This window comes from Phocaeicola salanitronis DSM 18170 (genome assembly GCF_000190575.1).
GTDB classification, from domain to species: domain Bacteria; phylum Bacteroidota; class Bacteroidia; order Bacteroidales; family Bacteroidaceae; genus Phocaeicola; species Phocaeicola salanitronis.
On record NC_015164.1, the window covers coordinates 1,439,984 to 1,901,356 of the forward strand.

339 protein-coding genes, 3 tRNA genes and 7 pseudogenes (1 of these 349 running past the window's edge) are annotated in these 461,373 nt (G+C 47.4%); 155 read left to right on the plus strand and 194 right to left on the minus strand.

The genetic code is table 11. The features are described 5' to 3' along the window. Positions 1–41: 41 nt before the first annotated feature. From BACSA_RS06495 to BACSA_RS06505, 3 genes are read left to right on the plus strand one after another with little or no spacing between them, the layout of a single operon-like run. Entirely contained in the window at positions 42–593 is a 552-nt protein-coding gene (locus BACSA_RS06495) for an RNA polymerase sigma factor (RefSeq protein WP_013617306.1), read from the plus strand. A gap of 50 nt (positions 594–643) precedes the next feature. Then, a complete protein-coding gene (locus tag BACSA_RS06500; protein ID WP_013617307.1) occupies positions 644–1,009 on the plus strand; it encodes a hypothetical protein in 366 nt (121 codons plus the stop codon). A gap of 12 nt (positions 1,010–1,021) precedes the next feature. Further along, a complete protein-coding gene (locus BACSA_RS06505) occupies positions 1,022–1,462 on the plus strand; it encodes a hypothetical protein (protein WP_013617308.1) in 441 nt (146 codons plus the stop codon). A 408-nt stretch (positions 1,463–1,870) separates the two neighbouring features. Here BACSA_RS06505 and BACSA_RS06510 read toward each other — a convergent pair whose 3' ends face one another. Further along, entirely contained in the window at positions 1,871–2,302 is a 432-nt protein-coding gene (locus tag BACSA_RS06510; RefSeq protein WP_013617309.1) for a DUF6078 family protein, read from the minus strand. A gap of 399 nt (positions 2,303–2,701) precedes the next feature. On the opposite strand from BACSA_RS06510, the gene BACSA_RS06515 reads away from it, so the two are divergent. From BACSA_RS06515 to BACSA_RS06530, 4 genes are read left to right on the plus strand one after another with little or no spacing between them, the layout of a single operon-like run. Then, positions 2,702–3,745, plus strand: coding sequence for a DUF1848 domain-containing protein (locus BACSA_RS06515; protein WP_013617311.1), 1,044 nt, complete (start codon positions 2,702–2,704; stop codon positions 3,743–3,745). Continuing rightward, a complete protein-coding gene (locus BACSA_RS06520) occupies positions 3,742–8,274 on the plus strand; it encodes a DEAD/DEAH box helicase (RefSeq protein WP_013617312.1) in 4,533 nt (1,510 codons plus the stop codon). Before BACSA_RS06515 ends, BACSA_RS06520 begins: the two co-directional genes overlap by 4 nt. Beyond that, positions 8,255–8,659 (plus strand): hypothetical protein, encoded by a 405-nt coding sequence (locus BACSA_RS06525; protein WP_013617313.1) that lies wholly within the window; start codon positions 8,255–8,257, stop codon positions 8,657–8,659. Before BACSA_RS06520 ends, BACSA_RS06525 begins: the two co-directional genes overlap by 20 nt. Before the next feature lie 28 nt (positions 8,660–8,687). Further along, the gene (locus BACSA_RS06530) at positions 8,688–10,355 is read left to right on the plus strand and encodes an RNA-binding domain-containing protein (RefSeq protein ID WP_013617314.1); all 1,668 of its coding nucleotides are present in this window, start codon (positions 8,688–8,690) and stop codon (positions 10,353–10,355) included. 117 nt (positions 10,356–10,472) lie between these two features. Here the strand turns inward: BACSA_RS06530 and rmuC are convergent, their stop codons facing one another. Then, positions 10,473–11,909, minus strand: a complete 1,437-nt coding sequence (gene rmuC, locus BACSA_RS06535) for a DNA recombination protein RmuC (protein WP_013617315.1) — start codon at positions 11,907–11,909, stop codon at positions 10,473–10,475. Positions 11,910–12,182: 273 nt separating this feature from the next. Between rmuC and BACSA_RS06540 the strand changes: the two genes are divergently transcribed. Continuing rightward, entirely contained in the window at positions 12,183–14,549 is a 2,367-nt protein-coding gene (locus BACSA_RS06540; RefSeq protein ID WP_013617316.1) for a TonB-dependent receptor, read from the plus strand. A gap of 266 nt (positions 14,550–14,815) precedes the next feature. Here BACSA_RS06540 and BACSA_RS06545 read toward each other — a convergent pair whose 3' ends face one another. The 6 genes from BACSA_RS06545 to BACSA_RS19660 form a co-directional block, all read right to left on the minus strand. After that, complete coding sequence (locus BACSA_RS06545) at positions 14,816–15,763, minus strand: hypothetical protein (protein ID WP_013617317.1); 948 nt, start codon at positions 15,761–15,763, stop codon at positions 14,816–14,818. 168 nt (positions 15,764–15,931) lie between these two features. Beyond that, positions 15,932–17,788 carry a peptidase U32 family protein gene (locus tag BACSA_RS06550; protein WP_013617318.1) on the minus strand — a complete coding sequence of 619 codons (1,857 nt, stop codon included), beginning with the start codon at positions 17,786–17,788 and terminating at the stop codon, positions 15,932–15,934. Then, positions 17,775–18,698, minus strand: coding sequence for a homoserine O-acetyltransferase MetA (gene metA, locus BACSA_RS06555; protein WP_013617319.1), 924 nt, complete (start codon positions 18,696–18,698; stop codon positions 17,775–17,777). Before metA ends, BACSA_RS06550 begins: the two co-directional genes overlap by 14 nt. Before the next feature lie 119 nt (positions 18,699–18,817). Then, positions 18,818–19,321 carry a thiol peroxidase gene (tpx, locus tag BACSA_RS06560; protein WP_013617320.1) on the minus strand — a complete coding sequence of 168 codons (504 nt, stop codon included), beginning with the start codon at positions 19,319–19,321 and terminating at the stop codon, positions 18,818–18,820. Between the two features lie 171 nt (positions 19,322–19,492). Next, positions 19,493–19,972, minus strand: a complete 480-nt coding sequence (locus BACSA_RS19655) for a PaaI family thioesterase (protein WP_013617321.1) — start codon at positions 19,970–19,972, stop codon at positions 19,493–19,495. Positions 19,973–19,984: 12 nt separating this feature from the next. Beyond that, entirely contained in the window at positions 19,985–20,284 is a 300-nt protein-coding gene (locus BACSA_RS19660; RefSeq protein ID WP_013617322.1) for a Dabb family protein, read from the minus strand. Between the two features lie 277 nt (positions 20,285–20,561). Between BACSA_RS19660 and BACSA_RS06575 the strand changes: the two genes are divergently transcribed. Continuing rightward, positions 20,562–21,011: a cupin domain-containing protein gene (locus BACSA_RS06575; RefSeq protein WP_013617323.1), complete on the plus strand. Its 450-nt coding sequence runs from the start codon at positions 20,562–20,564 to the stop codon at positions 21,009–21,011. A gap of 696 nt (positions 21,012–21,707) precedes the next feature. After that, positions 21,708–23,366, plus strand: coding sequence for a hypothetical protein (locus BACSA_RS06585; protein WP_013617324.1), 1,659 nt, complete (start codon positions 21,708–21,710; stop codon positions 23,364–23,366). A gap of 82 nt (positions 23,367–23,448) precedes the next feature. Here the strand turns inward: BACSA_RS06585 and BACSA_RS06590 are convergent, their stop codons facing one another. From BACSA_RS06590 to BACSA_RS06640, 11 genes are all read right to left on the minus strand, one after another. Further along, on the minus strand, positions 23,449–24,618 hold the full coding sequence (locus tag BACSA_RS06590) for a TolC family protein (RefSeq protein ID WP_013617325.1): 1,170 nt from the start codon (positions 24,616–24,618) through the stop codon (positions 23,449–23,451). Positions 24,619–24,749: 131 nt separating this feature from the next. Beyond that, entirely contained in the window at positions 24,750–27,845 is a 3,096-nt protein-coding gene (locus tag BACSA_RS06595; RefSeq protein ID WP_013617326.1) for an efflux RND transporter permease subunit, read from the minus strand. A 105-nt stretch (positions 27,846–27,950) separates the two neighbouring features. Continuing rightward, on the minus strand, positions 27,951–29,078 hold the full coding sequence (locus BACSA_RS06600) for an efflux RND transporter periplasmic adaptor subunit (RefSeq protein WP_013617327.1): 1,128 nt from the start codon (positions 29,076–29,078) through the stop codon (positions 27,951–27,953). Positions 29,079–29,193: 115 nt separating this feature from the next. After that, positions 29,194–29,592 carry a DUF6769 family protein gene (locus BACSA_RS06605; RefSeq protein WP_144005196.1) on the minus strand — a complete coding sequence of 133 codons (399 nt, stop codon included), beginning with the start codon at positions 29,590–29,592 and terminating at the stop codon, positions 29,194–29,196. Between the two features lie 88 nt (positions 29,593–29,680). Next, positions 29,681–30,955 carry a hemolysin family protein gene (locus tag BACSA_RS06610; protein WP_013617329.1) on the minus strand — a complete coding sequence of 425 codons (1,275 nt, stop codon included), beginning with the start codon at positions 30,953–30,955 and terminating at the stop codon, positions 29,681–29,683. Between the two features lie 827 nt (positions 30,956–31,782). Then, on the minus strand, positions 31,783–32,391 hold the full coding sequence (locus BACSA_RS06615) for a response regulator transcription factor (RefSeq protein ID WP_013617330.1): 609 nt from the start codon (positions 32,389–32,391) through the stop codon (positions 31,783–31,785). Beyond that, on the minus strand, positions 32,388–33,083 hold the full coding sequence (locus BACSA_RS06620; protein ID WP_041584270.1) for a hemerythrin domain-containing protein: 696 nt from the start codon (positions 33,081–33,083) through the stop codon (positions 32,388–32,390). Before BACSA_RS06620 ends, BACSA_RS06615 begins: the two co-directional genes overlap by 4 nt. A 236-nt stretch (positions 33,084–33,319) precedes the next feature. Beyond that, positions 33,320–34,681: an IS4 family transposase gene (locus BACSA_RS06625; RefSeq protein WP_245546590.1), complete on the minus strand. Its 1,362-nt coding sequence runs from the start codon at positions 34,679–34,681 to the stop codon at positions 33,320–33,322. A 99-nt stretch (positions 34,682–34,780) separates the two neighbouring features. Then, on the minus strand, positions 34,781–36,166 hold the full coding sequence (locus BACSA_RS06630; protein ID WP_013617333.1) for a TolC family protein: 1,386 nt from the start codon (positions 36,164–36,166) through the stop codon (positions 34,781–34,783). Then, a complete protein-coding gene (locus BACSA_RS06635; RefSeq protein ID WP_013617334.1) occupies positions 36,163–39,279 on the minus strand; it encodes an efflux RND transporter permease subunit in 3,117 nt (1,038 codons plus the stop codon). The genes BACSA_RS06630 and BACSA_RS06635 overlap by 4 nt, the downstream gene beginning before the upstream one ends. A 27-nt stretch (positions 39,280–39,306) precedes the next feature. Beyond that, positions 39,307–40,500, minus strand: a complete 1,194-nt coding sequence (locus tag BACSA_RS06640; RefSeq protein WP_013617335.1) for an efflux RND transporter periplasmic adaptor subunit — start codon at positions 40,498–40,500, stop codon at positions 39,307–39,309. A 222-nt stretch (positions 40,501–40,722) separates the two neighbouring features. Here BACSA_RS06640 and BACSA_RS06645 point away from each other — a divergent pair, with 222 nt between their 5' ends. Further along, the gene (locus tag BACSA_RS06645; RefSeq protein WP_013617336.1) at positions 40,723–42,108 is read left to right on the plus strand and encodes a threonine/serine exporter family protein; all 1,386 of its coding nucleotides are present in this window, start codon (positions 40,723–40,725) and stop codon (positions 42,106–42,108) included. A gap of 217 nt (positions 42,109–42,325) precedes the next feature. Then, on the plus strand, positions 42,326–43,687 hold the full coding sequence (locus BACSA_RS06650; protein WP_245546591.1) for an IS4 family transposase: 1,362 nt from the start codon (positions 42,326–42,328) through the stop codon (positions 43,685–43,687). A 219-nt stretch (positions 43,688–43,906) separates the two neighbouring features. On the opposite strand, the gene BACSA_RS06655 is transcribed toward BACSA_RS06650, so the two are convergent. Beyond that, a complete protein-coding gene (locus BACSA_RS06655; protein WP_013617338.1) occupies positions 43,907–46,096 on the minus strand; it encodes a glutamine synthetase III family protein in 2,190 nt (729 codons plus the stop codon). Between the two features lie 480 nt (positions 46,097–46,576). On the opposite strand from BACSA_RS06655, the gene purT reads away from it, so the two are divergent. Further along, positions 46,577–47,746, plus strand: a complete 1,170-nt coding sequence (gene purT / locus BACSA_RS06660; protein ID WP_013617339.1) for a formate-dependent phosphoribosylglycinamide formyltransferase — start codon at positions 46,577–46,579, stop codon at positions 47,744–47,746. A gap of 118 nt (positions 47,747–47,864) precedes the next feature. Here purT and ccsA read toward each other — a convergent pair whose 3' ends face one another. From ccsA to BACSA_RS06680, 4 genes are all read right to left on the minus strand, one after another. Next, positions 47,865–50,075 (minus strand): cytochrome c biogenesis protein CcsA, encoded by a 2,211-nt coding sequence (gene ccsA, locus BACSA_RS20795; protein ID WP_041584271.1) that lies wholly within the window; start codon positions 50,073–50,075, stop codon positions 47,865–47,867. A 352-nt stretch (positions 50,076–50,427) separates the two neighbouring features. Further along, complete coding sequence (locus BACSA_RS06670; RefSeq protein WP_013617341.1) at positions 50,428–52,110, minus strand: di-heme oxidoredictase family protein; 1,683 nt, start codon at positions 52,108–52,110, stop codon at positions 50,428–50,430. A 245-nt stretch (positions 52,111–52,355) separates the two neighbouring features. Further along, the gene (locus BACSA_RS06675) at positions 52,356–53,678 is read right to left on the minus strand and encodes an imelysin family protein (protein WP_013617342.1); all 1,323 of its coding nucleotides are present in this window, start codon (positions 53,676–53,678) and stop codon (positions 52,356–52,358) included. 34 nt (positions 53,679–53,712) lie between these two features. Continuing rightward, complete coding sequence (locus BACSA_RS06680; RefSeq protein ID WP_013617343.1) at positions 53,713–55,056, minus strand: hypothetical protein; 1,344 nt, start codon at positions 55,054–55,056, stop codon at positions 53,713–53,715. A gap of 157 nt (positions 55,057–55,213) precedes the next feature. Here BACSA_RS06680 and BACSA_RS06685 point away from each other — a divergent pair, with 157 nt between their 5' ends. Beyond that, positions 55,214–55,927, plus strand: coding sequence for a DNA alkylation repair protein (locus BACSA_RS06685; protein WP_013617344.1), 714 nt, complete (start codon positions 55,214–55,216; stop codon positions 55,925–55,927). Positions 55,928–56,201: 274 nt separating this feature from the next. Here the strand turns inward: BACSA_RS06685 and BACSA_RS06690 are convergent. Then, positions 56,202–56,275, minus strand: a tRNA-Thr gene (locus BACSA_RS06690). Between the two features lie 313 nt (positions 56,276–56,588). Between BACSA_RS06690 and BACSA_RS06695 the strand changes: the two genes are divergently transcribed. The 12 genes from BACSA_RS06695 (at position 56,589) to tnpC (BACSA_RS06745) (ending at position 67,137) form a co-directional block, all read left to right on the plus strand. Then, positions 56,589–57,119 (plus strand): DUF4199 domain-containing protein, encoded by a 531-nt coding sequence (locus tag BACSA_RS06695; RefSeq protein ID WP_013617345.1) that lies wholly within the window; start codon positions 56,589–56,591, stop codon positions 57,117–57,119. Between the two features lie 18 nt (positions 57,120–57,137). After that, on the plus strand, positions 57,138–58,088 hold the full coding sequence (locus BACSA_RS06700) for a glycosyltransferase family 2 protein (RefSeq protein ID WP_013617346.1): 951 nt from the start codon (positions 57,138–57,140) through the stop codon (positions 58,086–58,088). A 2-nt stretch (positions 58,089–58,090) separates the two neighbouring features. Further along, the gene (locus BACSA_RS06705; RefSeq protein WP_013617347.1) at positions 58,091–58,603 is read left to right on the plus strand and encodes a DUF6452 family protein; all 513 of its coding nucleotides are present in this window, start codon (positions 58,091–58,093) and stop codon (positions 58,601–58,603) included. After that, a complete protein-coding gene (locus tag BACSA_RS06710; protein ID WP_013617348.1) occupies positions 58,551–59,264 on the plus strand; it encodes a DUF6048 family protein in 714 nt (237 codons plus the stop codon). Before BACSA_RS06705 ends, BACSA_RS06710 begins: the two co-directional genes overlap by 53 nt. Before the next feature lie 125 nt (positions 59,265–59,389). Then, complete coding sequence (locus BACSA_RS06715) at positions 59,390–59,959, plus strand: manganese efflux pump MntP (RefSeq protein ID WP_013617349.1); 570 nt, start codon at positions 59,390–59,392, stop codon at positions 59,957–59,959. Positions 59,960–60,114: 155 nt separating this feature from the next. Further along, entirely contained in the window at positions 60,115–61,128 is a 1,014-nt protein-coding gene (locus tag BACSA_RS06720) for an FAD:protein FMN transferase (RefSeq protein ID WP_013617350.1), read from the plus strand. A gap of 122 nt (positions 61,129–61,250) precedes the next feature. Continuing rightward, entirely contained in the window at positions 61,251–63,245 is a 1,995-nt protein-coding gene (locus tag BACSA_RS06725; RefSeq protein WP_013617351.1) for an OPT family oligopeptide transporter, read from the plus strand. A gap of 105 nt (positions 63,246–63,350) precedes the next feature. Further along, the gene (locus BACSA_RS06730; RefSeq protein ID WP_041583921.1) at positions 63,351–64,190 is read left to right on the plus strand and encodes an alpha/beta hydrolase; all 840 of its coding nucleotides are present in this window, start codon (positions 63,351–63,353) and stop codon (positions 64,188–64,190) included. Positions 64,191–64,276: 86 nt separating this feature from the next. Then, entirely contained in the window at positions 64,277–64,447 is a 171-nt protein-coding gene (locus BACSA_RS20125) for a hypothetical protein (RefSeq protein WP_158098033.1), read from the plus strand. 293 nt (positions 64,448–64,740) lie between these two features. Then, on the plus strand, positions 64,741–65,064 hold the full coding sequence (gene tnpA, locus BACSA_RS06735) for an IS66 family insertion sequence element accessory protein TnpA (protein ID WP_013616134.1): 324 nt from the start codon (positions 64,741–64,743) through the stop codon (positions 65,062–65,064). Then, positions 65,057–65,425, plus strand: a complete 369-nt coding sequence (tnpB, locus tag BACSA_RS06740; protein WP_013616133.1) for an IS66 family insertion sequence element accessory protein TnpB — start codon at positions 65,057–65,059, stop codon at positions 65,423–65,425. The genes tnpA and tnpB (BACSA_RS06740) overlap by 8 nt, the downstream gene beginning before the upstream one ends. A gap of 86 nt (positions 65,426–65,511) precedes the next feature. Beyond that, positions 65,512–67,137, plus strand: a complete 1,626-nt coding sequence (tnpC, locus tag BACSA_RS06745; protein ID WP_013616132.1) for an IS66 family transposase — start codon at positions 65,512–65,514, stop codon at positions 67,135–67,137. 258 nt (positions 67,138–67,395) lie between these two features. Here the strand turns inward: tnpC (BACSA_RS06745) and BACSA_RS06750 are convergent, their stop codons facing one another. The 8 genes from BACSA_RS06750 to BACSA_RS06785 are packed head-to-tail and all read right to left on the minus strand — an operon-like array spanning position 67,396 to position 77,209. Next, complete coding sequence (locus tag BACSA_RS06750) at positions 67,396–68,703, minus strand: hypothetical protein (RefSeq protein ID WP_013617353.1); 1,308 nt, start codon at positions 68,701–68,703, stop codon at positions 67,396–67,398. Positions 68,704–68,716: 13 nt separating this feature from the next. Next, the gene (locus BACSA_RS06755; protein WP_013617354.1) at positions 68,717–70,255 is read right to left on the minus strand and encodes a WG repeat-containing protein; all 1,539 of its coding nucleotides are present in this window, start codon (positions 70,253–70,255) and stop codon (positions 68,717–68,719) included. Beyond that, a complete protein-coding gene (locus BACSA_RS06760; RefSeq protein ID WP_013617355.1) occupies positions 70,252–71,859 on the minus strand; it encodes an FHA domain-containing protein in 1,608 nt (535 codons plus the stop codon). The genes BACSA_RS06755 and BACSA_RS06760 overlap by 4 nt, the downstream gene beginning before the upstream one ends. An 18-nt stretch (positions 71,860–71,877) precedes the next feature. Continuing rightward, positions 71,878–72,453 (minus strand): FHA domain-containing protein, encoded by a 576-nt coding sequence (locus BACSA_RS06765; RefSeq protein WP_013617356.1) that lies wholly within the window; start codon positions 72,451–72,453, stop codon positions 71,878–71,880. A gap of 17 nt (positions 72,454–72,470) precedes the next feature. After that, complete coding sequence (locus BACSA_RS18890; RefSeq protein WP_013617357.1) at positions 72,471–73,826, minus strand: PP2C family protein-serine/threonine phosphatase; 1,356 nt, start codon at positions 73,824–73,826, stop codon at positions 72,471–72,473. After that, positions 73,823–74,791 (minus strand): serine/threonine-protein kinase, encoded by a 969-nt coding sequence (locus BACSA_RS06775; RefSeq protein WP_013617358.1) that lies wholly within the window; start codon positions 74,789–74,791, stop codon positions 73,823–73,825. Before BACSA_RS06775 ends, BACSA_RS18890 begins: the two co-directional genes overlap by 4 nt. A 12-nt stretch (positions 74,792–74,803) precedes the next feature. Continuing rightward, positions 74,804–76,453: a serine/threonine protein kinase gene (locus BACSA_RS06780; protein WP_013617359.1), complete on the minus strand. Its 1,650-nt coding sequence runs from the start codon at positions 76,451–76,453 to the stop codon at positions 74,804–74,806. Between the two features lie 18 nt (positions 76,454–76,471). Beyond that, positions 76,472–77,209 carry an FHA domain-containing protein gene (locus BACSA_RS06785; RefSeq protein WP_013617360.1) on the minus strand — a complete coding sequence of 246 codons (738 nt, stop codon included), beginning with the start codon at positions 77,207–77,209 and terminating at the stop codon, positions 76,472–76,474. 343 nt (positions 77,210–77,552) lie between these two features. Here BACSA_RS06785 and BACSA_RS06790 point away from each other — a divergent pair, with 343 nt between their 5' ends. Then, on the plus strand, positions 77,553–78,104 hold the full coding sequence (locus tag BACSA_RS06790; RefSeq protein ID WP_013617361.1) for a 30S ribosomal protein S16: 552 nt from the start codon (positions 77,553–77,555) through the stop codon (positions 78,102–78,104). Positions 78,105–78,165: 61 nt separating this feature from the next. Here the strand turns inward: BACSA_RS06790 and BACSA_RS06795 are convergent, their stop codons facing one another. From BACSA_RS06795 to BACSA_RS06815, 5 genes are all read right to left on the minus strand, one after another. Then, complete coding sequence (locus BACSA_RS06795; RefSeq protein WP_013617362.1) at positions 78,166–79,185, minus strand: endonuclease/exonuclease/phosphatase family protein; 1,020 nt, start codon at positions 79,183–79,185, stop codon at positions 78,166–78,168. Positions 79,186–79,200: 15 nt separating this feature from the next. Then, complete coding sequence (locus tag BACSA_RS06800; RefSeq protein ID WP_013617363.1) at positions 79,201–80,466, minus strand: DNA/RNA non-specific endonuclease; 1,266 nt, start codon at positions 80,464–80,466, stop codon at positions 79,201–79,203. A gap of 122 nt (positions 80,467–80,588) precedes the next feature. Then, a complete protein-coding gene (locus BACSA_RS06805; protein WP_013617364.1) occupies positions 80,589–83,027 on the minus strand; it encodes a choice-of-anchor J domain-containing protein in 2,439 nt (812 codons plus the stop codon). A 22-nt stretch (positions 83,028–83,049) separates the two neighbouring features. Further along, a complete protein-coding gene (locus BACSA_RS06810) occupies positions 83,050–85,767 on the minus strand; it encodes a TonB-dependent receptor (protein WP_013617365.1) in 2,718 nt (905 codons plus the stop codon). A gap of 148 nt (positions 85,768–85,915) precedes the next feature. Beyond that, on the minus strand, positions 85,916–86,146 hold the full coding sequence (locus BACSA_RS06815) for a hypothetical protein (protein ID WP_041583922.1): 231 nt from the start codon (positions 86,144–86,146) through the stop codon (positions 85,916–85,918). Between the two features lie 184 nt (positions 86,147–86,330). Between BACSA_RS06815 and BACSA_RS06820 the strand changes: the two genes are divergently transcribed. From BACSA_RS06820 to BACSA_RS06830, 3 genes are all read left to right on the plus strand, one after another. Then, entirely contained in the window at positions 86,331–87,185 is an 855-nt protein-coding gene (locus BACSA_RS06820; protein WP_013617366.1) for an SGNH/GDSL hydrolase family protein, read from the plus strand. 169 nt (positions 87,186–87,354) lie between these two features. Continuing rightward, positions 87,355–87,813 (plus strand): alanyl-tRNA editing protein, encoded by a 459-nt coding sequence (locus BACSA_RS06825; protein WP_013617367.1) that lies wholly within the window; start codon positions 87,355–87,357, stop codon positions 87,811–87,813. Between the two features lie 331 nt (positions 87,814–88,144). Beyond that, positions 88,145–89,020 (plus strand): DNA/RNA non-specific endonuclease, encoded by an 876-nt coding sequence (locus BACSA_RS06830; protein ID WP_013617368.1) that lies wholly within the window; start codon positions 88,145–88,147, stop codon positions 89,018–89,020. Between the two features lie 181 nt (positions 89,021–89,201). Here BACSA_RS06830 and BACSA_RS06835 read toward each other — a convergent pair whose 3' ends face one another. Together BACSA_RS06835 and BACSA_RS06840 are read right to left on the minus strand one after the other, a co-directional pair. Further along, complete coding sequence (locus BACSA_RS06835) at positions 89,202–90,269, minus strand: PspC domain-containing protein (RefSeq protein WP_013617369.1); 1,068 nt, start codon at positions 90,267–90,269, stop codon at positions 89,202–89,204. Then, positions 90,247–90,612, minus strand: coding sequence for a PadR family transcriptional regulator (locus tag BACSA_RS06840; protein ID WP_013617370.1), 366 nt, complete (start codon positions 90,610–90,612; stop codon positions 90,247–90,249). Before BACSA_RS06840 ends, BACSA_RS06835 begins: the two co-directional genes overlap by 23 nt. Before the next feature lie 252 nt (positions 90,613–90,864). Here BACSA_RS06840 and BACSA_RS06845 point away from each other — a divergent pair, with 252 nt between their 5' ends. Then, positions 90,865–91,362: a GNAT family N-acetyltransferase gene (locus BACSA_RS06845; RefSeq protein WP_013617371.1), complete on the plus strand. Its 498-nt coding sequence runs from the start codon at positions 90,865–90,867 to the stop codon at positions 91,360–91,362. Here the strand turns inward: BACSA_RS06845 and BACSA_RS06850 are convergent. Together BACSA_RS06850 and BACSA_RS06855 are read right to left on the minus strand one after the other, a co-directional pair. Then, positions 91,352–92,377 carry an endonuclease/exonuclease/phosphatase family protein gene (locus BACSA_RS06850; protein WP_013617372.1) on the minus strand — a complete coding sequence of 342 codons (1,026 nt, stop codon included), beginning with the start codon at positions 92,375–92,377 and terminating at the stop codon, positions 91,352–91,354. The genes BACSA_RS06845 and BACSA_RS06850 overlap by 11 nt on opposite strands. Positions 92,378–92,594: 217 nt before the next feature. Then, entirely contained in the window at positions 92,595–94,052 is a 1,458-nt protein-coding gene (locus BACSA_RS06855; protein WP_013617373.1) for an aminoacyl-histidine dipeptidase, read from the minus strand. A 137-nt stretch (positions 94,053–94,189) separates the two neighbouring features. On the opposite strand from BACSA_RS06855, the gene BACSA_RS06860 reads away from it, so the two are divergent. The 3 genes from BACSA_RS06860 to trxA all read left to right on the plus strand — a co-directional run bounded on the left by BACSA_RS06860 (position 94,190) and on the right by trxA (position 95,656). Next, positions 94,190–94,432: a hypothetical protein gene (locus tag BACSA_RS06860; RefSeq protein WP_013617374.1), complete on the plus strand. Its 243-nt coding sequence runs from the start codon at positions 94,190–94,192 to the stop codon at positions 94,430–94,432. A gap of 22 nt (positions 94,433–94,454) precedes the next feature. Further along, positions 94,455–95,054, plus strand: a complete 600-nt coding sequence (locus tag BACSA_RS06865; protein ID WP_041583924.1) for an OmpH family outer membrane protein — start codon at positions 94,455–94,457, stop codon at positions 95,052–95,054. Positions 95,055–95,359: 305 nt separating this feature from the next. Then, entirely contained in the window at positions 95,360–95,656 is a 297-nt protein-coding gene (trxA, locus tag BACSA_RS06870) for a thioredoxin (RefSeq protein WP_013617376.1), read from the plus strand. Between the two features lie 531 nt (positions 95,657–96,187). On the opposite strand, the gene BACSA_RS06875 is transcribed toward trxA, so the two are convergent. The 5 genes from BACSA_RS06875 to thrA all read right to left on the minus strand — a co-directional run bounded on the left by BACSA_RS06875 (position 96,188) and on the right by thrA (position 103,406). Then, on the minus strand, positions 96,188–97,567 hold the full coding sequence (locus tag BACSA_RS06875) for an MltF family protein (RefSeq protein WP_013617379.1): 1,380 nt from the start codon (positions 97,565–97,567) through the stop codon (positions 96,188–96,190). Then, positions 97,564–98,175, minus strand: a complete 612-nt coding sequence (gene udk, locus BACSA_RS06880) for a uridine kinase (RefSeq protein WP_013617380.1) — start codon at positions 98,173–98,175, stop codon at positions 97,564–97,566. Before udk ends, BACSA_RS06875 begins: the two co-directional genes overlap by 4 nt. 207 nt (positions 98,176–98,382) lie before the next feature. Further along, positions 98,383–99,684 carry a threonine synthase gene (thrC, locus tag BACSA_RS06885; protein ID WP_013617382.1) on the minus strand — a complete coding sequence of 434 codons (1,302 nt, stop codon included), beginning with the start codon at positions 99,682–99,684 and terminating at the stop codon, positions 98,383–98,385. Between the two features lie 17 nt (positions 99,685–99,701). After that, positions 99,702–100,913, minus strand: a complete 1,212-nt coding sequence (locus BACSA_RS06890; protein WP_013617383.1) for a cofactor-independent phosphoglycerate mutase — start codon at positions 100,911–100,913, stop codon at positions 99,702–99,704. 60 nt (positions 100,914–100,973) lie between these two features. Then, positions 100,974–103,406, minus strand: a complete 2,433-nt coding sequence (thrA, locus tag BACSA_RS06895) for a bifunctional aspartate kinase/homoserine dehydrogenase I (RefSeq protein WP_013617384.1) — start codon at positions 103,404–103,406, stop codon at positions 100,974–100,976. Positions 103,407–103,900: 494 nt separating this feature from the next. Here thrA and frr point away from each other — a divergent pair, with 494 nt between their 5' ends. From frr to BACSA_RS06930, 7 genes are all read left to right on the plus strand, one after another. Continuing rightward, positions 103,901–104,461: a ribosome recycling factor gene (gene frr / locus BACSA_RS06900; RefSeq protein WP_013617385.1), complete on the plus strand. Its 561-nt coding sequence runs from the start codon at positions 103,901–103,903 to the stop codon at positions 104,459–104,461. A 104-nt stretch (positions 104,462–104,565) separates the two neighbouring features. Beyond that, entirely contained in the window at positions 104,566–105,501 is a 936-nt protein-coding gene (gene rsgA, locus BACSA_RS06905) for a ribosome small subunit-dependent GTPase A (RefSeq protein ID WP_013617386.1), read from the plus strand. Between the two features lie 19 nt (positions 105,502–105,520). Further along, positions 105,521–106,987: an MFS transporter gene (locus BACSA_RS06910; protein WP_013617387.1), complete on the plus strand. Its 1,467-nt coding sequence runs from the start codon at positions 105,521–105,523 to the stop codon at positions 106,985–106,987. Positions 106,988–107,197: 210 nt separating this feature from the next. Next, positions 107,198–108,151, plus strand: coding sequence for a methylenetetrahydrofolate reductase [NAD(P)H] (metF, locus tag BACSA_RS06915; RefSeq protein ID WP_013617388.1), 954 nt, complete (start codon positions 107,198–107,200; stop codon positions 108,149–108,151). Positions 108,152–108,153: 2 nt separating this feature from the next. Continuing rightward, positions 108,154–109,281, plus strand: coding sequence for a DNA polymerase III subunit (locus BACSA_RS06920; protein WP_013617389.1), 1,128 nt, complete (start codon positions 108,154–108,156; stop codon positions 109,279–109,281). A gap of 66 nt (positions 109,282–109,347) precedes the next feature. After that, positions 109,348–110,817 carry a PSP1 domain-containing protein gene (locus BACSA_RS06925; protein ID WP_013617390.1) on the plus strand — a complete coding sequence of 490 codons (1,470 nt, stop codon included), beginning with the start codon at positions 109,348–109,350 and terminating at the stop codon, positions 110,815–110,817. A 193-nt stretch (positions 110,818–111,010) separates the two neighbouring features. Continuing rightward, on the plus strand, positions 111,011–111,529 hold the full coding sequence (locus BACSA_RS06930) for a gliding motility lipoprotein GldH (protein WP_144005198.1): 519 nt from the start codon (positions 111,011–111,013) through the stop codon (positions 111,527–111,529). On the opposite strand, the gene rodA is transcribed toward BACSA_RS06930, so the two are convergent. The 6 genes and pseudogenes from rodA to BACSA_RS06960 all read right to left on the minus strand — a co-directional run. Beyond that, positions 111,488–112,942 carry a rod shape-determining protein RodA gene (rodA, locus tag BACSA_RS06935; RefSeq protein WP_013617392.1) on the minus strand — a complete coding sequence of 485 codons (1,455 nt, stop codon included), beginning with the start codon at positions 112,940–112,942 and terminating at the stop codon, positions 111,488–111,490. The genes BACSA_RS06930 and rodA overlap by 42 nt on opposite strands. Then, a complete protein-coding gene (gene mrdA, locus BACSA_RS06940) occupies positions 112,923–114,773 on the minus strand; it encodes a penicillin-binding protein 2 (RefSeq protein WP_041583925.1) in 1,851 nt (616 codons plus the stop codon). The genes rodA and mrdA overlap by 20 nt, the downstream gene beginning before the upstream one ends. Next, complete coding sequence (locus tag BACSA_RS06945) at positions 114,773–115,273, minus strand: hypothetical protein (protein ID WP_013617394.1); 501 nt, start codon at positions 115,271–115,273, stop codon at positions 114,773–114,775. Before BACSA_RS06945 ends, mrdA begins: the two co-directional genes overlap by 1 nt. 22 nt (positions 115,274–115,295) lie before the next feature. Further along, entirely contained in the window at positions 115,296–116,135 is an 840-nt protein-coding gene (gene mreC / locus BACSA_RS06950; protein ID WP_013617395.1) for a rod shape-determining protein MreC, read from the minus strand. Positions 116,136–116,140: 5 nt separating this feature from the next. Further along, positions 116,141–117,163, minus strand: coding sequence for a rod shape-determining protein (locus tag BACSA_RS06955; RefSeq protein WP_013617396.1), 1,023 nt, complete (start codon positions 117,161–117,163; stop codon positions 116,141–116,143). A 58-nt stretch (positions 117,164–117,221) separates the two neighbouring features. Beyond that, positions 117,222–117,806, minus strand: a pseudogene (locus BACSA_RS06960) (IMP cyclohydrolase); the annotation flags it as partial. Between the two features lie 175 nt (positions 117,807–117,981). Between BACSA_RS06960 and BACSA_RS06965 the strand changes: the two are divergent. After that, the gene (locus tag BACSA_RS06965; protein WP_013617398.1) at positions 117,982–120,273 is read left to right on the plus strand and encodes an inorganic phosphate transporter; all 2,292 of its coding nucleotides are present in this window, start codon (positions 117,982–117,984) and stop codon (positions 120,271–120,273) included. 441 nt (positions 120,274–120,714) lie between these two features. Here the strand turns inward: BACSA_RS06965 and BACSA_RS06970 are convergent, their stop codons facing one another. Then, positions 120,715–121,278: a DUF4833 domain-containing protein gene (locus tag BACSA_RS06970; RefSeq protein ID WP_013617399.1), complete on the minus strand. Its 564-nt coding sequence runs from the start codon at positions 121,276–121,278 to the stop codon at positions 120,715–120,717. A gap of 120 nt (positions 121,279–121,398) precedes the next feature. On the opposite strand from BACSA_RS06970, the gene BACSA_RS06975 reads away from it, so the two are divergent. The 7 genes from BACSA_RS06975 (at position 121,399) to pyrH (ending at position 129,901) form a co-directional block, all read left to right on the plus strand. Continuing rightward, positions 121,399–122,229, plus strand: a complete 831-nt coding sequence (locus tag BACSA_RS06975; RefSeq protein ID WP_013617400.1) for a peptidylprolyl isomerase — start codon at positions 121,399–121,401, stop codon at positions 122,227–122,229. Positions 122,230–122,332: 103 nt separating this feature from the next. Beyond that, entirely contained in the window at positions 122,333–123,571 is a 1,239-nt protein-coding gene (locus BACSA_RS06980) for a M16 family metallopeptidase (protein ID WP_013617401.1), read from the plus strand. Then, complete coding sequence (locus BACSA_RS06985; protein ID WP_013617402.1) at positions 123,568–124,926, plus strand: MATE family efflux transporter; 1,359 nt, start codon at positions 123,568–123,570, stop codon at positions 124,924–124,926. Before BACSA_RS06980 ends, BACSA_RS06985 begins: the two co-directional genes overlap by 4 nt. 145 nt (positions 124,927–125,071) lie before the next feature. Then, a complete protein-coding gene (locus BACSA_RS06990; protein ID WP_013617403.1) occupies positions 125,072–127,573 on the plus strand; it encodes a hybrid sensor histidine kinase/response regulator in 2,502 nt (833 codons plus the stop codon). 412 nt (positions 127,574–127,985) lie between these two features. Continuing rightward, on the plus strand, positions 127,986–128,081 hold the full coding sequence (locus BACSA_RS20130) for a smalltalk protein (protein WP_013618581.1): 96 nt from the start codon (positions 127,986–127,988) through the stop codon (positions 128,079–128,081). 140 nt (positions 128,082–128,221) lie between these two features. Continuing rightward, positions 128,222–128,977 (plus strand): glycerophosphodiester phosphodiesterase family protein, encoded by a 756-nt coding sequence (locus BACSA_RS06995; protein WP_013617404.1) that lies wholly within the window; start codon positions 128,222–128,224, stop codon positions 128,975–128,977. A gap of 213 nt (positions 128,978–129,190) precedes the next feature. Beyond that, the gene (gene pyrH, locus BACSA_RS07000) at positions 129,191–129,901 is read left to right on the plus strand and encodes a UMP kinase (RefSeq protein ID WP_013617405.1); all 711 of its coding nucleotides are present in this window, start codon (positions 129,191–129,193) and stop codon (positions 129,899–129,901) included. A gap of 240 nt (positions 129,902–130,141) precedes the next feature. On the opposite strand, the gene BACSA_RS07005 is transcribed toward pyrH, so the two are convergent. The 5 genes from BACSA_RS07005 to BACSA_RS07025 all read right to left on the minus strand — a co-directional run bounded on the left by BACSA_RS07005 (position 130,142) and on the right by BACSA_RS07025 (position 135,624). Further along, on the minus strand, positions 130,142–130,663 hold the full coding sequence (locus BACSA_RS07005) for a histidine phosphatase family protein (RefSeq protein ID WP_013617406.1): 522 nt from the start codon (positions 130,661–130,663) through the stop codon (positions 130,142–130,144). Positions 130,664–130,899: 236 nt separating this feature from the next. Continuing rightward, on the minus strand, positions 130,900–132,588 hold the full coding sequence (gene ettA, locus BACSA_RS07010) for an energy-dependent translational throttle protein EttA (protein ID WP_013617407.1): 1,689 nt from the start codon (positions 132,586–132,588) through the stop codon (positions 130,900–130,902). Positions 132,589–132,601: 13 nt separating this feature from the next. Next, entirely contained in the window at positions 132,602–133,726 is a 1,125-nt protein-coding gene (locus BACSA_RS07015) for an MFS transporter (RefSeq protein WP_013617408.1), read from the minus strand. Between the two features lie 78 nt (positions 133,727–133,804). Continuing rightward, positions 133,805–134,626, minus strand: a complete 822-nt coding sequence (panB, locus tag BACSA_RS07020) for a 3-methyl-2-oxobutanoate hydroxymethyltransferase (protein ID WP_013617409.1) — start codon at positions 134,624–134,626, stop codon at positions 133,805–133,807. A gap of 338 nt (positions 134,627–134,964) precedes the next feature. Further along, positions 134,965–135,624, minus strand: a complete 660-nt coding sequence (locus tag BACSA_RS07025) for an HAD family hydrolase (RefSeq protein WP_013617411.1) — start codon at positions 135,622–135,624, stop codon at positions 134,965–134,967. A gap of 100 nt (positions 135,625–135,724) precedes the next feature. On the opposite strand from BACSA_RS07025, the gene BACSA_RS07030 reads away from it, so the two are divergent. After that, the gene (locus tag BACSA_RS07030; RefSeq protein WP_013617412.1) at positions 135,725–137,074 is read left to right on the plus strand and encodes an MATE family efflux transporter; all 1,350 of its coding nucleotides are present in this window, start codon (positions 135,725–135,727) and stop codon (positions 137,072–137,074) included. On the opposite strand, the gene BACSA_RS20135 is transcribed toward BACSA_RS07030, so the two are convergent. The 4 genes from BACSA_RS20135 to BACSA_RS07045 all read right to left on the minus strand — a co-directional run bounded on the left by BACSA_RS20135 (position 137,044) and on the right by BACSA_RS07045 (position 140,748). After that, entirely contained in the window at positions 137,044–137,190 is a 147-nt protein-coding gene (locus BACSA_RS20135) for a hypothetical protein (RefSeq protein ID WP_013617413.1), read from the minus strand. The genes BACSA_RS07030 and BACSA_RS20135 overlap by 31 nt on opposite strands. Before the next feature lie 156 nt (positions 137,191–137,346). Further along, a complete protein-coding gene (locus tag BACSA_RS07035) occupies positions 137,347–138,603 on the minus strand; it encodes an Nramp family divalent metal transporter (protein WP_013617414.1) in 1,257 nt (418 codons plus the stop codon). Positions 138,604–138,676: 73 nt separating this feature from the next. Further along, on the minus strand, positions 138,677–139,945 hold the full coding sequence (locus tag BACSA_RS07040; RefSeq protein ID WP_013617415.1) for a putative DNA modification/repair radical SAM protein: 1,269 nt from the start codon (positions 139,943–139,945) through the stop codon (positions 138,677–138,679). A gap of 95 nt (positions 139,946–140,040) precedes the next feature. Then, positions 140,041–140,748: a DUF3592 domain-containing protein gene (locus BACSA_RS07045; protein WP_013617416.1), complete on the minus strand. Its 708-nt coding sequence runs from the start codon at positions 140,746–140,748 to the stop codon at positions 140,041–140,043. Between the two features lie 221 nt (positions 140,749–140,969). Here BACSA_RS07045 and BACSA_RS07050 point away from each other — a divergent pair, with 221 nt between their 5' ends. Beyond that, positions 140,970–141,872, plus strand: a complete 903-nt coding sequence (locus tag BACSA_RS07050) for a DMT family transporter (RefSeq protein WP_013617417.1) — start codon at positions 140,970–140,972, stop codon at positions 141,870–141,872. A 20-nt stretch (positions 141,873–141,892) separates the two neighbouring features. Here the strand turns inward: BACSA_RS07050 and BACSA_RS07055 are convergent, their stop codons facing one another. The 5 genes from BACSA_RS07055 to BACSA_RS07075 all read right to left on the minus strand — a co-directional run bounded on the left by BACSA_RS07055 (position 141,893) and on the right by BACSA_RS07075 (position 147,161). Further along, positions 141,893–143,500: an alpha-galactosidase gene (locus BACSA_RS07055; RefSeq protein ID WP_013617418.1), complete on the minus strand. Its 1,608-nt coding sequence runs from the start codon at positions 143,498–143,500 to the stop codon at positions 141,893–141,895. A 27-nt stretch (positions 143,501–143,527) separates the two neighbouring features. Continuing rightward, positions 143,528–145,666 (minus strand): family 16 glycoside hydrolase, encoded by a 2,139-nt coding sequence (locus tag BACSA_RS07060; protein ID WP_013617419.1) that lies wholly within the window; start codon positions 145,664–145,666, stop codon positions 143,528–143,530. Between the two features lie 566 nt (positions 145,667–146,232). Then, on the minus strand, positions 146,233–146,421 hold the full coding sequence (locus BACSA_RS07065; RefSeq protein WP_013617421.1) for a DUF6722 family protein: 189 nt from the start codon (positions 146,419–146,421) through the stop codon (positions 146,233–146,235). 85 nt (positions 146,422–146,506) lie between these two features. Further along, entirely contained in the window at positions 146,507–146,848 is a 342-nt protein-coding gene (locus BACSA_RS07070; RefSeq protein WP_013617422.1) for a hypothetical protein, read from the minus strand. Then, a complete protein-coding gene (locus BACSA_RS07075; protein ID WP_013617423.1) occupies positions 146,838–147,161 on the minus strand; it encodes an FtsB family cell division protein in 324 nt (107 codons plus the stop codon). Before BACSA_RS07075 ends, BACSA_RS07070 begins: the two co-directional genes overlap by 11 nt. A gap of 135 nt (positions 147,162–147,296) precedes the next feature. On the opposite strand from BACSA_RS07075, the gene BACSA_RS07080 reads away from it, so the two are divergent. After that, a complete protein-coding gene (locus tag BACSA_RS07080) occupies positions 147,297–149,081 on the plus strand; it encodes a DNA polymerase III subunit gamma/tau (RefSeq protein ID WP_013617424.1) in 1,785 nt (594 codons plus the stop codon). A gap of 72 nt (positions 149,082–149,153) precedes the next feature. Here BACSA_RS07080 and queF read toward each other — a convergent pair whose 3' ends face one another. From queF to BACSA_RS07095, 3 genes are all read right to left on the minus strand, one after another. Then, on the minus strand, positions 149,154–149,609 hold the full coding sequence (gene queF / locus BACSA_RS07085) for a preQ(1) synthase (protein ID WP_013617425.1): 456 nt from the start codon (positions 149,607–149,609) through the stop codon (positions 149,154–149,156). Between the two features lie 153 nt (positions 149,610–149,762). Then, positions 149,763–150,431 carry a 7-cyano-7-deazaguanine synthase QueC gene (queC, locus tag BACSA_RS07090; protein ID WP_013617426.1) on the minus strand — a complete coding sequence of 223 codons (669 nt, stop codon included), beginning with the start codon at positions 150,429–150,431 and terminating at the stop codon, positions 149,763–149,765. 108 nt (positions 150,432–150,539) lie between these two features. Continuing rightward, positions 150,540–151,226, minus strand: a complete 687-nt coding sequence (locus BACSA_RS07095) for a queuosine precursor transporter (RefSeq protein ID WP_013617427.1) — start codon at positions 151,224–151,226, stop codon at positions 150,540–150,542. Between the two features lie 150 nt (positions 151,227–151,376). Between BACSA_RS07095 and corA the strand changes: the two genes are divergently transcribed. Together corA and nth are read left to right on the plus strand one after the other, a co-directional pair. Next, complete coding sequence (gene corA / locus BACSA_RS07100; protein ID WP_013617428.1) at positions 151,377–152,417, plus strand: magnesium/cobalt transporter CorA; 1,041 nt, start codon at positions 151,377–151,379, stop codon at positions 152,415–152,417. Positions 152,418–152,481: 64 nt separating this feature from the next. Next, complete coding sequence (gene nth, locus BACSA_RS07105; protein WP_013617429.1) at positions 152,482–153,126, plus strand: endonuclease III; 645 nt, start codon at positions 152,482–152,484, stop codon at positions 153,124–153,126. Positions 153,127–153,559: 433 nt separating this feature from the next. Here nth and BACSA_RS07110 read toward each other — a convergent pair whose 3' ends face one another. Together BACSA_RS07110 and BACSA_RS07115 are read right to left on the minus strand one after the other, a co-directional pair. Next, complete coding sequence (locus tag BACSA_RS07110; RefSeq protein ID WP_013617430.1) at positions 153,560–155,047, minus strand: succinate CoA transferase; 1,488 nt, start codon at positions 155,045–155,047, stop codon at positions 153,560–153,562. Between the two features lie 244 nt (positions 155,048–155,291). Then, the gene (locus BACSA_RS07115; RefSeq protein ID WP_013617431.1) at positions 155,292–156,824 is read right to left on the minus strand and encodes a peptide MFS transporter; all 1,533 of its coding nucleotides are present in this window, start codon (positions 156,822–156,824) and stop codon (positions 155,292–155,294) included. 94 nt (positions 156,825–156,918) lie between these two features. Between BACSA_RS07115 and BACSA_RS07120 the strand changes: the two genes are divergently transcribed. Beyond that, entirely contained in the window at positions 156,919–158,094 is a 1,176-nt protein-coding gene (locus tag BACSA_RS07120; protein ID WP_013617432.1) for a glycerate kinase family protein, read from the plus strand. Here BACSA_RS07120 and ybaK read toward each other — a convergent pair. The 4 genes from ybaK to amrB all read right to left on the minus strand — a co-directional run bounded on the left by ybaK (position 158,033) and on the right by amrB (position 164,018). Continuing rightward, positions 158,033–158,506 carry a Cys-tRNA(Pro) deacylase gene (gene ybaK, locus BACSA_RS07125; RefSeq protein WP_013617433.1) on the minus strand — a complete coding sequence of 158 codons (474 nt, stop codon included), beginning with the start codon at positions 158,504–158,506 and terminating at the stop codon, positions 158,033–158,035. The two genes, BACSA_RS07120 and ybaK, sit on opposite strands and share 62 nt — an antisense overlap. A gap of 121 nt (positions 158,507–158,627) precedes the next feature. Continuing rightward, positions 158,628–161,459 (minus strand): excinuclease ABC subunit UvrA, encoded by a 2,832-nt coding sequence (gene uvrA / locus BACSA_RS07130; protein ID WP_013617434.1) that lies wholly within the window; start codon positions 161,457–161,459, stop codon positions 158,628–158,630. Between the two features lie 77 nt (positions 161,460–161,536). Next, positions 161,537–162,544: an AmmeMemoRadiSam system radical SAM enzyme gene (gene amrS / locus BACSA_RS07135; RefSeq protein WP_013617435.1), complete on the minus strand. Its 1,008-nt coding sequence runs from the start codon at positions 162,542–162,544 to the stop codon at positions 161,537–161,539. Positions 162,545–162,566: 22 nt separating this feature from the next. After that, positions 162,567–164,018 (minus strand): AmmeMemoRadiSam system protein B, encoded by a 1,452-nt coding sequence (gene amrB, locus BACSA_RS07140; RefSeq protein ID WP_169311439.1) that lies wholly within the window; start codon positions 164,016–164,018, stop codon positions 162,567–162,569. A gap of 342 nt (positions 164,019–164,360) precedes the next feature. Between amrB and BACSA_RS07145 the strand changes: the two genes are divergently transcribed. Together BACSA_RS07145 and BACSA_RS07150 are read left to right on the plus strand one after the other, a co-directional pair. Beyond that, positions 164,361–164,798: an Hsp20/alpha crystallin family protein gene (locus tag BACSA_RS07145; protein WP_013617437.1), complete on the plus strand. Its 438-nt coding sequence runs from the start codon at positions 164,361–164,363 to the stop codon at positions 164,796–164,798. Positions 164,799–165,271: 473 nt separating this feature from the next. After that, positions 165,272–165,739 (plus strand): GNAT family N-acetyltransferase, encoded by a 468-nt coding sequence (locus BACSA_RS07150; RefSeq protein WP_065757450.1) that lies wholly within the window; start codon positions 165,272–165,274, stop codon positions 165,737–165,739. Positions 165,740–165,784: 45 nt separating this feature from the next. On the opposite strand, the gene BACSA_RS07155 is transcribed toward BACSA_RS07150, so the two are convergent. After that, positions 165,785–166,747 (minus strand): YitT family protein, encoded by a 963-nt coding sequence (locus BACSA_RS07155; RefSeq protein ID WP_013617439.1) that lies wholly within the window; start codon positions 166,745–166,747, stop codon positions 165,785–165,787. Between the two features lie 1,072 nt (positions 166,748–167,819). Here BACSA_RS07155 and BACSA_RS07160 point away from each other — a divergent pair. The 3 genes from BACSA_RS07160 (at position 167,820) to BACSA_RS19275 (ending at position 170,613) form a co-directional block, all read left to right on the plus strand. Then, entirely contained in the window at positions 167,820–169,394 is a 1,575-nt protein-coding gene (locus BACSA_RS07160; RefSeq protein WP_013617441.1) for an RNA-binding domain-containing protein, read from the plus strand. A 176-nt stretch (positions 169,395–169,570) separates the two neighbouring features. Next, positions 169,571–170,230 carry a hypothetical protein gene (locus BACSA_RS07165; RefSeq protein ID WP_013617442.1) on the plus strand — a complete coding sequence of 220 codons (660 nt, stop codon included), beginning with the start codon at positions 169,571–169,573 and terminating at the stop codon, positions 170,228–170,230. 95 nt (positions 170,231–170,325) lie between these two features. Then, a complete protein-coding gene (locus tag BACSA_RS19275) occupies positions 170,326–170,613 on the plus strand; it encodes a hypothetical protein (protein WP_083802552.1) in 288 nt (95 codons plus the stop codon). On the opposite strand, the gene BACSA_RS07175 is transcribed toward BACSA_RS19275, so the two are convergent. Both BACSA_RS07175 and gap read right to left on the minus strand, forming a co-directional pair. Then, positions 170,586–171,602, minus strand: a complete 1,017-nt coding sequence (locus BACSA_RS07175; protein ID WP_013617443.1) for an ABC transporter ATP-binding protein — start codon at positions 171,600–171,602, stop codon at positions 170,586–170,588. The two genes, BACSA_RS19275 and BACSA_RS07175, sit on opposite strands and share 28 nt — an antisense overlap. A gap of 99 nt (positions 171,603–171,701) precedes the next feature. Further along, complete coding sequence (gene gap, locus BACSA_RS07180; RefSeq protein WP_013617444.1) at positions 171,702–172,712, minus strand: type I glyceraldehyde-3-phosphate dehydrogenase; 1,011 nt, start codon at positions 172,710–172,712, stop codon at positions 171,702–171,704. Between the two features lie 612 nt (positions 172,713–173,324). Between gap and bglX the strand changes: the two genes are divergently transcribed. Together bglX and guaA are read left to right on the plus strand one after the other, a co-directional pair. Continuing rightward, entirely contained in the window at positions 173,325–175,616 is a 2,292-nt protein-coding gene (gene bglX / locus BACSA_RS07185) for a beta-glucosidase BglX (RefSeq protein ID WP_013617445.1), read from the plus strand. 64 nt (positions 175,617–175,680) lie between these two features. Beyond that, the gene (guaA, locus tag BACSA_RS07190; protein WP_041584281.1) at positions 175,681–177,204 is read left to right on the plus strand and encodes a glutamine-hydrolyzing GMP synthase; all 1,524 of its coding nucleotides are present in this window, start codon (positions 175,681–175,683) and stop codon (positions 177,202–177,204) included. 383 nt (positions 177,205–177,587) lie between these two features. Here guaA and BACSA_RS07195 read toward each other — a convergent pair whose 3' ends face one another. From BACSA_RS07195 to efp, 3 genes are all read right to left on the minus strand, one after another. Next, entirely contained in the window at positions 177,588–178,661 is a 1,074-nt protein-coding gene (locus BACSA_RS07195; RefSeq protein ID WP_169311440.1) for a PCMD domain-containing protein, read from the minus strand. Between the two features lie 140 nt (positions 178,662–178,801). Next, a complete protein-coding gene (locus BACSA_RS07200; protein ID WP_013617449.1) occupies positions 178,802–179,311 on the minus strand; it encodes a calycin-like domain-containing protein in 510 nt (169 codons plus the stop codon). Between the two features lie 264 nt (positions 179,312–179,575). After that, positions 179,576–180,142 carry an elongation factor P gene (efp, locus tag BACSA_RS07205; protein WP_013617450.1) on the minus strand — a complete coding sequence of 189 codons (567 nt, stop codon included), beginning with the start codon at positions 180,140–180,142 and terminating at the stop codon, positions 179,576–179,578. A gap of 190 nt (positions 180,143–180,332) precedes the next feature. Here efp and rpmH point away from each other — a divergent pair, with 190 nt between their 5' ends. The 7 genes from rpmH (at position 180,333) to BACSA_RS07240 (ending at position 185,670) form a co-directional block, all read left to right on the plus strand. Next, positions 180,333–180,494, plus strand: a complete 162-nt coding sequence (gene rpmH, locus BACSA_RS19280) for a 50S ribosomal protein L34 (RefSeq protein WP_007571228.1) — start codon at positions 180,333–180,335, stop codon at positions 180,492–180,494. Positions 180,495–180,598: 104 nt separating this feature from the next. Continuing rightward, the gene (locus tag BACSA_RS07215) at positions 180,599–181,240 is read left to right on the plus strand and encodes a PASTA domain-containing protein (RefSeq protein WP_013617451.1); all 642 of its coding nucleotides are present in this window, start codon (positions 180,599–180,601) and stop codon (positions 181,238–181,240) included. Between the two features lie 27 nt (positions 181,241–181,267). After that, positions 181,268–182,350 (plus strand): RluA family pseudouridine synthase, encoded by a 1,083-nt coding sequence (locus BACSA_RS07220; RefSeq protein ID WP_013617452.1) that lies wholly within the window; start codon positions 181,268–181,270, stop codon positions 182,348–182,350. Then, a complete protein-coding gene (locus BACSA_RS07225) occupies positions 182,347–183,327 on the plus strand; it encodes a D-alanine--D-alanine ligase (protein ID WP_013617453.1) in 981 nt (326 codons plus the stop codon). The genes BACSA_RS07220 and BACSA_RS07225 overlap by 4 nt, the downstream gene beginning before the upstream one ends. A gap of 115 nt (positions 183,328–183,442) precedes the next feature. Further along, a complete protein-coding gene (locus BACSA_RS07230) occupies positions 183,443–184,597 on the plus strand; it encodes a 1-acyl-sn-glycerol-3-phosphate acyltransferase (RefSeq protein WP_013617454.1) in 1,155 nt (384 codons plus the stop codon). Beyond that, a complete protein-coding gene (locus BACSA_RS07235) occupies positions 184,594–185,259 on the plus strand; it encodes a NigD1/NigD2 family lipoprotein (RefSeq protein WP_013617455.1) in 666 nt (221 codons plus the stop codon). Before BACSA_RS07230 ends, BACSA_RS07235 begins: the two co-directional genes overlap by 4 nt. A 12-nt stretch (positions 185,260–185,271) precedes the next feature. Then, positions 185,272–185,670, plus strand: coding sequence for a rhodanese-like domain-containing protein (locus BACSA_RS07240; protein WP_013617456.1), 399 nt, complete (start codon positions 185,272–185,274; stop codon positions 185,668–185,670). A 450-nt stretch (positions 185,671–186,120) separates the two neighbouring features. On the opposite strand, the gene BACSA_RS07245 is transcribed toward BACSA_RS07240, so the two are convergent. Both BACSA_RS07245 and BACSA_RS07250 read right to left on the minus strand, forming a co-directional pair. Further along, a complete protein-coding gene (locus tag BACSA_RS07245) occupies positions 186,121–187,083 on the minus strand; it encodes a Rossmann-fold NAD(P)-binding domain-containing protein (RefSeq protein ID WP_013617457.1) in 963 nt (320 codons plus the stop codon). Between the two features lie 27 nt (positions 187,084–187,110). Next, positions 187,111–188,361, minus strand: coding sequence for a glutamate-5-semialdehyde dehydrogenase (locus tag BACSA_RS07250; protein WP_041584283.1), 1,251 nt, complete (start codon positions 188,359–188,361; stop codon positions 187,111–187,113). A 128-nt stretch (positions 188,362–188,489) separates the two neighbouring features. Between BACSA_RS07250 and BACSA_RS07255 the strand changes: the two genes are divergently transcribed. From BACSA_RS07255 to BACSA_RS07310, 12 genes are all read left to right on the plus strand, one after another. Beyond that, complete coding sequence (locus tag BACSA_RS07255; RefSeq protein WP_013617459.1) at positions 188,490–188,720, plus strand: DUF2007-related protein; 231 nt, start codon at positions 188,490–188,492, stop codon at positions 188,718–188,720. After that, positions 188,717–189,184 carry an amidohydrolase family protein gene (locus tag BACSA_RS07260; protein ID WP_013617460.1) on the plus strand — a complete coding sequence of 156 codons (468 nt, stop codon included), beginning with the start codon at positions 188,717–188,719 and terminating at the stop codon, positions 189,182–189,184. The genes BACSA_RS07255 and BACSA_RS07260 overlap by 4 nt, the downstream gene beginning before the upstream one ends. A gap of 13 nt (positions 189,185–189,197) precedes the next feature. Continuing rightward, complete coding sequence (locus BACSA_RS07265; RefSeq protein WP_013617461.1) at positions 189,198–190,172, plus strand: lytic transglycosylase domain-containing protein; 975 nt, start codon at positions 189,198–189,200, stop codon at positions 190,170–190,172. 174 nt (positions 190,173–190,346) lie between these two features. After that, positions 190,347–191,036: a tRNA (adenosine(37)-N6)-threonylcarbamoyltransferase complex dimerization subunit type 1 TsaB gene (gene tsaB / locus BACSA_RS07270; RefSeq protein WP_013617462.1), complete on the plus strand. Its 690-nt coding sequence runs from the start codon at positions 190,347–190,349 to the stop codon at positions 191,034–191,036. A 4-nt stretch (positions 191,037–191,040) separates the two neighbouring features. Further along, entirely contained in the window at positions 191,041–191,649 is a 609-nt protein-coding gene (locus BACSA_RS07275) for a DUF4290 domain-containing protein (RefSeq protein ID WP_013617463.1), read from the plus strand. 12 nt (positions 191,650–191,661) lie between these two features. Further along, positions 191,662–192,969, plus strand: coding sequence for a UDP-N-acetylglucosamine 1-carboxyvinyltransferase (murA, locus tag BACSA_RS07280; RefSeq protein ID WP_013617464.1), 1,308 nt, complete (start codon positions 191,662–191,664; stop codon positions 192,967–192,969). Between the two features lie 5 nt (positions 192,970–192,974). Continuing rightward, on the plus strand, positions 192,975–193,490 hold the full coding sequence (gene rimM / locus BACSA_RS07285) for a ribosome maturation factor RimM (protein ID WP_013617465.1): 516 nt from the start codon (positions 192,975–192,977) through the stop codon (positions 193,488–193,490). A gap of 35 nt (positions 193,491–193,525) precedes the next feature. Then, positions 193,526–194,377 (plus strand): murein hydrolase activator EnvC family protein, encoded by an 852-nt coding sequence (locus tag BACSA_RS07290; protein WP_013617466.1) that lies wholly within the window; start codon positions 193,526–193,528, stop codon positions 194,375–194,377. A gap of 36 nt (positions 194,378–194,413) precedes the next feature. Beyond that, positions 194,414–195,571: a 1-deoxy-D-xylulose-5-phosphate reductoisomerase gene (locus tag BACSA_RS07295; protein ID WP_013617467.1), complete on the plus strand. Its 1,158-nt coding sequence runs from the start codon at positions 194,414–194,416 to the stop codon at positions 195,569–195,571. An 18-nt stretch (positions 195,572–195,589) separates the two neighbouring features. Beyond that, positions 195,590–196,930 carry an RIP metalloprotease RseP gene (gene rseP, locus BACSA_RS07300; RefSeq protein WP_013617468.1) on the plus strand — a complete coding sequence of 447 codons (1,341 nt, stop codon included), beginning with the start codon at positions 195,590–195,592 and terminating at the stop codon, positions 196,928–196,930. A gap of 21 nt (positions 196,931–196,951) precedes the next feature. Then, a complete protein-coding gene (gene lgt, locus BACSA_RS07305; RefSeq protein ID WP_013617469.1) occupies positions 196,952–197,773 on the plus strand; it encodes a prolipoprotein diacylglyceryl transferase in 822 nt (273 codons plus the stop codon). A gap of 368 nt (positions 197,774–198,141) precedes the next feature. Next, entirely contained in the window at positions 198,142–200,577 is a 2,436-nt protein-coding gene (locus tag BACSA_RS07310) for a S9 family peptidase (protein ID WP_013617470.1), read from the plus strand. A gap of 134 nt (positions 200,578–200,711) precedes the next feature. On the opposite strand, the gene BACSA_RS07315 is transcribed toward BACSA_RS07310, so the two are convergent. After that, positions 200,712–201,992 carry an ATP-binding protein gene (locus BACSA_RS07315; RefSeq protein ID WP_041584285.1) on the minus strand — a complete coding sequence of 427 codons (1,281 nt, stop codon included), beginning with the start codon at positions 201,990–201,992 and terminating at the stop codon, positions 200,712–200,714. 463 nt (positions 201,993–202,455) lie between these two features. Continuing rightward, positions 202,456–203,649, minus strand: a complete 1,194-nt coding sequence (locus BACSA_RS07320) for a DUF1810 family protein (protein WP_013617472.1) — start codon at positions 203,647–203,649, stop codon at positions 202,456–202,458. Positions 203,650–204,743: 1,094 nt separating this feature from the next. On the opposite strand from BACSA_RS07320, the gene BACSA_RS07325 reads away from it, so the two are divergent. The 12 genes from BACSA_RS07325 to BACSA_RS07380 all read left to right on the plus strand — a co-directional run bounded on the left by BACSA_RS07325 (position 204,744) and on the right by BACSA_RS07380 (position 220,488). Continuing rightward, complete coding sequence (locus tag BACSA_RS07325; protein WP_013617474.1) at positions 204,744–205,316, plus strand: DUF3575 domain-containing protein; 573 nt, start codon at positions 204,744–204,746, stop codon at positions 205,314–205,316. A gap of 12 nt (positions 205,317–205,328) precedes the next feature. Continuing rightward, the gene (locus tag BACSA_RS07330; protein ID WP_013617475.1) at positions 205,329–206,744 is read left to right on the plus strand and encodes a DUF3868 domain-containing protein; all 1,416 of its coding nucleotides are present in this window, start codon (positions 205,329–205,331) and stop codon (positions 206,742–206,744) included. Positions 206,745–206,769: 25 nt separating this feature from the next. Next, positions 206,770–208,491 (plus strand): Mfa1 family fimbria major subunit, encoded by a 1,722-nt coding sequence (locus BACSA_RS07335; RefSeq protein WP_013617476.1) that lies wholly within the window; start codon positions 206,770–206,772, stop codon positions 208,489–208,491. Positions 208,492–208,521: 30 nt separating this feature from the next. After that, positions 208,522–209,520, plus strand: a complete 999-nt coding sequence (locus tag BACSA_RS07340) for a FimB/Mfa2 family fimbrial subunit (RefSeq protein WP_013617477.1) — start codon at positions 208,522–208,524, stop codon at positions 209,518–209,520. After that, complete coding sequence (locus BACSA_RS07345) at positions 209,517–210,638, plus strand: hypothetical protein (protein ID WP_013617478.1); 1,122 nt, start codon at positions 209,517–209,519, stop codon at positions 210,636–210,638. The genes BACSA_RS07340 and BACSA_RS07345 overlap by 4 nt, the downstream gene beginning before the upstream one ends. A 20-nt stretch (positions 210,639–210,658) precedes the next feature. Further along, positions 210,659–211,810, plus strand: a complete 1,152-nt coding sequence (locus BACSA_RS07350) for a hypothetical protein (RefSeq protein WP_013617479.1) — start codon at positions 210,659–210,661, stop codon at positions 211,808–211,810. A gap of 49 nt (positions 211,811–211,859) precedes the next feature. Further along, on the plus strand, positions 211,860–213,209 hold the full coding sequence (locus BACSA_RS07355; RefSeq protein ID WP_013617480.1) for a fimbrillin family protein: 1,350 nt from the start codon (positions 211,860–211,862) through the stop codon (positions 213,207–213,209). Then, entirely contained in the window at positions 213,206–214,849 is a 1,644-nt protein-coding gene (locus tag BACSA_RS07360; protein WP_013617481.1) for a hypothetical protein, read from the plus strand. The genes BACSA_RS07355 and BACSA_RS07360 overlap by 4 nt, the downstream gene beginning before the upstream one ends. 12 nt (positions 214,850–214,861) lie before the next feature. Then, positions 214,862–217,117, plus strand: a complete 2,256-nt coding sequence (locus BACSA_RS07365; protein WP_013617482.1) for a fimbrillin family protein — start codon at positions 214,862–214,864, stop codon at positions 217,115–217,117. A gap of 21 nt (positions 217,118–217,138) precedes the next feature. Further along, positions 217,139–218,683, plus strand: a complete 1,545-nt coding sequence (locus tag BACSA_RS07370; RefSeq protein WP_013617483.1) for a hypothetical protein — start codon at positions 217,139–217,141, stop codon at positions 218,681–218,683. Positions 218,684–219,104: 421 nt separating this feature from the next. Beyond that, positions 219,105–219,284: a hypothetical protein gene (locus tag BACSA_RS20140; protein ID WP_169311441.1), complete on the plus strand. Its 180-nt coding sequence runs from the start codon at positions 219,105–219,107 to the stop codon at positions 219,282–219,284. Positions 219,285–219,606: 322 nt separating this feature from the next. After that, on the plus strand, positions 219,607–220,488 hold the full coding sequence (locus tag BACSA_RS07380; protein WP_013617484.1) for a DMT family transporter: 882 nt from the start codon (positions 219,607–219,609) through the stop codon (positions 220,486–220,488). Here the strand turns inward: BACSA_RS07380 and BACSA_RS07385 are convergent. Genes BACSA_RS07385 through BACSA_RS07395 form a run of 3 tightly spaced genes read right to left on the minus strand, consistent with a single transcriptional unit; the run spans position 220,470 to position 224,569 of the window. Next, positions 220,470–221,690, minus strand: a complete 1,221-nt coding sequence (locus tag BACSA_RS07385) for an anaerobic sulfatase-maturation protein (RefSeq protein ID WP_013617485.1) — start codon at positions 221,688–221,690, stop codon at positions 220,470–220,472. The two genes, BACSA_RS07380 and BACSA_RS07385, sit on opposite strands and share 19 nt — an antisense overlap. 2 nt (positions 221,691–221,692) lie before the next feature. Further along, entirely contained in the window at positions 221,693–223,147 is a 1,455-nt protein-coding gene (locus tag BACSA_RS07390) for a glycoside hydrolase family 28 protein (RefSeq protein ID WP_013617486.1), read from the minus strand. Positions 223,148–223,171: 24 nt separating this feature from the next. Continuing rightward, entirely contained in the window at positions 223,172–224,569 is a 1,398-nt protein-coding gene (locus BACSA_RS07395) for a sulfatase-like hydrolase/transferase (protein ID WP_013617487.1), read from the minus strand. A gap of 221 nt (positions 224,570–224,790) precedes the next feature. On the opposite strand from BACSA_RS07395, the gene folP reads away from it, so the two are divergent. Further along, positions 224,791–225,645, plus strand: coding sequence for a dihydropteroate synthase (gene folP, locus BACSA_RS07400; RefSeq protein WP_013617488.1), 855 nt, complete (start codon positions 224,791–224,793; stop codon positions 225,643–225,645). 11 nt (positions 225,646–225,656) lie between these two features. Further along, positions 225,657–226,433 (plus strand): diadenylate cyclase CdaA, encoded by a 777-nt coding sequence (gene cdaA / locus BACSA_RS07405; RefSeq protein ID WP_013617489.1) that lies wholly within the window; start codon positions 225,657–225,659, stop codon positions 226,431–226,433. 47 nt (positions 226,434–226,480) lie between these two features. Here cdaA and BACSA_RS19295 read toward each other — a convergent pair whose 3' ends face one another. The 3 genes from BACSA_RS19295 to BACSA_RS07415 all read right to left on the minus strand — a co-directional run bounded on the left by BACSA_RS19295 (position 226,481) and on the right by BACSA_RS07415 (position 227,346). Beyond that, positions 226,481–226,660, minus strand: coding sequence for a hypothetical protein (locus BACSA_RS19295; RefSeq protein ID WP_169311442.1), 180 nt, complete (start codon positions 226,658–226,660; stop codon positions 226,481–226,483). 498 nt (positions 226,661–227,158) lie between these two features. Continuing rightward, a tRNA-Gln gene (locus BACSA_RS07410) sits at positions 227,159–227,229 on the minus strand. 46 nt (positions 227,230–227,275) lie between these two features. Then, a tRNA-Gln gene (locus BACSA_RS07415) sits at positions 227,276–227,346 on the minus strand. A gap of 194 nt (positions 227,347–227,540) precedes the next feature. On the opposite strand from BACSA_RS07415, the gene BACSA_RS20145 reads away from it, so the two are divergent. The 4 genes from BACSA_RS20145 to BACSA_RS07435 are packed head-to-tail and all read left to right on the plus strand — an operon-like array spanning position 227,541 to position 231,019. After that, positions 227,541–227,747, plus strand: coding sequence for a hypothetical protein (locus BACSA_RS20145; protein ID WP_041583930.1), 207 nt, complete (start codon positions 227,541–227,543; stop codon positions 227,745–227,747). A gap of 39 nt (positions 227,748–227,786) precedes the next feature. Then, the gene (gene rsfS / locus BACSA_RS07425; protein ID WP_013617490.1) at positions 227,787–228,146 is read left to right on the plus strand and encodes a ribosome silencing factor; all 360 of its coding nucleotides are present in this window, start codon (positions 227,787–227,789) and stop codon (positions 228,144–228,146) included. Between the two features lie 19 nt (positions 228,147–228,165). Continuing rightward, positions 228,166–230,193 carry an ATP-dependent zinc metalloprotease FtsH gene (ftsH, locus tag BACSA_RS07430; protein WP_013617491.1) on the plus strand — a complete coding sequence of 676 codons (2,028 nt, stop codon included), beginning with the start codon at positions 228,166–228,168 and terminating at the stop codon, positions 230,191–230,193. Next, positions 230,183–231,019 (plus strand): phosphatidate cytidylyltransferase, encoded by an 837-nt coding sequence (locus BACSA_RS07435; RefSeq protein ID WP_013617492.1) that lies wholly within the window; start codon positions 230,183–230,185, stop codon positions 231,017–231,019. The genes ftsH and BACSA_RS07435 overlap by 11 nt, the downstream gene beginning before the upstream one ends. 383 nt (positions 231,020–231,402) lie before the next feature. Here BACSA_RS07435 and lpxB read toward each other — a convergent pair whose 3' ends face one another. Continuing rightward, a complete protein-coding gene (lpxB, locus tag BACSA_RS07440; RefSeq protein WP_013617493.1) occupies positions 231,403–232,554 on the minus strand; it encodes a lipid-A-disaccharide synthase in 1,152 nt (383 codons plus the stop codon). A gap of 3 nt (positions 232,555–232,557) precedes the next feature. Then, on the minus strand, positions 232,558–233,373 hold the full coding sequence (gene surE / locus BACSA_RS07445) for a 5'/3'-nucleotidase SurE (protein ID WP_144005272.1): 816 nt from the start codon (positions 233,371–233,373) through the stop codon (positions 232,558–232,560). A gap of 532 nt (positions 233,374–233,905) precedes the next feature. Between surE and BACSA_RS07450 the strand changes: the two genes are divergently transcribed. From BACSA_RS07450 to BACSA_RS07470, 5 genes are all read left to right on the plus strand, one after another. After that, positions 233,906–234,670, plus strand: coding sequence for a ParA family protein (locus tag BACSA_RS07450; RefSeq protein ID WP_013617495.1), 765 nt, complete (start codon positions 233,906–233,908; stop codon positions 234,668–234,670). Positions 234,671–234,697: 27 nt separating this feature from the next. Then, a complete protein-coding gene (locus tag BACSA_RS07455) occupies positions 234,698–235,597 on the plus strand; it encodes a ParB/RepB/Spo0J family partition protein (protein WP_013617496.1) in 900 nt (299 codons plus the stop codon). Between the two features lie 13 nt (positions 235,598–235,610). Beyond that, a complete protein-coding gene (locus BACSA_RS07460; protein WP_013617497.1) occupies positions 235,611–236,402 on the plus strand; it encodes a DUF5683 domain-containing protein in 792 nt (263 codons plus the stop codon). Between the two features lie 4 nt (positions 236,403–236,406). Continuing rightward, positions 236,407–237,645 carry a lytic transglycosylase domain-containing protein gene (locus tag BACSA_RS07465; RefSeq protein WP_013617498.1) on the plus strand — a complete coding sequence of 413 codons (1,239 nt, stop codon included), beginning with the start codon at positions 236,407–236,409 and terminating at the stop codon, positions 237,643–237,645. 80 nt (positions 237,646–237,725) lie between these two features. Further along, positions 237,726–240,002 (plus strand): RelA/SpoT family protein, encoded by a 2,277-nt coding sequence (locus BACSA_RS07470; protein ID WP_013617499.1) that lies wholly within the window; start codon positions 237,726–237,728, stop codon positions 240,000–240,002. Between the two features lie 12 nt (positions 240,003–240,014). Here BACSA_RS07470 and BACSA_RS07475 read toward each other — a convergent pair whose 3' ends face one another. Together BACSA_RS07475 and BACSA_RS07480 are read right to left on the minus strand one after the other, a co-directional pair. Next, positions 240,015–240,362, minus strand: coding sequence for a MerR family transcriptional regulator (locus BACSA_RS07475; RefSeq protein WP_013617500.1), 348 nt, complete (start codon positions 240,360–240,362; stop codon positions 240,015–240,017). Between the two features lie 15 nt (positions 240,363–240,377). Then, a complete protein-coding gene (locus BACSA_RS07480; RefSeq protein ID WP_013617501.1) occupies positions 240,378–241,346 on the minus strand; it encodes a M23 family metallopeptidase in 969 nt (322 codons plus the stop codon). Between the two features lie 135 nt (positions 241,347–241,481). Here BACSA_RS07480 and alaS point away from each other — a divergent pair, with 135 nt between their 5' ends. Beyond that, on the plus strand, positions 241,482–244,100 hold the full coding sequence (gene alaS / locus BACSA_RS07485) for an alanine--tRNA ligase (protein ID WP_013617502.1): 2,619 nt from the start codon (positions 241,482–241,484) through the stop codon (positions 244,098–244,100). A gap of 138 nt (positions 244,101–244,238) precedes the next feature. Here alaS and BACSA_RS07490 read toward each other — a convergent pair whose 3' ends face one another. The 5 genes from BACSA_RS07490 to BACSA_RS07510 all read right to left on the minus strand — a co-directional run bounded on the left by BACSA_RS07490 (position 244,239) and on the right by BACSA_RS07510 (position 248,804). Continuing rightward, positions 244,239–244,820, minus strand: coding sequence for an epoxyqueuosine reductase QueH (locus tag BACSA_RS07490; protein ID WP_013617503.1), 582 nt, complete (start codon positions 244,818–244,820; stop codon positions 244,239–244,241). Positions 244,821–245,065: 245 nt separating this feature from the next. Next, positions 245,066–245,425: a winged helix DNA-binding protein gene (locus tag BACSA_RS07495; RefSeq protein ID WP_013617504.1), complete on the minus strand. Its 360-nt coding sequence runs from the start codon at positions 245,423–245,425 to the stop codon at positions 245,066–245,068. 2 nt (positions 245,426–245,427) lie between these two features. Continuing rightward, complete coding sequence (locus BACSA_RS07500) at positions 245,428–247,881, minus strand: FAD-dependent oxidoreductase (RefSeq protein WP_013617505.1); 2,454 nt, start codon at positions 247,879–247,881, stop codon at positions 245,428–245,430. 297 nt (positions 247,882–248,178) lie between these two features. Beyond that, positions 248,179–248,580, minus strand: a complete 402-nt coding sequence (locus BACSA_RS07505) for a DUF5053 domain-containing protein (protein WP_013617506.1) — start codon at positions 248,578–248,580, stop codon at positions 248,179–248,181. 44 nt (positions 248,581–248,624) lie between these two features. Next, entirely contained in the window at positions 248,625–248,804 is a 180-nt protein-coding gene (locus BACSA_RS07510; RefSeq protein ID WP_013617507.1) for a hypothetical protein, read from the minus strand. 677 nt (positions 248,805–249,481) lie between these two features. Here BACSA_RS07510 and BACSA_RS07515 point away from each other — a divergent pair. The 8 genes from BACSA_RS07515 (at position 249,482) to BACSA_RS07550 (ending at position 268,869) form a co-directional block, all read left to right on the plus strand. Then, complete coding sequence (locus tag BACSA_RS07515; protein WP_013617508.1) at positions 249,482–250,999, plus strand: hypothetical protein; 1,518 nt, start codon at positions 249,482–249,484, stop codon at positions 250,997–250,999. A 24-nt stretch (positions 251,000–251,023) separates the two neighbouring features. Then, positions 251,024–254,074, plus strand: coding sequence for a SusC/RagA family TonB-linked outer membrane protein (locus BACSA_RS07520; protein WP_013617509.1), 3,051 nt, complete (start codon positions 251,024–251,026; stop codon positions 254,072–254,074). A 12-nt stretch (positions 254,075–254,086) separates the two neighbouring features. After that, a complete protein-coding gene (locus tag BACSA_RS07525; RefSeq protein ID WP_013617510.1) occupies positions 254,087–255,739 on the plus strand; it encodes a RagB/SusD family nutrient uptake outer membrane protein in 1,653 nt (550 codons plus the stop codon). A 99-nt stretch (positions 255,740–255,838) separates the two neighbouring features. After that, positions 255,839–257,464, plus strand: a complete 1,626-nt coding sequence (locus BACSA_RS07530; RefSeq protein ID WP_013617511.1) for a glycoside hydrolase — start codon at positions 255,839–255,841, stop codon at positions 257,462–257,464. A 47-nt stretch (positions 257,465–257,511) separates the two neighbouring features. After that, positions 257,512–259,932, plus strand: coding sequence for a sugar-binding domain-containing protein (locus tag BACSA_RS07535; protein WP_013617512.1), 2,421 nt, complete (start codon positions 257,512–257,514; stop codon positions 259,930–259,932). Positions 259,933–260,011: 79 nt separating this feature from the next. Further along, positions 260,012–264,073, plus strand: coding sequence for a hybrid sensor histidine kinase/response regulator transcription factor (locus BACSA_RS07540; protein ID WP_013617513.1), 4,062 nt, complete (start codon positions 260,012–260,014; stop codon positions 264,071–264,073). A gap of 277 nt (positions 264,074–264,350) precedes the next feature. Continuing rightward, the gene (locus tag BACSA_RS07545) at positions 264,351–267,542 is read left to right on the plus strand and encodes a TonB-dependent receptor (RefSeq protein ID WP_013617514.1); all 3,192 of its coding nucleotides are present in this window, start codon (positions 264,351–264,353) and stop codon (positions 267,540–267,542) included. A 94-nt stretch (positions 267,543–267,636) separates the two neighbouring features. Then, positions 267,637–268,869, plus strand: coding sequence for an alkaline phosphatase family protein (locus BACSA_RS07550; protein ID WP_013617515.1), 1,233 nt, complete (start codon positions 267,637–267,639; stop codon positions 268,867–268,869). Between the two features lie 170 nt (positions 268,870–269,039). On the opposite strand, the gene mazG is transcribed toward BACSA_RS07550, so the two are convergent. The 5 genes from mazG to BACSA_RS07575 form a co-directional block, all read right to left on the minus strand. Continuing rightward, complete coding sequence (gene mazG, locus BACSA_RS07555; RefSeq protein ID WP_013617516.1) at positions 269,040–269,825, minus strand: nucleoside triphosphate pyrophosphohydrolase; 786 nt, start codon at positions 269,823–269,825, stop codon at positions 269,040–269,042. A 304-nt stretch (positions 269,826–270,129) separates the two neighbouring features. Beyond that, positions 270,130–271,932 (minus strand): RagB/SusD family nutrient uptake outer membrane protein, encoded by a 1,803-nt coding sequence (locus BACSA_RS07560; protein WP_013617518.1) that lies wholly within the window; start codon positions 271,930–271,932, stop codon positions 270,130–270,132. 33 nt (positions 271,933–271,965) lie between these two features. Further along, on the minus strand, positions 271,966–275,229 hold the full coding sequence (locus BACSA_RS07565; RefSeq protein ID WP_013617519.1) for a SusC/RagA family TonB-linked outer membrane protein: 3,264 nt from the start codon (positions 275,227–275,229) through the stop codon (positions 271,966–271,968). Between the two features lie 30 nt (positions 275,230–275,259). Further along, a complete protein-coding gene (locus tag BACSA_RS07570) occupies positions 275,260–276,693 on the minus strand; it encodes a calcineurin-like phosphoesterase C-terminal domain-containing protein (protein WP_013617520.1) in 1,434 nt (477 codons plus the stop codon). Between the two features lie 383 nt (positions 276,694–277,076). Next, positions 277,077–277,757: an MIP family channel protein gene (locus BACSA_RS07575; RefSeq protein ID WP_013617521.1), complete on the minus strand. Its 681-nt coding sequence runs from the start codon at positions 277,755–277,757 to the stop codon at positions 277,077–277,079. 170 nt (positions 277,758–277,927) lie between these two features. Here BACSA_RS07575 and BACSA_RS07580 point away from each other — a divergent pair, with 170 nt between their 5' ends. Next, entirely contained in the window at positions 277,928–278,155 is a 228-nt protein-coding gene (locus BACSA_RS07580; protein ID WP_013617522.1) for a winged helix-turn-helix domain-containing protein, read from the plus strand. A 77-nt stretch (positions 278,156–278,232) separates the two neighbouring features. Here the strand turns inward: BACSA_RS07580 and BACSA_RS07585 are convergent, their stop codons facing one another. The 5 genes from BACSA_RS07585 to BACSA_RS07605 all read right to left on the minus strand — a co-directional run bounded on the left by BACSA_RS07585 (position 278,233) and on the right by BACSA_RS07605 (position 282,593). Further along, entirely contained in the window at positions 278,233–278,439 is a 207-nt protein-coding gene (locus BACSA_RS07585) for a winged helix-turn-helix domain-containing protein (protein ID WP_013617523.1), read from the minus strand. A 168-nt stretch (positions 278,440–278,607) separates the two neighbouring features. Next, positions 278,608–279,081 carry a C-GCAxxG-C-C family protein gene (locus tag BACSA_RS07590; protein WP_013617524.1) on the minus strand — a complete coding sequence of 158 codons (474 nt, stop codon included), beginning with the start codon at positions 279,079–279,081 and terminating at the stop codon, positions 278,608–278,610. A gap of 2 nt (positions 279,082–279,083) precedes the next feature. Beyond that, on the minus strand, positions 279,084–280,043 hold the full coding sequence (locus tag BACSA_RS07595; RefSeq protein ID WP_013617525.1) for a D-2-hydroxyacid dehydrogenase: 960 nt from the start codon (positions 280,041–280,043) through the stop codon (positions 279,084–279,086). A 15-nt stretch (positions 280,044–280,058) separates the two neighbouring features. After that, positions 280,059–281,333 (minus strand): replication-associated recombination protein A, encoded by a 1,275-nt coding sequence (locus tag BACSA_RS07600; protein ID WP_013617526.1) that lies wholly within the window; start codon positions 281,331–281,333, stop codon positions 280,059–280,061. A 372-nt stretch (positions 281,334–281,705) separates the two neighbouring features. Further along, positions 281,706–282,593: a hypothetical protein gene (locus tag BACSA_RS07605; protein ID WP_013617527.1), complete on the minus strand. Its 888-nt coding sequence runs from the start codon at positions 282,591–282,593 to the stop codon at positions 281,706–281,708. Positions 282,594–283,116: 523 nt separating this feature from the next. Here BACSA_RS07605 and BACSA_RS07610 point away from each other — a divergent pair. From BACSA_RS07610 to phnW, 3 genes are read left to right on the plus strand one after another with little or no spacing between them, the layout of a single operon-like run. Beyond that, positions 283,117–284,478, plus strand: coding sequence for a DUF5690 family protein (locus BACSA_RS07610; protein ID WP_013617528.1), 1,362 nt, complete (start codon positions 283,117–283,119; stop codon positions 284,476–284,478). Beyond that, positions 284,475–285,275, plus strand: coding sequence for a phosphonoacetaldehyde hydrolase (phnX, locus tag BACSA_RS07615; RefSeq protein WP_013617529.1), 801 nt, complete (start codon positions 284,475–284,477; stop codon positions 285,273–285,275). The genes BACSA_RS07610 and phnX overlap by 4 nt, the downstream gene beginning before the upstream one ends. A gap of 44 nt (positions 285,276–285,319) precedes the next feature. Further along, positions 285,320–286,405, plus strand: coding sequence for a 2-aminoethylphosphonate--pyruvate transaminase (gene phnW, locus BACSA_RS07620; protein WP_013617530.1), 1,086 nt, complete (start codon positions 285,320–285,322; stop codon positions 286,403–286,405). Between the two features lie 197 nt (positions 286,406–286,602). On the opposite strand, the gene BACSA_RS07625 is transcribed toward phnW, so the two are convergent. From BACSA_RS07625 to BACSA_RS07645, 5 genes are all read right to left on the minus strand, one after another. Next, complete coding sequence (locus BACSA_RS07625) at positions 286,603–287,175, minus strand: plasmid pRiA4b ORF-3 family protein (RefSeq protein ID WP_013617531.1); 573 nt, start codon at positions 287,173–287,175, stop codon at positions 286,603–286,605. Between the two features lie 149 nt (positions 287,176–287,324). After that, positions 287,325–287,672: a type II toxin-antitoxin system HicB family antitoxin gene (locus tag BACSA_RS07630; RefSeq protein ID WP_013617532.1), complete on the minus strand. Its 348-nt coding sequence runs from the start codon at positions 287,670–287,672 to the stop codon at positions 287,325–287,327. 3 nt (positions 287,673–287,675) lie between these two features. Beyond that, the gene (locus BACSA_RS07635; protein WP_013617533.1) at positions 287,676–287,960 is read right to left on the minus strand and encodes a type II toxin-antitoxin system HicA family toxin; all 285 of its coding nucleotides are present in this window, start codon (positions 287,958–287,960) and stop codon (positions 287,676–287,678) included. A gap of 147 nt (positions 287,961–288,107) precedes the next feature. Next, complete coding sequence (locus tag BACSA_RS07640) at positions 288,108–288,758, minus strand: hypothetical protein (RefSeq protein WP_013617534.1); 651 nt, start codon at positions 288,756–288,758, stop codon at positions 288,108–288,110. Between the two features lie 80 nt (positions 288,759–288,838). Beyond that, positions 288,839–289,336 (minus strand): very short patch repair endonuclease, encoded by a 498-nt coding sequence (locus tag BACSA_RS07645; RefSeq protein ID WP_013617535.1) that lies wholly within the window; start codon positions 289,334–289,336, stop codon positions 288,839–288,841. Between the two features lie 121 nt (positions 289,337–289,457). On the opposite strand from BACSA_RS07645, the gene BACSA_RS07650 reads away from it, so the two are divergent. The 3 genes from BACSA_RS07650 to BACSA_RS07660 are packed head-to-tail and all read left to right on the plus strand — an operon-like array spanning position 289,458 to position 292,833. Further along, positions 289,458–290,411: a HaeIII family restriction endonuclease gene (locus tag BACSA_RS07650; protein ID WP_013617536.1), complete on the plus strand. Its 954-nt coding sequence runs from the start codon at positions 289,458–289,460 to the stop codon at positions 290,409–290,411. A 5-nt stretch (positions 290,412–290,416) separates the two neighbouring features. Further along, on the plus strand, positions 290,417–291,427 hold the full coding sequence (locus BACSA_RS07655; RefSeq protein ID WP_013617537.1) for a DNA cytosine methyltransferase: 1,011 nt from the start codon (positions 290,417–290,419) through the stop codon (positions 291,425–291,427). A gap of 14 nt (positions 291,428–291,441) precedes the next feature. After that, entirely contained in the window at positions 291,442–292,833 is a 1,392-nt protein-coding gene (locus BACSA_RS07660) for a DNA cytosine methyltransferase (protein WP_013617538.1), read from the plus strand. 124 nt (positions 292,834–292,957) lie between these two features. Here the strand turns inward: BACSA_RS07660 and BACSA_RS07665 are convergent, their stop codons facing one another. From BACSA_RS07665 to BACSA_RS07690, 6 genes are all read right to left on the minus strand, one after another. After that, positions 292,958–296,929, minus strand: coding sequence for a hybrid sensor histidine kinase/response regulator transcription factor (locus BACSA_RS07665; protein WP_041584294.1), 3,972 nt, complete (start codon positions 296,927–296,929; stop codon positions 292,958–292,960). 258 nt (positions 296,930–297,187) lie between these two features. Then, positions 297,188–298,744 carry a RagB/SusD family nutrient uptake outer membrane protein gene (locus tag BACSA_RS07670; protein ID WP_041583933.1) on the minus strand — a complete coding sequence of 519 codons (1,557 nt, stop codon included), beginning with the start codon at positions 298,742–298,744 and terminating at the stop codon, positions 297,188–297,190. A 22-nt stretch (positions 298,745–298,766) separates the two neighbouring features. Beyond that, complete coding sequence (locus tag BACSA_RS07675; protein WP_013617541.1) at positions 298,767–301,841, minus strand: SusC/RagA family TonB-linked outer membrane protein; 3,075 nt, start codon at positions 301,839–301,841, stop codon at positions 298,767–298,769. A gap of 11 nt (positions 301,842–301,852) precedes the next feature. Further along, the gene (locus tag BACSA_RS07680) at positions 301,853–303,463 is read right to left on the minus strand and encodes a hypothetical protein (RefSeq protein WP_245546625.1); all 1,611 of its coding nucleotides are present in this window, start codon (positions 303,461–303,463) and stop codon (positions 301,853–301,855) included. A gap of 121 nt (positions 303,464–303,584) precedes the next feature. Next, positions 303,585–304,829 (minus strand): MFS transporter, encoded by a 1,245-nt coding sequence (locus tag BACSA_RS07685; protein WP_013617543.1) that lies wholly within the window; start codon positions 304,827–304,829, stop codon positions 303,585–303,587. Then, positions 304,826–305,881, minus strand: coding sequence for a glycoside hydrolase family 130 protein (locus BACSA_RS07690; protein WP_013617544.1), 1,056 nt, complete (start codon positions 305,879–305,881; stop codon positions 304,826–304,828). The genes BACSA_RS07685 and BACSA_RS07690 overlap by 4 nt, the downstream gene beginning before the upstream one ends. Positions 305,882–306,426: 545 nt before the next feature. Here BACSA_RS07690 and BACSA_RS07695 point away from each other — a divergent pair. The 7 genes from BACSA_RS07695 to hisB all read left to right on the plus strand — a co-directional run bounded on the left by BACSA_RS07695 (position 306,427) and on the right by hisB (position 315,224). Then, positions 306,427–307,035, plus strand: coding sequence for an HU family DNA-binding protein (locus BACSA_RS07695; RefSeq protein WP_013617545.1), 609 nt, complete (start codon positions 306,427–306,429; stop codon positions 307,033–307,035). Between the two features lie 125 nt (positions 307,036–307,160). Continuing rightward, positions 307,161–308,903: a glutamine--tRNA ligase/YqeY domain fusion protein gene (locus BACSA_RS07700; RefSeq protein WP_013617546.1), complete on the plus strand. Its 1,743-nt coding sequence runs from the start codon at positions 307,161–307,163 to the stop codon at positions 308,901–308,903. 63 nt (positions 308,904–308,966) lie between these two features. After that, a complete protein-coding gene (locus BACSA_RS07705) occupies positions 308,967–310,433 on the plus strand; it encodes a tetratricopeptide repeat protein (RefSeq protein WP_013617547.1) in 1,467 nt (488 codons plus the stop codon). 245 nt (positions 310,434–310,678) lie between these two features. Next, positions 310,679–311,530, plus strand: coding sequence for an ATP phosphoribosyltransferase (gene hisG, locus BACSA_RS07710; RefSeq protein WP_013617548.1), 852 nt, complete (start codon positions 310,679–310,681; stop codon positions 311,528–311,530). Positions 311,531–311,553: 23 nt separating this feature from the next. Continuing rightward, positions 311,554–312,828 carry a histidinol dehydrogenase gene (gene hisD / locus BACSA_RS07715; protein ID WP_013617549.1) on the plus strand — a complete coding sequence of 425 codons (1,275 nt, stop codon included), beginning with the start codon at positions 311,554–311,556 and terminating at the stop codon, positions 312,826–312,828. Between the two features lie 147 nt (positions 312,829–312,975). Next, positions 312,976–314,016 (plus strand): histidinol-phosphate transaminase, encoded by a 1,041-nt coding sequence (gene hisC, locus BACSA_RS07720; RefSeq protein ID WP_013617550.1) that lies wholly within the window; start codon positions 312,976–312,978, stop codon positions 314,014–314,016. Positions 314,017–314,099: 83 nt separating this feature from the next. After that, entirely contained in the window at positions 314,100–315,224 is a 1,125-nt protein-coding gene (hisB, locus tag BACSA_RS07725) for a bifunctional histidinol-phosphatase/imidazoleglycerol-phosphate dehydratase HisB (RefSeq protein WP_013617551.1), read from the plus strand. Between the two features lie 74 nt (positions 315,225–315,298). Here the strand turns inward: hisB and BACSA_RS07730 are convergent, their stop codons facing one another. After that, the gene (locus tag BACSA_RS07730; protein ID WP_013617552.1) at positions 315,299–316,822 is read right to left on the minus strand and encodes a DUF4301 family protein; all 1,524 of its coding nucleotides are present in this window, start codon (positions 316,820–316,822) and stop codon (positions 315,299–315,301) included. Positions 316,823–317,196: 374 nt separating this feature from the next. Between BACSA_RS07730 and BACSA_RS07735 the strand changes: the two genes are divergently transcribed. Together BACSA_RS07735 and BACSA_RS07740 are read left to right on the plus strand one after the other, a co-directional pair. Continuing rightward, the gene (locus tag BACSA_RS07735) at positions 317,197–319,413 is read left to right on the plus strand and encodes a RelA/SpoT family protein (protein WP_013617553.1); all 2,217 of its coding nucleotides are present in this window, start codon (positions 317,197–317,199) and stop codon (positions 319,411–319,413) included. A 137-nt stretch (positions 319,414–319,550) separates the two neighbouring features. Beyond that, a complete protein-coding gene (locus BACSA_RS07740; protein WP_013617554.1) occupies positions 319,551–320,255 on the plus strand; it encodes a TapB family protein in 705 nt (234 codons plus the stop codon). Positions 320,256–320,409: 154 nt separating this feature from the next. Here BACSA_RS07740 and BACSA_RS07745 read toward each other — a convergent pair whose 3' ends face one another. The 5 genes from BACSA_RS07745 to BACSA_RS07765 all read right to left on the minus strand — a co-directional run bounded on the left by BACSA_RS07745 (position 320,410) and on the right by BACSA_RS07765 (position 329,095). Further along, the gene (locus BACSA_RS07745; RefSeq protein ID WP_013617555.1) at positions 320,410–322,062 is read right to left on the minus strand and encodes an AMP-binding protein; all 1,653 of its coding nucleotides are present in this window, start codon (positions 322,060–322,062) and stop codon (positions 320,410–320,412) included. A 445-nt stretch (positions 322,063–322,507) separates the two neighbouring features. Beyond that, positions 322,508–323,083, minus strand: a complete 576-nt coding sequence (locus BACSA_RS07750; RefSeq protein ID WP_013617556.1) for a helix-turn-helix domain-containing protein — start codon at positions 323,081–323,083, stop codon at positions 322,508–322,510. Positions 323,084–323,317: 234 nt separating this feature from the next. Next, positions 323,318–324,694, minus strand: a complete 1,377-nt coding sequence (locus BACSA_RS07755; RefSeq protein ID WP_013617557.1) for an efflux transporter outer membrane subunit — start codon at positions 324,692–324,694, stop codon at positions 323,318–323,320. Positions 324,695–324,808: 114 nt separating this feature from the next. Further along, on the minus strand, positions 324,809–327,943 hold the full coding sequence (locus BACSA_RS07760; protein ID WP_013617558.1) for an efflux RND transporter permease subunit: 3,135 nt from the start codon (positions 327,941–327,943) through the stop codon (positions 324,809–324,811). Positions 327,944–327,982: 39 nt separating this feature from the next. After that, positions 327,983–329,095 (minus strand): efflux RND transporter periplasmic adaptor subunit, encoded by a 1,113-nt coding sequence (locus BACSA_RS07765; RefSeq protein ID WP_041583934.1) that lies wholly within the window; start codon positions 329,093–329,095, stop codon positions 327,983–327,985. A 195-nt stretch (positions 329,096–329,290) separates the two neighbouring features. Between BACSA_RS07765 and BACSA_RS07770 the strand changes: the two genes are divergently transcribed. Next, positions 329,291–330,214 (plus strand): helix-turn-helix domain-containing protein, encoded by a 924-nt coding sequence (locus BACSA_RS07770; protein WP_013617560.1) that lies wholly within the window; start codon positions 329,291–329,293, stop codon positions 330,212–330,214. A 155-nt stretch (positions 330,215–330,369) separates the two neighbouring features. Here BACSA_RS07770 and BACSA_RS20740 read toward each other — a convergent pair whose 3' ends face one another. Then, complete coding sequence (locus tag BACSA_RS20740; protein WP_262501253.1) at positions 330,370–330,645, minus strand: hypothetical protein; 276 nt, start codon at positions 330,643–330,645, stop codon at positions 330,370–330,372. Between the two features lie 50 nt (positions 330,646–330,695). Further along, positions 330,696–331,526 carry an ISAs1 family transposase gene (locus tag BACSA_RS07775; RefSeq protein WP_262501254.1) on the minus strand — a complete coding sequence of 277 codons (831 nt, stop codon included), beginning with the start codon at positions 331,524–331,526 and terminating at the stop codon, positions 330,696–330,698. A 583-nt stretch (positions 331,527–332,109) separates the two neighbouring features. Between BACSA_RS07775 and BACSA_RS07780 the strand changes: the two genes are divergently transcribed. Beyond that, positions 332,110–332,985, plus strand: coding sequence for a DMT family transporter (locus tag BACSA_RS07780; protein ID WP_013617561.1), 876 nt, complete (start codon positions 332,110–332,112; stop codon positions 332,983–332,985). Positions 332,986–333,105: 120 nt separating this feature from the next. Here BACSA_RS07780 and BACSA_RS07785 read toward each other — a convergent pair whose 3' ends face one another. From BACSA_RS07785 to BACSA_RS07805, 5 genes are all read right to left on the minus strand, one after another. Then, positions 333,106–334,209: a linear amide C-N hydrolase gene (locus BACSA_RS07785; protein ID WP_013617562.1), complete on the minus strand. Its 1,104-nt coding sequence runs from the start codon at positions 334,207–334,209 to the stop codon at positions 333,106–333,108. Positions 334,210–334,254: 45 nt separating this feature from the next. Then, positions 334,255–336,150 carry a RecQ family ATP-dependent DNA helicase gene (locus BACSA_RS07790; RefSeq protein ID WP_013617563.1) on the minus strand — a complete coding sequence of 632 codons (1,896 nt, stop codon included), beginning with the start codon at positions 336,148–336,150 and terminating at the stop codon, positions 334,255–334,257. Continuing rightward, positions 336,147–337,871: a single-stranded-DNA-specific exonuclease RecJ gene (gene recJ, locus BACSA_RS07795; protein WP_013617564.1), complete on the minus strand. Its 1,725-nt coding sequence runs from the start codon at positions 337,869–337,871 to the stop codon at positions 336,147–336,149. Before recJ ends, BACSA_RS07790 begins: the two co-directional genes overlap by 4 nt. A gap of 257 nt (positions 337,872–338,128) precedes the next feature. After that, positions 338,129–339,325 (minus strand): C1 family peptidase, encoded by a 1,197-nt coding sequence (locus tag BACSA_RS07800; protein WP_013617565.1) that lies wholly within the window; start codon positions 339,323–339,325, stop codon positions 338,129–338,131. Between the two features lie 120 nt (positions 339,326–339,445). Continuing rightward, positions 339,446–340,834, minus strand: coding sequence for an aminopeptidase P family protein (locus tag BACSA_RS07805; RefSeq protein WP_013617566.1), 1,389 nt, complete (start codon positions 340,832–340,834; stop codon positions 339,446–339,448). Positions 340,835–340,968: 134 nt separating this feature from the next. On the opposite strand from BACSA_RS07805, the gene BACSA_RS07810 reads away from it, so the two are divergent. Continuing rightward, entirely contained in the window at positions 340,969–341,847 is an 879-nt protein-coding gene (locus BACSA_RS07810; protein WP_013617567.1) for a patatin-like phospholipase family protein, read from the plus strand. Here the strand turns inward: BACSA_RS07810 and BACSA_RS07815 are convergent. From BACSA_RS07815 to BACSA_RS07830, 4 genes are all read right to left on the minus strand, one after another. Then, positions 341,786–342,745 (minus strand): eCIS core domain-containing protein, encoded by a 960-nt coding sequence (locus BACSA_RS07815; protein WP_245546592.1) that lies wholly within the window; start codon positions 342,743–342,745, stop codon positions 341,786–341,788. The two genes, BACSA_RS07810 and BACSA_RS07815, sit on opposite strands and share 62 nt — an antisense overlap. Before the next feature lie 75 nt (positions 342,746–342,820). Continuing rightward, entirely contained in the window at positions 342,821–343,873 is a 1,053-nt protein-coding gene (recA, locus tag BACSA_RS07820) for a recombinase RecA (RefSeq protein WP_013617569.1), read from the minus strand. Between the two features lie 108 nt (positions 343,874–343,981). After that, on the minus strand, positions 343,982–344,431 hold the full coding sequence (bcp, locus tag BACSA_RS07825) for a thioredoxin-dependent thiol peroxidase (RefSeq protein WP_013617570.1): 450 nt from the start codon (positions 344,429–344,431) through the stop codon (positions 343,982–343,984). 116 nt (positions 344,432–344,547) lie between these two features. Beyond that, complete coding sequence (locus BACSA_RS07830) at positions 344,548–345,741, minus strand: saccharopine dehydrogenase family protein (RefSeq protein ID WP_013617571.1); 1,194 nt, start codon at positions 345,739–345,741, stop codon at positions 344,548–344,550. Positions 345,742–345,880: 139 nt separating this feature from the next. Here BACSA_RS07830 and BACSA_RS07835 point away from each other — a divergent pair, with 139 nt between their 5' ends. Beyond that, positions 345,881–346,687, plus strand: coding sequence for an META domain-containing protein (locus BACSA_RS07835; RefSeq protein WP_013617572.1), 807 nt, complete (start codon positions 345,881–345,883; stop codon positions 346,685–346,687). A gap of 201 nt (positions 346,688–346,888) precedes the next feature. On the opposite strand, the gene BACSA_RS07840 is transcribed toward BACSA_RS07835, so the two are convergent. Further along, positions 346,889–349,651, minus strand: a complete 2,763-nt coding sequence (locus tag BACSA_RS07840) for an outer membrane beta-barrel protein (RefSeq protein ID WP_013617573.1) — start codon at positions 349,649–349,651, stop codon at positions 346,889–346,891. Positions 349,652–349,914: 263 nt separating this feature from the next. On the opposite strand from BACSA_RS07840, the gene dnaK reads away from it, so the two are divergent. After that, positions 349,915–351,831: a molecular chaperone DnaK gene (gene dnaK / locus BACSA_RS07845; RefSeq protein ID WP_013617574.1), complete on the plus strand. Its 1,917-nt coding sequence runs from the start codon at positions 349,915–349,917 to the stop codon at positions 351,829–351,831. A 229-nt stretch (positions 351,832–352,060) separates the two neighbouring features. Here the strand turns inward: dnaK and BACSA_RS07850 are convergent, their stop codons facing one another. From BACSA_RS07850 to BACSA_RS20745, 10 genes and pseudogenes are all read right to left on the minus strand, one after another. Continuing rightward, complete coding sequence (locus tag BACSA_RS07850; protein ID WP_013617575.1) at positions 352,061–352,588, minus strand: very short patch repair endonuclease; 528 nt, start codon at positions 352,586–352,588, stop codon at positions 352,061–352,063. Between the two features lie 82 nt (positions 352,589–352,670). Next, positions 352,671–354,506, minus strand: a complete 1,836-nt coding sequence (locus tag BACSA_RS07855) for a hypothetical protein (protein WP_013617576.1) — start codon at positions 354,504–354,506, stop codon at positions 352,671–352,673. A 98-nt stretch (positions 354,507–354,604) separates the two neighbouring features. Next, on the minus strand, positions 354,605–356,803 hold the full coding sequence (locus BACSA_RS07860) for a DUF2357 domain-containing protein (RefSeq protein WP_041583936.1): 2,199 nt from the start codon (positions 356,801–356,803) through the stop codon (positions 354,605–354,607). Between the two features lie 25 nt (positions 356,804–356,828). Next, positions 356,829–358,679 (minus strand): McrB family protein, encoded by a 1,851-nt coding sequence (locus BACSA_RS20585; protein ID WP_013617578.1) that lies wholly within the window; start codon positions 358,677–358,679, stop codon positions 356,829–356,831. Positions 358,680–358,684: 5 nt separating this feature from the next. Beyond that, on the minus strand, positions 358,685–359,920 hold the full coding sequence (locus tag BACSA_RS07870) for a DNA cytosine methyltransferase (protein WP_245546593.1): 1,236 nt from the start codon (positions 359,918–359,920) through the stop codon (positions 358,685–358,687). After that, a complete protein-coding gene (locus tag BACSA_RS07875) occupies positions 359,899–360,108 on the minus strand; it encodes a helix-turn-helix transcriptional regulator (RefSeq protein ID WP_013617580.1) in 210 nt (69 codons plus the stop codon). Before BACSA_RS07875 ends, BACSA_RS07870 begins: the two co-directional genes overlap by 22 nt. A 134-nt stretch (positions 360,109–360,242) precedes the next feature. Then, positions 360,243–360,527, minus strand: a pseudogene (locus tag BACSA_RS07880) (hypothetical protein); the annotation flags it as partial. A gap of 101 nt (positions 360,528–360,628) precedes the next feature. After that, positions 360,629–361,578, minus strand: a pseudogene (locus BACSA_RS07885) (ATP-binding protein); the annotation flags it as partial. Between the two features lie 128 nt (positions 361,579–361,706). Further along, positions 361,707–362,849 carry a metallophosphoesterase gene (locus BACSA_RS07890; RefSeq protein ID WP_013617581.1) on the minus strand — a complete coding sequence of 381 codons (1,143 nt, stop codon included), beginning with the start codon at positions 362,847–362,849 and terminating at the stop codon, positions 361,707–361,709. 11 nt (positions 362,850–362,860) lie between these two features. Then, the gene (locus BACSA_RS20745) at positions 362,861–362,992 is read right to left on the minus strand and encodes a hypothetical protein (protein ID WP_262501255.1); all 132 of its coding nucleotides are present in this window, start codon (positions 362,990–362,992) and stop codon (positions 362,861–362,863) included. Between the two features lie 89 nt (positions 362,993–363,081). On the opposite strand from BACSA_RS20745, the gene tnpB (BACSA_RS07895) reads away from it, so the two are divergent. After that, entirely contained in the window at positions 363,082–363,498 is a 417-nt protein-coding gene (gene tnpB, locus BACSA_RS07895) for an IS66 family insertion sequence element accessory protein TnpB (protein ID WP_169311443.1), read from the plus strand. Between the two features lie 19 nt (positions 363,499–363,517). Continuing rightward, positions 363,518–364,999, plus strand: coding sequence for an IS66 family transposase (gene tnpC, locus BACSA_RS07900; RefSeq protein ID WP_013617583.1), 1,482 nt, complete (start codon positions 363,518–363,520; stop codon positions 364,997–364,999). A 129-nt stretch (positions 365,000–365,128) separates the two neighbouring features. Here the strand turns inward: tnpC (BACSA_RS07900) and BACSA_RS07905 are convergent, their stop codons facing one another. After that, on the minus strand, positions 365,129–366,094 hold the full coding sequence (locus BACSA_RS07905) for an IS110 family RNA-guided transposase (protein WP_013617584.1): 966 nt from the start codon (positions 366,092–366,094) through the stop codon (positions 365,129–365,131). 242 nt (positions 366,095–366,336) lie between these two features. On the opposite strand from BACSA_RS07905, the pseudogene rhuM reads away from it, so the two are divergent. Further along, positions 366,337–366,441: pseudogene (rhuM, locus tag BACSA_RS20455) on the plus strand (RhuM family protein); the annotation flags it as partial. A 14-nt stretch (positions 366,442–366,455) separates the two neighbouring features. Here the strand turns inward: rhuM and BACSA_RS07910 are convergent. From BACSA_RS07910 to BACSA_RS07955, 10 genes and pseudogenes are all read right to left on the minus strand, one after another. Beyond that, positions 366,456–371,330: a RecQ family ATP-dependent DNA helicase gene (locus BACSA_RS07910; protein ID WP_041583938.1), complete on the minus strand. Its 4,875-nt coding sequence runs from the start codon at positions 371,328–371,330 to the stop codon at positions 366,456–366,458. A gap of 149 nt (positions 371,331–371,479) precedes the next feature. Continuing rightward, positions 371,480–372,301 (minus strand): annotated as a pseudogene (locus BACSA_RS07915) (ATP-binding protein); the annotation flags it as partial. Between the two features lie 85 nt (positions 372,302–372,386). Continuing rightward, positions 372,387–372,659 (minus strand): hypothetical protein, encoded by a 273-nt coding sequence (locus BACSA_RS07920; protein WP_041583939.1) that lies wholly within the window; start codon positions 372,657–372,659, stop codon positions 372,387–372,389. A gap of 16 nt (positions 372,660–372,675) precedes the next feature. After that, positions 372,676–375,084 (minus strand): glycoside hydrolase family 31 protein, encoded by a 2,409-nt coding sequence (locus BACSA_RS07925; protein ID WP_013617586.1) that lies wholly within the window; start codon positions 375,082–375,084, stop codon positions 372,676–372,678. A 123-nt stretch (positions 375,085–375,207) separates the two neighbouring features. Further along, positions 375,208–377,196 (minus strand): alpha/beta hydrolase, encoded by a 1,989-nt coding sequence (locus BACSA_RS07930; RefSeq protein ID WP_013617587.1) that lies wholly within the window; start codon positions 377,194–377,196, stop codon positions 375,208–375,210. Between the two features lie 23 nt (positions 377,197–377,219). Further along, complete coding sequence (locus BACSA_RS07935) at positions 377,220–379,739, minus strand: PemB family protein (protein ID WP_013617588.1); 2,520 nt, start codon at positions 379,737–379,739, stop codon at positions 377,220–377,222. Positions 379,740–379,820: 81 nt separating this feature from the next. Beyond that, positions 379,821–381,509, minus strand: coding sequence for a RagB/SusD family nutrient uptake outer membrane protein (locus tag BACSA_RS07940; RefSeq protein ID WP_041584303.1), 1,689 nt, complete (start codon positions 381,507–381,509; stop codon positions 379,821–379,823). A gap of 19 nt (positions 381,510–381,528) precedes the next feature. Beyond that, positions 381,529–384,834 (minus strand): SusC/RagA family TonB-linked outer membrane protein, encoded by a 3,306-nt coding sequence (locus tag BACSA_RS07945; RefSeq protein WP_013617590.1) that lies wholly within the window; start codon positions 384,832–384,834, stop codon positions 381,529–381,531. 130 nt (positions 384,835–384,964) lie between these two features. Then, entirely contained in the window at positions 384,965–385,876 is a 912-nt protein-coding gene (locus BACSA_RS07950) for a FecR family protein (protein WP_013617591.1), read from the minus strand. Positions 385,877–386,249: 373 nt separating this feature from the next. Continuing rightward, positions 386,250–386,807, minus strand: coding sequence for an RNA polymerase sigma-70 factor (locus BACSA_RS07955; RefSeq protein WP_013617592.1), 558 nt, complete (start codon positions 386,805–386,807; stop codon positions 386,250–386,252). A 140-nt stretch (positions 386,808–386,947) separates the two neighbouring features. Here BACSA_RS07955 and BACSA_RS07960 point away from each other — a divergent pair, with 140 nt between their 5' ends. From BACSA_RS07960 to BACSA_RS07970, 3 genes are all read left to right on the plus strand, one after another. After that, a complete protein-coding gene (locus BACSA_RS07960; RefSeq protein ID WP_013617593.1) occupies positions 386,948–387,355 on the plus strand; it encodes a hypothetical protein in 408 nt (135 codons plus the stop codon). 119 nt (positions 387,356–387,474) lie between these two features. Further along, the gene (locus tag BACSA_RS07965) at positions 387,475–387,942 is read left to right on the plus strand and encodes an Lrp/AsnC family transcriptional regulator (protein WP_013617594.1); all 468 of its coding nucleotides are present in this window, start codon (positions 387,475–387,477) and stop codon (positions 387,940–387,942) included. Further along, positions 387,942–388,268: a DUF4491 family protein gene (locus BACSA_RS07970; protein ID WP_013617595.1), complete on the plus strand. Its 327-nt coding sequence runs from the start codon at positions 387,942–387,944 to the stop codon at positions 388,266–388,268. The genes BACSA_RS07965 and BACSA_RS07970 overlap by 1 nt, the downstream gene beginning before the upstream one ends. A 54-nt stretch (positions 388,269–388,322) precedes the next feature. Here BACSA_RS07970 and buk read toward each other — a convergent pair whose 3' ends face one another. Together buk and BACSA_RS07980 are read right to left on the minus strand one after the other, a co-directional pair. After that, positions 388,323–389,393 (minus strand): butyrate kinase, encoded by a 1,071-nt coding sequence (gene buk / locus BACSA_RS07975; protein ID WP_013617596.1) that lies wholly within the window; start codon positions 389,391–389,393, stop codon positions 388,323–388,325. Further along, positions 389,390–390,319, minus strand: coding sequence for a phosphate acyltransferase (locus BACSA_RS07980; protein ID WP_013617597.1), 930 nt, complete (start codon positions 390,317–390,319; stop codon positions 389,390–389,392). Before BACSA_RS07980 ends, buk begins: the two co-directional genes overlap by 4 nt. An 81-nt stretch (positions 390,320–390,400) precedes the next feature. Here BACSA_RS07980 and BACSA_RS07985 point away from each other — a divergent pair, with 81 nt between their 5' ends. Next, the gene (locus BACSA_RS07985; protein ID WP_013617598.1) at positions 390,401–392,161 is read left to right on the plus strand and encodes a gamma-glutamyl-gamma-aminobutyrate hydrolase family protein; all 1,761 of its coding nucleotides are present in this window, start codon (positions 390,401–390,403) and stop codon (positions 392,159–392,161) included. A 319-nt stretch (positions 392,162–392,480) separates the two neighbouring features. Then, a complete protein-coding gene (locus tag BACSA_RS07995) occupies positions 392,481–393,833 on the plus strand; it encodes a FimB/Mfa2 family fimbrial subunit (protein ID WP_013617600.1) in 1,353 nt (450 codons plus the stop codon). Here the strand turns inward: BACSA_RS07995 and BACSA_RS08000 are convergent. From BACSA_RS08000 to BACSA_RS08045, 11 genes and pseudogenes are all read right to left on the minus strand, one after another. Continuing rightward, positions 393,826–394,407 (minus strand): DUF3109 family protein, encoded by a 582-nt coding sequence (locus BACSA_RS08000; RefSeq protein ID WP_013617601.1) that lies wholly within the window; start codon positions 394,405–394,407, stop codon positions 393,826–393,828. The genes BACSA_RS07995 and BACSA_RS08000 overlap by 8 nt on opposite strands. A 101-nt stretch (positions 394,408–394,508) precedes the next feature. After that, complete coding sequence (gpmI, locus tag BACSA_RS08005; RefSeq protein WP_013617602.1) at positions 394,509–396,026, minus strand: 2,3-bisphosphoglycerate-independent phosphoglycerate mutase; 1,518 nt, start codon at positions 396,024–396,026, stop codon at positions 394,509–394,511. A gap of 111 nt (positions 396,027–396,137) precedes the next feature. Further along, a complete protein-coding gene (locus BACSA_RS19305; protein WP_316928578.1) occupies positions 396,138–398,426 on the minus strand; it encodes a DUF2264 domain-containing protein in 2,289 nt (762 codons plus the stop codon). Between the two features lie 227 nt (positions 398,427–398,653). After that, the gene (locus tag BACSA_RS08015; protein WP_041584306.1) at positions 398,654–399,943 is read right to left on the minus strand and encodes an alpha-l-rhamnosidase; all 1,290 of its coding nucleotides are present in this window, start codon (positions 399,941–399,943) and stop codon (positions 398,654–398,656) included. A 231-nt stretch (positions 399,944–400,174) separates the two neighbouring features. Next, positions 400,175–402,175: a glycoside hydrolase family 127 protein gene (locus BACSA_RS08020; RefSeq protein WP_013617606.1), complete on the minus strand. Its 2,001-nt coding sequence runs from the start codon at positions 402,173–402,175 to the stop codon at positions 400,175–400,177. A 74-nt stretch (positions 402,176–402,249) separates the two neighbouring features. Beyond that, on the minus strand, positions 402,250–403,266 hold the full coding sequence (locus BACSA_RS08025; protein ID WP_013617607.1) for a glycoside hydrolase family 43 protein: 1,017 nt from the start codon (positions 403,264–403,266) through the stop codon (positions 402,250–402,252). A 24-nt stretch (positions 403,267–403,290) separates the two neighbouring features. Beyond that, complete coding sequence (locus BACSA_RS08030) at positions 403,291–404,529, minus strand: DUF2264 domain-containing protein (protein ID WP_013617608.1); 1,239 nt, start codon at positions 404,527–404,529, stop codon at positions 403,291–403,293. Between the two features lie 13 nt (positions 404,530–404,542). Further along, positions 404,543–405,700, minus strand: a pseudogene (locus BACSA_RS20590) (DUF2264 domain-containing protein); the annotation flags it as partial. Positions 405,701–405,727: 27 nt separating this feature from the next. Continuing rightward, positions 405,728–406,564: pseudogene (locus BACSA_RS20595) on the minus strand (glycoside hydrolase family 16 protein); the annotation flags it as partial. A gap of 289 nt (positions 406,565–406,853) precedes the next feature. After that, the gene (locus BACSA_RS08040) at positions 406,854–408,557 is read right to left on the minus strand and encodes a RagB/SusD family nutrient uptake outer membrane protein (protein WP_013617610.1); all 1,704 of its coding nucleotides are present in this window, start codon (positions 408,555–408,557) and stop codon (positions 406,854–406,856) included. Between the two features lie 12 nt (positions 408,558–408,569). Then, the gene (locus BACSA_RS08045; RefSeq protein ID WP_013617611.1) at positions 408,570–411,653 is read right to left on the minus strand and encodes a SusC/RagA family TonB-linked outer membrane protein; all 3,084 of its coding nucleotides are present in this window, start codon (positions 411,651–411,653) and stop codon (positions 408,570–408,572) included. Positions 411,654–412,269: 616 nt separating this feature from the next. Between BACSA_RS08045 and BACSA_RS08050 the strand changes: the two genes are divergently transcribed. After that, positions 412,270–414,024 (plus strand): ATP-binding protein, encoded by a 1,755-nt coding sequence (locus BACSA_RS08050; protein ID WP_013617613.1) that lies wholly within the window; start codon positions 412,270–412,272, stop codon positions 414,022–414,024. Positions 414,025–414,096: 72 nt separating this feature from the next. On the opposite strand, the gene BACSA_RS08055 is transcribed toward BACSA_RS08050, so the two are convergent. The 6 genes from BACSA_RS08055 to gdhA form a co-directional block, all read right to left on the minus strand. Then, complete coding sequence (locus BACSA_RS08055) at positions 414,097–418,230, minus strand: hybrid sensor histidine kinase/response regulator transcription factor (RefSeq protein WP_013617614.1); 4,134 nt, start codon at positions 418,228–418,230, stop codon at positions 414,097–414,099. A 79-nt stretch (positions 418,231–418,309) separates the two neighbouring features. Then, positions 418,310–419,596 (minus strand): UDP-N-acetylmuramoyl-tripeptide--D-alanyl-D-alanine ligase, encoded by a 1,287-nt coding sequence (locus tag BACSA_RS08060; RefSeq protein WP_013617615.1) that lies wholly within the window; start codon positions 419,594–419,596, stop codon positions 418,310–418,312. A gap of 134 nt (positions 419,597–419,730) precedes the next feature. Next, a complete protein-coding gene (locus tag BACSA_RS08065; protein WP_013617616.1) occupies positions 419,731–421,104 on the minus strand; it encodes a S41 family peptidase in 1,374 nt (457 codons plus the stop codon). Positions 421,105–421,113: 9 nt separating this feature from the next. Further along, complete coding sequence (locus BACSA_RS08070) at positions 421,114–421,983, minus strand: hypothetical protein (RefSeq protein WP_013617617.1); 870 nt, start codon at positions 421,981–421,983, stop codon at positions 421,114–421,116. A gap of 72 nt (positions 421,984–422,055) precedes the next feature. Then, positions 422,056–423,807 (minus strand): fimbrillin family protein, encoded by a 1,752-nt coding sequence (locus BACSA_RS08075; RefSeq protein ID WP_013617618.1) that lies wholly within the window; start codon positions 423,805–423,807, stop codon positions 422,056–422,058. Positions 423,808–423,973: 166 nt separating this feature from the next. After that, on the minus strand, positions 423,974–425,311 hold the full coding sequence (gene gdhA, locus BACSA_RS08080; protein WP_013617619.1) for an NADP-specific glutamate dehydrogenase: 1,338 nt from the start codon (positions 425,309–425,311) through the stop codon (positions 423,974–423,976). Between the two features lie 231 nt (positions 425,312–425,542). Here gdhA and BACSA_RS08085 point away from each other — a divergent pair, with 231 nt between their 5' ends. Then, positions 425,543–428,521 (plus strand): PEP/pyruvate-binding domain-containing protein, encoded by a 2,979-nt coding sequence (locus BACSA_RS08085; protein WP_013617620.1) that lies wholly within the window; start codon positions 425,543–425,545, stop codon positions 428,519–428,521. 114 nt (positions 428,522–428,635) lie between these two features. Here BACSA_RS08085 and BACSA_RS08090 read toward each other — a convergent pair whose 3' ends face one another. After that, positions 428,636–429,337 carry a Crp/Fnr family transcriptional regulator gene (locus BACSA_RS08090; RefSeq protein ID WP_013617621.1) on the minus strand — a complete coding sequence of 234 codons (702 nt, stop codon included), beginning with the start codon at positions 429,335–429,337 and terminating at the stop codon, positions 428,636–428,638. A gap of 119 nt (positions 429,338–429,456) precedes the next feature. Between BACSA_RS08090 and BACSA_RS08095 the strand changes: the two genes are divergently transcribed. Next, on the plus strand, positions 429,457–431,655 hold the full coding sequence (locus tag BACSA_RS08095; protein WP_013617622.1) for a DUF5686 family protein: 2,199 nt from the start codon (positions 429,457–429,459) through the stop codon (positions 431,653–431,655). Positions 431,656–431,784: 129 nt separating this feature from the next. Here the strand turns inward: BACSA_RS08095 and BACSA_RS08100 are convergent, their stop codons facing one another. Continuing rightward, positions 431,785–432,942, minus strand: coding sequence for a glycosyltransferase (locus tag BACSA_RS08100; RefSeq protein WP_013617623.1), 1,158 nt, complete (start codon positions 432,940–432,942; stop codon positions 431,785–431,787). A gap of 119 nt (positions 432,943–433,061) precedes the next feature. On the opposite strand from BACSA_RS08100, the gene BACSA_RS08105 reads away from it, so the two are divergent. Further along, positions 433,062–434,021 (plus strand): fimbrillin family protein, encoded by a 960-nt coding sequence (locus tag BACSA_RS08105; RefSeq protein ID WP_013617624.1) that lies wholly within the window; start codon positions 433,062–433,064, stop codon positions 434,019–434,021. A 448-nt stretch (positions 434,022–434,469) separates the two neighbouring features. On the opposite strand, the gene BACSA_RS08110 is transcribed toward BACSA_RS08105, so the two are convergent. Both BACSA_RS08110 and BACSA_RS08115 read right to left on the minus strand, forming a co-directional pair. Then, a complete protein-coding gene (locus BACSA_RS08110) occupies positions 434,470–435,927 on the minus strand; it encodes an aminoacyl-histidine dipeptidase (protein WP_013617626.1) in 1,458 nt (485 codons plus the stop codon). Positions 435,928–435,933: 6 nt separating this feature from the next. Next, positions 435,934–436,935 carry a lysylphosphatidylglycerol synthase transmembrane domain-containing protein gene (locus BACSA_RS08115; RefSeq protein ID WP_013617627.1) on the minus strand — a complete coding sequence of 334 codons (1,002 nt, stop codon included), beginning with the start codon at positions 436,933–436,935 and terminating at the stop codon, positions 435,934–435,936. A 124-nt stretch (positions 436,936–437,059) separates the two neighbouring features. On the opposite strand from BACSA_RS08115, the gene rsmA reads away from it, so the two are divergent. The 3 genes from rsmA (at position 437,060) to BACSA_RS08130 (ending at position 441,264) form a co-directional block, all read left to right on the plus strand. Then, a complete protein-coding gene (gene rsmA, locus BACSA_RS08120; RefSeq protein ID WP_013617628.1) occupies positions 437,060–437,851 on the plus strand; it encodes a 16S rRNA (adenine(1518)-N(6)/adenine(1519)-N(6))-dimethyltransferase RsmA in 792 nt (263 codons plus the stop codon). 146 nt (positions 437,852–437,997) lie between these two features. Then, the gene (mgtE, locus tag BACSA_RS08125) at positions 437,998–439,338 is read left to right on the plus strand and encodes a magnesium transporter (RefSeq protein ID WP_013617629.1); all 1,341 of its coding nucleotides are present in this window, start codon (positions 437,998–438,000) and stop codon (positions 439,336–439,338) included. Positions 439,339–439,461: 123 nt separating this feature from the next. Beyond that, entirely contained in the window at positions 439,462–441,264 is a 1,803-nt protein-coding gene (locus BACSA_RS08130; RefSeq protein ID WP_013617630.1) for a DUF349 domain-containing protein, read from the plus strand. Between the two features lie 88 nt (positions 441,265–441,352). Here the strand turns inward: BACSA_RS08130 and BACSA_RS08135 are convergent, their stop codons facing one another. The 3 genes from BACSA_RS08135 to BACSA_RS08145 form a co-directional block, all read right to left on the minus strand. Further along, a complete protein-coding gene (locus tag BACSA_RS08135; RefSeq protein ID WP_041583942.1) occupies positions 441,353–442,774 on the minus strand; it encodes a sialate O-acetylesterase in 1,422 nt (473 codons plus the stop codon). Positions 442,775–442,779: 5 nt separating this feature from the next. Beyond that, on the minus strand, positions 442,780–443,889 hold the full coding sequence (locus BACSA_RS08140; protein WP_013617632.1) for an SGNH/GDSL hydrolase family protein: 1,110 nt from the start codon (positions 443,887–443,889) through the stop codon (positions 442,780–442,782). 80 nt (positions 443,890–443,969) lie between these two features. Beyond that, positions 443,970–446,276: a TonB-dependent receptor domain-containing protein gene (locus tag BACSA_RS08145; RefSeq protein ID WP_013617633.1), complete on the minus strand. Its 2,307-nt coding sequence runs from the start codon at positions 446,274–446,276 to the stop codon at positions 443,970–443,972. A gap of 415 nt (positions 446,277–446,691) precedes the next feature. Between BACSA_RS08145 and BACSA_RS18900 the strand changes: the two genes are divergently transcribed. From BACSA_RS18900 to BACSA_RS08175, 6 genes are all read left to right on the plus strand, one after another. Next, a complete protein-coding gene (locus tag BACSA_RS18900) occupies positions 446,692–448,080 on the plus strand; it encodes a sensor histidine kinase (RefSeq protein WP_013617634.1) in 1,389 nt (462 codons plus the stop codon). After that, positions 448,077–448,769 (plus strand): response regulator transcription factor, encoded by a 693-nt coding sequence (locus BACSA_RS08155; protein ID WP_013617635.1) that lies wholly within the window; start codon positions 448,077–448,079, stop codon positions 448,767–448,769. Before BACSA_RS18900 ends, BACSA_RS08155 begins: the two co-directional genes overlap by 4 nt. A gap of 78 nt (positions 448,770–448,847) precedes the next feature. Next, on the plus strand, positions 448,848–450,398 hold the full coding sequence (locus BACSA_RS08160) for an ATP-binding protein (protein WP_013617636.1): 1,551 nt from the start codon (positions 448,848–448,850) through the stop codon (positions 450,396–450,398). Between the two features lie 8 nt (positions 450,399–450,406). Beyond that, complete coding sequence (locus BACSA_RS08165) at positions 450,407–450,907, plus strand: NUDIX hydrolase (protein WP_013617637.1); 501 nt, start codon at positions 450,407–450,409, stop codon at positions 450,905–450,907. A 79-nt stretch (positions 450,908–450,986) separates the two neighbouring features. Next, positions 450,987–452,066, plus strand: a complete 1,080-nt coding sequence (locus BACSA_RS08170) for a TIGR04133 family radical SAM/SPASM protein (protein ID WP_013617638.1) — start codon at positions 450,987–450,989, stop codon at positions 452,064–452,066. A gap of 10 nt (positions 452,067–452,076) precedes the next feature. Continuing rightward, a complete protein-coding gene (locus BACSA_RS08175) occupies positions 452,077–452,550 on the plus strand; it encodes a radical SAM-associated putative lipoprotein (RefSeq protein WP_013617639.1) in 474 nt (157 codons plus the stop codon). A 408-nt stretch (positions 452,551–452,958) separates the two neighbouring features. On the opposite strand, the gene BACSA_RS08180 is transcribed toward BACSA_RS08175, so the two are convergent. The 6 genes from BACSA_RS08180 to BACSA_RS08205 all read right to left on the minus strand — a co-directional run. Then, positions 452,959–454,440 carry an MBOAT family O-acyltransferase gene (locus BACSA_RS08180; protein ID WP_013617640.1) on the minus strand — a complete coding sequence of 494 codons (1,482 nt, stop codon included), beginning with the start codon at positions 454,438–454,440 and terminating at the stop codon, positions 452,959–452,961. Further along, positions 454,418–455,368 (minus strand): GDSL-type esterase/lipase family protein, encoded by a 951-nt coding sequence (locus BACSA_RS08185; protein WP_013617641.1) that lies wholly within the window; start codon positions 455,366–455,368, stop codon positions 454,418–454,420. Before BACSA_RS08185 ends, BACSA_RS08180 begins: the two co-directional genes overlap by 23 nt. Further along, complete coding sequence (locus BACSA_RS08190) at positions 455,355–456,734, minus strand: SGNH/GDSL hydrolase family protein (RefSeq protein WP_041583943.1); 1,380 nt, start codon at positions 456,732–456,734, stop codon at positions 455,355–455,357. The genes BACSA_RS08185 and BACSA_RS08190 overlap by 14 nt, the downstream gene beginning before the upstream one ends. A gap of 134 nt (positions 456,735–456,868) precedes the next feature. Further along, positions 456,869–457,636 carry an acyl-ACP--UDP-N-acetylglucosamine O-acyltransferase gene (gene lpxA / locus BACSA_RS08195; RefSeq protein ID WP_013617643.1) on the minus strand — a complete coding sequence of 256 codons (768 nt, stop codon included), beginning with the start codon at positions 457,634–457,636 and terminating at the stop codon, positions 456,869–456,871. A 28-nt stretch (positions 457,637–457,664) separates the two neighbouring features. Beyond that, on the minus strand, positions 457,665–459,056 hold the full coding sequence (locus tag BACSA_RS08200; RefSeq protein ID WP_174490715.1) for a TolC family protein: 1,392 nt from the start codon (positions 459,054–459,056) through the stop codon (positions 457,665–457,667). Position 459,057: 1 nt separating this feature from the next. Continuing rightward, positions 459,058–461,373, minus strand: partial view of an efflux RND transporter permease subunit gene (locus BACSA_RS08205; RefSeq protein WP_013617645.1) — the 3' portion only. 1,113 nt of this gene lie beyond the right edge of the window; 2,316 of the gene's 3,429 nt are visible here — the last part of the coding sequence; its start codon lies beyond the right edge, outside the window; it ends in the stop codon at positions 459,058–459,060.

Consider the following 461,373-nt stretch of genomic DNA (forward strand, 5'->3'; position numbering starts at 1 on the left):
CTTCATTGCATCTAATAAACACATAGTAAAGACATCTGATTATGAAGCATTATAACGAGGAAGAGATAATCGCCCAACTGCAAGAACCCCAATTGCAACGGAACGCTTTCGGGGAAATAGTCAAGCATTACAGCGAGCCACTGTATTGGCAAATCAGACGAATGGTGCTCTCCCACGATGATGCCAACGACCTCTTACAAAACACATTCATCAAGGCATGGAACAACCTGGAATATTTCCGGGGAGACGCCCGCCTGTCTACCTGGCTTTACCGGATTGCGTTCAACGAATGCCTGAACTTCCTGAACAAGCAGCGTGCCCTCAACCAGCTTTCGCTGGACGATGCCGAGTCAGCCGCCCTCAACAAACTGGAAAGCGACCCGTATTTCGACGGAGACCATACGCAGCTCTTGTTCGAAAAAGCCATCCAGACCTTGCCCGAAAAACAACGCATCGTCTTCAACCTGAAATATTTCCAAGAAATGAAATACGAAGAAATGTCCGATATCTTAGGCACGAGCGTAGGCGCCCTGAAAGCCTCTTACCACCACGCCGTCAAAAAGATTGAAGAATTTTTAGAGCAAAACGATTAAACCTTACCCCCAAACAACAATCTAAGTAATAAAGGAAGGAGGATAAGAATATGAAAAGAAACGACCTCGAATTGCAAAAGAAGTACGGGAAAAAGAACCCGTTCACCGTACCGGAAGGGTATTTCGACCGCTTTGCAGATGAACTGATGGCGCAACTCCCCGAAAAAGAAGTTGCCGCACTTCCTAAAATCGGCATGTGGGACCGCGTAAAGCCATGGGTGTACATGGCGGCAATGTTTGTGGGCCTGATGTTTACCATACGGGCATTTGTCGGCAACACGCAATCCGAAAACGATGCCAATATACTTTCCGACATGCCGGATGAGTATATCGAAGCGATTGTCAACCAAAGCCTGATGGATGATTACGAACTCTATCAATATTTAACCGACGCCGAGACCGGCATTTACAACTAAAAGAAACGCCACATGAAAAAAACAGGAATCCTATTGACGCTTTTTGCCTGCTTCTGCCTCTGCATGCAAGCCCAAAAGCCCAAACTAAATAAAGAAGAATTCCGTGCACGTCAGGAAGCCTTCATCATCGAAAACGCCCGGCTGACCCCCCAAGAAGCCCAAACGTTTTTCCCGCTTTACTTTGAACTGCAAGACAAGAAAAGCCAGTCCAACCGCGAAGCATGGAAAGAAATCCGCAAAGGCAAACAGCCCGATACCAGCGAAGAAGAATACAGCCGGATTATCGAAGCCGTCATTCAGGCACGCATCACCGCCGACCAGCTCGACCTGGAGTACCTGCGGAAATACAAGAAGTTCCTTTCCGCCAAAAAGATATACGACATCCAGCGTGCCGAAATGAAATTCCACCGCCATCTGCTCAAGCCGGATAAGAAAAAAGAACAGAAGAAATAGTCACACCTGATTACCTCAAAATCCGCAGGCAGCCGCATGCATCAGCCGATGCATGCGGCTGCCTGATTTTTTCCAATAATACTCCTTTCCCAGTCCTCCCCTATAGTACTGCAGTCCTGATAGGCTGGGACTGCAGTACTGGCGTGTCAAAACAGCAGTACTGGGCTGTCAGGACCCAGCACGCAGCCAGCTTTCCTTCCGGCATAAGCCTTTTCAGAAGCTGTTTTGAATTTATCGTGCGCTGATTTGGGATGAGTTTTTGAGGCATTTTCGCTTCTGTGATGAGGAAGATAGCGGGCTATCTGACGAAGAACAGGAGCGGAAAGGACCAAAAAATCGCCCAAAGCACACACGAAAACGGATACATCAAGCCAAGAAAAACTTTTTGGAGAAATTCAAAACAGCTTCTCAGTTCGTCCAGTCCTGCTGCTCTTGATAAGCGTCAAACTTGAATTCCTCCGTCACGCCCACCTGCCGTGCCACATCCGCAATCAATTCTTGCTCTCCGGGCGAAATCTCCCGTTTGCCGTTCCGCCGTTCAAAGTAAGGGTTCCGCCCGAAGTGCAGGATGAGCTTCCACATAAACTTATCATACTGATCGGGCAGCATCCGTTTCTGCATCTGTGTAAATCCACTGGCAAAACGTACAGGCTCCACATCCCGGAAATAAGCGCACCGCCCGTCCTTTGTACAAAGCTGGGGATTGACAACCAGCAGCACCTTTGCCGTCTCCGCCTGCTGCAGATAAGCCTTATGCCGTAAACACTTCGCCGCACAAAGGCAATCTGCCTCCCCGCACAAGGCGAAACCGTGCGGAATCTCTAATTTCGAGTCTTTCATATTCCTGTTTTTAAGATTCATACAAAGATAACGGATATTTCGCCAAAACGTACACAAAGGCATACTGTATTTTTAATATTTCATTTTCTCCTGTGATAGGCTGTTCACCTCGTATCAAATATGCAAACCTTTCTTTCCGCATCCTCAAAGTTAAATTTTACAATATCATTGGAGTGTAGCACACAAGCGACATTATACATAAATCCTTTTTACAACAACATAAATAGTCATTCATTCGTAGACAACGACTTCTTATCGTAGATTTTTGTATATCAGTATAAAAATTTGTGATTCTTTTTTTTATCTTTGTTGTCAAAGTTTGACAAACCATGCAAGCACATTAAATAGCTGCTCCAACCATCATAACTTAAACAACGAATAAATTAAAAAATGACCGATATGGCAAAAATCAATAATATAAAAAAAGAGATGACACGTGAAAATGGACAAACCATATCTTTACAGGAACCTATTATAGTATCAGCAAGCAGAAGTACGGACATCCCTGCTTTTTACTGTGATTGGTTTTTCCATAGGCTTAAAGTTGGTTATTCAGTTTGGACCAATCCATTTAACGGGAAAGACATGGCAATAAGTTATGCGAAAACACACTTTATTGTTTTTTGGTCAAAAAATCCTCGTCCACTATTAGCTCATCTTGATGAATTAAAAGAACGCGGAATAAACTGTTATATCCAATATTCGTTAAATGATTATGAAGATGAAAAACTGGAGAAAGGAGTTCCTCCTTTGACCGAACGTATAGACACGTTCAAGCGATTGACAGACAAACTCGGATTCGGTAGTGTTATATGGCGTTTCGACCCATTAATGCTTACTGATAACATAAATATTGATAGCCTTTTAAGAAAAATAGAAAACATTGGCGACCAGCTAAAAGGTTATACAGAGAAACTTGTATTCAGCTTTGCAGACATAGCTATTTACCGTAAAGTAAAATCAAATCTTGAAAAGAACGGAATACTTTATCACGAATGGACTGAAGAACAAATGAAAGAGTTTTCCAAACGACTTGTCAAACTTAACAAGGACAAAAGTTGGAATTATGAACTTGCCACTTGCGGAGAAAAAGGAAAATATGAAGGCATTAAGAAAAATAGTTGTATCGATGATGTGCTGATGATTCGCCGGGCTTATAAAGATGAAAAATTAAGACAATTCCTTAATGCTGAATTCGTAAGCCCAAAACTAAACCCTGATGCAATCAAACTTGATAATGGGTTTTATGTTACACTTGGAAATAATAGAGACAGTGGACAGCGTGAATTTTGCGGCTGCATAAAAAGCAAAGACATAGGTCAATATAACACGTGCATCCACATGTGCGAATACTGTTACGCAAACACCAGCAAACAAGCGGCAGCAGCAAATTATAAACGTCATTTAGAAAATCCGTGGGCAGAAACAATAATAGGAGAATGAAAAGGATAGAGCAATTTGAGGTCAATGATGGAAGATGGACAATTATTTACCAAGATAAATCAGAAAAAGTAATTGATTCACAATTTATTCCAATTCAATACGAATACATTGGGGAATCCATGACTTTAAAGCCTTTAAATGAATTTCCCAATGAATATTCCCCGATAGCATGGTGGAATTTTAAATATGGATTATGTCCGATTAGAATAAATAACAAATGGGGATTTGTCGATTCAAAACTTTCAATTGTTATACAACCTATTTTTGATTTTGTTGGTTATACTCGTAGCCAAAAATGCGCATGTTGGCGTCCCGAAGAATTCATACATCACGTTGAATGGGTACATGGAATTTGTAGTGTAACTATAGGCAATGAGCAAAAAATGATAAATGAGAGAGGACAATTCCTATCTCAATATGAGATCAGTATAAGAAATATTAAAAATTTAACCGTTGATAATATAATCAAAATTGCCCAAGAAAACCTATCGCCTGAAATTAATATTCGTCCATGGGCATATATAGACTCAAAAGGCAGAACACTTGAACACGGAACCGCTGTTCTTGAAACTGAAGAACAATGTAATGCCTATTTAGCTGCATATGGAAATATGCATTACAAAAAATTACAATACACTTTTAATCATAATGATAATAAAAACAATATTCCGTATTCAGAATTCAAAAATGGATTAGAAATATATGATTGGGGATGTGGACAAGGCATAGGCACAGTTGCTCTTATCGAAAAATTACGCCAACTAAATTTAGTTTCTTCAATAAAGAAAGTTACATTAGAAGAGCCTTCTGAAATAGCCCGTTCAAGAGCAGTTCTACATATAAAGTTAGCCTTAGACAATGATAATATTGAAATTGTAGAAATACCATATTATCTTCCTTCAGATTACGGGGACAACAACAATTCTATACAAAAAATTGATGTTAAACAACCTGTTGCCATTCACATTTTTTCAAACATTCTTGATATAGGAAGTGTCAGTTTGAAAGGTGTATCAAAACTGATAACTTCTTCAGGAACGAAACACTTTGTTTTTTGTATCGGTCCTGCCAATCTTAATGAAAGCCGAATAAATGCATTTACAAATTATTTTAAAAATGAAGACATCCATATTATCACAGATTTTCGTGAAACTGATTTTGGCAGGCATCCAAACGGAAAAGCATACGGCTGTCTGATAAAAAACTTTTCTTACACACTTTCAAATGCAGAAAGTGTGCTTCATAAATATATTTATTATGCACCCATCCAAGTATTTGCTGCATATTGTGATAACATCAATGATTATAGAATAAATGATGCCGTATTTGAAATTCTTGCACCATTTGATATGACCGTGCATAAAAATATCTTGCCTGTCTTTGCTTTGGTCAGCAATCTTATTTCAAGAGGTTGTCCGACTTTTGCAAGCTACAAGGTACAAAGCGCCCTCAACTCTTATGATGCAGAAAACAGGAAAAAGGCTTTTCAAGCCATTGCCAGAATACAAAAGACTTTGATAGAAGCTCTCATATCAAACCGACTTAATTTGTCAGTTCAAAAATGGGAAATACTTATAATTGAAGATGATACAGACATCGCAAAACTTGCACTTGATGATTTTTATGAATTATATCATCATCTGATAAGTATGACAACAGACTATTCAGAAAAGGCACTTCCTGCATTTAAATTGTATGACAGTAAAATCGCAAATCCAGAAGATGAATATGACATAATAATTGACATTTCAATAAAGAAATATTGTACTCAGGAAAAAGAAATGTTTTCCAAGTATAAAGCTAAAAACGAATGTTACTTTGTTGTCCGTTCATCTCATGAGATATATGAAGATAGGTTCTTTTATACAACTGAACGCATTAAATATAAACCTTTTGTCGAAAGGAACAGTCGTGGTATATATATAATAGACAAAGAACAGACGCAACATCTCCGCTATTTCTTGAACCTTATATTCAGAAAAGAAGATTTCAGGCCTGGGCAATTACCTATTTTAAGCCGAGCTTTGCAGCTGAAAAGTGTTATCGGATTGTTGCCAACAGGTGGAGGAAAGTCGCTGACATATCAGCTAGCTGCAATGTTACAACCTGCCATAACAGTTGTAGTTGACCCATTAAAGGGACTTATGAAAGACCAATATGACGGATTGCTTCATACCGGTATTGACGGTATTTCATACATAAACAGTGATTTATCTGCTACAGAAAAAAGAGAACGTGAACAAAAATTGACTGGTTCACAAGTCCAAATCATGTTCCTTTCTCCTGAAAGATTAAGTATATACAGATTTAGAGAGGTTTTACGGTCCATGCGTGAGTCAAATGCTTATTTTGCTTATGGTGTCATAGATGAAGTACACTGCGTGTCTGAATGGGGGCATGACTTCCGACTTGCATATTTACATCTCGGACGAAATCTTTATAATTATGTATTGCCCAAAGAAGTTAAAAGTGAAGATAATCATATATCTTTATTTGGATTGACGGCAACAGCGTCATTTGATGTTTTGGCTGATGTTGAACGAGAGCTATCTGGGCGAAATTCATACTCGCTTGAAGATGACGCAACCGTAAGATATGAAAACACCAACCGTCTTGAACTACAGTATTATGTTGCTAATATAGATGCAACAAACGCAAATAACGTATGGGATGTTGGAAACATAAAAGAAGAAAGATTATTACAAGTTATTGATGATGCCACAAATAAAATAAACGAAATACAACATGATGATTGCATAAAGAAAATAAAACAACATTTCATTGAAAGGGAAAATATCATAGACTCAAACAAAATCTCTGAAATAAAGAATGCGGACATAAATGTTTCCGTTGAAAACAGATGGTATTTGTTTAGAAATACAGACAAAGCAGGCATTGTATTTTGTCCGAGAAAATCGGAGAATACAAATCTTAGTGTTCCATCGGCAAGGTCAGCATTGAAAAAACAAGGAGTAACCTTTTTATCAACATATAAAGGTGGTGACGATACATCTTGTCAAGATGATTTTCTTAATGGCAAGACAAATATGATGGTTGCAACAAAAGCATTTGGTATGGGTATTGACAAATCAAATGTTAGATTAATTTTCCATTTAAACTTTCCGGGGTCATTGGAATCATTTGTTCAAGAAGCAGGACGCGCCGGTCGGGATAGAAAAATGTCTCTTGCAACAATACTTTATTCAGCAAAGAAGTTTGATGTCCAAAACGTTAGGACACGTTTATTTGAAAAATTCTCAGCGGATTATACTATTAATAAGTTCTTTTATGATAGTAATTTCTTAGGAGAAGATTTTGAAATTTACGTTATGGATTTGCTTATGAAGCAGCTTCCTGTGAAAATTAGTAATGAAGAATTTTATAACATACAATCTCCCACTGTTGCCAATACACAAGGTATTATCCGGTTTTTACAATCATATCCTAAAGGTTCGGTTTTAACTTATTATGTGTATTACGGTATTTCAAGTCAACAACTTAACTCTTATAATTCACAATTAAGAAGTAAAAATTTCCCTATTTTTAAAACAAACATACCAGATAGAAGATATCCATATGGGGAAACCTTATTTAGGGATGCTGTGCAGAAAGCAATCTACCGAATGTGTGTGATTGGTTTAATTGATGACTTTACAGAAGATTACGGAAAAAAGGAATTCCGTATTACAACAATATGCCGTGATGAAACTGACTATTATGATTTTCTAAAACTTTATTATAGAAAATATTATTCGGAAGAAAGAGTTGCGGCTATGATAGAAGATGTAAAAAAAGATGCACAAACTGAAGGAACAATAATGGCCTGTTTGAAGCATTTGACTTCTTTTGTTTATAGAAGTATTGCCGAGAAAAGGGCACGCGGCATTTTGGACATGGAACAATTTTGTAATATGGCAATCACTTCCGATAAGGACTGGAAAGATACTAATGAGGATTTAAAAGACTTCATTTATTATTATTTCAATTCAAAATATGCTCGTGAAGGATTTGTTACATACGATTCATCAATTAATAAAGAAATACCTTTCTCATTGAAAGATGATACAAATCATGATATACATACGGAAGACGAAATAACAAGTTTCGAATTGGTAAAGAAATATATGCGAGTGGTTGACAAAGAAATAGTAAACAGTGATTCGCAAAAAGATAACATAAAACATCTTCAAGGTGCGGTTCGCTTAATTAGAAGAGCTGCGCCGGAAATGAATCCTGTACTCAATTTTCTAAATATATTTTGTATTCTTTTTCTTGAAGAAGAAGAAAATGAAATGTTAGAAGAAGAACTTTATAATGACTATAAAGCCGTTATGGATTTATATTTAGCAGCAGGTAAACGTAATCTGCTTAATGAATATACAGAACTTCTTATTCAACATTCAGCAATTTATGAAACAGATAGAGAGTACATAGAGAAAATACAAAATGCGATTCAATTAGAAGAGCATTTGAACAGTCTTAAAGAAATAACAAATAAATATTTAAATTATGATAGACGAAAGAATTAACAATTCGCTTGAAGAATTAGAAAATCAGCTTAAGAAAGTCGAAGCGGCAAGGAAACAAGTGGAAAAAACTGTCAATTCATTTGATGGAATTAATGATTCTACACAAAAATATGTTTCCAGCTTAAGCGAAATTAAAACAACACTTAACGAGATTATAAAATTAATCAGACAAGATTATAAAGATAAAGTTTCTGAATTTGAAAAAGATAGACATGTAATTATTGAATCTTCAGAAAACGCTATAAATAAAATAGAAGAGGCAACGAATAATGTAACTGAGCTATTAGCCTCAAATACAAATTTGTTGCAAAAGAAATTAACTTATACACTAATTTTGAACATAATAATCATCGCTGGTGTCATAGCTGCAATATTTCTAAAATAGAACTCAGCACCTTTTTTAATTCAATAATATGCTCGAACTCGAATTACAACAATACCTTCTTCGTGAATATCCACAAGAAAACTCACACTGCGAATGGAAGGAATTTAAGAGCCTGAAAAACTCTTTCTGCGGTGACGAGAAAGACGATGTTATATCGTATGTTTCTGCTATTGCCAACATGGAAGGTGGACATTTGATTATAGGTGTTCATGACAGAACATTGGAGATTATAGGAACAGATACATATAACTATGATAAACAAAAGGCAATATTACGCCTAACAGAAAGATGCGTAAATCTTTCAACAGAAGGTTTGGATATAGATGAGTTTATCACAGATGATACTAATCGTAAAATATGGGTTATCCATATTCCTAAACATCTACCCAAACGACCTGTGTTTGCTCATAATAAAGCATGGCAACGAATAGAGGATTCTCTTGTAGAGATGACGGCCGAACGTTTGAGCGCAATTCTTGATGAACCGATTTTTGGTGATACAGACTGGTCTGCACAAATTATACCAGATGCAACGATTGACGACCTTGATGAAGTAGCCATCGCCAAAGCTCGTAAAATGTTCAAGAAAGTGCATAGTCGAATTCCAGAAGCCGAGGTAAATTCATGGAGTGTGGAAACATTCCTAAGTAAGTGCGGCATAACAAAGAACGGAGGAATCACTCGCGCAGCAATTATTCTTCTTGGTAAATATGAAGCCGCTTTCAAATTACGTCCCGCTGTTGCACAAGTGACTTGGACAAGGCGCGATGAAAAGAAAGATGTAGTAGACTACGAACATTTTACTGTGCCCTTTATCTTAACCGTTGATGAAATCCTATCAAAAATTGAAAACTTGACAATACGTAAAATGCCAGGAGGCACGCTCTTCCCTGATACAATGAAGCAATATGATGACTATACCATCCGCGAAGCACTTCATAATTGTATTGCACATCAAGACTACACGATGCAACAGCGAATTAATTTCGTAGAAAATCCGACATACCTTTATTACTCCAATGCAGGGAGTTTCATTCCTGGTACTTTGAAAAATGCTTTGACAAATGAAGAACCTCAAGCATATTTCCGCAATGAATGCCTTTGTAGGGCAATGGTTGATTTCAACATGATAGACACAGTAAGCAGAGGTATAAAAAAGATGTTCAATGAACAATGGCGTCGCCATTTTCCAATGCCGGATTATGAAATTGATGCTAAAAACAGAAAAGTATCAGTACGTATTTACGGCAATGAGATAAATAAGCAATATACTAACTTACTCAAAACAAACCATTCACTGACCTTGTGGGACTGCATATCATTAGATGCTGTTCAGAAAGGCAGAACTATTCATGAGGATGTTGCGCAAAACTTATTAAACAGAGGGCTCATTGAGGGCGAAGCTCCCAATTATACAATCTCTTTAGGAGTTGCAAAAGCTACTCGCCAACTGCAAGGTTATACCAGACAAAAAGGACTTGACAAGGAGAAAATCAAACAAATGATTTTGCAGTATCTTAAGAATTCCGGCACAGAGGGGGCTAAACGTGATAGCATTTATAAATATGTCAAAGATGTAATGCCGCAAGTCAAGAACCATGAACAGCAATTAAGACTATTAGGTGATATACTTAGTGCGTTAAGTGCTGATAAGCTTATTTATGCGGAAGGGCGGACATGGTTTTTGAAAGAATAGTTATAACGAAGATTATGACGGTTTATCCCTATTATAGCGGAAATTATAGCGGATTCCGTCATATTATAGCGGATAATGATAATCCGGTTAATTCATGTCAAATTCATAACCGCTTTCCTATCTTTCTTCCGCATCCCCTAAAGCCGGAACATCATCCACATCCATCAGCTGAGGCAAAGGATTCCGGTCGCTCTGCTTGGCGCCCAGCTTCACCAGCTTACTGCAGGTCTGCAGGATGCTTTGGCCGCTGGGCTGAAGCTTCTTCTCGCCGTCTTCGTACGCCGATTTTGCATTGTCGAGGGCTTTGCCGAGCGCCTGGTATTTCTTCATGAACTGTCCTACGCGGTCGAGCATTTCGTTGGCAAGCGCGTACACTTTCTCGTGGTTCTGCACCTGGGTAATCTGCGTCCAGGTCAGGTTGATGATGCGCAAGGCGGCAAAGAGGGTCTGCTCGTCGGCGATAAACACATTCTTGTCCATTGCCTTACGCCACAAGTCCGGCTGGGCGTTCAGCGCCGTCCAAAGGGCACCCGTGTGGGGCACAAACATAATCACATAGTCCATCTTCACCTTGGGCGGGCGGATATACGAAGAATAGTCTTTCACCGAAAGCTCCTTCACGTGTTTCTGAAGGCTCTCGACGTGCGCTTTCAGATATTGCTGGCGCTGGTCTTCCGTCTCCGCGTTCACATAATCGATGAAAGCCGTGAGCGACACCTTCGAGTCGATAATCACCTCGCGGCGCTGGTCCAGATGCAAGATGACATCGGGACGCATCAGACCTCCTTCTTCCGATTTTACCACCTCACCGTTTCCGTCGCGGATTACCGACTGCACATCGTAGTGGATGCCCCGAGTCAACCCTTGTGCCTCAAGCAGCTCGTCGAGCACCGTCTCGCCCCAGTCGCCCTGCACCTTGGTGCCATGCTTGAACACCCGGGTCAGTTCTTCCGCACTCTTTTGGGCAGCGGCGCTCTGGCGCATCATGTGCTCGATGTTCGCCTTCATTTCGCTGCTCATTGATGTTTGCTTCAATGTATTCTCGCTCATTGCCTGCTTCATCTTGTCGATGGTTTCGCGCAACGGATTGACAATCTGTCCCAGATTCGTATGGCTGGCTTCCGCAAACTCTTTCTGGCGTTGCTTCAGCATGTCGTCTGTAGCCGACTTCACCTGCGCGCTCACCTTTGCCATCATTTCCTCGAAACGTGCCTGCTGTGCCTCCATGGCTTCGGCATGCCGCCTTTCCTGCCCGGCAAGCATCTCACGGCAGGCGGCGTCTTTCGCGTCCAGCGCCTCCCTACACGCCTTCTCTTTTTCCTGCAACGCTTCCTGCCTGCGCTTTTCAGCCTCCTGCTTCTGCGTTTCCATCTGTTCGTGTGCCGAATCCTTCCATTCGTCCAATTGCCGCTGAAGAGCGGCTGTTTGGGCATCCGCTTGTGTCTGAAGCATCTCGATTTTCGTCACCAATGCTTGTTGCTTTCCACGGGAAATCATCCATCCCATCACGCTCCCCACTACAAAACCTAAAATAATTGCTGCTATCAATTCCATAATGCTATCGATTAAAACACGACAAAGATAAGGATATTCCCGGTAATTTCCTCATTTATGAGGATTGCATGTGTCGGAGATTTGGCGTTACTTTGCAGGCGATTGGAAAAAACGCAGATTAACGCAGATTTCCGCGGATTATTTTTATTGACTATTGGACTATTTAGATTTACTATTTTGCCCTAAACCGTACGTTGTCAATCGAAAAATTGTAAATAAAATAATCTGTGTTAATCTGCGAAAATCTGCGTTTCAAAAAAACAAAGCACATATATGAAAACAAGACTTATCTTTACAACGCTGGCACTTGCCGCCACCGCCGCGGCATCCGCCACAACACACGACACCTTGCGCGACACCACACGGGTGATCGACATCGAAGAGGTAGTGGTCATCGCCACCCCTAAGGAAAACACCCGCCTGCGCCAACAGGCACTCTCCGCCACCTCGCTCTCGCAAGCGGACATACGGAGCCGGCAAATCGCATCGGTAAAATCGCTCTCCGGGCTGGTGCCCAACCTGTTCATCCCCGACTATGGGTCGAAGCTCACCACCTCGGTCTACGTACGGGGCATCGGGTCGCGCATCAACACGCCTGCCGTAGGGTTGTATGTTGACAACGTGCCCTTCATCGACAAGTCGGCATTCGACTTCAACTACTCCGACATCGAACGCATCGACGTGATGCGCGGGCCGCAGGGCACGCTGTACGGGCGCAACACGATGGGCGGGCTGATACGTGTGTTCACCAAGTCGCCCTTCACCTATCAGGGGACGGACGTGCAGCTCAGTGCCGCCACCTACAACGATTACAAGGTGATGCTGAAGCACTACCACCGTATCTCCGAACAATTCGCCTTCTCGGTAGGAACCTTCTACGAACACAAAGGAGGATTCTTCAAGAACGCTTTCGACGGCAAGCGCATCGACACCGATGACGAGGCAGGAGGACGCATCCGTGCCATCTGGCTTCCCAATGCCAACCTGAAACTGGACTTCACCGCCAATTACGAGTACACCAACCAAGGCGGATACCCCTACGCCTATACCGGACGCACCGACGGCGAAGAGGAAGACCGCGCCGAATACATCGGCACCATCTCGTACAACCGCCCCAGCGGATACAGGCGCAACCTGGCAAACGGCGGACTGAGCATCGAACACCACGCAAGGAACTTCATCTTGAGCAGCGTCACCGGATTCCAGTACCTGCACGACCGGATGACCTTGGACCAGGACTTCACCGAAGCCGACATCTATACCCTGGTGCAGAAACAAGACGCAAAAACCCTGAGCCAGGAAATCGTACTGAAGTCGAACCCCGGCACGCGCTGGCAATGGACCACCGGCGTGAGCGGATTCTACCAATGGCTGGACACCGGCGCACCCGTCACCTTCCACGATGAGGGCATCAGCAGCCTGATAGAAGACAACATCAATGCCGGACTGGCACAACTTCCCGCAGGTGCTCCTACCCTCTCGGCAAGCGTCACCACCCGGCCTCTCCTTGTGCCCGGACACTTCAAGACACCTGTACTGAACGGTGCCATCTACCACCAGTCGACATTGAACGACCTTTTCACCGAGGGACTCTCGCTTACCGTGGGACTACGGCTGGACTATGAAAAGCTTTGGCTGGACTATGACTCCCGCTGCGACATGGGCTTCGACTTCGGCGTATCAGCCCCTTTCCTGCCCCAGCCCATCTCCCGCTCGCTGGCGGCATCGGTGCGCTTCGCCGGCAAAGAGCACACCGACTACCTGCAACTCCTCCCCAAGTTCACCCTGCAATATGCGTGGAACCCCGAAAACAACGTCTACGCCACCGTGAGCCGAGGATACCGTTCGGGCGGATACAATATCCAGATGTTCTCCGACCTGATACAAGCCGACTTGCGCACCGCGATGATTGACGCCGTGAAGCAAGATGAAGTGTTCGGCAACTTCGCCGGAATGATTCCCGACTTCCCCTCTTCGGACGTAGACGTGACAGATGCCACCCTCTACAAGCCCGAATATGCATGGAACTACGAGGCGGGCGCACACCTCACCGCGGCAAGTGGAAAGCTGCAGACCGACCTTGCCTTCTTCTACATGGACACGCGCGACCAGCAGATTTCGCGCTTCGCCGAAACAGGATTGGGGCGCATCACCGTCAATGCCGGGAAAAGCCGAAGCATCGGAGCGGAAGCATCGTTGCGTGCCCGCCTGACCGATAATTTCCTCCTGAACGGAAGCTATGGCTACACCTACGCTACCTTCACCGACTATGTGGTGAGCGACACGGAGAACTACAACGGACGCTACGTGCCCTTCGTACCCAAACACACATTCCACATCGGCGGGCAATACCGTTTCGTCTTGCGAAAGAACGCCATCCTCGACAACATCACCGTAGATGCCAACTATCGTGCGGCAGGGCGTATCTACTGGACCGAACAGAACAATGCCAGCCAGCCCTTCTACGGCACACTGGATGGGCGCCTCAGCTTCAACAAAGGGAACGGGCAGGTGGCACTCTGGATAACAAACGCCCTCAACAAGCGTTACCAGGCGTTCTACTTCGAATCGATGAACCGTGGTTTCGAGCAACAAGGACGCCCCCTGCAAGTAGGAATCGACCTGCGGTGTAACTTCTGATTGGGTTTCACCACAGAGGACACAGATTTTTTCTGAAACGCAGATTAGCGCAGATTTTGTGTTCGTTACGCCGGATTTGTAATCCGGCGTAATCGTTTGTTCGGATTTGTAATCCGAATCATCCGCGCAAGTGTACGGATTTCAAATCCGCAGATAAAAAATTACGGCGGATTACAATTCCGCCGTGACGCAAGCTTTCCCAGGCCTGCGATTTTGTTACGGAGTAAAGACGTAAAAATCTGCGTGAATCTGCGGTGAAAAAAGCATCACTCGTTCAGCGCGCCGCAATGGGGGCAGATGCCCTTGGTACGCAGCTTGGCACCGCATGCGCCGCATACGTAGGGGTAGCGTTCTGGCTTGCACAGCCAGCGGATGCAGCCGGCGGCATACGCCACGAGGCATACATAGGCGATATAAACATTGACGTAGGTGAAAAACACATAGATGAAGATGCAGCACGATACCAGCCCCACGAGGTAGAAGAACGCTACTTCCGCTTTGGTCTGGTGAAAAAGGTCGTCGAGCATCGCCACACCCACCAGCAATGCCAGGGCAACGCACACGATGAAAAAGCCGAGAATAAAGGGCACATCAAAGGGGTTGAGCGTGGGGGCATAATAGTAGCGTTCCCACGTCTCGGGCACGAAGTGCTGGATGCTGTTGTAGGTAGTGGCGGCTATTGCCATCAGCAAGGACAAGAGGATGGGGAAGCCGCTATCGATATCGTTCAGCCAGATGAGCTTGATTTGCTTGCGCCGCACCGCCCGGTAGACGAACCACAGGAAAAACACCGCCAGTACAAGGAAGAAAGGCAGGGTGTGGGCGTTGCTGAAGAAATGGATGAAGCGCGAGATAGGGTCGACCGGCACGATATTGTCCAGCAGGCGGTGTTCCTGAATCCACCCGATGGTCTCCTGGTCGCGTGCCACTTTCACCCACACCGAGTCGACGGAATCTTGCGGATGTACATCAAACTCCGCCACCACCACTTCATCACCCCGGAGCAGCGGTACCGTATCCATAAACGGAAGCACATGCAGCCATAGTGTGTCTGCCTCTATCTGAAAATTGCTGTTCAGGGCATACATCCGCGAATAGAAACGGACGGAGTCGCCTCCCTCTGCTGCGGAAGAAGGCACCAAAGGCTGATAGCGGCAAGCCGTAGCAAGCACCAGCAGCAACAGGAACGGTACGAAATACTTACTCTTCAACATAAGCCTATCTGTTTTGAAACGCAGATTTTCACAGATTAACGCAGATTATTTTATTTACAATTTATCGATTGACAAAGTACGATTTAGGGCAAAACAGTAAATCGTAAATAATCTAATAGTCAATAAAAATAATCCGAGGAAATCTGCGTTAATCTGCGTTTCCATTCTTCATTTTTCCATACACACTTTCATCTGGCACGCCTTGCAATCGAATTCCAGCCGGAAACGCTTGCCGTCGCTGCTCACCAGGTAATAAGGCTCGCGGTAGGGCGAACGCTTTTTCTGATACACCGGACACCAGCCCAGGCTATAGCGGATGCAATGCTTGCAAAACATCAGCGCCACTCCTGCCGGTGCTTCCCGCTCGAAAGCAGGAGCTACCTGCTCTACACCGTGGCGGCGGTAGAAAGCCTCGGCAAGCGTATTCATCACATTGCCGCGATAATCCAACTCTTTTTCGGGATAAGGATGCGCGGTCTGCTCCCATTGCCTGCGCTCTTGCGGATAGGTGATGCGGCGTGCCTGAAGCAGGCGCTCCACTCCCCGGCGGCGCAAGTCCGAAAGTCCGGATGCGGGAATAAACCAATCTTCGGCAAAACCGATGGCAATCTCACGGGCTTCGAAAGGCGTGGTGCCCAACTTGCCCAGCTGCGCCTTCAGGTTCTCGGCTTGCGGTGTGCGTGCCCGTTCTTTTTCCCGTTCCAGCACCACGCTCACCCTTGTCCCGTCTTCATCGGAAAGGTCGAGGGTGAAGCCGGAAGGATTTGCTTCCAGACGCATGTCCACCGCTATCTTCCTTATGGCGGACTTCTTCTGCATCACGCGCTCGAACTCTTGGTCGAAATTGCGGTACAGCATTGTTTTCGGACGTATGCCGCGAGGCATTTCCAACGGGAACAGTTTATTGCCTTCCACACGGTTCACCCGGAAGCCGTGCAACTTGCCTTGCCCGTCGAGGTAACACAATCCGTCTCCATTGGCGAAGGACTTCACGCCCGCCACGGTCAGGAAGTTGCCCCGTACTTCTTTCACCGTGCCTACCTCTTCGCCCAACGATTTCGGAGTATTCAGGTTGAAGATGCCCGGGTTGCGTCCGTGGGCGAAATAGTCGGTAAACCCGCGGCTGAAACTCTTGTCCAATTGGGGACGGAAAGCCAGATGCACCGTGCCCGATGATGCCCGCATGTATTCTTTCCGGCGGCGGAAAATGGCATCCAATTGCTGGCGGTAATATGCCGTGACGTTTTTCACATACGACACGTCTTTCAGCCTTCCTTCTATCTTGAGCGATGAAGCCCCCGCATCGAGCAGAGCTTCGAGGTTCGCGCTTTGGTTCATATCCTTGAGCGAGAGCAGGTGCCTGTCGTTTACGATGGTCTTCCCGTCGGCATCCACAAGGTCGAATCCCAGGCGGCAAAACTGGGCGCATTCGCCGCGGTTGGCACTCCGCCCATAACACGCCTGACTGACGTAACACTGCCCGCTATAACTCACGCACAACGCCCCGTGGACGAAGACCTCGAGCAACGTGCCGGGGCACCGGCGGTGGATACGGCCGATTTCGTCAAGGCTCAACTCACGGGCGAGCACCACCTGGCGGAATCCGGCTTCGGCAAGAAACTGCACCTTCTCCGGCGTGCGGTTGTCCATCTGCGTGCTGGCATGCAGGGGGATGGGCGGCAGGTCCAGTTGTGTGATGCCCATATCCTGTACGATAAGCGCATCTACCCCGATGCGGTACAGGTCCCATATCATCGCCTCGGTGGCTTTCAGTTCGTCTTCTTTCAGGATGGTATTCACCGTAACGTAAATGCGCACACGGTACAGATGGGCATAACGCACCAGTGCCGCGATGTCGTCCAACGAGTTTCCGGCAGCAGCACGTGCTCCGAAACGGGGTGCCCCGATATACACGGCATCCGCTCCGTGGTTGATGGCTTCGATTCCACACTCCAGGTTCTTGGCAGGGGCCAGCAGTTCGATAGCCCTCACCGGAGAGACGGAAAGGGGGTTACTTGATTTCATTGATGTCATACGGTGTTTCCTGATATACATAATAGTTCAGCCAGTTGGAGAACAAGAGGTTGGCAGTACTGCGCCAGCGCACCAGCGGTCCCTTTTCCGGGTCATCTCCGCGATAATAATTCTTCGGCATATCGATGGGCAAGCCTTTCGCCAAGTCGCGCCGGTATTCGGTATCCAGTGTATAAGGGGCATATTCCGAATGACCCGTCACATAAAACTCGCGTCCTCCGCGCGCCATCACGATATGTACGCCCGAGTCTTCCGATTCCGAAACAATCTGCAGCTCGGGGCAGCGTTCGATGTCCTTGCGGCGCACTTCCGTATGCCTGCTGTGCGGCACGAAGAACACATCGTCGAACCCGCGGAAGATAGGCAGCTTCCCGAACCCCTCGCACACATGATGCTCGAAGATGCCGAACATCTTTTTCTCCAGCGGATACTTGGGCACCCCATAGAAATGATACAGCCCAGCCTGTGCCGCCCAGCAGATGTAAAGGGTAGAAGTGACGTGCGTACGCGTCCAATTGAATATATCCTGTATCTCGCTCCAGTAGTTCACGTCTTCGAAATCGAGATGCTCCACCGGTGCGCCGGTGATAATCATCCCGTCGAACTTCTCGTCGCGCATCAGGTCGAAGTCACGGTAAAACGCCTTCATGTGCTCGATGGGCGTGTTCTTCGAGGTATGGCTTTTCAGTTTCATAAAGCTCACCTCTATCTGGAGGGGCGAGTTCGAGAGCAACCGTATCAGGTCGGTCTCGGTAGTAATCTTTATCGGCATCAGGTTGAGGATGACGATTTTCAACGGACGTATGTCTTGTGTACTTGCCCGCGATGTATCGATAACGAAGATATTCTCTTCCTTCAGCAAGTCGATGGCAGGCAATTTATCAGGTAAATTCAGTGGCATAGAAACATTTGTTTTTTTTCAGCCACAAAGATAAGTTTTTTTAATGAAGAATGAGGAATGAAGAATGAAGAATCGCTTCGCCCGCATGGAATTCTTCATTCTTCATTCTTGATTCTTCATTATTTCAGCGCAGCGAGTGCCGCTTCGTAATCGGGTTCTTGCGTGATTTCGGGAACCAGCTCGGTGTATACCACCTTTCCTTCCGGATTGATGATTACTACGGCACGCGCCAACAACCCGCACAATACGCCATCGCTCATCAGCACGCCATATTTCTCGCCGAAGTCGGAAGTATAGCGGTAATCAGACAATGGAATCACGTTTTCGATGCCCTCTGCGGTACAGAAACGTCCTTGTGCGAAAGGAAGGTCTTTCGAGATAGCCAGTACCACCGTGTTGCCCATCTGCGAAGCCAGTTGGTTGAACTTGCGTACTGATGCCGCGCATACTCCCGTATCCATGCTGGGGAAAATGTTCAGCAGGGCATACTTGCCTTTTACATCTGCCAGGGTAAAACTGGTCAAATCTCCTTTCACCAATGAAAAATCAGGAGCCTGTGCTCCAACTTGAACAAATTCGCCTGCCAGCGTGACAGGGCTTCCTTGGAATGCTGTTTTTGCCATATTCTTTTTATTTTAAGTAATAACTATTAAGATGATACTTCCATGTAAGGATAACAAATGTGCCGCACTTTTTGTTGCAGACGCTTGCGCTTTTTGCAATTTTTATATATGTCCTCTGTGGTGAAAAATGCACAAATCTATACCGCCCTACATGGATTCATTCCTGTTTCATCACATAGAATCCCCTTCCGCCTTGCATTCGTGGAAATGCATCTCGTGTTCGGCTTTCTCGCGCGGGAAAGCGAAGTAAGTGCATACGGCTTGCGTGCATACCTCTCCGCTCTCGTTGGTGAGCGTGGCTTCGATGATGACAATGTTCCGCCGCTGTTCGCGGATGGAAGCGCGCAAGGTGAGCAGCTTGTCGGTGGTATGCACCGGCTTCAGATAGCGCGTCTCCATCTTCGAAGTGACACCGGCGGTCTGCAATTTGCGCATCACCACCCAGCCGCATACCTCGTCGAGCAATACCGCCTGGATGCCTCCATGCAAGGTATTCAGCCAACCCTGGTATTTATCATCCGGCTTCCAGTAGCTCACGATGTCGTCTCCGTCTTCGTAAAATTCCATTTTCAGCCCCGAGGGGTTCTGGGGGGCACATCCGAAGCAATTATACCCCTCTACGTCTTTCCACGGATTGATAATCTTTTTCATTTAGGATACGCTTTAAAATTCATAATCGGTGCAGGCGCGGTCTTGCTTGTAGTCTTTCAGCAGGGCCGATGCCGCCAGGTGGTCAGGATGTGTCGAATACGCCCTTACGTCTTCCAGCGTGTCAAATGCGCTGTCCAGGCACATGTCCCATTGCTCGTCCGGATTCATGTTGAAACCGACAAAGATGTGGCGGATGAAGGGTATGCGTGCAGGCAAGGCTTCGATGGCCGCCTTGAAGCGGTTCATGACATCCTGCTTTTCGGCTTGCCCCAGTTCTTCTTTCAGTTTGAATAATACGATATGTTTCACCATGATGCAAATAGTTTTTAGCGTTATGTTTATGTCTGTCGCTACAAATATAGGGATTTTTCATCACAGATTGCACGGATTCATGCCGTTAAAATCATAGAAGACAGAAACGAATCTATAAAAAAGATTAAAACCGCATCGGGCAATGACCTTAAAATCAACAATGGTTTCAACGGGGTAACTATCTTACTTTTCCGTGCCTTCTTGATAGGTATCGGAAGTTGCGCTAACTTTGCCGTACGATTTAAGGAAATGTATAACCAATTAAATGGATAAGCGTATGAAAACAATGGAAAAAGTAGCGGAAGCCGCAAACTTCTGCGCGGCAAATGCAGGCAAGTTGAACGAACTGGGCGAATATGTCTTGGCAATGGGACCCGAAGTGAAAATCCCCGGCAAGGTGTTTGGCGGAGCGGTTGTAGGCGCGACGGGAAGCGAATTTTCATTCCAGTCTTTCCAGCCGGGTACGGAAACCGGTTTCCTGCATACCCACAAGAACCACGAGGAACTGTATTTCTTCTTGAGCGGGAAAGGCGAGTTCCAGGTAGACGGCAAGGTGTTCCCCGTACAAGAAGGAAGCGTGGTGCGTGTGGCTCCAGCCGGCAAGCGTTCGGTACGCAACAATGGCACCGAACCGCTGGTAATGCTTTGCGTGCAATACAAGGCGAATGCCTTTACCGCCGAGGATGCCGCGGACGGCAATATCCTGAACGAGCCGGTGGTGTGGTAAAACAAATGAATTGCGAAGAATCCGTGTGATTCTTTATTCAAACGCAGAGACGCAGAAGCGCAGAGCTTATTTTTTGAGAGAGCAAAGAGCACAGAGAGGAATGTTTGGCTCCATGTCCTTTTGCCTTCTCTAAATTATTCTTCTGCGCCTTTGCGTCTCTGCGTTCGATTTTTTTCGCAAACCAGTTTTGTGTTCCATAATGCGCAGCTAAATGCATCGGCGTATGCACATGTTTGCAGGAGCATTTGCATATATATCGAAGTATCATGCAATATGATTGCCTTACGGGTGAAAAGGAAGAGAGCGCTCCGTTACAATTGTTACAATTACAGTAATTTGAAATGACCTTTTAGGACGAAGAAAAAATGAAGATTAAATTTATATTATATATATTATTATATAATATATATAATATAGTTTTATAAGATATTCTCCCATTCTCTTGACACCGGATTGAAAAAGCGATTTCAATTAACTGTAATTGTAACAATTGTAACGCCATAACAGAAAGCATCCATCAGATTCCTTGCATAAAAGAGAAAGATTTTCATCATTGTAACAGGCTGATTTCCAATAGTGGAAATAAAAAAGTCCGATTTTGTTAACAGATTTTTACAGTCACTGCTTTTATTTTGCCGATTATTTCACGGGGAATGCGTATCTTTGCATACACAAAAAACTTTAAATGTAATAGCTATGACTGACCAATCAAACACTCCTTGCCCGCTGAGTTTCAAGGGCATCCCCTATTCCGACATTATCAACCGCTGGTTTTCGCTCGCCGGAGGCGAACCTGTAGAAGGAGAACGCAACGACAAGCTGCACCGCCTGGCTTCGCACCTGCGCTACATCACGGACAACAACGAAGAAACCCTTTTGCAGATTATGCCGCGTTACGGGCTTCCGGAAAAGGAAATGAAGGGGCTGATTCATTCGGCGTGCTCGGCGAAATGGTATTCGGTGCCGAAGCTGATGCAAGAGGCTTGTAGGGGCGTATCGCATACGCCCGAATGCGCCAACGAGGGCACCAATGAGGATGTGTGTGCGGATGTTTCCGGGCGTATGCAATACGCCCCTACAGTGCCCCCCGAATTGCCCAAACGTCTTCCCAAGCTTATCCGCCTTCTTGTGAGCCGCACGCCCGAAGTGTACAGGCCTGCCGTGGCACATGCGGTATTCCCTTCGTTGGCAACCCATTTGCATCAAGTGCGCTTCAAGTATATTGACAATGTGGAGCATGAGGCGACCCTTATGAACGTGCTCATGGCGGGGACGGGTGCCGGAAAAGACTGCATTTCGGAGCCGATAAACCGCATCATGGCAGACATCCGGCGCAGGGATGAGGTGAACCTGCGCAGAGAGCGCGAATGGAAGGAAGAGGTGAACTCGAAAGGAGCGAACAAGGACAAACGCCAGCGCCCCGAAGGGCTTATCATCCAGGAGATTGACGCGGACATGACCAATCCGGCATTCGTGATGCGCACCGCCGAGGCGGAGGGACATTTCCTCTACACGAAAATGAACGAGATAGACCAGTTCGATGCCCTGAAAGGGTCGGTAAGGGGACGCCAGCAGTTCCAAATCATGTGCCTTGCGTTCGACCCCGGAAACCGCTACGGGCAGACACGCGCCAGCGCACAGGCCGTGACGGAAAAGGTCACCATCCGTTTCAACTGGAACGCTTCGACCACCATCCAGAAAGGGAAGAAATACTTCGCACGGGTACTGACCGACGGGCCTATCTCGCGCATCAACTTCTGCACCATTCCCGAACGCGAAATCGGGGCGGACATGCCGGTGTATGGCAAGTATGACGCGGCTTTCGACGAGGAGCTTCGCCCGTACATCGAGAACCTGAACCGTGCCACGGGACTGATTGATTGCCCGCAGGCGTACAAGCTCGCCCAAGAGATGAGCGCCGAAAACGCGGAGTGGGCCGTGCTCTCGCAAGACCGTGTGTACGAGAACCTTTCGTTCCGCGCCAACGTGATAGCCTACTTGAAGGCATGCGTGCTCTACGTGGCGAACGGGGAGAAATGGGAAAAGTCGATAGAAGACTTCGTGCGCTGGTCGTTCCACTACGACATGTGGTGCAAGCTGGAGTTTTTCGGGGAAGCGATAAAGGAAGCGATGGACCAAGACAAACGCCCACTGTACGGCAGGCACCGTCCGGGCAGGCGCAACCTGCTGGAGCTGCTTCCCGATGAGTTTACGCATGCCGATGCGGTACGTGCGCGCCGGACAGCAGGCATGAGCGAGAAGGGCACCAGCAGCATGCTGAGGCAATGGGTATTCCGCCGTTACGTTACAATTGTTACAAATAACAATTATCAAAAACTGAAGTTCAAGGCGTAGAGAATGAAGAATGAAGAATGAAGAATGAAGAATTCCATGCGGGCGAAGCGATTCTTCATTCTTAATTCTTCATTCTTCATTCTCAAAGCCTGTTCTTGTAAATCTCCGCCATCAGCTTCTGGTACCGGTTCTCCAGCTCGATGTATGCCTGAAGGTTGCGGTAGATGTTGTCTGCCTCGGTATAAAATTCGATGATGGAGAGCTGGCCCGCCTTTACGGCTTCGTTGAGCAAAGCCAGGGTGCGGTGCATCAGGACGACATCGTACGCCTGCATCGCCTCGCGCAACTGCTGCATTTCGTTGAAACGGGCATGCACGTCTGCCGCCGCTTGCAGGCGGGCATTGTCCAGCGCCAGGCGGGTACTCTCCACTTGCAGGCGGGCTATTTTCCCTTTTTTCCGGTTGGAAAACAAGGGCAGGCTTCCACCTATCAGAAAACCGTTGCTTTTCTCGTCAAGCGACGTGTTGCGCCTGTAGCCGACCTCTATTTTGGGCAACCAGCTCTGGCGGTTCACCTTCAGCTCCTTCTCGGCGGCACGCGCATCGGCATCTGCCGCCAATAAACCGGCATCGGTAGCCATCACCTCATCGTAAAAGGCATTGCAGTCTTTCAGTTCCTCCACGTGGGGATAGGTGTCTGCCGTAAATTCCAAGGGCATGTTTCCGTTCATTGCCAGCAACTGCTGGAGCGCGGTGCGGTGGGCGGCATTGTTTTGCGCCACTTCGGTCTGCACGCTCATCCGTTCCATTTTGATTTTGTTCACTTCGAGGATGCCAGCATCGCCTTCTTCCAGGCGTTTCTCGAAGAGGGCAAGCAGCTCGCCGGCATTCTTCGCCCGCTTCTCCAGCAAGGCGTGTTGCTGGTTGAGCATTATCAGGTCGAGGCAAAGGTTCTTGGCACTGAGCAGGATATCGCGGCGTGCCGCCTGTTGCCTGCGGTCGAGAGCCGCCTGCTTCCACTTGCCCGACTGGCGGCGTGCACCGTAAAGCGTAGGGAAATCGAATCCTTGTGTCACGACCAGTTCGGAACTGGACATGCCGGTGATGCCCCGGGTGTAGAACGGGCTGTATTCCACCGAAGGGTCTTCGAGGTTGTTTTCCGCCTGCACTTCGAGTTTCGAGGCGAGCGTGCTTTGCCGTTGTGCCTGAAGCTCCTTGTTGTTCTGCTCCACCTGCCGGAGCACTTCGTCTATGGTTTGTGCCTGCATCGGCGCTATCGCAAGGCAGGCTATGGCTAATGTAATGTATTTCATTGCTTGTGTATGTTTTTATGAATAGAACACAGAGACACAGAGGCACAGAGTCTTTTTATTTTTTAGAGAATCCAAAGTACACAAAGAATGTCTAAATTTTACCTCTGTGTCTTCGTGTCTCTGTGTTCGATTTATTTATTTTTCATTTCTTTCCGGTGCATCAGTTCGTACACGATGGGGACGATGAAGGCATTGAGGAAAGTCGATGTGAGCAAGCCTCCCAAGATGACTTTCGCCATCGGACTCTGTATCTCGTTGCCCGGCAAATCGCCGCGCAAGGCAAGCGGAATCAATGCCAATGCCGATGACAGGGCGGTCATCAGAATCGGATTCAAGCGGTCCAGCGAGCCGTGGACAATGCACTCGCGCAAGCCCATGCCCTGCTCTTCGCGCAACAAGTTGTAATGGCTGATAAGCAACATACCGTTGCGGGTGGCAATGCCGAAGAGCGAGATGAACCCGATGATGGCCGGGATGCTCAGCTCGCCCGTGGTGCAAAGCAGCACAAACACACCTCCTATCAATGCCAGCGGCAGGTTGAGCAGGATAATGGCACTCTGCACCCCGTTCTTGAACTGGACATAGAGCAGCAGGAATATCACCACAATGCTCATCAACGAAGCAAGCAATAAGGTGCGGCTGGCGGCTTGCTCGCTTTCGAACTGCCCGCCATACTCGATATGATACCCTTCGGGCAGGCGGATTTCATCGTCTACCCGCTTGCGGATATCGTCTACTACACTGCGCAGGTCGCGCCCGCTGGTATTGGCGGAGATGACGATTTTACGTTTCACGTTCTCCCGGTTGATGGTGTTGGGTCCCATTGACGACACCACATCCGCCACATAGCTCAAGGGCACTTTCCGTCCTTCGGCATCGTCTATCATCAGGTCACGGATACGCTCGATAGAGCCACGGTTGTCTTCGCTGGCACGCACCACAAGGTTGAATGCCTTGCCGTTATCGTACACTTGCGACACGGTCTCGCCCGCCATATTCACCGTGACAAACTCATTGAACTGTGCCAGCGAGATGCCGTACTTCGCCAACATTTCACGCCGGGGGACGATTTTCAGCTCCGGACGCTCAATCTGTTGCTCCACGTTCAGGTCGGCAATGCCCTCTACGTCTTTCACGGCATCCTTAATCTGATTTCCCAAAGCGAACATACGGTTCAGGTCATCCCCGAAGAGCTTGATGGCGATGCTCGCCTGCGTGCCGCTCAGCATGGCATCGATGCGGTGGCTGATGGGCTGACCTATCTCGATATTGGCTCCGGTAATGACCGAAAGCTTGCGGCGTACCTCGTCGAGCAATTCCCGGTGCGAGCGGTCTTTCAACTCAAAGGGAGCTTCCAGCTCGGACACGTTCACGCCCAGCGCATGCTCGTCCAGCTCGGCACGCCCCGTCTTGCGTGCCACGGTCTGTATTTCGGGGATGGAAAGCAGGATTTCTTCCGCCTGCCGCCCTATCTTGTCGGACTCTTCCAACGAAATGCCCGGCAAGGAACTGACATTGATGGTGAACGAACCTTCGTTGAACGAGGGCAGAAAGCTGTGTCCCAAGGTAAAGAACAAGCCCAGTGCCACCACAAAAAGAGCAACGGTACCCGTCAATACGCTCCGCTTGTGAGCCAATGCCCACTCCAGTGCCCGTGCGTAATACGTACGGAGCCACACGGCAAGGAAAGCTTCGCGAGGCAATCCTTCCTTCTTTCCGCCTCCCAGCAAATAACTGCAAAGTACCGGCGTAAGGGTAAGTGCCACCACCGTAGAAGCAAACAAGGCTACGATGAAAGCGATGCCCAACGGCACCAGCATCCGCCCCTCCATGCCACTCAGGAAGAACAGAGGAACGAAGCTCACAATGATAATCAACGTAGAGTTGAGGATGGGCATACGCACCTCGCGCGAGGCGTTGAACACCACTTCCCGCACCGGGAGGCGTTCGCCTGCCGGAAGCATCCGGTTCTGGCGCAAATGCTTCCATACATTCTCCACGTCTACGATGGCATCGTCTACCAGCGAACCGATGGCTATCGCCATACCGCCCAGACTCATGGTATTGATGCTCAGCCCCATGTAATGCAACACCAAAACAGCTACCACCAAAGACAAGGGAAGCGTGACGAGCGAAATCACCGTGGTGCGCACATTGGCAAGGAAAAGGAAGAGCACGATAACTACGAATATCGCCCCTTCGTAGAGCGAATGCTGCACGTTGCTGATGGAACTCTCGATGAAGCGTGACTGGCGGAACGTATCGGTGGATACACGCACATCGGGCGGAAGGTTCTTTTGCAGGTCTTTCAGGGCGGCTTCCAGCTTTTCGGTCAGTTCGATGGTGCCCGTATTGGGTTGCTTGGTCACGGTAATCAGTACGGCAGGTTTCCCTTTCTCCGATGCCAGTCCCAGCTTGGGCTGCTGGGCACCGATGCGCACATCCGCCACATCTTCCAGCACAATGGGAACACCTCCTGCGGTCTTAATCACCGCACGTGCCATTTCCTGTACATCTTCGGTAGACACCACTCCGCGCACAATATATTCGTTGCCATATTCATAAATGACACCTCCGTTGGTATTCTGGTTCATCCCGCGGGTCACTTCCATCACCTCGCCCAGCGTAACGCCGTAATGTTTCATCCGCTCGGGATGAAGCAGAATCTGGTATTCTTTGATATCGCCTCCCAATACCGCCACCTGTGCCACGCCTCCGGTAGAGAGCAGGCGCGGGCGGATGGTCCAGTCGGCAAGCGTACGCAGGTCGAGCATCGAAGTGCTGTCGGCGGTAAGCCCTACAATCAGCAGTTCACCCAGAATGGACGACTGGGGGCCCAGTGTAGGATTGCCCACATTCTCAGGCAGGCTCTCGCCCACCGTAGCAAGTTTTTCGGATACAATCTGGCGGGCAAGGTAGATATCGGTATCCCAGTCGAACTCTACCCATACCACCGAGAAACCGGTGGTAGAAGAAGAGCGCACCCGGCGTACACCCGTAGCACCGTTGACCGCGGTCTCGATGGGGAAGGTGACGAGTTGTTCCACTTCTTCCGCCGCCATTCCCCCAGCTTCGGTCATCACCACCACCGTGGGCGCGTTCAGGTCGGGGAACACATCCACCTCGGTATGGAAAGCGGTGTAGGTTCCTCCTATGAGCAGAAGCACCGATGCCACCAGCACCAGCAAGCGGTTCTGCAATGAAAAATGAATGATTTTGTTCAGCATAAAAAAATTTGTTATGTTTTTAGCCTCACCACGGATTACACAGATTCACTATTAATTATTAATTGTTAATTAAAATCTGTGTAATCTGTGGTAGTAAAAATAAAATCAATGGTTGTGCGTATGTGCGGGGATGGCATTGCTTGCCGAAGCCAGTTTTACATGAATGGCACCTTCAGTCACCAGCCGGTCGCCTTCTTTCAGTCCCGAAAAGATTTCTACATGCGTGCCGTCGTCCAGCCCCGTCTTTACCTCTTGTTTCCGATAACACTCGTCATCCATCTGCACGTAAACGAACTTTACGCCCTGTTCTTCGGTAAGTGCCGAAAGAGGGACACTGATCACCCCTTCACGCCCGTCCGACAATAGCCAGACTTCGACAAAGGCTCCGGGAAGCATCTCGCCACGGTTGTCAAACTCGAACGTAACGGGGATATAATAAGAAGTGTCGCCGGTGGACTTGCCATACGAAAGCAGACGTCCGCCCAGCGAATCGAGCCGATAGACACGCTCATCATACGAAGTGCGGAAATTGGCGGAAGACACCTTGCGCAATGCCGGATAATAACGCTCCGAAACATCGGCACGCAACCTCAACCGGCGTGTCTGGGTAATCGTCAGCAAGGGCTGGCCTACGGTCACATAATCCCCCTCTTTCACCAGGCAAGACTTCACATAGCCCGAAATGGGTGCCTGCACCGATACGCCCTTTCCGTCATGGCTGGGCGAAAGAGCTTCGTAAGCAACACGGGCATTTTCATAAGCTTCTTTCAGTACATTGAAATCTTTTCTCGAAACTATCTGGCTATCTACCAGTTTAGAGGCACGTTCGTATTCGTCCTTGGCGGTTTCGTAAGCGATGCGTGCACGGTTGACGGCATCCCCGTCCTGAATACGACTTCCCGACACGTTCAGCACGGCATTTCCGGCTGCTACACGCATGCCTTCCGTAAGCGGGCGCACAAACGAGACGATTCCCGCCGTACTTGCCACTACCGCCGCCTCATCGCCCTGCACGGCAAGTATCTGTCCGCTGGCAGGGATAACTTGGCGGAACGTGCCTGCCTTTACGGTTTCTACTTTCACTCCTGCCGCCTTCGCTTTCTCCGGAGCCAATACAATCTCTCCCGAAGCTCCGTGTGCGGCTTCCTCCTGATGTGTTTCTTCCTCGTGTCCGTGGGCGTGCTTCTCTCCTCCCCCACACGAAGCCAGTGCCAGCAAGGCAAAGGCTCCCATCCATAAACTTTTTGTTCTGTTCATATCTGTTTCTGATTTTATCCGTTTGTTTTTACGCGGCAAAGATACCGCATCCCTAAGGCAACTAAGTTGCATTTGTTCTACTATAATAAAATCAGCAAACAGGGGGAGCACGCAAGCCCGTATTGCAGGCTACATCCTGCGTGTGCAGGTTCTCGATGTACATCCCGTCGGAAAGCAAAGTCGCTTCGGGCATGTACACCAAGTGCAACAGATACGTGAAAGTATAAAGAATAGAATAAAATGTATAGTCGGGAGCCAGCGTGTCCCGATGCTGGTCGGGAGTAGCGCACTGGAAATGCGTAATGCATCCTGCCGTACACGTATGGCGGTCTCCATCGCCCTCGTGGTGCATACGGTCGGCACACGATGTTCCTTCGGCACACACCTCCAAATCGGGATGCAAGCAAAAATAGTCGGAATGATGATGGTGCGGAAAAACCTCTGCCACCTGCATCAACAAGCAGATAGCAAGCAAAAAGAAGCTCTTCAATTGACAATTGACAACTGACAACTGACAATTAGATTTCCTTTTCCCACAGCGTCCCATCACCCAATTATTAATTATTAATTGTTAATTATTAATTGTCAATTGTCTTAACCAGCACCTTGTCGATGCGTGCGCCGTCCATGTCCACTATCTCGAACGTGAATCCGTTCCATTGCAAGGTTTCCCCGCTGGTGGGAATGTGCTGCAATTGCTGGAGAATCAAGCCACTCAGCGTATGGTATTCGGAGTTCTCAAACAGGTCTTGACGGTTGAAATAGCACAAGAAGTCGTAGAGCGCGCATTGCCCGTCTACCAGCCAGCCGTCGCCCGATACCCGCTTGATGATGTCAGGTTCCTCGCCCGGCGCATCCATGGTGCCCACCAATCCCTCCAAGATGTCTCTCAAGGTGATAACCCCCATACAGATACCGAACTCGTCACACACCAGCGCACGGCTGATTTTGCGCGCCTTCATCTGCTCCAGCGCCTTGTATACGTTCATGCTCTCGTGGAAGAATACCGCTTCGTGAATCAACGAGGTAAGCTTGAAGTCAGGCTCGTACAGGTGGAGCACCAAATCCTTCAGGTTTACGATACCCTTCACGTGGTCCAGGTCACCGTCGGCTATCGGGTAAAACTCATACAGCTTCTCGCTCAGCACCTTCTTCACATCGTCTGCACCCATATCCGTGTCCAGCCATACGATGTCGCTCTTGTGCGTCATAATCGAACTGACTTTCAGGTCGCCCAGCAGGAACACACGCTGCATGATGTCCTGCTCTACCGGCTGCACTTCGCCGTCCTCGGTACCTTCCTGGATAATCGATTTGATTTCCTCCTCGGTCACTTTGTTATCCGATTCCTTGATGCCCAACAAATTGAATATCCCTTCCGTACTCTTCGAAAGCAACCATACGAAAGGCAATGCCAGCACCGAAAGGAAACGCATGGGACGCGAAACGGTTTTCGCCGCCTTTTCCGCAATGCTTAAACCGATGCGTTTAGGCACCAGTTCGCCGAAAATAATGGTCAGGTAAGTCACAAAAAACACAATGATTCCTTGCGCCAACGTAGCGGCATACGATGCATGCACTCCCCACGAAACCAAGACATACGCAAAGTCGCTGGCGATTTCATTTCCTGAATAGATACCGGTCAGGATGCCGATTAATGTAATGCCGATTTGAACCGTTGAAAGGAAACGGTCGGGGTCGTTCGCCAGTTTCAGAGCCACGCTTGCCGCCTTGCTTCCTTTTTTCGCATCGGTAGAAAGCCGAGTTTTTCGGGCTGATATTAATGCCACCTCGGACATGGAGAAAATACCGTTAAGTACTATCAACCCGATAATTATAAAGATCTCGTCCATAAAAAATATAAAAGTGTTTTCGGTCGGCAAATATAATGGAATGTTCAATGAAAGTGAAAGAGCAGGCAAAGTATTAAATAGATTTAACGAAAAAAGCCAAACGAATCAGGATTATTTTTATGAATGCCTTTGCCAATTCACTTGTAGGGGCAGGGGTTGCCTGCCCGAATACATCCACGCAGGCGCATACGGGCGGGCGAACCCCTACATGGTTCATTGCGTTTTCGGCTTCCCTTGAATGCGTCCGCAACCGCCCATGACGGAAGATAAGACCGCCCGTATCTCCCGATGCGAAAGGCTGTGTTACCGGCTGCCCTTACGGAGCAATGAGATGAAATATTGCTGAAAGACTCAATTTCCGCCAAAACAATGCGAAAAAATCCGGTGTGAGAAAGCATAAGGGGCAGGCAAAAATCCCGTATGGGCATAAAAAAAGGAGTACCGCTGTACTCCAACCTTTGTTAACCTTAAATCTAATACTATGAAAAACACATTGCAAATGTAGGCATTTATTTTAAACCCGCAAGCGAATCCCTGCAGAAAGCCCTATATTATAACCTATTTTAAGCAAACAAGCTCACGCTAAACACTTTTTTACTATATAAGGTATAGATTGATGCATTCTCATACCGCGCAAAGTATATTCTTCTGTGTCCTATAACACAGCCCCAACCGTCATAAAGCGCGTGCTCCCCACGAATCACTTCGCAGGGAGCACCCAACTAATAACTAACTTTTTACTCTTGTGGTTTACGTAATTTCATATGACTAACGCTGCAAAGATACCGGCTTTCCGGTTCTTGCGCAATACCTATATGTTGGTATTCTTATAGTTTCATCTTCACTTCGCTTAGTTCTACCAGCTTATTGACTATGGCGTAGATGGTCAGGCCGGCGGCGGAATGAATCTGCAGCTTGCGCGTTATGTTCCGGCGATGCGTAATCACCGTATGCACCGATATATACAGTTTTTCAGCTATTTCCTTATTGGTCATGCCCCTTACCACGCAACAGATAATTTCCTTTTCCCGCTGGCTCAAGGCATCCTGGTCGTCTTCTTCGTCATCCGAGAAATTCATCAGGACCGATATTTTCTTCACCAATGACTCGATGTCATCATACAGGCTTATCGTGTCATCGTACCCCTTCAGGCGGTTGGCATCCACAAACGAACAAAGCAATGCCACCACCTTCAGTTCCACCTGCGGATAATGTTCCCTCCAGGCATCCACTTCGAACCAGCCTTCGAACTGCGGGTTTATAATCAGAATATGCGGGCTATGCGCTTCCATGCAGTGCTGAAGCCCTTCTTTCGATGTGACTTCCACCGTCTGAATCTCCAAATCGGGCAAGCGTTTCAAGACAGCGACCAAACCGCTCCGCACGATAACCGAAGTTTCCGCTACAGCTACCGATATGACTTCCTGTGATTTCATTTCACCTCCTTTTCCAGCTCCATAATGGCAGGAACGAACAAGTAATCTTCCACCCTGTTGTGTGATGCCAAGTCTTCCTCACAACTGAATATATCGAACAAGGTTGCGTTCAGCAACTGATTATCGCCGGTTGCAGGATAATATTTGATGATAATGTTTTTAAGCTCAGTCAGTTTGACATTCACCTGGTCGTGATGCCGGGCAAAGACACTGATGCTATAGCCTTCCGGCCTCTCCCCCTTCAACAGACTACGCACATACGTAAAAACTTTCTCGTTCTCATATTCCATGTGCTTTCTCACTTCGCCCACATAATCATCAAAGAACTGAAGAATCAGGTAAGCCACTTTATTGCTTATGGAAAAGTCTATCGCTTCCATCAGCTTCTTCCGGATGCCGGGAAGCTGGAAATCGAGGAAGTAGGAATGCGCCCGTTGCAGATAATCCATCAGTGCCGGAACCGAAAGCCCTGTAATGTGATCTTGCATCCGATTGTTTTCCTCAATCAGGAAATTAACGACAATCAGAAAAGTGGAACAATCCACCTGGTTCAAATCACAAACCTCTTGGACCGACTTGTCGCCGAAGCCCAAGGGCACGCCAAACCGGCTTAACACCTGAAGCAACGCATAATTGTCGCAAATCAAGTCGCTCATCTTGTCGGTCGGCCTATACGATTTAGGTTTACACATAGCAAAAAATGAATTCATATTATTTCTATTTGCAAAGTAAAGCAATCTGTTCCATCCGGGCAATCCCCATTTGTTGGTATTTATAAATGAAGAATGAAGAATTCTGTCACGCCGGATTTGCAATCCGGCGTAATGAATGAATCGGATTTGTAATCCGAAACCATTGGCGGATGATGCGGATTACAAATCCGCAGCTATGGTTACGCCGGATTGCAAATCATGAGTGGTCGGAATATCTAAGACGTTAAGCCATTTGCTTCCAGACGCTTGTGTTTCCCTTTTTGGCTTCCGTGCGGTGTCCCGCGATTTCCGGCAGCCATCTCCGAGGCAAGTCCCATCGCATAGTCTTCCATTTCCAAATCGAGAGTGAAGACGGCCATGGAATACCCCAGCTTGTTCTCACGCTTGTATATCATGACAAGCATGGCCGTTATGAGCGTCATGTAAAGGATGACCTGCAGGCCGTTCTCGTTGACCGACAGGAAATGGCTGAACGAGAGTTCCTGCTTGAGGAAACGGAAAAACACCTCGATGTCCCAACGGCGGCGGTAAATTTCGGCAATCTCCTTGGCCGGCAGTTCCATGTCGTTGGTGATGAAGCATATGCGGTTTTCCACGCGTTTGGCTTTCCCTTTGTTTTGGGGGCGTGTGGTGTCACGCGGCTCCTTGAAATGGGCCGTGATGACGCGGTACTCCTCCGTGCCGAATTTGCGGCTCCCCCCTTCACGCAGGTGTACGACCTTGTCCTCATCCAGCACCAGCTTTTCCGGAGCGCACTTGTCGGCCTCCGGGATTTCCAGCACGCGCACCGTCTCCATGCTGCGGTTGGTCTTGATGCGGCCCACGAACCTGGCGTGCTGTCCCGTCATCGAATCGTATGCGCGCAACGATGACAGCCCGCGGTCAAAGACGTAGAGGTTGCTGTGTTCGGGGTCCTTCTTTATCATCCCGTCTATCGCCTTGGGCAGGGCGACGTCCTCGCTCAGATAAGCCGGCTCGTCCAGCACCTCGGCCAGCTTCGCGGCGAAGCCTTCGTACCCCATCGTGTATTTCACCTGCCGCCGTTGCCTGCAGGCATCCTTTCCAACCGGACGCTTGCCTACGGTGAAGCCCTTCTTGAGCTTGTTGCAGGTTTCGGCCACGAGGGTGCTGTCCACCCTTACCAGCAGCTTGCGCTCTATCTCACGCGGAGTGTAGAGGCTGTGCAGCTTGTCGTAGAACACTTCGTATGCCTTGCGGAAAAACTCCACATTCACTTTCGAGAGGCGTTCCGAGATGGAACTGTGCGAAACCCTTTCCCCAAGCGAGTAGTCGAACAGGGTGCAGAAGGCGCGGCTCTCGAACACCTTCTCCAGTTTGCGCTGGCTCAACCGCTTGCAGCGGATCAGCCCATAAAGCAGCAGGTTGAAAAGGCGCTCCCCCTGCAGTTCCTTGGCGTAGCGGTCCACTTCCGTGGATTTCGCGAGCCGTGCCAGCATCTGTCTGGGGAGAAGGCGGACGAGGTCGGTCGCATGGCATTTCAATTCATCAAGATGCATAATGTTTCTGTGTTTGTTTGATTCCGCAAATATAAATATTTTACTTACAGCTTGTTTCACTTTTATATCTTCCGACCACTCATGATTGCAAATCCGGCGTGACAAGAAGTAGAGACGTCACATCGTGGCGTCCCCCATCCGAAGGGTTAGGAGTGCATTCTATTCTTTCCACCCTCCGCCCAATGCCTTGTACAGGTTGACCATGGTGATTTGCTTGTCACGGACGGCATTGCTCAGGCTGATTTGTGCGTCAAGGTATCCACGTTGTGCGTCCAGCAAGTCCATGTAACCGATTACTCCGTTTAAGTATTGCAGTTGGGCAAGGTCGAGTGTGCTTTTGGACGCTTGTTCCAGCCGGAGCCGTGTCTCGTAGATTTCTTTGGTCTTGTTGAAATCGGCGATGGCGTTGTATGCTTCTCTGAAAGCGTTCAGCACGACTTTTTCGTATTCATGGGTTGCTCCTTCCAATGCGGCTTTTTGCGCTTTCAGGCGGGCACGGTTTTTCCCCCAGCTGAATACGGGCTGCAAAAGGTTGGCGCTGAGCAGGTGCCACGGGGATTTCAGCAATTCATCGAGCACGTCACTTTCTCCGCCGTAGCTGGCGTTCAGCGTCAGGCTGGGGAAGAGGCTGGTAAACGCAATCCCCACTTCGGCATTGGCAGCTATCAGGGCTTGTTCTGCCTGGCGTACATCCGGACGGCGTTCCAATAAGCTGGAGGGCAGTCCTACCGGAAGGCTTACGGGGAGCAATACGTCTTCCGGCAATACCGTCCGTTTGATGTGATGCGGATAATCACCGGTAAGGAAGGCGATATCGTTTTCTTTCAGCGTAATCTGCCGTTCCAGGTCGGGGACCAATGTTGCGGTTCGTGCCAATTCCACTTGTGCCTGCCGGAAAGCGGTTTCCGATGTCAGTCCTCCTTCGTAGCGGATGCGTGCCAAGTGAAGGCTTTCGCGCCGGGCTTCTACGGTCTGGCGGACAATCGCCAGTTCGTTGTCAAGTGCGACCAGTTCGAAGTAGGTTTGTGCGACTTCCGCAATCAGGCTCATTTTCATGGCGCGCTGGTTCTCTACGGAACCTAAGAAATCGGCTACGCTCTTGTCTCTTGCCCAGCGGAGTTTTCCCCACAGGTCTATTTCCCAGCTCATCGTTCCTTTCAGGTCGAATTCGTCATCTTGCGAATAACTGTCGCCGCCGTAGTTTGTCCGTTCACGTTCGGCGTAGACGCGCAGCCCGATTTGGGGCAGCATGTTGCCGATGTCAATGCGTTTCCTTGCTGCCATTTCCCGGACTCTTGCGGCGGCAATCATCATGTCTTTGTTATAAGTCAAGGTTTTTCTGATAAGTGCCTGGAGTGTAGTGTCTGTATATAAGGTTTCCCATGCATAGTCGCCGATAGAGACAGAGTCTACGCTGAGGCTGTCCAGTGTCTCAGGCAGGTTCAGTTCGGGGCGGGTATAGTGCTTGCCTATCTGGCATCCTGCCGTGCTTATTACGAGGATGCTCCACAAGAACAGGCAAAGGGGTTTATAGATTTGTTTCATACTTTCCTGACTTTTGTTTTTTTCAGTTTATTCGTTGTTGTATAAATCATGACAAAGAAGAACGGGACGAGGAAGATTCCCACCGTTACGGCTACAATCATGCCAAAGAACACTCCCGTACCGATAGCCTGCCTGCTTGCCGAGCCCGGACCGGATGCAAGAACCAGCGGGACCATACCCAGGATGAAGGCAAGCGAGGTCATCAGGATGGGGCGGAAACGCAAGTGGGCTGCATGGAGCGCTGCCTGAATCACACTCTTTCCCGATTCCACTTCGTCTTTGGCGAATTCCACGATGAGGATGGCGTTCTTTGCGGCAAGCCCCACCAGCATCACAAGCCCGATTTGGAAATACGTGTCGTTCTCCAGTCCGCATACCGCTACGCCCAAGTATGCCCCCAATGCGGCAACAGGCAAAGACAGCAATACGGCGATAGGCACGCTCCAGCTTTCGTATAATGCTGCCAGAAACAGGAAGACGAATAAGAATACCAGTGCCAGAATCATGCCTGTCTGCCCTCCTGCTTGTTTCTCCTGATAGGAAAGTCCGCTCCATTCTACGCCGATGTTGTCTGGAAGATGCTCGCGTGCCAATTGTTCAATCAGTTCCATGGCTTGTCCCGAACTGTATCCATGTGCTGCCGTGCCTCGGATAATGGCTGTGTTGAACATGTTAAAGCGTTTGATGCTTCCGGGGCCGGTGGTATATTCGGTCGTGCCCAGCGCGGTCAGCGGAATCATGCTTCCGTCATTTCCCCTCACGAAGAAGAGGTTGATGTTGTCACGGTGTTCACGGTACGGTGCTTCTGCCTGGATATATACACGGTAAATGCGGTTGAACATGTTAAAGTCGTTTACGTAAACCGACCCCGTATATGCTTTCATGGTGGCGAATACATCCGCCATAGGCACTCCTGAGAATTTCACTTTGTCGCGGTCTACATCGAAATAGAGCTGCGGAATTTCGGCTTGCAGCGAAGAGGAAAGCCCTGCCAGCTCTTTCCGTTGTGAGGCATAATACATCAGGGTGTCGGCGGCTTGAATCAGGTTGTCGTAGGTCGCGTCTCCGCGTGCCTCCAGTTGCATTTCAAAACCTCCCGATGTACCCAGTCCCGGGATGACGGGCGGCGTAGAGAGGTATACTTTGCATTCCGGATATTTCTTGAATTCCTCCTGTACGTCTGCCATGATTTCTTCGATGGTCGTATTGTCGCGTTCCTTCCATCCCTTCAGGATAACGGTGAGCGAGCTTCGTGCCTGGCTTGTGCCTACACGCGGGCTGGTACCCGCTACGCTTTGCACATATTCTACCGACGGATTCTTCATCAGGTAATCGATGGCCCGGTTGGTCACGATGCGTGTGCGCTCCAGGGTGGTTCCTTCCGGCATTTCCAGCTCAACGGTAAAGTACCCCTGGTCTTCTGTGGGAAGGAAGCTGGTAGGAATCAGCCGGTAGAGCAAGAATATGAAAACGATGACCATGCTGAACGCGACAAGGGTGCGCTTGGAGTGCTTCGTGATTTTGATGATGCCAGCCACATAGCTGTGATTGCCCTTTTCCAGCCATTTGTTGATGGTACGGAATACGCGGTTCTTGGGCTTGTTGGGGTCTTGCGGACGCAAAATCAATGAACACATCACCGGGCTGAGGGTCAATGCCACTACGGTCGAAAGCAATACCGATACGGCAATGGTGATACTGAACTGGCGGTACAGTTGTCCGGTGATGCCCGACAGGAAACTTACGGGGACGAATACAGCGGCAAGCACCATTGAAGTGGCTATCAAGGCGCCCGTCAGCCCGTTCATTGCCTTCTTGGTCGCTTCGTATGGGCTCAGGTGTTCTTCTTCCATGATGCGTTCCACATTCTCTACCACGACGATGGCGTCATCTACCACCAGTCCGATGGCAAGCACCAGTCCCAGCAGGGTAAGGATGTTCAGCGAGAAACCGAAAATCAGCATGAAGCCGAATGTGCCGATTAAGGAAATCGGTACGGCAATGGTCGGGATTAGCGTGGCGCGCCAGCTTTGCAGGGAAAGGAACACCACTACAATCACCAGGAACAAGGCTTCGAACAGGGTTTTATATACTTCATGGATGGATTCGGAGATATACGTGGTCATGTCGAACGGTATCTCGTATTTCATTCCGTCGGGGAAGTTCCGGCTGATTTCGTCCATGGTCGCTTTTACCCGTTCTGCCACTTCCATGGCATTGGCTCCCGGAAGCATGTATACGCCCAATACGGCAGCGTTGCCTCCGTTGATTCCGCTTTCGGTGTTATAGGATTGCGCTTCGAGCGATACGCGGGCGACGTCCCGCATGCGGATAAGCGAACCGTCCGGATTGGCGCGTAAGACGATTTCTTCGAATTGGGATGCGCTTGACAAACGTCCTTGGGCTGTAATCGGAATGGTTACGTCAAGTCCCGTTACAGGCTGTTGTCCCAATACGCCGGCTGCCGATTCCCTGTTTTGGTCTTTCAGCGCGTTTTGCACGTCTTGCACGGTCAGTCCGAAATTTGCCAGCTTGGCTGGGTCTACCCAGATTTGCATGGCATAATACCGGCTTCCGATGTTGGACACACGTCCCACGCCCGGAATGCGGCGGAGCAAGTCGAGCACATTCAGGGTGGCGAAGTTGCTCAGGTATATTTCGTCGAATTTCGGGTCGTTGGAAGTCAGGCAGATGGTCATCAGCTGGCTGGCGGCTTGTTTCTCGATTTCGATGCCGTTCTGCACCACTTCGGCAGGCAGGCGTGATTCTGCCAGCTTGATGCGGTTCTGTATCTCTACAGCCGCCAGGTCGGCATTGGTCGAAATGTCAAAGGTGACCGTAGCCGAGAATCCTCCGGAATTGGAGCTGTTCGACTCCATGTACAGCATCCCCGGCGTACCGTTCAGTTCTTGTTCAATCGGGGTAGCCACGGCTTGCGACACCGTAAGCGCGCTGGCTCCCGGATAAGAGGCGCTGATTTTCACCACCGGTGGAGTGATTTGCGGATACTGGTCGATAGGCAGCATCGTAAGCCCGATAAGCCCGATGATGACTATCAATATGGATATAACGATCGAGAATACAGGCCGATCGATAAAGAAAGTCACTTTCATGGATGTCTTGTTTAGAAATTTATCGGTTTATTCTTCCTCTTTTTTATTTTCTTCTTCTTTCGGAGCTTCTCCCACACGCATCTTGATGCCGGGAGTCAGCTTGTGATAGCCTTCGTCTACGATGATTTCGCCCGGAATCAGGCCGCGTTCCACGACGACATTGTTCCCGAATTCCGGACCCAGTTCGATGAAACGCTTCTCGGCGGTAGAGTCTTTCCGCATGACGAAGATGTAGGCTCCTCCTTTTTCGATAATCAGTGCCTTCTGGGGGATGACCGTAGCGTTTTCCCGCACGTCAAGCAAGAGCTTCACTTTGGTGAATTGTCCCGGAAGCAATACATGTTCGGGGTTGTTCATTTCCGCACGCACCGAGAACGTTCCGGTTTTCGGGTCTACTTGCGGTTCGGCAAAGTCCACCAGCCCTTTGTAGGGATAAACGCTGTTGTCCGGAAGGGTAATGGTCACCGTGGGTTGCCAAGAGCGGGTAGAGTCTTTTTGCCCGATAATGATGTTGCGCTCTTTGCTCTTCAGGTAATCAAGGGCGGTCATGCTGAAGTCAATCAATACGGTATCGCTCTTCACAATCGTGGCAAGCAGGGATTTTCCCGAAGTGCCCACCAGCGTGCCCAGGTCGACGTGCCGTTCGCTTATCTGCCCTGAAATGGGCGAACGCACAATGGTATATCCCAGTTCCTGCTCGGCCTGGTCTAAGTCCGCCTGGCTCATGCCTACGCTTGCCACGGCAGTCTCGTATGCGGCGATGGCGTTGTCAAGGTCGAGCTGGCTGGCTGCGTTCTGTTCGTAAAGCGGGCGGATACGCTCCAGGTCGCGTTCCGCTTTTCGGGCCTGTGCCTCGTCTTTCTTTAATTGGGCGCTTACTTTATCTACTTTTGCGCGGTATTGGTCTTGGTTGATGACGAAAAGCACCTGGTTCCGTTTGACGTAGGTGCCTTCCGCGAACAGCATTTGTTCCAGAAAGCCTTCCACGCGTGCGCGTACCTCTACGAATTGTTGCGCGCGGATACGTCCTACGTATTCGCCGTAAATTTCCACATCCTGTTGCTGTGCAGGGGTTACACTTACGATTGGCGCTTCAGGTTCAGTTTCTTTTTCCCGTGTCACAAACCAGTAGACCGCAAGGATGACGGCGATGCCGATGACGGTATAAATGGTCTGTCTCTTCTTTAGTTTCAAATCTTTTTTGGTCAAAAAGCGTTTCATACAATTAATAATTTATGAGTTTAGATGCCGTAAAGATGCAAGCAATACTTGTGCCAAAGGTACAATAATTTTTTTAATATTGAGAATCAGAAGCCTAAATCCTTTCTTATGTTTTATGAATTGAGGAATTTTTAGCGCATGCCGTGGATTTTATCCACAATTGTTTCCCGGCAGGTGCAGATATTTTTGTACCTTTGCACCCTGAAACTAAATTTAGGCAAAATGGAATTAGAGCAACATTTAGAGACAACTGTAAAAGCCCACGATCAGATGTTGCATCGTCGGGTTGACCTTTTGCTCCGTACGGGTAAGGTCTTGGTGGAAAGTTTGGCAGATACCAACCGCATTATGCGGAACATGAAGCGGACAGCCGCTTATTTGGGCATCCCTGAGGAAAAGCTCCATATCAACATCAGCTTTACCATGCTGATGGTGAATGTGAGCGATGAGAACTTCTCGTTCACGAAGTTCCAGCGCATCAACGGGCATGGCGTAAACATGAGTGCCATATCCGAGATAAGCAAGCTTTCATGGCGGGCGATAGAAAACGACTATACGCTCGACCAATATGAGGAGGAGCTTGAGAAAATCCGTGCGAAGAAGCGGAATTATACGCCGTTGCAGACGGCTGTCGGTGCCGGATTCGCGTGCGGCGGATTCTGTGTGCAGTTCGGATGCGATTGGATGGCGTTCTTGTATGCCTCGATTGCGGCTATCATCGGCATGCGGCTCCGCCAGAAGTGCAATGAGTCGGGGCTGAACGGATATATGGGCATTGCCATTTCGGCGTTTGTGGCTACAATGGTCGCATGGGCTACTACGTTCCTTCCGGCTTCGTGGACGGATACCCCCTGGCATCCCTTGCTGGCATGTGCCTTGTTCATTGTGCCCGGCGTTCCGTTGATAAATTTTGTGGACGATATGCTCGACAATTACATCCAGGTAGGTATTGTGCGGGCGGCGAATACGATGATTATGATGGGAGCCATGGCGTTTGGCATTGCTTTTGCCGTGAAATTATGCGCCATCGAGAACTTTTTCCCTACTATCAGCATGATTCCTCATCATTCTTATTGGGAATATGCGCTTGCCGCCGCCATTTCGGCTATGGGATTCTCGATGATATTCAATATCCAGCGCCGCTTGTTATGGGTTGTGGCGATAGGTGGCATCTTGGCGGTATGTACCCGCAATTTTGTGAATTTAGGCCCGAGCACGAACAACATCGGGCTGGATATGGGCTTGGTGGTAGGTTCGTTCTCAGGGGCGTTGCTGGTGAGTCTGATAGCGGTGAAGGCAGTCCACTGGTTCCATGTGCCCAACCATGTGCTTACCATTCCTTCGGTCATTCCGATGATTCCGGGAGTGTTGATGTACCGGATGCTGTTCGGCATCATCAACATGAACGTGCAGAACCCCGACGGCGTGACGCCCTTGATGAAAGCCATCGAGAGCGGAGTCAATTCGGGACTGATTATCCTGTGTATATCGGTAGGAGTAGCCATCCCGAATATCTTCGGACGTAAATACATCGCTTCTTCAAAGAACAAGCGGCTTGCCGAATTGCTGAAAGAGCGCCGGGAGAGAGGCAAGTTTGTAGAGTGGTAAACTCTTTTTGAATGAAGAATGAAGAATTAAGAATGAAGAATCCCGTGCGGTCGGGCTTGTTTTGTCACGCCGGATTTTTTGTCACGCCGGATTTACAATCCGGCGTAACCATAGCTGCGGATTTGTAATCCGCATCATCCGCCAATGGTTTCGGATTACAAATCCGATTCATTCATTACGCCGGATTGCAAATCATGAGTGGTCGGAAGATATAAAAGTGAAACAAGCTGTAAATAAAATATTTATATTTGCGGAATCAAACAAACACAGAAACATTATGCATCTTGATGAATTGAAATGCCATGCGACCGACCTCGTCCGCCTTCTCCCCAGACAGATGCTGGCACGGCTCGCGAAATCCACGGAAATGGACCGCTACGCCAAGGAACTGCAGGGGGAGCGCCTTTTCAACCTGCTGCTTTATGGGCTGATCCGCTGCAAGCGGTTGAGCCAGCGCAAACTGGAGAAGGTGTTCGAGAGCCGCGCCTTCTGCACCCTGTTCGACTACTCGCTTGGGGAAAGGGTTTCGCACAGTTCCATCTCGGAACGCCTCTCGAAAGTGAATGTGGAGTTTTTCCGCAAGGCATACGAAGTGTTCTACGACAAGCTGCACAGCCTCTACACTCCGCGTGAGATAGAGCGCAAGCTGCTGGTAAGGGTGGACAGCACCCTCGTGGCCGAAACCTGCAACAAGCTCAAGAAGGGCTTCACCGTAGGCAAGCGTCCGGTTGGAAAGGATGCCTGCAGGCAACGGCGGCAGGTGAAATACACGATGGGGTACGAAGGCTTCGCCGCGAAGCTGGCCGAGGTGCTGGACGAGCCGGCTTATCTGAGCGAGGACGTCGCCCTGCCCAAGGCGATAGACGGGATGATAAAGAAGGACCCCGAACACAGCAACCTCTACGTCTTTGACCGCGGGCTGTCATCGTTGCGCGCATACGATTCGATGACGGGACAGCACGCCAGGTTCGTGGGCCGCATCAAGACCAACCGCAGCATGGAGACGGTGCGCGTGCTGGAAATCCCGGAGGCCGACAAGTGCGCTCCGGAAAAGCTGGTGCTGGATGAGGACAAGGTCGTACACCTGCGTGAAGGGGGGAGCCGCAAATTCGGCACGGAGGAGTACCGCGTCATCACGGCCCATTTCAAGGAGCCGCGTGACACCACACGCCCCCAAAACAAAGGGAAAGCCAAACGCGTGGAAAACCGCATATGCTTCATCACCAACGACATGGAACTGCCGGCCAAGGAGATTGCCGAAATTTACCGCCGCCGTTGGGACATCGAGGTGTTTTTCCGTTTCCTCAAGCAGGAACTCTCCTTCAGCCATTTCCTGTCGGTCAACGAGAACGGCCTGCAGGTCATCCTTTACATGACGCTCATAACGGCCATGCTTGTCATGATATACAAGCGTGAGAACAAGCTGGGGTATTCCATGGCCGTCTTCACTCTCGATTTGGAAATGGAAGACTATGCGATGGGACTTGCCTCGGAGATGGCTGCCGGAAATCGCGGGACACCGCACGGAAGCCAAAAAGGGAAACACAAGCGTCTGGAAGCAAATGGCTTAACGTCTTAGATCTTCCGACCACTCATGATTACAAATCCGCCGTGACAGATCCGCCGTGACAGGTCCGCCGTGACAGGACAAGCAAATCACCATAGCCAACCTGTACAAAGCATCGGGCGGAAAAATGGAAAGAATAAAAACGAGCACGAGCCGGAACTTCCTCACGGAGATTCCGGCCCATTTTTCATCAAACAACCAATAAGAAAAATAGAGGTAATCTAATGATATTTATCTGATGAATAACAGCTCTCTGTATTTTGGCAACGTCCACATCTGGTCGTCTACAATCAATTCCAACTTATCAATGTGGTAACGGATTTGCTCCAGCATAGGGGCGATTGTATCGTGATATGCCACGGCTTTTTCACGTTCGTCCGCAATCTTATTGGCAACCTTACGGGCTTCTACCATCGCATCTACGTGTTCTTTAATATACGATGTATGCACGGAAATCTTCTTGATAATGGCAAGGTTCTCCGCCGAAAGCTTTTCCGCCTCTTCCGCAGGGAACAACCCCTTCATCTTATAGACATTATCAATCAGCTTGCTTTGGTATTCGATAGCGACCGGAACGATATGGTTCATCACCAGGTCGCCCAATACGCGCGCCTCAATCTGAATCTTCTTCGTATAAGTTTCCCATTTCACTTCGTTGCGCGCCTCCAGTTCTTTCTGGGTCATCACCCCTTGCGACTCGAACATCTTTACGGTCTCCGGAGTCAGATACTGGTCGAAAATAACCGGACAACTGGTTTCACAATCCAGTCCACGGCGTGCAGCCTCTTCCTTCCACTCTTCGCTATATCCGTTCCCGTCAAAGCGAATGGGCTTGGAAGCCTTGATATATTCACGGATTACCTGAATCAATGCAGACACCTTCGGCTCGCCTTGCTCTATCAAACCGTCTACTTTCTGCTTGAACTCAACCAACTGTTCAGCTACAGCCGTATTCAACGCAATCATGCCGCTCGCACAGTTGGCTTCCGACCCTACGGCACGGAACTCGAAACGGTTTCCGGTAAAGGCGAAAGGCGAAGTACGGTTACGGTCGGTATTGTCTATCAGCAATTCCGGAATTTGCGGGATATCCAACTTCATCCCATGCTTTCCGCCCAAGGAAATCAAATCATCGGTCGAACTTTCCTCCATGTGGTCGAGCACCTTACTCAATTGCGTGCCCAAGAACGAAGAAATAATGGCAGGAGGCGCTTCGTTCGCTCCCAAACGATGCGCGTTGGTCGCACTCATAATCGAAGCTTTCAGCAATCCGTTATGCCGATAAACCGCCATCAGGGTATTGACAATAAACGTGATGAAACGCAGGTTCTCTTCGGGCGTCTTTCCCGGTGCCATCAACAACACCCCTGTATCAGTTCCCAACGACCAGTTGTTATGCTTGCCCGATCCGTTCACTCCCTTAAACGGTTTTTCATGCAACAAGACACGGAAACCATGCGTGCGTGCTACTTTACGCATGAGCGACATTATCAACATGTTATGGTCGACGGCAAGGTTGCATTCCTCAAAAATGGGAGCCAGCTCAAATTGGTTCGGCGCCACTTCATTATGACGGGTCTTTACCGGTATGCCCAATTCCAACGCCTGAATCTCCAAGTCTTTCATGAAAGCTGCCACTCGCGTGGGAATCGCTCCGAAATAATGGTCTTCCAACTGCTGGTTCTTCGAAGCCTCATGCCCCATCAGCGTACGTCCCGTAAGCAACAAGTCCGGACGGGCGGCATACAAGCCTTCATCTACCAGGAAATATTCCTGTTCCCACCCCAAATATGCCGACACTTTCTTCACATTCGGGTCGAAATAATGGCAAACGTCTACCGCCGCCTTATTCACCGCACGCAAAGCCTTCAGCAACGGAGCTTTATAGTCTAACGATTCTCCCGTATAAGCAATAAAGACAGTAGGAATACACAACGTGTCATCTACCACAAACACCGGCGATGAAGGATCCCATGCGCTATAGCCCCTTGCCTCGAACGTATTGCGGATACCGCCGTTCGGGAACGAAGAAGCATCCGGTTCCTGCTGTACCAGCAACTTTCCCGAAAACTCTTCCATCATACCTCCCTTGCCGTCATGCTCCACGAATGCATCGTGCTTCTCTGCCGTGCCTTCGGTCAGTGGCTGGAACCAGTGGGTATAATGAGTCGCCCCCAATTCGCTTGCCCAGCGCTTCATTCCTTCTGCCACAGCATCGGCAATGCCCCGGTCGAGCGTTGCGCCGTTATCCATCGCATCAACCAGCTTTTCAAACACTTTACTGGGCAGATACTTAAACATCTTTTCGCGATTGAATACATACTTTCCGAAATACTCACTCGGGCGTTCCGCCGGAGCCGGAACTTCGAAAGGTTTCGCCTGAAACGCTTTTTCTACTACCCTAAATCGTAATGTTGACATAATACCTCAAATTTAGTTGTTAGTTTATCTTTCCTCTAATATAATATGCATTCTGAAACAAAACACACATATACAAAATCTTTTTGTTTTTGTTTTCACTGCAAAAGTAGCATTTATCAACCAGAACGGCGCAAAACTAAGACAAATTCTTATTTTAAAGTCACTACACTTTCAAACTAAAACCAAAAACAAAGGTATCAGTATCAATTTTACAGTATTCCCCGTTATATATTATCATTTTGCAACTTCAATATTCCAACACCTCCCTCCCTTCGCAACCAACTTACATTTTCCGCGACATTGCATCCATGCACGCAGATACATGCATCATCCGGTACATATAGCTTCGTGCGTCTGCGCAGACAGTTGCCGGCGCTTCCGTAAGGTGAAGACTGATAAAAAACACAGGCATTCCGTACATGGAAAGCAAAAATGTGCTATCTTTGTGCGCATAGACAATAAAGAAAAAACGTAAACCGTATGACGAAGAAAATATTGTTGCTGGGTTCCGGCGAATTAGGAAAAGAGTTTGTGATTGCTGCCCAACGTTTGGGACAGTACATCATTGCGTGTGATTCGTATGCAGGAGCTCCTGCCATGCAGGTGGCAGATGCTTGTGAAGTATTCAATATGCTGGATGGCGATGCGCTCGATCGTGTAGTTGAAAAATATCATCCGGACATTATTGTGCCTGAGATTGAAGCCATCCGTACCGAACGGTTGTACCATTTGGAGAAAGAAGGCATTCAGGTTGTGCCCAGTGCGCGTGCCGTAAACTTTACGATGAACCGCAAGGCGATACGCGACCTTGCCGCAAAAGAATTAGGATTAAAGACCGCGAAATATTTCTATGCCAAATCATTCGACGAATTGAAGGAAGCGGCAGAAAAAATCGGTTTCCCCTGTGTCATCAAACCCTTGATGTCCTCATCGGGCAAAGGCCAGTCGGTAGCGAAAGGTCCGGAAGACCTGGAACACGCATGGCATTACGGTTGCGAAGGAAGCCGGGGCGATATCAAGGAACTGATAATCGAAGAGTTCATCCAGTTTGACAGTGAAATCACCTTGCTTACGGTGACGCAGAAGAACGGCCCTACCCTGTTCTGCCCGCCTATCGGACATGTACAGAAAGGCGGAGACTACCGCGAGAGCTTCCAGCCTGCACACATCGCTCCCGAACATCTTGCCGAAGCGCAACGCATGGCAGCAAAAGTAACCGAAGCATTGACCGGCTATGGCATTTGGGGCGTAGAGTTCTTCTTGAGCCACGAAAACGGCGTGTACTTCTCCGAACTTTCTCCACGTCCGCACGATACGGGTATGGTAACTTTGGCAAATACCCAGAACCTGAACGAATTTGAATTGCATTTATACGCTGTGCTGGGATTGCCTATCCCAGGCATTACACAAGAGCATATCGGTGCCAGTGCCGTGATTCTTTCACCCATAGCCAGCAAGGAAGCTCCGCGTTATCGGGGTGAAGAACTGGTCTGCTCACAACCCGATACGTACTTACGCATCTTCGGCAAACCGTTTACGAAGCTGAACCGCCGTATGGGCGTAGTGGTTTGCTACGACAAACCGGACGGCGACCTCGATGCCTTGCGCGAAAAGTGCAAGTCGCTGGCTGCCAAGGTGGAAGTATATTGATATTGAATCCCCATCATACAAGACAATCTTTTATAGCAACAGAGGCCGGTGCTCGCGCATCAGCCTCTGTTTTCATTCTCAACAGAATGACAAGTAAAAACAAATGATGCTTTCTTTTTTAAGCATAGCTATGTATGCCGCCTAAGATGAAATTGACGCCAAAATAAGTAATCAGTACGCTCAAAAACGCGACAACGGCAAACCAGTGAAAGAACATAGGCCGACGAAATGCGGGGAGCGACGAAGCATGCAAGGCTGCCGCATATATAAATAAGGTGATAAGCGCCCAAGTCTCTTTCGGGTCCCATCCCCAATAACGCCCCCATGAAACATTCGCCCATACGGCACCGATGAAAATGCCGAGCGCCAGGCAGAACACCGCCGGATAAAGAATAAGCCGGCTCATGACTTGCAGCCGGACAACGGCATCCTGATAATCCTTATGAGTATAGCGCAACACAATTGCCATAATGCCGTTCAGCATGATAAATGCGGTAAGCGAATAGGCAATCATAATGGTCACCACATGAAGGCTAAGCAAGGGCGATGCCAATACCGGCATCAGTTGGGTAATAGGCGGATTTGCCTCGCCCAGCATCGCCACCAGCAATGCCAGCCCGCACAGCATATAGCCGAAAGCAATGACGGCTTCGGACTTGCGGTAGAAAATAAAAGTGAGCAAGGTGGCGCACAATGCCAGAAACTGCATCGTCTCGTAGCCGTTCGACAGCGGGAGGTGTCCGCTGACGAATCCCCTCAGACCGATAAGCGACAAGAGATAAACCGCAATGATACCCAATGCGGCAAGCAAAAAGACATTCACACGGGTCTTGCCGCATACCGGACGGCTCATCCGCCGGCAATAGAAAATAAAGGAAAGAATGCCGACGGTAAGGCAAGCCATCGCCAAAGGCCGGGTATAGTCCAAACAATTGTATAGCCTTTCCGCCCGGAAACAGGCATCGGAAGGAAGCACTTCACCCGCAGTCTTTTGTTGGTATTTCCGTATCTTCCCCGTAAGTTCGAGTATGGCAGCATCGTTTTTCTTCATCACCTGCTCGCTCAGCAATCCCAGGCTCTTGCGGACGAACAGCCATTGCTCGTCGGGCAAGTCTTGAGGCAAGTCGTCTACGGGAGCGAACCAGCCTGTCCGGTTATGCTCCGTCCGGCACGGATAGATTTTCAGGATGCTGCCCGTAGCGGTCATGCTAATCAGGTTGAACTTCTCGTTCGCCTCGTTCCATTCACGTTTGTATTGGGAACTGCCCGTTCCATTCTCTTTCAGCTTATACCCTTCCGTTCCGAAAAAATCGTTCAGGCAAGCATAATCCCCTCCGATACCCAGCCGGCGTTGCACTTCCTTGCTTTTAATGCGGATGACAGGCTCGGCTTTCCAGTCATCGTAATAAAAGAACCAACCCGTAAACACCTGTTCGGCAGTCAGTCCTTTGTAGGTCGTTTTGCCGTAAAGCTTTACGGTAAAGTCTTTCGCCAAGGTCTGCAAGGGACAGATGCGGTCGTGGTAATAGATGTAGAGGTTGCCTACCGCGGATGCAGCCTCACGGGATAAGTGCTTGGGCTGCTCCGAAGCCATGCCAGCGACGGATGAAAGCAGTGCGATACCTAACAGAACCGTTTTATTACGCAACGCGGGATGACGGAGAAGCCGGCGGAACATGCTGTCTTTCTGAAAAAAGAAGCCCAAGACAGAGAGCAGCAATAAAGCATATCCGGTATAGGTAATGCCGATGCCCCATGGGTCGTAAGACACCGCAAGGGTAGTTCCTTGCCCGTCCTTGTCGTATGCCGACTGGTAGAAACGGTAATGGTGATAAGTGAATATCCGGTTCATCGACACTTCTCCTTCTGCCTGCATTCCGTTATCCTCAATTCGGATGCGGCTGGTAAAGTCCATGGGCGCAAAGCTTCCTTTGTAATAGTCGATGCGGAAATCGTGCAGCCGCACATCGAAAGGAAGCGGCTCTTCCTCCGTTTCCGAAGTGACAAAAGCCGAAACAGGCGTATCGTTCATCCGCAAATGGATGCTTCCTTGCTTTCCGCAAAGGCGCGTGGTGAGCGCTCCTGCCAGGATAACCAGAAACGCTATGTGCAGCAGGAACGTAAAAAAATCCCGTTGCAGTTTCCGGCTTATCAGGTAAACCAAAGCGCATACCGCCAGGATTCCCCACAGCATGGTAAAGAACGGAGAGCCATAGATAGCCGTCCAAGCCGTACCGGTTCCTTGCAGCTTTTCTACAACGGTGGCGGTCATCATCAGCAAGACGAGCAGTCCTGCGCTCCCGAAAGCAATGCGTTTTATCAGTTTCATTTGTTTTGTGGTGAACATACACCACAGATTACACGGATTTAATTATAGTTAATCGGAAATGGATTGCGAAAAATCAGTGTGATTCTTTATCGAACACAGAGACGCAGAGACACGGAGAAATAATTATATAAAAAAGCAAAGATCATAAAGCCAGCACTTTGCACCGTGAACTCTGTTCTCTCAAAGAAATAAAACTCTGTGCCTTTGTGTCTCTGTGTTCCAATCCATTTTTCGCAAACCAATTTTGTTTTACTATAAAAATGAATAACGGCGGATGCTCCGTTGCCAATTATTAATTGTTAACTGTTAATTATTAATTGATAAAATCTGTGTAATCCGTGGTGATAAAAATTTAAATAGAATCGATGAATTTCACGATGGCGTCACGGTCTTCTTTCGAGAGCTGGCGGAATTGTTCCACAGTCTCGTAAGCGTCGCTCTCGGTGCTGGTGCCGTGCCACATGATGGCTTCCAGCGTGGTGCGTGCGCGGCAATCGTGCAGGCGGTCGGCATATTCGGCTCCGGTGCAACGCTGGTGCAGGCCGCGTCCCCAAAGCGGAGTGGTGCGGCACCAGCCCGTGCGGATATCGTTCTGCATGTGCAGCTTGTGCTGTACCATATCCGTATAAGGCCATATCTTCTGGTTCGGATAGCGGGGCAACTGGTCTGCCTTGTCTCCTACGAAGAAACGTGCCGGGTCGCGTATCTCGTCATCACCCGTTGTCCAGCTGGGCTTATGGCAATACGTACACCCGATTTGTTCGAAGAGTTCCTTGCCTTTCAATACTTCTTCATCGTCTACGTTGCGTGCGGCGGGCACGGCAAGTCCGCGGTGCCATACCATGAGGTCGATGTAGTCTTGGTCAGACACTTCCACGTCCAGTTCCTTCGAAGTCAGGTAATTGTAGATGTTCTGCTGCTCGTCGTACGTGCCGTCCTCGTTCTGGATGTGCCAGTCGGGATGGTTCTTGTCGGGGTCTGCCTGCTCGATGTAGTCACGGAAGCCTGCCTGCACTTCAGGGTCTTCCGAAGAATACTGGGCATACGTACCTGCCGCATCCAGGTAATGGAAGCGGCGGTCGCTACGTGTAGCGTTGGTGATGTTCCAGAAAGCGTTGGCTCCGGCTGCATCCTGCAACGGGCCGCGGCTCAGAGCATACGTATACCGGTAAGGATATTTCGTCCCGTCACCTCCCTGTGCCGTGTTGGCATATTGCCCCGTCCAGTCTCCGTTGGCAAAGATGTTGGGGTTCAGCCCGTTCTTCAGATAACCGTCTTTTTCTTCCTGCACGTATTGCGCCTTCAGGTCTTCATCCGAAATGGCATCCAGCAAGCCCGTACCGTAAATGCCGATGGTGGATTCGAGGCGGACTTCGTATGTGCCCACATCATATCCTTTGTTGGCTACATAAATGGCACTCTTGGGAATCGTTATTTCCGGATAGCGCAACGAATAGGTCTCACCGTCGGGGAACTTGTTCCCGTTCTGGTCGATATATTCATGCCAGGTCAGCATAATCTGGCTTTCGTCCAGCGGAGCCTTGAAAGGGGCTACGGCATGGGTCTGCGGCATACCTGCAAGCCAAGAAACGTAGGCATTGGTTGCAGGGTTGTAGACAACCAGCAAGTATCCGTTCCCAATGTCGTTCGTGCGGAACGAGCCTTCGGGCTGGCTCTGCCCGTGCCCGTATCCCGGATGGCAATGCTGGCAAGAGGTGCGGATATAGACCGGTCCGAGACCATGGCGCGTCCCACTATAATTTGAATTAAACGGCTTTTCGAATAATTGTTCCCCACGGTTAAATGCGGAAGTGAATGTCACACTGGCATCCACGGCAGGAGTAGGTTGTTCGAAAGCAGTTTGGGTGGTAACGAATGTTGTTCCCAGTTCACCTCCGGTATAGTACCAATCGGGCAGTTCAGATTCGGTTCCTTCTCCGCCTTGCTGGCCAGTGTTTACTTCATCATCCTGGCAAGCCGTGAAGCAAGAAAGGCTTGCCAAGAGTGCTGCTATATAAACGAAATGTTTTTTCATAACTTTACTTTATTATTATCTGTTAGTCATATATTTTTTATTGAATATCGCATTTCACCTAATTGCCATGTAGGGGCGTATCGCATACGCCCTGAAAATATCCACGGATTAGTTGATGCATTCGGGCGTATGCGATACGCCCCTACATGGGATGTTTGCGGATATTCAATTAATTTTCTAAAATAGCTATACAAGCGGATACCTGTTTTACAAATACCCGCTTAACATAAAAAGATCCTGTCTGTTTATCGTTGTTCACGAATAAGGGCGAGCACTTCATCAAAAATGTCATTCAGTTCCCGGCAAGCGGTAATGGCATTACGGTTAATCTCCGTGTACGCACCTCCTTGCGCACAAGTGACAACAAACGGTTCTTCCATTTGGTCGATGGCATTATAAGCATTGTCGATGGCGGCTATGACCCTTGTGTCTAAATCGGCATCAAGCGAAGCCACATAGCTGCTCAACGAATGTTCTACCGGTTGGGCATAGGTTACACCGCTGTTGTAGCTCTTCGAAGTTTGTATTCCTCTGTAAGCATTCTCTATTGAAATAATATTGCCCAAAAAGTCATTGATGGAATTCAAGCTATAAGGCGATTCGATATAGTCAGGGTCGTATTCGTATTCATCGCCTGCTCCCATACCGGTAGGATTACCAATCTTGATGTTCCCTACTTCATTGGCGATGTTTTGTATGCCGTCTTCTCCTGCCAATGATTGAACAGCTTGCAAGTAGTTTACAAAGTCGTTTCCACCTCCTTCTGCAGGATTATTCATCTCGTCAGCATAACAAAGCCCGTTGGCAAGGTCTTGCAACACACGTTGGATAGACACATTGTTTGCGGCAAACTGAGCCTCATTGCGTACATCTGCCAAGGCCTGTTGTTTCGCACTGCTAATATTATCTTCGCCTACCCAAGCTGCTTCCAAGAAGATACAATGGTTGCGCAAGTCTCCTGCCACACCGGCAATATAACTCAGTTCCTGTGCCGTATAATCAGTTGAATGAGGTACTGAGGTCTGGCTCATGCCACTTCCTTCGATAGCGAACAACATGTATTCCAACGCATGGAAGCCCAGCAAACCATAGTCCTGCGAAGAAATATACACACCGTTTACATCCATCTTTGCCATTTCAGTTTCATTGGCAAGCAAAGCGTCAAGTGCGATTTGGTCGAGTGGCCATGAGTCAATGTGCGGGTCTACATTATAGTCACCTGCAGGTCCATACAGCCACGCTTCACTGCGTTCCCAATATTCACGAGCTTTTTTCCATGCTTCGCCAGCCGTTCTTACTTGGTCGGTCGTTACATTTCCTACTCCTGCATTATACATAGCCATACAAGCCGTATGCAATTCTACGGAAGCATCTGCCAAGGCTTCGTAAGTAGGGATGACCGTTTTCGTGGTATAGTCGTTAACTATTTCCTTGAGGGCAGCTTCACGAGGAGAGAGTTCACCAGAATCAGTTCCTCCTGTATTCTCTTCATCATCGCAAGCTACCGTTCCCATTGCCAAAAAGGCAGTCATAACCGCATAAAGCGGAAGTTTAAAATACTTTTTCATAATGTGTTATTTTTGATTAATATTCACCTTGCATTTACAGATTGAAAAGCCCCGAGTAAGCTACCCCTAATGATATGGCGGGTTCGTTATTATATTGGCTCTTCAGTAACCCTATCGAATATTCGCCTTTCAACACGATATTCTTGATAGGGTAATAGTTCAAACCTACAGCTACCCGATGGCGTCCGCAGTACTCGAAATCGACAATGGAACCTATGGTATTGAACATTGAATCGTAATAGTCATAACGCCCAAACAAGTACAATTTCTGTCCGTCTTGGTCCAACTTGTTGATTTGCGAGAAAATGTTGTATCCTACTTCCACCCCTGCTGCTATGGCTTCGGAAGCAACAGATTGCATAGGAGAAGGAGCGGTATCCGAATAGCTTTGGTTATAAATAGTGATTTCATCCGAATCGCTCAAATATCCATAGTCGAAGTTTCCCCGTGCTATCCAGTTCCAACGGTCGAAGAGGAAATCGAAAGCACCAATCATCACGGTACCGTTTATGCCATCATAAGAACTTCCGGAAGGCACTTTTAACGTGTTGCGGAACGAATTGCCCACATAACCGCTCAATGAAAGGCGCAAACCGGGTACAGAAAAGTTATCTACCCGGAAAGCTCCTGCCATGGAATTGGCTATCTTGAATTCGTAAGGGGATGCCGCCCCATCGTGTATCCATGTTTTCCTGCCGAACAATTCAGAGTTAAGGCCCGCAACCAATAAAGCCTCATAACGCCAGTCGCCCGCTTGTCCCCAAAGGCTGATTCCGGTTTGATGCCATGTGCAGGGCATAATCGTGTTCTCGCCTTCGGGACGGTAAACTCCGAAGAACTCGGTAGGAAGGTGATGGGCATTGGTGGCACCTACGGGAACAATGATATGCCCTAACTTGATGTTAAACTCCGGGCAAAAACTCTTTTGAAGCCAGAATTGTTCCAAAGCGACCTCACCGCCACGTTCCACTTCGGTTTCGTATTCACCGCCTTCTTCCTCTTCTATTTCAACGGCACTTTCTGTACCCCCGTGTTCAAATTCGATTTCCATTCCCATCGACCAACCTTTGCCAAAGTCATAACCTAACATCAGCACGACATGGGGCAAATCAAAACGCCCGTGGCTGTCATCCTTGTATCGGTTCGGATTGCTGTACCTCAAATAATTGTCGCTATAAAAGTTCCGGCTATACACCGCCTCACCATAACCGCCGATAGTAAAGCGTGATTTCTTCTTTTCTGTCTTGACCGTTTCCGATGCGCTCTCTGCGGTTATGTCCGCATTGCCTTTACTTGCCTGCTCTGCTTCACCTGTAGCGAAAGCGTGCGGGGCAAGCATCGCTAAACAGAGTGAGAATAGGAGTTTCGTTGTTTTCATTTCTCTTTATCTTTTGTTGATTTTTAACTACCGCAAAGGTATGGAGCTTGCTTTATAGCGGCAATACCTACTTTTAGGTAAAAAAAGATGTTAAATACCTACTTATGGGGATAGCAATGCGTATTTTTGCAGGAAATATGACAACAAAGCAAAAGATATGGAAGAATACAGACTCGAAGGCTTGACCATCAAAGAGCATCTGCTCCGGTTGGCAGAGCAGGGAAACAAAAAGTTTACCGAAAGCCTGAATCCGGGCGTGGAACATGTGTTGGGCATCCGTGTGCCCCACTTGCGCCAGCTGGCGGCACGCATCGCCAAAGCCGATTGGGAAACTTACCTCGATACCGCCGACACCTATTATATGGAAGAGCGGATGTTGCATGGAATGGTATTGGGCTGCATCCGTCCCGATGCCGACATCGAGGTGTACCTGCACCGAGTGACCCGTTTTGTATGGAACATCAACAGCTGGTCGGTGTGCGACACGTTCAAGTTCGGAGGAGGAAAGCGGTTCGTCGAAACGAACAAAGAACGGCTGTGGGAGTACCTGAAGACTTGGATGCAAGCCGAGGGCGAGTATGAAATCCGTTTCGGAGTGGTGATGGCGATGCAACTCTTCATCGACGAGGAGCACATCGGCGAACTTCTCTCCTTATATAATGCCATCCGCCACGAAGGCTATTACGTACGGATGGGAGTGGCATGGGCAATATCGGTCTGCTTCGTGAAATTCCCCCAACAGACGATGGCATACCTGCAACAAAATTCGTTGGACGACTTCACTTACAACAAGGCATTACAGAAAATCGTAGAGTCGTACCGGGTAGATGCCGCCACAAAAGACGTGATACGAAGTATGAAAAGGAAATGAAAATACACAATAAGCACCAACCGCAAAGCGACCTGCGAACCCGGCTGCAACAAGCTGATAACCCACAAAGACTTATCCGTAAAATGCAGGCAATATAACTGCATCGCTTGTACGATTACTAATCGTACAGCTTAACGATTAGTAATCGTACAGGCTGACGATTAGTAATCGTGCAGGCGACGCAGTTAGGTTTCCCGCACATTCCACTTGGTTTTGTCAGAATATGAACATACAAAAAAGCCACTCCTCACATAAAGGAATGGCTTATCGGATGAGCCTCTTGTCGGATTCGAACCAACGACCCCGAGATTACAAATCACGTGCTCTGGCCAACTGAGCTAAAGAGGCAGGTGGGTAAGCTTACCATATCGCGCCGCTACAACCAACTACCTTTGCTGCGATCAAGCCCTGGAGGATTCGAAGGGAGCTGGCCGTATGGGACTTACCCGTATTTCAAAAATCTTGCAATCCCTGAACTATCATCGGCGCGATATTTCTCGATTGCGGGTGCAAAGGTAGGTGTTTTTTCCGAATATGCAATACATTCCGATAAAAAAATGAAGAAAATTTGAAAGAAACATCATTTTTCCGGCTTTTCATAGAGAAAATAGAGACAAAAAACGTACTTTTGTGCACGAATCCATTTTATAAGAAAAAGAAAATGACAACAGATAGACCAGTCTCCATTCAAGAGCAAGCGATGAGGTTCGGCACCTACATGGGCGTTTTTTGGATTATCAAATTCATCTTCCTCCCATTAGGGTTCAGTTTTCCTTTGCTGCAACTATGCTTCGTCCTCTGCACCCTCTTCGTTCCGGTTTTAGGGTATTTGTACACACGGAAGTTCAGAAACACCTGTTGTGGAGGAACGGTTTCTTTTTCACGCGCCTTTCTTTTTACGGTATGCATGTACATTTTTGCGGCGATGCTGACGGCTGTAGCCCATTATATATACTTCCAGTTCATCGACCAGGGGTTCCTGATGGACATGTACCGCCAGCAACTGAACGAAACGATGCAAATGGTGCAGGGCGACCTTGCCAATTCAATGGAGCAGATAATGATTGCATTCGACACGGTGGCAGCACTTACGCCTATCCAACTTACGTTCCAGCTTATTTCGCAAAACGTGTTTTACGGCATCGTGCTTTCGTTGCCTACCGCTCTGTTAACAATGAGATATAAGAAATAAAGACAATAAATATAAGGTATGGACATATCAGTAGTAATCCCTTTATATAATGAAGCCGAGTCGTTGCCCGAACTGCATGCATGGATAAAACGGGTGATGGACGCCAACCGCTTCTCGTACGAAATCATCTTCGTCAATGACGGAAGCACCGACCGCTCGTGGGACATCATCGAGGAACTGGGCAAAAGCAATCCGGAGGTGAAAGGCATCAAGTTCCGCCGTAATTACGGGAAATCGCCCGCCCTGTACTGTGGGTTCGAGCGGGCAGAAGGCGATGTGGTCATTACCATGGATGCCGACCTGCAAGACAGTCCCGACGAAATTCCGGAACTGTATCGGATGATTACGGAGGACGGGTATGACCTGGTTTCGGGCTGGAAACAGAAACGCTATGACCCGCTCTCGAAAACCATACCCACCAAGCTTTTCAATGCAACGGCACGGGCGGTGTCGGGCATACACAACCTGCACGATTTCAACTGCGGGCTGAAGGCATACCGGCGCGAAGTGGTGAAGAACATCGAAGTGTATGGCGAAATGCACCGGTATATCCCGTATCTGGCAAAAAATGCCGGATTCAAGAAAATAGGCGAAAAGGTGGTGCATCATCAGGCACGCAAGTACGGAAAGACCAAATTCGGGCTGAACCGCTTCGTAAACGGTTACCTCGACCTGCTTACGTTATGGTTTCTTTCCACTTTCGGGGTGAAGCCGATGCACATCTTCGGCTTTCTGGGTTCTATTATGTTTTTGTTGGGATTCATATCGGTGGCTGTTATCGGATTCAACAAACTGCACGACATGTATTGCGGAAATCCGTACCGGCTGGTGACCGAAAGCCCGTACTTCTACCTGGCGCTGACCACGATGGTTATCGGCACACAATTGTTCCTTGCCGGATTCATCGGCGAACTGATAGCCCGCAACGCTCCCGAACGAAACAAGTATCAAATCGAAAAAGAACTGTAACGATGAAAAGACTACCGGTCATATTCTGCATATTGGCGTTAGCAGGACTGTTGGTTCCAAGCTGTGAAGTGGAAAACTGCCCGCCCAACGCCTTGTCGTACCTGCATTTTTCGCTGGTAGACCAAAACGGACGGACGCTCAGCACATCGGACACCATCACCATCGTGGGGCAGACCACTTCTTCTGATACGCTTGTATCCGACACGCTTATTAATCAGGAAGCGGGGGCAAGCAGCTTCAGCCTTCCTTTGAGCTACGATGCCTACACCCGTTTTGTGTTTATCTATCACGCGCTGGACTTCGGCTACGTGGCGAGCGACACCATCCGGATTGACCACCGGAACATCCCGTATTTCACCAACCTGGATTGCGGAAGCATGATGTTCTACGAAATCACCGGCACGGCGCACACCCACCACAGGCTCGACTCTATCACCATCACTAACCCGAATATCGACAACAATGAGAAAGAAAATATCCGCATCTATTTCACTGTTTCTGGTGTTGAGCAGTAGCCTTCTCTTTCTGTTCCCCGCCCCGGCATGGGCACAAAAGAAAGACAAGGAGCAGCTAAAGGCCGACTACAAGGCTTCCCCGTTCTATCAGGGAAGCTCTATCGGCGTGGAAATAGCCGGCATAGGCGGCTACCTGCTGGGAGGAGACATCATGAGCAGCGAAATTTTATTGCAAAGCAACCTGAAGAACCGTTTTTTGCCTACCCTCGAAATAGGCTACGGGAAAACCGATGCCGTCAACGATGCCACCGACATGCACTACAAGACATCGGCGCCTTATTTCCGGATAGGCATGGACTATAACGTGTTCTACCTGAAGCCTTACCTGCCCGGTTATCTGTATGTGGGCCTGCGTTACGGCATGAGTTCGTTCACCTACGACGTGAGCGGACCAGACATGACTGACCCCAATTATGGAGGGACTACGGTGCCTTTTTCGTATTCGGGCATGAAAAGCAAGGCAAGCTGGCTGGAAGGTGTGGTAGGCATCAAGGTAAGGATTTACAAAGGTTTCCACATGGGATGGGCGGTGCGCTACAAGATGCGCATGAGCATCGACAATCACGAGAACTCGGTCCCCTGGTACGTGCCCGGCTTTGGCAAGAACGCCAGCAGCAGCTTCAACCTGACGTATAACTTGATTTATAATCTTCCGTTTTAATATGACAGATGATTTCACCACAGAGGACACAGAGTCTCACAGAGTATTAATTTATTTCCTCTGTGCGCCTCTGTGTCCTCTGTGGTGAAACCGTATATAAACCAACTAATAACGAACTGACACAAATGGGTATATTCGCAATTCTTTTGCTTGCCGTGAGCCTCGCCATCGATTGCTTCACGGTGTCCGTCACCAGCGGCATCATATTACGGCGCATCCGGTGGAATACGTTTCTGACGATGGCGTTCTTTTTCGGCTTCTTCCAGGCTTTGATGCCTTTGCTGGGCTGGCTTGGGGCAAGCCATTTCAGCCACCTCATCGAGGCTTACGACCATTGGGTAGCCTTCGGGCTGCTCGCTTTTTTAGGCATCCGCATGATACGCGAGCATTTCAAGGACAGCGAAGAACACAGCTTCGACCCTACCCGCCTGAAGGTCATCATCACCCTTGCCATCGCTACCAGCATCGATGCACTGGCGGTGGGCATCTCGTTTGCCTTCACCGGATTCAGGGAGCTACAGAGCCTGCTTCTTCCGCTCGTTGCCATCGGGCTTGCCTCGTTCATCCTCTCGCTGGCAGGAAGCCTTATCGGCATCTTTTTCGGGAAACGCTTCAACTTGCGGATGGAATTGTTCGGCGGGCTGGTATTGATAGGTATCGGCGTAAAGATACTTTGCGAACACTTGCTCGGTTAGAAAATGGAGAATGATAATGTATACAAAATTAAACGATATAAGGAAACGCAGATTTTCGCAGATTCGCGCAGATTTAACCAAGATTAAAAATAATCTGCGAAATCTGCGTAAATCTGCGTTTTAAGCTGACACATTCATAAACTAATCACAACGATATGAAGAAAAAAAACGGACTGAAATGGCAAATCCCTTTCCTGCTGCTGCTCGTCGTGGGCACCGTATGGATATTGCGCAAGCAGGCACCTTACCAGACCGACCAGGGGCTGGTGTTCGGCACGATGTATAAAATCACCTACCAGTCGAAAGAGAACCTGAAAGCCGAGATAGAAGCCGAGCTGCAACGGGTAGACCGTTCGCTTTCGCCTTTCAACAAGGCATCGGTCATTACGCGCATCAACGACAATACGGATATGCAGACCGACTCCCTGTTCGACTACGTGTACCGCCTTGCCCGGCAGGTATCGGAAGAGACACACGGCGCGTTCGACATTACCGTTGCTCCGCTGGTGAATGCCTGGGGATTCGGGTTCAAGAATGCGTCGCAAGTAGATTCGGCTACCATCGACAGCTTGCGCCAATTCGTCGGATACGATAAGGTGAAGCTGGAAAACGGAAGGATTGTCAAGAGCGACCCGCGCACGATGCTGGACTGCAGTGCCATTGCCAAAGGCTTCGGTGTAGACTGTGTGGCACGCCTGCTGGACCGGAAAGGGATACGCAACTATATGGTAGACATCGGGGGAGAACTGGTGATGAAAGGCGAAAACGCGCAGATGAAACCCTGGCGCATCGGCATCAACAAGCCCATAGACGATTCGCTGGCAGTGAACCAGGAGCTGCAGACCGTATTGCAGGTGAGCGGCGTAGGGCTTGCCACTTCGGGCAACTACCGCAACTTCTATTACAAGGACGGCAAGAAATACGCCCATACCATTGACCCGCGTACAGGCTACCCGATACAGCACAACATCCTCTCGGCTACGGTCATCGCCGACAACTGTGCCAAGGCAGATGCTTACGCCACCGCCTTCATGGTATTGGGACTGGATTCTGCCAAAGCCGTCTGCCATGCCCATCCCGAGCTGGACGCATACTTTATCTATAGCAAGGACGACGGAAAGACGGACATCTACTACACCGAAGGGATGGAGAAGTACATAGCAAGATAGGTTATAATTAATAATTAACAATTAATAATTAATAGCTGACAGTTTACATTACACCGGGAACGGTACATAAGGCTTTGTCTGACACGAAAAGATAAATTGAAACTAAAAATAATAGCACAAAGATGAAAGAAACAGATGAAAAACCGACGGGACTGCCCGAAAACGCGTTCCGTCCACTGAAACCGGGCGAACAATACCACCCCCTGATGTCGCCCGACAAGAATTATCCCGAAGTAAATGCCTGGTCGGTGACGTGGGGCATTGCCATGGCAATACTCTTCTCGGCAGCAGCGGCATACTTGGGGTTGAAAGTGGGACAGGTATTCGAAGCCGCCATCCCCATCGCCATCATTGCCGTGGGAGTGTCTGGAGCCGCCAAGCGTAAAAGCGCACTGGGCGAAAACGTCATTATCCAGTCCATCGGAGCATGTTCGGGCGTTATCGTAGCCGGAGCCATCTTCACCCTTCCGGCACTTTACATCCTTCAGGACAAGTATCCGGAAATGACGGTCGACTTCTTCCAGATGTTCATCAGCTCTTTGCTGGGAGGTATCCTTGGTATCCTGTTTCTCATTCCTTTCCGCAAGTATTTCGTAAGCGAGAAGCACGGCGAATATCCTTTTCCCGAAGCCACCGCCAGCACGCAGGTGCTGATTTCGGGCGAAAAGGGAGGAAGCCAGGCGAAACCGTTGCTCTTTGCCGGACTCATCGGCGGTCTGTACGACTTTATCGTAGCTACCTTCGGATGGTGGAACGAGAACTTCACTACCCGCGTGTGTGGTTGGGGCGAAACGATTGCCGACAAGGCGAAGCTGGTGCTTAAAATCAATACCGGAGCAGCGGTCTTGGGGCTGGGGTATATCGTAGGGTTGAAATATGCCGCCATTATCTGCGCCGGCTCGCTTGCCGTATGGATTATCATCGTGCCGGGCATCGCAATGCTGTGGGGCGACCAGGTATTGAACGCCTGGAATCCGGCTATCACGCAGACCGTAGGCTCGATGTCGCCCGAAACCATCTTCGCCGAATATGCCAAGAGTATCGGCATCGGAGGCATCGCCATGGCGGGCATTATCGGCATCGTGCGCTCGTGGAGCATCATCAAGAGTGCCGTAGGGCTTGCCGCCAAAGAGATGAAAGGCAAGAAGGCAGACGCCGGCGTGGTGCGCACACAGAAAGACTTGTCGATGAAAATCATCGCCATCGGGTCGATTGTCACCATTATCCTTGTGGCGCTGTTCTTCTATTTCGATGTGATGCAAGGCAATTTGCTGCACACCGTTGTAGCGATAATCCTTGTGGCAGGCATCTCGTTCCTGTTCACCACGGTAGCCGCCAATGCCATTGCCATCGTGGGTACCAATCCCGTATCGGGCATGACACTGATGACGCTGATTCTGGCATCGGTGGTGATGGTTGCCGTAGGGCTGAAAGGTGCTACGGGCATGGTTGCGGCATTGGTTATGGGAGGCGTGGTATGTACCGCCCTCTCGATGGCAGGCGGCTTCATTACCGACCTGAAAATCGGCTATTGGCTGGGAAGCACGCCCGCCAAGCAACAGACGTGGAAATTCCTGGGCACACTGGTATCGGCTGCTACCGTAGGCGGCGTTATCATGATACTGAACAAGACCTACGGCTTCTCTTCGGGCGCACTTGCCGCACCGCAAGCCAATGCCATGGCTGCCGTCATCGACCCGCTGATGAACGGTGTGTCGGCTCCGTGGCTGCTTTATGGCATCGGTGCCGCACTGGCATTGGTGCTGACTTATTTCAAAGTCCCGGCACTTGCCTTTGCCTTAGGTATGTTTATCCCCTTGGAACTGAACCTGCCGCTTATTGTAGGCGGTGCCATCAACTGGTACGTCACCACCCGTAGCAAGGACGAAGCGGTCAATGCGGCACGTGGAGAAAAGGGCACTTTGCTGGCTTCGGGCTTCATTGCCGGCGGTGCACTGATGGGTGTGATAAGTGCCGCGATGCGTTTCGGAGGCATTAATCTAGTGAACAAAGCGTGGCTGGAAAACCCGATGAGCCAAGTGGTATCGCTCATTGCATACGCACTCCTTATTATATATTTAGTAAAAGCAAGTATGAAAATAAATAAAGTTGACTAGTTGACGAGGTACGAGGTGACTAGGTTTTGAATAGTTTTACTTATGCTATCTAAGGCCTAGTACCTCATCCTTGGTCACCTGGTACCTAACAAAAAATAAAACACCATGAAAAAGTTAGCATTAATGAGTTTACTCTTTGTTTCTACGCTGCTCGCGGCGCAGGAACCTGTCAAAATCAAGTTATGGCAAAACGGCGCGCCCAATGACAACGGCATGACCAGCCAAGTGGAAAAAGGTCCGCTCTATGTAGCAGAACCGACCATCGAAGTCTATCCCGCTAAAGAAAGCAACGGACTTGCCATCGTGATGTGCCCGGGAGGTGGATACAGCCATCTCGCCATGAACCACGAAGGGCATGATATGGCAAACTGGTTCAACAGCCAAGGCATTACATACGCCGTACTGACCTACCGTATGCCTAACGGAAACAATGAAGTCCCCCTGAGCGATGCCCAACAGGCACTCCGCATCATGCGCCAGCATGCAAAAGAATGGAACATCCAAAAGCTGGGCATCATGGGCGCTTCGGCAGGCGGACATCTGGCAAGCACCGCCGCAACCCATTTTACAGACGCAGAGACACGTCCCGACTTCCAGATTCTGTTCTATCCGGTCATTACGATGGATCCTGCTTACACCCACATGGGTTCGCACGACAACCTGTTAGGAAAGAATCCTTCAAAAGAACTCGAACAAAAGTATTCGAACGAACTGCAAGTCACACCCGAAACTCCCCAGGCATTCATCATGCACAGCAGCGATGACGGTGCCGTACCCGTAGCCAACAGCGTGAACTATTATACGGCACTGGTGAAAAACGGTGTCTCGGCAAGCCTGCACACCTATCCCGTCGGCGGACACGGCTGGGGATTCCGCGACAGCTTCCCTTACAAACGCCAATGGACCGGTGAGCTGGAGAAATGGTTGAGAGAAATAAATAAATGACAATCAGGAGTTAAAAGGGAGTTATAGGTAGTTATCGCCCGCCAGTGCGGGCTGGGAGTTAGAAGCTGTTTTGAATTTATCGTGCGATGATTTGGGATGAGTTTTTGAGGCATTTTCGCTTCTGTGATGAGGAAGATAGCGGGCTATCTGACGAAGAACAGGAGCGAAAAGGACCAAAAAATCGCCCAAAGCACACACGAAAAAGGATACATCAAGCCAAGAAAAACTTTTTGGAGAAATTCAAAACAGCTTCTTAGATGCCAATACCTTTTGCACCGCTTTCAGAAGCAAAACTATTGGTCTTTAACTCCTGTGAAACATAACTACGTTTATGCTTTGCGCAGTACAGATTTGTGCATTTCTACATCGCCAGTCCCCGCATTTGCTGACATCTTCGAAAAGATTGAACGGCTCTTTCTTGCCTCGCATACTCGACAACCTCTAAGAGGTTGTCCGTGCAGGCGATGTGTAAGCATTCTAAGAAATACACATTGCATGCCCTATAGTTTGATTGTAATTTTGCCCCACATAACAATCAAACCGAATAGCAATGAACAGAACTGGATTTGAAGAATTAGAAATGCAGGTGCAACAAAGCGGCCTGTCATTGAAGTCGTACCTACGACAGATAGGAGTGAGTTATTCCACCTATCACTATTGGCAAAAGAAATACTCTGCCGAGAAAGACAGTATCAAACAAGAGCTGGCTCCGATCAATATCAAACGGCCAACAGCAGAATTGTCCTTGGATGAACAGGCTCCTTACGGCGTGTCCTTGTTGTTTCCCAACGGGCTCCGTGCCCACTTTGGAAGCGGCTCAGAGAAGCTGTTGATGGAAGTGTTGAACCAAAGTCTGCAGGAGGGCCATGTTTAACTTGAACGACACGATGCGCTACTTCCTGTGTCCCGGCAGGACGGACATGCGCAAGGGCATCAGTTCGCTGTGCGGGGTGGTGCATGAAAAGATGAAAAGTGAGGTGAAGAACGGCGATGTCTTCATCTTCATCGGCTCCAACCGCAGGCTTATGAAGCTGCTTCATGCGGAAGACGGCGGCATGGTGATGTACGTCAAACGGCTGGAGGCCGGACGCTTCAAACTGCCGGAATACGACCCGGAATCAGACAGTTATCCCATGGAATGGCGTGACCTGGTAATGATGGTCGAGGGCATTCAGGAAAGCCCGGGGCAGAGGCTCCGGCGGCTCAGGGCAGAGCGTAAGGAGTACCATGTATGACATGTCTTTTATTGAAAAAAGTGCTGGTATTATTGTATAATCCATTAATAATTAGTATCTTTACATCAGTAAAAAAGAGACAGGCAATGGATGAAAAAGCTATATTACTCAAGACGATAGAAGGGCTGAATGCCTCTATTGCTTCATTGTCTGCCACTAATAAAAAACAGGCTGAGCAGAATGAAAAACTGCAGGCGCGCATCAAGGAGCTGACGGCTCAGGTCGCATGGCTGAACCGTCAGCTCTTTGGGCGTAAATCGGAGAAGCTTCGCGCATATGACCCTAATATCCCCGATCTTTTTGCAGACGAGTTTGCCGGACTCCAACATCAGGCGGAAGAAAAGCGCGACGAAGCCGTTGGGAAGATTGAAAAGGAATCGGCGGAAGTACGGAAGCAGAATCGTCAGAACCGAAAAATGATAGAGGACTTACCCGTACTGGAGACCGAGACAATAGAACCGACAGGTGTTGACCTGTCTTTATACCGTAGAATAGGCGAAGAGATAACAAAAGTCGTCAAACACAAGCCGGGCATGCTTTACGTCAAGGAAATCATCCGTCCCAAATATGCACTCAAGGACAGCACCATGCTTCCTCCGGCTGGACAGAAAGGAGTGGAGATTGCCCCCATGCCGCTGATGCCTGTTGACAAGTGCATCGCTGATACCAGCCTGCTTGCCGAGATACTGCTTCAGAAGTATGAATACCACGTCCCGTTCTACCGTCAGATACGGCAATACAGGCATCTCGGGCTGAAAGGCCTTACGGAAAGCACGCTGGACGGATGGTTCAAGAAGACGGTAGAACTGCTGAAGCCCCTGTATGAGTCGCTTAAGAAAGAGGTCTTCTCTTGCGACTATGTGCAGGCGGACGAGACCACCATCCCGGTCATCAACAGAGGAAAGCACAAGGCGGAAAAGGAATACCTCTGGATGGTCAGGTCTGTCATGGAAAAACTGGTCATCTTCCATTATGACATGGGATCCCGGGCCGGATCAGTCATCGAATCACTGGCAAGCCAATACCGCTTCAAAGGATACCTTCAATGCGACGGTTTTGCAGGCTATGAGACAGCCTTCAAGACCAACCCCGACGTGCGGCTGGTCAATTGCATGGCGCATATCCGCCGTGATTTTGAGCATGCCTTGGGTGAAAACAAAAAGGAAGCCGAATATGGGCTGGCCCAGATACAGTACATGTACAGGATTGAGCACTGCTGCGATAAGGCGGGCTTGTCGTTCGACGGACGCAAAGCGAAACGCCGGGAACTGACACGCCCAATCATGGAGGCCATGAAGACGTGGATGGAAACGGAAGGCATCAAATACAGTCCCCAATCGCTAATCGGCAAAGCTGTCTCGTATGCCTATACCCGATGGGACAACATGATGAGATGCCTGGAGGACGGACGCCTGCTTTTGGACAACAACCTGGCGGAAAATGCCATCCGGCCAATTGCTTTGGGGCGCAAGAACTATCTCTTCTGCGGTAATCACGAGGCTGCCGTTAACATGTCTGTAATCTGTTCCCTGCTGGCCACCTGCAAGGCACACGATGTGAACCCAAGGGATTACCTGAAGGATATCATTGCCCAAATGCCGTATCATAAGAAGTCCGCTGATGAGGAACTGCTTAACCTTCTTCCGCACAAATGGAAACTGCAACATCCGGAGAGCCTGTTGACCAAACAAACTGTAGAATCCGCCAACTAACCACAACGTCAACATACAGGTTCAACAAAACTATAGCGACTGTCACTATGAATCCAATAGTAACAGTCGCTATCATTATATAGATATTTAATGACTGTAGTTTATCGAATGCTTACGGCGATGTGGAAATGCACAATTCTAAAACACGCAAAGTATAACTCCTGATTCGCATAAATAAGTAAAAAAACGACAGAGCCATACAGAAATTTCACTTCAAAATATTCTGTATGGCTCTTGCATCAATTACGGAAAACAATATCATTCAATTTTACACCAAATGACTTTCTTTCCTTGCGGTTTATAAATTACATACTCTCCTGTTGACACAGGATATTCCAATTTTAATGTGTGATTGGCACTTACCGAAACACCAGACGGACGGACACTACGTTGAACTAAATCTTCATAAGTAAAAACATAACGCATTTTCCCTTTTACTTTCATCTGCACCAACTTCAAAAGAATACACTCCCGATTAGACATATCATCATAGGTTTCTAAGATTAACTTACCGCCTATTGAATCCTGTTTTAAGACAACAGGCTTTCCTTCTACATCCAACATCAAGAATGAATCCCGTTCGTCAACATCCATCATATTAACTTTTTGTCGATTAACAAAAAATTCATCCTGCCTGACAATAATATCATCCAATGGAGCATAAGCTTCATTCTTTTCTTTGCGGATTTCTGTAATATCACCACTATAACATTTTAATATCTCGTCATTCTCCTGTTGGAACAAGACATAACCTTCTGTCTGCTTCGTCCCATAATTCTGTTCTATCAGCACTCCCCTTACTACTTTTCCAGGTTTGGCATAAAGAATTTCAATATAAGGAACTTGCTCAATCAAACGTTGCGTTTTATTCAATTTTACTTTTTTTTGAGTCACAATTTTATCCGAACTGATGACTTCTACCATTCCGTCATCTTTTAATAACCGGATAAATTTACCAGGAACCTGTTCAATAATCTGCCCGGAAAGAATTTCATCCGAATGCAATTCTATTTTATCAACAGTACCGCTCAACTCTGTTTTTCCACGCACTGGACGCTTAATTGAACGAATGTCTTTCCAACTTAAATAATAAGTATTAGGAGCAAAATCAAGATATTTGACTATAGCCCCTTTCTCCACAATACGGACTTTACGTGGCGTTACATTCCAAACAGTTCCATTGGCTCCTATCTTCCGAGGATGTTCCATGGCTACCGAATCTTTGTTTGCATCCGTCTTTTCCAATACTATATCACTTAAGGTCAAGTATTTTTTCCCTTGAAGCGTTTCTACGGCATTAGGATTATCCTTCACCCATTCTTTCCATTGCTCTGAGAGCTTATCCACTTCTGTTTCATGCCTAACAATGGAAACAACTTTATCCGAAGGCACGTAAATAGTCGCTTTTTGTGCCACAAAGACAATATCCTTACCCGGACGTTGAACGGACATATATCCTTCAAGCACCGAACCATCCTGTAAGACAACCGTCTCAACAGGATATGCATGAAGCAAAGTGACACAACAAATTAAAATAAAGCTCAAATAAATTCTATTTGTTTTCATATCGTTCTGTCTTTTAATACTCTGTAAAGAAAGGTAACAACTGAATCCGTTTACTTGTCTTCTTCGAAGTTAAAGAAGTAGAAACAGTGATAGCCCTATACTCTTTTTTAAGCACTTTTGTAAAAGTTGCATATATTGTCTGGCTTTGTCCGGGACTCAGCTTCAGTTCCTTAGAAACCGGCGCTAAACGACTGCCCGAAATATTGACACTAAATGTTTTTACTTCAGAGGTGTTATTAGTAAATGTAACCTTAACCGAAGCATTGTCTTTCACATTTGCTTTTGCAACAGAAGGGGAAATAGAAATGTCCACCTGACCTCCAGAAGCAGAAACTGTCGATGAGGCATTCCCCATAGCATCATTCCATACAATCAAATCTTCTCCTTCCAATTGCAAGGTATAACTGCCTTTAGCACGCATAAAAGAAAAAACACGACTTGAAGAAGAATCTCCCGGACGGACACATTTCTGTGTTTCTTTCCCTATACAAGACAATTCAAGAGACGTTTTTCTCCATTCATCAGGAACTGTTACTATATAATCAACAGATTCCATATCCGAACCCGATGCAGCCAATGTTCCTTTTGAAGCCCGACAACTAAAGGCTGAACGTATCAACTTCAAAACACCAAACTTCTTGTTCTTTGAAGCAATAGCATATCCTTTACTAAAAGGCATCGCTTCGTCAAACTGGCAAGGCAAAATAATAGCCGCCCCCGATTTATAGCCATACAACCCTTCTTTTACAAAAGTAGAAGGACCATCATACGTTATATCCGGCATAGCGTCAAACACATCGAAATCATCTTCTGACCCTAAAGCATGTTTCTTGTCAAAAGACAAAGCAACATTATTGTCTGTCCGTATTACCTTGCCGGAAGTATTTATAAAACAATATTTTCCTTCCTTGGTTACAACCAATGCCTCTCCATTTTTAAAAGAAGTCCCCATCGTGATATCTTCCAAATCTGCTTGTAAAGGCATGGTTTTCCCGTCCTTATCAATATACGATATTTTTTCTTTACCGGTCTTTATTAAATCGACTCCGATTCCGAGAATACCTTTTCCTTTACCAACAGCAGCCCAACCTTCTGAAAAAGGATAAGCCGAAGAATAACTACAATTAACAACCAATTTACCACTGGTATCCATATATCCATATCTTTTCCGCTTATTATATACTGGCAATCTGCCTTCTGAAAAGAACGGATAAGCTTTTACATAATATTCTCCCATAATCGAAGTTACACTTCCGTCCCGATACAAGATATTTGTCAGTTGATAATCTCCATCCTCTGTCCGATTCAAGACCAAGGCACAACCTTCGCTCATAGCAGTAATCGAATCGGCTGATACAGATACAACAACTTCTCCTTCAGCATTGACAACCCCGACCTTATTGCCTGAACTTACCTTATACACGCCTTCCGCATAACGGACTACAGAGTCATAATAAGGCTTTATTATCCATTTGGCAGTCTGCGACTTAGCTTGCAAAGCAAAACACAAGCCACATACCAGCCATAACCAACCACTCAATTTACGAATCATAATCCGACCTCCTCGTTATACATTTCCTGCAAATATTTGGCTTGGCATGCACGACCATAAGTAGCACCTGCAGCTCTTCTTCCCCATAAAACACCAACTAATTCTCCTGTTTTCGGATTAAATATTGGCGAACCGCTGGCTCCTCCTTGTGATTCTCCCTGAAAATCAAACGAATATTTACCAGGGATTCTGCTACACATTGTTTCCCGAATTACCGGCTCCAATGAATGAGTCTGACTATCCAAATTCCAAGCATTTCCTCTTGGATAACCAATCCACACCAATTTATCCTTCAACGGTATCAGCTTTTCAGATTTCACTTTACTCAAATCAAATACAAATTTAATATCCTCCGGAGTCTTTTTCGTATTCAATTGCAACAAAGCTATATCTTTGTCTTGTGTATCCGAAGCTATTAATACATCACATCTTTCATATTCATCTATATGAGTGTAGTTTCTACCCGGATATCCTACAGAAATATAATTCATTTTACCTGAAAAACTAGTTTTACAATTCTTAAGCTGACGAATTAACGTATTTATAGTCAATATATTATAACGACCATTCTTTACAGCTTGCATTTTTATCATCTTCCAAAATAGATTTCCCGATTCATCATATTTATTTATGAGTGCATTCGCCACCTCATCATTATAAGGAATCTCTACGGGAATCTCCATTTCCAAGAATTCAGCCATAGCAGTACGAGCATTTTTCTCCTCATCACTACCTTCGTCTTCCACCCACGGTGTAGCTACATGACGATTAGTTGCCATACGCCCTTCACGATCTACAAAAAAAGCCGTAGCGCTATAAGTATATATTTCCCATGGAAATTCTCCACTTTTAACATCCGGACGCCCCGCTGATGCCATCACACTAAGCCATATATCATCCTGAATAGGAGAATCTTCAAATTTGATATTTAATGAATACTGTGCATCTACATAAACAACCGCCTTACGCACCTCATTAATGTCAATGTCTTTATGAATAAACAACATTACCAAATATATAATCCCAGCCAAAGCTGCTGCAGACCCTACACCAATTGCTATTTTCTTCCAAATATCAATCGGATTCGGCATAAACGGTTTCAACTGTTCTGTCACATCAAGATCCCCACAAATAACAACATCTCCTCTTCGTACACGTACTTCCTTGCCCGGCTGTATCTTTACTCCGTTCACTTTTGTTCCGTTTACTGAAGAAGAATCCTTAATGAAGGCTTTGTTATCTTTAGTAATCACAAGCGAAGCATGAAAACGGCTCACAAACTGACTATCGATAACAAGATCGTTGTGAAAACTTTTACCGATATTAACCACCCTTTTATATTTGCTGACATCATCGCAAGGAGGAACTTTATGCCAATTTAATTCTTCATCAGCAAAGCGAATTAAATCACCTTTTTTTACAGGGACTTCCACATCCGGAGTAATTCGTTTGTTATTGACAAATGTACCGTTTGTACTGCTTTTGTCTACCAACAACATTTCTCCGCTATCCAACAAAATCAATTCGGCATGCAAAGTACTTACTCTTTCACTATTCAACACAATATTATTGGTAGCTGACCTACCTATTTTTAATAGTCTCATATCGCTTATTTTTTATAGTTACATAATAATCGGATTCTTCTCTGGTGTTTTTTCTTTAGCTACAGTGTCTGGTTTCTCCTTCGCTGCAGGCTTTTTCTTGGGTTTAGGCAAAAGGTCAGCGCCGCTTGGCTCATCCAAACTTTTAGGTATCGCCAACGTTCCTTCCCCACGTTCTCCTTCTTTCGGACTTTCTTGCCGAACCGAATCATTTACAGCCTCCTTATGAACTGGATTTACAGGCAATTGAGGTATATCGGGCTCTTTTTCTTTAAAAAAGAACACAATCGCAACGACAATGGCAACTGCCAAAACAGCTCCCAATGCGATATACCGATAAATTCGCATCGTATTAGGAACCAATGACCAATCTAATTGCCTTACATGCGCAAAAGACACGACATCTTTACGTGTCACAGGATAAGGGATATTCGGAGTCAACTTAATTCCATTTACAAAGGTGCCGTTTTGTCCCATATCGATAAGTTCCATTTTACCCGTTGCATGGATTTTCAAAATCGCATGCCGACGGCTGATTACATTTTCCGGCAAAACTATGTTGCAATCTTCGCCTCTTCCTATTGATATTACTTTCATATCATTCCATTTTACGGTTATTCTGATTTCCTTATTTTGTCTTTATATTCATCTATTTTTTTTATAATTGCAATATAATGCCCTTGAGATTTATCCGTGTCTTTTTGAGCTATCGAATTACTCAGCCAACTGACAACACCTGTTACCTTTTCGTTTTCAGTTATTCCATATTCTTTCAGACTCGGAGCCAAAACTTCAAATTCTTCCTTTGTTTGTGACAATTTCTTATTCTTCTCAGTTCCTTCTTTCATTTTTTTCAACTCCTCAAGCTGAGCGATAATCTTATCCAACTGGTCTATTATTTCCATTTTATGCTTAGACTCATCTACATATTTTTCCAACTCCTCAAAATTCTTTTCTTCTACTTTCTTATTAATAATATCCAGCTTTTCACGAAAATCCGCTTCCATCTTGCCTAAAGCATCTTTCATCCTCCTATCAAGCACAGAATCCATATATTCTTGATCCACCTTACTCTCATCTACCACCGTTTTTTCTTGTGGAACTTGAATCAATTGAATAACATTTCCTGCCAAACTGATACAGCACAAAGCCGATAATCCTATCAGAATATTTCTCGTTTTCGTACTCATTTTTTCTTTTTTTATTGAATTAGATGTTGTTTCTATTAAAGTTACAGTCAAATTATCATGGGTACCTCCTGACGCAAATCCCTGCTCATCCACCTTTATAACCAAACTTTCTACAGCACCTGCAGGAGATTTCGTTTGAGAAGCAATCTGAACAATCATCTTCTCTGGAAATACTCCCCATATACCATCCGTACACAACATAAAACGGTCTCCCTTTTCATAAGCCAGTTCTGCCACTTCCGCCTCTACTTCCGGCTGAATGCCTAATGCTCGAGTAATGACATTTGACTGAGAAGACAAACGAGCTTGTTCTTCGGTCAACGTTTTATTCTTGACCATTTCAAAAACCAACGAATGGTCAAAAGAACGGAAAACCTTTCTTCCTCCCCGAAATAAATAACATCGGCTGTCACCTACATGAGCCACCACAGCCGAATATTCATTTATCAACAAAAGCACAGCCGTAGTACCCATTCCCTTGAGATGCGGATTTTCTTTTACTTTAATATAAAGTAATCGGTTGGCTTGTTGTACAGCTTGTTGTACAGCCTCTATCCGTGAGACAGAAGGGTCGCATACCTGAATTGACTGAATAATAGCTTCCACCGCTAAAGAAGAAGCCAGTTTTCCACCTGGTCCTCCTCCCATCCCGTCACATACAACGATCAATAGTCCCAATGCTGTATCAACATAACCACATGAATCCTGATTCTCTTTTCGTCCGCCCTGCCGAGAATCTATAAAACCGACAAAAGGCATTGATGTATTTATCTGAATCATAATAATAGCATAAGAATTAGTATTAAAATTACTCCGGCAATACCACCTATACAAATAGGAAGAAGCCAGTTGTTTTTCTTTTCCTTAACCATAAAAGATTGCTGAATTGCCTTCTTAAAATCCAAAGCTGACTGAAAACGATTCTGAGGATACTTATCTGTAGCACGCAACAAAACATCCATTAAGGCTTTAGGTATTTCCGGAGACTCAGGCAACAACTTTGTCCGTTGCAATTCCAAAGTCTCTTCCATTGTCGGAGCATCGAAAGGATTCGTACCTGTCAACAATTCATATAACGTTACCCCCAACTCATAAAAATCAGCGGTTTTGTCTACATGAAACATTTTTTGCCCTGCTTCCAATACTTGCTCCGGAGCGGCATACTTGGGCGTACCGACCAAACCTGCCGAAGTAATATCCATATCATCTCCCGCAAAAGCAATACCTAAATCCATCAAACGCACATTGCTTCCATTCTCCAACATAATATTAGAAGGCTTTATATCCATATGAATCACATTTCTGGAATGGATAAAATCCAACGCGTCTAATACTCGATAAATAAACTCACAAATTTTCTGTACACGAATTTCTTTGGAACAAGAATTCAAACTGACCTTTACATATTGTTCTAAAGTAACCCCATGCACTAAACGGCTTACAATAAATATAGGACCCCTATTCGGCTGTTCTTCACAATATCCAATCATTTCAACCAAATTGGGATGACGGAATTCCAAAGAAGCCTCCAATTTTGCCCGTTTCCGAATACTCGGAATATTGGCATATTTATCGTGTACACGCTTTATAGCAACCTTCTGACCGGTTAAAAACGACTGGCCCAAATAAACTGTTCCCATTGCTCCTTCACCCAAAGGAGAGGCTCCTAAATCATAACCGAACCATTCGTCTCCGATTTTCAGGTCGACTTCATTCCCTCTATAAATAACATTTTTCGCATTCATCCGCAAACTCCTTTATAATCCGGACAATTCTTCGATACGCTTTGCACATTTATTGACAAACTCTTCATCTCCTGCCGACTCTGCATATTTCAATCCTTTTTCAAAATAACTTAACGCCAAAGATATGTCTCTACTGTCAGCTACTCCTATACGTGTTTCACCCGCATAATAATCACATCCCAATTCATACAGAGCCTTATAAGAAGTACTGTCCAATTGCACAGAAAGCAAGTTCAGCTTATGCGACTTTTGGTTATCAACCGAAATTTTACCTTTCAGATTTTCCCGCATTTTCAAATACAGACTTAACGAATCATGACTTTCTGCGTACAAACGTCCTTTCAGATAAGCAGCTTCAGCAGAACTGATATATTTCTTGGATATAACTTTATCCAACAAATCCAATCCTTTCAACGCTTCCGTTGGACTCTGTAAATAAGACAAAGCTTCTTGAGTTATTAATGCAGATGTTTTTATGGTACATCCAGACAAGCTATCTATCTCATAATAAGCTTTCGTATCGTCAATCACAACATCTTGTAATTCTGCTCTACGCTGTTGAATAGCCAATAAATCTTCTTCTGATTTACCGTCATCACCCGATATCATGACTCCAATACAACCGACAATAATCACAGCCATTACCGCAGCTACAATTACCATTTGTTTCTGATGCCCTTTAACAAACTCTTCGATTTTAATATGCGAGGTTGATTCTTTCTCCAAACTTTTCAACTGCTCTACAGCCACCCTAAATTCTGCCGCAGACTGGTATCGTTTACTTTGCTCTTTTTCTGTAGCCTTTCCAATAATTTTCCGTAAGGCTTTGTCTTCTATTAGCTGCAAAGGCATCTTCTTATGCTGCTGCATCTCCAAAATTTCATGAGTAGCCCCTTCGAAAGGCAAATTCCCCGTCACCAATTGAAAGAACATAATACCTATCGCATAAATGTCCGTTGTCTCATTCTGATGAGAAACATCCCCCAATACCAATTCCGGCGCAGCATAAGCGGCTTTTCCCATAAACATACCTGCTGTTGTAAGAAGTTGGTCCTGCGTATTCAACGTAGACATTTGCTTAGCAATGCCAAAATCAATGATTTTCACTTTCCTATCTGAAGTAATCATGATATTACTTGGATCAATATCCCGATGCACATACCCTTTGTCATGCAATGCCATAATACCAGATAACACATTTTTTATGATAAATACAGCAAATTCACGACGTTCATTCTGATACATACGATATAATTCTTCAGCAAAAGGTATCAAGCTTCCTTCATTATCCGTAACTTTTCCTTTCAGCAAATCATATAGCATCACTCCATGAAGCAACTCACTCACAACATGATAACGTTCGTGTACCTTCCCGGGAGCAATTTCTTCATCGATTTGAATAAACCCATACATCTCTACTAAATTCTCGTTATGAATCTGAATAGAAGCTTCTCTTCTGGCACGTTCTATTACATTTACCGGAAGGTCATCAAACAAAAATTTAATAGCTACAGGAATCCGTACGCCTGTCTTTTCGTCCACACGTATTCCTTTGAAAACTTGTCCCATACCGCCTACGCCCAACGGTTTTTCTTCCGTATCTATTTCATAATGAATTTTTGCCAAGCGTTCAGCAGCACCTTGTATTATCATTACAGACATAATCCTATTTTCTTTACATTACATAAACTGAGTTCCACCCGGTTCAGTCATATTACCTCCATCCAAGGGCACAGTGCCATCATTCTGCCTACGCTTATTGTGGTCATAAGGATTGAAATTCTGTCCGCCACGAAGCACTTGCTGCTTAAAACTCTCGTCATAATCATCCTCTTCTGCAACGTCTGTCGGGATAAAATCTTTTGAAACGGAAAGTCCTAACGATTCAGCATCCACTAAAATTAATAACAGCCTATAATTTAACCCTATTGTCAAAATATCATTATTAAAACATTCATGAGCACTGTAATCAAGCTCTTCTTCATTGACAAAAATGCCATTCTTCGAACCCTCGTCTTTAATTGAGGCCAAAACCTTATGAGTGGTTTTCATTTGCTTCACATTCAATACAGCATGCAGATCCGATACTGTATGTTCCCTTAAACAAATATCACATTTTTCTGAACGCCCAATAGTATTTCTCCCTACGTAAACAGGCCAAAATTCCCCTATACCCTGACGAGATATCGAATATAAAAAGCCCACAACAGGATCCGCTCTTCTACTACTGTTTACTACTGCTTCATCCACACCCGGAGCACGACGTTCCATTCCTGGAACAATTGTTCCTTGCTTATCATAATCTATATTCACATACGTAGACGAACGGGAATACATATTATGACGACTTTCACTTTTTTTCTCATTTGATGAAAAACCTTCTCCTAATCCCGGGATTACCGTTTTATCTTGTGACATAACCTAAAAATTTAATATTATTAACTACGTGAAGATACTGACTATATAAAGACTAAACAAATAACGTCGTTCGCAAATATTACCAAGCTGTCCAATATATGTACTATACGGTCAAAAAACGAAACTATCTATCCATTTTTAGCTAAAATACAGACAAATAATTCAATGCAAATCCACTATTTACTATCATCATTTCAAAAAACATTAGCCTAATTTAGATACATTTGCCCTGCATTTTCTCTTTTCTTCTTTGCTAATCAAAGAAAAAGCATTACCTTTGCAGCCGCTAATACGGGATATTAGCATAATTCAAATCATTAATCATTAAATAAAAACAAATTAAATGGCAACAAAAATCAGATTGCAAAGACACGGACGCAAAGGATACGCGTTCTATTCAATCGTTATTGCAGACTCAAGAGCACCACGTGATGGTAGATTTATTGAAAAAGTTGGTACATACAACCCCAATACCAATCCTGCCACAGTAGATTTGAATTTCGACCGTGCATTGTATTGGGTAAAAGTAGGTGCACAGCCTACAGACACCGTACGTAACATCCTGTCGCGCGAAGGCGTTTACATGATGAAACACTTGCAAGGCGGTGTTGCAAAAGGCGCATTCGATGAAGCTACAGCCGAAGCCCGTTTCAATGCTTGGAAAGAAAACAAACAAGCTGGCTTAGACGCACTGAGAAAGAAAGAAGAAGAAGCTAAAAAAGCTGCTGCTAAAGAACGTCTGGAAGCAGAAAAGAAAGTAAACGAAGAAATCGCTAAGAAAGTAGCTGAAAAGAAAGCTGCCGAAGCCGCTGCTAAGGCAGAAGCTGAAGCTGCAGCTGCTCCTGCAGAAGAAACTCCGGCTGAAACTGCCGCAGAAGCTCCTGCTGAAGCATAACATTCTTTTATTATTTATAAAAATACCCGACTTCATTTCAGAAGCCGGGTATTTTTATGTCTTACCGCTTGATGAAATAAACCACGGTGGGCAAATGGTCACTATAGCCGTTCAGCCAACGTCCGCCCGCTTGCGTACGGTTGGGATAACCGGCATATTTTCCTTCGGTCTGGAACAGATAGTCGCGTTTGAATATCTGATGGCTTTCGTACGTCAGCTTCCGGTGCCGGCGGTTCAGGAAATTGCCGGTAAAGACTATCTGGTCGAAAAGGTTCCATTTCCCCCGGTACTTCAATGTCCCGTCACCTCCTTCCAGCGTATTCCACCACGGATTATACAGTTCTTTCTTTTTCACATCCTTGGCATTACGTTTGGCTCCGAGCGATTCTGCCATGCTCTTGTCCATCGGGTCGTCGTTCATATCCCCCATAATGACAATCTTGATTTTCGAGTCCAGACGTTGCAAAGAGTCTTTCAAGGCACGCACCTGCACACCGGCACGCTCACGAGCCGGAGACTTGGCTCCACGCGAAGGCCAATGATTGACAATAAAAGCTACCCGTTCGCCTGCCAATTCTCCGTCCGCTATCAAGAAGCCACGTGTAGGCCTGTCGGACGGCTCCGCAAGCTGATAAGGCACCAACCTTGTAGATTTCACCTGATAAAGTTCCGGATTATAGAACATGGCACAATCGATGCCCCGTTCGTCCGGTCCTTCGTAATGGATAATCTGATACCCCCGTTCCTTCAACGCAGGCTGGGCTAACAAGTCTTCCAGCACACGGCGGTTTTCTACCTCTGCCATGCCTATCACCGCGGCTCCTTGGGGCACTTTATCCGTAGCCAACAGGCTCAATACAGTCGACATGTGCTCCAATTTCGACTGATATTTCTTATCATCCCATTTATTCCGTCCGTCCGGCAAATATTCATAATCGTTCTTCCCTTCATCGTGAACGGTATCAAACAGGTTTTCCAAGTTATAAAACGCCACTCCGTAGAGTTTCCCTTTCTTATTCTGTGCATTACCTGCTACAACCAGCAGGAACAGAAAGAGTGTCAATCCGATTCTTTTATACATATTCCTTCAATTTTATCACCAACTCCAGTCACTTATCACCGCTTCTGCTTCTACCTGATTCTCTACCGCATCATCCAGATTGCAGAAGAAATCAATGCCTGTCTTCCGTTCCAGCTCATCCACCGGAATCACATATTTTTGCAAATCTTCCGCTTTCGGATTACGAATCAATCCTTCCTGATGAGGTATCAAAAACGCAATGGCATGAAAATCATTTCCCTTTTCACTCAATACAGCCATAAAATAGGACGCAGGACATGCCAATCCGTGTATGGTAAAACCATTTTCATCGGTCGTAGGAGTTCCTCCCGAAACGTGTGTACCGTTAAAGTTCACCAATAATTCATTGAGGGTTCCTCCTTTTGCCACATATACCTTATCGTAGGTTCCTGATGCTGTAGAGCGTCCCCACGTCTGCACTTGTTCTTCCAATCCACGCCAAAAACCTCCGTTAAAGTCATTCAATTGTGGCGACATGTTGCTATAATAGAAGGTCTGCTCGTTGGCTTCTTTCGTATACACCCGGTCTTCCGAAGCGCATAAATGGCCTTTATCGAAACCGTCACTCTTATGGTCTGCTTCTTCCGTACGCATCTCTTCCGGCAACTCTTCGTCTACCGCCCATGCATCGGTACGTGATACTTCATCAGCCGAAGTCGTTTTATCGAAACTGAAAGCCACCCAATTGGCGTGCCGCTTAGCCGCATTCCACTCCAGTGCATAATTCAATACCCGATTACCGTTTACCTCAATGTCATGTGCCACATACACATTCGAATCGTTCAGGCAAGGCATTTCGTATTCCGTCACGTAATCATTACCGGCATTCGCATTCCAGTTTCCAGCCGGAGCATCTTCTTCCACATATTCAATCGTTACATTGTTTCCTTCGATGTCTATTACCCGGAACTTCAGATAGCGGTAACGGTCGGCACCCATACACCAAGCCCAATAAGCGGCATCTTCCTCGATGTCAACCGATTGTTGCCAACCGGCTTCTTGTACAGGTACTTCCGGCATGGCGTCCAGACGTCCGGCATCGCTTTTTGAAAACCAGTAGACATCCCCATGAAAAGTCTTGTCTTGAATGTAGAACGGATAGGTGAATCCTTCGGGCTGGCATACAGAGAACCCCTCAGAAGCGCTTTCGTACCCTTTCAATACCAATGTGAACGCTCCTTCTTGCGTGGTCTCATTCTCAATGGTTATCGTATCATTGTCGCTACACCCGACTACTATGAAGCCGAAAAGCAGCATGCATATTCTTAAAACAGATTTCATATATTCAGTAACCGGTTAATAATTAAAACGCAGATATCCGCAGATTCACGCAGATTATAATTCCAGTCTGCACGAATCCGCGAATATCTGCGTTTCTTTATATAATCATTTCATTTTATAACTTATTCAGCCTCATTCACCACGATATTCTTGAATTCCCACGTAGGAGCAGCCGTAGAATTGCTGATGTAAACAAAGGCAATCCGGATGGTTTGTCCTGCGTATGTACTCAAATCGTACGGACCTACCGGATAGAAATCCCACGTCTGCCCGTCAGACCATTGCGATTCATCGAATATCAAGTCTTCCCATGTGCAAGACTCTACATTGTCTACATAATCGGTAGAAATCTTAATCTTGAAATGGTCGGTCAATGCTTCACCATTCAGATAACGGTGCGCTTCCTCAAATGCCACCTGCGGAGCCATGGCTTCCGACAAATCTATCACCGGAGATACCAGCCAGCTTTCTGCCGGATAGTTCGTACTGTTGGTATAAGCCGAGGCTTTCCAACCATACGTATCATCATTGGTCCATACAAAGTTCACGCCCTGCAAAGATATATCTTGAATGGTAAATCCGCCTTCATCCCCAACCAAACTTTCATTGAGATACGTGCCTGCCATAGCCACATATCCCTCGCCGGTTTTTTCGAAAGTAGTGGTACGGGAAGAATAAATCTGCGATGCACTCCAGCCGGCATCGTACGTATATTCCGTTACAGCCATTGTTCCGTCGGCATCTGCACGGTAAACCACGACAGCCTTATCACCTTTCGCGGCAAACGGGAACTTCTGAACCAGATAGATGGGGAATACATTGGCAGGCCGCGATACATAGTCGGCACCCAATTCGGCATACATAGCCGGGGCGGCAACCACAACATTCGCGTCTTCATTCGTATATTCGCTCCATGCACCTTCACGATATACGTAAAGAGCAGCGGTATTGGCGTATGCGCCCGATGCACGGCTCATCTTCAACATCTGGGCTGCTACTTCCGATTCAGGTACTTCCTTGAAAAGGCATACATCCCAGTATTGTCCGTTTACAATCGCCAGATTCTTGATTTCGGCGGTAGGCGCACACTGGTCAGTGCTCTTGTAAGCGAATGCCAAGGTAATCTTTTTCCCTGCAAACTGCGCCAGGTCTACGCTTTGAGCGATGAAATCCCAACGGTTAAATCGAGAACCATCATAAGCTAAATCTGTCCACGTAGCTGCCTGTACATCACCGGTATAATCAGTAGAGACTTTCAGTTGCATGAAATCAGCCGCATTGTTCCCATTCAAGAAATTGAAAGCAAAATCAAAGTTCAGTACCGGATTCTGCGCTTCCGACAAGTCGATTTCGGAAGACACAAACCAGCTTTCGGCTGCCAAGTTTTTCTTATTTGCATCATCATATCCTGTCGCTTTATAATAACCGTATGAGGCATCATGAGACCATACAGCAGACAGATCTTCAGGAACAGTAATGTTTTTAACAGCAAACAATTTGCTTTCTTCCTTCATCGCATCCTCCACATACGTGTAGCGCGAAGCTGCATAGCTTCCGTAGCTATACGAATCGTTATAAAGAGTCAGTTTTACGGTCTTGTCTTTTTCGATATTCTTTAGTTTGAATGTACCGTCTCCGTTCGCTTCAATCGACCATTCGCCGCCTTCCGTAGGAACGGATGCCGAGAAATTGAAGCTATCATACGTACCACTCATATAGATATACTGCATATTGGTGTTCAGCAAAGTATATCCTTCGGAACCTTCTTCGATCGTAACAACCTGCTCTGAACCGTTATCCGAAGAAATAATGCCATCGGTCACGGTAATCGCATCGGGATAGATATATCCGTAATTCTTGCTCGGATCATCCAGCTTGCCGAACGGATAATAATTGCCGTCATTAGCTTTAGCCGCAATAACGTAATTGCCCGCTTCTCCGTCGAAGGTATTAACCTGCTGATACACTACCGGAATGACACCGCCTCCCGCACCGGGCTCGAACTCCGAGTAAGCATAGTTCACGGCTACCATATCTCCTTCTTGCGGATTTTCCATTCTGGATTCCAGTACCGACGGGATTTGTCTCAGCGTAGAGGGAGACAGATAAGTAGCGGTAGAAGTCCCGTTCCATACGCTACGGTAATCGTTATTGGTCAGTGTGTAATCCGAAATCTTCTTGAAATCGGCCAGATAACCCGACTGGCCTCTGTACATATTATATTGCACCGAGATGCGCGAGCCGGTATCGGCATTCGGATATTTGTAATCGATAAAGGCAGGCAAATACCATTCGGCTTCCGTGGCATCGGCAAAATACTTGTTTTCGCCGATGGCTTCCAAAGCCGCCACATAGGTCTGCCCTTCCGGGTCTTTCGACAAGGCAAGTTCCTTGTTCGCTTCCATTCCCGCTATGGTTCCGTAATCGGAAGAAGCCAGCTGGATGGTAACGCCCGTCTTCACATCGGTCAGGGAAGAATCAATATTAAACTGGTCGTTATAATCTTCGCACGCCGACAATCCTGCCAGCAATACGGTCGACATGAGTATTATCTTTTTCATATACTGCGTTTCTTTTTTAGGATTAGAAGTTTACTTTCAGTCTCAAGCTATACGTACGGCCGAACGCATAGTAGCAATAAATGTTATCGGCTGTAGCTTCCTGCAGGGTTGAAGAAGAAAGCGTATTCGGATTGTATGCCTTCGAGATATACTGGTAATCCAGCAAGTTGTTCACGTTTCCGGAAAGGATAGCATTCAGCTTGCCGATCTTGAAGCGGTAAGAAGCATTCAGGTCAAACTGGCTGGCTGCCGGAATCTTCCACGGGTCGAGCACAGACACCTCCCTGCCCAACGACAGGTTGCTTCCCGACAATGAATAGTACGCATAGTTGCGTCCGTAATACGTCCAGTCGGCACCTACACGGATGGACTTGCCAATCTTGAAGGTAGCGCCGATAGCCGCCGTGGTCTGTGCCGAACCTCCTACACGCACGCCTTTCAGGTTAATCTTGGCATTGGCATGGTCAGCAGCACCTACCGTAGTAGTTGTACCCTCTGCGGTCAAAGCGTTTCCATACGCATCGTAAGCATATCCCGTAGCGTTGCTGTCCCATTTCCAGTCACCCAACGAGAACATACCCGTCAGCTCCAGCCAGTTCAACGGAGTGATTTTCACATCCAGCTCGATACCTTTGTGCAAGGCGTTCACACCGGTCATGTTCATGTAATACTCCGTCTGGTTATCCATCGTACCGCTCTTGGTCATGGTCTTGTCCAGCCATTTGGTATAATAAGCATTCACGTTCGCACTCAGCCACTCGTTGCGGAAACCGTATCCCAACTCGAACGACAAGACTTTCTCGTTCTTGGCATCCTTGTTGATAGCATGGCTCGTAGTAGCTTGCATGAAAGCACCGTAAGAGAACTTCGGCGCACGGCTGATATATCCTAAGTTAAAGAATACATTGTGATTGTCGGTGATGTTGTAGTTGGCACCACCCTTTGCCGTAAAGCCCAAGAAACTGATTTTATCCGATTTGGCATGAGCCTCGTCGTAATAGAAACGGTCGTAACGCCAATACGTGGTATTCGATAACGAACCTGCCACGAAAGCCGAGAGCTTATCCTTGTTGAACTCGGTCTGGAAGAAAGCTCCCTCTTGCAATACGTGTCCGTCATAGTCACGGTACACCACATCGCCTACACCCAGTTTCTGGTATCTCCATGCCGGATTGGCAGCATTGGCATTGTTTTCCACCTGTACATCGCCACGGGTAGAATCCATGAAATACTGGCCGCCGAACAGGTCCGAAATCTCGTTCGTATGCGTACCTTTATAATAACGGAAATCGATACCTCCGTAGAAATCGAAGTATTCGCCGAACTTGGTCGTATAGGTAGAGAGCAAGCCGTACCAGTTGTGATAGTTCTTCGACTGGCTCATTACCAACATCGAACCATACTCGCTTGCGGCATTGATGTCTTCGATGGCTCCATAATCGAACGTACCGTCGGCTTTCCGGAATTTGGTCTGCAATTCACCGTAATAAGCACCGTTCCAGTCGCGGTACGAATATCCATAGTCTTCATTTCCTTGTCCGGAATTTCCATAACCGCGTCCGATTGATACGTATGCCACCGTACTCAGCGATGATTTCTCATCAATCTGCCACTGGTGGTTCAAGCTGATTTGCGGCTTGTGGTATACGTTGTATTCCGCACTCTGACGCTCGCCGTTGTTATCGAATCCGTACGTAGAGTTGTATTTGTAATTCTTCACGCCATACACCTTCTCCATACGTTGCCAGCCGGCAATGGTCAGGGCACCGTCACGCTGGTAGTGCTTTTGCGGAGCACCGAAAGCCGTCAACGACAACTGGTGCGCATCATTGATGCGTTTCGAGATGTTCAGGAAATAATTGTATCCTTCGAAGTCAGTGCCTTGCACATAACCGTTACCCCACGTACGGGCACCGAGCAACGTCATTGCCCAGCCGCTTTTCGACACACCGGTAGAAACGCTGAACAAAATCTTGTTCATGCCGTCGTTCCCCATCGAATAAGCAAGGGTTCCGCCTTTTTCGCTATCCAGTCCGCGAGTTACGATATTAATGGTACCACCTACCGAAGGAGCCGATACCTTCGAAGCACCCAAACCGCGCTGGGTCTGCATGGTGCGTGTCACATCGGTCAGTCCTGCCCAGTTCGACCAATAGATGCCTCCCCACTCCATATCGTTCATCGGCACACCGTTCACCATCACGGCGATATTCTCGTTGCCGAACCCACGCATATAGATTTCAGAGTCACCATAACCTCCGCCTTCCTTGTTGGCATGCACACCCGGAGTCGACTTCAGGATTTCGGGAAACTCCTGCGTACCGAGCTTTTCTTCAATAAAGTCCATGCTTACGCTGGAAACGGCTACCGGCGTCTTGCGGGCGATAGCTACCGAAGAAGTGACTACTACATCCTGCAGCATCTGCGTATCGTGGTCCATGCTCACGATGCCCAAATCCACTTCGCCCTTTTGGGTTATCTCCATGCGCTTCTCTTTATAGCCGATATAAGAGAAGACTATCGTCTCTCCCGGCTTGGAAATTTTCAAGACGAACCCGCCGTTTACATCGGTTATCGCACCTTGAGTGGTACCTTGTACCGCAATGGTCGCCCCGATTAAGGGTTCATTCGTGACCGCATCCACAACTGTACCTTTTAAGGTAGCCTGAGCTACCGCCGTCGCTGTACAACAAATCGTAAGCACGGCAAACAGAAAGAAATGTTTCAACTGACTTTTCATACGTTTCTTCTTATGTTTTTGTGTTATTAAAGATTTAGAAACAAATATATAAATTTTTGTTTACCCCCCCAAACTTTCAAGACAGGTTTTATCGCACATTTAACCGCATTATGTTAAATCTTTTAGCAGTTAACACATTGCATAAATATTAATTTATTACACAAAACACACCTTCGGCTTGATAAAAGAAACGCAATCCCTTGACTTTTATTAATCCAATCGGCATAACATGCATTCTATCCGGCAAATTAACATTTGTAACAAAAAATGTATAACACTTTCCCTGTACCGGCGTGACATAGCGAAAAAGACAAGCTGCATTTGCTTCCGCACAAGGGCTATATCTTTTTTCCAAATAGCTTTCTTTTACGTTCTCCATGTCAAAACCGTACGGTTTCCAATTGGAGAACGTACGGTTTCCATATTAAAACCATACGTTCTCGATATGGAAACCGTAAAAAGAAGATAAGTAAAATATAAAAGTCACACATCGGAAAACAGCATTTCACTATTCCCGAAAAAAACATTACCTTTGTGCCTATTGAACCAAAAACGAATAGAAAATGAAAAATGTAAGATGTACGGCTTATGCGCTTTCGGCTTTATTGCTCTCGGCACAAGTCCTCCCCTGCCCGGCGGCCGCCCTTGCAGGTACAGACGAACCGCAAAACACGGTCCATATCCAACAAAGCCAATGGAACGGGAAAAAGGTCGCCTTTTTGGGAGACTCCATCACCGACAAAAAGCACGTAGGCACCACCAAAAACTACTGGCAATACCTTGCCGAAATGCTCCATATAGAACCCTTGGTATACGGCATCAACGGAAACCAATGGAACGGCATCCTGAAACAGGCGCAAAAGCTGAAAGCGGAAGCCGGAGACGATACGGACGCTATCCTCATCTTTTGCGGGACGAACGATTATAACGCCGGTATCCCCTTAGGGGAATGGTACACCTACACCTACGAAGAAACGACCGTAAGAGGCGGAGGCAAAGAAGTGAGGAAGAAACGGGAAGCCGACCTGAACCCGCATACCTTCCGGGGAAGAATCAACGAAGCCCTGACCTACTTGAAACATAACTTCCCCGACAAGCAGATTATCCTGCTGACCCCTATCCACCGGGCACAAGCGCGGTTCAGCGACACCAACGTGCAGCCGGAAGAAGCCTTCCCGAACAAGCTCGGGCTGTATGTAGACGAATACGTAAAAGTAATAAAAGAAGCCGCCAACGTATGGGCGGTCCCCGTCATCGACCTGAACAGCATCTGCGGGCTTTACCCGATGTTCGACGAACATGCCCCGTACTTCCACGATGCGGACACCGACCGCCTGCATCCGAACGCAAACGGGCATTACCGCATGGCGAAAGCCTTGGCTTACCAATTGCTCGCTTACCCTGCCGACTTCGAATGAATTGCTATTCACCACAGAGGGTACAGAGGCACACAGAGTCTTTAAATTTTCCTCTGTGATAATACTTTTAATCTGTTTTTAGTAGAGACGCCACAATGTGACGTCTCTACTGCATGCAGTATTTTCGCAAACCAATTTTATTCTATTATAAACAACATCACATGATTTTATGGAAACACCTCAACTGAACGAACACAACAAGACTGAATATCCGCCCATGCACACGTGCGAACATATCGTAAACCGGACCATGGTAAACCTGTTCGGGTGCGGACGCGCCGTATCGGCACACATCGAACGAAAGAAAAGCAAGCTGGACTTTGCCTTGCCCCAAGCCCCCAGCCCCGAAGACATTGCCCGCATCGAGGCTCAGGTGAACGAGACCATCGCCCGGCATCTGCCCGTTACAACCGAATTCATTACCCAGCAAGAGGCGCTGGGACGGTTCGACCTCAAGCGCCTGCCCGAAGGAGCGTCGGATACCGTACGGATTGTGAAAGTGGGAGATTACGACGAATGCCTCTGCATCGGGCTTCATGTAGCCAACACATCGGAAATCGGCACCTTCAAAATCATCAGCTCCGATTATAAGGACGGAATCTTCCGGATGCGCTTCAAACTGGTTTAGAAGCTGTTTTGAATTTCTCCAAAAAGTTTTTCTTGGCTTGATGTATTCGTTTTCGTGTGTGCTTTGGGCGATTTTTTGGTCCTTTTCGCTCCTGTTCTTCGTCAGATAGCCCGCTATCTTCCTCATCACAGAAGCGAAAATGCCTCAAAAACTCATCCCAAATCAGCGCACGATAAATTCAAAACAGCTTCTTAACCTCCTTATATTTAATCAGAAATGGATTGCGAAATCAGTGTGACTCTTTTTTATTGAAAACTCTGTGCCTTTGTGTCTCTGTGTTCCAATCCTTTTTTCGCAAACCACAATTTTGTCTTATCATAATTCACGAAGAATGGGAAAGAAACAAAAATCTACCGGCTCTTTACGCGGGTTCATCCTCCTGATAACACTGATTGTCATCGCCTTGTTCCTCTATCAGAACCGGAACGGAAACGTGACCGTAGACGGAAAGCTGCACGAACTGACGGAAAAGGCAAAGAGTGCGGTCACAAACGCCAACACGTCCGCCAACGTAAATCCCTCCCCCGGCAAGCTGGAAATACCTGTAAGCATCCGGAAACGGGAGGAAATCGTCTTGCGCCGCACTGCCTTCACCCTCTCGTATAACAATGCGTATAAAACCCCGAACTGGGTGGCATGGGAACTGACACGCGCGGAAACGCAAGGTTCCGAAAGCCGGAAAAGCAAGTTCGAGCCAGACCCCGACCTGCCCGAACCGCGCGCCGAGCATTCCGACTATACCCGTTCGGGTTACGACCGGGGACACATGGCGCCTGCCGCCGATATGAAATGGAGCGAAAAGGCAATGGAAGAATCGTTCTATATGAGCAACATTTGCCCTCAGAACCGGAAACTGAACCGGGACGACTGGGGAGACCTGGAAGAGAAATGCCGCTCGTGGGCAGAAAAATACGGGAAAGCCTACATCGCCTGCGGGCCTATTTACGACTCGAAATCGCCCAAACGGATTGGGAAACACAAGGTAGCCGTACCCGAACGTTTCTTCAAAGCCGTGCTTATCTATAAAGGAAAGAATCCGATAGCCATGGGATTCCTTTTCGAAAACAAAGCCCATCACCAAAACCTGAAGAACTATCTGGTGAGCATAGACAAGCTGGAAGAAGAGACCGGGCTGGATTTCTTTTCAAAACTGCCCGACTCCATCGAAAACCGCATCGAAAGCGTCATACCCGATATGCCGGAGTGAAAGACGAGGCTTTTAATTTACGATTTGACGATTTGCTATTTACGATTTTGATATGATAAAATTCACCACAGAGGGCGCAGAGTATCACAGAGAAAAAATTTAAAAACTCCGTGTGCCTCTGTTTCCTCTGTGGTGAGATGTCGATTAATTTAATAGCAAATCGTCAAATCGTAAATTACAATCAAGCCCAGTACATCGAATCGATGAGGAAAGGCAACTGGAAGAGGAAGAATGTGCCTACCGCCACCGCCAGTATCCACAAAAGAATCAAGGTGATTTTCACGCCCGTAGACATGGGACGCCACACCTTAAAGCTTTGAAGAAGCAGCTGGAGGAAGCCCCAAATGGGAATGCCTACCACCAGCAAGGCACATACCGACAGGCCGATGACCGATACGGGAGCCGTACTGAGCAAACTCCAGTCGATTTCGGGCAAGGCATAATACAAGATAGCGGGCGCGCTTGCCAGAATGCCCGTAGCCGCCATGAGCAAAGCAAAGGCTACAATCAAGCCTACGACCAATGCCGGTATGCAACAGATGGCAAGAAGCACCAGCACGAACTTGATGATGAACCCCGCCACCTGCACCAGCCCGTCGAAGAAACGGGCAAGTCCCGAGCGAGGTCCGGCGGAACGTTCTTTCTCGCTTTCCCGCTCGAAGCCGTCGGTCACCGTCTTGCCTATATTCTCCACATTAATCGGCTCCCCCCGCATCTGAAGCTTCTCGGTGGCTGTACGTGCCTGCGGAATGATAATCCACAGGATGATGTATGCCAGCATCAGGGGGAAGAAGCCCCCAAAGCTTAGCAAGATAAAGCCTGCCACCAGCAAGAGGATGCGCAAAGGCGTAGGATCGCACCCGAAATAAGCTCCCAAGCCCGAAACCACACCGCCCAATATACGGTCGTCCGGATTGCGGAACAAGCGTTTCGCCGGTCCTTGAGCAGGCGCTTCGGCTTTCTTTTCCGCCTGTTCATCCTCGCCTTCCGCGTTCAGTTCCTCCGGCTTTCCCATCCGGGCAATCACCGCTTCCACCTGTTCGATGGTGATGACCTGCACCCCCTCACGGATGTATTCGTTGAACAACTCGGAAATACGGGTTTCCATATCGCGCACAATCTCGTCGGCTCCCGCTTCCTTGCGGAAATGATAGCGGAGATTGTTCAAGTAATTATCAAGCAAAACGTATGCGTCCTCGTCTATGTGATAAACGGTTCCGCCTAAATTAACGGTCAGTGTCTTTTTCATTTTGGTTATAGGTTATAAGTTTGGTTCGTAAATGGTTTACCGTAGCGGAGAGTTCATCCCAAGCCGTTTCCAGTCCGACCAAGAATTCTTCTCCCTTCTGAGTCAGGGTATAATACTTGCGGGGCGGCCCTTGTGTCGATTCCACCCATTCGTACGCCAGCAAGTCATCGTTCTTCAGGCGCGTAAGCAACGGATAGAGCGTCCCTTCCACCACAATCAGTTTCGCTTCTTTCAGGTTCTGGATGATATCCGATGCATACGAAGGCTCCCGATGAAGCAGCAACAGGATGCAATACTCCAGCATCCCTTTCCGCATTTGAGATTTTACATTGTCTACATTCATGAGTCATTCCTCCTTATTTCTTTGTATGGCACAAATATATGTATTATATAGATACCTTGTATCACAAGGTACTATTATTTAATCCATATTAACACAAGAAACTATTCTTTGAACACAGAGACACAAAGACACAGAGCTTTATCCGCAACATATTTTTCTCTGTGTCTTTGCGTCTCTGTGTTCTTTTTTCCATTTCAAAAGCACATCAATAACGAAAAAGGAATAACTTTGCAGAGAAAAAACGAAAACACTATGTTTACCATCAGAAAAGCCACCTTAGAAGACATCCCCTTGATTAACAAGCTGGCATGGGAAGCCTTTCCCGCCACCTACAAGGACATCCTGACGCCGGAACAAATCGTCTACATGATGGACTGGATGTACTCGCCCGAAAACCTGCATAAGCAAATGACAGAAGAAGGGCACATTTACTACATAGCTTTCAGAGAAAACGAGGGAGCGGGATACGTCTCTATCCAGCCCGAAGGAGAAGGCCTCTTCCACCTGCAAAAGATTTACGTGCTCCCGCAATACCAGAAACACCATTTGGGAAAACTCCTGTTCGGGCAAGCCGTCCGAGGCATCAAGGAACTGCACCCCGGACCGTGCCGCATGGAACTGAACGTAAACCGCGAGAACCCGGCATTAGGCTTCTACCGGCACATGGGCATGGAAAAAGTGCGCGAAGAAGACACACACATCGGAAACGGCTTCTACATGAACGATTACATCATGGGGCTCAGTATCTGACCGTAATATCCAGGCAAATGGGAAGATGATCGCTATATCCGCCGTAATAGCGCAAGCCCTTATACGTGCGGAAAGGCGTGTCGCCCCCGTATTGCCTGTCCTCTTCAAGAAGGAAAGGGAATGCCAGCGGACGGGCCCTATCCGCTCCGGTACAGAGGGCGGACGAAGGAGAAAGCATCGTGCCGTTCACGATAAACTGGTCGAGCATCCCCCACTCGCCCCGATACCGGTACGTGCCGCCTGCTTTCCCTGCCATCAGGTTATAGAGCACAGAAGAGGAAACATCCGTACGAGGCACTTCTTTCGCGCCCAACGCTTCGGAAACCGAAGGGCTGGAAGGATAATCGTTGAAGTCCCCCATTATAATAAGGTAAGGATTCCGGCGGACAGCCGATACAGAATCCGCCGCCTGGCGCAAGACACTTGCCGCCAGCAAGCGGTGAGGCGCACTCTGACGCGCCCCGCCCGAACGGGAAGGGAAATGGCAGACAAACACATCGAGCGTATCGCCCGAAACCACACGCCCGCTCACGTGCAAGATGTCGCGCGTAGGCTTGCGCCCGATTTGTCCGGAAGGAACACGGATGCATTCCGTACCGATTAGCCGGAACGTTGCGGGCTGGTAAAGCAATGCCACATCGATGCCCCGCTCGTCGGGCGAATCGGTCATCACATAGCGGTAGGCGGCATCACGCAAGGGAGAATATTTCGTCAACCCGTCCAGGCAATACGCGTTCTCCACCTCACACAGCCCTACCAGGTCGGGCACCTGCTCTCCCGAAGCCGCCAGGATGACCTTCGCTATCTTCGTCACCTTCTCGTGATATTTCTTCCACGTCCAGGCACGGACCGCCCGCGGAAGGAACTCTTCGTCTTGCTTGAGGGAATCGTCCCGGCAATCGAACAGGTTCTCCACGTTGTAATGCATCACCCGGAAAGGCGCCTGCGCAAAACAGCACACAGACCATACGGACAAGCACAGAAAGACACCGATTTTAGTTAAGGCAGGACTCATTGTTCATTAGCTTATAAATACGTTCCATATAAATAAACGCAGATTTACGCAGATTGAATAAAATTATAGCAGGACAAAATTGAAAGGTGTGCGAAAATACGGCATGTAGTAGAGACGTCCCTTGTCATACTTGTCACGCCGGATTTGCAATCCGGCGTAACAAACGCTTTTTAAAATATCCCTCTGCGTCTTTGCGGCTCTGCGTTCGATTTCCTTGTCACGCCTTCACCGGAACATGCGCCAGCACATCCAGCAGGTGACGCCAGAACTTATCCACCGTAGGTATCAGCATACGCTCGTCGGGCGAATGCACGCCGCGCAAAGTGGGTCCGAACGAAACCATATCGAGCGAAGGATACTTCTCGAGGAACAAACCGCACTCCAAGCCCGCATGGATGGCTTTTACCTTTGGCTCTGTCCCGAACAAACGCTTGTAGCTTTCCACCGCAACCTGCAAGATCTCCGAAGACGGATTCGGCTTCCAGCCCGGATAACCATCGCCCGTCTCCACCGTAGCGCCGCCCAGCTCGAATGCGGCACCCACCATCTGCGACATGTCTACGCGCGAAGAAAGGATGGAACTGCGCTGGCTGGTCACCACCTTGATGGATCCGTCCGCCTGCTTTACAGAAGCCAGGTTCGACGATGTTTCCACCAGTCCCGGAATATCCTGGCTCATGGCATACACCCCGTTGTGGACGGCATAAAGCGAAAGCAGGAAACGTTTCATCTCTCCGGCATCCATCACCTCGGCACGCGGAGCTTCCGACTCCAGTTCCATCTGCAGGTTCGGCTCGGTCACGGCATACTCGTTTTCCACCTCTGCCAGGTACACGTTCAGGTCCACCCGTACCGCTTCCTTGCATGCCATCGGCACGGCACATACGGCATGCGCCTCGCGCGGAATGGCGTTGTGCAGGTTTCCTCCGTCTATCTCGCACAGGCGCAAATCGTATTTACGCATCAGCTGCACCAGATAACGGTTCAGCAATTTGTTGGCGTTCGCACGGCCCTTGTTGATATCGTCTCCCGAATGCCCTCCGGTCAGCCCTTTCACGGCTACACGGAAGAAGAAATACCCTTCGGGGGCAGCCGTCATCGTACAAGGGAACACAGCCGTAGTGCCCGCGCCTCCCGCACATCCGATAAACAGCTCGCCTTCGTCTTCCGAATCGAGGTTGATGAGGATATCCCCCTCCATAAACCCTTCCTTCAAGGCGAAAGCTCCGGTCAGCCCCGTCTCTTCGTCCACGGTAAACAAGCACTGAAGGGGACCGTGCTCCACATCGTCCGAAGCCAGCACCGCCAGTTCAGCGGCAATCCCGATGCCGTTATCGGCACCCAGCGTGGTGCCCTTCGCCCGCAGCCATTCCCCGTCTATGTAAGTCTCTATCGGGTCGGTGTCGAAATCATGCTGCGTGTCTTTGTTCTTTTCGCACACCATGTCCATGTGCGATTGCAGAATCACCGCCTTCCGGCCTTCCATTCCCGGCGTGGCAGGTTTCGCTATCAATACGTTCCCGGCTTCGTCCGTCTTGACAGACAGGTCATGCTTCCGGGCAAACTCCAGTAAATACGCTCTGATTTTCTCTTCTTTCTTCGAAGGACGGGGCACCCCGCATACCTCTTCGAAGTACCGGAAGACAACGGCAGGTTTCAAATCTTTTTTCTCCATAATCATGTTTATTTCCTATTCATCCGCAAAAATAAGTTAAAAACTCAAGCAAACAAGGGGTTTGCCCGCTTTTTTCCCGGGCAAACGTCCTGTTTAGATAACAAAAAGTATATCTTTGCACCACAAAATTAATGGAAATGCTGAAGACTATCCTGATTACAGTGTTAATAGTTGCTATCTGCATCGCACTATTATCGGTGAAGCTACTCTTTAAAAAGAACGGACGGTTTCCGAATACGCACGTCAGCGGAAACAAGGCGTTAAGAGAAAAAGGCATCGGTTGCGTGCAGTCGCAAGACCGGGAGGCAAGGCGCCCTAACCCGCATGCCATAGCCGAACGGGAAAGAGCAGGAAAAACGCAAGCAAAAGAAAACAATTAATAATTAAGATACTTAAAACATTATGAAAAAGATGAAGCATATCCTGAATGGATTTATGGCATTGGCTTTCGTGCTGATGTTCGCTCAATGTACAGACCAGAAAGCAGCCGACAACAACAGTTCACAAGTAACGGCAACCGTACCCGGAAGCATGAAAATCGCATACGTGGAAATCGATTCCCTGCTGACCAAATACCGTTTCTGGAACGACCTGAACGAACTGATGATTCAGAAGGAGGAAAACATCCGCACTACGCTGAACGAAAAAGCCAAAGACCTGGACAACGATATGCGCGAATTCCAACGCAAACTGGAAAACAACGGCTTCGCAAGCCGTGAACGCGCCGAACAGGAAAACCTGCGCATCAGCCAAAAACAACGCGACTTGCAACAGTTGCAGGAAAAGCTGACCAACGAACTGCAAATGGAAAACCAGAAAAACAGCCTGCAGCTGCGCGACTCTATCAACTCGTTCCTGAAAATATACAACAAAGACAAAGGCTACAGCCTGATTATCAGCAATACCGGATTCGACAACCTGCTGTATGCCGACCCGGCTTTCAACATCACCGATGAAATCGTAGAAGGACTGAACGCCCGCTACAACCCGGAAAAGAAATAAAAGAAAGCCGCCGTATTTACGAAATACGCTTCTTTAATAGAACACAGAGGCACAGAGACACAGAGAATAAATATAGAAAAGTCAAGGTACATAGAATCGGCACTTTGCTTTGGACTATATTCCTCAAAAAAATAAAGCTCTGTGCCTTTGTGTCTCTGTGTTCCATCTACCTTTCGCAAGAAACATTTTATTAACTAAAATCGTACTTCGCAAATAGTCAAATCGTAAATATATATTCCTGCCTGCGAACAATTTCCCCCTTTCGGGCGTTACCACTATATATCGAATCATTAAAACGAATCATCATGGAAACATTTGCAGACTTGATTTCATCGCCCGTCCCCGTACTGGTAGACGTTTATGCCGAATGGTGCGCCCCCTGTAAGTCGATGGCTCCTGTTCTGAAACAACTGAAAGAGATGCAGGGAGACAACATACGGATTGTAAAAATCGACATCGACAAGAACCCGCAAATCGCGCGCCACTATGTCGTGCAGTCCGTCCCTACCCTCCTGATTTTCAAAAACGGAAAACAGCTGTGGAGGCAGAGCGGCGCCATGGGAGCAGCCGAACTAAACAAAGTCATAGAGCAATTCAGATAAAAGGTATCTGCCCCCGATGTGTGAAAAACTGATTACAAATGCAAAGTTACAGCATTCTGTCCAGACAACCAAAAACCAGGTATCGCTAAGGTGTAAAAATCTGTTAACAAAACAGGCTTTTTGAATTGTGCATTGTAAATCAACGATATACACAAACAGAAGAGTGCGAGGAGTGTGACAATTGTGACAATGTGACAATAACTAAAAATGATTTTTCATCCCACGAAGAAAATGTGTGACTAAAAATTTATATATTATATATAAATATATATAATATATAATATATAGATATACTTTTTTTTAACACGTCACGCTTATTTTCGAAAAACGTTATTGTCACGTTGTCACAATTGTCACAATTGTCACACCGCATGAACCACACGTAAGAAAAGCGAATATATATGCACAAGCCATTCCAACTATATGCTGGACGAGTAGCATATAGCTGCGCCGCGCCCCCCGAAGACGCTTGCATAATCCAAAACTTTTTTGTACCTTTGCAAAAGTGAATCTGATTACATAACGTGCGGATTACCGCTTGATTTTCGCCTGATACATCTCGGCACGGCCGATGACGTCACGCACGAAATTATAGGTCTCCGTACCCCGAAAATAGCCGTTCTTGCAGACAGGGTCCTGGTAATATTCCTCGTTGCTCTTCAGCAAGACGTAGTGGGCTACGTGGTGCTCCCACAGGTAAGGGTTCTTCCCATACTTCTTCGCCAATGCCATGGCATCGGTGATATGCCCCGCCCCAGCATTGTATGCCGCCAGCACGAACTTTGCCTGTTCGTCCTTATCCGCCACCTTGCGGAACAGTTTCTGAAGCTGGGCGATGTATTTCACGCCTCCCTTGATGCTTTCTTCGGGGTCTTGCTCCTTCCCCTTGGGGATTCCCATGGCATGAGCCGTGGCGGGCATCAGCTGCATCAGTCCTTTCGCCCCTGCCCACGACACGACATTAGGATTGAAATTCGATTCGGTATAAGCCAGCGAAGCCAGCAGGCGCCAGTCCCACCCGATTTCCTTGGCGTACTTGCGAAACAAATCATCGTAATGCGAGATTTTCCCGTCTTTCACCGAAAGTATAGAGCCGTGCGCAGGCTGCTTGTTCAGTTCGAAATACCGCCGTGCGCTCGCCTTAAACTCGGGAGAATTGATGTTCTCGCGGTGCCATTTGTCCGCCGCCTCTGCAAGCAAGGGCGATGTCTTCCTTACCGCCCACGAAGAGCGCTGGTCGAAACTGATGACCAGGCTGATGTCCAGGTTGGGATAATACGTGCGGTTGATTTTAGCCACCTCGTCGGTAGCCACTGTATAGTCTATTTTCCCCTCTGCCACCCACGTAATCAAGTCCTCCGCCGAAACACTGTCGGCGTCTGCCGTATGGATGCGGATGCCTCCGCCCAGTTCCTCGTTGAGGTGCACCAGACGGTCGTAATATTTTCCCGGGCTCACATACACGTCCTTGTCTATCAGCTGGGTCACGTCTTTCAGCCCGTCCCGGCTCCGGCGTTGCACAATCACCTGATGCGTGATGTTCTCTTCGCCGCAATAAATCAGGCTATCCTTCCACGCGGGCGTTATGTCGAGGTTGTAAGCAATCAGGTCGCCCTCCCCCCGAATCAGGCAGCGCACCATCTCGGCGGTATTGTTCACCACCTTCAGCTTCATTTTCAAGCCCAACGAACGGACGAACTGCTGCGCCAGCTCGTACTGGAACCCCATCGGTTCGCCCCGGTAATTGAAATACGAGGTAGAGCCGTTGACGGTAAGCACCGTCAGCTCTCCCCGCTCGCGGATATCGGGCAGGTCGGTGTCCGCCTCTCCGCCCACCGTGCCCCGTTTCCCCATGCAGGAGGAAACCAGCAGCACGGCACACGCTATACAGAAGAGGGCGAGCGGCTTCATCGTCCGATGATTTTTTCGATATACATCTTCAGAATCTCTATCGCTTTCCGGTTATGCCCGCCCTGCGGGATGATGATGTCGGCATATTGCTTGGCAGGCTCGATAAACTCCTGATGCATGGGTTTCAGCACCTTCATATAGCGTTCCATCACCGCCTCGGCGGTACGTCCGCGCTCGATGACGTCGCGCTGGATAACCCGTATCAGCCGCTCGTCCGAATCGGCGTCGACAAACACTTTCAAGTCCATCTGGCTGCACAGCTTCCTGTCGCTCAGGGCAAGGATGCCTTCGATAATCACCACCTTACGCGGCTCGATGTGTACGGTCTCGCGCTGGCGCGTGCACGTCAGGTACGAATACACCGGCTGTTCGATGGCTTTCCCTTGCCTGAGCATCTCCACCTGACGCGAGAGCAAGTCCCAGTCGAAAGCGTTCGGATGGTCAAAATTGATGTTCTGACGCTCCTCTACCGGCACATGGCTGCTGTCTTTGTAATACGAATCGAGCGGAAGCAATGCCACCTCGTCCGCCGGAAGGCTGTCGATGATACTTTTCACTACTGTAGTCTTCCCGGAGCCCGTCCCTCCGGCTATTCCGATAATAATCATATATTAGTTTTTAAGTTCTTGTTTATGCCTGTTTTTAGTAGAGACGTCACATCGTGGCGTCTCGGCATCCACGTTAAAAGTAGGGAAACATGCAGTGTATCCCCTGCGGACGGCGGAGACGCCACAATGTGACGTCTCTACTACATGATATTTGTCACGCCGGATTTGTAATCCGACGTAATAAAAATCCATACCGCACAGGTATCATTACTGTTTCATCAAGTATGCCTTGAATGAAGCGAAGTCTTTCGGCATCGGGACGCTTTGCTTCGTGCCGCGCATAAACGCCTGAAGCTTTTCGGGGATATCCACCTTGGTTCCGATAATGGCTTCCACCGTCTGCAAGAACTTTGCCGGATGGGCTGTTTCGAGGAACACTCCCGTTTCGCCCGGCTTCAAGCCTTCCGCCAGCGCACGATAGCCGCACGCCCCGTGAGGGTCGAGCAGGTATCCGGTTTCCTCGTAAGCCTTCTGCACGGTTTCGCGAATCTGCTCATCGGTATAAGTCTCGCCACTGATTTCGCCGGAAATAGCCTCGTGGCTTCCTCCGTATAAGTCGAGGATACGGGCGAAGTTGCTGGGGTCGCCCACATCCATGGCATTGGCAATGGTCGCTACCGAAGGACGCGGCGTATAGACACCCGTCTTCAAGTATTGATAGAAAATATCATTGCGGTTATTGGCGGCGATAAAGCGTTTTACCGGAAGCCCCATCCGTTTGCCGAAAAGCCCTGCCGTAATGTTTCCGAAGTTCCCGCTGGGCACGCAGATGACCAGATTGTCCGCCTTGCCCTGCTTCTTCATCTGGGCATAAGCGTAAAAATAATAGAAAGCTTGAGGCAAGAAGCGCGCCACATTGATGGAATTGGCAGAGGTCAGCTGCATGTGCGCCTTCAGCTCTTCGTCCATAAACGCGTTCTTCACCAGTGCCTGACAATCGTCGAACGTGCCGTCCACCTCAATGGCGGTGATGTTCTGCCCCAGCGTGGTGAACTGCTTTTCCTGTATCTCGCTCACCTTCCCTTTCGGGTAAAGCACATACACACGAATGCCTTCCACACCCAGGAAACCGTTTGCCACGGCACTTCCCGTATCGCCCGACGTAGCTACCAGTACATTGACCTGCTTCTTTCCTTCCTTGCGGATGAAATAGCCCAAGAGGCGTGCCATAAAGCGTCCGCCCACGTCCTTGAACGCCAGCGTAGGCCCGTGGAAGAGCTCCAGCGAATAGATATTGTCTTTCACCTTCACCACCGGCGCATCAAAGCTCAAGGTGTCATATACAATCTGCTTCAAGACATCCGCCGGCACATCTTCTCCGAAGAAAGCGTCCGCCACGCGGTAAGCGATTTCCTGAAACGAAAGGTTTTCTATCTCATCGTAAAACGATGCGGGCAAAGGCTTGATTTCGCGGGGCATGTAAAGCCCTTTGTCACCTGCCAGTCCGCGCACTACGGCTTCTTCCAGTGTAGCGTCGGAAGCCTGCTTATTGGTACTGTAATATTTCATAATCTGTGGTGAAAGTTTCAGCTATTCATAAATAAATTCATAAACTCGTCTTTTTCCAACATGCCGTATCCGCCTTCCCGGCACGACACCTCATCGTATGCCTGCACCGCATCCGGCTCAATGCCCGGATAATAAATCAAGAAAGGTATCGGCTCGGCGGTATGCGTGCGCAATTCGCACGGGGTCGGATGGTCGGGAAGCACGGCTATCGCCACCGGTTCGTCCCAGTCTTTTACCACTTCCCAAATGGGTTTAACGGCACGCTGGTCCAGATATTCGATGGTCTTCAACTTCAAGTCTACATCGCCCTCATGTCCTGCCTCATCGCTTGCTTCGATGTGCAGGTAAACGAAATCATCGGTCTTCAGGGCATCGATGGCGGCTTGTGCCTTGCCTTCGTAATTGGTGGTATAAAGTCCCGTAGCACCTTCCACATCGATGCACCGGAGTCCGGCATAGCGTCCGATGCCCCGGATGAGGTCGACCGCCGTAATCACCGAGCCCTTGCGGATGGAGGGGTATTTATTCGCCAACGGCTCCATCTTCGGGCGATAACCGGGACTCCAGGGCCAGATGCTGTTCGCCGGGTCTTTGCCCTCGCTCATCCGTTTCAGGTTAAGCGGATGCGAAGCCAGCAAGTCTTGCGAAGCCATAATCAGCCCGTTCAGCAAATCGGCGGTTTCTTGCGCTTCGGGAACCAACGCCTTCACCAGATTCGGGCGGAAGGGCTGCAACGGGATGTCGTGCGGAGGCACGCAAGCCACGTGTTTGTTTCCGCCTTTCACCACCAGCAAATGCCGGTATTGCACGCCAGTATAGAAATGGATACGGTCGGAGCCTAAGCGTTCTTCCAAGGCACGAATCAGCTCGTCGGCTTCTTCGGTGGTGATGTGCCCTGCCGAATGGTTCTTCAGGATATCGCCCTCTATGCATACCAGGTTGCAGCGCATCGCCATGTCATCCGGCTCCAAATCGACTCCGATGCTGGCGGCTTCCAACACCCCGCGTCCCTCGTACACCGTAGGCAAGTCGTACCCCATTACCGACATGTTCGCCACCTCGCTTCCCGGATGAAACCCGTCGGCTACGGTCTTCAGCATTCCGGTGCGTCCCATGCGTGCCAGCATATCCATGCAGGGCGTATGGGCATATTGCAATAAAGTCTTGTTTCCCAGAGAGGGGACAGCCCAATCCGCCATCCCGTCTCCTAATATAATCAGATGTTTCATGTTGCTTTTCTTTTTAAGGCGACAAGATACCAGGTGACCCGTCACCTTATACCTTATCAACTATATATTCGCAATGCTCATAATATCCGCAAACACTCCGGCGGCGGTCACGCTCGCACCGGCTCCATAGCCTTGGATAAGCATCGGATATTCGTTATAGCGCTCGGTGGTAAGCAAGATGATATTATTGCTTCCCGCCAGTTCGTAGAACGGATGATGGCGGTCTACCTCTACCAGTTCTACCACTCCCTTTCCGCCTTCGAAGCGTGCCACGAACCGCCAGCGCTTGCCTTCACGCTCCAACACCTTGCGGCGTGCCTCGAAATCGGCATCCAGCGAAGGTATCTTGCGCCAGAAGTCATCCAGCGACCCTTCGAAGAAGCTGTCGGGAATGAACAAGTGTTTCTCCACATCTTCCTGATTCAGGCAATATCCCGCCTCGCGTGCCAGGATGACCAGCTTGCGCACCACATCGGTCCCGCTCAGGTCGATGCGCGGGTCGGGTTCGGAATACCCCTGCTCCTTCGCGTTCCGGATGGTCTGGCTCAAAGGCACGTCGGCACTGATTTCATTGAAAATGTAATTCAGCGTACCGCTCAACACGGCTTCGATTTTCAATATCTTGTCTCCACTGTTAATCAAGTCATTGATGGTATTGATGACCGGAAGCCCTGCTCCCACATTGGTCTCGAAGAGGAACTTCACGCCCCGATGGCGGGCTATGCGCTTCAGTTCGGCATAAATCTCATAATCCGAAGAAGCCGCAATCTTGTTCGCCGCCACCACCGAGATGTTATGCCCCAGGAAATCCTTATACAAGGAAGCGATTTCGGGGCTGGCTGTACAATCCACAAACACCGAGTTGAAGATATTCATCCCGATAATCTCATCGTGCAATACCTGCACCGATGAAGGCATGCCCTTTTCTTCCAGTTCCTCGCGGTAATGGGCAAGGTCGATTCCCGCACGGGTGAACATTGCCTTGTGCCCGTTGGCGATTCCCACGATTTTCAGGTTCAGTCCCCGTTCCTGCTTCAAGCGTTCCTGCTGGCTGTGTATCTGGTCTATCAGGCTATGCCCCACCGTACCGATGCCGCAAATGAAAAGGTTCAGCACTTGATATTCGGAAAGAAAAAACGAATCGTGGATGACATTCAAGGTCTTGCGGAGCGAACCGCCTTCTACCACAAACGAGATATTGGTTTCCGACGCACCTTGCGCACAGGCTATCACGTTAATGCCGTTCCGCCCCAGCGTACCGAAGAGCTTTCCGGCAATGCCCGGCGTATGCTTCATGTTTTCACCCACAATAGCTACCGTAGCAAGCCCTCCCTCGGCTTTCATCGGGCTGATTTCGCCCATTTCGATTTCCTTGGCGAACTCTTCATCGAGCACCTTGCAGGCAAGTGCCGCATCTTCATTGCGCACGCCGATAGAAGTAGAGTTTTCCGAAGAAGCCTGCGATACGAGGAACACACTGATGCCGTTCTCCGCCAGGGTCTTGAAGATGCGGTAGTTCACGCCGATAACGCCTACCATACCCAGTCCGGTCATCGTAATGAGGCACGTGTCGTTGATAGAAGAAATGCCCTTGATGGCTTTCGAAGAATGGTCTGCCTCCTGCTTCACGATAGTGCCCGGAGCGTCGGGATTGAATGTATTCTTTATTAATATAGGTATATTCTTATGGCATACCGGATAGATAGTAGGCGGATAAACCACCTTCGCGCCGAAGTTGCAAAGCTCCATCGCCTCCACATAGCTCAGCTCGGTGATGGGGTAAGCGGTGCTGATGACCCTCGGGTCAGCGGTCATAAACCCGTCCACATCCGTCCATATCTCCAGCACATCGGCATCCAGCGCCGCGGCGATGATAGAAGCGGTATAATCAGAACCGCCCCTGCCCAAATTAGTCACTTCGCCCGTATCCTTATCCGACGAGATAAAGCCCGGCACCAACGATACGCGCGGAATCTCACGGAAGGTCTCGCGCACCAGACGGTTGGTCAGTTCCGAGTCGAGGATATGCTTGTTGTGCTTCTTTTCCGTCTTGATGAACAGGCGGGAGTCGAACCATTGTGCCCCGTCGATGAGCGTAGCCACGATGATGGAAGACAAACGCTCGCCATAGCTTACGATGGTCGACGAGGTCTTGGGCGAAAGGTCGCGTATCAGATAAATGCCTTGAAAGATATCCTTCAATTCGCTCAGCAGCTCATTCACACAATCGAGGAGCAACTCCCGTTTCTCGCCCGCAGGAATCACCGTATAAACCATTTCGATGTGGCGGTTCACGATTTCCTTCATCTCTTTCTCGTATCCCGAATCGCCCGATGCCGCCATGTTCGAAGTCTTTATCAACTTGTCGGTGATGCCTCCCAACGCCGAAACCACTACGATTACCTTATCATCTATCGCCTCAACTATTTTCTTTACATTCAACATGCTGTTGACGGAGCCTACCGACGTTCCGCCGAATTTCAATACTTTCATACGATTGTTCGATAAAACTAATTGATGGCACACGATGAACCCTTAAAAAAATCCGTTTCATCTGTGTGCGATGAATTATAAACACTTATTATTGAATCATAAAAATGAAGAAATGCCTGCGTCCACAGGCGTGTATCACGTAGAAACACCATTATACAACCGCTCAACCCCGAGGGGTCATCCCAGTGGCAGATGTATAGAGGGACATACGCCCCGTGGCACACATCAGAATGATATGTAGATTGTTCCGGTTCATGTATAATTGTTTTGTCGTTCGCAAATATAGTAACATTTTTCCATAAACAAACATATTCGGCGTTTTTTTTGGAATAATCCGTCAAAGTTCATGCCCGCGAAGCCGAAAACAAGCGTCAAAGGACGGATGATTGCACACTTTCCAGCGAAAATCTTCACAAACTATTGCAAGAGAATAAAAAATCCCCTATTTTTGTTCACATAAACTTATCGACAAAATATTTAAAAGCAACAAGAATATGGCAGATTCTAAAACTATCCTCAGCAGCGCTGAAGAAAAAATGGATATGGCAATCATGTATCTGGAAGATGCTTTGGCACATATCCGCGCCGGAAAAGCCGATGTACGTCTGCTTGACGGCATCCGTGTAGATTCATACGGAAGCATGGTTCCTATTAATAATGTAGCGGCGGTCACTACCCCCGACGCACGGAGCATCGCCATCAAGCCGTGGGACAAGAGCATGTTCCGCATCATCGAAAAAGCGATTATCGACTCCGACCTGGGTATCATGCCCGAAAACAACGGCGAAATTATCCGCATCGGCATCCCTCCATTGACAGAAGAGCGCCGTAAACAACTCGCCAAACAATGCAAAGGCGAAGGGGAAACGGCTAAAGTAAGCGTACGCAACGCACGGCGCGATGCCATCGACGCCCTGAAGAAAGCCGTAAAAGACGGTATGCCCGAAGACGAGCAGAAGAATTCGGAAGCAAAGCTTCAAAAGACGCACGACAAGTATATCAAGCAAATCGATGACTTGCTCGCCGCTAAAGACAAAGAAATCATGACTGTATAACACAAGGAAACGAGATGACGGGTTGACAAGGCTTAGAATACCCCAAAGCACCTAAAACCTTGTCAACTTGTCAACTCATACCTTGTCAACTAAAACAAAAAGCGTTGGAAAAAGGATTAGTCATCAAGAACACAGGAAGCTGGTATGTGGTAAAGACCGAAGACGGGAAGCAGATTGAATGCAAGATAAAAGGGAACTTCCGCCTGAAAGGAATACGCAGCACCAATCCTATTGCGGTGGGCGACCGTGTGCAAATCGCCTTGAACCCCGAAGGGACCGCCTTCATCACCGAAATAGAAGACCGCAAGAACTACATCATACGCCGGGCTTCGAACCTCTCCAAGCAATCGCATATCATTGCAGCCAACCTCGACCTGTGCATGCTGGTGGTGACCGTCAATTATCCCGAAACCTCCACTATCTTTATCGACCGTTTCTTGGCTTCCGCCGAAGCCTATCGGGTGCCGGTAGCACTGGTATTCAACAAGACCGACCTTTATTCAGAAGACGAATTGCGCTATTTGGAAGGGCTTATTCACCTTTACACCCATATCGGATATCCTTGCTTCCGCATTTCTGCCCTCAATAATGAAGGAATCAATGAAATAAAGGAAGAACTGAAAGGGAAAATCACCCTCTTTTCAGGGCATTCGGGCGTAGGGAAATCAACGCTTATCAATGCCATCCTGCCCGAAGCACACCTGAAAACCGGAGAAATATCCACAGCCCATAACAAAGGCATGCACACCACGACTTTTTCTGAAATGTTCCCCGTAGAAGGCGAAGGATATATCATCGACACACCGGGCATCAAAGGATTCGGCACCTTCGACATGAAAGACGAAGAAGTGAGCCATTACTTCAAAGAGATTTTCGAATTCTCCGCGCATTGCAAGTACGGAAACTGCACCCACCGGCACGAACCGGGCTGCGCCGTACGCGAAGCCGTAGAGAACCATTACATCAGCGAATCACGCTATGCATCCTACCTTAATATTCTGGAAGACAGAGAAGAAGGAAAGTATCGCGCGGCATATTAAATAAAAAACACAGACCATCATGAAAACACAACCTATCAAGATGACCAACTTCCGCTGGACCATCTGTTTTATGCTTTTTATGGCAACCACCATCAACTACATGGACCGGCAAGTCCTCTCGCTCACATGGAAAGACTTCATCGCACCCGAATTCCACTGGACCGATACCGATTACGGGTTCATAGCCGGCGTATTCGCCATCGTCTATGCCGCCGGAATGCTTTTTGCCGGACGGGTCATCGACTGGATGGGCACACGCAAAGGATACCTCTGGACAATCGGAATCTGGTCATTAGGCGCCTGCCTCCATGCCCTTTGCGGCATCGCCACCGAATGGTGGGTAGGCGTGGACAACGTAGAAGCGTTAAAGCAAGCCGAAGCAGGCTCAGCCCTGGCATTAAGCATCGCTACCATAAGCGTCTATTTCTTCATCGCCGCACGGTGTATCCTTGCCATTGGCGAGGCGGGCAATTTCCCCGTAGCGGCAAAAGTAGCCGCCGAGTATTTCCCGAAGAAAGACCGTGCTTTCCCCACCAGCATCTACAATAGCGGAGCGGCAATCGGCGCACTTGTCGCCCCGGTCAGCATCCCTACCCTGGCAAGCTATTTCCGCGATTTAGGCGTAGGAAACGGTTGGGAAATGGCATTCGTCATCATCGGTGCATTAGGCTTCGTATGGATGGGCTTCTGGGTATTCCTCTACAAACGCCCGCGCGAAAGCCGTTGGGTGAACGAAGCCGAGCTGGCATACATCGAACAAAATGAAGAAGAAGAAGAGCCACAAGCCTCCTCAGAGGGAGAAAACCTGCCCAAGATGTCTTTCCTGCAATGCATCCGCTACAAACAGGCATGGGCATTCGCCGTGGGCAAATTCCTGACCGATGGCATCTGGTGGTTCTTCCTGTTCTGGACCCCCGCCTACCTGAGCGATGTCTACCACCTGCCCTCTAACGCCCCGATGGCACAATTGCTCATCTTCGTCCTCTATGCCATCACGATGCTCTCCATCATCGGAGGCTGGCTTCCTACCTATTTCGTGGAAAAGAAAGGAATGAACCCCTATAAGGGACGTATGCGCGCCATGCTCATCTTCGCCTTCTTCCCCATTCTTACCCTTTTGGCGCAACCTTTGGGAGCTTACTCGTACTGGTATCCGATTATCATCATAGGCATAGCCGGAGCGGCACACCAGGCCTGGTCGTCCAACATCTATTGCACCGTAAGCGACATGTTCCCGCAAAACGCCATCGCCACTATCATCGGCTTCGGAGGCATGGCGGGAGGCATCGGCTCCTCGCTCATCAATATGGGTTCGGGAGTCCTGTTCGACTATGCCGCCAACACCCAGCTCGCCTTTATGGGCTTTACGGGAAAGCCGGCAGGATATTTCATCATCTTCTGCATCTGCTCGGTGGCATACCTCATCGGATGGATTATCATGAAAGCACTCGTTCCTGAATACAAGCCCATCAAACCGGAAAGCTAACACCTCCGGCAGACGCAAGCAATTGAATAACCAGATGCATATAGCTCCGTGCGCGCACGGAGCTATATGCATTTACAAACGGACCGTTCACCTCAAAAACTCCCGGCTATAACAGATTTTTACATTGGGAACCTCCAAATCCATTGTGAAACGAATAAAATCCACTATATTTGCCTTTGGAAATCACATCGTACGATAACAGGAATAAAAATGAAAGTAATTGAATTAATCAAAGCATCGGAGAAGACCGCTTTCTCGTTCGAGATCCTCCCCCCCTTAAAGGGAACAGGCATCGAGAAAGTGTATGAAACCATCGACCTGCTCCGCGAATTTGATCCGAAATACATCAACATCACCACCCACCGGAGCGAATACGTCTATACCGAGCTGGGGAACGGATTGTTCGAACGGAAACGCATCCGCCGGCGTCCGGGTACGGTAGCCGTAGCCGCCGCTATCCAAAACAAATACGGCATTCCCGTAGTACCCCACGTATTGTGCAGCGGGTTCACACGCGAAGACATCGAGTACATGCTGCTCGACCTGCAATTCTTAGGCATCACCGACCTGCTGGTCCTCCGCGGAGACAAGGCGAAACACCAGTCGGCATTTACCCCCGAGGAAGGCGGATACAGCCATGCCATCGAACTGGAAGCACAGATAAACGACTTCAACCAAGGCATTTTCGTCGACGGATCGCCCATCAAACAACCCGTACACCCCTTCGGATACGGCGTGGCATGTTACCCCGAGAAGCACGAAGAAGCACCGAACATGGAACAAGACATTTACTGGCTGAAGAAAAAGATAGAAACGGGAGCGCAATATGCCGTGACCCAGCTTTTCTATGATAACCAGAAATATTTCGCCTTCGTGGACAGGCTCCGTGCAGAAGGCATCAACGTGCCCATCATCCCCGGCATCAAACCTTTCGGCAAGCTTTCCCAACTCTCGGTGATTCCGAAGACATTCAAGGTCGACCTGCCTCAGGAACTGGTATCGGAAGCGATGAAATGCAAGACCGATGCCGAAGCCGCCGAAGTAGGCGTGGAATGGTGCATCAGCCAATGCCGCGAACTGATGGCACACGGCGTACCCAGCATCCATTTCTATACCGTAGGAGCGGCACAGAGCGTAAGCCGTGTAGCAAAAGCCATTTATTAACTATGTACATCAAGGACATCATAGGGCAGAACGAAGCGAAACAACATCTCCTGACGTTGGCGCATGAAAGGCGCGTCCCTCACGCCATGCTTTTTTGCGGACCTTCGGGAAGCGGGAAACTTCCGTTGGCATTAGCGCTGGCAAGATACCTCACCTGCGAAAATCCCGGCGAGGAGGATGCGTGCGGAAAATGCCCTTCGTGCCAAATGATGAACAAATATGCTCATCCCGACGTGCATTTCGCCTTTCCGGTCATCAAGCGCAAAAGCGGGCGTGACACGGTATCGGCGGATTTCCTGAACGAGTGGAGGCAACAATTGCTGGACACGCCTTACTTCACGTTCCACCAATGGCTGGCACGCATCGGCACCGAGAACCAGCAAGCCCAAATATTCGTGAGCGAAAGCGATGAAATCCAGCGTGCCCTTTCCCTGAAATCATCGCGCGGAGGATATAAAATCATGATAGTCTGGCTTCCGGAAAAGATGAACGCCGAATGCGGGAACAAGCTGCTCAAGCTTTTGGAAGAGCCTCCTGCCCAGACGGTATTCATGCTGGTAAGCGAAGCGCCCGACACGCTGATGCCTACCCTGACAAGCCGCATGCAACGGTTCCGCCTCCCGCCCCTGCACGAAACGGATATCGCCTCAATGCTCTCCTCGCGTTATATGCTCACGCCTGAGGACAGCCGCGAAATAGCCCACCTCTCAGAAGGGAGCGTCATCACGGCTATCGAGAATATCCATTTGGGCGAAGAACACCGGATGTATTTCGACCTGTTCACCTCGCTCATGCGCCTGGCATACGCCCGGAAGCTGAAAGAGCTGAAAGGATGGAGCGAGCAGGTTGCCGCCATGGGGCGCGAACGCCAGAAAAATTTCCTGAACTATTGCGAACACATGGTACGCGAAAGTTTTATCTCTAACTTCCGGCATCCGGAAATGAACTACATGGCACGTGAAGAAAAACAATTCACCACACGTTTTGCCCCGTTCATCAACGAGCGGAATGTAATAGGCATCAGCACGGAATTGCAGGAAGCCATCCGGCATATCGAACAAAACGCGAACCCGAAATTCGTCTTCTTCGATTTCGTACTGAAGATTATTGTATGGTTAGTAAAAAAATAAGAAATCGGCTTTTAAGTTTGCCAATTGGAACACAACCAGAACTTAAGAGTCCAAAAGAATACTTATATGGAGAATAAATTTATATTGAAAAACGGAAGCGGCTCGCTCAGTTGCAAGGGCTGCGGAAAACAAGATAACAAGCTGAACACCTACGACTGGCTGGCAGATGTGCCGGGCAATGCCGAAATGGAAGATATGGTGGAAGTGCAGTTCAAAAACACCCGAAAAGGATATTACAAGAACAGCAACCACCTGAAATTGGAAAAAGGAGACATCGTAGCGGTAGAAGCCAGTCCGGGACACGACATCGGAACCGTAACGTTAACCGGACGCCTGGTACCCCTCCAGATGCGTAAAGCCAACATCAAACCCGATGCCGAAATACGCCGTGTGTACCGGAAAGCCAAAGCCGTTGATATGGAAAAATACCACGAAGCCAAAAGCCGCGAACACAATACCATGATACGCTCGCGCCAAATCGCCCTGCAATTGGGCTTGCAAATGAAAATCGGTGACGTGGAATACCAAGGAGACGGGAACAAGGCCATTTTCTATTACATCGCCGATGAACGTGTGGACTTCCGCCAGCTGATTAAGGTACTGGCAGAAGCGTTCCGCGTGCGTATCGAGATGAAACAAATCGGGGCACGCCAAGAAGCCGGACGTATCGGAGGGATCGGTCCATGCGGACGGGAATTATGTTGTGCCACGTGGATGACCAACTTCGTTTCGGTATCGACCAGTGCCGCACGCTATCAGGACATTTCGCTCAATCCGCAAAAGCTGGCAGGACAATGCGCCAAACTTAAATGTTGCCTCAACTATGAAGTGGATGCCTACGTGGAATGCCAAAAGCGCCTGCCCAGTAAGGAAATCACACTGGAAACCGCAGATGCCACCTATTATTATTTCAAAGCAGACATTCTGGAAGGAACCATCACCTACTCGACCGACAAGAATTTCCTTGCCAATGAAGTGACTATCCCGGCAAAGCGTGCTTTCGAAATCATCAACAAGAACAAGCAAGGAGAAAAACCTGCCAAACTTTCTGATGAAGGAAGCACCGATTCAACGAAATCGAAAGACTTGCTGGAGCAGGAAAGCGTAACCCGCTTCGATAAGAGCAAAAACAAGAAAAAGAAGAAAAAAGGAGGAGAAAACCGGAACAACAATAACCCGGAAGCTCAGGCAAGAAACAATGCCGAGCCCAAATCCAATGCAAACGGGAACGCTACATCCACGGCTCCTCAAGCTTCTGCCCAATCCAGCAAAAAGGCTAAGAACAAAGGTGAACGTACAGAGCACAAAGGTAACGAAGCTCAGAAGCAAGCCAATGCCAAGCTTCCGGTACCTGTATCCAAACAACCGGCATCGAAAAAACTCCCGATGGTAGCAAAAGCAAGCACGCCGAACCCGCCTTCGGGCAAAGCGGAAAACAACGGAAACCGGCACAACAACCGAAACCGGAATAACCGGCGCCCGAAAGGAAATGAAGAAGGAGACGCCTCATCGGCCACAAATATAAAGGCCAATTAAAATTCAGCTTGATGAATGTCCGCATCCAGCCAATTCATCAAGCTGAAAACGAAGATATACTTCATTAGCCATTTCAGTTAACTGCTATAGCACACGAAGATAACTGAAATGGCAAAGTAAGTATATCTTCATTTGCATGCATACTTCATTGAATGGAATCCGATTGGAAACGAAGAATTTAGAATAACATTACGTGGCTCTATCAAACAAAGACGAAATCATGAAACGCTTCACTCCCCTTTTCATCATGGCAATGCCCTTCTTCTTAGCCGGATGCGAAAACGATGCAACCGTCTATCACCAATACCGCACCGTATCGCCTCAGGGCTGGGAACGGGAAGACACCCTTTCGTTCGTCCTCCCCGACTCAACTTTCACAGAGCATTGCTATCAACTGGAAATCGGATTGCGGCATACAGAAAACTATGCCTACCGTGATTTATGGATAGCCATCATCCGTCCTCATTCCGTTCCCCCGGCTTGTGACACCCTCCATCTGGAACTTGCCGACAGGAAGGGGAAATGGCATGGAGAAGGAAACTCAAGCACTTTGTACCAATTTCATGCCCCTGCCGGGAAAATTACACTTTCGCATGCCGACACGTTGGTGCAATTGGTACACCTCATGGCTTCCCCTTGCCTGAAAGGCATTACCGATGCGGGCATCCGTCTATCGCTCACGGGAAGCGTCGATACGCAAAAAGACAAATAACAAGATAGTGAATCCCCACAACGAAGAGCCGCCATAACTGAAGAAAGGCAAAGGAATGCCGATAACCGGAGTCAAGCCGAGCACCATGCCGATATTGACAAATAGATGAAAAAAGAAAATGCTCAGCACACTATACCCGTACACCCGCCCGAAACGTGTGGATTGCCGTTCAGCCAAATAAATCAGCCTCCAGATAAACACGGCAAAAAGGATAATGACCGTCGATGCCCCCACAAATCCCTGTTCCTCGCCTACGGTGCAAAAGATAAAATCGGTATCCTGTTCGGGCACATATTTCAGCTTGGTTTGCGTACCATTCAGGAAACCTTTCCCCAAGAATCCTCCCGACCCTATGGCAATCTTACTTTGATTGACATTATACCCAGCTCCCGTAGGGTCGTCTTCCATACCCAGCAAAACCTTAATCCGGACTTGCTGGTGTGCCTCTAATACATTATTGAATACATAATCTGCTGAAAGGAAGAAACCTATCGACCCTATGGCAAAAAGGAAGATATAAAAATAGTTACGGACACGCTCGTGCAAAGCAAGAAATATCAAGTAAATGCACAACGCTACGCATAAACCGACCTGCACATATACCACATTAAAAGGAATGACATAAAGCGAAAAAAGCAAACTTAAGAATGTGACTCCCAATCCTATGGAAAGGATATACGTAACCGGTTTCCGGCTTTCCTTGCAATAAGAATTGACCAACAAGCCTGAAAAAGCCACTATCAATCCCAATACGGAAAACTCGCCCCACGAAGTATACCCGTCCGACATCAAATCATCTCCGAACCGGATTCCTACGATAAAATAAATAATCGAACACACCCCTGCAAAAAGAATCGAACCGGTCATCCCCTCCCGATACAGCACCAGAAAAAACGCAAGGTAAACCAATGCCGAACCGGTCTCTTTCTGGCAGATAATAAGTATCATGGGCACAAGGATAATAACCAAAGAAAGCAGCATATCACGTCCGCGTTCAATCGAATAAGTATATTCTCCCATAAACTTGGCGAGCGCGAGCGCCGTAGCAAACTTAGCGAACTCAGCCGGTTGCAAGCTGACAGGTCCCAACACAATCCATGAACGAGAGCCCTTGATTTCATGCGGATTAAATATCGTTCCGAACAACAACAAGAGCAAAATGCCATAAATCAAATAAGCATAGGTATCGTAAAGCCGGTCTTCCAACATCAATAAGACAAACCCCAATACCAGCGAACATCCAATCCACATCAATTGCTTTCCGGCACGGGTTCCTAAATCGAAGAAGTCGGGGTCGCCATAATCATAGCTTGCTCCGCACACGCTGAACCACCCGCAAACCACAAGCACCAGATAAAGCGCAATGGTCCACCAGTCCACCGATTTCCATACACTATCTTTCTTGTAAGCCATAATCAATTCTTCTGTGTTGAATATCGGAAGCCAACGCTTCATCCGCTTCCGTCAATTTTCCCGTTAAGTATTTCTCTATCATCAATCTCCCGATAGGTACTCCGTAAGTGGCTCCCCATCCTCCGTTTTCCACGTAAACGGCTATGGCTATTTTCGGATTGTTCATGGGAGCAAATCCCATAAAAGCAGAATGGTCTTTCCCATGGTTCTGCGCCGTTCCGGTCTTCCCGCAGACCTCTATGTCAGGAAGGTTCGCCATCCGGCATGTCCCGCCCAATACCGCCGCACGCATCCCCTGCACCACCTCCTCGTAATGCACCGGCTCCACCTTCGTATACCGTTTGGTACGGTACACCGAATCGATTTGCTCACCTTCTATCTTTTTCACGACGTGCGGTGTGATGAAATACCCACGGTTAGCGATTGTCGCGCCCAAATTAGCTATCTGCAAAGGCGTAGCGGTCACCTCGCCCTGCCCTATGGCGATACTGATAATAGTCAATCCGTTCCACGACCCCCGATAGGCTTTATCATAGAACTGGGCATTCGGTATCATCCCACGCTTCTCTCCCGGCAAATCAATGCCCAATGTATATCCAAATCCCATTGACACCATATAGTCGCGCCATGTATTCATGGCCTTCTGTACCGACCCGTACTTTTGGTGCGCCCCAATCATGTGATATAAACCCCAGCAAAAATAACCGTTACACGAGGTTGCGATTGCCGGAATCAGCGGCAAAGGAGACGGATGCGCATGGCATCCCACATGAAGCCCACGGAAAGAAAACCCTTTCACACAAGAATACATTGTATTCGGCGTAATAATCCCTTCTTGCAAATAAGTCAGAGCCTGCGTTGTCTTAAAAGTGGAACCAGGCGGATACGTTCCCATTATCGCGCGGTTGAGCAAGGGTTTCCAAGGGTCGCGTGCCATCATCTGATGGTTCTTCCCCCGGTTTCGCCCAATCATCATACTGGGGTCGTACGTAGGAGAAGATACCAGGCACAACACTTCTCCCGTAGAAGGTTCTATCGCCACAATGCTTCCGATTTTCCCTTCCAGCAACCGTTCTCCCAGCATCTGAAGTTCAATATCCAAGCTTAGTGTAAGGTTCTTTCCCGGAACGGGAGCCTTATCGAACTTCCCGTCCATATAATTCCCCTGAATGCGTCCGTGCGCATCACGCAACAAAATTTCCACACCTTTCTCGCCCCGCAATTGCTTTTCGTATGAACGCTCCACGCCCAAGCTCCCGATAAAGTCGCCCGGCTCATAATATTCATCCTTTTCTATATCGCCCTTAGACACCTCCGAAATATCTCCCAAGATATGCGCGCCCGCATGATAGCTATATTGCCGGATGGTACGGCGCTGGATGTAAAAGCCGGGGAACATGAACATCTTTTCCTGAAAAACGCCACAATCCTCCGCCGAAAGCTGGGTAAGGAATACTTGATGGGTATAAGGAGAGTATCCGGGATTCAGTTTCCTGTTCTTCAAGTCCTTGAACCTGCGCCTTACAAACTCAGGCGTAAGCTTTAACGTACGGCACAAATCGGCTGTATCAAGGCGGGTTATCTCTTTCATGATGACCGTAATATCGTATGCGGGCTGGTTATAAACCAATAACTTGTCCGTACGGTCGTACATGACTCCACGGCTGGGATATTGCACCCTCCGCAACAACGCATTGCTGTCGGCATTCTTTTTATAATCATCGCTTAGAATCTGCAAGGCAAACAAACGCATGATGAAAAGAAGGACTACCGCCAGTACTGCCCCGCCAATCACATACTTCCTTTTTACCAACTGATAATTCCGGTCCACTATCTCTTCCTCCTCATTACGTCTATCCCCATGATGCAAACCACCGTCATAAACGTATCTGTCACAATCCGAAGCAACAGTTCTACCCAGTGAAAGAAACTAAAAGCGTCAATCACCCTTACCACAACCATAAATGCAAGCACCGCACTCGCCACATAGCGCAAGAAAGAGCCGAAGCCCATGCTTTGAATGCCGGGCTCATAATCGTCTGTAGTTTCACGCAACATCTGCGCCTGTAACAAAGGACGCCGGGAAAAAGCCAAAAAGGTGCTTGCCGCCGCATACATGCCCGGCGTATTGCCAAAAACATCCACACAAAGCCCCAATAAAAAGGCTTGCAGCAATAAAGACTTACGGGGAGTCTCCGAATTGAGAACCAGAATATAATAGATAAAAACAACCGGAGTAGCATAGCCCATGGTATGCACATGATTCAGAATCTCCGTCTGAACCAAGATTAACACCACAAACCACACAATACGATGCAAAGTCTGAACCATAGGATGCTTCCCTTTATTATTTTTAATGAATACTATCTTCCAGCGCGGCCTGCTCCGCCCTTCCGTTGTAGCGGATGACACTCACATCGGTCAACCGCGCAAAATCCGTCAGCAAACGTACTTTCAAAAGATAAGACAACCCGTCCTGACTGTCTTTCCGGTCATCCACGATACCCACCGGAATGCCTTCCGGAAACACGGCGCTATGCCCGCTCGTTACAATGGTATCACCCAACGTAAATTCAGAATGGCGGGGAATATCCTGCAACCAGGCATATTGCGAAGAGCCTCCGTCCCATTTCAATACGCCAAAATAATCCGTACGCTGTATCTTGCAACTAATGTTGCTTCTTGAATTCAGCAGGGGAAGCACCAATGCATAATGTGCCGATGCCTGATAAACAATGCCTACAATGCTATTGCCATTCAATACACCCATTTCCGCATGGATACTGTCGGACATGCCTTTATCTATCGTTATGAAATTATTGCTTCGCGTGATGCTGTTATTTACGACCTGCGCCGGAACCACAAGGTAATCCCTCAATGCATCGCGTTGCATTTGCCGGATAAGAAGCGTATCTGTTTCACGCTCTTTCAGGGCTTCCTTCAAACGCTTCACTTCCAGTTCTAAAGCAACGTTACGGTCTACCAGCTTCCGATTTACAGAGCGCAAGCCAAAATAGGACGACACTTCATAAACCATTTCGTCCACATAACCGACCACACGATTGGCAGAAGTAAAGAATACGCTTCCCTGATAATGATTGAAACGGAACAATAAAGTGAAACTGACTGCTTCCAAGAAAATAAAAAGCAGCCAGTAATCATATTTCAATAAAAAGTTCAGCAGGTTCCGCATATCCTTTACCGCATCAGGAACGAAAAACGGTCTACATTCTTCAACGCGATTCCCGTGCCTTTCGCCACACTCAACAGAGGATCTTCCGCTATATGGAACGGGATGTTGATTTTATCCGTCAACCGTTTATCCAATCCGCGAAGCAATGCTCCCCCGCCAGCCAAATAAATGCCATTGCTCACAATGTCCGCATACAGTTCGGGAGGCGTATTCTCCAATGCATTCAGCACCGCTGTCTCAATCTTGGCTATGCTCTTCTCCAGGCAATGCGCAATTTCCTGATAGCATACAGGCACTTCCATCGGCAATGCCGTAATGCGGTTCGGCCCACGCACGATATAGTCTTCGGGCGCATCATCGCCCAAGTCGGTCAAAGCAGCGCCTACATGAATCTTGATACGTTCCGCCATACGCTCGCTCACTTTCACATTGTGCTGGCGGCTCATATACTCCTGAATATCAGCCGTCAAGTCATCGCCTGCGATACGAATGGAATTGTTCGAAACAATGCCGCCCAATGAAATGACGGCAATCTCAGTCGACCCTCCGCCTATATCTACAATCATATTGCCTTCCGGAGCTTCCACATCCAGCCCGATACCGATAGCAGCCGCCATCGGCTCGAATATCAGATACACATCGCGCCCTCCGGCATGCTCGGCGCTATCACGCACCGCACGCAATTCCACCTCGGTCGAGCCCGAAGGCACGCCAATCACCATACGGAGCGAAGGCGTAAACAAACGGCGTCCCGGATTCACCTTTTTAATCAATCCGCGCATCATCTGTTCACAAGCATTAAAGTCCGCGATGACCCCATCACGCAACGGCCGCACGGTACGGATATTCGGATTTTCCTTTTCGTACATCATCTTAGCCCGTTCGCCTACAGCAATCATCTTATCCGTACGGCGGTCTAACGCAACTACCGAAGGTTCATCCACCACAATCTTATCATTGCTCAGGATAATGGTATTTGCCGTACCAAGGTCCATCGCTATTTCTTGTGTAAAAGAAAACAATCCCATGATTCCAAAATTAATAATTGACAATTAACCATTGACAATTGACGCATCATTTGCCCGCAAACCAATTATGGATAGCCGTATCGTAAGAAGAAGATACGCCAAAGGCTTCACACGCCAACCGGCGGCGTTCTTCGCGGGTAGTGGCTGCTCCTCTCTCCTTTAATATATCGAGCAACGTGCCGTATTGAGCCTTGCTTGCCACAATTACGACATCATTGAAATTCTTTGCAGCCGCACGGATTAAAGAGATGCCGCCTATATCGATTTTTTCGATAATATCCTGTTCGCCGGCACCCGAAGCAACCGTGTCTTCGAACGGATACAGGTCGACAATCACCAAGTCGATTTCCGGAATCTCATATTGCTTCACCTGATTCTGGTCTTCTTCCAGCGCACGGCGGCACAGGATGCCTCCGAACACTTTCGGGTGAAGGGTTTTCACACGGCCGCCCAAAATCGAAGGATAACCGGTCAAGTCTTCTACTGCATGGCACTTATAACCCAAATCTTCTATAAAATGACGCGTGCCGCCGGTAGACAAGAACTCTACTCCATCTTCCGCCAGCATACGGATAATCTCATCCAAACCGTCTTTGTGGTAAACGGAAACCAATGCTGTCTTTATTTTCTTCGTTTCTGACATAGCTATATGGCTTTAAAAGTTAATAATATTATGCTTGGGCGCAAAGTTACAAAATATCTGTTTATAAACATACTAACCGGACGTGAAATTATCTTTCTTTTATTTTGTAACACGTTTGTAATATGTATTAATTGATTTTTCCCTACTTTTGCGCCTGAAATATTAAAGCAACAATATGGAAACTGTTTATTTAGGAATTGTGATATTCCTTTTCATGCTGGCAGTGTTCGACTTGCTGGTGGGTGTCAGCAACGACGCCGTGAACTTTATGAATTCGGCTGTAGGCGCAAAAGTCGCCAAGTTCCGCACAATCATTATTGTAGCAGCCGCAGGAGTCTTCTTAGGAGCCATTATGAGTAATGGCATGATGGACATCGCCAGACACGGCATCTTCCAACCGTCCAACTTCAGTTTTTACGAAATCATGTGCATCTTGCTGGCGGTAATGGTCACCGACGTGGTGCTGCTCGATGTGTTCAACACCCTCGGGCTTCCTACCTCTACCACGGTATCCATGGTCTTCGAACTTCTGGGAGGTACATTTATCCTGGCAATACTGAAAATCTTAGGCGATGAAACAGGCATGTATTCATTAGGCGACATGATGAACACCGAAAAAGCCTTCTCGGTCATCATGGCGATTTTCCTCTCCGTAGCGATTGCGTTCATAGCCGGTACGGTCGTGCAATACATCTCCCGCCTCATCTTCAGCTTCAATTACAAGAAAAACCTCTCGTGGACCATCGGCATCTTCGGAGGCCTCTCTACAACGGCACTCGCCTACTTCATCCTGCTGCAAGGACTGAAAAGCTCACCTTATATATCTCCCGACACGCTGGCATGGATCAGCGACCATAATTCGCTATTGATTTTGGGCTGTTTCATCTTCTTCACCCTGCTGATGCAAGTATTGCACTGGTGTAAGGTGAACGTGTTCCGCATCATTGTCTTGTTAGGAACATTCTCGCTGGCGCTTGCTTTTGCGGGCAACGACTTGGTGAACTTCATCGGTGTGCCCCTCGCCGGCTATTCTTCGTATATGGACTATGTGGCGAATGCCAACGGGACAGGCATCCACGACTTCATGATGAGCTCGCTGATGTCATCCGCCAAGACCCCCATGATATTCCTCTTCCTTTCGGGCCTGGTCATGGTCTACGCGCTGGCTACTTCTAAAAAGGCGCAAAACGTCATCAAGACTTCGGTCGACCTCTCTCGCCAGGAAGAAGGCGACGAGATGTTCGGTTCGTCTGCCTTGGCAAGAACCATCGTGCGCCGTGCTACGGCAACGAATGAGTTTTTGGTGCGTGTCATCCCTGCCAACGTACGGAATTGGATAAATAACCGTTTCAATAAAGACGATGTGATACTCGAAAACGGAGCTGCATTCGACTTGGTGCGCGCTTCGGTCAACCTCGTCCTTTCGGGCTTGCTCATCATCATCGGTACCACGATGAAATTGCCCCTCTCTACCACGTATGTGACCTTTATCGTAGCCATGGGCTCTTCACTTGCCGACCGTGCATGGGGACGCGAAAGCGCCGTTTACCGCATCACCGGCATGTTCTCCGTCATCGGCGGATGGTTCATCACCGCATTCGTGGCATTTACGGTCTGCGCCCTCGTCACCATTATCATGTATTATACCAGTTTCGTAGGCATGTTCATCTTTATCTGCCTTGCGGTATTCCTGCTGGTAAGAAGCAACATTAAATATAGCGAAAAGCAAAAGGCGGAAAAGCAAGACGATATCTTCAAGCGCATGATGGCATCCAAAGACAAGAACGAAATCCTCACCCTGCTCCGCCAGCACGTGCGTGAGACCTTGTCCGACTACATCGACTATACCGAAAAGACCTACGTACAGGTGACCGACGGCTTTATCAACGAAGACCTGAAGAGCTTGAAGAAGGGGCTGAACTCGGCGGAAGAAAAGCGCAAGATGCTGAAGAAACGCCGCCGCAAGGAAATCCTCGGCCTGCGCCGCATTCCTATCGCCCTTGCCATCGAAAAGAACACGTGGTTCCACCTTGGAAGCAACAGCTGCGAACAGATGCTCTACTGCTTGAAACGTATCTGCGAACCGTGCAAAGAACACGTGGACAATAACTTCAACCCCATCTCGAAAGAAAGCATAGCCGACTTCCTGCCCATCCGCGAGGAATTGTGCAAGCTGATGGAAAACACACGTGCCGACATCGAGAACAACAACTATGCCGATGCCGACGATATTCTGGTGAAAGGCGATACGTTGAAGAACAAGATTTCAGCCCTGCGCAAGGCACAGATGAACCGCCTGCAAGAGACCGACAACACAAGCCTGAAAGCCGCCATGGTTTACCTCAACATCTTGCAGGAAACGCAAGAACTGGTCAGCATCTGGCGCCACCTGCTCCGTGCAAGCCGCTTCTTCCAGAACGACTATGTGCCTCAGCAGGAAGCTCAAATCTTGAGTCTCGCCGAATAATCAAGCCACACTAATATTCATTCAAGCCGGTATCTCTCCTGAATGCTATCAGGTGATACCGGCTTGTTTTATAGCTCCTTTACATAAAGAAGGCAAATGAAAAATAGAACGCAACGTAGTTTCAAAGAAGTTTAGATATACTGAAACTTTAGTTTCAATGCACTGAAACTAAAGTTTTAATGCGCTAAAACTCCAGTTTCAACCAGCAGAAACCAAGCACGAAACCGCAAGCATCGTGCATAGCCCTCAGAAGCTGTTTTGAATTTATCGTGCGATGATTTGGGATGAGCTTTTGAGGCATTTTCGCTTCTGTGATGAGGAAGATAGCGGGCTATCTGACGAAGAACAGGAGCGGAAAGGACCAAAAAATCGCCCAAAGCACACACGAAAAAGGATACATCAAGCCAAGAAAAACTTTTTGAAGAAATTCAAAACAGCTTCTCAGTCCGTTATCCGCTCCACCACCTCTTCCTTCGAAGAAAGGGCTTCTCCGTGAAGCTCCACATAGTCCACTCCCATCGGATTGTGCTCGCTTACCTTCACATACAAGTATTTCAGAACCGCCTTCTTGCCGTCAATCGTAGTCTCGCATACGTAACGCTCTCCCCGCCGGCAAATCAGGAACTTCTTCCCCGAATAGGCGGTCAGCGTGACCGTACAGCTATTCTCCCCTTCCTCCACCACCTTATAGCCATACACCATCTTGCGCTGGAAAAAGCTCAATCCGTTCTTTTCTCCCATCCGCTCTTCCCGGTTCACCCAATACACGGACAGAGGCTTTTCCTTATCCAGCTTCCCGCCGACCAGGTTCACATCGTAACACACCAGGTTACGGTTGATGCTCCGGGAGATATGGAACAACCGTTGCGGGGTCAGATACAAATTGCCTTCCGTCTCTGCCATGCACAAGCACGCGCCCGCCCACAAAAAACACAATAAGAAACAAGGAATAAGCACGTTACGCTTCCCTTTATCCAAAAGCCTTTTCAAATCCGTTGCCTTCATAAGTTTTCTCTCATTTAAGGATTTACAAAGCAAAGTTACGATATTCCCTGTATTTCCCAACATTTTTTTTGACGGTTCATGCCACTTTTCTTACCTTTGCAAGATAAATTATCCCCAGACATGAGAAAAACAATTATTTTACTAACCCTGATAGCCTGCTGCCTTGCCTGCACGGGCAATCATAAAAAGAAGTACTCCATGACAAACGAAACCTTGGTCCGCCTGGAAACGACTTTGGGCGACATTACCGTAAAGCTATACGACGAAACCCCGAAGCACCGGGACAACTTTATCAAGCTGGTGAAAGAAGGCGCGTATGACAGCACCCTGTTCCACCGCGTCATCAAGCATTTCATGATTCAGGCAGGCGACCCGGAAAGCAAGACCGCCAGCGATACCGCCATGTTGGGAAGCGGCGATGTGGGCTATACCGTCCCCGCCGAATTTGTCCCCTCCCTCTACCATAAGCGGGGAGCGCTCGCCGCGGCACGCAAGCCGGACAATGTCAATCCCGAACGGGCTTCGTCGGGATGCCAGTTCTACATCGTGACAGGAAACGTGTTCAGCGAAGCGCAACTCATCAACATCGAAAACGATGTCAACCAGGCACGCCTCGACACCATTTTCCAGAACTTGGCGCGCCGGCACATGAAAGACATCTATAAAATGCGCAAAGCCGACGATACCGCCGGACTTCTCGCCTTGCAAGACACACTGGAAGCACAGGCGAAAGTGCAACTCAAACAAGAAGGCCCCTTGAGGTTCACGCCGCAACAAGTCCAGGCTTATACCACCATCGGCGGGGCGCCTCATCTGGACGGAGGCTATACCGTATTCGGCGAGGTAGTAGACGGCATGGATGTAGTTTCGCAAATCGAAGGAGCCAAGACCGGCAAGGCAGACCGCCCGGTACAGAACATCCGTATCCTGAAAGCAAGCATTATTAATTAATGAAGAATGAGGAATGAAGAAACAACGTTCGGCGTAAGCCAATGAAGAATCGCTTCGCCCGCATGGAAAATTCTTCATTCTTCATTCTTAATTCTTCATTTATATGATAAAGGTAAACCATTATACACTGGGCAACGGGCTGCGCATTGTGCACAATGAGGATAATTCCACCCAAATGGTGGCGCTCAACATCCTGTACGACGTAGGCGCGCGCGACGAGTCCCCCGAACATACAGGCTTTGCCCATTTGTTCGAACACCTGATGTTCAGCGGTTCGGTAAATATCCCCGACTATGACACGCCTGTCCAAAACGCCGGAGGGGAAAACAACGCATGGACCAATAATGACATCACCAATTATTACATCACCCTCCCCTACCAAAACGTAGAGACCGGGTTCTGGCTGGAAAGCGACCGCATGCTGAGCCTCGACTTCAATCCGCAAAGCCTGGAAGTGCAACGCCAGGTAGTTATCGAAGAATTCAAGCAACGCAACCTGAACCAGCCCTACGGAGACGCGTCACACCTGTTGCGCGAAATGGCTTACCGGCACCATCCGTACCGCTGGCCTACCATCGGGAAAGAAATCAGCCACATCGCCAACGCCACACTGGAAGAAGTGAAAGACTTCTTCTACCGCTTTTACGCGCCCAACAATGCCATACTTTCCGTAACGGGGCATATCCCGTTCGAAGAGACCATCCGCCTGGCGGAGAAATGGTTCGGACCGATACCGGCGCGCCAGATACCTCCGCGCAACCTGCCCGCCGAAAAGCCCCAGACACACATCCGGCGGCTCAGCGTAGAACGGAAAGTCCCGGTAGACGCCTTGTACATGGCATTCCACATGTGCAACCGCTTTTCGCCGGAATATTACACATTCGACGTCATCACCGACCTGCTTTCCAACGGCCGTTCCTCACGCTTTATCCAGACGCTGGTGCAGCAAAAGAAACGGTTCGCTTCCATCGACGCCTACATCTCCGGAAGCCTGGACGAAGGCCTGCTGCACATCACGGGCAAGCCCGCGCCGGGCATATCGCTGGAAGAGGCGGAACAAACCATTTGGGAAGAGCTGGACAAGCTGAAAACATCCCCGGTGTCCGCCGAAGAACTGGAAAAGGTAAAAAACCGGTACGAAAGCGAACAGATATTCAACAACATCAATTACCTGAACGTAGCCACCAACCTCGCCTTCTACGAACTGATAGGCAAGGCGGAAGACATCAACACTGAAGTGGACAAATACCGCTCCGTCACCCCCGGGCAAATACAGGAAACGGCAAAACGGACATTTGTCCCCGAAAATTGCAACATACTTTATTATAAAGCCATCCAATGAAACAATCACACTACCGCGCACTGCTCTCCCTGGGCCTTCCCATCGTTATCGGGCAAATAGGCGTCATCATCCTGGGCTTCGCCGACACGATTATGGTAGGGCATCACAGCTCCACCGAACTCGCCGCAGCCAGCTTCGTAAACAACATGTGCAACCTCGCCATTATCTTCAGCACCGGATTCGCCTACGGGCTGACACCGGTAGTAGGCCGCCTGTTCGGAGAGGGGAACAAAGAAAAGACCGGAGAAGTCTTGCGGAACAGCCTTTCGGCAAACACCCTGCTTGCGCTCATCGTATGCGGCATCATGTACGCCCTCTACCTGAACCTCCACCGCTTGGGACAACCCGAAGAACTGCTGCCCTACATGCGCCCCTACTTCATTGTATTGCTCCTTTCGCTTCCGTTCGTGCTTTGGTTCAACGCCTTCAAGCAATTCTCCGACGGGATTACCGACACCAAAGTATCCATGTGGATGCTCTTAGGTGGCAATGTCCTGAACATCATCGGAAACTATATCCTGATTTACGGCAAGCTGGGATTCCCCGAACTGGGCCTGCTGGGCGCCGGCATCGCGACGTTGGCATCCCGCATCCTGATGGTCGCCGCCTACCTGGTCCTGTTTTTCTTCACCGCCCGCTACAAGCCCTTCCGCGTCGGATTCCTTGCCGGCAAGACCAACAAGGAAGACTTTTCCCTGCTCAACCGCCTGGGGTGGCCCATTGCCGCCCAAATGGGGATGGAAACCGCCTCGTTCAGCCTTAGCGCCATCATGGTAGGGTGGCTGGGCAGCACCGAACTCGCCAGCTACCAAGTGATGATAGCCGTTTCCCAAGTCTGCTTCATGATGTACTACGGCATGGGAGCCGCCGTATCCGTACGCATCAGCAATTTCCTCGGCCTGCACGATTTCGCCAATATCCGCCGGATAGCCAACACCGGCTTCCGCATCATCCTGGTGATGATTGCCTGCACCTCCATCCCCATCTATCTGTTGCGGAACGACATCGGAGGCTGGTTCACCGACGATGCAGCCGTCAGCCTGATGGTGGCGCAAGTGATTATCCCCTTCCTGCTCTACCAGTTCGGCGACGGGCTTCAAATCAACTTCGCCAACGCGCTCCGCGGGATAGCCGACGTGCGCCCGATGATGCTGTTCGCCTTCATTGCCTATTTCGTCATATCCCTGCCCTTGGGATACCTCTTCGGATTCACGCTCGGATGGGGCATTACAGGCATCTGGACGGCATTCCCCTTCGGGCTTACCTGTGCCGGAATCATGTATTACCTCCGCTTCCGGTACAAAGTGAAGACACTGGGCAACAAATTATTAAATGAATATCCGCATTTTACCTAATTGACTGTAGGGGCGTATCGCATACGCCCTGAAAGCATCCGCGTGGATAAGTGGACGCATTCGGGCGTATGCGATACGCCCCTACATGGGATGTTTGCGGATATTCAAAATTATTAATTATTAATTGTTAATTATTAATTGCAAAATGTTTTCCACCCCTGTCAAAATAGCGTTCGGATACATCCTGCTGATAGCCCTGCTTTTCGGAGCCGGCGGATACATCTACCGGCAAATGGCGTTGCTGACCGCCCCCTCCGATGCTGAAAGCACCATCAGCTCGCGCCGGAAAACCACGCATCAGATTATCACCCGGCTTTACGATGCCGAAATCATCGGGCAGACCCTGCATGCAGGAAGGCTCGACGAATACCCCAACTACAAACGCGCGATGAGGGAAGCGGGAATCCTGATCGACTCCCTCCAGCAACAACTCGCCGACACCCTGCAACAAGCCCGGCTGGACACCGTACGCACCCTGCTGAAACAAAAGGAGCGGAACATGCTGAGCGTATTGGAAGCCATCAAGGAAAACCCTACCGACGAACTCTACCGCCAACAACTGGACAGCCTCATCCTCCAGCAAGACTCCATACTGAGCAGCACCCACGTGCGCCGGCGCGTGGTCACACACCACAATTCATACATGATACACCATAAGCCGAAGAAATTCTTCCGGCGGCTTGCCGACCTCTTCGCACCTGGGAAACCCGACTCCACACAAGTAGACAACATCATACAAGAAGAATACACCGACACCATCGACGAAGCCTATAACCCCGCAGACACCATAGCCAGCATACTGACCTCTATCCAGCACAAAGTCTACCAAAACCGGCAGGAACAGCAACGCACCCTCGAAATACGGATAAACCAGCTGCGCATAGCCGGGAACATGCTGAGCCAACGGGTGAACCAGCTATTGGAAAGCATCGAGACAGACGAACAGGCCGCCATGGAACAACGGATTGCCCACGAACAGGACATCAGGGAACAGGCGGCACAAACCATGGGAACCATCGCCACAATCGCCGTAGCCCTCGCGCTGCTGTTCTTCATCATCGTCTGGCGCGACTTTACCCGAAGCAACCATTACCGCAAAGAACTGGAAAAATCGAAACAATACGCCGAAAACCTGCTCGCGGCACGCGAAAAACTGATGCTCACCATCACACACGACATCAAAGCCCCCGCCGGTTCCATCATCGGATACATCGACCTGCTGCTCAGGCTGGTGCACGACCAACGCCAGCAATTCTACCTGCGCAACATGCAAGGCTCGGCACGCCACCTGCTCGAGCTTGTAACCTCCCTGCTCGATTACCACCGGCTGGAAGCAGGGAAAATGGACCTGCACCCCGTCGCTTTCAACCCCTACGAACTGTTCGAGCACATCTATACCAGCTTCCTCCCCATCGCCGGGAAAAAACAGCTGGAACTCATCTTCCATACCGACCTCCCGCACGACCTGAACGTGGAAGGAGACCCGTTCCGCATCCGGCAAATCGCCGAAAACCTCTTGTCGAACGCCTTGAAATTCACCGAAAAGGGAAACATTACCCTATACGCCACCTACAAGGAAAGCCACTTCCGCTTCCAGGTAAGCGATACAGGATGCGGCATGAACGCACAAGAACAGGCACGCGTATTCCAGGCATTCACCCGCCTGAGAAGCGCGCAAGGGCAAGAAGGCTTCGGATTAGGGCTTTCCATCACGAAAAAATTAGTCGAACTCCTGAACGGAAACATCCGCATCGAAAGCACCCCCGGAACAGGAAGCACATTCTACGTCTCCATGCCGCTCCCGCAAGCCAAAACCATCGCAGGACCTCCCGAAGAAACAACCCTCATGCCCGACAAGCAATGGCACATCCTGCTCATCGACGACGACCGCATCCAGCTGACACTGAACGAAACCATGCTGCGCGCCATGTTCGCCCACCTCCAGGCAAGCCATGCGCCCGTCGTCCATTGCTGCACACAGCCCGACGAACTGTTCAAGCTCCTCCGCTCCGAACCCGCCGACCTGATTCTGACCGACATACAAATGCCCGCCATGAACGGCTTCGAACTGCTGAAAGCCATCCGGAAGCTCGACACACCGCAAGCACAAAACGTGCCCGTCATAGCCATTACCGCACGAAACGACATGAACGAAGCCGATTTCCGGCAACAAGGTTTCGCCGGATGCCTCTACAAGCCGTTCAGCCGGGAAGAACTATGCCAAATATGCCGGCAAACCCTGCAATTGAAATGGAAAGACACCGAAGCTCCCCAAAAAGCCGAAGCACCCGCCCCGCCGGTATCAAAGAAGTTCAACTTCGCTCCCCTGACCGCCTTTTCCGAAAACGATGCGGAAGCGGCGCACCAGATTATCCGCACCTTCATCGAAGAAACCCGGAAAAACCGGTGCCGGATAGAAAAAGCGGTACAGGAACAATCCATGCAAGAGTTGGGAGAAACAGCACACAAGATGCTCCCCACCTTCACCCTGATAGAAGCCCAAGAAGCGCTCCCCTCCCTCCAATGGCTGGAAGCACACCGGACAGCTACAGCATGGGAAGAGGAAGCGGAACAACATGCCCAAAACGCACTACGCTGCATGGAGGAAATGCTGAAAGAGGCGGAAGAAACCGGAAGGCAAGCATAAATATATGATAAATTCCGCATTTCCTCCCCCAATTGCCTTGTAGAAACAGGCTTCATCGAACACAGAGGCACAGAGACACGGAGGAATAATTTATTTCTCAATATACGATTTAGAGCCTGTTTAAATTTTGCTCAGGTTAATTTGCGAATTGTTTTCGAGGATGTTTTTCTGATTTTATAAGGAGGATAGCGGGCTATCTGACGAAGAACAGGAGCGAAAAAGACCAAAAAATCGCCCAAAGCACACACGAAAACGGATACATCAAACCAAGAAAAACTTTTTGGAGAAATTCAAAACAGCTTCTTAAACAGGCTCTTACTATTTCAAGGATTTAATTGTACTTCGTAAATTGTAAAATCGTAAATATCCCTCCGTGCCTTCGTGTCTCTGTGTTCAATCAAACTCAAAAACTATGGAAAAGAAAAACATTTGGGGGATTATTATCCAGACATTGATTACGATTCTGACGGCTATCGGGACTACGCTGGGCGTGACTTCGTGCATCTAAGCAATTGTAGTCCATCGGATTTCCGCGCAACATCTTTGTAACACAAATTACACGGTTTCTTTACACGCCGGTCACCGGAATGTAATACGCCTGCTTTATTTTTGTTGCCTGCAATGAAAAGAACATAAACATCAAGCTATATGAAAACAAGAAAACTTTTCCTCGCTTTCGCCTGTGCGCTATCCGCACTGGCAGCACAAGCCCAGACCCAGGTCATCGCGCACCGCGGATTCTGGAAAGCAGAAGGCTCTGCACAAAACTCGGTTACAGCCCTGAAGAAAGCTGCCGAAGCCCAAGTGTACGGCTCTGAATTCGACGTGCAACTGACCAAAGACGGCATCATCGTCGTGAATCACGATGACACCATCGGAGGCTATACCATCGCCGAAACCGGCTATGACACGCTGAAAGGCCTGAAACTGAAGAACGGCGAACCGCTTCCCACGCTGGAAGACTATCTGAAAGCCGGCAAGCAGCTGCCCGGCATCCAGCTCATCCTCGAAATAAAGCCTCATAAGACAGAAGCTGAGGAGGACCTGATTTCTGCCGGCTGCGTCAGAATGGTAAAGGAAATGGGCATGGAAAAACAGGTGGAATACATCTCGTTCAGCCTGCATGTATGCGAACAGCTTGCCAAGCTGGCGCCGGATTCGGAAATCGCCTACCTGAACGGCGACATCGCCCCCAAGGAGGTCAAGGCGAAGGGCATCAACGGCATCGATTACCATTACAAAGTGTTCGACAAGCATCCCGAATGGGTGAAGGAGGCGCACGACTTGGGCATGAAGGTCAACGCATGGACGGTGAACGACGCAAAAGACATGCAGAGGCTCATCCGCCTGAAAGTGGACTACCTCACCACCGACCAGCCGCTGGAAGCGAAAGGGCTTATTTAACGGATTTATCACACCCCGGAAACACCGGTGTAACACCTTCCGCCTATCTTTGCCATGTCAAAAAAAGGAACAAGGAAAAAGCATCATAAATAAGCACTGATTAATTGACTCTCTCTTTCTTGACGTCGCCGCATGCTGAAAATGCCGCGACGTTTTTTGTGTATTCCCGTAAATTCTTGTTACCTTTGCCTGCAAACAAAAAAGATTCTGAATATGGCAAAATTTAAACGTATCTTGTTAAAGTTAAGCGGCGAAAGCCTGATGGGAGAAAAGAAATACGGCATAGACGAGAAACGCCTGGGAGAATATGCCTTGCAGATTAAGGAAATACACGACATGGGCGTGCAGATAGGCATCGTTATCGGCGGAGGGAACATTTTCCGCGGGCTGAGCGGTGCCGGAAAGGGATTCGACCGCGTGAAAGGCGACCAGATGGGGATGCTCGCCACGGTAATCAACAGCTTGGGGCTAAGCTCGGCATTGACGGCAAACGGGGTGAAGGCACGGGTGCTGACGGCTATCCGCATGGAGCCGATAGGCGAGTTTTACACCAAATGGAAAGCCATCGAAGCCATGGAGAACGGTGAAGTGGCCATCATGTCCGCCGGCACGGGAAACCCGTTCTTTACCACCGACACGGGTTCATCGCTGAGAGGCATCGAAATAGAAGCCGACGTGATGCTGAAAGGCACGCGCGTAGACGGCATCTATACCGCCGACCCCGAAAAAGACCCGACCGCCAAGAAGTTTGACGATATCACGTACGACGAAGTGCTGGCACGCGGGCTGAAGGTGATGGACCTCACCGCCACCTGCATGTGCAAGGAAAACAACCTGCCCATCATCGTCTTCGACATGGATACCGTAGGCAACCTGAAGAAGGTCGTTGCCGGTGAAAATATCGGTACGCTGGTACATAATTAATAATTAATAATTAATAATTAACAATTAATGCCAATCAGGAGTTAAAAGGGAGTTAAAAGGGAGTTAGATGCCAATGCCTTTTGCACCGCTTCTGTAGAGACGATGTGCACATCGTCTCTACTACGTGGCATATACAAAATGCACAAATAAATACCGCGTGAAGTATAACTTCTGAACGAAGTGATAACTCCTGTGAAACATAACTACGTTTAACTCCTGATTCGCATTAATTGTTAATTATTAATTATTAATTGTTAATTGAATTGTTGTCCCGTTCTTCATCAGCGGTATTTCCTTCAGGCGGCCGAGGGGAATCCCCCGAGCCTGCGCAATGATGTTCCGGTTTATCTGCCCGTGGGCAACCACCAGCACCGACTTGCCCTCGCAATGCTGCTTCAGATAGTCGATGCACTTGCCTGCGCGTGCGTAAAGCATGGCGGGGGTTTCGGCGTCTTTCGGGAAACAGGAACGGTCGACACTGTTTATCGACATCCCCGTCCAGCTCCCCCAGTCCACTTCGCGGAACAGGGCATTCTTTTCCCAGGGCAAATCCCGGCTGCCTACCGCAAGGCGTACCGTATCTGCCACCCGTTGCAGGTCGCTGCTGACAATGGCATCCAACGGAATGTTTTCCAAGGCCTTTCCCAAGGCTATGGCCTGCCGCTTCCCTTCTTCGGTGAGGTGTCCGGGCAAATGCCCTTGGAATATCCGGCTCAGGTTTTCTTCTGTCTGCCCGTGGCGGGCGAGGTATATAGTCAACATCTTATTAAATGAAGAATTAAGAATTTGAATATCCGCAAACATCCCATGTAGGGGCGTATCGCATACGCCCGAATGCGTCCACTTATCCACGCGGATGCCTTCGGGGCGTATGCGATACGCCCCTACAGTCAATTAGGTAAAATGCGGATATTCATTATTAAGAATGAGGAATGAAGAATCTTTTTTGAATGAAGAATGCTGTTTCTTCATTCTTAATTCTTCATTCTTCATTTAAATCAGTCTTCCATCAGTTTCCGGTAACGCACGCGCTTCGGCTCTACATTGCCCATGCGCTTCATCTTGTTTTCCTCGTATTCGGTGTACGAGCCTTCGAAGAAGAACACCTCGCTGTTTCCTTCAAACGCCAGGATGTGGGTGCAGATACGGTCGAGGAACCAGCGGTCGTGGCTGATTACTACGGCACATCCGGCAAAGTCTTCCAAACCTTCTTCCAGCGCACGCAGGGTGTTGACGTCGATGTCGTTGGTAGGCTCGTCCAGGAGCAATACGTTGCCTTCTTCCTTCAGCGCCATGGCGAGGTGCAGGCGGTTGCGCTCGCCTCCCGAAAGCATGCCGCAGAGCTTTTCCTGGTCGGCACCCGAGAAATTGAACCGGCTCAGGTAGGCACGGGCGTTCACGTCGCGGTTGCCCATGCGGAGCAAGTCGTTGCCTCCGCTGATAACCTGGTATACGGTCTTGTTCGGGTCGATGTCTTTGTGCTGCTGGTCCACGTAGGCAACCTTTACGGTTTCGCCCACTTCGAAGTCGCCTTTGTCGGGCTTCTCAATGCCCATAATCAGGCGGAACAGGGTGGTTTTTCCGGCACCGTTGGGACCGATGACGCCCACAATGCCGTTGGGGGGAAGCATGAAGTTGAGGTCGTCGAAGAGCAGCTTGTCGCCGTAAGCTTTTGCCACGTGTTTCGCCTCGATTACCTTATTTCCCAGACGGGGGCCGTTCGGGATGAAGATTTCGAGCTTTTCTTCTTTCTCCTTCACGTCTTCGTTCAATAACTTGTCGTACGAGTTGAGACGTGCCTTGCCTTTCGCCTGACGTGCCTTGGGCGCCATGCGCACCCATTCCAACTCGCGTTCCAGGGTCTTGCGGCGCTTGCTTGCCACTTTCTCTTCCATCTCCATGCGCTTGGTCTTCTGCTCCAGCCAGCTGGAATAGTTTCCTTTCCAGGGGATGCCTTCGCCACGGTCCAGCTCCAGAATCCAGCCTGCCACGTGGTCGAGAAAATAGCGGTCGTGCGTCACGGCAATCACCGTTCCTTCGTATTGCTGGAGGTGTTGTTCCAGCCAGTCGATGCTTTCGGCATCCAGGTGGTTGGTAGGTTCGTCCAGCAAGAGGATGTCGGGCTTCTGGAGCAGCAGGCGGCACAGCGCCACCCGGCGGCGTTCGCCTCCCGAAAGGTTCTTCACCGGCTGGTCTTCGGGCGGGCAGCGCAAGGCGTCCATCGCGCGCTCCAGCTTGGAGTCGAGGTTCCACGCATCGGTAGAGTCGATGATGTCCTGCAGTTCCGCCTGACGGGCAAAGAGGGCATCCATTTTCTCGGGGTCCTCGTAATACTCGGGCAAGCCGAACTTCTGGTTGATTTCCTCGTATTCGGCAAGCGCGTCTACGGTTTCCTGCACGCCTTCCATCACGACTTCCTTCACCGTTTTCGTATCGTCCAGATGAGGTTCCTGCGCCAGATAGCCTACCGAGTAGCCCGGCGAGAACACTACTTCGCCCTGATAATTCTTGTCCAGTCCGGCGATAATCTTCAGCAACGTAGACTTACCGGCTCCGTTCAAACCGATGATGCCGATTTTCGCTCCATAGAAAAAGGATAGGTAGATGTCTTTCAATACCTGTTTGTTGTTCTGGAATGACTTGCTCACTCCGACCATCGAAAAGATAATTTTTTTATCGTCTGCCATATTCTTTATAGTTTTAATGTTTCTGATAATGTCTCTTGAAATAACGGTACGTGAATGCCTGATACAGCAAAAGCCCTGCCACGGCTATCAGTATTTCCGCCCCAAACAAGCCTTTGCCCTGGCTTTGCAGATACACGCCCAAGAAGATGCCGCACGCCCACGCCAATTCCCACGACAAGCGGTATGTGTGATAACCCGTCCCGCGCTCGCAATGCAAGGGGAGCAAAATCATCATCTGGAGGAACTGGCCGATGGAAAATCCCGTGCCTAAGCCTATCAGGCATCCGCCTATATAGAGGGGATAAACGCCCTCAGGATGATGCAATGCCATCAGTCCGGCAATCATCAGCAATTGCCCCGCCCCAACTTGAATCCGCCCGTCGACCTGCCGCCTTACGCTCTCCCTCACCAACAGATAGAGCAGGAAGCCAAGCCCTGTGCAAAGATAAAAGGAAAAATCGGAAACCGAAACAAAAAGCATGCCTATCACCAACGGAACCGCCATCATATTGATGCCCGGAGGGACCGCACGGAAAAGCAAGAAACGGTCGGACGAGCACAGGGGCAAATCCAAAGGGGCGCGGAAACTGATTTTCACATACCCGATTAGCACCATAGCCACCGCCAGCAAGCACGCCGAAGCACTTACCAGCTGCGTGAAAGCCACATGCTGCATCCCCGCCAAGCCAATCACAACACCCGCCAACATGCCCGCGATGCCCGACCATGTAAAAGCCCGGTTCGCTCCGTCCCGCTGATGGCTGGGAGCCACATCTATCGCCAATGTGCTTCCGGTAGCCATCAAAGCGATTCCGAACGCACTCCCCTGCAAGACGCGCAAAGCGACAATCTGCCATGTTGCCGAGGTCCACGGATAAGCCAGCGTCGCCAGACCTAACACAATCATGCTCCGTATGCATACCTGTTTCCGGCTGAATGTATCGACCAGATAACTGTTGAACACTCCCGGAATGAACAGGGACAAGCCGAACACTACCGCCATGCACGCCGCTTCCACTCCTGTATATCCCCAGACATTCGTCATCCACCGGTGCAGGACAGGAAACTGCATGTATACGGCGGCATGAAAAAACACATTTGCCGCTGCAAGCAAAGTAAAGTTTTTATTCCACAGCATATACCTTTATTATAATTGACAAATGACAATTGACAATTCTTTCACATCGCCGCAGGGCAATTGTCAATTGTCCATTGTTTAATATTGTTCCGACTCGTTCGGGAAACCGCCCGACTTCACATCCGTCACATATTGTCCGATGGCATCGGTCATCACCGCATTCAGGTCGGCATACCGGCGCAGGAACTTCGGGCTGAAGCCTTTGGTCATGCCCAACATATCAGCCACCACCAGCACCTGACCGTCTGTAGCTCCTCCGGCACCTATGCCGATGACGGGGATATGCAAGGATTCGGTCACCTGCTGTGCCAATGCAGCCGGAATCTTTTCCAATACCAGCCCGAAGCAGCCGGCTTCTTCCAACAATTTCGCGTCGCGCAACAGCTTATCGGCTTCGGCATCGCCCTTGGCACGCACACCATACGTACCATACTTGTTGATGGATTGCGGCATCAGGCCCAGATGACCCATCACCGGGACACCCGCCCCGATTATCTTGCGGATAGCCTCTATCACTTCTTCTCCGCCTTCCAGCTTCAGCGCATCGGCACCCGTCTCCTTCATCATCCGCATGGCGTTGCGCACCCCGTCGAACGGGTCTGCCTGATACGAGCCGAACGGCATATCCACCACCACCAGCGCACGCTTCACGCCCCGGACGACCGAACGGGCATGGTAAATCATCTGGTCGACCGTAATGGGCAACGTCGTCACATTGCCTGCCATTACGTTCGATGCCGAGTCGCCAACCAATATCGCATCCACCCCGGCTTCGTCCACGATGCGTGCCGTGGTATAGTCGTACGAAGTCAGCATTGAAATTTTCTCACCTCTTTCTTTCATTTCCATCAAGCGGTGGGTGGTCACCTTCCGAGTGTCACTAACTAAATATCCAGCCATAATCTTTCTCCTTTCTTAAGTAATTAATCCTAATCAGTTTATACAATCTGCCCGTTTTATAGTCAATCAGAAATAAATTGCGAAAAATCATTTGTCATGCTGAACGAAGTGAAGCATCTCGGATGCGCCCACGTGGATGTACACGAGATCCTTCACGTTCGTTCAGGATGACAATACATCAAGAATTTTTCGCAAACCAATTTTGTTTTACTATAAAACGCAGATTTTCACGGATTATCATTTTATTTTATCTGCGTTAATCTGCGAAAATCTGTGTTTCTGATAAATATCATTTAAGTCCGTACACTCACTCAAATAAAAATCCGGGCAAAAGTAAATCATTTCAACGAGTTAAGCAAGCTTTTCATCTTTTCGTAGCTGAACAAGGTGAAATCGGGGATAACCACCCGGCATTTATCACGGATTGCCTCAGCGGGATTCGTCGTGCTCAGCCCTACCACCGCCATTCCGGCGGCATTTCCCGCTTCCAGCCCATGAAACGAGTCTTCGAACACCACACAGTTCTCCGGTACCGTCCCCAGCACCTGCGCCCCCAGCAGGAAGCAGTCGGGGGCTGGTTTCGAGCGGGTGAACATCTCCGCCGTCAGGATTCGCCCGACCAGTTCCTTCAGTTCCGGATGCACGGCATACACGCTCCGCATCTTCTGTCCGTTCGAGCTGGTCACAATCGCCGTCTTCACTCCCTGCTCACGCAGCTCACGCATGAAACCGGTCACTCCCGGCACGTATTCATACTTCATCTCTGCCTCATAGCGGTTCAAATCTTCCGTAATTTCCGCCTGCTCTTTCTCCATCCCGGCAAAATAACGGCTGAAAATCTGGCTCAAGGTCTGCCCCTTGATTATCTTGCCGAAAGCCTCGTACTCCGGATGATACTTCTTCCCCACCGCATCCCAGAAGACGGTATATTGCGGCTCGGTGTCCATCACCACCCCGTCGAAATCGAAAAGAGCGGCTATACATTTGGTTTTATCCATATCCAGTTTTACATTTAGTTTGATTTAACAGCACAAATTTCCGAAATATTCGTCCATCTTCCTAACTTTGCACCGCAATTTTAACGAAAGAATACACAAAATGAACGCAAACAATCCGCACGTGCTGGGAGAAGCACCTATAGGGAAACTGCTGTGGCAATACTCCATCCCCGCCATCATCGGCATGACACTGACCTCATTGTACAACATCATCGACAGTATTTTCATCGGCCACGGCGTGGGTGCCCTTGCCATCACCGCCCTTGCCATCAACTTCCCGCTGATGAACCTGCTGATAGCCTTCAGCACACTGGTAGGCGTGGGAGGCGCCACGCTCTCATCCATCCGTCTGGGGCAAAAAGACGTGCAGGGAGCCGAAGACATCCTGGGCAATGTCACCATCCTGTGCGTGGTCAATGCCGTCGTGTTCGGAAGCATCTCGCTCATCTTCCTCGACCCCATCCTGTACTTCTTCGGCGCCACCGAAGCCACCATCGGCTACGCACGCCAGTTTATGCAAGTCATCCTGATAGGCACGCCCGTATCGTACGTGATGATCGGACTGAACAACATCATGCGCGCCACGGGCTATCCGCGGAAAGCGATGCTCTCGTCGATGCTCACCGTAGGGTGTAACGTCGTCTTCGCGCCGCTCTTCATCTTCTGGCTCGAATGGGGGATGCGGGGTGCCGCACTGGCGACCATCCTCTCGCAGTTCGTCGGCATGATATGGGTGCTTCACCACTTCTGCAGCCGGTCCAGCTACATCCGGTTCCAAAAACGGCGCCTTCGGCTGAAGAAAAAAATCATCCTCAACGTGTTCAGCATCGGCATGTCGCCCTTCGTAATGAACGTGTGCGCCTGCTGCATCACCATCTTCATCAACAGCAGCCTGCTGAAATACGGAGGCGACCTCTCCATCGGCGCATTCGGCATCCTGAACCGCATCCAGATGCTCTTTGTGATGATTGTAATGGGTATCACGATGGGGATGCAGCCCATCACCGGATACAATTACGGGGCAGGACATTACCAGCGCGTGCGGCAGACACTAAGGCTGGGAATGACCGCCGCCGTTATCATCACCACCTGCGGCTTTGCCATCGGCGAACTGTTTCCGCGTGTGTTCGTAGGAATGTTCACCACCAATGACGAGCTGACCCGCCAAGCCACCGTAGCGGTACGCTTCGGAGTAGCCGCCTTTGCCGTGGTGGGTGCGCAGATTGTCATCACCCAGTTCTTCCAGTCTATCGGGAAAGCCAAAATCTCCATCTTCCTCTCCCTCTCGCGCCAGCTGCTGTTCCTTCTTCCGGGACTTGCCCTGCTGCCCCTTGCCTACGGATTGGACGGCGTATGGCTCAGCATGCCCGTGTCCGACTTTCTTGCCTTCATCGTGGCAGTACTGATGCTCGGACACCATTACCGCACGAAGATGAGCGTCGGCAACTGAGCCGAAGCCTTCGGAATGCCGCCGACACGTTTCCGCAAGGTTTCCGAGGCTTCCGGAGTGTTCCCGACACGTGTCCACAAAGTTTCCGAGACCTCCGGAGTGTTCCCAACAATCATTAGAAACGCAGATTAACGCGGATTTCCGCAGATTATTTTAATTTTCAATTTTTCGATTTACGAAGTACGATTTAATGCTCAAATAGTAGATAGTAAATTGTCAAATAGTAAATTAAAATAATTTGTGTTTCAAAAAAACTGTGGTAAATCCGCCTGTCAACTGAACAACAACATCAGATTAAGCACCGAAACCACCGCGGCGATGGTGTAGAGCACGAAGGTGCTCCAGCGCGAATTGGCGTACTCGCCCATCACACGCCGCGACGAGGTAAGCCCCACCTGCAGGAAGACGGTGAACGGAAGCTGCACGCTCAGCACCATCTGCGAAATAATCAGTCCCTGAAACGGGTCGTTGATGAAAAAGATGACCAGCAACGCCACGCCTAATGAGAGGAGCACACCCACGCGCGAATGAATATCCTTGATGTGATACGGCTCGCCGAACATCCCGGCAAAGATAGAGCCTGCCGCCATCCCGCTTGTCACCGTTGATGAAAGCCCCGCCATCAGCAATGCCAAAGCAAAAATCGTACCCGCCTGATTGCCCAGCAAAGGGTCGAGCAACGATTTTGCCTGCTGCAACTCTTCCACCTGCACGCCCTGAGCAAAAAAGGTGGATGCCGCCAGCAGAATCATCGCACTGTTGATAGCCCAGCCCACGCCCATCGAGAAGAGTGTGTCGTAAAACTCGTACTTCAGCAACCGCCGGATGGAGCGGTCATCTCCTTTATTATATTCGCGGCTCTGCACCACCTCCGAGTGGAGGAAGAGGTTATGGGGCATCACCACCGCACCCAGCACGCTCATGATGATAAGCAGGCTGCCCTGAGGGATGCTGGGCACCACCCACGAACGGGCGGCAAGAGGCCAGTCGATGTCCACCAGAAACAGCTCGTAGAGGAAAGAAAGCCCGATGACCGACACAAAACCGATGATGCCACGCTCGATGCGCCGGTATGAGTTGGTGAAAAGCAACACCACCACCAGCACCGTAGTGAGCAACGCGCCCCATACAATGGGCATCCCCACCAGCATCTGCAGGGCTATCGCTCCGCCCAATATCTCGGCAAGCGAGGTAGAGATAGAGGCAAGCACCGCACTGCCCAATATGGGGCGGGCAATCCAGCGGGGCGCATAACGGTGTGCCGCCTCGCTCAGGCACAAGCCGGTCACGATGCCGAGGTGTGCCACGTTGTGTTGCAACACTATCAGCATCACCGTAGACAGGGTAACTACCCACAACAGGGTATATCCGAAATCAGAACCCGCGGCAAAGTTCGAAGCCCAGTTTCCCGGATCGATAAATCCTACGGTCACCAGCAGTCCGGGACCGATATACTTGAAGAAATCCAACCCGCCCAAATAGCGCTGGTGGTCTTTTCGTTTCAGTTCATTCAGTAGTTTTTTCAGCATAATAAAAAAGCCCCTTCCAACCTCCCCCAAAGGGGAGGAGAAAGGAATGGTTTATAGATTAATATTCGTACTATTAGTCGAGGGGGCTGAAATCCAGCGTCAATTGCCTCTCGTCCTCTTTCCGCTTCGGCTTGGGAAGCAAGAGCCTGCGCACGCCCGCCGGTCCCAGCTCGTGGATGGTCTTGTCGGGAAGCTCGCGGCACGTAATGAAAAAACGCGCTTTCTTCATCACCGCCCCCATCTGCTTCAACTCGTAAAAACCGATGCGCGAGAAACGACGCGACATCACAATCATCTTTGCCGACTTCACCCCGATGCCCGGCACACGGAGCAACATCTCGTAGTCGGCACTCTGGATATCGACCGGAAACAGCTCGGGATGCTTCAACGCCCACGCCAGCTTGGGGTCAATCTCCATATCCAGGTGGGGCGAAGCGTCGTCCACCAGTTCGTCTACCCTGAACTGGTAATACCGCAAGAGCCAGTCTGCCTGATACAAGCGGTTCTCGCGCACCAGCGGAGGCTGTTTCAGCAAGGGCAGGCGTTTGTCGTACGTGTTCACCGCCACATAACCCGAATAGTAAACCCGCTTCATCGTGGGCTGGCGGTAGAGCGTCGACGATACGCTGAGGATGTCCTTGTCGGTCTCGTCGGTGGCACCCACAATCATCTGCGTGCTCTGCCCTGCCGGCACGAAACGCGGGGCATGGCGGTGCAGCTTGCGCTCTTCCGCACTTTCCAGCACGCCCTGCTGAATGTACTTCATCGGCAAGTACACGCTACGATGGTCTTTCTCCGGAGCCAGCAGCTTCAGATTCCGCTCGGTAGGGATTTCCAGGTTCACGCTCATACGGTCGGCATACAGCCCCGCCTCGTGCACCAGCTCCTGACTGGCACCGGGGATACTCTTCAAGTGGATATAGCCGTTGAAACGGTGCTTCACCCGCAGGTCTTTCGCCACCCGCACCAACCGCTCCATCGTATAATCGGGATTGCGCACCACGCCTGAGCTAAGAAACAACCCCTCGATATAATTGCGACGGTAAAACTCCATGGTCAATTCCACCAGCTCCGTCACCGAGAGCGTGGCACGCGGGATGTCGTTGCTCACCCGGTTGATGCAATAGGCACAATCGTAGATGCAATAGTTGGTCAGCATAATCTTCAGCAGGGAGATGCACCTCCCGTCCTCGGCAAAGCTATGGCAGATACCCACACCACCCACGGTATTGCCCACACCGCCCTTCGTATTGCGGCGCACCGTCCCGCTCGACGCGCACGACACGTCATACTTAGCCGACTCGGCAAGCACCTTCAGTTTATGCAACACCTGTTCGTTCATCTCTTTCGTTATTTAGAATCATTTCAAATTCAAAGATAACAAGAGTTTCCCAGTTATGCAAACTTTTGCCAAGTTACTGTTCTTTATCCTGCTTTTTATCCTACAACACTGTCCACGTCCACATAGTAGTCTGAAGGATTGTTCCTATCCATGTAGACACGCACTTTCTTCTTGGGATTGATTTCATAACTTTCATACCAAAACGAAGCACTGCGAAATAAATGTATCCGCCCGTCGGGAGCCACGAAACGGCAGCTTATGATAATGGGATGCCGCCCGTTCATGCTTTTCTCCGTGTCTTCGCTGATATCCGTTATTTCTGCGTCCACCACCTTGCCTGTTGCCAGCAACCTCTGGACTTTCCGTCTGTATGCTTTATCCACAGCCCTAAAAGCCGTACCTATGCCAACAAACACACCCCCCATAAACACCAGCACGGCAACGACCCATCCGTTTTCTTCCAAATAGCGGACTTCTTGAGGGTTATCTTTCCGGTAATACACAATTATTTTCCCTCCGGGACGCATGGAGGAAGTAACCACATTCAACGCAGAACCATACGTTTTGCCATTAATGGTATATTCCACAAAGGGAATACCCAAAGATTCACTGTTTCTGCCTTGCATGGACGTAATGACAGCTTCCGCCGGCTCTGCATTTTGCTTGAAAGTCCGGCTTTCGACACCTATATAAATAGAAATGGCGAACAGGAAAAGACCTATCGTGGTAAACACACCGCTGAATACACGGATAAATAACCTGTTTTTCTTTCTGCTCTTGGTGAATTTTGTGCCGTACGACATGAGATAAGGGTTTAAATTATTTTCTCAAAGATAGCAAGCCGTTATTTCATCTTAATGACAAAGCCTGAAAGTTCCATTATCTCCGAATAAGATTCACCGCCTCATCCATTTCAAGCTCTGCGTAATTGCGCATTTTCCGTATTCAATTATTAAGTGCCCCGTTAGCAATTACCAATTGTTTTCGTACCTTTGCACCCGATTTAGAAACTAAACGAAACGACATGTGGTTATTATTAGCATTCTGCTCGGCAGCATTGCTGGGCTTTTATGACGTGTTCAAAAAGAAATCGTTGAACGGGAATGCGGTGCTCCCCGTACTGGCGTTGAACACGCTGTTCTCCAGCCTCATCTTCATCCCGTTCATCCTTGTGTCCCGGTTCTGTCCGTCGGCATTGCAGGACACGATATTTTTCGTACCCGAAACGGGAGGCTGGGAAGTGCACAAATACATTGTGCTGAAATCGGTAATTGTACTTTCATCGTGGACCTTCGGCTATTTCGGGATGAAGCACCTGCCCCTTACCATCGTAGGACCGATTAACGCCACACGCCCTGTAATGACCCTGGTGGGCGCATTGCTCATCTTCGGCGAGCGGCTGAACCTGTACCAGTGGATTGGTGTGCTGCTGGCAGTGGTATCGTTCTTCATGCTGAGCCGCTCGGGCAAGAAAGAAGGCATCAGCTTCGAACATAACCGCTGGGTGTGGTTCGTGGTGCTTGCCGCCTTACTGGGAGCTATCAGCGGCCTGTACGACAAATACCTGATGGGAATGTTCAACAACATGGTGGTGCAGTCTTGGTATAACATCTACCAGCTCTTCATGATGGGGGCGGTGCTGATGTTCCTGTGGCTTCCGAAACGCAAGACCACTACCCCTTTCCACTGGGACTGGTGCATCCCGCTGATTTCCCTCTTCCTTTCGGCGGCAGACTTCGTATATTTCTATGCCTTAGGAATGGATGACTCGATGATTTCCATCGTGTCGATGGTGCGGCGGGGAAGCGTGGTGGTATCGTTCCTCTTCGGTGCCATGGTGTTCCGCGAAAAGAACCTGCGGAGCAAGGCGGTCGACCTCGCACTGGTGCTTCTCGGCATGTTCTTCCTGTATCTGGGAAGCCGGTAAGCATGCGTAGAAACTGTTTCTTATTTTTTCTGTAAGGTAAAACAGTCGATGTCGGGTGCCCAGCCAAAGTCATTCCCCATGCGGATGCAGTTATATCCTTCCGCAAGGGTGACGGGGAGTGTGACGGTGCTTACCTTGTCTTCTCCCCCCGATACCAGTCCTGCCAACTCGTGTTTTTCCCCGTTTACCCAGACATCCAGTTTGCGCTGTATGGGCGAACAGTAGTGTATGGTCATTTCATACGTGCCTCCTTGCCGGCTGTACACTTCTTTCCATTCGGCGTAATTTTCTTGCCTTCCCCCCAGATAATGCACTTTCATGCCTCCCGAACATTCCGGCGAAGCGGCATACAGGATTTGTTTCGGGTTCTTTACCAAATCATCGAAGCAAGGCAGGTATGCCCATTCGGCTTCGTAGCGGGAAGGTTCGATCCGGTGTTCGGCTTCCATCCGGCAAATCAGCACGCCGTGCGGTTGTACCGTATAGCGGCAAGTATCGGTTACGGGCGCAAGGTCTTTTCTCTGTATCAAGTCGCGCACATTGACATTGCCTCCTAATTCCAAGGTCTCCAAAGGAGTGCAAAATGTATAAGCGGTGTCTGATGCGTTGTAGAAAGCTACGGCACGGACCGTTCCACGCTTTTGACCGATGTCTTTTACCAGCACGTAGCAATCCTTATCGCGTTGCGCCACGTATGCCTGAAGTCCAAGCCTGTCTTGGTTCAAGGCTATCAGTTCCTTGTTTTTCAAGAGAGCGAGCGATGCTTCGGGTATGGTGGTCAGGTCGCATCCGATAAGCAGGGGCGAACTCATGATGCACCACATCCCGAAGTGCGTTTCTTCTTCCGCAGGAGAGAGCCCCCGCCCTATTTCCAGCATATCCATGTCGTTGTAATGCCCTTCGCCAGCGTATGCCGAAAGATAGAGGTTTTTCTCGATGATGTGCTTTACAGAATTCCAGTTGGGACGGATGTCGGGGCTGATGCGCCACGAGCGTGCCAATTGCCTTGCCCATGTGCCGGGGAAAGCCCACCGGCAGATGTTGATGGACACATCGGTACGGCCTGTGTTACGGATAGCTTCGCAAATGGTAGTGTAACGCTTTTCTTCGTCCAGCCCTAATTCTCGTGCGCCGCAATAGTCTATCTTGATGAAATCATAATTCCATTCTTTCAAGTACAAATCCATGTCCTGTTGTTCGTGTCCGTACAGCCCTGCACCCACTCCGTTGGCGTCATCGTCGTAGATAGAACCACAGGTGTTGTCGCCTGCATCCGAATAGATGCCTGCCTTTAGTCCCAAGGAATGGATATAGTCGGACACTACGCGCATCCCGTTGGGAAACCGTTCGGGATGGGCATGCATCTTTCCCGTTTCGTCCCGATGCCCGAAAAATCCGTCGTCTACATTTATATATAAGTAGCCTGCATCTTTCAGCCCTTGTGAGACCAAGGCATCTGCCTGCTTCTTTATCAGTTCCTCATTGATATTTACATGATAGGTATTCCACGAGCTCCAGCCCATCAGGGGAGGAAGGAAACCGGCTTTCTCTTGCCCGTTTTCTTGTGTACAGGCACTTGTTGCCAAAAGGAGGCACAGCAGTCCTCCGGTTAAGATTCGTTTGTTCATGGCAGTATGTTTTGTTCGTTTGGGATATTATTCAATATCATCAGAAGCACTGTTTTCATAAATTGGAATTTGATTCGCGGAAGGCGGAGTTGGTGTAGAAACGCTCTCGCCTATGGGAGTAATGCACAGATTATCAAAATAAGGTGTGCTGGTTTTGTCCTCTGATTGTCCGGCAAGTAGTCCTGCCATACCGTAAGCATATAATGCATCTTCAACTTTCAGAATCTGTTTCCCATCAACAAATCCGGTCAGCTCGTTTCCTTTGAACCGTAATTTCAGGTTGTACCATTTCTTGGACGATATGCCGGGCAGCTTTGCGGAAGCCAACAGCTTCTCACCTCCTTCGCTTGTATCCTTATTCCGCTTGATGAGAGCCTGTTGTTCGGCATCGCCCACCAAGGCTTTCTTATCAACCTTGCCTCTGACCACCACCAACCGGCATTGTCCATCATCTGCCAATTGCAAATAGTATCCTTTGGGAATAAAGCCATAACCGCTTCCCACATCGTTGATGCGCCCCATAATGCCTGCCGTGTCACCCGGATTGAGGTATACATCAGCACTGACCTCATAGTCTGTCCAGGCGGAATCACCTATAATGGTATAAGGTTTCCAATCGGGTGCCCACGAGATAGTAGGCGCCGGCACTGCTTGACGCATGCATTTTCCCGTTCCGTCAGGACGGTCGGCTATTTCAAATGCACCACAAATATCAGCGGTATAGCGAGGCAAGTAGCCATAGTGTTCCGGATGTTCGTATTGTTCGAATGTCTCGTAATAGGGAAACGGGAAAGGCCGGGATGCCGGAGCGGAATACGAGCCTTTTTGCTGACCGGTAGTAGTAGAAAGCGAATAAACGGCATCGGGAGCTACCGTTATCGTAAATTCGTTATCCCTTACTGCAATGTCATTCAGACGGACGAATTGTTCTTGTTCGTTGCTATGCCACACACATAAATTCTCTCCCGAAAGAGGACCTGACAATGTGAAGTGCAGCGTCTGCGCTTCTTTGGCATCCTTGGTCTCTATAATCACGCTATAATCTCCTTGCGGGGATTTCAAGGTAACCAATGACCCGCCGCCAGCCAAATCTGTGCATGCGTCGTTGAGATATTCCCATCCCACTTCGGAGAACTGTCCGTAATGCGCATACCCCCATAATGCCTTACGCACCCGGAAATGTCCACTCCAAGGCTCGTATGCCAATACCGTAGGAGGGTCTTCCGCATAAGGCTCTAACGGGTAGATGCCGGCAATGTCATACCAGTTTACGATTTTGGTAACTCCATAGCGGATGTAGTTTTCGTTGAAGCATTCCACCAGACTAATCAGGCAATCAAATCCTTTTTTATACACATGGTCTTCGGTATTCCATATCGGCTTGCCCAATTGCTCTGCCATCGCCTTTTCCTCTGCCGAAACCGGTATGCCTTGGTAAAAGACATGACCGCTGACAATGTCGATAGCGTCCCGCAATTCCTTATCGGAAGCCATGTCTTTCACAAAATTCAGTTTTCCGGCATTCCAATTGTCGAAGGCGTGAATCCTAAGGTCTGTGAAACCGTTGGCATCCAATGTCCGCCGCAAGCGTTTTACGAAATCATAGTCTGCTCCCTTTTCGTTGCGGCAACCGATAGCCGTAAGTTCCAGCCCATATACATTGCGCAAGCCTTTCAGCCAACTTACATAATAATCGGCTGCATCCTGCGACCAAAACTTCCCGTTTCCAATCCAACCCGGAGCACTCCAAGCCGTTCCGTCAAGCGTCAGGCGAGGGTTTCGTCTCTTTGCCTCTTTCAGTATCCACCACGTATAGCCGCGCGAATAATTCAAGTCGCCCCGCACATGTTGGTGACTGGGCATAGAGCCTTGCGTAGAATTGCCGTCACCCGGAATCTCCACCAGCAAGGCACTGATCGACGCACCGAATTTGGGTTTATACACCATATCCAATATCTGGCTGCGCTGAGGTTCCGGATAGTCTTTCAACAATACGGAAGTAGCTCCTCCTCCGTTCACCACACCGATGCCGTCGAAGCGTTTGCCTCCGGCATTACCATCTAATCGAATCGTCTGTTCTTGTCCGTAGCTATATGGAATAGCAGCCAATGCCGGCAAGCTTAAGCCGATAACCAGCCCGATAATCAGTTTTCTCAGTTTGTTCATAGTTTTCAAATACAGGTTATGCAATCAATGACGCAAATATCGGGAATTTTTCTTTCCGCATCCATGTAGAATTGTCCATAATGCTGTAATTTTATGCAACAGGCAGAATTTATTTGCTCTATAATTAACGGAATCGGTCATTTTCCTCTGTGGAGAAACCGTCATACAAGCTTATCCAACCAAACTACAGGCTGCATAAAGGAAGAAGATTAACCGTCCTGCCAGTCCCGACAAGCAAGTACTGCTATCCTGACCTGTCAGGACTGCAGTCCTTATAGGGAGGACTGGCAGGGGAAGCAGGCTGCGTTGCGACATGCAGCTATCTTCTCCGAGAAAAGAAACTACCTGTATGACGGCTTCCAAACGGCAAGCGGCACAGACCGACATAGACCAATCATGCTTAGCCAATGTCAATCTGTGCCGCCTGTGTGCAACAATAAAATCAATACCGTATGCTCAAATCATGTGGTTAGCCTTGAGCCATCTCCTGCCCCATGGAGTAAGACACCACAACAAGAATATTACGCAAGGTAATCCGATAGCGGATAAAACAATTATCGCTTCCATCACTTCTTCTCTTTTTTATTTGTTAACAATAAACCTGACAATAACGTAAAACCGGCTACTAACATTCCGATTCCGTACACCAATAGCTTGTTATTGCCCATATCTTTGAACAAAGAGGCAATCACAATGCCCGTCAACACATACTTGGATACATCAATCAAGTATCCTCCCAATTTTTCTTTCCACATTGCAAATATACTTTATTCTTTTCAAATAATAACGCATATTTGCCCAAATGTTTAAGATACAGAAACATGGAAATAAAAATGCCAGTCATTTGTCTTTCTCCAGCTCCTGCGGGATGCGGAAGGCTGTATAAAGCTCCAATACGGCAGCTATGGTGAGGCAGAGCACCCATTCGTTGCGGTTCCATATCAGCATCATGACCCCGGCAAGAATCAATAGTGCCGCGCCTATCATTTGCTGGCGACGAAGGCGGCGGATGATAAGGTTTGCCCCTTCATAGCGGTCTGCCAGCTGGGTATAGGCAAAGAGTATTGCCCCTGCCAAGTAGAGGTAAGGCGCCCATACGGCACGAGTGATTTGGATAACGGCTCCCGCCAATAACAATACGGCACCTATAGCCGCTATTACCGGATAATGTTTATTCTTCATTTTTCTTGTCCAAGTCTTCTTCGAAGATGTAAATGTCTTCGTTCGGTTTCTTCATCAGGTATTTCTCACGCGCCACCTTCTCCAACATTTCGGGGTTGGACAAAAGTTCTTTCAACTCCCGGCTATCCTCGTCGTACTGGTCGCGGTAATGCTTGATTTCACGCTTCAGCTCGAAGATTTCACGCTTGTGCCTGACCCGTTGTATCAGGTTATTCTCTTCGTCCAACACGCCGATAATCAAGAGAAACGCCAAAATGGTTATCAGGTATTTGTGGCGGCGGATGTAATTCCACACGGCTTTAAGTTTACTCATAATCGGATGGTTTTATGCTAAGATGACGGGGCAAAGATAGAAAGATTTCACGGCAAACCGGCAAGGAAAACCGATATTTTTATGTACTTTTGTGCGGATGAATCACTAATCATATAAACAAGGATTATCGGAAGTATGGAGAATTACATCGTATCGGCACGCAAATACCGCCCTTCCACCTTCGACACGGTCGTGGGACAAAGGGCACTGACCACTACCTTGAAGAACGCCATAGCCAACCACAAGCTGGCTCACGCTTATTTGTTCTGCGGTCCACGAGGGGTAGGAAAAACCACTTGTGCGCGTATTTTTGCCAAAACCATCAATTGCCTTCATCCTACTTCCGAGGGCGAAGCATGCAATGCATGCGAATCGTGTGTCGCTTTCAACGAGCAGCGTTCTTATAACATCCATGAACTGGATGCGGCATCGAACAACTCGGTGGAAGACATCCGCTCGCTTATCGAGCAGGTACGCATCCCGCCTCAGGTGGGCAAGTACAAGGTGTACATCATCGACGAGGTGCACATGCTTTCGCAAGCAGCATTCAACGCTTTCCTCAAAACGCTGGAAGAGCCTCCCCGGCATGCCATTTTCATCCTTGCTACGACCGAGAAGCACAAGATACTCCCCACCATCCTGAGCCGCTGCCAGATATACGATTTCAACCGCATCAGCGTGAACGACATGGTGGAGCATCTGGAAAGCGTAGCCTCGAAAGAGCACATAGACGCGGAACCCGAGGCACTAACGGTTATTGCCCAAAAAGCGGACGGAGGAATGCGCGACGCATTGTCTATCTTCGACCAGGTGGCAAGCTTCACCAACGGACACATCACTTACCGGAGCGTCATCGAAAACCTGAATGTGCTGGATTACGAATATTATTTCAAACTGACGGATTTCATTCTGGAAAACAAAGTGCCCGAATGCCTTCTTACATTCAACGATGTATTGCAGAAAGGATTCGACGGCAACCATTTCATCACAGGGTTAGCTTCGCATTTCCGCGACCTGCTGGTAAGCCATGACCCGTCTACCCTCCCTTTGCTGGAAGCTGGCGCTTCTATCCGTGAAAGGTATCTGGCACAAGCACAAAAATGCACCGCTCCGTTTCTGTTCAAGGCAATGAAGCTCTGCAACGATTGTGACCTGAACTACCGGGTGAGCAAAAACAAACGTCTGCTAATAGAACTGACCCTAATCCAACTGGCACAACTTACCGAGCCCGATGCAGAAAGTGAGGGGCGTAGCCCTACACAGACTCTCAAACCCTTATTCAACCAAGCCCGACCCGTCCAGGTCTCCCAGCCTGCGGCACAAACGTCTGTAGCTTCCGAGCCTCAACCGGCTTACCAACCGCCCCAAGCCGCTCCGGCTCCTCCGGTACACCCGAATCCGATGCAAAAGATAGACACAGGCAAAAAGATTCCTGTAATGAAAGCAGGAAGCATGAATATCTCTATCAAGCGCCCGCATGCCGCACAAACGAATACGAACGCAACACAGACGAATGTAAAGGCTCCAGCAACCGATGAACAGGCATACGAAGACTACATCATCAATGAAAAGGACTTGAACGTGTACTGGAACGAATTTGCCGCAAACCTTCCGAAGGAAGAAGCGGCAAACGCAGCACGCATGCGCAACATCCGTCCGCACCTGCTGGAAGACGGGGTGACTTTCGAGGCTGTTGTAGACAACGATATGGTGCAAAAAGACATGCAGAATTTGCGCACAAGCATCGAGACCCACCTGCGCGGACGGCTTCATAACCGTAAAATCACAATGAAGGTACGCGTAAGCGAACAAGGCGAACACGTGCGTGCCTATAGTCATCTGGAACGCTTCCAAATGATGAGCAAGAAAAACCCCGACCTCCTGAAACTGAAAGAGGAACTGGGGCTGGAACTTGCCTGACAGGTAATGATTATACTTTAGTAAGTCAGTCGTATCACAGATGTTCGTTTGAGGAGGCTTTGGACAATGTGTCTAAATATCGTGATTTCTCATCCGGTATTCCGCCAGTTCTTCGTACTTTGTGCCGGGGCGCCCATAATTGCAATACGGGTAGATGGAGATGCCTCCACGGGGTGTGAAGATGCCCGTTACCTCGATGTACTTCGGATCCATCAGGCGGATAAGGTCTTTCATGATGATGTTTACACAATCCTCATGGAAGTCTCCGTGATTGCGGAAGCTGAAGAGGTATAGTTTCAAGCTTTTACTTTCCACCATTTTCATATCGGGCAGATAGCTGATGCGTATTTCCGCAAAGTCGGGCTGCCCTGTAATGGGGCATAGACTGGTAAACTCCGGACAATTAAACCGTACCCAATAGTCGTTTTCGGGATGCTTGTTAGTAAACGCCTCCAACACTTCGGGGGCATAATCTTGCTTGTAAGCGGTGGTCTTTCCCAAGATAGTCAATTCGTCTTTTCTTTCCATGATTTTTTAATTTGCTAATGAGCTAATAAATAATGTGCTAATAAATAATGTGCTAATAAACAATGTGCTAATAAACAATGTGACAATAAACAATGAAATAATACGCTAATTCATTATTACATTAGCACATTAGCACATAAGCACATTGGCACATTATTTATTATCACATTGTTTATTTTCCAAGTACTTTTCCAACCCTTCCCGGCGGAGTTTGCAGGCGGGACAATGTCCGCATCCGTCTCCAGGGATTCCATTATAACATGTCAGGGTATCATTGCGTACGATGTCGAACGCACCTAATTCGTCTGCCAAAGCCCAGGTCTCTGCCTTGTCTATCCACATCAGTGGGGTATGGATGACGAACTGCTCGTCCATGGCAAGGTTGAGCGTGACATTGAGCGATTTGATAAATGAGTCGCGGCAATCGGGATAACCGCTGAAGTCGGTTTGCGATACACCTGTCACCAGGTGGCTGATGCCCCGTTCGCGTGCATATACGGCGGCAATACTCAAGAAAAACAGGTTGCGCCCCGGTACGAAAGTGTTCGGGTAGTTGCCTTCGGGCTTTTCTTCGTCCATCGGAATGGAAAGGTCGGTAAGCGAGTTTTTACCCAAATGCCCGATAAACGATACGTCCATCACATCGAAATGTACTTCTGCCTTACGGGCGATTTCGCGTGCCAAGTCCACTTCCTTTACATGTTTCTGCCCGTAAAGGAAAGTCAGTGCATATACTTCCTTGAAATGTTTTTTTGCCCAAAACAAGCAAGTGGTGGAGTCTTGTCCGCCACTGAATACGACTAATGCTTTGTTTTTGTCCATTGTTTTTGTTATCTTAGGTACTAGGTGACTAGGTTCTAGTTTTTTAATACCAAATACTAAGACTATTTAAAACCTAGTACCTAGTTACCTAGTCACCTGATCCCTGATTTATAGTTCGTTAATTTTAAGAATGTTATAAGATATGTTCTCGTCGTAGGTGTCCGTTCCGTCAATGTGCTTGATGTAACGTACGACACGGACGGTAACGGGGAGTACAATGATTTCGTACATCGTCTTCAGCGCTACTTGCACCAGCATCATTTTGCCCAGCTCGGGAAGCGGCATCAGTCCGCCGAATGCTAAGGGGAAGAAGATAAACGAATCGGCACTTTCGCCATATACCGTAGAGAGGATGGCACGCGCCGAGAAATGTTTTCCTTGTGAAGACAGTTTCATACGGCTCATCACGTAGGCATTGATAAACGAGCCTGCCAGAAAAGCCAGCAAGCTTGCCGCGGCAATGCGGGGAGCCATGCCAAATACAAAATTGAATCCCGCTTCACCTTCCCAAAACGGGGCAGCGGGCAATGCTACGGCAAGCTGGCCTAAGGCAACGGTCATAAAATTCATAAGAAATCCCATCCAGATGATGAGACGAGCCTTACGGAAGCCCCACACTTCGGCTATGCAATCATTGATAATGTATGAGACGGGAAAAACAATCAGCCCGGCAGTAACCGCTATCGGCCCCAATTGCACGACTTTGGTTTCTAATAGATTTGCCGCTACGAGGCATACACAAAACACGATGCCCAAAACCATAAAAGGCACCGATACGAGATTTTCTTTTTTCATCGCTCCTGTTTTTTACGTGGTTGTCCTAGAATACACGGAAGATGTTTCGGCAAAGAAACATCCTCATCTTTTTATCGGGCGCAAAGTTACGGATAATTTGCCGGATTAGCAAGAAAACCCTATATTTGTACACTTTCTATAGGCAAGATTATGGCAAAGAACAATCTTTTGACGGAAGAACTGAACTATATCGGAGGAAGCAAGACCCCGACGCACCTGCACTTGTGTACGTATGGACCAGCCGGAGCGGAAAACCATGACGGTGACACCATAGAAGACATATTGCCTTATTTCAAGGCGGGCTCCATGCACTGGATTCAGATACATGGGCTGAAGGATACGGAAGAAATACAGAAGGTATGCCGGCATTTCGGCATTGGGTTCCTTACCGAGCAGGATATTCTCAATTCGCTTCATCTCACCAAGATTGAAGCACACGAAGACTATAATGTCGTAATCCTGAAACTGCTTTCCGCTACAGGTGAGGACGAATATCTTCCCCAGCAGCTTTGCCTGGTGCAAGGCGAAGATTACCTGCTCACTTTTACGGAAAACGATACCGATTTTTTCGATGAAATCTATACGGCGATAGAAAATGACGTGTTGAAAATCCGTACCCGCTCGTCAGACTTTCTGCTGAGCGTGATTCTGAATAGTGTGATGACCAGTTTCATGTCCATCATTTCGGATATGGAAGACAAGCTGGAAGACTTGGAAGAGCGCTTGCTCACGCCCGGTGTGATGGACCCAACAATCGGCGACCTGCACGTGTTCCGGCGTAATTATCGCCTGATAAAGAAATGCATCTTCCCGCTGAAGGAACAAATCGCCAAACTTCTTCATCCTGAAGATACCCGGTTGCTGCATAAGGCGAGCCGCCCCTTCTTCAACGATGTAAACGACCACCTGCAATTTGTCCTGCAAACATTGGAAGGATGCCGTGACCTGCTCGGTGCGCTGGTCGATATGATTCTTTCCAGCAACGACCGGCACATGAACAACATCATGCGCCAGCTCACCGTGGTGTCTACCATCTTTATTCCGCTGACTTTTCTCGCCGGCATCTGGGGGATGAACTTCCGCGTCATGCCCGAACTGGACTGGAAATACGGATACCTCTATGCTTGGGGACTGATGTTGCTCATCGCCATCGGCGTATGCGTGTACTTTAAGCGGAAGAAATGGTATTAAAAGCCGGAGAGATTGCGATTTGCCTCAACGGCACTTTTTATATAAAAATGGGAACGAAAGAAAAATGAGAAAAAAAGAACTTTACGACCGGGTAATCGCTTATTTCGAGCAGGCGATGCCCGTGGCAGAAACCGAATTGCATTACGAAGACCCTTTCCAGTTGCTTGTAGCCGTTATCTTAAGCGCACAATGCACCGACAAGCGGGTCAATATGATTACTCCGGCATTGTTCCGTGATTTTCCTACGGCAGAAGCTATGGCAGCCACCACTCCCGATGTGGTTTACGAATACATCCGGAGCGTGAGCTATCCCAACAACAAGGCGAAGCATCTGGTAGGAATGGCACAGATGCTGGTGCGTGATTATGAAGGGCAGGTGCCCGATACGCTGGAAGAACTGGTGAAGCTTCCCGGAGTAGGACGGAAGACAGCGAATGTCATCCAAAGCGTGGTGTTCCATAAAGCCGCCATGGCGGTCGATACCCACGTGTTCCGTGTGAGCCACCGCATCGGGCTGGTGCCCGGTACCTGCACCACTCCGCTTGCTACCGAAAAGCATCTTACCCGTTATATTCCTGAAGCCTTGATACCCAAGGCACACCATTGGCTTATCCTGCACGGACGGTACGTGTGTACGGCACGCAATCCGAAATGCGACAAATGCGGATTGAACGGCATCTGCCAGGCATCGCTGAAAGCAAAGATTTGATTGAAATATTCACCACAGAGCTTTTGGGTATGGATTTGTGCATTTCCTGCATGTTACACACCTTCTACATTTGATGGCATATACAAGAGTAAGACGGTAAGGAACATTCATTTTTGCATATAGGTCGTATCTTTGTTTCAGCAGGCATACTTTTACGTTCTTGATATCAAAACCGTACGGTTTTGAATTGGAAACCGTACGTTCTCAATATGGAAACCGTACGGTTTTCATATCGAAACCATAAATGGAAGCCGTCTGAAACGATCATGTAATCCAAATGTGGAAACAACTGTTCCGGGGAGAAATCAGAAACTCACCACAGAGGGTACAGGGAAAATCTATTTTTCTCAATTTACGAAGTACGATTCCATATCAAAATAGTAAATTGCCCAATCGTAAATTAAAAACCCCTGCGTCCTCTGTGGTGAACAAATCATACGTATTTCGTATTCCGCATATCACCTGTTTCGGCAAATGCCAGATGCATCTGGAAGGCGTTACGGAGCGACATCGGGGTATGACAATGCCCTTCCGAAAGTTTCAGGTAATCCCAAAGCAGTTCTTTATAGTCGGGATGCGCGCAATTCTCGATGATGAGGCGTGCCCGTTGAAGCGGTGATTTTCCTCTCAAGTCTGCTACTCCCTGTTCGGTTACAAGGATGCGTACATCGTGTTCGGTACTGTCTACGTGCGATACTTGAGGTACGATGGACGAGATAAGCCCGCCTTTCGCCGTAGAAGGGGTGGTAAAGATAGAAAGGTAGGCATTACGTGCAAAGTCGCCCGAGCCTCCGATGCCGTTCATCATCTTGCTTCCCGACACATGAGTGCTGTTTACATTGCCGAAGATGTCAGCTTCAAGTGCTGTATTGACCGCAATGATACCTAACCGGCGGATGACTTCAGGGTGATTGGTGATTTCTTGCGGACGGAGCAGGACGCGGTCTTTCATTTCACCGATGTGCTCGTAAAGCAAGTCCAACTTATCGTCCGAGAGTGTAAGCGAGCTGCCTGCCACAAAACGGATGCGCTCTTCCAGCATCAGGTCGATAACGGAGTTCTGTATCACTTCGGTATACATCGAAAAGGCAGGCAAGTGCGGGTCGCCGCCCAAAGCTCCCAATACGGCATTGGCAATGTTTCCTACGCCCGATTGTAAGGGAAGAAATTCTTTGGGAATCGCTCCTTGACGATATTCCTTTACTAAAAAGTCTGCTACGTTTTGTCCGATTTGGCGTGTGGTTTCGTTCAGAGGAGTGAAGGCGGCTATCTGGTCACGCTCGTTTGTCAACACCACTCCAGCCACTTTCTTGGAGTCTACTTTCACGCTGATGCTTCCGGTACGGTCGTTTACCTTATAGATAGGGATTTCACGGCGGTAAGGCGGATTGTCGAGCACAAAGATGTCGTGCATTCCCGTCAATTTGCCCGCATGAGCCTCGTTCAATTCGATAATGATTTTGTCTGCCACACATGTCAGGGTGGGCGAAATGCCTACCGAAGTGCTCAGAATGAGGTCGCCTTCAGGGGTAATGCCGGAAGCTTCGATGATAGCCACATCGATTTTCCCCAAGAATCCGTAGCGCACGTCTTGTCCGATTTGCGAAAGGTGAAGATCGAAATATTGCACCTCGCCGCTATTGATGGCATTCCGCATTTCCTTGTTCGACTGGAAAGGAGTGCGGAAAGCAACGGCATGTGCTTCGGTCAGGGCACTGTCCACCTGGTTTCCTGTTGCCCCTCCGGTAATAAGTCCTATTTTAAACGGTTTTCCTTCATTGTGTAATGTTTCTGCATGCTGTGCCAATGCAGCGGGGACTGCTTTCGGTGTACCTACTGACGAGAATCCTCCGATGCCGACCGTCTGTCCGTCGATGATAAGCGCTGCAGCTTCTTCTGCTGATAAAATTGGATATTTCATGGATACTGTTATTATTAGTGCCGCAAAAGTATAAGTTTTCAGATAAAATAGCAAGAAATACAGACGAATATCTGACAAAAACAAAAACAACAAGCTCAAGCATGTAATATAATGATATTTTTATGCAGCCATTCCCTTCTTTTTTACACAACAAAAAACGCAAAGCTTTGCCCAACAGAAGCAAAGCCTTGCGTGAATCAATGCCAAGCGATACGATGCCTGGCACAAACGTATGCAATATTCCTTATGCCACTTTCTCCAACCGCTTCATCACCGAGAAGATGAACAGGGCAGCCAAGAGGCAAAGCACCATCAGTGTACCCCATACGAAATACAACGGCAATTCGCCCCACAGCCACGAAGCCACCGAAGTGAGGTAATTACCGATAGCCGTAGCCACGAACCAGCCTCCCATCATCATCCCCTTATACTTAGGGGGAGCCACTTTCGACACGAACGAAATACCCATCGGCGAAAGCAACAATTCGGCAAACGTCAATACCAGATAAGTCGATACCAGCCAGTTGGGCGATACGAACGAAGCCGTACCCGCCTCGATGGCTTGCGTCTGGTCGGCAGGGCTCAACAAACCGATAGAAGCTGCAAGCATGATGACGTATCCGCAGGCTGCCACCAACATACCCAAACCGATTTTACGCGGAGCCGAAGGCTCTTTGCCACGGGCTGCCAACGAACCGAATATTGCCATGGATACCGGTGTGAGCGCTACGACAAAGAACGGATTGAACTGCTGGAAGATAGGTGCATCCACCGGAGTGCTTGCAGGAAGTGCGGCATACTGATAACCCAAGAAGCACATTGCCAGAAAGATGACCACACACGAAACAAGCTTGCCTTTGCCTGTTTTCGACTGGAAAAACGAGAACAGGGCATAAACGATGAATATCACCGCCACCAAGTTCCATACGCTGAACATCATGCTTTCCAATCCTTCCGAGCTGCGTGCGGTAAACTGCTTGGCAAAATAAGTCAATGTCAAACCGTTCTGATGGAATGCCATCCAGAAGAAAATCACCACGGCAAATACCAGACACAGTGCCACGATGCGCTCTTTCGTCTCACGCGGCGAAAGCTCCTCGTGCTTTTCTGCCGCAGCAGCACCCTTGCCTGCTTCTTTCACACTTCCCCCTTCCACGTGGCGGAACGTGCTACGGAACCCGTAATAGATAGCCATGGAAACAATCAGCGAAACACAAGCCACGCCGAACGCAAAGTGATAGGAATCGTTCGCACTTACACCCAGGCTGTTCTGCGCATACTTCATAATCTCGACCGCTGCTGTCGGAGCAAAAAGCGCACCGATATTAATCGCCATATAGAAAATGCTGAACGCCGAGTCGCGCCGCTTGGCATACCGGGGATCATCGTAGAGGTTGCCTACCATCACCTGCAGGTTTCCTTTGAAAAGTCCCGTACCGCAACTGATTACGACCAGTGCGGCAAACATCGCCACCAGCCCCAATGTGCTGCTTCCCATCGGCAGGGCAAGTAATACGTAACCGGCAAACATCGCAATGACGCCCACCGTCACCATACGCCCATAACCGAACTTATCGGCAAGAATACCTCCTATAAACGGCAAGAAATAAACTAAAGCCAAAAACATGGCGTAAATGTTGCCGGCTGTACTCGGCGACATGCCGAAATTGTCCATCAAGAACAAAACGAAGATAGCCAGCATTGTGTAATAGCCGAAACGTTCGCCCGTATTGGCGAGCGCCAGCGCATAAAGACCTTTAGGTTGTCCTTCAAACATACATAAAACTATTTTAGATTAATAAAAAAACATTATTCCACCGACAAAGGTATGAAAATTACTTATTTTTGCAAAGGAATAAGCACCATACGTTATGAAAAAGATTGTTTTAGCTATCGATTCGTTCAAAGGATGTCTCACATCGGAAGAAGTGGAGCAATGTGTAGCAGAAGAAATACATCGCCTCCACCCTCAATGCCAAACCGTAGCCATCCCTATTGCTGACGGAGGAGAAGGCATGCTCGACACACTGATAAATGCCATGCAAGGACAAATCATTTATACCCGCGCCCACGACCCACTCATGCGAATGCGTACAACACGCTACGGCATACTGGGCAATCAACAAACCGCTGTTATCGAAATGGCGGAAATAAACGGCCTGACCACACTCTCTCCCGCCGAACGGAATCCGATGGAGACCAGCACATACGGTACGGGAGAACTGATAAAGGAGGCTTTGAAAAAGGGATTCCGACGGTTCATTATCGGTATCGGAGGAAGTGCCACCAACGATGCAGGCATGGGCATGATGCAGGCACTCGGTGCACGGCTCTACGATAAAGAAGGAAACGAATTGGGACAAGGAGGGAAAATCATGAAACACATCGCACGTATTGACCTCGATCTCCTGCATCCGGCTCTGAAGAAAACAAGTTTTACCGTAGCTTGCGATGTACAGAATCCTTTCTACGGACCACAAGGAGCAGCCTATGTCTTTGCCCGACAAAAAGGAGCTACCGACGAACAAATACATCTGCTGGACAAAGGGATGCAACATCTCGCCCGTCTCATCGAACAGGATTTTCACATCTATATAAATAAGGTAAAGGGAGCGGGAGCTGCCGGAGGGCTTGGCGGAGCCTTCCACGTATTGTTGAAAAGCCGGCTTCAATCGGGTATCGAATTACTGTTGGACACCGTAGGATTCGATGAACAAATCAAAGATGCCGACCTCGTCATCACCGGAGAAGGCAAGGCAGACCGCCAGACTTGCGAGGGAAAGGTTCCTGCAGGAGTACTGAAAAGAGCGACAAAAGCCGGCATCCCTACCCTTCTGCTGGCAGGAAAGACAGAAGACCGCGACTTATTGGAAAAGATGGGGTTCTGCCAACTCATTCAAATCTCACCTGATAGCTTGCCTGCCGAACAAGCCATACAACCGGATATTGCACGGGAAAACATCCGCAAGGCTACGCAATGTGCATTCAAAACAATGCAGCCACTTCCGCCCGCGCCTCACGTATCAGGTCATCAGGAGCAAGCTTGATTTGCAGCCCCCGTACGCCCGCACTTACATAGATAAAAGGAAAATCCAGGCAGGTTTTATGGATATACGTCGGGAAATGCTTTTTCATCCCGATAGGCGAACATCCACCGCGTATGTAACCCGTAAGCGGAAGCAATTCCTTTACAGGTATCAAATCACACTTCTTATTACCCGAAACCTTTGCCGCTAATTTTAAGTCGACTTCATGCTCGCCGGGAATCACACAGACAAAATACCCGCTCTTATCGCCGTGCAACACCAAGGTCTTGAATACACATTCGATGTCTTCTCCCAACGATGCCGCCACATGCACGGCACTCAAGTCGTTCTCGTCCACTTCGTAAGGAATCAGTTCGTAAGGCACTTTTGCCTTATCCAGCAAGCGTGCCACATTGGTCTTGTTAATTTTCATAAGCAATTTCGTTTGAATCTCACCACAGAGTAACCACAGTGGAAAAATTTAAAAGACTCTGTGTGCCTCTGTGGTGAAAATATGCACAATTTCATACCGCACATGGTATCATTCTTCATTCTTAATTTACCTTCAGTTCTTCCTTCAAAAACTTAGGCGTATAACCTTTCGGACTCAGTGCCACTTCTTCGGGCGTGCCGGCAGAAAGCACCTCGCCTCCTCCCCTTCCGCCTTCGGGTCCCATATCAATGATATAATCCGCCATTTTAATGACGTCCAGGTTATGCTCAATGACAATCACCGTATTGCCCTTGTCCACCAGACGGTTCAGCACGTTCATCAGTACCCGGATGTCTTCGAAGTGCAAGCCTGTGGTCGGCTCGTCCAGAATATACACGGTCTTGCCTGTATCGCGTTTCGAAAGTTCGGTGGCGAGCTTCACACGCTGGCTTTCGCCTCCCGACAAGGTAGTAGAGGGCTGTCCCAGCTTGATATAGCCCAACCCTACTTCCTGCAACACCTTAATCTTATTCAGAATCTGTGGCACGTTTTCGAAAAACTCTACCGCACGGTTGATGGTCATATCCAGCACATCGGCAATCGACTTTCCTTTGAAACGCACCTCCAGAGTCTCGCGGTTGTACCGCTTGCCGTGGCACACCTCACAAGGCACCAGCACATCGGGCAAGAAATTCATCTCAATGGTCTTGTAACCGTTTCCTCCGCATGCCTCACACCTGCCTCCTGACACATTGAACGAAAAGCGTCCGGGCTTGTATCCGCGCATCTTCGCTTCGGGAAGACTTACAAAGAGATTCCGGATATCGCTGAACACGCCCGTATAGGTAGCCGGATTGGAACGCGGCGTACGCCCCAACGGCGACTGGTCGACATTAACCACCTTATCAATGTATTCCAGCCCTTCGACGGCATCGTAAGGCAACGGGTCTTGCAACGAGCGGTAGAAATGTTGCGAGAGAATGGGCTGCAAGGTATCATTAATCAACGTAGACTTGCCGCTTCCGGAAACCCCGGTCACGCAAATCAGCTTGCCCAACGGGAATTCCACATCGACATGCTTCAGGTTGTTTCCCCTCGCTCCCCGAATCCAAAGCGATTTCCCGTTTCCTTCCCGACGCTTGGCAGGCACTTCGATTCTCATTTGCCCGTTAAGGTATTGCGAGGTCAGCGTACTGGTCTTCAGCATCTCAGCTGGGGTTCCGGCGAAGACCACTTCCCCACCCAGCCGTCCGGCTTTTGGTCCCATATCGACAACATAATCAGCCGCAAGCATCATGTCCTTGTCGTGCTCTACCACAATGACGGTATTTCCCAAGTCGCGCAATTCCTTCAACGAATTTATCAGGCGGATATTGTCGCGCTGGTGAAGCCCGATGCTCGGCTCGTCGAGGATATACAACACGTTTACCAGTTGCGACCCTATCTGCGTGGCAAGGCGGATGCGCTGGCTCTCGCCTCCCGAAAGGCTGACCGAAGAACGGTTGAGCGACAGGTAATCCAACCCCACATCCAGCAGGAACTTCAGGCGGGTACGGATTTCTTTCAAGATTTCCGCTGCAATCAGGCGCTGCTTCTCTTCCAGAAAAGGCTCCACATGCTGCAGCCATGCATACAGCTCGCTGATGTCCATCGTTGCCAATTGATAGATATTCTTATCGTGAATGCGGAAATGCAACGCCTCCTTATTCAGCCGCGCCCCCTTGCATTCGGGACATACATCGGTCTTGGCAAACTGGTCCGCCCATTTCTGTGCGGTAGCCGAAGCCTCCCGGTCCTGCATCAGCTGGATATATTTGACAATTCCCTCGTACGTCACAAAATAATCGGACGAAGCATGTATCAGGGAATCTTTTATCTTCAGACGTTCGTCGCATCCGTACAATATCTCGTTAATGGCATCCTCGGGCAACTGGTTGACCGGCGTCTTCAGGTTTGCGTCATACCGTTCGAGCAAGGCATCGATTTGCCAGAATATCATGCCGTTCTTATACTTTCCCAAGGGAGCAATCGCCCCTTCGTAGACCGAGAGGGAACGGTTGGGAATCACTTTGTCCACATCTATCAGATTGACGTAGCCCAATCCCTTGCAACGCGGGCACGCACCCTGAGGCGAATTGAAAGAGAAATTATGAGGAGCCGGCTCCTTGTACGAAAGTCCCGTGACGGGACACATCAGCCGCTTGCTGTAATGGCGTACGCTTTCGGTCTGCGCATCGAGTATCATCAGCAGCCCGTCACCCTGCTGCATTGCCGTAGCCACGCTCTGTTTCAGGCGTTTCTCCTCTTTGTCCGTCACCACGGTCTTATCGATAACCACCTCGATATCATGGTTCTTGTAACGGTCCAGCTTCATGCCATGCACGATTTCCTTCACCTCTCCGTCGACCCGCACATACAGGTAGCCTTTCTTCCGTACCTGCTCAAACAATTCCTTGTAGTGCCCTTTCCGGGTACGCACCAACGGTGCCAGGATATAAATGCGTTTTCCTTTATAATCACGGCGGATAAGGTCGAGAATCTGCTCCTCGGTATATTTCACCATTTTCTCTCCCGAAAGGTAAGAATAAGCGATGCCCGCACGCGCGAACAACAAGCGCAGGTAGTCATAGATTTCGGTAGTGGTCCCGACCGTAGAGCGAGGATTCTTGTTCGTGGTCTTCTGCTCAATGGAAATCACCGGACTCAACCCCGTAATCTTATCCACATCGGGCCGCTCCATTCCTCCCAGGAAATTGCGGGCGTATGCCGAGAAAGTCTCGATATACCTGCGCTGCCCCTCGGCAAAAATGGTATCGAACGCCAACGAAGACTTTCCGCTTCCGCTCAATCCGGTGATAACCGTCAGGCTGTCGCGAGGTATGTCTACATCTATATTTTTCAAATTGTGCACCCGGGCTCCCTGTACACTGATTGTTTCCTTTTCTTCTTTCATATCTTCTCAATGATATATCCTTGCAAAGATAGGGATTATTACGTTTTCCGCCAATACCTTGCCCGCATTTCGATGCATCAAAACGTCCATACACCTGCAATATCCGCCCCACATGCCGGACATATACCCGAAAAGCTTCCGGAAGAGACGGCATACCCTTCGCGCTTGACCAGCAAACTTCCGCACTTCGGGCAATAAGTGTTTTCGGCATCCGCCAACGAAGTATTGCCTATATACACAAAGCGCATGCCTTCTTCTTGCGCCATCCGCCAGGCAGAGAGCAAAGCCGATAAGGGAGTGGCATCGATGTTCTGCAATTTATAGCGGGGAAAGAAGCGGCTGATATGCAAGGGATTGTCCGCAAATCCGTGTTCCATTAACCAATGACACATTGCACGAATGTCTTCTTCTCCGTCACTGATACCGGGAATCAGAAGACGGGTAATCTCTATCCACACGCCGGCATCACGCATTGCCAATAAGGTGTCCAATATCGGCTGGAGCCGGACACGGCTTACCTTCCGGTAAACCTCGTCTGAAAATGATTTCAAATCGATGTTTACGGCATCGATAAAAGGCAGAAGGTCGCGTAAAGGCGCTTCATTCACATAGCCAGCCGTTACCAGCACGTTCTTCAGTCCGGCCTCTTGGCAAGCCGAAGCACAATCGCGCACATATTCCAGATACGTAAGCGGCTCGGTATAGGTATATGCCACCGCACTGCATCCGTACTTCTTAGCCAGGCGTACACAATCTTCGGGAAGCAAGGTCTGAGAAGGGATTTCCATCGGAGAAACCTGCGATACAGACCAGTTCTGGCAATTCAGGCACGAAAGGTTACACCCCGCCGAAGCGATAGAGAAACAAGTCGCTCCCGGCAAGAAATGAAACAAGGGTTTCTTTTCCATCGGGTCGGCGTGCATAGCGCATATACGTGCGTATGCCAACGAATATAGGTGCCCTCCCCGATTCATACGGCTCCGGCACCTCCCGCACTTAGCTTCATCTATCTTGCACCGGTGCGGGCAGAGCACACATACCACCGTCCCGTCGGGATTCGAAATATAATAAGCCGCTTCTTTCATCCGTATCGTTTTATTTTCCTTTTTATTCGCCGAATACAATCGCCTCGTACACATAGAGTTCCGCATCCTTCCAGCCGTTCCAAGCCAGACCTGCCTTATCGCGTGCGCAATGCCCCAAGAATTCTTCTTTTGTCCATCCCGTTTCCCCTGCCACCTGAGGAAGGAACGTCCCCCGATGCTCTCCTTTTATGATATAGATGCCATGCCGCCCCAACTGGAACTCATCGATGGATTGAATCTTCCGCAAAGGGGAAAGCACCGAAATCTCGATATCAATGTCTTTCATCTCGCTTTCTTCTACGGGATAGAAGCGCGGGTCTTCGAATGCGGCAAGTTTAGCCATATTAGCGACAAGACGGTGCAAAGGCAAAAAGCCTATCAGATTCCCGATACATCCCCGCAACTTTCCTCCCTTATGAAGGGTGACGAACGCACCGCAATGTTGTTGCAACGCAGGACTCATCTTCGTAGAATCGTAGGGCAAATCCGTCCGTCGGGCAAGTGCATAGTCAATGCTCCTACGGGCAATTTGCAAAAGTTGCGCCTTCTCATCCTCTGCCAGCACAAATGCACCTGTTTCTTCCTTCTTTACTATCGAAAAAGCATGATAGCCTACCACCCTGTCTTTATCTCCATAAACGGCATCGCCCGAATTGCAATAAGCCAAATGGCGGACTTGCAAATCCTTGCGTCCCTCCATTAATGAAAGGAGTACGGCGATAGGGCTTTGCCCGCACGCACTGGTCAACAATTGGGGCACACCCTCGCGGGCATTCATCTCCAACGCATCCAGAAACTTCCGGAGCGAACCGCTCTCAATTGCTTCTCCCGTGGCTTTATCTACCCGGTTGGCATCCTCGTACGAAGGATAATGCGAGAAGTCACTACTGATAACGAACAGATTATCCGAAGTAAAATAAGGCTGCAAAGCCTGGGCGATTCTTCTTAACTTTGCCAAGTCTTGCGTACCTATGATAATCGGTACGATGGAAGGGACATCGCGCAAATGTACTTGCAAGAGGGGCAATTGAACTTCCAGACAATGTTCACGGACGTGCGCCTCAGGCACATAGGTAAAGACTGTATCGGCACGCAGCAATGCATCGCATGCCTCCTTGTCTACTTGCACTTCACCCAACGGTGTAGCATAACTACCGAAAGCACCGTTCACCGAAGCACCGTCGAATGCAGCCCGATGGCTGGGACCGAGCAAGAATATCCGCTTATAAGCAGCATCCGCAGGGATTGCCTTTATGGCTTTGGATGCAATCGCACCCGAATAAACATAACCGGCATGCGGAACAATCACCGCTTGCATTTCCTTATCCGGTTCTACCGAAGAAGCATCGGACATGAACGATACTATCATCTTTCTCAACGTATCCGCCTTTGCCGGATAAAAAGCACCGGCAACCGCCGGCATACGGACACGCTTTTCACCCGAAGTACAGGCGTTTCCAATACTGTGTATCATAATCAATAGGATTAAAACAAACTTTCCTTTCGTATGCATGGCATCTCTCTTTATGCCGATAAATATAGCATAAAACCGGCACTCTATCAAGTCCGACTGACTTTTTTTCTTCTTTCCTGCCAAATAGGCAATCCCTTATGACAAACTTCTTCCTTCCGGCTCTCCGAAAGTTTAAAAGCAAAGGCATTTTGTTTAAAATAGTTTTCGCAAGTTTAAAAAACAAGCCATGCCGTCTGGCGGCACAGAGTTTGCACATCTGTAAGTGAACTTCGGAAGCCGAAAGGCAGAGGGAGTTCAAAAAGAATTGATAAACAAAGAACTTAAAAATAGGAGATTAAGATTATGACACCGAGCAGAAGAAATTACAGTCAAGAATGGTTACCGAGTATTTTCAATGACTTTTTCGATAACGATTGGATGGTAAAGGCCAACGCAACGGCACCTGCTATCAATGTTATAGAAAGCGACACCGACTACAAGGTAGAAGTCGCAGCTCCGGGTATGACGAAAGAGGATTTCAACATCCACTTGAGTGAAGACAACGAATTGGTCATCTCGATGGAAAAGAAGACCGAAAACAACGAAGAAGACAAGCAGAACAAGAAGTACTTGCGCCGCGAGTTCTCTTATACGAAGTTCCAACAGGCATTGGTTCTTCCGGACGATGTAGAAAAAGACAAAATCAACGCCAACGTCACCAACGGTGTATTGACCATCGAATTGCCGAAACGTACGCCTGAAGAAAAAGCCAAAATCAACAAAGTGATTGAAATTCATTAATAGTAACCAGTAGGCGGGAGCCGGAAACATCACACGATTAGATGTTTCCGGCTTTTTTATTTTACCCCTACATGGGCCATTTGCGGAATTCATGCGAATCAGGAGTTAAACGTAGTTATGTTCCACAGGAGTTATCACTTCGTTCAGGAGTTATACTTCACGCGGTATTTATTTTGTGCATTTTGTATAAGCTACTAGTAGAGACGATTGCACATCGTCTCTGCACATCGTCTCTGCACATCGTCTCTACAGAAGCGGCGCAAAAAGGTATTGGCATCTAACTCCCAGCCCGCACCGGCGGGCGATAACTACCTATAACTCCCTTTTAACTCCTGATTGGCATAATTCAATCTTTTATAGCGAAACAATATTGATTTGCGAAAAATAATGTATGCAAATATTCGCTTTTTATTTCGGATTGACTATATTTGTCGAAGACGGACATACAACCGACATCCTTGTAGACAAGTGTAATGAATATGGAAATAACAGAAATAAAAACCGACAAGAAACAATACCTTGACCTTCTGCTGCTGGCAGACGAACAAGAATCGATGATTGACCGCTACCTGGAAAGAGGTACAATGCATGTCATGCACCACGGAACAGATACCATAGGCATCGCCGTTGTAACGGACGAAGGAAACAAGGTATGCGAACTGAAAAACCTGGCTATTGCACCCTCTTTCCAACGGCATGGTTACGGACAGGAAATGATAAGCTATCTGTGCCGACTCTACAGCAAGCAGTTTACAACAATGATGGTAGGAACCGGAAACAGCATACAAACGGTCTCGTTTTACAAAAGCTGTGGTTTCACCTATTCGCATACGGTACCGGACTTCTTCACGCTCCACTATGACCATCCCATCATAGAAGACGGAAAAGTACTTACAGACATGCTGTATTTCCAGAAAAATCTGGCTTTTCCTTCATCTTGAAATTTCATTAGCAGAAGTATATCATATCGTGCGTAAGCCCCGATATCACTCCGGCTCAATCTCATTGGGCGAAGGAAGCTGCTTCCAGCCTTCACCGAACGTATCGTAAGCATCGGTCACTACCACGAAGGCACGCGGGTCGGCAAGCTTTATCGTGGCTTTCACGCCCGCCACTTCCTTGTAGCTCACTACCAAGAAAATCATTTCCTTCTCCTTCTTCGTGTACAAGCCGCTGCTCTTAATACATGTAGCGGTACGGTCCAAATCATTCAAGATATACTTATGCAAATCTGGCAACTCCTTCTCGCTGATAACGAATATCAGCTTGTCGTTCTTCGAGCCGTTTATCATATAAGCTATCACCCGCGATACGATGAAGATAGCTATCAACGAATACAAAGACAAATAAACGGAAGGTTCCTCGGATACTTCTCCGCTTCCCAATCCGAACCCAATCACCAACAAACCAAAGCAGACAACGATCCCGTCCACCAGCAATATCGCCCGCGAGAAACGGATGTGCATGTACTTCTGAAGCATCATTGCCACAATATCGCTCCCACCCGTAGTAGCCTGATTCTTCACCACAATACCGCTCCCGATACCTATCAGTACGGCACCCATCACGCAGGTCAGCATCAGATGGTCCGACAAGTCCATAATGCCTCCCAAAAGCTGAGACGGGTCAAGCGCATGCAAAGCTTCTTCCGTAGGATATACCAGACGCGACATGATGTTCATCAACAAAGGAGTGGTCAATGCAGCCGCAATGGTACGCGCCCCCAGCTTCGTGCCTAAAAAGATGACCGAAAGGATAAGCAACGGAATATCGAACATATACCCGAACGTACCTACCTGAACGGAAGGAAACAGGTTATGCAACACGATACTCGCCCCATACACACCTCCCGGCACAATGTTATATGGATTGATAAAAAACACAAAACCTGCCGCCAGGATGATACATCCCAGCAAAATATTCAGCCAACCGTTTATTTCTTTCTTCATATACAAACTCATTTTTATGCAGCAAATATACAAAGAAAGATTCAGATAAGCAAGTGCTCATTTCATCTTCTAAAGTCAACCAGAAGTGATTTTATAGTAAAATCTGTGTCCGTCTGTCCCCGTCTGCATTCTTTTATATTTTACGCGGTATGAAATTGTGCATTTTCTCACCACAGAAGACACAGGTACACAGAATCTTTTAAATTTTTATGAATGTCCGCATTTTGCCAATTAACTTGTAGGGACAGGGTTTGCCTGCCCGAATACATCCACGCAGGCGAATACGGACGGGCGAACCCCGCCCTTACATTGGCTCATTGCGGAATTCAATAAATAACATCTCTACCGGCCAAAACATTATAAGCTAATTGACTTATAAAATGGGGAAATAAGTAATTTAGCTTATTATGATGCGTTATAAGTCCTTAGTCTTATCTCGTTTAACTATCCTATTTTGAAAAGTATCTAGTGAAATCAAGAAAAGACACGCAACCAAGAGCCCCCGTAAACGAACATAAGTGATACGCCTGACTCACTTATGTAAATCACCCGACTCACTTATGTTAAACGGGCAACTCACTTATGTTCGTCAAAACGCATGCTTCGTTACCCCCAAGCACACAAAAAACGAATACGGCAAGCCAAGAAAAATTTTTCGTAGAAATTCAAAACAAGTTCTAAATTTCTCATGCCATTTGTTTATCTTTACTGCGGATTTGAGTAACGCAATGCTTATTATCTTAGTAAAGCTCGTTTCTATTCATCTTTATAAAAAGATAAGGAAACCTTGAGAAGCTGTTTTGAATTTATCGTACGATAATTTGGGATGAGTTTTTGAGGCATTTTCGCTTCTGTGATGAGGAAGATAGCGGGCTATCTGACGAAGAACAGGAGCGAAAAAGACCAAAAAATCGCCCAAAGCACGCACGAAAACGGATACATCAAGCCAAGAAAAACTTTTTGGAGAAATTCAAAACAGCTTCTGAATATAATGAATCGGCGGACTTGACCACTTTTTTGTTAATAGTCAGTTTAACAGACTATTGCTGGCGGAAATCAAATAAAAACGGATATGGCAGTAACAGCAGAAGATATACAGAAATTATTAAGGGATTTGGAGAATGACAGTGTGGAACGTACTATTTCAACCAACAACACCGACAAGTTCGGACAGGCTATTTGTGCCTTTGCCAACGATTTGCCGAACAACAACCGTCCGGGATATTTAATTATCGGTGCGAAAGATAACGGAGAAGTCCTTCCCATTCAAGTAACAGACGAATTGCTCAAAAACATTGCAGCCATCCGTACCGATGGCAATATTCAGCCACAACCGTCTATGAGCGTTCAGAAAATAACGCTTCCTAAAGGCGATGTCGTGGTAGCAGAGGTATATCCTTCACAATTTCCCCCAGTAAGATACAAAGGACGAGTATGGGTAAGAATCGGACCGAGAAAAGGAACGGCCAACGAAGATGATGAACGGCGGCTATACGAGAAACGTGCTGCCCACATCAAAACTTTCGACGCAATGCCTTGCATGGGTGCAACCGTAAACGATTTGGACACCAACGTTTTCAAACAACAGTATTTGCCTAAGGCCATACCTGCCGATGTTTTGAACGATGACCGGCGTGATGTAAAGATACAACTTCAATCGCTTGGGTTCTTTGATACCCGTTATGACTGCCCTACGTATGCAGGTATTCTATTCTTTGGGAAAAATATAGAGCGGTTTCTTCCTGGCGCATATATTCAGTATGTGCGCTTTGGTGACAAGGGACGAGCTTCAGAGATAAAAAGCGAATACAAGTTTGCCGGAAATCTCTGCAAGGTACTCTACCAATTAGATACATTTGTAGATACAGCAATCACCAACCGCCGTCCCGTACCTGTCAGTGCCCTCAGAGAAAAGACCGTGATGGACTATCCGCACTGGGCTACACGAGAACTACTGATGAATGCGGTTTGCCACCGTACATACGAAAGCAACGGCCCTATTCAGTTCTACCAATACGATGACCGCATTGAGATAATGAATCCCGGTGGATTATATGGCAAAGTCAATGAAAAAAACTTTCCATTGGTAAACGATTACCGCAATCCTATCGTGGCGGAAACCATGAAAGTGCTGGGGTTTGTCAACCGTTTTAGCCGTGGTATACTTCGTGTGGAAGAAGAGTTAAAAGAAAATGGCAACGGTAAACCTGAGTTCTGTCTGAACCTTGATACTGCTTTTATGGTTATAGAACATATATCTTCATCTTCAAACGAAAGTGAAGGTGTAAATGAAAGTGTAAATGAAGGTGTAAATGAAAGTGTAAATGAAGGTGTAAATGAAAGTGTAAATGAAGGTGTAAATGAAGGTGTAAATGAAAGTGTAAATGAAAGTGTAAATGAAAGTGTAAATGAAGGTGTAAATGAAGGTGTAAATGAAAGTGTAAAAGTTTCGGCAAACGAATCGGCTATCTTGTCCATTCTGAAAAGCATGCCACAATCAACTTATAAACAACTTGCAGAATCACTGGGTCTGAGTGAATCTACGATTTACAGAACGATTGACCGCTTAAAGAAAAAAGGAGTGATCAAACGTCAAAATAGTGATAAAAAAGGTTCTTGGGTGATTTTAGCGGACAATGTGAAGTAGACAAAATGACTATACAAGACAACTTTTATAATTACTACAGACCCAACCACAGTTACTGCCGGAGAAGATAACTTCATCGGCAGATGCAGTATATATTACTTTTCAAGTGACATAAAAGCACTGCATTACAGGAAAATTTCGTATATTTGTCGAGGAAGAATCTAAAATCCGAAAATATGAAACAGAAGATGATTGCTTTAAGCTTGGCAACCCTTGTCCTATGCGGATGCGGAAGCGCATATCAGACAACTTCCACCCTGGCTGGAGCTTCGATAGGAGGAAACGTAGGCGGAGCCATAGGAGGACTGGTAGGAAGCAACCGGCACTGGGACGGAGGTTATCGGGGTTCGGCTATCGGCACACTGGTAGGCACCTTGGCAGGAGCCGCTATCGGAGGAGCCATCAGCTCGGCACAAGAACGCAAGGCGCAGCAGGGTTACGTGATAGAAGAGAACCATGACTATGTCCCACACCCGCAAGACGCACCGTCAAGCGTAAGCTATCTGCAAATACGTAACATCCGTTTCATTGATGAAAACCGTGACCACATCATCCAGGCGGAAGAGGGAAGCAAAGTCATCTTCGAAATCATCAATACCAGCCAAGAGACGGTATACAATGCCGTACCGATTGTACAGACCGACAACAAGCGCATTTACGTATCGCCTTCGGTGATGCTGGAGCAAATCGCTCCTCACGACGGCATCAAATATACGGCTCATCTAAGAGGAGACAAACGGTTGAAAAACGGAGAAGTAACTATCCACATCGCCATTGCCGATTACGAAGGGACGGAATACGACTGGCAGGAGTTTACGCTTCCTACCCGACGGTAAATATATCAAAAATTAGATTATAATGATTGAGAAGCTGTTTTGAATTTATCGTGCGATGATTTGGAATGAGTTTTTGAGGCATTTTCGCTTCTGTGATGAGGAAGATAGCGGGCTATCTGACGAAGAACAGGAGCGGAAAGGACCAAAAAATCGCCCAAAGCACACACGAAAACGAACACATCAAGCCAAGAAAAACTTTTTGGAGAAATTCAAAACGGCTTCTGAATATGAATTCCTCTTTTGGTAGGGGCGTATCGCATACGCCCGAAAGCATCCACGTGGATAAGTTGGTGTATCCGGGCGTATGCGATACGCCCCTACATGTTTGCAAAAAAGCCCATGCGTTTTTATCCTATTACAACGTAAGAACCGGTACGATATAATCGAGCATATCGCCGATGGTCTCGAACGAAACCTCTTCTCCTGATTCCGGATGCCAGACAAAAGAATCGGTCTCCAAACTTCCGGCATCTATATAAGACAAGGAACAGACCTCATGCCCAGCACGGATGCCCTGCCTGCGCAACGCTTTCCGAACCATGTCATACCGATATCCCTCGCCTACCAGACGGACGTTTTGCACATAATCAAACGCTATACGGAACAAGCCTGCATGAGGGTCGAACACGATGCCTTCGTGAGTAAAAAAAGTTTCCAGCGTACCGCTCAAAGAAAGGTCTTCGGGAGTTCCCGTAACGATTCCCTGTGCATTCATCAGCCAAAGCTTATCGGCAATCTGAAGCGCCAACTCTAAATCGTGCGTAGAGAGGAAAACCGTTTTCCCTAAATCGTGCGCCAACGAACGCAACAGGCGCATCACTTCCACCTTGCTGGAGAAATCAAGAAAGGCTGTCGGCTCGTCTAAAAGAATGATAGGAGTCTGTTGCGCCAACGCCTTGGAAATCATTACCTTCTGGCGTTCCCCATCGCTCAGGGTCTGCACCATACGGCCGGACAACTTCGCAATGCCGACTTGCCCGATAGCTTCTGAAACAATCTGTTTGTCTTCTTTCCGAAGCGTCCCCCAAAAACCGGTATACGGAGTCCGTCCCATTCCCACCAATTCTTCTACGGTCAGATTTTCCACGTCGCACCGTTCAGTCAGAACAATGCCTACCAACTTTGCCAGTTCTTTATCCGCATACTCAGCCAGACGCTTCTCCCCTATCCATATTTCGCCCGATACAGGAGGCTGGGAAGCGGACAACGTACGCAGCAAGGTAGACTTTCCGGCACCGTTCGCTCCCAGCAAACAAGTCAATTCCCCTCCGTATAGCGATGCCTCGATATCCGCAGCTACCCGCACCGTATGGTGCTTTCCCCAATAACCGGTCGAAAGCCGGCTGAGCCTAATCGTTTCTTTTCTTCTCATCTGCACGCTTTCCTAAAGAAAAAAAGAGAAGCCACCCGATAAGGATGACTTCTCTCTATCTAAATGTTTGTTTTAATCAAAATGTCTAAAGACCGATGATTAATCGTTTACTGATGCCATGTGAGCAATCAAATCCAATACTTTGTTAGAGTAACCGATTTCGTTGTCATACCAAGAAACAACTTTAACGAAAGTATCAGTCAAGTAAACACCTGCGTTTGCATCGAAGATAGAAGTCAACGTGCAGCCCAAGAAGTCAGAAGATACAACTGCATCTTCAGTGTAACCCAGAACACCTTTCAATTCGCCTTCTGAAGCTTCCTTCATAGCAGCGCAGATAGCTTCCTTAGTAGCCGGTTTTGCCAAGTTTACAGTCAAGTCAACAACTGAAACATCCAAAGTCGGCACACGCATAGAGATACCAGTCAGCTTGCCGTTCAGTTCAGGAATAACTTTACCTACAGCCTTAGCAGCACCTGTAGAAGACGGGATGATGTTGCCAGAAGCAGCACGGCCACCACGCCAGTCTTTCATAGACGGACCGTCAACAGTCTTCTGAGTAGCAGTAGTAGAGTGAACTGTAGTCATCAAACCGTTTACAATACCGAACTTGTCGTTCAATACCTTAGCAATCGGAGCCAAGCAGTTAGTAGTACAAGAAGCGTTAGAAACGAACTGAGTACCCTTAACGTAAGTCTTTTCGTTTACACCGCAAACGAACATCGGAGTAGCATCCTTAGAAGGAGCAGACATAACTACGTATTTAGCACCAGCCTGAATGTGAGCTTGAGCTTTTTCCTGAGTCAGGAACAAACCAGTTGATTCAACAACGTATTCAGCTTCTACTTCATTCCATTTCAAGTCAGCCGGATTCTTTTCTGCAGTTACGCGGATTTCCTTACCGTTAACAATCAATTTGCTATTTTCAACGTCAGCTTCGATAGTACCGTCGAACTGGCCGTGCATAGTATCATACTTCAACATGTAAGCCAAGTAATCTACCGGGCACAAGTCGTTAATACCTACGATTTGGATATCGTTTCTTTTTTGAGCTGCACGGAATACGAAACGGCCGATACGACCGAAACCGTTAATACCTACTTTAATCATTTTGTTTAATTTTAAAAGGTTCTATAATATAGTTATAAACACTCGCATTTACTTTTCTGCATCAGGCATCCGAAGCATCTCGCCGACCCTTCTTCTTTCCTAACTGCGTTGCAAAAATAGCAAATTCTTTTTTGACTTGAGCACGAAAAAGTATTAAAATTAAGAAAAAACCAAGCGATATTTTACCTTCTTCTTGTTAAATCCTCTCTCTATGCCTGACAAACTTATCATTTTGCAATCCATACTTTACACGATAATGAATTTTCCCACCCACCCCAACCACTCATTTGTTTTCCTTACCTATTATATATAGGATTCACGCTATTCATTTTTTAACATGGAATATTAGGATATATCCCATCACATTCCTTACATTTGTAATAAATTATAGTCAATCAGAAATGGATTGCGAAAAATGGAATGGAACGCAGAGACGCAGAAGCGCAAAGTTTATTTTTTTTGAGAGAGCAAAGCGCACAGAGAGTGGCATTTAGCTCCGTGTTCTTTGCCTTCTCTCTAAATTGTTCCTCTGCGTCTTTGCGTCTCTGCGTTCGATTTTTTTTCGCAAACTAATTTTGTTTTACTATATATCAAATTTCAAAACATAGGACCATGAAACACATCAACAAACTCTTTGTTTTAGCAGGACTTGCTTCCGCCGCCTTATACGGATGTACACAACCGGGAAATAATACCCAAGAAAAAGAAATGGACGAATTTATTTCCGGACTTATGGACAAAATGACCTTGCGGGAGAAATTAGGACAACTAAACCTGCCTGCCGGAGGAGACCTGACGACAGGCACCGTACAAAACAGCAACTTAGCCGAAATGATCCGCAAACAAGAATTGGGAGGATTCTTCAACGTGATGAGTGTAGAGAAAATCCGGGAACTGCAACGCATCGCCGTAGAAGAAACCCGGCTGGGCATCCCTCTCGTAGTAGGAGCCGATGTTATCCACGGCTACCAGACCATCTTCCCTATTCCGCTGGCATTGGCATGCAGTTGGGACACATTAGCCACGGAGCGCATGGCGCAAATCTCCGCCAAAGAAGCTACAGCCAACGGAATCGCCTGGACATTCAGCCCCATGGTAGATATCTGCCGTGATGCACGCTGGGGACGCATTGCCGAAGGAAATGGTGAAGACCCTTTCATCGGCGCAATGATGGCACGTGCATACGTGCGCGGATACCAAGGCGAGAACCTGCACGAATCAGACAGCAGCATGATGGCATGTCTCAAGCACTTCGCCCTCTACGGAGCATCGGAATCAGGCAGAGACTATAACCGTACAGACATGAGCCGGGTGCAGATGCTCAACGAATACCTTCCGCCTTATCAAGCTGCGGTAAAAGCCGGGGTTGGTACGGTCATGACTTCCTTCAACACCATTAACGGCGTCCCTGCCACTGCCGACAAATGGTTGATTGACGATGTCTTACGCAAGCAATGGGGATTCAAGGGAATGATAGTGACCGATTATAACTCGATTGCAGAAATGGAGATCCACGGTGTCGCTCCTTTGAAGGAAGCGGGTATCATGGCGATGAATGCCGGAACCGACATGGATATGGTAGCACAAAGTTTCCTTAACCCGATGGAAGAAGCGGTCAACGAAGGTAAAGTATCGAAAGCCCGCATCGATGAAGCCTGCCGCAGGGTATTGGAAATGAAATACAAGCTGGGGCTGTTTGAGAATCCTTATAAATATTGCAATGTAGAACGTGCCCAAACAGAGACTTATTCGGAAGCCAACCGTGCCGAAGCCCGGAGAATCGCAGCCGAAACATTCGTCCTGATGAAAAATGAAAACCAATTGCTCCCGCTTGCCATGAAAGGACGAATTGCCCTGATAGGCCCGATGGCAGACGCTGCCAACAACATGTGTGGTATGTGGAGTCCGACTTGCGACCCCTCCCGACACTCCTCGTTACTCGAAAGACTTCGTGCCGCCACTAAAGGAAAAGCAGAGATTCTCTATGCCAAAGGAAGCAACGTGTATTACGATGCAGGCATGGAAGCTGGTGCAGTAGGCGGACGCACGTTACAAAGGGGAGACAACCAGAAACTGTATGCCGAGGCAATGGCGGTCGCATCCCGTGCCGATGTCATCGTTGCCGCAGTAGGCGAATGTGCGGAAATGACCGGAGAATCAGCCTCACGCACCGACATACGCATCCCCGACGCACAACGTCATCTGCTGGAAGGCTTGGTAAAGACGGGGAAACCTGTTGTGGTTTTGCTCTTCACCGGACGTCCGCTCGACCTGACTTGGGAATCGGAACATGTGCCTGCCATCCTGAATGTATGGTTCGGAGGAAGCGAAACAGGAGATGCCGTAGCGGACGTGTTGTTCGGGAAAACCGTTCCTTCGGGCAAACTGACCACAACATTCCCACGTACGGTAGGACAACTTCCTTTATATTATAGCCAGACAACTACCGGACGCCCCGACGGAGACCCGACTACGTTCAACCGCTTTATGAGCAACTACATCGATTGTCCCAATGACGGACTATATCCCTTCGGATACGGATTGAGCTACACGACCTTCGAATACGGAGAAATGAAACTCAGCTCCGAAACGTTACCCAAAGGCGGCAACATCACGGTAACAGTTCCGGTAAAAAACACCGGGAACTATGACGGAACGGAAATCGTGCAACTTTATATCCACGACCAATATGCCGACATAGCCCGACCGGTAAAAGAGCTGAAAGACTTCCGCCGCATTACCCTCAAGAAGGGAGAAAGCCAAGCAGTAACATTCACCCTGACGGAAGACGACCTGAAATATTACAATGCCGACCTCGTCTATAAATACGATGCCGGAGCTTTCCAAGTTATGGTAGGTCCGAACAGCCGGGATGTGCAAAGTGCATCATTCAATGCCGAATAAGTTTTCAAATCTCAATTTAAATGAGTACCTTTGCCCAATCTTTCAATTTTATACAGAACTGAATATGCAGGAAAAGATTATTATTCTCGATTTCGGCTCGCAAACCACGCAGCTCATCGGACGCCGCGTGCGCGAACTGAACATGTATTGCGAGATTGTTCCCTACAACAAGTTCCCTTTCGGCGACCCTTCGGTCATCGGTGTAATCCTGTCGGGAAGCCCTTTCTCGGTATACGATGAAAAAGCATTCAAAATCGACTTGAGCGACATCCGTGGCAAATACCCCATCTTGGGCATCTGCTATGGCGCACAATTTATGGCATACACCAACGGAGGCAAGGTAGAACCTGCCAATACCCGTGAATACGGACGGGCACATCTGGCTAAGTTCGACCACGATAACCCGTTGCTGAAAGATGTCCGTGAAAACTCGCAAGTATGGATGAGCCATGGAGACACCATTACGTCTCTGCCCGAAAACTTCAAGATTATCGCCTCTACCGACAAAGTAGCAGTTGCCGCTTATCAGGCAGAAGGAGAAAAGTTATGGGGCGTACAGTTCCACCCAGAAGTGTTCCACACCGAAGATGGTACGCAAATTTTGAAGAACTTCGTAGTAAACATCTGCGGAGGCAAACAGGACTGGAGCGCGGCTTCGTTCATCGAAACCACCGTAGCACACTTGAAAGAACAATTGGGAAATGACAAAGTGGTGTTAGGATTGAGTGGAGGAGTCGATTCATCGGTAGCCGCCGTATTGCTCAACAAAGCCATCGGAAAGAACCTGACATGTATCTTCGTCGACCATGGCATGCTGCGCAAGAACGAATTCCGCAACGTACTCCACGATTATGAATGCCTCGGGCTGAACGTAATCGGCGTAGACGCCAGCGAGAAGTTCTTCACCGAACTGGCTGGAGTAACCGAACCAGAGCGCAAACGCAAAATCATCGGCAAAGGCTTTATCGATGTATTCGATGAAGAAGCACACAAAATCAACGATGTGAAATGGCTGGCACAAGGTACTATCTACCCCGATTGCATCGAATCTCTGTCTATCACAGGCACGGTCATCAAGAGCCATCACAATGTAGGCGGTCTGCCCGAAAAGATGAACCTGAAACTCTGCGAACCACTCCGCCTCTTGTTCAAGGACGAAGTGCGCCGCGTCGGACGTGAGCTGGGCATGCCAGAACATCTCATCACCCGCCATCCTTTCCCCGGACCGGGACTTGCCGTACGTATCTTAGGCGACATCACCCGCGAGAAAGTACGCATCCTTCAAGATGCCGATGACATTTTCATCCAAGGCTTGCGCGATTGGGACTTATATAATAAGGTATGGCAGGCAGGCGTTATTCTCCTCCCTGTTCAGAGCGTAGGTGTGATGGGCGACGAGCGGACTTACGAACGTGCCGTTGCCCTGCGCGCCGTAACCAGCACCGATGCCATGACGGCAGACTGGGCACACCTCCCCTACGAATTTTTGGCAAAAGTTTCAAACGACATCATAAATAAGGTAAAAGGCGTAAACCGCGTTTGTTACGATATCTCGTCAAAACCACCTGCAACAATTGAATGGGAGTAAAATCCTACGGTTTTAGACCTATATTCTATAGCCTCAACTCGTAAAAAGTTGAGGCTATTTTATTCATTATCAGATAACAGCTTATCCTACTATTTTATAAAAGAAGAAAGTGCGAAGCCGAATAAATATTCATAGGCTTCGCACTTTCTTCCGTATTGCTTTAGAAGCTGTTTTGAATTTCTTCAAAAAGTTTTTCTTGGCTTGATGTATCCGTTTTCGTGTGTGCTTTGGGCGATTTTTTGATCCTTTCCGCTCCTGTTCTTCGTCAGATAGCCCGCTATCTTCCTCATAGTAAAGACGCAGGATTTTGCGTCTCTACAAAAACTCATCCCAAATCATCGCACGATAAATTCAAAACAGCTTCTTAAAAGCTATAGCAAAAATTATTCGGCTACAACTTCATTTTCAATTGTTACATCATCAATGTATAATGTGCTTCCTACAGCTGCATTATAAGCAGCTCCGTCTGCACTAGCCGAGAAGATAACGGCAAACTTGTATGTCTTGCTGGCATCGTAATCCTTTACATATTCCAAATTCAGTTCGAACGGAGTATATTCAGCTACAGTTTCTCCAGTACCGAACGAAGCCATTGCCACAATCTTATCCGATGTATAGATGGTACTTCCATTCAACGTTTCATCTTCACTTTCCACTTCATACAGAACAGCACTGATGGCGCAAGCATCTTGCCGGTCTGCCTGCAATTCACCTGCGGCATTATAAAACTCTGCACCCGGAGTGTACTTATAATAACCTGATACTTTCACAGGCTTTTTATCATAAAGAATACCAAATTCAGTCGTTGCCATCGGGTCAGCCATAGCAGCCAAAGCATTAAATGCACCCAAGAACACCGATCCGGCAGTCACCTTCGGTATAGTTTGTCCCAAAATACTTCCACCTTGCGTATCAACCGATTCCAGCATAGCAGCTGTACTTCCTGAATGAGCATCTGTGGTCTGACGTACCGGATATTCACCCGTATAAGTAATTCCACCAAATATAGGTCCCATATTCTTAATCAAAGCTACAGCATCGTTACAAGTAGCCCAACCCTCGGGATTTACCACTTCGGGATACATAGCACCTTCGGGAGTAGCCCATGTTTCAAAATCGTACTGGATAAGGCTACCCATATTGCAAGAAACAGTATAAGTCTTAGAAGTACCATCTTCAGCTACTACAGTAAATGTAGCCGAGCCACTTGCAAAACTTACAGCCGAACCGCTTGCCGGAGTTACCGTAGCACCAGCTGAAACTTCAATAGTCGGAACCAAAGCACTTACATCACCACTTTCTTCTGCCTTAAAAGTAATAGTAGCATTAGCCTCATCTATTACCGGTTGAGAAAATACTGCAGCATTGGCCGCTACCGTTGTGTCAAAAGTAAACGATGTTATATTCGCTTCACTGCTTCTTATTACATCATCATCCTCATCACATGATGTAAACAACGATGCTATACATATTGCAACAAACAAGTAAAAAAACAAATATTTTCTCATTTTCATCAAAATTGAATCACCAATAAAAATAAAAAAGCACGGAAAGCGAGAAACCTCTCCTCACACCCGTGCTCCAAAAATTTTCATTTTCAATTGGCAGCTTTTGTACCTTCGTAAGTCACCTCCACTGTATAAGGAACAGGATTTCCCAACAACGATACATTGTCTATGTTTAAATCAAGATTCAATTTCCCATTCTCAAAAGTACCCGTAGCATCAATATCAGCTTCAAGCATCCCCGCTACAGCCAAACTGGAAGTAGCTGTGAAATTATAGGTATTATCACCTGCGCTCGTCAATTGACAATTTTCCAAGGCAATATTGCCTATAGGCATTTCCATAAATGTAAAGTCTGTAATCTGCAAATCTACTGCATTGTCTCCTGCTTTCGCAACCGATATGGTCTGTGAAATAGCATCCCCCGTAGGAACAGAAACCCCATCTGTAACCAAAGCAATACTCAAATTACCTTGATAATCACCAATGACAGAGTCCGCCGCAGAGACAGTTTCTACCGGATCGTCATCATCACTACATGAAGTGAAGAAAGGCATCGTGCAAAGCACGGCAAACACATAAAAAAACAAATTCTTTTTCATTTCCTTCAAATTAAAGTTTAGTTAATCAACAAATAACTTACACGAATTGTTGTAAGCCGGATGCAAAAATGGAAGAAATCCCCAATATACGCAAGGTCTATTTATATGACTTATGTTCTATTTTTAAGAGAAAACGATAAATAAGCAATTTTTTCAGCCACACATGCAATACATACTTCAGATTTTCCTAAAATAAGCAAGGCTGCATTCTTGTTTGACACGAAAATGCAGCCTATATAATATAATAAGGAGTAGTCCTATCGATTAAGCCTTCACACGGCCTACGTATGAACCGTCGCGGGTATCAACCTCAATGGTCTCATCTTGATTGATGAACAGAGGCACGCGCACTGTAGCACCTGTTTCCAGCGTAGCAGGCTTTGTAGCGTTAGTAGCGGTATCACCTTTCAAGCCCGGTTCGGTATAAGTGACTTTCAACTGAACTTTTACCGGAAGTTCGGCAAACAGGATAGTTTCAGTAGAAGCGTCAGAAACCACATCTACCACCATTTCTTCTTTCAGGAAGTTAACGCCTTCAATCAAATCGTGAGCGATGGGGACTTGTTCGTAAGTTTCCTGATTCATGAAAATATAATCTTCGCCTTCCTTGTAAAGGAATTGGTAAGGACGACGCTCTACACGTACGTCTTCCAGCTTTTCACCGATGTTGAAGCGGCGTTCCAACACATATCCGTCTACCACATCTTTCAGTTTCGTACGCATAAAGGTATTACCCTTACCCGGTTTTACATGCAAAAAGTCGATGCAAAAATACAACTTGCCATCCATGCGGATTGCGGTTCCAATCTTAATGTCTTGAGCATTAATCATAACTAAAATCTTTATTTATTGTGATTATTGAATTATCTTCTTACTTTCAATTCGGGTGCAAAATTAATCTAAATCAGGGAAAAACACAAAAAGATTTGTCTAAAAATGATTTGTCGTTTGGTTTATTAAAAAAAAGTCACTACTTTTGCACCCCGAACGCAAGGAATAATAACATAATTAGATACGAAAGATGAAAAGAACTTATCAACCCTCGAACAGAAAAAGAAGAAACAAACACGGTTTCCGTGAAAGAATGGCAACCGCTAACGGTCGCCGCGTATTGGCTGCACGTCGTGCTAAAGGTCGTAAGAAACTGACCGTCTCTGACGAATACAACGGCGTAAAAGCATAAGCCTTAGAAAGAAAAAAGCCAAAAGCCGCAAGATGCTGAGACAGTATTTTGTGGCTTTTCTTTTTTGTTGTATATTTGCCTTCGATAATCATTGATTGGTCATTATGATAAAGCTGAAAGACTTTTTTTCGTTCAAACAAAACCGTTTCTTCTGGTTGAACCTTATCGGCATGGCAGTTGCCATCCTTGCATGCATCGGCGGAACTTTGTTTTGGCTCGACGCTTATACGCATCACGGACAATCGTATGTTGTGCCTGACATCAAGCATAAATCATTGGAACAAGCCCAGCTTCTGCTCCACAACCAGCACATACAAGGCATAGTGGTCGATTCGACCTATGTAAAAGAACTCCCGCCGGGCATTGTCCTCGAACAAAAGCCCGAAGCAGGCATGCGGGTAAAAGAAGGACGGACGGTCTACCTGACCATCAACACACGGGAAGTGCCCCGCGTAAGAATCCCCGATATCATCGACAACAGTTCCGTGCGCCAGGCCGCCGCCAAGCTGAAAGCCATGAAGTTCAAGCTGACCGAACCCGAACTGGTTCCGGGAGAACAAGACTGGGTGTACGGCATCAAATACCGAGGCAAAAAGCTGAAATCGGGAGACCGGATTCCTTTCGAATCCCTGCTCACCTTATGCATCGGCAATACCCACCTGCGTGACTCGCTTGCCAACGATTCGCTCAACTTCCAGCTCAATAAGGAAGAGGACGAAGCGCAAGTAGATGAATCGTGGTTTTAATATAGTTGAAAAGACGAACGAATATAGATGAACAGACGAATGGAGATAGATGACATAACCGAACTGGACGATTCCCTCGACGACATCGAGCCGGTGAGCTCCCCGCCCGAATTGTATGAACATTTCCGTGTAACGGTAGATAAAGGGCAAGCGCCGGTACGCATCGACAAATACCTGTTTGAACGGATTGTCAACGCATCGCGCAACCGTATCCAAACGGCTGCAGATAACGGATACGTCATGGCAAACGGGAAACCCGTAAAAAGCAGCTACAAAGTAAAGCCGCTTGATGTGTTGACCGTCATGATGGACCGTCCCCGGTATGAAAACGACATTATCCCCGAAGACATCCCTCTGGATATTGTGTACGAAGACGATGACTTGATGGTGGTAAACAAACCGGCAGGGCTGGTGGTACACCCGGGTTGCGGGAACTATCACGGCACGTTGGTAAACGCCATCGCCTGGCACCTGCGCAATGTGCCTACGTATGACCCGAACGACCCGCAAGTAGGGCTGGTGCACCGTATAGACAAAGACACGTCCGGCCTGTTGGTCATAGCCAAGACTCCGGATGCCAAAACCCATCTGGGCATGCAATTCTACAACAAAACTACAAAACGTGAATACAATGCACTGGTATGGGGCATCATCGATGAAGACGAAGGAACCATCGAGGGCAATATCGGGCGCAACCCGAAAGACCGTATGCAGATGGCGGTGATGAGCGACCCTACCCAAGGGAAACATGCCGTAACGCATTATCAGGTACTGGAACGTCTGGGATATGTCACCCTCGTGAAATGCGTACTCGAAACCGGACGCACGCACCAGATACGTGTACACATGAAACACATCGGACACGTACTGTTCAACGACGAGCGTTACGGAGGGCACGAAATATTAAAAGGAACTCATTTTAGTAAATACAAACAATTTGTGAACAATTGCTTCGCCATTTGTCCCCGGCAAGCGCTGCACGCCAAGACACTGGGATTCGTTCACCCCCGCACAGGCAAGGAACTGTTTTTCACATCCGAATTGCCCGAAGACATGACACATTTGCTGGAAAAATGGAGAGCATACATCAGTAATCGAGAAGAATCATGAAACGTATCATTGCTATCGTAGCAGGAGGAGACTCGTCGGAACACGATGTTTCCATGAAAAGTGCAGAAGGAATCTATTCTTTCATTGACAAGGAGATATATAAGGTATATGTCATCGAACTGAGTCACAAAGGCTGGAATGCCATTTTGGAAGACGGCTCGAAGAGCACAGTCGACAAAAACGACTTCAGCTTTATGGAGAACGGGCAAAAGATAAAGCCCGACTTCGCCTACATCACCATCCACGGCACACCGGGCGAGAACGGCATCCTGCAGGGCTATTTCGAACTGCTCGGCATCCCTTACTCTACGTGTGACGTATTGGTATCGGCACTGACCTTCAACAAGTTCATGACAAACCAATACCTGAAGAGTTTCGGGGTACGTATCGCAGAATCCATGCTGGTACACAAACGGAACGGCATCAGCGATGAAGAAGTAATCGAAAAAATCGGACTGCCCTGCTTTATCAAGCCCAATGCCAGCGGTTCGAGCTTCGGCGTGACCAAGGTGAAGACCAAAGAACAAATCCAGCCTGCCCTGCAAGCGGCTTTCGCCGAATCGGATGACGCCATGATAGAAGCCTATATGGACGGCATTGAACTGGCGAACGGATGCTACAAGACACGGAACAAGTCGGTGGTGTTGCCTATCACGGAAGTGGTCAGCAAGAACGAGTTTTTCGATTTCAATGCCAAATACAACGGACAGGTGACCGAAATCACCCCCGCACGTCTCAGTCCCGAACTGACCGGACGCGTACAAAAGCTCACCTCTGCCATTTACGATATCCTGGGATGCCGGGGCATTGTACGTGTAGACTATATCATCACCGAAGGCGAAAAAATCAACTTGCTTGAAATCAACGCTACGCCTGGCATGACCTCCACCAGCTTTATCCCCCAGCAAGCCCGTGCCGCCGGTATCGATATGAAAGAAATTATGACAGACATCATAGAAGACAACTTTTCGAAATGAAGAATGAAGAATTAAGAATGAAGAATTGCCTTGTCTGCATGGAATTCTTCATTCTTAATTCTTCATTCTTCATTTAAAATGCTTATCTTTGGAACAAACTTTAAAACAAAGTATCATGAACATTCCTGCTGAATTCGACGAGATACGTCCGTATACCCCCGAAGAACTTCCGCAAGTATTCGATGAGCTTGTGGCTGACCCTGATTTCCAGGCTGTTATCAACGTAATAATGCCCGGAGTTCCTCTTGAGGCGTTAAGCCATCAGCTACACCAATGCAAGACAAACCTGGAGGTACAAGCCACCATTTTCTACCCTTTACTCCATAAAATCATCAAAGAGCATAGTGACGGATTCACATTAAACGCTTCTTCTCTGCCCGATAAAGAAAAGAACTATACCTTTATCTCCAATCACCGCGACATTGTGCTCGACCCCGGATTCCTTTCTTTAGGCCTGCTCGATAACCAATTCCCCAATACAGTGGAAATCGCTATCGGCGACAACCTGCTTATTTATCCGTGGATAAAGAAACTGGTGCGGGTAAACAAGTCGTTCATCGTACAGCGCGCACTCAGCATGCGCCAAATGCTGCAAGCCTCGGCACGCATGTCACGCTATATCCATTTTGCCATTACGGAAAAGAAAGAAAATATCTGGATAGCCCAACGCGAAGGACGCGCCAAAGACTCGAACGACCGGACACAGGAAAGCGTACTGAAAATGCTGGCTTTAGCCGGAAAAGACGATGTCGTCGACTCGCTAAAGGAACTGAACATTGTTCCGACTTCCTTATCGTATGAATACGACCCCTGTGATTTCCTGAAAGCCAAAGAAATGCAGCAGAAACGTGACATCGAAGGATTCAAGAAAACGCAAAAAGACGACCTGGTCAATATGCAGACGGGCATTTTCGGATACAAAGGAAGGGTGTATTTCCAGACCGCCCCCTGCCTCAACGAAGAATTAGAAACTCTGCGCGGATTGCCGAAAAATGAGTTATTTGTAAAAGCAGCCCAACTTATCGACCTGCACATACACCGTAACTACCGCCTGTATCCGGGAAACTACATTGCTTGTGATTTGTTGGAAGGCAAACAAACTTTTGCAGACAAGTATGACGAAAAAGAAAAAGCAAAATTTGAAGCTTACCTCCAAAAGAAGCTTGACATGATAGACCTTCCCGACAAAGATATCCCGTTCTTGCGGCAATGCATCTTAACAATGTATGCCAATCCGACCATTAATCATCTGAAAGCGTTACATGTATGACCAGACAGATACTTCCTATCACATTTCTTCTTTGCCTGCTTCTTACAGGAAGCTGCAAAGAAGATACATACGTCTATCCCGATGTCATAACCGAATTCATTGACATCCAGACAGACGGGAGCGGAACCATTACACAGTTGGCCGCTGATAACGGGAGACATTACCGGGTACAGCCACGCGAAGGTTTGGACGGACTTCGTGCCGATACAATCTACCGTACTGTTTCTATTTATCAATTCCTGACCGAAAAAGCCAGCCAAACAGAAGCGGAAGTTATGCTATATTCCAGCAGCATCGTCATCTCTCCCTATCCGGCTAAAGCATCCGAATGGAAAGACAGCATCTATACCGACCCTGTAGACATCCAAAGCATCTGGCGTTCGGGCGATTACTTGAACCTGATAGCAGAAGTAAAACGGAAAGATCAGTCACATGCTTTCCATTTCATCGAAGACAGTATCACTACCGATACCCAAGGCATACGTACATTATACTTACGCCTATACCACAACAGCAATCATGATTACGAAGCGTTTACCGACCCGACTTATCTTTCCGTACCGCTCAGACTTTATCGGGATACTTTGCACACCGGCGACAAGATACGTTTTTACCTCAACACCTACAAAGAAGGCATAACTTACAGAGAATTTACATATTAACCTTTTCAGTTTATGATAAAAAGCATTTATTTCTTTTTCTTCGTATTTGCATGCCTGTTTGGGCTGATGGCATGCAGCGCCAGACCGCAAGACAAATTCAAGAACCTCACGTCCGATGAGTTCGACCGCTTGATTCAAGATGAAAACGTGCAACGGGTAGATGTGCGTACGGTAGCAGAATATAGTGAAGGGCACATTCCGGGCAGCTTGAACATCAATGCACTGGAAGACCATTTTGCCGCTGCTGCCGAAGAAATGCTCGACAAAGACCGTCCTGTGGCTGTATACTGCAAAAGCGGACGCAGAAGCCGGAACGCCGCCCGCATCCTTACCAACTTAGGATATAAAGTCTACAACCTCGACAAAGGATTTGACAATTGGAAAGAATACGGCAAGGAAGTGGAAAAATAGTAAGAAGCTGTTTTGAATTTCTCCAAAAAGTTTTTCTTGGCTTGATGTATCCGTTTTCGTGTGTGCTTTGGGCGATTTTTTGGTCCTTTCCGCTCCTGTTCTTCGTCAGATAGCCCGCTATCTTCCTCATCACACAAGCGAAAATGCCTCAAAAACTCATCCCAAATCATCGCACGATAAATTCAAAACAGCTTCTAAATAATGCCAATCAGGAGTTAAAAGGGAGTTATAGGTAGTTATCGCCCGCAGGGGCGGACTGGGAGTTAGATGCCAATACCTTTTTGCGCCGCTTCTGTAGAGACGATGTGCACATCGTCTCTACTACGTGGCATATACAAAATGCACAAAATAAATACCGCGTGAAGTATAACTCCTGAACGAAGTGATAACTCCCGTGAAACATAACTACGTTTAACTCCTGATTCGCATTATTCATTAGCAACTATTAACTTACAACGCTTGCAACATACGCTTCAACACGACCGTTGCCGAAATTTCACGGTTCGCAGCTTCAGGGATTACCAACGAAGTAGGAGCTTCTATCACATCATCGGTCACAATCATGTTACGGCGTACCGGAAGACAGTGCATGAAGAACGCGTCATTCGTCACTTTCATGTGCGCTGTATCTACCGTCCAACTCATATCCTTACTTAATACCTTACCATAATCAGCAGGATTGGTCACACCCGGACATGCCCAGTTCTTCGCATAAATGAAATCCGCTCCTTCGAAAGCCTTCATCTGGTCGTATTCTACTTTGGCGCCACGTACAAACTTCGGGTCGAGTTCGTAGCCGTGAGGATGCGTAATCACAAAATCCACATCGGCTTCGTTCATGAAATCGGCAAACGAATTGGGCACAGCCTGAGGCAAGGCACGCGGATGGGGTGCCCATGTCAATACCACCTTCGGACGCTCTGTACGCTTATATTCTTCAATGGTTATCAAATCTGCAAAAGCCTGAAGCGGATGTCCCGTAGCAGCTTCCATGGAGAATACCGGCTTGCCCGAATATTGGATAAACTGATTCAGAATCTTTTCGGTATAATCATCCTCGCGGCTCTCGAAACGGGCAAACGAGCGTACACCGATAATATCACAATAGGATGCCATCACCGGAATAGCTTCCAACAGATGCTCGCTCTTATCTCCGTCCATCACCACGCCACGCTCGGTCTCCAGCTTCCACGCTCCCTGGTTCACATCGAGCACAATTACGTCCATGCCCAGGTTACGTGCGGCTTTCTGGGTACTAAGCCGTGTGCGCAAGCTATTATTAAAGAATATCAGCAAGCAAGTGCGGTGTTTGCCCAATGCCTCATATTTATACCGGTCTTTCTTGATTTCAAAAGCTTCGGAAAGGGCGGTCTTCAGGTCGCCCAGGTCAAATACATTCGTGTAAGTTCTCATACAGTTATAACTATTAATTGTCATTTATTAATTATCTCGAATCTGTCCATCTCCTTCTATCAACCACTTGTAAGTGGTAATCTCGCGCAAGCCCATCGGCCCGCGGGCATGGAGCTTCTGCGTACTGATGCCAATCTCAGCCCCTAACCCGAACTGGGCGCCATCGGTGAACGATGTGGGTGCATTGACGTACACACATGCCGCATCTACCATGCGCTGGAAATAAGCAGCGGTATCTTTATCCTCCGTCACAATGCATTCGCTATGCTTCGAACTATAGGCATCGATGTGGGCAAGTGCTTCCTCTATACCCGACACGGTACGGACAGCCATTTTATAATCCATATATTCCGTGCCATAGCTTTCCGGCGAGGCAGGACAAAGCAATGCGGCGGGATAATGCCCTTCGAGTGCCTGACAGGCAGGTCCGTCCGCATACAAAATCACCTGCGATGCCTGCAGGGGCGCACATAATTCAGGCAAGTCCGCCAGACGTTCCCGGTGCACCAGCAAGCAATCCAAGGCATTGCATACGCTTACCCGGCGTGTCTTGGCATTATTCACGATAGCAGCACCTTTTTTCAAGTCACCCGATACATCAAAATACGTATGACACACACCTGCCCCTGTCTCGATAACCGGCACGGTGGCTTCACGGCGCACATAGTCTATCAAGCCTTTGCTCCCGCGAGGAATAATCAAGTCGACCAGCCCTTCGGCATGAAGCAGTTCCGCCGTAGCCTCCCGCTCCGCCGGAAGGAGTTCCACGAGATGTGCATCCAAGTTAAACCGTTGCAACACTTCGTGAATCAAAGATACGATGGCACGGTTCGAGCAATCCGCGTCATGCCCACCTTTCAATACGCAAGCGCTTCCGCTCTTGAAGCACAATGAGAACACATCAAAGCTCACATTGGGACGCGCTTCATAGATAATGCCGATGACCCCGAAAGGCACACTCACCTTTTTCAGGCGCAATCCGTTAGGACGCACCGTTTCTTCCAATATCCTGCCCAATGGAGAAGGCAGCGAAGCCACATTCATCATATCCGAAGCGATGCCTCTCAAACGTTCGGGAGTCAACTTCAAACGGTCATATTTCGGGTCGGAAGGATTCATGCGCCGCAAGTCTTCCGCATTGGCTTCCAGCAAGACATCGGTACGCTCCAAAATCGTTTCCGAAACCGCGCGAAGCACTTCATTGATGCGCTCCTCTTCCAATAGAGGCAACGAGCGCGACGCCTGTCTTACTTGTAACAAAATGTCGGTAATGCTCATAACAATCAATTTAAATCCCTGCAAAAATAAGATTCTTTCCCACATTCCGATACTTTTTGCCCATTTATTTTCGTTATTCTAAAAACTTTTCCTATCTTTGGTTATAGATAACCTAAAAATATACAGATATGGAAGCAAAATCGTATGGTTCACTGATTGAGGTTTACCGGGGAAGCCTTTGGGAAGCCGAATTGGTAAAAGGATTATTGGAATCGGCAGGTGTATCTGCTATGCTGAAAGACGAAAGCTTAGGGGTGATTACCTCTCCCTATAACGAAGTAGGCGGACAAATTCTGGTAATGGTAAACAAAGAAGAAGAAGTATATGCCCGTAAGGTAGTAGAACGAAGACAAGCATGAAAACAATAGTCCTAAGCATGATACTTATGGCACTCTCTGCAACAACGCTTTATGCACAAACGTTGCAGCCCTTTACATGGCAAGCCTACGGGGTAAGTTTCAAGGCTCCCGCAGGCTATACCATAGAAGACGATTCGGAAGAAGGCCTTATTCTCAGCACTCCTACCTATTATATTACGGTGCAATTACTGGAAGGCGAAAGCTTTCAACGCTCCGAACTAACCCAGGAGCTGAAAAACATAGCCGCCGATGACGAAGTGACCCGGCAAAGCAAGGTCACCGATTTCGAACTTCCGCAATTCTACGGCGTACAACTGACCGGGGATTGCGAAAGCGACAAATGCTTGTATTGCTACCTGCTGACCAAAGACAATACGAGCGGCTTTTACGTGTCCATCCTTTATTCCGACTCCGCAGACACCCTTCCGGAAACCATACTGAAAAGCTTTACCCTCGAAGAATAAACCGACATCAGACATGAAAGCATCGTTCACCTCCTTTATCCGTACGGGACTTCCCGTAGCAGCCTTCCTTCTCTCGCTGGCTGCATTCACTTTCTCCCTATCCGCCCAAACCACCGAAGAGGTTTCGGCACCTGCCCCATCCTATAGTTGCGTGGAAGTGCCGAAAAGCATCACCTTTTGCGGCGATACCATCGACCTGACCCGCTTCGACCGCCGGGAAAGGATGGACCGCGAGCTGCTTGCCTTCACTTACATGCATAGCACAACCATCCAGATGATTAAGCGAGCCAACCGTTATTTCCCTATCGTAGAGCCTATCTTGAGCGAAAATGGCGTGCCCGACGATTTCAAATACCTGATGTCGATAGAGAGCAACAACAATCCCTTGGCGCGTTCCGTTGCGGGAGCCGCCGGCTTATGGCAATTCATGCCGGTGACAGGACGGGAATTCGGACTGGAGGTAGGCAACTCGGTGGACGAACGTTATCATGTAGAGAAAGCCACCCGCGCCGCTTGCAAATACCTGAAGCAAGCATACGCACGTTTCGGGAATTGGGTAAGCGTTGCCGCATCTTATAATGCGGGGCAAGGACGCATTTCGAGAGAACTGGACCGCCAATACGAAGAAGACGCCCTCGACCTGCAACTGGTAGAAGAGACTTCCCGCTATGTGTACCGCATCCTTGCGGTGAAAATGCTATTTGCCGACCCGACGAAATTCGGCTTCCGCTTGCGTGCGTCCGACCTCTATCCGCCTATCCCCTACCGGGAAATCAAGGTAGAAAAGACCATCGAAGACCTGCCCCGGTTTGCCAAAAGCCAAGGAACCACCTATGCTTTATTGCGCAACATGAACCCCTGGCTGCGTTCCCGCTCCTTACATGTGCATGGCTCGAAAGTCTATTATCTCCGCATCCCCGACAAGGAAGGCATGCGCTACAATCCCCGGGTGCTTTTCTCTCACGATCCGAAGTGGGTAGTGCCTTAAGGCATACGCTTTCATGCCCCATCGCATATAGCTGCATTGCCCCTCCCATATAGATTCAGGGGACAACGCAACTATATGCAAAAAACACGGACTTAAAACTCACGGACTTAAAAACTCAAGAACTTAAAAAATTATTTGTATATTTGCGCTCTCATATTTATAACAACAAGATTTATGTCATGCATTTTACATATTGAAACCTCTACGGAGGTCTGTTCAGTAGCCGTCAGCCAAGACGGGGCTTGCATCTATTCAAAAGAAGATTTCGAAGGGCCTTCACATGCCGTAGTGCTGGGCGTATATGTAGACGAAGCGCTTTCGTTCATCGATAGCCATGCCATTCCGCTCGATGCCGTTGCGGTAAGCTGCGGACCGGGTTCGTACACCGGATTGCGTATCGGCGTATCCATGGCAAAAGGCATCAGCTATGCACTTCAGATTCCGCTATTGGGAATCCCCACGCTGGAAGTAATGAGCGTACCGGTGTTGCTGCACAAAGAACTGCCCGATGACGCACTGCTCTGCCCCATGATTGACGCACGCCGGATGGAAGTATATGCCGCCGTTTACGACCGTGCGCTGAAAGTGCAACGCCCCATCAGCGCAGATATCATCGATGAAAACTCGTATGCAGCGTTCTTAGCGGAACATCCCGTCTATTTCTTCGGGAACGGGGCGGACAAATGCCGGGAGAAACTTACACATCCCAACGCACATTTCATCGACGGCATCCACCCTCTTGCCAAGTGGATGTTCCCGCTTGCGGAAAAAGCCATGGCAAGAGAAGAATTTAAGGACGTAGCTTACTTCGAACCGTTTTACCTGAAAGAATTTGTGGCTTCAAAGCCGAAGAAACTATTATAACTATATGGAATATAACACCCAACAACGAAAATTGCCGCTTCCCGAATACGGACGAAGCGTACAAAACATGGTAGATTATGCCCTGACGATTGAAGACCGCGCCGAACGCCAACGCTGCGCCAACACCATCATCAACATCATGGGAAGCATGTTCCCCTACCTGCGCGACGCGAATGACAACAATCACAAGCTATGGGACCATCTCGCCATCATGGCGGATTTCAAGCTGGACATCGACTATCCGGTAGAAGTGGTGAAGAAAGAAAGCCTGGAAATCAAGCCCGAACGTATTCCTTATTCCCAGCACAATATCCGCTTCCGCCACTACGGACGTTTCATCCAAGACTCTATCCGCATAGCCATCGACTATCCCGAAGGCGAAGAACGGAAGCGGCTCTTGCAACTGATAGCCAACCACATGAAGATGGATTATCAGAACTGGAACAATAAAGACGGCATGGAAGACCAAAAGATTCTGGATGACTTATACGAATTATCGGACGGGAAAATCAAATTATCGCCGGGCGACATCACCCTTACCGAGCAACGTGTATTCCCGCGCCGGCGCCAGGTAAAGATGAACAACAATAACCAACAAAAGAAAAAATACTAAACCAATCTGTCTATGGCATCGTTTGTAATCGAAGGAGGGCATAAGCTGCACGGCGACATCGTTCCGCAAGGAGCAAAGAATGAAGTGCTGGAAGTGATTTGCGCCACACTGCTGACCGATGAAGAAGTGACAATCAGCAATATCCCGAACATCTTGGACGTAAACAACCTAATCCAACTGCTCCGCGACATGGGAGTGAAAGTGGAAAAGAAAAGTACCGACACGTATGCTTTCCGTGCCGATGCGATTAACTTCGATTACTTGGAGAGCAACGAATTCCTGACACGATGCTCCCGCCTGCGCGGGTCGGTGATGCTGGTCGGACCGCTGGTAGCGCGCTTCGGACATGCCATGATAGCCAAACCCGGAGGCGACAAGATAGGGCGGCGCAGGCTGGACACCCACTTCTTAGGCATCCAGAAACTGGGTGCCACGTTCCAGTACGATAGCCAGAAAGGCGTATTCCGCATCTCTGCCGGACACCTGAAAGGCACCTACATGCTGCTGGACGAAGCTTCGGTCACAGGTACGGCAAATATCCTGATGACGGCAGTGCTCGCCGAGGGGAAGACCACCATCTACAATGCCGCCTGCGAGCCTTACATCCAGCAACTCTGCCACATGCTGAACCGCATGGGAGCGCATATCGAGGGCATCGCCTCCAATCTCCTGACCATCGAGGGGGTAAAGAGCCTGAAAGGATGCACCCACCGTGTATTGCCCGACATGATTGAAGTAGGGAGCTTTATCGGCATGGCGGCTATGACGGGAAGCGAAATTACCATCAAGGATGTATCCTATCAAAGCCTGGGCATCATCCCCGACAGTTTCCGCCGGTTAGGCATCCGCCTGGAACAACAGGGAGACGATATTTTCATTCCCCAACAAGAGCATTACGAAATCGAATCGTTCATCGACGGGTCGATTATGACCATAGCCGATGCGCCTTGGCCCGGACTGACCCCCGACCTGCTAAGCGTCATGCTGGTAGTTGCCACCCAAGCCAAAGGGAGTGTCCTGATTCATCAGAAAATGTTCGAGAGCCGCCTGTTCTTCGTGGACAAGCTCATCGACATGGGCGCCCAGATTATCCTTTGCGACCCGCACCGCGCGGTAGTTATCGGACATGACCGTACGTTCCGGCTTCGCGGAGGCAACATGACATCGCCCGATATACGCGCAGGCATCGCCCTGTTGATAGCCGCACTCGATGCGGAAGGCATCAGCCGTATCCATAACATCGAACAGATAGACCGCGGATACCAATATATCGAACAACGCCTGTCGGCTTTGGGCGCACGTATCACCCGTATTGAATAAAGCGTATGATAAGAAAGGAAGAAGTTTTTAAAATCGGTGTCATCAACAAGCCGCACGGCATAAAAGGAGAAGTGTCTTTCACCTTTACCGATGATATATTCGACCGTGTGGATTGCGATTACCTTATCTTGCTCATGGACGGCATCCTGGTTCCGTTCTTCATGGAGGAATACCGTTTCCGTTCCGATACGGTGGCACTGGTGAAATTCGAAGGCATCGATGCCGCCGAGCAGGCACGCAGGTTCACCAACGTAGAAGTGTATTTCCCCAAGAAATTCATGGACGAGCAAGAAGACGTGACTTCCTGGAACTTCTTTATCGGTTTCCGGGTAGAAGATGTGCATCACGGCTATTTGGGAGAGATAACGAATGTAGACGATACTACCCTTAATGTCTTGTTCGCCATCGAGAAAGACGGAGAAGAACTTTTATTGCCTGCCCACGAAGAGTTTATCATCGGTTTAGACCGGGAGAAGAAGGTAATGAAAGTAAACGTGCCCGACGGATTAATCGAACCTTAATATATATAAGGTATAAAATAAATAAGGAGTAAGGTATGAAAAAAGCGCGCAAGGCATTTTGGCATAACATCCGGTTCAAGTACAAGCTGAGTATCGTCAACGAGAACACGTTGGAGGAGATCGTGGGGATTCACGTCTCGAAATTGAACGGTTTGTCGGTATTGCTGGTGTCGTGTGCGGTGATATTCTGCATTGCTGCAGCCATAATCGTCTTTACGCCTTTGCGCAACTATCTGCCCGGCTACATGAACAGTGAAGTGCGTGCACAGGTAGTGGCAAATGCCTTGCGTGCCGATTCGCTACAAGCTGCACTCGAACGCCAAAACCGCTATGTGATGAATATCCGCGACATTTTAAGCGGACAGGTAAAGGCAGATACGGTGCAGTCTATCGATTCGCTGACCGACTTGCGCGAGGAAGAACTGATAGCACGCTCGAAGGAAGAAGAAGAGTTTGTAAAACAATACGAAGAAAAAGAACGTTATAATCTGACGGCAATTACTGAAGAGGGAGCTGCCGGACTGATTTTCTACCGTCCGGTGCGGGGCGTGATGTCTACGAACTTCAATCCGGACAACCGCCATTATGGAGTTGATTTGACCGCAAGCCCGAATGAAACGATACTGTCCGTACTGGAAGGCACAATCATCTTCGCCGGTTATACACCCACGTGGGGATACGTCATCCAGATACAGCATCCGCAGAACTTCATCTCGGTGTACAAACACTGCAATTCGTTGATGAAACGCGAAGGCGACAAGGTAAAAGGAGGAGAAGGCATCGCCTTGGTAGGTGATGCCATAGACAAGGACGACAAGCCCCACTTGCACTTCGAGTTATGGCATAAAGGGAATCCGGTCAATCCCGAGCAATACGTTGTGTTTTAAATGAAGAATTAAGAATGAAGAATTAAGAATAGGCTCATGAAAAGACAAATAGCGATATTAGGTTCTACAGGTTCTATCGGGACACAAGCCTTGCAAGTCATCAAGGAGCATCCCGACCTGTACGAAGTGTATGCTCTTACGGCAAACAATCAGGTGGATTTGCTTGCCCGACAGGCACGCGAGTTCCAGCCCGAAGCCGTTGTGATAGCCAATGAAGACAAATATCCGGCACTGAAAGAAGCACTCTCCGACTTGCCCGTAAAAGTGTATGCCGGAAAAGACGCACTGGCTCAGATTGTAGAATCCCAACCGATTGACATCGTTTTAACCGCTATGGTGGGCTATGCCGGTCTGCTGCCAACAATGAATGCCATCCGTGCGGGAAAGGCCATCGCCCTTGCCAATAAGGAAACCATGGTCGTAGCGGGTGAGATTATCAATGCTCTGGCACAAGAATATCATACCCCTATTCTTCCGGTAGACTCGGAACACTCGGCTATTTTCCAATGCCTGGAGGTGAACAATCCTGTATCGAAGGTGATTCTTACCGCGTCGGGTGGCCCGTTCCGCACGTACACCATCGACCAGCTCCGCACGGTCACCAAGGCGCAGGCTTTGCATCATCCCAACTGGCACATGGGAGCCAAGATAACCATCGACTCGGCTTCGATGATGAACAAGGGCTTCGAAGTAATCGAAGCCAAATGGCTCTTCGGCGTGCGCCCCGAACAGATTGAGGTAGTAGTACATCCCCAGTCGGTCATCCACTCGATGGTGGAGTTCGAGGACGGAGCGGTAAAAGCCCAGTTAGGCGTGCCCGATATGCGTCTGCCCATCCAATACGCTTTCTCTTACCCCAAGCGGGTTTCCCTTTCGGGAGAGCGGCTGGACTTTGCCAAATACAATACGCTGACTTTCGAGAAGCCCGACACGGAACGTTTCCGCAACTTGGCTTTGGCATACGAGGCACTGCATCAGGGAGGCAACATGCCCTGCATCGTAAATGCCGCCAATGAAGTGGTGGTTGCGGCATTCCTGGAAGACAAGATTTCGTTCCTCGGCATGAGTGAGGTCATCGAGAAAACCATGACACGCGTGCCGTTTATCCAGCGCCCGAGGTATGAAGACTATGTGGCTACCGATGCCGAAACACGGCGCATTGCCGCAGAATTGGTGATAAACAAAATGTATTAATTTAATAAAGACAACAGAATGGAAACATTTTTGATTCGTGCTCTCCAACTCATTCTCAGCCTTTCGCTGCTGGTAATTGTGCACGAAGGAGGACACTTTTTCTTTGCCCGCCTCTTTAAGATACGGGTAGAGAAGTTTTATATTTTCTTCGACCCGTGGTTTGCCTTGTTCAAGTACAAGCCCAAACATAGCGACACGGAGTATGGTATAGGCTGGCTGCCCTTGGGAGGGTATTGCAAAATTTCCGGTATGATTGACGAATCAATGGATACCGAACAGATGAAAAAACCGCCTCAGCCATGGGAATTCCGCTCGAAGCCTGCGGGCCAACGGCTTCTGGTAATGATAGGCGGCGTACTGATGAACTTCATCCTTGCCTTGTTTATTTATTCCATGATTCTTTTCACATGGGGCGATTCGTACATTGCCCTGAAGGACATGACGTATGGAATGAAATTTAATGAACAGGCAAAAGAGATAGGTTTTCGTGACGGGGATATTCTCCTAAGTGCCGACGGTGAGGAACTGACCCGCTTCAACGGCGACATGATACGCAGCATCGTCGAAGCGCGCGAAGTGACCGTGCTTCGCGACGGACAGGAGAAACAAATCCTGATGCCCGAACTGAGCCTGCTCGATGTGGCACAGCAAAGCCCGGCATTCGTCAATGTATACTACCCTAACGTGGTCGATTCGGTCGTGGCAGGAGGCGGATTCGCGCAGGCGGGCATCCAGAAGGGAGACTCGCTGGTAGCGTTCAACGGCACGGAAATCAATTCTTGGAACGAGTTCTTAGACCAGATGAACCGCCTTCAACTGAACGCCGAATTGCAGGAAAAGACTTCGGGCGAGTTCACATTGGTTTATTCACGTACCGGAATACGGGATACAGTCAATGTACAGACGGATGCCAGCTTCAAGGTAAACGCCTACGGAGGCTTGATCGATTATAAAGTGACCGATGTGTCGTATGGCTTTTTCCAGTCTTTCCCAGCAGGTGTTATGTTAGGAATCAATACATTGAAAGGATATGCCAACGACATGAAGTATGTCTTTACCGCCGAAGGAGCCAAGAGTCTGGGAGGTTTCGGTACCATCGGAAGCATCTTCCCAAAGGTATGGGACTGGCAACGTTTTTGGGAAATGACCGCGTTCCTCTCCATCATCCTCGCCTTTATGAACATCTTGCCTATTCCGGCGCTCGATGGCGGACACGTATTGTTCCTGCTCTACGAAATCATCGCCCGCCGCAAGCCGAGCGACAAGTTTATGGAATATGCGCAGATGGTAGGCATGTTCCTGCTCCTTGCCCTCCTCATTTGGGCGAACTTCAACGATGTGATGCGGTTTATTTTCTAATATAAATATAAAGGAAAATAGATGAACCTGCTTTACATTCATTGGAATCCCGACCCCGTACTGTTCCACATCGGAAATTTCGGACTTCGGTGGTATAGCATCTTCTGGATGATTGCCATTCTGGCAGCTTGCCAAGTAGTGTACAAGCTCTATCAAGTGAGGAAATTTCCGATAGATACTTACCAGTCGCTGTTCGTATATTGCATGGTAGGTACATTTGTGGGTGCCAGGTTGGGTCATTGCCTATTCTATGACCCTTCCTACTTTCTGGCACATCCCTTGGAAATCGTACTTCCAGTCCGCTTTCTTCCCAACGGAGACTGGATATTTACGGGTTATGCCGGACTTGCCAGCCACGGAGGGACGTTGGGCTTGATTATCGCCCTGTATTTCTTTTGCCGGAAGACCAAGATGCACTACTTGGACATACTCGATATGTTGGGCATTGCCGCACCGGTAGCTTCAGGCTTCATCCGCCTTGCCAACCTGATGAATTCCGAAATCATCGGCATGCCGGCCAATCTTCCTTGGGCGTTTGTCTTCGAGCAGGTCGACCTCCAGCCCCGCCATCCTGCCCAGCTTTACGAAGCCCTTGCCTATTTCTTATTCTTCGGCATCATGGTCTGGATATTCCGGAAGCGGAAAGACACTGCCCCTAAAGGTTTCTATTTCGGGCTCTGCATCACCCTGATATTTACGTTCCGCTTCTTCATCGAGTTCCTCAAAGAACGTCAGGTGGATTTCGAGAATGCCATGCCCATCGACATGGGACAGGTATTGAGCATTCCCTTCATCGCACTGGGGCTTTATTTCGTGTTGCGCCGGAAAACGGTCAAAGCATGAACGGAAATATACTTTTATCGTCAATCAGAAATGAATTGCGGGTATTCAAATTGCGAAAAATCAATGTGATTCTTTATCGAACACAGAGACGCAGAGACACGGAGAAATAATTATATAGAAAAAGCAAAGATCATAAAGCCAGCATTTGCACCGTGAACTCTGTTCTCTCAAAGAAATAAAACTCTGTGCCTTTGTGTCTCTGTGTTCCAATCCATTTTTCGCAAACCAATTTTGTTCTACTATATGTTTCTCAGCCTTATCCGTGCCGAATGCGGAGATTGGGTACAAATACTTGCGTTAACCGATACACTTACTTGCATTTTTCGTATCTTTGGGGCTTGAAATAAATTTTAATTCAAACAGAGTTTATGAAAATACGCATTTTATCCCTCATGCTCTTGGGACTTGCCCTTCAGGCAATGCCTTCCGTTGCCCAAGAGCGTCTGCCCGAATACCTTCAGGCAGAGAAATTCACACGAGAAAAACTGAACACGATGCTGTTCTCAACCAAAGTCGACCCGCATTGGTTCCCGACCGGAAACGATTTCTGGTTCGAATACAAAACCAGCGAAGGCACATCGTGGTATGTAGTCGACCCCGACGCACGCCGGAAGACTCCGCTATTCGACCGCGATGAATTGGCATCCCAACTTACCGAAATCGTTCACGACCCGTTCGAGGCACGTCATTTGCCCATCCAAAACCTGAAAGTGAAAGAAGACGGACGTACCTTTACCTTCGAAGTAACCTCTTCGCAAGACAAGAAGCCGAAGAAGGATGACAAGAAAAAGGCAAACACCCCCGAAAAGGAAGTATTTTATTTCTCCTACGATTATCCGACACGCAAGCTGACCCTGCTGACCGAAGAAGCCAAGGAACCGAAACGGCTGGACTGGGCATCGGTCTCTCCCGACGGACAAACGGTGGTATATGCCAAGGACTGCAACCTCTACCGCATGAGCATCGCCGATTACCGCAAGGCGCAAAAGGACGAAAAGGACAGTACGATTGTAGAAATCCAGTTGACGAAAGACGGAAGCGAGCACTTCGGCTATGGCATTCCTTACAGCATATTGAATACCGATACCCTGTGCAACGGCAAACGCCGGGGCGTATGGGGATACTGGTCGCCCGACTCGAAACATTTCGTGACCGTAGTGACCGACGAGCGCAAGGTGAAAGACTTGTGGGTCATCAACTCCACGGCTTCGCCCCGTCCCACGCTGGAGACTTACCGCTACCAGATGCCGGGCGAGATGGATGCTCCCGAAGACCACCTGTACATCTTCGACATGACCACGAACACCCGGAAAGAAATCCGTACGGCAGCATGGAAGAACCAGACGCTGATGCTGGAAAACCGTCCGTATCAGATGAAAGAGCGGGATGCCGAATTTATCCCCGATGTATGGCAGGGTGACAACAACCGTTTCTTCCTGACCCGCAGCAGCCGCGACCTGCACCGCATCGATGTATGTACGTACACCATCGGGCAAGACTCCATCGTCCCCATCGTAAAAGAACGGATGAACACCTATCAGGAAACACGCCCGATTCAGGTATTCAACGGCGGAAAGGAATTTATCCAATGGAGCGAACGAGACGGCTGGGCACACCTTTATTTATACGATGACCAAGGAAACCTGAAAAACCGCATCACCAAAGGACCGTGGCACGTAGAGCGTGTCGTAAAGGTAGACCCTGCCACCCGCACCATCTACTTCACTGCCAACGGACGCGAAGCGAACGAAAATCCTTATTACGAACACTTGTATAAAGTAAATGCCGACGGAAGCGGCTTGAAACGGCTGACCGAAGGCGAATACTTCCACGAAACAGACATGGACGACGATGCCCGCTTCATCGTAGACAATTATTCGCGGGTAAATACCGTTCCGAATGCTGTCCTGATAGACCGCAACGGAAATAAGGTGATGGATTTGCAGGAAAGCGATTTCTCCCAGCTTTTTGCCGCAGGCTACCAGTTCCCCGAACTCTTTACGGTAAAAGCTGCCGATGGTGTGACCGACCTCTATGGCGTGATGTACAAGCCCTATAATTTCGATTCGACCAAAGTCTATCCGATAGTCGACTACGTATATCCTGGTCCGCAGGTAGAAGCGGTCTATTATCCGTTTACCCGCATGAGCGTACGCACCGACCGCCTGGCGCAGGCTGGCTTTATCGTGATTTCGGTAGGGCAGCGCGGAGGACATCCCAGCCGTTCGAAATGGTATCACAACTACGGATACGGAAACATGCGCGACTATCCCCTTGCCGACCATAAGGCAGCGGTAGAGCAACTGGCGGCACGCTACAAATACATCGACATCGACCGCGTAGGCATTCACGGGCACTCGGGAGGCGGATTCATGTCTACCGCCGCTATCCTTCAGTATCCTGATTTCTACAAAGCCGCCGTATCGTGTGCCGGGAATCATGATAACCGCATCTACAACCGCTGGTGGAGCGAGACCCATCACGGCGTAAAAGAAGAGATTACCGAAAAAGGAGACACAACCTTTGTGTACAAGATAGCGACAAATCCCGAAATAGCCAAACAGCTGAAAGGACACCTGATGCTGGTACACGGCGACATCGACAACAACGTACATCCGGCAAACACCATCCGCGTAGTAGACGCGTTGATTCGTGCCAACAAACGCTTTGAGATGCTTATCCTCCCCGGCCAGCGTCACGGTTTCGGCGATATGGACGAGTATTTCTACTGGCGCATGGTAGACTTCTTCTCGCGCTGGCTGAACGGGAAAGCCGAAGATTCGGTAGATATTCCCCGGCGTTGATTGTGCACGGGTAAGTATACAAAATCAATGACATTTCACCACAGAGAGCACGGAGACACACAGAGGCATTAATATTTTTCCTCTGTGCTACGTGTCCTCTGTGGTGAATTTTATCATATGGGATAGTACACGGATTACACCGCATAAAGCGGAATGTTAGTCAAGGCAGTTTGTACTTTATAAGGTAACATCGAATACCGCTCGGCATGCAAGTCAGGACGCTTGCTGAGTAAGGCTGTCAACGAATTGGCTCTGACATTTCCTTCTGCCTTTACTTCTATCGGGACTATCTTGTCTTCCCGCTGAATTACAAAATCCAATTCAAGGCGCGAACTGTCCGTCGTGTGATAATAAATGGGACTAATGCCTTTGCTCTTCATTTCCTGCAAGACAAATTGCTCGGTCATTCCACCTTTGTATTCTTTGAAAATATCGTTTTTTATCAAGACTTGCGAAGGAGCCGTGTTGACCATCGCCCCCAGCAAGCCAACATCAAGCGTATAAAGCTTGAAAGCGGAAAAGTCTTCATAGATGTCAAGCGGCAATTCCAATTTTGTACACCGGGAAACCTTATACAATAAACCGGAGTTGACCAACCACTGGATAGCCACCTCGAAATCATTGGCTCTGGCACCTTTGCGCAAAGCGCCATAAATGAATTTCTTATTCTCCTTGAAAAGTTGGGAAGGGATGCTGTTCCACACCATGCGGATGCGTGGCACCTGCTCGCGGGGCGCATGCTTGGAAAAATCAAGCTCGTAACCTTGCAATATTTCCTGCTGGATACGTCTGACCTCTTGCAAAGCACCTGTTTCCACATAGTGGAGTACGGCTTCGGGCATACCGCCTACGTAATAATACTGGCGAAGCAAATCGGTATATTTTTCGTGTAACAGATTGATTGTATCGAAATCACGTTCACTAAGCAGTTTACAGGCTTCCGTCTCGCCCTTTGCCCACAGGAATTCTTCGAAATTCATCGGATAGAGATTGATGACATTCACTTTGCCTACCGGATAGGAAACATGCTCATGCAAAGCGATTCCCAACAACGACCCCGCTACGGCTATGTGATAATCGGGAGCTTCTTCTTCGAAATATTTCAAGGCTTCCAAGGCTTCGGGTATGTCCTGCACTTCATCTAAAATAATAAGTGTATCGCCTGGAGTAATATCCACAGAAGTCATGGCACGTAAACCGCGCAAAATTCTTTCCACATTGAATTCTTGCCCGAAAAGTTGTTGAGCTAACAGGTTCTTGCGGCACACCACATAAGCTTCTTTTTTATAATAATTCCGGGCAAATTCATGAAGCAACCAAGTCTTTCCGACTTGTCGTGCGCCGTTCAAGACGAGAGGCTTCCGATGTTCTCTATTCTTCCATTCTATAAGTTGTTGTAAAGCAATACGTTTCATAACATCTACACATTTTTTAGCATGTGAATCCTGCACGGTCATACATTTTTCTGCACTTGTTCCGCTCACAAAGATACATAAATCCGCAGATAAATTAAGCAGGAAAGCACATTTTTCTGCACATCGACCCGTTTCATAAGGAATAAACAAGGCTACTACATATAGTAAAACAAAATTGGTTTGCGAAAAATGGAATAGAACACAGAGACACAAAGACACAGAGTTTTATTTTTGAGAGAACAGAGCTAACAGAGCAAATATCTGACTCTGAAAACTTTGCCTTCTCTATCTATTTATATGAATATCCGCAAACAGCCAATGTAGGGGCGTATCGCATACGCCCAGATGCGCCAACTTATCTACGTGGACGCTTTCGGGCGTATGCGATACGCCCCTACAGGCAATTGGGCAGAATGCGGATATTCAATTTATTTATTTCTCCGTGTCTCTGTGTTCTTTTGTATTAATTCACAACAAAACGTTCGGAGAACAGTTTCAAGACTTCCGTAAACTCATCCGGAATCCTCTTCAAGGTTTCCTGCCTGATGGGTTTCGGCACTCCGCCGTAATACGCTTCGGCAATACTCCCCGCAATCGCTCCCATCGTATCCGCATCTCCTCCCAATGAAACCGCCAGACGGACGGCACTTTCGTAATCCGTACTTTCCAAGAAAGCCAGTATGGATTCGGGCACGGAACCCTGACACCGGGAATCAAAACGGTACGACGGACGTATTTCATCGCAAGTACGTGCCAAATCGTATCCGAACGCCTGCTCTACAAATGCCTTTATCTCCTGTTTCGCCTCGTTATGCCGGGCAAGGAAAATGCAGGCGGCTACGGCTTGCGCCCCTTTTATTCCCTCGGGATGATTGTGAGTCACCGAAGCGCTCCGGCTGGCTGCCTCCAAGGTTTCTTCCAAGGAATCGAATGCCCATCCCACAGGACTGACACGCATCGCAGACCCGTTTCCGAAACTCCGGTAAGGTTGAGGGTTTTCTTCCGTCAGCCATTTTCGGAACATGCCTCCGTAGCCGGCATGCGGATAACGGTTTCCGTACCGTTGCATGATACGTGCCAAATCGTCTCCGTACAAGAGCCAGTCTGCATTGGCTACGGTCATTACCGTATCATCGGTAAACCGGGAGCCTTCGGGAAAGAGCGGGAAATCCATGCGCTTCGTCCGGTAGTGTTCATAAACCGAACCGATTACATCGCCTGCCACAGCCCCCAGCAGGAACCTGTCCTTCGGCAAATACAGCATCTCCAGCGTACGGTTGTCTTTCTGCCCATTAAAACGTGTCTGCAAAACCTGCATGAACAGGTCCTCCTTTGTCGCTTCGTAAAACAACGTCATACACGAACGGACCTTCATGGCATCCAGCATGCCAAATACAGATTCGGCGCTTTTCCCTGTCTGCAAAAAGGCAAGGGTAATCTCGCGCAACCGTTCCTTCAACACCGGATGAAGCCAATACGCCCGTGCTTCTTCCAAGCCGGATATACCGTAATAATGCGACGTCTCGCTTATGCCCAATCCCCGCAACTGGGGGAATATCCACCAAATCCAGTGGCTCGTCTTCCGCCCTGCCTTCACTTCGGCAAGGGCTTCCGCATACGTTCCCTGCTGTGCTGCCAAAAACCGTTCTATGTTCATCGTTCTTTCGTTTAAAGATTGCCTAACAAAGATAATCATTTATTTGAAGATAGCAAACAAGAAAAACAACACATATAGCTGCATCGCCGGCACGATTACTAATCGTGCAGCGTGACGATTACTAATCGTACAGCATGACGATTACTAATCGTACCGGAAATACCGTATATTCCAATCCCTCGGCATAATGAAGGAACCGGATTTGCAATCCGAAACCATTCGCGGATGATGCGGATTACAAATCCGCACATGACATTACGCTGGATTGCAAACCCAGCGTGACAACATAAAATGCGGATATCCGCAAAAAGCCCATGTAGGGGCGTATCGCATACGCCCGAATGCGCCAACTTATCCACGTGGATGCTTTTGGGGCGTATGCGATACGCCCCTACAGTTTATTGGGTGAAATGCAGATATTCAAAAAAGTAATATATACTGCATACGCAGTTCCAGATAACTAAAACTGCCGGAGAAGATAACTCCATCAGCGGATGCAGTATATATTCTTTTTTAGAAGCTGAAGAATATTTCTTTATGCGAATCAGGAGTTATACTTTGCGTGTTTTAGAATTGTGCATTCCCACATCGCCTGCACGGACAACCTCAAAGAGGTTGAACCTCGCACGTCCGGCTCTTTCTTGCCTCGCACACTCGACAACCTCGAAGAGGTTGATTTAACTCCCAGCCCGCACCGGTGGTCGATAACTGCCTATAACTCCCTTTTAACTCCTGATTGACATTCTTTATTGGAAATTTCGAACAGACCTTATATGCACAGAAAAACGCAGACAATCGCGTTGTCCGATGCAATAAAATGCTTTTACAGACCTGTCCTGATGCCCCTTTGGCAAAGTTTGCAATAAAACTTTTATTTTTTATATAAAAAACAAATCAATATGTTTGCTCATCTGAAATTTGTTACTTATATTTGTAGCCACTTTCAAAAGCAATTGCATTCACATCCTACAGACAATACCCGGTCAAAAAAAAGGCTTGAACAATAGGAATGCAACTGGAAAGGCAAGAAATAGGATATTGAAAGAGATATATAAATTCTATTGATAAGAGATATTATAAAAAGGGTAAAAACTATGAAACGTTTAATTTCTATCCTTTTCGTGTGTCTTGCCATTTCTGTATCTGCACAAAAGGTCGCGTTGAAAACCAACGTGCTTTATGACGCAACGGCTACCATAAATGCTGGAATAGAAATCGGTCTGGCGCCGAAATGGTCATTGGATGTCTCGGGAAACCTCAACGCATGGGACATGTCGCACGGACGCAAATGGAAACACTGGTTGGCGCAACCCGAAGCCCGTTATTGGTTCTGCAACAGCTTTAGCGGACATTTTCTTGGATTCCACGCCCACGGAGGACAGTACAACGTAGGGAATCTGGACAACAGCATCATGTTTTTGGGAAGCGACCTGTCCAAACTCTCCGACTCCCGGTACGAAGGCTGGTTTGCCGGTGCAGGTGTCGCCTACGGCTACACGTGGATACTCAACAAGCACTGGAATTTTGAAATGGAGATTGGCATAGGCTATGCGTATACCAAATTCGACCGCTATCCGTGTGCCTGGTGCGGTGAAAAGTTAGACAGCGGAGACCACCATTACTTCGGTCCCACCAAAGCTGCCATAAATTTAGTTTATGTATTCTAACACTTCTCGACTATGAAAGCAAAGCTATTTTTCAGCCTCCTGCTGAGCCTATATATAATAGGTGTCAACGCACAACGCATCCTGAACGGGCAAATCGAAATCAAAGACCTCAACATCGCCCGGAACGAAGGCAACCTCTTCCTCTCGATGCGCATGGATGTGACCGCACTGGACGTGAAATCAGACGAGGAAATCATCCTCACTCCTGCCCTGAAGAGCAGCGAAGAGACCTTCGTCAACCTGCCTGCGGTACGCATCAACGGACGGAACCGCTATTACCACCACCTCCGCAACGACAAGCTGGCGGACGAACCGTATTTCTACCGCACCGGAAAGGTAGACGAAATACACTACCAAGCCATGACACCCTATGCCGAATGGATGGACAATGCATCCGTGGTGATGGGCGAAGACCTGTGCGGATGCTGCAGCGAACTGCTGATGAACAACGATGACCTGCTGACCCAGCTGGATATGGCGCCGAAGGTATTCGAACCCTTGTTCGTGTACGTACAGCCCGAAGTGGAAACCGTGAAGACCCGCAACGTCAAGGGGTCGGCATTCATCGACTTCCCGGTCAACCAGACCGTCATCTACCCCGAATACCGCAACAATCCTTCCGAGCTGAAGAAAATCCAGCAGACCATCGATGTCGTAAAGAACGACCCCGATACCAAGATTACGGCCATCAGCATCAAGGGATATGCATCGCCCGAAGGCTCGTATGCCAACAATACACGACTGGCAAAGGGCAGAACCGAAGCGTTGAAGAAATACGTGCAGGAACTGTACCACTTCGACCCGTCTATCTTCACCACCGCATACGAACCGGAAGACTGGGAAGGGCTGGAACGCTATGTAGAAGCATCGGATTTGGCAGACAAGGAAGGCATCCTGGACCTGATTGCCGGTGACGAAGAGCCCGACCGCAAAGACGCTTCCATCAAGCGACGCTACCCCGACACGTATGCGTTCCTCTTGAAGAACTGCTACCCGGCACTCCGCCATTCCGACTATACCGTGGAATACATTGTGCGCTCGTACACCGATGTGGAAGAAGCCAAACGCATCATGAAGACCGCGCCGGGCAAGCTGAGCCTGCAAGAGTTCTACACCATAGCGAACACTTACGAATCGGGTACGCCTGCCTACAACGAAGTATTCGAGACCGCTGTGCGGATGTATCCCGACGACGAGACGGCAAACCTGAATGCTGCCAACGTAGCGATGAACAAGCGCGACCTGACTGCTGCCCGTAAGTATCTGGACAAAGCAGGCACAAGCAAAGAGGCCGAATATGCCCGTGGCGTATTAGAAGCCCTCGAAGGCAACTATGCCGAAGCGCAACCCCACCTGCAGAAAGCCAAAGAAATGGGCGTAACGGAAGCCAATGATTGCCTGAAGCAGATTGAAGAAATTACCAAATAAAGAACACGACAAAACATAGATTACAATGAAAGCATTTGCTAACATATTCACCCTAAGCGCACTGGCTGTATGCCTCACGGCATGCAACGACGACATAGGCACGGGCAGCAACCTCCCTGCCGAAGAAAGCGAGGGCATCTACCTGAAATTCGCCTTGGACTTGCCAAGCGGAAGCGGAAGCAGGAGCAAAACAGATACCGAGGAAGGCGAAGACTATGGAAGCTCTTCCGATGGCACCGAAGTAAGCAAAGACCGCGAGAACCGCATCAGCCAGATTATGCTGGTCTTTACGGACGAGGATAACAACTACCTGACTTCGACCAACGTCACATCGGTTTCTCCTACGACAAGTACAGTAAATGAATACGTGATTACCATTCCGCCCGAAAGGCTGGCAGACTATGTAAGCCCCGAACCGGAACAAGGAGAAGAAGCACAACAACGTGTTGCCAACGTCTATGCCTATTGCAACCCGACCCCCGAACTGCGTGCCTTAGCGGGTGCGGCTGAAGGAAGTACAGAGGTAACAAACTTTATACAAAAAGCCCACACCATTACCGATGACAAGAATGCATCCGTATGGCAGGACAATAATTTCCTGATGAGCAATGCGGTGAAGCGTCAAATCGACTTACCTACCTCTTGGTACGACAATTTGAGTTCAAGCAGTGCGTTCGATATAGGCACGATTAAAGTAGAACGTTCCGTGGCGCGCTTTGATTACAAAGCCGTACATGATGACAACAAATATGTGGTACGTGACAATCTTGAATCCCAAGATGAAGAATCAAAGAAAAACCCCGGCATCTACATCCAGCTGACCGATGTAGCCCTTATCAACATGAGCAAGAGTTTCTACTACCTGCGCCGGGTATCGAAAAACGGACAAAATACCGAAGCCACCATCTGCGGCGTAGAAACGGCGAACAATTACGTGGTAGATACCGATGCTGCCGATAAGTTGAAGTATACAACCGCTTCCAATTGGCCGAATAAGAGAGATAATTTCTTCTATAACTTGGAAAAACCTGATACGTGGAAATGGACTTCACTGGCAGCCATCAGCAAGAACGAGGAAGACAACACCATCGAGCCGGAGGATAAAAAAGGCTATCACATCTGGCGGTATGCTATCGAAAATACTATTCCCCAAGACAATGAAGGTGATGATGAACTGCAAAAAAACGGTATCACTACCGGTGTGGTATTCCGGGCAAAAATAGGAAGAGAAGATAATAGCGATGTCACATGGACAGACGGAAATGATATCTACGTATTCGATGACGTGCTGTATGGCGATTGGAATGCTGTAAGGGAATACGCAAAGGAGCATCCCAATGAAGATGTCGCATACGCTTATGAAGCGGTAGAAAGCGGAGATTATGAGCCAGAAAAAGCTGGATTTACCATCTATACACAAAACGAAGACGGAAACTACTACGCCTACTATTACTATTGGAACCGTCATCACGACAATGAAAAAGAGCCCGATATGGGACCGATGGAGTTTGCCGTAGTACGCAACAATGTTTACAAGCTGAGTGTAGAGGCCATCTACCGTTTCGGATATCCCGAGGGAGAAACACCCGACTCGGAAACACCCGATGAAGAAGAACCCAAAGAAGATCCGGGACCAGACCCGGAACCGGACCCTGAAGTATTCCTCAAAGTAAACGTACAAGTCTTGCCTTGGGTAGTGCGCGAGAATGAAATCTCATTCGGAGACAAAGATACGGGAACAAACTAATAAAGAAATCAAACTAAAAAACGCAACGCCATGAAAGAATATATTACTATAGCCACGCGAAAAATACTCCCCATAGCCCTCCTGCTATGCACGCTGGCTTCCTGCATCAAGGACGATGAACTGGAGCCCTGCCCCAAAGGAGTATCCCTGCGCTTTGTCTACGATTACAACATGGAATATGCCAACGCTTTCCCCTCGAAAGTGGATTGCGTCACCCTCTATATCTACGATGCGGACGGAAACTATGTAGCCACGCGCACCGAGACCGGCGATGTGCTGCAAGACGAAAACTACCGCATGCAAATCGACTTGGAAGAAGGGACATACCAGTTTGTCGCTTACGGCGGACTTGCCTGCGGAGAGCATTCCTTCGCCCCCACCGCTGAACCGGGACAAGGAAGCGTGCGCTCAGACCTCCGTATCGCCATGCAGGGAAACGGCGAGACCTCCAACGTCAAGCTGCACGACCTGTTCTATGGCAGCCTGGATGTAACGGTAGAAGGAGACTTCTACAAGGAGCATACCCTCTATATGATGAAGAATACCAACAACGTGCGGATTATCCTTCAGCAGCTCAACAACCAGCCGCTGGCAAGCGAGGACTTCGACTTCCGCATCACAGACGACAATACCTTGTTCGACTATGACAACAGCCTCATCCCGAACGGCACCCTCACCTACGCTCCCTGGAGCCAAGGCGAAGAAACAGTAGGCGAAAGCGGAGGAGAAGATACGCAAGTGACGGTGGCATACGCCGAACTGTCCACTTCACGGCTCATGACCGGAAACCATCCGCGCCTGCTCATCACCGCAAGCGAAGACGGCAGAGAGATAGTAAACATCCCGTTGAACGACTACCTGCTGTTGCTGAAAAGCGACCTCTATGCCGACATGCCCGACCAGGAATTCCTCGACCGCGAAAGCGAATGGTCGCTCATCTTCTTCCTGGACGACAACAACGTCTGGCTGCAGACCGTAATCGTCATCAACGACTGGGTAGTACGACTGAATAACATTCCATTATCATGAACAGATACATCATACATATTGCTTACCTGTGCCTGACATTCTTCCTGCTTGCCTCTTGCAACAAGCAGGAGGATGCCATGCCGCAAGACGAAGGGATGGTTACTCTCTCCATTTCTGCAGCTATGATATCACGGAGCGGTGATAGTGACGAGACCGGTGATGAAAACCGGACGTATGATGAATTGATGCATACACTTCGTATTATCATCTTTGATGAAAAAGGAGACAAAGAAGACGACAGACTGATTGATTTCATAAAAGAAGAAAAACGTGGGCTTTTCGAAACTCCCAAACCTGAATATTTTATTGTAAAGGCAAACGAAACCAAAACCATCTACCTGCTTGCCAATTGCGAAGACATACTTAAAGATAAAGAAATAAGCATAACCAATTTAGACGCCATAGAACTAAAGACAGAAGATGAATGGTTCTCAGGCCAACCGCAAAATGAGAATTTCTTGCTTCCCGCTACTGCAAAATATACCATATCCGTAGGAAAAGAAAGCAAAGATTTAGGAACCTTGTATTTGGCGCATGCGGCAAACAAAATCAGTTTTGAGTTTACAAACAAAAGCGGACAAGAGATTACCATCAGCGAATGGCGATTGACTCCCATTGCCCAAAACTCTTACCTGATTCCGCACATCACCGATGAAAACGAAAATACACCGGAGGCAGAGAGATGGTATAATAAGGCTCAATACAAGAATGCAGACTTGAGTGGAGACGATGAAGGCGTTACGAATTACGATATTCCTACCGATGCCGATCAGAAGGAATTTAAGCAAACATGTGAAGTTACAATTGACGCAAACGCTTCTGAGCCTGCAACTCTTTACTCACTCGATGCACCTTTCTACTTACACGAAAGCAAAGCTAAGTTTGACCCGACAACAGGACAGCAACAATATACCGTTTCCTGTGTCATTAACGATCGGGTATACAGTGCCGTACTGCCTAATCTTCCCTCCCTTTTCCGAGGTACATATATAAAGATAAAGGCCACTATCAAGTCGTTAGATGAGGGAGAGGAAGATCACGATCCTTTTGGCATCATCATCAATTGGCAACCAGGAGACGAGGTTGAGGGAGTGCTTGAACCTGCAGAAGAGAACTAAACCCGTAAAAACTTGAACGTATGAAACAGAAATACATCCTACCGATATGCTTATTGCTTGCAGCTTGTTCTTCGGAAGAAGCGGTAAACAATCTGCCGGATCCCCAACCGACGGATACGGCTGTTTCTTTTTCGGCAAACATCCATAGTGCTATGTCACGGAGCGGTGACGACACCGAATTAGATATTGATGATTACCGTCACCAGCATTTCATCAAGGATAAAAGCCGGATCCGGATTGTGAATACGGTAAACTATTCCGTGCCCGGTTTTAACACTCCCGGCGAATACGAAGAATACGTCTATAAAGGAGAAGGCGATGAAAATGAAAATACTGATCCTTATCCAAACTTTGCACCTTATATAGAAGAGGACCCCACTAATGAAGGTTTCGATTGGAATGAAATAACCCCTACTGCCAACCACTTTATTTTCGAAGCGGTTTGCTATCCGTTAGGATATGAACCTTTCGATAAAGTGCAAGAGGACCAATCTACCATAGATAACTTATGGAAATCCGACCTCTTGTTGGCTTACCATTGGCAAGACTTGGACGAGCGCTACAAAATAGTGGAATTGCATTTCCGCCACGCTTTTGCCATGATAAAGGTAGAAGCGGATTTGCCTATTTCCATGATGCCACAAGACGCAGGCGGGTTTCCACGCAATGCCGTAACAAGCGTGAGACTGGTGAAAATACAACGAGGCTATGAGGTGGACTATACCTCTGCAGTAGACAACAACCGCTTACGCCCGGTACAAGCCACAGGGGAGGAGGAATCCATCGAAATGTATCAGATAGAAGGACCGGACGAGAATAATCCGAATACGCAAAGCTACACTTATTGTGGCATCCTTCCTGCCCAAGGCATAGAGAGCAGCGAAGATGGAAGACCTAAAGAACTGGTAGAATTCACGATCCTGACTTACCCCGGAGAACCCATTGAAGGGACTGACCAGTGGAAAGAACCCGTTGAGAAGACCTATTACTACGTGCCACAAGACAATTTTTCTTTGGTGCAAGAGCATATCACTACCCTCAAACTGACATACAACCACGAAGTACCCGAAATCATCCAAGTGGGTGCATCCATCGAAGAGTGGGGAAATTGGTATACCGGCATAGTACTGGAACCGGAAACGGAAACAACCCCTGCCGAACCCCAACCTTAAGCAAGGCAGGCAAGGATTACAAGACACATCAGATAGGAGATATATATTTATGAGACTGAATCAATTTGTTTTACCAATCGCCATAGGGCTGGCTCTTTCCGCCTGCTCCGAGAAAGACCCGGTTGTGCAAACACAAGCGGACAGCCAGCCTATTGCTCTTTCGGCATCCATTGATGAAGGAAGCCAAACGAGCACACGAGTAACATCCGGAACGATAGAGGAAGGCACTTACTATCTCTCCTTTGCCAATCAGAACAACCCTGACGAACTGAAATCCGTTCAAACATTGTTCGAAAACAGCATCGGATATCCGTGGGTGTACGAAGAAGCATCGGGAGAAGGGGGCAACCCGCAAAGCTATGCGCTCAACTGGAATAATGTCACCACACAGGGCAAGAGTGCGACTTTTTATTTAGATAACGTAAATACTGAAACAACCTCTCCGACCATCACGTTAGGAGAAGAGTATAAAGCCTCTGAATACGATGCCGAGGCAAATGAAAAGAATGACATCGTGTGGGATGTCGTGGAGAATGTACCTTATAATACCGAAAATATATCGTTTACCCTTACTCACCGGATGTCGAGAGTACGGGTAGAAATAGGATACGAAGGCGTGGAACCGCCAGCAGATCCTACATACACGGTTACTTTATCCGGTATAAAGACTACCCCAGCCGATTTCAACCGGACAACCGGTACCGTTACGCCAGATGATAATTCTACCGATACGATCACCTTGTTGGAGGAAGGGGTATTGACCGATGAGGGGTATACCCCCAGCTGGATACTTCCCCCTCAACAAGTGGCAGACAATCCGGAACTGATTGTTGTTGTACATGAAGGAAACGAAACCACAACCTACAAAGGGGTATTACCTGATTGGATGTTCCCTAACTCAGGCGATGGCAAGAATGAATTCGTAGGCGAACCTGTGAATTTGGAATTTGAAGCAGGAAAGCTGCTGACTATCCGTGTGCTTTTGGTTGAGGAGGTCGGCAAGCGTGAAATCCTGTTCCTACCTGCCGTAGTAGAAAACTGGGAGAACATTGGCGAATTAGGCCAAATCATCTCCCGCCAGTTAGGTATCTACGATGCAGATGATTGGGAAGAAGTGGTAGATGCGTATAATAAGAATTCATCAGAATCAAACGCTACCTTGAAGCGTTTCGGCACGTATAGTGGCGGCAAATGGACTATTTATGTCTTTGACTATATAGGTGATGCAGATGATACCTTTACGAGATTTAAAAACAATAATGCCCTTAACTTGAATTTATCCGGATATACAGTTTTCGGGAAGACTGCTTCAAACATAACGGATTTATTTGATGAATATACTTCTTCGGAAGATGAAGAAACACAAACCCCGACAGAAGGACAGGAGGAACAATCATGAGAAAGACCTTAACGAAATACGGACAACTTGCCTGCCTGCTCTCCTTTATCTATATAGGAGTAACAGGATGCACGAAAGAAGACAATGCGACGTGGGAACAAGACACTACGCAGAAAGTACGCATTACGGGATACATAGAAGATGCCGTAAACGTACAATCGCGTGCAGATGGAGACGTGGAAAAACAACCGGTAGACCAATTCGGATCATACATAGCCGGTGGCTTTAAAAAAGGACAACAAATCGGTTTATATTCTGTGCATAATAACGATGGAGGAACACCGGGATTCTCGAACGAATGCCTGACTTATACTTCAACAGGTAATGAAAATGGATACCAGACATTCTCCAGCGAGAACTTGGATCCCGATAAAGCAGCCTATTGGGGACAGGTATTTGCCTATTATCCCTACAATGCGGAAAACACTCCCGCTAAAAATGAAGAAGACGACATAGCCATCTATGACGAGAGCGGAAATGTTATCGACCTGCTGATAGCCTATAGCCCCGGACCAAGCGGAGGAGTGCTGAATTTCGGTTTCGAGCATGCCTTTTCCATGCTGTTTATCATTCCGGATGAAGATGGATTTAGCCAAGCTATTACAAAGAATGGGAACGGCATCACCGTTGTTTTGAAAGAAGGAGTAGAAAAGGTAACCGTCAATAACGGGCGGACAGACATTACTTCTACGAGTTCAACCGCTGATATCCACACCCGCTTTACCGCTAAAATCAACATCGACGAACTAAAAGCAGACATGCCTGCAAACTCATTCTTTTATGTCCTTCTTCCCAATGGAGTTGAAATAGACCATATCGAACTGATTGATGATTTCGGCAGAATGCAATATGTCTATCCATCAGAAACACTTACCATGCAAAGAAGCAAGCGCCACTTTGTCCGCCTCCAGATGACGAACGACAAGCCTACAATCTGGCCGTGGAAGTTTACTGAATGGAATAACGTAGAGGTCGAAGTAGATGATAATCCGGGCATTTATACAACCGAAGACTTGGCTACATGGATAGCCACTTACAACAGTTATTGCCAAGAAACGAATCCTGATCCGGAAGGAACCCATGGAACAGTACTGGACAATTATGGAGATTACGGAATAACCACCGAAGGCAAGTGGACGTTCTTTTTACGTAACGACATCGACTGCACAGGATTTACATTCTCTTCGTATATCACCACTTTTGGCGATGTATTGGACGGACTGAATCACACAATTTCCCATGTAACATTAAGTGGAGAAACTCCCGGCTTTATCGGTACATTGACGGAAGGAGGCATGCTGCAACGCATCAAACTGGAAGATGTCGACATCCAAGCCAGAGAAACTGATGTACCAATCGGTGCATTTGCCAACCAAATGAACGGAGGAACGATAACCACCTGCACCTTGGACGGATTCAACATCGAAGCCCAAGAACCTGTAGGAGCTATCGTAGGAACAGCAACAGGCGGCTCGATTACGAACAATACATATAAAAGCGGAACCCTGACAGGTACAGTGTCTGAAGAAAACCGTATCGTAGGAACAATAAGCGAAGGAGTAACTCTTACGGGAAACCGGTATGCCGATGTATTGTTCCGCCCGATAAGCAATAATGATGAAACCAACGAAACCGAATAAACCCTGTACACCATGAACAAATATATAACCATCTTCTGTATCGCACTGGCTTCCTGTCTGGGTGCTTGCCAAGACGATTGGGGAGCAGACAACGGTACCGCTCAACGGAATCCCGAAGAAGGACTGCCCGTTACTTTCACTACTGCATCCTTGCCCCCGATGAAGAGCGAAGGCGATGTCACTTCACGGGCAAACGATGTGTATAAGCAAACATTCGAGGACGGAGAACGCCTTCATGTATCTGCCACCTTCACGTTGCTGGGGACAGACGGAGAAGCGGATGTAAATCAGACCGTCAGCAAATATACACAGCTGCAATACGATAAGGAAAACGATGAATGGCAAGCAACGGAAGGCATTACATGGCCCTACAATGCAGCCTATGCTACCTTTACTGCTTATTACATAAACGACTCCGAAGGCTTGCTATTACCCACAGACCCCAAGATCGTAGAGCTGGAAGATGTAACAGACACAACCGACCCGCTCAAAGCCGTGGCAAAAGAGGTGCCATACGGCAATGCCGTGCGTTTGGAGTTCGAACATCTGTGCGCCAAGCTGACTTTGACCAATCTGTCGAGCGATGCCATTGAGTTTTGGGCAAAGACCGATGAAGAAAACAGTGCAGCTCCTATTAATAACCAATTCCAACTGCTGCTTACACGAGATGAAGCAAGAAACGAAACAATCTCTGAAGAAAATCAATTTACCTCTACGGGAGAAAACGCGCACATCGCAGCCCAACGGACTGAAGATAATAGCCTGACCTTTTATTTAGCACCGGGCAATTATTACGGTATGAAACTGAACTACCGTTACGACCGTCCTTACCGTGGACTGAACATCGAAGGATTAAGTGACTTGAAAGCCGGCACATCGTATGTCATCGACTTTACCCAACATAGCGGAAGCATCGTCATCGAAGACGATGACAACGGAGAAGAAGATCCGGAGAAAAATCCGGATCCCATAGAAATGACCGATGTAGATATTGATGCATTTCTGGAAGCCATCTGTGAGGGTTCAATATATGAACAAGACGGTCAAATCATACTTGAAGCCGACGGAGAAGGAGGAACAACCCTACTTACCAACGTGGATTTTCAAGGGAGCTCCTTTACGGGAAGAGACTTGCCTGCCACCGCTTCCTTCGACGGAAACGGACACTACATACAGAATGTGGCAAGACCCTTATTTGACGACCTGAGCGGAAAAATAGCCAACTTAGGCATCTACAATGAGGAAGACATCACTATTACAGAGAATGAAGACCCGGAAACAAACGCGAATGCAGTAGGAGTCATTGCGCGTACATGTAATCTTGCCTCCTCAGACACCCCCAACATAGACAACGTGCGCTTGAGCGGCATTGTCATCTCCGTAACGCCTCCACAGGATGACAACCTCATACTCAATGTCGGGGCAGCTGTCGGGAATTGCCAAGGTTGGGTGAACAACATCCGCTTTGCCGGAGACATCAAAGTGGAAGTGGCAACCAAAGACCACGAGAGAGAAATCGGAACGGTAAACGTAGGCGGAGTAATCGGACAGCTTACCGCAACGGGACATCTCAGCCAAGTATCACGCATGGAAGAAGATGCTCCGGGCACTCTTACTGTTATCAGTGCCTGTCCTAACAGAACCAATGACCGAAATACCGGAGGACTGGTAGGATTGTCGAACGGACGTATCGAAGACTGTACCCTAAGCAATGCCACAATAGACGCTTCGGAAACCCAAGGCACCATGGTCTATACCGGAGGGCTGGCAGGCATGGCACGAGGCGTACAAGGATCGCACGAAACGACTACCAACGGTATCTTCCGTTGCAAGTTTGACGGAATCATCAAGTGCGGCCTTGCTTACTCTGAAGAACACGGAGACGACAGTGCCGAAGGACATGCATACGCCGGAGGTGCTGTAGGGTATGCTTATTGGGCAGACGGTATCGAGGGGAATGAAATATCCGGCACTTTATACGAGCCAAGCGATGATTCAGCAACAGATGGATTCGAGCCTTATGAAAACTCCATTTATGCCACCGGAGGACTGTTCGGACAAGCCTTTGAGTCGCCTACTTCCAATAACACGACATGGATAAACTTTGACAATGTCTACGAAGGCACAAGCCCGAATTATTACAAAGGAAAGATAGCCGGAAGAGCAGATGCAAATTCTACCGATGCCTCCAACCAAAGCTATACACCGGGAAATTTGCAAAACATTGGCAGCGTAATTACCGCTGGAGATCTTCCGGGAGAAAACTAACCCTAAAAGCACAAGAAGACAATGAAACAGTTTCATCACATCAAACGATATGCCGCTATTCTTCTGATGCTGGCTGCCATGGGAGCCTGCACCGAAGAGGAACAAGGCAATACGCCGCTTGCTCCGGCGGAAGAGGACATTACGTTCCTTGGCTCGGTAAAAGAGACGAAGGGAATAGCCACCCGTAGTGAAGACTATATCATCATCAACGGACAAGATGACGGTTACGGAGAGATGGATTTCTATATCTACCAACAAATAGACAGCGAAACACCCACAATCCAAATTTACAATCCAAGTGGCGGCGACCAAGGCAGATTAGAAACCCAAAGTGAAAGAGAGCCGTTGAAATGGAAAAGCACCACAGCCAGCCACCTGTTTTATGCCTGGACACAACCGAATGTAACAGATGAGACAACTCAAGATGTGACAGGCGGTGTAAAAATGGATGAAGTAACAGGAAATACTTATCCTACTACAGGTACGGTTATCTTCGGAACAGAAGAAAAAACGAAGCTGGATCATTTCATCGTGACCAAACAAGGTCCGCTTACTTACGATGAAAACAACCAATACGTAGGTTTGCACTTCTATCATCCGGTAAGTAAAATTGTTATCGACAATATTATCCACTTCCGGCAAATCGATGAATCTACAGAACCCATAAAGAAATGTACCTTGACCTTTCCCAATCTGTACAAACAGGCTACATTTACTGCCACCAAGGCAACAGATGAAAACAATGCGTACAGTGAAGTATTGGACGCTGTAGAAAATGAAAAGGGAATCACGTGGGAATGGAGAGAAGATGATCCTCAGACCTATTTGTATGTCCTTCCGTTTGATTTCGAAGGCAATGAAGGAACTCCTTACTACGAACAACCGGGATACTTCATTGTCAATGCGGATGTGATGATCAGCGGCAAGGAAACAAACTTAAGCTATACAGGAACATTAGTGGGATCTGACCCCGACATTACAGGAGTGAAAGGAAACCAAGAACTGCACATCAGCATGCAAATAACAGACGGTGTAGGCACAGGTATCGGTTCGCGCATCAATGAGTGGACAGATGATAAAGAAATAGATATTCCCCAGCACCGTGTCCCAGGCATCTATACCCAAGCCGATGCCCAAGCCTTGCTGGAAGGTTTGCAAAGTGACCCTGTGAATATTCCGCCCTACCTGATAGATACAGAAGGAAACACCCAAACCATCCGCTTCTTCACCCATGTAGATTGGAGTAAAGCAACAGGGAACATCACCATTCCCGAAGGTTATATCCTGGATGGTCAAGGCTATAAGCTGACGTTACCGAAAGACGTGAATCTCTATGGAGTTAAGGGAGAAGGAGAAGATGAAGCAGGAAACATAAAGAATCTGTATGTCAATGGGAATGGGAATGAGTATGAGTTTGAGGAAAAGCCGGAACCTGAGCAACCCGACGAAGGAACAGGAGAAGATGGAAATGAAGACGGAACAGGAGGAACGGGCAATCCGGATGCAGGAACAACGCCTGAAACTCCGGAAACCGAAGTCCCCGCAGAAGATACCGCTAATACATAAACTAAATCTTAAAATCTCTATCAATAGTGGGAAGCGTCCCACACACATTTTACTTAAATTAGTAATCTATAAGGAGCCGGTCCGCAGTGATGCGCACCGGCTCCGCCCTTATCGTAAAACAGCATTTTGAAGCAACCAAGCCCCTCCACAAACGAACATAAGCGACTCAGCCAATTCACTTATGTGAAACAGCCCACTTACTTAGAAACTGTTTTGAATTTCTCCAAAAAGTTTTATTACAAAATTTGAATATCCGCAAACATCCCATGTAGGGGCGTATCGTATACGCCCTGAAGACATCCACGTGGATTAGTTGACGTATTCGGGCGTATGCGATACGCCCCTACAAGGCAATTGGGTGAAATGCGGATATTCAAATTACAAAATCGGATTTTAGAAGCTGTTTTGAATTTATCGTGCGATGATTTGGGATGAGTTTTTGAGGCATTTCCGCTTCTGTGATGAGGAAGATAGCGGGCTATCTGACGAAGAACAGGAGCGAAAAGGACCAAAAAATCGCCCAAAGCACACACGAAAACGGATACATCAAGCCAAGAAAAACTTTTTGGAGAAATTCAAAACAGCTTCTTACAATTCTTGAAGTTCTACAACACCCTCATAACAAGAAAAGTGACAAGCTAAAAGTAGCCAAGTCTTCCTACAAAGCCAGACGCATCCGCAGTTTTAACCTGCCAAAACTGTAGTTTTTCCGTGACAAAACCATAGTTTCAACATAGGGAAACTACCTGAAACTCCCGCTTGGCAAGTAAACGAGATGTAGCTTATCGCTCCATGACAGCTATATCGCAATGCATCGCAAAGAATCATCCCCATAAAAACTCCGGTTTTCATTCAGAATATGTAACTTTGCACGCACAAAAAACACCCACGAACTCAAAAACTTAAAAACTCAAAGACTCACCATGAAAACTGCCTTGCGTTCACATACGTGGTTCTACCATGTGCTTGCCATCCTGACCGTCATGATATGGGGGACCACTTTCGTTTCTACCAAAATATTGATTAACTCCGGACTCTCGCCGGTAGAAATCCTGTTTTACCGTTTCGCGCTGGCATATATCTGCCTGCTCCTGGTTTCCCATAAACGGTTTATAGCCCGGTCGTGGAAAGACGAAGGGCTCCTGATGCTGTCGGGACTGTGCGGAGGGTCGCTGTACTTCATCGCCGAAAACACGGCGTTGGGGATTACGCTCGCCTCGAATGTCTCGCTGCTCATCTGCACCGCCCCTATCTTCACCCTGTTCCTGTCAAGGCTCTTCTATAAGGAACGCCTGCGCCGGAAAGTGCTCTATGGCTCTCTCATCGCTTTAATCGGAGTGAGCATGGTGGTGCTGAACGGAAGCCTTGTCTTGAAAATCAATCCGTTGGGAGACTTCCTGACACTGATTGCCGCTATCTTCTGGGCATTGTATTGCCTGATATTAAAGCAGCTGGGAGGAAGATATTCTACCCTGTTCGTTACCCGGAAAGTATTCTTTTACGGACTGGTTTCGCTGCTGGCTTATCTCTGCTTTTTCCCGACAGACTTCGCACTTCCGTTATTGCACAAGCCCGTCGTCTACCTGAACCTGCTCTTCCTGGGCATTGTGGCTTCCATGCTTTGCTACATGGTATGGAACGCTGCCGTACAGGTGTTGGGAGCATCGCGGACGGCAAACTACATCTACATCAACCCTTTGGTCACACTCCTGACTTCCGCCCTGTTCTTATCCGAAACGCTCACTCCCGTCTCGCTGCTCGGCACGGCATGCATCATCGGCGGGGTCTACATGGCAGAAAGGTGAGCCATGATATTGGCAGGAGGGCGTTGCGCCAACAATTCGTTTTTCATAAAATCCATATACGGCGCAACATGGGCGAAGAACTGGTAATAGCCTTTGCACAGGTAATTCAAGCCGGGCTCGCCGTCTTTTGTCGTGCAAAAACGATTCTTGGGGCACTCCCCGTTACAGGCAAAAAGATAGGGGCACTGCCGGCACTGGCCCGGTAAAGACGCACGCTTTGCCTCGCCGAAGCGCCTCTGCCGTTCGCCATACATCATCCCGACCAATGAGTCCGAATAAATGTTGCCCAACTTATACTGAGGAAAGACAAAATGGTCGCATGCATACACATCGCCGTTGAACTCCATCACTCCGGCTTGCCCGCAGACAGGAGCCAAGGTACAGACACCGGGCTGCTCGCCCACCCAATTTGCCAAGGTCGCATCGAATAGCTGAATGAAATAGCTCCCGACATCTTTCCGTACCCACTCATCGAAGAGCGTGCAGAGGAAATCCCCCCATTGCCCGGGCAATACGGAAAAACTCGCCAACCCTTCACTATTGCCTTCGTCCACCGCTGCCAGATGCCTTCCGTCGGCATGAGGGAGAATCCGTTCGACCACCGGAGCGAACTGGATATAACGGCATGCTATCTGCTTGAAAAAATGATAGAACTCCAACGGCGCATCGGCATTCAAGCGGTTTACGACCGCCATGGCATTCCATTCTACATTGTATTTATTCAACAGCTCGATGCCTTTCATCACCTGCGCAAAAGAAGGCGCTCCCCGACGGTTCTTCCGATACGCATCGTGATACTTCTGAGGCCCGTCAATCGAAACGCCTACCAGCCAATGGTTATCGTGGAAGAAGCGGCACCATTCATCGGTCAGCAGCGTGCCGTTGGTCTGGATGCAATTGTCTATCATCCGCCCGTTCGCGTATTTGCGCTGCAAGTCCATTGCCTTCTGATAAAAGGAAAGCGGACGCATCAGCGTTTCTCCCCCATGCCACGTAAACAAGACTTGAGGAACCGTTTGCGAAAGGATGTATTCCTCCACGAACTTGTCCAACAATTCATCGCTCATCACCGAAGCCGGGTGATGCGGATAAAGTTTCGACTTCTCCAAGTAATAGCAATAATCACACGCCAGGTTACACAAAGCTCCGGCAGGCTTTGCCATGATATAAAGCGGACGGGAAAAAGGTGCAAACACAGCCATACTTATTCGTATCTAATTCCGGCACGGAAGCCGAGGTTATCTTTATCGGACAAAGGCTTTTCTTCCGCCTCCAGGCGGATATCCTCCAGGCAAAAGTTCTCGCTGAACGCGACTTGCCCCGCTTTCTTCGCCTCGATGTCATGCTTATACAGATAGAAGTCCCGGATACGCAAATCCGCATCACGCCCTTTCGCATCGATATAGACCGTTGCATTTTTCACCGAAATGTGGCTCATATACACCGACCGGAAATGCGGATAGCCTTTTTCCTTGGGAACGACCGGAGCCAGCATCACCTTCCAATGCTCGGGGATTTCCTTGCCTTCATATTCTTCGGGCAATTTGGAATAACTATACGAAGGATTCCAGTTCAGGTCTGCCACCAATACGTTTTTCACGTCTTCCCCCTTGCAACGGGTCACATAAATGTGCTCAACCGTTCCTCCACGATTCATCGCCGACTTCAAGCGCAACATCGTCGAAGTGCCTTTCGACTCCAAATCGTATGCCAGCACGTTCCGGATGCCTCCCGATGTCTCGCTTCCGATTGTTACCAGCCCGCCGCCTTTCGCCGCTATACAATTCCGGATAACCACCCGCTCGGTAGGACGGTTCACCCGAAGCCCGTCGGCATCGCGCCCGGCTTTCAGGCAGATATTATCATCATTGCAATCGATATACGCATTCTCAATCAGGATATCCGATGAAGAATCCACATCGATGCCGTCCGTACTGGGTCCATGCCCGCCTAAATTGTTGTTTATCCGTATGCCGTCTACCGTGCAATGCCCGGAATACACCAGCTGGCATCCCCAGAATCCGGTACGCAACAAGGTAAAGCCTTTCAGCGTAACGTCTTTGCTCTGGCTCACCACAATGCCCCGGATGCGTTTGGCATCGTAGTCTACAATCCAACGCAAGCCACGCTTGACGTAGTCTTTCCTCATCGTCCAGTATTTGTCCCAGCAGAACTTTCCCCGGCAATCGATGGTTCCTTCTCCGGTCAATGCCGCGTTCTGCACCCCTTCGAAGTTGATGACTCCCGCGGGCCATTGCATCTCTATCCCTGCAATCCGTGTCATACGCTCGGGATAATCGCCAAAGTCTTCACTGGCGATAAGCACCGCACCTTTCTCTAAACGGAGGTTCACTCCTCCTTTTATAAACAAGGCACCCGTGCGGTAATATCCTTTCTTTATTGCAACGATGCCTCCACCGGCACGGCTGCATGCATCCACCGCACGCTGAATGGCTTCGGTGCTCAACTTCGTCGTGTCTTGCTCCAAGCCGAAATCTTCCGCATTAAAGACACGCCCCTCGGGAAAGGTTCTGGCACCTACCCCTTCTGCCCAAGACAAATCGGGCTTATGCGGCCCGAAATCGAACGGGTTCTCACCTTTTGCCGGAAACAAGGCAAAGATGAAACCAACCAAAAATATCCATACCTGTCTGTTCATAACTGTATCCGATTAATTAAGACACTACTCTCCCGGCAAGGGCCAGTTGGGAGACGGGACATGCATTTCCTTCATCGCCCGCTCAAACTCTGCGACCTTTTCCGGATATTTCTCCGCCAAATCATTCGATTCCGTAATGTCATCTTTGATGTTATACAATTCCAAAGGACCATTCGTGACCGTAACCGCTTTCCAATCCCCATAGCGCGCCGCACGTTGCTTTCCGGGAAACTCCCAATACAACAAACGGTGGCCGGTATCCATCTGTTCTCCAAAGAATAAAGGGGTAATGTCAATCCCGTTCAGCCTGGAAGGCAATTTACCGGAAGCTCCTGCAAGGCGGGCAAGCGTGGGCATTACATCCGGAAAATAAATGAGGTTATCCAAGGTCTGTACCGGAACCTTTCCGCGCCAGTTCACAATAAAAGGCACCCGGATGCCTCCTTCATACAATTGTCCTTTACGCCCACGGAAGACTCCGTTGCATCCCAACTGCTGTAAAGGAGCCTGAACGGCACCTCCATTATCGGACGCAAAAATGATAAGGGTATTTTCACGCAAGTGCAGACGCTCCAATTCGTCCAGCAAGCGTCCGATAGCCTGGTCCATGTGCGTGACCAGCGAGGCATACCGTTTGGTATTCATGCTCCATTCGCGCGCATCATACCAATGCGTGTCATCAATGTGGTAAGGCTCGTGAGGCGCATCATACGCCAAGTAAAGGAAAAACGGATTCTCCCGGTTCCTGCGGATGAAATCAATCGCATTCCGGGTAGACAAGTCCGTGTTATGGATGCCGTGCTTCCCGTCGGCATTAGCCTGGATATTCACCAGCTCCTCATTCTCGAAACGCCAATAAGGATAATAATAAGGGTCGTTGGAATAAGCCGTACTAATCAGCCAGCCGTAAAACTCGTCAAACCCACGGTTCAACGGAGTCGCTTCCGGATTGAAGCCGTCCAAATGCCATTTGTTTACCAGACAGGTACGGTATCCTGCTGCCGAAAGCACCGTAGCGATGGTGGTATCGTTCGGAAGCAGGTGCATTCTCCGTATCGTTGCCTTGCCCTTCTTCCCTTCGATTCCTCCTGCCTTGCAGAAATTATCCCGGATGGTCGTATTTCCCGTATTCCTTCCCGTCATCAACGCACAACGTGAAGGAGAACTGATGCCCGAACCTGCATAACATTGTGTAAAACGGGTTCCCGATGTTGCCAGCTTGTCGATATTCGGGGTCTCTATATACCGGCTTCCGTAACAAGACAAGTCGGCATACCCCATATCATCCGCCAAGATAAAGATAATATTCGGCTTCTCCGGATGAGACACCCCCGCCTGCCCTGCATCGGCAGAAGCATCGGCGGGAGGCAAGAAAAAGAAAGACGCCAATGTCCCCCACCCTAAAACCATCTTATTTTTCATACGTTTGATTCTTGTTGAGTTTACGCACAAAAGTAATGATTTATTTGAATATAATCAAAGTCCGGAACGCATATATTACCGCCGGGCTTCGCATATAGGTGCGTAAGGCAACGCATATAGGTGCAATATCCTGCCGGCATTTCTCAAAATTTTGGCTCCAGTATTGCCGAATACAAATTATTGTGCGTACATTTGCGCATGAAAACAAAAGAGAAGCATACATGATAAAGCAAATAAACGCAAACGGAAAACTGATAGACCTGTCGCGTCCGCAGGTAATGGGCATACTGAACATAACTCCCGACTCGTTTTATGCCGGAAGCCGCAAGCAAAGCGAAGCAGAGGTTGTGGCACGCATTCATCAAATCGCCGATGAGGGAGGAAGCATCATCGACATCGGCGCTTACTCTTCGCGCCCGAATGCGGCAGAAGTCAGCACAGATGAAGAAATGCGACGCTTACGCTTCGGGCTGGACATCATCCGGCGCGAGCTTCCTCATGCGACCGTATCGGTAGACACCTTTCGGGCAGACGTGGCACGAATGTGCGTAGAAGAATACGGAGCAGCCCTCATCAACGACATCTCGGCGGGCGAAATGGACAAGCACATGTTTGAGACCATCGCGCATCTGGGCGTACCTTATATTATCATGCACATGCAGGGCACTCCCCAAACCATGCAGGAGCATCCCCATTACGATAACGTGCTGAAAGAAGTGTTAAGCTACTTTTCAGAGAAAGTGCAACGCCTCTGCGACTTAGGCGTAAAAGACATCATCCTCGATCCCGGATTCGGATTCGGCAAGACACTGGAGCACAACTATGCCTTGCTAAACCAGCTGGAAGAATTCAGTATCTTCGGGCTTCCCGTTCTGGTAGGAGTCTCACGCAAGTCAATGATTTATAAATTACTGGACTGCACGCCGGAAGACGCGCTGAACGGAACCATTGCCGTACATGCCATCGCCCTGACAAAAGGTGCCGACATCTTGCGGGTACACGATGTAAAAGCGGCTTCGGAAACCGTACAGATTGTAGAAGCCATGCGATTGCAAGCCACCTCAACCAACCTTTAACCCCATACGCCATGCCATTCAGCTTTACCCTGCTTACCCTTAAGGATGTAATCGATATCCTGCTTGTCGCCTTTCTGCTCTATAAGACGTACAAGCTGATGAAATCTTCGGGATCCATCAATGTATTTACCGGCATCCTGATTTTCATCGTGATTTGGGTCATTGTTTCGCAAGTGCTCCAAATGCGTTTATTAGGTTCTATCTTCGACAAGTTGGTCAGTGTAGGAGTCATCGCCCTCATCGTCTTGTTTCAGGACGAAATCCGCCACTTCCTCCTTTCGTTAGGCTCACGCCACCGGACAAGCAGCCTGTTCCGCTTCTTCAAAGGGAACCAGAAAGGCGAAAGAGGCAAAGAAGACATCATGCCGATTGTAATGGCATGCCTGAACATGAGCAAGGGGAAAGTAGGGGCACTGATTGTCATGGAACGCGACTTTCCCCTGGACGACATTGCCCGGACAGGAGACATCATCGATGCCAACATCAACCAACGCCTGATTGAAAACATTTTCTTCAAGAACAGCCCGCTACACGACGGCGCCATGATTATCAGCCACAAACGAATCAAAGCCGCCGGATGCATCCTGCCGGTATCGCACAACCTGAATATCCCTAAAGAACTGGGCTTGAGGCACCGTGCCGCCTTAGGCATTTCTCAAGAGACAGACGCTATGGCCATCATCGTTTCGGAAGAAACCGGAGGCATCTCCATCGCCTATCAGGGAGAATTCCACCTGCGCCTAAGCCCCGAAGAGTTGGAGCGCATGCTCACCGATTCCATCCAATAATCAGTACGATGCATCCGCCCAAATGACATTTATGCTTCTCCATACCCTTACAGGGATTTAGAAGCTGTTTTGAATTTCTCCAAAAAGTTTTTCTTGGCTTGATGTATCCGTTTTCGTGTGTGCTTTGGGCGATTTTTTTGTCCTTTCCGCTCCTGTTCTTCGTCAGATAGCCCGCTATCTTCCTCATCACAGAAGCAAAAATGCCTCAAAAACTCATCCCAAATCATCGCACGATAAATTCAAAACAGCTTCTGAATAGCGAAGCGCATCTTTGCCGTTTGGGTTTTCTGCCAAATTGGCAGGTTATTTCATTCATGTAACTCCATGCGCCTTGCTTTTTTGACGCAAATCAAGAAATGGGCATTTCCCTTTATTTTCAGTTATAAGAAAGAAGGATTTCAAACAAAAGGCATTATTTTTGTGTTATAGAACATAGAACTAAGGTAAAAAGACGAACTAAAGTAAAAGTACTAACTAAACTAGAAAGGGTAACAAAATGAAAAAGCAAGTAAAAAACTTCCTGAAGGAAATCAAAAAGAATTTGGAATGGAGTGCAAATGCCATTTACGGGCACTACGGGAGATAAACAGGATGATACTTAGTGTGTGTAATATTGCAAATAACTAAACTAGAAAAAGAGTGCATTGCGTCAAGGCAACGGCACTCTTTTTTTATGCCTTATACAATAAAAAACATCTGCCATGACAGGCAGATGTCCAAAGAAGTTGGGCTACTCGGATTCGAACCAAGAAAAACAGGACCAGAATCTGTTGTGTTACCATTACACCATAGCCCAAACGAAGCGTCATCCTCTCCTTGAGGACAACTCGTTTTTAAGGAAGTTGGGCTACTCGGATTCGAACCAAGAAAAACAGGACCAGAATCTGTTGTGTTACCATTACACCATAGCCCAAAATCACTTATCAATACCGGATTCCGGTTTTGACGGTGCAAAGGTACAACTTTTCCACAACATAGCAAGCGTTTGAAGGAGTTTTTTCAAAAAAAACACAAAAGATTTGAGAATTAAGGTCTAATCTTTTCGTGATATACAGAAAAGCGAGTATATTTGCCACTCCTAAGAAACTGTTTTGAATTTATCGTGCGATGATTTGGGATGAGTTTTTGAGGCATTTCCGCTTGTGTGATGAGGAAGATAGCGGGCTATCTGACGAAGAACAGGAGCGGAAAGGACCAAAAAATCACCCAAAGCACACACGAAAACGGAAACATCAAGACAAGAAAAACTTTTTGGAGAAATTCAAAACAGTTTCTAACTCTTTATTCTTAATAAGAGCAGGGGAAAGAAAGTAAGAAAATGATTATAATTCAAAAAACAAGAAATAACGCAGAATGAACGAAACAAAAACATTAGTAGAAAAAATAACTGAAGGCATTCAAGAAAAGAAAGGCAAAAACATTATTATAGCTGACTTAACCGGCATCGAAGATACGATTTGCAAGTTTTTTATCATTTGTCAGGGAAACTCTCCCAGCCAAATCTTAGCCATTACAGACTCTGTAAGAGATTACGTAAAAAAGACAACGGGCGAAAAAGTCTATGCCATAGACGGTTTACGCAATGCCCAATGGGTAGCTATGGACTATGGAAACATCATGGTACATATCTTCTTGCCGGAAGCACGTGCGCACTATAATCTGGAAACCCTTTGGGCGGATGCCAAATTAACCGCAATACCAGATCTTGACTAACTTTTCATTCTAAATCATCATGGACGGAAATAACACCAATAATACGAATAACTTCAACAACCCTAACAATAACAAGCCGAAAATCAATGTGCCACGCCCCAATCTGACGTGGCTGTACGTGGTCATTGCGTTGGCGTTAGGCTTTCTTTACTTATCAAGCGATGAAGGCAGCGCAAGTAAAGAAATCACATATACCGAATTCAAAGAAATGGTAAGCAAAGGATATGCCAGCAAAATCATTGCTTACGATGACAATACCGTAGAAATGTTCATCAAGCCCGAACACATTGTAGACGTTTTCAAACAAGACGCTCAAAAGGTCGGCAAAAGCCCTGCAGTACATGTGCAGGTAGGTTCCATGGAGTCATTGGACAAATTTATGGACGAGGAACAAACCAATGGACATTTTACCGGCTCTATCAGCTACGAGAAACGGAATAACTACTTCGGCATGATATTCTGGAACATTTTCCCGTTCCTGCTTTTGATAGCAATTTGGATTTATGCCATGCGCCGCATGGGAGGAGCTGCCGGTCCGGGCGGAACCGGAGGCGTATTCAGCGTAGGCAAAAGCAAAGCACAATTATTTGAAAAGGGAGCCAACCGCATCACGTTCAAGGATGTAGCCGGACAAGCCGCAGCCAAGCAAGAGGTGCAAGAAATCGTAGACTTCCTGAAAGATCCTGAGAAGTACACCAAACTGGGAGGAAAAATCCCGAAAGGCGCGTTGCTGATAGGTCCTCCGGGAACTGGCAAGACCCTGCTTGCCAAAGCTGTAGCAGGCGAAGCCGACGTACCTTTCTTCTCCATATCAGGTTCCGACTTCGTAGAAATGTTTGTAGGCGTAGGCGCATCACGCGTACGTGACCTGTTCCGTCAAGCCAAAGAGAAAGCGCCTTGCATTATCTTCATTGATGAAATAGATGCCGTAGGGCGTGCACGCGGGAAGAATCCCAGCATGGGAGGAAACGATGAACGCGAAAACACCTTGAACCAATTGCTGACTGAAATGGACGGCTTCGGTTCGAATAGCGGTGTCATTATCCTAGCTGCGACCAACCGGGTAGACATCTTGGATAAAGCACTGTTGCGTGCCGGACGTTTTGACCGGCAAATCTATGTAGACCTGCCCGACCTGAACGAACGGAAAGAAGTTTTCGGCGTGCATTTGCGCCCGCTTAAATTGGACAGCACCGTAGACGTAGACCTGCTGGCAAGACAAACTCCCGGATTCAGCGGAGCCGACATTGCCAACGTATGCAACGAAGCTGCCTTGATAGCTGCCCGCCATTCGAAAGAATCGGTCGGCAAAGACGACTTCCTGGCTGCCATTGACCGTATCGTAGGAGGTTTGGAAAAGAAAACCAAGGTAATGACCGCAGCCGAGAAACGTGCCATAGCTCTGCACGAAGCCGGACATGCCACGGTTTCCTGGCTTTTGGAGCATGCCAACCCGCTGATTAAGGTGACCATCGTGCCGCGCGGACGTGCATTGGGAGCGGCATGGTATCTGCCTGAGGAACGCCAGCTCACCACAAAAGAGCAAATGCTGGACGAAATGTGTGCCACCCTTGGCGGACGTGCCGCAGAAGAACTTTTTGTAGGACATATATCTACCGGAGCGATGAACGACCTGGAGCGTGTAACCAAGCAAGCTTACGGCATGATAGCCTACGCCGGTATGAGCGACAAACTTCCGAACCTTTGCTATTATAGCAACGATGAATTTGCATTCAACAAGCCGTATAGCGAACATACCGCTGAAATCATCGACCAAGAAGTTCAGAAGATGATTAACGAGCAATATGTCCGTGCTAAAGAGCTGTTGCAACACCATCAGGAAGGCCACAACCAGTTGGCACAACTGTTGATAGAACGTGAGGTTATCTTTGCAGAAGATGTAGAAAAGATTTTCGGCAAACGCCCATGGGCTTCCCGTTCGGAAGAAATCATGGCAGAAGAGAGCAAGCCTCAACTTCCGGCAGAAGAGCCAAAGGCACTTCCCGAGAATACACAACAGAAAGAAGACGAACACCATGAAGAATAACTTTTTACAACGGACTATCACCGGCGTTATTTTCGTAGCCGCATTAGTGGGATGTATTTTAGGCGGACCTATCTCGTTCACCATCCTGTTCGCTATCGTCAGTGCATTGACCATCCGTGAATTCGGCAATCTGGTCAATGCCACAGGCAAAGTGCAAATGCATACATCCATATCTATGCTGGCAGGTGTCTTCCTGTTCTTATGTTTCGGATACATCGGAGTGGTACCGGGAAGCAACGAAATTTTCATCCCCTACTTATTCTTAATCATGTATCTATTCATCAGCGAATTGTACAAAAAGCAAAAGGACCCGATTAACAACTGGGCATACGCCATGATGAGCCAAGTCTACATCGGGTTATCGTTTGCCCTGCTGAACGTGCTTGCTTACCATACAAGCGCAGCCACCAGCACTTCACAATACAATCCGATATTGCCTTTATCCATTTTCATCTTTACCTGGATAAATGATACCGGAGCTTATTGTACGGGAATGCTTTTCGGCAAACACCGCTTGTTTGAGCGTATCTCGCCCAAGAAATCATGGGAGGGTTCCATCGGCGGAGCTGTATGCTGCATGGTTGCAGCCGTTATCCTTGCACAATACTTCGCTTTCCTGAATGTATACGAATGGATAGGGCTGGGATTGACCATCGTGGTCTTCGGCACATGGGGAGACCTGACCGAATCGCTTTTCAAGCGCACTTTGGGAATCAAAGACTCCGGAAACATCTTGCCGGGACATGGAGGCATGTTGGACCGTTTCGACAGCACCCTCATGGCAATACCGGCATCTGTGGTTTACCTGTATATCTTGAGTCTGTGACATTCCCAACACAGATTACACAGATTTAAAATGAACTCATTCATCCTTTTATCTGCGGGCACGCACGCATATAGTTGCACAAGCCCGCAGAAGTATATGCGTAAGGCTGTGCATATACCTCTGCAGCGTTACAATTGTTACAATTACAGTTAAATGAAATCGTTTTTTTCATGTAAACGCAAGGGCACAAGGATAGAGCGAGTGCTTCATTAAAAATTATATATTATATATATTATAATATATATAATATATAATTTTATAGTCAATGTTTCATCTTCTTTTCTTCTCTTCTGGAAAACCAATTTCATTTAACTGTAATTGTAACAATTGTAACGGGGGGGATAATAGCTGTGGTCTGTGTGCCAGAATACAAGCCGAAAATATCACGCATATAATTTCTTCTTGTATGCTTCCAATGCCTCCAGCATGTGCCGGGCAGCCCTTTCGGAAGCTCCGGCTTCTCCCAAAACCTGTATCAAAGTTTCGTAATCCGCCAACATCCGTTCACGTTCCTTCCCCCCCGGCAATATCTGCGCGAGTTCACGCTTCACCGCACGGACGCTCATATCTCCGGCAACCAGCTCGGTGACAACTTCTTTCCCCGCTATCAGATTGACCAACGATACGAAAGGAACTTTCAAAACCAACCGGCGTAAAAGAGAAACCAGCTTACCGGCTGCCGTATAATAACATACGACTTGAGGCACACGGAACAGAGCGGTTTCGAGCGTAGCCGTACCGGAAGTGACCAAGGCTGCAGCAGCATGCGACAAAAGCCGGTACGTCTCACCAAAGACAATCTCGGTATCCGCATCAATGTACTGATGGTAAAAATCCGGTTCAATCCCCGGAGCGCCCGCCACTACGAACTGATAATCAGGGAAACTCCGCGCCGCCTGAATCATCAATTGCAAGTTATCCTTTATCTCCTGCTTCCGGCTTCCGGCAAGCAAAGCCACAACCGGCTTTTTCCCCCAATGATGCGCACTTACAAAATCATCGAAAGTTTCTTTAAAGCTTTTCCGGAAAGCATCTACAGCATCCACACACGGATTGCCCACATAATGGACCGGATAACCGTGTTTCCGGTAAAACTCCACCTCAAACGGCAAGATAGAGAACAACGCGTCCACATCGCGCTTGATATTCTTGATACGGTACTCCTTCCATGCCCAGATTTTCGGAGAGATATAATAGAATACGGGAATTTGCGTATGAAGCTTGATGTATTGGGCTATTTTCAGATTGAATCCCGGATAGTCTACCAGAATCAGGACATCCGGATTCCAAGCCTCTACATCGTTCTTACAAAAATCCATATTGCGAAGAATGGTCCGCAAATGCAAAAGGACGGGTACAAACCCCATATATGCCAAGGACTTATAATGCCTTACACACACGCCTCCTACCTTTGCCATCAGGTCTCCCCCGAAGAAACGGAACTCCGCTTCCGGGTCTTCCCTGCGCAACGCACGCATCAGATTGGATGCATGCAAGTCTCCCGACGCTTCTCCTACAATCAGATAATACTTCATACGTCACACATTAAAGTTCCACGTTTTCAGTTCACGCATCACCGCATACGCCGTCACATCCACTTGTGTAGGCGTAACCGCTACATAATTATGCTCCAACGCCCAATGGTCCGTATCTTCCGCATTCGGTTCCAGATTACGGTATTCGCCGGTAAGCCAATAATAATTCCCTCCCCGCGGATGGTCGGCTTTCACAAACTCACGTGTCCACACGCCATGTGTCTGGCGGCAAATCAATACCCCCTCCAAGTCGGGCGTATCCGGAAAGTTGACATTCAGGCAAATCCCTTCGGGAAGCCCTTTTTCCAATGTCTCTTCCACAATGCGGCGCACGTAGGGCAAGACCGGCGAGAAATCGGCGTCCGCCTGATGATTGCACAACGAAAAGCCGATAGACGGAATGCCCTTCAAGCATCCTTCAATCACCACTCCCATTGTTCCCGAATAATGCACGTTCACCGATGAGTTGTCGCCATGGTTGATTCCGCCGACCACCAAATCCGGAACGGCAGGCACAATGGCATGCAACGCCAGTTTCACACAATCCACCGGCGTGCCCGAACATTTATAGACGGAAAGCCCGCTTTCTTGCTGAAGCAATGCGTAACGCACCGGATAAGCAGAAGTAATCGCGCCGGCAGACCCCGAGCGGGGACCGTCGGGCGCCACGACTATCAAGTCGCCCACCGGACGCAAGGCACGTATCAGTTCATGTATTCCCTTTGCATTCACGCCGTCATCGTTCGACAGAAGCAAAAGAGGTCTTTTTTTGTCATACTCCTTATTATATTTATATTCCCAAATAGCCTTTGATAACATGCAGGCGTTCACGGCGGCAAACGCGGGCAGCTGCGATGGCAAACGCAAGCATTCACGATGGCGCATGCAGCCGCCTGCGTTTGCCATCGTGAACGCCTGCATATCCCAACGTGCCTGCAAAGTTACAATAAATTCGGAAATGTACGAATGCGGGCATGATTATCCGTTAATTTAACACAAGTACTTAGAGTCTGTTTAAATTTTGCTCAGGTTAATTTTGCGAATTGTTTTCGAGGATGTTTTTCTGATTTTATGAGGAGGATAGCGGGCTATCTGACGAATAAAATCGGGAAAACAGACCGGAAACAAACGCAAAAGAACCTGATAAAATATTACTTTATTGGAAAATTTAAACAGGCTCTTATTATTCTTCCCAAACCAAGCCGGATTATTAAACAGAAATCGCTATCTTTGCCCAGCGAAGTTATTAACAAAAGCAACGAGTTATCAACAGTTTTGCAAAATGTAGTATTTTTGCGATACGCTATCTCGCCAATTATTTGTTACTTCGCAATCAGATAAACTGATTAATATGGGAAAAATTATTGCAATAGCCAACCAAAAAGGAGGAGTAGGCAAAACTACAACCACCATAAACCTGGCTGCATCATTGGCTACACTCGAAAAGAAAGTACTGGTAATCGACGCTGACCCGCAGGCAAATGCGTCATCAGGGCTGGGAGTTGACCTGAAAGAAATAGACTGCTCCATTTACGAATGCCTGATTAACCAAAACGACATACGGGAAGCCATTTACACGACCGATATTGACGGACTGGACATCATTCCTTCTCACATTGACCTCGTAGGGGCAGAAATCGAAATGCTGAACCTGGACAACCGCGAGAAGATTATGAAAAAGGCGCTGGCGCCGATGGTGAACGAATACGACTACATCCTGATAGACTGTTCTCCTTCGCTCGGGCTTATTACCATCAACGCCCTGACCGCAGCCGATTCGGTGATTATCCCGGTGCAATGCGAATATTTTGCATTGGAAGGCATCAGCAAACTGCTGAACACCATACGGATTATCAAGACCAAGCTGAACCCTTCGCTGGAAATAGAAGGGTTCCTGCTGACCATGTTCGACTCTCGCCTGCGTTTGGCAAACCAAATATACGACGAGGTGAAACGCCATTTCCAGGAACTGGTATTCAAAACCATTATCCAACGGAATGTGAAACTAAGCGAAGCTCCAAGCCATGGAATCCCAGCCATCTTATACGATGCCGATTCGACCGGAGCGAAAAACCATTTGGCGTTAGCCAATGAAATAATCAACAAAAACAAATAAAAGAGTTGTCATTAGGCTGAATTAAATATGGCTGTACAAAAGAAATTTGCATTAGGAAGAGGGTTAGACGCATTGATTTCCACGAACGAGGAAATCAAGACGTCCGGCTCGTCTTCCATCAACGAAATAGAGCTGAGCAAGATATCGGTGAACCCGAACCAGCCACGGCGCGAGTTCGACCCGATTGCCTTGCAGGAGCTTGCCGATTCCATTGCCGAAATCGGCATCATCCAACCCATTACATTACGCCAGATGAGCGAAGACGCCTATCAAATCATTGCGGGCGAACGGCGTTACCGCGCCGCGATACAAGCAGGGCTGCAGACGATTCCCGCCTATATCCGTACGGCAGACGACGAAAATGTAATGGAAATGGCATTGATAGAAAACATCCAGCGCGAAGACCTGAACTCGCTGGAAATCGCACTTGCCTACCAGCACTTAATCGAACAATACGGGCTGACACAAGAACGGCTGAGCGACCGGGTAGGGAAAAAACGTGCCACCATTGCCAATTACCTGCGCCTGCTTAAACTGCCTGCACAAATCCAGGTCGCCTTGAAAAACAAGGAAATCGACATGGGCCATGCGCGCGCCTTACTGGCGTTGGATGACCCGAAAACGCAAATCCGCATATTCAACGAAATCATTTCGCAAGGCTACTCCGTACGGAAGGTAGAAGAGATTGTAAAAGCTCTTTCCGCAGGCGAAAGCGTCGAGTCGGGCGGGAAAAAGATTGTCCCGAAAGGCTCGAAGCTATCCGAAGAATATGCCCTGCTGCAAAACCATCTGTGTTCTTTCTTCGGCACAAAAGTGCAGCTTTCGTGCAGCAACAAGGGAAAAGGGAAAATCAGCATCCCGTTCAATAACGAAGCCGATTTGGAACGAATCATGGAAATTCTGGATTCGCTACAACCTAAAGCATAAAAACGGACCTATTTTGGAAAAGAAGACATTGACATACTGGCTGTTTCCTGTATTCCTGTTCTGCTTCCTGTTCGGGGCATGTACGGATGTGCATGCGCAACGCGCCCGCAAGCACCGCGAAGGACTGCTGAAAGCCGATTCCATCCGGGCACAACACGTGGCAGACAGCCTGGCATTGCTTGACACGCTCAGCGTACCCAAACGGATTACAGACTTGGAAGCTCCGGTAGACACCGCATTGCTTGCAAGACAAAACGACTCCATCCAACAGCAAATGCCGAAGATGGAGATAAAAAAGAAAAAATGGACACCCATTCCAAACAATGCCATCTGGCTATCGCTGGCAATTCCGGGAGCGGGGCAAATCTATAACCACAAGTATTGGAAACTGCCCATCATCTACGGCGGATTCGTGGGATGTATCTATGCCCTGACATGGAACGGGCAGATGTACAGCGACTATTCGCAAGCGTACCAAGACATCATGAGCGATGACCCCACCAGGGACAGCTACATGGAGATGATGCCTGCCGGCTGGACACAAGAAGATGTGCTTGCTCAAGCAAGCCGTTGGCAAGATACCTTCAGAAGACGAAAAGACCTGTACCGCCGGCAACGCGACCTGAGTATCTTCGCCTTTATCGGCGTGTACCTGCTCTCGGTGATTGACGCGTATGTAGATGCCGAGTTATCCAACTTCGACATCTCCAACGATTTGAGTATGGAATGGCAACCAGCTATATTTAACGATGCACGTTGCGGACTGCCCCAAGGCATTGGCGTGCAATGCAACATTAAATTTTAAAATCATGAAAAAACTCGTTATTGGAATACTGAGCCTCTTAGGAACCGCTTCCCTCTATGCCCAACAGACGGAAGAAAGCATTACCATCCGCTCCGCATCTGGAACGGAAGAAGTCATCAGCTTGCCGGCAGGCATGGTTTCAGAAACAGACAGCCTCTACTTGGACTGGATTTCGAAGAACTATATTAATATAGGAGAGAATTGCGACCCCGCCGCAGCCAATCCGGAAGTGAGCGACTCCCTTTATATGGACCGCCTGCAACGTATTCCAGCCATCATCGAAATGCCCTACAACGAAGTGGTACGCAAGTTTATCGACATGTATGCGACCCGCTTGCGCCAGAAAGTGGCATTCATGCTGAGTGCCAACAACTTCTATATGCCCATTTTCGAAGAAGCGCTCGACTTGTACGACTTGCCCTTGGAGTTAAAATACCTTCCGGTCATCGAATCCGCCTTAAACCCCATGGCAGCATCGCGCCAAGGAGCCGTAGGCTTGTGGCAATTCATGCTCAATACCGGAAAAATCTACGGGCTTAAAGTCACAAGCCTGGTGGACGAACGCCGCGACCCCGTCAAATCCACACGGGCTGCAGCCAGATACCTGAAAGACCTGTACGACATTTATCACGACTGGAACCTGGTGCTTGCCGCCTATAATTGCGGTCCCGGAACCATCAACAAAGCCATCCGGCGCGCAGACGGGGAAAAAGATTTCTGGGCACTCTACAATTATCTTCCGAAAGAGACCCGAGGCTATGTACCCGCCTTTATTGCCGCGAATTACATCATGACCTATTATTGCGAGCACAATATCAGCCCGATGGAAATGAAAATGCCGGAAGGAACAGACACCATCCACATCTCACGCCCCCTGCACTTGCAACAGGTGGCATCCGTATGCAACATCAGCATGGACGAATTGCGTGCCTTGAACCCTGAATTCAAGAAAGATGTCATTCCCGGAAACGAGCAGCCCTATGCCCTCCGCCTCCCAAGCAACATGATGAGTTATTTCATCGACCACGAAGACAGCATCTATAATTACAAACCCGATACATACCTGACACGGCGGAACACCGTAGACATCCCCGAACCCAAAGCAGTCTATCACCGCATCAGAAACGGAGAGACTTTAGGAGGCATCGCACAAAAATACGGAGTCAGTGTGGCGCAGTTGAGAAGGCTGAACGGCATCCGGGGAAGCAATATCCGGGCAGGAAAATCCATACGCATCCGATAGTCATGAAGAAAAATAATCCATTTTTGTTGCAAAATTTGTTATTTTCCCTAATTTTGCAATATTGATTAAAGATGGATACCATGACGGACGAAAAATTAACCCAAGAGCAAACCGACGAGAAGCTGATAGACGACGCTTTTCAAGAATTGTTGGACCGATACTTAGAGAGTAAGCATCGCAAGAAAGTTGAAATCATTACCAAAGCCTTCAACTTTGCCCGACAAGCCCACAAGGGTGTAAGACGCCGTTCCGGTGAACCCTATATCTTACATCCCATTGCTGTGGCACGGATTGCATGTGTAGAAATCGGATTAGGCTCTACCTCTATTTGCTCGGCATTGTTACACGATGTCGTAGAAGATACCGACTACACAGTAGAAGATATCGAAAACTTATTCGGACCTAAAATCGCACAGATTGTAGATGGGCTGACAAAAATATCGGGAGGTATTTTCGGAGACCGCGCATCGGCACAAGCAGAAAACTTCAAGAAACTGCTACTGACCATGAACGATGACATCCGGGTGATTTTAATTAAGATAGCCGACCGCCTGCACAATATGCGTACGCTCGGCTCCATGCTTCCAAGCAAACAATATAAAATTGCAGGGGAAACGCTTTACATCTACGCGCCGTTGGCAAACCGGCTGGGATTGAACCGCATCAAAACCGAACTGGAAGACCTGAGTTTCAAATACGAACATCCGGAAACCTATCAGGAAATCCAAAGCAAACTTCAGGCTACCCAGGCGGAACGCGAAAGCGTATTTGCCGAATTTACAGCCCCTATCCGCGAACAGCTGGACAAGATGGGAATCCCGTACCGCATCATCGCGCGCATCAAATCGCCATATTCCATTTGGAACAAGATGCAAAGCAAGCACATCACCTTCGAGGAAATCTATGATATCCTGGCTGTCCGCATCATCTTTACCCCCCGCAACGAAGAAGAAGAACTCAATGACTGTTTCAATATTTATGTCGCTATCTCCCGCATCTATAAGCCGCACCCCGACCGCTTGCGCGACTGGGTAAGCCATCCGAAAGCCAACGGCTATCAAGCTTTGCATGTTACGCTGATGAGCAACAAGGGACAATGGATTGAAGTGCAAATCCGTAGCGAACGCATGAACGACGTTGCCGAACAGGGTTTTGCAGCCCATTGGAAATACAAAGCCGGAGGAGGCAGCGAAGACGAAGGCGAATTGAGCAAATGGCTAAAGACCATCAAGGAAATATTAGACGACCCGCAACCAGACGCATTGGATTTCTTAGACACAATCAAGCTTAATCTGTTTGCATCCGAAATATTTGTATTCACCCCGAAAGGCGAAATCAAAACCATGCCCCAAAACTGTACGGCACTTGATTTTGCGTTCTCTATCCATACCTTCTTGGGAAGCCACTGTATCGGAGCCAAAGTCAATCATAAGCTGGTTCCGTTAAGCCACAAATTACAAAGCGGTGACCAAGTGGAAATCCTGACATCCAAATCACAGAAAGTGCAGCCTTCATGGATTAATTTTGCGACAACCGCCAAGGCAAAAGCCAAAATCCAAGCCATCTTAAAACGGGAAAACAGAGAACAACAGCAGAAAGGAGAAGAAATCTTGAGCCAGTTCTTCCAAGAATTAGGCATGCCGTCAAGTGATGAAAACATCAGGAAGCTATGCGAAAAACGTCAGGTAAAAACCTATGAAGAACTGACCCTCCGCTTAGGACAAGGAGCCATCACGCTGGACGAAACCGACAAGAACGAACTGAAAGAGAAACCGACTCCGACCAACTGGAAGAAATACATCAGCTTCGCCTTTGGCGGAAACAAGCAAAAACAGCAAGAAAGCAAAAATAAGAATGCGTCGCAACAATCGCTGAACATTGATAAGAAAGAAGTGCTCAAGCTGACTCCGGACGCCATCCAGAAAAACTACATCCTGGCAGATTGCTGCAAGCCGATTCCGGGCGACGATGTATTGGGGTACATTGACGACAACAACCGCATCGTCATCCATAAACGCCAGTGTTCGATTGCCTCCCAGCTGAAAACCAGCTTCGGCAACCGGTTGATTGCCGTCCAATGGCAAACAGGGAAAGCCTTGGTGTTCCCGGTAAATATTTACGTAAAGGGATTAGACGAAATCGGCGTATTGAACAAACTGACAGAAGTAATCTCCCAACAACTGAACGTAAATATCCACAAGCTGACCATTGAATCGAATGAAGGCATCTTCGAATCCCGCATCCAGCTCTACGTGCACGATGTGGATGATGTCAATACCATTTGCAACAATTTGAAGAAAATCGACAACATCAAGAAAGTAACCCGCATCGAAAACTTCGATGCCCCGACAGACTGACAAAGGTTTATGTCAGGTCAGATAATCCAACTCTTTCCGCATACAGACTAACTCGCTTCTGATTTGTTTCAATCGGTTGACGAGTTCAGTCGTATTGCGTACGCCTTCCCGGTTTTGCTTCATCAGCTGTTTGGCTCCAGCCAGTGTCATACCCTTCTCCTTTACCAGATAATACACCTGCCGGATATTTTCGATATCTTCTTTCGTATATTGCCGGACTTTCCCTCCAGCCCGTTTCGGAGCGATGGCGGGAAATTCCTTTTCCCAATAACGCACCAACGACTCGTTCACTCCGAACATCTCAGCCACTTCCTTAATCGAGTAATACAATTTCAGTTGTTTATTCTGCTTCAAAGCCATTTTCCTTCCTCCAGATTAATCAAACACCTTGCCATGATTGGCTGCGATTTCTATCATCTTGTCATAATCGTCAGCATCCAAGTCCATGAAATAATAGTTTACCGGATTCATAATCTGCCCCCGCAAGTGCACTTCGTAATGCAAATGCGGTCCGGTGCTTTTTCCGGTAGTGCCCACTTCGCCAATTGTTTCTCCACGCATCACTTTTTGACCAGGGCGCACATCAATTTTATTCAGATGCGCATAACGGGTTACATAGCCGAATCCATGGTCTATCGTAATGCATTTGCCATACAGTCCTTCCCAACCGGCAGTCTTTACCGTGCCGTTTCCCGTAGCATATACCGGCGTGCCTATATTGGCAGAAAAATCCATACCGGCATGAAACTTCACCGTTTTATAAATGGGGTCGATCCGCGTCCCGTATCCCGAAGCTGTCTGCTTCAGGTTCTTATTGGACACAGGCTGAATGGCAGGCACACACTGAATCATTTCGTCATGCTGTTTACACAAATCGACCACTTCGTCAAACGATTTCGACTGGACATACAATTGCCTTGTCAATACGTCCATTTTCTGGGTAGTGTTTACCACCAGCTTTGCATTTGCCATGTCCATCAGCTCCTCATACCGGTTGGTTTTCCCGTAACTGGCCGTCCGCACCGCACCTGCTACCGGGTCTGCCTGCAGAATGACCCGGTACAGGTTATCATCGCGCTGCTGCAACTGCTGCATCACATTCAGGGCCTCATCCAGCCGGGTAGACAATATATGGTATTGGGCAAGCAAACGGGAATTTTCCACCCGAAGGTCTTTTTCCGAAGGAGAACCGAAAAGCCACAGCAACAGGATAAAACATCCGGCTCCCAGCCCCATTCCTACAAATAAATTCCGAAGATAACTCATGATGCGCTGGCGCATGGTAGGGTATATACGGTCGTAGGTACGCGTCTTCGGATTATATATATAGTAGACTTTACGCATTCAAATCACTGTTTTTGAAGAAAATTAATAGGCAAAGCTTCAAGTTTTGCCTCAAACGTAGCGACAAAAATAATAAAACCAATTATCTTTGCAAATCGATTTTGAGAATATTAACGACAAGATAATAAGACTTATATGTTGACAGCAAATGAAATCCGCGACTCATTCGTAAAGTTTTTTGAGTCAAAAGGACATCAGATTGTGCCTTCTGCACCCATGGTCATCAAAGACGACCCTACGCTGATGTTTACAAACGCAGGCATGAACCAGTTCAAAGACATCATTCTGGGAAATCATCCTGCCAAGTACAAACGTGTGACCGACTCGCAGAAATGCTTGCGCGTAAGTGGAAAACACAATGACTTGGAAGAAGTAGGACACGACACTTACCACCACACCATGTTCGAGATGTTAGGCAACTGGTCATTCGGCGACTATTTCAAGAAAGAAGTCATCGGCTGGGCATGGGAATACCTGGTAGATGTATTGAAAATCGACCCTTCCATCCTCTATGCTACCGTATTCGAAGGAAGCCCCGAGGAAGGATTGGAACGCGATAACGAAGCTGCCGGATACTGGGAACAATATTTGCCCAAAGACCACATCATCAACGGAAACAAGCATGACAACTTTTGGGAAATGGGCGATACAGGACCTTGCGGACCGTGCTCGGAAATCCATATCGACCTGCGTTCCGAAGAAGAGAAAGCCAAAGTGCCCGGACGTGAACTGGTCAACAAAGACAATCCGCTGGTAATTGAAATCTGGAACCTCGTGTTCATGCAGTACAACCGCAAAGCCGACGGAAGCCTGGAGCCTCTGCCCGCCAAAGTAATTGATACGGGTATGGGATTCGAACGCCTCTGCATGGCACTGCAAGGAAAGAAGTCTAACTACGACACCGATGTATTCCAACCGATTATCAAAGTCATCGGCGACTTAACCGGACTGACCTATGGCAAAGACCCGAAAGTAGATGTAGCCATGCGCGTAGTGGCAGACCACATCCGTACCATCGCATTCTCGATTACTGACGGACAGCTTCCTTCCAATGCCAAAGCCGGCTACGTCATCCGCCGCATCTTGCGCCGTGCCGTACGCTATGCTTATACGTTCTTAGGACAGAAACAAGCCTTTATGTTCAAGCTGGTTCCCGTACTGATAGAAAACATGGGACAAGCCTATCCCGAACTGAAAGCACAGCAGCCGCTTATCGAAAAAGTCATCAAAGAAGAAGAAGAAGCTTTCTTGCGTACACTGGAAACCGGCATCCGCTTGCTTGACAAGGTAATGAACGATGCCAAAGCAGCCCAAAAGACTGAAATCAGTGGCGTAGATGCCTTCACGCTCTACGATACGTTCGGTTTCCCGCTTGACCTGACCGAACTGATTCTGCGTGAAAACGGAATGACAGTCAACGAAGAAGAGTTCAATATCGAAATGCAAAAGCAAAAACAGCGTGCCCGCAATGCCGCTGCGATTGAAACAGGCGACTGGGTTATACTGGAAGAAGGCGAGACGCATTTCGTAGGTTACGATTATACCGAATACGAAACCCGCATCTTGCGCTACCGTCAAATCAAGCAAAAGAACCAAACCCTTTACCAAATCGTGTTGAGTGAAACGCCATTCTACGCTGAAAGCGGTGGTCAGGTAGGCGATACGGGAGTACTGGTCAGCGAATTCGAAACCATCGAAATCATTGATACCAAGAAAGAAAACAACCTTCCGATTCATATTGCCAAGCAACTTCCCGAGCATCTTGATGCTCCGATGATGGCTTGTGTGGATACCGACAAACGCGCTGCCTGCGCTGCCAACCACTCTTGTACCCACCTGCTCGATGAAGCATTGCGTCAAGTATTGGGCACTCACGTAGAGCAGAAAGGTTCGTTGGTTACACCGGAATCATTGCGTTTCGACTTCTCACACTTCCAGAAAGTAACGCCTGAGCAGTTGCGTGAAGTGGAACACTTGGTGAATGCCAAAATCCGCGAAAATGTCCCCCTGACCGAATACCGTAACCTTCCGATAGAGAAAGCCAAGGAATTAGGTGCCATTGCCCTTTTCGGCGAAAAGTATGGCGACGAAGTACGAGTTGTACAATTCGGTTCATCCATTGAGTTCTGTGGAGGTACACACGTATCAGCTACCGGTAAAATCGGTATGGTGAAGATTCTCTCCGAAAGCTCGGTAGCAGCAGGCGTACGCCGCATCGAAGCCATTACCGGAGCAAAGGTAGAGGAAATGATGGACATTTTGCAAGATACCATAAACGACTTGAAGGCACTCTTCAACAATGCTCCCGACCTTAGAGCCGCTATCTCGAAATATGTGGACGAAAACGCCGGACTGAAAAAGCAAATGGAAGAGTTCATGAAAGAACGCGAAGCAAGCGCAAAGGCAAGACTTATCGAAAGCGCCAAAGAAATACATGGCGTAAAAGTCATCAAAGCCATGCTGCCGATGCGTCCCGAAGCCATCAAGAACATCGCTTTCCAACTGAAAGGACAATTCCCCGAAAACCTCTTCGTCGTAATCGGAAGCATCTTCGACGACAAGCCGATGCTGACAGTCATTATGAGCGATGACCAAGTAAAAGCCGGACTGAATGCCGGACAACTGGTACGCGAAGCTGCCAAACTGATTCAAGGCGGAGGAGGCGGACAACCTCATTTCGCTACAGCAGGAGGAAAGAATGCCGACGGATTAAGTGCCGCAATAGACAAAGTGCTGGAACTGGCAGGTTTCTAACCCGTTCCTAATTTTAATGAAACACAGAGACACAAAGACACAGAGAAAAAATCTAAAAAACTCTGTGTCTTTGTGTCTCTGTGTTCTGTATATATTTCCCTATCACGCGGATTGGAAATCTGGCGTAATCATCTATTGTCAATCAACCCGCATGCTGAACTCGCACCCGCAATATTGCTGGTTATAGAAATCATATTCCTTGATAATCTGGATGCGGCGTTCGCTCAACCCGCCTTTCCGCCAGTTCTTGTCCCACCACGTCACGTCGGGATAAGGTTCTACGGCATAGCGTCCGGCTTCGTTAATCTGGTCCAAGCTCTTCCAGCGTGAAGAAGCAAGCGTAGTAGTAATCACCGTAAAACCGTGTTCATGGGCATAACGTGCCGTATCACGCAGACGCAACCTGAAACATTGCAGGCAACGCCCTCCCCTTTCCGGCTCCCCTTCCAAGCCACGAACCGCACAACGCCACGCCTCGTGGTCGTAATCGGCATCGATGATATCCAAGCCCAACGCCTGTGCATAACGGGTACATTCCTCTTTCCGAATCCGGTATTCCTCTTCCGGATAAATGTTCGGATTGCAATAATAAATGGTAGGGCGTACCCCGTGCTGCATCAGGCATTCAATAATTGCCGATGAACAAGGCGCACAACATGTATGCAGCAATACCTGTCCGGCATTGCCCGGCACTTCCCAGTCTTCTTTTTTCTTTTTCATACTTTTTAATTGAATATCCGCAAACATCCCATGTAGGAGCGTATCGCATACGCCCGAATGCGTCCACTTATCCACGCAGATGCCTTCAGGGAGTATACGATACGCCCCTACAGTCAATTAGGTAAAATGCGGATATTCATTCTTTTTAATGAAGTGACGAGGTGACAAGGTAACGAGTTGACAAGGTCCTAAATAGTTCGACCTATGTATCTAAAGCCTTGTCACCTTGTCAACTCGTGACCTTGTTACCTAAAAAACAACGGAGCCAGCCATTCGGGCACTTCCACCCCCTGCTCCTTGATATTCTCCAGACAAGCTTTTCCTTTCCGCGTAAGCGTGAAATACATCTGGCGTTTGTCCTGCTCGCCCAGCTTGCGTGCCAGCAAGCCCTTATCCTCTACCGAACGGATAACCTTCGAAGCATGCGACGAAGTCAATCCCGTACAAGAGATAATGGTTCCTGCCGTCACGGTTTCCGCTCCCACACTACACAACACCATCGCCTCGTTGAGCGACACCCCGTAAGTTTCCTCCAACCGGTTCTCCAGTTCGGAAAGCCCCTTCAGCAAGTCGCGCATCACACATATACATTGTATCTTTTCCATAATCAAATAAACAGATTCATATTTGCCTCACCGGCACGGTCCATATAGGTCGCCACGCCACCTATCGTCACACAGTCGAGCAGTTCCTCACGCTTTATTCCCATCACGTCCATCGACATCTGGCAAGCTATGAACTCCACCCCGTTGGCAATGGCTTGCTGGCGGAGCGATTCGAGCGAGTCCACTCCCTTTTGCTTCATGACATACCGCATCATCTTCGAACCGATTCCGCCCATATTCATTTTCGAGAGCTTCAGCTTCCGCGAATCAGAAGGCAGCATCATGCCGAACATCTTGCCGAAAATATCCTTCCGTACCTTCGGCTTTTGTTCCTTCTTAATGGCATTCAGTCCCCAAAACGTAAAGAAGACGGTCACCTTCTCACCCGTAGCAGCCGCTCCGTTTGCGAGTACAAAAGTAGCTAAAGTTTTATCAAGGTCATCACTGAAAAGAATAAAAGTTTTGCCTTTCCCGCCAACTGCCGTTTTCTGTCCTACGGCAGGAACCGCCTGGGCTTTCTCTATCCGCACCCGATACACTCCGTTTTCTTCCGTTTTCGAAAGGAAACGATTACCTGTCGTACGGCACCACGCTTCTGCATCACGTGGAAATCCGGCATCAGTAGCACTTACCTCCAGACATTGTCCGGGCTGCAACGCTTCTATTCCTTGCTTCAGCTTCAGTATCGGTCCGGGGCACTGCACGCCGCATGCATTGACCTTTATCACCTTATCTGGCTGCATATCCGTTCCAGAATCTTCTTCCCCGCCAGCCGAAACACAAGGGGTGCCTTCCGAAGGCAATTCTACCGGTGTCACGGCAGCCTTATACGTCTTAATGCCTCCGACCAGATTGCGCACCTCTTTAAATCCATGGCCTTTCAGGATATTGCTTGCCAGATAGCCTCGCAATCCTACACCGCAATACACCCACACCGGCTTATCCCGCGGTATCTCGTCCAGATGCTCCCGCAATTCATCCAACGGCATATTAACAGCCCCCGGAATGGCTCCTAACTCAAATTCATCTTGGGTACGCACATCCACCAAAGTCACCCGACTCAGGTCGGCATCCCTCAATTCGCGCCAATACAGCGGTGTCATCTTTCCGCTCAGGATATTTCCGGCTACGTAACCGGCTATTGCCACCGGGTCTTTTGCCGAAGAAAAAGGAGGTGCATACGCATGTTCCAGCCGGGTCAGGTCGTACACTGTTCCGCCTTGCTTGATAACCAGGGCAAACTCGTCAATCCGTTTGTCTACCCCGTCATATCCTACTATCTGCGCCCCGTACAGCTTTCCGTCTTGGGGCGAAAAGACTACTTTAACCGCCATTTGCAACGCACCCGGATAATAACCGGCATGAGAAGCCGAATGCGTCATAGAAGAAAGGTAAGCAATTCCCATTTGCTTCAAACGCTTGGCAGGCAATCCGGCAGATGCCACGGTCATATCGAACACCTTGGCTATGGACGTACCTATGGAACCTTCATACACTGCCTTGTTCCCGAATACGATGTTGTCCGCCACGATGCGTGCCTGACGGTTTGCCGGACCGGCAAGAAAATTCAGCCACGGCTTTCCCGTAACGGGATGCGGAAACTCTATCGCATCCCCCACGGCATAAACAGCCTCATCCGAAGTCTGCAGATATTCATTTACATAAATGCCTTTCATCTCGCCCAGCTTCAATCCTGCTTCCGAGGCAAGGCGCGTTTCGGCACGCACTCCGATAGACAATATCACCATATCCACCTGCAAGCGGATACCCGACTTGAAGGTCACTCCCAAGCCCGCATCTGTCCGTTCGAACGCCTCTACCGCCTGCCCTAAATACAGCTTCACCCCTTTTTGCATCAAATGTTCGTGCACCAGCGAAGCCATCGAATAGTCGATAGGTCCCATCACCTGGTCTGCCATCTCTACCACCGAGACCTCTACCCCGGCATGCACCAGGTTTTCCGCCATCTCCAACCCGATAAAGCCTCCGCCTACAATCGCCGCGCGTTTCACCTGCTTTTCGTCCAAGTATCGCTTGATACGGTCGGTATCGGTTACATTCCGCAAGGTAAAGATGCCTTCCGAATCGATACCTTTCAAAGGCGGACGCACGGGCGACGCCCCCGGCGAAAGCAAGAGTTTGTCATAGCTTTCCCGATACACCTTCCCCTCGGCAGTACGGACCGTCACTTCCTTCCGCTCCCGGTCGATAGCCGTCACTTCCGAAAGCGTGCGCACATCGATGTTAAACCGCTTCCCGAACGCTTCGGGCGTCTGTACAAAAAGCCGTTCGCGTTCCTCGATAACCCCACCTATATAATAAGGTAATCCACAATTGGCATACGAAATATAAGCTCCTTTCTCGAACAGGATAATTTCGGCTTCTTCGGTATTTCTACGGATGCGGGCAGCTGCTGTGGCTCCTCCCGCTACTCCTCCTACAATAAGAATCTTCATACGTCTTTTTATTTTTCGTTTTATATTATTTTCATTGGAAACTTTTGCAAATAAACAATAAACTTTCATCAATACAAAATTTCCAATGGAAAATATTTATCAAGTTAACAATTATTAGGCAGCTCTGCTTATAAGAAATGCTGCCTACAGATGAAAACTGATATATAGGAAAAGGGGAAGCCCGCCACATTGAAAATGAAGATATACTTCGTTTGCCGATGAAGTATATCTTCGTTTTCAGAGGGTATATATTATGCCCGAATGCGGATTCATATTATATGGAAGTATAAAACCACCCTAAATGGAAAGAGAGCCTATTTTTTTGCTGATATCTTGCAAGGCAAAACGAAGCGTCTGCATTTCTTCATCCGTAAAACGACACACCTTGCCGTGCACCACATTACCGTTCAACCGTTGCGAGAACCATGCCTTCGACTTTTTAAAATAAGTTTCAGCGATATATTTGAATGAAATCATGTCTGAAATGCTTTTAACCACCTGCAAGGTCTCAAGCCCTTTATTAACTTCATCCACTCCTGTTCCTATGTCTTCCAACATCAATGACACATACTCACCGATTAGTTTTTTATCTTCTTCCGATGTATATACACCTTCCATACGATCCAAACGTTCGTCAAAAGCAGGTGTGCCAAGCTCATCACGTAACAACTCCAGTTCTTGTTTCAAATTCTTCTCCATATTATTTTAATTTAAGAAAAGAGGGAGGTCCCCCTCTGTAAGTTCTATTTTTTCTTTAATTCTTCAAGTTCTCTTTTTGCCTTGATGATACCATCTAAGTATTCATCAATCTTTTGATTCGCTTTTTCATCGGCTAATCCCATTCGTTTTAACCGTTGTACTTGCCGGATTGCTTGTTCCAGTCGGACAATGTGCAATTCCAGCTTTTCAATTTCTTTCTCCATTATCGATTTGCATTATTGATACAACAAAAATAGATAAACTTTCGTTTATCAACAAATATTTCAGTCACTATTTTAGAAGCTGTTTTGAATTTATCGTGCGCTGATTTGGGATGAGTTTTTGAGGCATTTTCGCTTCTGTGATGAGGAAGATAGCGGGCTATCTGACGAAGAACAGGAGCGGAAAGGACCAAAAAATCGCCCAAAGCACACACGGAAACGGATACATCAAGCCAAGAAAAACTTTTTGGAGAAATTCAAAACAGCTTCTTACATCACAATGAGAGAAAGTTCTGGTTAGGAAAGCCTTCGAACCTCCATACATTTATCCGATGAAACAAATGACTTCCTTTGTTCCATTAGATTGCTTTTATATTCCACGGCGTGGAATGTACGTTCCAGCCCATGGAATATACGTTCCACGCCGCGGAATGTACGTTTCAGCCCGTGGAATATAAAACTAAGCCTGTTTCTTGTCCATTGCCATCCGGCTGAAAACAGATATGCAACCAGCCGGGAACACGAATCCGACAACGTGTGTTAATCCATTCAAACAGGCTCTGAATACATTCAAACGGCATTCTTGAAAGATTTATGCATGTGATTTGCACGATTAAAGATTTGTTTTAACTTATGATTTACCTATATTTGCAATCGTAATTAACTTTAAAATAAATCGCATGAAGAAACATTTCTTAAATCTGGCACTATGGGCACTCCTACCAATGAGCCTATGTGTGACGGGATGTAGTGACGATGACACTTATCCCGATGTAGACGGGCAAACACCAGTTGCCGAAATGAACACCTTGCACATCCAGTCAGCAGCGGGACGTACCTTTACCATTGAAGGCAGACTGACCGATGCGGATGGAATCTCAACCATCCAGCTGCAATGTGCAGACTTATACTTGAACAAAACCATTGATTTAATTGAAATCTATGGAGAGCCTCAAACGGAGTACGACTTGAGTTACAGTTTTACAACGGCAAACGATGAGTTAGGCGAAAGCTTTACCATTAATGTTACCATTACAGACGTAGGCGGGCGTTCCACCTCACAAGAAGTATTGGTTACAATGGACGGAGACTTCGAGAATCCGACATTTACTGTCAGACCATCTTCCGACCTTACGGTGCTTATTGCAGCAGAGACAGGTTTTACGTTAAATTTCTCAGTAACAGATGACCGTGCATTGGATTATGTGACGATCAATATCCCCAGTATTCCCGAATTTGAGAACTTCCAAGTTGACGCTGCCGGACAATCATCAATTGATGTATCTGAACGCATTGTTTTCCCCAGCGAAGAAGCTACCTACGAAATGACGGTAACAGCCGTGGATGCGGTAGGCAACCAGACTGTAGTGACCAGTACGATTAATGTATCGGAGATGCAGAACTTCCCGAAGATGTATTTGGCTGATGTAGCTACAACCGCTGAACTGAACAGCGATGTCTTTGGCGTTCCCATGCTTATTAATCACCCTGCCGAATACCAATATCGGGCACGTTATTATAATAAAGAAGCCGGTACCGAAATCTTCTTCTTGCCACAGAAAACAGATTTTGCTCCGATTTGCTTCGGTATTGACCCGAATGATGAAACGAAGTTGACGTATGATCCGGAAACTGCATTGCCTATTGTACTGGACGAGGCAGGTGTATATTATGAAATAGACTTTAATGTACTGGATTTGACATACTCAATGCGTACTTATTCGGTAGATGAGGCTACAGACCCCATTAACTATGAGTACGGCACTAATACTTTCTGGGATGCGAACGCACAAGAATATATCAATTTCTATATTGGTTGGGGCGGTTCTCCTCAAGATGCCGGCAATCATCTGTTCGTACAAGACGCTGATAACCCACATTTGTTCTACTATCCTGCTACAGGTGAAAGATGGACACAAGAAGCCGGTGAAATGAACTTTATCATCACAAACTACCATCCGGCAGGCTGGTGGGATAACGTAGAATGGCGTTGTGACGACTCGGCAAATCCAGAGAAATTCGGTTATTTCAGTAAGGCGAATAATGTGAATCCAAATTGGGAAGGAACCAACCAGCGTTGGGAAGATGGTACTGTCGTCGGCGACAACTGGGTAAAACCTGTTGTTACAATCGGCGGAAACTACCGCTTTGAATTCGATGCACATTTGGGACGTGGTAAGATTGTTCCGGCTAATTAATATTGTAACTTTAAAATCGAAAATATGAAACAACTATTATTTTTATGCTGCTTTACGCTGATTAGTCTTTGTGGATTTTCCCAACAGATTACGGTGAAAGGTATTGTGACCTCGGCAAGCGACAATTTGGGACTTATCGGAGCCACGGTACAGATTAAAGGTACAACCACAGGTACCATTACAGGATTGGACGGTGACTATACATTAGATAATGTAGCATCGGATGCCGTATTGGTATTCTCCTCTATCGGTTACGAAACACAGGAAATACCGGTCAACGGACGCACCACCATCAATTTGGTGATGAAAGAATCTACCGAGCTGCTGGACGAAGTCGTAGTCATCGGTTACGGTGCCGTAAAGAAGAGCGACTTGACCAGTTCTATCTCTACCGTAAAGAGCGAAGACATCACCCAGACCGTTACGGGCAATGCCATGGATGCGTTGCAAGGTAAGGTAAACGGTGTGCAAGTAACCAGTGCCGGTAGTCCGGGTGCTACTCCGAAAGTCCTGATCCGTGGTGTCACCACCGTCAACGGTTCCGACCCGCTCTACGTAGTAGACGGTATGCCGATTAGCGGCAACATCAACTTCCTGAACAGCAACGACATCGAATCGATGCAGGTATTGAAGGACGCTTCCGCAGCCGCTATCTACGGTACACGTGCATCAAACGGTGTAATCCTGATTACCACCAAGAAAGGAAAAGCCGGACAAACCCGTGTGAACTTTACCGCTTCGGTAGGTTTCCAGACCATTTCGAAACCCAACGTAGCCGGTCCTTCCGAATACAAAGACGTGTATAACACCCGTTATACCAACGACGGACTGGTTTCGAACTGGAACGACACGGGTGCAACGACCAATCCGGGCGGAACAGACTGGTGGGATACCGTAGTCAACAAGGCTGCCTTGACCCAAAACTATTCGCTAAGCGTATCGGGTGGTACCGACAAATTGGTGTACAACTTCAGCTTGGGTTACTACCGCAGCAATTCTCAGTTTGACGTAGGTTATTGGGACAAGCTGAATGCCCGCTTGAATACCGAATACACCTTTAATAAATATGTGAAATTCGGATTCGACATTGCTCCGCGTATGGAATCATGGGATGATACGCCGAACCAGTTCTCTTCTGCCATGTCGATGGACCCAACAACTCCGGTATTCCGTCCCGAAGACCAATGGGAAGACAATGTGTACAACAACTACCAGCGTTCGTACAACAACCAGACATGGAACCCTGCCGGTTCGATTGCACGTGCGAATGATCACTCACGCGAAATGGGTGCCATTATCAACACCTATTTGCAGATTAACCCGATAGAAAAGCTGACCTTGCGCACCCAGTTCGGTGCCAACGCACACTACCGCCGCACCGACCACTTCGTGCCGCAATTTTATATGGATGCTTTGGAAAAACAAGACTTGAGCGATATTTCCCGCCAGTCGCAAGAATGGCTGGACTGGAACTGGACCAATACGGCGACATACATCGATACCTTTGCCGAGAAGCATAACCTCAACGTGATGGCAGGTTTCACCGCAGAACGCTATGCATGGTACAATGTAAAGGCAACCCGCGACAACGTGCCCAATAACTTGGACCAGATGCAAGAAGTGAATGCCGGTGACCCGACCACAGCAGAAGGTTTTGGTGAAACGACCTTCAACACACTGGTTTCTTTCTTGGGACGTGTGATGTATAACTACGACAACCGTTACTACATCTCTGCATCCCTCCGTGCCGATGGTTCTTCACGTTTCCCGAAAGGAAATAAATACGCTCTCTTCCCGGCTGTATCTGCATCGTGGCGTATCACAGCTGAAGAATTTATGCAAGATCAGGAAATCTTCAACGACCTGAAACTCCGTGGAGGTTGGGGACGCGTAGGTAACCAAGCCATTGATAACGATGCTACTGTAACATTACTTGACCAAACCCAATATGCTTACGGTGGAAGCATCACGAACGGTTATTTCGTTTCATCAATCGGTAACACAGACCTGAAATGGGAAACCGTAGAAGACTGGAACGTAGGTATCGACATGTCATTGTTGAACTCACGCCTGGGCGTTACCTTCGAATACTTCCAAAAGAAGTCAAAAGACATGTTGTATCAGAAACAAACTCCGCTGTACATCGGTTATCCGAACTGGAACAGTACCGTATGGATGAACATCGGCAGCATGCAAGCTCGCGGTTGGGAATTGGGACTGAGCTGGCGCGACCAAATCGGCAAAGACTTCTCGTATGACATCGGTGTCAACCTGTCTGCCGTACGCAACAAAGCCATCAAGTTCTCGGGTGACGGTCCGATTTATACCGGAGGTTTCAACAGCGACTCTATCATCCGCAACGAAGACGGCGGTCTGATTTCACGCTTCTATGGATATGTAGCCGACGGCTTGTTCCAAAACTGGGAAGAAGTGTACGCACATACCGATGAACACGGGACGTTGATTCAACCGGACGCACAACCGGGTGACATCCGTTTCAAAGACTTGGACCACAACGGCGTATTGGATGCCAATGATAAGGCATTTATCGGCAATCCGTATCCCGACCTGATGATGGGTATCAACATCGGTCTGCGCTACAAACGCATTGATTTTGCCGCTAACTTCTACGGCACTTTCGGAAATGATATTTTCAATATCACCAAAGGCTTGTATTCAGGTGCTAACGGTCAGAACGTATGGGCAGGCACTTTGCAAGAAGCATGGCACGGAGAAGGCACCAGCAACGACATTCCGCGCCTGTCGTACAGTGACCTGAACTTGAACTACAACCGTGTATCCAGCTTTTACGTAGAAGACGGTTCATACATGCGTTGCAAATTGCTGCAGATTGGCTATACCTTGCCCGAAAAATGGGTAGGCGGTTCTCAACTGCGCATTTCGTTCTCGGCTCAGAATCCGTTTACCATCACCGGTTATTCGGGTATGGACCCCGAACGTCCGATGGCAGACGGTACCACTGATAGTTCTGGTAGCGTAATCAATACCGGTATCGATAACACCGCTTATCCGAATCCGCGTACATTCTTGTTCGGCATTGACTTTAAATTTTAATAACTGACAGACATGAAACATTTACTTAGCATATTAACATTGGGTGCCGCGCTGACTTTCACCTCGTGTGAAGACTTTCTGACTGAAGAAGTGCGCGGACAATTAAACCTGGATTCCTACTTTACGACAGTAGAAGAATGCGAATCATACATTACGGGATGTTACCAAGATATAACCTGTGGAGGATGGTGGCAAATCAATACAGTATGGCTACTTTCTGAAATGTGTTGCGACGATGCCTGGATGGGAAACACCACCCAAAGCCAAAGCGACTATATCTCATTGGCACACTACCAAGGTAACGGTGCCAGCAACGGCCCTATCTCCAATTTCTGGCAATACCGCTACAAAGGCATCTTACGTTGCAATGTTGCCATTAACCAAATCAGTCAAGTAGATGTGACCGATACCCAATTACGTGACCAACTGGTCGGTGAAGCCCGCTTCTTACGCGGATATTTCTACTTTGAATTGGTAAGAAACTTCGGCGGTGTGCCTTTGATAACCGATTTCTTACAGCCGGAAGACGTAACCAATATACCGCGTTCTTCAACAGAAGAAGTTTATAAATTTATCGAAGAAGACTTACTTGCCGCTTCAGAAGTCCTTCCGGAAAGCTATGAGGCAGCAAAAGTGGGACGTGCTACTAAGGGAGCCGCTTTAGGCTTGTTAGGGAAAGTTTATCTATACCAAGAAAAATGGCAAGAAGCTCACGATGTATTGAAAACCGTCATCGATTCAGGTGTTTACGATTTATTGCCTGAATTCGGTCAAGTATGGGATGTGGAATACGACAACAGCATCGAAAGCCTGTTCGAGGTACAATATGAATATCATGCGACTTTAGCTTTAGGAGGTTCGCTTGCCACTGTAACCGGTGCACGTAACGGACCTGGTGACGGCTGGAGCTGGTGCTTACCTACTGCTAATTTGGAACAAGCTTTTATTGATGCAGGCGATACGGTACGCTTGAAATGGACCATCATCACAGCTGGTTGTACCGAAATTGCCGGAGAAAATCGTTTCAATGAATTCGTAGAGAACAATTCTACCGTGGCCAATGCACAAGATCTGATAGAAGAATATGGTTGGGATCCTAATTGCTACATTATCGACCCCTCCCAACATAAGTCTCCGCGCGTAATCCGCAAGTATTTCTTGCCGCTTGAAGACCGTCCGGAAGTCTACAATACCGACAAGAGCCCGCTGAATCACCGTATTCTGCGCTTTGCCGATGTATTGCTGATGTATGCCGAAGCCTGCAACGAATTGGGACAGGACGGCGATGCACAAGAAGCATTGAACCGCGTACGTACCCGTGCCAAACTTCCGGCTGTTACAACTACAGGACATCAACTTCGCGATGCCATCCGCCAGGAACGCCGTCTGGAACTTGCTTTCGAACAAAACCGTCTGTATGACATCCGCCGCTGGAAAGACGATAGCGGCCAGCCGGTAATCGCCAGCATCCTCGGTCCGAACGGAAGCTTTGTACAATGGAACTTGAACGAAGCAACCCGTGACCCGCTGGAATGGGAAAACCAGGGTGAATCCAGTGACAAAGGCAGCACATTCCAACTGAACCGTGACCTTGTGTTCCCGATTCCGTTGAATGAAATTACGATGTCAAACGGTGTACTTGAACAAAATCCGGGATGGAACTAATTTTCAATAGGTAAACCATAATTCACATTACATGTCATACGCCGCGGGTAATCCTGCCGATTATCCGCGGCTTTTTAATTTCATAAAACCAATCTTACCATGAAACTCAAACTACTTCTCTTTTCAACCTTACTAATCAACTTTTCAGCTTGCAGTGATGCCGAGACTCTTCCGCAACAAGGAGGAGAAGAAGAAGAGCCGGACACACCATCGGCAAGTGTGGAAAAAACGGTAACCATCAATGCCGGACAGACCTTTCAGACCATAAAGGGATTTGCCGCTTCCGACTGCTGGACACCTGCTTTTGTAGGCAAATATTGGACAAATAACCGGAATGAGATAGCCGAATTGCTTTTTTCTTCGGAAATCGCCGACGGACAGCCCAAGGGCATCGGACTCTCGATGTGGCGTGTCAACATGGGAGGCGGAAGCATGGAACAAGGAGACGAGAGCGGTATCTCGAACGTTTCACGCCGTGCCGAATCGTATCTGAACGATGACCTGACCTTAGACTGGACCCGTTGCGAAGGGCAACGCTATTTTATGGAACAGGCAAAAGAATTGGGTTGTGACCAATTCGTCTTGTTCAGCAATACCCCACCCGTGCAGTATACCAAGAACGGAAAAGGATTTTCATCGGAGGGCAACCAATCGAACCTGAAAGAAGACTGTTACGATGACTTTGCCGCTTACATGGCAGACGTAGCTGCCCACTACACCAGCGAAGGATACAATATCACCCACATATCTCCCATCAATGAACCGCAATTCAGTTGGAATGACGGCGGACAGGAAGGAAGCCCATGGACCAACGACGAAGCGGCACACTTGCTCCGTGAATTGGACAACGCATTGACCGAACGTGGTCTTTCTACTGACATCTTGCCCGGAGAAGCTGCCGAATGGACCTACCTCTATACGACCAAAGACGACCCCAACCGCAGCAAAGTGATAGAAGCCTTCTTCGAGCCAAGCTCATCGGCTTACATCGGGGACCTAACCCACGTAAAAAACCTGATAGGCGGACACAGTTACTGGACAGACGGCACATGGGACGGCATGCGGAATGCCCGCGAACGCATGGCACAAACTGCCGGACAATACGGGCTGGAAGTATGGCAAACCGAATGGAGTATGCTGGGAGACAACTACAGTTCTACCGAATTCGGCAGTTATGATACAGCCACAACCATGGATATTGCCCTCTATATGTCGCGCGTCATCCACAACGACCTGACCGTAGCCGGAGTGACTTCATGGAGTTATTGGACTTCGATGGATATCTCGCAATGGGGACAAAAAGACCGTTTCCTGCTTATTTCACTGATACCGAACGGATGGACCGGTGACGGAGGTGATACCGGACTGCTGCGTAACGGAGGAAGTTACCAAGCCATGCCTACCCTTTGGGTATTGGGCAACTACAGCCGCTTTATCCGTCCGGGATACCGCCGCATTGCCATGGAACTAAGCGAATCTATGAACTTCTTCGGTTCGGCATGGATATCGCCTGAGGCCGACAAGATAGTAGCCGTCTATACCAATTATTCCAATAAAGGTGTCCGGTTGAACGAAACCCAGGAAGGTTGGAACGGCGAGGTAGCTTCCATAACCACTTATACTACCACACAAGATAAGAACCTGAAAGAAAAAACTTATGCAACAGATGAAAAAGTAACGCTGGATGCGGAAAGTGTGACAACAGTAGTATATACATTGAAATAAAGTTTGTACCTTTACACCTATTATTATATATAACAAAAATCCAAACGATGAGAAACAAACTTACTTATACCCTGTTATGCCTGTTGGTATGCCTGATATGCATCCCGGCAAAGGCGCAAGTATCTTTTGGCAAAGCTGGCAAATTTAATGAAGGTTGGTTGTTCAACTTGAAAGACGATTCGCTCAGCCTGCAAACCGATTACGATGACAGCAAGTGGCGCAAGCTGGATTTGCCGCACGACTGGTCGATAGAAGGGCAGGCCTCTCCTACCCTTGCCAGCTGCACAGGCTATTTGCCGGGAGGTATCGGCTGGTACCGGAAGCATTTCCAGATAACCGATGATGCTCCGCGGCATTACATCTACTTCGAAGGAGCATACAACCGGAGCGAAGTCTATCTGAACGGACACCTGCTGGGGAAACGTCCGAACGGATATATCTCATTCATGTACGACATGACTCCTTATTTAAAGGAAGGAGAAAACGTATTGGCCGTACGCATCGACCACAGCCGTTACGCCGACTCGCGCTGGTACACAGGCTCGGGCATTTACCGCGATGTATGGATGATTGCTGCTCCCGAAACCCATTTTGCACAATGGGGTGTAGGATGGCAAGCAACTTCCCTTACCGACAAGCGTGCGGTTATAGCCGTAAATATGGAAGTGGAGAAGCACAGCGATGTCAGCGGGAAACTGGAGGTAAAAGCGATGCTTTATGATGCAGAAGGGAAACTGGTAGCCCAACAACATGAAAAAATAAAAGACGGGAAAAAAGGCATCTCCATACAAAATGTCAACCTGAAACTATCGAAACCGCACCGTTGGAACCTGGACGCGCCTTATCTCTACACACTAAAGACCGGACTTTATCAAAACGGAACGAAAATAGACGAAAGTGAAACCCGTGTCGGACTGCGGACCCTGCAATTCGACCCCAACAAAGGATTTGCCCTGAACGGCGAATGGATGAAAGTAAAAGGTGTCTGCCTGCATCACGATGCCGGCGTACTGGGAGCCGTAGTGCCGGAAGAAGTATGGAAACGCCGCCTGCAAAACCTGAAAGCCATCGGCGTTAACGCCATCCGCATGAGCCACAACCCGCAAGCACCTGTACTCTACGACTTGTGCGACGAAATGGGATTCCTTGTCATGGATGAAGCTTCGGATGAATGGGAATTTCCGAAACGCAAATGGGTGCAAGGCTGGAATGTAGGGGAACCCAGCTTTGACGGTTCCTTTGATTTCTTTGAAGAATGGATTGAACGTGACGTAACCGATATGGTGCGCCGCGACCGCAACCATCCTTGCATCTTCTTATGGAGTATCGGCAACGAAGTGGACTACCCGAACGACCCCTATTCACACCCGATTCTTGACGGGACTACCATTAACCAACCGATGTTCGGCGGCTATAAGCCCGACGCTCCCGATGCCATGCGTATCGGTAAGATAGCCAAACGGCTTGCTGCCTGCGTACGCAAGATAGATACATCACGTCCTGTCACCGGAGCTTTGGCAGGAGTAGTCATGTCCAATCAAACGGAATATCCGGAAGCTGTAGACGTAGTAGGATACAACTATACAGAAAACCGTTACGATGAAGACCATGCCACCTATCCCGACCGTATCATCTACGGCAGCGAAACAGGCGTAGGCTTTGACGCTTGGCTTGCCGTGCGCGACAAAGATTTTATCTTCGGACAATTTATCTGGACAGGAACCGATTACTTGGGTGAAGCCGGACGCTGGCCTTCACGCGGCTTATATACCGGATTGCTGGATTTCGGCAGTTTCCCGAAACCGCGCGGACACTTCCGCGCTTCCTTGTGGTGCGAACACCCGGTGACCTATATCGGCACCTATCCGATAAAGGAAGGACAAGACTGGCTTTCACAAGATGCATGGGATATCTGGAATTATGAGCCGGAACAACTGATTCGTGTGGTATGCTACACCAACGCCCCGCAAGCCCGCCTGTTACTGGACGGGAAAGAAATAGGCAAGATGAAACCCTATGATGACAAGAGCGGCATTATCTATTGGGACATTCCGTATCAAGCAGGCGAACTGAAAGCGGAAGGCTGTGACACGAACGGGAATGTCCTTTCCAACTACTCCATCACTTCATCCGGACGTCCGTATGCCATCCGGGCAAGCGCAGACTGTGATACCTTTTCGCCCGACAAAACCATCGCACACATCACGGTGGAAGTGGTAGACGAAAAAGGTACGGTAGTGAAACTGGGAGACAACAACATCACCTGCCACATCGAAGGTCCCGCAAAACTGTTGGGACTGGAAAACTCGGACAACAGCGACATGGGCGACTATACCGACAACCGACAACGGGTTTACCACGGACGTTTGCTTGCCTATATCCAGACAACAGGCGAAAAAGGTGAAATCCGTGTCAAGTTTACTTCACCGCTGCTAAAAGACACCGAAGTAACCTTACATGCTGAATAAACGGACATTTTTAAAGAGACGAGTTGGCGAGTGCCAAATACCTCGCCAACTCGTCACCTACATTAATACATCATTACTTATGAAACATTTGACTCTGTTTACTTGTTTGTTTTGCATTTTGGAATGCTGGCCGCAAACCTATACCGTAAAACGCTTAGATATAGGCAACGGACTCTCAAATAACTATGTGATAGACATCGCAGAAGACAAGAACGGCTATCTATGGTTCGCGACCGAAGAAGGGTTGAATAAATTAGAAGGAACAGAGTTTACAACATTTTATAAAACAGAGAAAGACGAAACCGGAATCACAGGCAACGAACTGAACTGTTTATTAGACGATCCGGACGAAACCGTCTTATGGATTGGGACGCAGCGGGCAGGCCTGAACGCATTCAACTATGAAACCAATACATTCACCGTCTACCGGCATGACGACAACGACCCGCACAGTTTGGCAACGGATGACGTTACGGGAATCCATCCGGCTAAAGACGGCAATTTATGGATTACAACGTATTGGAAAGGCGTAGACTATTTGGACAAACAGACCGGCAAATTTATCCATTACAACCAAGAAACCATCCCGCAATTATCAGGCGACCACATTTGGACAGCCTTGGACGATAAAAAAGGGAACCTGTACATCGGACATAGCCACGAAGGACTGACCATTCTATCGCTGAAGACCAAACAAGTGGAAAACTTCAGATACAATCCCCAAGACCCAAGTTCCATTCCCGGAAACGAAGTCCTCAGTCTCTTCCAAGACCATGCAGGAGGCATTTGGGTAGGAACTAACAAAGGATTGGCATTGTTCAATCCGGAACAAAAGAACTTTGTACGTTTCGGCAAATTAGGGAATCCGCTTTCAAACAGCATTTATGACATCTGTCAATTTAATGACAAACAATTATGGATTGCCACTGAATTCGGAGGCATCGCTATCCTGGATTTATCCCAACGTTTCTTCCCCTCGTCTGACCCCATGAAATTTATCTCGAAAGGCGATGATGAATACACACTAAGCAGCCCAAGCGTGCGCTGCATTTTCCAAGACTCACATGATAACATCTGGGCAGGGCTTTGGGGAGGAGGCGTCAATTTCCTTAGCAACAATACGACTTTATTCAACGCCTATCACTATGCCAAAGACCTGTCGGAATACAACCTGACCAATCCTACTGCCAGCGCCGTATGTGTAGACCCTGCCGGGAAACTCTGGATAGGAACCGACGGAGGGGGCATCAATATCTTTGATAAAGGCAAACGCATAGCGACCTATACTACCAAAGAGGCAAACATCAGTGCCAATGCGGTACAAACGGCATGCTGTGACTCACAAGGCAATCTGTGGTTCGGATTTTTCCGCAAAGGAATCACATATTATGACCACACCCAACAATCGTTCAAACAAATACTGCCTTCCGACCTCGGCAACATAGACATCCGTTCCATTTTCGAAGACAAGAACGGCATTATGTGGATTGGAAGCAGCAACGGCATTTACCAAATCGACCGGGACACAAAAAAAATCATCAAACACATAAACATCCCTGAGAATTTAGTACGGGGAGTCATTGCCGACGCACAGGGCAGAATCTGGGTAGGGACATTTGGCAGCGGCCTGTTCCTATACACTGCAGAGCTGAAACCGATTGCTACGTTCAATACAGCAAACGGCTTTGCTTCCAATACCATCAATTTCATCTATGAAGACAAAAAGCACCAAATCTGGATAGCGACAGGAGACGGTTTAGCCTGCTTTCCGCCCAATTCAACATCAGACTACCAATTGTACCAACGGGCAGACGGGCTTGACAATACCCACATACATGCCATTACAGAAGACAATTCCGGAAACATCTGGTTCAGCACCAATAATAATATCATTTGCTTCAAAACTGATGAAGGCAAATTTTACAACTATAACCATAAAGATAACGTACCGCTTGCCAGCTTCATAACAGGCAGTGTCGGGAAAGACAGCAAAGGCAATCTCTACTTCGGTTCGACCAACGGACTTTGCCATTTCAATCCGGAGTCGGTATTAGCCCCCCAAAGCACACCGCATGCCGTCATTACAAAACTTACGATTCTAACACCGCTTTCTTCACAAGAGAACAAAGGGAAAACCTATCCACTGACCAACCGGAAAGCAATTGAGCTGAATTACAAAGAAAACAATTTCAGCATTTCATATTGCGTTCCAAACTATGCATTGGCCGACCAGGTAGAATACGCATACATGCTAAAAGGATTCAGCGATTCATGGTATACTTCCGTTGATAAAAACAATATCATATTCCGGAATCTGCCATACGGACAATACCAACTGATGCTCAAGACCAGAATACGCAACCAAGAATGGTCTGACGAAGTTTCTACATTTTCCATTAAAGTCACGCCTCCTTTCTGGTTATCGTGGATAGCCAAATTAGTCTATCTCGTTATCGGCGGCATCATTCTCTGGGCTTTACTGAAAGCTTACAAGCGTAAAGTCAACTTAGAATATCTTTACAAATCAGAGAAATGGAACCATGAACAGGAACAGCAACTGAACAACGAGCGTTTACGCTTTTTCACGAATGTCACACACGAATTACGTACCCCTCTTACGCTGATTATCGGCCCATTGGAAGACATGCTGGAGGGCAATACGCTCACAGAAAAAGACAAACACCGCATCAATGTCATCCGGCAAAGCGCAATCCGCCTGCTTGACTTGGTAAACCAAATACTTGAATTCCGCAAAACGGAAACCCAAAATAAAAAGCTATGTGTCTGCAGAGAGAATATCGTAGCCTTGATTTATGAAATCGGACTTAAGTATAAAGAACTGAACCAAAACCCACACGTAAACATACAAATCCAAACGGAAGCAGAAGAAATGCTTTTGTACTTCGATAAAGAAGCCTTAACCATCATTCTTGACAACCTGATATCGAATGCGCTGAAATACACGGACAAAGGACATGTCACCATCAGTGCGCAATGGGTAGAAGAACAAGGCATACGCTACTTCCAACTTAATGTAGCGGATACCGGATACGGCATCAGTCCGGAAGCGCTGAAATACATCTTCGACCGCTATTATCAAGAAGGAAGCGAACATCAGGCTTCAGGCACAGGCATCGGACTGGCTTTGGTTAAAAACTTAACCGTCCTGCACGAAGGAAAAATTGAAGTGAAAAGCAAACTCAACGAAGGCACCGTCTTCCAACTCCGCTTAGTGGCAGCCAACACGTATCCTGCTGCCCTCCACCGGGACAATGAAAAAGAAGGTTCACAAGACACGCTTTCCCAATCACCGGCATTCAACCACGGAGCTACAGACAATACGCGCCTTGTCATTTTAATTGTAGAAGACAACAAAGACATTTTAGATTATATAGCCGAATCCTTTACGGACTTATATGAAGTCAAGACAGCACTTAACGGCAAAGAAGGCATGGAAATTGCTTTGGAATGCATACCCGACATCATTGTCAGTGACATCATGATGCCTGTCATGGACGGAATCACGTTATGCAAACAATTGAAAAACGACATACGCACCAGCCACATCCCCATCATCCTGCTTACTGCCAAAGACACATTAAGCGATAAGGAAGAAGGATACCAGTCCGGAGCGGACTCGTACTTAACCAAGCCCTTTAGCGCCAGCCTGCTGCATAGCCGCATCAATAACCTGCTGGCACAACGGAGACGCCTTTTCGAACGCTATTCCAGCATAACGGTTCCCCAAGAACAAGAAAAAGGCTTGGAAGAGAAACATTTGATTCTGACAAACTCCCTTAATAAAATCGACCAAGAATTCTTGGAAAAAATAACCCACGTCATTACGGAAAACCTTTCGTCTACAGAAACCATAGACATCAGCTTCCTTTCCAGCCACCTCTGCATGAGCAATTCAACCTTATACCGGAAAGTAAAAGCGCTAACGGGCATGTCTACCAACGAATACATCCGTAAAATCAAAATGCGGTTTGCAGAAAAGATGTTACTGGAAGGGAAATACAACATTTCTGAAATCGCATTCAAAGTAGGCATCAACAGCACAGTCTACTTCCGGCAATGCTTTAAAGAAGAATTCGGCATTACCCCTTCCGAATACCTGAAGAAAATCAAGAAAGGGTAAGACCAAGCAGCAGAAATACGAACATCAACGCTTCCGGATATTGGGGGAATTACATTTCCGTTACATTCCCCCAATGACTTACATTCTATTCTATATAAGCTTCTTACAAAAACATTCTCCTGTTTCTTCATCGGCAGATGTTACAAACCTGTGAATCTTTACCTCTACAAGTGTTAAACAGGAGTGCAAAACGATCTCCCACCTTAAAATCTATTTAATTTCGCAAAAGTAAAAGCAAACTAACAAACGACTTCTATAAACTTTAATTTTAGGTATTATGTTACATCAATCGAAATTATTCATGGCGGCAATGGCGACTACAATCAGTGTATGCGCCAGTGCCCAAGTGACAACTTCCGCCGTGAGCGGACAAGTCATTGACGAAACCGGACAACCCGTAATCGGCGCAACGGTACTGGCGGTACACGAACCTTCGGGCACGCAGTATGGGGCCGTGACCAACATGGACGGACGGTATACCATACAAGGTATGCGTACCGGAGGTCCCTACAAGATAGAGATTTCCTATATCGGATATAAAAAATCGGCTTACACCGACCTTTACCTCGAACTGGGTAACACACTGGGACTGGACGCTAAAATGGAACCCAGCAGCGAACTGCTCGATGAAGTGGTGGTTGTGGCGGACGCCAAGGTCAATGCAGGCGCATCAAGCAACTTCTCTACCCAAAAGATAGAGAACACGCCGACTATCGACCGCAATATCTACGACATTGTAAAGAACATGCCGATGGCTATGACCTCGAAAAACGGAGGCATCACCTTCGCCGGTTCGAACAACCGCTACAACAGTTTCCAGATAGACGGCACAGTGAGCAACGACGTATTCGGCCTCTCCGCATCGGGCACCAACGGCGGACAGACGGGAGCCAACCCGATTTCAATGGATGCTATCCAGGAAATCCAAGTCGTAGTGGCTCCGTTCGATGTCCGTCAAAGCGGATTTACAGGCGGTGGCATCAATGCCATTACCAAACAAGGCACAAACACCACTCACGGTTCGTTCTATACCTATTTCAATAACCAAAATATGTACGGTAAATACAGTGCCATCCGCGACTACGCTAAATCTCCGATGACTCAACAATATACCCGTACTTTCGGTGGAACATTAGGCGGTGCTATCGTAAAAGACAAATTATTCTATTTCGTCAGTGCAGAAGGGAAGAAGGAATCTTATCCGTCAAGTATCTATCCAGGCTATACCAGCGAATACTTGACAGCAGACGTGGCTTCCCAAATCGCGAATAAATATAAAGAACTGACCGGTTTCGAAGAAGGATACAGCCAACGCAACGTAGACCAAAAGTCATTCGGCTTGCTGGCACGCATTGACTGGAACATCAATCAAGACCACAAATTGGCAATCCGCTACCAACACAACAATTCGTATGACGATAACTACGGGCCAAGTGCCTACTCGTACACATTCAATAACAGCAGTTACCGAATGAACAATAAAACGAATTCTATCGTTGCCGAATTAAACTCTCACTTAGGAGAAAACTTGTACAACGAATTACGTGCTTCCGCAAGCTTTATCCGCGACCATCGCGACGTAGGATATCAAGGTCCGACAGTACAAATCAGCAACATCCTTGGCGGAGACGGACAAACCAACATCACTGCCAACATTGGTACCGAATATTCTTCGGGCGCTAACCTGCTTGACCAAGATATCTATACATTCGAAGACAACCTGTCTTGGTATTTAGGAGACCATACACTGACCTTTGGCACACACAACGAAATTTACCGCATTAAGAACTTGTTCATCCAAGCAGTAAACGGTTCATGGTATTATGATTCGTTGGAAGACTTTATGAACGATACTCCTTATCAATATTCATACAAATATACAGACCCTGATTTAACCGGCGGTGACCTGCGTTACGCTCCGAACATGAAAGCCGGTCAATTCGGCTTCTATGCACAAGACAAATGGAATGCAACTAACAATTTCGAACTGACTTACGGATTGCGTATTGACATTCCGGTTGTATTCAACAACCCGACAAGCAATCCCACATTCAACGAATACGCTCAATCAAATGGCTTCGATGCACGTGTCGGAACTGTACCCAGTGCAAAAGTAATGTTCTCTCCGCGTGTAGGATTCCGCTGGTATGCAGATGAAAACCGGAACACATTAATTCGAGGCGGCCTTGGCATTTTTACCGGACGTGTACCTTTCGTGTGGTTATCAAATGCATTCAACAATACAGGTATGGAAATGAAAGGAACAACCATTTCCCCACAAGATGCAGACGGAAACTATACGAAAACAGCACCCTCTTTAGGAGATTACGCAAAAGACCCAATGGGTGCAATGAACTCACAAAGCGGTTCCGCAGCACGTCCCGATATTGTTACCGTATCAGAAGACTTCAAATATCCGCAAGTATTCCGTGTGAATTTAGCATGGGAGCAACGCTTGCCGGGCGATGTCAAAATGACATTGGAAGGCATCTATTCAAAGACAATGAACAACGTGTTCTTTGAAAATTTAGCGCTGAGCAATAATGGTAACAAAGTATATGCCGTTCCTGGTGTTGAAGCATCTGCAGCTCCTTATTATTCGACAGCAAAAAGTGATTATTATAGCATCGTAAATCTGAGAAATACAAACAAAGGATATACATACGCAGTATCAGCGATGTTAGAAAAGAGCTTCAATTTCGGTCTCGACCTTTCGGCATCTTATACTTTCGGCCATGCTAAATCTGTAAACGACGGTACAAGTTCTGTAGCTTATTCGAACTGGAAATACAATTATTCACGTGACACGAATTCTGAAAACGAACTCGGTTTCTCTAAGTTCGATATACCTCACCGTGTTATGGTACAAGCTTCTTACACCAGCCCGAAATACTGGAATGGATGGATGAGCTCTACTATTTCAGTTATCTATAACGGATTCTCAGGAAGCCGATACAGCTTAACGATGAATGAATCAACAGACTTTAATGGAGACGGGTATAGAGGCAACTCACTGCTGTATATCCCCACCGATGAAGAGTTAAATAAGATGAACTTCGTTGATTCGAAGACTATGACCGCTGCAGAAAACCGTGAAGCTTTCAGACAATGGATTGAAAATGATTCTTATGCAAAAGACCATCGCGGACAATATGCTGAACGCAACTCGAACTTGAGCAAATGGGAACATGAGATAGACCTCCATTTTGCACAAACCATCCACAACATTAAGGGTATGGGCAAACTGGAATTCACTTTCGACATCATCAACTTTGCCAATATGCTGAATAAGAAATGGGGTGCAAGCTATAGCTCCGCATACAATTTATCACCGGTTTCTGTAACAAGCCTTTCTACAGACGCCAATGGCAACCGTACTCCAAGCTATACTTACAACAATGCTGAAATCAATAAAGACGACATCGCTTCCCGCTGGCATGCACAAGTCGGCGTAAGACTGAGCTTCTAATTGAATATTTCACTGAACGCAGATTAACGCCTATTTCTCCGAAATTTTACGTTAATCTGCGTTTTTATATCATTACCATCAAACTTTTAGACGCATGAAAAAGATTCTTTTCACCTTATTATTGCTGGCAACACTCTTACCTGCAATGGCAGGAAACAAACATTACACCGTCATCGTTTCCCTTGACGGATTCCGTTGGGACTATACAAAAATGTATGAAACCCCGTTCTTCGACCAAATGGCAAGAGAAGGTGTACAAGCTACCATGTTCCCGTCTTTTCCCTCGAAAACGTTCCCCAACCATTATACACTGGCAACCGGATTGTATCCTGACCATCACGGCATCATCGCCAATTCGTTTTGGGCTGCCGACAGAGGTAAAATGTATGCCATGAACAACCCGGAAACACGTAATGACCCTTCTTTTTATGGAGGAGAGCCCATTTGGATTACAGCACAGAAACAAGGAATTAAAACAGGAAATGTGTATTGGGTAGGTTCGGATATCGCCATAAAAGGACAACATCCCACCTATTATAAAGTGTACGATGATACCCCCAGGCTGAACTATGCCGAACGCATTGCATACGTACTGGAGATGTTAAAGAAACCGGAACCCGAACGCCCCCAACTGATTATGGCTTACTTTGAAGACCCTGACCACTACGGTCATGCTTTCAGTCCGCACAGTGCAGAAACACACCGTTGCATCACTGAACTGGACGTTTTGATGAAACAATTATGGGACGGCATCCAACTGCTTCCTTTTGCCGAAGACGTAAATCTGATTGTCACATCCGACCATGGCATGGCTACCATCAGTCCCGACCGCTGTGTCTCTATCAGCCAATACCTGAAACCGGAATGGTACGAACGCATCAACGATAATCTTCCGGCTCAAATTTATGCCAAAGCAGGCTGTACCGATTCCATCTACAACGCCTTACAAGGGCTGGAGCATGTACGCGTATGGAAAAAAGCAAACATCCCGGCTTACTTGCATTATGGCAGCAATGCCTATATAGGCGATATTATCGTATTGCCAGACTTAGGTTGGTTAGTCACCGATGATACAGACTTCAACGTAGGAGGCGCACACGGATTCGACCCGACTTACGATGATATGCAAGTCATGTTCCGTGCTTGCGGTCCGGATTTCAAGAAAGGTTATACGGCATCCAAATTCCATAACGTCAGTATCTATTCCCTCCTTGCCTATCTGCTCGGCATCACGCCTGAAAAGACCGACGGATCATTAGAAGAAGTCAAAGGAATGCTAAAGGCTCTTCCAGCCCAATCATCGACTTCAATCAATCAAGTTCAATAAGATTCTTTCGCAGATGAAGTATAACTGCTACACCGGTACGATTAGTAATCGTCATCGAGTACGATTACTAATCGTCATGCCGATGCAGCTATATTGAACAACCGAACAAACGGGATTGTCTCAAAACAGGAACTGCCTCTTTCTATATCATCTCCTATTCTATTTCCTATTTATAGTCCCTGCTTTTTCGCTTCTTCCCAAATAGCGTCCATCTCTTCCAGCGTCATATCCGTCAGCTTTCTTCCGGCTTTCAGCGTATGCTCCTCTAAATAATTGAAGCGGCGGATAAACTTCTGGTTGGTATGTTCCAAGGCATTATCGGGATTAATTTTATACAAACGGGCAGCATTGATGAGGCTAAACATCACATCGCCGAACTCGGCTTCCGCTTTCTCCTTATCCATTGTTGCCACTTCCGATTCGAATTCACTGATTTCTTCCTTCACTTTGTCCCATACTTGCACACGGTCTTCCCAATCAAAGCCGACATTACGCGCCTTGTCTTGAATGCGGTAGGCTTTAATCAGTGAAGGCAAGGCTTCGGGCACCCCACTCAATACAGACTTGTTCCCGTCTTTTTCCTTCAACTTAATCTGCTCCCAATTCTCGGAAACTTGCTCAGCTGTATCTGCCTTTACTTCACCGAAGACATGCGGATGACGGAATATCAACTTGTCGCATAAACGGTCGCATACATCCTTGATATCAAAATCTCCCGTTTCGCTTCCTATTTTTGCATAAAATACGACGTGAAGCAACACATCCCCCAGTTCCTTGCAAATGTTCTTCTTATCGTCCTTCATCAGGGCGTCGCACAACTCATACACTTCTTCTATCGTGTTGGGGCGCAAACTCTCGTTGGTCTGTTTGCGGTCCCACGGGCACTTTACCCGCAACTCGTCGAGCACATCGAGCAACCGCCCGAAGGCTTCTATCTTTTCTTCTCTTGTATGCATATTCCTATCATTTTAGCGTCTGCAAAAGTAAGGAAAAGCTTCGGAAAAACCTATTGCGGATTTGAAAAAGCATGAATAATAAGTAGATGTTGAGTATTAGTTTATATAATGTGTCAGCTCAGAAACGCAGATTAACGCAGATTTTCGCGGATTATTATTCTAATTATTTGTTCTTAATCTGCGCTAATCTGCGAAAATCTGTGTTTCTGATAATATCATTTCATTTTGCATACTTACTTAAACAGTGAATAGCGACGATAAAAGACATCGCCGCTATTCACCGTTCACTATTTATTACTATTCATTAGAAAGACAATCCGTCGTTCCAACCCGGGTTCTGAGTCAGATTCGGATTCAGCGACCGTTCGTTGATAGGTATCGGATACAGGTAATCACGCTCTTCATTGAAAGCCGTACGTACAATATCGTGATGATAATCGACATACCCATGATCGCCTTCCGACAAAACAATGTCCGAACCAATCTGATATACCTGCGCATCGGGCACTTCGGGTTTGGCATCGCCTTCATCATACAAAACCACGTCAATCTGACCGTCGCCGCTCAAGTCGTATTCACCTGCACCGGGGAAATACATGCCCATAATAGACTGGTTGATGCAAGTGCCCGCTTTCCAGCGTACCAAGTCATCGAATCGGAAACCTTCCTGAGTCAACTCAATGGCACGCTCGCGACGGATTTCCAAGATAACCCCTTGATTGCTTCCGGTCACATTGGTATAGCCATAATCGGCAGACGACAGGTAACTATCAGGATTTGCGTTAGCCTGAGCCATATCTAAATGCGGCATACCTACACGGTCACGGATTTCATTCACCGACTTATCCAAGTCTTCTTGCGTCAATGTTCCCAGTTCTGCCTTAGCCTCAGCAAAATTCAGCATGACTTCAGCCAGACGGAATACAGGAAGGTCGCAGGTAGAACGGTCGTTACGGTCTACCTGACCGCCCGAAGCTGTCGGGTCTTGCACATATTTTATCGGCTGGTATCCTGTTACACTAACCGATAAATCGGGAGCCAGGATGTCTGTCTGTCCGATACGGTGATACCCCGGAGTACGGATGCTTTGTGCCAGACGCGGGTCGCGGTCTTTCACTTCTTCGGTAAACGGCATGGTTTCCCATCCTTCACGGTCGGTAAAACGTGTTCCGTCTTTCATCAGATACGTATTGACAAGCTTACGGGTCAGGCCCGGACGTCCTTGGGTGGGCACCAACGTATGTGCCGTCGCATTGTGGTAAACGCTCATGCCGTAATCGAACTTGATGGCAAGGATGTATTCATCGGGATTGGCATCTTCTTCGGCAAAAAGCATCAGATAGTCTTCTTCCGGATTATCGGTCGAATACAAATGATATTCGCCGCTATTAATCAATTCTTCTGCCGCATCCGCTGCCTGTTGCAGATAATACGCATAATCATTCCCCTCCAAAGTCAGGTTATGATATTTCCGGTATGTACCTTCGTACAGACAGAAGCGGGACTTCAACGCCAGTGCCGCCCAGCGGTTTACACGGAAAGGACTACTGGTCTCTTCTTCCTTGGTGGGCAGGTTATCGATAGCATAATCGATATCGGCAAGCATATTGGTCATCACCAGTTCGCGCGAATCACGTGCCTTGTACAAGTCCGGGTCATCCGAAAACAACTCCTTGTCATACCAAGGCACATCGCCGAAACGCTTTACCTTATCATAATAGAAGTAGGCACGGAAGAAACGTGCCACCGCCGTATATTTCACAGCCGCCTCCGCATCTTCACATTTATCTACATTGCCCAGCAGCGTATTGACACTACGCAACGCCGTCCAGCTCCATCCTCCTCCGCTGGCAGGAACGATGCGGTTTTCTCCGCCCAACATCTCGTCGGAAAGTTCTTGCTGTACATACACATCGCTCTGCTCGTCATACGGAGATTTGTTCAGGATACTGTTATAAAAACCGTTGCTGAAAAGCTGCAGGTCGGTCTCGGTCCTGAAATAATTTTCTTCCGTTATATCACTCAAAGGGCTTTTATCTATCCAGTCGTCACACGATGAAAGTCCGGCAAACAATGCAAGCGCTATAAAGATATTTCTATTTTTCATAATCGTTTTTTCTCTTCTGTTTAAAAATTCATGTTAGAAAGTGACATCGATACCGAACAGGAATGACTTCTGCCACGGATAGAATGCATTGTTGTAAGCTCCGCTCCGGTCGATAGCTCCTTCAGGGTCGACATACTTCGAATGTTTCTTCAACGGAGACCAATAGCAGAGGTTTTCACCCGTAAAATATACGCGTACCGACTCAATGCCGGCTTTCTTCGTCCACTGCTGCGGCAAGGTATAACCTACGGTCAGATTCTTGAAACGCATGTAACGTATATTCTGCAAATAACGGTCGTTTATATTGCTCAGCACACCGCTTGATGCCGAATAAGCCATTGCACGCGGGAAATAAGCATCTGTATTATCTGTGGACCATACGTCTTTCAAGAAATCTTTCTGCAAGAAAGACAGGTACGGATAAGAGTAAGCTCCCCAGAAAGGCATGGATTCTCCGTCAGGATACCAGTAATGATTGCCCGTTCCCTGGAAGAATGCCGATACATCAATGCCGTTCCAACGCACGCTTGCCGTAATACCGTAAGAAAGCGAAGGCAACGAATTACCGAGTATCTTACGGTCGCCCGGAGCGTTCACATTATTGCTTCCGATATTTACCTTATTGTCACCATTCAAATCGACAAACTTCACGTCGCCTGCCTGCCAGCCTCCGGTTTGCCCTTTCAATACATAAGTCAAGTCTACTTGGTCGGCGTATGCCTGTGCTTCTTCATCGGTTTGGAAAAGCCCGTCGGTCACGAATCCCCAGATTTCTCCGATTTCCTTACCCTCATAATAATCTTTGGCAAAAGTCTTGTCCTTATTATCATACTTCGTAACAATGCTCTTGTAGTCGCTCAGGTTAACCCCGATGCTGTACTCAAACGGTTTGCCTCCCAGCGTCAACTGGTCATGCCAGTTCAAGGTGATTTCGTATCCTTTCGTACGCAAGTCGGCAGCATTCATCTCCGGCATACTCGCTCCATAGACAGAAGGCAGTTCCACACCGTCGGTCAACATATCGCGGGTATCACGTATATAGCCGTCTACCGTCAAGTTCAAGCGGTTGCCCAGCATCGTCAAGTCGAAACCGAAGTCCCATTGCTGGGCGGTTTCCCATGTCATGTCCGAAGCAATCGGAGCACCCAACGTAGAATATTTGGGCAATACGCTTCCTTCACCAAACGTATAATTCAGATTGGCGATAGATACCAGACGCGCGAAGGTGTAATAAGAAGATACATTCTGATTGCCCAGGCTACCGAAAGAAGCCCTGATTTTCAAGTTGTCAACCAAACGGCGTGCCGGAAGGAAGAAAGGCTCTTCCGAAATGCGCCATCCTACAGAAGCCGAAGGAAAGAATCCCCAGCGGTTGCCTTTCGCAAAACGGGAAGTACCGTCGTAACGCCCGCTCACTTCGAACAGGTAACGGCTCTTGTAATCGTAGTTGATACGGCCGAAGATACCTAACAAAGCATACTCGTTCTGTCCGCCGCCTACACCGGTAATGGTAGCACCCTCGGCATTCTGACCTACCAAGTCCAAGTCATCCAAATCGGCAGATACCAGGTTTTCGCCGTATGCCGAAATGTTTTTGCTCTTCCATGCTTCGTAGTTCATACCGGCTACTACGGTCAAATGATGCGCATCGTTGAACGTATCGGTATAATTACCGAAGATGTTCGTCGAATAATAATTGCTCGTATTCACCGATTCATCCAAACGGTTGGCACCGGCACCGGTAGCATACGAAAGCAGTTCGCCATCGGGATATTCACGGTAATACATCGGATTGGAACGGCTTGTATTGCGTGTCTGATACAAACGGTATGTGAAGTCGCCCGTAAAGCTCAGTTCTTTTATCGGAGAATAAACCAAACGGGTTGTATTCGAAAAGTCTGTACCACGCTCTACATTGCGGTGTGAATCTTCGCCCAACAGAATATGACGGCCATTAGCCACCTTATAATTCAGATAAGGTGTACTATACAACCACGAACCATCGGGATTCTTCTGCGGGAAACAAGCCAAAGCGTGGCGGGCACTGTATGCCAAGGTATTTTCTACACTTCCATCGCCCAAATAGCTGTATTGCGAACTGTAGAACGACGTATTGTTCGACATCGTAAACCACTTATTAATGCGGAAGTCAATCTTCGAACGCAAGTTGTATTTCCGGTACACATCCGGATTTTCGCGCAAGATACCGGTCTGCTTGTCGAATGAACCAGACAAATAATACTTGATATCGTCTTTTCCGCCGCTGACAGAAAGGTTGTGCTGCTGCATCGGACGATTATCGCGGTACAATTCGTGCCACCAGTCGTGGTTTCCATAATATACCCATTGGCGGCGTCCGTTACGTACGTCTTCTACCACCCACGGGCGGTCGGGGTTCTCGGTCTTGTCGTTCACACGGTCCAGCAACTCCTGCATGTCCTGGTCTGTATAATCGACATACAATGTACCCGAATTGGCTTGCCAGAACTTGTTGATAGTATATACCGACCAATAACCGGTCGTTTCGTAGTCGGTAGAAGTGGTAGGTGCCTGCCAGCCGAAACGGCCGCTATAATGCACCGTAGCTTTCCCGTCTTTAGCAGCTCCGGACTTGGTAGTCACCAAAATCACACCAAAGGCTGCACGTGCACCATAAATAGCGGCAGCCGATGCGTCTTTAATTACGGAGATTGATTCTACATCGTTGGGATTGATGCGGTCTATCTCGCCCACCGCACCGTCTATCAACACCAGCGGTTCGGCATCGTTGATAGAAGTCACACCACGCACATTGATAGTAGCCGAGCTTCCCGGTACGCCCGAAGAAGTGGTTACGTTCAAACCAGCCACCGTACCTTGCAGCATATTGCTGAGCGAAGTCGTCACGCGGTGTTCCAGTTCATCGCCTCCTACTGTCGCTACCGCACCGGTCAGGTTTACTTTCTTCTGCTTGCCATATCCCACAACCACGGTCTCATTCAACATTACGGCATCTTCGCTCATGTGGACAGTTACACTCGACTGGTCGGGAGCAACCGTTACCTTTTGCGATGCAAAACCGATATAAGACACATTCAAGACCACTTTACCTGCGGGCACTTGAATCGTAAACGCCCCATCGATATCGGTTATCGCTCCAATGGTGGCACTCTCTACCGCGACCGTCACCCCAATCAGAGGCTCGTCGTTCGAGTCAAACACTTTTCCCGATATTGTCCTGGTTTGGGCGGAAAGCGTCATCACACTTCCTGCCACCAACAGCATCAGGAATACAACTACTGATTTTAATGTTCTCATTGTTTATGAATTAAAGAAAAATGCGTATAATCAGAGATTCACAGTCTGCGAATAAACTTCGCCGAAACGGTTGGTAAACTCTATTTTGATTTGTCTGGCACCGTCGGAAGGCATGGCACGGAACAAGTGAGCCGTAGGTTCAGCCTTGCTGCGGTCTTTCAGTTGCGAAGCACGCTCTTCATCCGAACCGACAAACTGTTCCATATCACCCATCGGCTTGCCATCCTGATACCATACCACACGGCAAGCACTATCCCAGTCCCAGACATTGGCTACCACAAAACTGCTTTGAGCCGTAAACTCTCCTTTATTATATATACGGAACTGATAAGCGAAATCGCGGCGCGTTGCCTTGTAATGCCATTTCACATTATCGCCATCTACATCTACTACCATATATCCATTGGGCGCACCACACTGGTTTACCCAGCCAGCCCACCAGCCGCCACAGGCTGCGCCGATATTGTGCTCGTAAAGCGTAGGAGTCACTTCGTTGTTTTGGAAAAAATGCGTATGTCCTGAGAATACATGCACCTTATAATCTTTCAGCACCTCTTTCAGAGCGTCTGCGTTACGGACATTTCCGCCCGGCGACACTTTATTCCATCCCGGCGCATGCAGGTTCAAGATAACCAGACTTCCTTTCGGCACATAACTTAAATCCTTCTTCAGCCATTCCAACTGCTGCCCTGTAAGGCTTTCTACATAACTTTTCCCGCCCACATAGTTGATGTCTTTCATCGTTACAATGTGCGCCTTGCCGATATTAAACGAATAATCGGTAGGTCCGAAATAGCTTCCGTATACCATTTCACCGTATACCGGAGTGCCCATCGCCATATTGTGAAGGTCTTGGTATTGCTTATCGAAATCGTGGTTTCCGATGCATTGGAAGAAAACAGCACCGGTATTTTTTACCGACTCTTGATATTCATCGAACAATGGCATGTTGTCCCACACCAAATCGCCCAAGGTCATGGCAATCACTTCACGCGACTGCTTTAAAGAATCGATAACTTCTTTCAAATCGGGTACCGTTTCCTGACGCCAGCGTTTCATCTGACGGGCATTACGTACTTGCGGGTCGGATATAGCAATGTAATGGAAACGCTCTTCCACTTCTTTACGCTTCGCTAACACAAAGTCATGTTTCCCCTCTGCTTGTGCCAACGCACGCACCGATATATAATAATCTCCTGCCAATCCGTCTTGTTGCGGCAAAACGCACGAAGCAGGCACCGAAATGCTCACAAACTTGCTCCGTGTCGTATCCGACACCAAAGACCAAACTCCTTGCGCATCGGTCTTAGTAAAGCTGATGCCATCGTTCACTACGACACCGGCAATTCCCTTCCCGCTTGGGTCGGTCACCTTCCCACCGAAGTCGAACACTACTTTCTGGGCACTTGCGCTTAAACAGAAAGCACCCAGCATCAGACTAAAAATCAATGATTTACTTTTCATTCGTTCCTTTGCTTTGTTAAAATTAACTACGTTTTTGTTTTCGAATGCAAAGAAACGGCTTCTACACTTCAAAACAGATACAGCCCTGTTACATTAGCGTGAGAATGCAATTACAGAAGCAATACAAAAAATAAAAAAGATTATCCGGACAAAAAATAAAATGCGAACGCTCATGCAAGCTGAAGCGGACGGTCGCATCGGATAAGTCAGGCGGTCACGTTACACGACACGTACGCCCGTATTTTAAGGATATCGGGCATCCATGCGCGCTTGAAAGGTTCAGTACCGGTATTCAAAAAATGCGGGTGTGCCAGAATAGACAATTCTATTTTGACACACCCGCCGTCTGTTAATTTCTATGTCTTTATCAGATAGCGTTTATCTTACCTGCCCCCACCGAGGGTTTTCCATACCAACGAGCTGAACGCTGCACCTATAAACGGAGCCACGATGAAGAGCCAAAGCTGTTCTAAGGCTTGTCCTCCTTCTACCAACGCCGGACCAATGCTCCGCGCCGGATTGACCGAAGTGCCCGTTATCGGGATACAAACAATGTGAATCAATACCAATGCCAGACCGATAGCCAGACCGGCAAAGTTGCCCGCCCCTTTCTTTTCATCGGTAGCACCAAGCACCACCAACACAAAAATAAAGGTAAACACCGCTTCGGCAATAAAAGCCTGAGCCATCTCGCCTTGGTCGAACGAGTTGGCACCCGATATGGTGGGTCCTCCATGACCGCCCGTAGAAATCAACAGCACCAAAATCAACGAACCGATGATGCCGCCGATAATCTGGAATATCATATACATCAACGCATCACGGCTGCTCATGCGCCCCGACATCCACACCCCCAACGTTATAGCCGGATTGATATGGCATCCAGAAACATTTCCTATGGTATAAGCCATAGCGACCACCGACAAGCCAAAAGTCAAGGCAACTCCGATTGTGCCTACTCCTGTACCCAGTGCGTCCGCCGCATTTCCGGCAAAAACCGCACTTCCGCATCCCATCAGGACTAAAACCATTGTCCCAATCATTTCAGCCAAATACTTTCTCATAAATGCAATGATTTAGGTTAAACATCTAATTAATCGCCTCTAATTTACAAAAAATATTGGGATTTATCATAATTTGAAGTATATTTGTAATGAAGTTTAGGCAAAGCCCCTTTTAAGAAAAGAGATTTTCAGCTTATAACCGGACTATTACACCTTAAAAACATACAATTATGAACATGCAAAGTATTGGCGAAAGCGCAGGTATCATCTGGAGATTGCTCTACGGTGATAATCGGAAATGGGAATACCAAGAATTGAAAAATGCAACTGGATTGCGTGACCGTGAACTGAATGCCGCTATCGGATGGCTGGCACGAGAAGGAAAAATCCAATTTGAAGAAGGCGACCAACAGCATGCATCTGCATTATACATCGAACTAAGCTATTATATCGGATGAATAATGCCGTTTAAAGAAAAAGCGCGATGAAAAAGAGAACCTTTTTCAACGCGCTTTTTTAATTCGCAAGATTTTACTTATTTCAACTTAACAGACAATTCACCCTCTTCCTCTTTCGTTTCAATCTTGTCTTCTCTCAACAACCAACCCAATCCTAAAAACAGATCTTTATCTGCTTTCAGCTTAGCTGCTTTCTTCAGCTCTTTTTGAGTCATTCCTTTTTCTTTTCCATTCAGTGCTTCCCAGATTTGTCCGGCGATAACACCTGCTTTTTCTTTTAACATAATCTTTTGCTTTTAAATCGTAAAACTACTCTAACTCAGAAAAGTCTGTATAATCGATGCAAAAATACAGAAAAAAACGTCCACTTGTGCTTTTTTAAAGAAAAACTTTTGGGTTATCTTTCAAAAAATGAACGAGAAACACAAATTTCCGTCATTTTCTTGTAACATTTATTTAACAAGCTTCCCCTGTTCTTCCAAAAAGTCACCGAATATCCGCGCCGCCAGCTCTATCATGCGAGGACAAGGGCGCTTGGCATAATACTGCGGCGTGCGCTCTTCGGGAATGGCGCTGACCGGCTCTTTTTTGGTCAGCCCTAACAACTCTCCACAACACAAGGTGCCGGTCTGCTCCTTGAACTTTGCGGCAAGTTCCTGCACCAAAGCATAATTGGCAGACTTGCCTGCACGGTCTGCCCCTACCACTGCACTACGCTCCAGCCCCGCAAGCAAAAACATGCCACATGCGGCTCCACATGTCAGGCGCATCCGCCCGATTCCGGCTCCGAACGAGGCCGACATCCGGAACGCCTGCTCGGGTGTAAAGCCATACAAGTCGGCGTATGCGCCTACCACCGACTGTGCACAATTATATCCTTCCTTGAATAAAGACACCGCTTTCGCTATCCGCTCTTCTTTCGTCATGCTTAACCCTCCAATACATTATTAATAGGTGTACCGTTCATCCATGCTTTCAGATTCTCTACCACCTGCGCCATAAGCCTTTCCCGGGCTTCATGAGTAGCCCACGCTATGTGAGGCGTAATGAAACAATTCTTTAACTTCAAAAGCGGATTTCCCGGCGAGGGCGGTTCGGACGAGAGCACATCCAGCCCTGCACCAAGCAACTTGCCGCTCATCAAAGCCCGCTCCAACGCCTTCTCGTCTATCAGGCCTCCCCTGCCCGTATTAATCAGAATCGCTCCTTGCTTCATCAAGGATAAACGGAACGAATTCACCATCTCTTTGGTTTCGGAAGTCAAGGGGCAATGCAGGCTCACGATATCGCATGTAGAAAACACATCATTCAGCTTCGCCTTCTCGTATTCTTTCGGCAATTTCATATTCATATTATGCGGACAAACCACCACTTTCATGCCAAACGCCGAAGCCACCTTAGCCATAGCCTGACCGATATGGCCGAAACCGATTAATCCGATACGTTTCCCCTTCAGTTCTATCAGAGGCGTGTCGCGATACGAAAAGTCAGGCTGGGCACTCCATACCCCATTTTGAACCTCACGCGCATAATGACCTACCCGAAGCGCAATATTCAAAATATGGGCAAAAGCCATTTGCACCACCGAATCGGTACTGTATGCGGGAATATTGGTCACTACAATCCCCCGCTCGCGGGCAGCATCCAAATCAACGATGTTATATCCTGTAGCCAATACGCCGATATATTTCAAGTCGGGCAAATGCTCGATTGCAGAACGGTTGAGCACCACTTTATTCGTCAATACCACTTCGGCTCCTGCGGCTCTCCGCACCACGTCCTCCTGCGCCGTACGGTCGTGCACCGTCACCTCTCCCAGTTCGTTCAATTCTTCCCAATCCCGTTCGCCTTGATTCAAGGTATATCCATCCAATACTACTATTTTCATACATTTATTCTTTAATTATTCTTTAAATCTTTCTCCCCATAACTGCACCATGCGGTCCTTCAGCTTCTGTTCAGCCGGATTCTCTTGCGCATGCCAGAAACGTTGTGCCTGAATCCCGTCCGGCAAGAATTGCTGCACCACAAAATGGTCTTTATAATCGTGTGCATATTTATAATTCCGGGCATATCCCAATTGCTTCATCAACTTGGTCGGAGCATTCCGCAAGTGCAAGGGAACAGGCAAGTTCCCTGTATCGCGCACGGTTTCGAGCGCCGCATTGATGCCCATGTATGCCGAATTGCTCTTCGGGCTTGTCGCAAGATAAACCGTAGCTTCCGCCAAAGGGATACGCCCTTCGGGCCAACCGATTTTCATCACGGCATCGAATGCCGCATTTGCCAAAAGCAAGGCGTTGGGGTTCGCCAAGCCGATATCTTCGGATGCCGAGATAACCAGACGCCGGGCAATGAACGCCGGGTCCTCGCCCCCTTCTACCATGCGTGCAAGCCAATAAAGCGCTCCGTCCGGGTCACTTCCCCGAATGGACTTGATGAAAGCCGAAATGATATCGTAGTGCATCTCCCCGTCCTTATCGTATGCCAACGGATTCTGCTGCAAACGCTCCACCACTTTCTCGTCCGTAATCACAACCGGCTCCGAATCGTCCGCCTCTACCACCAGTTCCAGAATATTAAGCAACTTCCGCGCGTCACCTCCCGAATAGCGGAGCATCGCATCGGTCTCTTCCAGTTCGATGTGTTTCTCCTTTAATATACTGTCCTTCTCCAGCGCGTGATGAAGCAGTTCCAGCAAATCGTCTTTCTCGAGCGGTTTCAACACATAGAGCTGGCATCGCGAAAGCAGGGGACGGATGACTTCGAACGAAGGGTTCTCCGTAGTAGCTCCTATCAGTGTCACCACTCCCGTCTCTACCGCTCCCAGCAAGGAATCCTGCTGGGACTTGCTGAACCGGTGTATCTCGTCGATAAACAGAATCGGGCTTTGGCTGGAAAAAAAACGCCCGTTACGAGCCTTCTCTATGACATCCCGCACTTCTTTTACTCCCGAAGTGACCGCACTCAACGTATAGAAAGGAACTTCCAGCCGGTTGGCTATAATCTGAGCCAATGTAGTCTTCCCTACTCCTGGAGGACCCCATAAAATAAAGGAAGAGATACGCCCGGCGTCAATCATGCGCCTCAATACAGCCCCCTCTCCCACCAAATGCTTCTGACCTATGTAATCGTCCAACGTCTTCGGACGCATCCGCTCTGCCAATGGTTGTGCCATAACTCAAATTTTAAATCATACAAAAGTAGCGATTTTCGTAAATCAACAGATAAGGTTGAGGAAAAATTTATAAAAAAGCGCAAACATACGGGCATAAAAAAAGCCTCTTTTCACAAAGAAGCTTTTTTAAGTTTTCAATAGGTATTAGTTTTTTTTAAGGTAAAAAGATTGTTTTCAGGATAACGCTACAAAGGTGAGGCCTTTTTTTGAACTAAACAAATAAAAAAGTATGTCTTTCAACATGTTTTTCGATTTTGTTTCATTTTTCTTTCTTTGCATTCTTTAAGTGCCTTACCCCTTATTCATGCTACAAAAGTAATAAAAATTCACTAAAACCAAGTCATTCCGCTATCATATTCTGTTAAAAACGTTTCATAGCGAAAGAATCTTCTTCTCTACGATTAAGTCTTCTTTCGTCATCCGAGGCGAAGGAATGTTGCACATACGGATAATATCTTCCGCCTGACAGGTATAATCGTAGTATGCCTTTTCTTTTTCATCCAGCACCTCCGGAGCCTTCAGTTCTCCCTTCAGTTTCAAAAACTCGTCGCGCGCTATGCTGTCCGAATATTTTACAAAAAGGATGCGCCGCGCCACGGGATTGTAATTATAGTCGAAACACATATACAGGCCGCGCAAGAAAGGCGGACGGTCGTACATCGGAAGCTTCAGGCAAATGTAGAACAAAGAGAGTTGGGGCGAAGGGTTCTCGTTGAACATCAGGTACAGGTGGTTGAAGCCGTTCATCAAAGCCGTACCCCAATGGGTCACCCCATACGCATTGTTATGCCCCACCTCCACATAATTGCCGTTCTCGGCAGGGGCAATCAGGTAGGGTTCAATCTTCAGGCTCCGGCTCCCCGACGAAATGCTATAGCTGATGTAAATGCCGCTGAAGTTGAACACACGCCCCATCGTCTCCTGCACATTGTTTTCCAACTGTACGAGAAACGGGCATCGGGCATCTTCCGGAACCGCCTTTGCCTGATAATCCGTGGAGAACAAAGAGTCTTTCAATCGGGCAAGCGAACCGAGCAATTTCTTTTTCGACACATTGTTCACCCACACCAGCGCATTGTTCAACGCCTCTTCCTCGCCCATCCCTTTCTCGCGGTTCTTGAAATAAGCGGGAAGCACCGTCGAATAAATAGCCGACAAGACGCTGGGCGAAAAGCCTGCCCGTTCCGCCATGTCCTTCATCTTGACGCCTTTCTGGCGCAAGAATGTCATGCGGTCGTATATTTCTTTTAATTCCTCCACAATAAAAACAGGGTTTGGGCACGAAGTTAATCAAAATTCTTCAAATATCCGCCCCGAATCATGCAGATAGTTGCGTTGCCCGATGCATATAGCTGCACCGGCATGTGCCTGTATATGCAAGTTTGGAAGACACGAAGCGTTACAATTGTTACAAATGACAATTACAAAAGTGTATTTCAACAAGGCGATTCCAGATTCCAATGAGGGAAGACTGACACAACATAAAATTATATATTATATATATATTATAATATATATAATATATAATTTTTAAAGAAGAAGTTCGCGCCATCGGCTGGCTTACATGAAAAACGGTTTTCAATTAATTGTAATTGTAACAATTGTAACGCTTCCTCATATTACAAACCGGTTTCATTTCCATGTCAGTGTGATGTCTATTTTGTAAAAGAACCGTTTCAGGAATGTTTCTGAATTGTTACACGAATATGATTCCTGCTTTATTCATTTTTCCCTTGACGGCAAGGCCCTACTTTTGCACCGGAATCAAAACGAGAACAGAAACATGAGAACTCAAACACAAACCATACCCGGAAACAAAAAGCCGATGCCCGACTGGCTCTTCGTGCTTTGGGCAGGAGGCACAGCCCTGCTTTCCTATTCCCTGGCCTATGCCCTGCGCAAGCCTTTCACGGCGGCAGAGTTCGAAGGGCTACAAGTGTACGGGATGGACTACAAGATAGCCGTCAGCATCATCCAATTGCTGGGTTATGTAAGCGCAAAGTTATTAGGCATCAAGTACATTTCCGAATTAAGACCCGAAGGACGCCTGAAGTTCATCATCGGCTCGGCGGCTTTGTCCGAAATCTCGCTCATCGCTTTCGGCGTGCTCCCTATACCTTATAATATAGTGGCGCTCTACTTCAACGGGCTTTCGCTGGGCTGCATGTGGGGAGTGATTTTCAGTTTCCTCGAAGGGCGGCGCACCACCGACATCCTTGCCAGCATCATGGGCGTAAGCATGGCACTCAGCTCGGGCGTGGCGAAATCGTTAGGCCTTTATGCGCTCAACCAGCTTCACGTGAGCGAGTTCTGGATGCCTGCCCTCATCGGAGCCGCGGCTTTTCCCCTGCTCTGCTTCACCGGATGGATGATGACCCGCTTCCCCAGACCTACGGAAGCCGACATCGCTTCGCGTTCAGAACGCGTCACACTGAACGGGCACCAGCGCTGGGCATTGTTCCGCCGGTTCATGCCCCTGCTCATCCTGCTTTTCGGAGCCAACCTCCTGCTCACCGTACAACGCGACATCAAGGAAGACTTTATCGTATGCATCATCGATGTACAGACCATCTCTTCGTGGGCATTCGCGCAAATCGACTCGATAGCGACCTTTGTCCTGCTGGCTGTATTCGCCTTGCTCGCCACAACCTACAATCACCTGAAGGTGCTTTGCATGTTATTGATACTCTCTACATTCGGTATGGGAACCTTGGCGTTCTTAGGGGCGACCGAAGGAAACGAGCATATCCCCACCACCATCTGGCTCTTCCTTCAAAGCCTTTGCCTGGACATCGCTTACCTGAGCTTCCAGACCATCTTCTTCGAACGCTTCATCGCCTGCTTCAAGATAAAGGGAAACGTGGGGTTCTTCATCATTACCATCGATTTCGTAGGCTATTTAGGCACACTCGGCTTGTTGCTCTTCAAGGAATTCTGCGCCTCTCACATCGACTGGGCATCCTTCTACAACCACATGAGCCTGTTCATCGGAGTGGCATGCTGCCTTTCCTTCATCGCCTCGCTGATTTACATGATTTATGCCCGGAAGCGCAAGCAAGGCCCCCTGCCCGAAAAGGCGGAACAACCTGAAACAAGAAAGAATGAAAAAGAAAATAATATCTACTTAACAACTTCTGCTATATGAAAAAGATTGAATGTGTGATTTTAGACTGGGCGGGAACCGCCGTAGATTATGGATGTTTTGCACCGGTATCGGCTTTCATCGAAAGCTTCCGAAGCCTGGGACTCGAAGTGAGTGCCGCCGAAACACGTGCCCACATGGGGCTGACCAAGATTGAAGAAATCCGTGCCCTGTTCCGTATCGACCACGTAAGCCAGGCGTTCCGCGAAAAATACGGACGCGACTATAACGAGAATGATATCCAATCCTGCTACGCCGAATTCCAACGTTTGCTTTTCAGCACCCTGCGCAACTATTCGGGTCCGATAGCGCATGTAGTGGAAACCATCGACACCCTGCGTGGCATGGGCATCCTGATAGGCTCCACCACAGGATATACCCAAGAGATGATGGACATCGTCATCCCTTCCGCCGCCGAGCAAGGATACAAGGTAGACAATTGCGTCACCTCGGACAACCTGCCCGCCGGACGCCCTGCACCTTATATGATTTATAAGAATATGTGCGACCTCGCCATTCCTTCCCGCTTCTCGGTATTGAAATACGGAGATACGATTTCCGACATCAAGGAAGGCGTGAACGCCGGTGTATGGAGCGTGGGAGTCATCTTGGGAAGCAACGAACTGGGACTGACCGAAGAAGAAGTGCAAAACATGCCCGAAGAAGAACTGAAAGCACGTATGCTCGAAGTAAGATACCGCATGTATGCCGCCGGAGCACACTATGTAGTGGATTCCATCAAGGAACTTCCTGCCCTCATCAATGCCATTAACGCACGCATGAATAACGAAACACTTTAATAATTGAATAACATAATACGTTAGAACTTTAATACCCTTAAAATATGAGACCGTATTTATTATTGACCCCCGGACCGTTAACCACAAGTGAAACCGTAAAAGAAGCCATGATGAGCGACTGGTGCACGTGGGACGAAGACTATAACGTAGGCATCGTGGAAGTAATCCGCAAAGAACTGGTAGAATTGGCAAGCAGCCGCCCCGAAGAATATACCGCCGTACTGATGCAAGGAAGCGGAAGCTTCTGCGTAGAAGCGACCTTAGGCTCGGTCATCCGCCCCGAAGACCACCTGCTGGTTGCCGCCAACGGCGCATACGGCAAACGCATGGGGGTAATAGCCGACTATTATCACCTGAACTATCACCTGATGAAGTTCGACGAAACCCAACAGGTAGACCCGGCACAGGTAGACGCATACCTGAACGAGCATCCCGAAGTGACACACGTATCGGTAGTGCATTGCGAAACCACCACGGGTGTGCTCAATCCGCTGGAAGCCATCGCCGAGGTTGTAAAACGCCACGATAAAGTGTTGATAGTAGATGCCATGAGCAGCTTCGGGGGAGTACCCATCGATATGGCGCAATTAGGCATCGACTTCATGATTAGTTCTGCCAACAAATGCATCCAGGGCGTTCCCGGATTCGGATTCATCTTGGCACGCCGTTCGCTCCTGGAGCAATGCAAAGGCGTAGCACGTTCGCTCTCGCTCGACCTCTACGACCAATGGGAAACCATGGAAAAAGGACACGGCAAATGGCGCTTTACCTCGCCTACCCATGTAGTACGTGCCTTCATGCAAGCCCTGAACGAACTGAAGGCGGAAGGAGGCATCGCCGCACGTCATGCCCGTTATAGTGAAAACCACCGTACACTGGTAGAAGGCATGCGCTCACTGGGATTCCGTACCCTGCTGCCCGATGAAGCACAATCGCCTGTCATCACCTCATTCTATTATCCCTCGGCAGATTTCAACTTCAAGGATTTCTACCAAAAGCTGAAAGCGAAAGGCTTTGTCATCTATCCGGGTAAAATCTCTCAAGCTGATACCTTCCGCATCGGAAACATCGGCGATGTATTCCCATCCGATTTCACACGCCTGGTAGAAGCCATCAAGGAAATCCGGTAATTCCCCAAAACGGATGAATACATCAAAAGGCTGTCTCAAAATAAAGAACGACTATTAAAAAGTAATGTCATCCTGAGCAAAGCGAAGGATCTCGTATGCATCAACTTCTGTTTTCGAGATCCTTCGCTTACGCTCAGGATGACAAAATGAAAGTTGATTCCAATTTTGAGACAGCCTTTTGAAACTTTATGTCACCCTTATAACTGAGACAAATACAGGTTCGTTTCTTCAAGATTAAAGCAATTGGCATCCCAAGTCTCACCGTCTTCCAGCCCCAGCCATTCACGCATTTCTTGAGCCTCTTCTGATTCCGGGTCTTCTTCCAACAATCCCTTCATATATTCATAGCCAGGCACACCGCCACAATCTTCCGGAGGACAAGTTCCCTTACCTGCCAGACAACGGGCATGCAAGAGAGCCTCATCGGATACGGCCTCCAATTTGATCGTATGTATCCAGTCATCCCCGAAGTCGTACCAATAAACCAGACTTTTCGAGGAATCTTTTCCCCAAAAAGTACGCAATTTCAACTTACTTGCATCTTTTCTTGGAACGAAAGAGAAAGCATCCATCTCATCCGGTTCGGATATATAGAAAGAACCGCCGTAAGCTTTGTCGGAAAAAGAATACAAATGCGCGTTTTCCCACCCAAAGGCTTCTTGGATTACGAAATGGAATTGCTGGAAAGTAAAAGAATCCGGTACCAATATCCGCCTCCATACAGGCGGTTTGGTGATACCTTTAATCTGAATTTTAAATTGGTAAGTCATGAGCTATGTATATTTTTGTTTGTTCATCCTCTGTTTGCCACTTCACTATGCCACCCCTCAAGAACTGCAAATATACGAAAAGATTTTAAATTCTTTTCCGAAAACATCAACAGATTCACTTTCCATATTCCGGTTCCGGCCATTCTTGTTCACATGGCATATTCATGTTCCAATTCGTTCACGATAGCTTTATTGATGAAGTCATTAATAGTAGTTCCGCTTCCGGCTACAGCCTCGGCCACACGTGAATGAAGCTCCGAAGACATTCTTACGATAAGTTTTCCACTATATGGTTTTTCCGGCTGTACGCCCCGTTCCTTACACCGCGAAAGATAATCGTCAACGCCTTCTTCAAAATCCTTACGAAGTTCGTCCACGCTGTTCCCCTCATACAAGATTGTTGCTTTATGCAATCCCTGTACTTTACCGAATAAGCAATTGTCTTCCGGGCTGAACTCTACAGATCCCGAATAGCCCTTATATTTAAAGAATCCCATAAATTATTTGTTTTTAGATTGTTCGTATTTTTCTATTAACCTGTTTTTCTGTATATGCTCTACAATACCTTTTATCACGTATGCCTTTAATATGCTTCCCGGATGCGGCTTGTGTAACGTGAAAGGAGCATCACCTTCCGGGTTTACAAATTCAACACGTGAACCTGATGTGCTTCCTTTATTGTTTTCTGTATATCCGAATATGCCGAACAACCTTTTAGCTTCATCATAAGTGAAGTCTTTCGGCTGTGACAATATACGGGCAATCAATTTTTCTTTAGTTCCCATCCTTTTATTATTTGAGTGCAAAGATACTAAATTTGATACTAAAAGCAAAATATTTCGTAGATATACTATGCCCAATAGATTTATACTTCACAAAGAGGATATATATGCAAATCCTCAATATAGAAACTCTCCAAATGCTTTTTCTAATTACTCGTAATAAATCATCCCTTCCTTGAACACCAACGTATGAAGCTCCGGCGAGTCGCATGGCACACCGACATCCCTATACTCTACCGTGTTGGTCTGTAACGTAAATATGGTTTCATTCCCTTTTTTATCTACATTATTAACATAGGAAGGTCTGTCAAATACCAATGAGGCATTACCATTTTTCAAAACAAGTATAGTCAGGCGAGGCGGTTGGCTCATTATATAAGTGCCGATAAACAACAATGCCATGGAATCCTCACCCTGGTCTATCTTATAATAGAAAGACGTTTTCCTGACATCACCATCAGGCTCATCCGTCAGGTATCCCCAACCTTCGTTGTTTTCCAAACTACATATTTCCTTTCCTTGGCAGCTTATACGAATGATATGTATGTCTCCCGGATCATTTTCCCAATTCTTGTATTTCAAGCATTCTATGTCGTATCTGTCTCCATTAGACGTATATTCGCTTTCATCCAACATTCGAATGTAAGGAGAAGTATTCTTATACTTCTTAACCGGATATGTTTCGACATACTTCCTTTTGATAGTGATATTTCCATCAGTGTCCATATCAAATACTTGCTCCTGTCCATAACTCAACATAGCAGATGCCCAAAAGAATACTAAAATCAATACCGTTTTCATCACCTATACATTTATCCAATAAAAAAACACAACACCATACAAAGATAAGGCTTTCTTTATCATTTCATCCTGACTTGGCATTAATATTCCGGTTCCGGCTCTGCAGCTATTATAGGAATTTCTTCAGGAAATTCATAACGGACAATGGAGCGGTCTTTCAAATAAATATGATTCAAGGTATATGCCAAAGACTCTAATGTTTCATTTCTTTTCGCAGGTTTCAGCTCACATTCCCACACGGTAATGCAATGCCAGCCCATCCTTGCCAGTTCACGTTGCTCCCGCTTATCGCGTTCTTTGTTCCGCTCTATCTTCGCTTGCCAATACGCAACATTCGTCCGAGGCAAATGCGAATACCTGCATCCTTCATGCCCGTGCCAAAAACAACCATTGACAAAGATAACCGTCCGATACTTCCGCAACACGATATCGGGATGACCGGGCAAACGGGGATGGTTCAGCCTGTACCTGAATCCTCTCGAAAACAGATACTTCCTGACTATCATTTCCGGCTTGGTATCCTTGCCGCGGATAGCAGCCATACACCGATGACGTTGTTCTTTAGTTAGTTTGTCCATTGCATATCATTTCTGTCCCGAAAGTTACGCCAATTCCAACAATATTACAAAATAAAAGCACAAAATATGGCATTATTCAAATGTTTTTAATACTTTTGCTACTCATTTATATAACACAACCATGAGCGACAAAAGTAACATCCAAGGCAGAGCTTACGAATTTATTTGCTTACTTACTCTTCAAGAAGAGACAAATAAAATCCGTCCGGCAAGAATCGTTACAAACAGCAGTTATTATGCTGCTCAACGAGCATGGAATAAATTAACTACCAATATACAGAATATCTATAAAACAAGTGCGTACGCAGCTGTTGCCAAAATATTCACATTAGAACCACGGATTATCGAAAAAGGGGAAGATGTATTGGAATTATTGATACAAACCGATAAAAAAGGGGAAAGCGGAGATGTACGTGACATTTTAATTATACGCAACCGCATCCATTGGGAAATCGGATTAAGCCTAAAACACAATCATTTTGCCGTAAAACATAGCAGGTTAAGTGACCGGTTGGATTTTGGCAGCAAATGGTACGGCATACCTTGTTCACCAGATTATTGGAAAGAAATACGCTCTGCATTCGACTATCTGAAAGCCTGCCAAAAGCGACATTTGAAATTTAAAGAATTGCCAAACAAAGAAAAAGACGTTTATATCCCGTTGTTGAAAGCATTCATCAATGAAATCAAACGCCAATATGCAGAACATAAAAACATTCCCGGAAAGTTAGTCAAATATCTTTTAGGGGAATATGACTTTTATAAAATTATCAGTATCGACAAAGAGCGGAATACAAAAATCCAATCTTATAACTTACACGGTACATTAGGGTCGGCAAGCCAAACGCAAAAACCTGCAAAAATCATCCCCATAGTGTCTCTGCCTACCCGAATTGTTAATTTAGATTTTGTGCCAGGAAGTCAAAATACAGTTGAACTCTATATGGATGAAGGCTGGCAATTCTCTTTCCGAATACATAACGCAAAAAACGATGTTGAGCCATCGCTAAAATTTGACATTCAAATAATCGGTATGCCAATAACCATCATCACTTTAAATTGTTTCTGGAATTAATTATGATGACATTAATTAGTTTATTCTCCGGAGCCGGAGGTCTGGATTTAGGTTTCCATTATGCAGGATTCAAAACGATAATCGCCAATGAACTTGATGCCAAAATATGCCCAACTTATCGGATAAATTTTCCTGATGTTAAACTGATAGAAGGAGATATACGGAATATCCCATCTTCTGAATTTCCTGATGGCATTACCGGTATCATCGGCGGTCCTCCTTGCCAATCGTGGAGCGAAGCCGGTTCTTTAAAAGGCATTGAAGATGCTCGCGGACAATTGTTTTATGAATATATCCGCATACTTAAAGATAAACAGCCCCTGTTTTTTGTAGCAGAAAATGTATCAGGGATGTTAGCCAAACGCCATTCTAGTGCAGTAAGCGGCTTTATGAAACTATTTGATGAAGCCGGTTATGACGTAAATCTGAAAATGCTGAATGCCAATGATTACGATGTTGCCGAAGACCGAGACCGAGTTTTTTACATCGGATTCCGGAAAGACTTGAACATTCACGATTTCAAGTACCCGACCCCGCTTAAACACAAACCGACTTTACGTGAATGTATTTGGGATTTACAAGACACAGCTATTCCTGCACGAGACAAAAACAAAACGAACGGAGATGCATGCATTGTGCCCAATAATGAATATTTTACAGGAGCATATTCTCCTATATTCATGTCGCGCAACCGAGTTCGCTCATGGGACGAACCCGGTTTTACGGTACAGGCAAGCGGACGGCAATGCCAACTGCATCCTCAAGCTCCTAAAATGATTAAAGTAGAGAAAAACCTGCAAAAGTTCGCAGAAGGATACGAGCATCTTTACAGGCGAATGAGCGTCCGTGAAGTAGCACGCATACAAAGCTTCCCGGATAGTTTCAAATTCATTTACGATGACGTAAACTACGGCTATAAGATGATTGGCAACGCAGTTCCGGTCAACCTGGCTTATCATGTTGCCTTACAAATCAAAAAAACATTGATAGAAAAAGGTGCCATTCAACCTGGATAAAATGACATAATTGTATGAAAGTAGCTTCATTCTTTTCAGGTTGTGGCGGATTAGACCTCGGTTTCGAACAAGCCGGAATAGAAGTTATTTGGGCAAATGACATCGAGGCTTCTATACATGAAACTTACCAGTACAACCATCCGAATACCATTTTATGCAAATCAGATATTCGGGAATTACATGCCTCCGACATTCCTGATTGTGACGGATTTATCGGAGGTCCCCCTTGCCAATCATGGAGTGAAGGAGGCAAACAACTTGGCTTAAACGACGAGCGCGGAAAGCTATTCCTTGATTATGTCCGGTTAATAAAAGAGAAGCAACCTAAATTTTTTGTTATCGAAAATGTTAAAGGTATCATCAGCGACAAACATCTGCAAACGTTTTTATCTTTTCTTTCTATTCTTGAAAAAGTCGGTTATATTGTAAGCTATGCCTTATTGAATGCGGCAGATTTCCGCATTCCTCAAGACCGTTACCGGGTATTTGTCGTAGGATTCCTAAAAGACTTGAATTGCAATTTTCACTTTCCACATCCTTTACAGAATGCTCATATAACTTTACAGAAAGCGATAGGAGACATCAATGAAGTCCCTCGTTTTTATGCAGATGGCGACACCGTAAACCAAACATACGGACGTTGGCTTAACCATGATGTTTTCACAGGACCGTTTGATGCAAAGTTCATGTCACGCAATCGGGTACGTGCATGGAATGAAGTTTCATTTACTATTCAGGCACAAGCCAAGAACTGTCCTTTACATCCGCAAGCTCCGACCATGAAATATATATCCCCACACAAACGTATATTTGCAGTCGGATATGAGCATTTATACCGCCGGTTCAGCATAAGGGAATGCGCCAGAATACAAAGCTTTCCCGATAGTTTCCGTTTCTTTTACAACGACATACAAGAAGGTTATAAAATGGTTGGCAATGCCGTACCTCCCCGTTTGGCTAAATTCATAGCCCTGAATATAAAAAACGCCTTCACTTCTATCCATTCAGCAGAAAAAGAATTCGTATTAGTAGGCTACTATAAGGATGAAAAACAATTGCATCTGACTTTGCAAAATAAACTCTATTATGTCCGTTCTGGATTCAGGCGCGGTGCTCTGCAAATGCCAGTAGGCATGCCCGTTCCCGCCTATCTGTTATTGCATCACAAAAAAAGCCGTTTCTTATACAAGCTCATTCCTAAATCCCCTTCCTGCGTAACAGCTGCAGATTTATCAGCCAAAGGGTTCTCTCCATCTGGCAATGAATACCTGACATTCGGATTAGAAAATACAAAAGAAATTCATATCAAAGACTTGAACCTACAAACCATTCAACTCCCTAACGGAAGGAACGCTACATTCCCTTATATAACTGACATAGAAACACTGAGGAAAGAATTGAAGTAACCCCCAATGCCTGCGTTTTCCTCTGATACTCTCATGAAATGTCAAGCCCCGCCACCAAGTGTTATGCTTGAACTGCGGGGCTTCTTTCATATCAATACCAACCTTTTTTTAATTCAACTACTTTTTAAGGTAGATTTCGCTCTGTACCAGCTTTATTCCGATAATCTTTTGGGGAATCGTTGTACTGCTTTTGGAACTCCCGGTAAAAATAAGACTTATTGGAAAAGCCGGCACGAAACATGACTTCAGATACGGTAATTTGTGTGGTGCGCAACAATTTGGCGGCATAGTCCAACCTGATTTCCCGGATAAATTCACTGGGAGTCTTATCCAGCACTTCTTTCAGACGACGATAGAAAGTGGCTTTGCTCATTCCCAAACTTTCTGCAATCCAAACAGGGCTCAAAGCCTCTTCATCAATATGTTCAGTAATAAGCCGGTAAACGTTTTCTATTAGTTCTTCATCATTAGCATGTAATGTCTTTCCGTTTTTGACTTTAATGGATGATAAGCTAGAATAAAAATAATTACGTAAAGACTCCTGTCTGGATATCAGGTTCTCGATGGTCGATTTGATTTGAAGTGGATGGAAAGGCTTTGTCAGATAACTGTTGGCACCCAGGTTACTCGCCTTTATCTGATCTTCAACCGAGTTTTTAGCAGAGATGACGACCAATGGGATGTAGCTAATGTTCGGATCGCTCTTGACAGCCTGAATGAAAGTAAAACCATCCATTCCATTCATGATGATGTCTGTAAGAATGATGTCTGGATGAGTTTTCTTTATTTTCTCCAATGCCTCTTTGCCATCTGCCGCTTCGAACACAATGTATCCCTTTAGAATATCGCGCAACAAATCCCGCAGATGTGCATCGTCTTCTACTATTAAGACATTTGCGTATTTTCCATAGAAGATATTGTCTTCTTTAGGGCTTTCCTCCATTGCTTCTTCGACTGGCGTATCCAACAGGAGAGAAGCAGTTCCGGCTGGCAATGGAGGGATAATAAGCTGGAACTGAGTATATTTTCCTACAATACTTTCTACCGAAATCTTGCCACCTAAAATACCGACTAAGCGTTTGGTTAAATTTAGTCCGATGCCGTGGCTCATGGTGTTGCCTGCATCAGAGGAAGCCGGAAATATCTTATAGCGGTCAAATATCTCCTGCATCTGTTTTTCGGTCAGCCCATTTCCCGAATTGCGTATCTTAAATAAGAGCGTATCACCATTTTCTTCAGTGACCTCTATCCATACATATCCCGAACGTGGAGTATATTTAAATGCATTTGACAAAAGATTGAAAAGTATTTTTTCCAGCGAATTACGATCTGAATATAGGGAAAAATTCTTGTCAATCTTTATTTGAAAGTCGATTTTGTTTTCCTTAAAAATGTCGACATAATTGTCGGTGACCGCAAGTATCAACCGCTCTACATCAATGGTTTCAGGACACAAATCCAAGTTTTCGTCACCTGCTTTCCGGAAGTTTACCAGTTCACGGATAAGCCGTTGCATACGTTCCGCATTATTTTTTATAATGGCAAGATATTTGTGCATCTCTTCGCTTAATCCTTTTTGTTCCAACAAATACTGCGCAGGGGTATAGATAAGAGTAAGAGGAGTGAAAAACTCGTGTGCTACATTGGCGTAGAAATCCAGTTTTGACTCGTACAATTTTTGTTCATGTTCTTTTTCCATCCGTGTTATCAGAATCTGTTTGCCGAGCCGGATACGTCCAATAATAACATGCCTGGCAATGTAGGCTATAATAATGCAGAACATAACATAAATGATGATAGCCGGTATACTGAACCACCAAGGATGATTTATTTTTATTGTCAGTTTATATAGATTATTCCCCCAAACTTTGTCACCGTTAGTAGTTTTTACTTCCAGTTTATAAGTTCCGGGAACCAATTGTGCAAAGCTGATATTAGGATTGTTTCCCAAAAAAATCCAATCAGAAGAAATATTGCTGAATCGATAGGCATATTCACAATTTTCGTTTTTTATAAAATCTTTTGTCAAGAATTTCAAGACAAAAGAACGTTCATCATAGTTTAGCTTCAAGATACCGTTTTTTATACGTGAAGGAATATTTTCATTAACATTGAATATTTTCAATTCATCCAAGACTATGGTTGGATTGAATGTGCGCAAATGGATGTTTTCAGGATTGAAATATGTGAAACCGTTTGCTCCACCAAAGAAAAGCGTATTTTTTGAGTCGCAAAAATAAGACCCATCGGCAAATTCGTCATTATGCAGACCGTCATTAAATGTGTAGTCGGTTATGTTTCCCGTAGCTACATCCAATTGAAAAATACCTTGGTTAGTACTTGCCCAAATGTTGCCTTTAGGGTCTTTCAGTATGCCGTGAATGGTTTTGTTTATCAGTTGCTCGGCATATTGTTCCATCAAAACCTTTCCTTTCCATTGTAATCTGTTTAAACCATAACTTGTGCCTATCCAAAGTCCGTCAGGATTTGAACATAAGCATAGAACATCATTGTTCGTAAGCTGTACGGATGTATAAAATTCTTCTAAGGATTCTATTTTATTGTTTGATAAGTCGATACGGTTGAGTCCTCCACCACGTGTCCCGAACCAGACGTAATCTCCAGAAGTATCATCGGATATGGTATATACGATATCGTTGTTCAATGGAATGTCTGCTACTTCGGAAGTGTATTGCTTGAAACCTGACACTTTGTATTTGCCTCGCTCTTTTGTCAGATTTATCTTGATAAGCCCATATCCGGATGTTCCTACCCACAACAGCGAATCATGGTGAGTAAAGCAGATACTGTATACCGATTGGAAGACTGGGTATTGTTGAGGAATATATAGTGGTTCAACCTTTTTTTCCCCTGCATATAAAATATCAATACCTTTACCTTCGGAACCGATAAAGATATCGTTATTGTGATTCTTTTTCAGAGCATAGACCGACATTGATTTCAATCCATGTGTTTCATCCAGAAATGAATGAAATTTCCGGTTCTGCTTGTCGAACAATTTGATACCACTACCTTTGGTTCCTACCAAAATGCGTTGGCTTTCATCTTCGGTAAAACACCGTACGGGATTGTCTGTCTTCACGGTTGAAAACAGAACTTCATAGGGATATAGTTGGATAATTCCTTGCCCGTCTGTACCTACCCATCTGATTTGTTGGCTTCCATTATAAAGGCATAATACAGAGGTCTGTTGTGGTATATCTGTTAATTGCTGATACTTTCCGTTTAATGAATCGTAACATATACACCCTCCTCCGATAAAACCTACATATAATTTTTGGTTTTCTAAAATGGCGCAAGCCGCTTCCTTATCTGTTTGCAGGTTGATGGTAGAAATGGTTTTCAGTTCTTTGTCGAATATGGAAACCGTTTGCGGAGTCAACGCAATCAGATGTTCTTCTGACAGCAATATACGGCTGACTTTTTCTAAAGGAAGTTCGTTTAAGGAGGAGCTTCCCTTTATCAGTTTATTGATATGGGAAGCCGCCTTTATATGACCGGTATTTGTAAGGAATATCACATGTCCGGATTTATCGATGAGAAAATCTGTAAACTCGGCACTAGAGGCTGCGTTCAAAGTCTGTGGAATATATTCGTCTTTATCTGCGTGATATAAGAATAGTCCGCGTCCTTTTACGAAACAGTAAATATCTCCGTCCGGTGTTTGAGCCAAAATATAAGAACGTTCCTGTTGAGGTATTTTATTACCTAAATAATAGCGTGTGACCGTTCGGGTTTGTTTGTTTAATTTATTGATGCCGTTGTCTGTAGCTATCCATAGGTATTCGCCAGATTCAATAATTTGACGAATGACATTGTTACTTAGGGTATTGGGATCTACTCTGCTGTACCTGAAAGAAATGAAAGAACGCCCATTATAGGCATTAAGTCCGTCCCACGTTCCAATCCAAATAGTATGTTCTGAATCTTCTATAATGCAATTGACCGAATTGTTGTTCAATCCGTTGATGTTTGATAATTGTTTGGAAACATAAGTATCCTCACTATATGCCGGATATGCAATTATCAGTAGTAAAACAAGTAGCAGGTGATATGGTAAATGTTTATTTTTCATGGATGCAGTCATAGTATAAGATACAAAGATAGTGTTTTTTCAATTTCTTTTGTCTGATAAGACATAAAATTGTTGAGCCGAAAAAAGAATGTAGTGTAGAATGACTAAAACACAGCTTCATAAGACACAAAGCAGTGTTTATACTCTGCGCACTTATGCAGCTGTGTTTGATGGATGTAGGGATTATATATGCACCGGCCGATGGAAGTATATGCATTGGCAGGTACATATATAAGCAACTGCAACCTGAGATAATTATCAATATCCCGGATTCTGAACTAATATACCGTTTGTCCGATCGATTTCACCTTGCGGTACAGGAAGCAGGTAATCACGCGCATCATCAAAATTTCGCCCTTTAGAGGTGTCATATTTTTGTGCATACGCATGCATCACTTCACCGAAACGTTTCTGACGCATCAAGTCATCCCGGCGCCATCCTTCCATAGCCAGTTCACAACGGCGCTCGTGCCAGATGATTTCACGCAAACGACTTTGGTCGGTCACCGTAATGTCGGGAAGGGTGTTTGCTGTAGTTTGAGGCACATATACCTGCTTATCCCTGCGCGGGTCTACGGGGTTGGTGTTGCGTGCGCGGCTTCTCACTTGATTCAAATACGTAAGAGCCTGTGCCGGCTTTCCATTCTCATTCAAGACTTCGGCATAGAGCAACAAGATATCGGCATAGCGGATCATTCGGATGTTATAACTGATCATCCATGGATCAAATCCTACTTTATCAGCCGAAGGTACCGTCATCTTGTAATCATGAAATCCTGTTTCAGAACCTGAATTGTCTTGTTCTTCTGTATCTCCTGCATATCTGTCACCTGTCCGGGTGAAAATGTAAGTGATGCGTGGGTCATCGGCATCGAATGCGTCATAAAGATCTTGTGTAGGGACATGGAAGCCATATCCTTGGTAAGATGAAGAGCCTCCGCGGCTGGTAAAATAGTGAGGCACATTCGTACCTGTGGCGATATTCCGGTCGTATACTTTATTGGGTATCTCGAATACCGATTCAGAACCGTTCTCATATTCAGGACGCCAGTTCATCCCATAATCGGGCAAAAGCTGGTAATCTCCATCTGTTTCCACCATTTCGTGCAAGACGGTTTCCGCTGATGTGAAATCGCCACGGAACATATAAGTTTTGGCAAGCATTGCCTTGGCGAATCCACGTGTCAAGCGGTAGGCATCGGCTTCGTCATATTCTCCTTTTGCAGGGAGCGTGGAAGCATCTGTGAGGTCTTGTATGATTTGTGTATATATGTCATCTTCCGAGGCACGGGGAATGGTTAATACCTCGGCCGGCAGCATAGGTTGGGTGAGCAAGGGAACCCCTCCGAAAGTCGTAACCAGGCAATAATAGCCGAAGGCACGCAAGGCTTTTGCTTCCTTTGCGTAGCGTTCCAGCAGGTCTTTGTCGCCTGCTGCATCCGGTGCGTGATAGATAACATCGTTGCATCGGTTAATCAGGCGGTAAAGAATTTCCCAGCGCCGCCCTACTTCTCCATTAGTCGTATAGACGGTGAAGTCGGACAAATCACGCACTTCCGCACGGTCTCCGTCTCCGTTCCCTCCTTTCAGTGCATCATCGGTGCTGCAATCGCCTACGAAGTAATGGTTCAATGCATATTCGTTCCACGTGGTGCGTAATTGCAGATAAGCACCGGTCAAAGCTTGTTCAATTTCAGAGTCGGTCTGGTAATAGTTTTCACTGGTTGTCTTTCCATAGCTGGGTTCATCCAACGAACAACTATGGAAGCTTATGCCTGCCAGCAGACAAGCCAATAGAATGATATTTCTTTTCATAATTCTCATGATTGATTAAGGTTTAGAATTGTAAGTTAACTCCAAAAGTAAATGTCCGTGAGCTGGGGTAATGAGTATTATCCACACCCATATCCAGCGGATTGTCTACGCCAATTTCAGGGTCAAGTCCACTATATCCGGTCAGGGTGAATACATTTTGCCCGCTCAGGTAAAGGCGGCAACTGGAGAACAGCTTGGTCTTTTTGCAGATGTGTGAAGGCAAAGTGTAGCCTATCTGCATGTTTTGCAAACGTAAATATGAACCGTCTTCTACATAAAATGAAGAAGCACGCATATTGTTGTTGGTATCAGAGTTAGTGATACGTGGATATTTAGCATCTACGTCTCCATCTGTCCGCCAGGCATCGGTCCAGGCTTCTGCCAGTGCGTTCTGGCTTCCGGCTGCAGATAATGTTCCTTTAGCTGTGTTCCAGATATCATTACCAATGGTTCCTTGGAATGCCATGCTTACATCGAAGTTCTTATAGCTGAAACCCAAATTAAATCCATAAATCAGATCCGGATTCGGATTACCGATGAAAGTACGGTCTTCGTCATCGTTCAGTTCGCCGATGCCATCACCCAGTTTAGCGAATTTGAAATCACCCGGCTGTGCATTGGGTTGGATTTTGTTACCTTCCTTGTCCACATAATTATCTATTTCTTCCTGGTTTTGGAAGATACCGATTTGCTTGTATCCCCAAAAACGCCCGATAGGACCTCCTACATAGGTACGTGAGTTGCTTCCGCTCAAATATTCAGAAGTCAGCCGGGTCACTTTGGTCTTGTAAGTAGACATATTCAACCCTATGTTGTAATTGAAATCCTTTCCGATATGGTTACGATAATTCAGTACCAGTTCGAAACCGGTATTTTTCAAGTCACCTGCATTGAAGAAAGGACTATTGGCAAAGGCTCCAAATGAAGGTATAGGCATTTGCAACAACATATCGCTGGTCTTTTTTACATAGAAGTCCATAGTAACATCCAGACTTCCGCGGAAGAATGACATATCCAGTCCGACGTTGGTTTGCTGGCTGGTTTCCCATTTGATATCCGCATTTCCTGTATAAGTAGGCACATATCCTTGTGAATATCCGTTTCCGAAATACCACTGGTTCTCATTATTGGTACCGATAAGCGTGAGCGGAGCATCGCGGTCAATGCGCTGGTTTCCGTTTTGCCCCCAACCGACACGTAGTTTCAAGTTGGAGATGATATTCTCGATATGCCAGTTGCGGAAGAATGTTTCGTTATTGATTCTCCACCCCAAAGATACCGAAGGGAAATATCCCCAACGGTTCCCTTTGGCAAAGCGTGAAGAACCATCGGCACGAAAGTTTACCGTAGCCAAATAGCGGTCATCATACGAGTAATTAATACGTCCCAGATAAGAGAGCATGGCTGAAGTTTCTTTTCCTCCAGAAGTCTGATCGCCCACGGTCTGTGCATCAAGGATGTGATAGATGTCATCATTTCCTAACGCACCACGTTTGAATGCATTAATGCCTTCTGAACTATTCTTTTCATAAGTCATGGCAATCATGGCATCCAAGGTATTCTTTCCAAAAGTCGTGTTATAGTTCAAGCGTTGTTCCACTAAATAGTTGAACACGACCGAGCTGTTATTAGTCAACTGGGTTTCGGTCTGGTATTTGCTTCCCGTATTGGCAAGGTTGTCTTCCGAAAATGTAGACTGGTATGCCGGACGGAAATCCTTGAATACATCGTGATTGCGTTCAAAACTATATTGTACGCGATAGGTTAATCCTTTAAACAACTTCACCTGGGCGAATACATTTCCGAATACATTAAATTTGTCGTTGTACCGGTCAGGTAATTCCAACATCGCTACCGGATTCGGATCAAACGACCATTCGGTAGGCGCATATTTGTTATACTCATAATTGGCAGAAGAAGGGTCTACCAGCGGATTGATAACCGGTGTAAACGGATCGGCCTTTTGAATGAAGTCGAACGAAGGAATAGCTCCAGCATCCCGTTGCTTGATTTTAGCGGCATTCAAAGTAGTTCCTACCGTAATGTAATCGTTGATGTCATATTCTTGATTCAAACGCAAGGACAGGCGGTTGAATTCAGTGGTAATGATGGCACCTTGGTCTCCTACATACCCTAAGCTTACAGAAGTCCTCGATTTGTCCGTTCCTTTACGGATGCTGATGTTGTAATTTTGGGTGAAAGCTGTGCGAGTCACTTCGTCCCACCAGTTGGTATCATAGCCTTTGTGGTACTGGTTGGTAAACTTTTCCTTCTGGCTGTTCTGGAAATTAGCATCGTTCTTGTAGGCTTCCATGATGAAATTATAGAACTGGTCACTATTCATCATATCAAGTGCCTTATAACTGTTCTTGATGCCGACATAAGCATCCAAGGTTACGGTTGTTTCCCCCTTTATACCTCCTTTAGTGGTAATCAGAATAACACCGTTTGAACCTCGTGATCCATAGATAGCACAAGCGGATGCATCTTTTAATACTTCGATCCGATCGATGTCTGCTGGGTTTAAGCTGCTGATATTATCCATGAATTGACCATCGACAACATAGAGCGGATTATTGTCATTGACCGTTCCTAAACCACGAACACGGATGACTGCATCCGAACCCGGTTGTCCGGAACTGGAAGCGACAAACACACCGGCGGCCTTTCCTGTAAGCAGTTCAGACGCATTTGATACAGCATAGTTTTTAATATCCTTGCTGCTGATAGACGCTAACGAACCGGTCAAGTCGCTTTTCTTTTGTGTACCATAACCGACTACTACGATTTCATCCAGTTCATTGTCTGTTACCAGCTTTACGTCATATGTTCCGCTTGCTGATATGGTAAGTTGTTCAGTCCTATATCCAATATAAGAATAAGAGACTTTGTCAGACGTTATTTCAAACATATATTTGCCATCCAAATCCGTAATGGCACCATTGGTAGTTCCGACTTCTATGACAGAGACACCAATTAGAGGTTCACCTGTAGAGGCATCATACACAGTTCCTGAAATTTTCTTTACGTCTTGTGCCCATGTTGTAAATGTACCAACCAAGAGTAAAAACATCAAACTTAATAAATGCTTATTCATAGTTTTAAAGATTATTGATATGAAATGATATGTTGCTTGTTCGCTATAATCTGATTATCGACCACATTTAACTTCGTACCTGCCGGAAGAATGACTATGACGCGAGCACTTTTGGCAGGAATACTGATTCCACCCTCTCCAGATACATCCTTTGCCACATATTCCTTTGCCACGATATCGAAAAGATCACATGGAGTTGAACTTCGGTAAATCACCGATTTCGTTTCACTATAAGGGTTATAATATAAATAAGTAGGATACGGACGGGCTGCATAAAAGTCGGTAGCGTTACAGTCCAACTGCAGAATTCCTTCTACGTTGGTCGTATTGACAATAGCTCCCAATATACCTACCGGTGAAGAACTGTACACACTGAACATACTTGCTGTGGGATTTCCCTTAATCCATTTCGGCCCGTCACCTATGGCTACCGGTGAAACATCTTTCAGTTCTTTCTTTCCATAATCATCGTGTTTCCGCAATCCTTCGTAAGCAATGGTATTGTTGGTCATGTCCTTCAGCTCGGGCGCCCATTGATGCTGTTCGTCAATATACCCCGGATAGAAGAGGCGGCAGGCACTGGCGTTGTTCAGCATCCATTTGCCTATAGCACAGGCATATTGAGGCTGATATTTTACCAACGGGATAAAAGGCCATGCCGGTTTGATGCTGTTCATCAAGAAGGCATATCCGCCACCGTCAGTGATGCTTCCCTGCAAACCGCTTACGTCATAATCACCCCATTTGCCGACAATAATACCCCAGCCGGTTCTTCCTGTCGGACTTTTACATCCGTCGAATACCCAATCGAAAAGCTTACCGATATCATAATGCGTACCCTCCGTTGCATTCAAGTAAGCAGCTGTATATACGCCCAACGGCAACAAAGCTTCATAGAAACGGCTTTCTTTCTGCGACAATAAAGCTTCTATGGCACTTTTGGCATGTTGCAGGTAACGCGGGTCACCGAATTTGCGGTAAGCACTCAGCAATACGTATGCATGTCCTCCTGCCGCATCCTGCTGCAAAGGAATGTGATTGACACCGCCCTGCATCTTTCCGTAATCGAAATACGAAAAATCATAATTGCCGTTCAATACAGAATCAGCTTTCACAAACTGTTCGGCAATGCTACGCTGGATTGCTTCAGCACCTTCTACATCGGGAAATACGTCGCACACGGCATAGTAAAGTGCATTGGGAAGCACATCGTACCACCAGTCACGTCCGTATCCTCCGCCTTCCATACCTACGGAAGAGGTGGTGTTGTTCATCACGATGTTCCAACCGGTATCCGAATTGAAATAGTTTTGAAGCATCTTGACGTAATTGTATCCATCCTGATTAGTCTTGTCAATACCGACCAGACCGGCTCCCAATACAGCAGCCAACGAATTGAGGCTTTCGTGAAACTCACCGTGATTGGCTTTTGGACCTTGACGGATATCGTTGATTGCCGTATACAGACCGAAAGTCGTTTGGTCTATATTCCGATGCGCATTGTCCAACCAGATCAGCGGTCCGGTCTGGCTCTTATTATTCCAGTCAAATACAAAGCGGTCGAAATCACGTGCTTTCTGTTTCCAGTCTATCATTTGGTAACTCTCCGGCATATCGGGCATTGAGTCCACCCGATGGATAGCGACCTGTTCTACGGGATTACCCCACGTCTGTTTCTCTGTACAAGCTGTGCTCAAAGCCAAAAGAACACAGGCTCCCATGATTTTACCTTTCATAAGTTCTTCAATTAGTATCAGTATGTTTAATAATGTTTTTCGCCAACGGATAAGCCAGCAGTTGCAGTCCGGCTACCACAATGAGCGCATATTTCAATGCAAAGTCCTGTGAAATACCATATGCCAGCACAAGGAAAAGTATCAATCCGGACGCTCTTCCTAGAAAAAGTCCGAACTCATGGCTTAGAATATAGGCGTATTCATTGCGCTTTTCTATCTTTGCCACCACATCTATCGTCCTCATCATGATAGGGAAATAAGCAAGATCGAACAAAGGCTGGAAAATCACCTTACACAGGACAAACAAAATTACACCGACCGCCGAATACAATAAACCATTCAGCAAGGTGCCGATGAAAAAGAGTACCAGCCCGCTTACGAATATCTTAATGCGATCTTCCGGACGTGCGATACGTCCCAAGATATAAACCAATAGGGCGGTCAATGCACCACTTACCCCTTGAATGACACCTAAAATGCCTTCGTCACCCACAAGTTTCAATACAAGGATGGCAGGAGCTGTAACCAAGAATCCTTGGACCATTCCTTTAAGCGCTGCCATAGCCAACATTTTTTTCCATAACCGGATGAACTTGAAATATAAGAAATTGGTTTCTCCCGGATTCTCGAAATTTCCTTTCCATAGCACACAACATGCAATGATTGTAATAATGACCACTGCAAGCGTTACTACCTGATAGGACTTGGTAATGTCAAACGCAATGCCCAAAACTTCCCTGCCATCCATCAAGCTGATGAAAGCGCCGATGACCAAAGGCACGCCGATAGATGACAATGAAAAGAAGAACGATTCCAGTCCGAAAAAATAATTCCGGTTATCATCTGTAGTATTGTTTAAAGCAAGCAGGTAACGGTTCGTCCAAAAGAATCCGGATGCCGCACCCATGAAGAAACCGGCTATGGCAAGTTCTGTAAATCCTAACGATTTGATGGTCATCATCAAATACATAGATATGCCACTAACCAAAATGCCAGCCGAATATAGTGCCTTAACACTGTATTTCCTTAACAAAAAACCATTCAGCAAAGAAGTAGTCACTATGCCTATATACATTGCCAATTGGTAAAAAGCCACCATAGCCGGGTCGCTGGTGCTACGCATAACGTAGGCACCGACAAAGATTTCTACAACAGGAAGCACCAATGCGTAAAACATATTGGTAACCAAAAGAATACGCATATTCGGTTCCTGTTGTTTGAAAAACTGATATTCTTTAGCCAGTTTGTTCATTGGGCTGTCACATTTAAGGTTTTCAATATCTCCTTAATTGAAAGTTCGGCACGACAAATCACTTCATCGCTGGCGCCATAATACATGGTAATAGTATCCCCTTCCACCAAATGTCCGTTGGTAAAGACTACATTACCGAAGAATCCGGTCTGCTCATACAAAGCAATGGGTTCCATAATAGGTTCTTCACTGCGTGCCAGAACTTTAGACGGGTCATTCAAATCGAGCAAGAGTGCACCTAAACAATATCTGTGATTGAAATCAGCACCGTGATAGATTTCCAGCCAGCCAGCCTCTGTTTTAATGGGAGGGGCACCTGCACCCACGCGTGCGCAATCCCACATTCCTTCACGGGTAGTAGCCACACACTGATGATTGCCCCAGTGTTTCCGGTCGGGCGATTCAGCCAGCCAAATATAGTTTCCACCCAGTTCCGGACTGCTGGGACGATGAAATGCATAATACATATCATTGATTTTCTCTTCGAACAAAGCACAGTCTTTGTTGTGCGGCGGGAAAATCATGCCGTAACGGTTAAAGCTTTTCCAATCGTTTGTGTGCATCAGCCCTACTCCTACAGCTACGGAAGACACTTCGGTAAAAGTTAGATAAAAGCCTTCGGAAGTAGTAGCTACTCGGCAATCTTCAATTCCGAATGCTTCCAGTTTACCTTTTCCAAAGATAGGCGGATAGTCGGGCTCATCCTGAAAATGAATCCCATCCGTACTTGATACCAATCTCAAATACGACATAGTGGTCAGGTAATTTTTCCCTTGATAGCCGATAACCCGCGGGTCGGAAGCATCCAGTCGGGGATCATCTTCCGCAAACGACATAATCTTAACTTTTCCTTCTTCATCATAAATAGGAAAACTGATAATGCCTTTTTGCTGTACCGGACGTTCGGCAACACGGAGCAACAACCACGTCTTACCTTGATACTTAAAAACTCCGGGATTGAGTAAGCAAGTAATTTCCATCCCTTCGATGCCTGCCTTCAAATTCTTGGGAGAAAGCAGCGGATTGTGTTCACATCTTTTTGCTATATCCATAGTATTGTTGTTTAGAAATAATTGATTGTTTTTCGGCTGCAAAAGTATAGTCAAAGGTCAATCATCCCGTTCACTATGTTCTCAATGTGGTATATAAATGTTGTAAAACATATAGAGAGAATAAAAATGCAAACAAATATACAATACATTAATAATCAGTAAATTACAACTAAAATACAGGTATATTATATTCTCAAAAAGGTATATTATAGTCTTTTGAAGAATAAGAATATACAAATTATGACTTGAAAGGGAAAATCTGACACATTATCAACAACCTTAAAAGTCCTGTTATTCCAGAACAAGAGAAAGGGTCGGTTTGATGTCGGTTGCTGAAATTTTCTCATTTTCTCCCCCAAACATTTGCTTTCGCACTTGGTTTGTATTATCTTTACAGACGTTTCAGTTCTATATTCCATGGGCTGGAACGTATATTCCACGCCTTGGAATGTATATTCCAGCCCATGGAATGTACATTCCGCGCCGTGGAATGTAAAATATATATTGCCGGAAACAGATTATAAACCTTAATATATCATATTATCATGGATGCTCTTTATGATTTCTTGCCTGTGCCTTCTGCCAATGCGGAAGACACCACACCACGCCTTTACCCTAAAATCGTGTCGAAAGGGACGGTTACGTTCGAGAAGCTGACCGAACAAATCGCCAACCATTCGGGACTGACCAAGGGGACCATCCTTGCCGTGATGGATGAAATAGAATATTGGACCGCACAATACTTGTCGGACGGATACCGGGTGCAGATAGGGAACATCGGCACGGCTTCGGTCTCGCTCAAAGCCAATACGGAGGTGTACGACCCCTCGGACGTGCATGCCCAGTCTATCCGGTTCAGTAAAGTAAGGCTCACGGCTTCGAAGAAATTCACCAAGCAATGCCAGGGGAACGTGCTCCGCGCGCCTTCCGGAAAGAAAATCTTACGGAATCCCAAGGTGCATTCGGAAGAAGAAAGGCTGCAGCTCCTCCAGTCGTATCTGGAAAGCCACGCCTATATCACCCTGAAAGCATACGGCGAACTGGCAGGACTGCCCAAGACCACCGCCTGGCGCGACCTGAACAAGTGGACGGAAGCACACCTTATCGGCATCGAAGGACGCGCGCCGCACCGGGTGTATGTGAAGCTTCCGTAAGACCTGCGCTGCCCCTACCGTCCCGTGCACCATAGAAGCATCACGCATTTTATTCTTTACATTTTTCTATTTAGAAAAAGAATCACTATTTTTGCAACCGATAAGTGTAAAAACAAGAAAGCGCTATGACTGAAATGAATGCAACGGAAAGTTCAGAAAAGAAAAGCCTGAACTTCATCGAACAAATTGTGGAGAAAGACTTGAAAGAAGGCAAGAACGGGGGAAGAGTACAGACCCGGTTCCCGCCCGAACCGAACGGATACTTACACATCGGACATGCCAAAGCCATCTGCATGGACTTCGGCATCGCCAAGAAATACGGAGGCGTATGCAACCTGCGCTTCGATGATACCAACCCCACGAAGGAAGACGTGGAATACGTAGAATCTATCAAGGAAGACATCCAGTGGCTGGGATTCCAATGGGGAAATGAATATTATGCGTCCGATTACTTCCAGCAATTGTGGGACTTCGCCATCCGCCTCATCAAGGAAGGGAAAGCGTATGTGGACGAACAGACCTCGGAAGAGATAGCGGCACAAAAGGGTACGCCGACCCAGCCGGGAACGGAAAGCCCGTACCGCAACCGCCCCGTGGAAGAAAGCCTCGACCTGTTCCAGAAGATGAACGCCGGCGAGATAGAGGAAGGCAAGATGGTGCTCCGTGCCAAGATTGACATGGCAAGCCCGAACATGCACTTCCGCGACCCGATTATCTACCGTGTGGTGAAGACCCCGCACCACCGCACAGGTGATACATGGAAGGCATACCCGATGTATGACTTCGCCCACGGGCAAAGCGATTATTTCGAAGGGGTGACCCACTCGCTCTGCACGCTGGAGTTTGTGCCCCACCGCCCCTTGTACGACTTGTTTGTAGACTGGGTGAAAGAAGGCAAGGACCTGGACGACAACCGCCCGCGCCAGTACGAGTTCAACAAGCTGAACCTGAGTTACATCCTGCTGAGCAAGCGCAACCTCTTGATTCTGGTGAAAGAAGGGCTGGTAAACGGATGGGACGACCCCCGTATGCCGACCTTGTGCGGATTCCGCCGGAGAGGATATTCGCCCGAATCCATCCATAAGTTTGTGGACAAAATCGGATATACCACCTACGACGCGCTGAACGATTTCGCCCTGCTGGAAAGCGCGGTACGTGAAGACCTCAACGCCCGTGCCACCCGTGTGTCGGCGGTGCTGAATCCGGTAAAGCTCATCCTGACCAACTATCCCGAAGGGCAGGTAGAGGAAATGGAGGCCGTCAACAATCCTGAAGACCCGAATTCGCCCGTTCATACCATCGAGTTCAGCCGTGAACTCTGGATAGAGCGCGAAGACTTTATGGAGAACGCGCCGAAGAAATACTTCCGCATGACGCCGGGACAGGAAGTGCGCCTGAAGAACGCGTACATCGTGAAATGTACCGGATGCAAGAAAGACGAAGACGGAAATGTCATCGAGGTATATGCCGAATACGACCCGCACACCAAGAGCGGCATGCCCGAAGCCAACCGCAAGGTGAAAGGCACCCTGCACTGGGTGAGCTGCAACCATTGCCTGAAAGCGGAAGTGCGCCTGTACGACCGCTTATGGAAGGTGGAGAACCCGCGCGACGCTATGGCGGCTATCCGCGAAGAAAAGAACTGCTCGGCACTGGAAGCCATGAAAGAGATGATCAATCCCGACTCGCTGAAGGTGTTGGACGAATGCTACGTGGAGAAGTATCTTGCCGATGCCAAACCGCTCGATTACCTCCAGTTCCAGCGCATCGGATATTTCACGCCGGACAAGGACTCTACGGCTGAGCATCTTATCTTCAACCGTACCGTATCATTGAAAGATACGTGGAGCAAAATCAGTCAGAAATAAATCATGAGGGACTAGGTGCCAGGCAGTAGATACCTAGTCCCTAAATACAAAACCAGACACAACATGCAAGAAGATCCAGCTTCTGTTTTCAGCCAACCCGAATTTAAAGCATCCCTCGCCAAATATGAACAAATGATTCAAGACGGCATTCATGTCTACTTCGAAGCAGAAGAACTTACCTTGATAGCCGAATACTATGCCAATGCCGGAGACATGAAAAGTTCGGAAGAAGCCATTGATTACGCGATAAGCCTCCATCCGGAAAACCTTGACGTGCAAATTTACAAATGCCATACCTTGTTCAGCCACAAGAAAATACAGGAAGCCCAACAATTGCTTTATTCCTTGCCGGACCAGAACGATTATGAGGTCCGGCTGCTATACACCGAACTGGCATTGATACAAGGCGATGCGGAAAAAGCAAAATGCCTGTTCGAACAATGCTACGAAGAGAATCCATACATCGAAACATTGTTCGACATCGGCCAGCTGTACCTGGACTACCGGATGAAGAACGAGGCTTATCCATGGATATTGAAAGCGTTTAAGCAAGAGCCCGAAAATCCCGAAGCCATCGAACTGATGGCTTCCTTCCAGTATATGTCCGAAAACTGGCCTGAAGCGGAAAAGTTATACAACCGCTTGCTGGACGAATTCCCTTACAATACAGACACATGGCTGAACTTATCCAAATGCCATTACCAGCAGGGACAGATAGAACAAGCCATCGAAGCGCTTGATTTCGCTCTTGCCATTGACGACACCAGCCTGTTCGCCCGGGAACTGAAAGCGCATTGCTACCTGGATCTGGGAGAAAGCGAAAAAGCCTTGCAGTGCCTCGGCTATATCGAGTCGCATACGAAAGACAAGCCCTATATCTGGGATATCCTGACACGCGTCCATTTCGAGTTAGGAAACTATGAAGAAGTATTGGAGTATAGCGATAAACTGCTTGCCCAAGGTGACCTGCCCAAAGAAAGCGACAAGACAGGCGACATCTACTTTCTCCGCATAATGGCATATATGTTCACCGGCGGGGTAGTCGATGCCACCATGACCCTTCGCGATTGGTTTCGCATCGACACGGAGGATTACCGGGCTTACATTCTGGAAGGGGAACTGCTGATGCAGCTCGAAAAGTACGAGGATGCGAGAGACTTCTTTACGCATGCCATCAAGATTTGTCCCGACCCCAAAGCGGCGTTTACCTACATCGCCACAGTCTTTTTCCGGAATTCTTTTTTCCAGGAAGCCTTGGATATCTATCAGGAACTGGAAGCATACAATCCCTCCGATACAGAACACTTCAGCTATTCCATGGCTTATTGCCATTTCCGCTTAAACCACAAGGAAGAGATGCTCATGTATCTGGTGCGCGGAAGTGTCTATACCCCTGAAGTCATGAAAGGCCAAGGCCCGGATTTCGACTTGGGTTATGACGAGATATTCTTCCGCCTGGGGGCAGATATTCTTCATAAAATAGAACAAGGCGAAATAGACCCTACGCCTTTTTTGAACAAAAAAGCATAAAACCGGAAGCAAAACCAAACTTTTTCTGATAAATATTTGGATAATCCGAACAAACGCTTTACATTTGCGAAGCAATAAACACAAGAGAACATGAGAAATTACACTACACATCGCCATCATCATTACCTGACGTAAACATACGGTGGGCTGAAGGGTCGTGTAAATTTCTTTATAAGATAATAGGCTTGCCGTAAATGCGGTAAGCCTTTTTTATTTCAGGAAAATCACTAAAAAACACATACGATATGTTAAGAATTGCCGTACAATCGAAGGGCCGCCTGTTTGATGACACCATGGCTCTGTTAAACGAAGCAGACATTAAAATCTCTACTTCCAAACGCACCTTGCTTACCCAAGCAAGCAACTTCCCGGTAGAAGTGCTCTTTCTCCGCGACGATGATATCCCTCAAACCATAGCCAGCGGAGTGGCGGATATCGGCATCGTAGGCGAAAACGAATTTGCGGAACGAAACGAGAAAGCCGACCTCATTTACCGCCTCGGATTCAGCAAATGCCGCCTCTCGTTAGCCATACATAAGGAAGAACCTTACGAAGGGCTTTCATGGTTCGAAGGCAAGAAGATAGCCACTTCTTATCCGGGCATCCTCCGGAGCTTTCTGGATAAAAACAACATCCGGGCGGATATACACGTCATTACGGGGTCGGTAGAGATTGCACCGGGAATCGGGCTTGCCGATGCCATCTTCGACATCGTAAGCTCCGGCTCTACCCTTATCAGCAATAACCTGAAAGAAGTGGAAACGGTGATGAAAAGCGAAGCCGTACTCATCGGTTATCCCGGGCTTTCGGAAGAGAAGAAAGAAATTCTCAGCCAGCTCTTGTTCCGCATCGAAGCCGTAAAAGCCGCCGAAGAGAAGAAATACGTATTGATGAACGCACCTACCGACAAGGTGCAGGAAATCATCGAAGTGCTTCCGGGCATCAAGAGCCCTACCATCATGCCCCTTGCCACCGAAGGCTGGAGCAGCGTACACACGGTGCTCGACCAGAAATGTTTTTGGGAAATCATCGGCAAGCTGAAAGCGCTCGGCGCACAAGGCATCCTGGTATTGCCCATCGAGAAAATGATTTTGTAAATGAATCCAAGAAATTAAGCACCATGAACATTATCCGTTATCCTGAACGTGCCGAATGGAACAACGTGCTGAAACGCTCGGCACTACACACCGAAGACATACGCCCTGCCGTACAGGAAATTATCGGCAAGGTACGCACGGAAGGCGACCGTGCCTTATATGAATATGAAGAAAAGTTCGACAAGGTAAAGCTGGCTTCGCTTATCGTGACTCCAGAAGAATTTGACGAAGCCGGAAAAGCCCTCGAAAGCGGACTGAAGGAAGCCATCCTGCGCGCCTTGGAAAATATCCGCGCCTTTCATGCCGCACAAAAGTTCGAAAGCAAGAAAGTGGAAACCGTTCCGGGTGTGACCTGCTGGCAAAAGGCGGTTCCCATCGAGAAGGTAGGGCTGTACATCCCGGGCGGAACGGCTCCCCTCTTCTCTACCGTCCTGATGCTCGCCACTCCGGCACAAATAGCCGGATGCAAGGAAATCATACTCTGCTCGCCTCCCAATACGGAAGGAAAGATACACCCCGCCATCCTGTTTGCGGCGCAAGCGGCAGGCGTAAAAAAGGTGTTCAAAGCCGGAGGCGTACAAGCCATAGCTGCCATGGCATACGGAACGGAAAGCGTTCCCAAGGTATATAAGATATTCGGACCGGGAAACCAATATGTCACTGTTGCCAAGCAGGAAGTATCCTTGCGCGACGTGGCGATAGACATGCCTGCGGGTCCTTCGGAGGTGGCTGTACTTGCCGACGAGACCGCCAATCCGGTATTCGTGGCATCCGACCTCCTTTCGCAAGCCGAGCATGGCGTGGATAGCCAGGCCGTCCTGATTACAACATCCGAAACCTTGCTCCGTGAAACCCAAGCCGAAGTGGAACGCCAGCTTGCCGCACTCCCGCGCAAAGCCATAACCGAAAAATCACTGGAATCGAGCAGGCTGATATTGGTGAAAGACCTGAACGAAGCCCTTGATATGGTAAACGAATATGCTCCCGAACACCTGATTATCGAAACGAAAGACTATCAGGACATCGCCGAACGGGTCATCAATGCAGGTTCGGTATTCTTAGGCCCGTATGCACCCGAAAGTGCCGGCGATTATGCTTCGGGCACCAACCATACCCTGCCTACCAACGGATACGCAAAAGCCTATAGCGGAGTAAGCCTGGATAGCTTTATCCGCAAAATCACCTTCCAGGAAATCACCCGCGAAGGCATCCGCACCTTGGGCCCGACCATTCAGGTTATGGCAGAGAACGAGCACCTCGACGCGCATAAGAACGCCATAACGGTACGGCTTTTATAGAAGTTAAAGGAGGTTATTTCAAGGAGTAAAAGGGAGTTAGAGGCCAATACCACAAGAGACTATCTATTGTCCTTTAACTCCTGCCGAAGGCATAACTCCTTTTAACTTCCTGAAATAACTCCTATAAATGTAAAAAAACAAATACCCATGAAATCTTTACAAGAACTGACCCGACCGAATATCTGGGCACTGAAGCCCTATTCTTCGGCACGCGACGAATATAGCGGAAAAACGGCATCCGTATTTCTCGATGCAAACGAGAACCCGTATAATGCCCCCAACAACCGTTATCCAGACCCGCTCCAAAAAGAACTGAAAGCATTGATAGCACCGGTCAAGAAGGTAAAACCCGAGCAAATCTTCTTAGGAAACGGAAGCGATGAAGCCATCGACCTTCTCTTCCGTGCCTTCTGCCGGCCGGGCATCGATAACGTAGTGGCTATCCACCCCACGTATGGCATGTATCAGGTATGCGCCGACATCAACGATGTGGAATACCGCAAAGTGCTGCTTGACGAGAAATTCCAGTTCAAGGCAGAAGACTTGCTCCGGGCTTCGGACGAAAACACCAAACTGATATTCCTCTGCTCGCCCAATAACCCTACGGGGAATAACCTTGACGCCAAGGAAATCATCACCCTGCTCCGGGAGTTCCAAGGCATCGTGATTGTGGACGAAGCCTACATCGACTTCTCCACCCAACCCTCGTTCATCGGAATCCTCGACGAATATCCCAACCTGGTCATCCTCCAGACGTTCTCAAAGGCGTGGGGATGCGCCGCTATCCGTCTGGGCATGGCGTTCGCTTCGCCCGACATCATCGGCATATTCAGCAAAATCAAATATCCGTACAACATCAATCTCCTCACCCAACAGGAAGCCTTGCGCATGATGCAACGCCACTACGAAGTGCAACGCTGGATAAGCACCTTACTGGAAGAACGCGCACGCCTGATGCAGGCTTTCACTCAACTTCCGTGTTGCAAGAAGGTATTCCCTACCGACGCCAACTTCTTCCTGACCCGTGTGAGCAACGCAAAAGCCATCTACGATTATCTGGTAGACCAAGGCATCATCGTGCGGAACCGCTCGAACATCACACGTTGTGAAGATTGCTTGCGCATTACCGTGGGCACACGCCCCGAGAATGATGCCCTGCTGGAAGCATTGAGAAAGTATACCGAATAATAAACTTCACCACAGATTACACAGATTCCAATTAATAATTAATAGAAAATCTGTGTAATCTGTGGTGAAAACAACAAACACTTATGAAAAAGAAAGTCTTATTCATCGACCGCGACGGGACATTGGTCATCGAACCTCCTATCGACTATCAGCTCGACTCGTTCGAAAAGCTGGAGTTCTACCCGAAAGTGTTCCGGAACCTGCACTTTATCCGCACCCGCCTCGACTTTGAATTCGTAATGGTGACCAACCAAGACGGATTAGGTACGGATTCTTTCCCCGAAGACACGTTCTGGCCCGTACACAACCTGATACTGAAAACCTTCGCAAGCGAAGGCATCACCTTCGATGATATCTGCATCGACCGCTCGTTTCCCGAAGACAATGCGCCTACCCGCAAACCGAGAACGGGAATGCTCACCCGGTATATAGATAAGGAGGAATACGACCTTGCCGGAAGCTTCGTCATCGGAGACCGCGCCACGGATGTAGAACTTGCCAAGAACTTAGGATGCCGTGCTATCCTGTTGCAACCCGATACATCTCTGCTGGAAAACGAAAAACTAAAAAACACATGCGCCCTTGCTACGACCGATTGGGACCGCATAGCGGAATTCCTTTTTGCGGGAGAGCGCATCGCCGAGGTAAAGCGTACCACGAAAGAAACCGACATCGATGTCCGCATCAACTTAGACGGAAACGGAAGATGCGACATCTCCACCGGACTGGGCTTCTTTGACCACATGCTGGAACAGATAGGAAAACACGGAGGCATCGACCTGACCGTCCGTGTGAAAGGAGACTTATACGTAGACGAACATCATACGATAGAAGATACCGCCATCGCCTTGGGCGAATGCCTCTATCAGGCATTGGGAAGCAAGCGCGGCATCGAGCGGTACGGGTATTGCCTGCCCATGGACGATTGCCTGTGCCAAGTGGCGCTCGACTTCGGAGGGCGTGCCTGGCTGGTATGGGACGCTTCGTTCCGCCGCGAGAAAATAGGCGAGATGCCCACCGAGATGTTCCTGCATTTCTTTAAATCATTAAGCGATGCCGCCCGCATGAACCTGCACATCCGTGCCGAAGGCGAGAACGAGCACCACAAGATAGAAGGCATCTTCAAAGCCCTTGCCCGAAGCCTTAAAATGGCTATCCGCCGCGATATCTATCATTACGAAGTGCCGTCGAGCAAAGGAAGCTTATAGAATTAACAATTGATAATTGACAATGGACGGTTATTTTATCTAATCCGCCCACATGTCAATTATCCATTGTCAATTTACTGGTGCTGCTCACGCAACAGGTCGTTCACGGTTTTTACCGGATTGAAGGTGCTGAGGGGCACTTCTACGAAAACCGTGCTCCAGTCGCTCATCGAACCGTTCCACAAGCCCGGAAGCTCCAGTGCCTTCAGGTCTTTTCCGTTCTTCGACTTATAGGAAATAAAGCCTGTAGCCTTGTCTACATAGTCCGTCAGGTTAAACTTATTCCCTTTGTAGTCGCGCACGGCGCAAACCAAGTCTACCGGATTGAAATGTGTGCCTTGCTCGAACATCGCCTTCTTTTCAGGGTCTTTCATGTCGATTTGCGAGCTTTCCAAGATTTGGAGCGATACGGTACCGTCGGGATTGTATGCCAAGAACGGGCCTCCGCCCGGCTCGCCTACATTCTTCACCATGCCGCACACACGCATCGGACGGTTCAGCTTCTTACGCAAGTAAATGACCAGGTCGGCATCTTCCATATCCTTGATGTCTTCCTTGCGGCAACGCAACTGCTGCTGTACGAAACGGATGATGTTTTCCAACTGTTCGTGGCTGTAATGCCCGCTATCCAGCAATTCCAAGTAATCGAATGCCTGCTTCTGAAGGGTTACCAATACACCGGCAAGCAGTTTCTTATACGTAACGGTATCGGCTTTCAGGCGGTCGGGGACCACATTGTCGATGTTCTTGATGAACACGATGTCGGCATCCAGGTCGTTCAGGTTCTCAATCAACGCCCCATGGCCACCCGGACGGAAAAGCAGCTTGCCCTTATCGTCGCGGAAAGGCTTGTTCTCCATGTCAGCTGCAATCGTATCGGTGCTGGGCTTCTGCTCGGAGAACGAAATGTCGTACTCCACGCCGTACTTTTGCGCGTATTCGCCCACTTTGGCATCAACCAGCTTCTCGAAAAGCGCCCGGTGTTCTGCCGATACGGTGAAATGCACATTCACCTTACCCGTCTTCCCTGCGGCATAAAGCGCGCCTTCCACCAAGTGTTCTTCCAGCGGCGTACGTACCCCGTCGGCATAGCGGTGGAACTTCAACAAGCCTTTCGGAAGCGAACCGTAATTCAATCCGGCAGCTTCAAGCAGGTTCGACACTACAGCCTTGTAATCATGCTCCGCCAGCAAGGCATCGATGTTCTTGCCCGTGTTATCCAGACAAGCCGCATTCAGGTCATTGTAGAAAGCGAAATCGTGAATGTGGTCGAAGAATTTCTTTTCGAAATCGGTAGAGGGCATATCATAATCCGCTCCCAAGAACTCGAACATATTCTTAAACATACGGCTTGCCGCTCCCGATGCCGGAACAAACTTCACCACCTTCCGGTCGCCGTTCTTGTAAGCATCCCATGCAGCCAGGTATTTCTTCTGCATGTCTTCGTCTGCTACCATAATGCCGTTATTCTCTACGGATGCGGCTCCCGCCAAACGCAAAAAAGGAAAACCTTTTTCGAAACAAGCCAACTGCTCTTCAATCTGTTTCTCGGAAATTCCTTTCTTTTCCAACAATTCTTTGTCTTCGTGTGTTAACATATATGATAAATTTAAGCAATGAATAACCTTTAAACGATTACACCCCCAAAAATATAAAAAAATCGCAAACTCTGCACAGATAATAAAGAAAAAAAGTAACTTTACAAACGAAAATGAAGAATGAAGAACGAAAGAATGAAGAATAAACGCCTTTTCATCCGCATGTAATTCTTCATTCTTAATACGAATCAGGAGTTAAACGTAGTTATGTTTCACAGGAGTTATCACTTCGTTCAGGAGTTAAAGGCCAATAGTCCTGCTTCTGAAAGCGGTGCAAGAGGTATTGGCTTCTAACTCCCAGCCCGCCCAGCGGGCGATAACTCCATCTAACTCCCTTTTAACTCCTGATTGGCATTCTTAATTAAAAAAGCATTATGGAAGAGCAAGTATTTTTCACACCGCAAGAACATACACAACTCATACCGCTTTACAGGCACCTGCTGCACCTGTCGGGCGATACGTTGCAAAAGGACGACTGCCGCAACCTGAAGCGGCACCTCATCCAAGCCCTGTCGGAAGGGAACATCCCCCGGAATGCATTCGGAATGAATCCGGTCATCAAAGACATGCAGACCGCCATCATCGTGGCAGAGGAAATCGGGATGCGCCGGGCTTCCATCTTGGGCATCATGCTCCACGAATCGGTGAAGTACCGCCTGTGCACGCTGGAATCCGTCCGCCAGATGTATGGAGAAGACGTGGCAGGCATCATCCGCGGACTGGTCAAGATAAACGAACTGTACGAGAAAAACCCAGCCATCGAATCGGAGAACTTCCGGAACCTGCTCCTCTCGTTTGCCGAAGACATGCGCGTTATCCTTATCATGATAGCCGACCGCGTGAACATCATGCGCCAAATCAAGGACAACCCTAACGAAGAAGCAAGACAGGAAGTATCCAACGAAGCGGCGTACCTCTACGCCCCTTTGGCACACAAACTGGGGCTGTACAAGCTGAAATCGGAACTGGAAGACCTCTCGCTGAAATATACCCGTCACGATGTGTACTACCATATCAAAGACAAGCTGAATGCCACGAAAGCGGCACGCGACCGCTACATCGACGCTTTCATCGAACCGGTAAAGAAAAAGCTGGAGGAAAGCGGGCTGAAGTTCCACATCAAGGGACGCACCAAGTCCATCCACTCCATCTACCAGAAGATGAAAAAGCAGGGATGCCCTTTCGAAGGCGTGTACGACCTGTTTGCCATACGCATCATCCTCGACTCGCCCCTCGATAAGGAAAAGCAGGAATGCTGGCAGGCATATTCTATCGTGACCGACATGTACCTGCCCAACCCCAAGCGGCTCCGCGACTGGCTTTCCGTACCCAAAAGCAACGGATACGAATCGCTCCACATCACCGTGATGGGTCCCGAAGGCAAATGGGTGGAAGTGCAGATACGTACCGAACGGATGGACGAAATAGCCGAAAAAGGACTTGCCGCACACTGGCGGTACAAAGGCGTCAAAGGCGAAACAGGACTGGACGAATGGCTGAACTCCATACGCGAGACCTTGGAAAACGCGGACGGAGACACCGAAACCATCGACCAGTTCAAACTCGACCTGTATAAAGACGAAGTGTTCGTGTTCAGCCCCAAGGGCGACCTCTACAAGCTGCCTCAGGGAGCTACCGTGCTCGATTTCGCCTTCGCCATCCATTCCAACTTGGGATGCCGGTGCGTAGGCGCAAAGGTAAACGGAAGGAACGTCCAGCTCCGCCACGCCCTGAACAACGGAGACCAGGTGGAAATCATGACATCCGCCACCCAAACACCTAAGCGCGACTGGCTGAACTTTGTCACCACCTCGAAGGCACGCACCAAGATACGCCAGGCACTGAAGGAACTGGTGGCACGCCAAACCGAGTTCGCACGCGAAACCTTGGAACGGAAATTCAAGAACCGCAAGATAGAGTACGACGAAGCCATCCTGATGCGGCTCATCAAGAAGTCAGGATTCAAAACCGTGACCGACTTCTATCAAAGCATCGCCAACGAAACTACAGACACCAATACCCTGATAGACAACTATCTGGAGATGCAACGCCGGGAAAACGAGCAACACGAGGAAGTGGCATACCGAAGCGCCGAAGGCTTCAACATGCAGCAAGCGCAAGAGGAAAAGAACCCCTACAAAGACGATGTGCTGGTCATCGACCAGCACCTGAAAGGCATCGACTTTAAGCTGGCACGGTGTTGCAATCCCATCTACGGCGATGATGTGTTCGGCTTTGTCACCATATCGGGAGGCATCAAGATACACCGCTCGGACTGCCCCAACGCACCCGAACTGAAGGCACGCTTCCCCTACCGCATCGTGCGCGCACGCTGGGCAGGAAAGAGTCAGGGCAAGCAGTATCCCATCACGCTCCGCATCGTGGGGCACGACGATATCGGCATCGTGACCAACATCACCTCCATTATCAACAAAGAGGAAAACATCCTGCTCCGCTCCATCAGCATCGACTCGAACGACGGACTCTTCTCGGGAATGCTGACGGTCATGGTAGACGATACCGCCAAGCTGGAAGCCCTCATCCGGAAACTGAAAACCGTAAAAGGCGTAAAACAAGTGAACCGAGGATGATGAGCAATGGAAAATGGACATGCGGAATTGATTGAAACGCAGATTTTCGCAGAAAATAATTTATAAAATAATCTGTGTTAATCTGCGGAAATCCGCGTTTCAAAAAACTCAAAAACTCAAAAACTTAAAAATTCAATATGAAAAAAACAATTTTATTTATCTTTGTCATTCTGGCATGCCACGTAAGCCATGCCCAGTATTTTTGCACGACAGAAGGAACCGAGCTTCACTATGTGAACTACGATGAAGCAGGACAAAGCGTATCAAACGAGACGGCTGTAGTAGGATATGCGGGAAGAAACGGAGAAAACGTATCGGCATCATACATCAACAAGATTGTGACCAACAAGCAGAAAGGGAACACCAGCTACACACGTTTCGACTGGAACTACGACGGAAACCAAACGGTGTGTGTAGAAGACCTGATGTTCGGACCCTATATCGACTCCGATTCCGACCCTGCCAAATATGACACCGCGGCACGTACCGCCATGCAAGAAGAACTGAAATTCAAGGGTAACAATGCCTTGGTGCTCAAACGTCAGGCAAAAGCAGGCGAAAGCATGCCCGACCGCTCGTACTCGCTCATCGCAAACATGCTGAAAAACGAAATTACCATCTCGGGCGCCACCTACATGGGAGAAGAACGCATAAGCACCACCGCCGGGAAGTTCGATTGCCTCAAGATTTCGTACCTGAAGCGAACCAAAGTGTTGCTGAAAAGCACCACCCACCGCATCAATGAATGGTACGCCGAAGGCATCGGGCTGGTAAAGTCCGAATCGTTCGACATGAAAGGAAAACCCGCAGGAAAAACCTTGCTGGTGAAAATCGTGAAGTGATTTATAATTTATACTTTACGCGGGTTAGAATTGTGCATTTCCACATCACCTGCACGAACAACCTCAAAGAGGTTTAATCTTTTCGAAGTTGTCAGCAAATGCGGGGACTGGCGATGTAGAAATGCACCAATCTGTACCGCGCACGATATAATTGTCAAATGATTTCAATCCCCTGCTCCGCGCAAAGCTTGAGGCTCAGTTCTTTCAGCTTGAACTTCTGTATCTTTCCGCTTCCCGTCATGGGGAACTCCTTGACGAAGAAGATATACTTCGGTATCTTGTAGCGGGCAATCTTGCCCTCGCAGAACTCGCGCACGTCGAACTCGTTCATCGTGCAGCCCTCGTGCAGGATGATGAAGGCACCTACCGCCTCGCCGTATTTCTTCGACGGCACACCTGCCACCTGCACGTCCTTGATGCCCGGCATCTGGTAGAGGAACTCCTCTATCTCGCGCGGATAAATGTTCTCGCCCCCGCGGATTATCATGTCCTTGATGCGCCCCGTGATGCGGTAATTCCCGTGCTCGTCCTTCACGCCCAAGTCGCCCGAGTGCAGGAAACCGTGCCGGTCTATCACCTCGGCGGTGGCCTGCGGGTTCTTGTAATAACCCTTCATGTTGTTGTAGCCCCGGTTGCACATCTCGCCCTGCACGCCTACGGGACATTCCTCGCCCGTCTCGGGGTCGATTACCTTCACCTCGGTAAACTCAAAGTCACGCCCCACGGTGTTGAAGCGCACCTCGGCAGGGTCGTCTATGCGGCTATGCGTCATGCCTGGCGAAGTTTCGGTCAGCCCGTACACGCTGGTCACCTTCATATACATCTTCTCCTCCACCTGCTTCATCAGCTCCACAGGGCAGAGCGAGCCTGCCATGATGCCCGTACGCAGGCACGAAAGGTCGAACATGTCAAACATCGGGTGGTTCAGCTCGGCAATGAACATCGTGGGCACACCGTAAAGCGCCGTACAGCGTTCCTTATGGACAGACGCCAGCACCACCAGCGGGTCGAAACGTTCCACCATTACCTCCGTACAGCCGTGGGTGAGGCAATTCATCGTGGCAAGCACCACGCCGAAACAATGGAACAGGGGCACACATACACACAGCTTGTCGTCCTGGGTAAACTTCATGTGCTCGCCCGTCAGGAAACCGTTGTTGGCAATGTTGTAATGCGTCAGCATCACGCCCTTGGGGAATCCCGTGGTGCCCGACGTGTATTGCATGTTCACCGTGTCGTGGCAGTTCACTCTCTTCTTGGCTTCCGCCAGCACATCATCCTCGATGTTGTTCCCCAGGAGCAAGATTTCCGCCGTATTATACATCCCGCGGTATTTCTCCTGCCCGATATAGATAACGTTGCGCATGTAGGGGAAGCGTTTGCTCTTCATGTGCCCGCGCTCGAAAGTCTTCAGTTCGGGCAGCATCTTGTAGGTCATCTCCACAAAATTGCTGTCCCGCTCACCGTCTACGATGCAGAGGGTATGCATGTCCGAGTTCTCGCACAGGTATTCCAGTTCCGCCTGCTTGTAGTTGGTGTTCACCGTAACGGCTACGGCACCTATCTTGGCACAGGCATAGAGGAAGGTCAGCCAGTCGGGCACATTTTTCGCCCAGATGCCCACATGTGTGCCATGGGTCACCCCGATGGCAAGCAGCCCCTTTGCCATGTTGTCCACACGGCGGTTGAACTGGCTCCACGTAAAGCGCAGGTTGCGGTCGGAATAAACCAGGTATTCTTTGTCCGGCGACACGGCAGCCCAGTGTTCCAGCCAGTCGCCCAATGTCCGTTCTGAAAGTTGAATCATAATAAATGGATTTAATCAATTAATAATTAACAATTAATAGTTAATAACGAAGGTACGAACCAAGTGTGAACGCATGCGTTATCAACGTATTCACTATCAATTATTATAGCCAATCAGAAATGAATTGCGAAAAAACATTTGTCATGCTGAGTGCCCATTTCCAATGGAAACTCCATTCGATTATGACAGGTATTGTCATCCTGAGCGCCAGCGAAGGATCTCGTAGACATCCACGTGGATGTGAGATTCTTCCTCCCTACAGTCGTCAGAATGACAAGAGGGTTAAGGATAATCCGTCATTGGTAACGAAGTGAAGCATCTCGGATGCGCCCACGTGGATGTACACGAGATCCTTCACGTTCGTTCAGGATGACAATACATCAAGATTTTTTCGCAAACCAATTTGTTCTACTATAATTATTAATTATTCACTATTAATTATTCATTATACCGGTGTATAAATCACCGCCAGAATCTGTGCCGCCTGTCCTTCGAAGGCATGCACGTGATGCGGCACGATGGAGTCGTAATAAATCGTGTCCCCCTCTTCCAGCAGGTAAGTATATTTCCCGTAATTGATTTCGAGCGTTCCTTTCAGCACCATGATGAACTCCTCCCCTTCGTGTGCCGACAGGGTAAAGGCATCGTTGTTCGCATCGATGTCGATGATGAACGGTTCCATGTGGCGGTCCGCCTTGCTGCGCGAGAGCGAATGGTAGTGCATGTGCTGGCGTGCGTCGACGGCATTGTTCGAAAAGCTGATGGTGTCGTCCGCTTCTCCGCGACGGCACACCACGGGACCGTCTTCTTCCGACTGGTCGTCAAGGAAAGTCCCCAGCCGTACACCCAGTGCGCGCGCTATCTTCAGCAGCGGGGCAAGCGAGGGGATGTCAATGTTGTTTTCTATGCGTTCAATCTGTCCGGCGGTAAGCCCTGTACGTTCCGCCAGTTCGTCGATGCTGATTTCCTTGGCGGTGCGCAAATCCTTTATTTTTTCTCCGATAATGTTCGTGCGGTCCATAGTACGAATATTTTTATAAATTATACCGCCGACAAAGATAATAAAGTTTTCTTAATTGACAATGAACTGACATGCTAATGTGCCAATGTGTCAATAAATAATGAGATAATGTGCCAATAAATTATGAGATAATGTGCCAATAAACAATGAGATAAAAAGCCATCCTGCCGGTGTGGCGGGGATGGCTTGAAGAGCCGGCTTTCACAAGCAGACCCTGCATATAGAGCATGAAAGTCATAAATCTGCCTCTGCGCCTCCACCCAAGGCATGATACAAGTTGATGACACCCTGGATTTCCTGATAACAGTCCGAAGCACAATCCAGCCTTGCAGACAAGAGCGACTGGCGGGCGGTGAGCACTTGCAGGTAATTGGTCGTGCCGTATTCCATCAGCAGTTCAGTGTCGTGAACTGTTGTTTGCAGATGTTTCACCTGTTCCTCGTCCAGCCGGATACGTTCACGGGCGGTTTGCCATTGGATAAGAGCGTTATTCACTTCTTTTCCGGCATCGAGCAGCGATTGCCGGAATGTGAGCAAGGCTTCTTCCTGTTGTGCCTTCGCTGTTTTCAGATTGGCAATGTTCTGCCCACGATTGAATATAGGCTGTACCAAAGACCCGATGGCTTGCAGCAGCCAACTCCCCGGGTTTGTAACGACGGCTTCTCCGTTATTGGTCCAACCTGCCGAACCGCTTAACGTAATGCTGGGATAAAAAGCGGCACGTGCCTGGTTGGTGGCATAAAAAGCCTGTTTCAATGCTGCCTCAGCCTGCCGGATGTCGGGACGGCGGGAGAGCAGTTCGAGAGGTACCCCTGTAGACAGGCGTTGAGGAAACCGCTGATTGCTCAGGTTCCCGCGCTGGATACGGTGAGACACTTCACCCAAGACGGAAGACAAACTGTTCTCTGTTTCAGCTATTTGTTGTTGCAGGCTGAGCAGGGATGCTTCTGCCGAGGCACGGCTCGCCTCTGCCTGGCTTACGGTGGCACGGTCGGCTTCACCTGCCTGCATCAGTACATAGAGGCTATGGACGTAATCTTTCCAGCTTGCAACCGTTTCGGATGTGATGCGCTCCTGTTCGTCCAGCATCAGGAGGGTGTAATAACTGTCTGCTACAGTGGCTATCAGTTGGGTTTGTACAGCTTGACGGTAAGCATCGCTTTCCTCCAGTGCGGCACGTGCGCTGCGTTTGGCATTGGTCAGTTTGCCGAAAATATCTATTTCCCAGCTTGCCGAAGCCCCTACCTCGTATGTCTTGCTGGCTTTGCTGCCATCCAGGCTGCTCAGTGTGCCTTGAGGGTCAAGCTGCACGGAAGGGAGGTAAGCAAGTTTGGCAGAGACAAGCTGTGCCTGCATTTCTTTCACTTTCAGGTAAGCGATACGCAGGTCGGTGTTCATTTCCAATGCCTGTTGTATCAAGGCTTGCAGATAAGGGTCGGTGAAAAGTTCTTTCCACGACAGGTCTGCGACCGAAGAAGCGGTATCAGCCTTTACTTCTGTCCGGTAAAGGCTGTCTGCCGCTACGGAGAGTTCCGGGCGTTCGTATCGGTTGTAAATGCCGCAACTTCCCAATAGACATACCGTTGCGGTTGTGAATAATAGTTTTCTCATATATATAATAAGGTGTGTCGAAATAAAAATATATCAGAACATCATACCTTGCTTTTTGCGGACGCGGTACCATACCGTGTATGGCGGTGCGCCCACAAATCGCAAAGCAAAAAGTTAATCATCACCGTGCTTTCTTGCAGGCATCAACCGTTCCTGCATGGCTTGGAAGACGATGAACAGTGCAGGTACTGCAAAGAGTAAGGCAAGGGTACCCACAATCATACCGCCTACCACTCCGGTACCCAACGAAATGTTTCCATTGGCTCCGGCACCCGAAGCGAACACCAAGGGCAGCATACCAATGACCATACAGAGAACGGTCATGATGATGGGGCGCAAGCGGACAGTTGCGGCGGATACGGCTGCCTGGGCAAGACTCATGCCCTGCCGGCGGCGTGTGGCTGCATATTCGGTGACCAGAATCGCTGTTTTTGCCAGCAGTCCGATGAGCATAATCAGTCCGGTCTGCATGTAGATGTTGTTCTCCAGCCCACACAGGTTGCTCAGGGCAAAGCTTCCCAACAGCCCGAACGGCACACTCAACATAACCGCCAAAGGAATGAACAGGCTTTCGTAAAGGGCGCAAAGGATGAGGTAGACGAATACGATGCAGATGGCGAACACGATGACGGTATTCGAACCGCTTCCCGCCTCTTCGCGGGTGATGCCTCCGTATTCGTAACCATAGCCCACGGGCAAGGTCTGTTGCGCCACTTCTTCCACCGCCTTGATGACATCGCCCGAGCTGTAGCCGTCGTTCATCATGGCGTTTACCTGGATGCTGCTGTACAGGTTGAAGCGTGTCAGGGTTTCGGGACCATACGTCTTGGTCAGGGTAACGAACTGCCCGATAGGAACCATTCCCCCCTCATCGGTGCGGACAAACATGTTGTTGAGCGCATCGGTGTCCAGGCGGAAATTCTTGTCTGCCTGCACATAAACGCGGTAGAGCTTGGAGAAACGGTTGAAGTTGGACGAGTGGCTGCCTCCGATATACCCCGACATCACGCTCAACACATCGGTGGGCGACACGCCCATCCGCTTGCACCGTGCGGCGTCCACCTCCACTTTGTATTGGGGAAACTTCGTGTCGAAGGTGGAATAAGCCGTTTGCACTTCGGGACGCTGGTTTAGTGCGGCGATAAACTTGTCGGCATGGCTTTTCAGGGTCGTGATGTCGCCTCCGGCACGGTCTTGGATATAGACTTCCACACCGCTTCCTGTGCTATATCCCATGATGGTGGGTTGGGCAAAGGCGAAAAGTTTGGCACTGTGTACGTTGGCGGTACGGCGGTATATCTCCTCGATAACGGCGGTGATGTAGTCTTCGCCCTCCTGCCGTTCGTCCCAATTTTTCAGCCTGACGATGAGCATACCGCCGCTGGCTGCCTGTCCTCCCAACATGCTGTAGCCCGCCACGTTGGAGTAACGCTCTATCTGTGGGATGTCCTTGAGGCAGGCTTCCACTTCCGCCATAGCCTTAATGGTTTGCGACAGACTGCTGCCCGGAGGCGTGGTCACGTTGACGAAAACGGTACCCATGTCTTCATCGGGCACCAGTCCGGTTTTGGTGTTTTTCATCAACACCGCAAGCAGGGCGATGGAAGCGATGACTCCCGCGCCTACCAGCCACTTGCGTCGGAAGAACCATTTCACACCGCTCTTATAACGCAGCACGAGGCGGTTGAACGAGGTTTCGAATGCCTGGTGGAACCGGGACGAGAAACTCAGCTTCTGTCCGCTCGCCTTATCGGCATGAGGAGTCATCAGCAGGGCGCAGAGGGCAGGACACAGCGTCAGTGCATTGACGGCGGAGATGCCTACCGCTACCGCCATGGTCAGCCCGAACTGCATGTAGAACGTACCGCTGGTGCCACCCATGAACGAAGTGGGGATAAACACCGCCATAAAAACTAATGAGGTAGTGACGATTGCCGTCGCGATGCCGTCCATCGCCCGGCTGGTTGCCTGATAGGGCGAGCGTATGCCTTCATCGAACTGTGCCTGCACCGCTTCTACAACAACAATTGCATCGTCGACCACCGTCCCGATGACCAATACAAGGGCAAACAAGGTCAGCAAGTTCAGCGAGAATCCTGCCACGTAGAGGAAAGCAAATGTTCCCACCAGCGACACGAGAATGGATATGGTCGGGATGATGGTGGAACGGACGCTTTGCAGGAAAACGTACACTACGAGGACGACAAGGACAATGGCTTCTATCAACGTCTTCACCACTTCGTGGATGGAAGCGTCGAGAAACTCTTTCGTACTCATCAGGTCGACCAGCACCAGCCCTTTGGGCAGTTCCTGCTGCACTTCTTCCATCAGTTTGTCTATCTCGCTGATGATTTCGTTGGCGTTCGAGCCTGCCGTTTGCGAAATCATGGCGGTGGCTCCCGGATGTCCGTCTACTTCACTGCTGTGGCTGTAGCTTTGCGTCCCCAGTTCCACGGTGGCGATGTCTTTCAAGCGGAGCACTTCACCACTTTCCAAGGATGTAATGACCAGATTGCCGAACTCTTCGGGCTTCTCGTAGCGTCCGCGGTATTTCAAGGTATAGTGGAACGCGTTTTCCGAATCCTCACCCAAAGTACCCGTAGCTGCTTCCACGTTCTGCTCGTCAAGCACAGCCGTCACATCGGCAGGCAGCAGTCCGTATTGCGCCATCTTTTGCGGGTCGAGCCAGATGCGCATGGCGTAGTCATCTCCCATGACATTGACGTTTCCCACGCCACTGATACGCGACAGCCGAGGCTCGATGTTGATTTTGAAGTAGTTGTTGATGAATGTCTGGTCGTACGAGTCATCGGGCGAATAGAGAGCGATGATTTTCAGCATCGAGTTCTGCCGCTTTTCTACCGTTACACCGATTTGGGTCACTTCGGCAGGCAGCAGTCCTTCGGCTTCGCTCACACGGTTCTTGGTGTTGATGGTCGCCATATCGGGGTCGGTACCTTGCTTGAAGTAGACGGTGATGTCGCCGGCACCGGTATTAGTAGAGGTGGAAGTCATGTAAATCATGTCTTCTACGCCGTTGATGGCTTCTTCCAAAGGAATGACCACCGACTTCTGCACCGTCTCGGCATTGGCACCCGTATAGGTAGCAGACACACTGACGGTAGGCGTAGCGATGTCGGGGTATTGCTCCATCGGCAGGTTGGCCAAGCCGATAAGCCCCACCAACAGAATAAGCACCGATATCACACAGGCAAGGATGGGGCGGTTTATAAAAGTTTGTAATTTCATAATCGTTTTCCGTTAAAATCATTCATTAGACAAATGTTATCAGTTATTGCTTTCCGATTGTCCGATAGCAATCGGTGTACCTTCTTGCAGAAGCCCTGCCCCTTCCGCTACAATAACATCGCCGGCTTTCAGTCCTTGTGTCACGATGTATTCTTTGCCGTCGTTGACCGGGAAGACGGTAACAGAAGCCGATGTCGCTTTGCCGTCTACCACGCGATAAACAAACACTTTGTCTTGTATTTCATAGGTTGCCTCCTGCGGCACAACAAGCACGCTGTCCATCTGGTAAGGGAAGACAATGGTTCCGCTTCCCCCGTTCCGCAACATCCGTTCGGGGTTGGGGAAAGTGGCACGCAGGCTGACCGCTCCGGTTCCGGAATCAATGGTGCCGCTTATCGCGTCTATCTTTCCTTTGTGGGTGTACATCAACCCGTCGCTCAGGCGAAGCGATACTTCCGGCATCTGCTTCATTGCCTCTTCCAAGGTCCCGCTCTCGCGCACCAGTGTCAGTATCTGGTTTTCGGTCATCGAGAAATAAACATACATTTCTTCATCATCCGACACCGTGGTGAGCGGTGTGGTGATGGAAGCGTCTACCAGTGCGCCTACACGATAGGGTATCATGCTTGCCACCCCGTCTACCGGACTTTTCACTTCTGTATACGACAAATCATTCCGTGCGCTGGTTTCGGCAGCCTGCGCCTGCTCCAATGCGGCTTCGGCTTCCAGCAACGAGTTGCGTGCCGTTTGCAGGTCGAAAGCCGACACGACGTGTTCCTCAAACAGATTTTCCTTGCTGTTTGCCGTCATCTTAGCGGTGGCAACAGATGCTTCCGCACTCTTTACATTGGCTAGAGCCGTTTGCAACGCCGCCTGATAAGGCACTTGGTCGATAACGAAGAGAGTTTGTCCTTTGCTGACTTTTGCTCCTTCTTCGATGCATACATTAGTGATGGTGCCGCTTACCTGCGGACGTATCTCCACGCTTTGCCGTCCGTTGATGACGGCGGTATAATCGCGCGTCAGCGTACGGCTTTCCACCGCCACAGTCATGGTCTTGTAGGTGCTCTCTCCTGCACCTGCCGTTTTTTCCTTGCAGGACGTTGCCAATAGCAGACAACCGATTCCTGCACATGCTAACATTCTTTTCATTCTTAATTTGCTTTGCTTTTTTAACTTAAAATCTGCCGCAAATGTAAACAGCACTATCGGTATGCTTTTGGTTACGATTCACATATTGTTGGTTTCAATCCGGAGCTTAAGGCTTTTTTGCTTTAATAGTTCTAATAAGTGGAAAAAGGCTTTGGAAGACAACTGGGTTCTGTTATTTTTGCGAAAAATCAAGCAATGATGGAAAGTCTTAAGGAAAAAGTGGTAGCTTGGATTCGCAAAGATCTGTCTTCTGACGGGCAACTGGATTGGGCTGCCTACAACAATAGTCTGGTAATGGTCCGTATGGAAGGAACAAATTTCCGCTTGTCCGGCGAATGGCTGCCTGACGGATGGCATGTGTTCTTACAGGTGCACAAAGGTGAATTGAGGCTGACAGCCAGTGGCGAACGCTTGGGATTCGACTCTCCGGTATATGTAGACTTTCTGAAATCCCGCGAATGGAAGGATGTGACCCTGGCAGGAAACTATCGCGCCTGCTTCATTGTGATGGAGCAACATTTTTTCATGGAAGCGACTCTCCCGATGCGCAGCAAAATAACGGAAGGAATGGCGCAGTTCGCCAAACATCCCTTTACTTCGGTAAATGCAGATGAAGACCGTGACTTGTCCCGACTGGAAGAAATGATGTTCTCCACCCTGAAGGCAGACTCTCAGTTGTTTTGCCGTGAACTGGCACAGACATTGGCTTGCGCCTGGCAATATAAGTTATGGAATCTTTTTTTCCATCGCCAACAGACTGTACGCTCCGATACAGACCCGCATTGGAACGACGTTATTTCGCAATTCTTCTACTTAGCTCACACGTATTGCCGCGAGCAGCACAGAGTAAGCTGGTATGCCGCACAACTGGGTGTATCGGCAGATGCCTTGTCTGCCGCCTTGAAACGGCTGCACGGAAAGACTGCAAGTGCCATGCTGGAAGAATTGCTTGCCGCCGAAGCGAAAGTATGCTTACGCAACCCTGTGCTGTCTGTGCAAGATGTGGCGGAAATGCTGCACTTCTCCGACCAGTCGGCATTCGGAAAATTCTTTAAGCGGCATTGCGGCATATCACCTGCTGTTTTCAAGAAACGGCACATCGAAGAAAACAATTCATGATTGTACTTTAGCGGCATCAAAATGTGCATTTTCTGACTCTGAGAAATGCTTGCCAACCACCGCCCTTCCAGATAATATCATAGCAAGACGCAGCCGGTTGCGGAAGCCTGCGGATATAGGTGAGGCGCCAAACGCATATAGCCAGGGCTGACGCATTACTTGATTTCATCATTTTGCCATGGTGCATCTAAAAGTTCTGCAAGAAACTCATCACTCCATCCCGCCATTTTTCTTTTACCCTTAAGGCTTGCTTTTCTCTTGTTGTTTTTTAGTTGTGTCATGGCAATCTTGTTGAGTAGTGAAAAATTCTGTGCCGCATTTTTCTTTTTTTTCTGACTGTCCTCATTGAATGAGACATCAAGCTGCCAGTGAAGATTGTTCTCAATACTCCAATGGCCTCTGATAGTTTCAGTTATACGTTCAGAATCCAATGGCAGGGATGTTATGTAGTAGTGTCTCTCCACTGTTGTCTTTCCTGACTTTATGTATTTTTCGTATTAGTCAAACATACCACTGAGTTTACACCTTTCCATTTCAAGACTTTAGACAGGACTCCATTGTTATATACCTGACATACACGTCTCTCGAAGCGCCCATGTGAACTCTCTTCCGTTATGCTGTACCTGTATCTTGTCTGAGGTATATGACCTATTCCGTCAATATTGTTTCCATATATGTCAATATCAGAGAACCAACCTTCTATCGTTTCATAAAGTTTCTTCTGGTTCTTCTTTACACTTATAAGATAGTCAGCTTTTGCATCGATGATTGTACTTACTATTTCATGCTGGCAGGCAATGGCATCAATGGTAATTATACAGCCTTCAAGGTCAAGAGCCTTTATCAATAAAGGGATTGCCTTTATTTCGTTGCTCTTGTCACTTACCTTTTCCTGGCCTAGAGAGACACCGTTGGCTGACGCCCAAGCACTTACTATACGCAGAGATTCAAAACTGCCGCCACTCTTCTCTTCACGTGCACCGCGTATCTCTTTACCGTCTATGGATACAAGACCACGGTATTTGCCGCAAATCTCACGTATCCAGGTACGAAAGCCATTTTCGAGTTCACTGGGAGAAAGAAGGGAAAATACACGATTGAAAGTGTCATGAGAAGGGACACATTTAAAGTCCTTTATACGTGAGCGGAAGAAAGACTCGTGCATCTTACCAAAATCGGCAACCTCATACCAGCTTTCCGCACCGCCGATGACTGCTGCCATTGCGATATAAAATATACACTCGAAACTGTGTGCCCTTAAATGATCACGACGGGGATCCTTTATTGTACGGAGTATTGAGATGATTTCCATTGGATGTTTTTTAACTTGAATATATAGGACAAAAGTAAAGAAAAAAGCTATTGTAAACAGGATGTATCACTGAGATTCTTCAAACTTAGTTTGATTTTCAGTCTATTAAGTAATGCGTCAGCCCTGCGCATATAGGTTCATCCGCTGTAAGATTATTAATCTTCAGGCTGCAAGATTATTAATCTTACAAGCGGAAGATTATTAATCTTACAACAGACGAGGTTATCGTGAAAGCAAGAAGATAATAACGACAACCTTTTAAATAATCTGCGTATGGATAAAGTATAGTGGTGTAGTAATGTGCGGTGAACGGAGACAGCATGCTGGAACTGTAACATCAACCAAATGCATAAATTCATACCGTTCATAGTATAAAATCTTTCATTGAATCCCGCAAACATCCCATGCAGGGACGTATCGCATACGCCCGGATGCATCCACTTATCCACACAGATGTCTTCAGGCGCATGCGATACGCCCCTACAGCCAACCGGGCAAAGTGCGGATATGCATAAATCTTTATTTCCTCTATTGCCTGTTCGACGGAGAAATGACTACCTTTGCACCGGAAAACAGTTAAACGATGAAAGAAGCTTTACTTAAACTCCACCTGTCGGTACTGATAGCAGGTGGTACGGGAGTGTTCGGGCGTGTGATTACGCTGAACGAAGGACTGCTGGTGTGGTACCGGCTGCTGCTTGCCACACTGATGTTTTATGTCGTGTTGTTTGTTTTAGACAAATTGCGCAAGGTGCAACGTCGGGATGCGGTACGGATTGCCGCGACGGGTGTGCTGCTTGCCTTGCACTGGCTGTTCTTCTACGGCAGCATCAAGGCATCGAATGTGTCTATCGGCGTGGTCTGCCTCTCGCTGATGAGCTTCTTTACCGCCCTGTTCGACCCGCTCATCAACCGCCACCGGGTATCGGCAAGCGAGGTGCTGTTCAGCCTGATAGGCGTGGCGGGCATCGTGCTGATATTCCATTTCGATACCCGTTACCGTGTGGGCATCCTGATGGGCATCCTCTCGTCGGCACTGGCTTCGCTCTTCACCATCTGCAACAAGCGGGTGGCGTCTGATTATCCGTCGGGCACCGTGCTGCTCTATGAAATGGGAGGAGGTTTCGCAGGGCTGAGCCTGCTGCTGCCTTTCTACCTGCATTTCTTTCCGGTAATGTCGCTCGTACCTTCTGCCGCCGACTGGGGCAGCCTGCTGGCATTGGCTTCGCTCTGTACGGTATGCCTGTACATCCTGCAAATACAGGTGCTGAAACGGATTTCGGCGTTCACGTTCAACCTGACCTACAACCTGGAGCCTATCTACAGCATCATCCTTGCCATGATTATCTTCGGCGAGGCGAAAGACCTGAACGCGAGTTTTTATGCCGGACTGGGGATGATATTCCTGTCGGTGGTGATGCAGACCCTGCGGGTGGTGAGACAGATGAAAAAACGCTGATGCTTACGAAGCATGAAGAGCACAGATAACACAAACGCAAACCAACTTTGCTCTACTATAATATCGTAAAACAAAATTGGTTTGCGAAAATGTTGCATGCAGGCTATCATTTCCCGCAATTCATATTTCTGATTGACTACAATCTGTAATGGAAATAGTCCGTATGGGCTGCTGTTTCACTTTATCCAAGGGAACGGCTTGATAGGACACTTTCGAAAAGTCGATGTCTTTGAGACGGATGCTCCGTATCTCGCTGTTGTACATCGTACGGAAGTAAATGATACGGTGCTTCATGTCGGTTGCCGAAGTCCATTGGGTGGCACTGGGTATATCGGCAGGAACCTTTCCTCCGGCAAACTCGATGCCTACGGGGATATCAAAATTGTTCAATATCTGGAAAGCTTGAAGCACGGTTTTTTCGGCATTCTCCTGCCGGGGTGCCGTAGCCTGATAGAAAGCTGCACGGACGAAACGGGAGGGAGGAGTGACATCACCCGGAATGCCGAGGAATCCGCTTCCAGCACCGAAAGAGGCAAGGCGGACGTTTCCCAACGGCTGGGACGGAGCCGAGCCGGGATAGAGGTTCACGTAATTATTGAGGTTGGTGAGGTGCCACTCGAATCCGGGAGAATTGGTGAGCACGCCCAACGTATTTTCGTAAAACTTGGGTTCTCCGCCGGTGATTTCCAGTACCACTTGCCTGCCAGCAGGGTCGGCAAACCGCCAGTGTACGGTAGAGGCACGCGGGTCGATGGCGATGACATGCGCCTGCCTGACGCTCTCCATCACTTCGTCTATTGTAGCGCACTGGCCCAATATCCACGATACCAATTGCAGGTCGGCAATGCTAGCGTCTTTTTGGGAGGGATTGTAAGTTTCGTATTCTCCGTAATTGGGAAAATAAAAAAGCCCTGCCGACAAGCCGGCTTCGTTAATGCCTTCGGCTATAAAGTCTTTTTGTTCTACGGCAAGCCCCACGTAGCCGTAACGTGCGGTAAAGCTCATGCCTTGTGTACCATCGGGGGTATAGGAATGTTGGGTATATCCGCGCGGAACAATGACGTATTGGCTATTAAGGTCGCTTCCGCCCCATTCAATGGTGCGTGCTACGATGGCGGTACTGTCCCGGCTGGTCAAAGTAATGCCGGTGCAAGCGTTGACGGGAAGAGAGGCAGCAAACAATGCTACCAGTGCTCCTACTAAAAAAAATGTTCGAATTTTCATATTTATCAGTCTTTTATGATTAAACAAAAGATGTTGCCAAATTGTTCATTCATGCCGGTACAGCCTGCCCTCTTTCTGAATTATCTGTTCTTCTGCCAGCAGATAGGCCAGCGACTTTAAGATTTTCTCCTCCTCAAAAGGAAGCGCATGGATTATTTCTTGAGGTATCCGGGAAGCTTCCGCCAATAAAGAAAAAATGCCGTGAGCGATATCTTCGTATTCGCCTTTCCTCAATCCCGAAGCGTGTTTTTCAAGGCATACGTCGCATTGCCCGCAATTGTGCCCGTTCTTTTCTCCGAAATAGCGCAAGAGCATCCGGCTCCGGCACTTGCCATCGCTCTCGGCATAGTCCAACATGGCATGAATGCGCTTCTCGTAACTGTCCTTACGGTCTTCGTACACCTCCTTGCTTAACACGACGGTGTTCTGCCTCTCGCGCGTATATATAATATAAGGTGTCTTCTTGCCCGGTATATAATGGAGAACGTGCCGTTTGGTGAGGAGAATGAGCGTGTCGTACACCTGCTGGCGGGTAAGTCCGCTCCGCCGGGCAAGGATTTCCTCGCTGATGTAAGCATAATCGCTGAACACACCCGTATAAGAGCGCAAGATGACGCGGAGCAAACTCTCCGTATCGGGATTGTTTTCGTTGATGCGGTACAACTCATCGCGCCTCAGGGTGAAAATCAGGCGGGAAGCATTGTCTTGTTCGTCGGTGTATTCCAGATAACCGGCACGGGTAAGTATTTTCAAAGCACTGTCTACCCTCACGGGAAAATGCTTGAAATTCTGGCAAAACTCGTCGATGTTGAACGCGAACGTACATCCCCTTCCGTCGCCCATCGCCATCTGATAATAATAATTAATGTGTTCATACACCTGACGGATATAGTCTTTTTCGGGGAAGGTATCGCCGATGCGTTTCTTCAGGATGGTCTTGTCTGCCTGTGCATAAAGAAGCACGGCGTATGCTTTCTGTCCATCACGCCCTGCACGTCCGGCTTCCTGAAAATAGGCTTCGGGCGAATCGGGGAAATCGATGTGGATAACCAGACGCACATCGGGCTTGTCAATGCCCATACCGAAGGCGTTGGTAGCTACCATTACACGAAACGTACCGTCCTGCCAGCCTTTCTGGCGCTGGTCTTTCGTATCGTTGTCCAGTCCGGCATGATAGAACGTAGCGCTGATGCCGTGCTGGTTCAGGAAAAGCGACACTTCTTTGGTGCGTTTCCGGTTGCGTGTATATACGATGGCAGAACCTGCCACTTGGCTCAAGATATGAATCAGTTCGCCCGCCTTGTCCTCGGTACGCCTGACAATGTAGGCAAGGTTCTTCCGCTCGAAACTCATGCGGAACACATTCTCCCGGCGGAACGCGAGGCGAAGCTGGATGTCTTTCACCACTTCGGGAGTGGCGGTAGCAGTCAGGGCAAGCACAGGAACCCCGGGGAGCAGCTTGCGGACATCGGCTATCTTGAGGTAAGCCGGACGGAAATCGTACCCCCATTGTGAGATGCAATGCGATTCGTCTACCGTAATCATGCTCACTTTCATGCTCCGGAGCTTGGCTTGGAACACTTCGGTATCAAGGCGTTCGGGAGAGATATAAAGGAATTTATAATCGCCGAAGATGCAATTCTCCAACGCCACGATGATTTCTTCGCGCGTCATGCCCGAATAAACGGCTACGGCTTTGATGCCCCGTGCGCGCAAGTGCTGCACCTGGTCTTTCATCAGGGCAATCAGCGGAGTGATGACCAGACACAACCCCGGCTTCGCCAAGGCGGGCACCTGGAAGGTTACGGACTTCCCTCCCCCTGTAGGCATCAGCCCCAATGTGTCCTCGCCCTTGCCGATACTGGCAATGATTTCTTCCTGTATGCCCCGGAAGTCCTCATATCCCCAGTACTGCTTCAATATGCTTTTATAATCGGTCATGCCTGTCTGCTCGGCTTGATATCTTCTATCTGCAATTGTACGTCTCCCCGCTTGTGGGTGTTTTCCTCAATGGTATAACAGATGTTGAACGATTGTTTGGTCTTGATGAAACGGGCTTGCGAGCTTTGCCCGAAAGCAATGCCGTTCATCACATTGTTTGACTTGTTGTCCACCAATTCCAGCTTGATATGCTCCTGATCACGCCCTACCACCTTGCTCGTCCCATAATCAAACACATTCATCGTACAGAATACGGGCTTGGGATTCTCCGGTCCGAAAGGATTGAACTTCTTCAGGTCGAAAAAGAACTTCGACGTAATGTCCCTGAAATCCAATTGCGCATCAATATCAATCGTGGCACTTGTCTGTTCGGGCAAGATATGGCGGGTGACATATTCCTCAAACCGCCGGGCAAACTCAGGCACATTCTCGACCTTCATCGAAAGACCTGCCGCATACGTATGCCCGCCGAAGTTTTCCAACAAGTCGCGGCAATACTCGATGGCTTTATACACATCGAATCCCGACACCGAACGTGCCGAGCCGGTAGCAAGTTCGTTCGTGCGAGTCAACACCACCGCCGGACGATAGTATATCTCAGTAAGGCGGGAAGCCACAATACCGATTACGCCCTTGTGCCAAGCCTCATTATAAATCACAATCGAGCGCCGCTGGGAAAGGTTTGCCAATTGGTCTACAATCTTGTTCGCTTCCTCGGTCATGTTCTTGTCGAGGTCCTTGCGTGTCTCGTTATACTGGTTTATCTGACGGGCTTTTTGCAAGGCGAGCGGAAAATCCTTCTCGATAAGAAGGTCTACAGCCTCTTTCCCGTTCTGGATGCGTCCCGACGCATTGATGCGCGGCCCTATCTTAAAGATGATATCGCTCATGGTAAGCTCTCTGTCCGAAAGCCCGCATACATCGATAATCGCCTTCAGCCCGATGCTGGGGTTGGTGTTCAATTGCTTCAACCCATGATAAGCCAGCACCCTGTTTTCGCCCATTACGGGCACGATGTCCGAGGCAATGCTTACCGCCACCAAATCAAGAAGCGGGGTCAATTGCTGGAACTCGATGCCATTGTTCAAGGCAAAAGCCTGCATGAACTTGAATCCCACCCCGCATCCCGACAGATGGCTATACGGGTAGGAGGCATCATGCCGTTTAGGGTTCAGAATAGCCACGGCAGGAGGCAACACCTCATCGGGCACATGATGGTCGCAGATAATAAAATCAATGCCTTTCTCTTTGGCATACGCGATTTCCTCTACCGCCTTAATGCCGCAATCCAACACAATGACAAGTTTCACACCCGTCTCGTATGCGTAATCCACTCCCTTCTTCGATACGCCATACCCCTCGTTATAACGGTCAGGGATATAGTAATCGATGTTCGAATAGAACTGTTGAAGGAATTTATACACCAACGCAACGGCGGTTGTGCCGTCCACGTCATAATCTCCATACACCATAATGCGCTCTTTCCGTCCCATAGCCTTATTAAGACGCTCCACAGCTCTGCTCATGTCTTTCATGAGGAAAGGGTCGTGCAGTTCGTTCAGTTGCGGGCGGAAGAAACGCTTGGCTTCTGCGGCGGAAGTAATCCCCCGCTCCAGCAACAAGCGGCATAGGACAGGGCTGATTCCTATCTCTTTCGCCAAAGCTTTAGCTGCTTCCCGTTCTTCTTGTGTAGGAGGTTGATAGTTCCATTTGTAGTTCATTTATATATTTTTTCTTTCTTTTTCCAAGTCCATATAGCAGGGCGTTTTCAAGCGTACGGAAAGTGCCCGAACCATTCAACTCGTAAAGTTAGGAAAAAAGAAAGAAAAAATCGCCTGATTCCCGAATTATTTTCAAGAACCAGGCGATTTTATACTTTTATTTGCATTCCATTTCACCACAGAGGACACATAGGCACATAGAGCTTATTTTTATTCCTCCGTGGTACTCTGTGTCCTCTGTGGTGAAATCCACTTTATTACAATCCTAATTTCTTGGCGATATCAGCCGGAATGGCTTTCTTATTCACCAAGATATTCAGCGTCTTGTATGCCGCGAAAGCTTTCGATGCATACCAAACGCCTTTATACTTGCCTTCAGTACCCCATGAATTCTTCACCATGAAATACTCCTTGCCGTTCTGGTCTTTGGCGATGCCGTAAATCAGCATGCCGTGATCATCAGTCGTTTCCCAGTTGTCGAAAGCAACTTGACGCATCTCCTGGGTCACGTTGATTTCCGGAAGCGGTTTCGAAGTCAATTCCTTGCGCTTGTCGGCTTGGCTCAATCCCAACCAACGTGCCATGTCCGACCCTGTAAGTTCGGCACCTTTCTCTACATCGGGACATACGGCAACCCCATCGCGGGTGAATCCCTGCTCGCTCACATCGGCTCCCCATGCGAAGGTATAGCCGGTGTTAATCGCATTCTCCATGACCTCCATCAACTCATCGATAGGCAAGTTATACGAAAGCGCATTGCGCCAGTTATCTTGCACCTCGATGCTGAACTGAGTATAGAACGGATGGTGTGTAAACGAAGTCAATGATACATAGTCGTCCATATTCAAGCCCAACGCCTCATCGGCAAAGGTACGCGGAGTATATGTTTTCCCTTTATACGTGAATTGTTCCGGACATTCACCCAAATAGGTGTCATAGATGGCACGCACACCGTTCTTCCATACCGGAGTCAGCTTTCTCAACTTGCCTTTGGCAATGGCGTTCACATATCCTTCGGCTACGGCATCCAGTTCGTTATGCACCGGAAGCTTTTCGCCATACATGATGCCCGGCATAGCTTCTTGCGGCACCATTCCATAGTTCTCATAACAATATACGATATCCTCAAAGCTTCCCCCGGGAGCAAATGAAGCGTCACCATGATAGCGTACATAATTCACCGCACGGTCTTGCATGGTGTGATGCACGACAAACATTTCAGAGAGGTCGAACTCCCCTTTTCCCGCATGAAGCAGTTCGGCTTCCAAAAAACCGAGGGTAGAGAATGCCCAACAGGTACTCGACTGGTTCTGGTCTTTGACAGACGTAATCGGATTTTCTTTCACGGTAGTAAAAACAAAGCCTTCTTCAGAAGCCTTGTCTTTTTTCGGGCCTTTCGCATACACATTTCCAAAGCAAACGCCCAGAGCTAAGATTACAACAAGTTTATTCATTATTATTTATGGTGTTAATTGTTAATAATTAATAGTTAATAACGGCGGATGCTTTCGACTTCCGCTATTCACCATTATCTATTAATTATTAATTGTTAATTACTTCATGATTTTTGTTAATTACTTCATGATTTCTTCCACTTCCTCAACGGTAATCGGGATATGCTTTTCACCGGTGAAGCGCGAACCGCCGGGGATAATCAAAATATCGTCTTCCAGACGGATGCCCCCGAAGTCCTTGTATGTGTCTATTGCATCGAAATTCAGGAAATCAGCATGCATTTTCTCCGCACGCCATTTGTCTATCAGGTCAGGAATGAAATAACAGCCCGGTTCATCGGTGATGACAAACCCCTCTTGCAGGCGGCGCCCCATACGCAAGGAAGCCAAGCCAAACTGGTCGGACGGGCGTACTTCTTCGTCATAACCTACGTAACATTGCCCCAAGTCTTCCATATCGTGCACATCAATGCCCATCATGTGACCCAGTCCGTGAGGCATGAACAGGGCGTGCGCACCTGCTTCTACGGCATCCTCTACATTGCCTTTCATCAGCCCCAAATCCTTCAATCCCTGCGCCAACACCTTACAAGTTTCAATATGGACCGATTTATACGTCACTCCGGGACGTGCCAATTCCAGCGCACGGTCGTGACATGCCAGTACGATGCTATATACATCACGCTGGCGGCTGGTGAACTTACCTCCTACCGGAATGGTACGTGTATGGTCCGAACAATAATTGGTAACGCTTTCAGCTCCCGCATCGGTCAGCATCAGCCGTCCTGCCTGCAAGATTTGACTATGGTCATGATTGTGCAAGGTTTGCCCGTTCTGGCTCAAAATGGTGGCAAACGACACCATGTTTCCATACGAAGCCGCAATTCCATCCAATACGCCGGCAATATACTGTTCGCTCACACCCGGCTTGCAGAGGCGCATCGCGGCGGTATGCATTTCATATCCGATGTTACAAGCCTTGTCTATCTCGGCTATCTCGCACGGCTCTTTTACCGAGCGCAAGCTCACCACCGCCTTAATCAACTCCAACGAACTATGCTCCTTCACGAGCGAAGCACGGATGCCGGTCAGTTCTTCCAATAACATCATATTATCGTAACGGTAAGGAGGAAGGAAATGAATCTTGCGGCGTTGCGAAATAGCTTTGCCTATCATGCCCTTTAACTTAGCGAAGGGGAAGCTTTTAGTCACGCCTACCTGTGCAGCCAGTTCCCTTACGCTGGGTTGAGGTCCCATCCAAATGATATCGTCCATGGTCACGTCATCGCCGAAGAAATAATCCTCACCGGCATCTACGTCAAGGATACCGGCAAAACCCGGATGCGCATGCCCGAAGAAATACAAGAATGAACTATCCTGACGGAACTTATACGTATTGTCGGGATAATTGGCTGGCGCTTCATTATTACCCAATATCAAGATAACGCCATTGCCGACCTTATCCCGTAACGCCTTGCGGCGATTGCTATATACAGATGAATCGAACATAATTGTTGAAGTTTTAGTAACACCTTTGTATTAAGTGTTGCAAAAATAGAAAAATTAAACGAGAAGTGTATAGCTTCTATCCATAAAAAATATATCTTTGTTAGCAACTGGGCAACTTTTAAAAAAACATCACAATGAAACAGACTGGATTGGTATTAGAAGGCGGAGGCATGCGGGGAGTATTCACCTGCGGCGTACTCGATTACTTTATGGAGAAAGGCATCGAATTTCCATACGCAGTCGGCGTCTCAGCGGGAGCATGCAACGGGCTTTCGTATATGTCGCACCAGCAGGGAAGGGCAAAGTTCAGCAACATCGACATGCTGGCGAAATATCATTATATCGGATTGAAGTACTTATGGTTCCAACATAGCATCCTCGACCAGCACCTGCTTTATAAAGAATTCCCCGAAAAGATACTGCCTTTCGACTATGATGCGTATTTCCGCAATCCGGCACGCTTTGAAATGGTCACTACAAATTGCGTGACCGGACGAGCCTGCTATCTGGAAGAAAAGCATGACAAGGAACGCCTGCTGGCTATCGCCAAGGCATCGAGCAGCCTCCCCTATGTATGCCCCATCACCTGGGTAGACGGACGCCCCATGCTGGATGGAGGAATTGTAGACTCCATCCCTGTACAGCGGGCTATCAGCCAAGGATACGAAAAGAATGTAGTGGTACTTACACGCAACCGCGGATACCGCAAATCGGAAAAAGATATCCGCGTACCCCGCTTTGTCTATACCCGTTATCCCCGCTTGCGTGCCGTACTGAGCATCCGTTGCCGGGCATACAATGAGCAATTGGCTATGGTGGAACGCCTCGAAGATGAAGGACGTATCATCGTCATCCGTCCCGAAGCACCTGTCCATGTAAGCCGAATAGAAAAAGACATCAAGAAGCTCACGGCGCTTTACGAGGAAGGCTGGAGGTGCGCGGAAAAAGTAGTTACTGCATCGCCTTTTTCAGACTCTCTACAAGCTGAGGGTCGGGCAAATCAGCCTTACTGAACAATACATACGAAAAATTATCCGCCAACACCTCTTCGGGGTCTATCACATAGGCCGTGTTTTTCCCCACCCGGCTTTGGAAGTCCGAAGCCTGCTCCAATGTATAAATGACGGTCGCTCCATTCTGCTGAAGAGGGACGAACTGTTCATTCAAGGGAACCAATCCCACCTTTATATATTGGAAGAGCGTACCTTCGGCATAGGGAGCATCCGTGTAAGTCACCATCGTACAATTAACGCTTTCCCCTTCAATGGTAAACGGAGCATAGCTATCCCGCCGGCTTACGTCGGGATTGGAAATCAATTTCTGCATCAAATCGGACGGGAATGCAATCGGACGGTCGAGCACGGTAAATCCGATGGTCTCGTATGTTTTCTTCTTGAATGCCAAATCCGCACGTGTCAAGACATGGAAAAGTTCGTGCGCCATCAATCGTGCCAACTCATCTTCCGTAGCCTTTTCCAAAGCTTTTTCTCCCACCGCAATCCAGTTCTCTCGCGTATAAGCGGTGGCTCCTCCCTCTTCCGCCATGGAGGTTTTCATCAGAATCACTTCGGACGGAACCGGAAGTTTCAAATTCTGCTTTTTTATGGCAGTTTCTATTTTTGCGAAAGCCTTATTCAGTTTCGCCTTATCCGCATCGCTCCAATTGAGCGTGGATTCCATCGCCAACTTTAATAACTGAGACTTCCGCCCGTTTTGTGTCTGAAGACGCACATTGAGGTCGAACTGGTTCCAGCCATTCGTGTACGCATCAATATCGGTAATAAGCATTTGAGCTTCTGCCCTTGTGGCAAAACGATACGGAATATCAGCCGAAGCTTTCTGCGCTTTCCCTGATGTCATTACCAGAAAAGCGATAAGAGTAAAAAGCAGATGTGTTAATTTCATATTCATAATTAGATAGATTGAAAAGGTGAGCCGTCTCCGTCCGAACAGACGGCTCACCTTATTATGTTGATTATTATGTTTTTATTCTTTATCTTTCAGTGCCGTAAAGATAAGCCCTTCCAGCTCTTCGGCAAGTTCGGGATTATCCTGAATGCATTGCTTGGCGGCATCACGTCCTTGCCCCAACTTGGTATCGTTATAACTATACCACGACCCGCTCTTCTTGATAATGCCCAGTTCAGAACCCAAGTCGATGATTTCTCCGCTCCGCGAAATGCCTTCACCGAACATGATGTCAAACTCTGCCTTGCGGAAAGGAGGAGCGACCTTGTTCTTCACCACTTTCACACGCACCTGGTTTCCGATTACATCTTCCCCGTCTTTCAATTGGGAGATGCGGCGGATGTCCAAACGTACGGAAGCATAAAACTTCAAGGCATTTCCTCCGGTAGTGGTTTCGGGATTGCCAAACATCACGCCTATCTTCTCGCGCAACTGGTTGATGAAAATACACGTGGTATTGGTCTTGCTGATAGCCGAAGTCAGCTTGCGCAAAGCCTGCGACATCAAGCGTGCCTGCAGTCCGACTTTATTGTCGCCCATATCACCTTCAATCTCTGCCTTCGGAGTAAGGGCAGCCACCGAGTCGATAACGATAATATCGATAGCCGATGAGCGAATCAATTGTTCGGCGATTTCCAATGCCTGTTCGCCGTTATCCGGTTGAGAAATCCACAGATTGTCAATGTCTACCCCTAACTTTGCCGCATAGAAACGGTCGAACGCATGTTCCGCATCGATAAATGCCGCAATGCCTCCCAGCTTCTGAGCTTCCGCAATGGCATGGATAGCCAACGTGGTCTTACCGGAAGATTCCGGCCCGTAGATTTCAATGATACGTCCTTTGGGGTACCCTCCTACTCCCAATGCCGCATTCAGGGCGATAGAGCCGGTAGGGATGACTTCCACTTCTTCCACATGGTCGTCACCCATTTTCATAATCGAGCCTTTTCCAAAGCTCTTCTCTATCTTGTCCATGGCAGCCTGAAGCGCTTTCAGCCTCTCGCTGTTATTCGGTTTTGAAGAAGCGCCTTCTATCCCTCCTTCAAATGCCAATTCATCTTTCTTTGCCATACTTATCTGTAAGTTTGTATGTTTTTGAGTTTGTAAGTTCTTTAGTTCTTGAGATTAAAAGCTTCAAACGAATAAACTTAAGAACTTACAAACTCAAAAACTGAAATTTCACTTTAATATCTGCGCCGCATGGTCCTTTGTCTTCACCTCTTTCGGAGAGATGACACGCTCTACGACACCTTCTTCGTTAATAATAAATGTCGTACGGAACGTGCCCATATACTTGCGGCCGCACATGCTCTTCTCACCCCATGCGCCAAATTCCTCGGTCAGTTTATGTTCCGTATCAGCAATCAGCGTAAAGGGAAGCTGGTTTTTCTCAATAAACTTCTGGTGCGACTTCTGGTCGTTAATGCTTACACCTACCACTTCATAACCTGCCTTGCGCAGTTCATCGTAATTGTCACGCAAGTTGCATGCCTGAGCGGTGCAGCCCGAGGTCATGTCTTTCGGATAGAAATAAAGCACCACTTTACGCCCTTTGTAATCGCTCAAATGTATTTCTTTCCCGTTTTGGTCCACGCCCAATAAATCGGGAGCCTTGTCGCCTACAATCATTTCTTTAATTAATAAGGAATAGTTAATAATGAATAGTGACATCCCCAATGAATAACTAACAACGAAGCAAATCCCGTTAGCAATTATTAATTATTCATTGTTAATTATCCACTGAATTACAGTTCCAAATCGCCGTCGAATACCTCATGCCACGGCAAGCCGTTCTTGTTCAGTTCGTCCATAAACGGATCGGGGTCGAATTCTTCCACGTTCCATACACCCGGACGCTTCCACAAGCCTTTCACGAACATCATCGCGCCAATCATCGCCGGAACACCCGTCGTATAACTTACGCCTTGCATGCCGGTTTCCTTGTAGGCTTCCTGATGCGAGCAGTTGTTATATACATAATAGGTACGCTCCTTACCATCCTTGATACCCCGGATGCGGCATCCGATAGACGTTTCGCCTTCGTAATTCTCGCCCAGGTCTTGCGGATTAGGCAGCACTGCCTTCAAGAACTGGAGCGGCACGATTTCCATTCCGTTATAATTAATCGGCTCGATGCTTGCCATGCCGATATCCTGAATCACACGCAGGTGGGTCAGGTATTCCTGGCCGAAGGTCATCCAGAAGCGGGCACGCTTGATGGTCGGGAAATTCTTCACCAACGACTCCAGTTCCTCGTGATAAAGCAAATACGAGTCGCGCGGACCGATATTGGGATAAGTCAAATCCTTATGGATTTCCAGCGGCTTGGTGGTAATCCACTTCCCGTCCTCGTAATAACGTCCGTTCTGGGTAATCTCGCGGATGTTGATTTCGGGATTGAAGTTGGTTGCGAAAGCCTTATGATGGTTGCCCGCATTGCAGTCTACGATATCCAAGTACTGGATTTCGTCGAAATGATGCTTGGCTGCGTATGCCGTGTATATGCCGCTTACCCCCGGATCGAAGCCGCAACCCAAGATAGCGGTCAGCCCGGCATCCTCGAAACGTTTCTTATATGCCCATTGCCAGCTATATTCGAAGTGAGCCACGTCTTTCGGCTCATAATTTGCCGTGTCCAGATAATTCACGCCCGCTTTCAGACAAGCTTCCATAATCGTCAGGTCCTGATACGGAAGAGCCACATTAATAACGATTTCGGGTTTAAACCCATTGAATAAAGCCACCAGTTCGTCTACATTGTCTGCATCTACCTTAGCGGTCTTGATGTTGGGATTGCCGATTGCTTTTACAATTGCATCGCACTTCGACTGGGTACGGCTGGCAATCATCACTTCCGTAAACACCTCGGGATGTTGAGCCACTTTGTGTGCAACCACGGTACCTACACCGCCTGCACCGATAATCAATACTTTACTCATTTCTTATTTTTCAGATTTAATGCCCGGTAAACGTTACCGTTCACCCTGCAAAGATATAAATTTTTCCGAAACTTCATGCAGTATTCCGAGTATATCCGTATTTTTGTAACAGAAAACACTTTTAAAACAAAGCAGACTTATGAAGAAAACAATGTTGAAAGCAGCGTTCTTCCTTAGCGCAGGCGTATGGATGACCGCATGCGGAAGCAGCAAACAAGCTGCACAAGCTATCGACTTAACGGGAGAATGGAATATTGTAGCCGTAAACGGAGAAAAAGTACAGGCGGCTAATATGCCTTATATCGGACTGGACATGAAAGGGAAAAAAGTGTATGGGAACGCCGGATGCAACCGCATGACGGGAACATTCGAGGCTGACTCGCTCCAACCGGGCAAAATCAGCTTCGGGCAAGTGGGCACCACCCGTATGATGTGCCCCGACATGGATACGGAGAACAAGGTGTTGCAGGCATTGAATGCCGTAAAAGGCTATGCACAGACAGAGACCGGACTCAACATGACCGATGCCGAAGGCAAAGCCGTGCTGACATTGGAAAAGCGGGAAACGCCGGTCATTACCCTCAATGATTTAGCCGGAGAATGGGTGATTAGTGCCATCTATGGAGTCCGTGTGGGCAAAATGGATAAGACCCCCTTCATTGCATTTGATATTGCACAAAAGCGGGTTCACGGCAATGCGGGATGCAACATCATCAACGGAGGATTCTCGCAAGAAGAAGGCAAAGCCAATTCACTGAAGTTCTCGCAAATGATATCCACCATGATGGCATGCCCCGACATGGACACCGAGCGTCAGATACTCGAAGCGTTGGGCAAAGTGACCGGCTTCAGCCTGAATCAAGAACAGGCCGTAGCCCTGCTCGATGAGGCAGGTACGGAAGTGCTGACCTTGACCAAAAACACAGACGAGCCATTGACAAAATAAACGCAGCCCATTGGTTTATGAGTTTTAATGCACTGAAACTGTAGTTTTATATAGCAGAAACTATAGTTTCAGTGCATTAAAACTTTAGTTTCAGTTATACAAAACAGCATGAAACTATTATTGGACACGCAAAGGCATAAGGATTAGGATGTTAACACATACGTCCCACTACCCATAAGCGTAAGCCTGAGCAAAAGGGATTCACTTCATTTGCTCGAACCGGTAAGCGAACGAGAAGAGCACGTACCCCCGCAATTGTTCCTCGTAACGCTCGCTGAACGCCGTAGCGCTGGCATAACGCGTAAAGCTCTTGCGCTGGCTCAGGATATCCGCCCAATAGACCGACAATTCTCCCCGCTTCTCTTTCAGGAACTTCCACGATACTTTCAGGTTCCACAACAATTCATTATCCTCCGCTCCGCTCATGCCCGTACCGCTTCGGAACGTATAGTCCGCATCCGTGCTCACGGTAAAATGCAACGGGAGATTGACCGAACTTTCCACGCCGCACGTATAGTTCCGTGTATAGGTATTCCGCCCTTGCAACGAGTTTTCCGACTGGTAAAAGCTCCATGCTCCCGTCAGGTCGATGTTCCCCCATGCCGGAAGATATGCTAAGCGGATATTGCTGCTGAGCGAGGTGGCTCCCGTCACGCTCCGGCTATTTACGTTCCGCGAAACGTCTTCATTAATCAGGCTTACGTTATGGTCATAACCCCCCGAAGCGCTCAGCGTGAAATGGAACTGCTTGACACGCTTGTCGTAAGACCCGTTTCCCATTATCCCCCAATTCCCGTTGATGTTGACCGGCATCGTTTCGCGCCCGCCCGTCTCCTTATCATATAAGGTAGAGCGGGTCACCGAATTAAATGTCTGGTTCCACGAAAACGAAACCGAAATCCCCTTTTGGAAGTTGTTGAATATTGTGTGCACCGAATGCCGGTACGAAGGACGCAAGTGCGGATTGCTCCGGCGGATGTACAAAGGCGAACTGTAATCGGTCGGAGCCACCATGTCTTCCAGCCGTGGCTGGGACGTATTCCCGCTATAGCTCAACACCCAAAAGCTTCCCTCATTCTGATACGAAAGGCTTAGTTGCGAACGCCATTCTACGGAACGCGCCACGGTATCGGCACGGTGCTCTCCGGTAGCCTGCTCGATGGAACGCCGCTGGGGATTCATGCCCACGCTTGCCACCACGCCCCAGGTCTCGGAAGTATAATTATAGCTGAGTGAAACATTATGCCTGAGTGTCCGGCTATGGCTTCGGGTCCGGAGGCTGTCTATCTCGCCCGCCTCGTACCCTTCGGGCAAGACTCCCAAATCCGGCTGTTCCGCCTCAAAGGGAGACAAATCAAATGTCGCCCCATCCAGCTTCTCGTATTCCCTTTCCACCCCATAGGACAGTTGGAGGCGGTTCCGCTTGTTGAACGCATGCGTATAAGCGATACGCGCTTCATCGTTCATCGAGCTTTGAGGCGTACGGCGGTACTGGTTCTGATAATAGAGCGAATCGCCTCCCGCCGCATTCTGCAGCTGATAATAATCAATGGAAGAAAGCGTATAGCCGTGTTGCGTTCCTCTCCGGTATCCGTGACTAAGGTCAAAACTCAAGAAGTCATCCTTCTCCCCTATCTTTTGCACAAGCTCCAAGCGTAAATCGTAATCCACATTATCGCCTTGCGACAACGATTGTTGGCGGTTGTCGTTTATCCACGTCCCTTTATCCACCTCGCCGATGTGGGCAAACGGATTTTTCGTATCCGCCTCGGGACGGGCATTGAACGTAGCGGTACGGCTCTCGCTCCGGCTTCGGCTATCGCCATACCTTCCCATGGCGGAAAAGGCAAGAGAAGTGCGCTTATTGATTTCCCAGTTCACATTCAAGTGTCCGTTTACGTTCCGGTTCTTTCCCGACTGGTCGCTTTCCGCCAAGGCGTATTGGTTCCCGTTGCTCAGGTATTGCTCGTTATACGTTCCGGACTGGCTTCCGTTGCGGGTATAGCTATAATTGACATTACCCGACACATCCAGACCTTCCTTCACCTTTTTCGAAGCGCTAAGATTGACCGAGTTCAGGATATTATCTTCATCAGCGGAAGTGAAGTTGCGGTTGGTCGAACGTGCGTTTACCATAAAGTTATCCCCACTTTCCTTAAAGCGCATCACCCGTCCGTTCAAGTCACGCCGCTTATGGGTTCCGTATCCGGCTTCGGCATAAGTCAATAACGACCCGTTGAACTCCCGTTTGGTTTTCAGGTCGAGCACGTAGTTCTTCTCGTTCGATTTCATACCGGTCTTTTTTTCTTGCTCGGTAGGCTTGTCGTACACTTTCAGCTGGCTGATGAACTTCACCGGCAGGTTCTCCAGAACGACGTCCTTATTCCCTTTGAAAAAATCCTTCCCGTTCACCGTAATTTCCTGAATCGGATACCCGTTAAATTTCATTTCCAACGTTTTCGGGTCATACGATAGCCCCGGAATGCGCCTTACCAAAGCCTCCAGATAAGAGCCTTCGGGCGTAGGATAAGCATCTACATTATAAACGGTAGTGTCCCCTTTCTGCTCGACGGCTTTCAAGGGAGCCGTGACCACCACTTCCGAGAGAAGAAGCGCATCGTCCCGCATCCGGAGCGTTCCCAACCTCAAGGTATCGGCATCCGCCTTCAAGCCGATAACCAACGGCACGCATCCCGTAAACGAAGCCTTCAATACATATTCCGTTTTCGGATTCCGACGAAAGGCAAGAGTGAACATTCCGTTCTTATCAGAAGACGCGCCTTTCACAAGCGACGAATCAGGCAACCCCAGCACCGTTACATTGGCATACGACAATGCCTCTTCTGCTCCTTGCTCATCCAAAAGCACAAGGCGTCCCGTCACAACCTGATGTTGCGCACACCCTTCCGCCAAGCCCGAAGCCCACAAAAGCCCTGCTAATATAATAAGGTATACTATTCTCATCTTTTGCCAATAGGTAGGCAAAAATACAGAAAAGGTAGAAACCCCGACATTAATAAAGCCTAATTCATATCCCTCCCTGCAATTTTTACCGAATCCATACCCGCATTATCCCCTTGTCTGTCAGGTTTGCGCCATTTTGTCAGCCATTCTTCGCAAGATAAGTGCCCGTTCTCCGCGTGGCACGGCATTTGCTTATCCATAAGCGTAATGCTTCGGCATTGCAGAATCAATTTAATCAGTAAACAAATAAAATAGATACAATTATGGGAAAGATTATTGGTATTGACTTAGGAACTACAAACTCATGTGTAGCAGTATTCGAAGGTAACGAACCGGTTGTGATTGCCAACAGCGAAGGCAAACGCACCACTCCTTCAGTCGTAGCATTCGTAGACGGCGGCGAACGTAAAGTGGGCGACCCCGCTAAGCGTCAGGCTATCACGAACCCGAAACGTACAGTATATTCTATCAAACGTTTCATGGGTGAAACATACGACCAAGTTCAGAAAGAAATCTCTCGTGTCCCTTATCAAGTAGCAAGAGGAGAAAACAATACACCGCGTGTAGACATCGACGGACGTCTGTACACTCCGCAGGAAATTTCAGCCATGATTCTTCAGAAGATGAAGAAAACCGCTGAAGATTATCTGGGCCAGGAAGTAACCGAAGCCGTTATTACCGTTCCGGCATACTTCTCAGACTCACAGCGTCAGGCTACGAAAGAAGCCGGACAGATTGCAGGACTGGACGTGAAACGTATTGTCAACGAACCGACCGCAGCCGCTTTGGCATACGGTGTCGACAAAGCCAACAAGGACATGAAAGTAGCTGTGTTCGACCTCGGTGGCGGTACATTCGATATTTCAATATTGGAATTCGGTGGCGGCGTATTCGAAGTATTGGCAACCAATGGTGATACACACCTGGGTGGTGACGACTTCGACCAAGCTATCATCAACTGGCTGGTTCAAGAGTTCAAGAACGATGAAGGTGCCGACCTGACTACTGACCCGATGGCTATGCAACGTCTGAAAGAGGCAGCTGAAAAAGCAAAGATTGAATTGTCTTCTTCTTCATCTACCGAAATCAACTTGCCGTACATCATGCCGGTAGCCGGTGTGCCCAAGCACTTGGTTAAGACACTGACTCGTGCTAAATTCGAACAATTGACCCACGATTTAATCCAGGCTTGTCTGGAACCGTGCAAGAAAGCCATGAGCGATGCAGGCTTGAGCAACTCGGATATCGACGAAGTCATCCTTGTAGGTGGTTCTTCACGTATCCCGGCAGTTCAGCAACTGGTTCAAGACTTCTTCGGTAAAGTTCCTTCAAAAGGTGTAAACCCGGATGAAGTAGTAGCCGTAGGTGCAGCTATTCAGGGTGCCGTATTGAACAAAGAAGCTGGTGTAGGCAACATCGTATTGCTGGATGTCACTCCGTTGACCTTGGGTATCGAAACCATGGGTGGTGTCATGACCAAACTGATTGACGCCAACACGACTATCCCGTGCAAGAAGAGCGAAGTATTCTCTACGGCAGCCGATAACCAGACCGAAGTGACCATCCACGTATTGCAAGGCGAACGTCCGATGGCAGCACAGAACAAGTCAATCGGTCAGTTCAACTTGACAGGTATCGCTCCGGCTCGCCGTGGTGTTCCCCAGATTGAGGTTACATTCGATATCGATGCCAACGGTATTCTGAAAGTATCTGCCAAAGATAAGGCTACCGGCAAGGAACAGGCTATCCGTATCGAAGCTTCCTCTGGCTTGAGCAAAGAAGAAATCGAACGTATGAAAGCCGAAGCATCTGCCAATGCAGAAGCCGATAAGAAGGAACGTGAAAAAGTAGATAAGCTGAATCAGGCAGACAGCTTGATTTTCACCACCGAAAATCAGTTGAAAGACCTTGGCGACAAGATTCCTGCCGACAAGAAAGCTCCTATCGAAGCCGCTCTTCAGAAATTGAAAGATGCCCACAAGGCTCAGGATTTGGCAGGTATCGATGCCGCAAGCGCAGAACTGCAGGCTGCCTTCCAAGCCGCAAGCGCAGAAATGTATGCCCAGACCGGTGCTCAAGGAGGTGCACAAGCAGGTCCTAACGCTGGTCAGGCAAACAACAGCCAAAGCACAAACAACAAAGACAATGTGCAGGATGCGGATTTTGAGGAAGTGAAGTAAGTATCAGTAAACAACGATAACTAATAATAGAAAATAGGGTGTAGCTCAATGAGTTATGCCCTATTTTATTTTGTCAACGTACCCATTTCCATAATTACGCCCCGACTTTAGAACAGTATCCCTAAAGGCAAAACTGCTACAGCGCGTAGCAGTAATTGGATATATCTCACAGAATTATTATTTGTGCATTAGGCAGGTAAGACATAATGCCACAATCAGTGGAAAAGAATTACACATGTTTTGCATTTTCAATTTTCTCATACGGAAGTCTTGATTCTGCCGCCATAAGACCATCATCAGATTCAGGCATCCCGTATGCTTTGACTTTTCGATCCTCAAGGAAAATATGGTTTAAAGTATAAGCCAATGACTCCAATGTCTGCATCCGGATTTCAGGTTTCAGCTGACATTCCCATACAGTGATGCAATGCCAACCCATAGCTGCGAGTTGGCATTGTTCCTTTTTATCACGTTCCTGATTCCGTTCAATTTTCTTTTGCCAAAAGTCAATGTTAGTCTTAGGCAGGCGAAAGTATTTGCAATTCTCATGACCATGCCAAAAACAGCCGTTCACAAAGATGACCGTGCGGTATTTACGCAGCACCAAATCTGGGTGACCGGGCAGACGTGGATGGTTGAGCCGATAGCGGAAGCCTCGGCTGAAAAGGAATTTCCGCACCAATATTTCTGGCTTGGTATCCTTTCCGTGTATGGCGGTCATGCAGCGATGGCGTTGTTCGTTGGTCAATGTATCCATTCCTAATAGTATTCGTTAATTTCATCCTAATTTAAAACCCATTGGATGACTGCAGTAAATCAATAAAGTTCTTGATGATTCACTATTCTTTACAGAAAATACGACAATTAATATCCGCATCTTTGCAGGTAGAGATGAATCCACTCAATAACCAAGCAAGCTGCACTACATAATTTTTCTGTTTAAAAGGTTGTCCGTTTTTTATTTTATCAAAAGCATTAGTTAAAGCAGACTTAGATAGATAGTTTACGGCAAGACAGATTTCCTGTACTTTATTAGGATTATATCTTAATTTTTTATACAACCTTTCATAATCTATTGATACTCCTATTCTGCATTTATTTATATTGGTCTTATTCCATTTTCCATCCATCCTTTCCATTTTCTTTTCGATGGCTTTGTCATCAGGATTCATATTACCAATGTTTTTTATAGCTTGACCTATGACCTCCTGAAACTTGGATGCGGAAAGAGTTGCGCTTCCATCATTACATTTTGAGTGAATATAAGATATTGAATTTTCTTTGATGGCTATATGGTCAGCCCACTCATTACCCAAATCGTCGCAAAATAAGAAATCGGCATCTTTAAATATGTTTTTTTCTACAACGCTAAACATTGAGTCAATTTTAAAATCCGTACTTGTCGCGTCATATCCATCACCTTTTTCACTTGTAACATTTGCAATCTCACGCACTGGATATAATATAGAGAGAATAGCTTCAAAATCTTTTTGTATACCTACATTCATATAAAGCCTCTTGCCCATGTATATATATGAATAATCCGAGAAGCCAATAGAAAAACATCCCAAGTTGTTAATTAAATCAATAATTTTCACGTATCTCCCATCGTCTTCACAATAATACAAAGAATCAAATAAATTACCACATGCCACAATCTTCAAGCCTGATTTCATCTTTTTTACACCAATATTACGTTTGCCCTTTTTTCTATAAATATCTATTTCTTTTTCATCCAAAGAAAGACACTTAACTCCTGTCTTTATATATTGTTCAAAGATATCTGTTTTTACTACATATTCTTCTTTTCCTTCTTTTTCTTTTTTCAAAAAAATATCTGTACATTGAAGACTTTGAATATAAGAATGAATTTTGAATATACCAATTAGTAGTGATACCGGTTCTAAATTGTCTTTCTGTTTTTTCCATGATTGTGGTTTAGCAAAACGTGAAAAAAATGATTCTTGTGGAATATATACATCAATTTTTGCAATCAAAATATTCATCCATTCCAATAATTTTTTAAAATTTTTCTTAGATCCAAATTTGGCTAATCTTGAAGTGTTTATGTTTACAGAACACAAACCATCGGCATTGGAAAATCGTGCTGTATTGACAACTGTATGGTTAGAACCAAACATTGGCATTGTATTTTCCAAACTATTGGCTTCATATGATTTATTGCGCATGGCATTTTCGTTCATATTCATATTACTTAATTTCATTTGCTGAAAAACAGTATCATTGTCTATCAGCACTCCTGCCAATGTATCTGCTGGTATTGGAGTTAGGCTATTTATGAAAGAACTAATGTGAGAAATGTTTTTCTTTATAATAACAACATAATCTTTTATTTCCACAATAAGCAAATATGCCAACTTATTTTCTGCCAATATTGGTGGGAATTCTTCTTTTTCAAAATCTAAGAAAGAGGGATAAGTTGTGAATTTGAAAACAAGCAAAGAATAATAAACTTCTTGTGTATCTGGTATATTTACACACTCTTTCTCACGATAAATTTTAGTCAGTAGTTTGTATTCAATTTCATTAAGTACAGAATCAAATATTTCATGTATTTTATTATTCCCTATCTCTATTTCATTTTTCTTAAAAAAATAAGCACCTTCATTTAGTGTTAAATGATCGCGCAGATGTAATTTATCAATATTCTTCATTTTAGCCAAAGGTAAAATAATCTGTTAATACATGCTTCCTGAAAATAAAAGTTATTTAATGCAATTATGGCATCACTATAGTATAAAGAATCTGCATCTTATATTTCATCAATTATTACACATTCCTCAATTTTATCAAACGTGGTGTCTACAAAAGTATGATTAACCATTTTATGAGTGTCTATCTGACGATAACCCTCAAAGAGTTTACGGCTGAACCGCAATTCAAATGCCAAACGCAAATCATCTGCTGTTCCTTCGCTTTCTACTTGTTTTGCCTCTTTAGCTGTGATAGTTCTCACCCGTACAATTTCATATACATCACGAATGCCCTGCCCTTTTATGTATGGCATAAAATAGTGTAAGTCTTGCAAGGCTATTGTAGTCGGGAAATGACTGCCGGTGTAATATAGCGTAGCAGTTCCGTCAAGGAAATTTTGAAAATATCCTTTACGACTACTGTTCGTAACCAAGCCAATCAAGATACGGTTACCCACTTCTACGAACGTACCTTTCTGCGGTATCACTCTGTCAATAATTTCAGTAGACTTCTTGTTTATAAGTTCACCGATGAAGTGTTCCAGAAGATTTCTGTTCTTTTGATCTTTTGGACGTAATGGAAACGCACCGATATTCACTTCTTTTATTGTCTCATAAAACTTTGACTTCTGCACTTCTAGCGGTTCGCCATCGCCCGGAAAAAGGATATACCCACCAATAACCTCTTTCTTTAAAGGAGCTTTGTCGTATTCCTTGTAATAAATAGCATCACGATAGCGGTGCATCTGGTTAAGGGTATCATCAGGTGGTACATCTACATTGCCTTCTTTACCTTCAATGCGATATTTGGCATCAAACAGGTATGTGAATTTCATTTTATTATGAAGATCATTTTTGGTCAACTGCAAAACAATATCCGGTTTCTGCGGTACCGTCGGAACCACAAGATTGCTCATTCCGATAGAACCGTTTTCACGCTCTGTACTTTTCGGATTATACACCAATTCTGCCAGTTCCACATCGTCTTTCTTGAACAGGATGCGTGAGTGCTCACCCTTGCCCAGTTCCCATGTAAACAGGCCGTTCATCTCCATGCGGTTGCGATGGTCTATGTCTTCATCGTCTATATGCAGTTGCTCTTTCACGATGTGGCTTACTTCAATGAAACACCATATTTCATAAAGTGTTGCTATATCTTTGGTTTGTAAACGATATATGCCATCATTTAGAGAATAAGAACGTTGTAGCAAACTCCATGTGCGATATACCTGACTATATCCAGTAGCCTTTTGCAAAACCAAACTTTCTTGACTCAGACCTTTATAATTTCCCACGGTACGGAAAAAGGGATTCTGTTGTAAATGTCTCAACGTTGCCAATGTAACTTGCATATCCTCTTTCATTACATCAGACGCATTCTTTATCACTTCTATACGCTTTTTCAAGGTCTCATATTTCTTTGTAATTTGGCTAAGTGCAAATTTCAAAAATCTATTTTCCTGTGTATCATTTGTCCGTGCACATTCTTCTACACGATATAAATGTGAGCTGTCAGATCTATGTTCTGCAAGTTCGTTTTCTACGCAAGATGGGATAAACGTCAATCTGTCCGCACGTTTATATGATGCCTTTTCATGCAAACGGTGTCTTGGACGGTCAATGATATTTTTGCATGCCTGGATAAATTTCTTTTGTTCGTTGGCAAAGACACTCCACCAAATTATTTCCGGAGTTTCACCACTTATATCTGGGGAAAAGCCATGAAAGGTTCTTCTCATATAATCCAGCGAAAGCATTCTGTACTCCTGCTCAATATCCTCTATAATAGTTTTCCAGTGCTCGTGATAATTAAGCTTTGTACTCAACACTTCAAAGGAGAAGGCAAAATTACGGACTTCTGTTCCTACTTGATATATGATTTGTATTTCACTGCGTCCAACCTCATTGCCATAATTCAAGAAACCGGCTAATATTTGTCTTCGAAAAGTGAATTTATCATTTTCATTTTGAAGAATGGAGCCAAATTGTGCTTTCTTCACATAGTCCTTGAACTCAATCCAAATAGGATAATCTGTATTATCAAAAAAAACAGCAGGAGCCTGTTGGCTATTTTCAATCGTAATCTGTTCTCCAATATGGTTGCTTAAAATAACAGACATTACTCCTTCCGACCAAGAATAAGTGGAGTATAAGTTTTCTTCTCCCACATTATTCTTTGCCTTATTCCAAATGTTATCGAATTTTGTACATTCGACAATCATTTCAAAATCCTGATGTTTTATTGTAAGCAGTTCCATCTTCTCTTACATATCTTTTCCTGTTTTAGCTCCAGAAACTTGTATAACCAGATAATGTTAATCGTTCTTTCATTTCTTTCAGTTTGGCTACAGAAATAGATTCTATTTTCTTTTCTTCTCCGGTCAATATCAATAATTGCGCTTCGATAGTAGCAATCAAGCTCTCAAGAAGTGAATGTTTGATTTTTGTATCATCACCTTCAATACGAGACAAAATTTTCATGCTTGTTATTTCATCCAATGCTATTGCTATGACCTCATCCTCGCTAAACTCATTTCCTTTTTCATCCAAGTTGTAGGGTAAATTGTTTACCACATAAAGCAAGAACTCGTTTCGTGTACGATAGGCTATCTTGAATGGTGTGCCATTAAGTACATCATTTACAGCCTGCAAATAGCTTAATACCTTATTGCAAACTTCCTCATTATCTGCATATACATCCACACCTTCTACAGCTGTACCAATAAGCATGTCACTATTTAATTTGCCAATATGCTCATATTTGCTGTCCAGTCCAGCATACAAATCCACTTCATTCATTTCTATAGTCATGGCACGGTCAAGAACCTTTCTGGAGAAAGAGAAGGTGGTTTCATCCATGTTTACCGTACCCATTACAATTAGATTTTGTGGAATAGTTATGCCTTCTTCCAAAAATCGGTTTCTTAACGTTTCATTGCCTCCTGTTAGTTCGGCAGTCAACACCCGATACCAATCTTCCGTACTTTTCTTTAGGATAGGATCAGTTGTAATCGTTCCGTCTTCATTACTTTTGCGAGATTCTATTACGCTAAGAAATTCCGCAAAATATTGTTCTACTGGAGCAAGATTCATTTCATCCAGACAAAGGAAATAAGGTATATCCAAATTTTCCCATGCCTGCGTAATGAATCTTAAGAAATCGCCAATCACATATACAGGAGTTCCACTAACACGGCTTACATATCCAATTAGTTCGGTAGAATCGTGCCAATTAGGTTTAACTTGAATTATCTCAAAATTCTTAGGTTTTTGGGCTTTGTATTCGATGGAATCTTCGTCCCAACATGCACGGGCAAGTTCACGTACGATGCGGCTCTTTCCTGTACCGGATATACCGGCAAGCAAAAGAAAGGGCTTGGTCTTAATTGCGGTAATGATGTCTATATACTTGTAATATTGAGAATTCGTACCATTATTATCCTCTTTATCAAACATTTTGTAAATTTCTTTTGGAGAAATCATTGCTTCTTCTCGTGACATCTTTAAATTTCCATACGTTATTATATATTCAGTAAAGTCGGAATCTGTTGAGAATAGTTCGTTCAATAATTCAGTAGAATAGTATTTTGCCAAATATCTCTTGATTTCAGGAAGTCCAATTTCCGAAACACTAAAATTGTATTTCCTACATAGCCATATGGCAAGAGCTATTCTACAATCTTTGTCTTTTAGATATTTCTTAATGTTTTTATACAAGATTCTGTTTATAGACAAAACTCCATTTTGAACATTAAATAATGCAGCATCTTTTGTCCTACGAGGAAAATCATGTATAACTACCGGATTTGCGATAGACTCCTTTACAACATTTACAGAGAAAAAATTGCTTCCAACTTTATAATCTTTTTCGTCTTTTATATCTGTAAAAAAATTCGATGTATAACAAGAACCATCTATACTTACAATGTCTCCTACATATTTTATAAATAACTCTCTATCCTCTTTTTCTTTTGTATCGCAATTTTTGTTGTTTTTCAAAACAAAACGATCTAATGCGAATAAGTACCTGATAGCACTTATAAATTGAGTAGCACCTTGACTAAAAGGACTACTTGTATTGTGGGACAACACTTTATATGCAGTCAATAGGGATTTTTTATCAATGTAAGCCATATCTATTATTCATTAATTGGGAGGAATCTTAACAAAGCTGTTGCCATAACCCATCCAAGTATTGGAGGAACAGCATTGCCAATAACTTTATACCTAGCAGGCAAAGGTATTGTGCTGAACAGATAGTTATCTGGGAAGGACTGAATTCTTGCACACTCCCTAACAGAATACCTCCTGTTTTCAATGGGATGGGTAATTCCACATTTGTCAGGCTGCGCAGAAGCTGTAATTGTACCACAAATTTCTCCAAAAGCAAATCGCCTGAAAAATTTTGGAGCATGATAACGCTTTGGGTTATCATAGATATTCCTAAATCGTGGAGTCAGCATTTCATATGGTATGTCTTTCCATGATTTTCCTTCCATACAAATTGCCGGCAAATTTGCGTGGGAATATCCATCATAAAAATATTGGAATCCTTCAATGCCATGAGCACAGCTTCCGATTAAATCTACGGTTTGTTGTGTTCCTGGACTAAACTCCCATACTTCATTATCAGGCAAATTTTCCACACCTTGCAATATCCGTCCCAGTACTAATTCTTCAATGTTCCCATAATGCTCAGATGGTATATTGTTTTCACGAACAATTGTTTCCAATAAATTAAAATCGAAATGTCCAAGATTTAATTCTCTATCTATTCCTACCATTAGAACACGATAGCGTTTTTGTGGGACTCCGTAGTCAGAAGCACAAACTAATTTGTATGATACGTCATAACCTAAATCGCCCATAATTCTAACGATTTCTTCAGGAACACTATTACCATTCGCAACATGAGATGAAAGAATTCCTCTGACATTTTCAAATAAAAAAGCTTGAGGACGATGTCCTGCTTCAATCTTAGCAGCGATTATTCTATGACATTCTTCAAATAAAGTACCTCTTCCGTTTTCATCATCTACTCCTTGCCTTTTGCCTGCATTAGAAAATGGTTGACATGGAAAACCTGCTAAGAGAATATCAAAATCTGGTATTTCATTGGCATCAATATCTCTAATGTCAGCTAAAAGACAATTAGCTCCATTATTTGTTAATAATGGATTGGCATTATAACAAGATTGTGCGTCTTGATCAAAATCATTTGCAAACAAAATCTCGGTATTTAATCTGTCGTAAAATTGTCCTCTGAATGTAAATCCTCCTGTAAATCCTAAATCAAGACCACCACATCCAGAAAATAGAGATGCTATTATTTTAGGCATTTGTATCTGTTCAATTAAATGTTTTTTATTGACCACAATAAATCCTTAATATCTACTTCAAGGATTTTTGCGATTTCAACCAATGTCTCTAAATTCGGTTGCATAGTGTTGGTACACCATTTAGATACAGTTCCTGGATCTTTTCCAAGCTGCTCTGCTAACCATTTATTGGTGCGTTTCTTTTCAGCTAAAACCACCTTCAAACGATTTATGTCTTTATTCATACTTTCTATGATATGTTTAAATGCAAAGGTAAGCATTATAATTGAAATTCAGTTCCGATTATAATGCTTTTCTAACAAATGTATGTTGAAGAACAACTTTATATTGAAATATACTTCAATATGTATATGGAATTTTACTTGGACTTGTTTTCTTTTTCTCTTCTCTCCTTAACCTTATCCAATCCCGGCATCTTCTTTGATACAGAACTCTCACCAGCAGGAAAGTATGCCTTGAAAACCTGACATAAGAAACTTACTATGTCACTACGTTTCTTGCCTATATTGGAGAAAGCGGAGTAAACGTAGTACATGAGTTCCTGCTGACTGCACATTTCGTTTGGTTGGACTGTGATTGAGGGCGGAAGAATCAAATCATGTTCTGCAAATACGTAGGAACTGGCAAGCTTGCTTTGACGTTCCATCAGGATGGATACTTTCTCTTTAAGCAAGGCTATCGCCAAGGCTGCGACCAATAAGATGGAAACCAAGATAAAGATTGTCATGTGTCACGCCCTCCCTATTATGGTTTTACGATGATACGCCAATAGCCTGCCTTGTCAGAACCTTCATGGACGAGAATGCCTCTCTCACGCAACTCTTTGATGTTCTTTTCAACTGCCCGCTTGGACACGCCAATTTTTACAGACATTGCTTCTGCTGTTATAGAAGGGTCGGAAATAACTAAGTCTATTATTTTTTGCCCTGTCCTGCTAACTCTTTTAGATGCATCCTCTCCTTTTACACAGAACCTTTTCTCCGAACTTTTTTCGTTTACACCGAATCTTTCAGCATTTACACCGAACCTTTTCTCCGAACTTTTTTCGTTTACACCGAACTTTCTCTCCGAAGCTTCTCCGTTTACAGGGTACTGTTTGAGGGTACTGTTTACCCTGTCGGCCACCTCTTCTACGGAGATTCTACCATTCTCACCCCAATTCAAGTTATAGAAGGTGGTGAAAAAAGAGGATGCTTCGGTTTTATAGTGAGGCTCCTTGCCGGGTAGGAAGTTGGGCAACTTCTCCGTCAGTTCACGCATCTTGCGCAGACCGGAACCACGTTTCTCCATGTAATCGAGTTGGGTAAACATATCGGCAATGACGGGGTTGCAGCGTATAGACGGGACATTATATATGTCTCGGTCTTGAATCTGTGTGCCGTCAAGCATCACGCCGGGCGAAACTAATTCTACACGGTCATCGTAGATGTCAATATGTACCTCACCGCCCATCACCATATAATCCCGATGGATAAGGTGATTGACCAATCCTTCAAAGATAGCACGGTCGGAATAGTCGGGCAGATTGAGGCGATAGTTCGGCATCTTCACCCATCCACTCATGGTGTAGTTCTTAATGAAATCCATGCCATATTTCAGAAGCAAAACGAGGTTGGCTCTGTGTTCTACAGAACTGATAGCGTCATCCTTATCTTATGAAGCCCCGTCCATCGGGTACAGAAGATGCGGGATTGGCGAAGAGACCCCGCAAACGAACATAAGTGAAAAGGCTGACTCACTTATGTGAAACGCCTGAGTTACTTATGTGAAACAGCCGACTCACTTATGTTCGTCAAAACGCATGCTTGAATGCATAGTAAGATCAATCCAGCTTACGTAGGATTCCTTGATCTCCAACCACATAAATGCAATCTTTTTCAATCAAGATTCCTCTTCCCTTGCCTTTCTCCCGATTCTCCGCATTATCTACATTCACTGCAATCACCCGTTGGCCATAGAACGTAGATATATCTTCAAAAATCGTATGCCCAACAATGATGCGCTCTGCCTGATAGCGGTCCAAAATAAGGTTTAATGTATCCGAAGCTAACGGATGATATTTTTCTGCCTGCTTTACCATGCCCCGGTACCAGATAGGACCATAGCTTCCGAAAAGAAAATAAACCATCGGAGAAGCTTCTTTCCGTTGCGCCTTATTCTTATAAAGCCCGCTGCTCATCTGTTTATTGACAAAAGGAATTTCGAGGTTCTGTTCCAAGAAATCACGGCTAAGCCCTGCATGAACAAAAAGATTCCCGCCCGACACCTGTATGGTATTGCGGGTTATCAACCATTTGCCCAATTCGGTAGAAGATGCCAACAAATCAGCATACTTCATTCCCACCTTCTCAGCCAACTGTTTATACTTAGGCTTCGTATAGCGCAAATCATTCATCAGCACCATCGGTTCATGATTGCCCAATAGAAAATCGACACGCCCTCCTGCCTGACGCGCTTCCCACTCTAATTGGTAAATCAACCAAAATATCTGAATTGCATCATTGCCCCGGTCAAACACATCCCCGATAATGACCAGCTGGTTGGATCCGAAATTCCAATGATAGTTCTCATCAATCACCCGATTCCCTTGCAACAAGCTGATAAAGCAATCCAAATTACCGTGAGGATCGGAGGTGACAAATATCTTATCCGGCTGTTCCGTCTTCCATTCAGGACGCTCTTCTGGATGCAATGTCACGTCGAAACGATGTTGTTGGTCACTTGACACAACCGGAAACGTATAATTATCAGGAAGCGATGAATAAAGCGTATCCAACAACTCTCCATTCGGCTTTACCACAATCATACGTACCGTTCCGTCTGCCTGATGAAGCAGATAAGGACCGTCAGCCGTCCATTCGACCGGCACATCCGGTTTCTTGTCTTCTGCCTGCACTCCGGCTATCAAGCCGAAGTGTAACAAGCAAAAGACCAGCAAATACATTTTATACAAACCTGTTTTCATAAGGCTTGACATTATTCAATAACCGAATCATAACCCGGATTCTGCACCATATTCTCGTTTGCATCCATCTCGGCTTTCGGAATAGCCAGCACGCATTTGAAGTAATCCCAATTGAAGTGCATTTCCTCTTCCTTGCTTACCAAATGATGAGTAGAGTAACCATCCGAAATCCGCCGTGTTTTTTAAATTCAGGAAAGTTTCGACCTTTGTTTTCAAAAAAGCCATGTTCAACTTGAATGAAAACAACCGCTTTGTAATGAGCTACAATCCCATAGACTTGCGCAAAGGTGTTGATAGCCTTTGTGGTGCAGTACGTTCCTGCCAGCTGGATCCGCTGAATGGTGATGTTTATGTATTCTCTAACCGTAGCCGTACCGTTCTTAAACTTCTTCATTGGGAGCGGGGTGGATATACCTTATATTATAAGCGTCTGTCCAAGGGGCGTTTCCATCCCAAAATATTCCTCCGTCAAGGAATCGGCTTCCGTTCCATACGCTGGGACGAACTTGTCCTTCTTATGGAAGGCATCTCTCCTCATGCCGCTCGACGCAAAAGATTTCAAACAGCTTCTTCTTCCTTTTCAAACGATAATGCAAAACTGTCTTCTCATTCTGAAAATACCTGCATGAAAAGTTGGTTATCCCGTTGAATATTAGTATCTTTTCCGTATGAAAGGACAGCCAACATATGAAGAATTACAGGTCAAAGTCCAGCGTTTGACTGAACGTGTCGCTTACCTTGAACGTCTGCTTTGGGGAGGCAAGCGTGACAAGAAAGCCGTGCAGGGGCCGACCCTGTTTGACGGGCTCTTCAATGAGGCTGCCGCTTCCAAAGCAAGCGCCATTGCCGAAACCGTAGAGGAAATCAGGAAAGAGGCTGAAAAACGCCGTACTGCCGGGAAAAAGAAACCAGGGCGGCCTGAGCGCTATCTGTATATGGGTGTACCTGAAGAATGGCATACGGAATACCCCAGTAACGTGAATCTTGATGAATATGACATTATAGGAAAGGACGTGGAGCGTATTCTTCACCGTACTCCCGCCCGTGTGTGGGTGGAGTGTATTGAACGACCGATACTTAGAAGGAAAGGGCAGAAGGATCTTCCTTCGCCTGTCATACTGCAGGCTCCGGCTCCGGTTGCTGTACTTGGTGGAGGTCATGTAGCGGCAGATTTCCTTGCAGGGTTGCTCGTTGACAAGTTCGTTTATCATATTCCTGAATATCGTCAGGTGAAGATGTATGCTGATTCAGGAGTGAAACTCTCCACCTCCACGCTCAATGACTGGGTACACAAAACGGCAGACAAGCTTTACCCTCTTTATGAGACTCATGTTGATGATATTCTTCAAAGTGATTATCTTCAGGCGGATGAAGTGCCCTGGCGCATAGCCGACCGTCCGGGACAGAGTTGCCGTCACGGCTACGCATGGCAGTTCAGGGATGCACGTGCGCAAAGTCACGGAACCTACTTTTACTACCATAAAGGAAGTCGTGCGGGCGAAATCCCCAGAGCGCAGCTGAGGCACTTCAGGGGAGCCGTTCAGACAGACGGATATAAGGTGTATGACTATTTTGAATCGGTGACCGGGATAGTACTTCTGACCTGCATGGCACACATCAGAAGAAAGTTCATCGAAGCACAGAAAAGCCACCCCGTGCAAGCAGCCAATGCACTTGAATACATCGCCACACTTTATATGCTGGAAGAGAACCTCAGAAGCAGAGGAGCTTCTGAGGAGGAAATCCGTGTCCAAAGAATTGAAAAGGCACTTCCGGTCATTGATGCCATGGAGGCATGGATGGAAAGCGTCCAGTACCAGTGTACACCGGATGACGCACTTGGTAAAGCACTGGAATATGCCTACAAGCTATGGCCAAGAGTCAGAAGATATGCGGATGATGGAAGATATCTTATTGACAACAATACGGTCGAACGCGGGCAAAGGCCAACTGTCATGGGAAGGAAAAATTTTCTGTTCAGCCAGACTGACCAGGGGGCTGAAGACAATGCAGTCATTTATTCGCTGTTGGGAAGTTCCGAAATAGTTGGAGTGAATCCACTTAAGTGGCTGGAATATGTACTTGCTAATATGAAGCCTAACGATACAGAAGAGGAACTTGTAAAGTTACTGCCTTATAATTTTAAATGAACTATAATAAGAAAATTGAATACGGTTAACGATAATTAGCATAATCATGCAAGTTGTCGTGCATGGAAAGCTCGTCGGGGCTGACTGCTCAGCCCCTTGCCGCATGGCGTTCCCTCAGCAGATGAGTATTTATTGCCTTTCGGACTTGAACCCATCGACATACGGCTTTCCTTGCGTGACCACTGCAAAGGCTTGCCTTACAAGTTTGTTGGCGACCGCCACGACCGCCACCTTGCCCGGCTTGCCGTTAGACCGCAAACGTTCGAAACATGCCTTGCACTCGGTATTGTACCTGAGTGACGAAAAAGCCGCCACATAGAGCTGGCTTCTGAGGTTTGAATCCCCGTTTCGGTTGATGTGACCTTTGACATTGACTGACGTACCGGATTGTTGGTAAGTAGGCGACAAGCCCAGATAACGGGTAAGTTGCTTGGCGTTATCAAAGTAAGTGAACCCGCCGGTGGCCACGATAAGCGCGGCAGCCAGTGTGACGCCGATACCTTTGATTGAGGTGAGCAAGTCCATCTGTTTCTTGTACTCGCCTTGCGCCAGGGAAGTGATTTTCTCTTCCATTGCCTTGATTTGCTTCTCAAGGAAAACAATCGTCTTTTCGATGGTTTTCTTGCATTCAGGGTCGAAAGACGGAAGAACTTCCAGCGAGCCTTTGAGGTTGCGTGTTGCCACAAGTTGCTTTTTAAGCTGGCGTAGTACCGTGCGCTTCTGTTTCAGGATGAGTATTGAATCGCTGCGCAACTTGTAAGGAACCGGCTGCATCCTCTCGCCGTACAGGGCTATCAGACGGGCATCAATCTCGTCCGTCTTGGTGACGGAGAGCATGGCACGGGCGAAGTTTTTTATCTTCAGCGGATTCTCAAGACTGACGGTAATTCTGGCTTCTGAAAGCAGGTAAACGAGCAACGCGCTGTAATTGCCTGTGGCTTCCAAAACGCAATGATGCTCTGTTGCTGAGATGGTTCGGATGAACTCACGGACACCTTTTACCGTGTTCTTAAATGTTTTTGTCCTGCCGGTCTTGGCGGAAGAATAAGCGACAACGAAAGTCGCCTTGCTGACATCGATTCCAATGTAGGTCATAGTCTAAAACTTTTTATTAAACAACATCTGTACATCGTGAACCATCATTGCGAATGCGGGGTCAAAAGCCCATTGAACTATCCGGTTTCTGATGTAAGAATGTGGGGACAAAACATTTAAAACGGCTTTTATGACCAATGAAAGATCTGCCTTATTCCACACTCTGATGTTGAAACTTTATGCAAAAGTATAACGATTAAATAATATACAATGAAACACGGCGGATTTCGGATGGTTACGCAAAATTTGCACATACTGCCGGGGATGATAAAGCATATAACACTGCGTTCTATAATCTCGATGCCATCATATCCGTTGGCTACCGTGTCCATTCCGTTCGTGCTACTTTAAGTGCTTTAACTTACAAAAAAAGTATCAGGTCTGCTAATAGGACAGCCGTTTCCGCTTCATCCTTAGGTGCATCTTTAGGTTTCCATGCCACAACGAATCGTACAGATGCAGATTTCACCTTATAACCTCTTTGCTCCCAACCGGATAATGTTTCCTGCATTTTTGATGATAATTTGGCTATAGGTTTATCGGTTGATGAACTGTACAAAAAGAAATTACTGTAAATTAATGAATCTCCCCCTCTCAGTGCTAATACCTCTTGTTTCCTGTCTTTGAAGAATCCCAAATTGACATCTTTGTGAGAGAGTTGTAGTACAATTTCTTCGGGCATGTCATATTGCCGTTGGTCAACATGATATTGGTCTACACTTAAATGGTTAAAGTAATCGCCGTTTGTGTGTATGAATAGTCTGTTTTTTGCACGGGTTATCCCTACGTAATATCGACGCATCAGATGGTCGTCTTTCACATAGTCGTCCGATATAAGCATGTATACATCGTCAAACTCCCTGCCTTTAGCCTTGTGAATGGTTGATACCACAACATCGGTTCCTGATGTGTCACAGAAATCTTCCACTGACGATTCAAATACAAACTCTTTAAAGTCACTGAAATATTTGGTTTTGTTGGTTTGTTCAAACTGTTCCACACACCGCTTTACATATATCAAACTTAGACTTCTGTCATAAATAGAAAAGGTTGCATGTTTGGCTTCTTCCCAAAGTTCTTCTGTGATTAGTGGTGTTTTTATCCGTTTATCTACATATTTCAGGAAGTACCTCATTTCCGCTATGTTCCAAAAGCGCAAACCGTCCATTGATTGTATCAGTTTGCTGTTTATGCCATGCTTTCGCAGGAGGGCTATCAAGATGACAGCCTCTTCGTTTGTTTGGGTGAGTACACACGAAGTGCCTTTATCCTTGTACTGAAGTAAGTTTTCGACAAGCGGCTGATACATATAGGTTGAATGATGACGTATTACTTCCACCCAACCTTTCTCTTTTCTCATAGAGATGATAGGTGTCCTTTTTATCCTTTTATTGATAGTTTTCAAGAACCCGTTGGCAAAATTTACTGGTTGGCGCGCACTGCGGTAATTCTCTGTCATTTCGACAAATGTACTTCCGGCTTCTTGCGCTAACCGATACATATAATTAGAATCGGAACCTCGGAATTCATAGATGTTTTGGTCATCGTCTCCCACTGCTATCACACGCATTTCTTCGTTATGGGTCATCAGAGCCATTACAAATGCATATTCTTCTGTTCCCATGTCCTGTGCCTCGTCTATAACCAATACAGTCTTGCCGATTTTGTTCGGTTCAACTTCTCCTTGACGTATCATTTCGGCTGCCTTTGAGACGACATTTTTTGAATCTTCAAGATTTCCTATTCGCCCCAAGAGGTCGAAACAATAGGAGTGGAATGTTTTTATTTCGACAAAATGGGCCGCATTGCCTATCAACTCCATAAGCCGTTGTTTGAATTCTGTAGCGGCTGCCCTTGAAAATGTCAGCATCAGTAACTGTTCGTGTTTTACGTCTTCAAGCAACAGAAGTGAAGCTAGTTTGTGAACCAGTACTCGTGTCTTTCCACTACCGGGACCTGCCGCAACCACAATGCAACGTGAATCTTTATTGGAAATAATTTCCATTTGCCGTTTGGATAATTGTCCAAACAATTGATTGTATTTCTGTGGTGTCAAGTTGCGTTGTATCTCGCTTGTTCTGTCTCCTTTAAAATATTTTGTGACAAACTTCTTATAGTCCATCTGGAAATAATCCTGGACATATTGTAATGCTGCATGATAATTCCTTACCATTAGATTGGCATATTCCCCCACAATATGTACTTGCTGAATTTTTAGTTTGTAGAATTCATTCAGCATTCGGTAGTCGTCTTGCTTGTATCTTGACTTATTGTCTTTTATTCTTTGGATATTCATGGCGTTGTATAGTACCAGAAAACCACCTTCAAGTTTTAGCGCACCGATTTTCGATAAATATAGAAGTGCTTCTTCCACATCTTCTAATTGAATATCATCAAGTCCACCAAAAAGAGATTGGGAACTTGATTTTATCCGGTTCAGAAGCTCTACTACGGAGAATTGTATGGCTCTGCCGGGTACATTTTCCTTTTCTGCATTTAACGCCAATTTGTACAACCATTCTACGGCAAAGCGACTTATTTCCAATCGTTTTTCAAATCGCCTGATGGTAGACTCCAGATCTGCCTGACGAGTTATCTCCATGTTATGGACCGCATCCTCTTTTTTACGCGTATATCCCTTGATGGTGAGAAAATAGAGTAACGTCCGAATGTCTTTCTCTTTGGATGTGCTGATTCCATCGTTTACGGCATTCTCATTCAGTTGCTTGTATGATATTCGTAAAGACTCATCGGGAATATGATTGAGAATGTATTGTTCAAGTTTTGCAAAGCGTTCGAGGAGCATTTGTGACTTTCGTTCCGAATCACCTGCGTCCTGCAAATAGGCAGATATATCCTTGCTGTCTGCCAATATGCCTTCCTGTCGCATGCGCTCCACTACTGATATAACGTCTTTTTTGCTTAATCCCAAAATGTCTGCCAGATAGTCGATTCGTGATTCGGCTTCCGAATCTTGGGCCTTGGCGATATGTTTTTGAGAAATCAATGACTTGATGATACGGATAGCCTTTTCGATTTCATCGCTGCCAAAAAGTAGTGATGCCGATATACGCTCTCTTGCTTCGTCCATATTCTTTACCGTTATACCCGTGGCATATACATGAGGAACATTGCTTCCTCTTACCAAGTATCCGCTTTGTTCTAAAGCCGCTAATGCAGTTCGTACACGTGTCTCAATGTCAGATACCGAATCATCCCATCCTGCTTGTCGGGCAATCTCCAATGCAGAGCAGTTGACTTTCATACGGTGTTTGGTAAGGCTTTTGACAGCTTTCCATACTTGTTGTATTTCGCTAATGCTAAGTTTTGTTTGGTTTAGCAATATAAAATGCTTGTCCAAATCATTGTCATTATAAAGTACATAACAACGTGCGCTAAGATCGGGGTCACGGCCTGCTCTGCCTGCCTCTTGAACATAATTTTCCAGCGAATCGGAAATGTCATAATGTACCACAAGACCGACATCTTTCTTGTCCACTCCCATGCCAAATGCGGATGTGGCCACAATGATGTGTACCTGATCGTTCATGAAAGCGTCTTGGTTGGCTATTTTTTCATCGGCTTCCATTTTCCCATTGAAAGAGAGTGCCTTGTAACCGTCACGAGTAAGCTTTGCAGCCAGCTCTCTTGTCCGTTTGGTACGTGATACGTAAACAATTGTCGGACAATCGGCTTCTGCGACAAGTTCTCTTAGTTTCAGATATTTGTCGTTGTCATTCTCCACATGTATGACAGAATAGTGTAGATTCGTTCTTGTGGCAGTTGATGCGAATAATTCCAGATTCAAATTCAAAGTCTGCCTGAAATAGTCGCAGATATCTTGGATTACTTTCTGTTTGGCCGTAGCCGTGAAACAAGATACTGGTATCGGGGTTTTACATTTTTTCTTTTCCTGGTATTGTTGGATGAATTTGCCAATGTAGAGATAGTCAACCCTGAAATCCTGCCCCCATGAAGAAAAGCAGTGAGCTTCGTCTATTACAAACCTTACAACGTGGCGCGCCATCAATATTTTCTCGATCGTTTTTGAGCGAAGCATTTCGGGAGAGATATATAACAGCGAGGCTTCTCCATCTTGTACTCTTTGTATGGACAGCGATCTTGTGATGGGATCTAACATTCCATTTATGGTTACGGCATCCGTGACGCCTCTGTCGGCAAGGTTATCTACCTGATCTTTCATCAAGGACTGCAAGGGGGAGATAACCACCGTAAGCCCATGCATGGAATGTCCTGCCATGAGTGCAGGTAGTTGGAAAGTAAGTGATTTGCCGCCACCGGTAGGAAATATCGCTAACAGCGATTTCCCTTCCACTGCAGCTTGGGCAGCACGTTCTTGCAGTGGCTCGCCTTCGTATGTCCGGAAACACTCGTAGCCGAAAAATGTTTTTAAGTTATGAAGCACATCCAATTGCGTACGGCAATAGTCACAGCCTTTGTGGCAATTGGTATGGCGCAAGAGTTTTACAATAAATTCCACTTCCGGATAATTATAAAGCACCCATCCGGGAGTGATGGAGCGGTAATCGGTGGTATCAATCAGAGCCAAAGCGTATGCCAATCCGCACGGATATTGGTTGATGAGCATGTCAAGGTCAGCATGTCGGCAAATTTTTCCTGCATAGAGTTCTTTGATAAGTTCTGGTATTCCTTCATGGATATGCTCTGCATATACCATACTGAAAAACCCTTCAAACTCTTTCTTGCCCTTCAGCAACGATGCGAATAGCAAACGCTTTTCTTTAGGCAACGAATGCCAGCATGCTATTTCATCCTGCAATAAGTCCTTTGCTTTCTTGCAATCATTCACCGGATTGTTCATCTGTTCGCTAACTAACTTGTCATCTTTCACAAGTCTGTGATAAGGACGTTCCGGGAACAGTAAAGGCGAAACATAAAGTGTGTCAACTAAGATCCAGCGGCATTTTTGGTCCATAAACAGATAGTTGGCATCGTGGTGAATGATATTGTGCCCGCAGATGTAGTCTACGTCGTTTAAGAAAATAAATAATTCTTCTTTTGAAGTTTTATGAAATGTCGTGTCATCATGTTTAAGTGCTCCTATATCATGAATTTTATGGTCTTTTAAGCCCACTTCAACATCTACTATGGCATAATGAGGAACACTGCATGGTGCAGAGTTGGTTTTCTTGCCGATAATTTTGTTTTTATTCTCGACTTTCTCAGTTCCAAAGAGTTTACCCCATATTGACATATCGCAATATAATAAAATAGTTCTAAAACTTAGATTTGTTATGTATCTACATAAATCCATTATGATTCAGGTATATTACCCTAGTATCATATACAAAAGTAAGGATAAAAATCGAAGAATCTATTAAAAATGCCATAGACTTTTGATTATTATGCGTTTGCCCTGAATCCTTTGGCTTTTAGGTTTACTATTTGCATTTCGATGGCACGTTTACTGACTCCTGTCCTTTCAGCCATTTTGTCTTGGGATATAGAACCGTCAGAAATAATAAGGTCAAGAATGCTTTGTGCAGTCCGGTCTAATCGTTTTTGTTTCACCGAAGATTTTTGCAAATCACCAAAGTTTCTCTCCGAACTTTCTTCGCTTACAGGGTACTTTTTGAGGGTACTGTTTACCCTGTCGGCCACTTCTTCTACGGGGATTCTACCGTTCTCATTCCAATTCAGATTATAGAAAGTGGTGAAGAACGAGGATGCTTCTGTTTTATAGAGGGGTTCTTTCCCAGGTAAAAAGTTAGGTAGCTTCTCCGTCTGTTCACGCATTTTGCGCAGACCGGAACCACGTTTCTCCATGTAGTCGAGCTGGGTAAACATATCGGCAATGACGGGGTTGCGGCGTATGGAGGGCACGTTATAAATATCACGGTCTTGAATCTGCGTACCGTCAGGCATCACGCCGGGCGATATCAGTTCTACACGGTCATCGTAGATGTCGATATGTACCTCACCGCCCATTACGGTGTAATCCCGATGGATAAGGTTGTTTACCAACCCTTCAAAAATGACACGGTCGGAATAGCCGGGGAGGTTCAGTCGATAGTTCGGCATCTTCACCCATCCGCTCATGGTGTAGTTCTTAATGAAGTCCATGCCATATTTCAAAAGCAAAACGAGGTTGGCTCTGTGTTCTACAGAACTGATAGCGTCATCCTTATGAAGCCCCGTCCATCGGGTACAGAAGATGCGGGATTGGCGAAGAGGCCCCGCAAACGAACATAAGTGAAAAGGCTGACTCACTTATGTGAAACGCCCAAGTTACTTATGTGAAACAGCCAACTCACTTATGTTCGTCAAAACGCATGCTTGACAATATGTTCTTTTCCTGATTTTCACCGATAGCGGATCCGGTCGGTTCATTCACCGGCAAAGTACGGATATCTACCGGAGGCAAATAAAGCGTCTCGTTTTGCCATGCCGCATCACGGTCTAACGTAATATTCCAAGAGGAAGCAGATAAATCAATCACTTCACGCTCGGAAGCAAAAAGCGGGAACAAGCCGGCTACACAACATCCCGCACCTGCTAAAATCAGTCTTTTTAAAGCATTCATCACTTTCTTCTGTTTTTTATCGTACTACAACTTCTACCTCACTCCGATTGTCTCCATCCAGCTTCACAAACAAGCGTTTCTTCTCCGAATCATAAAACCAGCCCGTTTGATGCTCTACCGCATCGGATGAAGCCAGCCGCTCCAGGCTTTTCCCGTTTTCCAATACCATGGAAGGAATGAAATCCAAATATGCCTGAACCGCATACTGATGCCGTTCGGGACGGAACTTGCCTTCGGGTTTCGAAGCACGGAATGTCCACTCACCCGGCTTCAAAGAACTGGTAAAACGGGTCAACGCATACATGCCTTTCTCGTAATCAAGCGAGATGCCATCGTCCTCGTACATTTCAAAAGAAGATTCGCCTTCGGGATATACATCCAGCGTGAGCACATCTAGCGGCTTCTCGCCTACCCATTGCATCTCGGGCTGCATCGGAATGATAGCCCCTGCCTTGATATAAACGGGCAATACATCCAGTGGGGTAAGGAAAGACTTGTACTGGCGTCCCTCGTACCGCTCGCCCGTTTCATAATCAAACCACTTGCCTCCGGGGAAATACACCCATTGGCTTAATGCGTTCTTGGTCGTTACGGGGCATACCATCATCCACGGGCCGAACATGTACTGGCGGCTCAGATGATAGGTATTTTCATCCTGCGGATAATCCATCACCAAGGCACTCATCATCGGACGCGCCGTACGGTGCAAACGCCATGCGTTCGTATATATATAAGGTATAAGGCGATAGCGTAACTTATCGTATTTGATAAAATTCCGCATCGCTTCCTCGCCATACGTCCACGGCTCGTGATAACGCGGATGGTCCATGCCGAATAACATCGCAATCGGAGAGAACATGCCGAATTGCACCCAACGCATATAAAGTTCGGTATCGTATGCCGAATATTGCTCGAAACCTCCCATGCAATGCGTCCAGTTCCCTACTCCGCTCATGCCGATATTCAATCCTCCCCGGATGACCGGCTCGAACCATTGCCACTCGGTGCCCCAATCGCCCGCCCAGATATACGGATAGCGCTGGATGCCCGCATAGCCTTCGCGCGTATGCGTCAAGCCACGCATGCCGTTCAACTCCTTAAACTTCCGGTACGGAGCCTCGGCGTATGCCAAAGGGAACAAGTTGTGCAAGGCAGCCCCTTCGCCCGAAGCATCCTCTTTAAGCCGGAACGCACTTCCCACATCGGTCTTCACGAACTTGCATCCCAAGTCTGCCACCTTCTTCACACCGTTCTCCCACCACCAGTCCACGGCATCGGGGCTGAAGAAATTCACCAGTCCCTCGGCTTGCGCACCGGGATAAAGCACGTTCCCCTTCTTGCGTGCTTCGTCCAATAGCCTGTACTCCGGTCCGTTATCCAAGATGGAACGGACATGCAACCCAACCATCTGCACATGTTGCGCATAACAGCTATCGAACATCGCCTTCGGGTCTTTAAAGGTCTCGCGCCACTCGAACGTGCATCCCCCATTCCCGAAGGTCTCGTTGAACATCCTCCAGGTAGAGTCCAGCCAAAGCAAATCAAACGGAATCCCCTCTTGGCGCATCCGCTTGCACAGGGCGGGAGGATAAGCGTCCGATGTCATCTGCTCGTTCTTCCACGTACCTCCGGAATAGGTTCCCAAATGAAGCCCCATCGCAAACCGGGGCAACATCGGAGACTTGCCCGTCAGGTCGGTATACCGGTCGAGCATCGTATAAAAGTCGGGACCATATATGAAATAATAGTCCAGCTCCCCGCCCGTCGCCTTAAACGAATAAGAACCGGGGTCGCTCCAGCCCATGTCCCACTCGGTGGGATACGCCGTATGGAAGAAGATACCATAGCCTGCAGTGCTCATCATGAAGGGCACCGGACAATAATTGGCACGCAAGATGTCCTTGCCTCCCACGGCAGGCTTGCTTCCCCGTCCGAGTTCCACGTTCAGGTAAACCTTATGCCCCCGCTGGTCCATAAAGTCCATCCGCTCGCCGAAACCGAAGAAGTGCTCATCCCCCTGCATCAAGGCACTCGTGCAAACCGAGTCACCCACAAAACGCGGCTTAGCCTGCTCGGCATAGAGCATCTCTCCCTGCTTGTTCCTCACCACGAGCCGGAACGGATTCTTCCACGCCTCGATGCGCAAGCGCCCGGTCTCGATATCCCACTTATCCGCCTCCTCGCTCACCGTATACGATACCGGAGCAAAGTCGTACTTCCTTACCATCCACGTTTCATCCGCTATCCGCAAGGCTCCCGAACGGCTCTGGCGCACCCGGAACATATCGTCCGTACAAAAGTCCAGCCGTACCTCACCGCCCAAAGCATTCAACCACAACGCATTGCCATCCTGCCGGTATCCTCCGGAAGCATAAGCCAGCAATGCACACCAGATACCACTCAAAATCAATACTAACTTTTTCATACGTATTATCTTTTATTATCTTCCGCCGATACTCCTATATGCAAGCCTATATGCATATAGGTGCATCGGCAAACCCAGTTAACTTCATCGGTTCACGCAACTATATGCCTTGGGAAAGGCAACTCAGTCCGCATAGCGCACCCTCCCCTTGCAAAGCCTGAGCAAATCGGGCAAATCATAATACCGGAGCACGCCGTACAACACATTCGAATACATGTCGCGCTGCATCGGGTTCTCCAGATAACTCTTCCAGCTCTTTACCGAACGGGAAAGACTTGCCTCCCCTATCCGATTGTCCAAGAAAGCGGCATGAAGCGTCACCGGAGCGTAAACCCCGTCCGCTACGACCCGCACCGGATGTCCTTTTAAGGCTTCGGCTTGCGAACAAAAATCAAGCAAGGTCAGAAAGTCCGTCACACGCTGCCCCATAAGAGGACGCCCGGCATGCATACTGGTCATGGCGATGCGGTACTCCCAGTTCCAATACTTGGCATCCGTATAAAAAGCCGGGTCTGCAGTCTCTCCCAATCCCCGGAAATCCGCCGCTATCAGGATGGTGCCATCGGTGAGGGAAGCTGAATAATTGGTGTACTCGCCCAGAAACGCCTGCTTGCCCGCCTCGTGCAAATGAATCTCGACCGGAGAATCAGGCCGTACCGTTTCCGGAACAAGCACCACGCAAGGCACGGGCATCTCGCCTTCCCGAACCAGCTGATACGTATATTGTTCATACCCGCGCAAAGATTCGTGCCCCGTCTCTTCGATACGTATCGGGCTTTGAGGCAAGCTCTTCAAGCCCAGCAATTCGAGCATCTTCCCCTTAATGGCCTCATGCCCCTGCTTCACAAAATCATCCCGTCCGGCTTGCCCATCCTGATACGCACGAAGGTTCTCCTCCATCAGGCTGACCGCTCCGGGAAGTGCCACGTTGACCTGACCCTTGTCCGTACAATTCGTTTCCTGCAAGGTGAACCGGTCGTCCGGAGCCTCAACCACCTCCGCATCGGATATCCCTTGAAGCCATTGCTTGAACCAGCGCACCAGCTTCATCTGCTTCTCATGCCCCAAACCGTGTCCGGTTTCCACTTCCAGCATATCCACCTTTTCGGGGTATCCCAATGCCGCATAACATTTCTTCAACTCCTGAAAGCCCTGCTCCGCTCCCCACAAATCCACGAAATCATATCTTCCGCTCAATATCAATAATGGGCGGGGCGCCATCATCAAGGCAAAGTCGGGCACCTCCAAGCGTTCGCGCCCCTCGTAAGGGATGTGCTGGCATCCGTCCGAAGGTCCTTGCATCTCGATGGTCCGTTCCCGTGTGGAGAAGAAACTACAGATAGCCGCCACTTTCACCCGCTTGTCCAGTCCCAAGAAATAAGCCGTCTGGGTGCCTCCACCCGATGAACCATACACGCCAATCTTGTCTCCATCGATATCACTCCGGGTCATCAGGTAATCCAACGCCCGCGAGTTATCCCAAAACTCTTGCGCCGCCAGGCTGGTCCCGATTAAGTTCAGTCCCGCATTCAATAAAGTATGCTCGGTCGTGGCTCCCCGTGTAAGCGGTTTCCCTTCTGCATCAATCAGTTGCAGACGTTCGCCTTGCCCGATGGGGTCGACCACTAACACCGCAATCCCATTCACCGCCATGAGCCTTGCCGAACGCGAGGAAGGGCCTTTTCCCCAAAGCCCATGCCCGCACAATTCCAACGAAGCCGGATGTTTCTCCGCCCCATTATCCGGAAGATACAAATGAGCGGTGACATACCGTCCGGGCAAACTTTCAAAGAGAATCTTCTCTATCGTATACCCCGAACCTTTCACCTTCCCCACCACACGGGCATTCAGCGCTCCCCGTTCGGGGAAATCTCCCACAATCCGCTTATACCGGGCGACGCACTCATCAATGTATTCACGCACTCCTTCCTTGGAGGCACAAGCCTCACTCAATTCCATCTGCCTGTCCAAATATTGCCGGTGCACCTCCCGCATCAAATAAGAATGGTAAGCCGTGCTTTGGCTCCACCCCAACGCTCTAAAATCATTTTGGGCCGCAAGCGGAAGACATACCCCCACCAGCCCAAGCATACACTTCGCTATGTTTTTCATACGGTTTATGTTTTAGTTAACTCTTACTTCCATTCCAGTTCCAAGGAGCATAAAAGGGTAGCACTGGCGTATCCGCTTCCGGTATGCTGCAAGCAGAACCCTCCGTCCGGACTTTCATCCTCCATGATAGCTGATAACCTGATTTCTTTATGCAACGCCGGATCATCGGTCTCGCGCATCACGGCATCGGTCGAGACATGGACCGATAACCGATTCCCTTCCGTCTTTACCTGTATCTTGCATTCGGGCAAATAACAAATACCTGACACCGCATCGGATATCGGAATGACCCTTCCTTTATCATACCTCACCAGGTAAAAATCTACCGCATTATGGTATTTGACCGTGCGGATAATACGCAAGCCATAACCGGTCAATGTCTTTGTATCAAACTTCAGGCATACGTCCATATATTGTCCGGTAGGGCTTCCGAAACCTTGTGCCGCCTGCTTGCAAGGAGCGACAAGCAGATTCACTTCCATATCTCCGGCATGTGGATGAACCGGGGTAAACATCAAACGTGCCCCGCGTGACACCTGCATCAATCCTTTATATCCACGTGCCGCATCCAGCCCTTCGCCATAAACCCAATTGCGCACCGAATCCGCTTCCCATTCATACGCTTCCGTATCTGAAGGCTTATAGCCGTCTACCGTCCAGAATCCGGGAAGCACCTCGGCTTGCTGCATGACTGGAAAATCCTTAAAGTCTGTACGATACAGCGTATTCTGATGAACCATACGAGCCGATACAATACGATTCCATACGACCCTTGTCTCTTTCCCCGCCTTACTCCGGATATGCTTCGGAGAAATGCCCGCCATGATATAATAACCGACATCATTCTGATCCAGCCTATAAAAGGTTTCCGGCTTATCCCTGTCCACCTTTACCGGAATCGCATGAGACCCATCGGGAGAAGTGCAACGGTACCAAGTGATAATTGACTGGTCTGCACGTCCCTGCAAATCCAATTCATATTTTAACGCCAATTCCTTCTCTTTTTTATTCCACTCAAGATACGGAGCATGCGAAAAAGCCGGCACGTCCAACTCCTTTGGAGAAACCGTCAGTACTTTCGAGGCTTCCAATCCGATATCCGACCGTACCCGAAGAATCACACGCTTAACCAAATCTTGCCCGTTGATGCTGTACATGATTTTCTGGCTATTGTCTCCTTTTAATAGAAGCAATGCCGTATCACACTCCCATTCCAACTCCGGAATACGTGCATCATACCCATTATGACGCTTGGCTATACCTATTATGTTATGCCCTGTCTGGCCCGCTTCCAATAAATCCGTCCGGCTTGACAAGCCTAACGATACAGGTATTTCCCATACATTATACCCCAAGACTTGAGGAGCGGACACTATTTCCTCCTTCACTCCCATCGGGTCCCAATTATCATCTCCGCACAATAAATTATAAGTATTATAAACCACTTTGCCTTTGTTCTCCACCCTGTATGCGGCAAGCAAAGGTTTTCCCGTCATATCTACCGTAATATCAGGCACATCCGCACTCAGCGTTACCGCCTTTCCATTGCACGTAACATTCGATTGATAACACCGTAATCGAGGCGTAGGATCTTGCGTCCACCCTAAATATACGGGTCGCTCTGTATGAAACCGACAATCAACCAATATCATCGGACTTTCCGCCTTTGTCAGATATTGCCTTTCTCCCGACCTCACATACATATCGCAATTCAGGAACACAGCCCCCGTTTCGGATGTCGCATAAAAAGGTTTCGAACCATAAAAAGTAAAGCCGCAATTCAGATAAACACCCGTTCCGCATAAAGCATCATCCGTGCTTTCAAAATAACACCGGTCGAATAAAGTCCGCCTTCCACCATTCAACGGACAAGTATTCAAGCGGCTTATAAAACGGACATTATGCGCTTCCAATCTATCTCCATCGGCAAAAGCCAATTGTGCCTGAGTGATGGAGGACATCCGTTTCGGACGGTTTAATGCCGCATCCAGCGGATAAACCAAATCGACATTACAATAATTCCCAAATGTAAGGTTATGAAGCGAAAGCCCGTCTCCCTTGAAATGAAACATCGTAAAATTGCCTACGGCTCCTTGTGCCTGCCCTCTATTGGAAGCAAAGACCACATTCTCCGGATTATCCGTCAAGCCTACAATCTTCAACCAAGGACAATCAATCTCTAATCCAAACGGCGGTTCATGTTTCCTTTTCGGCTTCCGTATTTCAGGGTCATCCGGGTCATCAATCCAATAAACGTACGGAGCCACATACAAGACCATCCTATCCGAATCAGATACCCCCTCCGTCAAATGCTTCACAGCTTCATTCAGCGAATTAAAAACATAAGGATATTGTTTCACCTCTTCATCCGAAAACTGTCCGTCAATAAAAAAAGCCTTCGCATTTAATCGGACAGTATCTCCTTTATAAACAAAATAATCCCCTTTAAAAACAATCGGATTGTTCTTATCGAGACTCTCGTAAGCACATAAAGGCAAACACAATAGCTGAATGCACAAACAAAATAACAAACCTGTTTTCATTTCACTAATATTATTACATCTACCTTTAAAATTTTATTTGCGTATGCCATTTTAGCATACGCAAATTTTTACTTTCATTTTTTACTTCGTATATCCAGGATTCTGTTGAAACTCATCTTTATTAGTAACAGCGTCCAATTGAGTTTGGGGTATCGGACGTACCATATGATATTCCTGTATATTATCTTTTGCATCCATATTATAAGCTCTTACATATTCTATTAATTTATTATTTCGCTTCAAATCAAACCAACGTAACTGTTCTCCACATAATTCACGCGCTCTTTCTTCCAACAAAAAATCAATAGTTAATTTATCTTCTGCAATTTTCATCTCTTCTTCTTTTCCAGGAATAGCTCTTGTTACTAGAAATCTATTTATTAACTCTACCGCAGCACTTTTATCATTTTGCATCAAAGCCTCTGTTGCTATAAAATACAATTCAGGCAAACGAATTACATAAGCATCTCGTTGACACCAAGCTTGATTAAAAGCTATAGTAGGGTCTGCAAACTTATGCATTTCAACAAACTGTGATCTTAATATTGGTTCGCCATCAGATGTATATACATCGTTCACATCCAATAAACGATATCTTTGAGCAGCCCATTCCTTTTCACCAATTGTAGCTGCACGTTTCATCACATAAATAGCTGTATCTCCAACACTCATCAACGGATATGTCGCCAAATCAGTTTCTGATAATTCAGCTTTATTCACATACCACGTATCTTTAAATGCTACCTTATAACGTTGATCTATATTCTCGTCATATAATTGCAACAGATGTTTAGAAGGCAAACAACGCTGAAAAGGACGTCCATTTAAGACATCACGCTCCATGCCTGCTTCCTTATCATATTTCATTACAAAATATACATTTCCACAATTACCAACTCCAGTTGCCGTAACATCAAAATTATTATTTGATAAATCAGAACTAGTATAGTTTACAAAAAAAACAGCTTCTTTATTTATCCCTCCATCACAATTATTAATATCCCACATCTCCTCATAATTAGTATATAAAGAATACCTTGTGCTATTAATCAAATCTAAAGCTAAAGTTTTTGCTTCATCATACAGTGACTGATCATTGGTTGCACAAGCACGAGTCAAACAAACTCTGGCCTTAAATGCTTTAGCAACATCTTGTGTAACCCTTCCATCTGTAGACTTCCCTGCTGGCAAATTTGTTATTGCTGTATCCAAATCATCCAATATAACTTTATAAAATTCTTCTACAGAAGAGCGATGCGCTTCTGTTACAACACCAGAAATAGGTTCTAAATTTAACACTACATCTCCCCATATCTCTGTTATCATCCATAAATAAAAGGCTCTCCAAAATTTAGCCTGACCTTCATATGATTTATTTTCATCTTCAGATAATACTTCATTAGGTAATAATGCAATTGTCTGATTACATATATTTAAAGACAAATATAAATTTTTCCAAACATTTCCTACCGTAGATTGTGACCCATTCAAATCTACCGTATAATCCGATAGCTGATTCGCTTTATTATCACCTCCACGCAAAAATAAATCAGTCCCGGATTCTGTCATTCCAAACCCATCTTCTGTACCATAAAAAGTCCGAGCACCAGAATAACAAGCATTTAACGATGATTCAATTCCTATTTTTGTTGTAAAAAAAGGATCCACACTTAATCCACTTTTATTCGTCTCTTTCAAAAAATCTTCGCAAGAAACCATAAATAACCCAATAGATAGGGTCAATATTATTTTTTGAACTTTTGCTTTCATAATAACTCCTTCCATCTATTTATAAACTAAGATTTATACCAAAAAGAACTTGCTTTGTCAAAGGAAAATCCAAACTTCCATCACTTTCCGGGTCATAATTGGGAAAGTCTGTAAATGTAATGAAATTATTCAAAGAACAATAAATCCTAAACTTAGATATTTTCATCTTATTCATCCATTTTTGAGGTAATGTATACCCTAAAGTGATGTCACGAATTTTCACAAAAGAAGCCTTACGATATGCTAAAGAAGATTGCAATAAATAATTATTTGTAGAATAGCTACTATTAGGGCGTGGATATTCATTACTTGGATTTTCAGGTGTCCAATAATTAACAGGAGCACTATTCTCCAATGCACTTGGTTTATACAATTGAGTATATGCATCTTTTACATATTGCCCGATACGTCCATATATAAAAAACATCAGATCAAAATTTTTATATGTAAAATTATTCGTAATACCAAATGTATATTTAGGAAGTCTTGAAAAAATCACACGATCGTCTGTTGAAAATACGCCTTCACCCTCTGAACCTTTTGGAGACATATCCGCAACTTTAATATCACCGGGTTTAAATCCTCCAAAAGCTTTAGCTTGTTCTTCTTCACCTAACTGCCAAATTCCTATTTTCTTATAATCATAAAAGACTTTTGTAGGTGAGCCTACAAACCAAAGATTACCTTCATCACGCGTAACCCCCTTATTTAATGCTTTAATTTTTTCACGATTTAAGCTATAAGACCAATCTGTATTCCATGTAAAATTTTTATTTTGAAACCATATCGTATTAAGAGTTATCTCTACACCTTTATTCCCGACTTTTCCTACATTTTGCATAACAGAATTAAAACCAGTAGAATTCGGTAACAAACTCGGTAATAACAAATCCTTTGTTTCTGAGGTATATAAATCCACGGAGCCTGAAAAACGACCTGCTAAAAATCCAAAATCCAAACCTAAATTCCAAGTTGAGGTTTTTTCCCATGTTAAATCTTCATTCGAGATTTCACTAGGATAATACCCATATACTGGTGTAGTACCAAACGCATACATAGACTGCGATAATCCTCCTAATGTCGCATAGGCATCAATAGCGCTATTCCCAGCAATACCCCAACTTAAACGCAACTTCAAATTAGAAACTATATCTTGATTTTTCATAAAAGCCTCTTCAGATATACGCCATGCAGCAGAAACAGAAGGAAAATACCCCCATTTATGTCCTTCTGCAAGTACAGAAGAGCCATCCGCACGTAGTGAAGCCTGCAACAAATACCGATCCATAAATTTATAATTTAAACGACCAAAAAATGAAACCATTTTAGTTTCAACCAAAGAACTGGAAATATCTTTTGAATCGGCATTTGCCCTTAAATCATGAAACGAAGTTAAAGAAGAAGCTTGATTTGCACCACTTGCTAAAACAGACTCTTCACCATAAGCCGTAGTACTGCTTCCAATCATTGCAATCAAATTGTGTCTCTGATTAAAATCTACAGAATAATTTGCCACATTTTCCCATGTATAACGATAATCATTATCAGCTTGCACAGATGAAGTCGATTTCTCTCCTAAATTCTGCACTGTGTTTTTATCTTTATAGATACCTTCACGCATATCACTAATATCAATACCTATAGTAGACTTAAAAGTCAAGCCTTTTATTATATTTATATTCAAATATCCAGAAGCAAACATACGCTTCGTCCGAATATTATCTTCATAAGCTCCTGGCTGCTCATCACACAATGGACTATACGTTGAACTGGATCCCGGAGCTGGATTCAATATGAAATTACCTTCATCATCATAAGCACGTCCTATACATGGAATTTTATTCGCCAAATTCAAAGGATTTTGCCTTTTATCCTGATCTTTAAAAGTATATGAAACATTTACACCAACATTAAATACTTTATTGATTTCATGATTTAAGCTTATTCTTCCATTATAACGTTTCAAGATATCATTCTTTAACAAGCCATGATCATTTTGAAATCCAAAAGACAAAGCATATGATGTTTTCTCAGTACCCCCAGACATACTAATTTCATAATTCTGAGTAATACCCGTTCCTAATAACAAATCTTGCCAATCAACCCAATAACCTTTATCAAGATAGTCTAATTCCTCTGCGTTAAATATCAAAGCATCATCCATATACTCATCTGGATGAGCGGAATTAGTTGTTCTATACGCTTCTCTCTTTAATTGAGCATATTCAGGCCCATTCATCATTCTTGGATATTTGGCCTTATTCTTTATCGAAACATAAGCATTTACATCAATTCTTGTCTTCTGTCCTTTTGCACCTGATTTTGTAGTAATAAGAATAACTCCATTAGCCCCTTTTGTTCCATATATAGCAGTTGACGAAATATCTTTTAAGACTTCTATTGATTCTATATCCGTAGGATTAATATCAACAAAAGAACCGTAATCTATTCCATCCACCAATACCAATGGCTGATTATCAGCCTTTAAAGAACGATTTCCACGCATTGTTAAAGACACTTCAGAACCAGGCTGTCCACTAGATTGTACAATATCCAATCCTGCGACTTTTCCTTGCAAAGACTTCAACGCATTTGTTGTCGGTGTTGAAGTTATATCAGCAGCTTTTACAGATGATATAGCCCCCGTCAAATCCCGCTTCTTCATAGTCCCATATCCGATTACAACCACTTCATCCAATGCCTGATTGTCTTCCTGCATTTGTATACTTAACATTCTGGACTTACCCACTTTCACTTTTTGAGAAATGAACCCTACATAAGAAAATTCCAGTACCGAACCTTCCTGAATGCCATCCAATGAGAACTTTCCGTCAAAATCAGTGATGGTGCCTTGGGTCGTTCCCGTCAAAAGCACACTTACGCCAATCAGCGGCTCGCCTTTATTGTCAATAACAGAACCTGAAACTGTAAAAGTCCCGTTGTCCGGCTGAACAGAAGGCTTCTCCCCTTTCTTCGACAAAATAATATGCTTTTGCGATACGATGTAACTGATTCCGGCTTGAGATGAAATGTCGTCTAATACCTCTATAATGGACTCATTGTCCGATTCTACCGTTACCTTCTTGCTTGTATCCACTCCGGAGTTGATGATAAACAAATATTCTGTCTGACTTTCAATTTCGTCTAAAACCTCCTGCAACGAAGAAGTGGTACGTGCAATAGAGACCTTCACATTTTGCGAACTGCTTTCCGCCGCATACATGCTTCCTACAAAAACACATAGAAAAAAGGATAAAAAGTTTATCCGATGTGAGAAAAGATTAAACAAAGGAACATAATGTCCCCGGAATAAAGAATTTTTCATACTTTTGCTTAGATAAAGATTAATACATTGAGTGTGTTTCTCTTTTTCGGATGCCGGCTTCAAATCAGGCACAGAATGCCGGCATCTCTTTTTTCAATTATGTTTTCCTTCCGTTTTTCCCATAGGCAGACTATTTTATGATAATTAATGAATCGGTCATATCTTTCTCATAGGAAAAGTTTACGCTTTTCCGCAAAACATCCAACGCATAATTAATGCCGTCCGACAAACGGAACTTTCCGGTACAACGGTAAGTATTCAAGCCCACATTGTTTATCAAAATCCTGTATCCATAATGCTTTTCGAACTTCTGCATGATTTCACCAAACGAAGCGTCCGTAAACGTAATCAACCCATTATGCCAAGAATAGTCGTCCATGTTTTCAATTGCAGAGACTTCGAAAGACTCCTTATTATATATGGCCTTCTGGTTGGGCTTCAACAAGACCCGGTTCACTCCAGCTTGCAACAATACAGAACCTTCCATTAAAGACGTAACAAATTCATTCCGCGAAGAATAAGCTTCCACATTAAACTTAGTCCCCAACACTTTCACTTCCCCTTTCCCGGTCTTGACAATGAAAGGCTTATGCACATCTTTTTTCACCTCAAAATAAGCCTCCCCATCCAAATAAACCGTCCGGCTATCTCCTTCAAACATCGGATCATACTTTAATGTTGTCAACGAGTTCAACCATACCTCCGTCCCATCTGTCAAAACCAAATCTATATGCTGACCGCCCGGCACCGTGATTTCTTGCATTGCCGCCAACTTTTCCGAACCGTACTCCAGCCATTGGGAAATAAAGATGCCGCAAACGAACATGACCGCCGCTACAGATACATACCTTACCCAAACCGGGAACCGAAGCCGTTTTCTTTTCCTGCCTTCTTCATCCGACAACAAATCGACCGTCTGAAACCAACGCAATGAGCGCAAAAGTTCGTCCTCGTTCGCCTTCGACTCTTTTGCCCATTTCATCAGTTCCAATTCCTCTTCGGTTGAAGCTTTTCCTGTAAAAAATTTGATAAATCGGTTCATTAAATTCATTTTCTTTATAGGGTTTCAATGATATAACTCATAACTTCAAGCAATCCCTAATGGAAAATGCAACTTTTTCTTATTTTTCTAAATCAACCCGAAAAAAAATAATCCGAAACCCACCTACTCATATTATGCGCGGTAAGAATTCGTGCATTTTATGGATGTCACAGTTCCAATATGCCGCCTCCGTTCCACACATCTCTTGATTTAACGCAGATAGCTCCGTCTGGTGTAAGATTAATAACCTTCCGCTTGTAAGATTATTAATCTTGCAGCCTGAAGATTATTAATCTTACAATTCTATAAAGACGATGTCCCATAAAATGCACAAATAAATGCCGCACATATTAAGCGAGGCAACTCCAGATATTCATATTAGAAAAAATATCCCCCATGTGTAATTTTTCAAATACTTCCTCAACAACTTAATTGCTTTTGTTATGTGAAACTCAACCGTTTTAACCGATAAGCCGGTCTGCTCGGCTATCTCTTTATGCGAAAGGTCTCCCAACCGACTCATCAAAAATATCCGGCGCGTCTTTGCCGGAAGCTTATTCATCGCCTGTCTTACCAACTCGTGCATTTCCAAAGTAAACAAGTCAAAAGGCTCGCATGCCTCTAAAGAAGAAATTTTCAGTTGAAGCTTCCATTCCTCCAATTCCTGAATTCCAGAAAGTATTTCCTGATGCAACTGAGTATCACGCAAAAAAGTCAGGCAACGATTCTTAACGCAAGTCAAAATATAAGCAGGCACATTCGTATCTTTAGGCAAACGGGACTTATTTTCCCAATAATATACAAAAGAGTCTGTTACAATATCTTCCGCAGCCTGCCTATTAGGCACATAGAACAAAGCAAAACGAATAAATTTTGCCCGATAAGCCAAATAGATTTCATCAAAAGAAGATAAGCCCGATAGTGTAAACATGCCATTATTTTATTTGCAACATATCATATTTAAGCAAAGTTAGAACTTATCTTTAACCTGAACAAACTTTTGAATGCAAAAGCAATGTGAAACCGAAGAAAACCTTGTATCTTTGAGGGCTTAATCAAAATTCAGGCAAAATGTTGGAAAAAGACTACATCATGAGATTGATACGCCAATTCTTCGAGGCACTGGAAAAGCTGATAGAGAAACGGGAGAAAGGAAACGAAACGACCCTTCAAATGGAAACCAACGGCATGTACCGCGGCTATTTCCATCAGCCTCAAGAATTTTTCTATGAAGCGAGCATGGATATTATCCTGGCTTACATGCAGGCACGGTTTCCGGAAGAAGAACGCCTGCAACGCATCGAACTTTTAGCGGAACTGATGCATTTCGACGCAAGCCTCAAATCATCGGAAGAGACACAAACCGCCTTAGAGCAAAAGGCACTGGAGCTGCTCAACTTTGCCGATACGCACAGTGATACTTTTTCCTTCGGAAGAAGGCAAAAAATGAAGGAAATCGAGGATTTCTTAAAGCCATGACATTATATAAACCTTGTTTTTCGACAAAAAAAGATATTTTTTCGCTTCACATGCGAATGCAATAAAAAAGTTTTCCTATATTTGCTTACAAAATGATATAAAAAGACTGATAAATTTTTATGGAAAAGATTGATAATCTCGACAAGCAAATTCTGGAAATCATTTCTCAGAATGCCCGCATCCCATTTAAGGATGTGGCTGCAGAGTGTGGCGTCTCACGTGCCGCCATTCATCAACGTGTGCAACGGTTGATTGACTTAGGTGTGATCATCGGCTCCGGCTACCATGTAAATCCCAAGAGTCTGGGATATAGCACTTGTACGTATGTAGGTATCAAATTGGAAAAAGGCTCAATGTATAAAAGCGTTGTAGCGGAACTCGAAAAGATTCCCGAAATCGTGGAATGCCATTTTACGACAGGTCCTTATACGATGCTTACCAAGTTATATTGTACCGATAACGAACATCTGATGGAATTATTGAACACCAAGATTCAAGAAATCCCCGGCGTTACGGCTACGGAAACCCTGATATCACTCGAACAAAGCATCAAGAAAGAAATCCCTATCCGTAAAGACTCAAAATAATGGAGTGGATATCAACCTGCCATATAGACGGAATCATCATCGGCATCTGTACGTTTCTGATTATCGGGTTCTTTCATCCGATTGTCATTAAAGCCGAATATTATTTCGGCACGCGTTGCTGGTGGTGGTTCCTCTTATTAGGCATCGCAGGTATTGTTGCATCGCTTTTTATCAGCGACATCCTGATTTCAAGCTTGCTCGGCGTATTTGCCTTCTCTTCTTTTTGGACGATTAAAGAGATATTCGACCAGCGCAAACGCGTACTGAAAGGGTGGTTTCCGATGAATCCCAAACGGAAACAAGAATACTTGGATAATGAAGAATGAAGAATTAGGAATGAAGAATCTGCAAACATCAATAGATTCTTCATTCCTAATTCTTCATTCCTCATTTACACCATATTCCTGCAAAGGCAATTCACCTTTCAACACTCCCAATGCATTCATTGCCAAAGCTTCCATTTCGTCTTCACCCGGAAGAACTACAATACGTGCCAATCCTTCAATCCATTCGCGCAACAAAGAGATGACATACGCATTATTCGCAATTCCTCCCGTCAGAATAATGGCATCTGTCTGCCCATGAAGCGCCACATGCATCGCGCCGATTTGTTTTGCCACGGTATAAACCATCGCTTCAAGCACCAATTTATGTTTTGCATTGCCCGCATGAGCCCAACGCACGATTGTCTGCACATCGGTTGTGCCCAAATATGCCAATAAACCGCCTTTCCCGTTCAAAAGTTTCCGGATTTCAGCCTGCGTATATTTTCCGCTAAAACATAAATCAACCAGCTGGCGAGCCGGTACGGTCCCGGCACGTTCCGGACTAAACGGACCTTCCCCATTCAAGGCATTATTCACATCGACCACCCTTCCGTGATGATGCGCGCTGACTGAAATGCCTCCTCCCAGATGAGCGACCACCAAATTGAGTTCTTCATACTTCCGTCTGATAGAAGCGGCATATCTTCGGGAAACGGCACGGCTGTTCAAAGCATGGAAAACAGAAAGCCGAGGTATTTCCGGAATGCCGGACAAACGAGCCACATCGCGCAACTCATCCGTCACCACCGGATCAGCAATAAATGCCGGGCATCCTATTTCTTTGGCAAATTCATCTGCAATCAAAGCAGCCAAATTTGACGCATGCTCCATAGACGAATGCCATAAATCATGCTTCATGCGTTCATCAATCCGGTAAACCCCGCCCGGTATAGGCTTTAAAATTCCTCCCCTGGCAACTACCGCATCAAAAGCCATCGGTATATTTGCCCGACGCAAAGCGTCAAGCACATGTGTCCGGCGATATTCATATTGCTCGTTAATATGATGAAACTGAGCCAATTCCTTTGCCGGATGAAAAACACTTTGCTTCCATACAGGCTCTACTTCCTCATAAACCGCCAACTTGGTCGAAGTAGAACCCGGATTTATCACCAATATTTTCATAAAGATTCTTGTGTTAACTTGCCAGCCATACATGCCAGCGCCAAACTATAAAACTTGGAATTTCCTGAATCGCTCCGCGAAGGAACCACAACAGGTGCTATCGTACCGGTCAGCATACCAGCCATATTCGCATCGCCAAACAAGGAAAGTGTTTTGTAAAACGTATTTCCTGACTCTATGTTAGGAAATATCAACACATCGGCGTTACCCACTACCGGCGAAGTCAACCCTTTGATTTCACCGCTATGCTTGTCGCAAGCTGTCTTGGCATCCATCGGACCATCTACAAGCACTTGCCCGAAGCGTCCTCGCAAAGCATCGTCTTTCAATTGGACATAACTCAATGTATGCGGAAACTTCTCATTTACTTTCTCAGTACAATGAATCAAAGCGACACGAGGCTGTTCGTTCCCTAACACACGGCATAGAGCTACATCACAAGTTATCATCGCCCGATATTGTTCTAAAGTAGGGCGAGGAATTACCGCCGCGTCTGAAAATAACAACAACTTATGATACAAAGGAATCTGTGCGACAGCCACATGGCTCAACACGCCTCCCGGGGGAAGCAGCCCCGTATCTTTCTTCAGCACGGCACGGAGCAAATTATCGGTATTTATCAACCCTTTCATAAGAATATCCGCCTCACCTGTCCGTACCAATTCAACCGCCAAAGCCGCCGCATCATCCGGTGTAGGCGCCTCGTATATCCGGACAAAATCAGGCGATGCACTCCGCAAGCTATATGCCATCTCTTTATGGTCGGCATCAACAACCAATAAATACTCGGCAATCTCTTCACGTAAACTACGGATAATCACATATTCCGTATGTGGATCGTTAGGGCAAACCACCGCAACCCGTCTCCGTATACACGAAGAACGCAAACAATTGACCAGTTGGGAAAGCGTTCGAATCAATTCCATATCATCAGATTTTTAGCAAAGATGAAAAATAAATCTGAATTTATCCCTATCTTTGCTGCGTTTCCTTTAAACATTTAACTTATGAAAACGTTTCAAACATTTGACATCGAATCCACATATAACGCATTTCACAACCGATTCCCCAATCATAGGGAAGTGCCGGTAATCGGTATTACCGGGAATTTCAGCGATGGAAATTTGACGCTCGCATCTGGATATTACACCTCCATTTTGAAAGCAGGAGGGGTTCCTTTTATTATCCCGCCTTTTGAGGACGCTAACATTTTGATAAATCTTCTTGACAGCATTGACGGGTTGCTATTAACCGGAGGAGGAGATATCAATCCGCTATTCCTCGGAGAAGAACCAGTAAAAGAATTACACAGCATAAATCCTTACCGAGACCGTCAGGAACTTCTGATAACCCGATTGGCAGCCAACCGGCAGATTCCTATATTAGGCATCTGCCGAGGCATCCAAATCATGAATGCAGCATTGGGAGGCACTCTTTACCAGGATATCTATTCGCAAACTGAAAGCAAGCTCATCAAACACAGCCAGGAGCTGGAACGTTCATTCGCCTCCCATACAGTACACATCGATGCAGACAGCCTTTTGGCTAAAATCATGGGGCAGACCACCCTGCCCGTCAATTCATTCCACCATCAGGCAGTAAAAAAGCCTGCCCCCGGATTCCGCGTCTCCGCACGCGCATCTGACGGGATTATTGAAGCCATAGAAAGCACCGAATGCAAATCCATGATAGGCGTACAATGGCATCCCGAATGTTTCATCCTAAACAATGACCCCTGCATGATGCCCCTTTTCGGCTGGCTTTTACAAGAAGCAGATTCTTTCCGCACAGCCAAAGCCCTACACCAACGAATCCTGACGTTAGATTCGCATTGCGACACGCCGATGTTCTTCGATCAAAACATCCGGTTCGATGTACGTGACCCCAAAATCAAAGTCGACCTGCACAAGATGACCGAAGGCAGGCAAGACGCTACGATTATGGTTGCCTACATTCCTCAAAAAGAGCGCACCGATGAAGCGTTATTGGCAGCCACCGCAAAAGCTGACCAATTATTAAATGAAATCGAACAAATGGTAGCGAAGAATTGCACAGCCGTAGACATTGCTTATTGCCCCGCCGACCTATACCGTTTGAAACAAGCCGGCAAGAAAGCCATCATGTTAGGAATAGAAAACGGATATGCCATCGGCAAAGACCTGAGCAACATAGAACGCTTCCGCCAACGGGGGGTAGTATATATGACCTTATGCCATAACGGGAATAACGACATTTGTGGTTCGGCACGGTATAACGAAGAAAATGCAGGCGTATCTGATTTCGGCGCACAGGTTATCCGGGAGATGAACCGGACCGGCATGTTAGTAGACCTTTCCCATGCAGGCAAACGCAGTTTCTATGATGCGTTAGACATCAGCCAAAGTCCTGTAGTATGTTCGCACTCTTCCTGCCGTGCCCTATGCGACCATCCCCGCAATCTGACCGATGAACAGTTGAAAGCCATCGCACGTAAAGGAGGAGTCGTGCAGCTTTGCCTTTATAGCGGATTCCTCCGTTCCGACCGTCCTGCAGACATTCGCGACGCAATCGAACATTTGCACCACATGGTAAACCTGATTGGCACAGACCATGTAGGCATCGGGACCGATTTCGACGGCGACGGAGGCATTGCCGGATGCAACGATTCATCCGAAGTAATCAATTTCACCCGAAAGCTGCTTTACGAACGTTATAGCGAAGAAGATATCCGCTTGATATGGGGAGGCAACTTCCTTCGGGTTATGGATAAAGTACAGCGATATTCCTGATTTACATAGCCGCTTCAATCAAGGGGTATATTATAGTCAATCAGAAATGAATTGCAAAGAAATTCATACGATTTTTTATTGAACACAGAGGCACAGAACCACGGAGAAATAAATAAGAAGAAGGCAAAGACCATAGAGCAAGCCATTTCTCCATAAACTTTGTTCTCTCAAAAAATAAAAACTCTGTGCCTTTGTGTCTCTGTGTTCCATATTTTTCGCAAGCCAGTTTTGTTCTGCTATCATTACAATTTTTCCAAAATAAGTTTGTACAAATAAGAAACCTTGCGTTATTGGTAGAAAAACAGTCATTTTATGTGTCATGAAAAACATTAAACATTTCTACCGTCTTATTCTCTTTTCCGCACTTATCTGTGCTTGTGGAGAATACAAACTTGAAGAAGAACTTGATAACGAAGAAGGTTCTAAAGATGTTCCACATACGGTACAAGTCATTACCCGAAGTGAGAATAATGCCCAAATCAACTATCCACTCTCCCTCTTCTTGTTCGATGAAAAAGGGAAATGCATCCAAGAAGAAACAATCCCTGACGAATCCGCTTCTTATAGCAACAACCTGCCCGAAGGGAAATATAATTTAGTATTATTATCGGGAATTTCAGAAGACGAGTATGTAATCCCCTTTGATTTTAATCCGGAAAGCTTTATCTGTTTCAAGGAAGATAATTTCGCGCACAACCCCATACAGATAGCATCCGCACAGATTAACCTTACCCAATCGACCACTGTGCAGATGACCTTATCCTACGCTGTATCTTCTATTAATTTCATTATCAATGACGTCCCAGACGAAGCAAGTCAAGTAAACATAAATCTTTCTCCCGTAAGTTCAGGCATCTCCTTTACAGGGAACTACAATAACGACAACCAATCCTGCCTGATACCTTGCACCCGGAAAGGTGAACAATGGATTAGCGAGACCGCGTATATTCTTCCCTCCGAAAGCTCTTCTACACGGATGTCCATCCAAATAGAGTTACCCGATGATAATAAAGCATACGGTTATACTTACCAGTCTGCCTTAAAGCCCGGATATCCTTACCAATTTACCGGAAATTACAAGGACGGCATCACACTGAACGGGGTATTTCAGGCAGAAGGTTGGCATACAGCTGTAGATGTGGAATTCGGCATCAGCGAAACCATACCCGATAATCCGGAAGAAGAAGAGCCTGATACCGGCAAAGACGAAGAGCCTGACCCCATCTCTCCTACAGGCACGGACTCTTATCAGGTAACCGAACTCCCCGAAGAGGAAGACGTATGGAGAGATTTTTATGTATGGGACATGAAAACCATTTCTGAAACTGAATATGAAGCCATTATCATCTCGCCCGAACAATGGGAAATACTGGCAGCAGAAGGAGAGGCATTCTTAACCGACTATGAGATAAGCGGCATCGGCGGCTGGCGGGTATTTACTAAAGAAGAAGCCAAGGACTTCCGCAGTCAATACAGCTACAGCCTCTACGACCTGAACCAATTCCTGCAAGAAAACGGACAAGCCGCTTTTTGGGCAAATGAAGACGACCGCTACCTTTGCAATGAATGCCTGCATAGTTTCGCTTTCGGAAGCTCAACCATCTCGCCCGTAGGGGAAAAGCGCACCTATTATTTACGCCCCGTAAAAACCATTCGGCTTGAGCTCAAATGATATGCTGCTTTTGAAGTTCTTCAGCCACCGTTTCCAATTCGGCATACCATTCTTCGCCGAACTTCCGGATTAAAGGTTCCTTCAAAAACTGATAAACGGCTGTATTCTTGCTTTGTCCCAATGCAACTGCGGCTTTACACACATTCCAACGGTGATAATTTACCGCTTTGTAAGGTCCGTAGTCGCTGATGCGGACAGGATACAAATGACACGAGACCGGCTTATAAAAATTACAACGCCCTTCCCGATATGCCTTTTCTATGGCACAATAGCAACAGCCGTTTTCATCGTAACATGTAAAGACGCAATCTTTTCCATTCACTATAGAAGTGACCAAATCACCTTCTTGGTCTGTATACGCTACCCCTTGCTTGTCTATCACCGCTTGTGCCTCGGGCGACAAATCTTTCCATATTACAGGCAACACTTCTTCCAGCTCTGCCACTTCATCCAACGTTACCGGTGCTCCGGCATCTCCTTCGATACAACATGCGCCTTTACAAGCATCCAAATCGCAGAAAAATTTTTCCCGAAACACATCAAAACTTACGATAGCATCTCCTACTTGAACCATTGTATTTAAATTTAAAAACACAGAGACACAAAGACACAGAGCCTTATTTCTTCATCAAGAAAGAACTCTGTGTCTCCGCGTCTCTGTGTTCAATAATAAAATCAGTCTTTAATCAAATCTTTTCCAGTCATGTCTGCCGGTTGCGGCATGCCCATGATGTGCAGGATAGACGGAGCCACATCAGCCAATACGCCGTTTTCTACTTTCGCCTCCTTATTGGAAGTTACATAAACAAACGGAACCGGATTCAACGAGTGGGCAGTGTTCGGTGTGCCGTCTTCGTTCAACGCATGGTCGGCATTACCGTGGTCTGCAATGATGATTACTTCGTAATCGTTAGCCTTGGCAGCTTCTACGGTATCGCGTACGCAATTATCAATAGCTACAACCGCTTTTTCAATCGCTTCGTAAATACCCGTATGGCCTACCATATCGCCGTTGGCATAGTTGACTACAATGAAATCATACTTTTGTGTATTGATGGCATCAACCAACTTGTCTTTCACTTCGTATGCACTCATTTCCGGCTTCAAGTCGTAAGTAGCTACCTTCGGAGACGGAACCAAGATACGGTCTTCGCCATCGAACGGAGTTTCACGACCACCATTGAAGAAGAAAGTTACGTGCGCATATTTCTCGGTCTCGGCAATGTGAAGCTGTGTCTTTCCGTTCTTCGACAAATATTCGCCCAACGTATCTGCCACATTTTCTTTCGGGAACAAGATATGAACGCCTTGGAACGAAGCATCATACGGAGTCATACAGTAATACTGCAAGCCCGGAATAGTCTTCATGCCTTCTTCCGGCATATCCTGCTGGGTCAATACGATAGTCAACTCTTTCGCACGGTCGTTGCGGTAATTGAAGAAAATCACTACATCGCCTTCTTTAATCGTACCGTCGAAGTTGGCATTGTTAATCGGTTTGATGAACTCATCGGTTACGCCTTCATCGTATGATTCCTGCATCGCCTGCACCATGTCGGTAGCTTGCTTGCCCTTGCCTTCTACCAGCAAATCGTATGCTTCTTTCACACGGTTCCAACGTTTGTCGCGGTCCATGGCATAGAAACGCCCTACGATAGAAGCAATCTTTCCTGCAGACTGAGCGCAGTGCGCTTCCAATTGTTCGATAAATCCCTTACCGCTCTTCGGGTCAGTGTCACGACCGTCCATAAAGCAGTGGATGAATGTATTTTCCAAGCCGTATTCCTTAGCGATGTCACACAATTTGAACAGATGTTCCAAAGAAGAGTGTACACCGCCGTTCGAGGTCAAGCCCATGAAATGGATATTCTTGCCGTGCTCTTTCGCATACGAGAATGCCGAAACGATTTCCGGATTCTTCAAGATACTTCCGTCGGCACACGCACGGTTTATCTTCACCAAGTCCTGATAAACGATACGTCCGGCACCGATGTTCAGGTGACCTACTTCCGAGTTACCCATTTGCCCGTCAGGCAAACCTACGTTCTCGCCGCTTGCCTGAAGTTGAGAATGCGGATACGTAGCCAACAGGCTATCCCAATACGGCGTCGGAGTGTTGAATATCACATCGTCTTTCTGGTGGTCTCCACAACCCCAACCGTCCAAAATCATTAAAAGAGCTTTCTTAGCCATAATCTTATTTTGTTTAAAGTTGATGTATCATGTTTTACAGCATGCAAAAATACAAAATATCTGCCTTATAACGTATCTTTTGATAAATTTTAAGACGGTTGGGGCATGTTATCAATACAAATCCCGTGTCTGAATATCATCCGACCAATGGTGGTCTTTCGGGAAAGGCTGCTCGCTCCAGGCTTTCTTGCTCGTCCAGTCACGGGGCGCATCGGTCCAGAAAGCGTCCGATGCAGGAAGTCCTAACGGAAGGAAGGCAAGCGAAGTCATATAAAGGCTTCCGTTATTGGTATACCAGTCGGCAACATTGGGCTGGCGTCCCGTAAAGCCGATAGTAAGAAAACCGCCCTCATTGAAATTGTTTCCCGATGCAAACATGCGCTTCATCACGGCGGTCAGCCCGCAACGCACCTGAGCCGGAGTAACCCCTGCCGGCAACTCTTTATACCATGCCATGAGTGCCAAAGGCTGCATGGTCGCCATCCGGTAAGGAATCGAACGCCCGAATACCGGGAATGTCCCTTCCGGAGAAATAAAACGCTCCAACACCAGACTGAACTTCTGGGCACGTTTCAACGCGCGCTGGTAGTACTTCGGATAGTCCAGGCGCGAATGCTTATCGGCATCAATCAGCGCATCAAGGGTTTCGAGGTACATGGGATGGAACACATAGCTGCTATAATAATCAAACGCGAACGAAGGACCGTCGGCATACCATCCGTCGCCCGTATACCACTCTTCTACCTTGCGGATAGCCGAATTGATGCGGTACATGTCAAACGGTGCTCCGGCTTTTGCCAGAAAACTCTCGATGGTAGCCGAGAAAAGCAGCCAGTTGGTATAAGGCGGGTCGATGCGGCGCATTTGGGTAAACTCTTCAATATAGCGCTTCTTGGTCGTTTCGTCCAAAGGCATCCACAATTGGTCGAATGCACGGAGGAAGCTTTCAGCCACGTATGCCGCATCCACCAAGGGCTGGCCTTCGTTGCGCCATAACAAATAGTCGGGCGAATTAGGGTCTACCGCATTCGCGTATGCCTTCAACGCCCATTCACGCAATTGTTTGCGCATGGCTCCTTCTTCGGTATTGTCATCGGGCAAAGCCAGCCAGGGAGCGATGCCCGCCATCAGGCGTCCGAAGCATTCCATATAGGTCACCCGCTTGTCGCGTCCGTCCCAGGTCGGGCTTACCTCTACCTGCATGTTCTTTTGAAGTTCCCCTTTCGCCATGTTGCTCAATACAGGCTCTGCCATCTGATAAGCAAGCTGGCACCAATACGCACGGTCGGCCTGCGTACCGGCTTCGAGATAACGCACGTATTCGCATGCCGCCAAGAGGAAAGCGCCTACTCCGAAGTTAGCCGTAGACTTTGCGTCTACCACCTGCCCCGGTATGGCTTTCTCGCCAATCGGTTGCACATACCCCACCGAGCCGTCTTTCTGCAACGCCGTTTCCGACAGGTATTTCCATGCTTTCCGGATAACGGGCATGTAGGTGGCTTCATCCAGATAGCCGTGATTTACTCCCCACAACATGCCGTAGGTAAAGAAAGCGGTCCCGCTTGTCTCCGGTCCGGGAGCGTGTTCGGGGTCCATCATGCTCCGTGTCCAATAGCCTTCGGGCTGCTGGATAGCCGCAACGGCTTTCGCCATCTTCTGGAACTTCTCTACAAAGAACGCACGATGCGCATAGTCTTCAGGCAAGTCTTTCAGCACTTTTGCCAGACCTGCCAATACCCATCCGTCGCCCCGTGCCCAAAAGTCTTTCTTTCCGTTCAGGCTTTTGTGCTTCGGATACACATACTTCGCGTCACGATAATACAGGTTCTCGTCTTTATCGAACATGATGCTATCCGAGTAAAGCAGGTACTCATACAGTTTTTCCAAATAGAGCGGGTTATGGGTAATCTTGTAAAGCTTGGTCATGACCGGCATCACCATATACAGACCGTCGCTCCACCACCAATAATCGTGATTGGGCGTGCTCATCTCGTATTCCATCACCTCGCGTGCCCGGCGGATTTTCTTGTCATCCGGGTCGAGCATATACAGGTCGGCATACGTCTGGAAACAAATCTGATAATCGCCGAACAATACATACTCATCGCTCTCGCCATACGAATATTTCCATTCCGAGCGGTTATCGCTCTTCGCGCCTTTCCATTCGTTATGCGTAGCCCATGCCTCGGAATACGCACGGTACGCTTCATTTCCGGTCAGGAAATAAGCCTCCATGTTTCCGGTATGATAAGCGGCATTGTCCCAGAAGGAACGCACTTCGGGCGAATTAACCGCTTGCCAGTGCTGATTGACCTTATCAATGATTTTCCGCACCTGCTCTGCCTCGGAAGGCTTGGCAAGCGCACTTGCAAAAGGTAATAAAGCGAGCAAGAACAACATTGCTCCTTTCCATACTTGTTTCATGATTCTTATGTTTTTAAAGTTAATAAATTCATTTTTTCATCCGTCAGGCTGTACCGGAAAACACATACGGTTGCATCGGGCAACGCAACCGCATGCATCGGGCTATGCAACCGTATGTGTTGCCCCACGCAGCCGCATGCGTTTTTTATGGAACACAGAGACACAAAGACACGGAGAAAAACAGCCGTTTTTCCGATGCTGCATCATTTCTTCCCCATATCCACTTCCAGCACATACACCGGCGTAGGCTCCTTCTCTACAGTCTTCTCTCCGTCCCCTTGGTAAGCGGTCTGGACGAAAAGATGCAGGCGTTTCTGTTGCTTCCAGAGTTCCGTATCCAGACTGGGCTCCCACGCTTCTACCGAAAAGCCGGTCAGGTCTTTCACTTTCCATTCCCCCTTCCGCAAATCATCGGTATATGCCATCGAGACCTTGCTTCCCCTCTCGGCATCGCGGAAGACAAAGCATGCCTTATTCCCGTCTACTACGATGCGCGGGCGGGCAATGGGAATCATCTTCGTCCCTCCCCCTTTGAGCGAGAAAGCCAACGTGCGCTTCATCACTTCACGCATGTTCCAACGTGTCCCGTCGTTCCATACCACCCGGTATTGCGGGACATCCGAATCCGGCTCGCGCCAATACGTCACGATGTAAGGATGCCCTTCCGCATCGGTACACATGCTGGTCTGGTTTATCAACTCACTATTTTGCGGGATGTGCCACGCGTATTCGGCATTGCCCTTGCGGATAGGAAGCGTGTACGGTTCACCCGCCGATGTATACCATGTCTTGCCTCCATCGGGCGAACTGGCATAGCACAGGTCGTGGTTGGTTTCCACCATCCACGTCTCCCTCCACACCCACGATAAGTGAATCGTTCCCTTCTCGTCCACGTAGAGTTGCCAATAGGCATTGCGTTGACCTTCCCCATCTATCAGGATGTCTTGCACCCTTTCCCACCTATGGGTATCCAGGTCATAACGGTTCATTATCAGGTTTCCCCGTCCCGAAGCCCCCGAACGGTATACGAAAATCAGGTCTCCGTCCGGCATCTTATAGAACTCCGGATAGGTCACGTCCTGCTCATCCGTTCCGGTCATTGCCTCTTTGGGACCCAGCTCCAACGAGCCGGGCGCCACGCTCCGGCAATAATTGAGCGGATGCCCATGGTGGTCGAACGACACATGGATATAGCCTTCGCCATCCACCATCATGCTGATGACATTGTGCGCATCGGCTACATTCCCCTTATACTGAGAGCGTTTCAGGGTCCATTCGGCAGAGCCTATCTGCCTCTTTCCCAATACCAGATAGCCTTCCGGGTCATAATAAGAAATGTATTGCGTATCTCCATCGGTCACCAGCGGGCTGTTCCGGAACACCGTAGTATTGACCGACGTATTGCTATATCCCTCGCCCACCCGTACCAACTGGGGATATGCCATGCCGTATCCGCATAGGCACAAGAGCAGGAGTAAAAGTTTATGTTTCATCATATTTCAGTTCTTTCATTTGTAAGTTTGCAAGTTCTTTTGTCACGCTGGATTTGTAATCCAGCGTAATAGCTGAATCGGATTTATAATCCGAAACCATTGCTGATGATGCGGATTACAAATCCGCAAGGTTAATTACGCCGGATTACAAATCTGGCGTGACAAGACGTGACAAGACACATTCGGGCGTATGCGATACGCCCCTACAGGGCTGTTTGCGGATGTTCATCTTTATTTATCCAAAAACTCATTGGTCCCTACACCCAGGGCAGGCCCTAAATGCACCGCCCCTGCCTCATAGGGCAACCATACCATCATCTTGCCTTCCCCGCGGTTCGCCCAGGCATAATAGGGAATCAGTTTCAATACCGCATCGGATGCATGAAGTTTCCCTTCGACATCATACGAGAGGGTTTGCACGCCGGCAGATATCATCTGCGCTCCTCCGGGGGCTTTTTCATCCATGACTTCCAGCTTTGGCTTGCGTGGCAAGAGTACACTGAACAGGTCGATGCCTTGATTGTCACACCATTCGGCACAATAAACCAGCGGACCACGCTCTATCGCCAACATGCCCCGGTCGGCTTCCACCTTTTCGTCCGCCAGGACCAAACGCGGCGTCATGTCGAATGACACTTCCACGACATCCCCTTTCTTCCAACGGCGGCTGATGCTGAAATACCCTTTCTCAATGCTTCCTTCTACCTTTTCTCCATTCACCTTTACCGAATAAGAAGTCTGCTTCCCGTCCGCAAAACGGTACAAACCGCCCGGCACGACTTCTCCCCGTGTCCATCCCGGCACACGCACCTTCCATACAAACTCTCCGCTCCCCTTCTGAAGCGTAAGCCGGATATTCCCGTCAAAGGGATAAGCGGTCTGTTGCCGGATGCTTATCTTGCGCTTCCCTACCTGAATCTCCGAGGTGCCTTCCATAAACAAATTGACATAAAGGCTATCCCCGCGTGTGGCATACATATATCCCGGCACCGAAGGAAGGAAGCGGCACAGGTTGGACGGGCAACATGCGCATCCGAACCAAGCCTTCCGTTCGTACCCTCCTGCCGACTCCAGCGGATTGGGATAGAAGAAACGCCCTCCGTCGAGAGAGATTCCCGACAAGACTCCATTATATAAAGAACGTTCGAGCACATCGTAATATTTGGCATCGCCATGGAACAGGAACAGGCGGTGGTTGACATAGACATTGCCGATAGCCGCACACGTCTCGCAATATGCCGTGGCATTCGGAAGCTCGTAATTCGCTCCGAAGGCTTCCCCGTGAGCCGTGGCGCCGATGCCTCCGGTCAGGTAAAGCTTCTTCCCGACAATGTTGTCCCAAATGCGGTCAATCGCATGCACGTATGCCGTATCTCCGGTCAGAGCCGCCACATCCGCCATGCCCGAATACATATACGTAGCACGCACGGCATGCCCCACCGCCTCATCTTGTTGCACTACCGGCTTGTGCGCCTGGCTATAGGCGTCTTTTCGGGAAGTATAGCCTCGCTTATCGAGGAAAAACTTCGCTTCGTCCAGGTATTTCTTATCGCCGGTCACCAGATAAAGCTTAGCCAATGCCATTTCCGCAATCTGATGTCCCGGCACACGCACCAGCTGGCCTTCATCCGGACCGATAGCCTTGCACACACAATCGGCATAACGGATGGCTATGTCCAGAAAGTTGCGCTTGCCCGTAGCCTGATAATGCGCCACGGCTCCTTCTATCATGTGTCCCAAGTTATAAAATTCATGGCTCAGCTCCTCCACTTTCTCCCAACGCTTCGAACCTGCCCACGCATGCGGATGCTTCGGATTCATCGTGCGGGCGGTATACAGATACCCGTCCGGCTCCTGCGCCTTGGCCACGATGTTCAACACGCTATCGATATAGCTCTCCAGCTTCTTGTCGGGATAAGTCTGCAACAGATAGCTGGCTCCCTCAATGGTCTTATACACATCGGTGTCATCGAACGAAAATCCCCCTACGGTAAAGGTGTCGCACGGATGTTGCGCTCTTACGAAATTCTCATAGCGTCCGGATTCCTCACACTTGCTGAAAGCCAACGGAATGGTCACGTCACGGCAAGCGTCCAAACGTTGTTTCCAAAAGCCTCCGCTTACATGAGTTGCGGTAAAGGGCACCGGAGTAATGGGGTATCCGGCCTGATTCTGTGCCTGCAAGCCAACGCTCAACACGGCACACATATAAGTAACAAGCATGGTTTTCATGTCTCTCTTCATTTATTCAGTTCAATCTTTCTTTTTTGCAATATTCGCAAGATTCTCCGACTTTAGCAAATATTCTATTTGAAAACATCCAAATTCCATTTGTCCTGCCAGGGAATGACAATCTTCCCGTTTTCAATCAAGACGGGAAGCCATACGTAAAGAGAGTTCTCCAAATCCGTCTTGTTCCACCGGTCGAACAGGGCGATATAAGCATCCTTCTTCCCTACCACAGGCTGCACATACGTGCTTTGGGCATAGAAAGTCTTGTCCGCATCCGGTCCGGTACAAGGGTTTCCGATTGTTTTCCATTCGCCCAAAACCGAATCGGCAACGGCTATCTCCGCTACATTCGGGTCCCACCCTGTACATCCGGAAGTAATCAGGTAATACTTCCCGTCGTGCTTAAATACCGCCGGAGCTTCACGCGACTGCTTTATAAAGTTACGTGTAAAACGTCCCGAAGGCTTCAGGTAATCATCCGTCAACAGGCTGATATACATCGTGGCGTTATTCTCCGAAGAATAAAACTGGTATGCCCTTCCGTCATCATCTACAAAGACCGTTTGGTCGCGGCTCATGGCATCGTTGGGGCGGAAGCTTCCTAAATAAGTGAAAGGGCCTGCAGGCGAATCGGATACCGCCACTCCGGCACACGCCTTGCTATAGTCGGCACTCTCTACATGCGCCCACATCACGAACTTTCCGGTCTTCCTGTTATAGATGACTTTGGGACGTTCCAACACCTTCGACGGGTGCAAATCGTGGTTCGGGTCATCCTTTACGGCAGGCAAAACGATTCCTTCGAACTTCCAGTTCAGCAAGTCTTTCGAAGAATAACAGCTTACGCCCGTCACATCGGTGCGATAACACTCCCACGTAGCCCATTCGGGCAATACCGTTTTCCCTTTCTTATACTCTCCATACCAGTAATACGTGCCTTCATGATAAAGGATGCCTCCCCCATGCGCATTAATCGGATTGCCTTCCGTATCGTTCCATACTTTTCCCGGCTCGAACACCGTGTGTTGTGCCTCGCTTACCTGCGGGATGCTCAAGAAGAAGCAGATGCCCGCTACAATTAATTTATTCATACGTTTTTAATTCTAAAATTCAATTTAATACGCATGGTCCTTGGGGAATTCCTGTCCTTTCCATGCACGTTTCGAAGTCCAGTCCTGCGCCGCATCGGTCCAAAAAGGATGGTCTGCCGGAAGCCCTAACGGAAGAAACGCAAGCGATGCCATGTAAAGGCTTCCGTTATTGGTATACACATCCGATATGTACGGTTGCTTTCCGTTAAACCCCAAAGTAAGGAAGCCCTGCTCATTGAAGTTCCGGTCATCGCCGAACATGCGCTTGATAACCGAAGTCATAGCCGAACGCACCTGCCCTTCAGGCAATTCTTCGGGAAGCCAGCCCCTCCATGCCAAAAGAGCCAAGGGCTGAAGCACGGCGGTGCGGTACGTGATAGACCTGCCCACCACGGGGAAAGCTCCTTCGGGAGAAATAAGCCGTTCTAAAATCATGCCGTACCGCTGCATCCGCCTTACTCCTCTTGCGAAATTCTTCACATCCAGATTCCAACCGCCTTTCTTGCCTCCGTCAGTCATTATCTCCTGACATTCCACATACATGGGATGCAACACGAAGCTATTATAATAATCGAAAGCAAACTTCGGACCATCACTATACCAGCCGTCACCTACATACCACTCGCTCACGGTCTGCAAGGCAGAAGTAATGCGGTAATAATCCTCCTTTGCCCCCGCTTTCTTCAGGAAGCATTCAATCGTGGAAGAGAAAAGCAGCCAGTTGGTATAAGGAGGGTCTACACGGCGCAACCGGGTAAACTCTTCGATATAGCGTTGCTTGGTCAAACTGTCCAAAGGCATCCACAATGCCTCATACCCACGCAAGAAACTCTCGGCAAGAAAAGCCGCATCCACCAAAGGCTGGCCTTCTTTGCGCCATAACAGATAATCCTTGCTCTGCGGGTCAACGGCATGCGCATAACTCTTCAATGCCCATTCCCGCAATTGCCTGCGTTGTTTTCCTTCTTCCGTATCGTCATCGGGCAAAGAAAGCCACGGAGCCAATCCGTCCATTAATCTCCCGAAACATTCCATGTAAGTCACACGCCGGTCTCTCCCGTCCCACGTCGGACTGAGTTCCACCGACATCTTCTCCTGCAACTTCCCCTCGCTCATGGCACTTAATACGGGAGAAGCCATCCGGTAAAGCACATCACACCACACTTCACGGTCGGTCTTCACCGCCTCTTTCTTCCCTCTCGCCGATAATGTCCCCACCGGCAAAAGACATACTACTATAAATAGGTATACGATTCGTTTCATAAACATCTCTTTTTCATTCATAATAAGCATGGTCTTTCGGAAAATCCTCGCCTTCCCACGCTTTCTTGCTCGTCCAGTTTTCCGTCGGTGAGATCCAGAAAGGATGATCGGCAGGCAGCCCCAAGGGCATAAATGCCAGTGTGGTCATATACAGGCTTCCGTTGTTCGTATATACATCCGCTATATCCGTCTGGCTTGCCGTAAAGCCCAACGTAAGAAAACCTTTCTCATTGAAATTGGCATCCGTGGCATACATGCGTTTCATGACAGCGGTCAATGCACTACGCACCTGCCCCTCGGAAAGCCCTTCGGGAAGTTTCTCTTGCCATGCCAGCATTGCCAACGCCTGCAGGGCACCCAACCGGTAGGTAATGGAACGTCCGAACACAGGGAATGCCCCTTCCGGCGAAATCATCCGTTCCAATATCGTGCCATACCGCTGCAAACGACTTTCGGCACGGGCAAGCTCTTCCGCACTCACCCTGACGCCCCGCTTTTGCCGATGCAACACCTGCAACGCTTCTACATACATGGGCTGAATCACAAAACTGTTGTAATAATCGAAAGCAAAACCCGGCCCGTCGCTATACCAGCCGTCGCCTACATACCATTCGTTTATCTTCCGCAAGCCGATATGGATGCGGTAAGCATCGTAATCCTCGCTTACCGTAGAAAGGAATGTTTCTATCAGGCTGACAAACATTACCCAATTGGAATACACAGGCGTGTACCTCCGCAATCCGGCAAACTCCTTGATATACCGTTGCCGGGTTAACGTGTCGAGCGCATGCCAAAGCGAAGGGGCACGCAAGAAGCTTTCGGCAATGTAGGCCGCGTCTACCAAAGCTTGTCCGTGCTTGTTCCACCCCAAATAATCGGGACTTTCGGGATTGACGGCATGAGCATAACTCTTCAAAGCCCATGTACGCAACTGCTTGCGCATCTGTCCTTCGGGGGTATCGTCATCGGGCAAGGAAAGCCACGGGGCTACTCCTGCCATGGTACGCCCGAAACATTCCATGTAAGCCACTTCCTTGTTCCGCCCGTCCCAGCGTGGGCTAAGTTCCAATTGCATGTTCTGATGCAGCTTGCCCTCACTCATGTTGCTCAATACCGGCTCGGCAATGCGGTACAGCAGGTTGCACCAATACTGCCGGTCGGAAGGTGCCTTCTGATACACCCTTACATAATCAATTTCATATTTCATAGGGAAAGCCTCATCGGCGATTTCCCCTCCGTTATCACCGCCCAAAGCCAAGTTCAGCAACACATATTGCGGCTTGCGGAACGGATTCGTTCCCAGTCCGATGCTTCCGTTCACCGTAGTGCCGAGCGATATCTCATTCAACAATTCATCGTCCAAATAAAACCTGATGCTGTTTTCGTCCCAATCCATGCGCCACGTATGGAACTTATCCGCCCATTTGGCATCACGTCCGGTAAAGTGTGTAAAAGGAATCCGCTGCGAATTCCATACCGCATGATTCGGGATGCTGTCTCCCCAACAAGCATTGGCAAGAATATGGGGCACGCCTCCGATGCGATAATATTCCATAACATCTATCTCGCCACACGAAGGCCAGGGCATCCCGCTGCCCAATAACCAAATGGCAGGCCATGCGCCTCCCGCCGTCGGAATCTTGGCACGCACCTCCAGACGTCCGTATAAAAACTCGTATTTACCGGCTGTATTGACCGAAGCGGATGTATATGCGATATGTTCCCGCTTTTTCCGCCAGTCCGCACTTCCGGCTTCATAATCCGGATTCTTCCTCTCTGCTTGTTCACGCCGGGCTTCGATAATCAGCTTCCCGTTCCGGCAATACGCGTTTTCCGGTTGATACCATTGGTCTTCATGGTTACGCTTGAACCCTTGTTCATAATTCCAAACGGTTGTATCCAACCGTCCGTCTTGATTGAACTCATCACACCAGACCAATTTCCAGCCATCGTCTTGTGCCCTGCCGTCTAAAACCGAAAGCAGCAACAAGCAACTGATGCCTGCTATCCGATGTATCCATTTATCTATTATCATACCTATTGTCAATTAGTTTATATTACCCACTCACTTCAGAAGAAAGTATAAATTGCGAAGATTCCATCACCCCATTTTATAGTAGAGACATCACATTGTGGCGCCTCTGAATACGTCTGCAAAAACATAAAAATCCGCAATCATCCAAGCGAAGGAGATTAATTGTGACTTTCATCAAAATGTCAACCGCTTGGACGATTGCGGAAACTGAATCATCTAAAATTGGTTTTATACTTATCGTTGCATGAAATTGTGCATTTTAATAGGACACACAACTATTATCACCCTATTAATTGTATCCCGGATTCTGCTTAATCTCGGCATCCTTATTCAATTGAATAACTGACAATGGAATAGGAAGCAATGAATTAAAGTCTTGGAATCCTTGAATGGTTTTGATTTCCGGAGCATAAGGCACCTTGTCACCATTCATTTCGATACGTTCTGCCAATGTATTGGTACGAACCAACGTCATACGGCGGTTTTCTTCACCTATCAACTCACGAGCACGCTCGTCAAGGATAAAGTCAAGGTCAATATCGGCAGCACTGACTTTTCCTGCTTCTGCATCACCCGTTTGCTCACGGTATTCCTTAAACGCACGGTCACGTAATACATTAATATCATCAGCAGCTCCTTGCAAATTGCCTTGTTGGAAACGAGCTTCGGCACGAAGCAGGTAAGTTTCACCCAAACGCATAACGGGCCAGTCTTTTACAATTGCATAACCGAAATCATCCGTTTCATCATAACCGCCCCATTTTGTAGTATGCGGATAGAATACGTTCAATGAATCTGCCGGTCCCGGAATAACCTTATCACCAGTCTTAATGGTTATAGTCCTTACCGCAGTAGGATCATCTACGGTTACACGAAAACCATTCGCATCAATACCGATTTCTTCCGAATAATCCGGTCTGTTATACCACATCACACGCCGGATATTAAAGTTAGAATTACGGATGTCACCCTTTTCATACAAACCGTATTTCATAAAGTTACTCAAACGCAAACGACCGTTACCACGTCCACCAATCGAATCGGCATTCTGAATGCCACTATACTTATGGAATGCCGGAGTCCAGACACGGCGTTGTTGCGGATTATCAATCGTACCGCCAATCACATCACGGTTGTATTCCATCTCAAAAGTCCAAATAGCTTCGGTATTTCCTTCTGAACGACGTTGGTTATGCCAACGAAACATATCATGATAGAAATCACCAGCTTCTTCCAAATACTGACCATACCGTTCCTGAATCAATTGATACTCAGGATTACTGATAATCGGCGTAACCGCATCTTCAGCTTTCTTGAAATAAGAAGCGTCACGCATACCCATACGCAGATAAGCTTCTCCTGCAAGCTGGCGGGCAAAGTCCTTATTCGCACGGTCTTCCGATACAGCCTGACCTAAATCCGGTAAATTCGCCATGGCATATTGCAGGTCTTCATCAATCACGGCATCCACATTAGCTACCGTTTCACGAGTATAGTCGGTACGGGGCACATCAGTCGACTCTAATACCAAAGGTACATCTCCCCAAAGAGTTACCAATATATTGTATGCGTATGCACGGAAGAATTTGGCTTCAGCTATTACAGCAGGATTTCCCTCCTCTCCTTCCTGAGCTATAATCTGGTTTGCTTGATTGATAAATTCATAACACTTTTCCCACAAAATGCTTACTCCAACACTTTCTGAATTCAGCTGCTGATATTGATAAAAAGGAGTTTCAGCACCTTCCACATCACCAGCAGAGGCCACATCAGTACCAATTTGGAAACAACTAACAAATCCCTGATTACCAGACCATCCCCAAAGAGCAGCAAAGGTATAATACAAACCTGTTATACGGCTTTCTGAGCTTGAATTTTCCGGTGTATATTTTGAATACATTTTTTCGTCAAGGAAACTATCGCTACATCCGGTTGTACCCAAAGTCAATGCAGATGCTGCCAATGTCCCGACCAATATATTTTTCAGTTTCATAATCCCATTATTTTAGAAAGTTAAATTAAGACCAAATACAAAGCTCTTCGTCATCGGATAGTTGCTGCTATCGTAAACGGTTTCGCCTCTTGTCGCATCCCATGAACTGCTACCACGAGAAATCTGGCGTGCTTCCGGATCCCAACCAATCCAATCGGTGAAGGTAAACAAGTTACGTCCGCTGGCATAAATTGTCAGACCGCCAATACCCATTTTCTGTACAATGCGTTGCGGGAAATTATAACTCAACGTAATATCTTTGATACGGGTATAATTTGCCTTGCAAGGGAATCCGTATCCATGCGGGTTCGAATCCTTGCGAAGCGAACGCCATTCATTACTCTTATTCTCAGGTGTCCAGTAGCCGATTTCAGTAGCAGTATTACGGCGTCCCATTTCATCACCTGCCATACCAATCAAGGTATTGTTCTTCTGCAAACCTTGTACTGTCTGAATAAATACACTTAAAGTCAAATCTTTCCATGTAAAGGTGTTAGTCATACCGCCAATCCATTTGGGGGAAGTCTGCCCCAACACTTTACGGTCTGCATCGTTAATAACACCGTTACCATCCTGGTCTTTCAATTTCACATCACCGGCTTTGGCTATCGGATCCCAATTCAAATGGTCACCTCTTGCAATTTCGTCTTCCTGCCAGATACCTACCATTTCGTAATCGTAGATAACGCCGATAGGCTGTCCGATGAACCAACGGTTGGCGATATCGTCTTGCCCGTCACCGTACAAGTCTTTGATTTCATTCTTATTCCAAGAGAATACCAAGTTCGTACTCCACGTAAAGTCCTTCGTCACAATGTTACGTGAGTTCAACGTGATTTCCACACCTTTGTTAGCGGTTTCACCCATGTTCTGATATACTTTATTAAAACCGGAAACGGTAGGAAGGTTACGCTGCATCAGCAAATCATTGGTTCGTGAGAAATAGACATCAATGTTACCGCTCAAACGGTTGTTCCACAATCCGAAATCCAAACCGACATTGAAAGTCTTGGTAGTTTCCCATGTCAAATCGGCATTACCCATAAATTCATCCGGATAAAGAGCCAATTGGGGAGCACCGTTCATTGCCAACATATTGTTGACCATCTTCATACGAGACTGGTACACACCGATAGCCTCGTTACCTGCTTTACCGTAAGAAAGACGAAGTTTCAAACTGTTCAGCCAACGTTGAGAATGCTCCATAAATGATTCGTTCGCAATGTTCCACCCCAAAGCAACCGAAGGGAACACACCGTATTTATTATTGTCACCGAACACGGAAGAACCGTCCCGACGTACCGTAAAGGTAAACAAGTAACGGCTATCATACGAATAGTTGATACGTCCCATCTGAGATACCGTAGTATACAATTCAGTATAAGAAGCTACAGAAGGAGTAGAAGCACTTGCCATGTTATGCCATAACTGGTCATCACTTGGGAAGTTATTCGCCTTAGCTTGTGACCATTGATATTTCTTACGTGATGCCGCATACAAGCCGGTCAAGTCAAGGTGATGACGTCCAAAGTCGCGGGCGTAAGTTACGATATTTTCAATCGTATAACTCTGTGTTTCTTCATTCTTAATCTCAGCATAACCGGTATTGTTATTCACAGACTTTCCTTCATAATTATTATACCGCTTCGGCATATAAGAGAAACCTCCATTGAAACGGTAAGTCAATCCTTTCAACGGTTCCCACAATTTGCCAAAATCCACATCCGCATATCCGTTCAGATTGATATTCCATTGACGGCGTTCAGGATTGACCGTAGTCCACATCAACGGATTGGTAAACAAAGATTCACTATACATCGGATAGATACAGTACGAACCATCCTCTTCATACATCTTGCCATACGGACTCATCGCTTCTGCCATCAGGAAGTTAGCACGGCCTCCGTCGCGGTTATGCGATACAATGTAAGAATTCGTTCCCACTTTCAGAAAGTCCGTCACGTTGACATCAATATTGGTACGGATTGAATAACGCTTATAATTAAATCCCTTAACTACACCTTTCTGGCTCATGTAATCGGCAGAAATATAGTAAGAAACATTTTCTGCACCACCGCCTACACTGATATTATGATCTTGAATAATACCCGTCTGCGATACGGCATCAATCCAGTCGGTTTCAATTCCGTTCTGATAATTTTCCGACTCATATTGGTTTTTCACAAACCCGTCATACAAGGTTTCGCCAGGATTTTGTGCGACATAATCCTTATAACGTTGCAGGATCTGTTTTCCGTCACCGAACTTCAACTTATGAGAAAAATCCTCGATACCTACATACATATTATAACGGATATTGGGCTTGCCAGATTTACCACGCTTCGTAGTAATCAAGATAACACCGTTCGCACCGTTCGTACCGTAGATAGCCGTAGCCGAAGCGTCTTTCAAGATTTCCATCGATTCGATATCGTTCGGGTTGATATCGTTCAATGTACCACCCGATTTGCTGATAGGCACACCATCCACAACGATATACGGACCGGAATTGGCATTGATAGAGTTCTGACCACGAACCAATGCATCAGGGGCATCACCCGGGATGGAAGAAGTCTGGGTAATAGTCACACCTGCCGTAGCACCCTGAATGGCTTGCAATACATTGGTCACAGGAAGCTTGGACAAACGGTCTTTGGGCACGGAAGTTACAGAACCCGTCACGTCCGACTTCTTCTGCACACCGTATCCTACTACCACCACTTCATCCAAGGTTTCCGAGTCTTCCTGCATAGTTACCTGCATGGTAGTTCCCGGAGTTGCCTTCAGAGTCTGCGTCTTATAACCGATAAATGAGATTTCCAGCGTAGCGCCCGACTTTACTTTTAACGTAAACTTACCGTCAAGGTCGGTAATGGTACCATTGGTCGTACCTTGTTCTAATACACTGGCGCCGATAACCGGCATTCCTGAAGCGTCTTTCACGACACCGCTCACTTCTGCTGTTTGCTGCATGGCTTGCGCCGGTGCCTCGCCTCCGGCAGCAAAAGCTGCCAACGGATGCCCCGCGATAAAGCCTGAACAAAGCAATAAAGCAAACAACGCTTTCCGATTGTTGGTTAACACATCTGCTTTCATTCTTACAATTAATTTTAAAGTTAGAAATTGTCACATTGTGTTATCCTAAAAAAACCTTTTCGCGCTTTCTGTTTTTCCTAGTACCCAGTTTTCTTATTCTTTTTTTATACTTTTTACCTGATTATCCTATTGCTTTTATTCATCACGTGACATGTCAATTAGATTCCATTCTCTTTCACAAGCTATTGTGTTTATAATTTCGAAACGATGCAAATTTAAAAGAAAATTTCAGAAAACAAATATAAATTATCATTCAAATCACATAAAATTTCGGTCATGAACGCTTTTTCGGAAAGGATTTACCGTTTTTTTATAGCGATGCGACTGTTTCTCACACATAAAAATGTGTTTACCGTAGAGACGATGTACACATCGTCTCTACAGAAACGGCGCAAGACATACAAATCACGAAGCCAAGTATGCGTTTTGACGAACATAAGTGAGTGGACCGTTTCACATAAGTAACTCGGGCGATTTACATAAGTGAGTCAGCCTACTCACTTATGTTCGTTCGCGGAGGCACTTTTCACGAACGGTAAAGTAGGTTATACCGCGTTTGAAAATTAATAAGAAAAACGTATCTTTGCCGTACGATAACCATTAAAGACATTCAAATATGGAACAGTCAAAAGTGAAAGGCATTCCTTACGGCGTGGCAAATTTCGAACAGCTGCGGAACGAGAATCTCTATTACGTGGACAAGACCATGTATCTTCCGCTCTTGGAGAACATGAGCAACTACCTCTTCCTTATCCGTCCGCGCCGTTTCGGAAAGAGCGTGTTCGTCAGCATGATGCGGGATTACTATGACATCGCCAAAGCGGACCGCTTCGATACGTTGTTCGACGGATTGTGGATAAAAGAGCATCCTACGCCCTTGAAGAACGCTTTTCAGGTAATATACTTTGACTTCTCGTTAGCGGGGGCAGGAATGGAACGGCTGGAATATACATTTAATGATTATTGCTGTACAGAACTTGACTCTTTTATCAAACAATACAAAACGTATTATGACGACACTACGTTTCAAAATGTATTGGCAGAAAAAGACGCAGCTTCAAAATTGCGAATCATCAATGCAGAAGCGCGTCGCAAAAAATATCCACTCTACCTCATTATTGACGAGTATGACAATTTTACGAATGTAATTCTAAGCGAAGGCGGCAAAGAAATGTTCCGAAACCTGACCCATGCCAGCGGCTTCTACCGCGAATACTTCAAGATATTCAAGGCAATGTTCAGCCGGGTGTTCCTGATTGGCGTATCTCCTGTTACCTTAGACGACCTTTCGAGCGGATATAACATCGACTGGAACATCTCGCAGGCACCGGAATTCAACCACATGTTAGGTTTCTCTGAAAGTGACGTGTGCACCATGTTCCATTACTATCAGGACAATGGCAAGCTGCGTGCCGATGCCGACATCGAGGCGATGATGGCGGAAATGAAGCCGTGGTACAACAACTATTGCTTTGCCAAACAATGCCTAAACGATGACCGCCTATACAACTGCGACATGGTATATTACTATCTGCGCCACCAAGTGCTCTACGGATGCCCTCCTGATGAAATGGTGGACAAAAATATCCGTACGGACTATAAGAAGCTGAAAATGCTGGCAGACATTGACCGTGGGAATCAAAGGGAGAACCGCATGAGCGTAATAGAAGAGATAGCGGCAACAGGCTCGGTCATTATGTCGCTGAAGACTTCATTCCCTGCCGAATACGTGACGGATGACAACAATTTCCGGAGCCTCCTTTATTATTATGGACTGCTTACGATGGAAAGCAGCTACGGGAGCATGATGAAAATGGTAATCCCGAACAATTGCGTGAAAGAACAATACTGGAGCTTCATGCGCGATTACTACAACCGCAGCTTCAAGATAGACAGCATCCCGATGGAAATGGAAATGATGCGCATGGCGTTGGAAGGCGAATGGCAGCCATTCATCGAGCGGATAGCAGTGGCATACCGGGAAAACTCATCCGTACGGGACAGCATCTTGGGCGAGCATAACCTACAAGGATTCTTCAAGGCTTATCTTGCCCTGAATAGCCTGTATCTGGTAGAACCTGAAGTGGAACTGAATTACGGATTCAGTGATTTCCTCCTGCTTCCGGACAAGGCACGCTACCCGGAGACAGCACACAGCTACATCATGGAGTTGAAGTACGTAAAGCCCACGGCTTCCGACAGTGAAGTAGAAGCCAAAAGCAAAGAAGCAGAGGAACAATTACAGAAATACTGTGCAGACAGAGTCGTAAAACGCCTTTGCATGAATACGCAGCTTCATTTACTGAAAATCGTATTCCGGGGAGCGGAGATGAAAATATGTGCCGAAACCTGTTCAACTGATATCCGATAGAGGATTATCCTATATTCAATATCAGATAATCCTCTATCGAAAAGAGAATAATCCTCTCCGGCAGGGGAAGAATCAAGCATGACGGAGCTGTTCCATATACTCGGCAGGAGATACGCCTATCTCTTTTTTGAAGCAAACACTGAAATAAGCGGGGTCGCTGTAACCTACCCCGTATGCCAGTTCGGCAATCTTGATGCCCTTTTTCTCTTCCATGATGCGGCATGCCGCTTTCATGCGGATATTGCGCAAGAAGGCAGGAAACGTAAGCCCGGTCAATGACTTCAGTTTCCGGAACGCCGTGGAACGCGTGGTGTGCATTTCTTCCACAAACTGGGCCTGTCCGAACGCAGAATCGCCCAAATGACGGTGTATGGTATCTACCGCCTTTTGCAAGAAATCCTCGTCCATACTGGTGAAATCCAATCCTTTTGCTTCGAACACCAATTGCTTCTTAAATGTTTTCGTCTTCCGTTCCCTTGCGGCAAGCAAGTTGGCAATACGTGCCTGAAGCAACGTCAGGCTGAAAGGTTTCGTAATAAACGCATCCGCCCCCGACTCGTAGGCTTCCACCCGGTCTTCTTCCAGGTTCTTGGCGGTAAGCAACAAGAAAGGAATATGGCTGGTATCGAAATCGCCTTTAATCTTCCGGCAAAAAGTAATGCCATCCATAACAGGCATCATCACGTCTGAAACAATCAGGTCAATATCGTGCTTCCGGGTGCAGCCAAGCCCTTCTTCACCGTTCTTTGCGGTATAAACCGTATAGTCTTTGGAAAGGATACGCGCCATCAGCCCCAACAATTCTCCATTATCTTCCACCAGCAAAAGACTGCATTTCTTTTCTTTATCTGCAACCTTTTCCGGTTCCTCCTCGCCAGACGATTCTATCACCACATCCATATCCTCCACCCCGGAAATTTCGTGCGGCACACTTTCATCAGACAGCAGCAACTCCTGATCTAATTCTTCGGGTGCATAGCTTGATTTTCCAGTCGGGAAAGACACAATAAACGCCGCCCCTTTCCCTTCTTCGCTTTCTACCCGGATGGAACCGTGATGCAGCGTCACCAAGTCGTGCACCAATGATAACCCGATACCTGTCCCGATTGTATTGTATTTCCGATAGCTTCCTTCATAGAAACGCTTGAAAAGGTCTTTTTGCGCTTCTTTAGAAATGCCCGGCCCGTTATCTTTCACCGTTAGCTGCGCCTCTTCCTCACTGAGACGTACCAACTCGATGGATACGGTTTCATCGGGCAAGTTGTATTTTGCCGCATTCGACAACAAGTTATACAAAATCTTATCGAACTTGTCCGGATCGAAATAAACGATAAACGGAGCCGGACGGCAAGATAAGGTTACCTTCATCCCTTTCTTCTTCAAAAGAGGCACAAAAGCGTCTACGCTGTGCCGGATAAACAAGGCAAGATCGCCCCGTGATACTTTCAGTTTCAGGTTTCCTGTCTCTGCCTTACGGAATTCCAATATCTGCTGCAGCAAACGAATCAAACGGTTGATATTGGTCATCATCAACTTATATTTGGGTTCGTACGCAGGCGCTTCTTGCTTCAGGTCTTCTACCGATGCAGTCAATACGGTCAGCGGAGTCAGCAATTCATGGGTAATGTTTGTAAAAAACTGGAGCTTGGCATGATTCAGTTTTTCTATCTCCGCCTTCTCCACTTCCCTCAGATGAAGTTCGTTGCGGAGCAGCATACGTTTGCGCATCGTACGGAACACCCAGTAAACAATGCCAACCGCCAGCAACACATAAACCAGGTAAGCCCACCACGTTTTCCAAAAAGGAGGCAACACCGTTATAGCCAGCTCACGCACGTTGTTTCCCCACACTCCATTCTCGTCGGTCGCTTTCAACAGGAACGTATATTTCCCGCTTCCCAGATTATTGTAATACGCCACGCGATGCGCAGCATCGACGTATTGCCACCCGTTATCGAAGCCCTGAAGCTGGAAAGCATACTTATTGGAATTGGGGTTCAGATAGGTCAAGGCTGCAAACTCAATGCTGAAATTATTATATTTATAAGGTATAACCAGTTCCTCGGTAAAGGCAGGAGAGGCGGCGGACAAGCGGTTTCTTACTTCTTGCGGATAAGCAGACAACGAACGGTTGTGAATACGGATATCCGTAACTGCCAAAGGAGCTTCCTTATGGGTTTCTTCTATCTCATCGGGAACAAACGAATTGTATCCTTTGTAATTGCCGAACAACAGTTCACCGTTATACTTGCACGATGACTTGGCTATGAAAAACTTATCCAACAGCCCGTCGTTTACGGCATAAATCCTCACGACCGGATTCTTGTCTGCTCCGCTCAGTTTTATCAATCCTTCATTCGTTCCCAACCACAAGTTGCCCTTCCCATCCTCTTCGATACTCGCTACCATATCGCCCGGAATGGCATATTCCCGACTCTTGGGAACAAAACGTTTCCCTGCACGGTCGTACAGATACAAGCCTCCGCCTTCCGTACCCACCCACAAGCGTTGCCGGCTATCCATATAAAGGCACAGCACCGTATTTGTCATCAGCCTGCCGTTGGAAACACTATAATTGCAAAAGCGCAACGATGCTGCATCTTCCAGATTACCGTTCACATGAATCAAGCCGTAATTGGATGTAGCGACCCATCGGCTTCCGTCCGTATCTTCTATAATGTCTTTTACATTCAAATCACGGGCAGAAGTTCCGTCCTCGAAATCGATGCTGCTCCAATGCAACAACTTTCCGTCTGCCCTCTGCACATTCAAACTGGTACGGGTACCTATCCAGCAATTCCCTTTACTATCCTCATACAATGCCTCTATCATTGAACCACGCTGAAACTCCAGCCAATAAGCTTTCCCCTGATAAGGCAATGCCACAATGCCTCCCGAACAACCGAACCAAATGCTTTTATCCTGCTTGCGCTGCATGATGGAAGTAACCGTATTCCCTAATGAAAGAGAAGAAAATTCAGGCAAACGGGAAGAAGGAACAAACTTGTCCGACCCTTCCTTCTTGCATGCCAAGCCTACGGTACCGATACCTGCCCAAAGATTTCCGTCCCTATCCGCAAACAAGCTCCGTACAGATACCGCCAAAGCACCCGAAACCAAATAATCTAACGTATTCGAATGAAAACTATTTCCCTTCGTATCAGTCATCCATACGCCTCCACCAATCGTACCTATCCAGATGTTTCCCGCCGCATCGGAAATAATCGAATTGACCTCATCGGAAGGGATATAATAAGGCGAACGCCTGGGCATATAATTAATGAACTGCGTTGAACGGACGGAAGGCAGAATACTCAGCCCCATGCGGGTTCCCACCCAAAGCGAACGGGTATGCGGGTCTTCTTCTATCGCATAGACGATATCGTCCACCAAACTCCTGTCATCATCCGGATGATGTCTGTAAGGCACATACGCCAAACGGGAAAAATCCTTCGGATGTTCCAGCCGGTAAAGCCCGTCGCCCCACGTACCTACCCAAATATTCCGTCCGGAATCTTCGAATATCACATGAGGGCTGTTACGTTTCCCGATAGTGGGATAGGCATAAAACTTGTCTTCGGAAACACAATACCGGTAAAGCCCATCTCCCCATAACCCCATCCAGATATCTCCGTCGGCATCCTCATGCAACGATTTTACCGAACCTGCCTTCAGTATGCTTCCGGTCTGCTCCTTGCCGTACACAACAAACGAATCGCGTGCGGCTATATACCGGCAAAGCCCTTTGTCGGTTCCTATCCATACCTGATTGTCAGAAGTTACGAGAATACACGATACAAGATTATTGGGAATGGCGGGATAGACATACTTATGGATATTGCCAGTCTTCAAGTCCATCACGTTCAGCCCGTCTTGCGTCCCCATCCACAGATTGTGCGAAGCGTCTTCCTGTATGCACAAGATGTTGTTGTTCGTCAGGATATCCGGCATATACATATTCGACTTGTAAGTATTCACCTTGTATCCGTCGTACTGGCACAACCCGTTGCGTGTAGCAAGCCAGATAAATCCGCTACGGTCTTGATAGACTTTCTGTACCTCGTTGGAAACAAGCATTTCGGGAGAAGGCTTCTGCACAAAGCGCAACTTGTACAAAGGGGATTGCGCGAAGGCAAAGCAAGGCACAGCAAACAAAACAAGCCAAAAGCAAAGTTTTCTCAAATCATAGTATCCAGATGTATTCATAGCATGCTTTTCCAGTTTCCGCACAAAGATAATAATTTTTCAGAAACCGTCAAAAGCAGGGAAAGAAAAACGGACACCGTTACAAATACGCCGGAAGTTGACTCAATTTCATGCTGTTTGAACCTTTTATCAGAATTGTAAAACCGACAGGCTTGCTTTTTTCCAAAGCTTCCTTCACGGCATCGACATTATCAAAATGTTCGTACGCGGAGGCAACAGCCTTAAACTCCGGACCCGCCAACATCACACGGTCAAACCGACATCCGTCCAAGAAGCCGACTATCTTCCGGTGCTCTTCCAGACTGGCTTCGCCCAACTCTTTCATATCGCCCAAGATAACCATCTTATGAGGTGCCTGCACCTGACGGAAATTCTCTAACGCCGCCATCATGCTGGTAGGATTGGCATTGTAAGCATCTACAATCAGCTTATTACGCCCGGTATCTACCAACTGGGAACGGTTATTCTGAGGCATATATGTGGATAAGGCTTCGCAAATATCTTCGGGAGCCACATCAAAATACTTGCCTACGGCAACGGAAGCCAATGCATTGTCTAAGTTATAAGCCCCTATCAAATGGGTCTGCACCGGATACGTATTCCTTTCCGACATCCACTCGAAAGCCAGGAAAGGCGAACAAGACAAAAGCTTGCCGCTTACAAACAAGCCCGATGCCTGACCATAACGTACACAATGCAAACCATGGGCAATGGCATTCAGATAAGAATTTTCATTTTGAATAAAGATAGTGGCATTGCCTTTCTCACGCAAAAAATCATACAATTCCCCTTTGGTCTTAATGACGCCCTCGAAAGAGCCGAAGCCTAACAAATGTGCCTTGCCTACATTCGTTATCAAACCGTAATCAGGTTCTGCAATCTGCACCAACGCCTTTATCTCGCCCGGATGATTCGCCCCCATTTCCACTACAGCCATTTCATGCTCCTTGTTCAGACGCAACAGAGTCAGAGGAACGCCGATGTGATTATTCAGATTCCCTTGTGTAAACAATACCTTATACTTCTTGCTCAGTACCGAAGATACCAGTTCCTTCGTGGTAGTCTTCCCATTGGTACCCGTAATGCCGATAATGGGCGTCTTCAACTGCCGGCGATGATAGTTCGCCAATTGTTGCAAAACTTGCAGGCAATCATCTACCAAAATATAACTTTCCCCCCGGGCATATTCAGGTTCATCCACCACCGCATAGCGGCATCCTTGTGCCAAAGCCTGTGCGGCAAAAGCATTCCCGTTAAACGTTTCTCCTTTTAACGCGATAAACATACTCCCCTGAGGGCAATGGCGGCTATCTGTAGTCACCGTTCCACACACCTGAAAACGGCTGTATAATTCTTCTATCTCCATACGGTAACTTCTTTCTAATTCTTTAATGTGTTTGCTTAAAACGCAGATTAACGCAGATTATCGCGAATCAATAATTTAATTATTTATCTGCGTGAATCTGTGAAAATCTGCGTTTCCTTATAGTTGCATTTAATTTATCTTATATTGAATTGTGACCGGCGAGGCTTACGGGCAATCGGATTATAAACGACTTCTTTCTGCTTATTGAACCAATGATTCCGGCTTTGCACATCCTGTTCCGAACCGGTAACCGGGAATGTGCCATGCTCCAAATGGTAAAGCACAGGAACCATCAGGCTGTCCTGTTCCGTACCGAACTCGCCTAACGTCGCGGTCAAATCCTCCTCTGCCTCATAATCAGGCTGCAAGCCGTTGTCATAATACTCATAAAACCCCTCCGAATTGCTGACGTATGCCGTAGTCAGCCAAAACTCCAATTGCGGATAGGCTTCATCGGTAAACAGACTCTGTGCCACATTCTTGCCAAAAGTAGAAGCGCCTACCTGCAACAACTTATCGCCCAAATAAGGACGCAACGTATTCACTATAATCTCCGCAGCCGAAGCCGTATTATTCGTAGTAATCACATAAAGGCGGTCGTAAGACAAATTGGACACCCCCTGCAACAAGCTGGAATCAAATGTATATGCCTGTGTTTGAGGTTCGGTCTTGTCATTGAATATCATATTCATCCAAGTCTGCCCCATCGTACCTTGTGGAGCAAGAATGGTACTAAGCAACTGGGCAGTAGACACATATCCTCCCGGATTGTAGCGCAAATCCAGGATAATATCTGTGGGCGACTGAGCCGCCGCTTCATTGAATGCCGCTTTCAATAAATCTTCATCGGCTGTCTCAAAGCTATTATAAAGGATGTAAAAAGCCGTCCGACCACCTGCCGAAATCGTTTTATAAGTAAACACGCTGGGCTGGTCTATGATGCGGGGAGCAGGCATATCGATATAAGATGTATCCGGAAGACCGTCCTTTACCGTTGCTACCCGATACCGGTAGGACGAGGCCGGACGCTGGAAATATTCCGTATAATTGCTGGTATTCAGCGCACGTCCGTCCACATCAACCACCCAATCGTCTCGTTTGAGTCCAACTTCTGCCGCCGGTGAATCGGGATACACATAAAGAATATGTACGACATAATCGCCATTGGCATTGCGCACCAACGCACCCTCCAACCCAAAGGTAGGATAATCGATCTGTACACGGGATACGTTGACCGAATCAATATGCGAAAATACAGAACCGTTTTTCTGGTCTTGTGAAGACACTACCGACTGCAAAAAATCTTCAGGCTTATCAAAGAAATTCAATTCTTCTTCAGCCGGCAAATCTTCGTAAAACAGATAATGCTGCTGCATCACCTCATACATCCACGTCTTTGCACCAATCAACGCATAATATTCTCCCGAACGGTCTTGCCCGCACGAAGCAAGAAGCAAAGACGAAACTACCAGACTTATTGCACAAAGATAACGAATATACCTTCTCATACAGTACAATTATTTCATTTCAAACGAATTTTGACCTATCATATTTCCGTCGGCAAAGATATAGACATTGTATGTACCCGAAGGCAAAAACTCTTCCACATCCCAATAAACCGTGACGCTTTGTTCCTCGCCGGTATATTCGATGTATTTCTTGATGGAATAAGTGATTTCCCTGTCCTCGTATGCAAATGTCGTATTGCCTTTCGATAAGATGGAATTATCTGGCTTGGCGATACGGACATACACCGTCTTGTTGCCTGTTTCTGCCGTAATGTTCTTAGCGATTGTAAATGTAATGGCAATCTTCTTCACATCCTTCACCCGACGCGCCTTCCTGCCCCGTTTGTTCATCGGCAATGCCGAAATGTTTGTAGCATCCAATTGGGCAGCAAGCGAGACTTTCTCATTCAAGCTCTTCTTTTCTTGCGAAAGAGTATTGATTTGAGCCGTAGCAGCGCTGTATTTGCTCTTTACTTCCTGATTTTCCTCCCTTAACGCCGCATTCAGACGGTTCAACGAATCAATCTGAATCACATAACTCCGCAATACGGCACGAACGGTTTTCAGTTCTTTCTTCAAACGGATTATCTCTGCCGCATTTGTAGTCTTCACCTGACGCAATTCTTCCAATAAACGTTGCGTCTTTAATTTTTCGCTTTCCAGCTTCTCACGTAAAGAGTCATTATTGATTTGCACTTGAAGTTCATCATATTGGGCGGCAAATGTGCTGTACTCATTTTCCATTTCCTCTTTTTCCACAGCAAACACTTCTGCCATTTCCTTATTCTTCCGGAATTCGTTGATAGCAAGAAATGAAACACCAGCTATAAGCACAATCAATACGATGAGAATGACGATAAATTTCTTATTCTTTTCCATGGATTTATGAGTTTGGGGGCAAAAATACAAATTTTACTCATAAGTATGGATGCATCGCCTTAAAAAATCTAATCATTGGGAAGATTGATGAATAAAGGGAATATTTTCATCTCCTTTTTGCCAATAATCAAGCGAATAACCCGAATATTTCCCTTGATTGTCCTCAACCCACCCGTTCAATGCTTCGAGAAGGGAACAGCCTTTATCGGTTACGGTAAAATCGGAATCGTATGCATAGACTGCACCTTTATATGTAAAGGTATTATAAATAGGCTTTAAACTCACATCTCCCTGATAATAACAATTGATTGTAGTATCAGAACCCTTATTACCTTTATAAAACAAAACACCTGCATCTGTATTTTCTGCATCCAATGAAAACACATAACAATTTAATATATTGCTACCAGCTGACACATTGTAACATAACCCTCCGGCGAGATCATTATTCATAAAACTACATTGCGCCACACAACAATTAATAATATCCTTATCTGCTGAATTGTCATAACAAAATCCACCAACATACATTGCATTACCTATAAACTGCATATCATTAACTACACAATTCAGCACACGTCCTTTATTATTGCAAACCATTCCACCTGCATTTCCATATTTTTTGTTCTCTATTTTGCCTCCCTTTATGTGACATCCTATTATTGTCCCCTCATTCCAACCTGCTAAAATACCCACACGCTGAGTAGTATTGTTTATATTAGCATTCACATACGAGCAGTTTTCCATATTCAAATTCTTTACAACTCCTTGTCCATCAATATAAGCAAACAATCCTTGGCTAGAGGTTTTATCAACCGTTATTATCTGCAAACCCCTAAGCGTATACCCTCCTCCATCAAAACAATCCTTAAATGCCCAATTATTTCTACTATCAGTGGATGATCTAAACCCTATCGGCTGCACATCCTTACTTGTCTCTTCCGTAAAGTGAAGGTCATTACGTAAATAATATGTAGTACGCCCATCCACGGTTTCTCCAAACTCATCCAAAGTTCTCCCCGGATAAGACATGCCGTTTATCAGATGCGTGAAAGCGATAAAATCTTCTACCGTATAAATGCCGACTTCATGGACTTCAGGAGCGAGATGATACGTATATTGATACCCCGATTGGTAAGATTGAGAGGCAGTTGTAGCCAAAGGCAATTGCTTGCCTTCCGAAGTCGTGATTTGAATGTCAATCGTAACCTCATGAGCAGAGGGGACAAAGAACGAATAAATCCCATCGGATTGTTTTTCTATCTGAAACGGTTCCGCCGGTGTCCCGGTCAGAACAATTTCTCCTGTGAGAGGCAGGACAGATTCTATTTGAACCGAAGGAGTAAACGTGATATGCTGAATCTGTTCGTTCATCTCCCCGTCCACTTCAAAAATGATTTTCGAAAATAAATGCTGAAAACCAAGTTCGATGAACATCTCCGACGAGACTTCTCCCTTGGCAAATATGATGTCTTCTAAAAAACCGTCTTCATCATAATAATCCCAATCACCGGATTCAAAACAAGGATAAAAAGCCGTAAACGAAGCATCCTTCCCTGACGTATTCCATGACAATGCCCCTCCATGCTTCCACATTCCATTCTCATACGTAAGACATACATTATCGGCTTCAATTCCACCCTGACTGAAAAATGAAACCACATCGCCTGCCTGAAAACGGGTATTTTCTTCTGCCGCACGTCCGGCGCATTGAATCTGCCCGCCCCGAATGACAACCAAAGAAGGTGATTCTCCCACGTGCTCGTTTACACATCCTGCGAACAAAGAGAAAAGGAAGAACAGATAAGCCGCTATCTTTTTCATGATAATTCTGTTTTACGTTATTTTTATACAACGCAACTTTTCCATTTTGTCCATAGATAAAACGATAAAAAAGCGCTGCTTACCTTCACAGGCGAGCAGCGCAGCTACAATACAAAATACAAATACAACTAAACGAGATATGTTATTAACTTATACTTTTTCCCTCTTATACAATGCCTTGCGCCATCATGGAATGAGCCACTTTCATGAATCCGGCAATGTTCGCTCCTTTTACATAATTAATATAGCCGTCAGGTTCCGTACCGTATTTCACGCATTGCTCATGAATGTTGTGCATAATCTGATGCAGCTTATCATCCACTTCTTGTGCCGTCCAACTGATATGCATTGCGTTCTGGCTCATTTCAAGTCCTGAAGTAGCTACACCGCCCGCATTCACGGCTTTACCCGGCGCATACATCACCTTATTTTCGATAAATGCATCGATTGCTTCGGGTGTACATCCCATGTTGGAAATTTCACCGACGCAAAGTACGGAATTTTTTATTAAATTGCAAGCATCTTCGCCATTTAATTCATTTTGAGTAGCACAAGGAAGCGCAATATCGACTTTTACCTCCCACGGACGGCGTCCCGGATAGAAAGTTGCGTTTGGATATTTTTCTGCATACGGAGCCACCACATCGTTGCCCGAAGCACGGAGTTCCAGCATATAATCAATCTTCTCTCCGGATACGCCATCCGGATCGTAAATATATCCGTCAGGACCTGACAATGTCACGACTTTCGCGCCCAACTGGTTGGCTTTCGTCACGGCTCCCCATGCGACATTTCCGAATCCGGACACAGCTATCGTCTTCCCTTTAATATCAATGCCTTTCTTGTCAAGCATGTGTTTTACGAAATACAAACCGCCAAAACCTGTAGCTTCGGGACGAATCAAAGAACCTCCATATTCGAGTCCTTTGCCTGTAAATGTGCCCGTAAACTCATGGGTCAGCTTCTTATACATGCCAAACATATAGCCCACTTCACGTCCGCCTACACCGATATCACCGGCAGGCACATCCATATCCGGACCTAAATGATGATATAGTTCCAGCATGAACGCCTGGCAAAAGCGCATGATTTCCGCCTCGCTCTTTCCACGCGGAGAAAAGTCGGAACCGCCTTTCGCGCCTCCCATCGGCAAAGTAGTCAGCGCATTCTTGAATGTTTGCTCAAATCCCAAGAACTTCAAGATAGACAAGTTAACCGAAGCATGGAAACGGATGCCGCCTTTATACGGACCTATGGCATTGTTGAATTGTACCCGGTAACCTAAATTCACCTGTACCTTGCCCTTATCGTCTACCCAAGGCACACGGAACGTAATGATGCGGTCGGGCTCTACCAGACGCTCAATCAATGAAACCTTTTCAAATTCAGGATGCTGATTGTAAATATCTTCAATAGAAAGCAGCACTTCTTTTACGGCTTGCAAATACTCAAGTTCACCCGGATGCTTGGCTTCCAGCGATGACATAATTTGATTGATGTTCATGACTACTTATATTTAAGGTCTGACAAAATGAAATGTTTTCAATTGCAAAGGTAAGCTTTTTAACGAACCTCCCAAACATTTTCCTGGAAATTTGCAGCCAATAAGTAATAAAAAGTTAAACAGCCAAAAGCATGCCCATAATACAAAGTAAAGTTTATTACCCAATTAGTTGCATAAATCAAGAGAAATGCCGAAATTTGTTTGATAAATAAAAGCGTAAATCCGAATACCATGCTCAATAAGTTAAAATTAAACCAACTCTATTTCAAAGACACGCAATTCGTCAACCTAATGACGAAGCGTATCTTCAACGTACTGCTTGTGGCAAATCCCTACGATGCATTCATGCTGGAAGACGACGGGCGCATTGATGAAAAAATTTTTATCGAGTACATGAGCCTAAGCCTCCGCTACCCGCCCCGCTTTACGCAGGTATCTACCGAGGAAGACGCATGGAAACAATTGGGAAACACCCGTTTCGAACTGGTTATCTGCATGCCCGGCACGGACAATAGCGATACATTCGACATCGCGCGCCAAATCAAAGAAAAATACCCCCGCATCCCTCTGGTAGTGCTGACACCTTTTTCGCACGGCATACGCGAACGCATGGAACACGAAGACCTGAGTATCTTCGAATATGTATTTTGCTGGTTAGGAAATACAGACTTGCTGGTTTCCATCATCAAACTGATAGAAGACAAAATGAATCTGGAGCACGACATCAAAGAAGTGGGCGTGCAAATGATTCTTTTAGTAGAAGACTCCATCCGGTTTTATTCTTCCGTATTGCCCAACCTGTATAAATTCGTATTGCGCCAGAGCCAAGAGTTCGCCACCGAAGCGCTGAACGAACACCAGCGCACCTTGCGTATGCGCGGCCGCCCTAAAATCGTATTGGCACGTACGTACGAAGAAGCACTCGACCTATATAATAAGTATAAGAACAATATATTGGGCATTGTATCCGACGCCCGTTTCCCCCGTGAAGGGAAAATCGACCCGCAAGCAGGCATACGCTTCTTGACCGTAGTGCGGAGCGAAAGCCCTTACATACCTTTAATATTACAATCCGCCGAACTATCTAACCGAGAGTTTGCCCAAAACGTACACGCCCAGTTCATTGATAAGAATTCGAAAACAATGAGCCGCGAATTGCGCCAGGCGGTTTCCGAACATTTCGGGTTCGGCGATTTTGTATTCCGCAACCCTAAGACCAAAGAAGAAGTGGCACGCGTGCATAACCTGAAAGATTTGCAGAATGCCATTTTTACGATTCCAGCCGATTCGCTCCTGTACCACATAAGCCGGAACCACATGTCGCGCTGGCTCTATTCACGCGCCATATTCCCCGTTGCCGAGTTCTTGAAACAGATAACATGGGAATCATTGCAAGACCTTGACGCGCACCGCCAAATCATCTTCGAAGCCATCGTAAAATACCGCAAGATGAAGAATCAAGGTGTCGTAGCCGTCTTCCAACGGGACCGGTTCGACCTTTATTCGCATTTTGCCCGCATCGGAGACGGTTCGCTGGGAGGCAAAGGAAGAGGACTGGCTTTCATTGACAACATGATTAAGCGCCACCCTCAATTCGAAGAGTTCGAGAATGCCGTTATCGAAATTCCGAAAACCGTCGTGCTTTGTACCGATATCTTCGACGAGTTTATGGAAACCAACCAACTGTATCAGATTGCGTTGAGTGAAGCCGATGACGAGACCATTTTACGTGCTTTCCTCCGCGCCAAGCTTCCCGATAGCTTGGTAGAGGATTTCTTCGCCTTCTTCGATGTCGTAAAAGCCCCTATTGCCATCCGTTCGTCCAGCTTATTAGAAGATTCTCATTACCAACCGTTTGCCGGAATCTATTCCACCTATATGATTCCGTATATGGAAGACAAATACGAACGTCTCCGAATGCTGAGCGACGCGATAAAAGGCGTCTATGCGTCAGTCTTCTATAAAGACAGCAAAGCCTATATGCAAGCGACCAGCAATGTGATTGACGAAGAGAAAATGGCGGTCATCCTTCAGGAAGTTGTAGGAACCCGGTATGGCGACCGGTATTATCCTTCCATATCAGGCGTGGCGCGTTCGGTCAATTATTATCCGATAAACGACGAGCTTGCCGAAGAAGGGACGGTCAGCCTGGCACTGGGATTGGGCAAATATATCGTAGACGGAGGACTGACCTTGCGCGTTTGCCCTTATCACCCCGACAAAGTGTTGCAGACCAGCGAAATGGAAATGGCATTGCGGGAAACGCAAACCCGCTTTTATGCCCTCGACCTAAAAAACTTAGGACACAACTTCTCTCTTGATGACGGATTCAACCTGTTGAAACTTTCGGTAAAAGATGCCGAAGCGGACGGCTCGTTGAATTACATCGCATCCACTTACGACCCTTATGATATGGTTATCCGCGACGGCATTTACCCGGGAGGACGAAAAGTCATTACTTTTGCCAACATCCTTCAGCATGATGTATTCCCATTGGCACGCATCCTCCAGCTGGTACAGAAATACGGGCAAGGCGAAATGCGCCGTCCGGTAGAAATCGAGTTTGCGGTCAACTTGGATGCAAAAGAGAAACGAGGCACTTTCTATCTTCTGCAAATCCGACCGATGGTAGACCTGAAGGCCGACTTGGAAGAAGACCTGGAAACAATACCCGAAGAACAATTGCTGTTAAAAAGTGAAAACGCACTGGGTCAAGGCATTATGGATGATATTCAGGACGTAATCTACGTAAAGACCGAAGGCTATTCCGCATCGAACAACCAACTAATCGCCTACGACATAGAGAAGCTGAACAAGCGTTTTCTGGACGAAGGGAAACACTACGTTCTGGTAGGTCCGGGCAGATGGGGAAGCAGCGACACCTGGCTGGGAATCCCTGTGAAATGGCCCAATATATCAGCGGCCCGTGTGATTGTGGAAGCAGGTTTGACCAACTATCGGGTAGACCCCAGCCAAGGCACCCATTTTTTCCAGAACCTGACTTCATTCGGAGTTGGCTATTTCACCATCAACACCTATTGCGGAGACGGCATCTTCAACGAAACCCTATTGAACGGCATGCCCGCAAAAGAAGAAACAAAATTCATCCGCTGGGTACATTTCGACAAGCCGCTTACGGTCAAAATGAACGGGAAAAAGAAACTGGGAGTGGTAGAATTGCCTGAACCGGATTCCCAAGAAACGGAATAAGCGCAGCTTCATGCTGCCCCACAAAGAAATGCACTTAGGTTCATCAGTCCTTGAACCTAAGTGCATTTCTTTCCGTACCTATATGCATCCGCATATCCATACAGATGACTTCCTTTATCCGATTTTACTGATTTTCTTCAGCTTTTCCTCATCCACAATCTTTATCTTGCGCCCGTCTATGATGATTAGCTTCTCCGCGGCAAAATTCGATAAAGTACGGATGGCATTTGACGTAGTCATATTCGACAAATTGGCAAGGTCTTCACGCGAAAGGTAAATGCTGAGCGTACATTGGTCTTCTTCCAACCCATACGTATCTTTTAAAAACAAAAGCGATTCAGCCAGACGTCCCCGTATGTGTTTTTGAGTCAAATTCACCGTACGCGCATCTGATATGCCCAAATCCTTTGATAACTGACGAATAAAAAACATGGCAAGATCCGCATTCGCCCTTACCAATTCCATCACGACGGGCATAGGGACCAGACACATCGTACAAGGCTCGAATGCCGCAGCAGCCGTCACAAAATTCTCTTCGGCAAAGTAGGCACGATAAGCAAAATACTCCTTATTCTTTACGACACGGATAATCTGGCCCCGTCCGCCCACACCGTCCTTGTAGATTTTCACTTTCCCGCTCAGCAGACACATCAGATACTGAGGAGTTTCCCCCTCACAATAAATGATTTCATTCTTCTTATACTTCTGTATCGTAAAATTCTGTGCAAGGTACGCCCGTTGCGTTTCGGTAAGAGGTTGCCACAAATCGGGGATGCTTTCGGCAATCTCGGCTTCTGTTAATTCCTTTTTTACCATAAGTGCTATAAAACCATGTTATGGAGCACAAAGATAGTAAGAAAAAAATGAAAATCTTTACTTTAAACATTAAAAAATGTCATGCAAACGCAGGAATTTATTATATCTTTGCCTTTGCTATGGCAAAAACAGGACATGCATACATTCGGACATTCGGTATCGGACTGATAATCCTGCTATTATCCGCCGTCTTTCCGTGCAGGGGTGTTTCTCAAACTTCCTTGTCCCGCAAGTCATACGTACCGGACTCTATCCTGACCCACATCTTCCATGCATCTACGCTATATGCTACAGAAGTCAAGGAATATAAAGCCGACCTGTATTTAAAAGGGCTCCTGCAAATCCATAAGCAAAACCGCATCATCAAATACATCCCTTCCATGTTCCGTTTCGAGAAAGGCGTAAACCAGTATATACACGAATCGATTAATGAACTCCACTATACCGCCCCTTCCATCTACGACCGCAAAGTAAGGTCGATGGCAACCACTTTTCCCGGAGGAGAAAGCCGTTTCTTCGATATCCTCGATTTCCTGAAATTCAACCTGTACGCCCCTTCCATCATGGAAAACAAAGTCTTGTCTCCGTTCAACGAACAGTCAAGCATACATTATTATTATCTGCTCGATTCGATAGACTATCAAAAAGACGGAGCCATATACAAGCTGAATATCATTCCACGCTATCAAAGTACACAATTATTAGAAGGTTCCTGCTGGATTTCATCCAACGACTGGACCATCCGGTATATGGAATTCAGTGGAAAATACGATTTAATCCGATTTCATGTGACCATGTATATGGGAAATACCGAAGAAACAAAGTATTTGCCCCGTATGCTGAATCTGGACGTGATATTCAATTTCTTGCGGAATAACCTGGAAATGAATTATACCGGCTGGTTCAAGTATACAGATATCCAATTCCGGGACAAGAATGAAAACCCTGAGAAATGGCTCCTAAAAGAGAAAAAGCACTATAATTTATCCAATTCCTACACCTTAACCTGCGATACAACCCGGCTGATGCACAACCGGGACTCGTTCGCACGCATCCGTCCGCTCCCTTTGACCGATGCGGAAGACAGCTTATACCGGGCATACGACGAACGGCGGAAAATCGGTCCCGAAGACACATTGAAAGCCGAGCCTACCAAATTCAAGAAAAATCTGGTGATGTTAGGCCAAATGGGAGACGCACTTATCCGCAGCTATAACTTAGACATGAACAAAGTGGGAAACATTTCATGTTCCCCGCTGATCAATCCCCTATTGATAAGCTACAGCCACCGGAACGGAATCTCCTACCGCCAAGAATTTAAATACAACAAGTTGTTCCATAGCGGCAAGCTGCTGCGCCTTGTCCCCCAAATAGGTTACAACTTCACAAAAAAAGAATTTTATGCAAAACTGGACGGGGAATACGTGTACAACCCCAAAAAGCACGGAGCCATTTATTTAAGCGTCGGAAACGGAAACCGGATATACAGCAGTGTCGTACTCGACCAGCTGCAGGCACTTCCCGATAGCGCATTCAGTTTCGACGAATTACAATTGGATTACTTCAAGGACGTGTACCTGAACGTTTCCCACAATATTGAAATCGTAAACGGACTGACAGTATGGACCGGTATAGCCATGCACTGGCGCCATGCCGTACACGGCACGGAAGAAGTGGCAAAGCGCGTGCAGCTCAAATACAACAGTTTCGCCCCCCGCCTGCGCATCGAATGGACACCGGGAATGTATTATTACATGAACGGAAACCGTAAAGTCAACATCGGCTCGCGCTTCCCGACATTTGTCATCGATTACGAACAAGGAATCAAGGTATTGGACTATTCGAACAAATACGAACGCCTGGAAGTATCCGCCGAACAAAAAATACAAATACGCGACCTGAATACCCTTGCCTACCACATCGGAGGAGGATTCTTTACCAACCAAGACGAAATGTACTTCGTGGATTATGTAAACTTCGCCAACCGCAATCTTCCGCAGGGCTGGAACGATGACATCGGAGGAACCTTCCAAATGCTGGACTCGCGCTGGTACAACGCCTCGCGCCATTATTTCCGGGGAAACATGACGTACGAAACCCCCTTCCTGTTATTATACCCTGTAAGCAGGCTCTTGTCTTTTATCCAGAAAGAACGGATTTATGCCGGCATCCTATTCATGCCCCACTTAAATCCATACTTCGAATTAGGCTATGGAGTAGGCACACACATATTCGATTTCGGCATATTTATCGGAAACGAAACAGGGAAATTCACATCAGTAGGATGCAAATTCACCTTCGAGCTATTCAACCGATAACCCTCATAATCAGCCCATATAATGAGGATTCACCTCTGTCACGCTGATTTATAATCCGGCGGACAAAGGGAAAATCTTAAAGGCTCTGTACGCCTCTCCGTGCCCTCTGTGGTGAAACATCAATTGCTTTTATTTGCGCAAGAAATCGTTCTTCTTGCAAAACAAGTATTGAATGCGACGCACCAAGCTCCATACAGGACGGAACAAATCAAAAAAAGGAAGGAAACATCCGAATTTCTCTTTCAAATCCCATGCCGTATGGTAAAAGAAATGCATCACGGCCAGAAAACGCACCATGCCGAAAAAGATGACAATAGCCGCCAGTACCCATTCATGCGATAAAATACTAACTACTAAAGCCACCAGAAAACTCAAATGAAACAAACCGCATGTCCAAGTCTCCAACGCATTCAGAAAAGGAGCGATTCCACGGTAATAATGCCCTGTAACCATCGCATTCAGCATTTCTTCTTTCCACACCCGTTTCGATGCCGGCACAGGCAAGCGCACAATACTTTCCGCACCGCGTGCCACCCGTGTATTCAAGCGGTTCGCCACGGCATTGATAAACAAGTCGTCTTCCCCTCGCTGCAATTGCAAATGGTCGGAAAAGCCCTTATGCTCCAGATATATCCTTTTCCGGTAAGCCAGATTATTGCCAATCCCCATATACGGACGGCCGGCAAGCGCCATGCAAAGATAGCGCAACGAACGGAAAAAAGAATCAACGGTAATGCGCCGGGCAAAATACCCTTTCTTGGAGGAATAATTGCTATACCCTAACACTATATCGGTTTCGGGCGTCATCTCACGGGCTAAACTTTTTAACCAATTCGGGCTGACCGGACAGCCAAACGGACTGGCCACTACAATCCAGTCATAGCGGCTGGCACGGATACCCATGGCTATGCCCAGTTTTTTCCGGCTCACATACCGTGCCGTTTCAGGAATAAACGTATGGTAAAGGTTCGTGTAACGCCCCGCCAAACGCGTTAAAATAAGTTCGTCTTCACCAGCCGACTTGTCATTGACGACAATCACCTCAAATTGCGGATAATCTTGCTCCAAGACTGCAGGCAAATTCTCATTCAGCGCTTCCCCCGAATCTTTCGTCACAATAATTACGGAAACAGGAGGTAAATCAAGCGGTTCCGTTTCTTTTCCCCGCCGGAAATGCAAATGCAACCTGTTGTACACACCTCCTATATATACCAATTGTATCAGAAAAAAGATACCGCATACGCCTGTCCATAAAGCCGGAACAGAAGCAAAGTCTATCGTCATCATGTCTTTGTCGCATTAAAAACGATGCAAAAATAAAGAAAAGACAGAAAATATGTTATACAACCAAGCGATTTTGCGTTGATAAGAATATACTTTAACAATCATATATTAATTACATCAACATGAAAAATCAGTACGTATCAGGCATCGCCTTATTGATGCTTCTGGCTGCATGCCAGCAAGAACAAATTTCCGAACAGGGAACAGTAGAGAACACCGGAATCCGGATTCAAGCCAGCATTTCCGACCAACCGGAAAGCCGTACAACGGCACAAACAAGCGGAGAAACCACCTTTGACCCCAATGATGAAATCGGCTTCTTCATGCCAGAAGAAGCCGCTCCCACCCGATTTACCTACAATACCGGCAAATGGGTATCAGAAACAACCCTGACATGGCCCAATCTGACAGACGACCTTACCTTTTGCGCCTTCTATCCGTATCAGGAAAGCGCAACACGCAGCAACATCCCCATGCCAGACTTAACCGGCCAATCGGGCGAACCGGCAGAGTTAGGAGCATACGACTTCCTTTCCGCATCAAAGACATGCAACTTCTCTACGGCAGCCGGAGTCGTAAGCTTTACCGGGAGCAATGCTTTCAAGCATGCATACAGCTTATTGCAAATCACATTGACCGATAGCGAGGAAGCAACTACCTTACTGACCTCGGCAAGCATTACCGGAGAAGGACGCTTCACCAATTACGCATACCGCTTTACGGAAGAAGGCACCGGAGAAATGTTCAAGCCGGAAAGTAACGAAGAGAAAAACGAATGGAACGCCACGTATGACGAAGGGAAAGAGATAACAGACGGAACCGGCATCCAGCTTGCCGTTTTGCTGAATCCGTCGGACACAGAAATCCCCTTAGACTTCAACATCAGTTATACTCGCGAAGGCGTTACTTTCACCGCCGGAACCAGTCTCATAAGCCATACATTCGCAGGAGGCTACAACTACAAATACCAGATTCACGTAAGCGACGGAGAACTGATTGTAGAAGGATACGAAATATCCAAATGGAACGACGGAACAGTCGAAGATGAAAATATCACCATCGAAGGAACCGTGCAAGAGTAATAAAAAAGACAAAAAAACAAGGCTTGCCTCACGGAATGACAGAGGCAAACTTTGTTTTTTTCATATCCGATAACGCAGGATATGCCTATTCCGTTTATCCGAGAAGCATTCCATATTTTATATTCCACGGGCTGGAACGTATATTCCAGCCCATGGAATGTACGTTCCAGCCCGTGGAATATACATTCCGCCAGCCGGAATATAAAACTTAGCATAGCATTGTAGAAAAGATTGACTGCTTTTTGCTTATTCGCAGTATAAGCTGACTCATATTATTACTATTCATGCACAGGGTTAACCCTGTGGCCGTTTTTCCATGAAAAGGGGTTACCCTTCCGTTTTCGGAGACAAAGATAAGCTTTTATTTTCATCTTGTATAAACCACGAAAAGTGCCTTAAAATGAAAGCTGAATCTCATTTTAAGGCACTTCACGTTATCAATTATTCATTACTTCTCCGGCGTATTGGCAAGCGTAGCCGTCAGGAAGTCGTAGAACTTCGCCACGGAAGCTATTTCGCATTTCTCGTCGGGCGTATGCGGACCTACCAGCGTGGGACCGAAGGAAATCATATCCAAGCCTGGGATGACCGCTCCGATGATGCCGCATTCCAGCCCGGCGTGAATCACCTTCACTTCAGGAACCTCGCCGAACTGTGCCTGATAGGCTTCCTTCATGGCATGGAGGATAGGCGAATTGACATTGGGTTCCCAGCCCGAATAACCGCCCGAACGCTCTACGTGCATCCCCGCCATGGAGAAGCAGCTTTCGAGCGCCGTATTGCGGTAGTCTTTCATCGACTCACGCGCACTGCGGGTCAGAATCTTGACAGATGCCTTTCCGCCTTTGATGTCAACAATAGCCAGGTTGGAAGAGGTTTCCACCGTGTCGGGAATCGTGGGGATATAGCGTTCCACACCGTTGGGGCAGGCATAGATAGCGTCTACCAGATTATCGCGGATTTCCTCGGGCACCATGTACTTGGGCAGTTCCACACGTTCTGCCTTAAAGCTCAAGCCCTCTTCGATGGTTTCGTATTCTTCGCGCCATACCTGTTCGCACTCGCCCACGTATGCCAGCACATCGCCTACTTCCTCTTCGGGAACCGTAATGACCGCCTCACATTCGCGTGGAATGGCATTGCGCATGTTTCCGCCTTCCCACGAAACGAGGCAAGCCTCATCATAGGCGATGACCTGATTCAGGAAACGCGCCATGAGCTTATTGGCATTGGCATGTCCCCAGCCTATCTGAATGCCCGAATGTCCGCCGCGTAAGCCCTTCAACGTCACTTTCAATGCCACGTCCGCCGGGTCGGTTTCTTCTTCTTTGTATTCCAAGGTAGCGGTCAGGTCTTCGCCTCCGGCACATCCGATATACAGCTCGCCTTCTTCTTCCGAATCTAGATTCAAGAGGATATCGCCGTCAATCGTTCCGGGTTTCAAACCGAACGCGCCGTACATGCCCGTTTCCTCATCTGCCGTAATCAATGCTACCAGCGGACCGTGCTTCAAGGTCTTGTCTTCCATAACCGCCATGATAGCCGCCACCCCCATGCCGTCATCGGCACCCAGCGTCGTGCCTTGGGCACGTACCCATCCGCCGTCTGCTACCGGCTGGATAGGATCAGTCTCGAAATCATGCTCTACGTCCTTATTCTTTTGAGGCACCATATCCATGTGCGCCTGCAGGATAACGGTCTTCCGGTTTTCCATGCCCGGAGTAGCAGGCTTGCGATAGATAATGTTTCCCACTTCGTCTTGGAAAGCTTCTACCCCTACACTCTTGCCAAACTCCAACAAGAATGCCTGAACTTTTTCCAAATGTCCGGACGGACGAGGTACTTGTGTCAACGAATAAAAATGCTTCCACACATTCTGTGGAGCAAGCGAAAGAATGTCATTCATACGTTTTTAATTTTTATGTTTATTTGTAAGCGGCAAAGCCACCAGTCCATATATGCCTAACAAAATTAATAAAAAGGTTTGAATCCCGTGCACCAAAAGCGCAAATATTCCGGCGTCTTCCTTGCTTACGCCATACATCATCATCATCGTAATGACCGCAAAATGCCACGGGCCGGCGCCGTTGGGCGTAGGGACGATTACGGCAATGCTCCCTACCACGAAGAGCACCAGCCCTGCCATCCAGCCCAAAGAAGCGGAAAAAGCGAAGCTGTAAAACGTAAGGTAAAAATGCAGGAAATAACATGCCCAAATGGCTGCCGTATACACGATATAGAGCCAGGGACGGTGCACCTTACGGATAGACATGCACCCTATCCACATGTTTTGTATCAATCCCTTTACCCGGGCAAAGACAGCCAGATTCCGAATCATCCATACCAAGAACACCAATGCAGCCACGATACAAGCCACGGTGATGTAGAAGTTGGTCGAAGTGAACAAATGCAGGAAAAAAGCCCCGTCGGTACCTGTTATCCGAAAGAAACGGGCAAAGATGCCGGACTGCAACACCAAGGTCACACCGGTTATCAACAAGACACATACCGAATCGATTAACCGTTCGGACACAACCGTACCCAATGATTTCGAAAAAGACACGTTATCAAACTTCGACAAGATGCCGCACCGGGAGACTTCGCCGATACGCGGAACCACCAAATTCGCCGCGTATGACACAAAAATGGCATATACACTGTTCGAAGCCTTGGGATATTCGCCTAACGGATATAAAGCCAAATTCCATCTCCACCCACGGAAAAGATGTGCCAATACGCCGAAGACCAACGAAAACGACATCCAACCGTAGTCCATTCCCTCTGTCAAAACCTGACGTACCTGCCCGAAATCAAATCCATGGTACGTCCAAACCAGAATAGCTGCCCCCAAAATCAAAGGTAAAGTAATCTGAAAGACTTTATTTATCCATTTTTTTATATCAGTTCGTTCCAAATTTATATAGTATTAAAGATTCAAATTTCATGTAATATTAAAGATTAATGCTTACCTTTGCAAGGTGCAAAGATAATATCTTGCCCGGATAAAAAAAGTTATTCACAAAGAAAATACACATAGAATGAAATTAGTCAAGCCCAAAAAGTTCTTAGGACAGCATTTTTTGAAAGATTTACAGGTTGCACAAGACATTGCCGACACAGTAGACACCTGTCCGGACTTGCCGATATTGGAAGTGGGTCCCGGCATGGGCGTATTGACCCAGTTCCTCATTCCCAAAGGAAGGCAGCTGAAAGTGGTGGAACTTGACTTCGAGTCAGTGGCTTACCTTCGTGAAAACTTTGCACAACTAGGAGACAACATTATCGAAAAAGATTTCCTGAAAATGGACCTTTCCGGACTGTTCGGAGGAAAGCCTTTCGTGCTGACCGGCAACTATCCGTATAACATCTCCAGCCAAATCTTTTTCAAGATGCTGGACTACAAAGACCTCATCCCCTGCTGTACGGGCATGATACAGAAAGAAGTGGCTGAACGCATTGCCGCCGCTCCGGGAAGCAAAACGTATGGCATACTGAGCATACTCATTCAGGCATGGTACAAGGTGGAATACCTGTTCACGGTTCATGAACATGTCTTCAATCCGCCTCCCAAAGTAAAGAGTGCCGTCATCCGCATGACACGGAATGACACGACTGATTTGGGATGCAACGAAAAGCTATTCAAGCAAATCGTGAAGACTACGTTCAACCAGCGGAGAAAGACTTTGCGCAATTCCATCTCCACGATTTTGGACAAAAGCCACCCGCTCAGTGCCGATGCCCTGTTCGACAAACGCCCTGAACAACTTTCGGTACAAGATTTTATCAGCCTGACCAACCGGGTAGAAGAAGCGATTTCAATTGACAATTAACAATTAATAATTAAAAAATTCGTTTGTCACGCCGAATTCTTGTACGCCGGATTATAATCCGCATCACCGGCAAACGGTTCGGATTACAAATCCGGACATAAACTTAAGAACTCAAAAACTAAAAAAACACCCATATATAATAAGGTATGGAAAGCGAAGAAATAAAGAAAGTATCCGAACTGATAGAAAACAAGGAATCGGACAAGCTGAAAGAGATGCTGAACGACCTGCACCCAGCCGACATTGCCGAGCTATGCAACGAACTGGATGCGGAAGAGGCGCGTTCTATCTACTTGTTATTGGATAACGAGAAAGCCGCCGATGTATTGATTGAGATGGACGAGGATGCCCGCAAGCGCTTCCTCGACCTTCTGCCTTCGGAAACCATCGCCAAGCGGTTCGTGGACTACATGGATTCGGACGATGCGGTTGACATTATCCGTGACATGGATGAAGACAAGCAAGAGGAAGTCCTCTCGCACATCGAAGACATCGAACAGGCTGGCGACATCGTTGACCTGCTGAAATATGACGAAGACACCGCCGGCGGTCTGATGGGTACCGAAATGGTCATCGTCAACGAAAACCTGAGCATGCCCGAATGCCTGCGCGAAATGCGCATCCAGGCAGAGGATATGGACGAAATCTATTATGTATATGTGGTAGATGACGATGAACGGCTTCGGGGCGTATTCCCATTGAAGAAAATGATTACCAGCCCCTCGGTATCGAAGGTGAAGCACGTGATGAAGAAAGACCCGATATCGGTGCATGTCGACACCCCATTGGACGAAGTGGTGCAAGTCATTGAAAAATACGACTTGGTGGCGCTTCCCGTCGTAGACAGTATCGGAAGGCTGGTAGGACGGATTACGGTCGATGACGTCATGGACGAAGTGCGCGAACAGGCAGAGCGCGATTACCAATTGGCTTCCGGTTTGTCGCAAGACGTAGAATCGCACGATAACATCTTCCGCCAGACCACCGCCCGCCTGCCCTGGCTCCTGATAGGCATGCTGGGAGGCATCGGCAACTCCATGATTTTAGGTAACTTCGACACGACCTTTGCCGCACATCCCGAAATGGCACTCTACATTCCGCTTATCGGCGGTACGGGAGGAAATGTCGGGACCCAGTCGTCCGCATTGGTCGTACAAGGGCTTGCCAACAGTTCGCTCGATGCCGAAAATACATGGAAGCAAGTGTTAAAAGAATCCGTCGTAGCGCTTATCAATGCCACCATCATTTCCATGCTGGTCTATATTTACAACTTCATCCGCTTTGGTGCAGACGCCACTGTCAGCTATTCGGTTTCCATCAGCCTGTTTGCCGTAGTGATGTTCGCTTCTATTTTCGGCACCCTTGTCCCGATGACGCTTGAAAAGCTGAAAATCGATCCGGCAATCGCTACCGGACCGTTTATCTCGATTACCAACGACATCATCGGCATGCTGATGTACATGGGAATTACCGTATTATTGGCATAAGTTTGAATAAAAATAAGGGCATATTGAAAAAAATTAGCAAAAAAGATATGAAAAACCGATTTTATTCTTTTAATTTGTAATTATAGAATAAACAAGCAAGACATTCTTTAAAATCTACATACGATGGAAGTAAACGAAACAAACCGCCCGCTAACTGAAGTTCCGGCAGAAAACCCTGCGGAAACTTCGGTTCCTACTGTTGAACAAACCGAAAAACCTGCGTATGCCCCGAAGCAAACCCAGGAAGAAGTAATCGAACGTTTAACAGAAATCAACAAAGATGCCTGCAATGCAGACAAACAAGAAATCGATTATTTAAAACAAACTTTTTACAAACTGCATAAAGCCGAACAAGAAGCAGCGCGTAAAGCCTTTATGGATGAAGGCGGAAATCCGGATGATTTCGTCCCTGCTCCCGATCCATGGGAAACGAGGTTCAAGGAAATCATGAGTTCCATCAAAGAAAAGCGAAGCATAATGGCAGCCGAGCAGGAACAGGAAAAAGAAGAAAACTTGCAGAAAAAGCTTGCCATTCTGGATAAAATGAAAGCGTTAACCGAGACAACGGAAGACACCAGCAAGATTTACAACGAGTTCAAACAACTCCAGCAAGAATGGAATGAAATCAAACAAGTGCCTGCAAACAAGGTGAATGAACTCTGGAAGTCGTATCAGCTTTACACCGAGAAATTCTATGATATGGTAAAACTGAACAACGAATTCCGCGAATACGATTTCAAGAAAAACCTGGAGCAAAAAACTCATCTGTGCGAAGCTGCCGAAAAACTGGCAGAAGAACCTGATGTAGTATCCGCTTTCCACCAATTGCAAAAACTGCATCAGGAATTCAGAAGCATCGGTCCTGTTGCCAAAGACTTGCGCGAAAGCATCTGGGCACGCTTCAAAGCTGCGTCTACAGCCGTAAACCGCCGCCATCAACAGCATTTCGAAATACTGAAAGAAAAGGAGCAAAACAACCTTGACCAAAAAACCGTTATTTGCGAAATTGCAGAATCAATGGACTATGACAGCTTGAAGACATTTGCCGACTGGGACAACAAAACACAAGAAATCCTCGCCCTGCAAGCTAAATGGAAAACCATTGGCTATGCCCCTCAAAAAATGAACGTCAAGATATTCGAACGGTTCCGCGCCGCATGTGATGAATTCTTTAAACGGAAAGCTGTTTTCTTTAAGCAAATCAAGGAAAACATGGCTGAGAACCTGGAGAAGAAGAAAGCGCTGTGCGAAAAGGCAGAGGCACTGAAAGACAGCACCGATTGGAAACAGACCGCCGAGATCCTGACCCAACTGCAAAAGGAATGGAAAACCATCGGTCCGGTGGCAAAAAAACATTCGGATGCCGTATGGAAACGCTTCATCGGCGCATGCGACTATTTCTTTGCCCAAAAGAACAAAGCCACTTCTTCACAACGTTCGGTAGAAGCAGAAAACATGGCAAAAAAAGAAGAAATTATCAAGCAATTGATTGCATTAGACGCTTCAGGGGTTACAGATAATAACACGACCGAACAAACACGTGCCTTAATCAAAGAATGGAACAGCATCGGTCATGTACCGTTCAAGGAGAAAGACCGCTTATACAATGAATTCCATAAATGGGTAGACAAATTATTCGACAAGCTAAATCTGTCTGCTACAGAACGGAAATTGAGCGATTTCAAGTCAGGTTTAAGTAAAGGCGATAGTTTATACCGCGACCGGGAAAAATTAGTACGCACCTACGAGAATCTGAAAAGTGACATCCAAACCTACGAGAACAACTTGGGCTTCCTTTCTTCCGCATCGAAGAAGGGCAATACGCTGGTAGCCGAAGTTACCCGTAAGATTGAACGCCTTAAAGGAGACATGGAGTTGGTACTGAAGAAAATCGCAGCCATTGACGAAAAGCTGAAAGAAGCCTGATTGACTATTTTTAATGTGCTAATAAATAATGTGGCAATGTGCTAATGTGAGAATAAATTAGCACATTGCCACATTGGCACATTCATACTCACCAGTTATCCGTACGGAACGGGAACAAGGGCAATTCACGCGTACCTGCCACATTGCCCGGCTGGAAATCGCGGAAACAATAACGCACCGCTACAGGATCAGGCACTTTATCGCACGTCACTTTTATCTGAAGATTGTTATACACTTCCGCTTTAGCCGGATAAAATACCTTATCGCTCCCTGCCACTTCAAATCCTTCCATATCGTTCAGCCGGTTGAATCCGTCCTCGGCGTCATTGAAAGAAAGGATTACACTCCCGTCTTTCACCTCCATTGATTTATAAGAGGGGCTGGTCTCCCTTATGCCCTTCACTCCGTAGGTACGCGCCAACGCCATATAGGCAAGACGTTTTCCCACATCCGTCTTGTTTTTCGGATGAACATTCTTCGCCTCATACGGTTCTACCAAATCATTAGTGGAAATCAGACCGCTATTCGATATGATTGACTGTGCCTTAAACTGCTGTTCACGCAGGAGCGCACTGCCTGTACCTTCATACGAGCCAAACGGGGCAATCTCCACGAAATAAAACGGCAATTCGCCCAGTCCCCACTCGCTGCGCCACAAGTCCACCATCGTCTTCAAACGCTCTGCATAGTCGGGATGCCCTACGTTCGATTCGCCCTGGTACCATAAAAAGCCCTTAATCGTATAGTTCTGCAAAGGTTTCAGCATACCGTTGTACATAATGACCGGACTCAGGTAGTGCCACCAGTCATGCGGTTCTTCCTTGCGGATGTCGCGTTTCAGGTCGATATCAGGATAGTTCTTTACGATGCTTTCCGGAAGCCAGCCTTCTACGGTCGTGCCTCCCCAACTGCAATTGATAATGCCGATAGGCACATCAAGCACCCGGTTCATCATCATGGCAAAATGGAATGCGGTGGCACTAAACATCGGGGCATTCTCCGGATTGCTCACCTTCCAGCTGCCTTTACAAGTCTCTACAGGCTTCAGCTGGCCGTTTTTCTCTACCGTAGCCACACGGATTCCTTTCCATTGCGATGCAGTAGCGATGGTTTCGTTCGCCCCTTCTATCGGGCAGTTCCAAAATCCGTTCAGCGGCATCTCCATATTCGATTGCCCCGAGCAGAACCATACTTCGCCTATGAGAATGTTACGCAATTGGGTCTCCTCGCCATCAGAGAACGTAATGCTTTGCGCCTCGTATGTAGCGGCAGGCGTCTGTACCTTTGCCAGCCACTTTCCCGAAGCGTCGCTCTTTACCGTATATACCCGGTCACTCCATGATACCCGCACACTCACTTCCGTATTCGGATTTGCCTTTCCCCATAATTTCACTTCGGTCTGTTGCTGAAGCACCATGTTGTCACTCATTATGTCGGGCAACGTAACTTTTGCCCATGCGCTTGCCTGCATAACCGCCAGCAAACACGCCATTACAATCCTTTTTCTCATATTTATTACCAATTCATTAGTTCCTTCAGATAAGACGTAAGCTCATTCGCCATTTTCTGTTGCTGGCGCATCGACGGATGCCAGTTGGCACCGTATCCCAACGAGCCTGTTTGAGGAGACATATCGAAACGGTACACCTCGGCATCTCCCGCTTGCTTCCGTTCCGCCTGAACGATATCCAACGCCTTCTTCACGTCTTCTAATGACTTTCCATTCAACATCGAACCGGTCAGCAAGACCAATTTTGCCTTCGGATAAACCGTGCGCAGATGAGCGGTGAATTTCCGATAAGCCTCCACAAGCAAACCGAAATCATATTTCCCGTCACCGGTATCATTCGTACCCAAATTAACGCAGACCACATCGGGCGTGTACAAGCTATGGTTCCACAATTCGGTAGGGTCGGTAAACATCACCTGCTCATACATCGCAGGCAGGCAATCCTTGCTGCCCGATACCGGCGCTCCGAAATTGCGGTAAATGCCGATACCCGAACGTGCCACCACCAAGTGCTGGGCATTCAGTGCACGCGCCGTACGTGCCGCATACGTATAGAAATGATTTTCCGTTTCGTAAGTGAAAGGGTCGTTCCGGTCGTCCGACTCCACCCCATAGCCGCATGTAATGGAATTGCCGATAAACTCGATGCGCCGCTCGGGCAGTTTCGGAGCTTCGGCAAGACTGCATCCTTCATCCAAATAAAATCCCTTGAAGACCGGTTTCAGTTCATATCCTTCCAATACATACATGATACGCGCCCGGTGTATGCCTGCCGGAAGCCCTTCGGCAAGGGTCAGTATCGAATCGTTCTTCGTAAAGCTGATGCGGTAAGGCAGGTGGTCGTCTATCTCCACCATAAAATCGCCGCTCCCCGGCTTTGCCTTCATCTGCAACGAAGTGCCCTCGAAATCGGCATAGATGCTTACGCCCGGATAAGTAAACGTAACCGCCTGCGGAATGCGGTGGCTGATGCGTCCCATATAGACAATACGTGCGTCATCGGCAGGAATAAATACGCGCCCTGCATCTTGCAAGCCGGCAAAAACAGAAGTACAAGTGAACCAGGCTACTAGTAGCAAACCTAAACGATACATAGTTTTCTTATGCGTTTTCATAATCTAACAAGTGTTTTTGCAAAAATAACGAAGATTAATCACACACGCTAATAGAATCTTATCCAATTTTACACAAAGCACTACATCCGCTCCATATCGCTTGCCGATGAGTTCTTGCCGCGGTACCTGTTCTTCAACTGATTGAAACGGAAGACCAGGCTGACGGAGAAATTCCATAGCTGGTAGTCTTCGGTCTGGGTGAAACGGAGGTTTCCCTCACGCTGCTCTTCGCGGAACTTCATGGTGCGCAGCAGGTCGTAAGCCTTCAGGCTGACGCTGAAACGTTTCTCGAAGAAATCTTTCTGCAATTCCAGATTCAGCATTTGGTAAGGACGGATAGACACACTCTCCAAATCGCCGCCGGAATAGAAGGCGTAATACACACTTAGCAGATAGTCTTTCGGGAATGTGAACTGCTGGTTGAGCGCAGCGGTACAGTTGGGCGAGTTGTATGCAAGCGGTTCTCCACGGTACATCACCTTGAAAAAGGGCTGGCTGATGCCCAACGTAAGGGAAGAATGCCAGACGCCGAACGTCTTCTGAATGTTCAGCGTCGCCTTCAGGTACTGGATGTGACCATAATTGCAGAAGGTGCTGATGATGCGGTTTTCCGCTTCTTCCTCTTGGCAGGTGGACAGGTGGTTCTTCTCGTACGTATAGCTCGCGCTAAAATAAAAAGGTTTGTGGCTGATGCTCCACTCCAGTTTGTACGCCGTGGCAGGCAGCAGCAGCGGATTGCCCCGCTGGTACATGAACTCGTTGCTGTAATAGACGGCGTTGCTCAGCTGGCGGAACGAAGGACGTGTGGTGCGCGACGAGAAAGACAGCGTCTGGCTCCAGCCGTTACGCTTGTAGCTGACGCTTGTCGAAGGATAGACGTTGTGAAAGCGGTGGGTCAGGTTGCCCGAAGCGTCCAGCCGGTCGCGGAACTTCATCTGCATATATTCGTAACGCACGCCTGCCCGGAAAGAAAAGTCGCCCGCCTCTGCCGACACGTCCGCAAACGCCGCCGCACGCACCTCGTCTTCATCGTAAAGCGAAGCCGCCACATTGTCTGCCGTGCTCTGCAGTTCGTTGTGCGTATGCACCCGGCTCACGTCGCTTCCAAAGCCTACCTGCACACCGGAGGCAGGGCGGTAATCGAACGCCAACTGACCCGAGGCAATCGACAAATTCCCCTTCCCACGGCTTTCTGTTTCCAGCCGATCGCCCGAACTTGTTTCCGCCGTCGCCTGCCGGTAGCGGTTCCGGTTGTACACAAAGTCGAGGTTGAGGGCGGACGAAAGCCGGTCGCTCCAGTCGGCGTTATGGAACAGGTTGGCGTGATACACGTCGGTGCGGTTCAGGTAATCGTTGTCGATGTCTTTTTCCGCCAAGGGTGCATGGCTCCACCCGTATGCCAGGTTCCCGGTACGGAACGTATAGTCACGTGTATGTGTGCCTTCCACCTTCGCCCCTATCACGTGACGGGCGGTAAGCTCGTAGTCGGCGTTGGCGTACCACGTATGTTGCTTCGTGTCGCGGCGGTCGCCCTGGTCGGGATTCCGGTACAGATACAGGCTGTCGCCCAACGCCAGCTCGTGCGATTGCGGCTGGTTCACCACCGAACGGTAATCGGCATACTGGTAATACGCCGACACGTGGAGCTTCCGGTTCCAGTAGTCGTAGCGCAGCGTCTCGTAGTCGGAATACCGCCTGCCCTGCTCCGACACGTGCTCCGCCAGCAAGGCATGCCCGTCGTCACGGCGCAAGGTATAGACCTTCAGCACCGCTTTCCCCTCGGCGTCGTAGCGTGCGCCCGGATTGGTAATCAGCTCCACCGAACGGATGTCTTGCGGCGTGAGCTGCTGCAGCTCGTTGGCACGCGCCTTGCGGTTGTTGATGTAAATTACCGGAGTGCCCAAGCCGAACACTTCCACCTCGCCCGACACGGTGAACGTCATCCCCGGCAACACCGCCAGCATATCGTTGATGCGGCGATATTGGCTCAACGTCGTGCCCTCCACGCGGGTCAGCAGCGCGCCGTCTTTCTGCTGATGAACGGGACGTTCCGCCACCACCTCCACGCCCTGCAGCCGAACGCTCTCTTCGCGCAGCGTCACTTCACCCGTAAAGCCGCTTGCCGGAACCGTGCACGAATGGTAGCCCAAGCACGAGAACCGCAGCAAGCCTTCGCCCGGAGCCGAAGCCTCCAGCGTGAAACATCCGTCGGCATCGCTCACCGTGCCAGCCACAAAAACCGAATCGGGCAGCGCGAGCAGCACCACATTGGCGTACGCCACTCCCCGATGCGCCTCATCCGTCACTTTTCCCGTCAGGCTGTCCGCCCCGATGCCTGCACAGACGCAGTGCAGCAACATCGCTGTAAAAATCATTCTTTTCATCATCGTATGTTTTGTTTTCGTTAAGATTTATCATTCCGTCCGCAGTCGGCAACACTTATCCTACAGGATTGGCATCATCCGAGCCTCCGACAGCACGAATCCTGTAGGATTGGCATCGTCCGAGCTTCCGACAGCACAAATCCTGCAGGATTGGCATCGTCCGAGCCTCCGACAGCACAAATCCTGCAGGATTGGCATCATCCGAGCCTCCGACAGCACGTATCCTGTAGGATTGGCATCGTCCGAGCCGCCGACAATGCTTATCCGGCTGGAACTCGCTGCAAAGTAACGGCAAAACTTCCCGGCGGCGAAAAATAATCCTTACCCGTGGGTTACGCCTATATTACTATTTTATTACTCCGCGCCACAGTTCCGGGTTTTTCCGCTATCTTTGTCGCGCACAATCAAATATACGCTTATGAAGAAATCAGTCCCTTGGATAAACCTCGTCACCATAGTCGCCTCGCTGTCCATTCTGATAGCGCAGGCAATCGGCTTCCGCCTGCAGTGCCGGCACGCGCTGGAGCAGGCGGTCGACGAACAGAAACGGCTGGTAGGACAATGCTGCGGCGACTTCTTCCGGCAACAGATGCAGATTCCGTCCGACAAAGGCTTCGTGGTCTACCTCTTTACCGCCGAAACCCATGAGCTACTGGACACCTACACTTCGGTGCCCGGCTCGTACGTTGAAAACGGCATCGTGCGGCTGAACCCTCGCCTGACGCTACAGACCGACACGTTCTACCTGCCCGCTTCCGTCTCGTACAACGACTGGAATATCCTTGCCACACGCTACGTAGCAAGCGAACGCGGGCTTGCCTCCCCACAAGCACTGGAAGCCTTCTTGCGCAAACGGCTGGACGAACCGGCACTCACGGTCACCGCCTCTGCCGGACGACAGCTGTTGGCGGACATCGAGACCGTGTCGGCAGGCAGTTTCTTCCGCCCCACGTACCGCCTGCAGTTCGGCATCAACCCCCTGAACCGGGAAAGCGTCTTCATCGGAGGCAGCCTCAAGACCGGCACGCTGCTGAAAGAGATATACTGGATGCTGGCGGCATCTGCCGTATGGGCAATCCTCCTGATGCTCTGCCTCATCTACCAGGCACGCACCATTCACGGCGAACGGAAGCTGAACCGCCTGCGCAACGACTTCCTGCACGCGATGATTCACGAACTGAAACGCCCCGTACAGTCGCTGAAAATCCTGATGTCGGTACTTAAGGACAAAGAAATGAGCCGCGATGAAACATTGCGCCGGGAAGCGGTTGCCGATGCGCAAGCAGAGCTGGACAACCTCTCCGCCTACTTCTCGAAGCTGCGCGACATGACCTACGGCGACTTCAAGGAAATCCCGCTCAACCGCACCGTGTTCAGCCTGAACGCCCTCCTCCGTCCGCTGGCGGAAAAGGCCGAAAGGCAGGGCGTGAGCATCCGCATCGACTCCGAGCCGCAAGACATCCTCGTGAAAGCCGACCGGATGCACATCAGCAACATCTTCAGCAACCTGCTGGAAAACGCCGTGAAGTATGCGCGGGGCGAAGCCGTCATTACAATCACCCTCCGCCAGACGGGCAACCGGACAGACATCGAAGTGAGCGACAACGGAAGGGGCATCCCAGCCGACGAACTGAAACACATCTTCGAGAAATTCTACCGCAGCCCGGCAGTGCGCCGCGAGAACATTCCGGGACTGGGACTGGGGCTGAGCTACGTAAAAAGCTTGGTGGAAGCCCACCGCGGGCACATCCGCGTAGAGAGCGAACCAAACCGAGGTACCACCTTTTATATATCTATACCGCAATGAACGATTCACCCTTAAAAATCCTGTTTGCCGACGACGACGCCACATATTCGTTGTTCTTGAAACGCTTCCTCGAAAAGGCAGGCTACGAAGTCGTACACGTGCCCGACGGGAAGCAGGCGCTGGAGCAGTTCCGCCTCTGCCGCCCCGACCTGGTATTGCTGGACATCAATATGCCGGAGATAAACGGCTTCGAGGTGGCACGGCAAATCCGCAGCTGGGACAAGAAAGTGCTGCTGTTCTTCCTGTCCGACCGCACCGAAATCTCCGACCGTCTGAAAGGTTTCAGCCTGAAAGGGAACGACTACATCCCCAAGCCCTTCTATCCCGAAGAACTATTGGCAAAGATAGAAGAACGTTTCGCGGACAGTACCGGCGAAGACAACCCGCACTACCAAGCTAGCCATACCCTCTTCTCGCCCGAAACCAACGAGCTGACCGTATGCGGCACGGCGCACACCGTCACCTCGCGTCAGGCGGAAATACTGACCCTGCTGTTCCAAAACATCAACCAGACCGTCTACCGCGAAGACATCCTGACCCACGTATGGGGAAACGACTCGTACGCCAACTCGCTTGCGCTGAACGTACAGATTTCTTACCTGCGCCACTACCTGAAAGACGATTCGGGCATACGCATCGAGTCTATCAAGAAAAAAGGCTACGTGCTGCGGACGGTCTCTCCCGAATAAATCGGCAGGCGATGCAGGATAAATCCGGCGAAATGCTTATTTTTGTGACATCGAATCACCCACTAAAACAAACGCAGTATGAACAAACTTTATCCGATAGGCATACAGAGCTTCGAAGAAATCCGAAAAGGAGGATACCATTATGTCGACAAGACCCGGCTGATTTACCAATTGGTCAAAACAGGGAAATATTATTTTCTAAGCCGTCCGCGCAGGTTCGGCAAGAGTTTGCTCGTCTCTACCTTGGAAGCCTATTTCAAAGGGAAAAAAGAATTGTTCACCGGACTGGCGATAGATACATTGGAACAAGAGTGGACGGAATATCCCGTATTGCACCTCGACCTGAACGCACAAAAATATGAGACACCGGACAGTCTGGAGAACATCTTGAACGATGCCCTCAACCGCTGGGAGAAACTATATGGCACCGCCCCGTCTGAGACTTCACTTTCCCTGCGGTTCAAAGGCGTTATCCAGCGTGCAGCCCAACTTACCGGACACAATGTAGTAGTATTAGTAGACGAATACGACAAGCCTCTGCTGCAAACTATCAACAACGAACCTTTGCAGGATGATTTCCGGAGCACCTTGAAAGCCTTCTACGGCGTGCTGAAAAGTTACGACAAGTATATCCGCTTCGCCCTGCTGACTGGGGTGACCAAGTTCAGCAAGGTCAACGTGTTCAGCGACCTGAACAACCTGACGGACATATCCATGGACCACAGATACGCAAGCATCTGCGGCATCACCGAGGAAGAACTGTTTCATGATTTCGAGGAAGACATCCGTATGCTGGGAGAAGCCAACCAACTGACACCCGAAGAGACCCGGAACAAGCTGAAAGACTGGTACGACGGCTATCACTTCGGCATCGAATGCCCGGACATGTACAATCCCTTCAGCTTGCTGAACACCTTCGCCCGGATGCGGTTCGGCAACTACTGGTTCGATACGGGTACGCCGACCTTCCTCGTGGAAGTGCTGAAGGAAAGCCGCTACGACCTGAACCGTCTGACCAACGAAATGGCAATGGCAGACTCATTGGGCGGCATCAACACGATGCGAAGAGACCCTGTCCCTATCCTCTACCAAAGCGGATACCTCACCGTAAAAGGATACGACGACGAGTTTCAGGTCTATTACTTGGGATTCCCCAACAAGGAAGTGGAGGAAAGCTTTACCAAGTTCCTCCTGCCCTGCTATGCCAACCTCGATTCAGGCAATCCCGCCTTCGAGCTGACCAGCTTTGTCAAGGACGTGCGCCAAGGAAACATCGATGCCTTTATGACCCGTCTGAAAAGCTTTTTCGCCGATACTCCCTACGAACTGATACGCGATTTGGAACTGCATTACCAGAACGTGATGTTTATCGTCTTCAAGCTATTGGGATTCTACACACAGGTAGAATATCATACAGCCAACGGAAGAATCGACCTCGTGGCAAAAACTGACCGATACATCTACGTAATGGAATTCAAGTTGGGAGGAACGGCGGAAGAAGCCTTGCAACAAATCGAAGACAAACAATACGCCAAGCCTTTCGAAACAGACCCACGCAAACTATATAAGATAGGAGTGAACTTCTGCAACCAGACGCGGAACATCGAAAAATGGTTGGTAAAAGAATAATAAAAGATATGACAAGCGACAACGAAAAAGAAATGTTCCCCATCGTAGACGAAGAGGGAAACATAACGGGAGCAGCCACGCGGGGCGAATGCCACAACGGAAGCAAACTGCTGCATCCGGTAGTACACTTGCACGTGTTCAACAGCCGGGGTGAACTGTTCCTGCAACGCCGTCCGGCGTGGAAAGACATCCAGCCCGGCAAATGGGACACATCGGTAGGCGGACACATCGACCTGGGCGAGAGTGCAGAAATGGCACTGATACGGGAGGCACGCGAAGAATTAGGCATTACCGGCTTCACGCCCCAACTCCTCACGCATTACGTCTTCGAGTCCGACCGTGAAAAAGAACTGGTGTTCAGCCACCGCACCACTTACGACGGCACCATCACGCCCAGCGACGAACTGGACGGCGGACGCTTCTGGACTTTAGAGGACATCCGGAAAGCATTAGGCACAGGCATCTTCACGCCTAACTTCGAAAACGAATTCAAACGGTTGGGCTTCTGAACGTAAAAAAACAGGACATGACATGCAGTATTCGAAGTTTTCTTTCATTTACTTAATAAAAATGTGAAAAACATTGTTTATGAAAGAATCACTTACACTGCGCAAACGTTTAGGGTTGGAAATCAACCGGAAGCTGACCGACAACCTTATCAAGGAACATCCCTTACGCCAACTGTTCTGGGAATGTACCCTGCGCTGTAACCTGCATTGCCGCCATTGCGGAAGCGATTGCAAGAAAATAGCCGGCTACCGGGACATGCCGAAAGAAGATTTCCTACGGGTGCTGGACAATGTAGCCAGCCACACCGACCCACACAAGGTATTCATCATCCTGACCGGAGGCGAACCGCTGGTGCGCGAAGATTTGGAAGCGTGCGGACGAGCCATTTACGAAAAAGGATTCCCCTGGGGCATGGTGACGAACGGATTGTTCCTTACTCCCGAACGGCTGGAAGGACTGATACAAGCCGGTATGCACACAGCTACCGTCAGTCTGGACGGATTCAAGGAAGAACACAACTGGATGCGCGGACATCCGGAAAGTTTCGACCGTGCCATCAAAGCCATCCGTATGCTGGCAGCCTTACCCGGCTTCGTGTTCGATGTAGTGACCTGCGTGAACAAGCACAATTACCCTTACCTGGAAGAACTGAAACAATACCTCATCGGCATCGGGCTGAAACGCTGGCGGCTCTTCACCGTGTTCCCCATAGGAAGGGCGGCGCACGATGCCGAACTGCAACTCTCCCCCGAAGAGTTCCGGGGGATGCTGGACTTCATCAAGCGCACGCGCCAATCCAGAGACATCCGCATCAGCTACGGATGCGAAGGCTTCTTGGGCAACTACGAAGGAGACGTGCGCGACCACCTGTTCAGTTGTCAGGCAGGCATCACCGTCGGCTCGGTACTGATAGACGGCTCCATCTCGTCGTGCCCCAGCATCCGCGCCGACTATCATCAAGGCAACATCTACCAGGACGAGTTCATGGACGTATGGAACAACCGCTTCCTCCCCTACCGCGACCGCGAATGGATGCGCACGGGCGAATGCGCCTCGTGCAGCTATTTCCGCTATTGCCGGGGCAACGGCATGCACTTGCGCAACGAAAAAGGCGAACTGCTGGTATGCCATTTGCACAAATTACTCACCCAATCATAAATCAAAGCGTATGAAAACAAACAAATGGATGACGCGCCTCCTGTCGGGCGCACTGATTTCTTTAGGGTTCACATCTTGCGACAACGAGACGACAGATGATGTTTACCCATTAGAATACGGAAGCCCTTCCGTAGACTATCGGGTAAAAGGCACCGTGACCGATGAAGCCGGAAACCCGATTGAGAACATTCGGGTCATTATCCGGAATGCGTGGGACAACACGCCCAATCCGTATATGGATGATACGGTCTATACCGACAAGCAAGGGGCATTTGCCAACGAAATGAACACTACCGGAGGTATCGGCAAGCAGAAAGTTTACTTCGATGACATCGACGGAGAAGCCAACGGAGGCACTTTCCAATCGGACAGCACGGATCTTGCCGATATGGAAAGCACGCAAGTGAAAGAAGGCTCAGGAAACTGGTACCAAGGGCAATACGAGTTCACCGTCGAAAAGAAGCTGAAGAAAGATACGGAATAAATGGCAAACGCATTCGGCTGCGAAAACCAACACGCCCTATTATCCTGCCAGTCCTGTCCTGCCAAGACTGCTGTCCTCTGCGGTCAGTACTCCAGTCCTAGCCTATCAGGACTGCAGTCCTGGCTACAAGGACTGAGGGAAGAAGCTATATGCATCGGGCCATGCAGCAATATCCCTTCACGATATCAACCTATTAAAAGGAATGGAACGCAAAGACGCAGAAGCGCAGAGTTTTTATCTTTGAGAGAGCCAAGAGTACAAAAGCTGGCATTGGGCTTCGCAACCTTTTACCTTCTCCAAATTATCCTTTCGCGCCTTTGCGCCTTTGCGTTCAATATAAAGAATCACCGGCTTTTCGCATTTCATTTCTGTTTGACCATAAAGCCTCTACGGTGAAAGACGTTTCCCTTAGAACTGGAAGTAAATGAAAGGCTGGATGTCGCTGCTCTTTACCTGAATCACGATAAATATCAACACAATGACCAGCAACGCCTGCCCTACCAGCGGAAGGCGGACCACGCCCCGGCTGCACGCATCCTGCCAGCTATCGGGCAACCAATGAAGCACGTAACCCAACGCCATCAGCGCAAAGACTTTCCAATAGCCCGTAATCAGCTGCACGAACAATTCGGGATGGAACGAAGTAAAGATTTGGCGGATCATCGTCTGCGAACCTTCGAACGTGGTGTTGCGGAAGAATATCCAGCAGAAGCAGACGAAATGGAACGTAATCACCACCGCAAAGAAACGCCGAATCCCCGTACTGCGATAGGTCTTGGGACGGTGCAACAGGCTGCGCAAGAACTTATGCACCGCCAACGCTGCTCCATGAAGCCCTCCCCACACAATGAAATTCCACGAAGCTCCGTGCCACAAGCCTCCCAAAAGCATCGTTACAATCAAGTTGATGTACGTGCGGATCTTCCCCTTGCGGTTCCCTCCCATCGAAATGTACAGATAATCGCGGAGCCACGTAGAAAGGGATATGTGCCAGCGATGCCAAAAATCGGTCACGCTGTCCGACTTGTATGGCGAATTGAAGTTGATGGGGAAACGGAAGCCCAACAGCAGGGCAAGCCCGATTGCCATATCGCTGTACCCCGAAAAGTCGCAATAAATCTGCAGCGCATAGCCATATACCCCGAACAGGTTTTCCAATCCCGAATACAAACCGGGATTATCGAAGATGCGCTCCACGAAATTGATGCTGATGTAATCGGATATGACCGCCTTCTTGAACAGACCGCTCACGATAAAGAAGATACCCTGCCCGAACATCTCGTTGGTAACCCTGAGCGGCTGGCGTATCTGAGGCACGAAATCGCGGGCACGCACAATGGGACCCGCCACCAGCTGGGGAAAGAACGATACATAGAAAGCATAATCGAGCAGGCTGGAAAGCGGTTTCAGGTCGCCCCTATACACATCGAGGGTGTAGCTGAGCGACTGGAAGGTAAAGAAGGAAATGCCTACCGGCAGGAAGATGTCGAGCGGTTCAAAACTTCCGTTCCACAAAGGGCAGAGCATTTCGTAAAAGAAGTTGGTGTATTTGAAGTAACACAACAAGCCCAGGTTAATGCACAGGCTGACAACTACCAGAAACTTCCTTTTCCAATGAGCGACCGTATGCACCATCTGCCGGGCAAGCAGGAAGTCGCTCACCGTCACAATTCCCAACAGGAAAAAATAAATGCCGCTGCTTTTGTAATAGAAATAATACGAAAATGCCGTGACGAACAACAGGCGTGCCGTCGTCTTTTTCTGCAACAGCGCATAAACCAGGCTGAACCCTAAAAAAAGAAACAGAAACAGTCCGCTGTTGAATATCATCGGCTGGCTGGGGTCATAAGTCAGGACCTCTGCCAGTTTACTCCAATCCAGTTGCCACATAATCGTTGTAAGCCTTTATGAATGCTTCGTGAAGCAATAAACCTTGTACTATATATCCTTCTCTCGTAAAATGAATCTTGTCGCGCTGATAGAAATGTACCGCATTCCAGTTCAGGCAGGCACGCTCCTTTCCTCCCACAATATCGTATAAGTCCCAAACGGCAAGCCCGTTCTCGCGTGCGAAACGCAATTCGGTACTTACCACCGAAGGTGTCCGCGGATTGATGACACGCGGTCCGCGCCGTCCGTTCCTAACGTAAGCACCGGGCGGAGTTGTCCATAAAAAAGCCGCACCGGGACATTGCTGTTTCAATACAGCCAGCATGGTTCTCATAGCTTCTGTATGTTCGGAAGCAGAATAACGCCTCCCGTGCGCCTCGTTTGTTCCAAATGACACGATTACCAAATCGGGATGCAAGTCTGCCACCTTTTGCAAACGTTCGGGCGTGGAATACGAAGCGCAAGTAGCTCCATTTACCCCCAAGATATGATACACCACTCCTTCCCTGCCTGTTTCCACCGCCAATCCCGAAGTCTGATAAGACACCGGAAGGTCTTCTACTGCCCTCATTCCGAAATCATCTTCCAGACAACGGCGCATCACATACGGAAAGACGTGTCCACGTACATGCGAATCGCCGATATGCACAATGCGTACCGGACGGTCCAACCGTTTTAACTTTGCAAAGAAAGGCGCTAAAGAAGCCGTCGGGTCTGTCAGAACATTATCTTCAGTCTGCAAGAACTTATCCGGCATCGGACTGTCTACGGCAATGAATTCCATAAGCCGGGTCATCTCTTCACTGGAATATATCGGCTCCGAATGCCTGTCCGGCTTGGGCTGGACGGGTATAGTATCTTGCGCGTATACCCATTGTCCCACCAGAAAGAGCAATGCTAAAGCGTATCGTAACCTATTCATTTTCATAAGCTTTCCGTTTCTCATGCTGTTCTTTGCCGTACATCAATGTCTCAAATAACAATTCAGCCAAGTGTTTCCCTCCTCTGAAATTAATATGGGTATAATCGTAATTCGCCTGTTGCGGCTTGCTTTCCACCATCTTCACAATGCTGCCTTCTCCCCCCATCGCTTCGTAAAGATTCCAAAAAGCGATATGCGTCTCGGCAGCCAGTGCCTGCTGATAGCGCACCAGGTTCTTGACACCCGGCATCGTACGCAACTTGCCTGTCTCATCCTTCGACTCACGGTCTCCGATGCTGACCAGCAAGAAGGAAGCTTGCGGGAATGCCTCTTTCAAACGGTTGATTACCTTCACCATTTCGGAAGTGTAATAGCGGTAATTCGTTATACCTTCCGATGCCACATTCAAACCGTATTGCAAGACAATCAAATCGTATGTACGGAGCCGGTTATACGCCCGCAACATCGGCATCGGCACACCGCCCAACTGCTGCCCGCTGCTGCCCCGGGTACTGAAGTTGTCAACCACAATGCCCGAAGAAGGATCCATGGTCACACCGTAACAGATAGCAGTAGAATCTGTATGTTCCACTCTCCATTCGACACTACGTATATCCTCCTGCACCGTAGCTGCCTGTAACAGGCTGTCGCCGGCAAAAGCATACGAAACCGTATCCGCTCCCTGATTGAGTACAGCCGAAAGCCGGATGGAGTCGAGCGAAACAAAATAGAAGGAAGACGCCTCGCACGCTCCCAGATGGTCAGCGTATGTACCCAAACCTTTCAACGAAACACGGGCACCCGGCGAAGGATAATAATAATGATTGGACAAATCCTGCAAACGGCGGTTAAAGCCCACCGAATCAGTAACCGAATGGGTCTTCCAACCGCTGAACGTATGTTTAACCGTGGGGCGGAATCCTGCCACACGGGAAGTAACCGGGACATAACCGACACCACAACCGCCGAAACGCGACTGAAGCATGGCACGCAAATCGGCAGTGAGAATGTCTCCTTCGATAAACGAATCTCCGAAATAAGCAATACGCACGGGACGGTGAAGCGTCGGACAAGCCGACAAAGCTTCGTAGAAATGCGACATCCCCCGCATCGTAGAATCGGCATAGTCTTCGATGCAAGTCATTCCGGTCTTGCACGTATCGACAAAGGCAGGCTTCACCACCGGAGGCAACACCAAAGAATCAGAGTCTGCCAGCACCTCCTCCACAGGGTCGGGGCGCAAGTCGGACAGTAAATCAACTTTGCGCAACGTATATCCCCCAATCTTCAAGACAGGCAGGAAATACATCGCCAACAAACCTCCTGCAACCAGCAAAGCAAAGAGAAACGTGGATGTAACTTTATTTTTCATCGTTCTCACACTAAAAAAACGGCACAAAGATAACAGATTTTCGACATACGCCACACACGTACCAAATAAAAAAACTTCCAAAGCTCCTTACGGGCTTTGGAAGTTTTTATGCTTATCTCAACAAGAGATACAAATCAATGAATGATACCCAGCTTGGAAGATTCCACAAACTTGATAATGTTTTCAATCTCAGGACTGTTCGGAATCTGCTCCCTGATACGGATCAGCGCATCGTGCTGTGAGGTATTTGCCTTGTACAAAATACGGTATGCCTGCGCAATGTGCTTGACTAAGGTCTCAGAGAATCCTGCACGCTCCAGCACAAGCGTACTGATGCTGTAGAACTCAATCGGTTCGTGCGCTGCCACGATATAAGGAGGTATATCCTTTACGAAACGGCAACCTCCTTGCACCACCGAATAACTTCCCAGCCGCGTATTTCCCTGCATCAGCACATTCGATGTCAGGATAGAGCAATCGAAAACGATGCAGTTTCCTGAAATTTGCGAACCGTTTCCGATAATGCACCGGTTGCCCACTGTCACATCATGCGACAAACGTGCACCGGTCATGATAAAATTACCATTACCCACCGATGTTTCATGGTCGGCATGTGTAGCACGGATAATCACGGCATTCTCACGAATCACATTATTGTCTCCGATGCGTGCAATGGTATCTTCTCCTGTATAGGCAAAGTCTTGCGGAACAGCTGCAATCACTGCTCCTTGGCAGACCTTGTTACCGTTACCCATACGTGTACCGCTCATCAGGCTTGCGTAAGGCATAATCTCATTGTCATCCCCTATCTCGACATTCTTATCGATATAGGCAAACGGATGAACCGTAACATTGTTGCCAATCTTTGCAGACGGGTCAACATAAGCTAAAGGACTGATCATAGTTGCTTTATTTTAAGGTTAATAAATCTCATTCTCTACCTCCGCCCAGTGCACTATACAAAGAAACGACTGCCTGTATGCGCTGCATATTGTCCGAAACTTCAGTCAATTGAGCGCTCAGCAGGTTCTGCTGTGCCGTCAGGATTTCCAGGTATGTGGCATCACCACTTTGGAACAATGCTTTGGTATAAGTAACCGCCTTGTCCAACTGGTCTACCTGCTGACGGTCGTGTTCCAGTTTCTTGTCCTGTGTATCATAGAGGCGCAAGGCATTGCTGACTTCCTCTCCGGCTTCCAGAATGGTCTGCTGGTAATTCATACGTGCAATCTCTTCTTCAGCTTTCGAAACCTTTAAGTTAGCCACTAATTTGCCATTGTTAAAGATAGGTTGTGCCAATGAAGCCAATGCCTGAAACATGAACTCAGCCGGATTGGCAACCGAAATGTTCGACCCGTTCGTCCAACCTGCCGTAGCCGTAATGTTCAATCCCGGATAAAACGCAGCACGCGCCTGATTGGTTGTATAATATGCACTTGCCAAAGTCATCTCGGCTATCTTAACATCGGGACGGTTTTCCAACAATTGCAAAGGAACGCCTACCGTCAAATCTTCCGGCATCACCTGCTCATCCAAAGTATTGCGGTCAATCGGTTGAGGAGTCTTTGCCAACAGCACGCAAAGCGAGTTCTCAGTTTCACGCACCTGACGCTGCAAGTCCAGCAACGAAGCCTGTACCTGATGGTAAGCGGCACGCATCTGGGCTACAGCAGCCTCGGTAGTCATTCCGGCAATTTTCATCGCTTCCATCGTGCGTACGTTTTCCTTATAGATGTCTACAGTCTGGCTTGTAATCTCTACCTGACGGTCGAGCATCAACAAAGAATAATACGTATTCGCAATGCCGCAAATGATTTGCGAACGTGTAGCTTGTTCAGAATATTGGCTCTGAAGATAAGCCACCTTCTGCCCGCGTTTCGTATTCAGAATCTTACCGAAGAAATCAAGTTCCCAACTGGCTGCAACCGGCAGCGTATAAGCCTTTACATAATTTCCTCCATCCATGCTGGTTGCAGTACCTTGAGGAGCCAGATTGATGGAAGGGAGATAAGACAACTTGGCAGCAGTCAGCATGACTTTCGCTTCTTCCACCCGAAGGGCGGCAGCCTGCAAATCCACATTGTTCGCCAATCCCTCTTCAATAAGCGCCTGCAGTTTGGCATCGCGGAAAACTTCTTGCCAAGGCAGGTTTCCCATATTTGTCGTATCGGTTGTTGCCAACGTATCCGTAGGCGAAACCGGGTCACGGTAGATGCCCGAAGCATCTATCGTTTCCGGACGGTCATACGATTTATAAATGTGGCAGCTGCTCATCATAGCAGCTACGCACACAATTCCTATTATTTGTTTCTTCATTATCATCTTATCGTTTAGTAGGAGTATACTGTTCAATTTCAGATTCCACTTCGCTTTCGTCCAAGCTATCCCATTCCATCGGTTTAACTTTCTCTTGCAACCATTGGAACGTCACGAACAAAATCGGAACGATGAAAATCTGGAAAATCATACCAATCAACATACCGCCGATAGCCGAAGCACCCAATGTACGGTTACCGTGGGCACCTACACCGAAGGCGAACATCAACGGGAGCAAACCGATAATCATTGCCAAAGAAGTCATCAGAATCGGTCGCAGACGGGCGGAAGCACCCAAGACAGCTGCCCAAGATATACTCATACCCTGCTTACGACGGTCGAGCGCGAACTCTACAATCAAGATGGCATTCTTTGCCAACAGACCCATCAACATAATCAACGCAATCTGCATATAAATATCGTTCGACATAGTTCCCAATACCATCTTCAATGCCGGAATACTGCCCAATGCCGAGAAACCGTTGACAAACAGGAAGCTTCCCAACAAACCGCAAGGTATTGACAACAATACTGCCAAAGGCAACAGGTAACTTTCATACTGTGCACTCAGCAACAGGTAAACGAATACCAGACAGAGCACAAAGATAATTCCTGTCGTATTGGTGGTCTGTGCCTCTTCACGCGCCATACCTCCCAATTCGTAACCGAAACCGGCAGGCAAGTTATCGTTTGCTACTTCAGCAATCGCTTGCAATGCCTGACCCGAAGAATAACCGGCTGCCGGAGAAACCATCACCTGAATAGAAGTATACAGGTTGAAACGGCTGATGACATCCGGACCGTAAATCTTCTTCAGCGATACGAACTGCGAAATAGGAGCCATCTCGCCGTCACTGCCACGCACCTTGATTCCGTTCAACGACTCCAAGTTCTTTGTAGCATCGGGTTCTGCCTGAATCATCACACGGTACATCTTACCGAAGCTGTTGAAGTTAGATGCGTAGATACCACCGAAGTAGCCCTGCATGGTTGTCAAAATATCGCTCGGACTAATACCCGCCTTCTTACAAGCTGCCGCATCAATATCCAACTGATATTGCGGGAAGCTCGGGTTAAAGTTGGTAGAAGCCGAATTGATTTCCGGACGCTCCTGCAAAGCGGCAATATAGTCGTTTACCACCTGGAAGAAGTGATCCAGACTACCACCGGTCTTATCCTGCATGTTCAACTCGATATCGGTTGAAATAGAATAACCCGGAATCATCGGAGGTGCAAAGAACAGTACTTGCGCATCCTTGAAGAGTTTCTGTGAACGCATGAACAACGTAGCGACCACAATATCTGAACTTTGCTGCGTAGAACGTTCCTCCCAGTCTTTCAGCTTGATGATAATAGAACCGTAAGAAGGTCCCTGACCGCTACCGATAAAGCTGAAACCGGAAATCACCGTACGTGACTGAACGGCAGGTTCGGCAGCTATCAGGCTGTCCACCTGTGCCAATACTTCACGTGCACGTTCCTGAGAAGTGCCGGGAGGCAAAGTCACAGAACCCATAATGGTACCCGTATCTTCATTCGGCACCATACCGGTAGGTGTAATGCTCATGAATACGACCAAAAGCACAATCGCTCCGGCAACCATACCCATTGACAGCCAGCGTTTGTGAATAAAGAATACAACACGTTTCTTATATTTTGCCAGCAACGAATTATACGACTTGTTGAACGAGTTCTTGAACTTGTCGGTAGTCATACCGGCAAAAGCCAAGACACTGATAATAATCATCACGATACAGAGCACCGGATGTTCTCCAAAACTGAACAAGCCGAAAATCATACCCAAAATAGCAACGATTGTAAAGAGAATGACAATCTTCGGGTTCATCCACTTACCAAGAGCGTCTGTATACCGTGCCACGAGAATCTTACGCGATTCCTTATAAGCCGTACCCATACGTTCTTTCAACGTAGTTTCCGTAGTATGCGGTTTCAAGAACAAGGCACACAACGCCGGAGAAAGTGTCAACGCATTCAATGCCGAGAAACCGATGGCAATTGCCATGGTCAGACCGAACTGCTGATAGAAGGTACCTGCCGTACCACTCATGAAACTTACCGGAATGAACACAGACATCATCACCAACGTAATGGAAACGATGGCGCTGCCCAATTCGCTCATGGCATCGATAGATGCCTCACGCGTTGACTTATACCCCTGGTCCAACTTGGCGTGGACACCCTCGACGACGACTATGGCATCGTCGACGACTATCGCAATCGCAAGCACCATAGCCGACAAGGTCAGCAAGTTGATACTGAAGCCGATAATCTTCAAGGCAAAGAAAGTGGCAATCAAAGCTAC

Coding starts and splice junctions, on each gene's coding strand:
- BACSA_RS06495 (WP_013617306.1), top strand. CDS start 42: ATGAAGCATTATAACGAGGAAGAGATAATCGCCCAACTGCAAGAACCC.
- BACSA_RS06500 (WP_013617307.1), top strand. CDS start 644: ATGAAAAGAAACGACCTCGAATTGCAAAAGAAGTACGGGAAAAAGAAC.
- BACSA_RS06505 (WP_013617308.1), top strand. CDS start 1,022: ATGAAAAAAACAGGAATCCTATTGACGCTTTTTGCCTGCTTCTGCCTC.
- BACSA_RS06510 (WP_013617309.1), bottom strand. CDS start 2,302: ATGAAAGACTCGAAATTAGAGATTCCGCACGGTTTCGCCTTGTGCGGG.
- BACSA_RS06515 (WP_013617311.1), top strand. CDS start 2,702: ATGGCAAAAATCAATAATATAAAAAAAGAGATGACACGTGAAAATGGA.
- BACSA_RS06520 (WP_013617312.1), top strand. CDS start 3,742: ATGAAAAGGATAGAGCAATTTGAGGTCAATGATGGAAGATGGACAATT.
- BACSA_RS06525 (WP_013617313.1), top strand. CDS start 8,255: ATGATAGACGAAAGAATTAACAATTCGCTTGAAGAATTAGAAAATCAG.
- BACSA_RS06530 (WP_013617314.1), top strand. CDS start 8,688: ATGCTCGAACTCGAATTACAACAATACCTTCTTCGTGAATATCCACAA.
- rmuC (WP_013617315.1), bottom strand. CDS start 11,909: ATGGAATTGATAGCAGCAATTATTTTAGGTTTTGTAGTGGGGAGCGTG.
- BACSA_RS06540 (WP_013617316.1), top strand. CDS start 12,183: ATGAAAACAAGACTTATCTTTACAACGCTGGCACTTGCCGCCACCGCC.
- BACSA_RS06545 (WP_013617317.1), bottom strand. CDS start 15,763: ATGTTGAAGAGTAAGTATTTCGTACCGTTCCTGTTGCTGCTGGTGCTT.
- BACSA_RS06550 (WP_013617318.1), bottom strand. CDS start 17,788: ATGAAATCAAGTAACCCCCTTTCCGTCTCTCCGGTGAGGGCTATCGAA.
- metA (WP_013617319.1), bottom strand. CDS start 18,698: ATGCCACTGAATTTACCTGATAAATTGCCTGCCATCGACTTGCTGAAG.
- tpx (WP_013617320.1), bottom strand. CDS start 19,321: ATGGCAAAAACAGCATTCCAAGGAAGCCCTGTCACGCTGGCAGGCGAA.
- BACSA_RS19655 (WP_013617321.1), bottom strand. CDS start 19,972: ATGAAAAAGATTATCAATCCGTGGAAAGACGTAGAGGGGTATAATTGC.
- BACSA_RS19660 (WP_013617322.1), bottom strand. CDS start 20,284: ATGGTGAAACATATCGTATTATTCAAACTGAAAGAAGAACTGGGGCAA.
- BACSA_RS06575 (WP_013617323.1), top strand. CDS start 20,562: ATGAAAACAATGGAAAAAGTAGCGGAAGCCGCAAACTTCTGCGCGGCA.
- BACSA_RS06585 (WP_013617324.1), top strand. CDS start 21,708: ATGACTGACCAATCAAACACTCCTTGCCCGCTGAGTTTCAAGGGCATC.
- BACSA_RS06590 (WP_013617325.1), bottom strand. CDS start 24,618: ATGAAATACATTACATTAGCCATAGCCTGCCTTGCGATAGCGCCGATG.
- BACSA_RS06595 (WP_013617326.1), bottom strand. CDS start 27,845: ATGCTGAACAAAATCATTCATTTTTCATTGCAGAACCGCTTGCTGGTG.
- BACSA_RS06600 (WP_013617327.1), bottom strand. CDS start 29,078: ATGGGAGCCTTTGCCTTGCTGGCACTGGCTTCGTGTGGGGGAGGAGAG.
- BACSA_RS06610 (WP_013617329.1), bottom strand. CDS start 30,955: ATGGACGAGATCTTTATAATTATCGGGTTGATAGTACTTAACGGTATT.
- BACSA_RS06615 (WP_013617330.1), bottom strand. CDS start 32,391: ATGAAATCACAGGAAGTCATATCGGTAGCTGTAGCGGAAACTTCGGTT.
- BACSA_RS06620 (WP_041584270.1), bottom strand. CDS start 33,083: ATGTGTAAACCTAAATCGTATAGGCCGACCGACAAGATGAGCGACTTG.
- BACSA_RS06630 (WP_013617333.1), bottom strand. CDS start 36,166: ATGAAACAAATCTATAAACCCCTTTGCCTGTTCTTGTGGAGCATCCTC.
- BACSA_RS06635 (WP_013617334.1), bottom strand. CDS start 39,279: ATGAAAGTGACTTTCTTTATCGATCGGCCTGTATTCTCGATCGTTATA.
- BACSA_RS06640 (WP_013617335.1), bottom strand. CDS start 40,500: ATGAAACGCTTTTTGACCAAAAAAGATTTGAAACTAAAGAAGAGACAG.
- BACSA_RS06645 (WP_013617336.1), top strand. CDS start 40,723: ATGGAATTAGAGCAACATTTAGAGACAACTGTAAAAGCCCACGATCAG.
- BACSA_RS06655 (WP_013617338.1), bottom strand. CDS start 46,096: ATGTCAACATTACGATTTAGGGTAGTAGAAAAAGCGTTTCAGGCGAAA.
- purT (WP_013617339.1), top strand. CDS start 46,577: ATGACGAAGAAAATATTGTTGCTGGGTTCCGGCGAATTAGGAAAAGAG.
- ccsA (WP_041584271.1), bottom strand. CDS start 50,075: ATGAAACTGATAAAACGCATTGCTTTCGGGAGCGCAGGACTGCTCGTC.
- BACSA_RS06670 (WP_013617341.1), bottom strand. CDS start 52,110: ATGAAAAAACATTTCGTTTATATAGCAGCACTCTTGGCAAGCCTTTCT.
- BACSA_RS06675 (WP_013617342.1), bottom strand. CDS start 53,678: ATGAAAAAGTATTTTAAACTTCCGCTTTATGCGGTTATGACTGCCTTT.
- BACSA_RS06680 (WP_013617343.1), bottom strand. CDS start 55,056: ATGAAAACAACGAAACTCCTATTCTCACTCTGTTTAGCGATGCTTGCC.
- BACSA_RS06685 (WP_013617344.1), top strand. CDS start 55,214: ATGGAAGAATACAGACTCGAAGGCTTGACCATCAAAGAGCATCTGCTC.
- BACSA_RS06695 (WP_013617345.1), top strand. CDS start 56,589: ATGACAACAGATAGACCAGTCTCCATTCAAGAGCAAGCGATGAGGTTC.
- BACSA_RS06700 (WP_013617346.1), top strand. CDS start 57,138: ATGGACATATCAGTAGTAATCCCTTTATATAATGAAGCCGAGTCGTTG.
- BACSA_RS06705 (WP_013617347.1), top strand. CDS start 58,091: ATGAAAAGACTACCGGTCATATTCTGCATATTGGCGTTAGCAGGACTG.
- BACSA_RS06710 (WP_013617348.1), top strand. CDS start 58,551: ATGAGAAAGAAAATATCCGCATCTATTTCACTGTTTCTGGTGTTGAGC.
- BACSA_RS06715 (WP_013617349.1), top strand. CDS start 59,390: ATGGGTATATTCGCAATTCTTTTGCTTGCCGTGAGCCTCGCCATCGAT.
- BACSA_RS06720 (WP_013617350.1), top strand. CDS start 60,115: ATGAAGAAAAAAAACGGACTGAAATGGCAAATCCCTTTCCTGCTGCTG.
- BACSA_RS06725 (WP_013617351.1), top strand. CDS start 61,251: ATGAAAGAAACAGATGAAAAACCGACGGGACTGCCCGAAAACGCGTTC.
- BACSA_RS06730 (WP_041583921.1), top strand. CDS start 63,351: ATGAAAAAGTTAGCATTAATGAGTTTACTCTTTGTTTCTACGCTGCTC.
- BACSA_RS20125 (WP_158098033.1), top strand. CDS start 64,277: ATGATTTGGGATGAGTTTTTGAGGCATTTTCGCTTCTGTGATGAGGAA.
- tnpA (WP_013616134.1), top strand. CDS start 64,741: ATGAACAGAACTGGATTTGAAGAATTAGAAATGCAGGTGCAACAAAGC.
- tnpB (WP_013616133.1), top strand. CDS start 65,057: ATGTTTAACTTGAACGACACGATGCGCTACTTCCTGTGTCCCGGCAGG.
- tnpC (WP_013616132.1), top strand. CDS start 65,512: ATGGATGAAAAAGCTATATTACTCAAGACGATAGAAGGGCTGAATGCC.
- BACSA_RS06750 (WP_013617353.1), bottom strand. CDS start 68,703: ATGAAAACAAATAGAATTTATTTGAGCTTTATTTTAATTTGTTGTGTC.
- BACSA_RS06755 (WP_013617354.1), bottom strand. CDS start 70,255: ATGATTCGTAAATTGAGTGGTTGGTTATGGCTGGTATGTGGCTTGTGT.
- BACSA_RS06760 (WP_013617355.1), bottom strand. CDS start 71,859: ATGAGACTATTAAAAATAGGTAGGTCAGCTACCAATAATATTGTGTTG.
- BACSA_RS06765 (WP_013617356.1), bottom strand. CDS start 72,453: ATGAAAGTAATATCAATAGGAAGAGGCGAAGATTGCAACATAGTTTTG.
- BACSA_RS18890 (WP_013617357.1), bottom strand. CDS start 73,826: ATGATTCAGATAAATACATCAATGCCTTTTGTCGGTTTTATAGATTCT.
- BACSA_RS06775 (WP_013617358.1), bottom strand. CDS start 74,791: ATGAATGCGAAAAATGTTATTTATAGAGGGAATGAAGTCGACCTGAAA.
- BACSA_RS06780 (WP_013617359.1), bottom strand. CDS start 76,453: ATGTCTGTAATGATAATACAAGGTGCTGCTGAACGCTTGGCAAAAATT.
- BACSA_RS06785 (WP_013617360.1), bottom strand. CDS start 77,209: ATGTCACAAGATAAAACGGTAATCCCGGGATTAGGAGAAGGTTTTTCA.
- BACSA_RS06790 (WP_013617361.1), top strand. CDS start 77,553: ATGGCAACAAAAATCAGATTGCAAAGACACGGACGCAAAGGATACGCG.
- BACSA_RS06795 (WP_013617362.1), bottom strand. CDS start 79,185: ATGTATAAAAGAATCGGATTGACACTCTTTCTGTTCCTGCTGGTTGTA.
- BACSA_RS06800 (WP_013617363.1), bottom strand. CDS start 80,466: ATGAAATCTGTTTTAAGAATATGCATGCTGCTTTTCGGCTTCATAGTA.
- BACSA_RS06805 (WP_013617364.1), bottom strand. CDS start 83,027: ATGAAAAAGATAATACTCATGTCGACCGTATTGCTGGCAGGATTGTCG.
- BACSA_RS06810 (WP_013617365.1), bottom strand. CDS start 85,767: ATGAAAAGTCAGTTGAAACATTTCTTTCTGTTTGCCGTGCTTACGATT.
- BACSA_RS06815 (WP_041583922.1), bottom strand. CDS start 86,146: ATGGAGAACGTAAAAGAAAGCTATTTGGAAAAAAGATATAGCCCTTGT.
- BACSA_RS06820 (WP_013617366.1), top strand. CDS start 86,331: ATGAAAAATGTAAGATGTACGGCTTATGCGCTTTCGGCTTTATTGCTC.
- BACSA_RS06825 (WP_013617367.1), top strand. CDS start 87,355: ATGGAAACACCTCAACTGAACGAACACAACAAGACTGAATATCCGCCC.
- BACSA_RS06830 (WP_013617368.1), top strand. CDS start 88,145: ATGGGAAAGAAACAAAAATCTACCGGCTCTTTACGCGGGTTCATCCTC.
- BACSA_RS06835 (WP_013617369.1), bottom strand. CDS start 90,269: ATGAAAAAGACACTGACCGTTAATTTAGGCGGAACCGTTTATCACATA.
- BACSA_RS06840 (WP_013617370.1), bottom strand. CDS start 90,612: ATGAATGTAGACAATGTAAAATCTCAAATGCGGAAAGGGATGCTGGAG.
- BACSA_RS06845 (WP_013617371.1), top strand. CDS start 90,865: ATGTTTACCATCAGAAAAGCCACCTTAGAAGACATCCCCTTGATTAAC.
- BACSA_RS06850 (WP_013617372.1), bottom strand. CDS start 92,377: ATGAGTCCTGCCTTAACTAAAATCGGTGTCTTTCTGTGCTTGTCCGTA.
- BACSA_RS06855 (WP_013617373.1), bottom strand. CDS start 94,052: ATGGAGAAAAAAGATTTGAAACCTGCCGTTGTCTTCCGGTACTTCGAA.
- BACSA_RS06860 (WP_013617374.1), top strand. CDS start 94,190: ATGCTGAAGACTATCCTGATTACAGTGTTAATAGTTGCTATCTGCATC.
- BACSA_RS06865 (WP_041583924.1), top strand. CDS start 94,455: ATGAAAAAGATGAAGCATATCCTGAATGGATTTATGGCATTGGCTTTC.
- trxA (WP_013617376.1), top strand. CDS start 95,360: ATGGAAACATTTGCAGACTTGATTTCATCGCCCGTCCCCGTACTGGTA.
- BACSA_RS06875 (WP_013617379.1), bottom strand. CDS start 97,567: ATGAAGCCGCTCGCCCTCTTCTGTATAGCGTGTGCCGTGCTGCTGGTT.
- udk (WP_013617380.1), bottom strand. CDS start 98,175: ATGATTATTATCGGAATAGCCGGAGGGACGGGCTCCGGGAAGACTACA.
- thrC (WP_013617382.1), bottom strand. CDS start 99,684: ATGAAATATTACAGTACCAATAAGCAGGCTTCCGACGCTACACTGGAA.
- BACSA_RS06890 (WP_013617383.1), bottom strand. CDS start 100,913: ATGAAACATCTGATTATATTAGGAGACGGGATGGCGGATTGGGCTGTC.
- thrA (WP_013617384.1), bottom strand. CDS start 103,406: ATGAAAGTATTGAAATTCGGCGGAACGTCGGTAGGCTCCGTCAACAGC.
- frr (WP_013617385.1), top strand. CDS start 103,901: ATGGCAGATTCTAAAACTATCCTCAGCAGCGCTGAAGAAAAAATGGAT.
- BACSA_RS06910 (WP_013617387.1), top strand. CDS start 105,521: ATGAAAACACAACCTATCAAGATGACCAACTTCCGCTGGACCATCTGT.
- metF (WP_013617388.1), top strand. CDS start 107,198: ATGAAAGTAATTGAATTAATCAAAGCATCGGAGAAGACCGCTTTCTCG.
- BACSA_RS06920 (WP_013617389.1), top strand. CDS start 108,154: ATGTACATCAAGGACATCATAGGGCAGAACGAAGCGAAACAACATCTC.
- BACSA_RS06925 (WP_013617390.1), top strand. CDS start 109,348: ATGGAGAATAAATTTATATTGAAAAACGGAAGCGGCTCGCTCAGTTGC.
- rodA (WP_013617392.1), bottom strand. CDS start 112,942: ATGGCTTACAAGAAAGATAGTGTATGGAAATCGGTGGACTGGTGGACC.
- BACSA_RS06945 (WP_013617394.1), bottom strand. CDS start 115,273: ATGGTTCAGACTTTGCATCGTATTGTGTGGTTTGTGGTGTTAATCTTG.
- mreC (WP_013617395.1), bottom strand. CDS start 116,135: ATGCGGAACCTGCTGAACTTTTTATTGAAATATGATTACTGGCTGCTT.
- BACSA_RS06955 (WP_013617396.1), bottom strand. CDS start 117,163: ATGGGATTGTTTTCTTTTACACAAGAAATAGCGATGGACCTTGGTACG.
- BACSA_RS06965 (WP_013617398.1), top strand. CDS start 117,982: ATGGAAACTGTTTATTTAGGAATTGTGATATTCCTTTTCATGCTGGCA.
- BACSA_RS06970 (WP_013617399.1), bottom strand. CDS start 121,278: ATGAAGGCAACGGATTTGAAAAGGCTTTTGGATAAAGGGAAGCGTAAC.
- BACSA_RS06975 (WP_013617400.1), top strand. CDS start 121,399: ATGAGAAAAACAATTATTTTACTAACCCTGATAGCCTGCTGCCTTGCC.
- BACSA_RS06980 (WP_013617401.1), top strand. CDS start 122,333: ATGATAAAGGTAAACCATTATACACTGGGCAACGGGCTGCGCATTGTG.
- BACSA_RS06985 (WP_013617402.1), top strand. CDS start 123,568: ATGAAACAATCACACTACCGCGCACTGCTCTCCCTGGGCCTTCCCATC.
- BACSA_RS06990 (WP_013617403.1), top strand. CDS start 125,072: ATGTTTTCCACCCCTGTCAAAATAGCGTTCGGATACATCCTGCTGATA.
- BACSA_RS20130 (WP_013618581.1), top strand. CDS start 127,986: ATGGAAAAGAAAAACATTTGGGGGATTATTATCCAGACATTGATTACG.
- BACSA_RS06995 (WP_013617404.1), top strand. CDS start 128,222: ATGAAAACAAGAAAACTTTTCCTCGCTTTCGCCTGTGCGCTATCCGCA.
- pyrH (WP_013617405.1), top strand. CDS start 129,191: ATGGCAAAATTTAAACGTATCTTGTTAAAGTTAAGCGGCGAAAGCCTG.
- BACSA_RS07005 (WP_013617406.1), bottom strand. CDS start 130,663: ATGTTGACTATATACCTCGCCCGCCACGGGCAGACAGAAGAAAACCTG.
- ettA (WP_013617407.1), bottom strand. CDS start 132,588: ATGGCAGACGATAAAAAAATTATCTTTTCGATGGTCGGAGTGAGCAAG.
- BACSA_RS07015 (WP_013617408.1), bottom strand. CDS start 133,726: ATGCTGTGGAATAAAAACTTTACTTTGCTTGCAGCGGCAAATGTGTTT.
- panB (WP_013617409.1), bottom strand. CDS start 134,626: ATGGCTGGATATTTAGTTAGTGACACTCGGAAGGTGACCACCCACCGC.
- BACSA_RS07025 (WP_013617411.1), bottom strand. CDS start 135,624: ATGGATAAAACCAAATGTATAGCCGCTCTTTTCGATTTCGACGGGGTG.
- BACSA_RS07030 (WP_013617412.1), top strand. CDS start 135,725: ATGAACGCAAACAATCCGCACGTGCTGGGAGAAGCACCTATAGGGAAA.
- BACSA_RS20135 (WP_013617413.1), bottom strand. CDS start 137,190: ATGATTGTTGGGAACACTCCGGAGGTCTCGGAAACTTTGTGGACACGT.
- BACSA_RS07035 (WP_013617414.1), bottom strand. CDS start 138,603: ATGCTGAAAAAACTACTGAATGAACTGAAACGAAAAGACCACCAGCGC.
- BACSA_RS07040 (WP_013617415.1), bottom strand. CDS start 139,945: ATGAACGAACAGGTGTTGCATAAACTGAAGGTGCTTGCCGAGTCGGCT.
- BACSA_RS07045 (WP_013617416.1), bottom strand. CDS start 140,748: ATGTCGTACGGCACAAAATTCACCAAGAGCAGAAAGAAAAACAGGTTA.
- BACSA_RS07050 (WP_013617417.1), top strand. CDS start 140,970: ATGTGGTTATTATTAGCATTCTGCTCGGCAGCATTGCTGGGCTTTTAT.
- BACSA_RS07055 (WP_013617418.1), bottom strand. CDS start 143,500: ATGAACAAACGAATCTTAACCGGAGGACTGCTGTGCCTCCTTTTGGCA.
- BACSA_RS07060 (WP_013617419.1), bottom strand. CDS start 145,666: ATGAACAAACTGAGAAAACTGATTATCGGGCTGGTTATCGGCTTAAGC.
- BACSA_RS07065 (WP_013617421.1), bottom strand. CDS start 146,421: ATGTGGAAAGAAAAATTGGGAGGATACTTGATTGATGTATCCAAGTAT.
- BACSA_RS07070 (WP_013617422.1), bottom strand. CDS start 146,848: ATGAAGAATAAACATTATCCGGTAATAGCGGCTATAGGTGCCGTATTG.
- BACSA_RS07075 (WP_013617423.1), bottom strand. CDS start 147,161: ATGAGTAAACTTAAAGCCGTGTGGAATTACATCCGCCGCCACAAATAC.
- BACSA_RS07080 (WP_013617424.1), top strand. CDS start 147,297: ATGGAGAATTACATCGTATCGGCACGCAAATACCGCCCTTCCACCTTC.
- queF (WP_013617425.1), bottom strand. CDS start 149,609: ATGGAAAGAAAAGACGAATTGACTATCTTGGGAAAGACCACCGCTTAC.
- queC (WP_013617426.1), bottom strand. CDS start 150,431: ATGGACAAAAACAAAGCATTAGTCGTATTCAGTGGCGGACAAGACTCC.
- BACSA_RS07095 (WP_013617427.1), bottom strand. CDS start 151,226: ATGAAAAAAGAAAATCTCGTATCGGTGCCTTTTATGGTTTTGGGCATC.
- corA (WP_013617428.1), top strand. CDS start 151,377: ATGGCAAAGAACAATCTTTTGACGGAAGAACTGAACTATATCGGAGGA.
- nth (WP_013617429.1), top strand. CDS start 152,482: ATGAGAAAAAAAGAACTTTACGACCGGGTAATCGCTTATTTCGAGCAG.
- BACSA_RS07110 (WP_013617430.1), bottom strand. CDS start 155,047: ATGAAATATCCAATTTTATCAGCAGAAGAAGCTGCAGCGCTTATCATC.
- BACSA_RS07115 (WP_013617431.1), bottom strand. CDS start 156,824: ATGTTTGAAGGACAACCTAAAGGTCTTTATGCGCTGGCGCTCGCCAAT.
- BACSA_RS07120 (WP_013617432.1), top strand. CDS start 156,919: ATGAAAAAGATTGTTTTAGCTATCGATTCGTTCAAAGGATGTCTCACA.
- ybaK (WP_013617433.1), bottom strand. CDS start 158,506: ATGAAAATTAACAAGACCAATGTGGCACGCTTGCTGGATAAGGCAAAA.
- uvrA (WP_013617434.1), bottom strand. CDS start 161,459: ATGAAAGAAGAAAAGGAAACAATCAGTGTACAGGGAGCCCGGGTGCAC.
- amrS (WP_013617435.1), bottom strand. CDS start 162,544: ATGAAAGAAGCGGCTTATTATATTTCGAATCCCGACGGGACGGTGGTA.
- amrB (WP_169311439.1), bottom strand. CDS start 164,018: ATGATACACAGTATTGGAAACGCCTGTACTTCGGGTGAAAAGCGTGTC.
- BACSA_RS07145 (WP_013617437.1), top strand. CDS start 164,361: ATGACACCGAGCAGAAGAAATTACAGTCAAGAATGGTTACCGAGTATT.
- BACSA_RS07150 (WP_065757450.1), top strand. CDS start 165,272: ATGAATATGGAAATAACAGAAATAAAAACCGACAAGAAACAATACCTT.
- BACSA_RS07155 (WP_013617439.1), bottom strand. CDS start 166,747: ATGAAGAAAGAAATAAACGGTTGGCTGAATATTTTGCTGGGATGTATC.
- BACSA_RS07160 (WP_013617441.1), top strand. CDS start 167,820: ATGGCAGTAACAGCAGAAGATATACAGAAATTATTAAGGGATTTGGAG.
- BACSA_RS07165 (WP_013617442.1), top strand. CDS start 169,571: ATGAAACAGAAGATGATTGCTTTAAGCTTGGCAACCCTTGTCCTATGC.
- BACSA_RS19275 (WP_083802552.1), top strand. CDS start 170,326: ATGAGGAAGATAGCGGGCTATCTGACGAAGAACAGGAGCGGAAAGGAC.
- BACSA_RS07175 (WP_013617443.1), bottom strand. CDS start 171,602: ATGAGAAGAAAAGAAACGATTAGGCTCAGCCGGCTTTCGACCGGTTAT.
- gap (WP_013617444.1), bottom strand. CDS start 172,712: ATGATTAAAGTAGGTATTAACGGTTTCGGTCGTATCGGCCGTTTCGTA.
- bglX (WP_013617445.1), top strand. CDS start 173,325: ATGAAACACATCAACAAACTCTTTGTTTTAGCAGGACTTGCTTCCGCC.
- guaA (WP_041584281.1), top strand. CDS start 175,681: ATGCAGGAAAAGATTATTATTCTCGATTTCGGCTCGCAAACCACGCAG.
- BACSA_RS07200 (WP_013617449.1), bottom strand. CDS start 179,311: ATGAAAAAGAATTTGTTTTTTTATGTGTTTGCCGTGCTTTGCACGATG.
- efp (WP_013617450.1), bottom strand. CDS start 180,142: ATGATTAATGCTCAAGACATTAAGATTGGAACCGCAATCCGCATGGAT.
- rpmH (WP_007571228.1), top strand. CDS start 180,333: ATGAAAAGAACTTATCAACCCTCGAACAGAAAAAGAAGAAACAAACAC.
- BACSA_RS07215 (WP_013617451.1), top strand. CDS start 180,599: ATGATAAAGCTGAAAGACTTTTTTTCGTTCAAACAAAACCGTTTCTTC.
- BACSA_RS07220 (WP_013617452.1), top strand. CDS start 181,268: ATGAACAGACGAATGGAGATAGATGACATAACCGAACTGGACGATTCC.
- BACSA_RS07225 (WP_013617453.1), top strand. CDS start 182,347: ATGAAACGTATCATTGCTATCGTAGCAGGAGGAGACTCGTCGGAACAC.
- BACSA_RS07230 (WP_013617454.1), top strand. CDS start 183,443: ATGAACATTCCTGCTGAATTCGACGAGATACGTCCGTATACCCCCGAA.
- BACSA_RS07235 (WP_013617455.1), top strand. CDS start 184,594: ATGACCAGACAGATACTTCCTATCACATTTCTTCTTTGCCTGCTTCTT.
- BACSA_RS07240 (WP_013617456.1), top strand. CDS start 185,272: ATGATAAAAAGCATTTATTTCTTTTTCTTCGTATTTGCATGCCTGTTT.
- BACSA_RS07245 (WP_013617457.1), bottom strand. CDS start 187,083: ATGAGAACTTACACGAATGTATTTGACCTGGGCGACCTGAAGACCGCC.
- BACSA_RS07250 (WP_041584283.1), bottom strand. CDS start 188,361: ATGAGCATTACCGACATTTTGTTACAAGTAAGACAGGCGTCGCGCTCG.
- BACSA_RS07255 (WP_013617459.1), top strand. CDS start 188,490: ATGGAAGCAAAATCGTATGGTTCACTGATTGAGGTTTACCGGGGAAGC.
- BACSA_RS07260 (WP_013617460.1), top strand. CDS start 188,717: ATGAAAACAATAGTCCTAAGCATGATACTTATGGCACTCTCTGCAACA.
- BACSA_RS07265 (WP_013617461.1), top strand. CDS start 189,198: ATGAAAGCATCGTTCACCTCCTTTATCCGTACGGGACTTCCCGTAGCA.
- tsaB (WP_013617462.1), top strand. CDS start 190,347: ATGTCATGCATTTTACATATTGAAACCTCTACGGAGGTCTGTTCAGTA.
- BACSA_RS07275 (WP_013617463.1), top strand. CDS start 191,041: ATGGAATATAACACCCAACAACGAAAATTGCCGCTTCCCGAATACGGA.
- murA (WP_013617464.1), top strand. CDS start 191,662: ATGGCATCGTTTGTAATCGAAGGAGGGCATAAGCTGCACGGCGACATC.
- rimM (WP_013617465.1), top strand. CDS start 192,975: ATGATAAGAAAGGAAGAAGTTTTTAAAATCGGTGTCATCAACAAGCCG.
- BACSA_RS07290 (WP_013617466.1), top strand. CDS start 193,526: ATGAAAAAAGCGCGCAAGGCATTTTGGCATAACATCCGGTTCAAGTAC.
- BACSA_RS07295 (WP_013617467.1), top strand. CDS start 194,414: ATGAAAAGACAAATAGCGATATTAGGTTCTACAGGTTCTATCGGGACA.
- rseP (WP_013617468.1), top strand. CDS start 195,590: ATGGAAACATTTTTGATTCGTGCTCTCCAACTCATTCTCAGCCTTTCG.
- lgt (WP_013617469.1), top strand. CDS start 196,952: ATGAACCTGCTTTACATTCATTGGAATCCCGACCCCGTACTGTTCCAC.
- BACSA_RS07310 (WP_013617470.1), top strand. CDS start 198,142: ATGAAAATACGCATTTTATCCCTCATGCTCTTGGGACTTGCCCTTCAG.
- BACSA_RS07315 (WP_041584285.1), bottom strand. CDS start 201,992: ATGAAACGTATTGCTTTACAACAACTTATAGAATGGAAGAATAGAGAA.
- BACSA_RS07320 (WP_013617472.1), bottom strand. CDS start 203,649: ATGAACATAGAACGGTTTTTGGCAGCACAGCAGGGAACGTATGCGGAA.
- BACSA_RS07325 (WP_013617474.1), top strand. CDS start 204,744: ATGAAACGTTTAATTTCTATCCTTTTCGTGTGTCTTGCCATTTCTGTA.
- BACSA_RS07330 (WP_013617475.1), top strand. CDS start 205,329: ATGAAAGCAAAGCTATTTTTCAGCCTCCTGCTGAGCCTATATATAATA.
- BACSA_RS07335 (WP_013617476.1), top strand. CDS start 206,770: ATGAAAGCATTTGCTAACATATTCACCCTAAGCGCACTGGCTGTATGC.
- BACSA_RS07340 (WP_013617477.1), top strand. CDS start 208,522: ATGAAAGAATATATTACTATAGCCACGCGAAAAATACTCCCCATAGCC.
- BACSA_RS07345 (WP_013617478.1), top strand. CDS start 209,517: ATGAACAGATACATCATACATATTGCTTACCTGTGCCTGACATTCTTC.
- BACSA_RS07350 (WP_013617479.1), top strand. CDS start 210,659: ATGAAACAGAAATACATCCTACCGATATGCTTATTGCTTGCAGCTTGT.
- BACSA_RS07355 (WP_013617480.1), top strand. CDS start 211,860: ATGAGACTGAATCAATTTGTTTTACCAATCGCCATAGGGCTGGCTCTT.
- BACSA_RS07360 (WP_013617481.1), top strand. CDS start 213,206: ATGAGAAAGACCTTAACGAAATACGGACAACTTGCCTGCCTGCTCTCC.
- BACSA_RS07365 (WP_013617482.1), top strand. CDS start 214,862: ATGAACAAATATATAACCATCTTCTGTATCGCACTGGCTTCCTGTCTG.
- BACSA_RS07370 (WP_013617483.1), top strand. CDS start 217,139: ATGAAACAGTTTCATCACATCAAACGATATGCCGCTATTCTTCTGATG.
- BACSA_RS20140 (WP_169311441.1), top strand. CDS start 219,105: ATGATTTGGGATGAGTTTTTGAGGCATTTCCGCTTCTGTGATGAGGAA.
- BACSA_RS07380 (WP_013617484.1), top strand. CDS start 219,607: ATGAAAACTGCCTTGCGTTCACATACGTGGTTCTACCATGTGCTTGCC.
- BACSA_RS07385 (WP_013617485.1), bottom strand. CDS start 221,690: ATGGCTGTGTTTGCACCTTTTTCCCGTCCGCTTTATATCATGGCAAAG.
- BACSA_RS07390 (WP_013617486.1), bottom strand. CDS start 223,147: ATGAACAGACAGGTATGGATATTTTTGGTTGGTTTCATCTTTGCCTTG.
- BACSA_RS07395 (WP_013617487.1), bottom strand. CDS start 224,569: ATGAAAAATAAGATGGTTTTAGGGTGGGGGACATTGGCGTCTTTCTTT.
- folP (WP_013617488.1), top strand. CDS start 224,791: ATGATAAAGCAAATAAACGCAAACGGAAAACTGATAGACCTGTCGCGT.
- cdaA (WP_013617489.1), top strand. CDS start 225,657: ATGCCATTCAGCTTTACCCTGCTTACCCTTAAGGATGTAATCGATATC.
- BACSA_RS19295 (WP_169311442.1), bottom strand. CDS start 226,660: ATGATTTGGGATGAGTTTTTGAGGCATTTTTGCTTCTGTGATGAGGAA.
- BACSA_RS20145 (WP_041583930.1), top strand. CDS start 227,541: ATGATTTGGGATGAGTTTTTGAGGCATTTCCGCTTGTGTGATGAGGAA.
- rsfS (WP_013617490.1), top strand. CDS start 227,787: ATGAACGAAACAAAAACATTAGTAGAAAAAATAACTGAAGGCATTCAA.
- ftsH (WP_013617491.1), top strand. CDS start 228,166: ATGGACGGAAATAACACCAATAATACGAATAACTTCAACAACCCTAAC.
- BACSA_RS07435 (WP_013617492.1), top strand. CDS start 230,183: ATGAAGAATAACTTTTTACAACGGACTATCACCGGCGTTATTTTCGTA.
- lpxB (WP_013617493.1), bottom strand. CDS start 232,554: ATGAAGTATTATCTGATTGTAGGAGAAGCGTCGGGAGACTTGCATGCA.
- surE (WP_144005272.1), bottom strand. CDS start 233,373: ATGTTATCAAAGGCTATTTGGGAATATAAATATAATAAGGAGTATGAC.
- BACSA_RS07450 (WP_013617495.1), top strand. CDS start 233,906: ATGGGAAAAATTATTGCAATAGCCAACCAAAAAGGAGGAGTAGGCAAA.
- BACSA_RS07455 (WP_013617496.1), top strand. CDS start 234,698: ATGGCTGTACAAAAGAAATTTGCATTAGGAAGAGGGTTAGACGCATTG.
- BACSA_RS07465 (WP_013617498.1), top strand. CDS start 236,407: ATGAAAAAACTCGTTATTGGAATACTGAGCCTCTTAGGAACCGCTTCC.
- BACSA_RS07470 (WP_013617499.1), top strand. CDS start 237,726: ATGACGGACGAAAAATTAACCCAAGAGCAAACCGACGAGAAGCTGATA.
- BACSA_RS07475 (WP_013617500.1), bottom strand. CDS start 240,362: ATGGCTTTGAAGCAGAATAAACAACTGAAATTGTATTACTCGATTAAG.
- BACSA_RS07480 (WP_013617501.1), bottom strand. CDS start 241,346: ATGCGTAAAGTCTACTATATATATAATCCGAAGACGCGTACCTACGAC.
- alaS (WP_013617502.1), top strand. CDS start 241,482: ATGTTGACAGCAAATGAAATCCGCGACTCATTCGTAAAGTTTTTTGAG.
- BACSA_RS07490 (WP_013617503.1), bottom strand. CDS start 244,820: ATGAAAAAGAAAAAAGAAGACTGGGAAGTGCCGGGCAATGCCGGACAG.
- BACSA_RS07495 (WP_013617504.1), bottom strand. CDS start 245,425: ATGGAAAAGATACAATGTATATGTGTGATGCGCGACTTGCTGAAGGGG.
- BACSA_RS07500 (WP_013617505.1), bottom strand. CDS start 247,881: ATGAAGATTCTTATTGTAGGAGGAGTAGCGGGAGGAGCCACAGCAGCT.
- BACSA_RS07505 (WP_013617506.1), bottom strand. CDS start 248,580: ATGGAGAAGAATTTGAAACAAGAACTGGAGTTGTTACGTGATGAGCTT.
- BACSA_RS07510 (WP_013617507.1), bottom strand. CDS start 248,804: ATGGAGAAAGAAATTGAAAAGCTGGAATTGCACATTGTCCGACTGGAA.
- BACSA_RS07515 (WP_013617508.1), top strand. CDS start 249,482: ATGAAGAAACATTTCTTAAATCTGGCACTATGGGCACTCCTACCAATG.
- BACSA_RS07520 (WP_013617509.1), top strand. CDS start 251,024: ATGAAACAACTATTATTTTTATGCTGCTTTACGCTGATTAGTCTTTGT.
- BACSA_RS07525 (WP_013617510.1), top strand. CDS start 254,087: ATGAAACATTTACTTAGCATATTAACATTGGGTGCCGCGCTGACTTTC.
- BACSA_RS07530 (WP_013617511.1), top strand. CDS start 255,839: ATGAAACTCAAACTACTTCTCTTTTCAACCTTACTAATCAACTTTTCA.
- BACSA_RS07535 (WP_013617512.1), top strand. CDS start 257,512: ATGAGAAACAAACTTACTTATACCCTGTTATGCCTGTTGGTATGCCTG.
- BACSA_RS07540 (WP_013617513.1), top strand. CDS start 260,012: ATGAAACATTTGACTCTGTTTACTTGTTTGTTTTGCATTTTGGAATGC.
- BACSA_RS07545 (WP_013617514.1), top strand. CDS start 264,351: ATGTTACATCAATCGAAATTATTCATGGCGGCAATGGCGACTACAATC.
- BACSA_RS07550 (WP_013617515.1), top strand. CDS start 267,637: ATGAAAAAGATTCTTTTCACCTTATTATTGCTGGCAACACTCTTACCT.
- mazG (WP_013617516.1), bottom strand. CDS start 269,825: ATGCATACAAGAGAAGAAAAGATAGAAGCCTTCGGGCGGTTGCTCGAT.
- BACSA_RS07560 (WP_013617518.1), bottom strand. CDS start 271,932: ATGAAAAATAGAAATATCTTTATAGCGCTTGCATTGTTTGCCGGACTT.
- BACSA_RS07565 (WP_013617519.1), bottom strand. CDS start 275,229: ATGAGAACATTAAAATCAGTAGTTGTATTCCTGATGCTGTTGGTGGCA.
- BACSA_RS07570 (WP_013617520.1), bottom strand. CDS start 276,693: ATGAAAAGTAAATCATTGATTTTTAGTCTGATGCTGGGTGCTTTCTGT.
- BACSA_RS07575 (WP_013617521.1), bottom strand. CDS start 277,757: ATGAGAAAGTATTTGGCTGAAATGATTGGGACAATGGTTTTAGTCCTG.
- BACSA_RS07580 (WP_013617522.1), top strand. CDS start 277,928: ATGAACATGCAAAGTATTGGCGAAAGCGCAGGTATCATCTGGAGATTG.
- BACSA_RS07585 (WP_013617523.1), bottom strand. CDS start 278,439: ATGTTAAAAGAAAAAGCAGGTGTTATCGCCGGACAAATCTGGGAAGCA.
- BACSA_RS07590 (WP_013617524.1), bottom strand. CDS start 279,081: ATGACGAAAGAAGAGCGGATAGCGAAAGCGGTGTCTTTATTCAAGGAA.
- BACSA_RS07595 (WP_013617525.1), bottom strand. CDS start 280,043: ATGAAAATAGTAGTATTGGATGGATATACCTTGAATCAAGGCGAACGG.
- BACSA_RS07600 (WP_013617526.1), bottom strand. CDS start 281,333: ATGGCACAACCATTGGCAGAGCGGATGCGTCCGAAGACGTTGGACGAT.
- BACSA_RS07610 (WP_013617528.1), top strand. CDS start 283,117: ATGAGAACTCAAACACAAACCATACCCGGAAACAAAAAGCCGATGCCC.
- phnX (WP_013617529.1), top strand. CDS start 284,475: ATGAAAAAGATTGAATGTGTGATTTTAGACTGGGCGGGAACCGCCGTA.
- phnW (WP_013617530.1), top strand. CDS start 285,320: ATGAGACCGTATTTATTATTGACCCCCGGACCGTTAACCACAAGTGAA.
- BACSA_RS07625 (WP_013617531.1), bottom strand. CDS start 287,175: ATGACTTACCAATTTAAAATTCAGATTAAAGGTATCACCAAACCGCCT.
- BACSA_RS07630 (WP_013617532.1), bottom strand. CDS start 287,672: ATGGGATTCTTTAAATATAAGGGCTATTCGGGATCTGTAGAGTTCAGC.
- BACSA_RS07635 (WP_013617533.1), bottom strand. CDS start 287,960: ATGGGAACTAAAGAAAAATTGATTGCCCGTATATTGTCACAGCCGAAA.
- BACSA_RS07640 (WP_013617534.1), bottom strand. CDS start 288,758: ATGAAAACGGTATTGATTTTAGTATTCTTTTGGGCATCTGCTATGTTG.
- BACSA_RS07645 (WP_013617535.1), bottom strand. CDS start 289,336: ATGGACAAACTAACTAAAGAACAACGTCATCGGTGTATGGCTGCTATC.
- BACSA_RS07650 (WP_013617536.1), top strand. CDS start 289,458: ATGAGCGACAAAAGTAACATCCAAGGCAGAGCTTACGAATTTATTTGC.
- BACSA_RS07655 (WP_013617537.1), top strand. CDS start 290,417: ATGACATTAATTAGTTTATTCTCCGGAGCCGGAGGTCTGGATTTAGGT.
- BACSA_RS07660 (WP_013617538.1), top strand. CDS start 291,442: ATGAAAGTAGCTTCATTCTTTTCAGGTTGTGGCGGATTAGACCTCGGT.
- BACSA_RS07665 (WP_041584294.1), bottom strand. CDS start 296,929: ATGAAAAATAAACATTTACCATATCACCTGCTACTTGTTTTACTACTG.
- BACSA_RS07670 (WP_041583933.1), bottom strand. CDS start 298,744: ATGAAAAGAAATATCATTCTATTGGCTTGTCTGCTGGCAGGCATAAGC.
- BACSA_RS07675 (WP_013617541.1), bottom strand. CDS start 301,841: ATGAATAAGCATTTATTAAGTTTGATGTTTTTACTCTTGGTTGGTACA.
- BACSA_RS07680 (WP_245546625.1), bottom strand. CDS start 303,463: ATGCCCGATATGCCGGAGAGTTACCAAATGATAGACTGGAAACAGAAA.
- BACSA_RS07685 (WP_013617543.1), bottom strand. CDS start 304,829: ATGAACAAACTGGCTAAAGAATATCAGTTTTTCAAACAACAGGAACCG.
- BACSA_RS07690 (WP_013617544.1), bottom strand. CDS start 305,881: ATGGATATAGCAAAAAGATGTGAACACAATCCGCTGCTTTCTCCCAAG.
- BACSA_RS07695 (WP_013617545.1), top strand. CDS start 306,427: ATGGATGCTCTTTATGATTTCTTGCCTGTGCCTTCTGCCAATGCGGAA.
- BACSA_RS07700 (WP_013617546.1), top strand. CDS start 307,161: ATGACTGAAATGAATGCAACGGAAAGTTCAGAAAAGAAAAGCCTGAAC.
- BACSA_RS07705 (WP_013617547.1), top strand. CDS start 308,967: ATGCAAGAAGATCCAGCTTCTGTTTTCAGCCAACCCGAATTTAAAGCA.
- hisG (WP_013617548.1), top strand. CDS start 310,679: ATGTTAAGAATTGCCGTACAATCGAAGGGCCGCCTGTTTGATGACACC.
- hisD (WP_013617549.1), top strand. CDS start 311,554: ATGAACATTATCCGTTATCCTGAACGTGCCGAATGGAACAACGTGCTG.
- hisC (WP_013617550.1), top strand. CDS start 312,976: ATGAAATCTTTACAAGAACTGACCCGACCGAATATCTGGGCACTGAAG.
- hisB (WP_013617551.1), top strand. CDS start 314,100: ATGAAAAAGAAAGTCTTATTCATCGACCGCGACGGGACATTGGTCATC.
- BACSA_RS07730 (WP_013617552.1), bottom strand. CDS start 316,822: ATGTTAACACACGAAGACAAAGAATTGTTGGAAAAGAAAGGAATTTCC.
- BACSA_RS07735 (WP_013617553.1), top strand. CDS start 317,197: ATGGAAGAGCAAGTATTTTTCACACCGCAAGAACATACACAACTCATA.
- BACSA_RS07740 (WP_013617554.1), top strand. CDS start 319,551: ATGAAAAAAACAATTTTATTTATCTTTGTCATTCTGGCATGCCACGTA.
- BACSA_RS07745 (WP_013617555.1), bottom strand. CDS start 322,062: ATGATTCAACTTTCAGAACGGACATTGGGCGACTGGCTGGAACACTGG.
- BACSA_RS07750 (WP_013617556.1), bottom strand. CDS start 323,083: ATGGACCGCACGAACATTATCGGAGAAAAAATAAAGGATTTGCGCACC.
- BACSA_RS07755 (WP_013617557.1), bottom strand. CDS start 324,694: ATGAGAAAACTATTATTCACAACCGCAACGGTATGTCTATTGGGAAGT.
- BACSA_RS07760 (WP_013617558.1), bottom strand. CDS start 327,943: ATGAAATTACAAACTTTTATAAACCGCCCCATCCTTGCCTGTGTGATA.
- BACSA_RS07765 (WP_041583934.1), bottom strand. CDS start 329,095: ATGAAAAGAATGTTAGCATGTGCAGGAATCGGTTGTCTGCTATTGGCA.
- BACSA_RS07770 (WP_013617560.1), top strand. CDS start 329,291: ATGATGGAAAGTCTTAAGGAAAAAGTGGTAGCTTGGATTCGCAAAGAT.
- BACSA_RS07775 (WP_262501254.1), bottom strand. CDS start 331,526: ATGGAAATCATCTCAATACTCCGTACAATAAAGGATCCCCGTCGTGAT.
- BACSA_RS07780 (WP_013617561.1), top strand. CDS start 332,110: ATGAAAGAAGCTTTACTTAAACTCCACCTGTCGGTACTGATAGCAGGT.
- BACSA_RS07785 (WP_013617562.1), bottom strand. CDS start 334,209: ATGAAAATTCGAACATTTTTTTTAGTAGGAGCACTGGTAGCATTGTTT.
- BACSA_RS07790 (WP_013617563.1), bottom strand. CDS start 336,150: ATGACCGATTATAAAAGCATATTGAAGCAGTACTGGGGATATGAGGAC.
- recJ (WP_013617564.1), bottom strand. CDS start 337,871: ATGAACTACAAATGGAACTATCAACCTCCTACACAAGAAGAACGGGAA.
- BACSA_RS07800 (WP_013617565.1), bottom strand. CDS start 339,325: ATGAATAAACTTGTTGTAATCTTAGCTCTGGGCGTTTGCTTTGGAAAT.
- BACSA_RS07805 (WP_013617566.1), bottom strand. CDS start 340,834: ATGTTCGATTCATCTGTATATAGCAATCGCCGCAAGGCGTTACGGGAT.
- BACSA_RS07810 (WP_013617567.1), top strand. CDS start 340,969: ATGAAACAGACTGGATTGGTATTAGAAGGCGGAGGCATGCGGGGAGTA.
- BACSA_RS07815 (WP_245546592.1), bottom strand. CDS start 342,745: ATGAATATGAAATTAACACATCTGCTTTTTACTCTTATCGCTTTTCTG.
- recA (WP_013617569.1), bottom strand. CDS start 343,873: ATGGCAAAGAAAGATGAATTGGCATTTGAAGGAGGGATAGAAGGCGCT.
- bcp (WP_013617570.1), bottom strand. CDS start 344,431: ATGATTGTAGGCGACAAGGCTCCCGATTTATTGGGCGTGGACCAAAAC.
- BACSA_RS07830 (WP_013617571.1), bottom strand. CDS start 345,741: ATGAGTAAAGTATTGATTATCGGTGCAGGCGGTGTAGGTACCGTGGTT.
- BACSA_RS07835 (WP_013617572.1), top strand. CDS start 345,881: ATGAAGAAAACAATGTTGAAAGCAGCGTTCTTCCTTAGCGCAGGCGTA.
- BACSA_RS07840 (WP_013617573.1), bottom strand. CDS start 349,651: ATGAGAATAGTATACCTTATTATATTAGCAGGGCTTTTGTGGGCTTCG.
- dnaK (WP_013617574.1), top strand. CDS start 349,915: ATGGGAAAGATTATTGGTATTGACTTAGGAACTACAAACTCATGTGTA.
- BACSA_RS07850 (WP_013617575.1), bottom strand. CDS start 352,588: ATGGATACATTGACCAACGAACAACGCCATCGCTGCATGACCGCCATA.
- BACSA_RS07855 (WP_013617576.1), bottom strand. CDS start 354,506: ATGAAGAATATTGATAAATTACATCTGCGCGATCATTTAACACTAAAT.
- BACSA_RS07860 (WP_041583936.1), bottom strand. CDS start 356,803: ATGGAACTGCTTACAATAAAACATCAGGATTTTGAAATGATTGTCGAA.
- BACSA_RS20585 (WP_013617578.1), bottom strand. CDS start 358,679: ATGGCTTACATTGATAAAAAATCCCTATTGACTGCATATAAAGTGTTG.
- BACSA_RS07875 (WP_013617580.1), bottom strand. CDS start 360,108: ATGAATAAAGACATAAATCGTTTGAAGGTGGTTTTAGCTGAAAAGAAA.
- BACSA_RS07890 (WP_013617581.1), bottom strand. CDS start 362,849: ATGAAAACAGGTTTGTATAAAATGTATTTGCTGGTCTTTTGCTTGTTA.
- tnpC (WP_013617583.1), top strand. CDS start 363,518: ATGAAAGGACAGCCAACATATGAAGAATTACAGGTCAAAGTCCAGCGT.
- BACSA_RS07905 (WP_013617584.1), bottom strand. CDS start 366,094: ATGACCTACATTGGAATCGATGTCAGCAAGGCGACTTTCGTTGTCGCT.
- BACSA_RS07910 (WP_041583938.1), bottom strand. CDS start 371,330: ATGTCAATATGGGGTAAACTCTTTGGAACTGAGAAAGTCGAGAATAAA.
- BACSA_RS07920 (WP_041583939.1), bottom strand. CDS start 372,659: ATGAATGCTTTAAAAAGACTGATTTTAGCAGGTGCGGGATGTTGTGTA.
- BACSA_RS07925 (WP_013617586.1), bottom strand. CDS start 375,084: ATGAAAAAGTTAGTATTGATTTTGAGTGGTATCTGGTGTGCATTGCTG.
- BACSA_RS07930 (WP_013617587.1), bottom strand. CDS start 377,196: ATGAAAAACATAGCGAAGTGTATGCTTGGGCTGGTGGGGGTATGTCTT.
- BACSA_RS07935 (WP_013617588.1), bottom strand. CDS start 379,739: ATGAAAACAGGTTTGTTATTTTGTTTGTGCATTCAGCTATTGTGTTTG.
- BACSA_RS07940 (WP_041584303.1), bottom strand. CDS start 381,509: ATGAAAGCAAAAGTTCAAAAAATAATATTGACCCTATCTATTGGGTTA.
- BACSA_RS07945 (WP_013617590.1), bottom strand. CDS start 384,834: ATGAAAAATTCTTTATTCCGGGGACATTATGTTCCTTTGTTTAATCTT.
- BACSA_RS07950 (WP_013617591.1), bottom strand. CDS start 385,876: ATGAACCGATTTATCAAATTTTTTACAGGAAAAGCTTCAACCGAAGAG.
- BACSA_RS07955 (WP_013617592.1), bottom strand. CDS start 386,807: ATGTTTACACTATCGGGCTTATCTTCTTTTGATGAAATCTATTTGGCT.
- BACSA_RS07960 (WP_013617593.1), top strand. CDS start 386,948: ATGTTGGAAAAAGACTACATCATGAGATTGATACGCCAATTCTTCGAG.
- BACSA_RS07965 (WP_013617594.1), top strand. CDS start 387,475: ATGGAAAAGATTGATAATCTCGACAAGCAAATTCTGGAAATCATTTCT.
- BACSA_RS07970 (WP_013617595.1), top strand. CDS start 387,942: ATGGAGTGGATATCAACCTGCCATATAGACGGAATCATCATCGGCATC.
- buk (WP_013617596.1), bottom strand. CDS start 389,393: ATGAAAATATTGGTGATAAATCCGGGTTCTACTTCGACCAAGTTGGCG.
- BACSA_RS07980 (WP_013617597.1), bottom strand. CDS start 390,319: ATGGAATTGATTCGAACGCTTTCCCAACTGGTCAATTGTTTGCGTTCT.
- BACSA_RS07985 (WP_013617598.1), top strand. CDS start 390,401: ATGAAAACGTTTCAAACATTTGACATCGAATCCACATATAACGCATTT.
- BACSA_RS07995 (WP_013617600.1), top strand. CDS start 392,481: ATGAAAAACATTAAACATTTCTACCGTCTTATTCTCTTTTCCGCACTT.
- BACSA_RS08000 (WP_013617601.1), bottom strand. CDS start 394,407: ATGGTTCAAGTAGGAGATGCTATCGTAAGTTTTGATGTGTTTCGGGAA.
- gpmI (WP_013617602.1), bottom strand. CDS start 396,026: ATGGCTAAGAAAGCTCTTTTAATGATTTTGGACGGTTGGGGTTGTGGA.
- BACSA_RS19305 (WP_316928578.1), bottom strand. CDS start 398,426: ATGTTGTTCTTGCTCGCTTTATTACCTTTTGCAAGTGCGCTTGCCAAG.
- BACSA_RS08015 (WP_041584306.1), bottom strand. CDS start 399,943: ATGAAACATAAACTTTTACTCCTGCTCTTGTGCCTATGCGGATACGGC.
- BACSA_RS08020 (WP_013617606.1), bottom strand. CDS start 402,175: ATGAAAACCATGCTTGTTACTTATATGTGTGCCGTGTTGAGCGTTGGC.
- BACSA_RS08025 (WP_013617607.1), bottom strand. CDS start 403,266: ATGAATAAATTAATTGTAGCGGGCATCTGCTTCTTCTTGAGCATCCCG.
- BACSA_RS08030 (WP_013617608.1), bottom strand. CDS start 404,529: ATGAAACGAATCGTATACCTATTTATAGTAGTATGTCTTTTGCCGGTG.
- BACSA_RS08040 (WP_013617610.1), bottom strand. CDS start 408,557: ATGAAACTGAAAAATATATTGGTCGGGACATTGGCAGCATCTGCATTG.
- BACSA_RS08045 (WP_013617611.1), bottom strand. CDS start 411,653: ATGAAAGCAGATGTGTTAACCAACAATCGGAAAGCGTTGTTTGCTTTA.
- BACSA_RS08050 (WP_013617613.1), top strand. CDS start 412,270: ATGGAACAGTCAAAAGTGAAAGGCATTCCTTACGGCGTGGCAAATTTC.
- BACSA_RS08055 (WP_013617614.1), bottom strand. CDS start 418,230: ATGAATACATCTGGATACTATGATTTGAGAAAACTTTGCTTTTGGCTT.
- BACSA_RS08060 (WP_013617615.1), bottom strand. CDS start 419,596: ATGGAGATAGAAGAATTATACAGCCGTTTTCAGGTGTGTGGAACGGTG.
- BACSA_RS08065 (WP_013617616.1), bottom strand. CDS start 421,104: ATGAGAAGGTATATTCGTTATCTTTGTGCAATAAGTCTGGTAGTTTCG.
- BACSA_RS08070 (WP_013617617.1), bottom strand. CDS start 421,983: ATGGAAAAGAATAAGAAATTTATCGTCATTCTCATCGTATTGATTGTG.
- BACSA_RS08075 (WP_013617618.1), bottom strand. CDS start 423,807: ATGAAAAAGATAGCGGCTTATCTGTTCTTCCTTTTCTCTTTGTTCGCA.
- gdhA (WP_013617619.1), bottom strand. CDS start 425,311: ATGAACATCAATCAAATTATGTCATCGCTGGAAGCCAAGCATCCGGGT.
- BACSA_RS08085 (WP_013617620.1), top strand. CDS start 425,543: ATGCTCAATAAGTTAAAATTAAACCAACTCTATTTCAAAGACACGCAA.
- BACSA_RS08090 (WP_013617621.1), bottom strand. CDS start 429,337: ATGGTAAAAAAGGAATTAACAGAAGCCGAGATTGCCGAAAGCATCCCC.
- BACSA_RS08095 (WP_013617622.1), top strand. CDS start 429,457: ATGGCAAAAACAGGACATGCATACATTCGGACATTCGGTATCGGACTG.
- BACSA_RS08100 (WP_013617623.1), bottom strand. CDS start 432,942: ATGATGACGATAGACTTTGCTTCTGTTCCGGCTTTATGGACAGGCGTA.
- BACSA_RS08105 (WP_013617624.1), top strand. CDS start 433,062: ATGAAAAATCAGTACGTATCAGGCATCGCCTTATTGATGCTTCTGGCT.
- BACSA_RS08110 (WP_013617626.1), bottom strand. CDS start 435,927: ATGAATGACATTCTTTCGCTTGCTCCACAGAATGTGTGGAAGCATTTT.
- rsmA (WP_013617628.1), top strand. CDS start 437,060: ATGAAATTAGTCAAGCCCAAAAAGTTCTTAGGACAGCATTTTTTGAAA.
- mgtE (WP_013617629.1), top strand. CDS start 437,998: ATGGAAAGCGAAGAAATAAAGAAAGTATCCGAACTGATAGAAAACAAG.
- BACSA_RS08130 (WP_013617630.1), top strand. CDS start 439,462: ATGGAAGTAAACGAAACAAACCGCCCGCTAACTGAAGTTCCGGCAGAA.
- BACSA_RS08135 (WP_041583942.1), bottom strand. CDS start 442,774: ATGAGAAAAAGGATTGTAATGGCGTGTTTGCTGGCGGTTATGCAGGCA.
- BACSA_RS08140 (WP_013617632.1), bottom strand. CDS start 443,889: ATGAAAACGCATAAGAAAACTATGTATCGTTTAGGTTTGCTACTAGTA.
- BACSA_RS08145 (WP_013617633.1), bottom strand. CDS start 446,276: ATGATGAAAAGAATGATTTTTACAGCGATGTTGCTGCACTGCGTCTGT.
- BACSA_RS18900 (WP_013617634.1), top strand. CDS start 446,692: ATGAAGAAATCAGTCCCTTGGATAAACCTCGTCACCATAGTCGCCTCG.
- BACSA_RS08155 (WP_013617635.1), top strand. CDS start 448,077: ATGAACGATTCACCCTTAAAAATCCTGTTTGCCGACGACGACGCCACA.
- BACSA_RS08160 (WP_013617636.1), top strand. CDS start 448,848: ATGAACAAACTTTATCCGATAGGCATACAGAGCTTCGAAGAAATCCGA.
- BACSA_RS08165 (WP_013617637.1), top strand. CDS start 450,407: ATGACAAGCGACAACGAAAAAGAAATGTTCCCCATCGTAGACGAAGAG.
- BACSA_RS08170 (WP_013617638.1), top strand. CDS start 450,987: ATGAAAGAATCACTTACACTGCGCAAACGTTTAGGGTTGGAAATCAAC.
- BACSA_RS08175 (WP_013617639.1), top strand. CDS start 452,077: ATGAAAACAAACAAATGGATGACGCGCCTCCTGTCGGGCGCACTGATT.
- BACSA_RS08180 (WP_013617640.1), bottom strand. CDS start 454,440: ATGTGGCAACTGGATTGGAGTAAACTGGCAGAGGTCCTGACTTATGAC.
- BACSA_RS08185 (WP_013617641.1), bottom strand. CDS start 455,368: ATGAAAATGAATAGGTTACGATACGCTTTAGCATTGCTCTTTCTGGTG.
- BACSA_RS08190 (WP_041583943.1), bottom strand. CDS start 456,734: ATGAAAAATAAAGTTACATCCACGTTTCTCTTTGCTTTGCTGGTTGCA.
- lpxA (WP_013617643.1), bottom strand. CDS start 457,636: ATGATCAGTCCTTTAGCTTATGTTGACCCGTCTGCAAAGATTGGCAAC.
- BACSA_RS08200 (WP_174490715.1), bottom strand. CDS start 459,056: ATGATAATGAAGAAACAAATAATAGGAATTGTGTGCGTAGCTGCTATG.